Here is a 461,373-nt window from a genome sequence, read left to right as displayed (position 1 = left end):
GGGACATAGCGGGATACCGCTGCCAAAGCTGGAAAACCTACCTTCTAGGTGTCGGAACGCATCACCGGAAGGGGCTTGGGCCATGTCCGCAGTGATTGACGTGCAGCACCTGCACAAGAGGTACGGCGACCGCGTGGCGATCGAGGACTTCTCGTTCACCGTCGCGGAGGGCGAGATCTTCGGGCTTCTCGGCGCCACCGGCGCGGGCAAGACCACCGTGCTGGAATGCCTCGTCGGCCTGCGGGGCCGCGACGGCGGCGCCATCGAGGTGCTCGGCCACGACCCGCGGCGGGAACGGGCCGAGATCACCCGGCGCCTCGGCCGCGAGCTGCGGGACACCCGTTCCCTCGATCAGACGCGGGTCGCCCGGGCGCTGACGCTGTACGGCTCCTTCTACCGCGATCCCGGCGCGTGGCGGCTGCTCATGGAAGCGCTCGGAATCACCGGCACATGCCCCGCCCAGCCCCGGCAGCGCCTCTCCGCCGTACTCGCCGCGGTGGGGCGGCCACAGGTCGCGGTGTTCGACGACCTCACCGGCCCGGACGCCGCCGACCGGCAGCAGACCTGGGACATGGTGCGGTCCGTACGCGACAGCGGAACGACCGTCGTCCTGGGCACGTCGTCGCCGCACGAGGCCGAGCTGCTGTGTGACCGGTACGCGCTGCTCGAACACGGCCGTACGGCCGTGACCCACTGACGCTCCCCGGAGGAGAACACATGTCCACCGTCGTCTCCCGTCCACTGTGGCAGGTCGGCCTGGCCGAGTCGGCCCGTTGCGTGCTGGCCGTGGGCCGGCTCGCCGCCGGCATCGGCATTCCCCTGGCCGTCCTGGGCGTGCTGAGCCGCGTGCCGTCGTTCCGGCAGCCCGATCCCACGTTCGGCGGCGCCAGCGTCCTCGACGTCTACCTGCCCACCCTGATCGTCTTCTCGATCGGCCTGTTCGCGCTGACCGCGTTGCCGACGGCGCTGGCCGAACACCGGGACCGGGGCGCTCCGGGAGGCTGGGCGGCGGTCCTCACCGGACGGCTGGCCGGTACGGTCGCCGTGTCCGCGGCCGGCACCGCCGCGCTGCTGGCCGTGGCCTCCGCGGGACTCGGCGTGCCGCTCCCCCGGCAGCCCGCCGCATTCCTGGTGGTCCTGGTGCCCACGGTCGCCCTGCTTCTGGGCGCCGGCACACTGATCGGCCGGCTCGCCCCGACCCCGGTGGCCGCGCAGTACATCGGCACGACGCTGCTGGCCGCGATGATGTTCTTCGCCGGGCTGTTCGGGCCGGTCACGGCCATGCACGGCGTCCTGCGCGGCCTTGCCGAAGCGACCCCGCTGGGCGCGGCGACGCAGGCCATGCAGGACGCCTGGCAGGGCCGCTGGCCACACCTGCTCCCGCTCGTCCCGCTCGCCGCGTGGACGGCGCTCGCGGTGATCGGTGCGGTCAGGGCGTTCCGGTCGCGGTGACACCGGCGACGTCGCGGACCCGGTCGGCCAGGGCCTTCGGAGTGGGCCGTTCGAAGATCTCCGCCAGGCTCAGCGACACGCCGCTGAGGTTCTGCACCTCCTGCACCGCCCACGCGGCCAGCATCGAGTTGCCGCCGGACTCGAAGAAGTTGCTGTCCATCGTGAGGTCGTCGCGCCGCAGGATGGTCTGCCACAGCACGGTCAGGCGGCCGGTCAGCTCGTCGTCCGGGCGATCGAGTTCGATCCGGGCCGCCGCGGCCTTCGCCCGGCGGTCCGCGACCATCCGGGTGAGGGCGGGATAGTCGACCTTGCCGCTGCCGTTGATCGGCAGTGCGTCGACCACCAGCAGATCGCCGGGGAGCATCGACGACGACAGGTGGGTCCGGGCATGCTGCCAGACGTCCGGCAGGTCCGGTACGTCCCCGGCCGGCTCGAGGCAGCCGACCAGCACGGCATCCGCGCTCGGATCGCCGATCATGACGACCGCGGCCGCGTCGACCTGCGGGTGCGCCAGCAGCGTCGCCTCGATTTCGCCCAGCTCGATCCGGTTGCCGCGCAGCTTGACCTGCCGGTCGCTGCGGCCGAACAGGTCGAGCGTGCCGTCCGCACGCCAGCGGGCCAGGTCGCCGGTGCGGTAGAAACGCCCGTATCCGGGGTGGACGCCGAAGCGCTGTGCGGTGAGTTCGGGCCGGTCGTGGTAGCCGATCGCCACGCCGGTGCCCGCGATGCACAGTTCGCCGCGTACCCCGACCGGCAGTTCGCGTCCGTGCTGGTCGAGCACGAAGACCTGGGTGTTGAGGATCGGCCGGCCGATGTCGAGCCGGGGGCCGGAGGCGTCCGGGACGACCCGGGACGTCGACCAGATGGTCGTCTCCGTCGGGCCGTACACGTGGTGGAACTCGGCGCCCGCCGCCACCAGCCGCCCGGCCAGCCACGCCGGCACGATCTCCCCGCCCGCCAGCACGGTACGGCCGCGCAGGCAGTCCTCGACCCGGTCGAGCACCAGCCGCCACGTCGTCGGCGTCGCCTGCACGAAACGCACGTCGTGGCGTTCCACCAGCTCGCGCAGGACCCGGCCGTCGCTGCGGGCCGCGTCCGGCGCGGGGATCAGCCGGCCGCCGGTGACCAGCGCGGCGAACAGTTCCAGTCCGGAGATGTCGAACGCGAACGTGGTCAGCCACAGCATCGCGTCACCAGGTCCGGCGGAGAGCTCCGCGGCGAAATGGGCGATCAGATTGGCCAGGGCGGCGTGACCGACCCGGGTGCCCTTGGGCCGGCCGGTCGAGCCGGACGTGTAAATCAGATAGGCGCAGGCCTCCGGGTCCACGGTCACCGGTGCGTCGTCCGGACGGCCCGCGACGGGCTCCCCGCCGATCCGCGGCGGGGTCAGCAGGATGCGCTCGCCGTCCGCTTCGTGCGCGAGACCGGATTCGGCCAGCAGCACCCGGGCGCCCGAGTCGGCGAGCTGGTAGCGGATCCGTTCCTCCGGGTGGGCCGCGTCGATCGGCAGGTACGCGGCGCCGGCCAGCCAGGCACCGAGCACACTCGCGACCAGTTCGGCGCCGCGCGGCAGCGCGACCGCCACCACGTCGCCCGGCCGTACACCGTTCGCGCGCAGCAGCGCGGCGAGGTCATGGGCCGCGTACCAGAGCTGCCGGTAGCCGATGCGCCGGTCGTCGTGCACGACCGCGACGGCGTCCGGGGTCGCGGCCACCCGTTCCTGGATGCCGCGCAGCACCGACTCGGGACGTACCGGGCCGGTCGTGTCGTTGGCCGCGGCGATCACCTCGTGGTCGGTCGCGGTCCAGGCGCGGATGTCACCGGCCGGGGCGTCCGGGTCCGCCGCCAGCGCGGCCAGGACCACCTCGTAGCGGGCGAGCAGCCGCGCGGCGTCCGCCGGATCGAGCAGATCGGCGCGGTAGCGGGCGTGTAGCCGGATCGTGTCGCCGGTGACGGCGGCGGACAGGTCGACGTCGAACTTGCTGAAGCCCTGCTCGACGACGAACGGTGTGGCGGTCAGGCCGCCGATCGCGAACGCGGCGAGTTCGCCAACGGTCTGGCAGACGTACCGGAATGGGGTGATCCGCCGCCCCGCCCGCGCCCGCGGCAGGAGGTCGGCGTGGGCGTCCACCGCCACGTCGGCGTGCGCCTCGGCGCCGCGCAGCGTCGCGTCGGCGCGCAGCACCGTTTCACGGACCGGTTCCCGCGGATCGAGGGTCAGCCGCAGCGGGACGTAGTTGACGTGGTACCCGATCGGCCGCGCGCCATGCGCGGGCCGCGTGTCCACCGGCGAACCGACGATCAGCTCGGTGCCGGCCCCGTGCGCCTCCAGCACCAGGTGGTACGCGGCGAGCAGGATCGCGGACGGGGAAACGCCCAGTGCGTCGCCGAGCCCGCGGACGGCCGCCGTGACCGGGGCCGCCAGGGTGCGGGCGGCGTGTGCCGCGACCGGTGTCCACTGGCCGGTGTCCGGCGCCGCGCACAGCAACTCGGTGTCGTCGTCGCGTGCCCCCGCGAGCGTTTCCCGCCAGTAGGCGAGGCTGTCCGGGCTGGGCTGGGCGTCGACACCGGCCGGGAGCGGTTCGAGGACTGCACCGCCGTACGCGGCGGCGAGCTCGGTGGCGAAGATGGACGCCGACAGCCCGTCGAAGACCAGGTGATGGGCGGTGAGGCAGAAGACGTCGGAATCCGGTCCGGTGAGCAGCGCCGCCCGCAGCATCGGCCCACCGGTCAGTGCGAACGGCGCGGTGAGCAGCGGCGCCAGGTCCGTCTGCGTGGGTGGCCCGGCGAGGGTGATCCGGGACAGCGCGAACGGGAACTCGTCCGGCTCGACCACCCGTTTGACGGTGCGCGGGCCGTCCGCCCGGTACACCGTGCGCAGGGCGTCGTGGCGTCGCAGGACGGCCGACAGCGCCCGGTCCAGCCGGGCCGGGTCGAGGTGCCCGGCCACCGTGAAGGTCACCGACTGGTTGTTGACCGGCGTACCGTCGGCGAGCGAGTCGGCCAGCCGCAGCGCCTCCTCCTTCGCGGAGACCTCGGTGTAGACGTGGCCCGTCACCGGCACGAGCGTTTGCTGAGCGATCATGGTGTCACCCTGTCTGTTCAGATTCCCAGCTCTTTGTCGATGAGGTCGAAGATCTCGTCGTCGGTCGCCGCCGCGATGTCCTCGTCGGACGGTGCGTCGTCCGGGTGGTCCGCGCGCAGGCCGGCGGTGAGCGCTTCGAGACGGGCGAGGATCTTCGACCGCCGGCCGGGATGCTGTGCGATCGCCGGGAGCAGCGAGGCGAGCCTGTCGAGTTGGTCGAGCACCGGCTGGTCGTCGACCTCCCGGTCCGCCAGTTTCTCCCCGAGGTAGTCGGCGAGGCCGGCGGGCGTGGGGTAGTCGAAGACCAGCGCGGCCGGCAGGCGTACGCCGACGGACTCGCCGATCCGGTTGCGGAACTCCAGCGCCGTCAGCGAGTCGAAGCCGAGCTGCCGGAAGTACCGGCCCGCGTCGATGGCGTTCGGGCCGGGCAGGCCGAGGACCAGTGCGGCCTCGGTCCGTACCAGGGTCAGGATCTCCTTCTGCCGTTCCGGTACCGGCAGGGCGACCAGCCGGTGCACCAGATTGCGGGCAGCCGTGGCGGTACGCCGGCCGGCGGTGGGGCGCCCGGGGCGGGCGAGACCGGTCAGCATGGCCGGGACCGGGGTGCCGGCCCGGCGCAGGGCGCGCAGGTCCATCAGCGTCGCCACGAGCAGGGGTTCCGGCCGGTCGACGGCCGCGTCGAGCAGGGCAAGCCCGTCGGCGGACGGCAGCGGCCGCAACCCCTGCCGGGCGATGCGCTGCCGGTCGGCGTCGTTCAGCTCACCGGCCATGCCCACGGCCCACGGGCCCCACGCCACGGACACCGCGGGCAGTCCCTGACGGCGGCGCCACGCGGCCAGAGAGTCCAGGAACGTGTTGGCCGCCGCGTAGCTCGCCTGGCCCACGTTGCCGACCACGCCGGCGACCGATGAGAACAGCACGAACGAACGCAGATCCGGACCGGCGGTCAGCCGGTGCAGGTTCCATGCGGCATCCACCTTCGCGCGCAGCACCTGCGTGACCCGCTGCGGTGTCAACGCGGCCACCACACCGTCGTCGAGTGCGCCGGCGGCGTGCACCACATCGGTCAGCGGAACGTCCGCCACCACCGCGGCGAGCTCACCGCCGTCGGCGACGTCACACGCCAGTACGCGAACCGTCACGCCGGCGGTCGCCACGTCGGCGGCCAACTCCGCCGTACCGGGCGCCTGCGGGCCACGGCGCGACAGCAGCAGTTGCGACCCGGGCCCACCGGGCTGCGCCAGGTGTCGTGCCACCAGCGCGCCCAGGGCCCCGGACGCGCCCGTGATCAGCACCGCGGCGTCGGGACCGGCCGGTGCTGCCGGGGTGGCGGCGTCCCGGGCGTTGCCGCCCGGGGCGCCGCTCGCCGGGGCCAGGCGGGGGATCCGCAGGTCGTGGCCGCGAATCGCGAACTCCGGCCAGCCGAACGCCGCCCCGGCCAGCACCAGCGGACCGGCGTCCGCGACGGTGTCCACATCGGCCAGGACCACCCGCCCCGGGTGCTCGTTGGCGGTCGCCCGTACCAGGCCGGTGACGCCCGCACCGGCCGGGCGCACCTCGGCCTCCGGCCCGGCGTCGACAGCGCGTTCGGTCACCACCACCAGCCGCGAGCCGTGCAGGGCGTCGGCGGCAAGCCAGCCCTGCACGAGGTCCAGCACCTCGAGTACGGCGTGTCGCGCCGTCTCCGCGACGTCCGAGGTCCCGGCGTCCGGCACGCACGCTACGAGTAGGTCCGGTGCGGGCGCTCCGCCGGCCACCGCGGCCACCAGCTCGGCCAGGTCGGTGTGCCGGGTGGCGTCGGGCACCGCGAGTCCGCGGTCGTCGCCGAGGACCGCGCACCGGCCGACGGTTTCCGCGGGTGTGTCGACCGGGATCCAGTCCACGCCGAACAGCCCGTCCCGCCGGGCTCCGGCGGCCCGGTCCAGCGCGTCGGGCGGCAGCGGGGCCAGCACCACCGACTCGACGCGGGCGATCGGGCCACCGGTGGTATCGGCCAGCTCGATCGTGACGCCGTCACCCGAGGCGGACGGGGTGATCCGGACGCGGGCCGCGGTCGCGCCGGTCGCGTGCACCGTGACGCCGGTCCAGTGCAGCGGTACGGTGTCGCCTGCGCCGCGGATCACCTGCAGGGCCGCCTCCAGCAGCTCGGGATGCAGTCCGAAGCCGGTCGCGTCGGTCCGCTCGGGCAGCTCGACCTCGGCGTACAGATCGGTGTCGCGCCGCCACGCGGCCCGGACCCGCGGGTCCGTCTCGATCTCGGTGGCCTCGGCGGGTGGCCACGCCGAGGCCCACGACGCGGTTTCGTCGGCGCCCGGCCCGGCCGCGGTCAGGTACGCGGTGGCGTGCCGCAGCCACGGCTGTGCGGCCGTACGCGTGAACACGGTGACCTCGCGCCGCCCGTCCTCCGGCGGGCTCACCGCGAGCTGCACCTGGACGCTGCCCTGGGCGGGCAGCACGATCGGGTTGTCGATCAGCAGTTCCTCGACGTGGGAGCAGCCGGTCTCGTCGCCGGCGCGGACCACCATGTCGAGCAGGGCGGCACCGGGCAGCACGACGTGCCCGGCAATGGTGTGCTCGGCCAGCCAGCGGTGCGAGCCGGCGGACAGCCGGCCGGTCAGTGCCACCGCGCCGGTGCCCGGCAGGTCGACGGCGGCGCCGAGAAGCGGATGGTCGGCGGGTGTCTGGCCGAGCCCGGTGGCGTCGGTCGGGGCCGTGCCGGACGCCAGCCAGTAGTGCTCGCGCTGGAACCGGTACCCGGGCAGGCCGATGCGGCGGGCGCCGGGCAGGGCGGGTCGCCAGTCGACGGCATGGCCGCGTACGTGCAGCTTGGCGGTGGTGGTGACCAGCGTGCGGATCTCGTCGCGGCCGCGGCGCAGGGCGGGCAGCCAGAGTTCCGGCTCGCCGGGGTCGCCGGTCCGGGTCTGCGGGCCCATGCCGGACAGGATGCCGTCCGGGCCGATCTCCACGAACGTCCGCACACCCAGCTCACGCATCGCGCCGGCCGCGTCCGCGAAACGCACCGCGTCCCGGACATGACCCACCCAATACCCAGGATCGGTCACCTCGCTCGTGACCGGACGCCCGGTCCGCGTCGACACCAACGTCAGACGCGGCTCCCGAGACCCGACCGACGCGACCACCCGGGCGAAACGCTCCAGCATCGGATCCATCAACGGCGAATGGAACGCATGCGACACCTGCAACCGCCGCGTCCGCGCCCCCGAAGCCGCCAACTCGGCGGCGACCGCCTCCACATCCGCCTCAACGCCGGACACGACAACCGACTTCGGGCCGTTCACCGCCGCGATCGCCGCACCCGCACGCCCGGCCAGCGCCGCCGCGACCCGCTCCTCGCCCGCCTCGATGGCGATCATCGCGCCGCCGGCGGGCAACTCCTGCATGAACCGCCCCCGCGCGGCCACCACCGCGCACGCGTCCGGCAGCGACCACACCCCCGCCACATGCGCGGCGGCCAGTTCACCGATCGAATGCCCCGCCACCACGGACGGAGTCACACCCCACGACTCCAGCAGCCGATACAGCGCAACCTCCAGCGCGAACAACCCGGCCTGGGTCCACATCGTCTGGTCCAGGTCACCCGCCCCACCCGCGATCACCGCCGCGAGCGAACCCCCCAGATGCTCCTCCAGACCCGCGCACACCGCGTCGAACGCCTCCGCGAACACCGGATACGCCTCGTACAGCTGCCGGCCCATCCCGATGCGCTGCGCACCCTGACCGGTGAACACGAACCCGGTCTTGCCGGGTGTCCCGATGGTTCCGGTGACGAGGCCGGCGGCCGCGCGGCCGTCGATCAGGGCTTCCAGACCGGCGACCAGTTCGTCGCGGTCGGTTCCGATCACGGCTGCGCGGTGTTCCAGGGCCGCCCGGGTCGTCGCCAGCGACAAGCCGATGTCCTGCAGCGGAGCTTCCGGGTGGCTGCGGGCGAACGCCACAAGCTGTCGGGCCTGGGCGGTGAGTGCTTCCGGGGTACGTGCGGACACCAGCCACGGCACGATCCGCGGACCGTCGACAGCGGGTTCGTCGGCCTCGACCTCGGGTGCCTGCTCGATGATGACGTGCGCATTCGTCCCCGAAAACCCGAACGACGACACCCCCGCACGACGCGGACGATCCACCACCGGCCACGGCGTGACCTCCGTCGCCAACCGAATGCTGCCCGAACCCCACTCCACATGACTCGACGGACGATCCACATGCAACGTCGCCGGAATCACCCCACGCCGCATCGCCGCGACCACCTTGATGATCCCCGCAACACCCGCCGCCGCCTGCGTATGACCGATATTCGACTTCACCGACCCCAACCACAACGGCCGATCCCGACCCTGACCATAAGCCGCCAACAACGCCTGCGCCTCAATCGGATCACCCAGACGCGTACCCGTCCCATGACCCTCCACCACATCAACACCCTCAGGACCGATACCGGCATTCGCCAACGCCGAACGAATAACCCGCTGCTGCGCCAACCCACTCGGCGCCGTCAACCCATTACTCGCCCCGTCCTGATTCACCGCCGAACCCGCCACCACCCCCAAAACCCGATGCCCCAGACGTTGCGCGTCCGACAAACGCTCCAACACCAGAACCCCGACACCCTCACCCCAACCAGTACCGTCCGCCGCCTCCGCAAACGCCTTACACCGCCCGTCGGGAGCCAACCCCCGCTGCCGCGAGAAATCAATGAACGTCCCCGGCGTCGACATCACCGTCACACCACCGGCAAGAGCCAGATCCGACTCCCCCGACCTCAACGACTGACACGCCAAATGCACCGCCACCAACGACGACGAACACGCGGTGTCGAGGGTGACGGCCGGCCCTTCGAGGCCTAGGGCGTACGCGATCCGGCCGGACGCCACCCCGCCGGAACCACCGGTGCCGAGGTAGCCCTCGGCCTCCTGCGGCGGCGCGCCGTACGGAAGGTAGTCGTGATAGATGAGCCCGCTGAAGACGCCGGTGGCCGAACCGTGCAGCGTGGCAGGGTCGATCCCGGCGTCCTCCAACGCGTGCCACGACGTCTCCAGCAACAACCGCTGCTGCGGGTCCATCACCAGCGCCTCACGCGGGCTGATCCCGAAGAACTGCGCGTCGAACTCGCCCGCCCGGGCGAGGAACGCCCCCTGGTCGGTGTAGCTCTTCCCGGACGCTTCGGGGTCCGGGTCGAACACGTCCGTCGCCCAGCCTCGGTCGTCCGGGAACCCGCCCACCGCGTCGCGACCCGCCGCCAGCAACTCCCAGAACTCGTCCGGAGACGACACACCACCCGGGAAACTGCAGGCCATGCCGACGATGACGAGACGGTCGGCGTCCGCGGTGACTGAGGCGCGGGCGATCTCCGTACGCGCCTCGCCGGTGATCTCCCCGGCCACGAACTCGGCCAGCGCCGTCGGGGTGGGGTGGTCGAAGACGGCCGTGGCGGGCAGTCGCAACCCGGTGGCCGCGTTCAGCCGGTTGCGGAGTTCCACCGCGGTCAGCGAATCGAACCCGACGTCCCGGAACGTGCGGCCGGCGTCGATCGCGCCCGGCCCGGCCATACCCAGCACCAGCGCCGCCTGGTCCAGGACGATGTCCCGGACCGCCTCGCGCCGTTCGGCGGGGGTGAGGGCGGCCAGGGCGTTCCCGGTCCCGCCGGCGGATCGCCCGGCGGCCCGGCGGTGCGGGGTGTCGCGCCGGCCGCCGCGCACCAGCGCCGACATCAGCACCGGGACGTGCTCGGCGCGGCGCAGTGCGGGCAGGTCCAGGCGGGCGGCGACGAGCAGGGATTCCGGCCCGTCGAGGGCGGCGTCGAGCAGGGCGAGCCCGTCGGCGGACGGCAGCGGCCGCAGGCCCTGCCGTGCCATCCGCTGCCGGTCGGCCTCGTGGAGTTCACCGGCCATGCCGGCCTCCCACGGACCCCACGCGACCGAAACCGCGGGCAGACCCTGGCGGCGGCGCAGCGCGGCCAAGGCGTCCAGGAACGTGTTGGCCGCCGCGTAGTTCGCCTGACCGACGTTGCCGACGACCCCGGCGATCGACGAGAACACCACGAACGAGGCCAGATCACGGTCTGCGGTCAGCCGGTGCAGATGCCACGCGGCATCCACCTTGGCCCGCATCACCTCGGTGACCCGTTGCGGCGTCAACGCCGCGACCACGCCGTCGTCCAGCACGCCGGCCGCGTGCACCACATCGGTCAGCCGCTCACCCGCGAGCAGCCCGGCGAGCTCGCCCGGATCGGCGACGTCGCACGCCAGCACCCGGGCCGTCACACCGCACTCGGCGACCTCGGCGGCCAGCACCGCCGTGCCGGGTGCCCGCGGGCCACGCCGCGACACCAGCACCTGCGAACCCGACCGGTGGTCCGCCGCCAGATGCCGGGCCACCTCCCCGCCCAGGGCACCGGAGGCACCCGTGATCAGCACCGCCGCGTCGCGGCCGGTCCCGGCCGGCGCGGTCAGCACCACCTTGCCGACGTGCCGGGCCTGGCTGACGAACCGGAACGCGTCGACCGCCTCACGCGCGTCCCACGCGGTCACCGGCAGCGGCCGCAGCACGCCCGAGGCGAACAGCGGCAGCAGCGAAGCCATCATCGCCGCGATCGCGTCCGCGGGCTGCTCCAGCAGGTCGAACGCCTGGTACGCGACCTGGTGGGCCCGCTGCACGTCGGCGGCGTCGCGGATGTCGGTCTTGCCCATCTCGATGAACCGGCCGCCGGGGCGGGTCAGCCGCAGCGACGCGTCCACGAACTCGCCGGCCAGCGAGTCCAGGACCACGTCGACGCCGTGGCCGCCGGTGACGGCCCGGAACGTGGCCTCGAAGTCCGTGGTCCGCGACGACGCGACCTGCGACGCGTCGACACCCAGGTCGCGTACCGCCGCCTGCTTGCCTGGGGAGGCGGTCGCGAGGATTCGCGCGCCCAGGTGGTGGGCCAGTTGCACGGCGGCCATGCCGACGCCACCGGCCGCGGCGTGCACCAGGATCGACTCGCCCTCGCGCAGACCGGCGAGTTCGACAAGGGCGTACCACGCGGTGAGGTAGACCACCGGGGCCGCCGCGGCCTGGGCCATCGTCCAGCCGTCCGGGACCGGTGCGAGCAGCCGGGCGTCGGTGATCGCCTCGCCGGTGAACGCGCCGGTGAACAGGCCCATCACGGTGTCGCCGACGCGCAGCCCGGACACGCCGGGACCGGTCTCGACGACGACCCCGGCACCCTCCAGCCCGAGGCGGCCGGCCTCACCCGGGTACATGCCGAGCACGTTCAGCACGTCGCGGAAGTTCACGCCGGCCGCCCGGATCGCGACGCGTACCTCGCCGTCGCGCAGAGGGCGCGCGGGCTCGGCGGGCAGCAGGGTGAGGTTGTCGAGTGTGCCCCGTTCGTGGAAGCCCAGCTGCCAGGCGCCCCCCGCAGGGACGGGCAGGCCGGTCGCGGCGCGGGTCAGGCGCGGCACGCGCACCTGGCCGGAGCGGATCGCGAAGCGCGGCTCGTCGGCCGCTGCGCCGGCGCGCAGGGCCGCCTCCAGCCCGGGTGCGGACAGGTCCTCGACGTCGGCGAGCAGCACCCGGCCGGCGTTCTCCGACTGCAGCGTCCCGACGAGGCCCCACGCCGGGGCGGACACCGGGTCGGGAACGTTCTCGGGGCCGGCGTCGACGGCCCGCTGCGTCGCCACGAGCAGCCGGGTGCCGGCCAGTTCGTCCGCGGCCAGCCACTGCTGGGCGGCAGCCAGCACGGTCAGTGTGAGGTTCCGCGCCGCCTGCGCGACGTCGGCGGCGGGCTCCGGAACGGCCCGGATCACCACGACGTCGGGGGCCGGGCCGTCGCCGAGCCCGGCGAGGCCGTCCGCAGCGTCCACCATGGCCCATCGGCTCGGTTGCCCCGAAACGCCGGCCGTGCCCGCAGCGGTGTCCGGGCCCGGGTCCGCGGCTGGGGCCGGAATCCACTCGACGCGGTGCAGCACGTCGGCGGCCGGGTCGGCGGCCAGCACGCCGGGGTCGACCGGGCGCAGCACCAGCGAGCCGACCGAGGCGATCAGGCCGCCCGCCGAGTCGGCCAGCGTGAGGGACACGCCGTCACCGGAGGGGGCGGCGGTGATCCGTACGCGGGCCCGGGTCGCGCCGGTCGCGTGGATCGTCACGTCGCCCCAGGCGAACGGCAGCCGCGGCCCGTCGCGCCGGTCCAGGCCCGCCACCTGCAGCGCGGCGTCCAGCAGAGCCGGGTGCAGCCCGAACCCGGCGACCGCCACGCCGGCGGGCAGCTCGACGTCGGCGTACAGGTCGCCGGCGTGCCGCCACGCCGCCCGGACGCCCTGGAACACCGGCCCGTACCCGAGGCCGGTCCCGGCCAGGGACGGGTAGAAGCCGCTCAGGTCGACCTCGTCGGCGCCGGCCGGCGGCCACGCCACGACGGCATCGTCCGCGGGACTGTGCGCCGGGGCCAGCACGCCGGTCGCGTGCCGGGTCCACTCCGGTTCGGCGGCGGTGTCCTCGGCCTGTGCGTAGACGCCGAAGCTGCGGCGGCCCGCCTCGTCCGGGCCTTCGACGACGACCTGGACGCGGACCGGTGCGTGCAGCACGAGCGGCGTCTCGATCAGCAGTTCCTCGACCCGGGAGCAGCCGGTCTGGTCGCCGGCCCGGATCACCATGTCGATCAGTGCCGTGCCGGGCAGGACGATCCGGCCTCCGACGGTGTGGTCGGCCAGCCACGGCTGGGCCGCGGGGGCGAGGTGGCCGGTGAGGATGTGTACGCCCGTGGCCGGCAGGTCGATGGTGGCGCCGAGCAGCGGATGGTGGGTGGCGATCTGGCCCAGTCCGGCGACGTCGGCGGGGACGGAGTGCGTCAGCCAGTAGTGGTCCCGCTGGAAGGCGTACGCCGGCAGCGTGATCCGCCGGGGCCGTCGTGCGGTGGGGGCGGTGAGGACCGGCGCCCAGTCGACGGCGTGCCCGCGTACGTGCAGGCGGGAGAGGAGGCCGAGCAGAGTACGCATCTCGTCGCGGCCGCGGCGCAGGGCGGGCAGCCAGGTGTCGGCCGGGCCGGCGTGGGAGGCCGGGATCCGCTGGCCCATGCCGGACAGGATGCCGTCCGGGCCGATCTCCACGAACGTCCGCACACCCAGCTCACGCATCGCGCCGGCCGCGTCCGCGAAACGCACCGCGTCCCGGACATGACCCACCCAATACCCAGGATCGGTCACCTCGCTCGTGACCGGACGCCCGGTCCGCGTCGACACCAACGTCAGACGCGGCTCCCGAGACCCGACCGACGCGACCACCCGGGCGAAACGCTCCAGCATCGGATCCATCAACGGCGAATGGAACGCATGCGACACCTGCAACCGCCGCGTCCGCGCCCCCGAAGCCGCCAACTCGGCGGCGACCGCCTCCACATCCGCCTCAACGCCGGACACGACAACCGACTTCGGGCCGTTCACCGCCGCGATCGCCGCACCCGCACGCCCGGCCAGCGCCGCCGCGACCCGCTCCTCGCCCGCCTCGATGGCGATCATCGCGCCGCCGGCGGGCAACTCCTGCATGAACCGCCCCCGCGCGGCCACCACCGCGCACGCGTCCGGCAGCGACCACACCCCCGCCACATGCGCGGCGGCCAGTTCACCGATCGAATGCCCCGCCACCACGGACGGAGTCACACCCCACGACTCCAGCAGCCGATACAGCGCAACCTCCAGCGCGAACAACCCGGCCTGGGTCCACATCGTCTGGTCCAGGTCACCCGCCCCACCCGCGATCACCGCCGCGAGCGAACCCCCCAGATGCTCCTCCAGACCCGCGCACACCGCGTCGAACGCCTCCGCGAACACCGGATACGCCTCGTACAGCTGCCGGCCCATCCCGATGCGCTGCGCACCCTGACCGGTGAACACGAACCCGGTCTTGCCGGCGAGGTCGGTGGGGGCGGCGGCAGTGATGACCGCGGGCGTCTCGCGACCTTCGGCGAGGGCGCGCAGGCCGGCGAGCAGTTCGTCGCGGTCGGCGCCGAGAACGACGGCCCGGTGTTCCAGCGCGGATCGGGTCGTCGCCAGGGACCAGGCGACATCCGCCGGTTCGGGCGCCTCGTCCGACACGTACCCGGCAAGGTGGTCGGCCTGGGCGGTGAGTGCTTCCGGGGTACGTGCGGACACCAGCCACGGCACGATCCGCGGACCGTCGACAGCGGGTTCGTCGGCCTCGACCTCGGGTGCCTGCTCGATGATGACGTGCGCATTCGTCCCCGAAAACCCGAACGACGACACCCCCGCACGACGCGGACGATCCACCACCGGCCACGGCGTGACCTCCGTCGCCAACCGAATGCTGCCCGAACCCCACTCCACATGACTCGACGGACGATCCACATGCAACGTCGCCGGAATCACCCCACGCCGCATCGCCGCGACCACCTTGATGATCCCCGCAACACCCGCCGCCGCCTGCGTATGACCGATATTCGACTTCACCGACCCCAACCACAACGGCCGATCCCGACCCTGACCATAAGCCGCCAACAACGCCTGCGCCTCAATCGGATCACCCAGACGCGTACCCGTCCCATGACCCTCCACCACATCAACACCCTCAGGACCGATACCGGCATTCGCCAACGCCGAACGAATAACCCGCTGCTGCGCCAACCCACTCGGCGCCGTCAACCCATTACTCGCCCCGTCCTGATTCACCGCCGAACCCGCCACCACCCCCAAAACCCGATGCCCCAGACGTTGCGCGTCCGACAAACGCTCCAACACCAGAACCCCGACACCCTCACCCCAACCAGTACCGTCCGCCGCCTCCGCAAACGCCTTACACCGCCCGTCGGGAGCCAACCCCCGCTGCCGCGAGAAATCAATGAACGTCCCCGGCGTCGACATCACCGTCACACCACCGGCAAGAGCCAGATCCGACTCCCCCGACCGCAACGACTGACACGCCAAATGCACCGCCACCAACGACGACGAACACGCGGTGTCCACCGTGACCGCCGGGCCCTCCAGCCCCAGGGCGTACGCCACCCGGCCGGACGCCACCCCACCCGAGGCACCCGTGCCGAGGTACCCGGCGACCTCCTCGGACACGTCACCGAAGTTCAGATAGTCGTGGTAGATCAGGCCGGCGAAGACACCGGTCGCGGAACCGTGCAGCGTGGCAGGGTCGATCCCGGCGTCCTCCAACGCGTGCCACGACGTCTCCAGCAACAACCGCTGCTGCGGGTCCATCACCAGCGCCTCACGCGGGCTGATCCCGAAGAACTGCGCGTCGAACCGGCCGGCGTCGTACAGGAAGCCGCCCTGGTTGCTGTAGCTGCGTCCGGCCGCGTCCGGGTCGGGATCGAACACGTCCGGCGCCCAGCCGCGGTCGTCCGGGAACCCGCCCACCGCGTCGCGACCCGCCGCCAGCAACTCCCAGAACTCGTCCGGAGACGACACACCACCCGGGAAACTGCAGGCCATGCCGACGATCGCCATCGGCTCCTGCGCGCTTTCCTCGAGCTCTCGCAGGCGTTCGCGGGTCTGGTGCAGATCGGTGGTGACCCGCTTGAGATAGTCACGAAGCTTGTCCTCGTTGGCCACCGGGGGAACGCCTTCCTGCACGCGAGCCGCGCGAACGTCGGGGAGATGCGGAGAACACCGGATGCGGTCGCCCGCATCCGGTGTCAGGGGTCAGCGGACCGCGCTGTCCACGCGGCGGGCCAGGTCGGCGGCCAGCTCGGGCGAGCTGACCGTCATGGTGGTGGCCGCCGGGCGCGGCGCCGGCAGCAGGTGCAGGCGCTGGACCCGGTCGTCGGCGAGTTCGTCGAGACCGGTGAGGCAGTCACAGGTGTCGTTGGTGAACCCGGCGAACCGGTAGGCGATGTCCATCATGCGGTTGCGGTCGGTCTGCCGGAAGTCCGCGGCCAGGTGCGCCCCGGCCTGTGCGGCCTGGTCGATGAGCCAGTTGAGCAGCACCGCCCCGGCGCCGAACGTGACCACCCGGCAGGACGTCGCGAGCAGCTTGAGGTTCCACACCTCGGGGTGGTAGCGCAGCAGCAGGACGCCCACGGCGCCGTGCGGGCCGAAACGGTCGGTCAGCGTGACCGTGAGGACGTCGTGGTTCGGGTCGTTCAGCAGCTCCCGGAGCGTGGCGTCGGAGTAGTGCACGCCGGTCGCGTTCATCTGGCTGGTCCGCAGCGTCAGTTCCTCGACCCGGGACAGGTCGTCCTCGTCGGCCCGCTTGATCGCCATGACCAGGTCGAGGCTGCGCAGGAACTCCTCGTCGGCGCCGCGGAAGGACTCCTTCTCGGCGTCGCGGCGGAACCCGGCCTGGTACATCTCGCGGCGCCGGCGGGCGTCCACGGTGACCACCTCGGGGCTGAACTCCGGCAGTTCGGCCAGCGTGCTCGCGACATCGTGCGGGTAGCAGCGCACCTCGGGATGGTGGTAATTCACCTCGGCGCGTTCGGTGGGCAGGTCGTCGATGAACGCGATGGTGCTCAGCGCGAAGTTCAGCGCGTTGGCGATCGTGGCGACCGAGTCCGACTTGGGACCCCAGCCGATCTGCGGGTGGACGAAGTACTCGGCCAGGCCGAGCTGCTCCAGTTTCGCCCAGGCCATGTCATGGTCGTTCTTGCTCGCGACCGAGTGCAGGACGCCGCGGGCGTCCAGCTCGACGATCACGTCCCGGATGCCGGGTCGCAGCTCGACCTGCGCGTCCTCCAGCAGCGTTCCGTCCCAGACGGTGTTGTCCAGGTCCCAGATCAGGCATTTGACGATGGTCGGCTTCGCAGCCATGAGGTCCTCCGGTCACCACTACGGTCGTCGGTTGTGCGGTCAGCCCGTGACGGACAGCACGTGGTCGGCCAGGATCAGCTGGCTGATCTCGTTGCTGCCCTCGATGAGTTCCATGAGCTTGGCGTCGCGGAACGCGCGGGCCACCACGTGCCCGTCCTGCGCGCCGGCCGAGCCCAGCAGCTGGACCGCGGTGGCGGCGCTGCGGGCGGCGCCGGTGGCGCTGGTGTGCTTCGCCAGCACCGCCATGACGCCCATGTCGGGTGCGGCGGCATCCCAGCGGCGGCTCGCGTGCTCGCAGACCCGGGTAGACGCCTGCTCGGCGAGGAACAACTCGGCCAGGTGCCGGCGTACGAGCTGGTGTTCGGCGAGCGCCACACCGGCCTGGGAGCGGTTCTGGGCGTGTGTACCGGCCGCCTGCAGGCAGGCCCGGATGATGCCGACGCAGCCCCACGCGATGGACATCCGCCCGTACGACAGGGCCGTGGTGAACAGCATCGACATCGACTGGCCGCCGCCGCCCAGCACGTACTCGGCGGGGATCCGGACGTTGTCGAACCGCACGTCGGCGTGGCCGGCGGCGCGGCAGCCCATCGGGTTCTCGACGAGCGTGAGCTGCACGCCGGGCGTGTCCTTGGGAATCAATGCGGCGGCTGCCGCGTCGCCGTGGCGACCCAGGACGAGCAGGTAGTCGGCGTAGCGGGCGACCGTGAGCCACTTCTTCTCGCCGTTGACCACGAACGAGTCGCCGTCGGGTTCGATGCGGGTCTGCATCGCGGACAGGTCGCTGCCGGCGCCGGGTTCGCTGAACCCGACGCCCGCGATCTTCCCGGCGGTCAGCTCGGCGAGGAACCGCCGCCGCTGGGTCCGGTCGCCGAAGCGCCGGACCGTGTGGGCGACGATGCCATGCGAGGTCATCACGCTGCGCAGCGAGCTGCACAGGCTTCCGACGTACGCGGTGAACTCGCCGCTCTCCAGGCTGCTCGCGCCGCGGCCGCCGAAGGAGGCCGGCACCTCGGCGCAGAGCAGGCCCCGGGCGCCGAGCTTGTGCAGCAGGTCGAGCGGGAGCTCGCCGGACACGTCCCAGGCCGCGGCCCGGTCCCCGACGAGTTCACCGACGAAGGCGTGTTCGCCCTCCAGCTCAGGCATCGCCGTCGGACTCCCGCAGGCGCAGCACGAGGCTCGTCATGGTCTCGACCGTGCGGAAGCTGTCGAGCTTCAGGTCGGGGCCGACGATGGCGATGTCGTACTTCTCCTCGAGGTGGACGACGAGCTGCATGGCGAACAGCGAGGACACCAGACCGGACGCGAACAGGTCCTGGTCCGGCTCCACCGTCGTCTTGACGCGCTCGCCGAGGAAGGCGAGCAGTTCGTCCTTGATGCTCTCGGCGGTCAGCGTCGAGGCGATCGATTCCGCGGTCATCAGGCGACCTTTCCGTAGTCGTAGAAACCTTTTCCGGACTTGCGGCCGTGGTGGCCGTCCCGCACCTTCTGCAGCAGCAGCTCGCAGGGGTTGCAGCTTTCGTCGCCGCGGGCCTTGTAAAGCACGTTGAGCGAGTCGACCAGGTTGTCCAGGCCGATCAGGTCGCCGGTGCGCAGCGGACCGGTGGAGTGGCCGAGGCAGCCTTCGAGGAGGTTGTCGACGTCCTCGGCGGAGGCGACGCCTTCCTGGACGAGCATCGCGGCGGTGTTGATCAGCGGGTGCAGCAGCCGGTTGATGACGAAGCCGGTCGAGTCGTTGATGACGATCGACTCGCGGCCCAGGACGGAGAGCAGATCGACGGCTGCCGCCAGCACGGCCGGGTCGGTGTTCGACCCGCGGATCACCTCCACCATCTTGATCATGTACGCGGGGTTCATGAAGTGCACGCCCAGCAGCTCCTGCGGGCGGTCCACCCACGGGGCCATCTCGTCGATCGAGATGCAGGACGTGTTGGAGATCAGCGTGGTGCCCGGGCTGACGATCGACGACGCCGTACCGAGAACCTTCTTCTTGACCTCGGGAATCTCCACGACCGCTTCGACGACCGTGGTGGCGTCCGCCACGTCCAGCAGGTTGACCGTGGTGGTCAGCGTGCCCTGCTCGCGGCCTTCCGGCAGCACACCGAGCAGCTGGGCGTGCCGCAGCTTCTGCTTGATGGTCGCGGTGGCGGTCTTCAGCGTGGCCTGGTCGACGTCCACCAGGACGACCGGCACGCCGTGGCCGAGGGCCAGCGCCGAGATGTTCGTACCCATCACGCCCGCGCCGACCACGGCGAGGCGGTGTTCCCCGAATTCAGTGCTCATGTCGTCTTCCTGGCTCGTGATGTGCGGTGGGGTGGGGGTCGCGGACGTGCGTCACGCGCGCAGCCGCGCCGCGAGGGCGGCGGGGCTCGGGTTCTCGAAGATCTCGGGCAGCGGGACCGAGATCCCGGTGCGGTCCGCCACCTTCTGCGCGAGCACGGCCGCCAGCAGGGAATGGCCGCCCGCCTCGAAGAAGCCGGTGTGGGCGTCCGCTTCGACGTTGAGCAGCTCGCTCCACAGTCCGATCAGGACGGCGAGCAACTCGGCGTCCAGCGGCGGTTCCGGCGTGTCCGGGCCGTTCGCGGTCTCCCGTTCGGCCCGCGGGTCGCCGTCGGTCCAGTTCGCGGTCGCGCCGATCGGCTCGTCGGCGTCCCGCGCGGCCGCGATCAGTACGGCCTCGAACCGGTGCAGCAGCGTCTCGACGTCGGCGGCGGACAGGACGTCGCGGGCGTACCGGAACCAGATCTCCGACGCCGACGGCGTGCCGACCAGCTCCAGGTCGAACTTGCTGTACGGGTTGTCGACCGTCACCAGCCGGGCCGGCATCCCGGCGATCGACAACTCGCCCGGCGACGCGGTCGGCAGGAAGTTGAACAGGTGCCGGAACAGCGGGTTCTGCCCGGACGCGCCGAGCTCGGCGCCCAGCTCGTCGACGGAGAACCCGGCGTGCGCCATCGCCCCGAGGAACGCGTCGCGCGCCTGGCGGACCAGGTCACGGAAACCGGCAGACAGGTCCACGTGCAGCCGCAACGGCACGACGTTGACGTGGTAGCCGATGACGGCCGAGTTCGCGCCGCGCACGTCGACCGGGGAGCCGATGACGATGTCCAGCCCGGCGCCGTGCGACGCGAGCAGGGCGGCGTACGCGGCCAGCAGCACCGCGGCCACCGGGGCCCGGCACGCCCGCGGCAGTTTCTGCAGCGCCTGTTGCGCGTCCGCGGACAGCGTGTGGCGGGCCGTGCCGCCCGGCATCACCGGCCTGCGGTGGCGGGCGTCGGCGAACCACACGCCGGGGCCGCCGGGGACGTGGCCGCTCAGCGCGGCCCGCCAGTACGCGACATCCTCGGGCCGCGACTCGGACGGTGCGACGGCCGCCGGGGCGGGCGCCGCGGGCGGGATCGGCTGCCCGCCGCGGATCGCCTCGTACACGCCGATGAACTCGCGCAGGAACAGCACCATCGACACCATGTCGAACGCCAGGTGGTGCACGGCGATGCAGAGGACGTCACCGTCGGGTTCGGCCGCCAGCCCCGCCCGGACCAGGGGGCTGCCGTCGAGCGCGAACGGCCGGTCGGTGAACGCGACCAGCCGCTCCTGCACCGGCGCGTCGGACGAGCCGATCGACTCGAACGGCACCCGGAAGTCGCTGGCCGCAACGATCCACTTGAACAGGTCCGCCGCGTCGCCCGCGCGGAACACCGTACGGAGAGCCTCGTGCCGGTCCAGCATGATCGCCAGGGCTGCCTGCAGCACGTCGGGCCGCAGCCGGCCGTCAGCGCGCAGGGCGAGCCCGAGGTTGTTCACACCGGTGCCCGGGACGAGCCTTTCCAACAGCCACAGCGCCTTCTCCTTGCCGGTGGCCGCGGTGTCCGCGGTGGCGTCGACGGTCACTAGGGCACCATCCCTTCGACAGGATCTTGGAAGTAGGGTCTTGTCGATCTCGGCGAGGTTCGGGAGATGGCTTGGTGCGGTCGCCCTTCGAGGGCCTTCATGACACCGCCACTCCCGGGCCTTGCCGGGGCTGCCTGACCGGCAACAGGGAGATGCGCCGTAGAGCGCCGGTTAGTGACCACCCGGCCGTCAGCCCCGCTCGTCGAGTCACGTCGCTGCCAGCGTTTGTAGGAGTTGTGTTGTCTCTCAACGTCGAAGGAGCATCCTTCTTCGTCGGAATCGACTGGGCCGCCGAGACTCACGCCGTGTGCGTGCAGGACGAAGCCGGCCGGAAGATCGCCGCGTTCACCATTGAGCACACCGCCGACGGCCTGGCCGGCCTGACCCGGCGGCTGGCCCGCATCGGCGAGCCCGAGACCATGCCAGTCGGGATCGAACGCCCGGACGGCCGCCTGGTCGACGTGCTGCTCGAAGCCGGCCACCCGGTGGTGCCGGTCAAACCGAACGCCATCAAAGCGTGGCGCGACTCCGAGGTGCTCTCCGGCGCAAAGTCCGACGCCGGCGACGCCGAAGTCATCGCCGAGTATCTGCGGCTGCGTCGGCACCGGCTGCACCTGGCCACCCCGTACTCGGCGCAGACCAAGGCCTTGCGCACCGTGGTCCGCACCCGTGGTGACCTGGTCGAGATGCGCGTCGCGGCCACCAACCAGCTGTCCGCGCTGCTCGACGCGCACTGGCCCGGCGCCAAAGCGATCTTCGCCGACGTGGAATCGCCGATCGCCCTGGAATTCCTGACCCGTTACCCGACCGCCCGCCACGCCCAGCACCTGGGCGTCAAACGCCTGGCCGCGTTCTGCGTCAAGCACGGCTACTGCGGCCGGCGCCCCGCCGAGCAACTCCTGGCCCGGCTGCGCGGCGCACCCGCCGGCACCCTGGACGAGACGCTCTGCGAGGCGGTCCGTGACACGGTCCTCGCCCTGGTCACCATCTTGAAGGCCATGGTCGGCGCACTCAAGGACCTCGACCGCAGCACCATCGCCACACTCGGAGAGCACCCAGACGCGCCGATCTTCACGTCGCTGCCAAGGTCTGGTCAGATCAACGCCGCCCAGATACTCGCCGAGTGGGGCGACTGCCGGCAAGCCTACGACAGCCCCGACGCCATCGCGGCGCTGGCCGGAGCCACCCCGGTCACCAAGGAATCCGGCCGACACCGAGCTGTGCACTTCCGCTGGGCCTGCAACAAGCGCTTCCGCGTCGCGGTCACCACTTTCGCCGACAACAGCCGCCACGCCAGCCCATGGGCCGCGAAGGTCTACACCGACGCCCGAGCCCGCGGCCACGACCATCCCCACGCCGTCCGCGTACTCGCCCGCGCCTGGATCCGCGTCATCTGGCGCTGCTGGCAGAACCGCACCGCCTACGACCCCGCCCGGCACGGCAACGCAAAACGCCTCATCCAACCCGGACAAAACGATTTGCTCGTTGCCTGAGGTTGACACAGGGAGTGTCATGACGCCAGGAAGTCCGCGTGGCGCTGCAGCACCTCGACCGCCTGCGCGGAGCGCATCAGCTCGGCGTGGCCGACGTCCAGCGGGAATCGCCGGCCGATCGTCTTGACGGCGTTGAGGACCGTGGTGTCGCCCCGGTTCTCCATCACCGCGTAGTCGGCGGAGGTGATCGCGGTGGACCGTTTCCAACCCTCGCTCGGGTCGACCTGGGCGGCCGCGGCGAGCCACGTCATGTACGACTCGAAGAGGCGGACCACATCGTCTCTGAGATTGTCGTTCAGGCCGATCCGCTGGAATGCGATGGTCGCCATCTCGCGGTAGAGCTCGACGATTTCCGAGGCGGCATCGTACAACGCCGCGGAGGGCGATTCGACGATCCGGGTCGCCCGCTGCCGGGCCTGGTCGGCCTCGTCGGCCGTGAAGACCGCCCCGGCCATGCCGATCATCTTGTGCATCTCCGCGGCCAGCAGCTGGCTGTCGGTGAGCTGCGGGTCGAACAGCAGGATCTCGGGCTCACGGGCCTGCCAGCGGGTCAGGCGCTGCGCGATCTCGGCGGCGTAGACGCTGCCGACGCAGTAGCCCATCACCACAACGACCTCGTACTTCTCCCACTCGACGCCCTGCATCCAGTGTTCGGTGTAGAAGTCACCGGACGGCCGGTCGGTGATCCGGACCGTCGGCGGCACCGTCTGCAGAACGCCGTACCCGGCCCAGGCGGAACCCATCTTCTTCGTCAGGTCGTCAAAGGACGCCTCGTTCCGGCCGGCCGCCGGGAAGTCGATGGCGAGGATGATGCGATTCGATTCCGAAGTGGAGACGACACTCCACGTCTTTCCGTTCGACACTTGTTGATCCCATCGTGAAAGTCGGGACGGGGGGCGCAATCCTCAAACGGCGGTGGAATCGCCTTCCAGAAGCACCGCCGACAATTGCTCCCAAAGGAAATCGGCGATCGCAGCCGGGGAGTAGAAATCGTAAATGAAACCCTCGGGCAAGCTTACCCCGGTGCGTTCGGTGATGCTTTCACGCAGTTGAACGGCGAGCATGGACGTCATTCCGATGTCGAACACGTCGGCGTCCGCACCGACCAGGTCGACCGACTCGTACCCGAGCATGTCGGCGATGCCCTCGCGCACCATCAGGCGCATCCGCTCCTGCTGCTCGCCCGGCGCCAGCCCGGCCAGCTGCCGCATCCACTGTGGGGATCCGGCGTCGGCGTCGTCCTGGGCTGCCACGGCCGTCCCGGTCCGGTCGTGTTCCCGCCAGGCGGACAGCTTCGCCAGGACCTGTGCGAGCGGCACTGGGTCGGCCAGCCGCCCGTCCAGTCCCAGCAACCCGGCCAGGGCGGTGAGGTCGCCGTCGTCCACCGCGGCCCAGAACCGCCGTTCGCCCGGTGTGTCCGCCGTTGCGGCGGCGGGCGGCTGCCCGGCCGTCACGGTCGGCCAGTACCGCTGCCGCTGGAAGGCGTAGGTGGGCAGGGCCACCCGTTGGCCGCCCGCGAGCACCGCGGCCCAGTCGACGGCGACACCCCGCACGTGCAGGGCAGCCAGGTCGTTCAGGAACCGGTGCAGGGACGCGGGGGCGACGTCGACGGGCACACCGGTGCCGCCCACGGCCGCGACGAGGTCCTGCCACGACGGTTCCGCCCCGGTGTCCCGGGTCCAATACGCGAGGTCGAGGCCGGTGCCGTCGACCGGGGTCAGGTCCCGCGGCGAGTACAGCGGCACGGTGCCCAGCTTCGGGCGTACCGTGATCGGCTCTTCCGGGTCGACGGACCGTCCTGGAAGGACGGCGATCCGGGCCGCATCGGCGGCCGAGAGCACGCCCGCCACCTGCGCGGCAGCGATCTCGCCCGGCCCGTGCCCGGCGACCGCGGCCGGGTGCACACCCGCCGCACGCCACAGCGCGGCCGCGGAGACCTGCACCGCCCACGACACCGGCCGGCGCACGTCGGCACGATCGATCGTAGGGCTGCCCTCCCGGCCGCGCAGCACATCGGTCAGTGACCAGCCGACGAGCGGGGTCAGCAGCCGCTCGCACTCCGCGATCGACGCCGCGAACACCGGCGACTCCGCCAGCAGCGTCGTCGCCGTGGCCTGCCACGCCGGGTCAGTCGTCAGTTCGGCGGGCAACGCCGGGTCAGTCGCCATTGCGGCGGGCCACGCCGGGTCGCCGGCGAACAGGAACACGGGTTTCTGGTCCGCCGCCGCGGCGCCGGTCACCACGCCCGCCGCCGACACACCGGCCGACACCAGGGCCAGCCCGGCGAGCAGCCCGTCGCGGTCCGCAGCCGTCAGGACCGCCCGGTGGTCGAACGCCGACCGGGTGGTGGCCAACGAGAACCCGACATCGACCGCGCCCAGGTCCGGACGGTCCACCAGGAACTCGCGCAGCCGCCCGGCCTGCGCCCGCAACGCCTGCTCGGTCCGCGCCGACAGCACCCAGGGCACCGCGGCCGGCGCCGGGCGCGGCGCGGGCGCGGCAGGCGCGGTCCCGGGCGGCGCCTCCTCCAGGATGACGTGGGCGTTGGTGCCGCTGATACCGAACGACGACACCCCGGCCCGGCGGACGTGACCGCCCGCGGTCCACGGCACCGGCGCGGTCGCCAGCCGGACGTCCCCGGCCGACCAGTCCACGTGCGGCGACGGCTCGCCGACGTGCAGCGTCGCGGGCAGCAGCTCATGCTGCAACGCCAGCACCATCTTGATGACGCCGGCCAGACCGGCGGCGGCCTGGGTGTGGCCGATGTTCGACTTCACCGAACCCAGCCACACCGGCCGGCCTTCCGGCCGGTTCTGACCGTACGTGGCGAGCAGCGCCTGCGCCTCGATCGGGTCGCCCAGCACCGTGCCCGTCCCGTGTGCCTCCACCGCGTCGACCTCGTCGGCGCGCAGCCCCGCGCCGGCCAGCGCCGCACGGATCACCCGCTGCTGGGCGGGGCCGTTCGGCGCGGTCAGCCCGTTGGAGGCGCCATCCTGGTTGAGTGCGCTGCCGCGCAGCACCGCCAGGACGGGGTGGCCGTTGCGGCGCGCGTCCGACAGCCGTTCCACGACTAGGATGGCGGCGCCTTCGGAGAACCCGGTGCCGTCGGCCTCGGCCGCGAACGCCTTGCACCGCCCGTCCGGTGCCAGGCCCCGCTGGCGGGCGAACTCGATGAACGTGCCGGGCGTGGCCATCACGGTCACCCCGCCGACGAGTGCGAGCGTGCACTCGCCGGAATGCAGCGCATTCGCCGCCAGGTGCAACGCCACCAGCGCCGACGAGCAGGCGGTGTCGACCGTCATCGCCGGGCCTTCCAGCCCGAACGTGTACGCCAGCCGGCCGGACAGGATGCTGGTCGCGATGCCGGTCATCAGGTGACCGCCGACCTCGTCGTCGTCGGCCGTGAAGCCCATCTCGTAGCCGGAGGTGTAGCCGCCCACGAACGTGCCGGTCGGGCTGCCGCGCAGGCCTGCCGGGTCGAGCCCGGCGCGTTCCAGCGCCTCCCACGACAGCTCCAGCAGGAGCCGCTGCTGCGGGTCCATGGCGAGGGCCTCGCGCGGGCTGATGCCGAAGAACCCGGCGTCGAACGCGCTGGCGTCGCGCAGGAACCCGCCGGACCGCGTGTACGAGGTGCCCTGGTGGGCGGCGTCCGGGTCGTACAGTGCCTCCAGGTCCCAGCCGCGGTCGGCGGGGAAGTCGGAGATGGCGTCCTGCCCGGCGGCGAGCAGCCGCCACAGGTCCTCCGGGCCCGCCACACCACCGGGGAACCGGCAGCTCATCGCCACGATCGCGATCGGGTCGTCGGTGGCGGTGGTGGCGCCGGTGGCCGAGGCGGCCGACGCCTGCTCCCCCAGCAGCCGCTCGCGCAGGTGGGCGGCGAGCGCACCCGGGTTGGGATAGTCGAACACCAGCGTGGCGGGCAGCCGCAGGCCGGTCGCGGCGTTCAGCCGGTTGCGCAGGTCGACCGCGGTCAGCGAATCGAAGCCCAGGTCGCTGAACGCACGCCGGGGTTCGATGGCGTCGCCCGAGGCGTGGCCCAGGACCGCGGCGATGTGCGTACGGGCCAGCTCGAGCAGCACCGCGGCGCCCTCGGCCGGGCTCAATGCGGCCAGCCGCTGCCGCAGCGAGTCCGCGGCCGCCGCGGCGGCGGACGCGGCCGTCCGCCGGGCCGGGCCGCCCACCAGCGCCCGCCACAGGGGCGGCACGTCACCGCCGCGGGCGGCGTGCAGGCGCAGCCCGGCCACGTCCAGCCGGGCCGGGACCAGCACGGCCTCGTCCCGGCTGACCGCCAGGTCCATCAGGGTCAGCGCCTCGTGCGCGGAGAGCGCCGTGATGCCGTTGCGGCTCATCCGGGCCCGTTCGCCATCGGAGAGCTGCCCGGTCAGCCCGCTCACGTCGGCCCACAGACCCCACGCCAGCGAGGTGGCCGGTAGGCCCGCCGCCCGGCGGTGGGCGGCCACGGCGTCCAGGAAGGAGTTGGCGGCCACGTAGTTGCCCTGGCCGGGGGCGCCGAAGACGGCCGCGGCGGAGGAGAACAGGACGAAGTGGTCCAGGTCGAGGTGGGCGGTCAGCTCGTGCAGGTGCCATGCGGCGTCGGCTTTCGGCCGCATCACCGCGGCCAGCCGCTCCCCGGTCAGTGCGGTGACGACACCGTCGTCGAGGACACCGGCGGTGTGGAACACCGACCGCAGCGGGTGCGGCGATCCGCCGATCACCGCGGCCAGGGCGCCGCGGTCGGCGGCGTCACCGGCCAGTACGCGGACGTCGGCGCCCAGCGTCGCCAGCTCGGCGGCCAGCCCCGACGCTGCGGCGGCGGCCGGACCGGACCGGCTCAGCAGCGTCACCGCGCTCGCCCGGCCGGTGCTCACCACGTGCTTGGCGACCAGCCCGCCCAGCGTGCCGGTGCCGCCGGTGACCAGCGCCGTCCCGGTCCCGCCGGGCATCGCGGCCGGCTCGGGCGCGGCGGGACGGACGAGGCGGCGGCCGTACGTCACGCGTCCGCGTACCGCCAGCTCCGGTTCGCCGCTGTGGAGCGCCGCGGCCAGGGTGGCCAGGTCGGTGCCGGCGTCGATGTCGGCCAGGATCAGCCGGCCCGGGTTCTCCGACTGGGCCGAGCGCAGCAGGCCTCGCGCCGCGGCCGCGGCCAGGTCCGTGACGTCCTCGCCCGCCAGTGCGGGCACCGCGCCGCGGGTCAGCACCAGCAGCGGCACCGATTCGAGTCGGTCGTCGGCGATCCACGCCTGGACCAGGTCCAGCGCGTCGGTGGTGACCCGCCAGGCGTTGCGCGCGCCGTCGCCGGTGAGGCACAGCACCGCCGCCCCCGGGAGGTCGCCGTCGGCGTGGTCGAACGTGCGGGTCAGGCCGGTTCCGAACGGATCCGTGCCGACGAGGGCCCAGTCCTCGGGTGGTTCGGCATCGGGCAGGGTGACCGGGACCCAGTCCACGGCGAACAATGCGTCCCGTACGCCCGCATCCGCGCCCGCGCTCAGGTGGTCGACGGCGACCGGGCGGGTCACCAGCGAGTCGACCGACACCACGGGGGCGCCCACGGCGTCGGCGGCGGTGAGGATCAGGTTGCCGTGTCCGTCGCGGCGCAGCCGGGCCCGCAGCACCGAGGCGCCCGCGGCGTGCAGCCGTACGCCGGTCCAGGCGAACGGGAGGCGTACCTGTCCGGGCTCACCGGGCTCGGCGCCGGTCAGCAGCGCGTTGGCCTGCAGGACCGCGTCGAGCAGGGCGGGGTGCAGCCCGAAGGCGCCCGCCTCGGCGGCCACGGCGTCGGGCAGGGCGACCTCGGCGTACACGTCGCCGCCGCGCCGCCATGCCGCGCGCAGGCCCCGGAATGCCGGGCCGTACTGCAGTTTCCCGGCCTCGAACGCCGCGTAGATGCCGTCGACGTCCACCGGTTCGGCGCTGCGCGGCGGCCATGCCGCCAGGTCCGGGTCAGGAGCCACGTCGAGGGCGGCGGAGGCGAGCAGGCCGGTGGCGTGCGGGGTCCACGGCGTGCCGGGCTCGGCCGGGCGCGCGAACACCTGCACGTCGCGGCGGCCCTGCCCGTCGTCGGCGCCGAGCACGACCTGGACCTGCATCTCGCCGCCGGCCGGGATGATCAACGGCGCCTGCAGGGTCAGTTCCTCCAGCACCCCGCAGCCGACCTGGTCTCCGGCGCGCACGGCCAGTTCGACGAACCCGGTGCCGGGCAGCAGCACCACCCCACCCACCGCGTGGTCGGCCAGCCACGGCTGCGTACGCACCGACAACCGGCCCGTACACACCATTTCACCGTCGGCGAGCTCCACTGCAGCACCCAGCAACGGATGCCCCAACGCGGACTGGCCCAACGACACCGGGTCACCGCTCACCGAGTGTTTCGGCGCATCCGGCCAGAACCGCTGATGCTGGAACGCGTACGTCGGCAACTCCACCGGACGGGCGGGGGCCAGGATCCGCGTCCAGTCGACCTTCGCGCCGGCGACGAACGCCTCGGCCAGCGATGTCAGCAACCGGGTCGCGCCGCCGTCGTCGCGGCGCAGTGTGCCCGTCACGACCGCGTCCTCCACCGTGTCGCCGATCGAGCCCAGCAGCACGGGGTGCGGTGTGACCTCGATGAACAGGTCATGCCCGGCACCGGCCAGCGTCCGCACCGCCCGCTCGAACTGCACCGGGTGACGCAGGCTCGCATACCAGTACGCGGCGTCGAGCTCGGTTCCGGTCAACGTGTCGCCGGACATCGCCGAGACCATCGGCACCCGGCCCGCCCGCGGGCTGATCTCGTCCAGGGCGGCGAGAATGTCCCGCTCCAGCGGGTCGATCTGGGCGCAGTGCGACGCGTAATCCACCGCGACCATCCGGGCGCGGACGCCCTCGGCCTCGAACCGTGCTTTCAGTTCCTCCAGGGCTCCGGGAACACCGGACAGCACCACTGCCGCCGGGCCGTTGACGGCCGCCAGCGACACCCGCGCGTCCAGACGGGTTTCGACCGTCTCGGCGGACGCGGCAACGGACAACATCCCGCCCGCACCGCGAATCGCCCGCAGTGTCTGCGACCGCAGGGCCACCACCTTCGCGGCGTCCTCCAGGCTGAGCATCCCGGCGACCGTGGCCGCGGCGATCTCACCCTGCGAATGCCCGACCACCGCGTCCGGGCTGACACCCGCGGCCTCCCACACCGCAGCCAGCGAAACCATCACCGCCCACAACAACGGCTGCACCACATCCGCGTCGGTCCACTGATCGTCGCCCGAGAGCATCTCGGTCAGCGACCAGTCGACGTACGGCGACAGCGCCCGCTCGCACTCGGCGAGGCGCGCGGCGAACACCGGGCTCACCGCGGCGAGGTCGCGGCCCATGCCGAGCCACTGCGAACCCTGGCCGGGGAACACGAACACCGTCCCCGGCTGCGAACGCGCCACACCGGTGACGACCGGCCCGCTCAGGTCGGCGAGGCCGGCGGCCAGTTCGTCGCGGTCGCGACCGACCACCACGGCCCGGTGTTCGAAGGCGGACCGGTGCGACGCCAGCGACCACGCCACCTGCCGCGGTGCCAGGTCGGGGTGCGCGGTGACCCAATTCCACAGGCGCTCGGCCTGGCCCGACACACCGTCGGCCGACCGGCCCGAGATCACCCACGCGTCGGCGCCGGAGACCAGCGGCGGCCGGTCCTCGGACTCGGGGGCCTCCCCGGCCGCGGGGGCTTCCTCCAGGATCACGTGTGCGTTGGTGCCGCTGATGCCGAACGAGGACACACCGGCCCGGCGTACCCGTGCACCGGCCGTCCAAGGCTTCGCCTCGGTCAGTAGCTGCACGTCGCCGGCCGACCAGTCCACGTGCGGTGACGGGACATCCGCGTGCAGCGTCGCGGGCAACTCATCGTGCTGCAGGGCCAAAACCATCTTGATCAGCCCGGCGACACCGGCCGCGGCCTGGGTGTGACCGATGTTCGACTTCACCGAACCCAGCCAGAGCGGCTGACCGTCGGGGCGCTCCTGACCGTACGTCGCCAGCAACGCCTGCGCCTCGATCGGATCACCCAACGTGGTGCCCGTGCCGTGCGCCTCCACCACGTCCACATCGGACGCATCCAGCTGGGCATTGGCCAGCGCCGCCCGGATCACCCGCTGCTGCGACGGCCCGTTCGGGGCGGTCAATCCGTTCGACGCACCATCCTGATTGACCGCGGAACCCTTCACCACGGCCAGAACCGGATGTCCGTGGCGGCGGGCGTCGGAGAGGCGTTCCAGGACGATCATGCCCGCGCCCTCGGCCATGCCCATGCCGTCCGCGTCAGCGGAGAACGCCTTGCACCGGCCGTCCTCGGCCAGACCGCGCTGCTGGCTGAAACCGATGAACCCGTCCGGGGTGGAGATCACGGTCGCGCCACCGGCCAACGCAAGGGAGCACTCTCCCGCGCGCAGGGCCTGCACGGCCAGATGCAATGCGACCAGCGACGACGAACACGCCGTGTCCACCGTGACCGCCGGGCCTTCCAGGCCGAGGGTGTAGGAGATCCGGCCGGACAGCACGCTCGTGGCGAAGCCGGTGGTGAGGTGTCCTTCGGAGCCCTCGGTGCCCAGCGCGACGCCGATGCCGTACCCGGTGGCGAAGCCGCCGACGAACACGCCGGTCTGGCTGCCGCGCAGCGCGCCCGGCTCGGCGCCGGAGCGTTCCAGCGCTTCCCAGGAGACCTCCAGCAGCAGCCGCTGCTGCGGGTCCATGGCGAGCGCTTCGCGCGGGCTGATGCCGAAGAACCCGGCGTCGAATCCGCTGGCGTCGCCCATGAAGCCACCGGAGCGGGTGTAGATGGTGCCCGGGTGTTCCGGGTCAGGGTGGTACAGGCCGTCGGAGTCCCATCCGCGGTCGTCCGGGAAGCCGGAGATCGCGTCGGTTCCGGACGCGAGCATCCGCCAGAACCCGTCGGGGTCGGCCACGCCGCCGGGGAACCGGCACGCCATGCCGACGATCACGATCGGGTCGTCGTCGACCGGCGCCGTCACCGGCGGCGGCTGGTGTGCGGCAGGTTCGTCGTCGCCGACCAGGCGGTCCCGCAGGTGAGCGGCCAGAGCGTTCGGGTTGGGGTAGTCGAAGACCAGCGTCGCGGGCAGCCGCAGGCCGGTGGCGGTGTTGAGCCGGTTGCGCAGTTCGACCGCGGTCAGCGAGTCGAAACCCAGGTCGGTGAACGCCCGCCCGGCCTCGATCGTCGCCGGTCCGGCGTGCCCGAGCACCGCCGCCACCTGCGTACGGACCAGGTCGGACAGCGTCTTGAGCCGGTCGGCGGCCGACAGGGCCGACAACTGCTCGCGCAGGCCGTCCGCCCCCGCCACCGCCGAGGTGGCGGTACGCCGGGCCGCGCCGGGCTGCACGAGTGCCCGCCACAGCGCCGGAACCTGGCCGATGTCCGCCGCCCCGGCCGCCTGGGCCCGCAGTTTCGGCAGGTCGAACCGGGCCGGCACCAGCAGCGCCTCGTCCCGGGTCAGCGCCGTGTCCAGCAGCGCCAGGCCCTGCTGGGCGGTGAGGGCGTCGACGCCGCGGGCGATCCGGGCGCGTTCGTCGTCGGTGAGGCGGCCGGTCAGCGCGCTGAGCTGCGCCCACATGCCCCATGCGAGGGAGGTGGCCGGGAGCCCGGAGGCGCGGCGTTCGGCGGCGAGGGCGTCCAGGAACGCGTTGGCGGCGACGTAGTTGCCCTGGCCGGGGGCGCCCACGACAGAGGCGGCCGAGGAGAACAGTACGAACTCGTCCAGGTCGTACCGCTGGGTCAGCTCATGCAGGTTCCACGCGCCGTCGACCTTCGGGCGCATCACCAGGTCGAGCCGTTCCGCGGTCAGCGAGCCGATCACGCCGTCGTCGAGGACTCCGGCGGTGTGGATGACGCCGGTCAGGGCTTTCTCCGTACGCAGAAGTGCCGCGAGCTCGTCGCGGTCGGCGGCGTCGCAGGCGACGACCCGCACCGCGACGGCGCGCTCGGCCAGCGCGGCGCTCAGCGCCGCCGCGTCCGTGGCGTCCGGGCCGGAGCGGCTGGTCAGCAGCAGGCTGTCGGCACGGCCGGACTCGGCCAGGTGCCGGGCGACCAGGCCGCCGAGCGTTCCGGTGCCGCCGGTGACCAGGACCCGCCGCGTTGCCGTGGCCTCGGTGGCCGGGATGGTCAGGACGAGCTTGCCGGTGTGCCGGGCCTGCGACATGAACCGCATGGCCTGCCGGGCGCGGCGCACGTCCCATGCCCGGGTCGGCAGCAGCGCCAGCTCGCCCGCGTCCATCAGGTCGACGATCCGGTGCAGCATTTCGCCCAGCAGCCGGGGGCCGGCCTCGCCGAGATCGAACGGCCGGTACCGGACGCCGGTCAGCGTCGCCGGGTCGCGCAGATCCGTCTTGCCCATTTCGATGAACGCGCCGCCGTCGGCGACCAACCGCAACGACGCGTCAGTCAGCTCACCGGCCAGCGAATTGACCACCACGTCCACACCCGCGAACTTCTCCGCGAACCCGGCATCCCGCGACGAGGCAATGTGGTCATCATCGAGACCCGCCGCCCGCAGCACCGGCCACTTCGCCGGGCTCGCGGTCGCGAACACCTCCAACCCCAGATGACGGGCGATCTGCACCGCCGCCGACCCGACTCCACCCGCGGCAGCATGGATCAGCACCTTCTGACCTGCCCGGGCTTCCGCCAGGACGACCAGGGCATACCACGCGGTCAGGAACGCCACCGGCGCCGACGCCGCCTGCGTGTACGACCAACCGTCCGGAACAGGCACGACCTGCCGGTGATCGGTCACCACGGACGGGCCGAAGCCGCCCGCGGCGACGCCCATCACCCGGTCGCCGACGGCCAGGCCGGTGACGCCGGGGCCGATCTCGGTCACGACACCGGCGATCTCGCTGCCCAGCACGCCGCCACCCGGGTACATGCCCAGACCGATCAGCACGTCCCGGAAGTTCAGCCCGGCCGCGCGGACCGCGACCCGCACGAGATCCGCGCCCAGCGGCTCCTGTGGGTTCTCCACCGCGCGCAGGTCCTCCAGGGAGCCGCCGGCGTCCGGCTCCAGCCGCCATGCCCCGGCGGGCAGCGCGAGTTCACCGGAGGGACGGACCAGGCGGCGCGCGTACACGGCCGTGTCGCGTACCGCGAGCTCCGGTTCGCCGGTGTCGAGCACCGTCGCCAGTACGCCCGGGTCGCCGTCGAGGTCGACCAGGATCAGCCGGCCCGGGTTCTCCGACTGCGCCGACCGCAACAGACCCCACGCCGCCGCGGCGGCCAGGTCGCGTACGCCCTCACCGGGCACCGCCGACACCGCACCGCGCGTCAACACCACCAACGGCACCGTTTCGAGCCGGTCGTCGGCGACCCAACGCTGCACCAGCTCCAGAGCTTCGGCGGTGAGCCGCCGGGCGCTGTCACCGGCGAGGCACGTCACCACCGCGGGCGGCAGGTCGTCGTCGTGGTCGAACGTCCGGGTGATGCCGACACCGAAGCGGTCCGCCCCGAGCAGCGCCCAGCCGTCGAGCGTGCCGCTGCCGATCGTGCCGACCGGGATCCAGTCCACCGCGAACAGCGCGTCTCGCAGACCGGCGTCCACGTCTGCGTGCAGCCGGCCGACCGTGACGGGGCGGGTCACGAGCGAGTCGACCGACACCACGGGGCCACCGGTGGCGTCCGCCGCCGAGAAGATCAAGTCACCCTGGGCGTCGCGGCGTAGCCGGGCCCGCAGCACCGAGGCGCCCGCGGCGTGCAGCCGGACACCGGTCCACGCGAACGGCAGCCGAACCTGGCCGGGCTCAGTGGCCTCGCTGCCGGCGCCGTTCCCGATGCCGCTGCCGGTCCCGGTCCCGGTCCCGGCGCCGCTGCTGGTCCCGGTCCCGGTGCCGGTCAGCAGCGCGCTGGCCTGCAGGACCGCGTCGAGCAGGGCGGGGTGCAGCCCGAAGGCGCCCGCCTCGGCGGCCACGGCGTCGGGCAGGGCGACCTCGGCGTACACGTCGCCGCCGCGCCGCCATGCCGCGCGCAGGCCCCGGAACGCGGGCCCGTACTGCAGTTTCCCGGCCTCGAACGCCGCGTAGATGCCGTCGACGTCCACCGGTTCGGCGCCGCGCGGCGGCCACACCGCCAGGTCGGCGTCCACCGGCGCATCCTGTGCTGCGGGAGCGAGGGTTCCGGTGGCGTGCCGCACCCAGTCGGTGTCCGGCTCGTCGGGGCGGGCGAACACCTGCGCCTCCCGGCGGCCCTGCCCGTCCCGAGTACCGAGGACCACCTGCACCTGGACGCCGCCGCCGTCGGCGGGGATGGTCAGTGGCGCCTGCAGGGTCAGCTCTTCCAGTACTCCGCAGCCGACCTGGTCACCGGCGCGCACGGCCAGTTCGACGAACCCGGTGCCGGGCAGCAGCACCACCCCACCCACCGCGTGGTCGGCCAGCCACGGCTGCGTACGCACCGACAACCGGCCCGTACACACCATTTCACCGTCGGCGAGCTCCACCGCAGCACCCAGCAACGGATGCCCCAACGCGGACTGACCCAACGACACCGGGTCACCGCTCACCGAGTGTTTCGGCGCATCCGGCCAGAACCGCTGATGCTGGAACGCGTACGTCGGAAGTTCCACCGTGGCTGCGGCCGGGAGTACCCGGGTCCAGTCGACCTTCGCGCCGGCGACGAACGCCTCCGCCAGCGATGTCAGCAACCGGGTCGCGCCGCCGTCGTCGCGACGCAGCGTGCCGCACACGGCGCCGGGCGTCGCGTCTGCGGCCACATCCTCAAGGGTGTCGCCGATCGAGCCGAGCAGCACGGGGTGCGGTGTGACCTCGATGAACAGGCCATGCCCTGCACCGGCCAGCGTCCGCACCGCCCGCTCGAACTGCACCGGATTACGCAGGCTCGCATACCAGTACGCCGCGTCGAGTTCCGCGCCGGTCAACGTGTCGCCGGACATCGCCGACACCATCGGCACCCGACCCGCCCGCGGACTGATCCCCTCCAGGACCGACAGGATCTCCCGCTCCAGCACATCCACCTGAGGCCCGTGCGACGCGTAGTCCACCGCGACCATCCGCGCCCGGACGCCTTCAGCCTCGAACGCCTTCTGCAACTCCTGCAACGCGTCCGGCTCACCGGACAGCACGACCGACGCCGGGCCGTTGACGGCCGCCAGCGAGACCCGCGCGTCCAGACGCGGCTCGACCGCTGCGGCCGACGACGCGACCGACATCATTCCGCCCGCACCGGAAATCGCCTTCAGTGTCTGCGACCGCAGGGCCACCACCTTCGCGGCGTCCTCCAGGCTGAGCATCCCGGCGACCGTGGCCGCGGCGATCTCACCCTGCGAATGCCCGACCACCGCGTCCGGGCTGACACCCGCGGCCTCCCACACCGCAGCCAGCGAAACCATCACCGCCCACAACAACGGCTGCACCACATCCGCGTCGGTCCACTGATCGTCGCCCGAGAGCATCTCGGTCAGCGACCAGTCGACGTACGGCGACAGCGCCCGCTCGCACTCGGCGAGGCGCGCGGCGAACACCGGGCTCACCGCGGCGAGGTCGCGGCCCATGCCGAGCCACTGCGAACCCTGGCCGGGGAACACGAACACCGACCGCACACCCGAACGAGCCTCACCTGTCACCGCCGGAGCGGCAAGATCACCACCGATCGCCACAGCCCGGTGCGCGAACGCGGACCGGGTCGTCGCCAGCGACCACGCCACATCCGCCGCGGCCAGCTCCGGACGGGCAGCCAGCCACTCCCGCAACCGGCCCACCTGCGCGTCCAAACCCTGCGCCGAACGCCCGGACACCACCCACGCGGTCGAGGCGCCCGCGACGACACCGTCGCCGAGCAACGCGCCCTGCTCGACCCCGGCCACCGGAACGGCAGCCTCCGGCTGGACCTGTTCCGGCGCCGGAGCCTCCTCCAGGATCACGTGCGCGTTGGTGCCGCTCATCCCGAACGACGACACACCCGCCCGGCGCACCCGCTCACCGGACGGCCACGCAACCGGCTCGTTCAGCAGCCGGACATCACCCTCCGACCAGTCGATGTGCGGGGACGGCACATCCGCGTGCAACGTACGGGGCAGCTCGCCGTGCTGCAGCGCGAGAACCATCTTGATGATGCCGGCGACACCGGCGGTCTGCTGGGTGTGGCCGATGTTCGACTTCACCGAACCCAGCCAGAGCGGCTGACCGTCGGGGCGCTCCTGACCGTACGTCGCCAGCAGCGCCTGCGCCTCGATCGGGTCACCCAGCGTGGTGCCGGTGCCGTGCGCCTCCACGACGTCCACATCGGAGGTGGTCAGCCGGGCGTTGGCCAGCGCCGCCCGGATGACCCTCTGCTGTGAGGGCCCGTTCGGGGCGGTCAGCCCGTTGGAGGCGCCGTCCTGGTTGACCGCCGATCCGCGGATCACCGCCAGGACCCGGTGCCCGTTGCGGCGGGCGTCCTCCAGCCGCTCCACCACGAGCATGCCGACGCCTTCGGCCATGCCCATGCCGTCCGCGTCGGCCGAGAACGCCTTGCAGCGGCCGTCCGCGGCGAGGCCGCGGTTGCGCGAGAACCCGACCATCGCCCCCGGCGACATCATCACGGTGACGCCGCCGGCCAGGGCCAGGGAGCACTCCCCCGCCCGCAGCGCCTGCACCGCCAGATGCAGCGCCACCAGCGACGACGAACATGCCGTGTCGATCGACACCGAGGGGCCCTGCAGGCCCAGCAGGTACGAGATGCGGCCGGACATCACGCTGGTCGCGGCGCCGGTCAGCAGGTGCCAGTCGAGTCCCTCGATTTCGTGCAGGCCCGGCTGGGCGACGTAGTCCGAGGGCGCCACGCCGACGAACACCCCGGTCGGTGTGCCGCGCAGCGCACCCGGGTCGATCCCGGAACGTTCCAGGGCCTCCCACGACGACTCCAGCAGCAGCCGCTGCTGCGGGTCCATGGCGATGGCCTCGCGCGGGCTGATACCGAAGAACCCGGCGTCGAAGTCCGCGGCGCCGGCCATGAAACCGCCGTCGAGGACGTACGCCGTACCCTGCTTGTCGGGGTCCGGGTCGTAGAAGGACTCCACGTCCCAGTTCCGGTCGTCCGGGAAGCCCCCGATGGCGTCGCCGCCCGCGGCGAGCAGGTTCCAGAGCTCGTCCGGGCTCGTCACGCCACCGGGGAAGCGGCAGCTCATGCCGACGATCGCCAGGGGCGCCGAGGCTGCCGAGACGAGTTGGCGGTTGCGTTGCCGGAGCCGCTCGGTCTCCTTGACGGAGGCACGCAGCGCTTCGAGAAGCTTGTCAGCCGGCTGAGTCATCGCTGCCCCTTGAGATTTTGCGTCGTCACCGTCAGTTCGTCTCGTTGTCGAGGGCCAGGCGGATCAGGGCATCGGCGTCCAGGTCGTCGATGGCCTCCACCTGCGGTGTTCCGGGCTCTGCCGGGGCTTCGCCACGGATTCCGGCGAGCTGCATCAGGGCCTCCATCAGCCCGGCCTCGCGCAGCCGCGACATGGGCAGCGTGGCCAGCGCCGTCCGCAGTTCGGTCTCGGCCGGGTCGGCCGCCTCGCCCAGTTCGGGCAGGAGCTTGTCCTGCAGGAACTCGGCGAGTTCGGTCGGGTTGGGGTAGTCGAAGACCAGCGTCGCGGGCAGCCGCAGGCCGGTGGCGGTGTTGAGCCGGTTGCGCAGTTCGACCGCGGTCAGCGAGTCGAAACCCAGGTCGGTGAACGCCCGCCCGGCCTCGATCGTCGCCGGTCCGGCGTGCCCGAGCACCGCCGCCACCTGCGTACGGACCAGGTCGGACAGCGTCTTGAGCCGGTCGGCGGCCGACAGGGCCGACAACTGCTCGCGCAGGCCGTCCGCCCCCGCCACCGCCGAGGTGGCGGTACGCCGGGCCGCGCCGGGCTGCACGAGTGCCCGCCACAGCGCCGGAACCTGGCCGATGTCCGCCGCCCCGGCCGCCTGGGCCCGCAGTTTCGGCAGGTCGAACCGGGCCGGCACCAGCAGCGCCTCGTCCCGGGTCAGCGCCGCGTCGAGCAGCGCCAGGCCCTGCTCGGCGGTCAGCGCGCCGATGCCGCCGCGGCTGATCCGGGCACGTTCCTCGTCGGTGAGGCGGCCGGTCAGCGCGCTGAGCTGCGCCCACATGCCCCATGCGAGGGAGGTGGCCGGGAGCCCGGAGGCGCGGCGTTCGGCGGCGAGGGCGTCCAGGAACGCGTTGGCGGCGACGTAGTTGCCCTGGCCCGGCGCGCCCATCACCGAGGCGGCCGAGGAGAACAGTACGAACTCGTCCAGGTCGTACCGCTGGGTCAGCTCGTGCAGGTTCCACGCGCCGTCCACCTTGGGCCGCATGACCCGTTCGACGCGCTCACCGGTCAGCGAGCCGATCACGCCGTCGTCCAGGACACCGGCGGTGTGCACCACCGCGGTCAGGTCCTTTTCCGTACGCAGGACCGCGTCCAGTCCGTCCCGGTCGGCGGCGTCGACCGCGACCACCCGTACCGTGGCGCCGCCGTCGGCCAGCCGTGCCGCCAGCCCGGCCGCGTCCGTGGCGTCCGGGCCGGAGCGGCTGGTCAGCAGCAGGCTGTCGGCACGGCCGGACTCGGCCAGGTGCCGGGCGACCAGGCCGCCGAGCGTTCCGGTGCCGCCGGTGACCAGCACCCGCCGCTCCGCCGTGGCGGGTGCGATCGGCGGGATGGTCAGGACCAGCTTGCCGGTGTGCCGGGCCTGCGACATGAACCGCATGGCCTCCCGGGCGCGACGCACGTCCCACGCCCGGGTCGGCAGCAGCGCCAGCTCGCCCGCGTCCACCAGTTCGACGATCCGGTGCAGCATCTCGCCGATTCGCTGCGGGCCGGCCTCGCTCAGTTCGAACGGCCGGTACCGGACGCCGGTCAGCGTCGCCGGGTCGCGCAGATCCGTCTTGCCCATTTCGATGAACGCGCCGCCGTCGGCGACCAACCGCAACGACGCATCGGTCAGCTCACCGGCCAGCGAATTGACCACCACGTCCACACCCGCGAACTTCTCCGCGAACCCGGCATCCCGCGACGAGGCAATGTGGTCATCATCGAGACCCGCCGCCCGCAGCACCGGCCACTTCGCCGGGCTCGCGGTCGCGAACACCTCCAACCCCAGATGACGGGCGATCTGCACCGCCGCCGACCCGACTCCACCCGCGGCAGCGTGAATCAGCACCTTCTGACCCGCCCGGGCTTCCGCCAGGACGACCAGGGCATACCACGCGGTCAGGAACGCCACCGGCGCCGACGCCGCCCGCGTGTACGACCACCCCTGCGGAATCCGCACGACCTGACGCGAATCCGTGACCACCAGCGGGCCGAAACCACCCGCCGCGATGCCCATCACCCGGTCGCCGACCGCCAGACCGACGACGCCCGGACCGACCTCGATGACCACACCGGCGATCTCGCTGCCCAGCACGCCGCCACCCGGGTACATGCCCAGACCGATCAGCACGTCCCGGAAATTCAGCCCGGCCGCGCGAACCGCGACCCTCACCAGGCCCGGTTCCAGCGGCTGGCCGGCGTCCGGCGCGGCCGCGACGACCAGGTCCTCCAGGGAGCCGCCGGTGTCCGGCTCCAGCCGCCACGCCCCGGCGGGCAGTGCCAGCTCTCCCGACGGGCGGGTCAGCCGGCGAGCCAGCACCGTGGCGCCGCGTACGGCCAGTTCCGCCTCGCCGGCGTCGACCACCGACGCCAGTACGCCCGGGTCACCGTCGAGGTCGACCAGGATCAGCCGGCCCGGGTTCTCCGACTGCGCCGACCGCAACAAACCCCACGCCGCCGCAGCGGCCAGATCCCGCACACCCTCACCGGGCACCGCCGACACCGCACCGCGCGTCAACACCACCAACGGCACCGTTTCGAGCCGGTCGTCGGCGACCCAACGCTGCACCAGCTCCAGAGCCTCGGTGGTCACTCGCCGGGCGCTGGGCGCCACGTCACCGTCGCCGCCAAGGCACGTCACCACCGCACGCGGCAGGTCGTCGTCGGCGTGATCGAACGTCCGGGTGATGCCGACACCGAACCGGTCCGCCCCGAGCAACGCCCAGCCGTCGAGCGCGCCGCTGCCGATCGTGCCGACCGGGATCCAGTCCACCGCGAACAGGGCGTCGTGTACCCCGGGGTCGGTGTCGCGGAGCTGGTCGATCGCCATCGGCCGGGTCACCAGCGAGTCGACTGACACGACCGGGGCACCCGCGGCGTCCGCTGCGGTGAACATCAGGTCACCGTTGCCGTCGCGGCGCAGCCGCGCCCGCAGCACCGACGCGCCACCGGCGTGCAGCCGCACCCCGGTCCACGCGAACGGCAGCCGCACCTGACCGGGCCGCGCGGCGTCGGCCGGCTCGCCGGCCAGGAAGCCGGCGTGCAGCACCCCGTCGAGCAGCGCCGGGTGCAGGCCGAACGCCGCGGCGTCGCGCGCCACGTCGTCGGGCAGTGCCACCTCGGCGAAGATGTCCGCGCCGCGGCGCCACACCGTGCGCAGGGCCTGGAACGCCGGCCCGTACTGGTAGGAGGCGCCCAGCGAGTCGTACAGGCCGGTGATGTCGACCGGGGTGGCGTCGCGCGGCGGCCAGACGGTGAGGTCGTCCGCCGGGAGGCCGGCGTCGACGGCCGGGGCGACCTGGCCGCCGGCGTGCCGCACCCACGGCTGTTGCGTGCCGGGCTCGTCGGGGCGGGAGAAGATCTCGAACCCGCGCCGGCCGGTGCCGTCGTCCGCGGTCACCACCACCTGGATGTGGACTCCGCCGCCGTCGGCCGGGATGACCAGCGGGGCCTGCAGGGTCAGCTCCTCCAGCTGGCCGCAGCCGACCTGGTCGCCGGCCCGGACGGCCAGTTCGACGAATCCGGTGCCGGGCAGCAGCACCACCCCGCCGACCGCGTGGTCGGCCAGCCACGGCTGGGTACGCACCGACAGCCGCCCGGTGCACACCACGCCCGCGCCGCCGGCGAGTTCCACCGCGGCGCCGAGCAGCGGGTGGTCCACCGCGCCCAGGCCGAGGGAGGCCGGGTCCCCTGCGGTCTGGGTCAGCGGTTTCGGCCAGTACCGCACGTGCTGGAACGCGTACGTCGGCAGTTCCACCGTGGCCGCGGCCGGAAGCACCCGCGTCCAGTCGACCGCCGCACCCGCGACGAACGCCTCGGCGAGGGATGTCAGCAACCGGGTCGCGCCGCCGTCGTCGCGGCGCAACGTCCCGGTCACGACCGCGTCCTGCACCGTGTCACCGATCGCACCCAGCAACACCGGATGCGGCGTGACCTCGACGAACACCTGGTGGCCGAGACCCGCCAGGGTCCGCACGGCCCGCTCGAACTGCACCGGGTTACGCAGGCTCGCAAACCAGTACGCCGCGTCCAGCTCGGTGCCGGTCAGGGTCTCGCCGGACATTGCCGACACCATCGGTACCCGGCCTGCACGCGGACTGATCCCCTCAAGGACTGACAGGATCTTCTGCTCCAGGACGTCCACCTGAGGCCCGTGGGACGCGTAGTCCACCGCGACCATCCGGGCACGGACGCCGTCAGCCTCGAACTGAGCTTGCAGCTCCTCCAACGCTTCGGGCTCGCCGGACACCACCACCGACGCCGGGCCGTTGACGGCCGCCAGCGACACCCGCGCGTCCAGAAGCGGCTCGACCGACTCAGCAGACGCCGCGACCGACATCATGCCGCCCGCACCCGAGAGCGCCCGCAGTGTCTGCGACCGCAACGCCACCACCCGCGCCGCGTCGTCCAGACTGAGCATCCCCGCCACCGTCGCCGCGGCGATCTCACCCTGCGAATGACCCACCACCGCATCCGGGGCAACCCCCGCGGCCTCCCACACCGCAGCCAGGGACACCATCACCGCCCACAGCAACGGCTGCACCACATCCGCGTCGGTCCACTGATCCTCACGCGACAACATGTCGGCCAACGACCACTCGACATACGGCGCCAGAGCCTGCTCACACTCGGCCAGGCGCGCGGCGAACACCGGCGAGTCCGACGCCAGTTCGCAACCCATGCCGACCCACTGCGAACCCTGACCCGGGAACACGAACACCGACCGCACGCCCGGTCGTGCCGTACCCGAAATCACCGATCCGGACGGCAGCCCGGTGGCCACGCTGTCCAGCCCGGCGACCGGCTGGTCCGCACCGTCGCCGACGATCACCGCGCGGTGCTCGAAGGCGGACCGGGTCGTCGCCAGCGACCACGCCACACCGGCGGGGTCCAGCCCCGGCCGCAACGTCATCCAGTCGCGCAACCGGGCCGCCTGACCGGTGAGCCCGTCGGCGGACCGGCCCGAGACCACCCAGGCGCCCGCGGCGGTGACCAGCGGGGTCCGCTCCTCGGGGGCCGGTGCCTCCGGCGCCGCGGGAGCCTCTTCCAGGATCACGTGCGCGTTGGTGCCGCTCAGGCCGAACGACGACACACCCGCACGCCGGGGGCGGTCGCCGGCGGTCCACGGCACCGGCTCGTTCAGCAGCCGGACCTCGCCCGCGGACCAGTCCACGTGCGGCGACGGCTCGTCCGCGTGCAGCGTCCGCGGCAGGTGCTGGTGCTGCAGCGCGAGGACCATCTTGATGACCCCGGCCACGCCGGCCGCGGCCTGGGTGTGGCCGATGTTCGACTTCACCGAGCCGAGCAGCAGCGGCCGGTCCTGCGGGCGCTGCTGGCCGTACGTGGCGAGCAGCGCCTGCGCCTCGATCGGGTCGCCCAGCTTGGTGCCGGTGCCGTGCGCCTCCACCACGTCCACATCGGACGCGGTAAGGCCCGCGTTGGCCAGCGCCGCCCGGATGACCCGCTGCTGCGACGGCCCGTTCGGGGCGGTCAGCCCGTTGGATGCGCCGTCCTGGTTGATCGCCGAGCCACGCAGCACCGCGAGGACGGTGTGGCCGTTGCGGCGGGCGTCGGAGAGCCGTTCCAGGACGATCATGCCGGCGCCCTCGGCGAAGCCCATGCCGTCCGCCTGGGCCGAGAACGCCTTGCAGCGGCCGTCGCGGGCCAGTCCGCTCTGCTCGCTGAACCCGACGAAGCCGTCCGGGGTGACCAGCACCGTGATGCCGCCGGCCAGGGCCATCGCGCACTCGCCGGAACGCAGCGCCTGCGCGGCCAGGTGCAGGGCGACCAGCGACGACGAGCAGGCGGTGTCGACCGTGACCGCCGGGCCCTCCAGGCCCAGGGCGTACGAGACCCGGCCCGACAGCACGCTGGTGGCGTTGCCGGTGATCAGGTGCGCGGCGCCGTCGAGGTCGGCGCCGATGCCGTACCCGGAGGCGTAGCCGCCGGCGAACACGCCGGTGGCGCTGCCGCGCAGCGTCTGCGGGTCGATGCCGGCCCGTTCCAGCGCCTCCCAGGAGACCTCCAGCAGCAGGCGCTGCTGCGGGTCCATGGCGAGGGCTTCGCGGGGGCTGATGCCGAAGAATCCGGCGTCGAACTCGCTCATGCCCTGGATGAAGCCGCCGGCCTGGACGTACGACGCGTACCCGGATCCGGAGGCGAGCGCATCCAGGTCCCAGCCGCGGTCGTCCGGGAAGCCACTGATGGCGTCGCCGCCGGAGGTGAGCAGCGCCCACATGCTGTCCGGGTCGGCCACGCCGCCGGGGTAGCGACAGCTCAGGCCGACGATGGCGATGTCGTCACCGCCCGCCGCCAGGGCCGGCCCGACCGTTGCCGGGGCGGCGTCCGTGACCGCGCCGAGCAGTTCGGTCTGCAGGTACTCGGCCAGCACCGTCGGGTTCGGGTAGTCGAACAGCAGGGTGGCCGGCAGCCGCAGCTCGGTGGACTTCATCAAGTCGTTGCGCAGCTCGACCGAGGTCAGCGAGTCGAACCCGAAGTCGCTGAACGCGCGGCCGGCGTCGACCTCGTCCGGGGACGCGAAGCCGAGGACGTTCGCGGCGGCGGCCCGGATCAGGTCGGTCAGGATCCGGCGCTGCGCTGCCGGGGTTTCCCCGGCGATCCGGCGGGCCAGGTCCTTCTGCGGCTCTGCAGTGGCCGCGCCGTTCTTCAGGGCCGCGGCGAGCTGGTGGATCTCCGGGAGGTCCCGCATCACGGGCACCTGCAGCAGACCGGACGCGCTCTGCGGGTCCTGCAGGATCAGCGGCCAGTCGATGTTGGTGACGGTCAGCATCGTGTCGGCGCCGTCGAGCGCCTCGCCCAGGGCCCGAACCGCCAGGTCCGGGTCCATCAGACCCTCCCACTGGTTGCGGGCCAGCCGCTGCCGGGCGGCCTCGCTGCCCTGGGCGACACCGCCGCCGGACCACGGGCCCCACGCCACGGCGAGGGCCGGCAGGCCGCGGCCGCGCCGGTGCTCGGCGACCGCGTCCAGGTACGCGTTCGCGGCGGCGTAGTTGGCCTGGCCGGGCCCGCCGGTGGTGGCGACCACGGACGAGAACAGCACGAACGCGTCCAGGTCCAGTTCGGCGGTCAGCTCGTCCAGGTACGCCGCGCTCGCGGCCTTGGCCGCCAGTACGGTGTCGAGGCGCTCGGCGCTCAGCCGGTCGATCACACCGTCGTCCAGTACGCCGGCCGTGTGCACCACTGCGGACAGTGGCGTGCCGTCCCGGCGAGTCCGGTCGATCAGTGCGGCGAGCTCGGCCCGGTCGCTGACGTCGCACGTCAGTACGTCGACCCGGCTGCCGTGCGCGGCCAGCCCGGCGGCGTGCGCCGCGACGTCGCGGCCGGACGGTCCGGAACGGCTGGTCAGCACCAGCCGGTCCGCGCCGCTGCCGGCCAGCCAGCGGGCCACGTGCCCGGCGAGGGCGCCGTTGCCGCCGGTGATCAGTGTGCTGCCGTGCTCGGGACTCCACCGGCCGCTGGTCGCCGGCTGCGGGGCGCGGGTCATCCGGCGGCCCATGATCCCGGCGGGCCGGATCATGACCTGGTTCTCGTCGCATCCGGCCAGGACGGTCGCGAGCCGCGCGCCGGCCCGGTCGTCGAGTACGGCCGGCAGGTCGATCATGCCGCCCCAGCGGTCCGGGTACTCCAGTGCGACGACCCGGCCGAAGCCCCAGGTCTGCGCCTGCAGCGGGCTGGTGAGTAGCTCGCCGGGCCCGGAGGTGACGGCGCCGCGGGTGAGCAGCCAGAGCGGGGCGAGGACCCCGGTGTCGCCGAGGGCCTGGGTGAGTGCGAGGGTGGCGGCGAGTCCGCGGGGCACCGCCGGGTGGGCGGGCAGCGGGGTCTCGTCCAGGGCCAGCAGCGACACCGCGCCGAGCGGCGCGGCCGGGTCGGTGCCGGTGCGGCGCAGCGTGTCGGCGAGCAGTCCGGCCATGGCGTCCCGGTCGGTGATGTCCGCGGGCACGTCGACGACCACGGGCTGGGCGCCGCGGGCAGCGAGGGCGGTCACGCAGTCGCGGCTCAGTTCCGGGTTCGTCCCGGCCGGGGTCACGACGAGCCACTGCCCGGTGAGCCGGGCGGGGCCGGATTCGGTCACGGGCGCCCACGCGATCCGGTAGCGCCAGTTCGCGGTCGCCGACCGTTGCTGCTCGCGGCGGCGCCAGGACGCCAGCGCGGGCACCACGTCGCTGAGCTGGGTCGGGTTCGGGATCGCCAGGGTGTCGGCGAGGCGGGCCAGGTCGTTGCCCTCGACGGCGGCCCAGAACGCGTCCTCGGCGGGCGTGCCCGTACCGGCGCCGGGTGTGGCCGCGGACGCCGGCTCCAGCCAGTACCGCTGGTGCTGGAACGCGTACGTGGGCAGGTCGGCGCGGCCCGCGGCGGGCAGGACGGCGGTCCAGTCGACCGGCAGCCCGCCCACGTGGGCCTGGGCCAGTGAGGTGAGCATGCGGGCCGCGCCGCCGTTGTCGCGTTCGAGGGTGCCCACGACCAGCGTGTCGGCGGATCCGGCGTCCTCGGCGGTCTCGGTCGTCGCGGCGGTCAGCACCGGGTGCGGGGAGACCTCGACGAACGCGCCGTAGCCGCTGCCGAGCAGCACTCGCACGGCCTGTTCGAAGCGGACCATCCGGCGCAGGTTCGCGTACCAGTAGGCGGCGTCCAGTTCCTCGCCGGACACCCATTCGCCGGTGACCGTGGAGACCATCGGCACCTGCCCGGCGCGGGGGGTGATCGTGGCGAGTTCATCGTGCAGCAGCCCGGCCAGCGGCTCCACCGCCGGGGAGTGCGCCACGAAGTCGGTCGCCGGGATCCGCCACCGCATCACGTGGCGCGCGGCCAGCTCACGTTCGAACTCGGCGAGCGCGTCCGGATGCCCGGAGACCACCGACGCGGCCGGGCTGTTCACGGCGGCCAGCGACAGCCGGTCGCCCCACCGCTCGGCGAGTTCGCGTACCGGCTCCGCCGGCATCACGACGGACACCATCGAGCCCTGCACGGACAGCCCGGTCAGCGCCCGGGACCGTACCGCGACGACGCGGGCGGCGTCGTCGAGCGACAGCATGCCGGCGACCGTCGCGGCCGCGATCTCCCCCTGGGAGTGGCCGAGCACGGCGTCCGGGCGGATGCCGGCGGCCTGCCAGACCGCGGCCAGCGACACCATGACGGCCCACAGGACCGGCTGCACGACGTCGGCCGCGGCCAGTTCCGGCGCGCCGTCGGCGCCGGACAGCACATCGGACAGGGACCATTCCACGTACGGCGTGAGCGCCCGCTCGCACTCGGCGAGGCGGGCGGCGAACACCGGGCTGGCGGCCTGCATGTCCCGGCCCATGCCGATCCACTGGGTCCCCTGGCCCGCGAAGATGAACGCGGTCCGCCCGTTCGCCCGGGTCACGCCGGTGACCACCGACCGGGAACGCGCCCGCTCGGCCACACTGAGCAGCCCGGCGGTCAACTCCTCGCGGTCGCCGCCCACCACGACCGCGCGGTGCTCGAACGCCGACCGGGTCGACGCCAGCGACCACGCCACCTCGGCCGGGTCGAGCTGGGGACGCGCGGTCACCCAGTCCCGGAGCCGGTCCGCCTGCGCGGTGAGCCCGTCGGCGGTACGGGAGGAGACCGTCCACGCGGTGGCTCCGGTGACCAGCGGGGCCCGGTCGTCGGCCGCGGGCGGCTGCTCGGCGGCCGGCGCCTCTTCGAGGATGACGTGCACGTTGGTGCCGCTCATGCCGAACGCGGAGACGCCGGCGCGGCGGATCCGCCCGCCGCCGGCAGGCCACTGCACCGGCTCGTGCAGCAGCCGGACGGTCCCGGCCGACCAGTCGACGTGCGGGGTCGGCTCCTCGGCGTGCAGGGTTCGCGGCATCCGCTGGTTCTGCAGCGCCAGCACCATCTTGATGATCCCGGCCGAGCCGGCGGCGGTCTGGGTGTGCCCGATGTTGGACTTGACCGAACCCAGCCACAGGGGACGGTCCTCGGGGCGGTCCTGCCCGTACGTCGCGATCAGCGCCTGCGCCTCGATCGGGTCGCCGAGCGTGGTCGCCGAGCCGTGCGCCTCGACCACGTCGATGTCGTCCGCGGTGACGCCGGCGTTGGCCAGGGCGGCGCGGATGACCCGCTGCTGCGACGGGCCGTTGGGTGCGGTCAGGCCGTTGGAGGCACCGTCCTGGTTGACCGCGGAGCCGCGGACGACCGCGAGGACCTTGTGCCCGTTGCGCTGGGCGTCGGACAGCCGTTCGAGCACGATCATGCCGACGCCCTCGGAGAAGCCCGAACCGTCGGCGTCCGCCGCGAACGACTTGCAGCGGCCGTCCACCGACACGCCCTTGGCCTGGGAGAACGCGACGAACACCGCGGGGCTGACGGCGACGGCGACGCCACCGACCAGGGCCAGGGAGCATTCGCCGGCCCGGATGGCCTGGCTGGCCATGTGCAGTGCGACCAGGCCGGAGGAGCAGGCGGTGTCCACGGTGACGGCCGGGCCTTCGAGGCCGAGGGCGTACGACAGCCGGCCGGACATGACGCTGGCGGCGGTGCCGGTCATCAGGTGGGTCTCGGCGACCCCGGCCTCTTCTAGTGCGGCGTCGATGCCGTACCCGGAGGCGGAGCCGCCGACGAACGCGCCGGTCCGGCTGCCGCGCAGCGTGGCCGGGTCGATGCCGGCCCGTTCCAGGGCCTCCCACGAGGTCTCCAGCAGCAGCCGCTGCTGCGGGTCCATGGCCAGGGCCTCGCGGGGGCTGATCCCGAAGAACGGGGCGTCGAAGCCGCTCGCGTCGCGGACGAAACCGCCGGCCTGGGTGTACATGGTGCCGCTGCGCTCGCCGTCCGGGTCGTACAGGGCGTCGAGGTCCCAGCCGCGGTCCAGCGGCAGCGGGCCGATCACGTCGGTGCCGGTTTCCAGCACCTGCCACAGTTCGTCCGGTCCGACCGCGCCGCCGGGGAACCGGCAGGCCATGCCGACGACCGCGATCGGCTCGTCGGCCGCGGCCGGTACCGGGGCGGCGGGAGTGGCGGCCACGGCGGGCAGGTCGCCGGTCAGTTCCTCGCGCAGCATCGTGACCAGGGCGACCGGGTTCGGGTAGTCGAACACCAGCGTGGCCGGCAGCCGCAGCCCGGTCTCTGCGCTGAGCCGGTTGCGCATGTCCACCGCGGTCAGCGAGTCGAAACCCAGGTCGGTGAACGCCCGGCCGGCCTCGACCACGGTGCCGTTGCCGTACCCGAGGACCGCCGCGACCTGCGCGCACACCAGGTCCAGCAGCAGCCGGTCGCGGTCCGGGCCGGCCACGGACGCGAGCTGCCGCCGCAGGCCCTCGCCGGGGCTGCCGGGGGCGTCCGCTGCCGCCGAGGCCGCCGTACGCCGGGTGGTGGCCGGACCGGCCAGCGACCGCCACAGCGTCGGGATGTCGGTGGCCCGGCTGGCCCGCGCGGCCTGTGCCCGCAGCGCGGCGAGGTCCATCCGGGCCGGCATCAGCACGGCCTCGTCGCGTGCCAGGGCCACGTCCATGACGACCAGGCCCTCGTCGGCGCCCAGCGGCACGAAGCTCTGGTCGATGCGGGCCAGTGCCCGCTCGTCCAGGTTGCGTCCGATCCCGGCGTCGTGCGCCCACGGGCCGAGCTGCAGCGACATGCCGGCCAGGCCGGCCGTGCGCCGGTACGCGGCCAGCGCGTCCAGGAACGAGTTGGCCGCCACGTAGCTGCCCTGGCCGGGCGCGCCGAACGTGGCCGCCGCCGACGAGAACGTGACGAAGTGGTCCAGGTCCATCCCGGCGGTGAGTTCGTGCAGGTGCCAGGCCGCGTCGACCTTGGGCCGCAGGACGGTGTCCAGCCGGTCCGGGGTCAGCAGCGCGATCACGCCGTCGTCGACGACGCCCGCGGAGTGCACGACCGAGCCGAGCGGGCAGTCGTCCGGGATGGTGGCGAGGACGGCGGCCAGCGCGTCGCGGTCGGCCGAGTCGCAGGCGACCACGCGCACCCAGCCCCCGAGCCGGGCCACCTCGGCGGCCAGCGTGGCGCAGCCCGCCGCGGCCGGGCCGGAGCGGCTGAGCAGGACCACGCCGGCGGCCCGGCCGGTGGCCACGAAATGCCGGGCGACCAGGCCGCCCAGGGTGCCCGTGCCGCCGGTCACCAGCAACGCGCGGCCGGCGGCGGTGTCGGACGGCCACTCGGCCGGCGCCAGTTCGCCGGCGGGGCGGGTCAGGCGGCGGCCGTACGCGGTCCGGTCCCGGACGACCAGTTCCGGCTCGCCGCTGTCCACGACGGACGGCAGCACCTCGGCCTGCGCGCCCGGCTCGGTGGCCGGCAGGTCGGCCAGGATCAGCCGGTCCGGGTACTCCGCCTGCGCGGAGCGCAGCAGACCACGTGCGGTTGCCGCGATGAGGTCGGTGATCTCGTCGCCGTCCACGGCGGCGACCGCGCCACGGGTGACGATCACCAGGCGGGCGGTGTCGAGGCGCTGCTCGTCGAGCCACGCGTGGGCCAGTGCCAGCGCGGACGTCGCGCCGCGGCGTACCCGGTCCGGCAGGGCGGCGTCGTCGCCGGGGTCGCCGACGACCGTCAGGACCAGGGCGGGGTCGATGTCGCCGTGCTCCGCCGCCGCGGCGAGCGCCGCGAGGTCGTCGTAGGCCCGTACTGCCACGCCCGCGGCCGTCAGGCCGTCGGCCAGGCCGAGGTGGTCGGGGCCGAACAGTGCCCACTCCCGGTCCGTGACCGCGGACCCGGCGACGGGCACCCACTGCTGGACGAACAACGATTCGGCGAGTGCGTTGTCGGCGGTGCGCAGCTGGTCCACCGACACGGGGCGGTGCACCAGCGAACCGACCGACACCACCACGGCGCCGGTCGTGTCCGCCGCGGTCAGCGACAGTCCGCCCTGTGCGGTGCGGCGCAGCCGGACCCGCAGCACCGAGGCGCCGGTGGCGTGCAGTTCCACGTCGGTCCAGGCGAACGGCATGCGCAGCTGCCCCGGCTCGCCGGATGCGGCCGCGTCGACAGCCTCCAGCACGGTGCCGTGCAGTGCCGCGTCCAGCAGCGCCGGGTGCAGGTCGTACGAGCCGGCCTGCGGGAGCAGTTCCTCGGGGAGCGCCACCTCGGCGAAGATGTCCGCGCCGCGGCGCCAGGCGGCCCGCAGGCCTTGGAACGCGGGCCCGTACACGTCCGAGAGGTGCACCGCGTACACGTCGGTGATGTCCACCGGCTGGGCGTCGCGCGGCGGCCACGTCTGCAGGTCGTCGTCGGCCGGGGCGGGGGTGGTCGCCGGGGACAGCGTCCCGCTCGCGTGCCGCACCCAGTCCGGTGCGGCCGCGTCGTCGGCCCGGCCGTAGATCTCGACGGCGCGGCGGCCCGCGGCGTCCGGGCCGGCGACGACCACCTGCACCTGGACCGCGCCGCCGTCGGCGGGCAGCGCCATCGGCGTTTGCAGCGTCAGTTCTTCGAGGACTCCGCAGCCGGCCTGGTCACCGGCGCGGACCGCCAGCTCCACGAAGCCGGTGCTGGGCAGCAGCACCACCCCGCCGACCGCGTGGTCGGCCAGCCACGGCTGGGTACGCAACGACACCCGGCCCGTGCAGACCAGTCCCGCCCCGCCGGCGAGTTCGACCGCCGCACCGAGGAACGGGTGCCCCACCGAGCCCAGGCCCAGCGACACCGCGTCGCCGCGGCCGCCGCCGATCCGGTCGTCCAGCAGCAGCAGGCCCTCCGGCCAGTACCGGGTGCGCCGGAACGCGTACGTCGGCAGCTCCAGCCACGCCGTGGCGGGCAGCACCGCGGCCCAGTCGACCGGGGCGCCCTGCACGAACGCCTCGGCGAACGAGGTGACCACGCGGCTGCTCCCGCCGTCGTCGCGGCGCAGCGTTCCGCACACCGCGGCGGCGACGACACCGGGGCCGGCGGCCTCAGCCGCGTCCGCGCACGTGTCGTTCATCGCGCCCATCAGGACCGGGTGCGGGGACACCTCGATGAACACCTGGTGGCCCTGGCCGGCCAGGGTCCGCACGGCCCGCTCGAAGTGCACCGGGTTGCGCAGGCTGGCGTACCAGTACGCGGCGTCCAGCTCGGTGCCGGTCAGGGTCTCGCCGGACATCGCGGACACCATCGGCACCCGGCCCGCGCGGGGCGTCACCCCGGCCAGGGCGGACAGGATCTCCTGCTCCAGCGCCTGCACCTGGGGCCCGTGCGAGGCGTAGTCGACGGCCACCATCCGGGCCCGGATTCCCTCGGCCTCCAGCGCGGAATTCAGCTCCTCCAGGGCTTCCGGCTCGCCGGAGAGCACGGTCGCGGCCGGGCCGTTCACCGCGGCGACCGAGATGCGCTCGCCCCACCAGCCGAGGCGCTGTTCGAGCGCCGCGACCGGCTCGGCCACGGACAGCATGCCGCCGGCGCCGCGGATCGCGCGCAGCGTCTGCGACCGCAGCGCCACCACCTTGGCGGCGTCCTCGATGCTCAGCATCCCGGCCACGGTCGCGGCCGCGATCTCACCCTGCGAGTGGCCCACCACGGCGTGCGGCGTGACACCGGCGGCCTCCCAGACCGCGGCGAGCGAGACCATGACCGCCCACAGCAGCGGCTGCACCACGTCGGCGTCGTTCCAGTCCGGCGCCGCGTCCGCGCCGGACAGCACCGCGGTCAGCGACCAGTCGACGTACGGCGCCAGGGCCTGCTCGCACTCGGCCAGCCGGGCCTGGAACACCGGGCTGGTCTCGGCGAGCTCGCGTCCCATGCCGAGCCACTGCGATCCCTGGCCGGGGAACACGAACACCGGCCGCGCGTCGTCGCGCACCACTCCGGAGACGACGGCACCGTCGGCCACCCCGCCGGCCAGGTTGGCCAAGCCGGACAGCAGTTCGGTACGGTCGCCGCCGACCACCACGGCGCGGTGCTCGAACGCCGACCGGGTGGTCGCCAGCGACCACGCCACCTCGGCCGCGTCGAGGTCTGCCCGCCCGGCCGCCCACTCGTGCAACTGCACGGCCTGCGCCGACAGGCCGTCCGCGGACCGGCCGGACACCAGCCAGGCGCGGGCCCCGGACACCACCGGCTCGGCGGCGGCCTCGTCCGGCTGGGCGTCGTCGGCGGCCGGCGCCTCTTCCAGGATCATGTGTACGTTGGTGCCGCTGCCACCGAACGCGGACACGCCCGCGCGGCGCACCCGCTCCCCGGCCGGCCAGGGCACCGCTGCGGTCAGGAGCTTGACGTCGCCCGCGTCCCAGTCCACGAACGGGGTCGGCTCGGTCACGTGCAGCGTCTGCGGCAGCAGGCCGTTCTGCAGGGCGAGGACCATCTTCATGACGCCGGCCACGCCGGCCGCGGCCTGGGTGTGGCCGATGTTCGACTTCGCGGAACCCAGCCACAGCGGCCGCCCGTCCGGCCGCTCCTGGCCGTACGTGTTCAGCAACGCCTGCGCCTCGATCGGGTCGCCGAGCGTGGTGGCCGTGCCGTGCGCCTCGACCACGTCCACGTCCGCGGCGGACAGCTGGGCATTGGCCAGCGCGGCCTGGATGACGCGCTGCTGCGACGGGCCGTTCGGGGCGGTCAGGCCGTTGGACGCCCCGTCCTGGTTGGCCGCGGAGCCGCGGATCACGGCGAGCACGTGGTGTCCCTGGCGGCGGGCGTCGGACAGCCGCTCGATGACGATCATGCCGGCGCCCTCGGACCAGCCGGTGCCGCTCGCGTCCGCGGAGAACGCGCGGCAGCGGCCGTCGGCGGCCAGACCCTGCTGGCGGGAGAACTCGAAGAAGTTGCCCGGGTTGACCAGGACGGTGATGCCGCCGGCCAGCGCGGTCGTGCACTCACCGGACCGGACGGCCTGGCAGGCGAGGTGCAGCGCGACCAGCGACGACGAGCACGCGGTGTCGACGGTCAGCGCGGTGCCTTCCAGGCCCAGCGCGTACGCCACCCGGCCGGACATGACGCTGGTCAGGTTGCCGGTCATCATGTGGCCCTCGTACTCGCCGAGGCCCTCGTCCGACATCGCCAGGCTCACCGCGTAGTTCGACGTGAAGCCGCCGACGAACACACCGGTCTTGGTGCCGCGCAGGTTCTCGGCGTCGATGCCGGAGTGCTCCAGCGCCTCCCAGCAGACCTCCATGAGGATCCGCTGCTGCGGATCCATCGCCATCGCCTCGCGCGGGCTGATCCGGAAGAACTGCGAGTCGAAGCCGCTCGCGTCCCGCATGAATCCGCCGGACTTGGTGATCGAGCCGGACTTCGTCGGGTCCGGGTCGTAGATGTTCTCCAGGTCCCATCCACGGTCGTCCGGGAATTCGCCGATGCCGTCACCGCCGGCGGCGAGCAGGTCCCAGAACTGCTGCGGGGTGTCCGCGCCGCCCGGCAGCCGGCACGCCATGCCGACGATCGCCAGCGGCTCGTGGGCGCCCGCCTCGAACGTGTGCAGACGCCGGCGCGTCTCCTGGAGCTCGGCTGCGGTCTTCTTGAGGTAGTCGAAGAGCTTATCTTGCTTGTCCACAGTGCCCCTTAACACAACCATGCCGTCAGCGAGCTCGAAAAAGGAGGTACGGGAGCTCGGCTGTGGGCCGCAGCTCCCGTACCTTCGTGCTTTTGTTCAGGACCGAGTCGGGAGGGTCAGCTCGACAGACCGAGTTCCTTGTCGAGGTAGTCAAACAGTTGATCCGGTGTTGCGGATCGAAGTTCAACTGCTTCTTTTTCCGGCTCGGGATCGTGCTGCCGGTCCCCGATCCACTTGGACAGAATCGTGCGCAGCCGACGCGTCACGTCCTCGTGCACGGACTGGTCGGCACGCGCCGCGGCCAGCCCGGCTTCGAGCCGGTCGAGGTCGTCGAGGATGGGTACGGACACCTTCTCCCCGGGCGCGAGCTCGGTCAGCAGCCAGGCCGCGAACGCCTGCGGCGTCGGATAGTCGAACACCAGCGTGGCCGGCAACCGCAGCCCGGTGGCCGTGTTGAGCCGGTTGCGCAGTTCGACACCGCTGAGCGAGTCGAAGCCCAGATCCTTGAACGACGTACGCGCCTGCACGTCGTCCGCGGAGCCGTGGCCCAGCGCCTTGGCCGCTTCGGTGCGTACCAGGTCGGCCAGCAGCCGTTCCTGTTCGGGGCGGGTCAGCCGGCTGAGCCGGCGGGCCAGTTCGTCCTCGTCCATCGCCGGTTCGGTGGTCTTCGCGGCCGATGCGGCGGCGAGCTGCCGGACCTCGGGGATGTCCCGGACGAACGGCCGGGTCGCCAGGTCGGAGCCGGCCAGCATCTGCGGCCAGTCGACGTCCATCACGGTGAGTACGGCGTCGTTGCCCTGCAACGCTTCGAACAGCGCCCGGACACCCAGTTGCGGATCCATCGGTGGCAGCGGCAGGCGTTGCATGCGGTTGCGGATGGCCTCCTTCGACTCGGCCAGACCACCACCACCCCACAAACCCCACGCCACCGACAACCCCGCCAGACCACGGCTCCGACGATCCTCCGCCAACGCATCCAGATACGCGTTCGCCGCCGCATAGTTGCCCTGACCCGCCGAACCCAACGTCGACGCCGCCGACGAGAACAACACGAACGCATCCAAGTCGAGGTCGCCGGTCAACTCGTCCAGCAACGCCGCACTGACCGCCTTCGCCGCCAACACCGTCGCCAACCGTTCCGGCGACTGCCGCTCCACCACGCCATCGTCGAGTACGCCAGCGGTATGCATCACCGCCGACACCGGCACACCCGATGTGGACGTCCACGCCAGCAACCCGGCCAGCTCGCCACGGTCACCCGCGTCACACGCCACCACATCGACGTCCGCACCCGCGATCGCCAACTCGGCCGCCAAAGCCGCCGCACCGGACGCCGACGGCCCGGAACGACTCGTCAAGATCAGCCGCGATGTCTCGTGGCCCGCCAGCCAGCGCGCCACATGCCCACCGATCGCGCCGGTGCCACCGGTGATCAGCACACCGCCGCGGGTACGCCAGTCGTCGGCCGCGCCGCGCGGCAGTGCCGCCCGCGACAGTCGCCGCCCGAGGATCCCGGACGGGCGGATCGTGGTCTGGTCCTCGTCCAGGTGCGACAGCACCGCCACCAGCCGGGCACCGGCCCGGTCGTCGAGCACCTCGGGCAGGTCGATCAGGCCGCCCCAGCGGTCCCCGTGCTCGATGCCGACCACCCGGCCCAGGCCCCAGGTCTGCGCCTGCACCAGGCTGGCCGGCGACTCGCCCGGCGCGCCGGCGATCGCCCCGCACGTGGCCACCCACAGCGGCGCTTCCACGTCCAGATCGCCGAGCGCCTGCACCAGGGCGAGCGTCGCGGCCAGACCGCGCGGGACGATCGGGAAGTCCGGCAGGTATTCCTCGTCGACCGCGAGCAGGGAGAGTACGCCCGCCACGGGGCCCGGTTCGCCGATCAGCCCGGCCAGGTCGTCGCGCCCGGTCGCCCCGGCGGGCACCTCGATCAGCCGCACGTCGGCGCCCCGCGAGGTCAGGATGTGCTCGCACTCCCGTGCCCGGCCTGCACTGGCCGGACCGGCCACCACAAGCCACGATCCGCTGAGCACCCCGGGGTCGGGTTCGGCCACGGGCGACCAGCCGACCCGGTACCGCCAGTTCGCGGTGACCGACCGGTCCTGCTCGCGGCGACGCCACGAGGTCAGGGCCGGCAGCAGCTCGCCGATGGTCTGCCGGTCCGGCAGTTCGAGGGTGTCGGCGAGCTGGGCGACGTCGCCGTTCTCGACGGCCGTCCAGAACTCCGCCTCCGCGGGGGTGCCCGCGGTGGAAGCGGTCACGGCCTGAACAGCGGCGCCCTGCGGCCAGTACCGCTCGTGCCGGAACGCGTAGGTCGGCAGTTCCACCGTGGCCGCGGCCGGAAGGACCCGCGTCCAGTCCACGGACGCACCTGCAACGAACGCCTCCGCCAGCGACGTCAGCAACCGGGTCGCGCCACCGTCGTCACGGCGCAACGTGCCCGTCACGACCGCATCCTCCACCGTGTCGCCGATCGCACCCAGCAACACCGGATGCGGTGTGACCTCGACGAACAAGTCATGCCCCGAACCGGCCAGCGTCCGCACCGCCCGCTCGAACTGCACCGGATTACGCAGGCTCGCATACCAGTACGCGGCATCCAGCTCCGTGCCGGTCAGGGTCTCCCCGGACATCGCCGACACCATCGGCACCCGACCCGCACGCGGCGCCACCGAAGCAAGGACTGACAGGATCTCTTCCTCCAGGACATCCACCTGCGGCCCATGCGACGCGTAATCCACCGCCACCATCCGCGCCCGGACACCCTCAGCCTCGAACGCCGCCTGCAACTCCTGCAGAGCGTCCGGCTCACCCGACACCACCACCGACGCCGGACCGTTCACCGCCGCCAACGCCACCCGCCCGCCGAGACGCGGCTCGACCGTGGCGGCGGACGCCGCGACCGACATCATCCCGCCCGCACCGGAAATCGCCTTCAGTGTCTGCGACCGCAGAGCCACGACCTTCGCCGCGTCTTCCACGCTGAGCATCCCGGCGACCGTGGCGGCAGCGATCTCGCCTTGCGAGTGCCCGACGACCGCGTCCGGGGTGACGCCTGCGGCCTCCCACACGGCTGCGAGGGAAACCATCACCGCCCACAACAACGGCTGCACCACATCCGCGTCAGTCCACTGACCATCACTGGACAGCATCTCCGTCAGCGACCAGCCGACATACGGCGCCAGCGCCCGCTCACACTCGCCCAGCCTGGCGGCGAACACCGGCGAAACCGACGCCAGCTCGCGGCCCATGCCGACCCACTGGGAACCCTGACCCGGGAACACGAACACCGTCCCCGGCTGCGAGCGCGCCACACCCGTGACCGCCGGCCCGCTCAGATCGGCGAGACCCGCGGCCAGTTCACCACGGTCACCGCCGATCACCACGGCCCGATGTTCGAAGAACGACCGTGTCGACGCCAGGGACCACGCCACGTCGGCGGCGGTCGGCTCCGGACGGGCGGTCAGCCACTCCCTCAGCCGGGCCGCCTGGCCGTCCAGGCCCTGCGCTGAGCGACCGGAGACCACCCATGCGGTCGAGGCCGCAACCACCGGCGTGTGTTCCTCGGCCCGCTCATCAGGCGAGTGGGCGGGAGCTTCTTCGAGGATCACGTGCGCGTTGGTGCCGCTCATCCCGAACGACGACACACCGGCCCGGCGCACTCGCTCACCCGACGGCCACGCGATCGGCTCGTTCAACAGCCGGACGTCGCCCGCGGTCCAGTCGATGTGCGGCGACGGCACATCGGCGAACAGTGTGCGGGGCAGCTCATCGTGCTGCAGCGCAAGGACCATCTTCATGACCCCTGCGACACCGGCCGCGGCCTGGGTGTGGCCGATGTTCGACTTCACCGACCCGAGCCACACCGGCCGATCCTGCGGCCGCCCCCGACCGTACGTCGCCAGCAGCGCCTGCGCCTCAATCGGGTCACCGAGCGTGGTGCCCGTGCCGTGTGCCTCCACCACATCGATGTCGGCGGTGGTCAGCTGCGCCCCGGCGAGCGCGGCGCGGATGACCCGCTGCTGCGACGGACCGTTCGGCGCAGTGATCCCGTTCGACGCACCATCCTGATTCACCGCCGAACCCCGCACCACCGCCAGCACCCGATGCCCAAGCCGCCGCGCATCCGACAACCGCTCCACCACCAGCATGCCCACACCCTCGGCCATACCCATACCATCCGCGTCCGCCCCGAACGCCTTCGAACGCCCATCCACCGCCAAACCACGCGCCTGCGAAAACCCGATAAACCCATCCGGCGTCACCATCAACGTCACACCACCAGCAAGAGCCAGCGAACACTCCCCCGCCCGCAACGCCTGCACCGCCAAATGCAACGCCACCAACGACGACGAACACGCCGTATCCACCGTCACCGCCGGCCCCTCCAGACCGAACGTGTACGACAACCGACCCGACAGGACGCTGGTCGCGTTACCGGTCATCAGGTGCGCGGCGATGCCCTCGAACTCGTCGCTGCCTTCGTGACTCATGGCGGCGTACCCGGAGCTGTAGCCGCCGATGAACGCACCCGTCTGCGTCCCGCGCAGCCGGCGCGGGTCGATCCCGGCCCTTTCCAAGGCCTCCCAGGACGTCTCCAGCAGCAGTCGCTGCTGCGGGTCCATGGCGACGGCTTCGCGCGGGCTGATGCTGAAGAACCCGGCGTCGAACGCGCTGGCCTCGCTGACGAAGCCACCCTTGCGGGTGTACGACGTCCCGACCGTGCCGCTGTCCGCGTCGTAGAGGGCGTCCAGGTCCCAGCCGCGGTCGACGGGGAACGACCCAATCGTGTCCGTGCCGGCGGTGAGCACCTGCCACAGCTCGTCGGGGCTGCTCACACCGCCGGGGAAGCGGCACGCCATGCCCACGATGGCGACCGGCTCATCCAGGCCCGCGCTCGCGTAAACCGGAGTGTCGGTCTCGGCTGCCGTGTCGCCCACGAGCTCGGTGCGCAACAGCACCGCCAACGCGGCCGGCGTCGGATAGTCGAACACCAACGTCGCCGGCAACCGCAACCCGGTATCGAACCGCAGACGATTCCGCAGATCCACCGCGGTCAACGAATCAAACCCCAGATCCGTGAACGCCCGACCCGCCTCGATCCGATCCACCGACGCATGACCCAACACCGCCGCCACCCGACGCTGCACCAGATCCAACAAGAACCGATCCCGCTCGACCACAGACATCGCCGCCAGCCGCCGCCGCAACTCCTCCACCTCACCGGTGGAGACGGCAGCGCCCGCGGCAGTGCGCCGCGCCGCGGCGGGCCGGACACCGGACAGCACCCGCCACAGCGGCGGCACCTCGCCCGAGTCCGCGGCCTGCCGGCGCAGCGTCTCCAGATCGAGCCGTGCCGGGATCAGCACCGCTTCCGGCCGGGTCAGCGCCCGGTCGAAAACGCCCAGGCCCTCCGCGGCGCCCATGGCGGACAGACCCGACCGGGAGATGCGGGACAGCGACACCTCGTCCAGGTTCCGGCCGATGCCCGCCTCGTGCACCCACGGACCCCACTGCAGCGACAGACCGGCCAGCCCGGTCGCCTGCCGGTACGACGCCAGGCCGTCCAGGAAGCTGTTCGCCGCAACGTAGTTGCCCTGGCCCGCGGCACCGAACGTCGCCGCAGCCGAAGAGAACATCACGAAGTGGTCCAGTTCCAGGGAACTGGTCAGCTCGTGCAGGTACCACGCGGCGTCGGTCTTCGGCCGCATCACCGCGGCCAGGCGCTCCGGTGTCAGCGTCGCGACCACGCCGTCGTCGATCACCCCGGCCGCGTGGAACACGGACCGCAGCGGGAGGTCCGCCGGGATCGTCGCCAGCACGGCGGCCAGGGCGTCCCGGTCGGCGGCGTCAGCGGCGATCACCTGCACCCGGGCACCGGCGGTCGCCAGGTCGGCGGCCAGCGCCGGCGCGCCGGCGGAGGCCGGCCCGGAACGGCTCAGCAGCGTCACGCCGCGGGCCCGTCCGGTCGCCACCAGATGCGCGGCGACCAGCCCGCCGAGGGTGCCGGTGCCGCCGGTGACCAGGATCGTGCCGGTCTCGCCGGAGTCCGGGACGGCCTCGGTCGCCGCCGGACGGACGATCCGGCGGCCGTACGCCACGGGTCCGCGCAGCGCCACCTCCGGTTCGCCGCTGCCGAGCACCGCGGCCAGCGTGGCCGCGTCGACGTCGGAGTCCAGCAGGTCGGCCAGGATCAGCCGGCCCGGGTTCTCCGACTGCGCCGAGCGCAGCAGGCCCCATACCGCCGCACCGGCCAGGTCGCGTACGCCCTCGCCGTCGGCGGCGGCGACCGCGCCGCGGGTCAGGACCAGCAGCGGTACGGCGTCGACGGCCGGTTCGGCCAGCCATTCCTGCACCAGTGCGAGCACGGAACCGGCGGTCTGCCGGGCGGCCTCGCCGACGTGGCGTTCGCCGGTGTCCTCGCCGGCCACGCACAGGACCACCACGCTGGGCGTGGTTGCCGCCGTGACGACGTCGTCGACACCGGCGTGGACCGGCAGGGTTCCGGCGGCGCCGAAGCGGTCGGCGCCGAGCAGCGCCCAGTCGTCCGGCGCGTCGCTCTCGGCGAGGGTGACCGGCACCCAGTCGCAGGTGTACAGCGCGTCGCTCGCCGCGGGCTCCGGCGGGGCCGTGACCGGGCGGCTCAGCAGGGACGCCACCGAGACGACGGGGGCGCCGGTGGTGTCGGCCGCCGTGAGGGTCAGGCTGTCGTCGCCGTTGCGGCGCAGCCGTACCCGGAGCACCGATGCTCCGGCGGCATGCAGTTGCACACCGGTCCAGGCGAACGGCATCCGTACGCCCGAGTCGACGTCGCCGGTGAGCACGGCGGCGTGCATGGCGGCGTCCAGCAGTACCGGATGGATCCCGAAGGCGCCTGCGTCCGCGGCCACCTCGTCAGGGAGCGCCACGTCGGCGTACAGGTCGTCGCCGCGGCGCCACACGGACTGCAGGCCGTGGAAGGCCGGGCCGTAGATGGCGCTCAGCCGCGTACGGTAAAAATCGGTGAGGTCGACCGCGTCCGCGTCCCGTGGTGGCCATGCGGTGAGGTCCGGGTCCGTCGCCGTCTCCTGCGGCGCGGGGGTCAGCGTGCCGGAGGCGTGCGGTGCCCACGACGTGCCCGGCTCGTCCGGGCGGGAGAAGATCTCGACGCCGCGACGGCCCTGCTCGTCCTCGGTGCCGAGGACGACCTGGACCTGGACGCCGCCGTCGGCCGGGACGACCAGCGGGGCCTGCAGCGTCAGTTCCTCCAGGACACCGCAGCCGGCCTGGTCACCGGCTCGGACGGCCAGTTCGACGAACGCGGTGCCGGGCAGCAGCATCAGCCCGCCGACGGTGTGGTCGGCCAGCCACGGCTGGGACCGCACGGACAACCGGCCGGTGCAGACGATCTCGCCGCCGGGGAGTTCGACCGCCGCGCCGAGCAGCGGGTGGCCGAGCGCGGCCTGGCCCAGCGACACCGGGTCTCCTCCGGTGCCCGCCGCGGGGAGCGTCAGCCGCCCCTGGGGCCAGTACCGCTCGTGCCGGAACGCGTACGTCGGCAGTTCCACCGTGGCCGCGACGGGAAGGACCCGCGTCCAGTCGACGGCCGCGCCCGCGACGAACGCTTCCGCGAACGAGGTCACCAGCCGGGTCACCCCGCCGTCGTCGCGGCGCAACGTGCCACACACCGCACCCGGGACGGCCCCGGGACCGGCGTGGCCGGCCACGTCGTCGAGGGTGTCACCGATCGCACCCAGCAACACCGGGTGTGGTGTGACCTCGATGAACAGGTCATGCCCCGAACCGGCCAGCGTCCGCACCGCCCGCTCGAACTGCACCGGATTACGCAGGCTCGCATACCAGTACACGGCGTCGAGTTCCGTGCCGGTCAGGGTGTCGCCGGACATCGCCGACACCATCGGCACCCGACCCGGCTGCGGGCTGATCCCGTCCAAGGCCGCAAGAATGTCCCGCTCCAGCGGGTCGACCTGAGGCCCGTGCGACGCGTAGTCCACCGCGACCATCCGGGCGCGGACGCCCTCGGCCTCGAACCGCGCCTGCAGCTCCTGCAGAGCGCCCGGTTCACCGGACAGCACCACGGATTCGGGACCGTTGACCGCCGCCAGTGCGACCCGTGTGTGCAGACGCGGCTCGACCGCTGCCGCCGACAACGCGACCGACATCATCGCGCCCGCACCGGAGATCGCCCGCAACGTCTGCGACCGCAACGCCACCACCTTCGCGGCGTCCTCCAAGCTGAGCATCCCGGCGACCGTGGCCGCCGCGATCTCACCCTGCGAGTGACCCACCACCGCATCCGGGACGACGCCCGCCGACTCCCACACCGCAGCGAGCGACACCATCACCGCCCACAACAACGGCTGCACCACATCCGCGTCGGTCCACTGATCCTCACGCGACAGCATGTCGGTCAATGACCAACCGACATGCGGGGCCAGCGCCTGCTCACACTCGGCGAGGCGCGCGGCGAACACCGGGCTCACCGCGGCGAGATCCCGGCCCATGCCGACCCACTGAGAACCCTGGCCCGGGAACACGAACACCGGCCGGGCCGGTCCACGCGCCACACCGGACACCACCGGCCCGCTCAGATCAGCGAGACCCGCGGCCAACTCGTCGCGATCGCTGCCGATCACCACCGCCCGGTGCTCGAGAGTCGACCGGGTCCTGACGAGTGACCAGGCCACGTCCGCGGTGGTCAGCTCCGGACGCTCGTTCGTCCACGTCCAGAGCCGCTCCGCCTGGGCGGCGAGGCCGTCCGCCGACCGGCCCGAGATCACCCACGCACCCGCACCCGACACCACCGGGGTCGGCTCCTCGGGATCCGCAACGTCGTCCGCGGGGGCCTCTTCCAGGATCACGTGCGCGTTGGTGCCGCTCATCCCGAACGACGACACACCCGCCCGGCGCACCCGGCCGTTCCCGGTCCAGGACACCGGCTCGTTCAGCAGCCGGACCTCACCGGCCGACCAGTCGATGTGCGGCGACGGGACGTCCGCGTGCAGGGTGCGCGGCAGCTCACCGTGCTGCAACGCCAGCACCATCTTGATCAGCCCAGCGACACCGGCCGCGGCCTGCGTATGACCGATGTTCGACTTCACCGAACCCAACCACACCGGACGACCCTCCAGCCGACCCTGACCGTACGTCGCCAGCAACGCCTGCGCCTCGATCGGATCACCCAACGTGGTACCCGTGCCATGCGCCTCCACCACATCCACATCAGCCGCAACCAGCCCGGCACTGGCCAACGCCGCCCGGATCACCCGCTGCTGCGACGGCCCGTTCGGCGCCGTCAAACCATTCGACGCACCATCCTGATTCACCGCCGAACCCCGCACCACCGCCAAAACCGGATGACCAAGACGCTGCGCGTCCGACAGCCGCTCCACCACCAGCACACCCGCGCCCTCACCCCAGCCGGTCCCGTCCGCGTCCGCCGAGAACGCCCGGCACCGCCCGTCCACCGACAGCCCCTGCTGCCGCGAGAAATCCGCGAACGTGTTCGGCGTGGCCATCACGGTCACGCCACCGGCCAGGGCGAGCGAGCACTCCCCTGCCCGCAGCGCCTGCACCGCCAGGTGCAACGCCACCAGCGACGACGAACACGCCGTATCGACCGTCACGGCCGGGCCTTCCAGGCCCAGCGCGTAGGACACGCGGCCGGACAGCACACTGGTGGCGTTGCCGGTCAGCATGTGGCCCTCGACGCCCGCGGTGGCGGCGCCACCGGTCAGCGCCATCGCCAGGTTGTAGCCGGAGCTGAACCCACCGGCGAACACGCCGGTCGAGCTGCCCCGCAGGGTGTCCGGGTCGATGCCCGCCCGTTCCAGGGCCTCCCACGACAGTTCCAGCAGCAGCCGCTGCTGCGGGTCCATCGCCAGCGCCTCACGCGGGCTGATCCCGAAGAAGTCCGCGTCGAAGTCGGCGACCTCGTCGAGGAAGCCGCCCTGAGCGGCGTACGAGATGTCGTCGAGGTCCCAGCCGCGGTCGCCGGGGAACCCGGAAACCGCGTCCCGGCCCTCACTGAGCAGCCGCCAGAACCGGTCCGGGGTGGCCGCGCCACCCGGGAACCGGCAGCCCAGGCCGACGATCGCGATCGGCTCGTCCAGCGCCGTCGCCGTGACCGTGCTCCCGGCCGCCACGGCGCCGGGCTGCCCGGTCAGCTCACCGCGCAGGAACTGGGCCAGCACCAGCGGGGTGGGGTAGTCGAAGATCAGCGTGGCGGGCAGCCGCAGACCGGTCGCGGTGTTCAGCCGGTTGCGCAGCTCGACCGCGGTCAGCGAGTCGAAACCGAGCTCCTTGAACGCCCGCCGGGCCGCCACCGCCTCCGCCGACGCGTGGCCCAGCACCAGCGCCACCTCGGCACGGACCACATCGGTGAGCAGGCGTTCCTGCTCGGCCGGGTTCAGTCCGGTCAGCCGCTGCGCCAGCGCGCCTTCGATCCGTACGGTCGTCGTCGCGGCGGCCGGGAGTCTGCGCACCTCGGGCAGGTCACGGACCAGCGGCGCCTGCCGCAGTTCGCCGGCTCCCGGACCGGTGGCCAGCTGCGCCCAGTCGACATCCATCACGGCCAGCACGCCGGTGGCGCCCTGCACGGCTTCGAAGAGGGCGCGTACGGCCAGTTGCGGATCCATGGCAGGCATCGGCAGGCGTTGGGTACGGGCCCGGACCGCCTCGGAGGACTCGGCGAAGCCGCCACCGCCCCACACGCCCCAGGCGATCGACAGGCCGGTCTTCCCGCGGGCGCGCCGGTTCTCGGCCAGCGCGTCCAGGTACGCGTTGGCCGCCGCGTAGTTGCCCTGCCCGGCAGCGCCCAGCGTCGCGGCCACCGACGAGAACAGCACGAACGCGTCCAGGTCCAGGTCGGCGGTCAGCTCGTCGAGCAGGTCCGCGCTGGTGGCCTTGGCCCGCAGGACCGTGGCCAGCCGCGCCGGGGACTGCCGCTCGACCACGCCGTCGTCGAGGACGCCTGCGGTGTGCATCACGGCCGACACGGTCGGGCCGGTGGCCCCGGTCCACGCCAGCAGGCCGGTCACGTCGGCGCGGTGACTCACGTCGGCGGCCACGATGTCGGTACGGGAACCGGCCGTCGCCAGCGCGGCCGCCAGCGTCGCGGCGCCCGGGGCGGCCGGGCCGGAACGGCTGGTCAGAACGAGCCGGGGGGCGTGGTGCGCGGCGAGCCAGCGGGCCACGTGCCCGCCGATCGCGCCGGTGCCGCCGGTGATCAACGTGCTGCCGCCGGTCCGCCAGTCGTCGGCCGACCCGCGGAAACGCGAGGGCCGGGTCAGGCGCCGGCCGAGGATCGCGGACGCGCGGATCACCACCTGGTCCTCGCCGACACCGGCGAGTACCGCGGCGAGCTTGCGGCCCGCGCGCTCGTCGGTCACCGGCGGCAGGTCGATCAGGCCGCCCCAGCGGTCCGGGTGCTCCAGCGCCACGACCCGGCCGAGACCCCAGATCTGCGCCTGCACCGGGCTGGTCAGCGCCTCGCCCGGACCGGCGGCGACCGCACCGCGGGTGACCAGCCACAACGGAGCTCCGATTCCGGCGGCGCCGAGCGCCTGGACCAGGGCGAGGGTCGCCGCGAGACCTTGCGGGACCTCGGGGAACTCCGGTGTCGGCGCCTCGTCCAACCCGAGCAGGGAGACGACGCCGGCCACGTCGCCGGCCGGCGAAAGATCGGCCGGACCGGCAATGGCCACGACCACGGCGCCGCGTGCCGTCAGGGCCGCCGCCACCTCCTCGGCGGCTTGTCCGGCGCCCACGACCAGCCAGCGCCCGGTCAGGCGTACGTGGTCGGGCTCGGTCAACGGCGCCCAGCTCACCTGGTAGCGCCAGCCGGCGGTCACCGAACGGTCCTGTGCGCGGCGGCGCCACGACGCCAGCGCCGGCATCAGGTCGCCGACCTGCTGATCCGGCAGATCGAGCGCGTCGGCGAGTCCGGACAGGTCACCGTTGTCGACCGCGGTCCAGAATTCGGCCTCGGCGCCCGTGCCGGTGTCGGGCCCGGCCGTCGAGCGTTCCGGCCAGTACCGTTCGCGCTGGAACGCGTACGTGGGCAGGCCGATCCGCTCACCGGACGGCAGCAGTGTGCTCCAGTCGACGGTCACGCCGTGCACGTACGCGCGGGCGAGCCCGGTCAGCAGGTTGCCCTCGGCCTGCTTGCGCCGTTGCAGCGGGATGAACACGCCTTCGTCGCCGCCGATCCCGGCGACCGCGTCGGGGCCGAGCGACGACAGCGAGCCGTCCGGCCCGACTTCCAGGAACACCGACACGCCCTGACCCGCGAGGGTCGCCAGCGCGTCGCCGAACCGCACGGCTCCCCGGGTCTGCGCCGCCCAGTAGCCACCACCGGGCTCGCCGACCAACGCACCGTCCAGAGCTCCCGCCCACAACAGCGTCGGCCGGTGGTGGGGAAGCCCCGCCGCAACGTCGTCCAGGGACGCGAGGGCCGGTTCCATCGCCGCCGAATGGAACGCGTGACTGACCCGTAGCTGTTTGACCCGGCAGCCCTGCGCACGCCAATGCTCCAGAACCCGCGCAACACCCTCGGCCGCACCCGAAACCACCACCGACTCCGGGCCATTGACCGACGCGACCTCCACACCATCAACCAACGTGGCAACCACGTCGGCCTCGGCCACGTTGATCGCCGCCATCGCCCCACCCGCGGGACACTCCTGCATCGCCCGGGCCCGCGCCGCCACCAGACGACACGCATCCGGCAACGACAGAACCCCCGCCACATACGCCGCCGCGATCTCACCAACGGAATGACCCACCACCGCATGCGCCGTCACCCCGGCCGCCTTCACCACCGCGGCCAACGCCACCTCAAACGCGAACAACCCCGTCTGCGCATACAACGTCTGATCGGCCACCGACCCGTCGACACCGTCAGCACCCAGCACCAGATCACGCACCGGAACGTCGAGCAGAGCGCACACCTCGTCGAACGCCTCGGCGAACACCGCACTGCCCTCGTACAGGGAACGACCCATCCCCGACCACTGCGAACCCTGACCCGCGAAAATCAGACCGACCCGCACGGCAGGCCGCGCCACCCCGTCGGTCACGGACTTCGTGGTCTGGCCGGTCGCCAGGTTCGCCAGCGCGCCGAGCAGGTCGTCGCGTTCCTTGCCGACCACGACGGCCCGATGTTCGAGCTTCGACCGGGTCGTGGCCAGCGACCACGCCACGTCCGCCGGGGCGGTCTCGGGATGCGCCAGCACCCACTCCCGCAGCCGGCCGGCCTGACCGGCGAGCCCTTCGGCGGAGCGGGCGGACACCAGCCACGCGGCGGCGTCCGACACCACCGGGGTACGTGCCTCGGGCGCGGCGGTGTCCTCCTCGGCCGGTGCCTCCTCGACGATGACGTGCGCGTTGGTGCCGCTGATGCCGAACGCCGACACACCTGCACGGCGCACCCGTTCACCGGACGGCCACGCCACCGGCTCCCGCAGCAGGCGCACGTCACCGGCGGTCCAGTCGATGTGCGAGGACGGCTCCTCGGCGTGCAGGGTGGCGGGCAGCTTGCCGTTCTGCAGTGCCAGCACCATCTTGATCACGCCGGCGACACCGGCGGCGGCCTGCGTGTGACCGATGTTCGACTTCACCGTGCCGAGCCACAGCGGCACCTGCCCGGCCCGGTCCCGCCCGTACGTGGCGAGCAGCGCCTGTGCCTCGATCGGGTCGCCCAGCGTGGTGCCGGTGCCGTGCGCCTCGACGACGTCCACGTCGGCGCCCGACAGGCGGGCGTTGGCCAGCGCGGCCCGGATGACCCGCTGCTGGGAGGGGCCGTTCGGGGCGGTGATGCCGTTGGATGCGCCGTCCTGGTTGATGGCCGAGCCGCGGATCACGGCGAGGACCGGGTGGCCGTTGCGCCGGGCGTCGGAAAGGCGCTCCAGCACGAGCATGCCCGCGCCCTCGCCCCAGCCTGTCCCGTCGGCGTCGTCGGAGAACGCCCGGCACCGGCCGTCGGACGACAGGCCCTGCTGGCGGGAGAATTCGATGAACATGCCCGGTGTGACCATCACCGTGGCGCCGCCGGCCAGGGCCAGGGAGCACTCGCCGGCCCGTAGCGACTGGACCGCCAGGTGCAGCGCCACCAGGGACGACGAGCAGGCGGTGTCGACCGAGACGGCCGGTCCTTCCAGGCCCAGCACGTACGAGATCCGCCCGGACAGCACGCTGGTCGCGTTGCCGGTCATCAGGTGTTTTTCGGCGCCGGACCCGGTTTCGGCGGCGGCCTGGCCGGCCAGCATCAGGTAGCCGGAGGCGAAGCCACCGGCGAACACGCCGGTGGTGCTGCCGCGCAGCCCGGCCGGGTCGATGCCGGCGCGTTCCAGGGCCTCCCAGGAGACTTCGAGCAGCAGCCGCTGCTGCGGGTCCATCGCCGACGCCTCGCGCGGGCTGATGCCGAAGAACCCGGCGTCGAACGTGGTGGCGTCGGTCAGGAACGCACCGGACTGGGCCGTCGTGGGCCCGTCGGCCGGGTCGTACAGGTGCTCGATGTCCCAGCCGCGGTCGGTGGGCAGCGCGCCGACCGCGTCACCTCCGGCGGCCAGCAGCTCCCAGAACTGTTCCGGGGTGCCCGCGCCGCCGGGAAACCGGCAGCTGAGCCCGACGATCGCCAGCGGCTCGGCGGCCCGAGCCTCCACCTCGTGCAGCCGGGCCCGGGCGTCCTGGGCGTCCGCGATGGCCCGCTTCAGGTACGCCCGAAGCTTGTCCTCATTAGACGTGGTCATGGTGTGGCTCCCTGATGTGGCGTACTGCGGTGTGCTCGGGGACGGAGTCGCGGCGCTCATTCGAGTTCCTCGACGAGAGCGAACAGCTCGTCGTCGGTGGCGGCGCCGAGTTCGGCCTCGCGTTCGCTGCGGCTCTTGTCCGCAGCCGAGGTGCCGATGGACTCCAGGAGGCGGCGCAGGCGTTCGGCGAGTTCGTCCCGCAGGGACTCGTCGGCCGGCCTGGCCTGGACGGCGGCTTCGAGGCGGCCGAGCTCGTCGAGGACGGGTACGGACACGCTCTCCTCGGGCGCGAGCTCGGTCAGCAGCCAGGCCGCGAACGCCTGCGGCGTCGGGTAGTCGAACACCAGCGTGGCGGGCAGCCGCAGCCCGGTGGCCGGGTTGAGCCGGTTGCGCAGTTCGACACCGCTGAGCGAGTCGAAGCCCAGTTCTTTGAAGGTGGTGCCCGGCTGGACGCGGTCCGGGGACGGGTATCCCAGCACCACGGCGGCCTCGGCGCGCACCAGGTCGGTGAGGACCCGTTCCTGCTCCACGCGGGACAGCCCGGCGAGCTTCCGGGACAGCTCGTCCTCGTTCAAGGCCGGTTCGCCGGTTGTCGCGGCCGGTGCGGCGGCGAGCTGCCGGATCTCGGGCAGATCGCGGACGAGGGGCCGGTCCCGCCAGCCACCGGCGCCGGGTGCGGAGGTCAGTTGCGCCCAGTCGACGTCCATCACGGTCAGTGCGGTGTCCCCGCCTTGCAGGGCCTCGAACAGTGCCCGGACGGCGAGCTGTGGGTCCATGGCGGGCATGGGCATGCGTTGCATGCGGTTGCGGATGGCCTCCTTCGACTCGGCCAGACCACCACCACCCCACAAACCCCACGCCACCGACAACCCCGCCAGACCACGGCTCCGACGATCCTCCGCCAACGCATCCAGATACGCGTTCGCCGCCGCATAGTTGCCCTGACCCGCCGAACCCAACGTCGACGCCGCCGACGAGAACAACACGAACGCATCCAAGTCGAGATCGCCGGTCAACTCGTCCAGCAACGCCGCACTGACCGCCTTCGCCGCCAACACCGTCGCCAACCGCTGCGGCGACTGCCGCTCCACCACGCCATCGTCGAGTACGCCAGCGGTATGCATCACCGCCGACACGTCCGGGCCGGTGGAGCCGGTCCACGCCAGCAGGCCGGTCAGGTCGGCGCGGTCGCCCGCGTCGGCGGCCACGATGTCGGTCCGGGCACCGGCCGACGCCAGTTCGGCTGCCAGCGCCGCCGCACCGGACGCCGACGGCCCGGAACGACTCGTCAAAATCAACCGCGACGCCTCATGACCCGCCAACCAGCGCGCCACATGCCCCCCGATCGCGCCGGTACCACCGGTGATCAGCACACCGCCGCGGGGTTTCCACGCACGGTCGTCACGGGGCTGCGGGGCGTGGGTCATGCGGCGGCCCAGGATCGCGGCGGGGCGCAGCGCGACCTCCTGCTCCCCGCATCCGGCGAGGACCGCGACGAGCCGGGCTCCGGCCCGCTCGTCGAGCACGTCGGGCAGGTCGATCAGGCCGCCCCAGCGGTCCGGGTGTTCGACGGCCACGACGCGGCCGAGGCCGCCGATCTGGGCCTGGATCGGGCTGGTTAGGGTCTCGCCCGGAGCTGCCGCGACCGCGCCTACGGTGGCGAGCCACAGCGGCGCGTCCACGTCGAGATCGCCGAGCGCCTGCACCAGGGCGAGCGTCGTCGCCAGGCCTCGGGGCACGACCGGGAAGTCCGGCAGCGGTTCCTCGTCCAGCGCGAGCAGTGACAGTACGCCCGTCACCGCGCCCGTGTCGCCGATCAGCCCGGCCAGGTCGCCGCGCTCGGTCGCGTCGGCGGGCACCTCGATCAGCCGCACGTCGGCACCGCGCGACGCCAGAACGCGCTCCAGTTCACGTGCGCGATCCGTGCCGGCTGGACCGGTCACCAGCAGCCACGAACCGTTCAGCGCACCGGGGTCGGGTTCGGCCACCGGCGACCAGCCGACCCGGTACCGCCAGTTCGCGGTGACGGACCGGTCCTGCTCGCGGCGGCGCCACGATGCCAGCGCGGGCAGCAGGTCCTGGAGCGGGCGGCTGCCGTCGAGCGCCAGGTCGGAGAGGTCGCCGCCCTCGACGGCCGCCCAGAAGCGGGCCTCGGCCTCCGAGCCGGTCCCGGCCCGGTCGGTGGCCCGGCTCTGTCCGCTCGTCGGCAGGGCCAGGGTGCCTTCCGGCCAGTACCGTTCGTGCCGGAACGCGTACGTCGGCAGTTCCACCGTGGCCGCGGCCGGAAGCACCCGCGTCCAGTCCACGGACGCACCCGCAACGAACGCCTCCGCCAGCGACGTCAGCAACCGGGTCGCGCCACCGTCGTCACGGCGCAACGTGCCCGTCACGACCGCATCCTCCACCGTGTCACCGATCGCACCCAGCAACACCGGATGCGGCGTCACCTCGACGAACAAGTCATGCCCGCCACCAGCCAAAGTCCGCACCGCCCGCTCGAACTGCACCGGATTACGCAGGCTCGCAAACCAGTACGCGGCATCCAGCTCCGTGCCGGTCAGGGTCTCCCCGGACATCGCCGACACCATCGGCACCCGACCCGCACGCGGACTGATCCCCTCAAGAACCGACAGGATCTCCCGCTCCAGAACATCCACCTGAGGCCCGTGCGACGCGTAATCCACCGCCACCATCCGCGCCCGGACACCCTCGGCCTCGAAGGCCGCCTGGAGCTCCTGCAGAGCGTCCGGCTCACCAGACACCACCACCGACGCAGGACCGTTCACCGCCGCCAGCGAGGTCCGCTCGTCCAAGCGAGGCGCGACCGTTGCGGCGGACGCCGCGACCGACATCATCCCGCCCGCACCCGAGAGCGCCCGCAGTGTCTGCGACCGCAACGCCACCACCCGTGCCGCATCCTCCAGGCTGAGCATCCCGGCGACCGTGGCCGCCGCGATCTCACCCTGCGAGTGACCCACCACCGCATCCGGGGTGACACCCGCGGCCTCCCACACCGCGGCCAGCGACACCATCACCGCCCACAACAGCGGTTGAATGACGTCAGCGTCAGCCCAGTTGTCCGAACCCGACAGCATGTCGGTCAACGACCAGCCCACATACGGGGCCAGCGCCCGCTCACACTCCGCGAGGCGCGCGGCGAACACCGGGCTCACCGCGGCGAGATCCCGGCCCATGCCGACCCACTGTGAACCCTGACCCGGGAACACGAACACCGACCGCGTGCCCGAACGAGCCGCACCCGTCACCGTGGGACCGCCCAGCCCCGCAGCAAGTTCCTCCGGGCCGTCGCCGATCACCACGGCCCGGTGCTCGAACACCGACCGGGTCGACGCCAGCGACCACGCCACATCGGCCGCGTCCAGATCCGGGCGGGCACCCAGCCACTCCCGCAGCCGGCCCACCTGCGCAGTCAAACCCTGCGCCGAACGCCCGGACACCACCCACGCGGTCGAGGCACCAGCAACGACGACACCGTCGCCGGTCTCGTCCCCGGCCAACGCGCCCTGCTCGGCCGCAGCAGCGGCCTCCACCTGCGCCGGTTCCGAGGCCGGAGCCTCCTCCAGGATCACATGCGCGTTGGTGCCGCTCATCCCGAACGACGACACACCCGCACGGCGGACCCGCCCGCCGGAGGGCCAGGGTTTCGGCTCGGTCAACAGCCGGACGTCACCGGTGGTCCAGTCGATGTGCGGCGACGGCACATCGGCGTGCAGTGTGCGGGGCAGCTCATCGTGCTGCAGCGCAAGGACCATCTTCATGACCCCTGCGACACCGGCCGCGGCCTGGGTGTGGCCGATGTTCGACTTCACCGACCCGAGCCACACCGGCCGATCCTGCGGCCGCCCCCGACCGTACGTCGCCAGCAGCGCCTGCGCCTCAATCGGGTCACCGAGCGTGGTGCCCGTGCCGTGTGCCTCCACCACATCGATGTCGGCGGTGGTCAGCTGCGCCCCGGCGAGCGCGGCGCGGATGACCCGCTGCTGCGACGGACCGTTCGGCGCAGTGATCCCGTTCGACGCACCATCCTGATTCACCGCCGAACCCCGCACCACCGCCAGCACCCGATGCCCAAGCCGCCGCGCATCCGACAACCGCTCCACCACCAGCATGCCCACACCCTCGGCCATACCCATACCATCCGCGTCCGCCCCGAACGCCTTCGAACGCCCATCCACCGCCAAACCACGCGCCTGCGAAAACCCGATAAACCCATCCGGCGTCACCATCAACGTCACACCACCAGCAAGAGCCAGCGAACACTCCCCCGCCCGCAACGCCTGCACCGCCAAATGCAACGCCACCAACGACGACGAACACGCCGTATCCACCGTCACCGCCGGCCCCTCCAGACCGAACGTGTACGACAACCGACCCGACAGAATGCTCGGCGCGTTACCGGTCATCAGATGCGCGGCGATGCCCTCGGCGCCGGTCTCCAGGCTCATGCTCGCGTACCCCGAGCTGTAGCCGCCGATGAAGGCGCCGGTGTCGGAGCCGCGCAGGCGGCGCGGGTCGATCCCGGCCCTTTCCAAGGCCTCCCAGGACGTCTCCAGCAGCAGCCGCTGCTGCGGGTCCATGGCGAGTGCTTCCCGCGGGCTGATCCCGAAGACTCCCGCGTCGAACGCGCCGGCCTCGCTGACGAAGCCGCCCGCCCGCGTGTACGAGGTCCCGACGGTGGTGCTGTCGGCGGCGTCCGGGTCGTAGAGGGCGTCCAGGTCCCAGCCGCGGTCGACCGGGAACGGCCCGATCGCGTCGACACCCGTGCGGAGCAACTGCCACAGTTCGTCGGGGTTGTTGGCGCCGCCGGGGAACCGGCACGCCATGCCCACGATCGCGACAGGTTCGTCCAGTCCCACGCTGGTGATCATCGGGGTGACGGTCTCGGCCGCCGTGTCGCCCACGAGCTCGGTTCGCAACAACCCCGCCAACGCGGCCGGCGTCGGATAGTCGAACACCAACGTCGCCGGCAACCGCAACCCGGTATCGAACCGCAAACGATTCCGCAGATCCACCGCGGTCAACGAATCAAACCCCAGATCCGTGAACGCCCGACCCGCCTCGATCCGATCCACCGACGCATGACCCAACACCGCCGCCACCCGACGCTGCACCAGATCCAACAAGAACCGATCCCGCTCGACCACAGACATCGCCGCCAGCCGCCGCCGCAACTCCTGCGCGTCGTCTCCGGACACCGCGGTGGCACCTGCCGCGGCCCGGCGCGTCCGGGCCGGACGGCCACCGGCCAGCGCCCGCCACAGCGGCGGGATCTCACCCAGCTCGGCGGCCTGCTCACGCAGGCCGGCCAGGTCGATGCGGGCGGGCATGAGCACGGCCTCCGGCCGGGCCAGGGCCGCGTCGAGCACGGCCAGGCCTTCCGCGGCCCCGAGCGCCGCCAAACCGGCGCGCGAGATGCGGGACAGTGAGACCTCGTCCAGGTTCCGGCCGATGCCCGCCTCGTGCACCCACGGACCCCACTGCAGTGACAGGCCGGGCAGTCCGGCGGCGCGCCGGTGGCCGGCCAGGCCGTCCAGGAAGCTGTTGGCCGCGACGTAGTTGCCCTGCCCCGGTGAGCCGAAGGCGGCCGCCGCCGAGGAGAACATCACGAAGTGGTCCAGGTCCAGGCCACTGGTCAGTTCGTGCAGGTGCCAGGCCGCGTCGGCCTTGGGGCGCATCACCGCGGCCAGCCGGTCCCCGGTCAGTGTCGCGACCACGCCGTCGTCGATGACCCCGGCCGCGTGGAACACCGACCGCAGCGGCGTTTCGGCCGGGATCGCGTCCATGACGGCCGACAGGGTGTCCCGGTCGGCGACGTCGCCGGCCACCACCCGCACCCACGCGCCGTCGGCGGCGATGTCCGCCACGGTGGTCGCGACGTCGGCCGCGCCAGGACCGGATCGGCTCATCAGGACCACGCCGCCGGCCCGCCCGGTGGTCGCGAAGTGCTTGGCGACCAGCCCGCCCAGCGTGCCGGTCCCGCCGGTCACCAGGATCGTGCCGGCCGCACCGGAGGGTACGGACGGATCGGCGTTCGACGGGCGGATCAGACGACGCCCGTACGCGGAGTCTGCGCGCAGGGCGAGCTCCGGCTCGCCGGAAGCGAGCCCGGAAGCCAGCGCAGCGAGCGGCAGGTCGGCGTCGGGCAGGTCGGCCAGGATCAGACGCCCCGGGTTCTCCGACTGCGCCGACCGCAGCAGGCCCCACGCCGCCGCGCCGGCCAGGTCGCGTACGCCCTCACCGGCCACCGCGGCCACCGCGCCCCGGGTCAGCACCACCAGCGGCACCGACTCCAAGCCGTCCTCGTCGAGCCAGCGCTGCGCCAGCTCCAGCGCCTGCACGGCGGCCAGCCGGGTGCCGTCGATCACGTCGTCGGTGCCGCCGACGGACACCAGCACTGCGCCCGGGCGGACCTCACCGGCCTCGACCGCGGCGGCGACACCCGCCACGTCGTCGAAGCGGGCGGTCACGCCCAGCGCCGCGGTCACGTCGAACCGGTCGGTGCCGAGCAGCACCCATTCATCCGCGGTGACGTTGTCAGCCGGGCTGACCGGCACCCACTCCACCGCGTACAGCGCGTCCGGCACGCCGCCGGGAGTGCCGTGGAGCTTGTCGACCGGCACCGGCCGGGAGATCAGCGACGCCACCGAGACGACCGGGGCTCCCGCGGTGTCGGCCGCGGTCAGGGTCACGCCGTCGCCGTCGCGGCGCAGCCGGGCTCGCAGCACCGACGCGCCCTCGGCATACAGCCGGACGCCGGTCCAGGCGAACGGCATCCGCAGGCCCGAGTCGTCGTCGCCGGTGAGGGCTGCGGCGTGCATCACGCCGTCCAGCAGCACCGGGTGGATTCCGAAGGCGCCCGCGGTCACCTCGTCGGGGAGTGCCACTTCGGCGTACAGGTCGTCGCCGCGCTTCCACGCGCCCCGCAGGGCGTGGAACGCGGGACCGTAGATGCCGCTCAGGCGGGTGGTGTAGAGGTCGCTGACGTCGATCGGCTCGGCGCCGAGCGGTGGCCACACCGACAGGTCCGCGTCTGGGTCGGCGTCCCGCGGCGCGGGGGCCAGCGTGCCGGTGGCGTGCTGCACCCACGTCGTCTCCGCGGCGTCCGGGCGAGCGAACACCTGCACGTCACGGCGTCCATGGCCGTCTTCTGTGCCGAGTACGACCTGGACCTGGACTCCGCCGCCGTCGGCCGGGATGACCAGCGGCGCCTGCAGCGTCAACTCCTCCAGCAGACCGCAGCCGACCTGGTCACCCGCCCGAACCGCCAGTTCCACGAACGCGGTGCCCGGCAACAGCACCAGCCCGCCGACGGTGTGGTCGGCCAGCCACGGCTGGGACCGCACGGACAACCGGCCCGTGCAGAGCAGTCCGGCGCCGTCGGCCAGCTCGACCACCGCGCCCAGGAGCGGGTGGCTCGCCGCCGCCAGGCCCAGCGACACCGGGTCCCCGCCCGAACCCGCCGCGGGCATCGTCAGACGGCCCTTCGGCCAGTACCGCTCGTGCCGGAACGCGTACGTCGGCAGTTCCACCGTGGCCGCGGACGGAAGGACCCGGGTCCAGTCCACCGGCGCGCCCGCGACGAACGCCTCCGCCAGCGACGTCACCAGCCGGGTCGCGCCGCCGTCGTCGCGGCGCAACGTGCCACACACCGCACCCGGGACGGCCCCCGGACCGGCGTGGCCGGCCACGTCGTCGAGGGTGTCACCGATCGAGCCGAGCAGCACCGGATGCGGCGTCACCTCGACGAACAAGTCATGCCCGCCACCAGCCAGCGTCCGCACCGCCCGCTCGAACTGCACCGGATTACGCAGGCTCGCAAACCAGTACGCCGCATCCAGCTCCGCGCCCGTCAGGGTCTCGCCCGACATCGCCGACACCATCGGCACCCGACCCGCACGCGGACTGATCCCCTCAAGAACCGACAGGATCTCCCGCTCCAGAACATCCACCTGAGGCCCGTGCGACGCGTAATCCACCGCCACCATCCGCGCCCGAACGCCCTCAGCCTCGAAGGCCGCCTGCAACTCCTGCAACGCATCCGGCTCACCAGACACCACCACCGACGCCGGACCGTTCACCGCCGCCAGCGAGGCCCGCGCGTCCAAGCGAGGCTCGACGGTTTCAGCAGACGCCGCGACCGACATCATCCCGCCCGCACCCGAGAGCGCCCGCAGTGTCTGCGACCGCAACGCCACCACCCGTGCCGCATCCTCCAGGCTGAGCATCCCGGCGACCGTGGCCGCCGCGATCTCACCCTGGGAGTGACCCACCACCGCATCCGGGACGACGCCCGCCGACTCCCACACCGCGGCCAGCGACACCATCACCGCCCACAACAACGGCTGCACCACATCCGCATCCGTCCACTGACCATCACCGGACAACATCTCCGTCAACGACCAGCCCACATACGGCGACAGCGCCCGCTCACACTCCGCCAACCGCGCGGCGAACACCGGCGAAACCGACGCCAGCTCGCGGCCCATGCCGACCCACTGAGAACCCTGACCCGGGAACACGAACACCGACCGGGCCTGACCCCGCGCCACACCGGACACCACCGGCCCGCTCAGATCAGCGAGACCCGCCGCCAACTCGTCGCGATCGTGGCCGACCACCACCGCCCGGTGCTCGAAGAACGATCGCGTCGACGCCAGCGACCACGCCACATCTGCGGCGGTCAGCTCCAGACGCTCGTTCGTCCACGTCCAGAGCCGCTCCGCCTGGGCGGCGAGGCCGTCCGCCGACCGGCCCGAGATCACCCACGCACCCGCACCCGACACCACCGGGGTCGGCTCCTCGGGATCCGCAACGTCGTCCGCGGGGGCCTCTTCCAGGATCACGTGCGCGTTGGTGCCGCTCATCCCGAACGACGACACACCCGCCCGGCGCACCCGGCCGTTCCCGGTCCAGGACACCGGCTCGTTCAGCAGCCGGACCTCACCGGCCGACCAGTCGATGTGCGGCGACGGGACGCCCGCGTGCAGGGTGCGCGGCAGCTCACCGTGCTGCAACGCCAGCACCATCTTGATCAGCCCAGCGACACCGGCCGCGGCCTGCGTATGACCGATGTTCGACTTCACCGAACCCAACCACACCGGACGACCCTCCAGCCGACCCTGACCGTACGTCGCCAGCAACGCCTGCGCCTCGATCGGATCACCCAACGTGGTACCCGTGCCATGCGCCTCCACCACGTCCACATCAGCGGCAGCCAGCCCGGCACTGGCCAACGCCGCCCGGATCACCCGCTGCTGCGACGGCCCGTTCGGCGCCGTCAAACCATTCGACGCACCATCCTGATTCACCGCCGAACCCCGCACCACCGCCAAAACCGGATGACCGAGACGCTGCGCGTCCGACAGCCGCTCCACCACCAGCACACCGGCGCCCTCACCCCAGCCGGTCCCGTCCGCGTCCGCCGAGAACGCCCGGCACCGCCCGTCCACCGACAGCCCCTGCTGCCGCGAGAAGTCGATGAAGATCGTCGGGGTGGCCATCACCGTGACCCCACCGGCCAGGGCCAGGGAGCACTCCCCCGCCCGCAGCGCCTGCACCGCCAGGTGCAACGCCACCAGCGACGACGAACACGCCGTGTCCACCGTCACCGCGGGGCCTTCCAGGCCCAGCGCGTAGGACACGCGGCCGGACAGCACACTGGTGGCGTTGCCGGTCATCATGTGGCCCTCGACCCCGGCGTTGTCGCCGCCGTCCGCGAGCGCCATCGCGAGGTTGTAGTTCGAGCTGTAGCCGCCCGCGAACACGCCGGTCGGGCTGCCCCGCAGGGTGTCCGGGTCGATGCCCGCCCGTTCCAGGGCCTCCCACGACAGTTCCAGCAGCAGCCGCTGCTGCGGGTCCATCGCCAGCGCCTCACGCGGGCTGATCCCGAAGAACTCCGCGTCGAAGTCGGCGGCCCCGGAAAGGAAGCCGCCCTGGGCGACGTACGACGTGCCGTCGTTGTCCCGATCCGGGTCGTAGAGCTCGTCGAGGTCCCAGCCGCGGTCGCCGGGGAACCCGGAAACCGCGTCCCGGCCCTCGCTCAGCAGCCGCCAGAACCGGTCCGGGGTGGCCGCGCCACCCGGGAAGCGGCAGCCCAGGCCGACGATCGCGATCGGCTCGTCCGTCCCCGCGGCGATCGCGGCGGCGGAGGTGTCTCCCGTGCCCACTGCGCCGACCAGTTCGTCGCGCAGGAACAGGGCCAACGCCAGCGGGGTGGGGTAGTCGAAGACCAACGTCGCCGGCAATCGGAGCCCGCTGACGACGCTCAGCCGGTTACGCAGTTCGACCGCGGTCAGCGAGTCGATGCCGAGTTCCTTGAACGCCTTGCGGGCCGCGACCGGGTCGGCGGACGCGTGCCCGAGGACCAGTGCGGCTTCGGAGCGGACCAGGTCGGTCAGCGTTCGTTCCTGCTCGGCCGGGCTCAGCCCGGCCAGGCTCTGGGCCAGTTCACCGCGCGACGGCACCGTGGCGGGGGTCGCGGCCGCGGGCAGGTTGCGGATCTCGGGCAGGTCCCGGACCAGCGGCATGTCGCGAAGGTCCGCACCGGCCAGTTGGGGCCAGTCCACGTCCATGACGGTCAGCACCGCTTCGGCGCCGGTCAGTGCTTCGCCCAGGGCGCGCACCGCCAGGCGGGGGTCCATGGGCGGCATCGCGCCCCGGCCGACCCGGGCCCGTACGGCGTCGCTGGACTGGGCGAAGCCGCCACCGGCCCAGGCGCCCCAGCACACGGCCAGACCGGCGAGCCCTCGGGCGCGCCGGTTCTCGGCGATCGCGTTGAGGTGGGCGTTGGCGGCTGCGTAGTTGCCCTGTCCGGCCGTGCCGAGCATCGACGCGGCGGACGAGAACAGGACGAAGTCGTCCAGGGCCAGGTCGGCGGTCAGCTCGTCCAGCAGGTCCGCGCCGGCCGCCTTGGCCCGCAGGACCGTGGCGAGGCGGGCCGGCGACTGTCGTGCCACGACACCGTCGTCCAGGACGCCCGCGGTGTGCAGTACCGACGACAGCCCGGGTCCGGTCCACGCCAGCAGGCCGGAAAGCTCGGCGCGGTCGCTCACGTCCGCGGCGACCAGGTCGATCCGGGAGCCTGCGGTCGCCAGTTCGGCGGCGAGCGCGGCAGCGCCCGCGGCGGCGGGGCCGGATCGGCTGGTCAGGACCAGCCGAGGCGCGCCGCGTTCGGCGAGCCAGCGGCTGACGTGCCCGGCGATCGCGCCGGTGCCACCGGTGATCAGCACGTCGCCGCGAGGCCGCCAACCCTCGGCCGATGCCCGGGGCCGCGGCGCCCGGGTCAGCCGGTGGCCGAGGATACCTTCCGGGCGGATCGCGACCTGGTCCTCGCCGCACCCGGCCAGCACCGCCGCGAGGCGGGAACCCGCACGCTCGTCGAGGACCGCGGGCAGGTCGATGAGGCCGCCCCAGCGGTCCGGGTGCTCCCAGGCCACGACCCGGCCGAGACCCCACACCTGCGCCTGCACCGGGCTGATCATGTCCCCGGCAACCGCACCCCGCGTGGTCACCCACAGCGGCGCGTTCACCCCGGCGTCGCCGAGCGCCTGGATCAGCGCAAGTGTCCCCGCGAGACCCTGCGCGACCTCCGGGAACTCGGGCATCGCCGACTCGTCCAGGCCCAGCAACGAGACGACACCCGCCACCTCTGCGACCGGCGACAGCTCGGCCGGACCGTCGATCGCCACGACCTCGGCCCCATGGGCCCGCAGGGCACCCGCCACGTCGGTGGCGGATTGACCGCAGCCCACGACCAGCCAGCGACCACTGAGCAAATGGAGGTCCGGGTCGGTGACGGGCACCCAGATGGTCCGGTACCGCCAGTCCGCGGTCTGCGACCGGCGGCGCCACGCGACCAGTGCCGGCAGCAGGTCACTGACCTGCGGCTCCGGCAGGCCCAGGGTGTCGGCGAGTCCGGCCAGGTCGCCGTGGTCGACCGCGCTCCAGATCTCGCCGTCGGCGCCGGTGGAGACTGCGGACCCGGGGGTCGGCATGGTCAGCAGCCCCTGCGGCCAGTACTGCTCGTGCTGGAACGCGTACGTCGGCAGATCGACGCGCGCGCCGGACGGCAGCAGTGTGCTCCAGTCCAGGCCGACACCGTGCACGTACGCCCGGGCCAGGCCGGTCAGCAGATCGCCGTCGTTTCGGCGCTGGAGCGGAATGAACACGGCACCGTCGGGGCCCAGCGCCGACAGCGAGCCGTCCGGCCCGACTTCCAGGAACACCGAGATGCCCTGGTCCACGAGCGTTGCCAGCGCGTCGCCGAACCGGACCGCTCCCCGGGTCTGCGCCGCCCAATAGTCACTACCGGGCTCGCCGACCAACGCACCGTCCAGAGCGCCCGCCCACAACACCGTCGGCCGCCGATGGTCCAGCCCCGCCGCTACCTCACCAAGCTCAGCCAGGGCCGGTTCCATCGCCGCCGAATGGAACGCATGACTGACCCGTAGCTGTTTGACCCGGCAGCCCTGCGCACGCCAATGGTCCAAAACCCGCGCAACACCCTCGGCCGCACCCGAAACCACCACCGACTCCGGGCCATTGACCGACGCGACCTCCACACCATCAACCAACGTGGCAACCACGTCGGCCTCGGCCACGTTGATCGCCGCCATCGCCCCACCCGCGGGACACTCCTGCATCGCCCGGGCCCGCGCCGCCACCAGACGACACGCATCCGGCAACGACAACACCCCCGCCACATACGCCGCCGCGATCTCACCAACGGAATGACCCACCACCGCATGCGCCGTCACCCCGGCCGCCTTCACCACCGCCGCCAACGCCACCTCAAACGCGAACAACCCCGTCTGCGCATACAACGTCTGATCGGCCACCGACCCGTCGACACCGTCAGCACCCAGCACCAGATCACGCACCGGAACGTCGAGCAGAGCGCACACCTCGTCGAACGCCTCGGCGAACACCGCACTGCCCTCGTACAGGGAACGACCCATCCCCGACCACTGCGAACCCTGACCCGCGAAAATCAGACCGACCCGCACGGCAGGCCGCGCCACGCCCGAAATCACCGATGGGGAGTGCTGGCCGGTCGCCAGGTTCGCGAGGTTCGCGAGGAAGTCACCGCGGTCGTCGCCGAGGATCACGGCGCGGTGCTCGAACGCTGTCCGGGTCGTCGCCAGCGCCGACGCCACGTCGCTCGGCGCAAGCTCGGGCCGGGCCAGCACCCACTCCCGCAGCCGGCCGGCCTGACCGGCCAGGGCGTGCGCCGACTGTCCGGACAGCAGCCACGGGGAGACGGCGGACAGTACGCGGGTCCTCCCGTCGGCCGGAAGCTCGGCCGGAGCGGGGGCTTCCTCGATGATCACGTGTGCGTTGGTGCCGCTGATACCGAACGAGGAGACCCCGGCCCGGCGGACCCGCTCCCCGGCGGGCCAGGCCACCGGCTCCTGCAGCAGCCGGACGTCGCCGGCGGTCCAGTCGATGTGCGGCGACGGCACCGCGGCGTGCAGCGTGCGCGGCAGCCGGCTGTGCTGCAGGGCGAGGACCATTTTCATCACGCCGGCGACACCGGCGGCGGCCTGCGTGTGACCCAGGTTCGACTTGACCGAGCCCAGCCACAGCGGCCGGTCCGCGGGGCGCTCCCGGCCGTACGTGGCCATCAGCGCCTGCGCCTCGATCGGGTCGCCGAGTGACGTGCCGGTGCCGTGCGCCTCCACCACGTCCACGTCGGAGGGTGTCAGTCGCGCGTTGGCGAGGGCTGTCTGGATCACACGCTGCTGGGACGGGCCGTTCGGTGCGGTGAGACCGTTCGAGGCGCCGTCCTGGTTGACGGCGGAGCCCCGGATGACGGCCAGGACGTTGTGCCCGTTGCGCTGGGCGTCCGACAGGCGTTCCACGACCAGCATGCCGACGCCCTCGGCCATGCCCATGCCGTCCGCGTCGGCCGCGAACGCCTTGGAGCGCCCGTTGGTGGCCAGGCCGCGCTGCTGGGAGAAGCCCACCATCTCCCACGGTGTCGCCATGATCGTGACACCGCCGGCCAGGGCGAGGGAGCACTCCCCGGACCGCAGCGCCTGACCGGCCAGGTGCAGCGCGACCAGCGACGACGAGCAGGCCGTGTCGACCGTGACCGCGGGACCTTCCAGGCCCAGCGCGTACGACACGCGGCCGGACAGCACGCTGGTGGCGCTGCCGGTCATCATGTGGCCTTCCAGTCCGGAGGTGCCGTCGCCGACGAGCGCGAGGACCGTGCCGTAGCCGGAGCCGTAGCCGCCGGCGAAGACACCGGTCGGGCTGCCCTTGAGCGTGGTCGGGTCGATGCCGGCGCGTTCCAGGGCCTCCCAGGAGACTTCGAGCAGGAGCCGCTGCTGCGGGTCCATGGCGAACGCCTCGCGGGGGCTGATGCCGAAGAACGCGGCGTCGAACTCGGGGGCGCCGGTCAGGAAGCCGCCCTGCGCGACGTACGCCGTACCGGCGTGGTCCGGGTCCGCGTCGAACATGCCGTCCAGGTCCCAGCCCCGGTTGCGGGGTGCGTCACCGATCGCGTCGGTGCCGCTGATCAGCAGCTGCCACAGTTCGTCCGGGCCGGCCGCGCCACCCGGGAAGCGGCAGGCCATGCCCACGATGGCGATGGGCTCGTCGGCCGCCACGCCGGTGATCCCGGCCGGGGACGCGCTGGGGGCGAGGTCGCCGGCGAGTTCGGTACGCAGGTGGACGGCCACGTCGGCCGCGGTCGGGTAGTCGAAGATCAGGGTCGCGGGCAGCCGCAGCCCGGTCGCCGCGTTCAGCCGGTTGCGCAGTTCGACCGCGGTCAGCGAGTCGAATCCGAGTCCCTGGAACGCCCGCTGCGGCGCGACCGCGTCCGCCGAGGTGTGCCCGAGGACCAGTGCGGCTTCGGAGCGGACCAGGTCGGTCAGGATTCGTTCCTGCTCGGACGGGTTGAGCCCGGTCAGGCTCTGGGCCAGTTCACCGCGCGACGGCACCAGAGCGGGTGTCGCGGCGGCGGGCAGGTTACGGATCTCGGGCAGGTCCCGGACCAGCGGCATGGCGCGCAGGTGGGCGGCATCGGGTGCGGCGGCCAGCTTGGCCCAGTCCACGTCCATCACGGTCAGCACGGCGTCGCCGCCGGTGATTGCTTCGCCGAGCGCGCGGGCCGCGAGCCGCGGATCCATGGGCGGCATCGCGCCCTGGCCGACCCGGGCCCGTACGGCGTCGCTGGACTGGGCGAAGCCGCCGCCGGCCCACGCGCCCCAGCAGACCGTCAGCGCGGGCAGGCCCCGCTCCCGCCGGTTCTCGGCGAGCGCGTCGAGGTACGCGTTGGCGGCCGCGTAGTTGCCCTGCCCGGCGGTGCCGAGCGTCGATGCGGAGGAGGAGAACAGGATGAAGTCGTCGAGGTTCAGGTCCTCGGTCAGCACGTCGAGCAGCGCCGCGCCGACGGCCTTGGCCCGCAGGACCGTGGCGAGGCGGGCCGGCGACTGTCGTGCCACGACACCGTCGTCCAGGGCACCGGCGGTGTGCAGCACCGACGACAGGCCCGGACCGGTCCAGGCCAGCAGACCCGAGAGTTCGGCACGGTCACTCGCGTCGGCGGCGACCACGTCGACCCGGGAACCTGTGGTCGCCAGTTCCGCGGCGAGCTCGGCAACGCCCGCGGCCGACGGGCCGGAACGGCTGGTCAGGACCAGGCGCGACGTGCCGCGTTCGGCGAGCCAGCGGCTGACGTGCCCGGCGATCGCGCCGGTGCCACCGGTGATCAGCACGTCGCCGCGCGGCCGCCAACCGTCGGCTGAGCCGCGCGGCCGTGGCGCCCGGGTCAAGCGGCGGCCGAGGATGCCTTCCGGGCGGATCGCGACCTGGTCCTCGCCGCACCCGGCCAGCACCGCCGCCAGGCGGGAGGCCGCCCGCTCGTCGAGGACCGCGGGCAGGTCGATGAGGCCGCCCCAGCGGTCCGGGTGCTCCAGCGCAACGACCCGGCCGAGACCCCACGCTTGCGCCTGCACCGGGCTGGTCACGCCGGAGGCAACCGCGCCCCGCGTGGTCACCCACAAGGGCGCATCGGAACCGGCGTCGCCGAGCGCCTGGATCAGCGCAAGTGTCCCCGCGAGACCCTGCGCGACCTCCGGGAACTCCGGCATCGGCGACTCGTCCAGACCCAGCAGGGAGATGACACCCGCCACCGCACCGGACGACGGCACCTCCGCCGGACCCTCGATCGTCACGACCTCGGCGCCATGGGTTCCCAGCGCGGCCGCCACGTCGTCGGCGGCCTGACCGGAGCCCACGACCAGCCAGCGCCCGCTCAGCACGGCAAAGTCGGGGTCGGCGACCCGTGTCCACTTCGTGCGGTACCGCCAGTCCGCGGTCTGCGACCGGTTGCGCCACGCGACCAGCGCGGGAAGCAGTTCGCCGACGGACCGGTCCGGCAGGTCCAGGGTTTGCGCGAGTCCGGTCACGTCGCCGTTGTCGACCGCGGTCCAGAACTCGGTCTCCGCGCCGGTTCCCGCGGCAGCGCCGACGGTCGGAAGGGTGAGCAGCCCCTGCGGCCAGTACCGCTCGTGCTGGAACGCGTACGTGGGCAGGCCGACCCGCTCCCCGGCCGGCAGCAGCGCGCTCCAGTCCACGGTCACGCCGTTCACGAACGCGCGGGCCAGCCCGGTGAGCAGGCCGCCCTCGCCTTCCTTGCGCCGCTGCAGCGGAACGCACACCGCGGTGTCCGGGCCCAGCGACGACAGCGAACCGTCCGGCCCGACCTCCAGGAACACCGACACGCCCTGGTCCACCAGGGTCCTCAGGGCATCACCGAACCGCACGGCTCCCCGGGTCTGTGCCGCCCAGTAGTCGCCGGCAGGCTCGCCGACCAGCGCGCCGCCAAGGGCACCCGCCCACAGCAGCGTCGGCCGCTGGTGGTCCAGCCCGGCCGCGACCTCGCCGAGGGACGCCAGGGCCGGTTCCATCGCGGCCGAGTGGAACGCGTGACTGACCCGCAACTGGCGAACCCGGCGGCCCTGACCACGCCAATACTCCAAGACCTGCTGCACGGCCTCGGCCTCACCGGAGACCACCACCGAGTCCGGGCCGTTGACCGACGCGATCTCCACACCATCAACCAGAGACGCCACCACATCGACCTCGGCGGCGTTGATCGCCGCCATCGCCCCACCCGACGGCAGGGCCTGCATCGCCCGAGCCCGCACCGCCACGAGACGGCACGCATCCGGCAGAGACAAAACCCCCGCGACGTACGCCGCAGCGATCTCGCCGACGGAGTGACCGACCACCGCATGCACCGTCACACCAGCGGCGTTCACCACCGCTGCCAGTGCCACCTCGAAGGCGAACAACCCGGTCTGCGCGTACAGGGTCTGGTCGGCAAGAGACTCGTCGACACCCTCGGCGCCCAGCACGAGATCCCGCACCGAGACACCGAGCTCGAGCTCCAACAGGCCGCACACCTGATCGAATGTCTCGGCGAACACCGGGCTGTTCTCGTACAGGGAACGACCCATGCCCGACCACTGCGAACCCTGACCCGCAAAGATCAGGCCGACCTGAACGCCGGGCCGCGCCACCCCCGACACCACCGAGGGGGAATCCTGAGCGGTCGCCACGGATGCGAGTCCCGCCAGCAGCCCGTCGCGGTCGCGGCCGAGCGCGACGGCCCGGTGTTCGAACAGCGAGCGGGTCGCGGCCAGCGACGACGCCACGTCCGCCGGGGCGAGCTCGGGCCGGGTCAGCACCCATTCCCGCAGCCGGCCGGCCTGTGAGGCGAGGCTCTGCGCCGACCGGCCCGAGACGATCCACGCGCTGCCGTCCGAGAGCACCGGCGTCCGGGGCGCTGCCGCGGTGGCGGTCTCGGCGGGCGGCTCCTCGATGATCACGTGGGCGTTGGTGCCGCTGATGCCGAACGCGGACACGCCGGCCCGGCGGACACGCTCGCCGGCGGGCCATGCGACCGGTTCCTGCAGCAGTGCGACGTCGCCGGCCGACCAGTCCACGTGCGGGGACCGGATTCCGGCGTGCAGCGTGCGCGGCAGGAGGCCGTGCCGCATGGCAAGGATCATCTTCATCACACCGGCGACACCGGCGGCGGCCTGCGTGTGGCCCAGGTTCGACTTGACCGAGCCCAGCCACAGCGGCGCCTGCCCGGCACGGTCCTGACCGTACGTGGCGAGCAGCGCCTGCGCCTCGATCGGGTCACCCAGGGTGGTGCCGGTGCCGTGCGCCTCCACGACGTCCACATCGGAGGGTGCGAGCCGCGCTCCGGCCAGGGCGGCGCGGATGACCCGCTGCTGCGACGGCCCGTTCGGGGCGGTCAGCCCGTTGGAGGCGCCGTCCTGGTTGATGGCCGAACCCCGCACGACCGCGAGGATCGGGTGCCCGTTGCGCTGGGCGTCCGACAGCCGCTCGACCACGAGCATGCCCGCGCCCTCGGCCATGCCCATGCCGTCCGCGTCCGCGGAGAACGCCTTGGACCGCCCGTCCGCGGCGAGTCCCCGCTGCTCGGAGAAGCCGAGCAGCTCCCACGGTGTCGCCATGATGGTGACGCCGCCGACGAGCGCGAGGGAGCACTCGCCGGAACGCAGCGCCTGACCGGCCAGGTGCAGCGCGACCAGCGACGACGAGCAGGCCGTGTCGACCGTGACCGCGGGACCTTCCAGGCCCAGCGCGTACGACACCCGGCCGGACAGCACGCTGGTGGCATTGCCGGTCATCAGGTGCCCGTTGCCTTCGAGGCCCGGGGTCTGCGCGTCCATGAGCGCGGCGACCATCGCGTAGCCAGAGCCGTAGCCACCGGCGAAGACGCCGGTGGCGCTGCCACGCAGGGCCTTCGGGTCGATCCCGGCGTGTTCCAGGGCCTCCCAGGAGACTTCCAGCAGGAGCCGCTGCTGCGGGTCCATGGCGAGCGCTTCGCGGGGGCTGATACCGAAGAACCCGGCGTCGAACTCGGCCACGTCGGTGAGGAAGCCGCCCTGCTGGGCGTACGCCGTACCCTCGTGGTCCGGGTCCGGGTCGAACAGGCCGTCCAGGTCCCAGCCGCGGTCGGTGGGTACGTCGCCGACCGCGTCGCCGCCGGTGGACAACAGCTCCCACAGGCGTTCCGGGGTGCTCGTGCCGCCCGGGAACCGGCAGCTCATGCCGACGATCACCATCGGGTCGTCGTCGGTGGCCGCAAGCGCGGCCGTTTCCGGGGTCGCCGGGGTGGTGGCCAGTTCACCGGCCAGCTCGGTGCGCAGGTGGGCGGCGAGGGCCACGGAGTTCGGGTAGTCGAAGATCAGGGTGGTGGGCAGCCGCAGGCCGGTTGCCGCGTTCAGCCCGTTGCGCAGCTCGACGGCGGTCAGCGAGTCGAAGCCCAGCTCGTTGAAGGCGCGGTCGGCCTCGATGGCCTCGAACGACGAGTAGCCCAGCACGGCGGCCGCCTCGACCCGTACGAGGTCCGCGAGCGCGCGCTGCTGGCCGGCGCGGTCGAGGCCGGCGAGGCGCTGCGACAGCTCGCCCTGGCCGTGGACCACGGTCGCCGGGCCGGTGGCGGCAGTGGTGAACTGCCGGATCTCCGGCAGGTCCCGGACCAGCGGCATGTCGGACAGGTTCCCGGCGTTCGGGGCGGCCGCGAGCTGTGTCCAGTTCACGTCCATCACGGTGAGCACCGGGTCGGTGCCCTCCAGGGCCTCGCCGAGCGCGCGCACGGCGAGCTGCGGGTCCATGGCGGGCATGGGTCCCTGCTGGGTGCGTTGCCGGACGACGTCGTTCGCGCCGGCCAGTCCGGCGCCGTCCCAGGCGCCCCAGCACACGGCCAGCGCGGGAAGTCCGCGGCTGCGCCGGTTCTCGGCGAGGCCGTCCAGGTACGCGTTCGCGGCGGCGTAGTTGCCCTGCCCGGCGGCGCCGAGCACGGAGGCGGACGACGAGAAGAGGACGAACGCGTCCAGGTCGAAGCCGGCGGTCAGTTCGTCGAGCAATGCGGCACTGGCCGCCTTGGCACGCAGGCTGGTTTCCAGGCGGGACGGTGACAGCCGTTCCACCACGCCGTCGTCGAGAACCCCGGCGGTGTGCAGCACCGACGACAGCGCCGATCCGGTCCACGCCAGCAGGCCGGTCACGTCGTCCCGGTTGCTGACGTCGGCGGCGATCACGTCGACCCGCGAGCCGGCCGCGGCCAGTCCCGCCGCGTGCGCGGCGACGCCGGTGGCCGCCGGCCCGGAACGGCTGGTCAGCACCAGGCGGGACGTGCCGCGTTCGGCGAGCCAGCGACTGACGTGCCCGGCGATCGCGCCGGTGCCACCGGTGATCAGTACGTCGCCGCGCGGCCGCCAGCCCTCGGCGGATGCCCGCGGCTGCGCGGCCCGCACGAGGCGGCGGCCCAGGACCCCGGCCGTACGGATCGCGGCCTGGTCCTCGTCGCATCCGGCCAGCACCGCCGCCAGGCGGAGGCCGGCGCGGTCGTCGAGCACGGGCGGCAGGTCGATCAAGCCGCCCCAGCGGTCCGGGTGTTCCATGGCGACGACCCGGCCGAGACCCCAGATCTGCGCCTGTACCGGGCTGGTCAGCGCCTCGCCCGGACCGGCGGCGACCGCACCGCGGGTGACCAGCCACAACGGAGCGTCGACTCCGGCGGCGCCGAGCGCCTGGACCAGGGCCAATGTCGCCGCGAGACCTTGCGGGACGGCCGGGAACTCCGGCATCGGCGACTCGTCGAGTCCCAGCAGCGACACGACGCCCGCAACGTCACCGAACGAGGCGAAGTCGGCCGTGGCGTCGATCGCCGACGCTTCGGCGCCTCGGGCCGTCAGCGCTGCGACCACGTCGTCGGCGGGTTGCCCGGTTCCGGTCACCACCAGCCATGTGCCGGACAGCAGGCCCGCGCCCGGGTCGGTGACCGGTGCCCACGTCGTCCGGTACCGCCATCCGGCGGTCAGCGAGCGGTCCCGTTCCTCGCGCCGCCACCGAGCGAGTGCGGGCAGCGCTTCTTCGAACGTACGCTGCCCGTCCACGGAAAGCGTCTCGGTCAGCCGGGTCAGGTCGCCACGCTCGACGGCGGCCCAGAACTGCTCCTCGGCGGCCGAGCCCACGCCCGTACCGGCCGTCTTGGCGGTGGGGCTGCCGGTCTTCAGCCAGTACTGCTCGTGCTGGAACGCGTACGTGGGCAGGCCGACCCGCTCACCGGACGGCAGCAGTGTGCTCCAGTCGACGGTCACGCCGTGCACGTACGCCCGGGCGAGCCCGGTCAGCAGGCTGCCCTCGGCCTCCTTGCGCCGCTGCAACGGAACGCACACGGCACCGTCCGGGCCCAGCGACGACAGCGAGCCGTCCGGCCCGACCTCCAGGAACACCGAGATGCCCTGGTCCACCAGCGTGCGCAGCGCGTCGCCGAACCGCACCGCCCCCCGAGTCTGCGCCGCCCAGTAGTCACTGCCAGGCTCGTGGACGAGCCCGCCGTCGAGAGCACCCGCCCACAACACCGTCGGCCGCCGATGGTCCAGCCCCGCCGCTGCCTCACCAAGCTCAGCCAGGGCCGGTTCCATCGCCGCCGAATGGAACGCATGACTGACCCGTAGCTGTTTGACCCGGCAGCCCTGCGCACGCCAATGGTCCAAAACCCGCGCAACACCCTCGGCCGCACCCGAAACCACCACCGACTCCGGGCCATTGACCGACGCGACCTCCACACCATCAACCAACGTGGCAACCACGTCGGCCTCGGCCACGTTGATCGCCGCCATCGCCCCACCCGCGGGACACTCCTGCATCGCCCGGGCCCGCGCCGCCACCAGACGACACGCATCCGGCAACGACAACACCCCCGCCACATACGCCGCCGCGATCTCACCAACGGAATGACCCACCACCGCATGCGCCGTCACCCCGGCCGCCTTCACCACCGCCGCCAACGCCACCTCAAACGCGAACAACCCCGTCTGCGCATACAACGTCTGATCGGCCACCGACTCGTCGACACCGTCGGCACCCAGCACCAGATCACGCACCGGAACGTCGAGCAGAGCGCACACCTCGTCGAACGCCTCGGCGAACACCGCACTGCCCTCGTACAGGGAACGACCCATCCCCGACCACTGCGAACCCTGACCCGCGAAAATCAGACCGACCCGCACGGCAGGCCGCGCCACCCCCGCCACCACCGACGGGGAGGGCTGGCCTGCGGCCACGTTCACCAGCTCGTCGCGGTCGCCGCCGAGCAGGACCGCCCGGTGGTCGAACGCCGACCGGGTCGTGGCCAGCGACCACGCCACGTCCGCGGGCGCCAGCTGCGGACGCGCTCCCGTCCACTCCCACAGCCGGCTCGCCTGACCGGCCAGGCCCTGGGCGGACCGGCCGGACAGCAGCCAGGCGGCCACCCCGGAGATCACCGGCGTCCGGACCTCGGCCGGAGCGGCCGGTTCGCCGGTCTCCGCCGGCGCCTCCTCGAGAATCACGTGCGCGTTGGTGCCGCTGATGCCGAACGACGACACGCCCGCGCGTCGCACCCGCTCCCCGGCAGGCCAGGCCACCGGCTCCTGCAGCAGCCGCACCTCGCCCGCCGCCCAGTGGATGTGTGGGGACAGTTCGGCGGCGTGCAGGGTCCGCGGGAGCTGCTGGTGCTGCAGCGCCAGCACCATCTTGATCACGCCGGCGATGCCGGCGGCGGCCTGCGTGTGGCCGATGTTGGATTTCACCGTGCCGAGCCACAGCGGCGCCTGGCCGGCGCGATCCTGACCGTACGTGGCGAGCAGCGCCTGCGCTTCGATCGGGTCACCCAGCGGGGTGCCGGTGCCGTGCGCCTCGACCACGTCCACGTCGCTGGTCGACAGGCGCCCGCTGGCCAGCGCCGCGCGGATGACCCGCTGCTGCGACGGTCCGTTGGGGGCGGTCAGGCCGTTCGAGGCGCCGTCCTGGTTGATCGCCGAACCGCGGACGACCGCGAGCACGCGGTGGCCGTTGCGGCGGGCGTCGGAGAGTCGTTCCAGGACGACCATGCCGACACCCTCGGAGACGCCCATGCCGTCGGCCTGCGCGGAGAACGCCTTGCACCGGCCGTCGCGGGCGAGCCCGAGCTGCCGGGAGAACTGGGTGAACATGATCGGGCTGGCGGTCACGGTGACGCCACCGGCGAGCGCCAGCGTGCATTCGCCGGAGCGCAGCGCCTGTCCGGCCACGTGCAGCGCGACCAGCGACGACGAGCAGGCCGTGTCGACCGTGACCGCGGGACCTTCCAGACCGAGCGTGTACGAGACGCGGCCGGAGATGATGCTGGTCGAGGTGCCGGTCATCAGGTGACCGTCCATGTCCTCTTCCACGCCCGGGGTGAAGCCGTACCCGGAGAGCGAGGCCCCGGCGAAGACGCCGGTCAGTGAGCCGCGCAGCGACGCCGGGTCGATGCCGGCGTGTTCCAGGGCTTCCCAGGAGACCTCCAGCAGCAGCCGCTGCTGCGGGTCCATCGCGACGGCTTCGCGCGGGCTGATGCCGAAGAAGCCCGCGTCGAAGCCGCTCGCGTGGTGCATGAACCCGGCCTCGCGGACCTGCGAGGTGCCGTCCGGGTCCTGCGCGTAGATCTCTTCGATGTTCCAGCCGCGGTCACCGGGGAATCCGGCGACCGCGTCGGCGCCGGACTCCAGCAGGGCCCAGAACCCTTCCGGATCCTGGGTCCCGCCGGGGAAACGGCATCCGATCCCGACGATGGCGATCGGTTCGTGGTTGCGTTCCTCGGCCTCGCGGAGTCGCTCGCGCGTCTCGTGCAGGTTCGTGGTCGCCCATTTGAGGTAATCACGGAGGGTTTCTTCGTTCGCCACGGAACCTCACTCGCTCGAACTATGGAGGCCAGGAACGCGCGATATCGGGTGTCCCTACCGGCCGAGTTCTCGGTGAATGAAGTCGAAAATCTCGTCGTCGGTGGCGGCCCCGATTTTCTCCGCGACTACCTCGTGCTTCGTTGACGTCGTACTCGCCGTCCACTGGGCGACAAGTCCCTGCAGACGCTCCAAAATCAGTGGGATCGTGTCGCTGTCCGGCTTTGCGTCGGCCAGGAGGGAACCGAGTCGGTCGACCTCCTGCACCAGCGACACCGGCATCAATTCACCCTGGAACAGTTGGTGCCAAAGATAGTCGGCGAGCGCGGTCGGATTGGGACAGTCGAACAGCAGGGTGGCCGGTAGCTGCAGGTCAGTGGCGGCGCTGATGCGATTACGCAGTTCAACTGCGGTCAGCGAATCGAAGCCGAGGTCGCTGAACGCGCGGGTCGCCTCGACCAGATCGGGGCTCGGGTAGTCGAGCACACCGGCGGCCTGTGCCTGCACCAGCGAAACCAGCATGCGCTGCTGCTCCACCTTGGGCTGGCCCGCCAACCGCTGCCGCAGCGCCGCACCGGCGTCCGGGTTCGCTTCGGCCGCGGCCGGTTCGGCGGCTGCCAGTGCCTGCTTGACCGCGGGCAGGTCACCGATCAGAGGGCTGGGGCGGCGCAGCGTGAACGGCGGCGCGAACCGGTCCCAGTCGACGTCGGCGATCGTCACGAGGCCTTCGCCGGCGTCCACGATCTGGGCCAGGGCCTGAACCGCCTGGTCCGGCTGCATGACCGACAGTCCGCGGCGTGCACCCTGGGCGGCCCCCTGTTCGTCGGTCATGCCGCCGCCACCCCACGGGCCCCACGCCACCGAGGTGGCCGGCAGGCCCAGACCACGCCGGTGCTCGGCGAGCGCGTCCAGATACGTGTTCGCCGCCGCGTACGCGGACTGCAGGCCACTGCCCCACGTCGCCGAGATCGACGAGAACAGCACGAACGCATCCAGGTCCCGGTCGCGGGTCAGCTCGTGCAGATGCGTGGCGCCGGCCGCCTTCGCGGCCAGGATGCGGGACAGGTCACCGGTGGTGGTGTCGCTGACCGCGGCGGCCGGGCCGATGCCCGCGGTGTGCAGCACCGTGGACAGTTCCGGTCCTCCCGTGTCGATCCAGTCCAGCAGCCCGGACAGGGCGGCACGGTCGCCGATGTCGCAGGTCACCACGTCCACCCGGGTGCCCTCGGTGGCCAGTCGCGCCGCCCGTGCGGGCACGCCGTCGGCGGCGGCGCCGGTCCGGCTGGTCAGCACGACCCGGGGTGCACCCCGTTCGGCCAGCCAGTGGGCGACGTGGCCGGCGATGGCGCCGGTGCCGCCGGTGACCAGGGTGCTGCCGCGGGGCGTCCACGGCCCGGCCGGGGTGCGCGGCGCCGGGAGGTGGGCGAGGCGGCGGCCGAGGACCGCGGTCGTCCGGATCGCGGCCTGGTCCTCGCCCCGGTCGGCGAGCACACTGACCAGCCGTCCGCCGGCCCGCTCGTCGAGTACGGCGGGAACGTCGACCAGGCCGCCCCAGCGTTCCGGGTACTCCAGGGCGATCACGCGGCCGAGCCCCCACAGCTGCGCCTGGACGGGGCTGGTCAGGGTCTCGCCCGGCCCGGCGGCCACCGCGCCGCAGGTCAGCACCCACAGTGGCGCGTCGATGCCCGCGTCGCCAAGGGCCTGGGTCAGTCCGAGCGTCGCCGCGAGGCCGCGGCTCACCACCGGCGTGCCGGGCACAGCTGTTTCGTCCAGGCCGAGCAGCGAGACCACACCCGCGGTCACGGCATTGTCCGGCAGGGCGCCGGTCAGCAGGGAGTTCAGCTCTGCCGAGCCGGTGACCCCGGCCGGGACGTCGACGACGGTGACCTCGGCGCCGCGGGCGGCCAGGGCGTCGGCCACGTCCGTCCGGGTTCCTTCGGGACGCAGCACCAGCCACGCCCCGGTCAGCGCGCCCGCGCCGGTGTCCGGGACCGGTGTCCAGGTCGCCCGGTACCGCCAGCCGGCGGTGAGTGAGCGGTCCTGTTCGCGGCGGCGCCACGACGCCAGCGCGGGCAGCAGGTCGGCGATGGGACGGGCGGTGTCGATGGCGAGGGTGTCGCCGAGCCGGCTGAGGTCGGCGTTCTCGATGGCGGCCCAGAACTCGGTGTCGACGGCGGCGCCGTCCGAGGGGGTGTCCGCGGTCGGGGTCGGTTCCAGCCAGTACGGCTGGTGCTGGAACGCGTAGGTGGGCAGGTCGACCAGCTCACCCGCGGGCAGGACGGCCTTCCAATCCACCGGCAGCCCCGAAACCCACGCCTGCGCCAGCGATTTCAGGACCCGGGCGGCATCGTCGTGGTCGCGCTCCAGCGTGCCCACCGTGGACACACCCTCCGCGGTCTCCTCGATCGCCGCGGTCAGCACCGGATGCGGCGACACCTCCACGAACGCGGTATGCCCCGCGCCGACCAGCACCCGCACCGCCTGCTCGAACCGCACCATCCGCCGCAGGTTGGCGTACCAGTACGCCGCATCGACCGGAGTGTCCCCCAGCCAGTCACCGGTCACCGTCGACAGCATCGGCACCCGGCCCGGCAACACCGCAATGTCCGCCAACTCCGCCGCCAGGACCGCTTCGAGCGGCTCGACCAGCGGGGAATGCGCCACAAAATCCGTCTCCGGAACCCGCCACCGCAACACGCGCTGACGCGCCAGCGTCCGCTCGAACTCGGCCAGCGCCTCCTGCTCGCCCGAGACGACCACGGTCGCCGGGCCGTTCACCGCCGCCACCGACAGACGACCGTCCCACTGCCGCACGAGTTCCTCGACCGCGGCAGACGGCATGACGACCGACACCATCGACCCCGACACCGACAGACTCGACAACGCCCGCGACCGGGCCACCACCACCCGGGCGGCGTCTTCGACGCTGAGCAGACCCGCCACCGTCGCCGCGGCGATCTCACCCTGCGAGTGGCCGACCACGGCCTGCGGGGTCACGCCGGACGCCTCCCACACCGCGGCGAGGGACACCATCACCGCCCACAACACCGGCTGCACCACATCAGCGGTGTCCAACGAGTCACCACTGGACAGCTTCTCCGACAGCGACCAGTCCACCAGCGGCGCCAGAGCACGCTCACACTCGGCGAGCCTCGCCGCGAACACCGGCGACTCGGCCAGCAGCCGACGGCCCATCCCCACCCACTGCGAACCCTGACCGGCGAACACGAACACCGGGCGGACACCCGTACCCGAAACGCCAGAGACCACACCCGCCGCGGAGCCGGCGGTGGCGAGCGTGCCGAGACCGTCGATCAACGCGGGCCGGTCCTCGCCGAACACGACCGCACGATGCTCGAACACCGACCGCGACACCGCCAGAGACCAGCCCACATCACCCGGCACCGCGCCCGGATGCGCAGCCACCCACTCCCGCAGACGACCCGCCTGACCGGCCAGGCTGACCGCCGAACGCGCCGAAACCGGCCATGCGCACACCGCGGCGCTCTGCACCACCGGCGGTCCGGCCGGGTCGCGGTCGGGTGTGGCGGGCGACTCGGCGGGCGCCTCCTCCAGGATGAGGTGCACGTTGGTGCCGCTCATGCCGAACGAGGAGATGCCGGCGCGGCGGACCCGCTCACCGGCCGGCCACGGCACCGGCTCCTGCAGCAGCCGCACGTCGCCGGCCGACCAGTCGATGTGCGGCGACGGCTCGCCGGCGTGCAGGGTGGCGGGAATCTGCTGGTTCTGCAGCGCCAGGACCATCTTGATGACGCCCGCGACGCCGGCGGCGGCCTGGGTGTGACCGATGTTGGATTTGAGCGAGCCGAGCCACAGCGGCGGCTGGTCGCCGCGCTCCTGGCCGTACGTGGCCAGCAGCGCCTGCGCCTCGATCGGGTCGCCGAGCACCGTGCCGGTGCCGTGCGCCTCGACCACGTCCACGTCGGAGGCGGACAGCTGGGCGCTGGCCAGCGCGGCCCGGATGACCCGCTGCTGCGAGGGGCCGTTCGGGGCGGTCAGGCCGTTGGACGCGCCGTCCTGGTTGACCGCGGAACCGCGGACGATCGCGAGGATCCTGTGCCCGTTGCGCTGGGCGTCGGACAGGCGTTCCAGGACGAGCATGCCGGCGCCCTCGCCGAGGCCCATGCCGTCGGCCGACGCGGAGAACGGCTTGCAGCGCCCGTCCGGTGCGAGGCCCATCTGGCGGCTGAACTGGTCGAACAGGAGCGGGTTCGCGGCCACCATGACACCGCCGGCCAGCGCGGTGGTGCATTCGCCCGACCGCAGGGCCTGGGTGGCCAGGTGCAGCGCGACCAGCGACGACGAGCAGGCGGTGTCCACGGTGACGGCCGGGCCCTCCAGGCCCAGGGTGTACGACACCCGGCCGGACACGACACTGGTCGAGATGCCGGTGACGAGGTGCCCGTCGAGGCGGCCCTGCAGGCCCGCGCTCCAGCCGTATCCGGAGGCGGAGGCGCCGGCGAACACGCCGGTGGCGGAGCCGTGCATCGATGCGGGGTCGATCCCGGCGCGTTCGAGGGCCTCCCACGCGACCTCCAGCAGCAGGCGCTGCTGCGGGTCCATGGTCAACGCCTCGCGGGGGCTGATCCCGAAGAATCCGGCGTCGAACCCGTCGGCGTCGTAGACGAAACCGCCGGATCGTACGGCGTCGCCGGCGTACCCGGGGTCGGAGAGGTCCTGCAGGCGCCAGCCGCGGTTCTCCGGCAGCGCCGCGATGGCGTCGGTGCCCGCGGCGACGACCTTCCACAGGTCGTCGGGGCTGTCCGAGCCGCCGGGGTACCGGCAGGCCATGCCGACGATCGCGATCGGTTCGTCGCTGACCGCCGCGGCGATCGGGGCGGCCGGGGCTGCGCCGGGTGCGTCGCCCAGCTGGGCCAGCAGGAATTCGGCGGCGGCGGTCGGGGTGGGCGCGTCGAACAGCAGGGTGGCGGGCAACTGCAGGTCGGCGGCGCCGCTGAGCCGGTTCCGGAGCTGGACCGCGGTCAGCGAGTCGAAGCCGAGGTCGCTGAACGCGCGGTGGGCGTCGACCGCGTCCGGGCTCGGGTAGTCCAGGACGGCGGCGGCGTGCGACTGCACCAGGCCGACCAGGGTGCGGAGGCGGTCGGCGCGGGACAGGCCGGCCAGTTGCCGTTTGAGGTCGGAGCCGCCGTCCGCTTCGGCGCCGGGCGCCGCGGGTCCGCTGTCCAGGACACGTTTGACCGCGGGCAGGTCGGCGATCAGGGGGCTGGGGCGGCGCAGCGTGAACGGCGGTGCGAACCGGTTCCAGTCGACGTCGGCGATCGTGACCTGGCCTTCGCCCGCGTCGAGGATCTGGGCCAGGGCGCGTACGGCGTGCCGCGGCTCCATGGTCATCAGACCTCGCCGTACGCCCTGGGCGGCGCCTTCCGCGTCGGTCATGCCGCCGCCACCCCACGGGCCCCACGCCACCGAGGTGGCCGGCAGGCCCAGACCACGCCGGTGCTCGGCGAGCGCGTCCAGATAGGTGTTCGCCGCCGCGTACGCCGACTGCAGGCCACTGCCCCACGTCGCCGAGATCGACGAGAACAGCACGAACGCGTCCAGGTCCCGGTCCCGGGTCAGCTCGTGCAGGTGCGCCGCGGCGGTCGCCTTGGCGCCGAGCACTGCCGCCAGGAGTTCCGGTGTGGTGCCGGCGACGGGGGCGGTGGGGCCGATGCCGGCCGTGTGCATGACGGCCGACAGTTGCGGGCCGGTCGCGTCGATGCGGGACAGGACGGCGGCCAGGTCGGGCCGGATCCCGGCGTCGCCGGCCAGGACGTCGACGCGGGCGCCGGCGGTCGCCAACTGCGCCGCCAGGGCCGGTACGCCGGCGGCGGCCGGGCCGGAGCGGCTGGTCAGCACGAGGCGGGGCGCGCCCCGTTCGGCGAGCCAGCGGGCCACGTGGCCACCGATCGCGCCGGTGCCGCCGGTGATCAGGGTGCTGCCGCGGGGCGTCCACCGCTCGGCGGCGTTGCGGGGCCGCGGGGCCTGGGTGAGGCGCCGGCCGATGATGCCGGACGGGCGGATCGCGACCTGGTCCTCGCCGGTGCCGGCGAGCACGGCGGCGAGCCGGGCGGCAGCCTTGGCGTCGAGGACGGCGGGCAGGTCGATCAGGCCGCCCCAGCGGTCGGGGTTCTCCAGGCCGACGACGCGGCCGAGTCCCCAAGCCTGGGCCTGGGTGGGGCTGGGCAGCGGGTCGCCGGGTGCGGTGGCGACCGCACCGCAGGTGAGGACCCAGCGCGGGGCGTCCAGGCCGATCTGGTCGAACGTCTGCAGCACCGCCAGGGTCGCGGCGAGTCCCTGGCTGACCGCCGGGAACTCCGGCAGCGGGGACTCGTCCAGCGCGAGCAGGGTGACGATGCCGGTCACGTCGCCCACGTCGGTGCCGAGGTCGTACAGCTCGGTGGTGATCCGGTCCCGGTCGGCGGGGAGTTCGATCGCGACGACGTCGGCGCCGCGGGCCTCCAGGGCGGCGGTGACGTCGGGGCGGCCCTGTCCGGCGGCGGCGATGACGAGCCAGGTACCGGTGAGTGCGGTGGTGCGGGGTTCGGGGACCGGGGTCCAGGTCACCCGGTAGCGCCAGTTGGCGGTGAGCGAGCGGTCCTGTTCGCGGCGGCGCCACGACGCCAGTGCGGGCAGCACCTCGTCGAGGTGGTGCTGGTCCTCGATCTCCAGGACTTCGGCGATGTGGGCGCGGTCGCCGCCTTCGACGGCGGCCCAGAAGCGTGCTTCGGCGACGGTGCCGAGCCCGGATCCGGCCGTGTCGGGGCTGTCGGTGGCGGGCTCCAGCCAGTAGCGGTGGTGGTCGAATGCGTAGGTGGGCAGGTCGACCAGCTCACCCGCGGGCAGGACGGCCTTCCAATCCACCGGCAGCCCCGCAACCCACGCCTGCCCCAGCGATTTCAGGACCCGGGCCGTGTCGTCGTGGTCGCGCTCCAGCGTGCCCACCGTGGACACACCCTCCGCGGTCTCCTCGATCGCCGCGGTCAGCACCGGATGCGGCGACACCTCCACGAACGCGGTGTGCCCGGCCTCGACCAGCACCCGCACGGCCTGCTCGAACCGCACCATCCGCCGCAGGTTGGCGTACCAGTACGCCGCATCGACCGGGGTGTCGCCCAGCCAGTCACCGGTCACGGTCGACACCATCGGCACCCGGCCCGGCAACACCGTGATCCCGGCCAGTTCCGCGGCCAGAACCGACTCCAGCGGTTCGACCACGGGGGAATGCGCGACGAAGTCGGTCTCCGGGACCCGCCACCGCAGGACGTGCTGACGGGCGAGCTCCCGCTCGAACTCCTCCAGGGCGTCCGGCTCGCCGGAGACGACGACGGTTGCGGGGCCGTTGATCGCGGCCACGGACAGGCGGCCGTCCCACCGCTCGACCAGTTCCTCGACGGCGGCCGACGGCATGACGACCGACACCATCGACCCGGACACCGACAGACTCGACAACGCCCGCGACCGGGCCACCACCACCCGGGCGGCGTCTTCGACGCTGAGCAGACCCGCCACCGTCGCCGCGGCGATCTCACCCTGCGAGTGGCCGACCACGGCCTGCGGGGTCACGCCGGACGCCTCCCACACCGCGGCGAGGGACACCATCACCGCCCACAACACCGGCTGCACCACATCGGCCGTGTCCAGCGTTGCGGCGCTGGTCAGCTTCTCCGACAGCGACCAGTCCACCAGCGGTGTCAGAGCACGCTCACACTCGGCGAGCTTGGCCGCGAACACCGGCGACTCGGCCAGCAGCTGACGGCCCATGCCCGCCCACTGCGAACCCTGTCCGGCAAACACGAACACCGGGCGGACACCCGTACGGGCAACGCCGGACAGCGGGGAATCACCGACCGTGACCGCGCGGTACTCGAACACCGACCGCGATGCGGCCAGCGACCAGCCGACGTCGCCCGGTGCCGTGCCTGGGTGCGCGGCCACCCAGGCCCGCAGCCGCTCCACCTGCCGCTCCAGGCTGGCGGCCGAACGCGCCGACACCGGCCACGCGCTGACGTCGCCCGCCCGCAGTACGGGCAGCCGGGCCGGCTCGGACGCCGCCTCGCCGGTCCCGTCGGCGTCCGCGACCGCCTCGGCGAGCCCGTCGTCGTCCTCGGCCGGGGACTCCTCGGCCGCGACGGCGGTGGGTGCCTCCTCCAGGATCACGTGCACGTTGGTGCCGCTCATCCCGAACCCGGACACGCCCGCACGGCGCACCCGCTCCCCCGCGGGCCACGCCACCGGGTCCTGCAACAGCCGCACCTCACCGGCCGACCAGTCCACGTGCGAGGTCGGCTGGTCGGCGTGCAGCGTGGCGGGCAGCTTCTCGTTCTGCAGTGCGAGGACCATCTTGATGACACCGGCCATGCCGGCCGCCTGCTGGGCGTGACCGATGTTGGACTTCACCGAGCCGAGCCACAGCGGCGGCTGGTCGCCGCGCTCCCGGCCGTACGTGGCCAGCAGCGCCTGCGCTTCGATCGGGTCGCCCAGCGGGGTGCCGGTGCCGTGGGCTTCGACCACGTCCACGTCGGAGGCAGACAGTTTCGCGCCGGCCAGCGCGGCCCGGATGACCCGCTGCTGCGAGGGGCCGTTCGGGGCGGTCAGGCCGTTGGACGCGCCGTCCTGGTTGACCGCGGAACCGCGGACCACCGCGAGGATCTTGTGCCCGTTGCGCCGCGCCTCGGAGAGGCGTTCGACGACCAGGACGCCGACGCCCTCGGCCACGCCCATGCCGTCGGCCGACTCGGCGAACGTCTTGCAGCGCCCGTCCGGGGACAGGCCGAGCGACTCGTTGAAGTCGGTGAACAGCACCGGGGTCGCCGCGACGAACGCGCCGCCGACGAGCGCCAGGGAGCACTCGCCGCCGCGCAGCGACTGCACCGCCAGGTGCAGGGCGACCAGCGCCGACGAGCAGGCGGTGTCGACCGTGACGGCCGGGCCCTCCAGGCCCAGGGTGTACGACACCCGGCCGGACAGGATGCTGGTCGCGTTGCCGGTCATGGTGTGGCCGTCGTGCTCGCCCTGCTTGCTGCTCATCCACGCGTACCCGGAGGCGGAGGCGCCGGCGAACACGCCGGTGCTGGTGCCGCGCAGCGACGCCGGGTCGATCGTGGACCGTTCCAGGGCTTCCCAGGCGACCTCCAGCAGCAGCCGCTGCTGCGGGTCCATCGTCAACGCCTCACGCGGGCTGATCCCGAAGAAGCCGGCGTCGAACCCGGTGGCGTCGTACAGGAAGCCGCCGGAACGCACTCGGGCGCCCCCCGTGTCGGGGTCGTCCGGATCGCCGAGGTCCCACCCGCGGTCCTGCGGCAGCGCGGCGACCGCGTCGGTGCCGTTGGCCAGCAGCTCCCACAGGTCCTCAGGGCTGTGCACCTCGCCGGGGAACCGGCAGCCCATGCCGATGATGGCGATGGGCTCCCCGCTGGCCGTTTCCACCTCGTGGAGACGCTGTCGCGTCTCGTGCAGGTTGGCGGTCACCCGCTTGAGGAAGTAACGGAGCTTGTCTTCCATGTATTACGTCACCTCGTCGAGGAAGTCGCGGGTCCGGTTCGTCAGTTGATGCCGAGCTCTTTTTCGATGAAGTCGAAGACTTCGTCGTCGGTCGACGACTCGAGCTTGTCGGCCACGCTGGCCGTGGTGTCCCGGGTCAGGGACTCTTTCCACTTGGCGAGCACGACCTCGAGCCGGTTGGTGATCTGGGCCGAATCGGCGCCACCGGTGATCGCGGCGAGCATGCCGTCCAGCTTTTCCAGCTCGGCGAGTACGGGCTCGGCCGGGCTGGTCTCGTTGTTCTGCGTGGCGCGCAGGTACGCGGCGAGCGCGGCCGGGGTCGGGTAGTCGAACAGCAGCGTGCTGGGCAGGTACAGCCCGGTGGCCGCGGTCAGCCGGTCGCGCAGCTCCACCGCGGTCAGCGAGTCGGCGCCCAGATCGGTGAACGCCCGGTCGGCCTCGACGGTCTCGATGCCGGCGTGGCCGAGGACGACGGCGGCGTGCGTGCGGACCAGGTCGGTCAGCAGCCGGTCCTGCTCGTCCGGCGACAGCCCGGCCAGCTGGCGTGCGAGTTCGCTGCCAGCTTCGCTGCCCGCCGGGCCGGTGCGGTTCTCGTTCGCGGCCAGCGCCTCGACGACCTCGGGCAGGCTTTCGATCAGCGGGCTGGACCGGCGCATGGTGAACGGCGGCGCGAACCGCGCCCAGTCGACGTCGGCGACCGTCATCAGTCCCTCGCGGCGGTCGAGCACCTGGGCGAGTGCCTGCACGGCGTGTTCGGGCCGCATCAGCTGGACGCCGCGCCGCTGCATGGCGTCCGCGTCCTCCACGTCGGTCATGCCGCCGCCGGCCCACGGGCCCCACGCCACCGACGTGGCGGGCAGGCCCCGGTGCAAGCGGTTCTCCGCCAGGGCGTCGAGGAACGTGTTCGCGGCCGCGTAGCCGCCCTGCAGGCCGCTGCCCCAGGTGGCCGAGATGGACGAGAACATCACGAACGCGTCCAGGTCGAGGTCCGCGGTGGCCCGGTCGAGGATGGCGGCGCCCGCGGTCTTGGCCGTGACGACGGTGGCGAGCTCCGCCATCGACGTTTCGTCCAGGGCAGTGTTCTGGCCCAGGCCGGCCGTGTGCATCACCGCGGTCAGCGGCGGCCCGTCGGTGCCGATGCGGGCGACCGCGCCGGCCAGGGCCGCTTCGTCGCCGGCGTCGCAGCTGATCACGTCGACCCGGGAGCCGGCCGTGGCCAGTTCCGCGGCCAGGGCCGCGGCGTTGCCGGCCCCCGGCCCGGAACGGCTGGTCAGGACCAGCCGTGGCGCGTCGCGGTCGGCCAGCCAGCGGGCGACGTGCCCCGCGATGGCGCCGGTGCCGCCGGTGATCAGTACGGTGCCGCGGGGCCGCCACGGTTCGGCGACGCCACCGGGCAGCGGGGCGTGCACCAGTCGACGGCCGAGGATTCCGGCGGGCCGGATCGCGACCTGGTCCTCGCCGATTCCGGCCAGAACCTCGGCGAGCTGCGCGGCGGTCCGTTCGTCGAACTCCGCGGGCAGGTCGATCAGGCCGCCGCCGTGGTCGGGGTGTTCCAGGGCGGAGACCCGTCCGATGCCCCACGCCTGGGCCTGCACCGGGCTGGCCAGGGTGTCGCCGGGGACTGCCGCGACCGCGCCGCGGGTGACCATCCACAGCGGCGCGTCGGCCCTCAGGGTGATCAGGGCCTGGATCAGGGTCTGCGTTCCGGCCAGGCCGTTCGCCAGCGCCGGGTGGTCGGCCGTCGGCGTCTCGTCCAGGGCCAGCAGCGACAGCACCCCGGAGAGCCCGTTCTCGGGTACGAGTGCCCCGATGCTCTCGGCGAGCCGGGCCTGATCGGTCGTCTCGCCGGTCTCCAGCACGGTCACGTCGGCCCCGCGTCCGGTGAGCACGTCCGCGCAGGCGCGGGTGAGTTCGTCGGCCGAGCCGGTCACCACGACCCAGCGCCCGCTGAGCACGCCCGGTGCGGTGTCGGCGACCGGTTCCCAGCTGACCCGGTAGCGCCACCCGGCGGTCACGGAGCGTTCCTGTTCGCGGCGGCGCCACGACGCCAGCGCGGGCAGCAGTTCGCCGGCCTGCTGGTCCGGCAGGTCGAGGGTGTCGGCGAGTCCGGCCAGGTCGCCGTTGTCGACCGCGGCCCAGAATTCGGCCTCGGCGTCGGTCGTGCCGCGAGCCGTGGGCGCGGCGAGGACTCCTTCCGGCCAGTACCGGTCGTGCTGGAACGCGTACGTCGGCAGGCCGACCCGCTTTCCGGTCGGCAGCAGCGCGGTCCAGTCCACGCCGGCACCGTGCACGTACGCCCGGGCCAGGCCGGTCAGCAGATCGCCTCCGTTTCGGCGCTGGAGCGGAATGAACACGCCGCCGTCGGGGCCCAGCGCCGACAGTGAACCGTCCGGCCCGACTTCCAGGAACACCGAGATGCCCTGGTCCACCAGCGTCTGCAGCGCGTCGCCGAACCGCACCGCACCCCGGGTCTGCGCCGCCCAGTAGTCGCTACCGGGCTCGCCGACCAGCGAGCCGTCCAGAGCGCCCGCCCACAACACCGTCGGCCGCCGGTGGTCAAGCCCGGCCGCGACGTCGGCGAGAGACGCGAGGGCAGGTTCCATCGCCGCCGAATGGAACGCGTGGCTGACCCGCAGCTGGCTGACGCGGCGGCCCCGCGCGTGCCAGTGCTCCAGGATCCGCCGCACGGCTTCGAGGTCGCCGGACACGACCACCGAGTCCGGGCCGTTGACCGACGCGACCTCCACACCGTCCACGAGGGACGCGACCACGTCGGCTTCAGGGGCGTTGATCGCCGCCATCGCGCCGCCCGCAGGACACTCCTGCATCGCCCGGGCCCGCGCCGCCACCAGACGACACGCATCCGGCAACGACAACACCCCCGCCACATACGCCGCCGCGATCTCACCGACGGAATGTCCGACCACCGCGTGCGCGGTCACCCCGGCCGCCTTCACCACCGCGGCCAACGCCACCTCGAACGCGAACAACCCGGTCTGCGCATACAACGTCTGATCGGCCAACGACTCGTCGACACCGTCGGCACCCAGCACCAGATCACGCACCGGCACGTCGAGCAGAGCGCACACCTCGTCGAACGCCTCGGCGAACACCGCACTGCCCTCGTACAGGGAACGACCCATCCCCGACCACTGCGAACCCTGACCGGCGAAGATCAAGCCGACGCGGACGTCCGGCCGGGCGACACCCGTCACCACCGGGGCGGCGTCCTGGCCGGTGGCCAGGTTCGCCAGCGCGCTGAGCAGGTCGTCGCGTTCGGTGCCGAGCACGACCGCGCGGTGCTCGAACACCGACCGGGTCGTCGCCAGCGACCACGCCACGTCCTCGGGCGCCAGTTCGGGGTACGCGGTCAGCCACTCCCGCAGCCGCCCCGCCTGACCGGCCAGCGCCTCGGCCGACCGCCCGGACACCAGCAGCGCGCCGGCGCCCGGCAACACCGGGGTACGAACCTCGGGCTCGGTGGCGACCACCTCGGCAGGCGCCTCCTCAATGATCACGTGTGCGTTGGTGCCGCTGATGCCGAACGCCGAGACACCCGCGCGGCGCACCCGCTCACCGGACGGCCAGGCCACCGGCTCCTGCAGCAGGCGCACCTCGCCGGCGGTCCAGTCGATGTGCGGCGACGGCACCGCGGCGTGCAGCGTGCGGGGCATCTGTCCGTGCCGCAGTGCCAGGACCATCTTGATGATGCCGGCGACACCGGCGGCGGCCTGCGTGTGACCCAGGTTCGACTTGACCGAGCCCAGCCACAGCGGCCGGTCGTCGGGGCGCTCCCGGCCGTACGTGGCCATCAGCGCCTGCGCCTCGATCGGGTCACCCAGCGGGGTGCCGGTGCCGTGCGCCTCCACCACATCCACATCGGACGGCGTCAGGTCCGCGCTGGCCAGCGCGGCCCGGATGACCCGCTGCTGCGAGGGGCCGTTCGGGGCGGTCAGGCCGTTCGAGGCGCCGTCCTGGTTGATCGCCGAGCCGCGTACCACCGCCAGGACCTGGTGTCCGTGGCGGCGGGCGTCGGACAGGCGTTCCAGCACCAGCATGCCGGCGCCCTCACCCATGCCCATGCCGTCCGCGTCGGCGGAGAACGCCTTGGACCGGCCGTCCGAGGCCAGGCCGCGCTGCCGCGCGAACGCGACCATCTCCCACGGGGTGGCCATCACCGAGACGCCGCCGACCAGGGCCATGGAGCACTCACCGGAGCGCAGCGCCTGACCGGCCATGTGCAGCGCCACCAGCGACGACGAGCAGGCCGTGTCGACCGTGACCGCGGGACCTTCCAGGCCCAGCGTGTACGAGACGCGGCCGGAGATGATGCTGGTCGCGTTGCCGGTGACCAGGTGGCCCTCGTGGTGCGCGGCCCCGCTGGCGGCGGCGAGCTGCATGCTGGCCACGGCGTAGCTCGACGAGTAGCCGCCGATGAACACCCCGGTGCGTGCGCCCCGCTGGGCGGCCGGGTCGAGCCCGGCCGACTCGACGGCCTCCCAGGCCAGTTCCAGCACGAGGCGCTGCTGCGGGTCCATGGCGACCGCCTCGCGCGGGCTGATGCCGAAGAACCCGGGGTCGAACTCGGTCGCCTGGTGCAGGAAGCCGCCCTCGCGGGAGTACGTCGTGCCGACGGTGCCGGGGTCGGGGTCGAACAGGGCGGCGGTATTCCAGCCGCGGTCCTCCGGGAACGTGGAGACACCGTCGCCGCCCGCGGCGAGCAACTGCCACAGCCGGTCCGGGCTGTTCACCTCTCCGGGGAACCGGCAGCTCATGCCGACGATGGCGAGCGGCTCGCCGTCGGCGGCCGGGGCCGCGGTCGCGGCGGGTGCCGCGGCGTTGTCGGCGAGCGCCCCGAGCAGTTCGCCGCGCAGGTGCTCGGCCAAGATCATCGGCGACGGGTAGTCGAACAGCAGGGTGGCCGGTAGTTGCAGGCCGGTGTCGGCGGCGATCCGGTTGCGCAGTTCGACCGCGGTCAGCGAGTCGAAGCCGAGCTCGCTGAACGCGCGGCTCGGTTCGACCTGCTCCGCGCCGGAGTAGCCGAGCACCCCGGCGGCCGCGTCCCGGATCGTGTCGACCAGCACCCGGTCCTGTTCGGTGCGGGACAGTCCGGCCAGCCGCTGGACGAGTTCACCCTCGGCCTTCGGGCCGGTGTCTGCGGTGTGCAGGGACGCCGCCAGCGTCTGGGCGTCCGGCAGGTCGCGCAGGAACGGCACCCGCAGCAGTTCCGCCGCGCCGGGGGCGGCGGCGAGCGCGGGCCAGTCGAGGTGCATCACGGTCATCACGGTGTCCGGACCGGCCAGGGCCTGGCCGAGTGCCTTGACCGCGAGCCGCGGCTCCATCAGGACCTCCCAGCGGTTGCGGCGCAGCCGCTGGCGGGCCGCCTCGCTGGCCTGGGAGACGCCGTCGCCGGCCCATGGGCCCCAGGCCACGGTGAGCGCGGTCCGGCCGCGGGCGCGGCGGTTCTCGGCCAGCCCGTCCAGGAACGCGTTCGCGGCGGCGTAGTTGGCCTGCCCGGCGCCGCCGAACGTGGCCGCGGCCGAGGAGAACATGACGAACTGGTCCAGGTCGAGGTCGGCGGTCAGCTCGTCGAGGTGGACCGCGCCGCCGGCTTTGGCCGCGAGCGCGGCCGCCAGGCGGTCGGTGTCCAGCCGGTCGAGCACACCGTCGGCGAGCACGCCCGCGGCGTGCACGACCGCGGTCAGCGGCGGCCCGCCGGCCTGGATGCGGTCGATCAGCGCGGCGAGGTCGGCGCGTTCGGCGCTGTCGCACGCGGTGACCTCGACGTGGGTGCCGGCGGTGGCCAGGTCCGCGGCCAGGTGCGCGGCGCCCGCCGCGGCCGGTCCGGACCGGGCGGCCAGCACGATGCGTACGGGCTCCGAGCCGGCCCGTTCCCGGTCGGCCAGCCAGCGGGCGACGTGCCCGCCGATGGCGCCGGTTCCGCCGGTGATCAGTACGGTGCCCCGCGGCGCCCAGGTGCCCGTCTGCCGAGGCTGGGGTGCCCGGCCGAGCCGGCGGCCGAGGATCCCGGCGGGCCGGATCGCCACCTGGTCCTCGTCGCAGCCGGCCAGGACCGTGCAGAGGCGGGCGGCGGCCCGGTCGTCGAGCACCGCGGGCAGGTCGATGAGACCGCCCCAGCGCTCCGGCTGTTCCAGGGCGATGACCCGGCCGAGGCCCCAGGTCTGGGTCTGGATCGGGTGGGTGGTCGGGTCGCCGGGGCCGCTGGAGATCGCGCCGCTGGTGGCCGTCCACAGTGGCACGGCGAGTTCCGCGTCGGTCATCGCCTGCAGCACGGCGAGGGTGGCGGCGAGACCGGCCGGGACGAACGGGCTGCCCGCGGCGGGCGTCTCGTCCAGCGCCAGCAGGGAGAACACCCCGGCCGGCGGGGTGGCGCCGAGTTCGGCGGCCAGGTCCTCGCGGCCGGCGGTGCCCGCGGCGACCTCGATCACGCGAGCCTGCACACCCCGTACGCTGAGTGCCCGCACGCAGGCCTGAGCGAGCGCGGCCGTGGATTCGGGCAGGTTCGCCGGGACCACGACCAGCCAGTTCCCGGCCGGGACCGCCGGGGGCGGGTCGGTGACCGGCGCCCAGGTGACCCGGTAGCGCCAGGTGCCGGTGGCGTCGCGTTCGTGTTCGCGCCGCCGCCAGGACGCCAGCGCCGGGATCACCTCGCCGAACGGGCGCGCGGCGTCGACCGCGAGCGTGTCGGTGAGCTGTCGCAGGTCCGTGTTCTCGACCGCGTCCCAGAACAGCGCTTCGGCCTCGGTCACGGTGCCGTCGGCCCGGCGGGTGCGCGGCGCGGCCGCCCGGGACTGGTGGAGCCAGAACCGCTGCCGCTGGAACGCATACGTGGGCAGGTCGGTGCGCTGCCCGCCGGTGAGGACCGCGGTCCAGTCGACCGGCGTCCCGGACACGTGCAGGCGGGCGAAGGACTCCAGGAGCCGCCGGGCACCGGCGTGCTCTCGTTCCAGCGTTCCGGTGATCACCGGTGTGCCGGGCGCGCCCAGTTCCTCGATCGTCTCGGCGATCCCGGTGGTCAGCACCGGCTGCGGGGAGACTTCCAGGAACGTACGGTTGCCCGCAGCGGCGAGCTCGCGGATCGCCTCGGCGAAGCGGACGGTGCGGCGGACGTTGGCGAACCAGTAGTCCGGGCCGAGCTCGGGGCCTTCCACGAAGCGGCACTCGACGGTGGAGAACATCGGGATGCGCGCCTCGGCGGGCTGGATGCCGGCCAGGCTCTCGACGAGGGTGGCGGCGATGCCGTCGATCCCGGCCGAGTGGGCCACGAAGTCGGTCACCGGGATGCGCCAGCGCAGCACCCGCCGCCGCGACAGCGCCGCCTCGAACTCGGCCAGTGCCTCGGTCTCGCCGGACACGACGGTGGCCGCGGGGCCGTTGACCGCCGCCACGGACAGCCGGTCGCCCCACGGTTCGAGCAGTTCGCGGACGGCGGCGTCGGGCATCACCACGGAGAGCATGCCGCCGCCGGTGCCGAGGGCGCTGAGGGCCTGGCTGCGCACGGCCACCACCTTGGCGGCGTCGTCCAGGGTCAGGATCCCGGCCACGGTGGCCGCGGCGATCTCGCCCTGCGAGTGGCCGACCACGGCTCCGGGGGTGACGCCCGCGGCCTCCCAGACCGCGGCCAGCGACACGAGGACCGCCCACAGTGCGGGCTGGACGACGTCCGCACGCTCCAGTTCGGGGGCGCCCTCGGCGCCGCGGAGCACGTCGGTGAGGGACCAGTCGACGTACCGGGCGAGGGCCTGCTCGCAGTCGGCCAGGCGGGCGGCGAAGACCGGGGAGCAGGCCGCCAGTTCGCGGCCCATGGCGACATACTGGGCGCCCTGGCCGGGGAAGACGAAGACCGGTTCGCCCTCGTCGTCGGCCGCGGCCAGGCCGGTGACGACGCCGGCGGGTGTCTCGCCCGCGGCGACCGCGGTCAGGCCGGCGATCAGCTCGTCGCGGCCGGCGCCGGTGACCACGGTGCGGTATTCGAACAGCGAACGGGTGGTGGCCAGCGAGCGGGCCACGTCGGCCGGGTCCAGTCCGGGCCGGGTGGTGACGTACTCGAGAAGGCGGGCCGCCTGCATCCGCAGGCCCTCCGCGGTACGCGCGGACACCGGCCAGGCGAGGACGTCCGACTGGTCAAGGATCCCGGGGCCGGCGGGGGCGCCGGTCTGCGCCGCGGGTTCGTCGGCGGGTTCCTCGATGATGAGGTGGGCGTTGGTGCCGCTGACCCCGAACGAGGAGATGCCGGCGCGGCGCGGCCGCCCGTCGTCGGTGGACCACGGCCGGGCCTCGGTCAGCAGCCGGACGTCGCCGGCCGACCAGTCCACGTGCGGGGAGGCTTCCTGGGAGTGCAGCGTCTTGGGGAGCTGCCGGTGCTGGAGCGCCAGCACCATCTTGATCAGGCCGCCGATGCCGGCCGCGGCCTGGGCGTGGCCGATGTTGGACTTGACCGAGCCGAGCCACAGCGGCCGGCCCTGCGGCCGGTCCTGGCCGTACGCGGCGATCACCGCCTGGGCCTCGATCGGGTCGCCGAGTACGGTGCCGGAGCCGTGTGCCTCGACCACGTCCACGTCGGCGGGGGTGAGCTGTGCGCTGGCCAGCGCGGCGCGGATGACGCGCTGCTGCGACGGGCCGTTCGGGGCGGTCAGCCCGTTGGACGCGCCGTCCTGGTTGATCGCGGAGCCGCGGATGACCGCCAGTACGGGGTGGCCGTTGCGGCGGGCGTCGGAGAGGCGTTCCAGCACCACCATGCCGGCGCCTTCGGCGATGCCCATGCCGTCGGCGGCGGCGCCGAACGACTTGGACCGGCCGTCCGGGGCGAGGCCGCGCTGGCGGCTGGTCCAGACGAACAGGTCGGGGGTGGCCGCCACGAACGCGCCGCCGGCCACCGCCAGTGAGCATTCCCCGGAACGCAGGGCCTGACCGGCCAGGTACACCGCGACCAGCGCCGACGAGCAGGCGGTGTCGACCGTCACGGCCGGGCCTTCGAGGCCGAACGTGTACGAGATGCGGCCGGACAGCACGCTGGTCGTGGTGCCGGTGAGCAGGTGCGCCTCGACGCTGTCGGTGTCCGCGGAGATGCCGTACCCGGCGAAGCTGCCGCCGGCGAACACACCGGTGCGGCTGCCGCGCAGCGCGGACTGGTCGAGGCCGGCGCGTTCCAGAGCCTCCCAAGACACCTCCAGCAGCAGCCGCTGCTGGGGGTCCATGGCGAGCGCTTCGCGGGGGCTGATGCCGAAGAACCCGCTGTCGAACTCGGTCGCGTCGTAGACGAAGCCGCCCTGGCGGACGTACGCCGTACCGACCTGATCCGGGTCCGGGTCGTAGAGGTTGTCCAGGTCCCAGCCGCGGTCCTGGGGGAACGCGCCGATCGCGTCCGTTCCGGTGGACAGCAGTTCCCAGAGGTGCTCCGGGGTTCGGACGCTGCCGGGGAAGCGGCAGGCCATGCCCACGATCGCGACCGGGTCGTCGTCGGCGGCCGCGGTGAACACCGGGCCTGCTGCGCTGCCGTCCTGGACGCCCAGCAGTTCGTCGCGCAGGTATCCGGCGAGCACGGCCGGGGTCGGGTAGTCGAACAGCAGTGTGGCGGGCAGTCTGAGTCCGGTGGCGGCGCTGAGCCGGTTACGCAGTTCGACCGCGGTCAGCGAGTCGAAGCCGAGGTCGCTGAACGCGCGGCTGCTGCCGATCGCCTCACCGGAGGCGTGTTCGAGCACGGCGGCGGCCACGGACCGGACCAGGCTGACCAGGGTGCGTTCCTGTTCGGCCGCGGACTGGCCGGCCAGCTGCTGCCGCAGCGGCGTCCCGGCGTCCGGGCCGGTGTCCGCGGCGGTGTCGGCGGCGGCGCTGTCGACCAGTGTCTGCCGCACGTCGGGCAGGCTCTCGATGAGCGGGCTGGGCCGCCGCAGCGTGAACGGCGGGACGAAGCGCGCCCAGTCCACGTCGGCGACAGTTACGGGCGCCTCGCCGCTGTCGACGGCGTACGCCAGCAGGGCGATCGCCGAGTCGGGCGCCATCAGCCGCAGGCCGCGCCGTTCCAGCCGGACGCCGTCGGCTCCGGAGCTCATCGACCCGTCGCGCCACGGGCCCCAGGCGATCGCGGTGGCCGGTTTCCCGGCGGCGATCCGCCGTTCGGCCAGCGCGTCCAGGGAGGCGTTCGCGGCCGAGAAGGCGGGCTGCTGCCCGCCGCCCCACACCGCGGCGACGGACGAGAACAGCACGAACGCGTCCAGGTCGCCGGTGAGTTCGTCGAGCAGCGCCGCACTGCCCGCCGTGGCGGCCAGCACCGAGGCCAGCTCGGGGACGCCGAGGTCGCTGAGCGGGCCGTCGTCGATGGCCTCGGCGGTGTGCACCACCGCGGTCAGTTCCGGGCCGATCCAGGTCAGCAGGCCGGTGAGCGTGGACCGGTCGCCGCAGTCGGCGGCGACCACGTCGACTCCGGTGCCCGCGGCGGCCAGTTCGGCGGCGAGGCGCGCGGTGCGCGTCTCGAGCCGGTCGATCAGCACGATCCGGGGTGCGGCGCGGGAAGCAAGCCAGCGAACGGTGTGTTCGGGAGCGGCGCCGGTCCCGCCGGTGACCAGCGTGGTGCCGCGGGGCTGCCAGGTCCGGCCGGCGGTGCGGGTCTGCGGGGCGCGGGTCAGGCGCCGGGCGAGGAGGCCGGACGGGCGGATCGCGACCTGGTCCTCGCCGGTGCCGGCGAGCACAGCGGCGAGCCGGGCGGCAGCCTTGTCGTCGAGGACGGCGGGCAGGTCGATCAGGCCGCCCCAGCGGTCCGGTTGTTCGAGGGCGGCGACGCGGCCGAGCCCCCAGATCTGGGCCTGCGCCGGGCTGGGGGCGGCGTCGTCCGGGCCGGTGGTCACCGCTGCGGAGGTGAGGACCCAGCGCGGGGCGTCCACACCGGCCTCGTCGAGCGCCTGCAGCAGGGCGAGCGTGGCCGCGAGGCCGCGGGTGACGGCCGGGAAGTCGGGCGTCGGCGTCTCGTCGAGGGCGAGCAGCGAGACGACACCCGTGACTTCACGGTACGGCGACAGGTCGGCGGAGTCGTCGACCGCGACGACCTCGGCGCCACGGGCCTCCAGGGCGGCGGTGATGTCGGGGCGGGCCTGTCCGGGGGCGGTGACGACGAGCCACGTGCCGGTCAGCGTGGCGGGGCCGGTGCTGTTGATCGGCGCCCAGGTGACCCGATAGCGCCAGTCGGCGGCCGGATTCCGGTCCGGGGTGCCGGGCACGGTGGCGGGTGCGGACCGGAGCCAGTACCGGTCGTGGTCGAACGCGTAGGTGGGCAGGTCGACCAGCTCACCCGCGGGCAGGACGGCCTTCCAATCCACCGGCAGCCCCGCAACCCACGCCTGCGCCAGCGATTTCAGGACCCGGGCGGCGTCGTCGTGGTCGCGCTCCAGCGTGCCCACCGTGGACACACCCTCCGCGGTCTCCTCGATCGCCGCGGTCAGCACCGGATGCGGCGACACCTCCACGAACGCGGTATGCCCCGCGCCGACCAACACCCGCACCGCCTGCTCGAACCGCACCATCCGCCGCAGATTCGAGAACCAGTACGCCGCATCGACCGGAGTGTCCCCCAGCCAGTCACCGGTCACCGTCGACACCATCGGCACCCGGCCCGGCAACACCGCAATGTCCGCCAACTCCGCCGCCAGGACCGCTTCGAGCGGCTCGACCAGCGGGGAATGCGCCACAAAATCCGTCTCCGGAACCCGCCACCGCAACACACGCTGACGCGCCAGCGTCCGCTCGAACTCGGCCAGCGCCTCCTGCTCGCCCGAGACGACCACGGTCGCCGGGCCGTTCACCGCCGCCACCGACAGACGACCGTCCCACTGCCGCACGAGTTCCTCGACCGCGGCAGACGGCATGACGACCGACACCATCGACCCCGACACCGACAGACTCGACAACGCCCGCGACCGGGCCACCACCACCCGGGCGGCGTCTTCGACGCTGAGCAGACCCGCCACCGTCGCCGCGGCGATCTCACCCTGCGAGTGGCCGACCACGGCCTGCGGGGTCACGCCGGACGCCTCCCACACCGCGGCGAGGGACACCATCACCGCCCACAACACCGGCTGCACCACATCAGCGGTGTCCAACGAGTCACCACTGGACAGCTTCTCCGACAGCGACCAGTCCACCAGCGGCGCCAGAGCACGCTCACACTCGGCGAGCCTCGCCGCGAACACCGGCGACTCGGCCAGCAGCCGACGGCCCATCCCCACCCACTGCGAACCCTGACCGGCGAACACGAACACCGGGCGGACACCCGTACCCGAAACGCCAGAGACCACACCCGCCGCGGAGCCGGCGGTGGCAAGCGTGCCGAGACAGTCCGACAACGCCGGCCGGTCCCCACCGAGCGCCACTGCGCGATGCTCGAACACCGACCGGGATGCGGCCAGGGACCAACCCACATCACCGAGCGCCGTGTCCGGATGCGCGGCCACCCACTCCCGCAGGCGGCCCGCCTGCCGCTCCAGACTTGCGGACGAACGCGCCGACACCGGCCACGCGGCGAAGTCGCCTGCCCGCAGCACGGGCAACTCCGGGGCCGTGTCCTCGGCCTCGATCGGGGCGTCGTCCTCGTCGTCCTCGTCCGGTGACTCCACCACGGTCGCGCTGACGGCCGGCGCCTCTTCGAGGAGGACGTGCACGTTGGTGCCGCTCATCCCGAACGCGGACACGCCCGCACGGCGCACCCGATCCCCCGCGGGCCACGCCACCGGCTCCTGCAACAGCCGCACCTCACCGGCCGACCAGTCCACGTGCGAGGTCGGCCGGTCCGCGTGCAGCGTGGCGGGCAACTGCTCGTTCTGCAGTGCGAGGACCATCTTGATGACACCGGCGACACCGGCGGCGGCCTGGGCGTGGCCGATGTTCGACTTCACGGAGCCGAGCCACAGCGGCTGTCCGTTCGGGCGTTCCTGTCCGTACGTGGCGATCAGCGCCTCGGCTTCGATCGGGTCGCCGAGCGTGGTGGCCGACCCGTGGGCCTCGACGACGTCGACGTCGGAAGCGGACAGGCGCGCGTTGGCCAGTGCGGCGCGGATGACCCGCTGCTGGGACGGGCCGTTCGGGGCGGTCAGCCCGTTGGACGCACCGTCCTGGTTGACCGCGGAACCGCGGACCACCGCGAGGATCCGGTGCCCGTTGCGGCGGGCGTCGGAGAGCCGCTCGGCCACGACCACGCCGACGCCCTCGGCCCATCCGGAACCCTCGGCGGAGGCGCTGAACGACTTGCACCGCCCGTCCACCGACATGCCTCGCTGCCGGGAGAAGCCGACGAACACCGCCGGGGTGGCGATCACGGTGGTGCCGCCGACCAGAGCGAGCGAGCATTCGCCGCCGCGCAGTGCCTGCACGGCCATGTGCAGGGCGACCAGCGACGAGGAGCAGGCGGTGTCCACCGTGACGGCGGGGCCTTCGAATCCGAACGTGAACGACACCCGGCCGGACAGGACGCTGCCTGCGACACCGGTCAGCATGTGGCCTTCCGAGCCACCGGCCTCCGGGTCCGGGTTCATGCCGTAACCCGAGGAGTAGCCGCCGATGAAGACGCCGGTGGGGGTGCCGCGCAGGCTGGCCGGGTTGATCCCGGTGCGTTCCAGCGCTTCCCAGGAGACCTCCAACAGCTGGCGCTGCTGCGGGTCCATCATCAGGGCTTCGCGGGGGCTGATCCCGAAGAAGTTCGCGTCGAATTCGGCAGCGTCGTACAGGAATCCGCCGTGCCGTGCGTAGGAGGTGCCGGGGTGGTCCGGGTCGGGGTCGTAGAGGGTGTCGTTGTCCCAGCCCCGGTCATGCGGGAACGGTCCGATCGCGTCGGTGCCCGAAGCGAGCTGATTCCACAGCTCGTCGGGATTCTGCGCGCCGCCCGGAAAGCGGCAACCCATTCCGACGATCGCGATGGGTTCCTGACTCCGCTCCTCGACCTCGGCGAGCCGGCGGCGGGTCTGGCGAAGATTCGCCGTGACCAGCTTGAGATAATCGCGAAACTTCTCTTCGTTGGCCATATTTGTTCCCGCCACCCCAGGTCACCGAGGACATGCCGATTTGGAAATGCGATACCCGCGGAAAGCGTTATCGCGCGCGTGGTGATACCCGACCGATGGAAACACACGTCGGGTCACCCGGTTGTAGCAAAGTATCTGCGCCGCACCCGGTGCCGCAAACAGCTCAGTTGAACACCGAAACCGTCAGGTCAAACATCGAGCGCGGCCTCGCCGTACAGCGGGGCCGCGCTCGATTCGGGGGAGGTGGTTCGGATCAGGTGGCGCGGTCCGGACGCATGCGCTGGTCGAAGTTGCGCTTCGGGGACCGGACGATGAGGTCGCCGCCGCCGCGGAGCCGGCCGGACACCTCCACCCGGAGGAACACGGGCGTGGTGCCGTCGTCCTGCGTCTGGTTCTTGAAGTCGCCCTGCCGCGCGTCCAGGCTCTCGGCGACGACCTTGACACCCGGCTGGGTCACCAGCGCCAGCTCGCTGCCGAGGCCCAGGTCGACGTCCAGCTCGACGGTGTCCACATTGATGACGGCCTCGGTGAAGTCCAGCCGTACGTTGGCCGCGGCGATGCTCACCTCGATGCGGCGCGGGACCACCCACGGTCCTTCGCGGACCACGTTGCCGAAGCGGCGGTCGATCCGCATCAGGTCGGCCGTTACCGTGTCCGGCTCCGCGGCAGCGGCCGTGGGCAGGTCGGTGGTGAGCGCCGCCAGCTCCTTGAAGACGACTGCCGCGCGGGCGGCCTCGGACCGGCTCTCGCACTCGTCCAGGGTGAGGCGACCCTCGGCGTACGCCTCCTGAAGCAGCTGCACAACCTGGTCCCGATCCGTGTTCGAGACTCTCATATCCCCGTCTGGGGCCTGCGCATCCGTCATTTCGCCAACCTATTGAGTAGTTTGCCCGCCCGCAACACGAGCTGGTTGAACAGCCTGTTGCCGCCGTGGCGGTCAGAGGTCCGCGGTGACCGGCTCCCGCTCGGCGGTGTCGACGACCTCACCGGCCACGACGTCCGTGTCGGCCCGCACCACGGCGGGCACGGTGAGCCCCGGAATGGTGAGGTCGGGAACGGTCTTGACGGCGTCCATGGCCGACTGGATGGCCTCGGCCAGAGACGGCGACTCGGTGTCGTCGAAGTCCAGCCGTGCGACCGTCACGTCGGCGTTGGTCGGCAGCGAGTCGGTCCCGAACGTCGCGCTCTGGCAGCCGGCCGCACGCAGCGAGTCGATCTCCTCGCCGGTGAGCTGTCGGTTGAGGACCAGTGTGAAGATGTGTCCCACCGCTCATCACTCCTTTGATTGTCACGCACAAACCGGAACGAGGTCGACCGGTGAGGGGACCTTAACGCGCTTCACCAAGGGTGACAACCGCGCTGTTTCAACTGAACAAAGTGGTCTTCGCGGGTGTTCAACTGCACAATTTTTGCAGTTGAACCCATGCGCCCGGGACTGCGCTTACGGCCCCGTTGATGCGATTCACAGCGATTGTTAGCCTGCAGTGCGATCCGGCTCAGGTCAATGGCCGGATCATCATCGAGGCAACCTATCGACCGGCACTGGAGCGGAATGACTATCACCGACACGACCGAAAGCCTGTGGCTGCGTCGTTATCGCCCGGCCACCACCCCGTCCGCCCGGCTCGTGTGCCTTCCGCACGCAGGCGGTTCGGCGGCCTATTATCTCCCGCTCGCGCGGGCCCTGAGTCCGGATGTCGACGTCGTCGCGGTGCAGTACCCGGGTCGGCAGGACCGCCGTACCGAACCGGCCATCGACGACCTGGCGGTGCTGGCCGACCGGGTCGCCGACGTGCTGGGCGGCCCCTCCGACCTGCCGGTGAGCATCTTCGGTCACAGCATGGGCGCCTCGCTCGGTTTCGAGGTCGTCCGCCGGCTGGAGGCCGCGGGCCAGCGCCCGGTGCGGCTGTTCGCCTCGGGCCGCCGTGCCCCGTCGGAGCTGCGCGACGAGAAGACACACACGCTGGGCGACGACGCCATCCTGGCCGAGGTCCGCAAGCTCAACGGCACCAACTCGATGCTGCTCGACGACGACGAGCTGATGCGTGCGGCGCTGCCCGCGTTGCGCGCCGACTACAAGGCGGCCGAGCGGTACAGCGCTCCCGCGGAGGCCGTCGTGCAGGCCGACATCACGGTGCTGACCGGCGACCGCGACCCGAAGACGACCGTGGCGGAGGCGCAGGCGTGGGCCCGGCACACCACCGGGGCGTGCGACGTGCACGTCTTCGCCGGCGGCCACTTCTTCCTCAGCGACGAGGCCGCGGCCGTGACGAAGGTCCTGCGTTCCCAGCTCTGATCTCGGCACGACGAACAGCGGTGCCCCCGGAGCGACTCCGGGGGCACCGCTGTTTCTGCGTCAGATCCCCAGCTCCTTGTCGATGAAGTCGAAGATGTCGTCGTCGTCCGCGGACTGGATCCGGTCGGCCACCGAACCCTCGTCGTCGGTGTCCTCCATCGCGCTCAACTGCGCCAGCAGCTTCTTGACGCGTGCGGTGACCTTGGCCCGGGCCGCGTCGTCCGCCAGAACCTTGTCCAGTGACGACTCGACGGTCTCCAGGCCCGAGAACGCTGCCAGTACGGTCGTCTCCTCGGTCTCGGCGCCACCGAGTTGCGCGCCGAGGTACGCGGCCAGTGTCTCCGGTGTGGGGTGGTCGAAGACCACCGTGGCCGGCAGGCGCAGGCCGGTGGCGCCGCCGAGGCGGTTGCGCAGTTCGACGGAGGTCAGCGAGTCGAACCCGAGTTCCCGGAACGATCGGCCGGCGGCCACCGCGTCCGGGCCCGACATCCCCAGCACCAGCGCCGCCTGGGTCTGCACGACGTCGCGCAGGGTGCCTTCCCGGTCGGCGGCGCCCATCGCGGCCAGCCGTGCGGCGAGGTCGTTTCCGCTGCTCTCGGTGACGCCCGCGGATCGGCGGGTCGGACGGCCGGTCTTGCGGATCAGGTCGGACAGCAACGGCGGCGGCGCTTCCATCGCGCCCAACGCCAGCCGCGCCGCCACCAGCAAGCCCTTGCCCGCATCGCCCGCGACGCCCCACAAGCCCAGGCCATCAGCCTCGCTCAATGCCGCCAGACCCAACCGGGACAACCGCTGCCGCTCACCAGCGGTCAGCGTCCCCGCCATGCCGCCGGCATCCACCTGCCACGGACCCCACGCCACCGAGGTCGCGGGCAGGCCCAGCCCGTTGCGATACGCCGCCAGCCCGTCCAAGAACGTGTTCGCCGCCGCATAGGAACCCTGACCAGGGTTTCCCCACAACCCGGCCACGGACGAGAACACCACGAACGAATCCAGGGCGAGATCACGGGTCAGCACGTGCAGGTTCCACGCACCGTCCACCTTCGGCCGCAACACCGCATCCACCCGCTGCGTCGTCAACGACCCGAGCACACCGTCATCCAGCACGCCCGCGGCATGCACCACACCGGAGAGCCGCACCCCGGACAGCACCCCGGCCAACTCATCCCGGTCTGCCACGTCACCGGCACAGACCCGAACCGTGGCGCCACCGGCAGCGAGCTCCGCCGCCAGCGCCGGCATCCCCGGCGCCGCCGGGCCGCGCCGGCTCAACAACACCAGCGAACCGGTGCCCTGCGCCACCAGATGCCGGGCGACCAAGCCACCCAACGCCCCCGACGCGCCGGTCACCAGTACCGCACCGTCCGAACCCGACCCGGATGGCAACGTCAGAACGACCTTGCCCACGTGCCGAGCCTGACTCAGATACCGGAACGCCTCCGACGCCCGCCGCACGTCCCAGCACGCCACCGGCAACGGCCGCAGCACACCGCGATCGAACAACCCCGACAACGCCGCGAACATCGACTCCAACAACTCCGGGGGGGACTCCAGCAAATCGAACGCCTGATACTGCAAGCCGTCGTGATCGCGGGCTACCTGCTCGGGGTCGCGGACGTCAGTCTTGCCCATCTCCACGAACCGGCCGCCGGGCCCGGCAGCAAGCCGCAGCGACGCGTCCACGAACTCCCCCGCGAGGGAGTCCAGGACCACGTCGACGGCAGGGAACCGGTCCTCGAACTCGAGGGTCCGCGACGATGCGATGCGGCTGTCGGGCACGCCCAGCGCGCGTACCACCGGCCACTTGCCGGGGCTGGCCGTCGCGTACACGTCGGCGCCGAGATGCTGGGCCAGCTGCACCGCCGCGATACCGACACCGCCGGCGGCCGCGTGAATCAGCACCGACTCACCACGCCGCACACCTGCCAATTCCACCAACGCGTACCACGCCGTCAGGAACACCACCGGTGCCGCCGCGGCCTGCGCCCACGACCACCCTTCCGGAACGGGCGCCAACAACCGCGCATCCGCGACAGCGCTCGACGTGAACGCCCCCGAGAACAGACCCATCACCCGGTCACCCGGGTTCAGGCCCGTCACCCCCGGACCGACCTCCACGACGACACCGGCACCCTCCAGGCCGAGAAGGCCCGCGTCACCCGGGTACATGCCGAGGACGTTCAGTACGTCGCGGAAGTTCACCCCCGCGGCCCGCAACGACACCCGGACCTCACCCGTACGCAGCGGCCGAGCCTCCACCGGCGACAACACCAGATTGTCCACCGTGCCACGACCGTGGAAGTCGAGTCGCCATCCCGGCGTGGCCGGAACCGGCAGCCCGGTGGTCACCCGCGACAGCCGCGGCACCAGCAGCTGCCCGAGCCGGACGGACACCTGGGACTCGGCCAGCGACATTGCCGCGGCCAGCGGTTCGGCGAACTCGTTGCCGGACGGCGCCCGGTCGAGGTCGACGAGCACGATCCGGCCCGGGTTCTCCGCCTGGGCCACCCGGCCCAGGCCCCAGATGCCGGTCGCGGCGACGTCGACGGCCGCGTCCCCGCTGTCCACCGCGTGCGCGGTGAGCAGCACCAGCCGCGTTTCGGTCAGGGTTTCCTCGGCCAGCCACGTCTGCAGCACGGCAAGGGTCTCGGCGATCGCGGCGCGTGCCACGTCGGCAACATCCGCGGTGCCGGCCGGGAAGCAGGGCAGGACGATGGTCTCCGGTGCCGGGTCACCGCCGGCCACGGCCGCGGTGAGGGCGGCGAGATCCGGATGGTGGACGGCGCCGGGCAGGCCGGCCGCGATCACCGGGTGGGCGCCGAGCACTGCCCAGCGGCGCAGGTCAGCACCGACCGCCTCGGCGGCCGGTGCGGGCACCCAGCCCAGCTCGTAGAGCGAGTCGTGCTCGGCGGCCGCGGCGTTCGGTGCGGCCGGCAGCGTACGCAACACCAGAGAGCCCACGGACGCGATCGGCCGACCGGTCTCGTCGGTCAGGGTCACCGACATGCCCTCGGCCCCGTCCGCCGGGGCGAGCCGTACCCGGGCGCGGGACGCGCCGGTGGAGTGCACGATCACGTCGTTCCAGGCGAACGGCAGCACCGGGCCGGACCCGTCGGTGGCCACGCCGGATCGGCTCAGCAGGTGCAGGGCGGCGTCCAGGAGCACGGGGTGCAGGTCCAGCCCGGAGACGTCCAGCCCGTCCGGGATCGTCACCTCGGCGAAGAGTTCGTCGCCGCGGCGCCATGCCGCCCGTACCCCTCGGAACGCCGGACCGTACGCCAGGCCGGACTCGGCCAGCTCCGGGTAGAAGCCACTGAGATCCTCGGGCGCCGCCCCGGCCGGCGGCCACGGCGCCGCGGCGGTCTCCGCGGCCCCGTCGACGTCGTCGCTGATCACGCCGGTCGCGTGGGCGGTCCAGTCGCCCCGTTCGCCGTCGCGGCGCGAGTAGATGACGATCGCGCGTCCGCCGTCGCGGTCGGGTTCGGCGATGGTGACCTGGATCCGGGTGGTCTCCGCTGCCGGCAACGCCAGCGGTTTCTGGATGACCAGCTCGCGCAACCGGGAACAGCCCACCTCGTCACCGGCCCGCATCGCCATCTCGATCAGCGCCGCGCCGGGGACCACGACCTGACCGGCGACCACGTGGTCGGCGAGCCACGGCTGGGCCGCTGTCGACAGGCGCCCGGTGAGGACGTACCCGGCACCCGCGGGCAGGTCCAGCGCGGCGGCCAGGAACGGGTGGCCGAGTTCGGTGGTGTCGGTGTGTACGTCGGTGTTGAGCCAGTACCGCTGGCGGTGGAAGGCGTAGGTCGGCAGGTCCACCCGGCGACCCCCGGCGAACAGCCGCGCCCAGTCGATCTCCGCGCCCCGCACGTGCAGATTCGCCACCGCGGTCAGCAACGTGACCGCCTCATCCCGCCCCCGCCGCAACGCAGGAAGCCAAACCTCATCCGCACCGGCGGACACCGATCCCGCAGCGGTCAACGCCGCGTCCGGGCCGACCTCCACAAACGTACGCACACCCGCCGCCCGCATCCCGGCCACCGCGTCACCGAACCGGACAGCCTCGCGAACCTGACGCACCCAGTACCCGGGATCGGTCCACTCATCGGTGACCGCGTGGCCGGTCACGGTCGAGATCCCGGCAATCGTCGGCGTCCCGTACGACACCGACGCGGTCACCCGCGCGAACTCGGCCAGCATCGGCTCCATCAACGCCGAGTGGAACGCATGCGACACCCGCAACCGCCGAGTCCGCACCCCCTGCGCCGCGAACCGCTCGGCCACCTCGTCGATGGCCGGCTCCACACCGGAAACCACCACCGCCCGCGGCCCGTTCACCGCGGCAACGTCGACACCGGAAAGGTCACCGATCACGACGCTGACTTCAGCCTCAGTGGCCTCGACCGCAAGCATCGCCCCACCGGCCGGGAGTCCCTGCATCAACCGGCCCCGGGCGGCCACGACCGCGCAGGCGTCAGACAACGACCACACCCCGGCAACATGCGCCGCCGCCAACTCACCCACCGAATGACCGGCCACCACCGCAGGCGCGACACCCCACGACTCCAACAACCGGAACAGGGCCACCTCCACCGCGAACAACCCAGACTGCGCCCACACCGTCTGATCCAGGTCACCAGCCTCACCAGCGATCACGTCGGTCAACGATCCGTCCAGATGCTCCGCCAAGCCCGCGCACACCGCGTCGAACGCGTCCGCGAACACGGGGAAGGTCTGGTAAAGCGCCCGGCCCATGCCGACGCGCTGCGCCCCCTGGCCGGTGAAGACGAAACCGACCTTGCCCAATGACCCCGCAACACCGGACGCCACCGGCTCGCCACCCAGCAGCACGGTTCGATGCGGCAACTGCGCCCGCGTCATCGCCAACGACCAACCCACATCCACCGGGTCCAACTCCGGCCGCGCCGCGACGAACTCGTTCAACCGCTCGACCTGCGCCGCAATCCGCTCGGCACTACGAGCGGAGACAACCCACGGCACCACCGACATCGGCGCCCGATCCCGCTGTTCCCGCTCCTCTTCCGAATCGGGGGCCTGTTCCACGATCACATGCGCGTTCGTCCCCGAAAAACCAAACGACGACACCCCAGCCCGCCGCGGCCGACCCACCACCGGCCACAACCGCGCCTCCCGCACCAACTCCACCCCACCGGCACCCCACTGCACATGCGACGACAAACCATCCACATGCAACGACGCCGGCACCACCCCACGCCGCATCGCCTCCACCACCTTGATCACACCAGCCACACCCGCAGCCGCCTGCGTATGACCAATATTCGACTTCACCGACCCCAACAACACCGGCCCACCAACACGACCCCGCCCATACGTCGCCAACAACGCCTCCGCCTCAATCGGATCACCCAACCGAGTCCCCGTCCCATGCCCCTCCACCACATCCACATCAGAAACCGACAACCCACCAGAAACCAACGCCGCCCGAATCACCCGCTGCTGCGCCGGCCCATTCGGCGCCGTCAAACCATTCGACGCACCATCCTGATTAACCGCCGACCCCCGCAACACCGCCAACACCCGACGCCCATGACGCCGCGCATCCGACAACCGCTCCAACACCACCACACCAACACCCTCACCCCAACCCGTACCATCCGCCCCCTCCGCAAACGCCTTACACCGCCCATCAACCGCCAACCCACCCTGCCGCGAAAACTCCACAAACGTCCCCGGCGTCGCCATCACCGTCACACCACCAGCCAACGCCAAATCACACTCACCCGACCGCAACGCCTGCCCCGCCAAATGCAACGCCACCAACGACGACGAACACGCCGTATCCACCGTCACCGCCGGCCCCTCCAAACCCAGCGCATACGACACCCGACCCGACGCCACCCCCGCCGACGAACCCGTACTCACATAACCCTCAACCTCAACCGGAACACGACCACCCACCCCATAATCGTGATAAATCAAACCCGCAAAAACACCCGTCAAACTCCCCCGCAACACCAAAGGATCAATACCCGCATCCTCCAACGCCTCCCACGACGACTCCAACAACAACCGCTGCTGCGGATCCATCCCCAACGCCTCACGCGGAGAAATCCCAAAAAACTCCGCATCAAAATCACCAGCGTCATACAGGAAGGCACCTTGCGCCGAGTAGCTCTTGCCGGCGGCGTCCGGGTCGGCGTCGTACACCTCCTGCCACACCGACCCGCGGTCCTGCGGGAATGCCGCGACGGTGTCCTTGCCGGACATCACGAGGTCCCAGAAGTCGGCTCGTGACCGCACCCCGCCGGGGAACCGGCAGCCGATGCCCACGATCGCCAGCCGGTCGTCGTCGGTGGCGATCGCGACCGGCGCGGGCGTCACGGGCGCGGCCTCCACTGCGGATCCGGCCAGTTCCGTTCGCAGATGGCCGGCCATCGACGACGGCGTCGGGTAGTCGAACACGACCGTCGCCGACAACCGCAGCCCCGTGGCGCCGTTGAGCCGGTTGCGCAGCTCCAGCGAGGTCAGCGAGTCGATGCCCAGGTTCTTGAACGAGTCCCGGTCGCTGACCGAATCCGCGCCGGGCAGGCCGAGCACGTTGGCGGCCTGCACCTGCACCAGTTCCAGCAGCGCCGCTTCCTGCGCGGCCACGGTCATCGCCGCGAGCCGGTCGGCCAGCGTGCCGGCGCCGACCGCCCCGGGGACCGCCTTGCGTCGGCCGGCCCTGCGGATCACCTCGGAGAGCAGGGGCGGTGGTGCCGGCAGCGATCCGGGGGCGAGCCGGGCAGCCACCGACAACCCCCTTCCGGTACGACCGGAAGCGTCCAGCAGGGCCAGCCCGTCCGTCTCGATCAGCGGCGCAAGTCCCTGCCGTGCCAGCCGCTGCCGCTCGGCGTCGGTGAGCGTGCCGGCCATGCCACCGGCGTCGACCTGCCACGGCCCCCACGCCAGCGAGGTCGCGGGCAGGCCCAGCCCGTTGCGGTACGCCGCCAGCCCGTCCAGGAACGTGTTCGCCGCCGCGTAGTTGCCCTGACCGGGGTTACCCCACAGGCCGGCAACCGAGGAGAACAGGACGAGGGAATCCAGGTCCCGGTCCCGGGTCAGCTCGTGCAGATTCCAGGCGCCGTCGACCTTCGGCCGCATCACCGCGTCCAGGCGTTCCGGCGTCAACGACGCCAGCACACCGTCGCCCAGCACCCCGGCGGCGTGCACCACACCGCTCAACTCGATCCCGGCCAGCACACCGGCCAGCTCGTCGCGATCCGCGACGTCACCCGCGTACACCTGAATCGCCGCACCCGCGGCCGCAAGCTCGGCGACCAGCGCGACCATCCCGCCGGCCGCCGGACCCTGCCGGCTCAGCAACACCAGCGACCGGGTTCCCCGCGTCGCCAGGTCGCGGGCGACCAGGCTGCCCAACGCGCCCGAGGCGCCGGTCACCAGCACCGCGCCGCCGGTGCCGGGGTGAGGGACGGTGAGCACGACCTTGCCGACGTGGCGTGCCTGGCTCAGGTGCCGGAATGCTTCCGGGGCGCGCCGCACGTCCCAGCACGCCACCGGCAACGGCGTCAACACACGCTGATCGAACAGCTCCGTCAGCGCCGCGAACATCTTCGCTATCAGGTCGGGATCGGTGCCGAACAGGTCGAACGCCTGGTAGACCAGTCCGTCATGATCCCGGGCGACCTGTTGCGGGTCACGGATGTCGGTCTTGCCCATCTCCACGAACCGGCCGCCCGGCCCGGCCGCGAGCCGCAGTGACGCGTCCACGAACTCCCCTGCGAGGGAGTCCAGGACCACGTCCACACCGGCCCCGCCGGTCACCGTACGGAATGCGGCCTCGAAGTCCAGCGTCCGCGACGAGGCCACCCGCGTCTCCGGTAGACCCAGGCCGAGCAGCGTCGGCCACTTCCCCGGGCTTGCCGTGCCGAACACCTCGGCTCCGAGGTGACGAGCGAGCCGGACAGCCGCGATACCCACACCACCGGCCGCAGCGTGAATCAGGATCGACTCCCCCCGTCGCAGACCGGCCAGCTCGACCAGCGCGTACCAGGCGGTCAGATACACCACCGGCGCCGCGGCGGCCTCCGCCCATGACCAGCCCACGGGAACAGGAGCCAGCAGCCGCGCGTCGGCAACCGCCGTCCTGGTGAACGCGCCGGAGAACAGACCCATCACCCGGTCACCGGGCTGCAGGCCGGTCACTGCGGGGCCCACCTCGACCACGATGCCGGCGCCCTCCAGACCGAGCAGCCCCGCATCGCCCGGGTACATGCCCAGCACGTTCAGCACGTCCCGGAAGTTCACCCCCGCCGCTCGCAGCGACACCCGGACCTCGCCCACGCCGAGCGGCCGATGCTCGACCGGCGCCAGCACGAGGTTGTCCAACGTCCCGCGTCCGGTGAAATCGAGCCGCCATCCCGGCGCGTCCGGAACCGACAGTGCGGCGCTCGCCGCAACGAGTCGTGGTACCCGGATCTCACCGCTGCGGACGGCGAACTCCGGTTCCCCGGACCGCACCCCGGCGGCCAGGAGCGCGGGCAGACCTGCTGAGTCGGCAAGGTTCTCGACGTCGGCGAGCACGATCCGGTCCGGGTTCTCCGCCATGGCCACCCGCACCAGGCCCGGCGCGGCAGAGGTCACCGGGTTCGGCACCACGCCCGGGCCGGCGTCGACCGCCCGCTCGGTCACGACCAGCAGCCGCGTACCGGCAAGTGCCTCCGTGCTCAACCACGCTTGGAGCGATGTCAGCGTGGTCGCGGCCAGATCCCGGGCAGCCGCCGCGGTCTGCCGGGCGTCGCCGGGCGGGCACGGCAGCACGAGAACTTCCGGTGCCGTAGCACCTGCCGTCACGGCCGCGACCAGCTCGGACATGTCGGCGTACCGGCGAAGGCCGGGGAACTGCCCGCCGAGCACGCACCACCGCTCGACGTCGGCCGCCGCCCTGCTCTGTTCCTCGTCACCGGCGCGAGCCGGCCGCCAGGCGATCTCGAAGAGCGCCTCCTGGGCAACCGTGGCGGCGGCGCCGAGCCCGGTGGCCGGCAGCGTGCGCAGGACGAGTGTGCCGACCGAGACGATCGGCTCCCCGGCGTCGTCGGCGAGCGTGACCGACATGCCCGCGCCCGTCTCCGCAGGCGCCAGCCGGACCCGGGCCGCGACCGCGCCCGTGGCGTGCACGACGACGTCGTTCCAGGCGAACGGAACCCGGGGTCCGTCTCCGCCGGACTCCTCAAGCCCGAGCAGGTGCAGCGCCGCGTCGAGCAACGCCGGGTGCACCGCGAAGCCGGACACGTCCACCTCGCGGTCGAGGCTGACCTCGGCGAAGATCTCGCCGCCGCGCCGCCAGGCCCGGGACACCGCCCGGAACACCGGCCCGTAGGTGAGCCCGGTCCGCGTGAGCGCCGGATACAGGTCGTCCACGTCCTCTTCGACGGCACCGGCCGGCGGCCATTGCGCCATGCCGGAAATCGGCGGGCCGCTCTCGGGGGCCAAGGTCAGGACACCGGTGGCATGGCAGGTCCACACCTGCGGCGTCGACGTCTCCTCGGCCTGCGAGTGGATCGCGACGGTACGGTCCCCCGCGTCGTCGGCCGCGCCGACGGTGACCTGGATCCGTGTCCCGCCGCGGGCGGGCAGCACCAGGGGCGCCTCGACGACCAGCTCAGCGACGCGGCTGTGGCCGATCTCGTCGCCGGCTCGTCCGGCCATCTCGACCAGCGCCGTTCCCGGCACGATCACCTGCCCGGCGACCACGTGGTCGGCCAGCCACGGCTGCGTCGCTGTCGACAGCCGTCCGGTCAGCATCAGACCGCCGCTGGCGGCCATGGTCACGCTCGCGCCGAGCAGCGGATGCGCTGCACCGCTCTGGCCGAGTTCGGCGATGCCGCTGTCTCCGGCGACCGCGTTGAGCCAGTACCGCTGGCGGTGGAAGGCGTAGGTCGGCAGGTCCACCCGGCGACCCCCGGCGAACAGCCGCGCCCAGTCGATCTCCGCGCCCCGCACGTGCAGATTCGCCACCGCGGTCAGCAACGTGACCGCCTCATCCCGCCCCCGCCGCAACGCAGGAAGCCAAACCTCATCCGCACCGGCGGACACCGATCCCGCAGCGGTCAACGCCGCGTCCGGGCCGACCTCCACAAACGTACGCACACCCGCCGCCCGCATCCCGGCCACCGCGTCACCGAACCGGACAGCCTCGCGAACCTGACGCACCCAGTACCCGGGATCGGTCCACTCATCGGTGACCGCGTGGCCGGTCACGGTCGAGATCCCGGCAATCGTCGGCGTCCCGTACGACACCGACGCGGTCACCCGCGCGAACTCGGCCAGCATCGGCTCCATCAACGCCGAGTGGAACGCATGCGACACCCGCAACCGCCGAGTCCGCACCCCCTGCGCCGCGAACCGCTCGGCCACCTCGTCGATGGCCGGCTCCACACCGGAAACCACCACCGCCCGCGGCCCGTTCACCGCGGCAACGTCGACACCGGAAAGGTCACCGATCACGACGCTGACTTCAGCCTCAGTGGCCTCGACCGCAAGCATCGCCCCACCGGCCGGGAGTCCCTGCATCAACCGGCCCCGGGCGGCCACGACCGCGCAGGCGTCAGACAACGACCACACCCCGGCAACATGCGCCGCCGCCAACTCACCCACCGAATGACCGGCCACCACCGCAGGCGCGACACCCCACGACTCCAACAACCGGAACAGGGCCACCTCCACCGCGAACAACCCAGACTGCGCCCACACCGTCTGATCCAGGTCACCAGCCTCACCAGCGATCACGTCGGTCAACGATCCGTCCAGATGCTCCGCCAAGCCCGCGCACACCGCGTCGAACGCGTCCGCGAACACGGGGAAGGTCTGGTAAAGCGCCCGGCCCATGCCGACGCGCTGCGCCCCCTGGCCGGTGAAGACGAAACCGACCTTGCCCAATGACCCCGCAACACCGGACGCCACCGGCTCGCCACCCAGCAGCACGGTTCGATGCGGCAACTGCGCCCGCGTCATCGCCAACGACCAACCCACATCCACCGGGTCCAACTCCGGCCGCGCCGCGACGAACTCGTTCAACCGCTCGACCTGCGCCGCAATCCGCTCGGCACTACGAGCGGAGACAACCCACGGCACCACCGACATCGGCGCCCGATCCCGCTGTTCCCGCTCCTCTTCCGAATCGGGGGCCTGTTCCACGATCACATGCGCGTTCGTCCCCGAAAAACCAAACGACGACACCCCAGCCCGCCGCGGCCGACCCACCACCGGCCACAACCGCGCCTCCCGCACCAACTCCACCCCACCGGCACCCCACTGCACATGCGACGACAAACCATCCACATGCAACGACGCCGGCACCACCCCACGCCGCATCGCCTCCACCACCTTGATCACACCAGCCACACCCGCAGCCGCCTGCGTATGACCAATATTCGACTTCACCGACCCCAACAACACCGGCCCACCAACACGACCCCGCCCATACGTCGCCAACAACGCCTCCGCCTCAATCGGATCACCCAACCGAGTCCCCGTCCCATGCCCCTCCACCACATCCACATCAGAAACCGACAACCCACCAGAAACCAACGCCGCCCGAATCACCCGCTGCTGCGCCGGCCCATTCGGCGCCGTCAAACCATTCGACGCACCATCCTGATTAACCGCCGACCCCCGCAACACCGCCAACACCCGACGCCCATGACGCCGCGCATCCGACAACCGCTCCAACACCACCACACCAACACCCTCACCCCAACCCGTACCATCCGCCCCCTCCGCAAACGCCTTACACCGCCCATCAACCGCCAACCCACCCTGCCGCGAAAACTCCACAAACGTCCCCGGCGTCGCCATCACCGTCACACCACCAGCCAACGCCAAATCACACTCACCCGACCGCAACGCCTGCCCCGCCAAATGCAACGCCACCAACGACGACGAACACGCCGTATCCACCGTCACCGCCGGCCCCTCCAAACCCAGCGCATACGACACCCGACCCGACGCCACCCCCGCCGACGAACCCGTACTCACATAACCCTCAACCTCAACCGGAACACGACCACCCACCCCATAATCGTGATAAATCAAACCCGCAAAAACACCCGTCAAACTCCCCCGCAACACCAAAGGATCAATACCCGCATCCTCCAACGCCTCCCACGACGACTCCAACAACAACCGCTGCTGCGGATCCATCCCCAACGCCTCACGCGGAGAAATCCCAAAAAACTCCGCATCAAAATCACCAGCGTCATACAGGAACGAGCCTTCCCGGCAGTGGCTCTTGCCGGGCGCGGCGGGGTCGGCGTCATAGACGTCCGTCCACAGTGGTCCGCGGTCGTGCGGGAACGGTCCGGTGGTGTCGATTCCCTCGGAGACGACCCGCCAGAGGTCGCCGGGTGATCCGATGCCGCCCGCGAACCGGCAGGCCATGCCCACGATCACGAGGGGGTCGTCGTCCGCCGGGCCGGTCGGTTGGGCCGGCGCGGCCGAGTCGGTGCCCTCCGGCAGCAGGCCGGACCGCACGCAACCGGCGAGCAGGTGCGGGGTCGGGTAGTCGAAGACGACGCCGGCCGGAAGGCGCAGGCCGGTGGCGGAGATCAGCCGGTTGCGCAGCTCGACGCCGGTCAGCGAGTCGATGCCGAGTTCCTTGAACGTACGGGTGCTCTCCACCGCCTCGGGACCGGACATTCCGAGGACCAGCGCGACCTGACCGCGGACCAGTTCGAGGACGGCTTCCTCGCGGTCCGCCGCCGGCAGGGCGGCGAGCCGGCCGGCGAACCCGCCGTCCGCGGCGGGCTGGGCCGGTCCGACCGTGCGGCGGGTCGGGGTGTGCGCGGTGATCAGGCCCTTCAACAGGGCGGGCGGGGTCTCCCCGAGGCGGCGCGGGTTCAGGTCCAGGCGGGCGCCGACCAGCAGCGCGTGGCCGAGACCGGCCGCGGCGTCCAGGACGCCGATGCCGTCGGCGGCGGCCAAGGGCGCAAAGCCCTGCCGGGCCCAGCGCTGCCAGTCGGCGTCGGCGAGGCCGGCGGCCATGCCGCCGGCGGACGGGTCGTCGAGCCGCCAGGGACCCCAGGCCACCGAGGTGGCCGGCAGTCCGGCGTGGCGGCGGTACGCGGCCAGCGCGTCCAGGAACGTGTTCGCGGCGGCGTACCCGCCCTGGCCCGGGTTGCCCCACAGCCCGGAGACGGACGAGAAGAGCTGGAAGCTGTCCAAGTCCAGGTGTTCGGTGAGGCGGTGCAGATGCCAGGCCCCGTCCACCTTCGGCGCTAGTACGGTCGCCAGCCGTTCCGCGGTCAGGGTGTGCAGGGCGCCGTCGGCCAGCGCACCTGCGGCGTGGATCACCCGGCGCACCGGGGAGGTGGCGGGCACGGCGGCGATCACGGCCGCGAGCTGGTCGTGGTCGGCGACGTCCGCGGCGACCAGCCGGGCGCCGATGCCCTGAACGGCCAGCGCGGCGGCGAGTTCCCCGGCGCCGGGTGCGGCCGGGCCGCGCCGCGAGAGCAGGAGCAGGTCGTCGGTCTGGCCGGTGGTTGCCAGGTGCCGGGCGACGAGGTCGCCGAGTGCGCCCGGCGCGCCGGTGACCAGGGTGGTTCCGCCGCGGTGCGCCGGCGCCGGGACGGTGAGGACGACCTTGCCGACGTTGCGGGCGTGGCTCAGGTAGCGCAAGGCGGCCGGCGCCTGCCGCACGTCCCAGCAGGTCACCGGCAACGGGCGGAGCACGCCGCGGGCGAACAGATCACCCAGGTCGGCCAGCATCGCGGCGATCAGATCCGGGTCCAGTTCGAGCAGGTCGAACGCCGCGTACGCCAGGCCCCGGTGGTCGGCCGCGACCTGGGCGGCGTCCCGGATGTCGGTCTTGCCGATCTCGACGAACCGCCCGCCGGCCGCCAGCCGCAGCGACGCGTCGACGAACTCGCCGGCCAGCGAATCCAGCACGACGTCGACACCGGTGCCGGTCGCGGCCCGGAACTTCGCCTCGAAGTCGAGGGTGCGTGAGGACGCCAGGTGTGCGTCGTCCAGGCCCCACTCGCGCAGCTGGGCCCACTTGGCGGGACTGGCCGTACCGTAGATGTGCGCGCCGAGGTGGTGTGCCACCTGGACGGCCGCGGTGCCCACGCCGCCCGCGGCGGCGTGGATCAGCACGGATTCGCCGGCGCCCAGCCGGGCCACATTCACGAGCGCATGCCAGGCGGTCAGGTAGACGACCGGGGCGGCGGCCGCCTCGGCCAGTGTCCACCCGGCGGGCACGGGCGCCACCAGCCGGGCGTCGGTCACGGCGACCGGTCCGAAGGCGCCGGAGAACAGGCCCATCACCCGGTCACCGGGGCGCAGGCCGCGGACGCCGTCGCCCACGTCCAGTACGACGCCCGCGCCCTCCAGGCCGAGGCGGCCGGCGTCGCCGGGGTACATGTCCAGTACGTTGAGCACGTCCCGGAAGTTCACGCCGGCTGCTCGCACGCCCACACGTACCTCGCCGGCGGCCAGCGGCCGGTCCGCGGCATCGGTCGCGGCCAGGCGGACACCGTCCAGCGTGCCCCGTTCGTGGATGTCGAGCCGCCAGGCCCCGGCCTCGGGCGGCACCGGCAGCGCGGAAGCCGGCCGGGCGAGCCGCGGCGTCAAGAGCCGTCCGGCACGGACCGCGACCTGCGGTTCGCCGCAGGCCATCACGGCGGGCAGCAGCCCGGCGGCGGCGGGATCGCCGTCGAGATCGGCCAGGACGAGGACGCCCGGATACTCCGACTGGGCGGTACGGACCAGCCCCCACACCCCGGCGCCGGTGACGTTCACGCCGCCGGCGTCGCAGTCGACGGCCCGCTCGGTCACCACGAGCAGCCGGGCGCTGTTCAGCGCCTCCGCCCGTACGAAATGTTGCAGCGCGCCCAGGATGCCCTCGGTGACCGACCGCGTGGTCTCCGGCACCGCGCCGGGTCCCGGGTGGACGGCGAGGACGACGACGTTCGGCACGGGGGCGCCGTTGTCGACCGCGGTCAGCAGCGCGGGGACGTCGGCGTACTCGGGCAGCCCGGCCAGGCCGGCTGGGTTCTGGCCCACGACGGCCCAGTGCTCGGTCGTCGTCTCGGTGGCGGCCGCGACCGGAATCCAGTCCAGACCGAAGACGACGTCGCCGCCGGTGGTGGTGGTGCCGCCGGCCGGAAGCGCCCGCAGGATCAGCGATCCGACGGTCGCGATCAGGCCGCCGCTGCGGTCGGCCAGGGTCACCGAGATTCCGTCGCCCCCGGACGCCGGCGCGACCCGGACCCGGGCGGTGGAGGCGCCGCTCGCGTGGATGACGACGTCGCCGAACGCGAACGGCAGCAGCGGACGCGACCGGCCCTGCTCGTCGCGGCCGCCACCGGCGACGAGGTGCAGCGCGGCGTCGAGCAGCACCGGGTGCAGGCAGAATCCGGACGTGTCGGTGCCCTCGCCGATCGCGACGTCGGCGAAGAACTCGTCGCCGCGGCGCCACGCCTGCTGCACGCCCTGGAACGCCGGGCCGTAGGTCAGGCCGTGGCGGGCCAGCGTGGGATAGAAGTCCGTCAAGTCCTGCTCGGTGGCGCCGGCCGGCGGCCAGGTGAGCAGCGCGGCGGCGGTGTCGACGTCGTCGGTGCCGGTGTCGGCGGCCACCACGCCGGAGACGTGCCGGGTCCACGCGCCGCCGTCGTTCTCGGCGCGGGAGTGGATCGCCACGTCCCGGGTGCCTTCCGCACCGGTCTCGCCGACGGTCACCCGGATCTGCCGGGCGCCGGAGGGTGGCAGCACCAGCGGCTGCTCGATGATCATTTCAGTCAGCCGGGGGGTGGCGGCCTCGTCGCCGGCCCGGACCGCCATGTCGACCAGAGCCGCTCCGGGGACGATGACCCGTCCGTCGACGACGTGGTCGGCCAGCCACGACTGGTCGCGCAGCGACAGCCGTCCGGTCAGGACCAGGCCGTCACCTGCGGCCAGCTCGACGGTCGCGCCGAGCAGCGGGTGCTCGGGGGCGCTCAGTCCCAGGTCACGGGCCTGGCCGAGGCCGCGCGGTCGCAGCCAGTACCGCTGCCGCTGGAAGGCGTAGGTCGGCAGGTCCACCCGGCGGCCCCCGGCGAACAGCCGCGCCCAGTCGATCTCCGCACCCCGCACGTACAGATTCGCCACCGCGGTCAGCAACGTGACCGCCTCGTCGCGGTCGCGGCGCAACAGCGGCGCCCACAACTCCTCCGCACCGGCGCTCGCCGCCCCGGTCGCGGTCAGGGCGGCGTCCGGGCCGACCTCCACGAACGTACGCACACCCGCCGCCCGCATCCCGGCCACCGCGTCACCGAACCGGACAGCCTCGCGAACCTGACGCACCCAATAGCCGGGATCGGTCCACTCGTCGGTCACCGGCCGCCCGGTCACCGTCGAGATCCCGGCGATCCGCGGCGTCCCGTACGACACCGACGCGGTCACCCGCGCGAACTCGGCCAGCATCGGCTCCATCAACGCCGAGTGGAACGCATGCGACACCGTCAGCCGCCGGGTCTTGGTCCCCTGCGCCACGAACCGCTCGGCCACCGCCTCAACAGCCGACTCCACACCGGAAACCACCACCGCCCGCGGCCCGTTGACCGCGGCGATGTCAACACCCGGCCGGTCACCGATCACCGCACGAACCTCGGCCTCGGAAGCCGCGACCGCGACCATCGCCCCACCGGCGGGCAGTGCCTGCATCAACCGGCCCCGCGCCGCCACCACCGCACACGCATCCGCCAGCGACCACACCCCGGCAACATGCGCCGCCGCCAACTCACCCACCGAATGACCGGCCAACGCGGCCGGAGCAACACCCCACGACTCCAACAACCGGAACAGGGCCACCTCGACCGCGAACAGACCAGACTGCGCCCACACCGTCTGATCCAGGTCACCAGCCTCACCAGCGATCACCTGGGTCAACGACCCGTCCAGATGCTCCGCAACACCCGCGCACACCGCATCGAACGCATCCGCGAAGACCGGGAACGCTTCATGCAGGTCCCGGCCCATGCCGACCCGCTGCGCCCCCTGGCCCGTGAAAACAAAACCGACCTTGCCCAACGACCCCGCAACACCCGACGCCACCGGCTCGCCACCCAGCAACACCGCCCGATGCGGCAACTGCGCCCGCGTCATCGCCAACGACCAACCGACATCCACCGGATCCAGGTCGGGGTGGGCCGCCGCGAAGTCGCGCAACCGCTGCAGCTGGGCGTGCGTCCCGTCGGCGCTGCGGGCCGAGACCGGCCACGGCGCCACGGGCAGCCGGGGCGCCGGTTCCGGCGTCGGCTCCGCCACTGCGGGGGCCTGCTCCAGAATCACGTGCGCATTGGTGCCGCTGATCCCGAACGCGGACACGCCGCCGCGGCGGGGCCGCCCGTTGTCCGGCCACTGTTGCGGTTCGTTCAGCAGCCGTACGGTGCCGGGCGACCAGTCCACGTGCGGCGACGGCTGCGCGGCGTGCAGCGTACGGGGAAGGTTGTCGTGCCGCAGTGCCAGCACCATCTTGATGACCCCGGCGATGCCGGCGGCCCACTGGGTGTGCCCGATGTTGGACTTCAACGTGCCCAGCAACAGCGGCCGCTGCGCGTCGCGGTCCCGCCCGTACGTCGCCAGCAGCGCCTGCGCCTCGATCGGGTCGCCGAGCGACGTTCCGGTGCCGTGCGCCTCCACGGCGTCCACGTCGCCGGTGGCCAGCCCGGCGTTGGCCAGTGCGGCCCGGATCACCCGCTGCTGCGAGCGCCCGTTCGGGGCCGTCAGGCCGTTGGATGCGCCGTCCTGGTTGACCGCGCTGCCGCGGACCACGGCGAGTACGCGGTGCCCGAGCCGGCGCGCGTCGGAGAGCCGTTCGAGCACGACCACGCCGGCGCCCTCGGCCATCCCCATGCCGTCGGCGTCGGCGGAGAACGCCTTGCAGCGCCCGTCCGACGCGAGTCCCTGCTGCCGGGTGAACCAGGTCAGCCACGACGGGGTGGCGTGCACGGTGACGCCCCCGGCCAGGGCCAGGGTGCACTCCCCCGCCCGCAGTGCCTGAACGGCGAGGTGCAACGCCACCAGCGAGGACGAGCACGCGGTGTCGACCGTGACCGCCGGGCCTTCCAGGCCGAGCGTGTACGCCACGCGGCCGGAGATCACGCTGGTCGCGCTGCCGGTCTGCAGGTGGCCCTCCAGCTCCGGGTGGAAGCCGGTCCCGTATCCCGACGCGGCCGCGCCGACGAAGACGCCGGTCTGCGAGCCGTGCAGCGGTTGCGGGTCGATGCCGGCGCGTTCCAGCGCCTCCCACGACGTTTCGAGCAGCAGCCGCTGCTGCGGGTCCATCGCCAGGGCCTCGCGCGGGCTGATCCCGAAGAACGCGGGGTCGAAGTCCGCCGCGCCGGTCAGGTATCCCCCGCGGCGCGCCGCGCCGGTACGCAACTCGTCCACGTCCCAGCCGCGGTCGGCCGGGAGGTCACCGATCGCGTCGCCGCCCGCGGCGAGCAGCTCCCACAGCGCTTCCGGGTCGGAAACGTCACCGGGCAGCCGGCAGCTCATGCCGACGATCACGATCGGGTCCGCGGCCACCGCGCCGTGGGTCACGTCCGGCGCCGCGCCGTCGTCGGCGGCCCCCGACAGCTGCGCGCGGATGAACTCGGCCAGCAGGGCCGGCGTCGGATGGTCGAAGATCAGGCTGGTCGGCATGGCCAGCCCGGTCGCGGTGTTCAGGCGGCTGCGCAGCTCCACCCCGGCGACGGAGTCGAGGCCGATGTCCTTGAAGGTACGGCCGGGTTCCACCTCGCCGGACGCGGTGTGGCCGAGCACGGCGGCGGCGTGGTCCTGCACCAGTTCCACGATCTCGGCGGCGGTCAGCGCGACGCCCGACTCCGCGGGCGCCTGCGCGGGCGCGGGCGCCGTGACGGGCGCCGCGTCGAGCCAGAAGCGCCGGTGGGCGAACGCGTAGGTGGGCAGGTCGATCTGCCGGGCAGGGGCCAGCATCGGCGACCAGTTCACCGGGACGCCGCGGACGTGCAGCGCGGCCAGGGCGGTCAGCATCCGGTGGCGCCCGCCGTCGTCGCGGCGCAGCGTGCCGGTCACCACGGGCTCGGCGCCCGGCGCGGCGTGTTCCACCGTGGCGGTGATCGGCCCGGTCAGCACCGGATGCGGGGACACCTCGACGAACACCCGGTATCCGGCCCGGTCGAGCGTTTCCACGGCCGGAGCGAACCGGACCGGTTCGCGCAGGTTACGGAACCAGTAACCGGCGTCGGCGGTGGTGCCGTCCAGGAACTCGCCGGTGACCGACGACAGCATCGGCACCGTGCCCGCCGAGGGCCGCAGTCCCGCCAGGACCGTCGACATCTCGTCGCGGACCGCGTCCATCTGCGGGCTGTGCGAGGCGTAGTCGATCGGCAGGACCCTGGTACGGACGCCGTCGCGTTCGCAGTCCTCCACGATCGCCTGCAACGTGGCAGGCTCGCCGGACACGACGACCGCCTGCGGGCCGTTGAGGACCGCGAGCACGCCGCCGAGGCGGTCCAGCCGGGCCTGCGCGGCCTGGGCGGACTCGGCGAGCGACAGCAGGCCGCCGCGGCCGGCCACGCCCCGGATCACCTGGCTGCGCAGTGCGACGACCTTCGCCGCGTCGGCCAGCGACAGGATCCCGGCGACGCATGCCGCGGCGATCTCGCCCTGGGAGTGCCCGACGACGGCGTCCGGGGTCACCCCGGCCGCCTGCCACACCGCGGCCAGCGAGACCATCACGGCCCACAGCGCGGGCTGCACGACGTCGTCGCGGTCGAGGTCCGGGGCATCGTTTCGGCCGGCCAGGACGTCGGCGAGGTTCCAATCGACGTACGGCGCGAGCGCGTGGGCGCATTCGGCCAGCCGGGCCGCGAAGACCGGCGAAGATGCGGCCAGTTCGCGGCCCATGCCGAGCCACTGCGAGCCCTGGCCCGGGAAGACGAACACGACCGGCAGGCCGTCGGCGCGATCGGCCGTACCGGTGACCACCGAGGCCGCGGGCCGGCCGACCGTGACGTGCCGCAGGCCGGCGAGCAGATCGTCGGCGCCGGTTCCGACGACGACGGCCCGATGCTGGTGGCCGTGCCGCCGCGCGGCGAGGGACCAGGCGACGTCCGCCGGGTCCCGGTCGGCGGCGAACTCGGCCAGCCGATTCGCCTGCGCGCGCAGACCGTCCCCGGTCCGCCCGGACACCAGCCAGACCGTCGGCCCGTCGACCGGAGAAGGCCCGGCCGGCCCGGCGGGCTCGGTCCGTGCCGGGGAAGGCTCGGCGGGCTCGGGCGCCTGCTCCAGGATGACGTGGGCGTTGGTGCCGCTCAGGCCGAAGGAGGACACTCCGGCGCGGCGCGGGCGGCCGGTCTGCGGCCACGGCCGGGCCTGGTCGAGCACGGCGAGCCCGGACGACGCCCAGTCGATGTGCGGGTTGGGCTCGTCGAAGTGCAGCGATCGCGGCAGGATGCCGTGGCGCAACGCCATCACGGCCTTGATCACGCCGCCGACACCGGCGGCGGCCTGCGTGTGCCCGATGTTGGACTTGAGCGATCCGATCGCCAGCGGCGCGCTTCCGGGCGCGCGATGCGCACCGTACGCGGCGGCGAGCGCGCCGGCCTCGGTGCGGTCACCCAGCGCCGTCCCGGTGCCGTGGGCCTCGACCGCGTCCACGTCCGCGGCGGTCAGCCCGGCACTGGCCAGCGCCTGGCGGATCACGGCCTGCTGGGCGTCACCGTTCGGGGCGGTGAGGCTTGCGCTGGCACCGTCGGAGTTGATGGCGGAACCACGCAGCACGGCGAGGATGCGGTGGCCGTGGCGGATCGCGTCCGGCAGTCGTTCGAGGACGAGCATGCCGACGCCCTCCGACCAGACGGTGCCGTCGGCCGTTGCCGAGAACACCTTGGCGCGGGCGTCCGGGGCCAGCGCGCGCAGGCGGCTGAACGCCAGGAAGTTGCCGGGCGACGACATCACCGACACGCCGCCGGCGATCGCCATGGTGCATTCGCCGTGGCGCAGAGCCTGCGCGGCGAGGTGCAGGGCCACCAGTGAGCTGGAGACCGAGGTGTCCACGGTGACGGTCGGGCCGTGCAGCCCCAGCGCGTAGGAGATGCGACCGGACATCAGGCTGGTGGTGGTGCCGGTCAGCCGGTACGCCTCGCTGCCGTCGTGCGTGTCGGTCAGGCGGGGTCCGTACTCGCGCGGCTCGGCGCCGACGAACACCCCGGTACGGGTGCCGCGCAGGTCCTGCGGTTCCAGGCCGGCCCGTTCCAGCGCCTCCCACGACGCCTCGAGCAGCAGGCGCTGCTGCGGGTCCATGTGGGTGGCCTCGCGCGGGCCGATCCCGAAGAACCCCGCGTCGAAGCCTGCGACGTCGTCGAGGAAGCCGCCCCGGTCGACGTAGCTGGTCCCCGGCCGGCTCGGGTCGGCGTCGTGGAGGGCGGCGAGGTCCCAGCCGCGGTCCGACGGGAAGGACGAGATGACGTCCCGTTCGTCGATCACGAGCTGCCACAGGTCCTCCGGCGACTGGACACCGCCGGGGTACCGGCAGCTCATGCCGACGATGGCCAGCGACTGCTCGTCGAGTTCGCTGAACTCCGGCGTCTCGGCTGTCTCCTCGGCCATGACCCCGCCTCTCCTCGGTCGTACACGTCTTTCGCGGCCCCCGGACCGGGGCCGATACCACTCGGTGCCGGAGCCCGCTATGCCAGAACGCAGGCGACGGCGGCGAGGTCGGCCGGGAGCTGGCTGATCGAGATCACCTGGAGCCCGGCGGCCGCGGTCTCCCGGCGGATGTCGGCCTCGGTGCGCTCGCCGGTGCCCTGCTCGCCGATCACCATCTTGATCAGCGGCCGGAGCGCGGCGCCCTGGTCGTACTCACGCACCGGGTCCATGACGACGAGCAGCGGCGGCACGGCGTCTGCGGGCCGGTCCCGCATGGCCGTGCTGATGCTGCGCAGGATCTGGACGGCGGTTTCCGTGTTCCAGTCGTGCAGCACGTTCTTCAGCAGGTAGATGTCGCCGCCGCTCGGGCATTCCTGGAAGATGTCCGCGGCCTGGAACGACAGTCGCCCGAGCAGGTCCTCGTCGCCTGATTCCCGCAGGGCCTGCTCGGCCCGCCGGCAGGTGTCCGCGCGGTCGACGCAGATCCCGGTGAGCTGCGGGTGGACGGCGAGGATTCCCTTGAGCAGTTCGCCGTTGCCGCCGCCGACGTCGACGATGGTCCGCACGTTCTCCAGCGGCAGGTGCTCGGCCAGGACGGCGGCGACGGGACGTGCGACCTCCTGCATCGCCCGGTCGAAGATCCGGGCGGTCTCGGCGTCCTGCTCCAGATATTCGTAGAGGCCCATGCCGTAGCGGGCGTTCAGGGCCGGCTTGCCGGTCTGCACCGCCTCCAGCAAGGAGCCGCAGCCCTGGGCGTAGAGACCGGTGAGCAGCATGCACATGTGCCGCAACGACTGCGGGTGGTCCGTTCTGAGCTGTTCGGAGCCCTCCGAGTTGCGGTACCGGCCGTCCTCGTCGCGGGCGAAGACGCCCACCATGAGCAGGGCAGACAGGACGGCCTCCAGGCTGTCGCGCGAGACGCCCAGGGTCACGGCGAGTTCGGCGTCCGTACGCGGCTGGGTGGCCAGCTCGTCGGCGATGCCGAGACGGGCCGCGACACCGACCGCGGCGGATATCCAGGAGCCCATCGACAGTTCAATGACCGACACTTGGCATTCCTTTCTCGCAGGGATGGCAGAAGGCCGACCCGCCCGGCGGACCGGTACGAGTCAGCGTTGAGCAGAGCCCCGAAACGACGGCACGCGTGATCGCACGACGCACGAAAAGCCGCCTGGCGGCCGCGGCACGTCAGGGGCAGGGCACATGGTAGGCGGAACGGGGATCGCCGGATCGCGTTGTTCAACCGCGTTCCGGGCGCTCCGGCCGGCGATTCAGCGCGGTTTGGGCAGGGCGTTGCGCAGGATCGGGCGGCGGGTGATGACGGCCGCGGCGATGACCGGGATCATGCAGACGGTTTGGACGGCCAGGTACCAGCGCGGGCAGACGCCGGGGATCAGGTCGACGCCGATGATGGCGATCGGCATGATCAGGGTGACCGTGCGCACCCGGTCGAACGACTTGTACGAGCCGCGGGCGGCGTTGACGCTCATCCGGTACAGCAGGATCGCGATGAGGGGCAGCAGGACACCGCGGACCCACATGAACGTGTTGATGACGTGGCCCGTGGCGGCCATCGCGGCGATGCCGGCCAGGGCGAGGGCACTCAGCACGGCGTACGCCTTGAAGCAGCTCTTGAGTCCGTTGAACGCCGCCTGTACCCGCGGGCTGCCGGTCCGGGCCCCCGAGGGCTTGGTCTTGGTCTTGGTCTGTCGCGCCATGCCACGAAGCTACGGAGCAGGTGTCGGAGGTGGAATCGGGATGAACGTGCAGTTGGACGCGGTGGTCCTGCGTCCCGGCGGCCTTCCCCGCTCGGTTGCTGGGGGAACCCGATCCTGCCCGATCCGGCGGTCGTGAGCCCGATCGTGCAACTGCACACCGGACCCGCCGGGAAGTGGGGCTGGCCCCACCCGACCCTCGGTCCAGACGGATATCGACCGCCCCGGGCGCTCCGTAGTGTCCTCGGCATGGAGAACACGCTGACCCCCCAGACCGCCGCCGCCACGACCCCGGCCGCTGCGCGCGCCTTCGGCAAGCTCGTCACGAGCTTCAAGGTCTACACCGTGCTGAGCGCCCTCGCCCTGACCGGCGTCGCCGCCATGGCGGTCACCGGCCACACCGTCAACACGTTCATGTGGGTCCGCGGTGTCCTGCTGCCCCTCATCGCGATCCTGCTGTACCGGATGAGCCTCAACGCCGCCCGCGGCTCGCAGAAGTCGTTCGACCGGGTGCGCACCCTGACCCTGATCATGCCGATCGCCATCATCGTGGTCGACCTGATCCCGGGCGTCTGCCCCCTGTGGTACGCCGCCATCCAGACCGTCTGCATGATCCCGGTCATCGCCGCCGCTGTCATCACCCGCGGCCCGGCGTTCCGCAAGTGACGCGGACCCGGCCCGCGGCGGGATAGGGGTTACGCAGGGGTCGCGCAGATCGGACGCGCGTGATCCGGTAGTGGGTGTCTCGGTCGACTCCTCGAGAGGACGCAATCATGACGCGGACTGCCGAGTCGGGCCTGCCTCTCGCCCCGGTGTACGGCCCGGAGTCGCTCGCCGGATGGCAGCCCGGCGAGCAGCTCGGCGACCCGGGCGGCTACCCGTTCACCCGGGGCGTGTACGGCACCATGTACACCGGCAAGCCGTGGACCATGCGGCAGTACGCCGGGTTCGGTGACGCCGCGGAGTCCAACGCCCGTTATCACCAGCTCATCCGGAACGGGACGAACGGCCTGTCCGTGGCGTTCGACCTGCCGACCCAGATGGGCTATGACTCGGACGCCGAGCTGGCCGCCGGTGAGGTCGGCAAGGTCGGGGTGGCCATCGACTCCATCGAGGACATGCGGGTGCTGTTCGACGGCATCCCGCTCGACCGGGTCTCTACCTCGATGACGATCAACGCGCCGGCCGCGGTGCTGCTCCTGCTGTACCAACTGGTCGCCGAGGAGCAGGGCACCACGGCCGGGAAGCTGACCGGGACGATCCAGAACGACGTGCTCAAGGAGTACATCGCCCGGGGGACGTACATCTTCCCGCCGAAGCCGTCGCTGCGGCTGGTCGCGGACATCTTCCAGTACTGCCGCGCCGAGATCCCGCGATGGAACACCATCTCGATCTCCGGCTACCACATGGCCGAGGCCGGTGCCTCGCCCGCACAGGAGATCGCGTTCACGCTGGCGAACGGCGCCGAGTACGTCCGCACCGCGGTCGCCGCCGGGATGGACGTCGACGACTTCGCACCCCGTCTGTCGTTCTTCTTCGTGGCGCGCACGACGCTGCTGGAGGAGATCGCGAAGTTCCGCGCCGCCCGTCGGATCTGGGCCCGGATGATGCGCGACGAGTTCGGCGCCACGAACCCGAAGTCGATGATGCTGCGGTTCCACACCCAGACCGCCGGGGTGCAGCTGACCGCGCAGCAGCCGGAGGTGAACCTGGTCCGGGTTACCGCGCAGGCGCTCGGCGCGGTGCTCGGCGGCACCCAGTCGTTGCACACCAACTCGTTCGACGAGGCGATCGCGCTGCCGACGGAGAAGTCGGCGCGGCTGGCGTTGCGGACCCAGCAGGTGCTGGCGTACGAGACGGATGTGACGGCCACGGTCGACCCGTTCGCCGGGTCGTACTTCATGGAGTCGCTGACCGACGAGCTGGACACCGCGATCACCGGGTTGATGCGGGACGTCGCGAACGCCGGTGGCGCGGTCCACGCGATCGAGCGGGGACTGCAGAAGAGTGAGATCGAGCAGAACGCGTACCGGATGGCGTTGCAGACCGACGCGGGCGAGCGTGTGGTGGTCGGCGTCAACCGCTTCCAGCTCGACGAGGAGGAGGCGTACGCGCCGCTGCGGGTGGATCCCTCGATCGAGGTGATGCAGCGCAAACGCCTGGCCGCGCTGCGGGCCGAGCGCAGCGGCACGGCGGTGGCCGCGGCGCTGGACGGGCTGCGCAGGGCCGCCGCGGGTACCGACAATGTCCTCTACCCGATGCGGGAAGCCCTGAAGGCGCGGGCCACGGTCGGCGAGGTGTGCGACGCGTTGCGCGCGGTGTGGGGCACCCACACCCCGGCGGACGCTTTCTGAGAGGAGACGTGGTCATGCCGGCACCGGTACGCGTCGTGGTGGCCAAGCCCGGCCTGGACGGTCATGATCGGGGCGCCAAGGTGGTGGCCCGCGCCCTGCGGGACGCGGGCATGGAAGTGGTCTACACCGGACTTCACCAGACGCCGCAGCAGATCGTCGACACCGCGATCCAGGAGGACGCGGACGCGATCGGGTTGTCCGTCCTGTCCGGTGCGCACAACACGCTGTTCGCGGAGGTGCTGCGGCGGCTGCGGGCGGCGGACGCGGCGGACATCGTGGTGTTCGGCGGCGGGATCATCCCGGACGACGACGCGGCGGAGCTGCGCAAGCTCGGGGTGGCGGCGCTGTTCGGGCCGGGTACCTCGCTCAGCGACATCACGGGCTGGGCGCGCACGGCGTTCGAGCGGGACGACGAGGCCACCGCACCGTAGGGCGCCCCAGCGACCGCCGGTCACAGCAATGCGCCGACCATCCGGACGACGGCGACGAGTCCCACGACGACGATGACGGCCCGTAGTGCGGCATCGGGCAGCCGGCGGCCGTAGCGGGCGGCGAGCACTCCCCCGACGATCGAGCCGGCGGCGATGAGCAGCGCCGGCTGCCAGGCCACGGTGCCGGCGGCCACGAAGACGACCGCGGCCACGCCGTTGACGATGCCGGCCAGGACGTTCTTGACGCCGTTGACCTGCTGCAGGCCGACCGGCAGTAGGACACCGAGCAGCCCGAGCAGCAGCACGCCCTGCGCGGCACCGAAGTAGCCGCCGTACACGCCGGTCGCGAACACGCCGGACGTCAGCAACGCCCCGGCCCTGGTCACCGGCTTCGTCAGCAGCGTCCCGGCCTCGGTCGCCGGCGCCCGGTCGGCAGTGCGGCGCCGCAGCGTCCGGGCCAGCCAGGGCTGCAGGACGACCAGCACCAGGGCGAGGCAGATCAGTACCGGCACGATGGCGCGGAACGCGATGGCCGGCAGGACCAGCAGCAACGCGGCGCCGACCACCCCGCCGGCCAGGGAAGCGGCACCGAGCCGCGGCAGCAGGTGCCGCTGTGTGGCCAGGTCGGCGCGGTAGCCGTACGCACCGGCGAACGACGCGGGCACGAGTCCGACGGTGTTGGACGCGTTCGCCACCACCGGTGGATATCCGAGGGCGAGCAGCATCGGGAAGGTGATCAGCGTTCCGGATCCCACGAGTGTGTTGATGGCCCCGGCCGCCAACCCCGCCCCGAGGATCTGTGCCGCGTCGAGCGCACCCACGAAGTCCCGCCTCTCCCCCGACTGGTCGCCACCTGCAACAGGTCGACGCCGCTTTTCGGCCGGGTCGGAGCCTACGGGGCAACCGGCGTCGATGCCGACCTTGTGGACAAGATCACCGCTGCTGCGGGGGTCAGACCACGCGCCACTTCTGGCGGGGTTCGCCGGTGCACGCGTGCAGCTCGGCCGGGGTGCCGTTGGGCAGGTCGGCGTCCCGCAGGTCGAGGCAGCGGTCGTCGAGGCCGCGCAGTTCGCCCGCGCCGGTGAGGGTCCACCGCTGCGCGGCGGCGCCGGTGCAGTCCCCGATCCGTACGGCCGGACTCGCCGGGTCGGCGTCGAGGCACTTGTCCGTGAACCCGCGCAGCGCACCGTCCGCGGTGAACGTCCACCGCTGGTTCGCCGCTCCCCCACAATCCCAGAGCCGGACCACGGCGGAGTCGGAAACCTCCAGGCAGCGCGTGCTCACGGCGCGCAGCTCGACCGTGCCGTCCGCGGCGGGCCCGGGGACCTCGTACTGGCGGGAAAGCCACGGGCGGTAGACCGACGGACCGCCGCCCGCGGTCGGGTCCGCGTCGCACGAGGCGTCGTCCTTGCACCCGAGGAGTTCGTCGTATGCGCCGTACGCATAGAACGTCGCCTTCTTCAGCTCCTGGTCGGCGCCCGTGACGTTGGCGGGCAGCTCGCTGATCGAGTAGCCGCGGTACGCGGCCGTGCGGTGCGGCGTGGTGAGCAGCCGCTGCGCGGCGTACGCGAAGTACGCGGCAGCGTGGTGGTCGTGGTGGTCCCGGTCGCCGCCGTCGACGCCGATCGGCCCGCTGTCGCCGCGGAAGTCCTGCAGCCGGACGACGTCCGCGCCCGCGTCGGCGAGCAGTCCCTGCAGGACGGAGATGAGCTCGTCGCGGGTGTACCCGGCGGCGCCGTCCACGGTGGTGATGCGCCCGATCCGGCCCTCCCAGAGCTTCTGCAGGCTCTGGGCGCCGTAGCGGTCAGAGCCGCTGCCGTCGAAGCCGTCGGGCACGCGCAGGAAGACCAGCTCGACCTGCGTCCCGGTCAGGCGGGACACGTGCAGTTCGCGGCCCTGCACGGTGGTGGTCGCGTCGGACCATTCGTTGGGGCGGCCCGCCATCGTCGCGTAGGCCGCCCGCTCGCCGCTTTCCCGCGCGGACCAGTACCCGATGTCGCGGCCCGCGTCGCCGGCGGTGATGTAAGCCGTCCGGACGCACTTGTCCGCGCGGATGTCCCGCTGGATGTCGGGGTTCATGAACAGCAGGTCGTCGTCCTCGTGGGCGACGATCTGCACGGAGCAGGACGGCGTTGCCGCGGCGGCCGCCGCGGGTGCGGGGAGCAGGAACGCCAGCGCGGCGCCGGCGGCGAGGAGAATGCGTGTCATGGGAACCTCAGCGAGTTGAGCGGTCACGGTTCGACGTTCGGCGCGGGCGCGGGCGGCAGCGGGATGACCGGGTCGTAGGTCAGGCCGAATCCGTACGGGAACAGCGGCGTCTTGCCGTCGCCGTCGTTGATCGGCTGCTGGGTGACGTCTCGTGCCCAGCTCACCGGCAGCTTGCCGGTCGGCCGGACCGCGCCGAACAGCACGTCGGCCACGCCCTGGCCTTCGGTGCCGGGCAGCCAGCCCGCGACCAGCGCCGACATGTCCGGCAGCTCGGCGGTGACGTCGAGGGGACGGCCGGAGATCAGTACGGTGACGACCGGAACGCCGGACGCCTTGAGTTTGGCGAGCAGCGCCCGGTCCTCGGCGTCGAGTCGCAGGTCGTCGGTGCGGTCGCCGTACTCCTCGGCGTACGGCTTCTCGCCGACGACGGCGATCGCGGCCGTGTAGGAGGAGTCGACGCCGTCGCCCTCGCGGTCGTACGTGACGGTGGTGCCGGGCGTGACCGTGTTCCGGATGCCCTGCAGCACGGTGGTTCCCGGGGTGCTCGGCCCGTCGACGCCCTGCCATTTCATCGTCCAGCCGCCGCTCTGGAAGCCGATGTTGTGGGCCGACTTGCCCGCGACGAAGACCTTGCCGGGCGCCTTCGCCAGCGGCAGGATGCCGTTGTTCTTCAGGACGACCTGCGATTTCTGTACGGCTTCGCGGGCGACGGCGCGGTGCTCCGGGCTGCCCACGGTGGAGGCCAGGCTGCGGTCGGTGAACGGATGCTCGAACAGCCCGAGTTCGAACTTCTTCGTGAGGATGCGGCTGACGGCGTCGTCGATGCGCGCCTGGGACACGGTGCCCGCGTTCACCTCGTTGCGCAGCAGCCGGATGAATTCCTTGTACCAGTAGTTCTCGGGGACCATGAAGACGTCGATGCCGGCGTTCACGCCGGTCCGGACCTTCTCGGGCGTGTAGACGAAGTTGTCGTCCAGCCGTGCGACGCCGTCCCAGTCGGTGATCACGATGCCCTTGAAGCCGAGCTCGCCCTTGAGAACGTCGGTGATGAGGTACTTGTCGCCGTGCAGCTTCTGCCCGTTCCAGCTGGAGTAGGACACCATCACGCTGGCCACGTTGCGGTTGACCGCTTCGCGGAACGGGGCGAGGTGGATGGCCCGCAGTTCCTCCTCGCTGATCCGGGCGTCGCCCTGATCGACGCCCCCGGCCGTGCCTCCGTCGCCGACGTAGTGCTTGGCAGTGGCAAGGATCGACGTCGGCGCATTCAGCGACGGGCCCTGCAAGCCGGTGATGAGGCTGGTCATCGCGCTCGGGTTCGCCGGCGTCTCACCGAACGACTCGTACACCCGGCCCCAGTGGTCGTCGCGGGCGACGCACAGGCACGGCGAGAACGTCCAGTCGATGCCGGTCGCTGCCACCTCGGTGGCGGTGACGCGGCCGATTCGTTCCGCCAGGGCCGGGTCGCGAGTCGCGCCGAGCCCGACGTTGTGCGGGAAGATCGTGCCGCCGTACACGTGGTTGGCGCCGTGCACGGCGTCGATGCCGAACATGATGGGGATGCCCAGCGGGGTCTCCAGCGCGGCGCGCTGGTAGCTGTCGTACAGGTCGGCCCAGACCTGCGGGGACTGCGGCTCGGGTCCTTCGCCGCCACCGGCCAGCATGGAGCCGAGGCGAAGGTCGCGGACGTCGGCGGGTGTGGCGTTGTGCCGCTCCGCCTGGACCATCTGGCCGATCTTGTCGTCCAGGGTCATGCGGTGCAGCAGATCCTCGACACGGGCAGCGACGGGCTGTGACGGGTCCTTGTAGACGGGATCCGCGGCCGAGGCCGCCGGGGGCGCGAGCGCCACGACGCCGGCTGACAGTACGGCGGACACGACGGCGGCTATCGATCGCCGGGTGGTTGACACGATCATCCTCGGGTGTGGGAGTGACTTGCGGGCGGCCGGACTTTATTCGCTGCAGAAAAAATCTGCGTGACGCGAGCGGGCCGCACCGTGCGATCCTCGCCACGTTCGCGAGGTGAGCACCCGCCGGACCAGGCGACCTACAGATCCACGGTCATGACCAAGCTCACAAACTTCGCAAGCGGGTCTCGCTGACCTCGTCCCATCCCGGTTGCCAGTTGGTAGCGGAATCGGAATTGCTCTGGTGCTCCGGCGCATGACGCCGATGAACGCTCTCCGGATGAGCTGGGTTCCCGGCGCAACGTGCCCGGGGGCGGATGCTGCCACCTGATCCGGCCGAAAGGGGCCTGTGCATGAGACCGTTGTCAGCGTCGTCGCGGAACCGGCGATGGTGGGCAGCAGCTGCGGGCGGCGCCGTCCTGATCGCGGGCGGACTGACCGCGCAGGCGAACTCCGCACCGGAGCCGGCCGAGGCCATTCACGTCGCGGACCGGCCGGCCGAGCGCGAGGCGCTCGCCGACTACGACTCCCGCGACACGCTGAACACCGACCAGGCCCGGCAGCCGGAAGTCACGACCAGGAGCGTCAGCGTCGCGGTGCGGCGACTGGCCACGGCGGCCGAACCGGACAGCCCGGTCCGCAAGCTGCAGAACAAGCTCGGCGCGCAGGGCATCGTCGACATGGACCGCGCCACGGGTACGCCGCGCCGCGTCGCCAAACTCGACGGGTTCCTCACCGGAGCGAGCCGCCTCGACCCGGTCAAGGTTGCCCTGAACTACGTGAAGGCGAACTCCGCGGTGTTCGGCCTCAGCGCCGCCGAGGTCGGCCGGCTCACGCTGCGCCGCGACTACGTCGACCTCGCGGGCACCCACCACCTCAGCTTCACCCAGAGCGTGGGCGGTGTGCCGGTGTTCGGCAACGGCGTCAAGGCCCACGTCACCAAAGACGGGCGGCTCATTCAGGTCGACGGCTCACCGGTCGCGGACCTGCCGAGCAGCCCGGGCAGGGCCAAGCTCAGCGCCGAGAAGGCGCGCGCCGCCGCGGTCGAGAACGTCCACGGCGACTCCGCGGCCAAGCCCGTCGGCCGGGCCGCCGGCGTGACTGAGACCACCACGTTCTCCGACAACGGCTCCGCGAAGCTGGTCATGTTCCAGACCGCCACCGGCCCGCGCCTGGCGTGGCAGACCGTCGCGGCGGACGAGGGCTGGATTCACGTCATCGACGCCCAGAACGGCACGGTCCTGTTCCGGCAGAGCACGGTCGCCCAGGACACCGCGCTCGTCTGGCCCAACTACCCGGGCGCCCCGTCCGGCGGCAAGCAGGTCGCCGTCGACCTGCGCAAATGGCTGCCGAACGGTGCGACCCGGCTGGCCGGCAACATCGCGCACGTCTACACCGACGTCAACGACGACAACGTGGCCAACCCGTCCGACGAGATCAAGCCGACCGTCAACGGCACCTGGCGGTACCTGTTCACGGACTTCAGCAAGCAGGTGGGCGGCAAGTGCCGGGCGGCGTTCAAGTGCTCCTGGAACCCGGCCGTCCCGTACTCGTGGCAGAAGAACCGTAGCCAGTCCTCGGTGGAGCTGTACTACCTGCTCGGTGTGTGGCACGACCACCTGGCGACCGGACCGATCGGCTTCACCCGCAAGGCGGGCAACTTCGAGGCGATCGACCACGACGCCGTGCAGGGTCAGGCCCTCGACGGCGCGGACACGAACAACGGCCTGCCGGACGCCGACCACATCAGCAACGCGAACATGAGCACGCCGCCGGACGGCACGCCGCCCAGGATGCAGATGTACCTGTGGTCGGACCCCAACGACCCGTACGACGAATCGCTCGCCGGCAACTCCAGCGACGAGGCCGACACGGTGTTCCACGAGTACACCCACGGTCTGTCCAACCGTCTCGTGGTGGACGCGAACGGCGTCTCGACGCTGACCGTCGCCCAGTCGCGGGCCATGGGCGAAGCGTGGAGTGACTGGTACACGCAGGACTACTTCGTGGCCAAGGGCTACGAGAAGGACACCCCGAAGACCGGCGACGTCCTCGTCGGCAAGTACATGTTCGGCGGTGCAACGCTGCGCAGCGAGCCGATGGACTGCTCGGTCGAGAGCAGGTCCAGGTTCTGCCCCGGCACCCCGACCGCGGGCCCGGGCGGCTACACGTACGGCGACTACGGCCACATCTACGAAGGTGGTCCCGACGTGCACACCGACGGCGAGATCTGGGCGCAGACCCTGTGGGACCTGCGCAAGGCGATCGGCAGCAACAAGGCCGAGATGCTGGTGACCCGGGCGATGGAGCTGTCGCCCGCCAAGCCGTCGTTCCTCGACCAGCGCAACTCCATCCTGCAGGCCGACCTCGTCACCAACCGTGGCCGGCTGCAGACGAAGATCTGGCAGGTCTTCGCCCACCGCGGCATGGGCTTCTACGCCGGTGCCGTGGACGGCACCGACACCGATGTGGTCGAGGACTTCTCCCTGCCGCCCGCGGCCAAGACCCCGCGCGGCGCGGTGAAGGGCAGGGTCGTCGACGCCGACACCGGTGCGGCGGTGGCCGGCGCGACCGTCACGTTCAGCGGCCACAGCTCCGGCTTCACCAACGACTACGCGGCCACCACGGCGGCCGACGGCACGTACGTGATCTACAACCTGCGGCCGGGCACGTACCCGAAGGTGTTCGTCAAGGGCGCCGGGTACGACTCCGTGGCCAAGACGGTCTCCGTCAGTGCCCGGACGAACCTGGTCAGCTGGTCGCTGCGCCGCAACTGGGCCGCCACCGGCGGAGGCAGCAGCGTCACGAGCTTCACCGGCCCGGACCTCACCACGTCCGGCTGCGGCCCGCAGCACCTGTTCGACCAGTCGTACGGCACCGGCTGGGGCTCCGAGGTCACCGATCCGAGCGGCTACAACGTGGTGCTCAAGCTGCCGCGTGCCGTCGACATCACCGAGCTGACGCTCGACGGGACCGCGACCTGCGGTGACGCCGGTAGCGCCTCGACCGGCAAGTTCCGGATCGAGACGTCCCCCGACGGCACGACCTGGACGGTGGCGGCCAACGGCCAGTTCACGTCCGCCGATCGGAACCGGGCCAACCAGGTCACGCTGAGCGCGGGCACGTCCGGAGTGCAGTACGTGCGGTACACGATGCTGTCGAGTCAGGCGCAGGACATGGGCGTGTGCAGCACCCCGGATGCGGACTATTACAGCGGCTGCAAGTTCATGGATTCCACGGAGCTCGCCGTCTACGGCACCGCTTCCCCCTGATCCGTACGCACAACGGCCCGTCCCGGACTCCCGGGGCGGGCCGTTGACGTTTCCAGGGTCCGCAGGTCGCGTTCTGCGTAGAGCCGGCGAACCGAAGGCCGAACGACCCTGGTTCGCGGAGGTACTACGGATGACTCTGAGCATCTGCGGTACCCGAAGGAGGTTGCGAGCATGATGCGGTCGATCGTCGATTTCGACCTCGCCGAGTTTCTCGTCGGCGCCGCGGTCCGCGCACCGTCGGTGCACAACACCCAGCCGTGGCGCTTCGTGCACCGCCCGGACGGCGGGGTCGAACTGTGGGCCGACCCGAGACGCCGCCTGCCGATCGTCGATCCGGCCGGACGCGAGCTGATCATCAGCTGCGGCGCGGCGCTGGCGACGCTGATGCTCGGGGTGCGGTGGCTCGGCCATCAGCCCTGGGTACGCCGCTGGCCCGATCCCGCCCACCGGACCCTGGTGGCCCGGGTCGCCGTGGGCCCGGCGTACGAGACCAGCACGCTGGAGCTGGACATGTTCGCCACCGTCCTCGAACGGCACACCCATCGCGGCCCGTTCGACGACGTTCCCGTCGCCCCCGGGCTGCTGGTCCGCCTGCGGCGGCTCGCCAGCCGGGCCGGCTGCCGCGCGATCGTGCTCGACGACGACCACACGCTGCGCCAGGTGGCCCATCTGACCGCCAAGGCGCAGCGGGCGCAGGACCGCCAGCCCGCCATGCGGGCTGAGCTGGATCGCTGGCTGCGCCCGCCGGGCAGCTCCCAGCGTGACGGCCTCACCAAGGTCGCCGGCGGGGTCGACGCGGGGCCCGGCCGGTTCACGCCCCGCGCGCTGGGGCCGGGCACACCGACGTCGACCACGATCCCGCTGCGGCACCGCTGGCCGACCACGATGCTGCTGACCACCGGCCGCGACGACCCGCGGGCCTGGCTGCGCGCCGGTCAGGCGCTGCAACGCATGCTGCTGCACGCCGCGAACCACGGCGTTCACGCCGCCCTCTACACGCAGCCACTGGAGATTCCGGTCCTCCGGGCCGAACTCAAGCACCTGGCCGGCGCCGGGCACCCGCAGATGCTGTTCCAGCTCGGCCACACCGAGGGCGGATCCAGCGCCCCCCGGCGTCCCCCGGCGCAGGTGCTCACTGCCGGGTGACAACAGGTACGTGGGAGGGATCTGCGGCGGGCGCACGCTACGGTAGCGGGCGCTGCTATCCCGTCGGAGGTCACCATGCGTCTGCCGAACGACGACGTCGATCGTCTCGCCGACTACCTGGAGGAGCAGGTGGCCGCGTTCGGTGCGGTCCACCGCATGTCCCTGCCGCACCGCACGGATCTGGATCGGAAGCTCGGCGTGATGGAGGTTGCCGACTGTCCCAAACCGGGCGTCACCACCTGGTGCACGTTCGGGCTGGCCCACCACGACTTCGCCGACGGCGGGTCGCCGCGGCGGTCGGAGCTGGTCAGCGCGCTGCGCTCGCCTGACCTGCGGCTCGATGGGGCGCTGGCCGACCTTGCGTTCACCATGATGGACCGGGGATTCGCGCCGCGGCACGGGGCGACGGTCGGCCAGGCGATCAGCATGCAGGACGATCTGCAGTCACTCGCCGAGCGGATGCCGCATGTGGTCATCGTCCACCCGTACGCCTGGGGCGGGCGTTTCGTCAGCACGGAGACGGGCTCCGGGACCGTGTGGCTGCACCAGGTGCAGCCGATCTACGACGCGGAACGGCGATTCATCGTGGACAAGGGATTCGACACGTTCGAGGAGATCCTGGAAGCCAAGGGCGTTTCGCTGACCGATCCCGATCGCCCGTGCAGCGTCAGGTACTGAGCGGAGGGCGGCTGGCCGTACGGTCCGAGGTCACCGCGCGGGCCACCAGTACCGGGCAGTCGGCGTGATGCAGAACCTGCAAGCTCACCGAGCCCAGCAACACCCCGGTCACGACGCCCGATCCGTGACTGCCGACCACCACCAGCTGGGCGGAATGGGACGCGCCGACCAGCTGGCGTGCGGCACCACCACCGGTGACCCGGGTCTGGACCGTCACCTCGGGGAACTTCGCCCGCCAGGGCGCCAGCGATTGTTCCAGTTCCTGCTCCGCGTCGGACTGAAGCTGCTCCAGTTCCACCGGTATCGGTGACGGCGCCCCGAAGCCGACCGCGGGCAACAGCATCGGGTACGCCAGGATCGCCAGCAGCGGGGCACGGCGCGCAGCGGCCGCGGTGAACGCCGCCTCCAGCACGTGATCGCTGTCGGCCGAGCCGTCGACACCGACCACCACGGGCCCGCCGATGGCCATGTCGCGGCCCCGCACGACCACGGTGGGGCACGCGGAGTGCGTGGCGACGCGCTGGCTGACCGAGCCCAGCATGAGGCTGGTGAAGCCGTCCCGGCCGCGATGGCCGACGACGATCACGCCGACCTCGGGGGCCCGGCTCAGCAGTGCCTGGACCGGATCTCCGGCGACGACCTCGGTGTGCACCGCGAGGCGGGGAGCGATCGCCTGGGCCGCGGCTCGTGCCGCGGAAACGACCGCCTCGGCCTCGTTACCGGTGAGGTCGATGACGGCGGCGGGTGCGAAGCGGGCCTGGCGTCCCCGGTCGCGCGGTAGCCGGGCCCAGGACTCGTCGTGGGCGTGCAGGATGATCAGGTCGGTGTCGCGGCGTACCGCTTCGACCGCGGCCCACCGGACCGCGGCCTGCGCGCCCTCGGATCCATCGGTACCGACGAGGACGGCCGGGTCCGCGCTCATGATCTCTCCCCACGTCAACGGCTGAACACTGCGCCTCACGAGCGCTCACGGTCCCCATCCGATCTCGGTCGCGGCCCGCCGATCAGGGGCGAAGGTCCCGTTCTGCGGGGACCGATGCCGGGCGTGGATCGTGGTGACCTTCGGCTCTGGCCCGGCCGCCCGGCGCGGGACATGGTTGTCGGCGTGGCCCGCGTTCGGGTGCCCCGTGAGTCTGCGCTGGCGGACGTGGTTCGGTTGCGGCCGTTCCGCCGCCTGTGGCTGGTGTTCGGCCTGTCGTCGCTGGGCGACTGGCTGGGCCTGCTCGGCGCGTCCACGTTCGCCGCGGGCCAGCTGTCGTCCTCGGCCGGTCAGGGGGCCGCCTTCGGCGGCGTCGTCGCGGTACAGCTGCTGCCGTCGCTGATCCTGGGTCCGCTGGCCGGCGTCCTCGCCGACCGTTTCGACCGGCGGCGCACGATGGCGTACGCGGACGTGGCGCGCTTCCTGCTGTTCGCCTCTATCCCGCTGGCCGGGGTGCTGCTCACCGGCCCCGCGATGATCGTGGGGTGGGCTGCGGCGGCGGCGTTCTCGGCTCAGGTCGCGGCGATGATCTGGAACCCGGCGAAGGAGGCCGCGGTGCCCAACCTGATCCCCCGCGACCGGCTGGAGGCCGCCAACCAGCTCACGATCGCCACGACGTACGCGGTGACGCCGGTGCTCGCCGCGCTGGCGTTCGCCGGGCTGCTCGAACTGCCCAGCATCGGGCGCACCGACGCCACCGGGTACGCCCTCTACTTCGACGCGCTCACGTTCCTGGCTTCCGCGCTGGTCGTCTGGTTCGGGGTGCCGGAGCTCTCCGGCCGGGGTGAGCGGTCCGCCACGCGGGAGCATCCGCGGCGGGCGCTCGCCGCGGGCTGGCGGTACCTGTCCGGGACACCGTTGCTGCGGGGCCTGCTGATCGGCCTGCTCGGCGCGTTCGGCGGCGCGGGGATCATCGTGGGCACGGCCAAGTTCTACGCCCGTTCCCTCGGCGGCGGTGACGCCACGTTCGCGTTGCTGTTCGCGGGGCTGTTCGCCGGTTTCGGGCTGGGTGTGACGGCCGGCCCGCGGCTGGCCGGGCCGTTGTCGCGGCGGCGGACGTTCGCCCTGTCCGTGATGCTCGCGGGCACCGCGGTGATGCTGCTGGCCGTCACCCCCCGGCTGTCCGGTGCGATCGCCGAGGTGCTGGTTGTCGGGTTCGGTGCCGGTGCGGCGTTCCTGTCCGGTATCACGCTGATCGGCGCTGAGGTGGCCGACGACGTGCGGGGCCGGGTCTTCGCGTTCGTGCAGACCACCGCGCGGGCCGTGCTCATGCTGGCGGTGTCGGCGTCGAGCGCGCTCGTGGGGCTGGGGTCGTCGCGTCAGCTGCGGTTCGGCGATCACGCGATCGCGCTGGCGAGCAGCCGCCTGCTGTTCCTCGGCGCGGGCGCCCTCGGCATCGCGGTCGGGGCGGTGGCGTTGCGGCAGATGGATGATCGTACGGGTGTGCCGGTGCGTGAGGACCTGCGCCGTGTGCTGCGGCGCCGCGGCTGAGCGACATCCATTGACGTTCCTGAAACAAGGTTGTAACTTTTTTCGTAATCTCTCAAGCGCTTGCAGAGCCCATCCCCGCGCCGTCCCCCTCACAGTCGGGAGTCAGTCATGCGGCGACTGCTCTGCGCTCTCTTCACGACGTTGCTCGCACTGGCCGGGCTGGCCGTCCTGCCCGATGTCGCGCACGCCGGCATCGACGCCCAGAAGCTCGGCGGGCGTTACGACGGCACCGGCGCCAACGTGACGTTCCGCGTCTTCTCCGCGCACGCCACCCGGATCGCGGTCTACGTGTACGCCGCAGCGACCGGCCAGCAGGAGAAGGCGTCCTATGTGCTCACCCGCGACGCGTCCGGGGTCTGGTCGGCGACGGTCAGCGTCGCCACCCTGCGGGCCGCCGGCGTGTCCGCCACGATCTACTACGGATACCGGGCGTGGGGCCCGAACTGGCCCTACGACGGCGCCTGGGCCAAGGGTTCGCAGATCGGTTTCGTCTCCGACGTCGACGCCGCCGGGGACCGTTTCAACCCCAACAAGCTGCTGCTCGACCCGTACGCGCGGGAGATCAGCCACGACACCGCGATCAAGGACCCGGCGGCGACGGACTACGCCACCGGATCGGCGCGGCGAGGTGTCGACACCGGCACCATCGCGCCGAAGGGCATCGTGCTCGCGACCGACGCCACCAGCACGGGAACGAAACCGACCCGGGCGTTCAAGGACGACATCATGTACGAGGTGAACCTGCGCGGCCTCACCAGGAACGACCCCGGAGTTCCGGCGGGCGTCCGGGGCACCTACGCGGGTGCCGCGCTCAAGGCCGGCTACCTCTCCGCGCTGGGCGTCACAGCGGTGGAGTTCCTTCCGTTGCAGGAAACCCAGAACGACGGCAACGACACCGACCCCTCGAGTACGAGCGGCGACAACTACTGGGGCTACCAGACGCTGAACTTCTTCGCGCCGGACCGCCACTACTCGTCCGACACCTCGCCCGGCGGACCGACCCGCGAGGTGAAGGCGATGGTGAAGGCGTTCCACGACGCCGGGATCAAGGTTTTCGTCGATGTCGTCTACAACCACACCGCCGAGGGGGGCCGGGCCGTTCCCGCCGACAAGACCGTCTATCCCCTGTTCTCGTGGCGCGGCCTGGACAACCCCACGTACTACTCGCTGACCAGCGATCATCAGGGCGAGATGGACGTGACGGGTCTGGGGCACACGTTCAACACGTTCAACGCCACCGCACAGAACCTGATCGTGGACTCGGTCGCGTACTGGAAGAACGACCTCGGGGTGGACGGCCTCCGGTTCGATCTCGCCACGGTGCTCGGCAACACCTGCCAGCACGGCTGCTACAGCTACAGCCGCACGAACCCGGCGACCGCACTGAACCGGCTCACCGCCGAGATGCCGGCCCGCCCGGCCGGCGGCGGCACCGGCGTGGACTGGATCGCCGAGCCCTGGGCCATCGGGCCCGGCACCTACCAGGTGGGGAACCTGCCGCCCGGGTGGTCGGAGTGGAACGGCATCTTCCGCGACACGCTGCGGGCCGACCAGAACCAGCTCGGCGTCGCCACGGTGACCCCCGGCGACCTCGCGACCCGTTTCGCGGGCTCCTCGGATCTCTACGCCGGCGACGGCCGCAAACCGTGGAACTCCATCGACATCATGGTCGTGCACGACGGTTTCACGCTCAAGGACCTCTACAGCTGCAACGGGAAGAACAACAACCAGCCGTGGCCGTACGGCCCGTCCGACGGCGGCAGTGACGACAACAGGTCCTGGGATCAGGGCAACATCGCCGCGGACCAGCGCAAGGCGGCGCGCAACGGGCTCGCGTTCCTCATGCTCTCCGGCGGCACGCCGCTGATCACCGGCGGCGACGAGATGCTGCGCAGCATCAACTGCAACAACAACTCGTACAATGTGGACAGTGCGGCGAACTGGCTGAACTGGTCGTTGACCGCCGACGAGGCGAACTTCCGGACGTACGCCCAGCGGATGATCGCCTTCCGGAAAGCACATGCCGCGCTGCGGCCGCTGACCTTCTACTCGGCCGCCGACGGCAACGGCAACGGCCTCGGCCAGCTCGACTGGTTCACCCCCGGCGCCACGGCACCCGACGCGGCGTACTGGAGCAACGGCGACAACCACGCGCTCGCGTGGCGCTACGACGGCACCGAACTGGGCGACACCGCCGCCGCCCTCTACGTGGGCTACAACGGCTGGTCGGGCGACGTGACGTTCACACTCCCGGCGCCGCCCGCCGGCCAGTCCTGGTACCGCGTCACCGACACGTCGACCTGGGCCGAAGGCGCCGGCCAGGTCGCCGACCCGGGCGCGGAGACCGCGGTCGGCGCGCAGGGCGCCACGTACCTGTTGCACGGCCGCGCGGTGCTGCTCCTGATCGCCAAGTGAGGCCGGCGGGAAGGCCGGGCGGTTCGCTGCCGGCGGGAGGTGAGGGCCGCCGCTGCCCGCGACGGCCTACCGTCCGCGGACCGTGTCCGGCCGTGCGGCGCGGTCGCGGGTCTGCTCACCGGCCGTGCCGGGCCGGGCGGGACCGAGCCGCAACTCCCGGACAAGGTGGATCGACATGACGACGAGGGCGGCCAGCATCGCCAGCGCCGGCAGCGGCGACTGCGGCTCGCCCTCGTGCCCGAACAGGTACGGCGCGTACGACGCCAGCGAGGCGTATTGCACCAGCAGCGGCAGATACCACAACCGGCGGGCCCGCAGGAACGCGGCGGCGACGCTGAGCACGTCGGCCAGGAAGAAGTAGCGTTCGTGCATGCCGGGCAGCAGGAACGGCACGGCGATGGCGAACGTGGTGGCGACGAGCACCAGCCGGGCCGGGTTCAGCACCTCCCGGGTGCTGGCGATGAGCCCGACCATCAGCAGCACCACCGCCCCGGCGAGCAGTGTGCCGGCGATGCGCAGCGGCCCGATCGCGGCCTCGGAGGGGTGCGGGACCAGGGCGTACGCCGAGGGCGCCAGCGCGGTGAGCGTCGACTCCGCCCGGGCCTGCGCCGCGTAGACGGTCACCAGGTCGCCGATCGGCCGGCCGAGCAGCAGGGCCGGCACGTCCAGCAGCAGAAACACCGCGGGAATCGCGGACAGCGTCCGCCAGGGCAGCTCGCGGCGCAGGGCCAGCACGAGCAGCAGTGGGAAAACGAACAGGGCCTGCTGTTTGAACGCGTACGCCGCGCCGAAGGCCGCACAGGCCAGCCAGGGGCGGCGCAGCATCAGGAACACCAGGCCGGCCAGGGTGAACGCGGCATAGATCGAGTCGCACTGACCCCACATCGCGCTGTTGAGCACCACCGTGGGCAGCAAGAACACGCCCAGGCCGGCGAACCCGGCCACCCGGGGGCTGCGTCCGCTTCGGTGGACGATGACGTAGGTGAGCACCGCCAGGGCTGCGTCGAAGAGCACCGAGACCGCCTTGATGGCGGCGAGCACATGCCCGGTGAGGTAGGTGAGGGCCACCAGGATGTACAGGTACGGCACGTTGTAGTTGGCGAAGTTGTCGCGCAGCGCGCGGTAGCCGCCGTGGCTGGTGATGAACTGCCACCACGGCAGGAGGTACTTCCGGAAGTCGTCGCTGACATGCCCGAACAGCGCGACCCGGGTGCCGATGCCGAGCAGGACGCAGGCGGCCATCAGCAGCGCGATCTGCGACGGCGGAAACGGCCGGACGGCCGGCGTCGGACCGGGCGCAGCCCGGTCATCGCTCTGCGTCATTTTCTCCCCGTGGTGCCTAGCCAGCTACGCCGGGGCAGTCTAGGACAAGCCCGCCACCGACGGTCATCGACGGGCGTGTCCAGTCCAGCCCGGCAGAACTCCCTCGATGTGGATCGTTTTCCGGCCCGGCGTGCCGGGCAAGGGCATGGCCATGGAGCATGCGTACGTGCTGGACGGCCGGTACCGGCTGGTGGACCGCCTGGGCCAGGGCGGGATGTCGGTGGTCTGGCGTGCCCACGACGACGTGCTCGGACGGGATGTGGCGGTCAAGCTCCTCTCGCCCCAGCTCGCCCTGGACACGCACCTGGTACATCGCATCCATCTGGAAGCACGAGCGGCGGCCCGCCTGCGACACCCCCACATCGTCGAAGTCCACGACTACGGCCAGCAGCGGTTCGATGACGGACGATCATTGCCGTACGTCGTGATGGAACTCGTCGAGGGACGTTCGCTCGAACAGCTGCTCACCGGCGGGCCGCTGCCGTGGCGGGTGGCGGTCCTGGTGGGCGCCCAGGTCGCGGCCGCGCTGGCCGCCGCGCATGAGCGGGACATCGCTCACCGTGACGTCAAGCCCAGCAACGTGATGGTGACCGGGCACGGCGTGAAACTGGTCGACTTCGGAATCTCCGCCGGCATCGGCGACGCCGACCGACACGACGGCGAACTGCTCGGGACGCCGGCCTATCTGGCCCCGGAGCGGCTCGACGGCGGAACGGTGCACGGCGCCACCGACGTGTACGCGCTGGGACTGCTGCTCTATCGCATGCTGACCGGGCGCCTGCCCTGGCGCGCTTCCACCACCACCGAAATGCTGAGAGCGCATCTCTACGACGAACCGGCGGCACTGCCGCCCGTCGACGGGCTCCCGCCCGAGGTGGCCGAGCTGTGCCGGCAGTGCCTGGTCAAGCACCCTGATGCCCGGCCCACGGCGTTGGAGGCGGCAGCGGTCCTCGGCCGGGTGGCGGGCGTGACACCTGCGATGCTCGCCCCGGACGCACCGGAGGACCCGGACGCCACGGCCGGTGGGGAATCACGGCCTCCGCGTCGGCGGGTCGCCTGGCCGCTGGCCGCCGCGGTTGTGCTGGTGACCGCCACGGCGCTCGGCCTCGTCGGATTCGGCCAGGAATCCGGAAATCGTGACGCCGCGGGCCTGCCCGGTCCGGCCGCTGCCGCTCCGGTGAGTCCGCCGGAGCCGCAGTGCTCCGTCCGCTACGCCATGCGCCACACCGGCAACGGCCGGTTCACCACCGCCGTCACGATCGCCAATACCGGCCGGACGCGCATGACGAACTGGCGGCTGACGTTCCCCTTCCCCACCGAGCAGCACATCGTCCGCGGTTGGGCCGCGCAGTGGAACCAGTCGGGCCGATCGGTGCAGGCGCAAGGCGGCACCGTGGAGCCCGGCGCCTCCATCCCCGCCGGATTCGACGCCACCTACCGAAACACGGCCTCGCTGCCAGACCGGTTCCAGCTCAACGGCACGACATGCCAGGCCGTCTTCTCTGTGACAGTGTCGACCACGTCTCCCCCTGGGCCGCACCCGAAACATCAGAAGGCCGCAACGGGCGAGGACAGACACGGCCGGGGAAAGAACGACGGCGACGAAGGAGAGGGATGACGTCGCCATGACCGTCAACCATGGGTTGACTGCACGGCAGCGTCAACCTATGGTTGACCCCATGACCACACCTGAATCCATCACCAGCTCGGTCCGGCTCGACGACCTGATCGACGCCATCAAGAAGGCCCACACCGACGCCCTCGACCAGCTCAGCGACGCAGTGCTGGCCGCCGACCACCTCGGTGACGTCGCGGATCACCTGATCGGGCACTTCGTGGACCAGGCGCGCCGCTCCGGCGCCTCCTGGACGGAGATCGGCCGCAGCATGGGTGTCACCAAACAAGCCGCCCAGAAGCGGTTCGTCGCCAAGGGCGACACGCCGGACCTCGACGCCAGCCAGGGGTTCAGCCGCTTCACCGAACGAGCCCGGAAGGTCGTCATCACATCCCAGGAAGAGGCCCGCACCAGGAACAACAGCCAGATCAGCGTGGCTCACCTGGTGCTCGGCCTGGTGGCGGACCCGGACTCGGTCGGCGCCCGGACGATCGTCGCGCAAGGCGTGTCGCTCGACGCCGTCCGGCAGACCGCCGTCGCGACGCTGCCGGCGGCAGCCGATTCCGTGCCTGCACTCATCCCGTTCGACGCGCACGCCAAGAAGGCCCTGGAGTTGACGTTCCGGGAGGCCCTGCGGATGAACCACAACTTCGTGGGCACCGAGCACATCCTGCTCGCGCTTCTCGAACTCGAGGACGGCACGGGTGTCCTCGCCGGCCTCGGCGTCGACAAGGCCGCCGCCGAAGCGTCCATCAGCGCCGCCGGAGCGTAGACGTCACGGACGAGACTGCTTGGTGTTTCAGCTGCGGGGGTTCGCGGCGCCGCCGGACTTGCTGGCCATGGTCATCATGACGGCATGGACGAACCCCAAGATCTCGACTGGTTCGCCGACGACGCCGACCGCTACCCCCGGGGCTTGGGGGCCATCCTCGGGCTGGGCTTGGCCTTCGAAGCTCCGCTGCTGTTGCTGGATTGCGCCCGAGGCTCGCGTATGTCACTGGCCGCACTACTGGTGGCGCCGGTCACGTACTTCCTTTTCGCCGCGGCCACGCTGACCTTCTGGCAGTACGACACGCGGTCGGTGGTACGGGTCAGGCTTGTTCCAGCGGCCCGGCCAAGCGAGATTGAGGTGTCTCGGGCCAACGGCACGAGCGCGGTGTATCCGGTATCGGCTCTACGTAAGATCGACGTTGAGCGTGCCTCGGGTCACGCCGGCGCATACCACAAGATGAAGTTCCACTTCGCCGATCACGTAGAACGCACCCGTTCGGGCCGAGCCGATAACCAGGATCGCTGGGCCGACGCCCTCACGATCCTCGAAATCCCGCTGGCCGTCCGTGATCGATACGAGGACTGACTCCCACTTACCAGCAACTCCTGGCGGCGGGTCCCCTCGACACCGAATCGCACCGGGCGCGGCATGGGGCCTATCGAGAATCCGACACCAGGGTTCGACCGATGCAAATGGGGCAGGGTGGCCCACCCGTACACATGCCGTGAGGGCAGGACCGCAGGGTTCACCATTGCTGGTGTGATCCACACCGCGATTTCCGAGAGTTTATCGCCCGAAACCATGCTGGGTACGGCGCTATCGGTCATTGATAGCTGTGAGGTTGCTGGTAAGACTGGGGCCCTCAACCCGCGGCTTCGTGTCCTGTTGCTGGACGCCGGATGGCTGCCTGTGGGTCGGTGTCGTTCCAACGGGGGTTTCTCAGTGGCTTTCTGGTGCTGGCGTCGATCGGTGGACGTGGCTCAACGATCCGTGCCGAAAGGTGCGCTCGTGAGCCCCGCCGGCTCGGGTCACTGACCAGCCGGACGCGACGTCCCCGGGTGGTGATTCCGGGGCCCCCTTGTCCGCAAAGGGTTCGTTCATGCGCGGCGTCCTGCGCGCGTTTCTTCCTGCGTTCTTGCATTGATTGATTGTTCGGGGATGGTTCTTGTGAGGTCTTCGTCGGTGAAGCGGTGGCGGCTGCGCGTGGTCGCGGGAATCGCGGCAGGGCTGGCCGCGATGGTGGTGGCACCGCATGCCGCGGTCGCGGCGCCGCCGGTGGCCGTGGCCGCCGCCCGGCCGCGGGCGGTAACCCTGGAGCAGGCGTTGCAGCAGCTGCTGGCGGGGCAACCGCAGGACAAGCTGCCCACCGATGACCCGGTCGATGACGCCGGGCTTGATCGGATGCTGGCGCAGGACCTGGCCGACTACGACGAAGACCCAGACGTGCGTGAGGCCGCGAAGGCGGTGCTGGCAACCAACGACCCGGCGAAGATCAAGGACTTCCTGGACAACGGGCTGCCGGTGTACCGCAAGGCCGGCGAGCAGCGCAAAAAAGATCAGGCCGAACGTGACCGGTACCTGCTCCAGGAGTGGGCCGAGACCGGCACCCCGTCGGTGCGGGAGAAGGCCAAGGCCCTGCTCGCGGGCACCGACGACGAGAAGATCGCCGCGTTCGTCGCCACCGGCAAGGCCGCGGCGGAGCTGGCCGACAAGCAGGACGCACTGAGCGCGGCGGACAAGGCCAAGACGATCCGGGCCCGGGTGGAACAGCTCGTCGACCAGGGCGGCTACGAGGTGCAGTCCCTCGGGCAGGCTGCCCTGGACAGCGACGACCCTGCCGTGATCGAGAACTTCTACACCGACGGCTACAAAGCCGCGAGCCAACACGACGCGGACACCCAGAAACAGATCACCGAGGCGCTCGCCGCCCGGTCGAAGGCCGTCGACGACCTGACCGACCTGGCGCGGCGGGCCACGCAGGCCGCGAACGCCCAGAAGCGGATCATCGAGGAGAGCATCACCGCCACCAAGGCGCTGACCCAGGCGGCCCTGTCGATGGGGCTGGCGAACAAGGACGCCAAGACCGCCGACGCCACCTACGCGGCGGACCTGCCGTTGCGCAAGGCCGGCAACAAGACCCACACCGCGGACCTGACCGCATTGCGCACGCAGGCCTGCACGGACGCCGCGAGTGCCGGCCGTAACGCTGACCAGGTCACCGCGCACGCCGGTGTCGCAGCGGTGCAGGCGAAGACGCTGCAGGACACCGGTCTGTCGCATGGCATCGCTTGGGCCGACGTGATCCAGGCGCAGGCCGACGCCGGGACCGCCGCGAAGCAGGCCGCCGAAACCGCCTGCCACGCCGCCGAGGCCACCGAGGCCGCCGGCAAGACCTTGGACGCGGACCGTAATGCCACGGTGGACGCGGACAACGCCGTCAAGTACCGGCAGGCCGCCGAGCGGGAGCAGGCCGCCGCGGAGAAGCTCGCCGACCGAGCCGAGAAGCTTGCCGCCGGCGCGCAGGCCGCCGCCCAGGACGCCCACACCCAGCGGCTGCGCGCGGAGAAGGACGCCGACAGCGCCAAGACGCACGCCGACAACGCGGCCGGCTACTACAACGATGCGCGCCGGCAACGCGACGTCGCCCGGGCGGCCACCGCGGCGGCGGTCATGCAGCAGAGCCGGGCGTACAACGCCGCCCGGCACGCCATCGATCAGCACAACATTGTGTCGACCAAGGCCAGCGCGGCGAAGAAGTCCCAGGAAGAATCGTTGGCAGCGGGGCAACGGTTCCTCGGCATCGCCAACCGGGCCAAGGCGCTCAGTGAGAAGGCCCAGCAGAACAACGAGAACACCAAGGCCAAGGAGATCGAGGCGCAGCTGGCCGAGGCCCGCAGAATTCAGGCGGAGACCAACTGCCAGCACCCGGGTACCGGCAACGGCTGCCCCGGTACGGCGGACATGCAGAAGCTGCGGGACGACGCGGCCCGGCTCAAGACTGACGCCGCCACCTCACGCAAGGCTGCCGACCAGTCCCACGCGGACGCGAAGGCGGCCGCCGGCGAGGCGAGTGCCGCGGCCGCGGACGCCCGCCGTGCCGCGGCAGCCGCCGCGGCCGCCGCGGCGGATGCCCGGGCCGCGGCCAACGAAGCCGCTCTGGCCCGGCAGGACGCCGCGGACGCGCAGGCCGCCGCGGTCAAGGCGATCAACGATGCGAACAAGGCCAACGCCGACGCGCGGGCCTCTGTGCGGGCCGCCCGGGAGGCCATCAACCGGGCCTCCGCCGCGCACGCCGACGCTGATCTGACCAGCAAGGCTGCCCAGGACGCGGTCCGGCAGTCCGCGATCGCGGCTTTCCAGTCCCGGGTCTCCGGCCGGGCCGCCCTCGAAGCGCGTATTTCCGCCGCCGGGATCGCTGATCCCGCCGCTGCCGCCATCGACTTGGGGTCGGTGTACGCCGACACCGACAGCGATGCCGCGTTCGCGATCGATCTGGCCAATAACGCCCTGCTCATCGGCGAGCAGCAGGCCACCGCCGCGCAGAAACACGCCGACGACGCCGCGGCCGCCGCCACCCACGCCGCCGACATGGCCGCCAAGGCCGCCGCACAGGTCAAACCTGCGTACGTGGCGGCGCAGAAGGCCGCGGAGGCGGCCGGCCGCGCCGTGAAAGCCAGCAAGGACGCCATTGACGCGGCGCGCGAGGCGAGTAAAGACGCCCAGGCCACGGTTGGCGCCGCCGGGGCCGCGGGCGATGCGGCAAACGAGGCCGGGGACTGGGCAGCCGGCGCTGTGGACATGGCCGAGCAGGCCGGGCGGGACGCTGGTGTCGCGCAGCAGGCCGCCAACGGGGCAGCCCTCTACGCGGGCAAGGCCCGCGACGCCGCCTTCAACGCTGATTCCCTAGCCAAGAAGATCGCCGCGGTGAGCGACTCGGTCACCCAGATCAGCGACGGGGTCTGGGGCACCGCCGAGGGCATCGCCAACATGGCCGAGACGCTGCACAGTCAGATGTGGCAGGCCCACAACGCGGAGCAGCAAGCCACCGAAACCCAGTTCTTCACGTGGCTCCGCGAACAAGGGGACTGGATCAGTAAGTTCAACCCGAACCCCCAGATTTCGAAGGGCTATATCGACAGCGCGATCGGCATGGTCCAAGGGGCGTGGACCATGGACAACTGCGCGGTATATGGCCTGCGGGGCATGCCCTCGGGCCCGGCGCATGGCGACACCGTGCCGGACACCTCCGCCCTGCCGGACGGGGAGAGGGTCTGCTTCGAGCTCGTCATGGGCTATCAGAAGATGTTCAGCGATCCCAAGCAGCTGCTGCACTGGGACGACTGGAAGAAGGACTGGCAATACGCTGCCGGGGAGACCGCGTTCGACATCGTCACCATTGGACTCACCGACGGTGAAGGATCCATCGCGAAACTCGCCAGTCTGGGTACCGTCACCAAGGCGACGCTCAAAAGCATCGCCAACATCTCCGCGAAAGACCTGATCGTCGGCCTCGCACGTTTCGGGGAAGGCGGACTCCTCAACGCCATCAAGGAACTCGGCGCTTCCACCACCGCCCGCATCGTCGAACTCACCGAATCGCTCGGCGGCAAACTGAAGGTCACCTTCAGCCCCGACGAACTCGCAGCCATGTCCAAAGCAATCAAGCTCAAGGGCATTCAAACCGTCGAGAACGCCCTGCGCAACCTCAAAGACAACCCGGTCATCAAAGGCCTGCAAGACCTCGCCAAGGCCTGCCTCACGCGCGGCAACAGCTTCACCCCCGACACGCGTGTCCTGCTCGGCGACGGCACCACCACCAAACCCATCGCCGACATCCGGGTCGGCGACCACGTACTAGCCACCGACCCGGCCGCTGGTCCCACTGGGGACACCGTCAGTGAACCCGTCACCGACCTCATCACCAGTGACGACACCGAACTGACCGACCTCACCGTCGAACAGCCTGACGGTCAGCAAGCTGTCCTGCACACCACCGCGCACCACCCATTCTGGAATTTCGGAACCAGAACCTGGACCGAGGCCGGACAACTCCGAGCAGGCGCCACCCTTGCCACCACGCACGGCAAGGCCACCGCTGTCACCGCGGTTCGCAACTTCAACGGCGACCAGAGCATGCACAACCTCACGGTCGCCGACCTCCACACGTACTATGTGCTCGCCGGCAAGGTGCCCATCCTTGTGCACAACTGCGGCCGTACGGTCGTTTTCGGGGTAAACAAGCACTCCGAGGCACTGGTAGCAAAGCTGCGCGAGATGAACATCGATGCAAAGACGTTCAACGACCCGGCTTTGGCTGCGGTGAATCCGGAGACCGGGCTAGCCAAGTGGCAAGAACTCGTCAACGATGCCATCAAGGACTCGGACACCGAGTTGCATATCGCACTCGATGGGCTGGACGGAAACACGCCGATGGCAAAGTTTCTCAACTCCTACAAGCTGGCGAAGACTCCCGGCGCCTGGGGTGCCACGGACTGGGAGTTGGGTCAGCTGGGCTTCTACGTCCGGCTCGGATACCGTGACTGGCGAAGTGTGAAGTTCTATCTCGGGAACAAGGAAGTTCCTGCGGCTGAAATGCCGGAGCCGGACTGGGCGAGTCTGAGGTAGGTGACTGAAATGAGTCTGCTGTACCAATCCACCCGCCATTTTCAGGTGTGGCGGTATTCGGTCAGCCACCGAGTACTCCTGTTACGCAGCGCCAAGGACGACCTCCATCACACCCGGATCGACGTCGTGTTCGGGCAGGTCTCGCGCATGCTGCTCGAGCCGGACCTGGACGGCTTGGAGATTATCGAAGCCGATGGCGGCCGACGTGATGACCTTGTCTCGAAGGTCGGTGGGGTTTTCCGTGGTGGCCTTTACCTGCTCGATGGGGAGGGCAGGAACTTCGTGGTGTCCGGCCCGCCGGCCTGGCACGAAGATGAGGGGTCGTACAGGGATCCGTCGTTCTTCGAGCAGATGTTGATGCTGTGATCAATGAGCGGTGCCTTCGGTCGGAAGGCCGTGATGGTGGATCTGGAGGAACTGAGATCGGCGCTGCGGTCGACCGCTCGCCATGGCGGGCATCGTGTTCTTCCTGCTCGGCTTGCTGTTCGCCGCCACGGCGGCCCGGATCGGGTGGGTGCTGTACGGCGTCGGCCGCACCCTTCGTCTAGTCCTCCTCACGCACGTGGGGGTGTGCCGGTGACGAGCTGGCAGCGGCCGTCGCGGTAGGTGTCCTCCCCACGTACGTGGGGGTGTGCCGTCGCCGTACGGGCAGACCCGGGTACTGCTCTCGTCCTCCCCACGCACGTGTGGGGTGCGCCGCCACGTCGGTCTCTCACCCCTCAGCTTGCCGTTTAACCTCCGGGCGCAGTGCCACAGCCTGGACGAGAGTCGCGGCCGCTGGCGGGGAGGGGCAGATGATCAACAGCGCCTATCATCCGTGCTCATGCAGAAATTCGTAGCGGGCGTTCTTCTGGTTGGCGCCGACGCGGCGTTGCTGCTGCAGCAGCGTGACGAACATGCGCCGACGTTTCCTGAGCAGTGGGCCTTCCCCGCTGGCGTGGCTGAGCCCGGCGAGGCGCCTTTGGAAGCGGCCCATCGTGAGCTGTGGGAGGAAACCGGCCTGCGTGTTGCCAGCTTAGGGCCGTTCTGGGAGGGTCCGATGCCGGCCAGCCCGCTGTACGGGTTCCTCTTTCACGGCCGGACCTCGGCCCGTCAGCAGGACGTCGTCCTCGGCGAGGGGCGGGCGATGGTGTTCGTGCCCGCCGCGCAGGTCCTGGAACTGGATCTGGCGGCGTATGCCCGTCCAGCCCTCACCGAGTTCCTTGCCTCCGCCGCCTACCGAGAGCATGTAGCCGCGATCGCAGGCAACTGAGCCGGACGAGGCCGCGGCCATCGCTCGATGCACCGTGATCGCAGCAGCATTCGCGGTCATGAATATGCGGATCTGAAGGTCCAGTCCGCGGACCGAGTCCGCAGCCTATCGATCGTCGGGGGTTGCTGAGCCAACGTGGGCGGTGGGCTCAGCGCAAGTCGATCTCGATATGGTGCGCCTCGAGCGTGTCCAGCAGGTACTCCAAGGTGATCGCCGGACCCAGCCGACGCGGGTCGTAGCCGGCGACGAGGCGCTCGCGGGCGACGGCCGAGTCGTGCCACACCAGCCGAAACGGTGGCCGCGCCCCGAATCTCCCGGCGAGACAGTCGTCGAGCGCGTCGAGGTTCCAGCCGAAGTATCCCCCGGGGCCGTTGATCGCTTCGCCGAGCGCGCAGTAGAACCCTTCGATGTCGGTCACGAACCGGCCGTCGAGGTCGTACGTGGTGCCGGCCGGCCGGTCTGCCGCATCGGAGCGGTGGGCGAGGGCCACTCCGGCCCAGTGGTGGCGCAGCTCCCGGTCGTAGCCGGCCCACAAATTCTTCTCGGCGGGCCGTCCGGTGTACCAATGCTCCAGGATGCCGAGGATCCCTCGCGGCAGCGGTGCCCGAGGGTCGCTGGCGACGGTCACGTCGAGGAGTTCGGCACCGAGCCGCGACGGCTCGCCTGCGTCGACCGTTCCGGACACCACCGCGTCGATCACCCGGCTGACCGAACCATCTGCGGCCACCATGTACACCTCGGCGCGGATCCGGCGACGACGCTGGGCGGCCTTGGTCGACTGCCCGACCGCGCCGAGCGCGGTCAGCAATGGAGCTTCCGGTCGGCAACCGAGCAGCCGGATCTGCGGCACCGGCGGTGCGGCTTGCTCGCGGAACACGCCGGTGACGTCCCGACACGTGCCGTAGCGCACCTCGTTTCGGCCCAGAAGGACGAATTCGTTGACCTCGCCGGGACGTGCCACCGCGTCCGTGCGGTCGTAGACGTGGACGAACCCGCCGAGATCGATGTCCACGGCTTCCGGCCTCGTGGTATTCGGCCGTTGAGCGAGCACGACGACGTCGCCGAGGTCCTCGCCCCACCAGGACGGCGGCGAGTTTGACGGGGGCGCCATTATCGAGATGTCACCCAGCCAGGCACGTTCGGTGCCGAGTGCCTCGGCGGGCAGCCGATCGAGCAGGTCGGCAAGCGCGCCGTCCGGGGTACAACCGACAAGCGTGAACCGCTCCCGCGGTCGAGGCGGCAGGTCGACGAACAGTCCTTGGATCTCCGCACACAGCGCCAGCGGGATGTCGTCCTCGTAGGAGCCCTCGAAGCCGACGTCGCCAAGGAGCAGCCAGCGCGGGCCGATTGGATGCTCCCACGTCCACCGCCGCTGCTCCCGTGGGCGGTCAGCCCCGGGACCGGCGCTCGTTGTCACCCCGCGACCCTACCGGCTGGAGATGCTACGACCGGCGCATGTTCATGGACGGCGAAGCATCAGCACCCGCAACCTCAATGCATCCGCTCATCGGCCAGAAGCGCACACAGGTCCCCCGACCGTAACCCGGTCGGGGATCTACGGAGCGTGACTCGATGCCGTGGTCACCGGCGCCGGTGCGGGCCGCTCTGTTTCGGCTAATGACTGTGGCTGTCGGCGTACACGTGCGTGTTGGCGTGTTGGCGTGCCCGAACCCGTCCCCAACCGCCCCAGAAGACCAGACAACAGCCCCGCCGGTCAGGCAGATGCCGCGCGGAGGTCCGGATCCGCCGTCAGGCCGAGACACCCGTTCGCCGTTTGGGGCCTGCGGACGGTTGGGACTTTTGTCGGGAGCAGTCCCTTGTCTGTGGCGAGCGCTGCGGCATAGCGGGCATCGGCGGTCTGGGCGCGGGCTTCGCGGCGCAACTCGTGGGTGCCCTTGATCGGGACGTGTGGTGGGCTTGGGCGCAGCCACAGTCCGTCGGGAGTCTCCTCGATGCGGGCTTCGGGGTAGACGACGCGGACCTTGGCCAGGTGTTTGAGGATGAGCCTCTTGAAGTTGTAGCGCGCGTGTCGGTCGTCGGCGTCGGTGGTGCCGAAGTGCTGGCGAAGCTTTTCGTAGGTGATGAATACCGGCTGTCTGAGGCTGAATATGGTGTAGGCCAGCCAGGTGAATAGATCCAGTCTGGTGGCCGAGCCGCGTGGTGCCCTCCAGGCGTCGATGTCGATCGGCACTGGTGCGCGGAGGACCTCCTCGAAGAAGTCCGGCGACACGACGATGCGGGCCACCTACTACTGGGAGTATTACAACGAGTGGTGGGAGGCGCCGTTGGTGTCGTCGGAGTTCCTGGCCGCTGACACCGGGGAGGCTGAACCGTTGGCCGTTGCCCCGGAGACACCGCCCCATTGGCCACCATCGACCGGGTTCGACCCTGCGCCCCGGCACACCGAGTGCTCGGTCGCCGGAGTGCGATACGTGGCCGACGGCGACCAGATTCTGGCCTACGACAGTGACGGGCGGCGTCTGTGGTCGTACAAGCCCGACCTGCTCGTTCCCCCGCCGGCCGAGCACAAGCCCGGCGGGCGGCGAACGACCGGGGAGCTGGTCTGGCTGGCAGCGGCACCGGACGGCCTGTACGTGTTGACCGGTCACGGCACCGTGGCCCGCCTGTCGACCCGGCCGCCCACCGCTATGTCGATGCCGATGATCATGCATCGGGCGTTCTGGGGGCTGCTGGACGACGACCCGGCAGCGGCCGGTCCGCTGCTCGACGCGTGCGACGAGGGGAGCCGGGTGACCGTGGCGGCGCAGGCCCTCAAGGCCGAGCATCAGTCGCGGGCGAGCGTGGAGGCGTACTACGGCGGGCCGGAGGACGGCGAGGCACGTCAGCGGTGGTACGCACGAACCGGCCTGGACAAGTGCACGCGGGTGCGGTTGGACGTGCCGGCCCGGCCACAGTTGCTGGCTCACCTTCCCGCGCTGCGGCAACTGAGCCTGCGCGAGGTCCACGACGGACGATGGTCAGATCTGGTCACCGCGTTGCCAGACCTGCAGGAGCTGGATCTGAGCAACTCCGTACTCGTCGACACGGCGCCGCTGCGCGGCATTCGGGTCGACACGCTGAACCTGAGCGGCACCGGCGTCGCGGATCTCCGAGGTCTGACCCAGGCGCCCCGGTTGCGGCACCTGGACCTGCGCGGGTGCGTGCGCCTGGGGCAGGTGGACGACCTGGCCACCGTGCCGACGCTGGAGCGCGTCAACCTCAGAAGCTGCGCGGCGTTGACCAGCGTGGCCGGGCTGGCCGGACTGCCACGCCTGCGAGTACTCACACTTCAGGGCTGCCGCGCACTGGACGACCTCACGCCCCTGGCGAGCCTCCCCGCACTCGAGGAGTTATGGATCGACCGCCCATCGCCCGGCGCCGGAGACATCCTGCTGTTCGGCCGGGAACAGATCCGCCGCTTTCTCCACCACCAGCCAAGCTGACACACCGCCGGCAATCCAACGACGCCCACGGACCTCCGATCACCTTGCCCCGATCGGCTGAACCTGGGATGCCGCGTCCGTCGCCGCGGCGACGGACCGGCGGGCGGGCAGGCTCGTGCCGTGATGTCCGATTCTCGGGACGGGCCGTAATGCCGACCGCCCAGGGACCCCGCGCTGCGCCGTACGCAGTGCAGCGCGGGCAGCCACCCCGTCATAGGTCCCGATGCCCGAAGCGCACCGCAAGACGGGCAACTATGCCACCACTTACCCGTTAGACGGCGATCACCTGGTTACGGCCGCCCGTCTTCGCCTGGTAGAGGGCATGGTCCGCGCGGGCAAGCAGCTGATCGAGGCCGTCGTCGCGCATGTCGAGGCCGGCCAGGCCGATGCTGATGGTCACGGAAACCGGACCGTCGCGGGTGGCCACCGGCTCCGACGCCACGGCCAACCGGATCCGTTCGAGCGGGGCGACGTCGACCTCGGCGTTGCCCGGCAGGACCACCGCGAACTCCTCGCCGCCGTAGCGGCCGAGGACGTCGGACTCCCTGAGGGCGGCGGCGATGCGATGGGCGACCTCGCGGATGACGTCGTCGCCCACGCCGTGCCCGTACGTGTCGTTGATCTTTTTGAAGTTGTCGATGTCGAGCATGGCCGCGCTGAGCCCGTGGCCGTTGCGCCGTGCCACACCGACCAGCGCCGTCGCCAGCGAGAAGAAGTGCCGGCGGTTGTGCACACCGGTCAGCTCGTCCGTGGTGGCCAGCTCCTGCACCCGGGTGAACAGCTGCGCATTGTCGTACGCAGTCATGCCCTGACCGGTCAGCGTTGCAGCCACATTCCGTGCGGTGTCGTCGAACGCCGGCCCGGCCAGAAGCACCACGCCGACCGGACCGTCCCGGTTGACCAGCGGCACCACGAGCGTCGTCGGGTGGACGCCGACCAGATCGGCGACGGCGGCCGGCGCCTTGCCGCCGCGCAGCACCGTCACGGACCCCCCGGCGCGAAGATGTGCCCACGCCGGGTCGGTGCCCGGGTCCACGCTGCCGCCGACCGGCCCGGGTGCCGGTCCGGCCAGGTCTGTGACGGTCAGCATGTCGCTGCCACGCAGCAGGACGGCGGTGGTCGCACCGAGCTGGGTGTGCAGGGTCGCGAACAGCTGACGCAGCAGCTGCGCCGGGTCGAGGATCGTGGTCAGTTCGGCGAGGCTGGCGCGCAGCGTCTCCGCCAGCTCCTGCTGCTGGCGCGCGGTACGCACGGCGAGGTCGAGCTGGGCGGCGCGGGCGGTCTCCAGGGACACGGCGACGTGGCTGGTGATCGCGGTCAGCACCTCCACGTCGTCCTCGGTGAAGATGCCGCGCGCCATCCGGCTGTCCAGGTAGACGATGCCGATGAGCCGGCCCTTGATCTGCACCGGAGCGACCATGATGCTGCGCAGGCCGTGCACCACCACGCTCTCGGAGCCGAGTGCCGCGCCTTGTTCGGTGCCGGTCACCACGAGCGCCTCGCCGGTGTCCGCGACGCGGTGGACCAGGCTGGAGCCGTAGTCGCTGACCGCGTCGAGGTCGCTGCCGACGGCGTCACGGCCCACGAACGGGCGGACCTGGCCTCCGTCGTCGACCAGGAACATCAGCGCCCGCTCGGCGCCGAGGATGCGCAGCGTCTCGTCCAGCGCGATCCGCGCCAGCCGGTCCGGGTCGAGGACCGAGGCGGCGGCGATGCTGACCTGCTGGAGGGCTTCCATGCGCCGGCTGACGACCGTACGCGTGGCCCGCTCCCCCAGCCGCGTGCCGGGTGAGGCGGAGGTGGCGTCGGTGATGCCGAACTCTGCGCGGACCTGACGTGCCCGGCCCTCCAGGCCGTACCGGGTCGCGATCATGTGCGCCCACTGTGCCTGCCGCTCGGCCTCCCCGGTGATGCCGGTACGGTGCAGCACCCGGGCGCGCAGACGAGCGATCTCGAACGCGACCAGCGGCGAGTCGAGCGGCCGCGCCTTGCGTTCGATGCGGTCGCACAGGCGCAGGACCGCGGCGTACTTGCCCTCGAGCAGCAGCAGGGCCGCCCGGGTGATCCCGTGCGCCGCCCGCAGCAGCGACGTGGCGGTGTGCCGGCCGAGGTCGCGTACGGCGGCGTGGGCGGCACCCAGGAGCTTGGCGTCCGGCCCGGATGCCTGCCGGCACTGGGTCAGGCGGCCGTACGCGAGGTAGGTGTAGCACCAGTTGTGGTGGGTCATCAGCTCGCCGCCGGCGGCGTACCGTTCGAAGTCGGCGGCGGCCGCCTCGAACAGCTCCCCGAACTCGCCCTGCTCGACCAGCGAATGCATGGTGGCCAGCACCAGGGTGCGGCGCTGCTGAATGCTCGCCGTGTCGTGGTCGAACGACGCCTGCAGGTCGGCCAGCGCGGCGGCGGCCTCGCCCAGGTGGCCCTGCTGGGCCGGGATCATGACCGACAGGGCCGCGAGGGTGGTGCCGCTGATCTCCCGCCCGGGCGGCAGCACGGCGATGGCCCGCTCATAGCAGGCCTGCGCTTCGCGCGGATTGCCGCGCAGCACCTGGCGCATCCCGGCGGTGGCCACACCGGCGATGAACTGTGCCGGCTCCAGCCACCGGGCGTGCCGGTCCAGCATCTCCTCCCATTCGCGGCCGGAGTCGCCGGAGCCGGAGAACAGCAGGCCCATGGTGCGCGTGAAGTCGACGTACGCGACGAGGGCCGGGTCTGCCAGCTCGGCGGCGTAGCGGGCCGCGCGGGCGAAGCAGCGCAGGCCGATGCCCCGCAGCCGGACCATCACCGCGATGAAGCCCACCATGCCGTAGGCGCGGGTGAGCGGGGCACCCGGACCGAGCCGGTTCGCCACGAACAGGGCGCGCTGCGCGAACGCGGCCACCTCGTCCAGCCGCATGCCCAGCGCGGCGGAGTAGGCGCCGGTGTCCAGCAGCCGGGCCCGGACGAGGTACTCCTCGCGTCGCCGGCCGCGTACGGTACCGAACCCGATGCCGGTGCGCCGGATCACCGCCGCCCCGAGCGCGGGAACGAACCCCGACAGCACGCGGGCCAGCTTGTTGCGCGGCAGCGGCCGCCCGATCTCCGCCAGCCCGGCGAAGACGGCCTTGGCCGCGTCCTCGTCGGCGTAGCTGACGTTGTGCAGCTCGGCGAGGGTCGTCCACAGCGACGCCCGCTGCCACGGATCGTCGGATCGCGCGAGCGCCAGGTCGAGCCGTTCCCGCGCCTGCGTGAGCCGCCCGGCCCGCAGGTACGCCGTGGCGAGCAGGTGGTGAGTGTCGACGGCGACCGGCAGCCCGTGGGATTCCGCGGCGCTCTCGGCCTGCTCCAGGAACGTGACGGCCTCGGCGGGCGCCTGGTCGGCCAGTGCCTGCCGGCCGGCCGCCACGCTGGTGCGGTACACCGATTCGGCCTCGTCTGCCGCGCCGGCCTGCGCGTAGTGTCCGGCGACGACGTAGACGTGGTCGGCCTCGCGGTCCGCCGGGTAGAGCATTTCGAGCTTGCGGGCGATCCGCGCGTGCAGGCCGCGGCGGTCGGCGGGGTCCAACGTGGCCAGCAGGGCCCGCCGGACGGCCGGGTAGACGAAGCCGTACCGGCCACCGGCGCGAGCCTCCACCACCCGGCGGCCGATGGCCGCCTCCACGGCCGCGGCGACCTCGTCCGCGGAGAACCCACCCGCCGAGGTCACGAAGTCGAGGTCGAACCGGCTGCCCACGGCGGCCGCGACGGCCAGGACGGAACGTTCGGCGTACGTCAGCTCGTCGAGCCGGGACACGACCAGGTCGAGGCCGTCGGCCGGGATCGGCAGCGCGTCCAGGCCCTCCTCGTCGAGCTGCCAGGTGTCCCAGTGCGGCACCAGCAGTCCATCGTCGATGAGTCGCCGCAGATACTCGACCGCGGACAAGGGCACGCCGCCGGAACGGCCGGTGATGTGTGCGGCCAGCCCGGCGGGAACCGGGGCCCCGGGCAGCCGGGAGGCAACCAGCGCGGCCATGTCGTCGTCGGGCAGCGCCCCGAGCGCCAGCACCGGGTCGGCCCCGGCGATGAAGGGGGCCGTAACTCCGTCGTGGGCGACGGCGACGAGCACCAGCAGGGGTGCCTCACCCGGCCCACGGTCCAGATGAGCCAGTACGCGACGGCCGGTGTCGTCGAGCCAGTGCGCGTCGTCGATGCTGAGCAGGGCAGGGCCGAGGCGAACGGACAGTTCGATCAGGAACGTCGCGACCGCGTGGACGAACTGCTCGTCGCGGCCCTCCGTGGCGATGTCCGGAACGTCCGCGAGCAGGTCGGCCAAGCCCGCCGACAGCGGCTTGATCAGGCCGGCGCCGGCCACCATCGCCGACTCCCGGACGGTCTGCGCGGTCGCGGCCCACTCGGCGGCGGGCAGGGCCCGCCACTGCTGGATACGGCGGTCGAGCGCCTCGCGCAGCGCCGACAGCGGCACGGTGTCGTCCGGGCCGCAGCGGAGGTCGAGGACCAGCGCGGCATCGGCGGCGGCGGTGACCGCTTCGATCAGGCTCGTCTTCCCGAGCCCGCCCGGGCCGTGGACCACGGCGACGCCACCGGCGCCGGCGCGCGCCCCGGCCCACCGGGACGTCAGTGCCGACAGTTGCGCGTCGCGGCCGTACAGGGGCCAGATCGTCGGCGCGCCGGGCGCCACGTCGGCGGAGCAGCGGCGCAGCGCGGCGAGCAGTTCGATGGCCGAGCCGAACCGGTCGTCGGGGTCCTTGGCGAGCAGGCGGGTGACGATCTCGGCGAGCTCCGGGTCGACGTCCGGGCGGATCTTGCGTACGTCCGGGATGGGTGCGGCGGCGTGCTGGCGCAGCAGCGCGCCGACGTCCGAGCTCCGGTAGGGCGGGTTCCCGGCCAGGCACTCGAACAGTACGGCCCCGAGCGAGTACAGGTCGGAGCGGCTGTCGACCGGGCGCTTGAGCATCCCGGTCTGCTCTGGCGAGCTGTAGATGAACGTGCCGACCGCGCTGTCCTCGGCAACCGCCTTGCCGGCGCGGGCGGCCAGACCGAAGTCGATCAGCATGGCCGGTCCGGAGCGCGGCACCATGACGTTGTGCGGCTTCAAGTCGCGGTGCACCAGGCCGGCCTGATGGGCGGCGGCCAGCGCGTGGGCGATTTCCGCGCCCAGCGTGACCACGCGCGCCTGGTCCAGCACGCCGCCGGCCAGGAGGTCGGCCAGGGAGGCGCCGTCGACCAGGTCCGTGACCAGAGCCGGGCGTCCGTCGTACAGGCCGACGGCGCGGGTACGCACCAGGCCGGGATGGTCGACGCACGCCATCAGGGCGGCCTCGCGCCGGAAGGCAGCCAGCGCCTCCGACTCGTGCCCGGCCGCGCCGCGCTGCTGTTTGAGGGCGTACGGCCGGCCGTGGCGCTCCGCCCGGAACACGGAGGCTGCGGCACCGCGACCGATCTCGGCGCCGACGTCGAGATCGGTCAGCTCCAGACGGCTGCCCGCGGACAAGCGGCGTCCAGGCGCCTCGACGTCGCTCACGCGGTCCCCCCGGTCCTCATCGATCCCTCGCGGTCATATCGTCAGACGAAAGGTTGAGCTGAGGAATTGGCACTCGGGGCGGAGGCCCCGACGCGTCGAATTGATGACCTTGGCGGACACGGGCGGGCCACCGGCGTAATGCGGTCATCCCGGCACGAGTCTCAATGGCGGATCATGGGTTCCAGCCGGCCGAGCCGGTTGTGGTGGCGCTGCCTCCGGCGGGTCTTCGGCGGATGACGCATGTCGTATTTTTCCGCAGGAAGATCGACCCGCTGCATATCCTTCGTACGGATTGACCTCGAAATCGCATTTTGGTGCTTCAGAGGCGTATGAGGCGGTGTGCCGGGCGTGGTGATGGACTGGCGGCGGGTTGTTGCGGTGGCCGGGGCGGGACTGCTGCTGGCCGCGACGACGGCAGGTGGTCTGGCGGTGCGGGTCACGCCCGCGGTGGCGGCGGCCGGTTCGTTGCTGTTCGACGAGAGTTTCCAGGGCGCGTCGGTCGCCGACCCGGGCGTTCTGCCGCTCAACGACGCATGCCTCACCGGTGCGTCGTCCGCGACCGCGCCCGCCGGGCGGTCCGGACTGGCCCGGTGCGCGCTGCGCAACCGCGCTCCGCAGACCGGGACCGTACCCGGCTACCTGCAGCTGACCGACGCCACGAACAACCGTGCCGGGGGCATCGTCTACAACCGCCCCTTGCCCGCCGGCGGCGGTCTGGTCGTCACGTTCACTCAATACCAGTACGCGGGCAGCGCGGCGGACGGCATCGCGTTCTTCCTCACCGACGGCTCCACCGAACTGACCAGTGTGGGCGCTCCGGGCGGGTCGCTGGGCTACGCGCAGCAGACCGGCGCACCGGGCGTGCACGGCGCCTTCATGGGCGTGGGATTCGACTCTTACGGCAACTTCGTCGCCGACAATTTCGGCAAAGGTGCCGGATGCGCTCCCCCGTCGCCGTACGGCCGCATTCCCAACACCGTGACCCTTCGCGGGCCGGGCGAGGGAACCATCGGATACTGCTACGTGACGAGCTCCACGTCCGGCAGCGCGTCGACCCTGCCCGGCTCGCTGCGAAGCCTGGTCGGGCCTGCGGCGGCGGCCCGGCCCGTACGGATCACGGTCAGCCCCGGCCTGCGCCCCACCCTGACCGTCGAGATCGACTTCTCCGATGGCGCCGGCTTCCGCACCGTACTGACCCGCACGGCGACCAGGGACGTGCCACCCACCTACAAGTTCGGTTTCACCGCCAGCACCGGCGGGTCCACCGACGTGCACCTGATCCGCGACATGGTGGTCAACAGCGTCACCCCGCTGGGCACGCTGAGCCTGACGAAGCAGGTCGACCGGACCACCACCCAGCCGGCCAGCTACGGCCCCGGCGACCTGGTGCCCTACGAGTTTGTGGTGGTCAACACCAGCGTCGCGCAGCTGACCGGGGTCCAGGTGACCGACCCGGGAGTCAGCGGCATCACCTGCCCCCGCACCACGCTGACCGCGGCCGGGGACCCGGGCAGTCAGATGGTCTGCAAGGGCAGCCACGTGATCACCGCTGCGGACGCGTTGAACCCCACCTACAGCAACACCGCGACCGCTGCCGCCGGGAGCGGCATCACGTCGAACCCGTCCACGGTTACCGTCCCGATCACGCCCGCACCGTCGCTGACGTTGACCAAGACCGCGGCGCTGACGGACACCAGCGGCGACGGGCTGGCCGAACCGGGCGAGCGGATCGACTACACCTTCCGGGTGACCAACACCGGCAACGTCGCGCTCACCGGCGTCGGCGTCACCGACCCGAAGCTCGGTACGGTCAACTGCGCGGCCACGAGCCTGGCCCCGGGCGCGGCGACGACCTGCACGGCGGCGTACACCGTGACCCAGGCCGACGCGGACGCCGGGGTCGTGCACAACTCGGCCACCGCGCAGGGCACACCTCCCGCCGGCGGTACGGTCGTCAGCGCCCCGGCTGCCACCGACACCGCCACCCCCGCGCCGAAGGTCTCGCTCACCCTGGCCAAGACGGCCACGCTGGCCGACGGCAACACCAACAAGCTCGCCGACCTCGGCGAGCGGATCGACTACACCTTCACGGCCCGCAACACGGGCAACGTCACCCTGACCGCGGTCGCCGTCACCGACCCGAAGGCCGGCACCATCACCTGCCCCGGCACGACGCTGGCGCCGCAGGCCCAGATGCAGTGCACCGGCGCCTACACCGTCGCCGACGCGGACGTGGTGGCGGACGACGTACACAATGTCGCCACCGCCCGCGGCACCGCGCCCAACGGCACGGTCGCGACCAGCCTGCCCGCCGAGACCCGCACCCCGACACCGGTGTACGCCCCGAACATCGGCCTCACGAAGACCGCCGCGCTGACCGACGCCAACGGCAACGGCCTCGCGGACGTCGGTGAAACGATCGCCTACACGTTCGCCGTGACCAACACCGGAAACGCCACCCTCACCGCGGTCGGCGTGACCGACACGAAGGTCGGCCCGGTGACCTGCCCGGTCACCACCCTCGCCCCGGCCGCGACCACGACCTGCACCCGGCAGTACACCGTCCGCCAGGCGGACGTCGACGCGGGCATGGTCCACAACAGCGCCACCGCCCGGGGAACACCGCCGAGCGGGCCCGACACGGTCAGCATGGCCGCCACGACCGACACCGCGACGCCCGCCCGCGAGCCCGCCGTGACACTGACCAAAACGGCGACCCTGACCGACACGAACGGCAACAACCTCGCGGACCTCGGCGAGCAGATCGCGTATCAGTTCCAGCTGCGCAACGCCGGCAACGTCACACTGACCGCGGTCACCGTCGCGGACCCGAAGGTGGGGCCCGTGTCCTGCCCCGGCGCGGCGCTGCCGCCCGGTGCCACGACCACCTGCTCGGCCGGCTACACGGTGACCAACGCCGACATCGTCGCCGACGCCGTCCACAACCAGGCGACGGCTACGGCGTCGCCGCCCACCGGGGCGGCGATCAGCAGCCAGCCCGTCTCCGCGAACGTGCTCACTCCGGTGTACGCCCCCTCGATCCTCATCAGGAAGACAGCGACCCTGCAGGACACCAACGGCGACGCCGTCGCCGACCTCGGCGAGCAGATCGTCTACACGTTCGGGATCCGCAACACCGGCAACACCACGCTGACCAACGTACGGATCAACGACGCCACGGTCGGCGCGGTCACCTGCCCCTCCACCACCCTGGCACCGAACGCGCAGATGACCTGCACCCCCGAGACCTACACCGTCATCCAGGCGGACGTGGACGCCGATGTCGCCCACAACGACGCCACCGCGCTCGGCACCCCACCGTCCGGCCCCGACGTGACCAGCACGGCGAGCACAGACGTCCCCACGCCGAAGAACGCCCCCGCGATCGTGCTGGTCAAGCGAGCCACGCTCGACGACACCAACGGCAACGACCTGGCGGACGTCGGCGAACAGATCACCTTCACGTTCGAGGTCACCAACGTCGGCAACGCCACCCTGCACGCCATAGCGGTCACCGACCCGAAACTGGGCCCGGTCACCTGCCCGCTGACCACCCTGGATCCCACCGCACCAAACCACATGACCTGCACCGCCGCGCCCCACGTCGTCACCCAGGCCGACGTGGACCGGGTCGGCGCGACGACCCAGAACACGGCAACGGTCCAGGCGCTGGACCCCAGCGACACCGCGGTGACCCACACCGCCACCGCCGAGCTGCAGGCCAACCACAGCAGCGCGCTCGCACTGGCCAAGACGGCCACCTTGCAGGAGAACGCCACCCCGAACGGTCTGGCAGACGTCGGCGAGACCATCGGGTACACGTTCACCGTCACCAACCGCGGCACGGTCACCCTCAGCAACATCACGGTCGACGACTCGCAGCTCGGCACGATCAGCTGCGCCGCCGCGCTCGCACCCGGGGCCAGCACCACGTGCACCGGCAACCACCTGGTCGTCTCCGCGGACGTCGTCGCGCACCAGATCCACAACAGTGCCACCGCCCACGGCACCGACCCGTTCGACAACGGCGACGTGGCCAGCCCCGCGGTCGACGTGAACGTCGCCTCCAACGTGCCCGTGGCCGGCCTCGCGCTGGACAAGCACGCCACGATCGACGGCGGCGCCGCCCTGGCCGACGTCGGCGACACCATCTCGTACCGGTTCATCGTGACCAACACGGGCACCATCACCGCCAGCACGATCGCGGTGTCCGACCCGTCGGCCGGCCCGGTGACCTGCCCGCCGCCGGCGGCACTGCTGCCGGGCCAGTCGATGACCTGCACCGCCGATCCGTACCCGGTCACGCAGGCCGACGTGGATGCCGGGGTGGTGCACAACACGGCGAACGCCACCGCCACGTCCCTGCTGCCCGGCGCGGTCACCAGCAACACCGCGGTCCTGGACATCGACACCGTGCCGCACCTGTCCGGCATCGGCCTCGACAAGACCGGCGCGCTGAACGACGTGGACGGCAACGGCGTGGCCGACGAGAACGAGACCGTCGACTACACGTACACCGTGACCAACCGCGGGAACACCACGCTCACCGGCGTCACCGTGGACGACCCCAAGGCCGCCCCGATCACCTGCCCACCCGGTCCCCTGCCGCCCGCGACGTCCATCACCTGCACCGCCGGCTACACGGTCACCCAAGCCGACGTGCTCGCCGACACCGTGCACAACGAGGCGACCGCCGACGCGAACACCCCGACCGGTACGACGACGAGCAACCCCGCCGTGCACGACATCCTCTCCAACATCCCCGCGCCGGGCCTCGTGCTGAGCAAGGCGCACGTGCTCGGCCCGCCCGGCCCCGGCGGCGTCGCCGGGCTCGCCGACGTCGGGCAGACCGTCGACTACACGTTCACCATCATCAACAGCGGCAATGTCACGCTCACCGGCGTGACCGCCGACGATCCCCGGATCGGCGCGGTCAGCTGCCCGGGCGGCGCCCTCACCCCGGGCGCGACGATGAGCTGCACCGCGACGTACACGGTGGTCCAGGCCGACGTCGATGCCGGGGCCGTGCACAACGAGGCGCATGCCACCGGCACACCGCCGACCGGGCCGGACATCGACAGCCCGCTCGCGACCGACGACATCGACACCGTGGCGGCGACACCGTCGATCGGCCTGACCAAGTCGGGCGACCTGCAAGACGCGAACAGCAGTGGCACCGCGGACCTCGGCGAAGCGGTGCGGTACGCGTACACCGTCACGAACACCGGCAACGTCACCCTGACCGACATCACGCTCACCGACCACCCGATCGGCGCAGTGGCATGCCCGGCCACGGCCCTCGCACCGCGTGCCGACGTCCTGTGCCGTGTCTCGTACCGCGTGACGCAGGCCGACATCGACAGCGGGGCTGTCTACAACACCGCGACCGCGCAAGGCACCGCCCCGGCCGGCGGCGCGCAGACCACCGCCGTCACGCGGCCAGTCGCCCTGGCCGGCCAACTGGTGCGCAGCGAACCCGCGCAGACCACCATGCCCACCGCCCGGGCAGCGGCCCTGACCGTCGTCAAGCAGGCCCACCTGGTCGACACCAACGGCGACAACCTCGCCAATGACGGCGAACAGATCCGGTACACGTTCCAGGTCACCAACACCGGCAACGTCACCCTGACCGACGTGGCCGTCACGGACCCCATCGTCGCGCCGGTCACCTGTCCGCCCGCACCGGTGGCGCCCGGCCGGTCCATCGTGTGCACCGCCACCTACGCGGCAACCAGCGGCGATGTGACCTCGCGCGAAATCGTCAACATCGCCACCGCCACCGCGGACTCACCCGACGGCGACCGGCAACAAGCCCGCTGGTCGCGAGCCGTGACGGCGGCAGGCGCGGCGGCGGCCGTGACCACCATGCCGGTCACCGGCCCGCCCGTCGCCGTGACCGCCCTCGCCGCCCTGACGGTGACCGCTCTCGGTATCGTCCTCACCACCGCGGCGCGCCGGCGACGGAACCGTACCGGCAGGCTCTGGCCCTGAGGCACGCCTCCGCCATCGTGCGAAAACTCGACGCGTCCCGGTCGCCGTGCGAAACGGTGGCCGCCCCTTCCCGGATGTGGCTTCCAGCCCGCCGAAGTCAGGACCGAGGACTCCACCTCGTGATCTCCCGAACGGGGAGGATCGAGTGGAGGGACGGGAACGTACCCGCCGCGTCACCGGCAGGACGGTGATCAGGATGCCCACCACCATCGGTCGCAGGCTTCCCCCGCAACGCCTCATCAACCTGATCAACCCGGCGGTACGCGCCACGTTGAGGTCCCCGTTGCACCGGGCCGTGGACGGCGCGCTCCTCATCCTCCACGTCACCGGCCGCAGGACCGGCCATCGCTACGACATCCCGGTCGGGTACGTCGACCTCGACGGCCGGTTCGTCGTCGTCACCCAACACCGCTGGCGGGCCAATCTCCGCGGCGGCGCCGACATCGAGGTGACGCATGCGGGTCACCGCCAGCCGATGCACGCCGAACTCGACGACGTGCCCGCGTCCGTGGCGGACACACTGCGCCGGATGATCGAGGAAATCGGATGGAAGGGCACGCAACGCCAGACGGGTCTGACGACCGACACCGGCCGGGTGCCGACCGTGCCGGAGCTCGAGGAGGCGGTCCGGGAGTACGACCTGGCCACCGTCCTGCTCACGTCAGCGCAGCCCGGCGAACAGGTCGTCCTCGGGTAGTGCAGCGCCGGTGCTGTCGTGCACCCGCAGGAACGTCTCGACGCCCATCAGTTCGCGGAACCGTTCCATACCCATGCGCAGGAACAGGACGTTCTCGCTCTGGCTGGCGTGCGCGGCCAGCGAGTCGTACTTCTGCCCACTGAACGCCCGGGTGTCCACCCAGGTGGTGATCTGTTCGTCGGGCAGGCCGAGCTGGGGCACACCGTCCTTCTCGTCGATCCCGGCTTCGTCCCAGTCGACGCCGAACTCGCGCATCACCTCGCCCATCGCGGCCATCGCCGAGTGCGGGGCGGTGGTCCAGTACACCTTGGCGGGGATGCCGGTCAGGGCGACCGCTTCCATGGTGATGCGGTGCGCCTGGATGTGGTCCGGGTGGCCGTAGAAGCCGTTCTCGTCGTACGTGACGACGACGTCCGGCTCGTAGCGTCGGAGGAGCTCGGCGAGCCGCTGCGCCCCGTCGGCGACCGGGGTACCCCAGAAGGAGCCGGGCGCGTCGTTGGTGGGCCAGCCCATCATCCCGGAGTCCGCATAATCGAGCATTTCCAGGTGCGTGACCTTCAGCTCGGCGCAGCTCGCTTCGAGCTCGGTGCGGCGCATCGCGGCCACCGCCAGCGGGTCGTGCCCGGGGTCACCGGGTTTGACGCCGCCCGGTCCGTCGCCGCAGCGGCCGTCGGTGCAGGTGACCAGGACGGTCGTGATCCCCTCGGCCGCGTAGCGGGCGAGGACACCGCCGGTGCCGGTGGCCTCGTCGTCGGGGTGCGCGTGCACTGCCATCAATGTCAGGGGGCGAGCATCCATGACGAAACCCTACGCCGCGAGCCGTACGCGAAAGACGACGGCGCCCACGACCGTTCACGGGGTCACCGCGACTGCCCTTCGGCGATGGCGCGCAGCGCGGCCAGGTGGCGCGCCAGCGCCTCCCGGCCCGTTGGCGCGAGGGCGAGCCAGGTGCGCGGCCGCTTGCCCACGTAGCCCTTCTCGACCGTGACGTAACCGGCCTCCTCCAGCAGGGAGACCTGCTTGGACAGCGCTGCCGCGGTCAGTTCCACCGCGTCGCGGACCAGCGCGAACTCAGCACGGTCCACTTCGGACAGGTACGCCACGATGGACAGCCGGATCGGGGCGTGGATCAGCGGATCGAGGCGGTGGCGCGGGTGCGCGCCGGTCACCGGCCCACCCACCAGGCGGCCGCCGCCCACACCGAGAATCCGGCGGCGGCGCCGATCGGATACGCCACCGGGTAGTCGAGGCCGAACGACATCGTGGCGCCGAACACGATGCCCCAGGCCACGATGGTCAGAAAGAGCACGCGCCGGGGTATCGCCCGGACCGGTTGCCGCCTCAGCCAGACCGTGAACAGCAGGACCAGCAGGGCATACCCCACCCCCCACCACGCGGACGACACCCAGGGCGAGATCGCCCAGACGGCCAGCACGGAGCCGGCGGACACCGCGCCGAAGCCGAGCAGGTAGCGCCGGGCCCACCGGCCCGCGGTCCGACGACCGGCGGTGGATGCCCGCTCGGCGGCGTCGAGTGCGGCGCGGGCCTGTGCGGTGTCGAAGACGTTGTCACCCATGTCGGGGGCTGCCTGATCACTCATGTGGTCAAGCTAGCAACTAGTTTCCAATCTGACAACTAGTTCTCTGTCTGGCGAGATCAGTGGACTTCGGCGGCCTCCACGGTCCTGATCGCCTCGACGAGAATGGCCAGCCCCTCGCGGGCCTCGTCCTCGGTCAGCGTGAGCGGCGGACCCATCCGCAGCACGTTGCCGTACAGGCCGCCCTTGCCGACCAGCAGACCGGAACGGCGGCAGGCGTCGAACACCGCGGTGGCGGCGGCCGCGTCCGGCTCGATGCTGCTGCGGCGGACGAACTCGATGCCGATCATCAATCCCCGGCCGCGCACCTCGGCGACGATGCCGCTGGACGCCAGTGCCGTACGCAGCCCGTCGAGCAGGACCGCGCCCACCCGGTGGGCGTTGGCCTGCAGATCGTGGTCGAGCAGATAGTCCAGGACGGCGTTGCCCGCCGCGGTGGAGATCGGGTTGCCGCCGTACGTGGAGAAGCTGATCGCCGGGACCGCGTTCATCACCGCGGCACGGCCGACGACGCCGCCGAGCGCGAACCCGTTGCCGATGCCCTTGGCGAACGTGATCAGGTCCGGTTCCACGTTGTGCGCCTGGTAGCCCCAGAAGTGGGCGCCGGTACGCCCCCACCCGGTCTGCACCTCGTCCGCGATGAGCAGGATGCCGTGCGCGTCCAGCTCCTTCTTGTACGCCCCGAGCAGCCCGTCGGGCGCGTGGACGAATCCGCCGACGCCCTGGATCGGCTCCGCGATGAGCGCGGCGACGTCGCCCGCGGTGACCGTGGCGAGCACCTCGCGCAGCTCGTCGACGGCGACCTCGATGTGGTCGGCGTCGGAGAGGCCGTGCATGCGCCCGCGTACCCGGTCGCCCGACGGCAGCCAGGCCACCTGCAACGGGCTCAGTGAGCTGGCCGACCAGCTGCGGTGGCCGGTGATCGCCATGGTGGCGAACGTCCGGCCGTGGTAGCTGTTCTTGACCGCGAGGATCTGGTTGGAGCGCCGGATGTTGGTGGCCATCAGCAGCGCGGTCTCGTTCGCCTCGGTGCCGGAGTTGGTGAAGAACACCCGCGCGTCCGGGATCCCGGAGAGCCGGGCGATCTTCTCGGCCAGCTCCACCTGCTGGCGGATCAGGTACAGCGTGGAGGTGTGCACGACGCCGGTGGCGAGTTGCTCGGTCACCGCCGCGGAGATCTCCGGGATGTCGTACCCGATCATGTTGGTCAGGACGCCGCCGAAGAAGTCGAGGTAGGAGCGCCCGGCGGCGTCGACCACCCGGCGTCCCGAGCCGGAGACGATCTCCAGCGGTTCCTCGCCGTAGTACAGCGGCATCCATGCGGGCAGCACGGCCCGGTGCCGGGCCAGCAGGTCGTCCGTCATCGCGCAACCTTTCGTCAGCGCCAGCCTCGCGGGTGCGGGCGGGCTCGGGAACCGGAGCCGTTGCCGCCGGCCGGGCCGGCCGCCGCGGCCAGCACGTCGGCGAGGTCGTCGAAGCCGTCGCGGACCAGGCCCACGGTCAGCCGGACATGGTCTCCGCCGCCGGCCGGGGACACCAGGAACGGCGTACCCGGGGCGACGCCGATGCCGTGCCCGGCGAGGGTGACCATCGCCCGCTGCTGGTCGTCGACCGGCAGCCACAGGTTGATGCCGTCCGCGGCGTCGGCGGGCACGCCGCGTTCGGCCAGCGCGGACAGCAGGGCGGCGCGGCGCCGGGCGTACTCGTCGCGCGCCTTCGCGACCGTGGCGATCGTGTCCGGCGAGGTCAGCAGGTCGAGCAGGACGGCCTGCAGGATGCGGCTGGACCAGCCGGGGCCGAGCAGGCGGCGGTCGGCCACCGCGTCGATCAGGTCGGCCGGGCCACCGACCGCGGCCAGCCGCAGGTCCGGCCCGTGGCTCTTGGAGAAGCCGGCCACGTGTACGGTCCGGCCGTCCAGGTGGGTGCCGAGGCTGGCCGGGGGCGCGGTCGCGATGTCGCCGGCGTGGTCGTCCTCGACGACCGTCACCCGCGGATGCCCGGCCAGCACGGCCGCCAGCTCCCGGGCCCGCGTGGGCGACATGCTCACCCCGGTCGGGTTGTGGGCCCGCGGTTGCAGGAACAGCGCCACCGGATCGCACTGGGACAGCGCCTCGGTCAGGGCGGCGACCGACAGGCCGCCCGAGTCCAGCGGAACCCCGACCACGGTCGCCCCGGCCGCGTCCAGCAGGTCGAGCAGCGGCGGGAACGCCGGGTTCTCCACCAGCACATGGTCGCCGAACCGCACGGCGGCACCGATGATCCGGTCCAGGGCGTCCATCGCGCCGTCGACCACGGTCAGCCGCTGCGGCGTGAACGGCCACCGCTGCAGCAGCGCGGCATGCAACGCCGGCAGAACCGGGGCGTCGAGATAGCTGGTCGTCAGCCGGCCGTCACCGATGCGGCGCAGCGCGGCGGTCACGTCCGGCAACAGATCATGATCGGGTACGCCGGTGGACAGGTCCCACGGCAGTCCGGCCGAGGTGCTGCCGAGTTGCGCGTACCGCAGGCGGGTGCGCCCGGATACCGCACCGGTCACGAACGTCCCGGACCGTCCCCGGGTCTGGATCGCCCCGGCGCGCGCCAGGCTCCCCCACGCCTCGCTGACCGTGGTCGGGCTGACTCCCAGCGACCGGGCCACGTCCCGCACCGTGGGCAGGCGGGTGCCCGCGACCAGGGTGCCCGCGGTGACCAGACGGCTCACGGCGGCCGCGATTCCGCGGGCGCTGCGGTCGTCGACGGCCTCCGCGATGAGCGCGAGCAAGGTACGGCTCCCCAAACATTTCGTAGCAGTAGGGTCTTTGTACGCCAGATTCTGTGTCGTAGTGTCCTACGGTATCCGGCCCCGATGTCAAGCCAGGAGCGGACGACGGACGGTCGGACGATCACAGGGTGATCCACGCCGTACCGAGGAGGGGCTACTCCATGACCGGTGTCGTTCGGGCCGCTCTCGTCCAGACCAACTGGACGGGCGACAAAGAATCGATGATCAAGGCGCACGAGGACTATGCCCGGGAGGCGGCCGCCCAGGGCGCGAAGGTGATCTGCTTCCAGGAGCTGTTCTATGGCCCGTACTTCTGCCAGGTCCAGGACGCGAAGTTCTACGAGTACGCCGAAGCGATCCCCGGCCCCACCACCGAACGTTTCCAGGCCCTGGCCGCCGAACTCGGCATGGTGATGGTCCTGCCCATGTACGAGCAGGAGCAGCCCGGCGTCCTGTACAACACCGCGGCGGTCGTCGACGCCGACGGCTCGTACCTGGGCAAGTACCGCAAGCACCACATCCCGCAGGTCAAAGGGTTCTGGGAGAAGTTCTACTTCCGGCCCGGCAATCTCGGCTACCCGGTGTTCGACACCGCGGTCGGCAAGGTCGGCGTGTACATCTGCTACGACCGGCACTTCCCGGAGGGCTGGCGTGCCCTGGGCCTGAACGGCGCCCAGATCGTGTTCAACCCGTCCGCCACCAGTCGCGGCCTGTCCAGCTACCTGTGGCAGCTGGAGCAGCCGGCCAGCGCGGTGGCCAACGAGTACTTCGTCGGTGCGATCAACCGGACCGGCATCGAGGACCTGGGCGACAACGACTTCTACGGCCAGTCGTACTTCGTCGACCCGGAGGGCAAGTTCGTCGGCGAGGTCGCCGACACGCACCACCCGGAGCTGGTCGTCCGCGACCTGGACATGAGCCTGCTGGGCACCGTGCGCGACCGCTGGCAGTTCTACCGCGACCGCCGCCCCGACAGCTACCAGGGACTGGTGAACCCGTGACCACGCTGATCAAGGGCGGCCTGGTCATCGGCCCCACCGGGGCCCACCACGCCGACGTACTCGTCGACGGCGAGACGATCGCCGCGCTGTACGCCCCGGGCCGCGGCCCGTCCGACGTCGAGACGATCGACGCCACCGGCAAGTACGTCATCCCCGGCGCCATCGACGCGCACACCCACATGCAGTTGCCGTTCGGCGGCACCGAGGCCAGCGACACGTTCGACACCGGCACCCGGGCCGCCGCGATCGGCGGCACCACCACGATCATCGACTTCGCGGTGCAGCGCTACGGCGAGGTCGTGCACGACAGCCTGGCCGCCTGGCACGCCAAGGCCGACGGCAACTGCCACATCGACTACGCGTTCCACATGATCCTGGGCGGCGTCGACGACGAGTCGCTCAAGGCCATGGACCGGCTCGTCACCGACGAGGGCATCAGCAGCTTCAAGCTGTTCATGGCGTACCCGGGGGTGTTCTACAGCGACGACGGGCAGATCCTGCGGGCGATGCAGAAGGCCCGCGCCAACGGGTCGATGATCATGATGCATGCGGAGAACGGCCCGGCTATCGACGTCCTGGTCCAGCAGGCCCTGCAGCGCGGCGAGACGGACCCGGTCTTCCACGGCCTGACCCGGCCGCAGGAGCTGGAGGCCGAGGCGACCAGCCGGGCGATCTGGCTGGCCGCGGTGGCCTCCGACTGCCCGCTGTACATCGTGCACCTGTCCGCGTCCAAGGCCCTCGAACAGGTCAAGGCGGCTCGCGACCTGGGCCGCAACGTGTTCGCCGAGACCTGCCCGCAGTACCTGTACCTGACGCTGGAGGACCAGCTCGGCGCGCCCGGCTTCGAGGGCGCCAAGTGGGTGTGCTCGACGCCGCTGCGGTCGGGCAAGGAGAGCCACCGCGCCGACCTGTGGCAGGGGTTGCGTACCAACGACCTGTCCGTGGTCTCCACGGACCACTGCCCGTTCTGCATGAAGGACCAGAAGGAGCTGGGTCTCGGCGACTTCTCCAAGATCCCGAACGGGATCGGTGGCGTCGAGCACCGCGTCGACCTGCTCTACCAAGGTGTCGTCGACGGCAAGCTGTCACTGGCCCGCTGGGTCGAGACGATCGCGACCACGCCCGCGCGGATGTTCGGCCTGTACCCGAAGAAGGGCGTCATCGCGCCCGGCTCGGACGCCGACATCGTCATCTACGACCCGCACGCGCGCACCCGGATCAGCGTCGAGACGCATCACATGAACATGGACCACTCCGCGTGGGAGGGCTGGGAGATCGACGGCGGCGTCGACACCGTCCTGTCCCGCGGCACGGTCGTCGCGCGCGGCGGCACCTACACCGGCCGGGCCGGTCACGGCCGTTTCGTCAAGCGCGGGCTTTCCGACTACCTGCTCTAAAAGGGGGGCGCATGCGCGCGATCGATCATTGGATCAACGGCCACACCGTGCCGGGTACGAGCGGACGGCGGTTGCCGGTCTGGGACCCGGCCACCGGTGAGCAGCAGGCGTACGTGGTCGCGGCCACCACGGACGAGACCGGCGCGGCGGTGGCGGCCGCGCTGGCCGCGTACCCGCAATGGCGGGCGCAGTCGCTGAGCCGGCGCGCCGAGGTGATGTTCCGCTTCCGTGAGCTGGTCGACGCGAACCGCAAGGAGATCGCGTCGCTGGTCAGCGCGGAGCATGGCAAGACCGTGGCCGACGCCGAGGGTGAGGTGGCCCGCGGCCTGGAGAACATCGAGTTCGCCACCGGCGCGCCGCACCTGCTCAAGGGCGGGTACAGCGAACAGGCGTCGAACGGCGTGGACGTGTACTCGATCCGGCAGCCGCTGGGGGTGGTCGCCGGGATCACCCCGTTCAACTTCCCGGCCATGGTGCCGATGTGGATGTTCGCGAACGCGCTGGTGTGCGGCAACACGTTCGTGCTCAAGCCCAGCGAGAAGGACCCGTCGGTGTCGCTGCTGCTGGCCGACCTGCTGCACCAGGCCGGTCTGCCGGACGGCGTGTTCAACGTGGTCCAGGGCGACGTCACCGCGGTGGAGGCACTCATCGCGCACCCGGACGTGCAGGCGCTCAGCTTCGTCGGGTCCACCCCGGTGGCGAAGTCGATCTATGAGCGCGGCACCGCCGCGGGCAAGCGGGTGCAGGCACTGGGCGGCGCGAAGAACCACATGGTCGTGCTGCCGGACGCGGACATCGCCGCGGCCGCCGACGCCGCGGTCTCCGCCGGGTACGGCTCCGCCGGGGAACGTTGCATGGCCATCTCGGTCGTCGTGGCGGTCGGCGGCAGCGCCGACCCGCTGGTCGCCGCGATCACCGAGCGGATCGGCCGGATCGCGGTCGGCCCGGCCACCGATCCCGCCGCCGAGATGGGCCCGCTGATCAGTCGCGAACACCGCGACAAGGTGGCGGCGTATCTCGACCACGCCGGTGTCGACGTCGTCGTCGACGGCCGCAACGAACCGATCGCGCAGGGGCCGGGTTTCTTCCTCGGAGCGTCCCTGGTGGACAAGGTGCCGACCGACTCGCCGTTGTACACCGACGAGATCTTCGGTCCCGTGCTGTCGGTCGTACGGGTCGACACGTACGACGAGGCGCTGCATCTGGTCAATGCCAACGAGTTCGGCAACGGGTGCGCCATCTTCACCCGCGACGGCGGCGCGGCCCGGCAGTTCCAGTACGACGTGGTGTGCGGCATGGTCGGCGTCAACGTGCCGGTGCCGGTCCCGGTCGCCTACTACAGCTTCGGCGGCTGGAAGTCGTCGCTCTTCGGCGACCTGCACATGTACGGCCCCGACGGCATCCAGTTCTACACCCGCGGCAAGGTCGTCACCTCCCGGTGGCCCGGCCCGGCCACCTCCGAGGTCGACCTCGGCTTCCCGAAAGTGCGGTGAGCAATGCCTGCCAGGAGCATGGACATCGGGGTCGTGTTGCAGAACGACCCGCCCGCGCGGGGCGTGGTCGAGCTGGCGAAGAAGGCGGACGCGGCCGGGTTCAGTCACGTGTGGACGTTCGACTCGCACGTGCTCTGGCAGGAGCCGTTCGTCATCTACTCCAAGATCCTGGACGAGACGTCCCGCGTGGTCGTCGGGCCGATGGTGACCAACCCCGGCACCCGCGACTGGACGGTCACCGCGTCGTTGTTCGCCACGCTCAACGAGATGTACGGCAACCGCACCATCTGCGGCATCGGCCGGGGCGACTCGGCACTGCGGGTGCTCGGCGCGCAGCCGCAGACGCTGGCGCAGTTGCGGGAGGCCGTACAGGTGATCCGGGGGCTGGGCAACGGGGAAGAGGTGACGTTGCGCGACCGGCAGTTGCGGTTCGCGTGGGCGCCGGACAGCCGGCTCGACGTCTGGGTGGCCGCGTACGGTCCCAAGGCTCTGGCCGTGGCCGGCGAGGTGGGTGACGGCTACATCCTGCAGCTCGCCGACCCGGACATCGCGGAATGGATGATCGGTGCGGTCCGCGCCGCAGCCGCGAAGGCGGGCCGCGACCCGGCGGCGATCAAGTTCTGCGTGGCCGCGCCCGCCTATGTGGGTGACGACATCGCGCATCAGCGCGACCAGACCCGCTGGTTCGGCGGCATGGTCGGCAACCACGTCGCGGACATCGTCGCCCGCTACGGCGGCGACGGCGCCGTGCCGCAGGTGCTGACGGACTACATCCGGGGACGGCAGGGCTACGACTACGCCGAACACGGGCGGGCCGGGAACTCGCACGCCACATTCGTGCCGGACGAGGTGGTCGACCGGTTCTGCGTGCTCGGCCCGGTCGAGAACCACCTCAAACGGCTGAACGAACTCAAGGATCTGGGCGTCGACCAGTTCGCCGTCTACCTGCAGCATGACGCGAAGGAGTCGACGCTGGACGCGTACGGCGAGCACATCGTCCCGGCGATGCTGTGAACCGTCAGCTGGCGGCGATCCCTTCCATTCCGGGGGCGGGCAGCCCACTGACCGTCGTGACCGGGGTCAGGGTGCCGTCGGCGGCCGCCCGGTATCCGTCGATGCGGCCGGTGCCGGGGTTCTGCACGTACAGGTAGCCACCCGTGGCGGTCATGTCGATCGGGGCGCCGCCGGGGCGGGCCGCTACTCCCCCGTTGCGCGGAGCCAGCGTGACCCGGCCGGTGGCGCCGAGCTCGAATCCGGAGACGGTGCCGCTGCCGGCGTTGGCCCCGTACAGGTGACCGGCCAGGGCCTGGATCCAGCACAGGGCCACCTGGCCGTCGGCCACGGAACTGAGCGGCGTCAGCGTCCCGTCGGCGCGCAGCCGGTAGTGGGTCACGGCCGACGTGCCCACCTCGGTGACGACGATCCCCTGCCGGGTGAAGTCGAACGCGAACGGCACCGGGGTGAGCGTGGGGGTGACGACGGCGTCGCCGTGCGGGCGCCCGTCGCGGTCCAGGGCGAACACGTCGATCGTGTTGTGGTTCTTGGTGGTGACCACGAGGTGACGCGCGTCCGGGCTGATGCCGACCTGGGCGGGGGCGCTGATGAACACCGGCGGGTTCGCGTTTGCCAGGCGCAGGGAGCGGTGCGCGTACGACAGGGGCGCCAGACCGGCCCGGGTGATCTGGAAGCCCTGCACGGAGCCGTCGGCGCCGGCGTTGAGCGCGTACAGGAGGTCACCGCGTACGGCGATGCTGACCGGGAACGCGCCGCCGGAGCCCACCACCTGGCGGCGGGTCAGCCGCGCACCGTCGACGTCGAACACCGTCAGGGTGTCGCTGCCCGCGTTGACGGCGTACAGGCGGTGGTGGGGCGCGTCGTAGACCAGCGATCCCTGCGACGCCAGCGGGTCCACCGTGGCCTGCACCTCCGCGCCGCCCAGGCCACCGGTCGCGTAACGGCCCGCCGACGTCAGGGTGCCGTTGCGCGCCCGCTGGTATGCCTGCACGCTGTTGCCGGCGAGGCCGTTGAGCTGCACGAACACCGCATGACGCGACGACTGCGCATGGGCGGGGGCGGCGAGGAAGGTGGAACCGGCAACCGCGAGTCCACAAGCAAGCATGGTGAGGCGTCGCATCGGTGCCCTTCCGGGTCGGCGTGTGATCACCCGTTGAGCATGCGGGGCGCGGTGTGCGAGCGCGGGCCTTTTGAAGATCGTTAACCACTTCGGGTGAGCGGTGGGATCAGGCGGCGGGCAGGCGTACCTCGAAGCGGCATCCGCGGTCGGTGTTGCGGACGTTCACGTGTCCACCGTGGGCCTCGACCAGGCCGCGGACGATCGCCAGGCCGAGCCCTCCCCCGCCGCCGGAGTCGGCCGCGCCGGGGGTGCGGGAGCGTTCACCGCGGAACGCCACGTCGAAGACGCGGTCCAGGTCGTTGTCGGGGATGCCGCCGCAGGTGTCGGAGACGGCCAGCCACACGTTGTCGCGTTCGTGGCCGGCGGTGATCTGCACGGTGCCGTCCTCCGGGGTGTACCGGACGGAGTTGATCAGGAGGTTGCTGACGACCCGGGCGAGTTCGCGTTCGCCCGCGCGCACCGCGGGCCAGCCGCTGTCCGCGGCGACCACGTGGATCTTCCGGCGAGCGGCGAGCGGGGCGACGCCGGCGATCGCGTCGGACACCACGTCGCCCAGCGGCACGGTGGTGGGGATGAGCCGCAGCGCGCCCGCGTTGATCCGGGACAGCTCGAACAGGTCGTCGACGAGCCGGGTCATGCGGCCGGTCTCGACCCGGATCCGCCGGTGGTACTCGTCGACCGTGGCCGGGTCGTCGATGATGCGGTCCTCCAGGGCTTCGGCCATCGCCCGCAGCCCGGCCAACGGCGTACGCAGGTCGTGCGACACCCACGCGACGAGTTCGCGGCGGCCGGCCTCCAGCCGCCGTTCCCGTTCCCGGGCGGCCTGCGCCCACACGGCGGACGCGGCCAGCCGGCGGCCGAATACCGCCCCGAGGGCGAGGCTGATCACCGCGGCGGCGCTCACCGTGACCAGCACGACCTTCAGGTCGTGGGCGGACAGGAACATGGCCCGGGCGACCGTGCCGACACCGGCGACCACGGCCAGCACCGTGACCACCAACAGCACCAGGATGTGTACGAGGATCGACGCGCCGCGCAGCAGCCGCAACGCCGCCGCACCGGCCAGCCCGACGACGCCCCCGGCGGCGAGCGCGTAGAGCCCGATGAGCAGCATGTCGTTCATCGGCGGTCCCCGTCGTCGAGCGGGTCGTACCGGTAACCGACGCCCCAGACGGTGCGGATGCGCCGGGGATCGGCCGGATCCTGCTCGATCTTCTCGCGCAGCCGCCGGACGTGGACGGTGACGGTGGACTGGTCGCCGAACTGCCAGCCCCACACCTTGTCGAGCAGCTCCGCGCGGGACCACGCGTGCCCGGGGTGGCGCATGAGGAACACCAGCAGGTCGAACTCGCGGACGGTCAGCGCCAACGGCGCGCCGTCCAGCTCCGCGATGCGGCGCGCCGTGTCGACGGTCAGCTCCGCGTCGGCCAGCTTCACCGGGATCGCGGGACTCGCCGCCCCGGCGGTGCGGCGCAGCACCGACCGGATACGCAGCACGAGTTCGCGGGGGGAGAACGGTTTGGTCACGTAGTCGTCTGCGCCGACCTCCAGCCCGAGGATGCGGTCGGCCTCCTCGCCCAGGGCGGTGAGCATGACCACCGGCAGGCCCGGCAGCTGCCGCCGGACCCGGCGGCACACCTCCAGGCCGTCGATACCGGGCATCATGACGTCGAGGACGACGAGGTCGGGCTGCTCGGCGGCGATCGCGGCGAGGCCGTCGGCGCCGTCGGCGGCGAGCCGGACCTCACAGCCGGCCTGCTCCAGGTAGCGCCGGACGACGTCGCTGACCGTCGGATCGTCGTCGACCACCAGTACCCGATGTCCCATCCGGGTCACGCTACCCATCCACGGGTCCCGGGCCCTGGTCGCCGGGTCTTTCGGATTTCTTACGGCCCGCCGCCGGCCGGCCTCGCCGGGGGCGCCGCAGGCGCGTCAGCAGCGTCGCGGCGGCGATCACGAGCAGCACGGCGGCCAGGTTCCGGCCGTACGGCAGGGGCAGCACCGAGGGGTTGTCCACCGCCCGTCCGGCACCGGTGACGAGGGGGAACGCCACGACGGTGAGCGCGGCGGCGCTGATCGCCGCGGCGCGTACCGCGGGCCGGTGCCGGGGCGGGACCAGGCGCGCCAAGGCAGCCCCGGTGCCCAGCACGGCCAGCATCCACACGGCGTCGTGGGCGATCAGCACCCCGGTCAGGAACAGCAGCACGCCACGCACGTCCAGGCCGGGGTCGGTGAGGGCGCCGCCGGCCGCGTACGCCATGGCCAGCAGCCCGGCGCCGATCAGTACGACCCGGGTCGTCATCGCGGCCCGCCCACGGCGATCCGGCCGATCCACTTGGTCTGCAGCACGCCGGGCCGGTTCGGGGCGATCAGCCTCGCCGGATGCCCGTGGTCGATGTGCAGGGGTTCGCCGCCGACCCGCAGCGCGATCAGCGTCAGCGGGTCACGGGTCAGCTGCGGCGGCACGGTGGAGCTCCGGTACCGGCCGGCCGCCTGCAACGACTCCACCAGTACCGTGGCCCGAGCCGGGTCGGCGCCGACGAGCGCCACCAGGTCCGCCAGGCGTACGCCCGTCCACGTCGCGGTCGCGCTCCAGCCCTCCACGCAGGCGATCGGCAGGTCCGCGGTGTGCTGCGGCAGGGCGTTCAGGGCGGCGACGTCCAGGCTCAGGTGCCCGCCGGGGCCGTCGACCAGCAGCCGGTACGACGGATCCAGCGCGGCAGCGCGCACCCCGGCGCCGTCGGCGCTCTTGTTCACCGGCACGCGCTGTGGTCCGACGTCGGGGCGCCGCGGGGCGAGCACCGCGAGACCGGACAGCGGCCGGATCGTCTCCCCGACAGTCGTGACGGTGATCAGCCCGGCCGCGGCGGCGGTCGCCGTGAGCAGCCCGCGTCGGCTCATCCCCCGCCGCGCGACCGCTGGGTCGGCGGCGGACTCGTCGACCGCGGCCTCGGCGACCGCGGCTTCGGCCCGCCGCGGTGGGAGGTCCGGCGGCTGGGGGCGGGCGAGGGCAGCGGTGACGACCGGCAGCTGTACGCCGACGTGCACCAGCAGTGCTCCGGCCGCGAGCCAGCCGACCCAGTAGTGCCCTGTGGTGAAGAAGAACGGCATCGGCGCGTACCAGCGGGAGATGTTCAGCACGCCGCCGATCACCTGGAACAGCGCCGCCGCGACGAGCACGCCGACACTTGCGCGTTCGGCCGCGTGCGCAACCGACCGTACGGGCGGCCAGGTGAACAGCCGCGGGTAGACCGACCACAGTTTGACCCCGAGCAGCGGCACCGAGGCCAGGCCGGTCGCCACGTGGACACCCTGGGTGAGCCGGTAGAGCCACACCGGCCGCGACGGCCAGATGAACCAGCCCGGCGGGTGCTGGATGAGATGGCTGAGCAGACCCGTGAGGAAGCAGACGCCGAACGCCACACCGAGCGCAATACCGAGCCGGCTGGTCAGCCGGGTCGATCGCAGCGGTGACGGGAACGCGTCCGGGCGCAGCGGTCCCCGGCGCAGGGCCGCCGGTGGGGGCGGCAGGGGTGCCAGCCACCATCGGGCGCGCCGGCGGCGTTCGTTCAGTGGGGCGTCAGGGTGGCGAACCATCGTCCTGCCTCCGTCCAGGTGCCGAGGATGCGCAACGCGGTGGCTGCGGCCAGCGCGGGGAGGTCGTCGACGGGGACACAGGCCCACTTCAGGGCGCTGCCGGTACCGGCCGGATTCCGTACGGTCGCCGCACCCGACCAGGCGGGGGTGCCCGGCGGCGCCAGCTCCGTGTGCAGGCGACCGTCGGTGGCGAGCAGCCCGCGGCAGCGGCGCAGCAGCCGGTGCGGGTCGCCGCCGATGCCGATGTTGCCGTCGGCCAGCAGCAGATGCCGCCAGCGGCCGGTGCCGGGCACCGGGTCGTAGACGTCGCGGCGCAGCGCGACCGCGCCGCGGCGGCGGGCCAGGCGTACCGCGGTGGCGCTGATGTCGATGCCGAGCGCCGGTCGGCCCGCGCCGGTCAGGGCGCTGGTGAGCCGGCCGGGACCACAGCCGATGTCGAGCGTGGTACCGGTGCACCGGTCGAGCAGTGCCGCGTCTCCGGCGATCGCGTCCCGGCACCAGGCGCCGGGGTCGAACCGGTGTGTTCCGCCACCCGGGTGCCGGGCGGTGAACGCGGCGGGACGGCCCGCGGCCGCCCGGGCGATGGCGGCGTCGAAGACGTCGGCGGCGTTCACCGGGCAGCTCCCGTCCGTACCGGGACGTCGGCTGCGACGGCGGCAGCGAACCGGCTGCCGGGCGGGCACAGGGCGGCCACCGCGTGGGCGTCGGGCGCGGTGTCGACGTCGCGCAACCGGGGCAGCAGATGCACGTGCAGGCCGCGGCCGCGCAGCGCGGCCAACGTGCGGCTCGCGGTGTCCGATGTGGAGGTGGGGATCGTCCGCAGAACCTCGGCGTGGCCGGGATCGCGCAGACCCAGCGCCCACCATCCGCCGTCGACGGCCGGGCCGAGCACCGCGTCCGGGCCGCCGGCCGCGCCCAGCGGCGCCAGGGCGGCGTCGACCTGCGCGGCGCTGAGCTGGGGCGTGTCCATGCCGATCAGGACGGCCGGGGCTCCCGGCGTGTCCGTGAACGCGTTGGCCAGGCGTTCGCCGAGCGGGCCGCCGCACTGCGCGAGAGTCTCCCATCCCGGCGGGGCCACATATGCGCCGTCGACGACCAGGACGCGGGCGCGGGCCGCGGATGCGGTGACCGTGCCGAGCGTGTCGCCCAGGGCAGCAGCGGCGACCCGGGCCGCCTGCACGGGTGTGCAGGGTGGGCACAGCCGCGTCTTGACCCGTCCGGGCACCGGCGCCTTCGCCAGGACCAGGATCCGCGGCGAGCGGGTCGCGTTCACCGGGCGAGCACCGCGCTCATGTCCCGCACCGCGCGCAGCGTGCCACGCACCGTGCCAGTCACCTTCGAGCGGGTGCCGGCGGCCCGCGGGTGGTAGTCGACGTCGACCTCCAGCACCGGCCAGCCCGCCCGCCCGGCCGCGATCAGCAACTCCAGCGGGTAGCCGAAACGCCGGTCGCGCAGCCGCAGCGCCAGCAGGTCGTCGCGGCGCACGGCCCGGACCGGGCCGATGTCGTGCACGGGCAGACCACACGTACGGCGCAGCCGCCAGGCGAGGGCGGCGTTGGCGGCCCGGGCGTGCAGCGGCCACGCCGCCCGGGCGGCCGGGCGGCGACGGCCGACTCCCAGCCGCGCCGCGCCCCCGCGTACGGGGACGGCCACCCGGGGCAGCTGGGCCGGGTCGAAGCTGCCGTCGGCGTCCATCACGCACACCACCCCGTCGTCCGGGTCGGCCGCCAGCACACCGGCGTGCACGGCAGCGCCGTACCCGGGCTCGGACACGCTGATCACGTCGGCGCCGTGGGCGCGGGCCACCGCGGCGGAACCGTCGGTCGAGCCGTTGTCCACCACGATCGGCCGGTACCCCGGGGGCATGCGGGCCAGCAGGGCCGGCAGGGCTGCCGCCTCGTTCCGGCAGGGAAGAACCACATCGGTCATGACGCCGGACGCTATGCGCGGTCCGGCCCCGAAGGGCTTACGCGGTGATGACAAGGTCTTACGGAACGGTGACGTGGGCGGCGGTTCTTACGAACCCCTGACGGCCGGCCAGGAACGGGCCCGGCGGCACCGATCCGGCCCTACGGTCGGCGGGTGACCCGCATACTCGTGACCGGCGGAGCCGGTTTCATCGGAACCCATGTCGTCGCGGCCCTGCACGACGCCGGCCATCACGTGTCCGTGGTGGACTGTGGTCATCCCGGCGCCCACCGCGAACCGCTGAAGGACACGGTCGCCGGGGCTCCGCTGCACCGGGTCGACCTGCGCGACCGGGCCGCCCTGGCCGGCGTACTGGCCGGCATCGACGTGGTGGTTCACCAGGCGGCCATGGTGGGGCTCGGCGTCGACCTCGGCGACCTGCCCGAGTACGTCGGCTGCAACGACCTCGGCACCGCCGTCCTGCTTGCCGAGATGGCCCGGGCCCGCATCCCCCGGCTGGTGCTCGCCAGCTCCATGGTCGTCTACGGCGAAGGCACGTACGAGTGCCCGCGGCACGGCCCGGTACGCCCCGCGCCGCGCACCGTCGCCGATCTGACCGCCGGTCGTTTCGACCCCACCTGCACCAGCTGCGATGCCGCTCTCGCACCGGGCCTGGTCGACGAGGACACGCCGCTGGACCCGCGCAGCGTGTACGCCGCCACCAAGGTCGCCCAGGAGCACCTGGCCGCGGCGTGGGCCCGGCAGACCGGCGGTGCCGTCGTGGCGCTGCGATACCACAACGTGTACGGGCCGGGCATGCCACGCGACACCCCGTACAGCGGGGTTGCGGCGATCTTCCGGTCGGCGTTGGAGGCCGGGCGGGCGCCGCGCGTGTTCGAGGACGGCGGTCAGCGCCGCGACTTCGTACACGTTCGTGACGTGGCGTCGGCGAACCTCGCCGCGGTGGCGGCGACCGGCACCCGCGGCGGCTTCCGCGCGTACAACATCGCCTCCGGACGTGCGGCCACGATCGGCGATCTGGCCGCCGGACTGGCCCTGGCCTCGGGTGGACCGGCCCCGGTGGTCACCGGCGAATTCCGGCTCGGCGACGTACGCCACGTCGTCGCCGCACCGGCGCGCGCCGCGGCCGAACTCGGTTTTCGGGCGCAGGTCGGTCTCGCGGACGGGGTCGCCGAGTTCGCCCGCGCAGCACTGCGCGGATGAGGCCGCAGCCCGGGGACCAGGCGGCCGGACCCGCATGGGTGGCGGGCGCCGGCCGGCTGGGCGGCGGCCCGGCGCGAGCCGACGTCATCGCCGCCGTCGCCGCCCTGAGCCTGTTCGCTGTGGCCGCCGCCGTGGGCGCGACGCTGTACCTGCTGGGGCGCCCGGTGCACGCGAGCGCGGCGCCGCTGTTCGCGCAGTGGCTCCCGCACGCCGGCCCCGGTACGCCACTGGCGATGGCTGTGGCCGTACTGGTGTGCTGGCGCGGTCCTGAACTGGCCGCCCGTCTGCCGTGGCGCTCGCTGCTGGCCCTGGCCTACGCGACCGCGGTGGCGTGGACGTCGTCGCTGGCGCTGGTCGACGGCTGGCAGCGCGGCGTCGCGGGCCGTCTGACCACACGCTACGAGTATCTGCACGAGGTGCCCGGGGTCACCAGCATTCCCGCCATGCTGCGCGGTTTCGCGGCGCGGATCCTCGACTTCCAGCCGGACTCGTGGACCACCCATGTGGCCGGTCACCCGCCCGGGGCCCTGCTGGTCTTCGTGTGGCTCGACCGGGCCGGGCTGGGTGGCGGCGCCGCGGCCGGTGTGCTGTGCATGCTGGTCGCCGCGCTGGTGGCGGTCGCCGTGCCGCATACGGTGCGGCTGCTCGGTACGGACGAGGCGGCGCGTGCCGTGGTGCCGTTCGTGGTGGTGTTTCCCGGGGCGGTCTGGTCCGGCGTGTCCGCCGACGGCCTGTTCGCCGGGGTGACCGCGGCGAGTGTCGCGCTGCTGGCGCACGGCGTCGCCCGCAGGGTTGCGGGTGCGGCATTCGCCGGTGGCGCGTTGCTGGCGTTCGGCTGTTACCTGTCCTACGGTCTGGTCCTGATGGCGCCGATCGTCGTGGCCGTGCTGATCCTGGCCGGCCCGCAGCGGCGTACCGCGTGGTGGGCCGCTGCCGGTGCGGTGCTGGTGGCGGCCGGGTTCACGGCCGCCGGGTTCGACTGGCTGACCGGCTACGACCTCGTCGTCGTGCGCTACTACCAGGGCCTGGCGAGCCGGCGCCCGTACGGCTACTGGGTGTGGGCCGATCTCGCGGTCCTGGCCGTGGCCGCCGGCCCGGTCGCCGCGGTCGTGCTGCGCCGCGCGGCGTCCGCCGGTTGGCGCGCGTGTGCGGGGGTACGCGGCCTGGGGCGCTCCGGCACAGGCGGTTTCCGGGCGTGGAGCCGGAATGCCGGGCGGGCGGCCGTGGTCGGCATGCGGGGTACCGGCCCGGGCACACACGGTCGCTGGCTGCTGCCGCTCGCCGCCGCCGCGGCCATCGTTGCCGCCGACCTGTCCGGCTACAGCAAGGCCGAGGTGGAACGCATCTGGCTGCCGTTCGGGGTGTGGCTCATGGCCGGGGTCGCCCTGATACCGGCCGGCGACCGCCGGATATGGCTGGCCACGCAGGCCGCCGTCGCGCTGACGGTCAACCACCTGCTGCTCACGACCTGGTAGCCGGCTCGTGGCACCATCGCATGATGATCGGGGACGGGCCCAGGTGTCCCGCGGTCAGTTGTTGGCGACCCACGTGGGGTGGGCGCGCACGAATTCTTCCATCGTGTCGTCCTTGGCGGCCTGGAACATCGCCAGGCTGTCCGGAGTGAGGCCTTCGGCGGAACCCACGCCCGCCGGGGCGTCGACGGGGTCGAACTTGCCGTCGTTGGTCCTCAGCGTGATGATGTTGTCGGGTTTGATGTCCTTCAGGCCGAATGCCCAGTCCTCGAGGGAAATGCCCTGCTGGAACACGGTCATCGCCTTGCCGATCGCGGTGAGCAGGCCGGGCAGCTTGGTCGGCGAGTTCAGGCCCTCGCTGACGGCGGTCTTCAGGGTCGCCTTGAGCAGTTGCTGCTGGTGCCGCTGGCGGCCGTAGTCGCCGTCCTTCTTGGAGAGCAGGTCGCGCTGGCGCGCGTAGTCGAGCGCCTCGGTCGGGGTGAAGCAGTGGTTGCCGATGGAGTACTTGTTCGGGGTGACGCCCGCGATGTGGTACTGGATGATCCCGGCGTTGTTGGTCTTGTACGGGACGGCCCGCTGACCGTCCGCGGTGTGCCCGACGTGGATCGACGTGACGTTCTCGTCGACGTACATGCAGACCTTGCCGAGCAGCTGCACGATCTGGGTGAAACCGGCATAGTTGATGACCGCCTCGGCGTCCGGCGTGATGCCGAACTGCTTCTGGACCGTTTCGGTCAGCAGTGTCATGCCGTGCGTGATGGCGGCGTCACCGTCAAGCCCCATGCTGCCGTACGCGAACGCCGAGTTGATCTTGTCTTTGTGCTCGGCGTTCTGGTACTTCCCGTTGTCGTACTTGGGGATCTCCACCAGGGTGTCGCGCGGGATGGACAGCATGTACGCCAGCGAGTGGTCGGCCGCGACGTGCAGGATGATGATCGAGTCGGTGTGGCTCGCCTCGTGCGTCTCGGACCAGCTCGGCCGGGTGTCCAGGCTGGCCAGCAGGATGTTCTTGGCCCCCTTGATCTCGGCGTGCTTCACGGCCACGCCCGCCGGGCCGGCCAGCCGGTGATCGGGAATCGCGTCGTTGACCTTGCTCTCCGCAACCTTGGCGACCACAAACGTGCTCCCGCTCAAGACCACCAGCACGATGCCCAGCGCCAGCGAGACCTTCGCCCAGAGCGGCGACCTGCGGCGTTCGTCCTGGGCTTGGTTCGTGCGGTTCCGGTTCGGCACGGGTCCCCTTCCACCTGGCTACGGCGGCCCACGTTAGCCGATCACGTAAAGGGCCTGTCAGTTATCGGCGGGCGCCATCGTTCGCCTCCAGCAACTGTGCTCCCGCAGACCGCGCATCGGCGAGGGGACAATTCCGGTGGTGTCCGGCCACCGGGGCCGGGCCGCCACAAGGAGGAGAGATGACCGAATACCTCATCGCGTTCAACGACGAGTGGGTGCCCGAGCTGACGGACGAACAGTTCCGCAAGGCGGCCACGGCCGCCCGCGCGCTGAGGGCTGAGATGAAGGCGGCCGGGGTCCTCATCTTCACCGGCGGACTGGACGACGCCGCGCCCGTGTGCAGCGTCGATGCGTCGAGCGGCACGCCCGTGTTCACCGACGGCCCCTTCGTCGAGACCAAGGAGCACCTCGGCGGCTTCGCCGTCGTGGACGTGGCCGACGAGGAAGCCGCCAGGCTGTGGGCCGGCAAGATCGCGGTGGCCTGCGGCTGGCCGCAGGAGGTGCGACGTTTCCGCTTCGCCGGAGCACCCGGCACCGGGACCGCCTAACAGCTCGTCGTACAGTCCTGATCCGCTGTCGTCCGTCCGGCCGGCGCAGTGTCAGGGCCGGTCGACCGTGGCCCGGGTGCGGCGGTGCGGCGGGTCTGGGTGATCCAGAGCGCGGTCGCGAGGGCGCCGAAGGCCGCGCCGACCACGCTGACCGCTGCCCAGCCGCCGCGGGCGTAGGCGAACGTGGCGCTGGTGGAGCCCGCGATGCCGCCGATGAAGTAGACGGTCATGTACGCGGCGGTGACCCGGCTGCGAGCGGCGGGCCGCAGCCGGTAGATCTGGCTCTGATTGGTGATGTGCAGGCCCTGGACGGCGAGGTCGAGCAGCAGAACGCCGACGATCAACGCGGCCAGGTGATGGCGGCCGAGGCCGATCGGGATCCATGCGAGCAGCAGCAGAAGTGTCGTGACCGCGGTGGTGGCGGACGCGTGGCCGCGGTCGGCAGCGCGTCCGGCGGGCGCGGCCACGAGCGCGCCGAGCAGCCCGAGCAGGCCGAACAGGCCGACCGTGGTCGTCGGGTAGTGGTACGGCGCGCCGGCGAGCAGGAATGCCAGCGGGGTCCACAGCGCGCTGAAGGCGCCGAACGCCGCCGCGCCGTACGCGGCGCGTACCCGAAGAAGCGGCTCCTGGCGCAGCAGCGTCACCACGGAGGCCAGCAGGCGCGGATAGTCCCCTGCCACCGAGCTGCCACGGCGGCCGTCGTCGGGCAGGTGGGCCCGCAGCACCACGGCCAGGATCAGCATCACCACGGCCGCCGCCGCGAACGGCGTACGCCAGCCGCCCGCCGCGGCCAGGTAGCCCGCGAGGGTGCGGGCCGACAGGATCCCCAGCAACAGGCCACTCATCACGGTGCCGACGATTCGGCCCCGCTCGTGGTCACCGGCCAGCGTCGCGGCGAACGCCACGCTGACCTGCGCGCCGACCGACAGCACGCCGATCGCGACGGACGCGGTGAGCAGGACCGCCCCGTTGGGTGCGGCTGCCGCCGCGACGAGGCAGAGCCCGAGCGCGGCCACCATCGCGGGAAGCAGCCGGCGCCGGTCGACCAGATCGCCGAGGGGTACGACGAAGGCCAGGCCGGCCACGTACCCGAGCTGCGTCGCCGACACCAGCAGGCCGGCGGCGCCCGCGGACAGATGCAGGCCGTCGCGGATGTCGGGCAGCAGGGGCTGGCAGTAGTACATGGTGGCCACGCACAGCCCGGTGGTGACCGTGAGTAGCCAGACAAGGCCCGGAGGCAGGACGGTACGCGGTGAAAGCGTCGGCATGACGGCCAGCCTCCCAACGCCCGCGTTAACCTGTCCAACAGAAGAATCGGATCTGTCTCAGCACTGCTGATGATTAATGGGAGTCGCCATGGAGTTGCGTCAGCTCGAGCACTTCGTCGCGGCGGCCGAGGAACGGCACTTCACCCGCGCCGCCCGGCGGCTGCACATCGCCCAGTCCGGGCTGTCAGCGTCGATCCAGGCCCTGGAGCGGGAACTGGGCGCGCGACTGTTCCTTCGCAGCACCCGCAGCGTGCGCCTCACCGCGGAAGGCGAGGCCCTCCTCGCCGAGGCCCGGCGCACGCTGGCCGCCGCGGACGCCGCCCGCGCCGCGGTCGCCGCGCTGACCGGCGTGATCCGGGGCCGTCTGACGGTCGGGATCCTGCAGTGCTACCGCCCGGCCCTGCCCGAGGCGCTGTCGGCCTTCCACGCGGCCCATCCCGACGTCGAGATCCGTCTCGTCCAGTCGGCGTCGACCACGCTGCTGGAACAGGTCATCGCCGGGGAGCTCGACCTGGCTTTCGTCTGCCCCACCGGTTCCCGGCCCGGTGTGCGGCTGACCCCGCTCGACGACGTACCGATGGTGTTCGTCTGCAGCCCACAGCACCCGCTGGCCGGCCGGCAGTCGGTGCGCTTGGACGAGCTCGCCGACGAGACGTTCGTCGACTACCCGCCCGGCTGGGGCTCACGTACCGTCCTCGACGCGTTCCTGACCCGGCACGGCCTCGGTCGTGCCGTGCCGTTCGAGGTCGGCGACACCGACGCGCTGCTCGACCTCGTCGCCCACGGGCTGGGGGTGGCGGTCGTGCCGTCGACCGTCGCCACCGCGAAGCCCCGGCAGCTGTGCGCCATCGCGCTCGCCGGCCCGGCGCCGACGTTCCCCACGGCCGCCGCGACACCACATCAGACGTCGACGGCCGCGCGCATCCTGCTCGACACCGTGCTCACCACCGTCGGGCGGTCACCCGCCGCCCACCAGCCGGACCTTTCGCCCGCACCCGGGTCGGCTGCATCGTCACGGGATCCTGCCCGCTGAGCTGCCGGCCCGGACGACGCACCGACGTGCCCGCAGGCCGTGGCGCCGAGATTGCCCTCGCGATGCGCGGATCGGCCGGACAGTAGCCCCCGGCGTACGGGCGGGGCCCGGTCCGTACGGACCGGACCCCGTCGCGCTACCTCCGTGTCACCGACCGCAGTCCACCTGGTGCAGGTCGAACGACCAGATGCCCCGGCCGTGCGTCGCCGCGTACAGGTACCGGCCGCTCGGGTCGGTCTTGAGCTGCAGCGTCGTCGTGGTGGGGATGCCACGCCCGAGCACGTACCAGGTGCGCGAGTGGGCGGCCCGGAAGAAGACCGCGTTGTCGGTGGCGGCCACGAGAGCGCCGTCGCCGACGTACCTGACGGAGTCGGCCGGGATGTCGGGCAGGTTGGTGGAGATGTCGGTCCAGGTCGTCCCGGCGTCGCGGGATTCGAAGACGTGGCCGATGCCGGCGCCCGGTCCCTCGGTCCAGCGGCGGGAGAAGCCGTTGATGGCGACGACCACGTGGTTCGGGTCCGCGGGGTCGACGTCGAAGCCGGAGACGTACCTGTTCGGCACGGTCGCATCGACGGGCAGGACGACTTGGTGCCAACCGGTGCCGTCGGTGTGGCCGGTCGCGATGCCACGGGTGAAACCCTGGTTGTTGCAGGGGCCGCACCAGCCGGCGTACACCCTGCCGCCCGAGGTGGCCACGGCCGTGGCCGCGTGCCCCGCGCCGAGGTCGAACAGGCTGGTCCAGTCGGCGCCGGCGCGGATCGCGTAACCCTTGGTGTTCAGCCACACGTGACGGCCACCGGCGATCCACGTGTCGGCATTGCGGGGGTCCTGGGTCAACGGGGCGATGAATCGGGCCTCGTTGGTCGCGTGGTCCGGCGGTGCGACGTCGTAACTGGTCGCCTTGGTGGGGTCGGTGCTCCACGCGCCGTCGTTCACCGCGCAGTTGTTGGTGACCCACACCGCGAGGTACACGTACTCCTCGGCGATGTTGCAGCCGTTGGCCGGGTCGACGATGGTGTCCCCGCCGTCGCCGCCGAAGTTGGAGCCCATCACCCGGTCACCCGGGCGCAGGATCGACTCTCCGTTGTCCTGCAGCCCACCGGAGACCGCGACGCCCTTGCCGTCACGGCCCGCGCCGACCGAGTAGTACTGCAGCGCATCGATCGAGCCGTCGTTGAGCGAGGTCCAGTCGCGCGCGTGCCCGGCCGGGTCCACGGCACCGTACAGCGGGCGGCGGTAGGCGCCGCCGTCGTTGCCGACCACGACGTACGCGCTGCCGTGGGACGAGCCGATCGCCACCGCGTGCTGGTCGGAGTGGGTGGTCGGGAAGCAGTCACCGGTCCGCTTGCCGGGGTCGATGCTCCAGCAGGGGAAGCCGAAGTTCCAGTACGGGCCGGGCACGCCCCAGCTCCGGCCGCCGTCGACCGACTCGAAGACCTCTTCCAGTCCCATGTACACGTGGTTCGGGTCGTTCGGGTCCACCTGGAGGAACTGGTTGTACCAGGCCTGAACACCGGGCATGTAGCCCGGGTCGGTCAGCGCCGACCCGGACGCCGCCAGCTTCTTGTAGTCGGCCGCCAGGGTCCACGGGCCGGACGGTGACCCGGAGCTGGACACGTAGATGCCCTGCAGGTTGCTGTCCGGGTTGGTGCTGAGCTGGGTCGGGGACTGCTCGATGGCGTAGTACTTCGACCCGTCGGCGGCGGCCGCGAACGTGACAGCGCCGACGTTGGCGGCGTCCGAGGCGATGTCACCGGTCAGCGTGGTGCGCTGCCAGGCCCCGTCGGCCCGGGTGTAGAAGCCGTTGTACGTGTCACCGCTGCGCCATCCGGCGGCGATGACGACCTTCGTGGGGTCCTTCGGGTCCGCGGCGATGTCGTTGATGATGTTCTTGTACGGCGCGTTCGGCTCGGCCGCCTTCACACCGCCCGGCAGGTAGTCCGGGTTGGGCGCGAACTCCCGCGTCCAGGGGCCGGACAGGTTCGTCACCGAGTGGCTGTAGGCGCCGTGGTTCGTGGCCGCCCACACGCGGTCGCCGAAGAAGCGCAGCGCCCGGATGACGCTGCTCTCCAGTTCGGTGCCGCCGACCCGGTCGCCCGGCGAGAAGCTGCCGCGCCGCGGGTCGCGCAGCACGTACACGCCGCTGCCCACGAACGCGGTACCGCCGGTGTTGGCTTCGCCGGTGGCGTACCACAGCCGGTTCTTGGCGTCCAGGCGCAGGTCACCGGTGGACGGCGACGGCAGCCCGTCGGCGATCGGCTGCCAGTGGCCGCCGCCGGCGCGCGAACGCCACACACCGCCGTTGGCGGCGCCGGCGTACACGTACCCGTGGTCGTCGGCGGCCAGCCCGGTGATGCGACCGGTGACCTGCCCGGCGCCGCCGGACGAGTTGCTGTTGACGTCGCGGTAACGCGGATCGTCACCGTCGTACGGCCGGTTCGTCACGTGCTGCCAGCGCCCCGCGGTCGTCGGCATGCTCTGCAGTGCCTGCCAGGCGGCCGTGTAAGCGCCGGGAGCGACGACGCCGGGAGCGCTGCGCGCTTCGGCGTACTGTTCCGCCTGCTCGGCGATCTCCTCCGGATCCTCGGTGTCGGAGTCCTCGTCCTTGGCGGCGCTCGAGGCCTTGGCCTTGCCGTGGCCATGCGCACTTCGCTGCTGCGCGATGTCCAGATGATGCCGGTATGGCACCGGGCGGGGTCCGCCGCCCGGTGGGGCGGCGACCGAGGCGGCCGGGACGAGTCCGATGACGGCGACCGTGGTCGCGCCGACGGCCATCAGCAGGCGGGGTCGGGTGACCCGAGATTTAGGCGACAATGCCTTGATCCTCCCCTTAAGACGTGCCACGAGGGGTGGCGTGCACGCTTCACAGAGGAATCTTCATCAACGGGGCTCGATATGCAAGATCGAGCGGCGTCAATCGTCAACTGCCGGAAACCCGTCCTATTTGTACGGCGCTCCGGTCAGGAACCGGCCGCGGAGAGCCGGGCCAGGATCGCGCCGAGTTGGGTCAGCTCGGCGCGGCTCAGCCCGGCCAGAGCGCCCGGAGGGGTCTGGATGATCTGCGTCGCGGCCGCCGCCGCGGTGCGACCCTTCGGCGTGAGCGCGACCAGCTTGCGACGACGGTCGGCGGGGTCGGCGGTCCGCTCGGCCAGCCCGTCGGCCTCCAGCTGGTCGACGATCGCGGTCGCGTATGGACGGTCGATCCCGTGCGCCTCGGCGATGTCACCGGCGGTGAGCGGCCCCGCTTCCAACTGCACCAGCACCATGATCTTCTTCCGGCCCTTGCCGAGCCCGTCGCCGAGTTGGGCACGCAGCTGGTGTCGCGGCGAGTACCGGTCGACGAGCTCCCGCATCAGTGCCCAGACCTCGGCCGGGGTCTCAGGCAGCGGCGGCGGTGCGCTGCTGGGCATCGGTCACCTCTGCCTCCAACAGATAGCTGGTGCGCGCGGCGGTCCGTGCGGCCGTCCGTCCGGTGGAGAGTACGCCCAGCAGCACGATCACCACGCCGCAGCCGATCATCCCCGCCCAGACCGCGTGGCTGTCCGCGGTGAACTGCGCGCCGGACGCACCGGCGATCAGCGAGCCGCCGATCGCCACCCCCAGCGAGACGCCGACCTGGCGGCTCGTTGACGCGGTGGCCGACGCCACCCCGGCGCGGGCACGGGGCATGCCGGACGTCGCCGTGTTCGTAATCGGTGCGTTGACCAGGCCGAACCCCATGCCGATGAGGGTATAGGCGGCGAACAGCCGCGCGTGGGACGTATCCGGCGCGAGGTCGATGAGCAACGCCGCGCCGGACGCGGTGAAGATCCCGGCGAGCACCAGCGGCAGCCGGGCGCCCCGCGCCGCGACCAGGCGACCCGACACCGGGGCGAACACCGCTGAGGTCACAGCCATCGGCAGCGTGAACAACCCGGCCACGACCGGCGAGTAGCCCAGCGCACTCTGCAGGTAGAGCGTGTTGACGAACAGGAACGCGCCGAGCGTCGCGAACGCGGCCACCGCGGTCAGCGTCGCGGCGGTGAACGGCACCGAACGGAAGAACCTGAAGTCGATCAGTGGCGCGCGGCGGCGGGGCTCGACCACCCCGAGCGTGACCGCGGCGGCCACCGCGACACCGAACAGCGCCAGCGTGCCGGTCGCGAGCCAGCCGCGCCGCGGAGCGTCGATGATCGCGTACGTCAGCGTCCCGAGCAGAACCAGGACCAGGATCTGCCCGGCCGGGTCGGCGGCGCGGGCAGCCGCCGCCCGCGATTCCGGGACGAACAGCCGGGTCAGGACGAGCGCGGCGACGCCGATCGGTACGTTCACCCAGAAGATCGACGGCCAGCCGACCCGTTCGACCAGCGTCCCGCCGAGGATCGGGCCCAGCGCCATGCTCACCCCGACGACGCCGCCCCACACGCCGATCGCCCGTGCACGCTGCTTCGGGTCGCTGAACGTGTTGACGACGATGGCCATGGCGACCGGGCTGAGCATCGAGCCGCCGACAGCCTGCAACACCCGGAACGCGATCAGCCAGCCGAGGCTGGGCGCAAGGCCGCAGAGCAGCGAGCCGAGGGTGAACAGCGCCAGCCCGGCCTGGAAGACGCGGCGGCGCCCGAGGCGGTCGCCGAGCGAACCGGAGAGCATCAGCAATGAGGCCAGCACCAGCGTGTAGCCGTCGATCGTCCACTGCAGGCCGCTGAGCGACGCACCCAGGCTGGACCGGATCGCCGGGAGCGCGATGTTGACGATGGTGGTGTCCAGGCTGACCAGCAGGATGCTCATGGAGCAGATGATCAGCACGAGGGCAGGTCTGGTTTCGCGGTTGGTTATGTTCACACAACTATTGTGTTCCTATAACTAATGCCAGGCAACCCCGCATGCACACCCTTCGGTGCGAGGGCCGTCACAGGTCCCCGAAGGCTGACCGACCCGTCGAGCGCCCCGTCAGGTTCCGCCACCTTGCCGTCGAAGTGAACACAGTGCCGCGCCGACTCCGACGGCAAGGTGCGGTGATCATCGGCCCTCTGGGGTGGTCTCGACTCGTGCGATGAGCTGCTTCAGCCGGCCGATCTCCTCGGCGAGCGCGGCGACGCCGGCCGCAGTGAGAGTGATCCAGGTGCGGCCCCGCCGGCCCTCGTAGCCCTTCTCCACCGCGATCAGGCCGGCCTCCTCGAGCACGCTCAGATGCTTGGAGAGGTTTCCGGCGGTGAGGCCGAGCTGGGTGCGCAGGTAGCCGAACTCGACCCGGCGGGCCTCGTGCGCGATGGCGAGAATGCCCAGACGCACCCGCTGGTGCACCATCTCGTCCAGCCCGATAACCGGGTGCGCGGCGTCCGGATCCGGCGAATCGGTCACGGCGGTCACCGCTGCCGCCGGCGGGCTGCGCGCGCGAAACCGGCCGCACTCAGCAACAGCACGACGCCGACGATGAGCTGCGGCAGCGCCATCCCGGCCCGGATGCCGAAGAGTGGCGAGGCGAACCCGTCGCCCATCGGCAGCACGAACAGCACCAACGCCAGGTAGCCGAGGCCGAACGCCAGCAGCGCGAGATGGCGCTCCAGCCAGGCCAGCACCAGCAGGGCGACGCCGATCAGGCCCCACGGGCTGACCAGCCGGTCCAGCACGAACCACCAGTACGGGAGCGGGTTGAACGGCGGCGGGTGGCCCGGAAGGTAGAGAGCAGCCGCCACCCAGGCGGCGGTGAACAGCAGTGTCGTGAGCGCGCCGGTGATCGCGTACGGCAGGACGCGCGCGCCGAGCCCTCGCTGCCGGGCCACTCGCGCGTACAACATCGCAATGATCGCGTACGCGGCGGGCAGCGCCCACGGCCAGTAGTACAGGACCCCGCGCCGCGCGAATTCGCAGCCGCCGTCGGCGTGGCAGTGCACCATCATGCCGAACCAGTCGAACGGGATCCCGAACAGAGTCGCCGCGCCCAGCACCAGGAGCGCGGCCCAGGTGACCCTCCGGTCGAGGCGGACCTGGCGGGTCAGGGTGTGCACATCAGAGAGCAGCCGGTGCGGGTCGCCGCCGGCGGGCACCGATTCGGTAGTCATGCCAATAGGTTTCCACAGCAAACCTATTGGCGCAAGTGCACCTCAGTAATCGATGGCAGATCCTTGGTTCGCCGCCGCGGTCGATCTTGAGATTCGTCAGGCACACTGCCGCACGTGGCAGTCGACGAGCCGGAAGGTCGCGAACACCCTCCGCACCCAGGTACTGGGCCTCGCCGTTTCACCCGGTACCCGCCAGGTCCGTCCGGGCGACGGTGATCGACGGCTCCGGAGCCACCGCCCGATCTGGTGAAGGTCCTCGTTAGCCCCTCCGCACAAAGACCCGCCGCCGGTCGCCGGGACGCGAGCGCAGGAACTCGAACGCCGCCAGCGCGTGCTGACCAAACAGTCCCGCCACCGTGTCGCTCCAGGTCACCGGGACGGCGCGCACGCGTTCCACGGCATCCATGTTCCGGGGCGCCCTACCCCAGGTCCGGTCGATGCCTGTACCGGTGGGCCGCCCGTCTCGCAGCTGGTCGACGTCCGGCCGCGAAAGTCCGGCCTCGCGCAACGCCCGCTCCGGGAAGGCACTGGCCCCGTCGGTGAACAACGGCGCCTGCCATGCCGGCACCTCCGCTGTCACCAGAATCCTGCAAGTCGTCCATTCCTCGACGAGCAGATCCTCGAAGTCACACCAGTACGTCGGACCGTATTCGTCATCGTGGTGCTGCTGGGCGTAGCCGAGATATTCGGAATCCGGCGGTTGGGTGGGCAGCTCGGTGTTCATGGAAAACAGTGGCTGCGGCCCGACGAACAGGTCCATCACCCTGCGGCGGCCGGACACGAATAGCAGCTCACGCGGCCGGCCCACCTCGGCCGCCGTACGCTCCGGCCAGAGCTTCCAGTCGCCGTCGACCAGTGTCTCGGCATACCACCACCAGTGAATGCCCACGGCGGCGACGATAGGCGGGTGAGTCCACCCGGCGACTTGGACGAGGGCACATCTCGGCTGCTCACCGTCCCCGTTCCGCGGTCAGGGCTGACGGTGCGCGATGAGGACCGCTCCGGCAACGACCTCATCAGGGCCGATGACCATCTGCGCGTCGACCGTGAATCCGGCGTCGCGCAGCCAGACAGCGACTCGGTCGGGCTGCCGCCGATGGACGTACACCTTCATCGGGTGGCCGCCGTAGCCTTCGGTTTTCAGCCGAGACTGGTCGCCGACATGGAACCCGATCAACACCGGCCCGCCGGGGCGCAGGACGCGCCGGATGTGGCCGAGGACCGTAGCGATCTCGTCGTCCGGGATGTGGATCAGCGACCAGAAGGCGAGCACGGCGGCGATCGAGGCGTCGGCAAGCTGGAGGTCCGTCATCGAACCGACCTCGAACCGCAGCCCGGGGTGGTCACGCCGAGCGATGTCAATCATCGCCGGTGAGAGGTCGATGCCGAAGGCGTCCACTCCAAGCCTCTGCAGGTGGGCGGTCACGTGTCCCGGTCCGCAGCCCACATCCGCCACCGGTCCGCCGCCGGCGCTGTGAACCAGGTCGGCAAACAGTGCCAGAGCGGCCCGAAGATGCGGCTGTCCGTCCAATGACGCGCGGACGACGCCGCCGGGCGATCTGCGGCTGCTCAGTTCGTGGCGAGTGTCCTGATCGATGTGAGGGTGGCGTCCGGGTCGGCGCCCAGACCGCCGAGCAGGCTCACGAACATCGGCACGAGGACATGTTCGACGCCGCCCTTGCCGAAGAATCCGGCGACGTCCAGCGTCACGTAGCCGTGCATCGCGGTCCACAGCTGGCTGGCGATCGCCTGCGGCTCGGCGGGCGTGAGCCGCCCTTGGTCCACGGCGCGGCGGGATGCCTCCACGACCTCGTCGAACGTGTACTGGCCCTGCGCACGCTCGTCCGTGGCCTGGGGGCGGTACCCCCCGAGTGGGGCGGTGCCGAACATGACGGCGTACAGATGGGGGTTCTGTCGGGCGTTGGCCAGGTAGGCGCGGGCCAGGCCCGCCAGGTCGGTGATCGCGTCGTCCGTGCGGGGCACCTCGGCGAGCAGCACGCCCAGCCGGGCGAAGCCTTCGCCGACCACCGCATGGGCGAGATCGGCCATCGACCCGAAGTGGGTGTACACGGCCATGGTCGAGGTGTCGGCCTCCGTGGCGACCCGGCGCAGGGTGAGCGCCGAGGGGCCTTCCTCGGCGAGCAGGCGGGCGGCGCCTTCCAGCAGGCGGACCCGCACTTCGGGGTTGCCACGACGCTCGATCACCGCGCCACCCTACCGCTATAGCGCTTGCTATATCGGCCGCTATAGTGGCGGGCGGAGGTGTCGTCATGAACGACTGGGACGCGATCGTCATCGGCTCCGGCCTCGGCGGGCTCACCTGCGCCGCCTATCTCACCGCCGCCGGCAAGCGCACCCTGGTGCTGGAGCAGAACCAGGTCGCCGGCGGCTGCAGCCAGGTCTTCCGCCGCAAGGGCAATCGGTACGAGTTCGACGTCGGCATGCACTACATCGGCGAATGCCACCCGGGCGGCCGGATGACGGCCGCGCTGCGTGGCCTCGGGCTCGACGACCGGATCGAGTTCCGCCAGCTCGACCCCGACGGGCACTCCACGCTGGTGTTCCCCGGTCTCACGTTCCGGGTGCCCAGTGACTGGGACACCTACCTGGCCCGGCTGATCGAGGCGTTCCCCGGTCAGGAACGCGGCCTGCGGCTGTGCGTCGGCATCCTGCGGCGCATCGGCGCCGAGTTGCGCACCGCCGTGCTGCCCAAGCGCAGCGTCCGGGACCTGCTGCGGTTCGCCCGTACGGCACCGACCATCGCCACGGTCGGGCAGCTGCCGCTGAACTGGCTGTTCGCCGCGTGCCGGCTGAGCCCGCTGGCTCGGGCGGTGATCGTCGGCGAGTCCGGCGACTACGGAGCGCCCCCGTCGCGGACGTCGGTCGCGCTGCACGGTGGCTTCCTCGACCACTACCTCACCGGCGGCGCCTGGTACCCGCGCGGCGGTGGCCAGGTCGTCCCGGCCCACCTCATCGACGTGATCCAGACCCACGGCGGCCAGGTACGCACGAAGGCTTCCGTCACGGACATCCTGATCGAGGACGGCGCCGCGGTCGGGGTCCGGCTCGCCGGGGGCGAGACGATCCACGCCCCCATCGTCGTGTCGGGTGCCGATCTCAAACGCACCTACCTCGACCTCGTCGGCCGCGAACACCTGACGCCGAGCACCGTGGCCCGGGTGGAGAAGTACCGGATGGCGCTGCCGCTGTTCAGCGTCTACCTCGGACTCGACATCGACCTCGCCGACCAGCTGCCCAACAGCACGTACTGGTGCTATCCGCACACCGACACCGAGGGTGTGTACCGCAACGCGTACGAGGGACGCATCCCGGACGAGCTGCCGATCTTCCTCACGTCCGCCACGACCAAGGACCCGGGGAACCCGCACGCCGCCCCGCCGGGGCACAGCACGCTCGAAGTGATGTGCCTCGCGCCGCAGGGCACGTTCTGGCCCGGCGGTGACGGCTACCGCAAGGACCCGGACTACCTCGCGCTCAAGGAACGCCTCACCGAGCAGCTGATCGACCGCGCCACTACCCTGATCCCCCACCTGCGCCAGCACATCGTCTGGCAGGAGGCGTCCAGCCCGGTCACCCACGAGCGGTTCACCTGGTCCAGCCTCGGGTCCAGCTACGGCATCGAAATGGCCGCCGACCAGATCGGGCCACGCCGGCCGGGCCCGCGTACCGAGATCCGCGGTCTGTGGCTCACCGGTGCCAGCACCACCTGGGGCAACGGCATCGTCGGCGCCGTCAGCAGCGGGCTGGGCACGGCAGGCGCGATCCTTCGCCGCCCGCTCAGCGCCGAGGTCAAAGCGGGTGCCGTGATCGCCGATCCGGCCAAACTCACCCCGGTCGGGCCCGACTGGGATCCGCTGGCCGCGTCCAAGCCCAGTTCCCCGCTGCGCAGCCGGTCGCGCGGCGCGGCCCGGAACGCGCCGGCGGGCCGAGGATGATCCGGAACGCGGGGACACCTGCCAGACTGATGCCGTGAACAAGCCCCAGACGGTCGGCGAGTACCTCGACGGGTTCTCCGGCGCGGCCCGCGTGCTGCTCGAGGAACTGCACACGCTCGCCCGGGGGGCCGTGCCTGCTGCGGACGAGGTCATCAAGTGGGGCCACCCTGCGTGGGTCCACCCGTCGGGGACGATCCTGTTCGTGGTCAGCGGCCACGCGAAGCACGCCAATTTCACCTTCACCCCCAGCACGCGCGAAGCCTTCGACAGCGAACTCGGCGATGTGGAGACCGGCAAGGGCACGGTCAAGCTGCCGTACGGCAGCCCGCCGCCGGCCGACCTGCTGCGCCGCATGATCGCGTACCGCGTGCGCGAGCACGAGGACGACGGCGTGCTGTGGAAGTAGTCACCACCCCGCGTACGTAGCGTCGGTTCTCATCCGCGGCAGGCGATGTGATGCCGGTCGGGTCATTCCACAGTCGGTGACGTGCCCGGGCTCCGCCCCGGCGTCGACGGGTGAGGAGATGACCTGGATGGCCGACGCCGCGCATGTCTCGCGTACGGTCAAGCCCGCACCGTCCGCCGCACCGGCCCGCGCCGGTCTGGTGCTGATGTCGCTGATCGCCGTGGCGGCCGTCGCGAACCTGAATCTGTCCGTGGCCAACGTCGCCCTGCCCTCGATCGGCCGGACGTTCGACTCGTCGCAGACCACTCTCGACCTGATCGCCGTCGGGTACTCCCTGGGCCTGGCCGCGTCCGTGCTCTACCTGGGTGCGCTCGGCGACCGGTACGGCCGCAAACTGATGCTCCTGGCCGGCATGGTCCTGTCCGTGCCGGCCTGCCTTCTCGCGGCGTACGCCCCCTCGGACGGTGTCCTGTTCGCGGCCCGGGTGCTCGGCGGGCTGTCCGCGGGAATGGCATATCCGACCACGCTGGCGCTGATCACGGCGCTGTGGTCCGGCCCGGGCCGGACCAGGGCGATCGCCCTGTGGTCGGCGGTCGGCGGCGGGATCGCCGCGCTCGGGCCGCTGGTCGCCGGTGCGCTGCTGCAAAGCTTCTGGTGGGGCTCGGTTTTCCTGGTCACGCTGCCGCTGGCGGCGTTCGCTCTGGTGCTGGCGTTCCTCCTCGTGCCCGGCCACGTGCACGAGACCACTGACCCGGTCGACAACGGCGGCGGCGTCCTGTCGGTGATCGTGGTGGGCACGCTCATCCTGGCGATCAACTTCGCGCCGGTGCCGGGCAAGGGCGCCCTCGCCCTGGGCCTCGCCGCGGTCGCGCTCGCCGCGCTCGCCGGCTTCGTGCTCCGGCAGCGGCGCGCCCGCAACCCGCTCTACGACCTGCACGTCGCCGGACGCCGCATCTTCTGGGTCGCCGCCTGCGCGGGGGTCATCGTGTTCGGGTCGCTGATGGGTTCGGCGTTCATCAGCCAGCAGTACCTGCAGAACGTGCTGGGCTATTCGACCCTGGAAGCCGGGACGGCATTCCTGCCGGCGGTCGTCATCATGGTCCTGGTCGCCCCGAGCTCGGCCCGGCTCGTCGAGACGCGCGGCGCCCGGTTCACGCTGCTCACCGGGTACGTGTTCCTGCTGCTCGCGTTCGCCTGGATGCTGCTGCTCTGGGGGCAGGGAAGCGCCTACTGGCAGATCGGTATGGCGTACGCGTTCGTCGGCGCCGGTGTGGGGTTCGCCGGCACCCCGGCGTCGCACTCGCTGACCGGCTCGGTGCCCGTACAGCGCGCCGGGATGGCGTCAGGCACCGCGGACCTGCAGCGCGACCTGGGCGGCGCAATCCTCCAGTCGGTGTTCGGGGCGCTGCTCACGGCGGGCTACGCGTCGGCGTTCTCCGCCGCGATCGCCGCGTCCCCAGACCGGCAGCAGGTCAGCACCAGCATGCAGAACATGCTCACCCGCTCGTTCTCCAGTGCGGCGGACGCCGCCCAGACCTATCCCCAGTACTCCGCTCAGATCACCGCCGCGGCGCGGTCGTCGTTCCTGTCCGGCGCGGACTGGGCGTACGCGGCCGGGATCACCGCGATCGTGGCCGGCGCCGCGATCGTGTACTTCCTGTTCCCGAGGAAGGAGGACGAGGACGGGCTCCTCGCCGCGTACCACGCCGAGGACGCCCGGGCACGATCCGACCCGTAGGGCAAACGACGGAGGGATCGAGTGATGGACGCCCAACACTTCGATGTGATCGTGATCGGCACCGGCGCCGGGGGCGGCACCCTGGCGCACCGGCTGGCCCGCACCGGAAAAACGATCCTGATGCTGGAACGCGGCGACTACCTGCCCCGGGAGCGGGACAACTGGGATTCCGGGACGGTCTTCGTCAAGGGCAGCTACCGCGCCCCCGAGTTCTGGCTCGACCGGCACGGCAACGAGTTCCCGCCCGAGGTGAACTACTACGTCGGCGGTAACACCAAGTTCTACGGGGCGGCGCTGTTCCGCCTGCGACCGCAGGACTTCGGCGAGCTGCGCCACCACGGCGGGATCTCACCTGCCTGGCCGCTGCGATACGAGGACTTCGAGCCGTACTACACGCAGGCCGAGCAGTTGTACCTGGTGCACGGCGAGCACGGGGAGGATCCCACCGAGGGGCCGGCGAGCGGCCCGTACCCCTTCCCGCCGGTCCAGCACGAGCCGCGCATCCAGGAGCTCAGTGACAGCCTGGAGAAGCTCGGCAGGCATCCGTTCCACCTGCCGATCGGGGTCAATCTGACGCAGGACGCGCAGGGACGGGCGACCCGGGGCAGCGTATGCATCCGCTGCGACCGCGTCGACGGTTTCCCCTGCCTGGTCGGCGCGAAGTCCGACGCGCAGGTCGTCTGCGTCGATCCGGCCCTGGCACACGACAACGTCCGCCTGCTCACGAACGCGTACGTGGAACGGCTCGACACCGATCCGGCGGGCCGTACGGTCACCGCCGTGGTGACCCGGCTCGGCGACGGCTCGGTCCTGCATCTGCATGCGGACATCGTCGTCGTCTCCTGTGGTGCGGTGAACTCGGCGGCGCTGCTTCTGCGCTCGGCGAGCGACCGGCACCCCCGCGGGCTGGCCAACAGCTCCGACGTGGTCGGCCGGCATTACCTGCGGCACAACAACCTGGCCCTGATGGCGGTCTCGCGCGAACCCAACCCGACACGCTTCCAGAAGACGCTGGCGCTCAACGACTGGTACCTGGGCGCCGACGACTGGGACTACCCGCTGGGCGGTATCCAGATGCTGGGCAAGTCCGACGGCGAGCAGATCCGGGCGAACGCCCCGCGCTGGGCCGGCCGGGTCTCCCCCGAGATGCCGTTCGACGTGCTGGCACACCATGCGGTCGACTTCTGGCTGTGCGGCGAGGATCTGCCCGACCCGGACAACCGCGTCACGCTCGACGCCGACGGCCGCATCCGGCTCACCCTCGACGAGAGGAACAACATCGAGGGGGTCACACGGCTGCGGCACAAGCTGGCGGGCCTGCTCGGCGAGCTCGGGATGCACCCGCACAAGCTCCTCGACCACAGCATCTACCTGCACAAGGGCATGCCGATCGGGGCGACCGCCCACCAGGCCGGCACGGTCCGCTTCGGCACCGACCCGCACAGCTCGGCGCTGGACCCCAACTGCCGGGCACACGACGTGGACAACCTGTACGTGGTCGACACCAGCTTCTTCCCCAGCATCGGTGCCGTGAACCCGTCCCTGACCGCCATCGCCAACGCGTTGCGCGTCGGCGACCACCTCGCCGAACGACTGCACTGAGGATCAGCTCAGCCGGTGATGCGGGACCGGCCCCGCGGACGTACCGGTGTCGTGGCCGTCGCGCGAGGTCGTCGGATCCTCACCCAGGACGCTGCGCTGGTCGAGCACGTACAACAGGGACAGCGCCGGCACGACCAGCAGCAGCGCCACCCCGAACCAGGCGAGCACCCAGTGCAGAGTCGCGGTCGCCGCCGCGCCCGCGCTGATCGTCAGCCCGAACGGCAACAGGTACGGGTACTGCGCCACCGCCCACGTCCACACCAGGGCGGCAATGCCCGCCGCGGCCACGAGCCGCAGCCCGCGTACCGTGCCGCGCACGGCGAGCAGCAACGCGGCGCCGAGCCCGAGCAGGCCCAGCAGGATCAGCCACCATCCGCGCTCGACCACGCGGTCGAACATCTGCCGCTGGTCGACCCGCAACGAGATCAGCGCGCCCGCGCCGAGCATCACACCGGCGGCCCCCGCGCACAGCGCCCGGACGCGGAAGTACCCGGTCAGCTCGGACACCTCGCGCCGGTGCGTCTCGGCGAGCAGATACACCGCGGAGGCGAACGCGCCGATCCCGACGGCGAGCAGTCCGAGCAGCACCGACGTGACGTTCAGCCAGCTGGTGAACTCGTCGCCGGCGGCGTTGCCCGGCGGCACCCGCCCGGTGACGACCGCGCCGAGCGTCGCGCCCAGGAAGAACGGGGTGAGCAGCGACCCGACGCCGAACAGCCACCCGGCGACGTGGCGTACCCGGGCCCGCGCCGCGTCCTTGCGCATCGCGAAACTGGCCGCGCGCAGCACGATGCCGAGCGCGGCCACCGCCAGCGGAATGAACAGCGTGGACATGATGGACGCGAACGTGCTGCCGAACGCGGTCCAGCACAGCACGAGCACGTAGATCAGCCACACGTGGTTGGCTTCCCACACCGGGGTGACGGCCGTGTCGATGAGCGCCCGGGGGCGCTGCCCGCGGACGCGCCCACCGGCGGTCAGGTCCCAGAAGCCGGCGCCGTAGTCGGCGAGCCCGGAGCAGGCGTACGCGGTGATGGCGAGCACCAGGACGGCCGCGACCGCGGTGGCCGCGGTCATCGCCCGGCCTCCGGGGTGGCTGCCGGGCGCGGGCCGTACACGGCGTCCTCGTCGATCGTGCGGTCGGTGTGCCGCCAGCGCCGCGACATGGCCCGCAGTACGGCTACCGTGCCGATGCCGAGCACGAGGTACAGCGCCAGCACGACCGTGAAGCTGACCCACACACCGTCGGCATGGGTGACCGCGTCGGACGTCCGCAGCACCTGGTAGACGATCCACGGCTGGCGGCCCACCTCGGTCACGATCCAGCCGGCCTCGACAGCGACGTACGTGAGCGCCCCCGCTGCGGCGGCGCACCAGAGGAACAGCCGGGACCGCGGCACGTCGCGCCGGCGCCAGTAGGCGACGCCGAACCAGAGCGCCAGCGGGATCAGCACGGTGCCGATGCCGGCCATCGTGTCGAACGCCCAGTGCACGATCGTGACGTTCGACGGCCGGTCGGCGGCGGCGACGCCGTCGAGCCCCGGCACGTACGTGTCGACGCTGCCGCCGGCCAGCCAGGAGTCCAGCCCGGCGATGCGCACACCGCCGCGCACCGTGTTGGTCGCGCTGTCGTAGACCCCGTACAGGATTTCCGGCTGGTGGCCGCCGGAGGTGGTGACGACCTCCATGGCGGCGAACTTCGCCGGCTGGTCGTGGAAGACGGCGACCGCAGCCAGGTCACCGACGACGAACTGCACCGGGGTGAGCACGGCCGCGACGGTGAACGGGATGAGGATCCCCAGCCGGTGGTACCGGTCGCGCCGGCCGCGCAGCCAGCCGACCGCGTACACGGAGGCCACCGTGAACCCGGCCGCCATGTACGCGGCGAGCACGAAGTGGGTCAGCTCGTACGGCAGGGCCCGGTTCAGGATCGCTGCGCCCGGGTCGATGTTCGTGAGCTGCCCGTCGGGGCCGAGCGTGAACCCGGCGGGCATGTTCATCCACGCGTTCGCGGAGATGATGGAGAACGCCCCCGCGAGCGCGATGAACGGGATCGGCAGGCCCAGCCAGAAGTGCGTCCAGGGCCGCATCCGCCGCCACCCGTATATGTAGACGGCCACCAGGATCGCCTCGAGGAAGAACGCGATGCCCTCGATCGCGAACGGCAACCCGAACACCTCGCCGAACCGGCCGGTGAGCCCGGGCCACAACAGACCCATCTCGAACGACAGCACGGTGCCCGACGCGGCGCCCACGGCGAACGTCAGACCGGCCGCGTGTGACCAGCGCCGGGCCAGGGTGAGCGCCACCGGGTCATTGCGTCGCAGACCCTTGTAGTTGGCGATCAGCATCATCGTGGGCAGGGCCACGCCCAGCGGCACCAGGATGATGTGGAACATCAGCGTCAGGGCCATCTGCTCGCGCGCCGGAAGCAGTTGCGCCGGCTCCGCCAGCAGGGCCACCCCGGTCACGACGTACCTACCGCTGCCATCGTCGACCTCCACCACGGTACGGGGCCTGGTGCATCGCCCACGGTCGTCGCGGGCGCCGCCGGGGATACCATCCGGCGCGAATGAATCGGCGGTCGCCGATGCCGGGCCTGCGATCGGAACGAGGCCCCCTCGTCGAGCCGGGTCACCTGCGCCGTCCGGCACCCGTGCACGTGCCGCACGTCTCTCACTCGCCGCGGATGACGCCGCGCCGGGTCCGACCGGCACACCATCGCGCCACGCCCAAGGCCGGAACACTCGCGCCACGCTCCGAGCCGGAAGGAGCCACCGCATGGCACGGATGCCGACGTCCGCCGACGCCGCACACGGGCCGACCCGCGTGGTCATCGTCGGCGCGGGCTTCGCCGGGGTCGCCTGCGCCCGGCGGCTCGCCGGTGAACCCCGCGCCCACGTCACGATCCTCGACGGCCGGGGGTACCACCAGTTCCAGCCGCTGCTGTACCAGATCGCGACCGCCGAGCTCGCCCCACGCGACATCCGGTTCGACCTGGCCGAGATGTTCGCGCGGCATCGCAACGTCGAGGCGCGCACGGCCGAGGTGGTCGCGCTCGATCCGCGGCAGCGCACCGTGACACTCGCCGACGACAGCACCGTCCAGGGCGACGTCCTGGTCCTCGGCGTCGGCGCGCAGCCGAACTTCTTCCACACACCCGGCGCGGATACGTACGCCCTGCCGCTGTACAGCCTCGACGACGCCGAACGGGTCCGCACCCGGCTGCTGGAACTGTTCCGCGACGCCGCGGCGAAGCCGGAGCTGGTCGACGAGGGCGCGCTCACGTTCGTGGTGGTCGGCGGCGGGCCGACCGGCGTAGAGACCGCGGGCGCGGTCGCCGAGCTGGTGCACGAGGTGATGCCGCACGTGTACCCGCATCTGGCCGTCGCGGGCGCGAAGGTGGTGCTGGTCGACCTCGCGCACATGCTGCTCACCGCGTTCTCCGACGAGGCCCACACGTACGCCGCCAGGCAGCTGCACCGCCGCGGCATCGACGTACGCCTGGGGGTGTCCGTCCGGGAGGTGACCGACCGCGGCGTCACGCTCGGCGACGGCACGCGCATCCCCAGCCGTCTCGTGGTGTGGGGCGGCGGCGAGATGGCCGCGCCGCTGGCGTTCCGGTCGGGTCTGCCGCAGGGCCACGGCGGCCGCATCGACGTGCACCCCGACCTGACCGTGCCCGGGTTCCCCGCGGTGTACGCGCTCGGCGACGTCGCGAACGTCCCGAACGGCGACGGCACCGCCCTCCCCCAGCTGGGCAGTGTGGCCCAGCAGACCGGCGACTGGGCCGCCGGGAACATCATCGCCGACATCGAGGGCGCCGGCCGGCAACCGTTCCGGTACAAGGACAAGGGCATCATGGCGATGATCGGCCGCAAGGCCGCAGTCGCGGAGATCGGACCGCACCGCCACGAGCTGAACGGACGGCTGGCGTTCGCCGCCTGGCTCGGGGTGCACGCGCAATTGCTGGCCAACGCGGGTGCCGAGCTGAACGCGTTCGTCAGCTGGGCGGACGACTTCTACCTGCGCCCCGCGCACCGCTCGGCGGCGCTGCTCGACCCGTCGACGATTGACGAACCGCGAATCCGCCGCAGCGCCGGCTGACCGGGCCGCGCCGCCAGACCGCCGGAGCAGAGCTATGGCACCCGTACCTCGCAGGAGCGCGCCGCAGCGCGCCGACGTCCTGGTCATCTTCGGCATCAGCGGCGACCTCGCCAAGGTGATGACGTTCCGTTCGCTGTACCGGCTGGAGCTGCGCGGCCTGCTCGACTGCCCGATCGTCGGCGTCGCGGTCGACGGGTGGAGCCAGGACGATCTCGTCGCGCACGCCCGGGCGGCGATCGAGGGCGCCGGGGAGAAGGTGGAGGAGGACACGTTCGGCCGGCTCACGGGCCGGATGTCGTATCTGAGTGGCGACTTCGGCGATCCTGCCACGTATCAGCGGGTGGCGGACGCGATCGGCAGCGCCGCGGTCCCCGTGTTCTATCTGGAGATACCGCCGTTCCTGTTCGGGCGGGTCGCCGAGGGGCTGGCCAGGGCGGGGCTGGTGCGCTCGGGGCGGGTGGTGGTGGAGAAGCCGTTCGGCCACGACCTCGCTTCGGCGATCGGGCTGGCCGAGGAGATCCACCAGTACATCGACGAGTCTCAGCTGTACCGGATCGACCATTTCCTCGGGAAGATGGGGCTTGAGGAGCTGGTGTTCTTCCGCTTCGCGAACGCGATGTTGGAGCCGGTGTGGAACCGCAACTACATCGAGTGTGTCCACATCACCATGCTGGAGAGTTTCGGGGTCGAGGATCGCGGACACTTCTACGACCCGGTGGGGGCGCTGCGCGACGTCGTCGTCAACCACCTCATGCAGGTCGTCGCCGCCGGCGCGATGGAAGCGCCGGCCGGCCACGAACCCGACATCGTCAAGAACGCGCAGGTGGCGCTGTGGCGTGCGGTCCTGGACGCCGACCCTGCGCAGTGCGTACGCGGCCAGTACGACGGGTACCGCAGCATCCCCGGGGTCGCCCCCGACTCGACGACGGAGACGTACACGGCGCTGCGGCTGGAGATTGACAACTGGCGCTGGTCGGGGGTGCCGTTCTTCCTGCGTACGGGCAAGCGGATGCCAGTGACCCAGACCGAGTTCCGGCTGATCTTCCGCCGGCCGCCGCGGCTCGGCCTGCGGCTGCCCGGCTTCCACAATCCCGACCCGGACGAACTGGTCATCAAGCTCGATCCGTTCACCGGCATCCGGTTCCGGTTGCAGGCGCACCGTTCGGACGCCCCGGGGGCGGAGTCCATCACCTTGGACATGGGCTTCGCCGAGGAGGGCGGTGAGGGGCCGACGCCGTACGAGGTCCTGCTGCACGCCGCGCTGCTGGGCAACAGCACCCGGTTCCAGCGGCAGGACGGCGTGGAGGAGACGTGGCGGATTGTGCAGCCGCTCATCACCGTGCCGCCCGCGGTGCAGCCGTACGCGCCGGGCACCTGGGGACCGGCCGGCGCCGACGCGCTCGTGGCCGGGCACGGCGGGTGGCGCGCCCCGTGGTGACCGTCCCGCGCTCGCGCCGCCGATAGCGTACGGTCCGCTGTGGCACGCAGCGGGGAGGCGCGACGGCATGGACCACCGACACGACGACCACGGGCATGACGGGCACGGCCACGGTCACGATCCGCACGGCCACGGTCACGCCGGGCACGGACATGGCGGGCACAGCCACGGGGTGTCCGCCGATGCGGACCGCCGGTGGCTGAGCCTGGCGCTGGGACTCATCGGCGTATTCATGGTCGGCGAGGTCGTGGTCGGCCTGGCCGCCCGGTCGCTCGCGCTGCTGTCCGACGCGGCGCACATGCTCACCGACGCCGGGTCGATCGTGCTGGCGCTGGTCGCCATGCGACTGGCCGCGCGCCCGCCGAAGGGCGGTTTCACGTTCGGCCTGAAGCGGGCGGAGATCCTCTCCGCGCAGGCGAACGGGCTCACCATGCTGATCCTGGCCGTGTGGCTGGGCGCCGAGGCGGTCCAGCGGCTGATCGATCCGCCCGCGGTCGCCGGCGGGCTGGTGCTGGTCACGGCGCTGGCCGGCATCGCCTTCAACCTGGCGGCAGCGTGGGCGATCAGCCGCGCCAACCGGTCCAGCCTCAACGTCGAGGGCGCATTCCAGCACATTGTGAACGACCTGTTCGCGTTCATCGCGACCGCGGTCGCGGGTGCCGTCATGCTGCTGACCGGGTTCACCCGGGCCGACCCGATCGCGACGCTGATCGTGGTGGTGCTGATGGTGAAGGCCGGCATCGGCCTGGTCCGCGAGTCGGGAAAGATCTTCCTGGAGGCTGCGCCCAGCGGCATCGACCCGCCGGAACTGGGTGCCCGGCTGAGCGAGGTGCCGGGCGTCGTCGAGGTGCACGACCTGCACGTCTGGCAGATCACCTCGGGACAGCCGGCACTGTCGGCGCACGTGCTGGTGGCGGAAGGGCTGGACTGCCACGCCGTCCGCGACAGCATCGAGCGGCTGCTGCGCCGCGACTACCGGATCACGCACAGCACGCTGCAGGTCGATCACGCCGACACCGACCCGGCCCGGTCGACGGGCTACGAGGTCGACCCGGCCGATCCGCGCGGGCACTGCGGCGACTCCCACGGCGAGCGATACCGGCCGGCCGGCGCCGGTACGGCGTAGCGGAGCACCGGCCCCCCATGCGGGCCCTCGCTATCGTGAACGCCGCATCGATATACCGACGGAGGACTTGATGGCCGACCCGCTGCGCCCCACGTTGATGACGAAGATGCGGGCGTCGCTCGGCGGGGAGCGCGACGCGGCTCTGCTGGAGGCGATGCGGGCCGCCGGACGGGTCGCGTACGGCGAACTGATGGCCGCGGAGAAGGTCCGCAGTGAGATGGCAGCCACCGGGTCGTCCTTGTGGGCCGCACCCGCGTCGGCCGGCAGCCAGAATCTGGCCGCGTGGAACGCGTTCGTGTTGCAGACGCTCGGCGAGACGCTGCTCGACGCCGACTACGCCGCCAAGCCCGGCACGGTGGGTTTCGTGCCACCGGTCACCTACGACCAGACGTCGCGGTGGTTCGCCGCGGTCGAGAGCTGGGTGTCGCGTGCCCGCCAGGCAAGGGCGAACCCGGACTACGACATCAGCCGCGAGCTCACGTTGCCGGCCGGTCTGCCGGCGTGGGCCGAGGTGGAGCCGTGCCCGCCCGAGCACCTGGCCGCCCTGCTGGCCGCGATTCCGCCGGTCCGCGAACACGTCGACGTGACGGTGTTCGCGCTGGAGAAGGCGGGCGTACCGGAGAACCGGCGCGCGGCGGTCAATCAGCTCAAGCAGTTGGCCGCGGAGGCGGCCGCCGCCACCGACTACGCGATCGGATTGCGTACGCAGCGCCACCACCCCTCGCTGCACGAGCTGATCGAGAACAACCTCAAGCACGCGCTGGAGCTGTGGTTCCACGCCGGACAGCTGGCCGCCATGCCGCAACTGCTCGACAACTACCGGGCGTTGCGCCCGCCCGTTCGCCCGGACATCGCCACGCTGCCGGGCGGGGCGCGGTTCGACCCGTGGTGCCTGACCGACCCGGCCACCCTGGGGCAGTGGCAGCGCGACCCGCGGGCGGTGCAGGCGATCACGGAGATGTGGGAGTGGGATCCGGATCCGGCTGCCACGCTGACGCTCAAAGCGGAGATCGACACCGCGCTCGCCGCCGGTGACGTGGCTCCGGTGCGAGCCAGGAAGAACGGCACCTGCTACTACGAGTGCCCCTGGTCGGCGCTGTACGAGGTGCGCCGGCCGGTGACCATCGGCGGGCGTGCGCTCAAGGTCGTGCAGCAGTTCACCATGGAGGCTGCCGCCGACGACATGCCCCAGGGGATGCCGTTCCGGCGGGGCATCATCCTCGGCCCGTTCCGGAACACCGACGAGGTCGAGTACTGCGACCCCGACGGCAAGCACTGACGTTGATCACGGTTGATATCATCCGGTCCGTTGACGCGGGCCGAACACCGGCCGGCTCGGAGATGTCGGGGTAGGTCGGTATGGCAATGCTGGATGGGATTCGCGGCGCATTCATCGCCGGCACATCGCTGCTGATGCCCCGATGACCGGCCCGGCGCCGTCCGCGCCCGTGTCGTCCACCTGCCCGTCCTGCGGAGCCGGGATGGAGGTCGACCAGGACGCCGGTGTCATGCGATGTGGATACTGCCGGCGGGAGGTCCCCCTCCCCGCGTCGCAGCCCTCCGCGGCCGGCTGGCCGTTCAGCACGGGTGGCGCTGCCATGCCGGCCATCACGATCAGCACCTCCCGTACGTTCACGCAGACGCCGATGGTGGTCCGCCGCCAGAGGGTGGTGGTGTTGATCTTCACGGTGGGGATTCTCGCGGTGGTCGGTGTCCTCGTGGTGCCGAATCTCTGGTCCACACTGTTCGGTGCGTTCGGCGGGGTGGACGAGGTGAACGTGGGGACTGCGGCGCGGGTCGAGTCGTTCGACGCGACGGTTCGCAGCGTCGACTGCACCAAGCAGACGATCACCCAGCCCGATGATCCGGCGACCTCGTACGACGACAGCGAGACCGAGAAGGCCAAGGGCAAGTTCTGCGTGGTGTCCTTCTCGGTGAAGAACGTCGGCGAGAAGACCGACACGTATCGGACCTGGAGCCTGGAGGCCACGAGCCCGACGGAACGCCGGCTCGACCGGAACTCGACCGCGGAGCGTTACGTCAACAAGGGGAAAGACGCTCTCAGCGAGCCGATCGATCCAGGGAAGACAGTCGATCAGCTTCTGGTGTTCGACGTGCCGGCCGACACGAGTCTCGCGTACCTGCAGATTGCCGACGGCACCTTCAACGGGCCCAAGGTCAGGGTGAAGTTCGGCTCGTAGGAGCCGTCGGGGCGAGCGCGGTCAGAAGCCGGGGAAGACCGCGCGTAGCTGGTCGAGCGAGATGTTCCCGGTCACCGCAAGGCCTGCCGGGGTGTGCTCGGGGCCGAGCCGGCCGTAGATGAGGCGCAGCGCGGATTCCAGCGGCCCGGCGAACGTGGCCGTGGTCGGCAGATTCTCCGTCGTGAGCCGGGCCCCGTCGTCGAGGGCGATGCGGTATGGCGTGCCGGTGATGTCGACGACGGCGTGCTCGGGGGCCGCCTCCGCTTTGCCGATGAAGCCGAGCAGGAAGCCGAGGCTGCCGCTGAGGTGCTCGGCGAGCAGCCCGGCGGACTCGGCGCTCAGGGCCGCCGCCGGGTCGATGCCGACGCGGGCGTCCCAGCTGTGCTGGGCCACCTCGCTGAGCCGCAGGGCGGCGAACGCCGCGAGCGGAAGCGGGTCGGGCAGGAAGCCGACCGAGACCTCGAGGTCGTCGTGGCGTCCCTCCGGCACCGCTTCGAGCGCCGTGACCAGTGCGTTGTCGGAACGCAGGCATCCAGCGGCCTGGTCGGAGGGGCTCAGCGCGTTCCACCGGTCCCAGACGCCCTGGTTGAAGTCCTGCGCGGGCGGTTCCGCCTCGCCCAGCCCCGCCTTCAGCGCCGCGTGGGTGATCTCGGCGCCGCTGCCCAGGTGTGAGAGGACATCGGCGATGGTCCACTTGGCGGCGCCGGATGCGCCGGTGAGTTGCGCGGCGGACAGCGCGGGGACCGTGCCCGCCAGGGCGTCGTGCTCGTGGCGCAGGGCCGTGATCGTGCGGCCGGCAAGTGTCGTCATGCGTCAAACCTAGGTCTCGTCGGCCGCGGGCGCAGACAACCGGGCGGGCGTGGCGCGGTCAGGCCGTGGCGAGTACGGCCTCCATCGCATCGGCGATCTTGTGGTGGCCGGTGGCGTTGGGATGGTCACCGTCGTCGGCCAGCAGCGAGGTGTCGTCGTCCGTACCGGAAGCGCCTTTGAAAGGGGCGTAGATGTCGACGTACGTGGCGCCCAGGCCTTGGGCGCTGGCGGCGATCTGGGCGTTCTCGGCGAGCGTGAGCGAGGTGCTGTTGTGTACGTAGTCGGCGCCGAGGTCGGCCGCCACGTCGCCGTCGAGGAAGACGTTCCAGTAGCCCGTCACCACGACCGTCGCCGACCGGCCGTCGAGGAGCTCGTTCACCTTGCCGAACACGGCGCTGAGCTGCGGAGCTTGTTGTTTCAGGGCCGGCTGGAAGCAGTCGAGGCCGGGGCCGCTGCAGGCCTCGTCGGCGACCGAGTCGGTGTCGAAGTCGTTCGCGCCGACCGTGATGATGACCAGATCCGCGGCGGCGACCTCGCGGCCCACGTCCGGGTCGTTGAGCTGGGTGAGCAGGCCCGAGGTGGTCAGGCCGTTCTCGGCGAGGTTGGCGACGGTCGCGGTCATGTTCTTGCGCGCGGCCTCGTGGGTGCCCACGAGCGAAACGTACGGGGTGCAGTCGCACGCGGCGCCGGCCGGCACCGAGTCACCCAGACCGATCACCCGATATGAGCCGGACGGCGGCGACGGTGTGGCCGGTGACGGGGGCTGCTCCCCGGCGTGCCACGTGGCGTCCGACCGGACCAACGCCGGGGCTGCGTGTGGGCCGAAGACGAGCAGCATCGAAGCGGCCACGAGGAGACCGGCGGCCGTGAGCCCGGTCGCGCGGCCGACGCGCGGGGAGTGTGCAACCATGTCGAAACGTTGCCCTGATCTTCTGAGGGCCAACCGTGGACCCGCTGTGGCCGGCCTGTGTTCCCGCAAGCGTAGTTCGCTGGATGGCACATGTCGCCAATGTGCGTGGGAGTACCCACTTTTCGGGCTAAATTGTCGCCCGTTTCATCCACCCTGGGTGATCCCGCCCCGCCCGCGTACGCCGACGCTGGACCGCATGACGGGCGTACTCATGTGGGGCCGCGTGCCCACCGGGGCGGACACGGCCGCGCTCCCCCGCCGCCATGGCCGTCGCTGAACGCCGCCGGCGCGTCGGCCCCGCCCTGCTGGCCGCGCTGGTCGCGGCCGCGGTCGCTGGGTGCGGCGGAGGCGGCGGGAACGGCGACGTGGCGAAACGCCGGGCCGAATCCGAGGTCGCGGAGAAACAGAAGGCGCTCGATGAGGCCCGGTCCGACCTGACCGCCAAGACGACCGCGTTCTGCACCTCCACCGCGACGTATCTGACCGCGCTGGACCGTTACGGAGACGTCCTCCACAGCACGGCGCCGACCGTGGGTGACGTGAAGAACGCCGGGGCCGACCTGACCGATCCGCGGACCGACGTCGTGGCGAGCGCCGAGGCTGTGACGGCCGCCAAGGACCAGGTGGCGACCGCGGAGAAGGACCTCACCGAAGCCCAGTCAGCGCTCGCGAGACTGTCCGGCTCGCCGTCGGTGCCGGCCGGCTCTGCGTCTGCCTCACATTCGTCACCCACCGTGCCCGCCGCCACCGTGAACCGGGTGAAACAGGCCGACGCCGATTTCACCGCGGCGCAGCAGGGCATCACCGACCAGACGCCGCTGGCCCAGGCGGCCGAGCAGTTCAACGCCGCTGCGGTGGCGCTGGAGATGTCGTGGCTGACGCTGTTCGCGCAGGCCGGCTGCCTGACCGGCGAGCAGCAGGAGAAGGCTGAGGCCGCGGTGCGTGACTACACCACGGCGCTGCAGAAGTCGCTCGCCGACGCGGGGTACTACAAGGGCGAGGTGGACGGCGTGTACGGCCCGTCGACCGTCGATGCCGTGAAGGCCCTTCAGCAGAAGAAAGGTCTGCCGGTGACCGGCGCGATGGACAAGGCCACCACTGCCGCGTTGCAAGCCGAGCTGGCAGCCAAGGGCAGCGAAGCCGCCGACCAGGCGACCGCCTCCACGGCGGCGGTACAGCAGACGCTGAAGCTGGCCGGGCATTGGACGGGTCCGGTCGACGGGGTATGGACTCCGGCGCTGACCGAGGCGCTCAAGTCGTTCCAGAAGGATCTCGGCGTCGCGCCGACGGGGCAGGTGGACGCGGCCACCATCGCGGCTGCGGAACGGGCGCTGGCCCAGTCGGGCAGCCCGCAAGCGAGCGCGACGCCGTCCGGCGGCTGACCCGGTGCGCTCAAGCCTGCGCCCCAAAGGACCGTTATCAGGTATATTCGGGTGATCCACACCCCGGGGGGCCAGATGACGAGTGCTGTCGACAGACCCCGGATCCTGTTGGTCGACGACGAGCCCCACATTCTCGACGGGCTTCGGCGGCAGCTACGCCGCAATTTCGAGGTCGAAACCGCGGTAGGCGCCGCGAACGGGCTGTTCGCGCTCAAGCCGGGCCAGCCGTTCGAGGTGATCGTCTCCGACTTCCTGATGCCCGGCATCAACGGCGCCGAGTTCCTGGCTGCCGCAGCGAAGGCCGCGCCGACGAGCACGCGGGTGCTGCTCACCGGGCACACCAGCCTCGCCGACGCCGCCGAGGCCGTGAACCAGGGGCAGGTCTACCGCATGTTGCTCAAGCCGGTCGACTCCGAAGACATGATCACCACCTTGCGCGAGTGCGTGGCGCAGCACCGCCTGGTCACCGCGGAGAAGGAGCTGCTGGAACGTACGTTGCGGGGCAGCGTCAAGGCGTTGACCGATGTCCTGTCGCTCGTCAGCCCGGCCGCGTTCGGCCGCGCGACGCGGATGCGTCAAGTGGCGGCCACGATTCTGGACCAGATGGAGGTGGAGGACCGCTGGGCGGTCGAGCTGGCCGTCGAGATGTCACAGCTGGGCGTCGTGTCCCTGCCCCCCAACGTGGCCGACAAGCTCAACAGCGGTGCCCAGCTGGACCAGGCGGAGCAGGGCATGGTGGATCAACTGCCCGCGGTCGCCGAGAAGCTGATCTCCCCGATTCCCCGGATGGACCCGGTGGTCGACGCGATCCGCAGCTCCCGCAAGGGATTCGACGGTTCCGGGCTGCCGCGCGACGGCGTGGTGGGCGCCCGGATCCCCTTCGGTGCGCGGTTGCTGCGGCTGCTGGTGGACCACGACGCGTTGCTGACCCGGGGGCTGTCACCGGCGGACGCAGTCGGCGAGTTGCGGGACAACGCCCGGTACTACGATCCCGCCATGCTGGCCGCCCTGGGGGGCACCCCGGAACCGGCGTCCGCGGCGACCCGCGACGTCGCCATCGCAGAGCTGAAGCCCGGCATGGTGCTGGCCGCGGCCGTGGTCAGCGGGTCGGGCGACACGTTGGTCGACGCCGGCCAGGAGATCACGGTCGGCCTCATCGCGCGCCTGGAGAACATGGCTACGTTGGAAGACGGTGTCCGGGAACCGCTGACCGTACGGGACGCGGGCGACGTCAGCGCGGGGTCCGCGAGCGTTCCCACCGCCAACGGCTGACCGCCGCGCGAGCCCTCTCGTCGAGCGCCTCCTCGTCGACCTCCGCACCGCCGAGCATGCCGCAGACCGGGCCCAGATCTGCCTCCACCACCCGGTGCGCCAGCGCGACGGCGGTGCGCGGGTCCACGGCGGCGGCAAGCTGCTCGGTGGCCGCATGACCGAGCACCGCGTCCACCACCGGATCCGGCAGGCCCCAGTAACGCAACAGGTCGGCCCCGATGTCGGTGTGACACGCGTCGAGGATCGCCGCCTCGGCCGCGCACAGCGAAGTGTCCTCGCGTTCCTCCGTGGCGGATTCCCGCCACACCTTCAGCGTTCTGGCGAACTCCCGTGGCCGCGACGACGCGAGGACCAACTGCCCCACCTCATGCAGCAGTCCGGCGGTGGCCGCGGGGTTCTCCCAGTCGGTGCCCGCAGCCATCATCCGGCACAGCCGGGACGTCTCCACCGAATGCATCGTGAGCGCGTCCATCCAGGTGACGGGCAGATCCCCGGAGACGTCGAACGTACGGATCAGGTCGTGCATCATCACCAGGCCGCGCACCGTGTGCACGCCGAGCATCGCCACGGCCTGGCCGACGTCGCTGACCCGGCGGCCGATCGCGTAGCCGGACGAGTTCACCAGTTGCAACACCTTGGCCGAGGCGGCGGGGTCGCCCTCGATGACGTCGCCGACGGACCGGGCCGACGCGTCGTCGGACTGCAGGGCGTGGATCAGTTCGACCAGCACCGCAGGCGGGCTGGGCAACGCCTGGATGCCGGCCCGGTCACCGCCGCCGATGAGGCGCTCGATCGCGGCGGTCAGCTGCTCCGGTGTGCTCGGCTTGGTGAGGAACTCGTGGGCCAGCGCCATGATCCTGGGCAGATTGGCCTCGTCGGTCTGGCCCGAGAGGATCACCCGGGCCGTTCGCGGATACCGGTCCCGAACCCGTTCCAGCAGCTGCGCACCGTCCATGCCCGGCATCCGGTAATCGGAGACGATCACATCGCACGGGCGTTCCTGCATTGCCGCCAACGCCTCTTCGCCGCCGTCGGCGAAGCACATGTCCCAGCGGTCGCGGTGCACGCGCAGCATGCGGCGCAGACCGGCGAGGATACGCGGTTCGTCGTCGACGAAAAGGATGCACGGCCGCGCGGTCACACCGCCGCCTCCACCCGGTCACCGTGCTCACTGGGATCGTCGTTGCCGGCGACCGGCAGCCGTACCGTGAAGACCGTTCCCTCCCCCACCTCGCTGGTGAAGTCGATCGTCCCGCCGTGCCGGTCGGTCACCAGCGTACGCACGAGGGCCAGCCCCTGGCCGGTCCCGACGCCCACGTCCTTGGTCGTGAAGAAGTGGTCGAAGATCTTGTCGGCGATCTCCGGCGCCACCCCCGTGCCGGTGTCGGCGACCTCGATGACGGCGTACCCGCCGTCGAGGCGGGTGCGCACCCGGATCGTGCCCCGGCCACGCTGTGCCGCGGTGATCGCGTGGGCCGCGTTGACCACGAGATTCAGTACGACCTGATTGATGTCGCCGAGATGGCAGTACACGAGCGGCAGGTCCCCGTAGTCGACCTCGACGTCGGCGACGTACTTGATCTCGTTGGCCGCGACGACAAGGGTGTTGCGGATCGCCTCGTTCAGGTCCGACCTGGCCTTCACCTCCATGCCGGGATGGCCGAACGCCTTCATCGCCCGCACGATGTTCGCCACCCGGTCGACGCCGTCGAGCGTCTGCGTGATGGCGGTCGGCACCTCCTCCATCAGGAACTCGACATCGATGTCGGCGGCCACGTCCTCGGCCTTGCGCACCGCGGTCGCCGCCTCGGCGGGATCCGGTACCACGGCGGCCAGGTCGCGGTAGACGGCACACAGCCGGTCCAGGTCCGCGAAAGCCGTCTGGAGGAAACGTACGTTGTCCCCGACGAACTGGATCGGGGTGTTGATCTCGTGCGCGATGCCGGCGGCGAGCCGCCCGACCGACTCGAGTTTCTGCGCGTGCCGCAGTTCCAGCTCCAGCCGGTGCTGCTCGGACACGTCCCGCGCAGTGAAGACGAGACTGCGTGACCCGTCGTGCTCGATCACGGGCTTCACCTGGGCCTCGACGTTCGCCCATCCGAGGTCGTGGGGGCCGTGGATCCGGCACGGCACGACGGGCGTCGCCGCCGGCTGGACGTCGCGCAACGCGGCCACGTCGTCGCCGTGCACCAGCGAGAAGAGGTTGAGACCGAGCAGATCGCCCGGGGCGCAGCCGAGAAGTGCGGCCGCCGCCGGATTGACGAAGCGGATGTTGCCGTCCTCCCGCGCGAGGATCAGCGCATCCGGCGAGTTGTCGACGACGATGCTGAGCCGCGAGCGGATCAGCAGCTGGTCGAGGGTGAGAGCCGTCCAGTCCGCCAGGGTGGTCAGCATCTGTCGCAGATCGTCGTCCGGACTCCGGTCGAGCACGAGCACGAGTGCGCCGAAGACATCCCCGTGTGCGGTCAGGGGCGCGATCACCAGGCCCGGATGCGCGGGCATCTGCAGCGCCTCGCAGGCCGCGGCAGCGGCCGCACCGGTGACGCCGGCATATCCGCCCGGCCGCAGCGCATCCCTCGCCTGCGCGGGCATCCCGGAAAGCTTGGTGACCCTGCCCCGCACCTCCGCACCCACCCGGCCGCCCGCAGCGACGACACGCAACGACCGCCCGAGGATGGTGAGAATGAGCGCGGAGCCCACAGCGCGGTGCATGCCGAGTGCAGCCTGCAGCGTCACCTCCATCGCGTCGGCCCGGGTCGTCGCGGCGACAAGGCCGGTGCCGGCCGACGCCACGATGCGCGTACGGTGCGAAATGCCGTCCCGGATGCGGCAGATGGACGCCAGCAGGTGGTTGATCGCGAGCAGGAGCAGAAGCGCGAACAGCAGCGGAAGGGCATAGCCGAGGGGCACATCGAGGACCAGGACGCCGAAACCCATGAGCGCACAGAGCACGACCGCGGCGAGAGACTTCTCGGGCAAGGGCCCGTAGAGAGACCGGAAACCGATCCAGGCGAGAGACAGACCGATGAGGACGCCGTAGCCGCTGGTCCCGGCTGCCAGACAGACGCAGGCGCCCTCGCCGACCCAGCTCCACGCGGGGAAACGCCCCCGCCGATAGCCCAGATACAGCCAGCCGACGAGCAGCAGACCGGCGGCCTCACCCGCCAGCGCCGGCACGACGGGTGCCGCGAACATGTGCCAGAGGCCGAACAGGGGCAAGGCGAGAACGATGCCGAGGTAGAGCGTGCGAACCTGCCCCAGCATCGTGTCAGCACTGCGAAGCCAGCGCCGCACCGGCAGCGCCGCACTTGCCATCGCCACCTCCGGGCACCTACCGGCCCAGGGCTCACCGGCCCATGGTGTACCTCGTCATGGTCGCAGACATTCTCCGGCGTCGTGGCAGGAAGGCGCCGCCATGCGGGCACCGACTTGTCCGGACTCGGCCCGGCGGTCGTGGCCCGAAACCGGAAACACGGGACAACAGCCACCAGACCTCGCACACGGCGCCGGCTCACTCCGTCGTGCCGGGAAAGACGTGGGCGGGACGACGGCACGCCTGTGATGGACCACTGGCGCACCCGCCCAGGGCGGAGGCATGTCGAGCACGCCGGACGGCACTGAGCAGTGCAATCTGTAGGGTGACCCGATCGCGCGGACGCCGGGCGCCCTGTCAGGATGCCCGGCGTCCGCCGCCTCAACTACGCGCGGGTCACGTCGAATTTGACGAGGTAGTCGGCTCCGTTGCCCTTGAGTTCTGCATGGTACGAGCCGGGTGTGCAATAGGCGTACGTCGTGCCGATCAGCTCGTCGGGGTCGTCCTTCTTGTCGTACTCCCAAACCTGGATGCGCACGTTACCGCCGAACGGGATGTACTCCCTGATCGCGGCGGCGGGGGTAAAGGCCGAGCCGCTGTGCGTCTGTCCTTCGACGAACTTGACCGCCTTGGTGGATTCGTCGCCAACCTTCAAGTAGGTCTCGTCGTTCACCGTCTCCTGAAGCTCCAGGGCCTTCACCGAGGTGATCACGACTTCGCAGCCGCTCGCCTGGGCCGCCGAAACGACATGTGTGGTGGACGCCTGCGCCGCGGGTGCGGCGGCGAGCGTCGCCACGACACTCCCGGCCAGCACGAGACCTGCCCTCGCGGACAACTTTCGCATCAACATTCTCCCTCTCGATGTCGCCGGTATGACTGCCGGCGAACCGCATCCGGTCATAGGAAATGCGGCGAGATCAATGTATGGCGGGGCCGGGGCGAACCGGGATACGCAGTTGTGCGTACGCCGCCGGAACCAGCCCACTCTCCTATGCAGACCCTGGGACATCGGCAGAGTCGTCACGACCCGCGGCGGCGTTCACCGGCTTCGGCACCGTCCGCAGGTTCCGCCCGTCCGGGCCGCGACGCACGTCTCGACGTCAGCTGAGCGCTACCTCGGCCGGCTCTTCGACGGCCTGCCGCAGACCGCTGCTGAACGTCGCCGTCAGCGCGGACCCCACGACCGCGGCCGCGAAGACCAGCACGGCGGTGGATGGCGACCAGGTAGCCACCATGGCGCCGCCAGCCATCGGCGCCATGGCCGCCATCGACGTGGCGACCACCATGACGATGCTGATCACCCGGCCCTGCAGGCGGTCCGGCGTGATGGCGGCCTGATAGCCGAACAGCGCCGCGTTGCATGCGGGACCAAGGAAAACGGCAAACGCCAGCGGCACGGCCGCCCCGATGTTCGAGATCAGCAGCGCGGAACCGGCCAGAAGCACCGCCGCCGCCCAACAGATGACACGGACGAGGCCGGGCAGAGTGAGCCGGCTCTGCAGGGCCGGCGCGAAGACGGCGCCCAGCAGACCGCCGACCGCAACGATCGTTTCGGTCAGGCCGATGACCGCGGGTGGCGTCCCGTTGCGTTGCAGCGCCACGACGACCGTGAACAGTACGCCCCCGATGGCGAAGTTGAGTGGCGCGGCGATCAGCAGAAGCGCGCGCAGAAACGGGTTGGCGAAGACGAAACCGATCCCTTCGGCGAGCGCCGCGCCGTACGCCTGTGGCTGTTCTTCCCTCTCCCCCTGCAGCGGTCTGCGGATTCGAAGCACGGCCACGACGGACACCAGGTACGAGAGCGCATTGCCGAGGAACGGGACGGCGTGGCCCAGCCCGAAGAGGAATCCGCCCAGAGGTGGCCCCGCCAGTGAGGTCCCGTACGAGCGGGCCTCGTTGCGCGCGACCGCGGCCGGGAGCTGCTCCACGGGCACGATGCTGCGCAGCGACGCGTCCTCAGCCGCACCGAAGATCGCGCCGGCTGACGAGTCGACCAGGGCGACCGCGAGAATCAACCAGAGGCTGACCTGGCCGGCGAGGACCGCCAGACTCAACGCCGTGAACGCGGCGACGCGCAGCGCGTCGCAGACCACCATCACACGGCGGCGGTCGTACCGGTCGACGAGCACTCCGCCCGGCAGCCGGATCACGAGCCGGGCCACCATGGAGACGGTGCCGACCAGGCCTGCGCCGACCGCCGATCCGGTCTCCACCAGTACGAGCAATGACAGCGCCAGGGACGCGACACCGGTCCCGAGGTCGGACAGCGACTGCGAGCTCCACAGCAGAGTGAACTCGCGATTGCGCCACAGGGTGGTCATCGCGACTCACGATGCGGGTGCGCGTGCAGGACCACCAGCACCTTTTCTGCGTCCGCCTCGGTCGTGTCGCCGAGGTCGGACTCACGGATCAGCCGCTCGATGTCGAGGCAGAGCCGTTCCAGCCGCTCGGGAGTCGTCCGGATGACGTAGTCGGAACTCGCGGCGGCCCGCTGCCAGGCTGCGCTCCACTTCTGGGTGGCGACCTCCTGGTGGAACGTATCGATCGTCTGGTCCCAGATCGCCCGGGCGGTGCGTTGGACGGCCGTCATCGCTTCGGCGCCACCGACGCCGGAGCTGGCCCACAGGGTCGAGTCGTGCACCGCCTTCCACCAACGCTCCCGGCCGTGTGCGCCCTTGCCGCGCTCCGTCGCCTCTTCCACGAGGCCGTGCCGGGCCAGCAGCCGCAGGTGGTGACTCGTCTGCCCGCTGTCGGTCCCGAGCCGGCGCGCCAGGATCGCGGACGTCGCGGCCCCGTCCACGCGCAGGGATCCGACGATCCGCATGCGCAGCGGATGGGCGATCAGACGCATCAGTTCCGGGCTTGCCACAAGCGCGTTCGACAACGGTTCCATGCGCTTAGGCTATCGATGCAGAGGACTTATGCAAATTCCTATGCATAAGTCCTCTGCATCAGTCGCGATCGGCCTGGAAGACACGCTCCGCGGTTCGGCGCGTCGCCTCGTCGAAGAGCACGAGGCGGACCGTCTGCACGGCGGCCGGACCGGTCCGCAGGGCTGCCAATGCCTGGACGACAGCATCCTCTTTCGGCCACCGGTACACGCCGGAGGAGATCAACGGGAACGCGACCGATTGGGCGCCCAGACCGGCGGCGACCGCCAGCGACGACGTGTAACAGCTGCGGAGCAGAGGGGCACGGTCCTCGTCCGTGCTGAAAACGGGTCCGACCGTGTGGATGACCCACCGGGCGGGCAGCCGACCGGCGGTGGTCGCCACTGCCTGCCCGACAGGCAGCCCCCGCCCGAACTTGCTGGCCCGCAAAGCACGGCACTCTTCCAGAATCGCCGGGCCGCCCCTGCGGTGAATCGCTCCATCGACTCCGCCGCCGCCCAGCAGCGACGAGTTCGCCGCGTTCACCACGGCATCGACGTCTTCAGTGGTGATGTCGCCGGTGACCAGCTCAATCCGCACTGCCCTGACACCTCCGGTGCTGTTTGCTCCCGCGGTGCCGGTACCCGGATCTCCCGCGATGCCACCGGTCAGAGTCGTCCGGCGTCCACGCGCAGACTATCCCTCAGCGACCGTCGCCACTCGAGGAGAATCCGCGCCGATTCAACGCGACGCCGGCCGGCTCCCCACGTACGCGACCAGGAACGCGCCCACGTCCGACCAGGCCTGGATCTGGTTTGCCGTCTTGGTCATGCCGTGACCCTCGTCCGGGTAGATGTCATGGCGCACCTCCACCCCCCGCACCCTCAGCCGATCAACCAATATGGTTTCTCCATGTCGATCACCGATCAGGCACTGGTCATCCAGGCAGTGAATGCCGGAGCCGAGGTCGTCCGCTCACACTTCGGGGCGTCGCTGACCCGCTTCCACAAAACCGCCGGGGACTTCGCCACGACCGCGGACATCGAAGCCGAGAAAGCCATCGTCGACGTCCTGCGTACGGCGCGTCCGGACGATCTGGTGCTGGGCGAGGAGAGCGGGCGCACAGGTCTCGATGGGAACGGGCGCATGTGGTTGGTGGACCCGTTGTGCGGCACGTTGAACTAACGCCGTGAGAAACCTGCTGTGCTCCGTCAACGTGGCTCTCCAAGACAGGGCGAGTGTCACGGTGGCCGCCTCGGCCGACCCGTTCACCGGGGAGGTGTTCTGGACCGACGGGACCGCCGCGTACCTGCGTGGCGCTGGCGTGGATGAGAGACTCGCCCCGTCGGCGGAGTCGAGGCTGGTCGATGTCAATCTTGATCCGCCATTTCCCCACAAGGACGCCTTTCTGGCTGCCCGGATGCTCGCCGACGACGGCTTCATCGAACAGTTCCGCCCCCGCATGGTTTCCACCACCCTGGCCGTGGCCTGGGTCGCCACCGGCCGCCGCGCCGCAAACGTCACCGACGGACACCTGCGCGACAGCGTTCACTTCACCGCTGGGATCGCCCTCTGCCAGGCAGCAGGCTGTGTCGTCACCGGGATCGACGGCCAGCCTCTTCACACCGGCAGAGGAGGCCTTGTCGTGGCCGCCGACGAACCTACACACGCGACGCTGCTCGCCCTTGTCCGCAACCAGCGCAGCAGGAGCTGAGCGGGTGTGCCGCACGGAGGGAGGCGGAAGCCGGTCGGTTACATGCGACCTTTGAGGACGTCGACCTCGCAGCCCGGGGCGAACGGGTCGAAGCCATGTTCGGCGAGCCAGCGGACGTTGAGGAGACTGCGCAGGGACCACCAGGCGCGGATGGCGGCCGGGTCGGCGGCGGAGCCGTAGCCGGCGAGGACGTCGGCGAGGCGGTCCTCGTGGCCCAGCGTCAGCGTGGCAAGGTCGAACATCGCGTCGCCATGGCCGGCCTCGGACCAGTCGAGCACGCCGGTGACCCGATCGCCGTCGGTGAAGACGTGGGTGATTTGGAAGTCGCCATGGGCGAACGCCGGGGTGAACGGGCGGAAGGCGGCCTCAGCGACCTGACGGTTGCGGGCGACCAGGTCGGCGGGGAGGATTCCGTTCGCGACAAGTAGTTCACACTCGGATTCCAGCTCCGCCCGGACCAGCGAGTCGGCGCTGCGGCCGCGGCGCGCGGGTGGCGGCGCATCGTGCAGAGTGCGGGCGGCGGCACCTGCGGCGGCCCAGGCTGCGGGTGAGGCGGGCGACGGCTCGCCGAGCCGGCCGAGGGCCTTGCCGGGGAGGGCGCCGAGCGCTATCACCGACGGTTTGCGCCACAGGATCGGAGCCGTCGGGATCGGCGCCGCGGCCATCGCCTCAGCCTCGGCGTCCAGGCGTGCCGGGTCGGCGTCCACCTTGAGGAAGACGTCCCCGACGCGCAGCGTCACCCGCTCGGAGTGAGCAACCACGACCTGAACCTCGTCCACGCGGGCCAGTATCGCGGAAAGTCCGCGCGACGGCCCGCGCTTTTCCGCCCGGATGTCCATCATCGGCGCACGGGTAGTGCGATTCCAGGGCTTCAGCCGGAGAACCGGTAGCCTGTCGTCATCATGGAAGCAGCGGACTTTACACCGGAATTGTCGTCGAGGTGTACGCGAAGTTCAAGGCGGCCCGATTCGACGCAGAACCGTACGCCCAATTCGTGACGGCCGTGGGAGAGCCTGGCCTGGAGATTGGTTGTGGCGACGGGGAGCCTCTCCTGACGTTGCGCCGAAAAGGCCTCGATGTCGAGGGTCTGGACTCGTCCGGTGACATGCTCGAGCGTTGCCGGATCAATGCTGCTGCCACCGGCATCGACGTCACGCTGCATCACCAGAGGATGGAGCAGATGTCGCTGCCGAAACGATATCGCTCGATCTATCTGGCGGGCCCCACTTTCAATCTGCTGCCTGATGACGAGACGGCACTACAAGCACTCCGGGCGATCCGCGAACACCTGACCAGTGACGGCGCGGCGCTCATACCGCTGTGGATCCCGGAGCCGACTCTCTCGGACGAGTTCGGCGTGACACGGGAGGCCATCGAAGCCGACGGCACGGTGCTTCGCTATACGGCCGTCTCGGAGGTCTATGACGAAACGGCACGGAACCGGGTCACCACGACCCGATACGAGCGGATCACTCCGAATGCCACCGACAGCATCGAACGTGAATGGAATCTCCATTGGTACGGCACGGAGCGTTTCGAGGCGATGTGTTCCGAAGCCGGACTGAGTGTCACCGCCATGGTCGACGACGAGGGCCGGGCCGTCAGCCCGCAGGCGACCGAGTTCACGGTCACCGTTCAGCCCGGATAGCTCACGACCCTCCGGTGTCTGCGGCCAGATACCGCGGTTGCGCCCGGAGTGGATGATCGTGGCGTGGACGCCAGGGCCGAGAATGAGCCGTTTCATCAGCGGACCGCCCGACGGATGATGCGTGCGGGGCGCATCGACGAATTGCGTCGCTGGGCGGGGGCCGGCGACCCGCAGGCGGCCCGGCAGATGGCGGCCTGGCTGGCTCGAACCGGGCGCGTTGACGTACTCCGGCGGCGCGCTGGGCACGGCGACCGCGCATCGCGCTGGGCCTGGGCTGATTGGCTGGTCAGGCGGCGTGAGATCACAGCAGCCATCGATGCCATGCGGCCGTTGGCGGCCGCGGGCATTCCCGGCGCGCAGCGGCGGCTGGCCCGGCTGCTCGCCGGCCAAGGTCGTCTGGCCGAGGCGCTGGTGACGCTTCCGGAGGCGCTGCTGACGCTGCCCGACGTGCCCGTGTGGCGCGACGACGTCCTCCGCGTCGAGCGCTGGCTGGCTTCCCGCGGGGAGAACCTGGTCGAGCGCTACGTCGACCCGTGGCGCCGGTCCGCCCGGGACGAGGTGCGCCGGCAGCTGGCCTGGGTCGCGCTGGTGTGGTGGAGCAGGCATGACATCCGGGCCGCGGTGGCCTTGCTGGACGATGTCGGACCCGACGAATGGCTGCACCGCAACCTCGTCCGGCAGTCGCGACACAGGTGGAGCTTCCAGTTCGGCAACACCGAGGCGGCGCAGGCCCGGGCAACTGCGATCGATCTGCTGGCCGAGGTGAACATCCCGATCTACCAGCGCACCAGGGCGTTGCTGCTGTGGGACCAGGGACGCCGCGACGACGCGGTCGCGGCGCTGCGCACGGCGGCGGCGACCGATACGGGCGCCGCCAGGGAGCTGGCCGGGGTGCTCGCCGGTGGGTAGTCGGCAGGCGCGGTCACTGCAGAGTGCAGTGCATGTTGTGGATGACGGCGATGCGAACCTCGATGTCACCGGCCGCCGGCCAGATGCCCTCCGGCGACGGCGAGATGGGAGGCCCGCCGCACGATAATGTCCGCAGGTGGACATCATGGGAATGATCGCCGACGAACGGCGCCGGATGGCCGATCTCGTCGAGTCGTTGGATTCGGAGCAGCTCAGGACGCGCAGTCTCTGCGAGGCCTGGAGTGTGAAAGAGGTGGTCGGTCACCTCGTCGCGGCAGTTGCCTCCTCGAAGGCCTCCGTGCTGGGCGCGCTGGTTCGCAGCGGTTTCCACATCCATCTGGCCAATGCCCGACTCGCCGCCCTGATGGCGGAACGCCCTGCCGGCGAATTGGCCGCGATGTTGCGGGCGAACGCGGAGAATCCGTTTCGCCCGCCGGTGGTCGGATACCCCGGCCAGCTCACCGACCTGCAGATACATGGGCAGGACATCCGTCGGCCGCTGGGAATCCCGCACGACCTGCGACCCGAGCGCCTCCGCGTGTCCCTGGACTTTCTGATCGGAGGCCGAGCGGTGGGATTCGTTCCGAAGAGCCGGCCCGCGGGACTGCGGTTCGAGGCCACGGACCTGGAATGGTCATGGGGCAGCGGTCCGCTGATTCGGGGCACTGCCGAAGCGGTGATGCTGGCGCTGACCGGCCGTCGCGCCCCGCTCGCCGAGCTGTCCGGTGATGGGCTGCCGGAACTGGACAGCCGCATACGAACCAGGTAGCGGCAGGCGGTCGGGTGGACCCGTCACTGCAGACGGCCCTGGAGTGCGGCCCGGCCGGCGGCCAGCATCCGCGCGGTACGGGTGCGATCGTGCAGTACTTCCTGCAGGTGCTCCACGACCAGGTCGGCGCTGGTGGGCGACACGTGCCGGGCGGCAAGTAGATCGGCCAGCCATGCCATGAACCGGGCGAACAACGCCTCATCGTCGACATACACGGCGGTGGCCAGGAAGGCCGCGATGTGGCCCAGGTCCGCGACGGTCGCGTCCCGCTGCCGGCGGGTGTAGCTGCGCATCGGCGGAAATCGCGCGTCCAGGGTGGACAGGGCGCCGTCGACCAGCTCGGGCGTACCGCGGATCAGCCGGTCGTACTCGTCGTCGGCCAGGTGGTCGAGCCCGGTGCGGGCCGCCTGGGGCCGCGGCCAGTCCTCCAGCACCGCGGCGGCCTCGACCGCGTCGCCGGCCCATCCCTCCGCACCCAGGCGATACGCCCACCGCGCGGTGTCGCCGAATCCCAGGCCGCCGCACAGAACCGGCACGCCGGCCTGCCGCGCCGCCGTGACCGACCGGTGGGCGGAGGGCAGGCGGACGGGCAGCGAGATGCTCAGCAGCACCGCGGCCGGTTCGTGCTGTTGCAGGTACGACGCCAGATGTGCGGCCGGGACGCTGGCCCCGAGGAAGCCGACCGGGAAGCCGCGCAGACGGAGCGTCTCGGCGAGCAGCCGGGAGGGCAGAGTGTGCCACTCGCCGTCCGGGCAGACGACGAGGAGCCTGTCAGGACGCCGCGGTGGCGGCTCGGCCAGGGCGCAGACGACGGTCAGGCGCCCGTTGATGTAGCTCGCCACATGTTCCTCGGCCACCGACACCCGGTTGCGTGCCCACAGTTCGCCGATGGTCGCCTGGACCGGCGCGATCACATGCAGCAGGAACTCCTCCGGGCCGGTTCCCGTATCGATGAGATGGTGCGCGAGCCGGAACGCGGCCGGCTCGTCGGCGGCCAGGACATGCCTCAGCAAGGTCGGACACTCCGGGTGGGTCATCTCGGTCATCGTGCTCCTCCTCGAAGCGGACCAGCCGGCAGCGCCCGCACGACGAGAACCGCGATGTCGTCGTGGTGGGCACCGGCCAGCCAGTCGACGACGCGTTGCTCGATCCGCTCCGCCACCACGGCGGCCGGTGCATCGGCATGACCGGTCAGCAGCGCGGCAAGCCGATCCGGGCCGAACATCTCCCCCGCCGGTTCGCGGGCCTCGGTCACCCCGTCGGTGTAGAGGACGCAGGTCTCGCCGGGGGCAAGCCAGACGACGGCCTCCGCGAACTTCCCCGGCACGTCGGCGCCGAGCATCATGCCGCCGATGTGCACCGCTTCCACCTCGCCGGTCCGCCGCACCACCAACGGTGGAAGGTGACCACCCGCCGCCAGCCGTAGAAGGGCTCCCCCGCCCGGCGTCGCCCGGACCGAGCCGACGACCACCGTGGTGAACTGGGTCGCCGCCGCACTGCCGGTGTCGAAGGAGGCGTCGTTGAGCACGGCGAGGATGTCCAGCGGCTGCCCGGTGACCCGGCACAGGATCAGCATGGACTGCCGGAGCAGGCCACCGGCCACCGCCGCGTCGACGCCCTTGCCGCAGACGTCGCCCACGATGCACAGGACGCCACCGGCGGCGAGCGGCTCGACGTGCACGATGTCGCCGCTCACGTGCATCGCCTCGCGCGCCGGCCGGTACGCCGTCGCCATGTCGAGGCCGGCGACGGACGGCAGCGGCGCGGGCCGCAACGCCGCGCGCAGTGCATCGGCGACCTGAACCTGATCCCGGTAGAGCAGAGCCGCCGTCACGGCACGGCCGACCGGCTCGGCGTACTGGACGGCCAGAGATCGGTCCGCGTCGTCGAAGGCTGGGCGATCCGCGTCACGCAGCAGCACCAGCACGCCCTGGCACAGGTGATCGCACGGCAGCCGGACGACCACACCGTGCCCGTCGTGCTCCGCGCCGTCGGGCAGGACCCACCGTCCGGAGCGCACCGGTCGCACCCAGGGCCCGTCCGCGACGGTGAGCGCGGCCTGGATCCAGTCCGGCAGGCCGTCCGGCGGCGCGTCCGCCGACCGGACCGGCATCCGTTCCGCTCCGGTCACCGCCGCGCGACCGTCCGTCGTCCACCAGTGCGCCCGCTGCGGGCCGACGACAAGGATCAGCGCGGCAGCCTCGGCCAGCGCGGGAACCGGCAGCCGGATCGCGGCGCGGGCACTGCGGTGCAGGCTCAGCGACTGCCCGAGAATCCGGTACGCCGTCAGCAGGAAGGCCAGCGGCTGCGGGGCACAGGCCGGGGCCTCGTCCGGTTCGCTCACGTGGTGACGGGTGACCAGTGCCGGATCCATGCTCTACTCGGTGTTCGCGGGCAGGGCGTACGTCAGGAGGACGGTGGTGCCGCCAGGCCCGCTGTCGATGTCGACCTGCAGGCAGATCTGCCGGGCCAGCCACAGGCCGGCAGAGCGGACCCGGCCCGGGCGCGGACGAGAATTTCGAGTGTGGTGCCGGCGTGGAATGCCGGGACCGTGGTCGGTGATCCGGAGCAGCAGCCGGTCGTCCAGGCGTTCGACGTTGATGGTTCCCCGGCCGCCGCCGTGAAGCACCGCGTTGGTCATGATCTCCGTCGTCGCGAGCAACAGCCGGTACCGATCGAATGCGGACAGGCCGCAACTCGTGGCATAGCTCAACAGGCGGTCCCGGATCGCCTGGATGCCCTCCCGATCGAACGGCTGCCCGAGAACATGCACGGGTTCCGCGGCCACATCGGGCGCTTCCGCGGCCGCGCCGGCGCTCGATCTGTCGTCGTCGGCCGATCGCAGTCCGAACAACGTGGTCAGGCCCATCATGTGCAGATGCTGCAGGATCTCGGGACGCGCCCCCTGCACGTGGAACTCGGCGCCGGACCGGGTGGCGAGCCGCCGGGTGAGGACCAGCAGGGCGGCCCCCGACGAGTCCAGCGCGGTGACCTCGGTCAGGTCGATGAGAACCCGCGTGCCGTGCGCGGCCTTGAGAGCCCGCTCCACCTGCGACAGCACGTCGTCGTGCCGCACCATGATCACGGATCCGGCGAGGACGACCCGGACCGGACCGCCCGAGACGACCTCGATCTGCACTGGACGATCCATGCCGATCGCCTCCCTCCAGCGACCACGTGGGTCCACACTCGCGCACCGACGATCCCATCGACGGACAGGGAGTGCGAGACCCGCCCGGCCGGCGGCGGGAGGCGATCACGACGGCGTCAGGGAAGGTAGATCTGATCGAGCTTCATGATCCGGTTGGCGTCGACGTCGAAGCGGATCACCGTGTCGTTGCCGACCTTCTTGAGGAACGTGGCGAGGTCGACCGACTTCCACGTACCCGTGTCCATGATGCGGATCGGGGCGTCGGGATCAACCGTGAGTGTGCGGAGCTGCTTGTTGTGGTTGCGGCTGTAGTACCCCAGGCAGTAGTCGTTCTCTGCCGGCTTGACGCCGTCCTCGGCGCACGCCTTCACGGCCTCCTTCCCCTCGTACCAGTCGATCAGGTCGTAGGTGATCTGCCGGGTTGACACCTTGCTCGACGTCAGGATCGCGTACTGCGTGCCGGACCGGGCATCCCCTGAGCCGGAACGCTTGGCCTTCGCGGCCGTGGTCCGGGTCGCGGCGGACGACGACGGCCGGGACGCGGCGGGACTCGCTGACTCCGACGGCGACGACGACGGTGCCCCCGGAGCCGAGGCGGTGACGGAGGACGGTGAGCCGCCGGGCGGTGTGGCGGCAGGCTTGTCGGCGCAGGCCGCGGTCCCGCCGGCGATGAGGCCGACGACCAGGACGTGGGCGATCAAGTTCCCGGGACGCATATGTGTGTCTTCCTCTTGTCGATGTGCGTTCCACCATCTTCAAGAGGCGCAGACTCTCGCGAATCCCGATTCTGTGCCAACCCCACGCCCCAGCGGCAGGGACAGTCAGGCGGGGGTGATCCGCCAGCGCTGGTCGGCGAGGCCCAGGTCGTCAGGTGACCGTCGGGAACGACGTGATCCGCAGGCGCGCGGCGCCCATCGGGATCAGCGTGACCTGCTCGACCGGCTCGTTCGACGGCGTCGGGCTGTCCTGCAGGGTCGTCACGATCGTGTCCGCGTCCGGTTGCCAGCCCGGGATCTTCCGCGCCGGGGTCGTGATCCGGATCGGCGCGTTCGCCGCGGTGAACGGGTCGTTCGTGTCGCCCAGCCCGGTCGTCACGGCGAACTGCGTCGCGCCGTCCAGTCCGTAGTTCCATGCCGAGCCGGGCCGCACCTCGCTGGTCGGCCACGCCGCCGTGCCGCCCGTCTGCGACCAGTTCTCGGTGATCGCCAGCGAGAACGTCAGCGCGCCGTAGTTCACCGACACGGACCCGTGGTTCGCGGTCCATGTCTGTGTCCTGGCCCGCATCGGCATTTTCAGGACGATCCGGTCACCGTCCGCCCAGGTCCGGCTGATCCTTGCGTACGCCGGGCCGGCCGGCACGCTCACCGCCGCACCGTTCACCGTGAGGTGTGGACTCGCACACCATCCCGGCACGCGCAGGGACACCGGGAACGCCAGCGGTTTCGGTGTCGTCACCGTGTAGGTGATGGTGTCCCCGAACGGGTACACCGTGTCCGCGGTGATCGACACGGTGGTCCCGTCGGCCACCTTCGCGGTGACGGTCGACGGTCCGTGCAGGGTCGCCGCGAGCCCGCCGTCCGGCGTCGCGACCCACATCTCCTCGACGTAGTACGGCCAGCCCATGCCGTAGTTGTGCGGGCAGCACCGGTACTCGTCGATGCCCGGCATGTACGCCTGCATCGCGAACGAGTTCTGGAACTGGCCCGCGTGCCCCGGCCGGTCCAGCAGCGCGATGCTGTTCGCGCTGGTGATGTAGTGGACGCCCTGCTGCCGCGGGTCCAGTGCCGCGGGCAGCGAGTTGAACGCGAGGTTCTCCGTACGGTCACCCCACAGCGGGTCGCCCGTGATCCGCGTCAGGCTCTCGTGACTGGCCATGAACTCGACGATCCCGCACGTCTCGAATCCTTGCCGCGGGTCACCGAAGCCGGGCCGCGCGTTCTCGTCGCCGGCGAAGCCGCCGCCGGCGAACTGGCCGTACGTGCGCATGATGGTGTCGTAGTCGTGGTACGTCGCCTGCCGGTGCGCCGGGTTTCCGCTGAGCACCGCGTACACGGCCGGCTCGCGGAAGCCCTGTGCCAGGTTCACGTTGTGCAGCGTCGGCAGGTTGTCGAGGTAGTCGGCCGAATTGGCGTGGATCTTCCGGGCCAGGTCGAGTAGGAAGCCGTCACCGGTACGGTTGTACGTCCAGTACACGACTTCCAGCGTGTCGGCCCAGCGCTGCGCGCCCCAGCTCTGGTTGAAGGCGCTCGCGCCCTGCGCGTTCATGAACTGGAAGAACCTCGTGAAGGCGGGCACGATCGTCGTGTCGCCGGTGAACTCGCCGTACGTGCGCAGCGCGTGCAGCATCGGCATGTGCGGCCAGAAGTCCGGTACGCCGTTGAGGCTCGTGCGCAGACCGGCCGGGCCGAAGTAGCCGTCGCTCGCCTGCGTCGCCAGGATGCCGCTGACCCATTTCGCGGTTTGCGCCTGCGTGTGGGCGTCGCCGGTGACGTAGCCCAGGCTCGCGTAGCCCTTGAGCCAGTACGGCAGTTCCTCCCAGCCGGCCAGGCCGGGGTTGATCCAGCCCGTGCGGTCGTACTGCAGGAAGTGCGAGACCTCCACCATCCGCCCGTTGAGCCCGTTGAGCTGGTGATTCAGCTGCGTCGCGAGCCACCCGCGGGCCTTTGTCGCCCCCGGCGCCAGCTTGATGAACGCCTCCGGCCGCAGCGGCGCCCGGTTGGTCACGTACCCGGATGCGGCAGCGTGCGCCGCGTCACCGCCGAGGAAGGGCGCAACCGCGGCCACGGCCGCCGCTGAGGTCAGAAGGGCACGACGATCCACGGGAAGCTCCTACGTGCGAACCTGATGGATAATGTTCGATCCCTTGCGTTATGGGATCGTAATTCATCGATTCGTCACCTGTAAATGGGGGCGCCCGTCGCGCCTTGCACGGACGTACCCGTGATCACCTGGCATCTATAGTCGGGTCGTGCGAGGGAGTGCATGACCATCAAGTTGCTGATCGTCGACGACCAGGCCATGGTGCGCGAAGGGTTCGCCGCCCTGCTCAACGCGCAGGCGGACATCACCGTCGTGGCGGACGCCGCGGACGGGGCGCAGGCGGTCGCCCGCGCCCGCGAACAGGCTCCGGACGTGATCCTCATGGACATCCGCATGCCGGTGATGGACGGGCTGGAGGCGCTGCGCCAGATCCTCGATGTCGGCCCCGGACTGCACCGCCCAAGGATCATCATGCTCACCACGTTCGACCTCGACGACTACGTCTTCGAGGCGTTGCGCGCCGGCGCCAGCGGATTCCTGCTCAAGGACGCGCCCGGCAGCGAGCTCGTCCGCGCCGTACGGGTGGTGGCGGCGGGCGAAAGCCTCCTCGCCCCGTCGATCACCCGCAAGCTGATCGAGGAGTTCGCCGCCCGCCAGGGGCCACGCCCCAAGGTGCTGTCGCTCAACGCGCTCACGCCCCGCGAAACGGAGGTGCTCACGCTCATCGCGCGCGGCCAGTCCAACGCGGAGATCGCGGACGTGCTGACCGTGGCCGAGCAGACCGTGAAGACCCACGTCGGTCGCATCTTCACGAAGCTGAATCTGCGAGACCGGGCCCAGGCCGTCGTCCTGGCGTACGAGAGCGGTCTGATCGCGCCGCAGGCGTAGCTCCACGGAGCTAGCCGCGAAGTCCCGCCACAGCGTGACGCCCGTGCCACATTCACCCACCTAGCTTCCTGATCGTCGGTTGGCGATCGGGAGGCAGTCATGGTCAGCATCGGGATCACGCGTACCAGGCGGGTGGTCGGTGTCGTCACCTCCGCCGTCGTCTCGACCCTGCTCGGGCTCCCCGCCACCGGGCTGTTCGGCCCCGCCGAAGCACCTGCGGCAGCCCAGATGCCGCACCGGGCGCAGTGGCTCGCCGAGCCGCTGTCGCCGCCCGACCCCACGAGCGCCACGCCGTCCACGGTCGCCGGGTTCTTCGCCCGCGTGCCGGCCGGGTCGGCCGAGGATCTCACCGACCGGTACCCGGACATCGTCGGACGTCTCGACGGGGCGCCGGTCCGGCTTCGGTACCGCGCCAACCACATCCTCGCCCCCGGGTTCGCCGGGCGGCAGATCCTTCTGTACGACCGGGCCGGCGACGGCCGCATCGCCGAGGTCATCGGCGACCTGGGCACCGCCGACCGGATCGTCGTCCTCGTGCCGGGCGTCGACAACGTGCTGGCCAACTTCGACACCGGCCACGGTGGGCGGTTGCGGCGGGCGCCCTCGTGGCAGGCGCATCAGCTGTACGACCAGATCCGCACCCGGAAGCCGTCGGCCCACGTCGCGGTGATCCCCTGGCTGGGCTACGACCCGCCGGAGGGCGTACGCCGTGATGCGTTGCGGGAGGACCGGGCCGTCGCCGGGGCCGCGGCGCTCGACCGGTTCGTCGACGGTCTCGTCACGGCCCGTCCCGGGGCAACGATCACGGTGATCGGGCACAGTTACGGGTCGACCGTGGCGGGCCTGGCCGCGGCCGGGTTGAGTGCCCACGTCCATGACCTGGTGGCCATCGGCAGCCCCGGGATGGGCGGCGCGTCCACCGTCGCCGACCTGCACTCCCACGCCCAGGTGTGGGCCGGCAGCGCCCCCAACGACTGGACCCGGCGCATCCCCGGGGTGCAGCTGTTCGGGGTGGGCCACGGCCGGCTCCCCTGGGAGCCGGATTTCGGGGCGCTGGCGTTGCCCACCGGGGGCGTCGACGGGCACGACGGCTACTTCGTCGACGGCAGCTCGGCGTTGCGGGCGATGGCGGGCATCGCGCTCAGCGAAGCCGGAGACGCCCGGTGAGCGCCGCGACACACGGCTGGACCGTACGGTTGTCCGAGGCGACGCCCGCCGGACGGGACCGGTTCATCGACGGTCTGCGCGCGGTCGCCATGCTCGGTGTGGTCACCGGGCACTGGTTCGTGACCGGCCTGACGGTGACCGACCACGGCGCGTTCGCCCAGCGCAGTCCCCTGCAACAGATGCCCGGGCTGGCGCCGGCGACGTGGCTGCTGCAGACACTCGGACTGTTCTTCTTCGCGTCCGGCTTCGCCGCGGCCCGCAGCCTGGCCGCGGCGACCCGCCGCGGGCACGGGTCCGGCCGGTGGTGGGCGGGCCGCGTGGCCAGGCTGGTCCGCCCGGTCGCGGTGTTCGTCGTGGTGTGGGCGGTCGCGCTGGCCGTACTCGCCACGGTGGGGATGCCGGCGCAGACCCTGCACACCGTCGGGAAACTGGCGGTCAGTCCGCTGTGGTTCCTGCTGGTGCTTCTGGTCCTTCTGGCGTGCACGCCGCTGCTGCAGTCGGTGTGCCGGCGCGCCGGGGCGTGGGCCGTCGCCGTACCGGTGGCCGTGGTCGCCGGTGTCGACGCGCTGCGGTTCGGCGTCTGGCCGGATCTCCCCGGATCGGTTGCCCTGGTCAATGTGGTGGCCGGCTGGCTGGTGCCGTTCCTGATCGGGGTTCTGGTCGCCCGGTACGGGCCGCCGCCGTGTCGCGTCGCGGCGGGCATGGTCGGCGTGGCGGTCGTGGTCTGCGGGCTGCTTGTTCTCGGCGCCGGCTACCCGGCGAGCATGGTTGGCGTTCCCGGATCCGGCCGATCCAACCTTGACCCGCCGTCGTTGCTCACCGTCGCGCACACGCTGATGCAGATCGGCCTGGCGCTGCTGGTGCGGCCGCTCGCGGAACGGCTGCTGCGGCGGCCGGCGTGCTGGGCGGCGGTCGTGGTGCTGAACCTGTCCGCGATGACCGTCTTCGTCTGGCACCAGACCGCGCTGATGGTCGTGGCCGGGGCCGGCCGGGTGCTGGCCGGTGCGCCGCCGGGCCTGCTGGACGCGCCGCGCGACGCGGCCTGGATCGTCCACCGGTGCGCCTGGCTGCCCGCGTTCCTACTGGTCCTGGGTCTGCTCTGGGCGCTGTTCCGCGGTGCGGAGCGGCCGGTGCGACAACGCCGGACGGCGACGAGCAGCACCGAACGGCCCGACATGGACGTGACGACGACTCGACGCCACGGGGGCGCCGAGACCACCGCCGGGCTCTCCGGCGACATGCACCACACCCCACGGTGAGGAGAAAAGCACATGACCGAAGCACACGCTCATCCGCTCGGCACGGACCGCCCGCTCGACGTGGCCCGCGTCGTGGATCTGTACGCGGCGTACGCGGACGACCTCGCCCGGGTCCGCGAGGAGCAACGGGGCCTCCTCGGCGTCGATGAGCCACGGATGCGGGCGCGCCTCGACGACATCGAAGCGGAGATCACGTATCTGCTGGTCCGCGACGTGCGCCCGTCGCTCGTCGCGGAGATCGGCACGTTCTACGGCTGGTCGACGACTTGGCTGCTGCGCGCGTTGCGCGACAACGGGGCGGGCCGGCTGCACTCGTACGACATCGTGGACCACGTACGCCGGACCGTTCCCGCCGACCTGGCGGCCGGGCGCTGGACGTTCCACCAGGGTGACGTGCGGCAGGACGGACAACTGCGGCCCAGCACGGTCGACTATCTGTTCATCGACGCCGCCCACACCGCCCGTTTTGCCCGCTGGTACACCGCGCAGGTGTTGCCTCACGTCCGTCCCGGCGTGCCGGTCAGCGTGCACGACGTCCACCAGCGCCTCCAGGTCGGGCCGTTCAGCGAGGGACCGGTCGTGCTCGGGTGGCTACGTGACCGCGGGATCGTTCCGTTCACGGCCGCGCCGCGGGCCGCCCGCCAGGCGTACGAAACGATCGTCGACGTCAAACGCGCGCTCGGTCTCGCGGAGCCGGTGCATGCGGGCCACCGCAATCCGATGATCTTCTTCCGGGCGCGGTGACCCGGCTCATGGCCGCCGAGGGCGAACAGGTCCGTGGGCGTGCATCGCTATGCTGCTGCGGGTGAGTGGCGCACGCGAGGAGCACGACCGGACGCCGGCGGGTGGCGCCGGGGTGCTGGATGCGGTGCGGCGGGCGAGCCGTTCGCTGCTGTTGTTGGCCTTCGGTCCGGAGCCTGTGGTCCCGGCGCCGCGACGGTGGCAGCAGAATCTGTCCCGCGCGGTGGCCTTCCTGGTCGCCCTGATCCTGCTCGCCAGCATCGGCTCGGCTGTCGACACGCCGATGGTGCTGTCACTCGGGTTGGGCGTCCTCATCGCGCTGCCCTGCGCGATCGTGCTGACCCGGCCGCTGTTGGCGTGGCGCCTCGGGTGGGTGACCGCGTTCGGTACCGCAGTGTTGCCGCTGGGCGACCCGGAGTCGCCGTGGCCCTGGCATCCGGTGCAGCCGCTGATCCTCGCCGGGGTCTTCCTGCTCGCCAGCACGCGGGTGCAGCGCACCGTCCTGATCTCGCTGTGGGCCTCCGCGGTGGTGCCGGTCACGCTGCTCGTCGGCCGATCCGCGGTGCCCGGCACGGTGCTGCTGCTGACCGTGTTCGCGGTCGCGGGCGACCAGATCCGGGCCCGCCGAGAGGTGCAGGGCGCACTGGCCCGCGAGGAACAGCGCAGCGAGCAGGAGCAGGCCCGCCGGGCCGTGCTGGAGGAACGGGCCCGGATCGCGCGCGAGATGCACGACCTCGTGGCGCACCACATGTCGCTCATCGCCGTCCGGGCGGAGACCGCGCCCTACCGGCGGCCCGGGTCGAGCCCGGAGGTACGCGACGAGTTCGCGGAGATCGCGACCGCGGCGCGGGAAGGGCTGACCGAGATGCGCCGCCTGCTGGGCGTGCTGCGCAGCGAGACGCCGGAGCCCGACCGTGCCCCGCAGCCCGACATGGCGGGTCTCGACGAGCTCGTCGCGGAGGCAGCCCGTTCTGGCATGGACGTCGAACTCGTTCTGGAGCCAGGCCCCGCGCCGGTCGCCGCGACCGTGGGCCTGTCGGTGTACCGGATCGTGCAGGAATGCCTGTCCAACGCGCGCCGGCATGCGCCCGCCGCCCGGGTACAGATCGCGATCCGCGGCGGACACGACGACCTGGAACTGCGCGTCGTCAACGGCCGGGCCACCGGGGTGCCGGTCCATCAGGCACCCGGCACCGGTCACGGGGTGGTCGGCATGCGGGAGCGCGCGGAGACGCTGGGCGGCCAGTTCAGCGCCGGGCCGACCGCCGGGGGCGGCTACGAGGTACGGGCCATCCTCCCGCGGGTGAGCCGGGACTGACGTCACCCGCGGGACGGATGCGGCCATCCGATTTGTGCCGCTCTCCCCTGCCGCGCGCTGACCGTCAGCTCGGCAGCGTCCAGTTCTGGGCGGCGGTGCCGTTGCAGGTGTAGATCTGCAGCCGGGCGCCGTTGACGGTGGATGCACTCGGGTCGTCCAGGCATTTGCCGGACTGCGGGTTCACCAGTGAGCCGTTGGCGCCGGGGGACCATTTCTGCGCGCCGGTGCCGTTGCAGCCCCACAGCTGGACCTTCGTGCCGTCGGCGGTGCCGCTGCTGGAGACATCGAGGCATTTGCCGAGCACTCTCAGCGTGTCGTCACCCGCGACCGTCCAGTCCTGAGCGTAGGTGCCGTTGCAGCCCCAGATCTGCGCCGCGGTGCCGTTCGCGGTGCCGGACTGGGCGGCATCGACGCAGAGGTTCGCGCCGGCGCCGGACGTGATGACCCCGGCCCGCGGCTGGGCCGGCGCGGCGACGCTGCCGCCGTACGAGGGCGGAGCGGCGGCCGGTGCGGTCGCCCACGACGTGTTGGCCGTGGTGCCGAGGGTGTAAGTGAGAGTGCCTCCGGAGGTGATGGCGGTGGTGGGTGCGTAGGCGTTGTTCCATGACGTGCCGTTCCACGTGGCGGACTGCGCGTACGGGGCGTTGTCGGCGGCGCCGTCGCCGTTGATCGTCAAGGTGTTGCCCGACGGCAGGGTGACCACGGCCTGGGTGAACAGTGGTGAGCCGAGGGCGAGGTCGGAGGTGCCCGGGGTCATCGGGTACATGCCGAGCGCGGACCACACGTACCACGAGCTCATCTCGCCGAGGTCGTCGTTGCCGTCGGCCAGGCCCCGCGGGGTGTTGCTCCAGATGGCGTCCTGGATGGACCGTACAGTGCCCTGCGTCTTGTACGGCTGCCCGGTGTAGTCGTATTCCCAGGGCAGTTCGATGCTGGGTTCGTTGCCGACCCAGGCGTAGCCGTTGTCGCCGGTGTAGCTGCGCAGCACGGTGTCGAGGTAGTGGTTCATGACGGTGTTGCCGCCCTTGGCGCGGGCCAGGCCGGCGACGTTGAACGGGACCATGCCGGTGTAGATCCACGAGTCGGCCTCGACCATGTCGTCGCCGCTGGTGGGATCGAAGTCCTTCACCCAGCTGCCGTCGGCGTTGCGGGGCTGCACGAAGCCGGAGGCCGGGTTGAGTACGTTACGCCAGCCCTGCGCGCGGTCGGCGAACTTCTGCTGGTTCGCGGTGTCACCGAGCGCGCCGGCGAACGCGGAGACGGCGAAGTCGGCGGTGTTGTACTCCAACGTGGTGGCGACGGGACCGTAGAAGTTGCAGCAGCCGTACGTGCCGTTGTGGGGCTCGTAGCCCGGCGTGGTCAGGTAGTTCAGGCCGGGCCGGGCGTTGTTGGTGACGCTGGCCTGCTTGACCATGTCGGCCAGTGCGGTCGTGGTGTCGAAGTCACGGGCGCCGAAGGCGTAGTAGCCGGCGATGATGCCGTCGGCGGGGTCGCCGACCATCACGTACGATTCGCCGTTGTTCTCCGACCACTTGGGCAGCAGGCCGGTCTGCGCGTAGTCGTCGATCATCGATTGCGCGGTGTCGGAGGCGACCTGCGGCGCCACCAGGGCTTCGAGCTGGGCCTGGGAACGGTAGACGTCCCAGCCGGAGTAGTTCGCGTAGGCGGCGGCATGTCCGGAGTCGACGGTGTGCGTCCGGCCGTCGAATCCGTAGTACTGGCCGTTCGTGTCGCTGATGACGTTGGGGTGCAGCAGCGAATGGTACAGCGCAGTGTAGAAGATCGTTTGCTGGTCCGAGGTGCCGCCGGCGATCTGCACCCTGCCGAGCAACGAGTTCCAGGCACTCTGGGCGGCATCGCGCGTGCCCTCGAAGCTCCAGGCGGGGTTTTCGGCCGTACGGTTGGCGACCGCTCCCGCGACCGACACGTAGGAGACGCCGACCTTGGCCTGCACCACGCGGTTGGACGTGGTGTCGAACGTGACGTGCGCGGCGGAGGCGGCGGCCTGCGAGGAGACGGCCTTCGGGGCCCGGGGCTTCGGCATCGTGCCGTGCAGCCGGGGCTTGTTGGGCGTCTCGGCCGCATTCTTGGACGCCCGTGTGCCGGAGCTCGGCGCCAGGCTGTTGGTGCCAGTGGCCGCAGTGACGCCCTGGCTGGTGAAGGCATGGTCGAAGACCATGTCGAAATACACCGTGTACGTGTTTCCCGCGCCGCAGAACCGTCCGGACGTGACCTGGCCACTGACCTCGGTGTTCGAGACCACGGTGAACTGGGTGTTGCTCGCGCCGGTCTGACTGCCCGTCAGCTTGAAAATCAGATTCGCCTGCGTGGTCGACGGGAAGGTGAAACGCGCCATGCCGCTGCGGGTCGTGGCGGTCAGTTCGGTGGTCACCTGATTGTCGAGCGTGACCTTGTACGTGCCGGCCGACGCCGACTCGTTGGCGTGCGAGAAGGCATCGGTGGCCGCGTTGTTGACCGCACCCACGGTGGGCAGCACCGGTACATCACCGGCCGCGCCGCAGCCGGGCCCGGCTATGTGGGTGAGGCTGAAACCGGTGATGGACGAGTCTTTGTACTCGTATCCGCCGCCCGATGGGCGCGTGGGCGTGTCGGGGCTCCACTGCACCATGCCGAACGGCACGTCGGCGCCGGGGAAGTCGTCGGCGTCGTTCGACGTACCGATGAACGGGTTGACCAGAGTGGCCGGCGACGTCACCAGCGCCGCGGCGCGATGACCCGTCGCCGGGGCGGCCAGGACGGGGGTGGTGAATGCTGCGGCCAGGGCGATTCCGGCTCCGGCTCCGAGGAGCGCGGCGACCGGCCGGCCGGCGCGATGCCGGTCCTGTATGCCGGGCGACGGAGTATGTGCGGGCAGGGGAATCATGGATCCGCCTCCTCGAGGATCGGTTTGTCGGGGGAACCGATCTGATGGGGATCGACGGGCATCCGCCGAGTGACAACGTTGTCACTCTCGTGAAGGTAGCCACGCAATAGACGTGCGTCAATGCTAAGCCAACCCCGGCGTCGCGCACTCGCCCGTGCCGGTGGCGGGATCGAGCCCCTGCAGCATCACGTCATCGGGCGCGGCGAGGGGGCGACGGCAGGTCGAGATCCACTAGCCGCGCCACGACCTCGGCCGAAGTCGTAGGTCTTCGCTGTGGGCGATCCAGGCGTGCGGGTCGTCGGTGTGGATCGGATGAACGTAGAACGCGAATACGTGCCCGGAATCGAACGAGCGTTCTGCCCAGAAACATCCGCACAGGCGGCATCTGTACACGCCCACAAAACGATCTTGGTTGAACTCCACGAGCTCAAGCTGCTCCCGGTACCGGTCCCGGGAGAGCTCCATCGCAGCATCGTCGGTCTCGGGGACCGCAATCGAGTCGTGCCCGCACGGACATGCGGCGGGTAGGCCGGTTTCCGCCTCGGTACCAGGGATCCGATGCTCGGACACCTACGCCCCCTTTTGTTGCCTGCCGACGGCTATTGACCTCCGATCGCCGGGCAACCCGCGCCGCCCGGGATCGGCGTTCCGTACGGTAGTCGGTGTCCACCAGCAGGTCTTCAGAGCCGCAGCACGTGCATGTTGCGGAACGTGGCGCCTGGGTCATCGACATCCTGGGCGGAGAGCACACCGTCGGCGCCGAGAGCGACGCCGAGGGCGAGCCCGCCGGCCGCTTGTGGGGTGGCCTTGTCACTGTGCAGCTGCCGCCGGCCGTCCACCGAGACGTCCAGGTACGGGCCGTTCGCGACAATCAGAACTCGATGCCACTCCAGCGGGTCGTCCATGACCGGTTTCGCCTCGGCGAAATCAAGACCGTTCCCGTAGTCGGGGCTGGCGGAACCGGCTCTGATCAGGTCAGGGCACAACCTGATCAGGAGGCTTCTGTCCGCACCCGTCCGCAGCCAGATCGCCGGGCAGTAGGCGTTTCCCGCCGGTAGGACGTCGACCGTGAGGACCATGTTGCTCGCGTTGAACGGGCCGGGACACCGTTGAGTTGGCGTGTTGTGCGGAAGGATCGCGAGGCCGTCGTCCTGGACGCGACAGCCGGACGCCGGGCGCCAGCCGTCCTCTGTGGAGGGGGTGTCGAGGAAGTCCTCGGCGAAGCGGTTGGGCGGCGGGGTGAGGGTGCCCGGCGGTGCGGCCGCCGCGCTGCGGGTCGGCGACCGCCAGTGTCCTATGCCGGCAACCCCGGCCACGACGGCGAGCAGCGCCACCCCGGCGACGGCGAGCAGCGTGGCCGTCCGGCGGGAGCGTGGACGGCTTTGCGCTGAGGGGCGGCGCCACGGCTGGGCGAGGTCGCCCACGGTAAGCAGGCCGTCCAGCAGTTCGGAGGCTGTCGGGCGGTCGTCCGGGTTCTTCGCGAGGGCGGCGGTGACCGGGCCGCGCAGCGGGCCGGGCACCCCGGTGAGGTCCGGTTCCTGCGTGAGGATCTTTGCGGCGGTGGAGGCCGGGTCGCCGGCCTCGAACGGTGTGCGGCCGGTCGCCGCGTAAGCAACAAGGACTCCCCAGGCGAAGATGTCTGCAGCTGGTCCGTCGGGGCGGCGCTCGTCGCCGGACGCGAAGCGTTCCGGGGCCATGTAGGGGACCGTGCCGACCATCTGGTCCGGCCGGGTCAGTTCGGTTGCGGAGTCCGCCGCCCGTGCGATTCCGAAGTCGATCACCTTGGGGGTGCCCACGGAGAACAGCACATTGTTCGGTTTGAGGTCGCGGTGGATCACACCGGCACTGTGGATCGCAGCGAGTGCGGTCGCGACCCCGACAGCCACGCTGTGCAGGTTTCCGCCGCGCAGGGGCCCATTGCGCCGGATCAGCTGCCCCAGATCGGAACCCTCCACGTACTCGACGACGAGGTACGGCGTCGGGTGATCCGGATCGGCGTCCAGCACCGCGGCGGTGCAGAACGGGGGCACCTGGCGGGCCCGGTTCACCTCGCTGCGGAACCGTGCCCGGAACTCGGGGTTGGCGCCGAGTTCCGGGCGGATCCGCTTCAGCGCGACCTGCCGCCCATCGAGATCCTGTGCCAGGTAGACCGCGCCCATGCCGCCCTCACCGAGCCGGGCCAGCAACTGATAGGAACCGATCTGTCGCGGATCATCGTCGCGCAAGGGTTTCGTCACGGGGATGCAGGCTACAAGCCGTCAGGCAGCGGCTCGGGCGTCAATGGTCCGGGAACTGGCGTTACCGGCGGATTCGCGATTATGCACGCTCGCCGGTACCCAGCCCGCCACCAGCGGGCGCGCTGCGGATGCACACAAGGGAGCGTCACGCCCAGGTGTTTCGGGCGGCGTACAGCCGAGTTGCGTCTGTCTCTGACCGTGAGGTGGGTCAGCGCCAGTCGAAGTGCTCGCGGTGGATGTTTCTGCTGCGAACGCCGGCCTGACGGAATCGGCGGACGAAGCTGTCGACCATGGCGCGAGGGCCGCAGAGGAAGACCGAGAGCCGGCGCGGGTCGTCGTCGATCGCCGTCAGGACGGCGTCGGCGGTCAGGTAGCCGCTGGTGGCCGTGTCGTGCAGATGCACGCTGATCGTGGGGTGCGCGCGGGCGATGGCGGTGATCTCGTTGGCGAAGGGCGCCCCGCCCTGGGTGCTGTAGAACAGGTCGACCTGGCCGGGCGCCGTTTGCTGGTCGAGCGCGCGCAGCCAGCTCAGGAACGGTGTGATGCCGATGCCCCCGGCGATCCAGAGTTGCCGGTCGGTGCCGCGGGCCCGGTCGAAGCGGCCGTGCGGGCCGCCGACGATGGCCGGCATGCCGGGTTGGACGAGGGTCTGCATGCGGGTGGTGTCGTCGCCGAGTGCCTTGACGGTGAAGCGCAGGAGCTGTTCGTGGGGTGCGCTGGAGATGGTGAAGGGGTGGCGTCGCCACCCGGCGCCGGTCTCCAGGAAGAGCATCGCGAACTGGCCCGGGGTGAAGGCGATCGGCCGGCCCAGTGGGGCGAGGGCGATCTCGGTCAGACCCTCCCCGACCGTGATCACCGCCGCGACCTGGTAGTCGTGCAGGGCGGTCAGGTGGCGGGCGACCACCTCCCGGTAGACGTAGAAGGCCAGCCCGATACCGCCGGCGGCGATGTAGGCCCCGCGCAGCACCGCCGAGCCGAACACCGTGCCGTCGAGCAGACCGTGCACGAACGCGGCAGCCAGGAACAGGCCGGTCAGCCGGTGCAGCGCCCGCCAGCGCTCGTACCCGCCGAAGATCCACCGGCAGGCGGCCTGCACCCGCTGCACCGCGGGGACCTCCGCGAGGCGGTCGACGGCCTGGGCCAGGTACGGGCCGCCCCCGGGCAGCATCGTGCGCCAGCGCGGCGCGATCGCCCACGCCGACAGCGCGAGAAGGCCCCACACTCCGACCTGGGCCAGCAGACCGCCGACGTCCGAGCCGCCGCCATGATGGCTCATCGGGGCGCCGGGCGGAGGAGGCGCATGGTGCCCGGACGAGAACAGAGTGTGAGGTGCCAGCAGCACCAGGCCGGCGACGGACAGGCGACGGTGCCAGATCGCGGCCCGGTCGATGCCGTCGAACCAGGTCTCGACCGCGGGCAGCAGCGAGATCAACACCATGGCCAGAGACATGCACAGCACGGCTTCGGCGCCGGCGAGCTGCCCGGCGAACGAGGCCCAACCGCCGTCCGGCGGGCCGGCCACGATCCAGAGGCCCGCGAACGCGACGGCCAGCGCGCCGACGCTGAGCGGCCCCAGGTACCGCACCGGCGGCAGCACCGATCTCCCCGGTTTCACGACGGACCGCGCGACATCACCCACCGCCACAGGGTCGCATCGCCGGAATGTCCCGGCAGTCAGGTCGCCGAACGTGTCCGCCCCGGGGGTCGGGTCAACCTCGGCCGCACCGGCACATCGTGGCGCGCCGGAACGAACCTGAGGGCAACCTGTGTCTTGCTGTGCGTTCCTGGAGATCACCTCGTGGGGGCGATGGACGCGCCGATGCGATATCCCGACCGACAAGAACCCCTCGGACCGGGAGTCGAATTGAGCATCACCGCAGTCACCGGCAGCACCACGAACGCGACCTGGCAGACCCAGCAATCCGACCGCGGGCACGGCGTCCGGCGCAAAGCGTTCGACGCTGCAGCCCAGGCGCTCGGAATGAGCACCTCCGACCTGCGTAGCGCGCTGAAGAGCGGGCAGAGCATGACGTCTCTGGCGCAGAGCAAGGGCGTCAGCACCGACACCCTGACCTCCGCGATCAGCAACGCCCTGAGCAGCGCGGACTCCTCGCTGTCGACCGACAAGGCCACCGAGATCGCGCAGCGGATCGTCGCCGGTCCCCAGCGTGGCCACGGCGGCCCGGACGGACCGCCGCCCGGCGGCAAGGGTGGCCCGCCACCGGCGATCGGCGCCGCCATGGATTCGCTGGCCAGCACGCTCGGGATCAGCTCGGACGAACTCACGTCCAGCCTGCAGAGCGGCAAGAGCCTCACCGATGTCGCGGCCGCCCAGGGCATGGACGCCGACACCCTCAGGACCACCCTGACCAGCGCCCTGACCAAGGCCGACACGTCGCTGAGCGCCGACCAGGCGGGTGCCCTGGCCGACAAACTCATCGCCGGCCCCGCGCAGCACCGGCACGAGCACCAGTTCTCACGCCTGGCGTTCGACAATCAGCTGAACCAGTCGGCAAGCAGCAGCGCTCCGGCCCAGGCCGCCGTCCAGGCGACCTATGGCCAGTACTCGGCCGCCGCGACGACCTCACAGCTGGCCTCCACGCTCTGACCGCAGTCTCGTTCGTCGTCTCATCGATGAACGTGCGGCCCTGACCAGTGCCGTCCTGGTCAGGGCCGCGCCTCGACCGCCCCCTCGTGTGGGTGAACCCAGCAGGCGTGGCGCCACGCAGCTCAGGTCTGCGGGATGTCGCGGCGGCGCAGTCCCGCCAGACCTGCCGCACCGAGAGCGACCGCGACGGCGACGAGCCACACCACCGGTGCCGCGGTGAACGCGCTGCCGGGCAGCTTCGGCACGTGCGCGAACGGGCTGAGATCGACGATCCACTGGCTGAGCCCGAACAATGCACCGAGTTCGAACAGCAGCGCCGAGACGATGAGCCCGGCCCATGCCGCGGTGCTGACCCTCGGGGCCAGGCCGATCAGGGCGACGCCGAGCCCGGCGAGGACCCACGTGGCGGGCAGCTGCACCAGCGCGGCCCCGAGCACCCGCCCGAACTGGCCGCCGATGTCGTGGACCTGCGCACCGTACGCAAGTCCGCCGGTGACGCCCGCGGCGGCCAGCAGCAGCGCCGTGCCGAGCAGTGCGAACACCAGGTGGCTTGCCGCCCAGCGCAGCCGCCCGACCGGCGTGGCCAGCAGGACCTCGGCGTGCCCGGCGGTTTCCTCCTGGCGCAGCCGCAGCGTCGCGTGGATGGTGTAGGCGCTGGCGGTCATGCCGATGATGCCGAAGATCGCGGCGAGGAACGCGTCGGTCAGACCTGCGCTGCCGCCCATGCGGGTCAGGATGTCGGTGAGCTGCTGGTTGGGCGACTTGAGATCGGCGATGCCGGCCGCGGCGCCACCCATGACCGCCCCGGTCAGCAGGAGCGCGACGAGCCAGCCAAGGAGCAGACCCCGGTGCAGCCGCCAGGCCAGCGCGAGCGGGCTTCCCAGCGACGGCGCCGCTTGCGCCGGGCCCAACCGCTCCGGCAGCAGCCCGGCGCCGACGTCGCGGCGGGCCACCAGCACGTAGCCCACCGCGGCGAACAGCACCGAGAAGCCGGCGGACAGCGCGGTCACCGGCCACCGTTCGTCCGCGTAGGGCCGCAGGTGCAGCGCCCAGCCCAGCGGGGACAACCACGTCAGCCAGGTCGGCCCGGTGTCGCCGACGGCTCGCAGCAGGTAGGCGCCGGCCAGCACGGCGCTGGCGATCCCACTGGCCGCGCGGCCGCTGCGGGTGAGCTGCGCGGTGGTGGCCGCGACCGCGGCGAACAGCAGTCCCACCAGTGCGGTCGCGAGGCCGAACGCCACGGAGCCGGCCACCGGCAGCCCGGTCGCCATCAGGCCGAGCGCGGCCAGCACCGCGATGGCGAGGTTGGCAAGCGCGGCCACGATCAGCGCGGCGGTCAGCGGCGCACGGCGGCCCACCACGGTGGCGCCGATGAGTTCCAGGCGGCCGGTCTCCTCTTCGGTACGGGTGTGCCGCACGACGGTGAGCAGGCTCATCAGGGCCACGAGGATGAATTCGGTGGCGCCGATCTTCCAGGTGGTGAGTGCACCGATCGACTTGGCGAACAGGGGGCCGCTCAGCGCGACGAGTGACGGGTTGGCGAGGACGCCGGTGACTGCGTCGAGGTCCGCCTGGGTGGGGTAGAGCTTGAGGTAGTTCGCCGCGGTCCCCATCGGCATGACGGCGAGTCCGATGATCCACACGGTCAGCCGTACGCGGTCGAGGCGCAGTGCCAGGCGTACGAGGATGCGGGTGCCGGTCAGCGTGTTCACCGGGTCGCCTCGGTGGGTTTCGCGGCCTCGGCAGCGCGGTCGTAGTGGCGCAGGAACAACTCTTCCAGGGTGGGTGGCTGGCTGGTGAGGCTGCGTATGCCGACCGCGGTGAGTTCGCGCAGCACCGTGTCGAGCGCGGCGTTGTCGACGTCGAAGCGCACCGTGCCGTTGTGGGTCTGTAGGTCGTGTACGCCGGGCAGCGCTGCGAGGCCGGCCGCCGGACCGGCGAGGCCGGCCTGGATCGAGGTACGGGTCAGGTGTCGCAGCTGGGCGAGCGTGCCGGTCTCGACAGTCCGCCCGTCGCGGATGATGGTGACCCGGTCACACAGCGCCTCCACCTCGGCGAGGATGTGGCTGGACAGCAGGACCGTACGGCCGTCGCGCTGCTGGCCCTCGCGGATCACCTCGCGGAAGACCTCCTCCATGAGCGGGTCGAGGCCGGAGGTCGGTTCGTCGAGGATGAGCAGTTCCACATCGGAGGCGAGGGCGGCGATCAACGCCACCTTCTGCCGGTTGCCCTTGGAGTACGCGCGGCCCTTCTTGCGCGGGTCGAGGTCGAAGCGCTCCAGCAGTTCGGTACGGCGTTGTCTGTTGAGCCCGCCGCGGAGCCGGCCGAGCAGGTCGATGACCTCACCGCCGGTCAGGTTGGGCCACAGGGTCACGTCGCCGGGCACGTACGCCAGCCGGCGGTGCAGTGTCGCCGTGTCGTGCCACGGGTCGCCGCCGAGCAGTCGGGCGGTGCCGGCGTCGGAGCGCAGCAGCCCGAGCAGGATCCGGATGGTCGTGGACTTCCCGGCGCCGTTGGGCCCGAGGAAGCCGTGGACTTCCCCGGTCTGCACGGTCAGGTCGAGACCGTCGAGCGCGCGGGTGCGCCCGAACGACTTGACCAGTGCGTCAACGCGGATCGCCTCGGACATGATTCATGCTCCTTCAGCCGCGGGGTCGGCTCCCGTGGCGCTCGGCGGGTGGGGTGTGCGCAACGGCTCCATCGCCGCGCGGGCCCGGGCAGCGAACTCGGCGTCGATCAGCGGATGCGAGTAGAAGTCGGCCAGCGCGTTGGCCAGGCGCACGTGGCCCTCGGCGGTGAACATGTCGACGCCCAGCGCCCGGGACACGTGCTCATGCATGGCGAGGATCCCGGACTGCATGCCGACCAGCACCGCGGCGTAGGCGCGGAGATCCTCGGTGACGTCCGGGGCCAGTCGCTTCACCCATGTCTCGGTCACGGTCACCATCTCGTCGAACATGGCGGCGGCGGCGGGCGAGCCGTCGAGCAGGGCGCGGGTGACGTACTTGTACAGCAGCACGATCGTCGGATGCACCGACGGCAGGAAGCTGGGGTTGGCCACCTGACCCTCGACCAGCAGCTCTTCCTTGATCTTCACCACCCGGTCCAGGGCGTAGGTGTCACACGCCTCGCGCAGTGCCTCCTTCGACCCGAAGTGGTGCCGGACCAGGCCGGATGACACGCCCGCTTCCCCGGCGATGTCACGGATCGTGGTGGCGTCGGTGCCGCGCTCGGCGATCAGGCGGATTGCCGCGTCCCTGATCCGCGCCCGGGCCGTCAGGTCCTCGAACGCCGGGTCTCCCGCCGGGCGCACCATCGCGCACCTCCTTATACACACGTATGGTCTACTGGCCGCTGTCGCAGTCGACTATACGCGCGTGTAGCTCGAAGGCAACCGTCCCGGTATCCGAGATCAGTCACACGGGGCTGCGGCGGATCACCGCGAGTGCGTGTTCCCGGGCCGCGGCGCTCAGCGCCGTGTTCAGCTCGTGAAACAACGCTTCGGCTGTCACTCCGTTCCAGCCGGGGGGCAGCAGGGCCAGCGGGAGGCCGGGGTCGCGGTAGGGCAGGCGGCGCCATTCGGTGAGCATCGGAACGTACGCGGTGAATGCGTCCAGCGGCGGGGCCGCACCGGCGCTGATGCGGTCGAGCAGCGGGCGGTGCTGCTGGAGGAAATCGGCGTACAGTCCGGCGAGCTCGTCGAGGTCCCACCACGTGCGGATCTTCGAGCGCAGGTCGCCGAAGGCGTAGTAGTCGCCGGTGAAGATGTCGACGTAGGTGGAAAGTCCGCGGCGGTCGAGGGTGTGCCGGGTTTCGGTCGCGAGGTTTCCCGGCGCGATCCACACCCCGGGGGCGGCGGTGCCGAAGCCCAGCCGGGTCAGGCTGGTGCGCAGCGCGTGGCGTTTCTCGCGTTCCGACTCCGGCACCGAGAACACGACCATCAGCCAGCCGTCGGTGGGGACGGCCCGGGCACGCTGGAAGATCCGCACGTCCCCCTCGGCCAGGAGTTCGACCGTGGAGTCGGCGAGGGCGTACCCCGCGGCTCCGTCGTGGCGGACACTGTCGAGCACGCCGCGGCGTTTCAGCCGGGAGACGGCGGAGCGGACCGCCTGACCGTCCACGCCCAGATCCGCCATCAGGCGGACCACGGATGCCACCGACAGCCAGTTGTGTTCGGCGCGGGCGTACAGCCCGAAGACCGTCAGGATCAGCTGGGCGAGACGGACGTCGCGGCCGGTGGCTGGAGCCGATGCGGAGTCCGCCTTCATGGCGCGGATGCTACGCATCGCCGACGTCGCGGCCGGTGCCCGGGGAGCGCACGGAAGGCCGAGCTCATCGGTCCGCCGGCTGCGCGGAGCCGATGGACGGCCGCCAGCGTACGTGGACGTCGTCGCCGGTGGTTTCCGCGCGGATCAGGGACAGGCGGGGGCGGATCGCATCGGTACGGGCGGTGGGCGGCCGCCGGCTGCCCGCCGCGAACTGCACCGGCCAGTCCGCCCCGGCGCCGCGGTACTCCTGTTCGGCGGCGGCGTGCAACGTCCACTGCGGGTCGTACAGGTGTGTGCGGCCCAGCGCGCACAGGTCCGCGCGGCCGGCGAGCAGGATCGAGTTGACGTCGTCATAGGACGAGATGGCACCGACCGCGATCACGGCCGCGCCGGTACCGGCGGCAGCCTCGTGCCGGATGCGGTCGGCGAACGGTGTCTGATAACTGCGCCCGTACGCCGGCTTCTCGTTCTTGGTGACCTGGCCGGTGGAGACGTCGATGCCGTGGGCGCCGTGCGCGATGAACGCGGCGGCGATCCGGACCGCATCGTCGGCGGTGTTGCCGTCCGGAACCCAGTCGGTGGCCGAGATGCGCACCAGTATCGGCCGGTCGCGCGGCCATACGGCCGCGACGGCATCGAAGACTTCCAGCGGATAGCGCAGCCGGTTCTCGATGCTGCCGCCGTACTCGTCGCCGCGCTGGTTCGCCACGGGCGACAGGAACGACGAGAGCAGGTATCCGTGGGCGCAGTGCAGTTCGAGGACGTCGAAGCCGCACGCGGCGGCACGCTCGGCGGCGGCGACGAATTCGTCGCGGACCCGGACCAGGCCGGCGCGGGTCATCTCACGCGGCGTCGCCGATCCGGGCCCGTACGGCAGCGGTGAGGGTCCGATGATGTCCCACCCGCCGTCGGGCAGCGGGTCGTCCATGCCGTCCCACATGAGTTTGGTCGAGCCCTTGCGCCCCGAGTGGCCCAGCTGCACCCCGATGCGGGCGGTCGAACGGGCGTGGACGAAGTCGACGATGCGCCGCCACTGCTGCTCCTGCTCGCCGGTCCACAGTCCGGTGCAGCCGGGGGTGATGCGGCCCTGCGCGGAGACGCAGACCATCTCGGTCATGACGAGCGCCGCGCCGCCGAGCGCTTTGGAACCGAGATGCACCAGGTGGAGGTCGCCCGGTACGCCGTCGACGGCCGAGTACATGTCCATGGCGGAGACCAGGATGCGGTTCTTCAGCCGCAGTGGGCCCAGCTGGAACGGCTGGAACATGGCCGGTGTGTCCGCGGGACATGCGGCGCCGGTGCGTTCGGCGAACCGGCCGCCGATTCGCCGGGCGAACTGCTCGTCGCGGGCGCGCAGGTTGTCGAACGTGATGCGGCGTGACCTGGTGATCAGGTTGAAGCAGAACTCGATCGGGTCCTGGCGGGCGTAGACGCCGATGTTCTCGAACCATTCCAGCGAGGCCTGCGCGGCCCGCTGGGTCGACTCGACCACGGGCCGGCGTTCCGACTCGTAGGCGGCCAGCGCCGTGTCCCGGTCGGGGTGCTCGTGCAGACAGGCGGCCAGGGCCAGGGCGTCCTCCATGGCCAGCTTCGTGCCGGAGCCGATGGAGAAGTGGGCGGTGTGCGCGGCGTCGCCGAGCAACACCACGTTGCCGCTGGTCCAGCGCGTGTTGCGGACCGTGGTGAAGGCGAGCCATTTGGAGTTGTTGCCGAGCAGCCGGTGCCCGCCGAGCTCGGCGTCGAACAGCTCCCGGATCCGGGCGACGGCGAACTCGTCGGAGGTACCGGGCGGCAGCACGACGTCCTCGGTGACATCGAAGCCGGCGGCGCGCCACACGTCCTCGTGCATCTCGACGATGAACGTGGACCCGGTTTCGGAGTACGGGTAGCCGTGGACCTGCATGGTGCCCCAGCGCGTCTGTTTGACGAAGAACTGGAACGCCTCGAAGACGAGATCGGTGCCGAGCCAGATGTATCTGTTGTGGCGTGCGTCCAGCGAGGGCTGGAAGTCGTCGGCGTACCGGGCCCGGATCTGGGAGTTGCTGCCGTCGCTGGCGATGACCAGGTCGTAGTGCCCGCGCAGCTGGTCGACGTCCGGCGCAGGCGTACGGAAATGGGTGGTGACACCGAGGGCGGCGCACCGCTGCTGGAGCAGTGCGAGCAGCTCCTGGCGGCTCATGGCGGCGAAGCCCTGCCCGCCTACGGTGTGGCGTTGCCCGTCGAGGTGGATGTCGATGTCGGTCCAGCGCGCGAACCGGGCCGCCATCGTCGCGTAGAACGCGGCGTCGGCGTTCTCGATACCGCCGAGAGTCTCGTCGGAGAACACCACGCCGAAGCCGAACGTGTCGTCGGGGGCGTTGCGTTCCCAGACGGTGATGTGGTGGGCGGGGTCGAGCTGCTTCATCAGGGCGGAGAAGTACAGCCCGGCCGGGCCACCTCCGACGACGGCGATGCGCATGGTGGTCCCTAGGAAGGTGAGGCGGCCCGGATGAGGCCTTCCTGGACGACGGTGGCCAGGTGGACGCCGTCTCGGGTGAAGAAGCGGCCCGCGCCGAGGCCGCGGCCGTGCTCGATGGCGACGGCCTCCTGCAGGTAGAGCAGCCATCCGTCGACCGGGCCGGTGCGGTGGAACCACATGGCGTGGTCCAGGCTGGCCGTGACCAGGCCGGGCCGGGCCCAGGGCAGGCCGAGGACACGCAGGACCGGTTCGAGGATGGTGTAGTCGCAGACGTACGCGAGTGCGGCCCGGTCGCGGTCGTCCGACGTCAGGCCGGGTACGTCGCGCAGCGGGTCGAACGGCTTGATCCAGACCGCCTGGTGGCCGGTGACGGCCCCGTCGACGCTCAGATAGACCGGGCCGGGAACGTGGCGCAGGTCGAAGCTGCGCCCGCCGGACCAGTACGCCTTGGCCGCGTCGGTCATGGTGCCTGCGGCCGCGGTGCCGGGCTCCGCGTGCCGCAGCACCTCGGCGGACGACGGCAGGGTCTCGGGCGCCGGGATGTTCAGGGGTGCGGTGCTGAGGTAGCTGCCGCCGGGCTCGCCGGTGTGGAACGACGCGAGTCCGGCGTAGATGGCCTTGCCGTCCTGGAACGCCCGGACCTGGCGGGTGGAGTAGCCGCGGCCGTCGCGCAGCCGTTCCACCTCGTACCGCACGGTGGCGCCGATCTGTGCCGGGCGCAGGAAGTAGCTGTGCATGGAGTGCAGCCGGCGGTCGGTGCCGACCGAGCGCATCACCGCGGTGGCGGCCTGGGCGACCAGGTCACCGCCGTACGCCTTGGGCCACGGGCACGGCTGAGTCGTCGCCTCGTACGCCTCGTCGAACAGCTGCGGCGGCACCGGGGCCAGGGAGATCGCCGCGGTCAGGGTGCCGGAGGTGATGGTCGTGTTCACGTGCGCCGGAACCCGGTCAGGTCCTCGTCCAGGACGTCGGCCAGGTTGACCACCAGATTCTCCGGCGTACGCGTGGTGAGCCAGGTCAGCTCCTCGGTGGTGGACATGTTGCATTCGACGTGCGGCAGGAACGGCGGAACGAACACCCAGTCGCCGGTCTCCAGGTCGACGTACTGGGCGAAGTGGTCGCCGTAGTAGATGCGGGCCTTGCCGGACAGGACGTAGCCGCCGGTCTCGGCCTCGCCGTGGTGGTGCGGCAGTGAGCGGAAACCGGCCTGGTTGAGGACCTTGCCGTACCACAGCTTGCGGGCCGGGGTGTGCTGGATGCTCACCCCCGAGATCCGGACCGCTCCCCCGGACGACATGGTCTGGACGTCTTCCTGGCCGGCACGGGTCACGACCGGCCCGAGGCTGCCGTCCGGCAGCCGGTAGAGGGTGGCGTCGCCCTCGAGCTGGTATCCCTCGAAGTTCACCGGGCATCTCCTCGATCCCTGACGAAACCGTATAGCCAAACTCTCACGACCGTCAGATAAAGTCTATAAGTGCGGGCGGATTGAGCTCGCGCCCGGAAACGGTGAGGAGCCGCCATGACGCCCGGACCACTGGCGATCAACCCGCCATCCCTGCCGGCACCCAGCGGGTACTCGCACGGCACGCTCGCCGGCAACACCCTCCATCTGGGCGGGCAGACAGCCCTCGACGCCGAGATGCGGATCGTCCCGGGCGGAATCGTGGCCCAGTTCCGGCAGGCGTTCGGCAACGTACTCACGACGCTGCGCGCCGCGGGCGGCATCCCTGAGGATCTGGTCAGCATCACGATCTACCTCACCGACATCCCCGACTACCAGGCTCACGGCCGAGAGATCGGCACGGTCTGGCGCGAGATGGCCGGGCCTGTCTACCCGGCCATGGCCGGCATCGGCTGCACCGCGCTGTGGCAGCCGGAGGCGCTCATCGAGATCCTCGGCGTCGCGGTGATCCCCGACGAGCGGCTGATCCGCCCGGCGGCCTGATCCCCGTACGCATGTCATCCGCTCGGCGGCCCGAACCCGGCACGCATCTCAGCAGCCCTCGTCGAGCAGGTGCTCGAAGCTCAGGCCGAGATCGGTCACCGCGATCGCGATCGGCGCCAGCGCCGCGCGGACGTTCGCCGCGACACAGGGCGTCGGCGCCTCGCGGGCGAGCTCGCGCAGCAGCCGGTACACGTCGAGCAGCTTGCGCTCCTCGGCGGTGAGCGGGTTGTCCAGCAGATCCCGGGGCACGGCCGGTCCTCTCGCCGATGGGATGCTCATGTCCGCACCGTCGTGTGCGCGCCCGCCGGGCGCAGATCGGACAGGCGTTTGGCCTTGAGTTCGAACCGGGGCAGGGCACCGGTGGCGGCACGTTCGAGAATGAACAGCAGCCCCTCGTGCGCTTCGGCCAGCTCCACCACCAGCACCTCGGCCAGCGCGGTCCAGGCCGCGTCGTCGAACCGCGGATGCGGTTCCACCTGGAGCACGACCTCGTCGCGGGCTCCGCGCCGCTCGATACGGATCTGGAACTCCTCGATCCCGTCATGCGTACGCAGGATCGCCTCGATCGCACCCGGATACACGTTGGTGCCCCGCACCAGCTTCATGTCGTCGGCCCGGCCCACGATGCCGCCCTCGTACAGGTCCCAGGTACGGCCGTTGCCCGCGGCGGCGGCCGGCTGGCGGACCACGAGGTCGGCGGTGCGGTACCGCAACAGCGGGATCATGCTGCGGCCGAACGACGTGCACACCCGCTCGCCCCGCTCCCCGTACCCGAGCAGGTTGCCCGTCTGCGGATCGATGACCTCCTCGATGAAGTGGTCCTCGATGATGTGGCAGCCACCCGGCTGGTTCTCCGGCTCGAACATGAAGATGGTCGACACCTCGGTCATGCCGGCCGTGTCGAACGCCTTCGCCCCCCACTGCCGCTCGATCAGCGTCTTGGTCTCCACGATCGAGCCGGCGGGCTCGCCGGACAGGACGAGCCGGGACACCGCCGAACCGGGCAGGTCGATGCCGAGCGACTCGGCCTCCTGGGCCATGCGCATCGCGTACGTCGGGGTCGTCGCGACCACGGTCGCGCCGAAGTCGACGATCTGGCGAACCCGGGCCGCGGTGGTCTGCGCGCCGCCCGGGATGGTCAGCGCACCGACCTTCTCCAGGCCGTTGTGCAAACCCCAGAAACCGATGAACGAGCCGTACCCGAACGCGACGTAGCCGATGTCGGTGGCGCGCACACCGATGCCCCACAGCGCGTACGCCCACATCTCCGCCGCCCACGCCCAGTCCTTACGGGAGTCCAGCGCCCGCAGCGGCGTCGAGCCGGAGGTGCCGCTGGTCGTGTGCAGACGGATCGCGGCCTCGGCGCCGGCGACCGGCAGCTCACCGTACGGTGGGCGCTCGTCCTGGCTGTGCATCCACTGCTCCCGGGTCAGGAACGGGATGCGCTGGATGTCGTCGAGCGTCCGCAGCTGACCGGGGTCGAATTTCGCCGCGGCGAAGCTGCGCCGGTAGAACGGGCTGCGGGCCTGGGCCCACTCGGCGACCGTACGGAGCTTGGCCAGTTGCAGCGACCGCAGCTGCTCGCGGGGCATGCATTCGGTCTTCGGGTTCCAGTACGGCCGCCCGACGGTCGCGTCCGCGGTCTCCCGCATCACCCACCACACCCTTCCTGCTCTGCACGTGCGCCGTGCCGGGGCCAGGCGATGAATCACCGGGTCGGCACGGGAGGGCGCCGGAAGCCGGACAGCGCGAGTAGGGAATGTCGTCAGTTGCCGTCGTTGCGTGCCGTCTGTGACGACAGCCACTTGCCGAACAATATTGCATCACCAACGACCGTCAGCAAGACGCAATATCGGCGGGTTGCGCGGTGGCGAGGAAGTTTCGTCGGTGCACCCACCCGAAGGGGAGCTCCGCTGCTACGGCCGGCGCCCCGGCGCGCCAGGGCCTCGACCCTCGGGGCCCTCGGTCGACGACGACCGCGACATTCAAGATCTTGTGGCGTGGTGGCTCCGCACGGACGGATACGCGGTGGTCACCGCCGGCAGCGCCGAGACGGCGCTGGACGTCGTCGGCCGCTACGGCATGCCACAGGCCGCCGTACTGGACATCGGGCTGCCCGGACATGACGGGATCTACCTGCTGAACCTGCTACGGCACCGCGAACCCCGGCTGCCGGCCGTCTTCTCGACGGCACTGACACACGTCTCGGACGTGTCGCGGATGAAGGCTGCCGACACCAAATATCTGCTCAAGCCGTATCGCGCAACCACGCTACGGCGCGCGGTGCAGGAGTTGCTGACCTGACCGCCGTCACGCGCCTCGTTGGCGAGCACCGGGTAACTCCGGGTGCTACCACGCTCGGCCGTCACCACCCTCACGACGACTCCGGTCAGGCGGTGCCGGGCCACTCGTGGGTCCAGGGCTGCGTCACCCAGCCGGTCCCAGCCGGAGGGTCGCCCAACGACTGAGTCCGGCTCGCTTCCCACGCCTGCTCGGTCACGTCGTTGACGCTGGCGACAAGGAAGTCGCGCCACGTCCCGCGCCCCGACAGACGCAGGTCGACGCAGAACGTCTGGTCGCCTGTTCCGGGCCGTAGTTCGGCCTTGAGCTGCCACAGAGTCCGCTGGTTGTAGTTCGAGACGAGGATCAGCCGGCGTCCCTGCGGCGACGCCTTCGTGACCCGTACCGTCACGTTCGCGCAGCCGTCCTGGTTGGCGACGTTGACGATCCGCACGACCTCGCCGCCATCCGGCGCCGGGCTGCCGTCCGTCTGCCCGCCACCGTCACCCGGGCCTTCACCCCCGGTCCCCCGCGCGGAGCGACTCGCCGGCGGGACCTGGCTGCGCGACACGTCAGGGCCGGAGACGACTGCGCCCGGCTTCGATGGGGAACCACCTTGCTGGATCTGCCGGATACCGAGGAACACCGAGGCCGGGAGGCCAACCGAGGCGATGACCAGCCCTACCACCGTGAGAGCCAGCGTGAGATTCCCGGAGTCCTGGCGCGACCGGGCATTGCGTCGCTTCGCCCAGGAGACCACGACGAACGAAAGCAGGACGGTGACAGCTAGGACCGCGATCGTGGCCGAGACGGCGATCATCATGGCGGCAAAATAGCGGCGATCGCCACGACGCAGGGGACGGCACGGGCACCTATGTAGATCCGCGGACATTTCTGCCCGGACGGTCGATGTCGGCCGCCGTTGTTACGCGACATGGGCCGGACGGTTGATGTCGGGCCGCTCGGTGCCACGGGATCACCCTGACGGCTTGTCCGAGATCCGGTTCACCCGACAACCGTCACCCAGCGTGGCGCCCTGGTTGCCCGCCCCGATCGGTCGCTCCCCCGTGTCCGCGACGCCGTACGCGGGGGGCCGGCGTGACGCCGACCCCCCGCGCGCCGGTCAGGAAGCCGTCGTGAACACCACGACCGAATCCGGGCCCACGGTCAGATCGTGACCGTTGTCGAAGCTCGCGGTGAGCCTGTCGGACGGCACCGGGAAGCCCTTCGCGTCGACCTTCTCGTTACCGTCGCTGTAGACGTACTTGTTCAGCGTGATGTTCCCGCCGGTCTGCGCGGTCATCGTCACCTTGGCCGTCGTGGCGGTGCGGTTGACCAGTACGAACGTCCAGCCGCCACCGGCCGACGCCGGCAGCTTCGCCTTGAGCACCCGCACGCCGGCCGGCTGCTGGGGCGCGTAGATCTGCGAGTCGGCCGGCAGGTACCGGCAGAGCAGGCTCCAGGTGTAGAACCAGTGACGCAGCGCCTGCTTCTCGACGGTCTGGGTGTGGTCCCACATGCCGCACTGGGTGTCGGGAGCGTAGCCGTCGAGGCACCACGACATGGCGCCGTCCAGCCCGGCCCGGGCCTCCTGCACCGCGAGGTCGGCCATCCGTACGCCGTGCTCGTACTCGCTGGTGAAGTCGTAGGTCTTGCCGCCCGGGTCGGAGTCGTCGCCGGGCGCCTTCATGCCGGTCTCGCCGAGGATCACCGAACGGCCCCCGCTGGCGGCCTTGAGCTGCCGCACCGCTTCCTTCAGCACGCCCTCGGGGTATTCGGCGGGTGTGCCGAGGTCCACTTCGTGGTCGTAGAAGTGGGCTTCCTCCTGCGCCACCGCATGGTCCAGCGCCGACTGCAGCCACCAGTCGTTCTGCTGCGAGCCGCCCGGGTACGTCCAGCCTGTGCTGTGGTCCGAGGTCAGGCTGAGGTCGTTCATCGGATCCGTGAACGTCCCCGTCGGCGTGTTGATGGTGACCGACGAGACGGCCCGCTCGACGGGGTGCTCGCCCTGCTGGTACTTCTTCATCGTGAGCTGGAGGAAGTTCGTGCCGGCCGGCACGTCACGCGCGGAGACGTCGACGCCCCACCAGGCCGTGGTGGCGGAGGTCTCGACCGGTGCCGTCTGCTGGATGTCGACGTCCTTCCACGAGGAGCCGTCCTTCGATGCCTGGAACGTCCAGGTGTAGCCGACCTCGTCGGGCGTGCGGTAGAGGCGGGCAGTGAAGCTGGTCAGGCCGGGCTTGTGCCAGACGAGGGTCTGCTTGGCGGTGGCGTTGGCCACGGGCACCGACATCAGGCCCAGGTCACCGTCCTGGGCGGAGATCCCGGCCTCCGCGGTGTCCGGCCCGCCGATGAGGTCCTTGTCCAGATGGGCGGCGTCGAACGCCGCATGCAGCTTCGCGTTGCCCGCGGCCCAGTCGGCGTACTTGAGGCCCGCGCCGCTGTTCGGTTCGTTGATGCCGATGTAGCGCACGATGTTGCCGTAGCCCTGGTCGACGACGAACTTGTGCATCAGGTCGGCCTGAAGCTTCGCGCCCTCGTCGGTCGGGAAGGCGTCGGCCATGCCCCACATGCCGGTCACCACGCTGACGTGCTGCTGCTTGTAGTGGTCCAGAACCCGGAAGACGTTCTGCATCTGGGGGCTCGTCCACTTGTACGGCTTGCCGGCGCCGGCGTCGAACCATCCGCGGTTGATCATGATGCGGACCAGGCCGGGCCGGATGAAGTCGGCACGGTCGGCCATCTGGTCGAACGCCTCGTTCGTCCACACCTGGTCGCCGGTGGTCTTGTCGTTGCCGTCGCCGGTCTGGCCGACGCGGTAGAGCGGGTCCTGGTTGTATCCGAGTCCGAGCCAATGGCTGTCGACGGCGTCCTGGGTGGTGGCCGCCTGGGTCGGTGCGGATGAGGCCAGCAACCCGGCGGCCATGGTCGCGACCGCCAACGGCACGGCAAGGGCACGCCGACGGGCATAGCTAGTTCGCATTCGAGCTCTCCTGCAAAGTCTCAAAGGGACGGTCGGGAACCGACCACGGCAGAAGACCCGAGCCGGGTCAGGACTGTACGCGGAAGATGTTCGGGTTCCGTAAGGGGCACCCACGGCCGTACATCGAAATCGGTCAACGCCGGACGCACCGTCTCTTGTCGACGTGTCGTCGCCGGAACCAACAGTCGTGGCAACGGTGCTCTTGTCCGCTGACGGCGGGTCGGCGGGAATTCGGTGGCGCCTCCGGCCGGCCCACCTAGGCTCCGTCACATGTCTTTGCCGCTGCGAGCCATCGTGCTCATCCAGACCCAGCCCGGACGAGGCGTCGACCAGCGGGCAGCGTTTGCCACGCTGGCGCCGGTGGTGCGGGCCGAGCCCGGCTGTCTGCGCTACGACCTCCATGCTGTCGCGGACGACCCGGACCGCTTTGTACTGATCGAGGAGTGGGCATCGGCGGAGGCCCTGCAGGCGCACGACGCCTCCGAGCACATGCGCGAAGCCGACGCCGCCAACCGTGCGTTCCGCGCCGGGCCGGCCGAGGTGTTTCTGCTGGAACCGGCCCCCGTGGCCTGACGCGTCGCGCCATCTCCCCTGGCGGGATCGCTACCGGCGCCGTTCCCGGTTCGTGGCGGAGATCAGGATCGGGAACGCTCCCAGCGGGTCACCGCGGACGCCGCCAGGACGAGCGCCAGCACCGGCGTCACGGCCAGGACGATCCACTGCACCGGTTCGAGCATCACCGGCGGGGAGAACCGCGGGCTGGACGCCATGAAGCCGGGGAATCCGTAGTTCACCATCGCCGCCATGCCCCACACGGGTGCGGCCACCGCCAGCAGCCGGCGACGGACCGAACCGCCCAGGCGCCACACTCCCCACCCGGCGAGCCCGGCAGCGAGCAGATACCACGGGACCCCGAGATAGACGACGTTCCCGCCGACGAAATGCCATTGGCTGGGATCCCGGCCCTGCCACATGTCGCAGAGGCTCGCGAGCGCCGCGGCGGCGTACGCTGCCCCGAACCACCGCAGCGAGCCCGGCCGTTCGGCGGGCTCACCGCGGAGAAGCCACGCCGAGGTGGCCGCGACTGTCACTGCCGCGGTCATCCACCAGGCGGAATCCAGGAAGTGGACCGGCGACTCCGGATACCAGGAGGCGACCCGCACGACCTCAAGAGCCGCCGCCGGCACCGCCAGCCCGGCCGCCGTGCGGCGGTGCCGGGTCAGCACGGCCCAGAACACCAGCGCCCAGCTCGACACGCGGATCCAGTCGAACCCGTCGACCAGCGCCAGGCCGTCGGCGCGGACCGCCGCGTTCAGCTTGAGCTCTTCGAGGTGGGGCATACCGACGCGGTGCAGGCCGAGGGCCAACATCAACATTGCCCCGACGACCTGGAACGTCCGTGCCGCCTGCCGCCAGGCGGCCCCATCCGTGAAGATGAGCCGCCGGGACCGCCGCGGCCGCCGAAGGGCACGGTCCTGCAGCATCTGGCACGCCTGGTCGGCGGTGGGACGATCGGCCGGGTCGGCGGCAAGCAGGCGTTGCAGGGCCGGTTCCAGCGCGCCGGCGTTGCGGGCCGGGCGCAGGTCATGACGGGCGTACGCGGCCAGCATGGGCAACAGGCCGGAACGATGGAACGGCCCGACCCCCTCGATCGCGTGGTACAGGGTGGCGCCGACCCCGAACACGTCCGCGGGCGGGCCCGGTGCGCCGCCGTTGACCTGCTCGGGCGCCAGGTATCCGGGGGTGCCGAGCACCGCGCCGGTCTCGGTGATGGTCTCCGCGTCCGGCATCGTGGCGAGCCCGAAGTCGGTCAGCCACACCACGTCGTCGTCGCCGACCAGCACGTTCGCGGGCTTCACGTCGCGGTGGGTGATTCCGGCGGCGTGCGCGCCGGCCAGCGCCGACAGCAGCTGCCGTCCGATTTCGACGACCCGTTCGACCGGCAACGGGCCGTCCTCGGCCACGATGTCCTTCAGCGAACGGCCGGGCAGCAGCTCCATGACGATCCACGGCCGGTCGTCGTGGTCGAGAACGTCGTACACGGAGACGATGTTGCGGTGGTTCAGCGCGGCGGCCGCGCGTGCCTCGCGCAGTGTGCGCCGATATCCGTCGGTGTGGCTGCGCTCCGAGGTGCCGCCGCGGTAGTACAGCTCCTTGATCGCCACCTCGCGGTGCAGCAGCTCGTCGCGAGCCAGCCACACCACACCCATCCCTCCGCTGCCGATGCGCCGCAACAGGCGGTAGCGGCCACCCAGGACCTGACTGCCCTCCGACTCCTGGCCGGATCCCGGCGAGTGGATCATCACGGCGACACGGTAACGGTCGCGCCCAAACGCCGCCGCCTACCGGGGTACGGCGCGGAACCATCCTTCCCGGTCACTCGGGTCGGGCCCGTGCCGGGGCAGCACCGGCGGCTCCTCGCCGGTGACCGGCGCGTAGTGGTCGAACTGGGTGGTCAGGACGGCCTCGCCGCCGGTGAGGTCGGGCAGAGCCCCGACGACCTGCGGCACCCGCGACGACGGCAAGGTGCCCCTGACCTCGAGGTATCCGCCGGCGGCCGCGGTGTCGAGAACGACCGCGCCGAGCCGGCCGAGCAGTGCCATCACCGCGTCCACCGTGTGGTGTGCAACGTTGACGTCGAAGCGCTCGATCGGCTGGCACACCCGGGCACCGGCCTCGCGCAGCGCCGCGGTCACCACGACGGGGGCGAGGTTGCGGAAGTCCGCTGCCACGCTGGAGATCGACTTGTCGAACTTCTGGTGCGGCCTGCTCTGCCGCGGCCAGTACTGCGAGGACGTCATGGTGACCGTGCAGTCGGTGACGGGCCAGCCGTGGAGGCCGTGGCGGAGCGCGGCCCGCACACCCTGCTCCGTGGCGGCGATGAACGCCGGGGGCAGCCGGCCCGGTTCGTTCCCCGTACGGAACTCGATCCCGTGTCCGACCTCGGCAGCGTCGATACGCAACCCGATCCCGGCCAGGTACGGGTTGCCGCACTCCTTGATCCGGTCCTCGGCGGAGCCGGTGCCCACGACCCGTTCGATGCAGGCCGTCAGCGTGCCCGAGAACCTGACCCGGACGCCGTACCGGTCCTCCAGGAGTGCGGCCACCACCTCCTTCTGGACCTCGCCGTGCAGGCGGATCACCGCCTCCGCCTGCTGCTCGTCGAGCCGCAGGTCCACCAGCGGATCCTCGTCGGCCAGCTCGGCGAGGCCGGCGAACATCGTCAGTCGCTGCGCCGGGTCGACGGGCTCGACGAGCGCCTGCCGGGTCGGCGGCGGGAACTGATAGGCGTTCCGGCGCGGCGGGCTCCCGACGTGCTGGCCGATCCGGGCCGACAGGCCGCGTACGGCTGCGATCTGACCGGCGGACGCCGACGGGCGCACCAGGACGCCGGCGGGCTCGCTGACGGCGATCTGGGTCACCGTCTGCGGGCGGGTTCCGGCGACCTGCACCCGATCGCGTACGCGCAGGCTTCCGGACCACAGACGCAGCCATGCTCGGCGGCCGTGGTCGTCGCGGTCGACGGCGAAGACCGTGCCCGCCAGCGGACCGTCCCGCTCCTCGCAGCGCGGCAGCAGGCGGGCCAGGATGTGGCGCAGGTGCGGCACACCGGCTCCGGTGATCGCCGAGCCGCACGCCACCGGGCTGAGCTCGGCATGGCGCACCGCGTGCCGGATCGCGATCCGGACGTCACGCACGCGGGCCGGCTCGCCCGTCAGCCAGCGGGCCGCCACCGAGTCGTCGACCTCCGCCACCTGTTCCACCACCGGTTCGGAGCTGAGGTCGATGGCTCGGACCCGGGCCTCCCGGCCTCCCTGACCGGTGACCGCGGTGAGCATGACCGCGGGCGCCGCGAGCCGCTCGCGTACCTGGGCGAGAACCCGGTCGACGTCGGCGCCGCGGCGATCCACCTTGTTGAGGAAGAACACCGTCGGTACGCCGATGCGGCGCAGCGCCCGCCAGATGGCGACGGTCTGCGGCTGGACGCCTTCCACGCTGGAGACCACGAGCACCGCGGCATCAAGTACGGCCAGGGACCGCTCGACTTCCGCGATGAAGTCGGGGTGGCCCGGTGTGTCCAGCAGGTTGATGGTCAGATCACCGAGGCTGATCGACGTGACGGCCGCCCGGATGGTGATGCCGCGGCGGCGTTCCAACTCCATCGAGTCGGTGCGTGTCGTGCCGGCGTCCACGCTTCCGGGCCGGGAGACGGCTCCGGCCTCGTACAGCAGGCGTTCGGTCAGGCTGGTCTTTCCGGCATCAACATGGGCGACGATTCCGAGATTCACCAGGGACAAGGCGCAACTCCACGGTAGGACGGTCAAGGGTCCGGAGCGTGGACGTTGCTCGCATTGTCACTCCTCGTCGTGGTCGATGCCGTTCTATACCCGTCTGCCGCGATTGGCGGGGGCGATCGCCAGGGTCACACGGCCGCGGTGACGGCCGCCACCGAGTTTTCCCGCCGGCCAGTGCTCGCATGGTCGAGGGTCGGGCATCGCGGCGCGACCGGAATGCCCGGGCCGGGGCATGAACGGAGTCGTGCCACAAGGTCATCAATCCGTCACGCCAGGTGGTGGTGGCCGGGTGGCCTCCGTCTATCCTGTACGCACTGACATCAAGCCGTCACGGGGAGATCATGTGACTGAACGCGCTGCGCACGGATCGAATGGTCGCTCGCGTTCCGCCACCGGCCACACGGTGACCGTCGAGTGGGGAGATCTGGCGTACGCGGCCGTGGCGGCCGCCGCGCCCGACCAGATCGACCTTTTCACCGCGGCCACGGTGCAGTGGGAAGCCGGCACCATTCGTCGGCGCCACGGCGGGACCGGCGGATCGGTCGGGTCCGGGATCGAACCGGTGCTGATCGCCGAGGTGGTGGGCCCGGTCCTGCTCGGCGCGTCGGCGGAGGTGCTGGGCGTCGCGACGGTCGCCGCGTGGCGTGGCCGGCGTCGGTGGTTTCGGCGCGCGTGGTGGTCGCGGCGCCGAGACGCCATCCCAAGAGCCCGGGTGACGCTCGATGCGGACCAGGCGGAAGCCCTGCGATCGGCGTGCGTGCGGCACGGGACGATGCTCGGGCTCAACGAGGCTGAGGCGGCGATGCTGGCCGACGCGATATACGGCGCCCTGTGCCGAGCGATGGCGGATGCCGTCCACGTCGATGACTAGCACGGCCGCATTCCCGCGGCTCTCGCCTGCGGTCACCGGCTCGCCGACGGTCGCCGCGCCGCGCCGCCTCGCATCGATGTACGTCCTGGTGACGTTTGCGCTGGTGCTGTTGGGTGGCGGCGCCGCGGCCGCGATGCGCGACGCGTACAGCGCGAGGGAACCGGCCGCCGCGGTCCGCTGCCTGAGCGAGCAGGGGATCGACTGGACGGCCCTGCAACGGCTCGATTCGCCGTGGCAGCGCAGCCCGGAGGTCCGGGAGCGGATCCGCACCTGCACCGCGCCGAACGCCCGCGACCAGAGCCTGGTCATGCTGGCCGGCGGCGTCCTGCTGCCGGTGGCCGCCGTGCTTCTGATGGTCGGCGGCACGCTGCTGGTGCGGTGGCGGCTGTCGCGCGACGTGGTTCTCCCGGCGCGCACCGTCGCGGCGGGATGGGCTGCGGCACGCTTCGCGGCCTGGTGCGACCTGTTGGGTCTGACCGGGCGGCGGCGTCCCCGGCTCGTTCTCATCGCACCGTACGCATCCGGGCGGCAGGCGTTCACCACCGGGTTGCCGTTCGCGGCGCCACGGGTCGTGTTGCCGTTGGGCCACGCGTATCTGGAGCCTGCGCGGTTCGACGTGCTGGTGCTGCACGAGCTCGCCCACGTACGGTCCCGGGACGTGTCCTGGGCCGCGGCGGTGTGGTGGACCGGTTGGCTGAGCGTGCCGGTGCTGCTCGCGGCGCTGAGCCCGCTGGTGCGCTGGCCCCACCAGCGCGCGGGGCTGCTCGTCGAATACCTGCCCTCGTTCGTGGTGGCGGTTGCGCTTTCGGTGATGATGCTCGGCCTGCGGGCGGCGCTGCTGCGCCGGCGAGAGCTCGCAGCGGACCACTACGCGCGGGAGGTTCTCGGCGACCCCGATGCGCTGCGCGAAGTCCTCGGCGCCGACGCCTTGGCGCGCCCCGGCCAGGCGGGACAGGCGGAATGGCTCCGGCGGGTGGGGCGGGTGCATCCGCCTCCAGCGGTGCGGGCCGAACCCGACCCGACCGCATCGGACCGGTGGGAAGGCGGGTTCGCCGTCAGTGCCGTCACCGCACTACTGGCGATGATGACGGTGCAGACCGCCTACACGGTTCTGGCGGTTCCGGGCCTGGCGTGGCACGCCCGGCTGCCGCTCAACCTCGCGACGGCCGCCGGGAGTCTGTTGTGGGCGGGTGTGATCGTCCCGGCGTGGCGGCGCCGGGCGCACCAGTCCACGGCGGCGCACGGCGCGCCGACCTGGTCCGGTCCAGTGGCCGGCGCCGTGCTCGGCACCGTCGTGGGCTTCTTGATCCAGGTCCCTGGACAGGCCACCAGGACCTCCCCCGGGGTCTGGCAGGCCCAGTTCGCGGATCATCTCATTCTGGGTGCCGCGACGGTGGCCGTGGTCGCGGCCGGCGTCGCGGTTCTGACCGCCGGGCTCGCGGTGTCGGCGAACGCGGCCCGGGCGTTGAGCGCGGTCCTGGCGGGCGCGATCGCGTGGACCACCACGTTCACCGCATCGATCTGGGTCCTTGTCGGATACTTGCGGGACGGCGACGCGGGTCGTATTCGGACCATGCTGATGGGCGCCGGGCTGTGGGAGTGGCGGTGGGCACCGCCGCTCATTCTGGTCGGTTGTGGACTTGCCGCGTTTCGCCGCGGTGCCGTGGCCGTTCCGGTCGCGGTGCGGGTGATCGGTGTCGCGGCGCTCACCGGCGGGATCGCCGCCGGGTTGACCTGGCAACTCCGGATCGACTCCGCAAACTCCGACGACCAGCTGTTCGTACTGATCAGTCAGCGGTCCATGATTTGCGCCTCTGCCGGCTGGGTGGTCCTGGCAGTGCTGCTGTCCGTTCGCCGCGGTGGGGTTGCGGCGGGCGCTCCGGTGATGCCCGCAATCCCTGCCGCACTGGCCGGCGGGTTCGTCACCGCTGCCTTGGCCGGCGCGGTGACGTTCGGGGTCGCCGCCGCCGGTGGCCGCGGACGCAGCCTGGACGTGCTGCTGGACGCGGTGGCCTGGCCGGTGTGGCAGCTGTTCGTCGCGACCGTCCTGACGTTGCCGGCGCTGCTGGCGGGCGTGCGGCTTGTGGACCGGCGTCGGCGGCGGGCGCAGCGCCCGGCCACCGGCCGCGTTGCCGCGCTCGCCACGGTTGTGCTCGTCGGGACCTTCAGCGTGACGCTGGTCGGCGGCATCCTGCCACCGCTGGCCGTCGGCCCGCACGACTGGTCGAACTACCTGGCCTCTGTCGACACGACCCCCGTCCGCGACCCGGACGCCGTTGTCGCGGTTCCCTCCGCGCCGCCTGCACCCGCCACCGAGGCCGGGGGCGGTGACCCGGGTCGTCTGCTCGACGACGCCGCGGCCACCGCGGCGCTGACCACCGCTGCCGACCGGCTGCTGCCGGCCGGGCATCGGCGTGTCGCAACGGACTCCCGTGGCGGGACGATCCCCCCAGTACGGCCAGAGACGTGCCGTGCGACGCTCGTCCGCCAGGCAGCGGCTGAGCGAACGCGTCCCCACACTGTGGACGCCGCGCAGAAGTACAAGATTTCGGTGGGCCCCCACCCGGAGGTGACGGTCACTCTCGGCATCACGTCGTATGTGACGCCGGTCCGTGACTTCCGAAGCGATCAGGAGTTGGTTGACCGGTGCGCGCACCTCACCATCCCGTCGCCGGTGGCTGACACCGGCGTGTTGGAGGGCGGGTACGTGCGAGGGGCCGCCCCGGTCGTGTCGTATCCCGCGTATCGCACCGACTTCACCATCACCGGGCGGGTCCGCACCTTGGCGGTGGTGTCGACGGTGCTGTCCGAGCGTGCCCTGGTTGGGCACAACGTCGTGTCCGTCGAGCTCCTGTTGAGCAGCACCGGTGGGCCGCCGTCGGCGGAGGTGTTCAGGTACCGCGACCGGCTCGGCGAGTCGCTTCTGCTCGCGGTTGTCGGCGGCCTGCGGGTCGACCGGTGAGCCGCGCAGGTGACACCCGGCGTGCAGGCATCTCGCCGGACCATTGAGCGTGTGGACGCTTGGCTGCACCGCATGCGCGGTCCGGGTCGAACCGGCGATCACGGCCGGCGTCGCGGGCATCCCCGGCCGGTGACGTGGACGGCCGCCCCGGCCGGATATGCCAGGGCGGCCGTCCACGATCACAGGGCCAGGTGCTGGCCCGGACGGATCAGGTGCGGGTTGCCGCCCAGAACACCGCGGTTCAGTTTGAACAGCGTGCGCCAGCCGCCCTTGATGTGGTGCTTCTCCGCGATCGACGCCAGCGTCTCGCCAACACGTACGATGTGGACCCGCCCGTGGGCCTGGGCCTTGTGGGCCCGATGTGCCTTGTGGGCCCGGGGCGCCTTGTGCGCGCGATGTGCCTTGCCGGCCTTGTGCGCGGCCGTCCGGTGTGGCGTCGAGGAGCCCGCCTTCGCGCCACACACCGGCCATGCGTGGATGCCCTGGGAGCGCAGGACATGCTCGGCGACCGCGATCTGCTGCTCCCGAGTGGCCTTGTCGGCGGTGCCGGCGTACTTCGTGCCGCCGTGTCCGGCCCAGGTGCCGCGGCTGAACTGCAGCCCACCGTAGTAGCCGTTACCGGTGTTGACATGCCACCTGCCGCCGGACTCGCACTTTGCGATGGCGTCCCAATTGACGCTGGACGCGGACGCCGGAGCGGCGGGCCCGAGCAGGGCCACGGTGCCGGTGACACCGGCCGCGATCACGCCCAGCATCAGGCGGGCGGGCTTTCGGAACTGTGCCATGACAGAGAACCTCCACGCCTGCGAGGTCAGCTGTCGGGTTCGGGCTGAGTTGCCCGGCCGCAAAGTGCGGCTTCACCCCGAGGCGCGCTGCAGCGCGCCGAGGAACGTATGGGTCCCCCGCTCCAGGCCTGGTTGAGGAATGCCCGAGCTACGACGGCCTGGATTCGGCGTTATCGTCCACGGGGCCCGCATTGGCGGACGTGGCGACGCTAGCCACGGAAATCACGGTGCGGCAACGAAATCCGGCCTGATCGTGAGATCGGTCTCTTGTTGCCAGACCTCCCGGCCGCCCGGATCCGGCATCGGCTAACGGACATCGCCGCCGAGAGGTTGGCGAACGTCGAAATACCGCGTGGACGGCTGTCGCGATTGTCCGCGCCATGTGTGGGCGGACCAGGACTTTCGTACTGGTCGGCGGTTTCCCGGTGGTGGTGTTTTCCGGGAGCTGTGTCGCTGCGCTCGTGCGGTGTTTCTGTCGTACCCAGGCCGTAGCGTGCCGGGCGTGAACACGACTGAGGATCGCTTGTACTTTTTCTCCGGATCCGCCGACCCGCCGCCCGGGCAGGGAGTCCACGAGCAGGTTGCCGACCCGGCCCGCTATGCCGCGCTGGCGGGCGTGCAGCATTGGCGACGGATGCTGTCGAACTTCTGGCCGGCCGACATCACGCTTGGCGAGCGTACGTATCGTACGGTCGAGCACGCGTTCCAGGCGGCGAAGATCGCCTTGGTGGATCCGGAGCTGGCCAAGGGGTTTGCCGTGGAGAGCGGCACCGATCTGGCGCGTGGCGATGGTGCGACGGCGCGGAGGAACCGCAAGCTTGTGCTGTTGGACGCCGCCCAGCTGCGGCAGTGGGACGAGCGCAAACATGCGGTGATGCGCGACGCGATGCATGCGAAGTTCAGTCGGCACGAGGAGCTGCGCGTGGTGTTGCTGGCAACCCTGCCGGCCCACCTGTGGCACGGCACGGGCCGTGGTCAGCCACCCGTACGCATCTTCGACCTGGAGTCGATCCGGGACGAATTGGTCTGAAGTGGAGCTCTGACGTCAACGACTACTGGGATTTCAGCCCCGGTACCAGGTGCGGGTGCTCGCATAGCGCACGTTGCCGACCTTGTCGTTACGCCCGGACCTGCACCTTCGTCGTCCTGGGCCGATTCTTGGTGTTCCGCTGTAGGTGCCGGTCTTGACCGGCAGTGAGTAGGGCGCGGCAGTGTCCACGCCGACGTACCTGCCGTTCGACCAGAGTTCCGCCCTCGCCACCCCCGACACGTCCTGGACGTCGCTGAGCGTCGTGGTGAAGGTGCCTTGCAGCCGCGCCTGGCGTGCCGGCGTGACAGTCGCGACGGTCGGGCCCGAGTCATCGATCCGGCCGTACCAATTCGCTGAGCCGATGTTGCCCGCGGCGTCCTGCGCGTCGATTGAGAACACGCCCTCGAATTCCGTGACGTGGATTGTCGCTTTCCAGAGGTTGGTGCCCGGCTGGCGGATCATCGGGACACCACCCGAGGCCGTTACCGCGGTGACGTCCGGGTCCGTGGTGACGACGATGTCCACGGGATTGCGCAGCACCGCGCCCTGGCCCGGCGAGACGATCGAGACCTGCGGGGACAAGGTGTCGAAGCGGACCACCGTCGTGCGCTGCCCGACGTTGCCCGCGTAGTCGCATGCACGGACAGTGACCAACCGTTCACCATTGGTGTCGGCGGGAGCCGTCAGCTGCATCGGCGCGGCTCGGAGACCGACGCCCGCTGCGGGCGTCTTTTCGGCCAGGCCGGCTCACATCCCGAGGATATCTTCCTTGCGAAGGTATCCTCGCGCCGATATCTTGTGCGCCGTGAAGACGCCGCTCCAGGAGCCAACGTTCCTGATCCTGACCGCCCTGGCCAAGGGGCCCATGCACGGCTACGGCCTGATCCTCGAGGTCACCGAGTTGTCGCAGGGTCGGCTGTCGCTGCGGCCCGGCACGCTGTACGGCTCCCTCGACCGGCTCGCCGACGACGGACTGGTGACGCTGGACCGCAGCGAAATCATCGACGGCCGCGCCCGCAAGTACTATCGCCTGACCGACCAGGGAACCACGCTGCTGCGCACCGAGACCGAACGCATGCGCCGCGCCGTCGAGGCCGCGACCAGCCGCCTCGACGCCGCTCGGGCACCGCGACCGGCGACCGCGCCGACCCGTACACGCCTCGCCGGTGGCCTGGCATGACGGCCGTGCTGCGGGAGCGCTACACCAGACTCCTGCGCTGGTACCCCGCCGCCGACCGGGCCGACCGCGGCGCCGAGACCGTCGAGACCTACATGGATCTCGCGCGGAACGGCCAGCGCTGGCCCCGGCCCGGTGACGTCGTCGACCTGATGACCGGCGGCCTGCGCCAGCACCTGCGGGCGCGCAACGCCCTCGGTCTCGCCGATGCCCTGCCTATCGCCGGCACGTTCGCCCTGATGACGACCACCGTGCTGGCGGCGGTCTGGATGACCGGCATAGGACTCATCACCAACGGCTTCGCCGACTGGGATCCGGCAACGCCGTCCGCCGCACTCACCGGTCTGGCATGGATCAGTTGGCTGCTTGCCCCGCTGGCCGCACTGGCCGGCTACGGCCGATGGGTGGTCGCGGTCGCGCTCACCATGACGACCGCGATGCTCGCCGCCGCCGCGTCGACCTCACTCGGCCTGCCAGAGGTATCTGTCCTCGCACCTCAGGTCGCGCTCGGCATGGTGGCCCTGGCCGCACCCAACCGCCGCAGCTACCGCAGCACCGCGGTCGTTGTTGCGCCCGCGATCGCGGCCGCCGCGTTGGCCGTGCTGGTCGGACCGCAGAGCGAGGCGCTGCCCGCTGCCGGGCTGATCCTGACCCTGGCAACGATCGTCACGGGGGTGGTCCTCACCTCCCACCGTGACCGGCGGGCCTGGTGGCCCGCTGTGGTGCTGCTCGGACCGGTGCTGCTGCTCCACTCGGACCTCCTGGAAGGGATGCACGGCACCGCCATCCCCTTGTCGAGCAAGAGACTCATCGCTATTTGGACCCTGATGTCGCTGCTCATCGCGGTCGCCGTACTGATGGCGGCAATGACGTGGAAGACCATGCAGACCCGCCATCAAACGGCGGGGCGCGAACAGCAGATCCGCCAGCTCGCCGAACAGACCGCGACTGACGGAAACCACCCGGGGGAACGACACCAGCTCACGCTGGACATCCCCGAGTCCCAGGATTAGCCCACGGGAAGGGCGATTCCGAGAGGGCATCACGGCGAATCCGCGCTGCAGTACAACGGGGGCAGCGCGTATCCGCAAACGACCCGCGACGGCCGCGGCCGTCGCGGGTCCCGATCCCACGGTGCGTCCGGGCGTGCATCGCGCACGCGCTGGCCGCCGGCTCCTACACGGCGCAATTGGTCAGCGAGCGGCGCGTTCGCCTCGGGACCGGGTTCGCCGCAGGATTGCCCGCAGGCGCCAATTGCGTGGTTTGGGTATTTGCTGACTCGGCTCGCTGACGGGGCGGGGCATGCGCGGGACGTCGACCGGTGGCGGGGTGGGGACGTCGTCGCTGACCGCGGCGCCGACGCGGTAGCTGTGCGAAAAGCGGGGCGCGTAGCTGTTGTGCAGGCACACCTGCTCGGTTTGGCAGACGCGGCGGTCGTACGGGGCGTACGCCAGAAAGGCGGCCAGCTTCTGGTCGCGGTCCGCCCGGGAAAGGTTGACCGGCAGCTTCGCGATCGGGTAGCCCATGTAGCCGGTCATCCGGTGTGGGAGACGGTAGGCGGCCTGGGCGGCGGACGTCAGGTGGCCCACGATGTGGTGATCGGTATGGTCGCCGTCGCGAAAGGGGTGCACGTAGTCGAGCGTGCGGATGTCGGTGGGCTGGTAGTGATTCATCAACCCGGTCAAGGTATGAATCACACGTTTCAGGGTGTATGACCTGCTGGAGTCGAGCGGATGCACGGTGCGTACTCGCCCGACCCACAACGCGTACAGGGACTCGTGGCGGCGCAGGGTGCCGCTGGATCCGTCGGGCAGGCGCAGAAAGACCAAACTGATCCGGGTAGCGGGCAGTTGACGGCGGGTCAGCAGTCGCCCGTCGACCCGCAGGTCGTTCTCGATCCAGTGGTCGGCGACGCCGGCCATGGCCGCGTAGGCCGCCATCGGGCCCTGCTCGCGGGTCTGCCAATAGGCGTCGCCTTGCCCGTCGTCGCCCGCGGTGACGAAGACAGTGATCACGCAGCGCCCTGCGGCGATATCGTGCTGGATCGCCGGGTTGATGAAGAGCAGGTCGTCGTCCTCATGCGCGACGACGCTCATGGTGGTGATACAGGCCCGGTCGTGGGCGCCCGTAAACGCCCATGCCTGGGCGGCTCCCGTCACCCAGAGCGCGAGGTAGACCCCGAACAGGCACACGGCGAGGCCCCTGCCACACCCCCAGCCGGCAAGGACGGCCTTGCCCCAGCGCCCCCGATTCACGATGCACCCGTTTTCCTCGCAGTGTGCCCTTTCCGGTCATGGGCAGCGATCGCTGTGGATGGTAACCAGTGACACCTAACGCCCTCCCGCCCACCTGCACGGCGTTAGTGCTGTCGTGGGCTGGCGCGGTCAACAGTGCTCGGGCTCGGTGGGTCAGGCGGCGGCACTGATCCGGACGCCGCGAGGGCATTGTGAACGAACAGTGATGAGTCAGCAGCGGATGGGGCATCCTCGAGCAGATCGGTCACCTCGGCGACCGTGACAGTTGGGCGTTCAGCTCGTCGCGCCAGGCGAGCCAGCGCTGCAGCTCGTCCAGGTCGAATTCCGGCCCCCGTGTCATCAGGGTGAACATGCCGGCGCCGCGCTCACGCAGCCGTTCGCCGATGGTCCACGGGTCGCCGTCGACGAACACCGACCGTTCGATCGTGCCCGGATCGCGCTGCACTTCGTCGCAGAATCGGTCGAGTTGACGCGACTTCTCGCTGAAGACGTCGTCCTCGGCGAAGGTCTGCCAAATGTCGGCGTACCGGGCCACCAGTCGCAGTGCTTTCGGCCCGTCGGCGGCCACCAGAATCGGCACCTTCCGGATCGGACCGGGGTTGAGGAGAGCCAATCGGCGTTGGATGCGTTCCAAAGCCTCGCCCAGTTCCCGAACACGCTGAGCCGGTGAACCGAACTCGAAGCCATACTCCTTGGCCTCCCACTCCCGGAAGCCCGCGCCGAGGCCGAGGATCAGCCGGCCGTCGCTGATGTGATCGACCGTGCGGGCCATGTCGGCGAGCAGATCGGGGTTGCGGAAGGCAACGCAGCTGACCAGCGCGCCGATCTCGGCGCGGTGGGTGGACTCGGCCCACGCCCCGAGCACGGTCCAGCACTCGAAATGTTTGCCGGACGTGTCCTTGCCGAGCGGGAAGAAATGGTCCCAGTTGAAAACCGCGTCAGCACCGAGCGCGTCGGCTTCCGCGGCCGCCCGTCGGATTGCCGCATAGTCGGCCCGCGACGGTGGGATCTGGATCGCGACTCGAATCGTGCCCGGTGACGTCATCACGATCGAATCGTATGTCCTTAGCGAGCCTGGACCGGGTGCTCCCGGGCGCGGGGGCCGCGACCGGCTGCGCTGGGGGCTGTGGCCCGCACAGGACGACGCTCAGGTCGTCTTCGATCCCGTGCCCAGCAGTCCGGTGCGGACTGTTGGGCGTGGCGCCCCGGGCCGCCGCGGCCCGGGGCGCCTCTGGCTTACCGGTTGCCGTTGAGCACTGAGATCGGCAGCGGGGCCGCGACCGGCGGCCGGACCGGCTGCACCGGGGCCGCCCGCAGCGAGGCAGCACCGGGGTCGGTGGGCAGCGGCGTGGTGAACGGCTGGTACTTTCCTTCGCACAGCGCACCCTTGGCCGGCAGGATGGCGTTGAGCAGGTAGGTGTCGATCGCGTTGGTAGCACAGTCGGACGTGCCGTACGACGTGTGACCCCAGTTGGTGTTCGACAGCAGCTGACTGTTCGGCAGCCGCTTGGCGGCAGACACCGCGTCGTCGTAGTTGGTCGCCGGATCCCACTTGGCACCGACCACGAGCACCGGCGCGGCGGTCCGGGTGGTCCACGGCCCGGTGTAGGCGTCTTCGTCGCGCACGGTCCAGGTGTTGCGGGCGCAGGGCGCGCTCGACCATCCCCATGCCCGGCCGAAGTAGGGTGCACGCTTGTCGGCCTTGGCCATCAGCGCCGGCCACTGGCTCGCATCTGCGGGATGCAGCGCGTCAGTGCAAAGTACGCCGGAGAAGGCCTCGGTGTCGTTGGCGTAGGGGAAGTCGCGGGATGCCTTACCGCGCATGTCGCGAATCCGTTTGATCAGCTGGGTCTTCGCCGCGTCTGCGACGGCCGGGGACGGCGGGTAGAGCAGATCCCATACCTGCTGCGCGGTCTGAGTGACGCCGTCGCCGGCGTCGGTGCCGTACAGCGAGCCGAGTACGCCGCCGATGAAGTCGGCGTACGTGATGGTGTAGGTGCCGGAGTCGTCCTTGATCACCAACGGCTTCTTGCGCAGCGCGTCCGCGATGGTGGCGAACCTGGCGGCCGGGTCGCCGTCGGAGAACACGCAGTATTTCGGGCCGGCCTTGTCGCAGCGCTGCAGGATCTCCTGCAGCGCACGGTAGGCGCCGTCGGCCGAACGCAGTCGCTCGTCCTGCTCCTGGTTCGCGGTCTTCTTGGTACCGACCCAGTGCTCCGGGTCGAGCACGCCGTCCACGACGATCGCCCGGAAGCGGTCGGGGAACATGTTGGCGTAGTACTGTCCGATTGCGGTGCCGTAGCTGAAGCCCAGGTAGGTCAGCTTCTTGTCGCCGACGGCGCGACGCAGCACGTCCATGTCTCGGACGACTTCAGCGGTCGACATCGCGCCGGTCAGTGGCTTGCCGGTGCTCGAGCACGCCTTGCCGAACTTCTTGGCGGCATTGACGTACTTGGCCTCCTCTGTGGTGCCCCACGGGAAGGCGACGTTCATGTCCTGCAGCACCGCGGTCTGATCCTTGACCGAGCTCCAGCATCGGACGTTCGTGCTGGCGGCGATGCCGCGCGGGTCGATTCCCACGATGTCGAAGTGCTGCAACAGCGAGTCAGAGAGGAAGGAGGGGGCGGCACGGGCGATGTCGGTACCGGACCCTCCTGGTCCGCCGGGGTTGAGGAACAGGCTGCCGATCTTGTGTTTCTGGTCCTTGGCCTTGATCCGAAGGATCGCGATCTCGGTGGTGCCGCCCTTGGGGTTGTCGTAGTCGAGCGGGAGCCGGGTCGTGGCACATTCGGCCGTGTCGAAGCACTTGTACCAGCCGAGCGTGGGCGTCTTCACGGAGTCCACGCGCTTGCGCTCGAGCGCGCTGGTCGTGGCGGAGGCGGAGCTTTCCGCGGCGGTTGCCGGTCCGACAACCGAGCCGCTCAGCAGCAGCCCGGCCGCCCCCGCGATCAGAATGTGTCTGGCGAGAGGTGGCATCGCTGTCCCTTCCATCGACAAAGCGGCGACGTCGCCGCCAAACACGCATAGTAGAAGATCGATGTAAAACGGACGTATGGCCGAGATGCACTGTGGAGTGGACCGATGGGTGGGCGAGCATGCGGCCGCTGACCGCTCATCCTGTGTGGACGGCGGCGCCCCGCAGCGCCGTCGGTCGAAGGTCCTCAGATCAGCCCGAGGCGCTGCACTGCGGTCTGTTCCTCGAGGAGTTCCTGCACGGACGCGTCCATGCGACTCCGCGAGAACTCGTTGATGTTCAGGCCCTTGACGATCTCGAAACGGCCGTCACGCGCGACCACGGGGAATGATGAGATCAGCCCCTCCGGGACGCCGTACGAGCCGTCCGAAGCCACCGCGGCGGACGTCCAGTCGCCCTCTGCGGTGCCATGGACCCAGTCGTACACATGGTCGACGGCTGCCGACGCGGCGGAGGCAGCGGACGACGCGCCTCGGACCTCAATGATTTCCGCGCCCCGCTTGGCCACCCGCGGGATGAACTCGCCCGCCAGCCACGCCTCGTCCACGCGGTCCGCCACCCGCTTCCCACCGGCCTCGGCATGGAAAACGTCCGGATATTGAGTGGCTGAGTGGTTGCCCCAGATGGTCAGCCGCCGCAGCTCCGACACCGAGGTCTGGAGCTTGCGCGACAACTGAGCGATGGCCCTGTTGTGGTCGAGTCGGGTCATCGCGGTGAACCGGTCGGCCGGCACGTCCGGCGCGTGACTACGGGCGATCAACGCGTTGGTGTTGGCCGGGTTTCCGACGACGAGCACCCGTACATCATCGGCAGCACCGGAGTTGATCGCCGCGCCCTGCGGCCCGAAGATCCCGCCGTTGGCCGCCAAGAGGTCCTTTCGCTCCATGCCCTTGGTACGCGGGCGCGCCCCGACGAGCAACGCGACGTTGACGCCCTCGAAGGCACGCTTCGGGTCGTCGAACACGTCCACACCGGCCAGCAAAGGGAACGCGGCGTCGTCGAGCTCCATCGCCGCACCCTCGGCGGCCCGGACGGCCGCCGGAATTTCCAGCAGCCGCAGCCGGACCGGCACGCCCTCGCCCAACAGCTGCCCCGAGGCAATCCTGAACAACAGGGCGTAGCCGATCTGACCAGCAGCACCGGTGACGGTGACGGTGACTGGCGATGTCGTCATGGGGTCTCCTGCCATGGTCGGTGTTCGGCCCCGGTGCCGAACCACCGTTCGTGACCCTAGCCGCCGCAACCCGGCGGTACCGTTATGCAGTTCACCGCCCGATGTTCAGCTCGGATGCCTGGCGACCGGCGGGAACGCCCGGCTGGAGCCGGGCGCCGCGGGCACCGTCCGGCTGGCACTACGCGGCCTGGCCACCTGGTACCCAAACTCACACACATCGATCATGATGCACCTCTCAATCCTGGGTCCAAGTGAGGCGCTCATTCGGGCCCCGTTTCTACGACCGAAGCCAGGCTGCTTGTCGGTGCTCGGCCCTAATATGCGGAGCATGACGAGATATGTCGATGAGGACCTGCATGGTGCGGAGTTCCGCGAGTGCGATCTGACCGGGGCACGACTGATCGGTGTCGTCATGCAGGATGCCGTGATCGACGGGCTCGTCACCAACCTTGTGGTGAACGGTGTCGAGGTCATGGAGTTCGTCGAGGCGGAGCTCGACCGGCGTCATCCGGTGCGGATGCTGATCCGCTCCGAAGACCCTGCCGAGCTGCGCGAGGCGTCGCGTCGGCTTGATGCTGGCTGGGCCGCCACGATCGAGCGGATCCGCCGTACGCCCGGCATCGAGCGTCGCAGCGTCAACGACGAGTGGTCGGCGGTGCAGACGATGCGCCATCTGGTCTTCGTCCATGACTCGTGGTTCCGCCGCTGCTGCCTGGGCTCGACGGAGCTGTTCACGCCGATGGGCATCGGACCGACTGTCGAGCCCTACCGTGGAGCGCACGGGCTTGATCTCTCGCTCGATCCGACCCTGGACGAGATCGTGAGGGTGCGTGACGCGCAGGCCGCCGAGCTCGGGGCCTGGCTCGACAAGGTCACCGCTGTGCAGCTCGCAGCACGGGCGCCGGTGCCCGACGACAATGTCTGGCCGCCGTACGCTCGGGGCCGTTCGGTGCGGCAGTGCCTCGGCACACTGCTCAACGAGACCTTCGAGCACCACGGCTTCTGCATCCGCGACCTCGACCTGATCGATGCACAGGACGGTGAGTAGGGCCGTCGGCTACGGACTCAGCATCGTGCGGATGCGGGCCAAGTCAGATCCGCTCCTCGCGGCTGGTGGCAACGAGCCCCTGGCTGCTGCCTGTTCCCGGAGGGGCAGTAGGCATCGGCCAGTGCCGGCTGTTCAGCGTATTTGCGTGCCGCGGTGTCACTGGGAACGAGAGGGTGTTTGTGTCTCTGCACCCTGGAAGTGCCTTCCGAGACGGACAGATGGAACCCTAGACATGTCCCATCGTTCCAGATCAGAAGGCACTTCGCGTCCCCCGCCAGCGTTACTGGACGGCCGAGGCTTATGCGGCTGTCGTGTCGACGGGCCGCCCGCCGCGTCGGGAACGGAACTGAATGGTCAGCAGCGGGGTCCGGCGACCAGTGATCCCGTCACGGTGTACCGCCCGGGAAGCCGCGCCGTCAGCGCAGTCCAGCCTTCGGCGGCAGGTGCCAGGCAGCCGTCGGGGCCCGTGACGGCGAGCCATCGCGACCACCGCACCTTGAGCGACACGCTGCCGGGCGAGGTCACGTCGAGCACCACAGCGCCGTCCGTCCCCGACACCAGGGTCGCCCCGGCCACGATCGCCGGCGCGCCGGCTACCGCGTACAGGGTCCAGTGTTCGCTGTGCCAGATTTTGCGCAGGTAGGACTGCCTGGACCGGACGAGTGCGGCCTCCTGCCCGGCAACCGACGCCGACGGCGCGTCGGCGAGCGCGACCAGTGAGACCCCGGTGTCCTTCAGCCAGCGCAGGTAGCTGGACGCGGTGAGCCGGCCGTGGAAGAAGACCGCGTTGTGTACGGTGTCGGCCTGCCGCAGCCAGCCTCGGGCCAGCGGTGCGGTGCCGGGCACGTAGGCCGCTTCCCAGTAGTGGACGGTGGGCACAACTTCGACGCGACCCTGCGGCTGATCACGGGCCAGTTCGTCCAGCAGCGGCGCGAAGTAGGCCGGGGACGACGTGGGATCGCCGACGCTACGCAGGTCGCTGACCGACACCGGGTGCTGCCAGATGGCGACCGCGCCCACCAGGACCGCGACCGCGGCGGTCCGCGGTGCCCTGCTGGCCGGGAAGGGGACCCGGAGCAGGGCGGGCCGGGTCGCGTACCCGGCCAGGATCGCCAGCGCAAACGTCGCCGACAACCGCCCGGCGTTGAGGCCGACCGGGGTGGTGAGGATGCTCGCGGCGACGACACCGGCCGCGCTCAGCAGCGCGCCGATTCGGATCGCGGGGCGTGGGACAAGCAGCGCCACCAGCAGGCTCACGGTGCACGACCGGAGGGTGTCGGAGCCGATGGTGTTCATGGGTCCGCCCGCGCCGAACAGCGCGGCCATCCCCAGGGTCGGGACCGCCGCGGCGGTGGCCAGCAGCAGCCCGTCGACGCGCCGCCCCTGGAAGCCCGGATTCTCGGACCGCCGCCAACCTGCGGCCAGCAGCAGGGCGACGCCTGCCAGGCCGGTGAACAGGCCGACGACGGGACTGGTCGCCGCGGCGAGGACGCCGCCGACCACGGCGGCCGTGCGTCTCCGCCACGGTCGCGACCAGGTCAGCGCGAGCAGGGCGCCCAGCGCGAACACCAGACCGGCGGTGAACGTGACCCGCCCCGAGACGATGTTGCCGAACACGCCGACCGCCCCGAGCAGCGCGGCGAGCAGTGGCCGGGACGCGTGTGTGCGGATCAGCAGCGCGGCGAGTAGCAGGGTGGCGGTGACGGCGGCGATCGCGCCGAGGGCCCGGGCCCCGGTCGTGCCGCCCCCCAGCCAGCCCATGAGTTCCGGGGTGACCAGGCTGTACCCGAACGGCGAGACCCCGCCGTACCAGCCGAAGTTCAGGGCGGCCGCGCCGTGGCGGACCCAGAAGTCGGCGTACGCGGTCTGTGCGGCCAGGTCGATGCCCATCGGTGCCGCAGCCAGGTAGACCGCCGCCGCGGCAGCCGCGACTACGGCGACCGCGGCCATGATCCGCAGATTCGGCCGCTTCTGCGGATCGGTGGACGGCGTGGCGGGTCGGGCCGTCAGGTCGGTGGACATGGCTTGGGCGAAAGGCAGGTATTGGATGACATTTACCGAGATCGTTGGTCAGGTGCGTGCGGACGGATGGGCGGTGGTGCGGACGTGGCCGCGACAAGGTCGAACGGGATCGTTGGGTCATGGTGCCGGTTTGCAGCCGTATAGTGTCTGCCGCTGTCAAGGGTTCTCCCCGGTGAACGCCCGCCGAACGGCATCGGGCCGCCCGGTGTCATGCCGGGCGGCGGCGCTGCGTGAGGGTGTGCGCGCTACGGATCGGGCCGCCACGGGCTGATGGCGTCCCGCAGCACGTTCGCGCCGCAGTGGATTTCGTCACTCTCGAACATCGAACCGTCGACAAAGGTGACCCTCATGTCCGCCTTGAGGTACGCGGCGGAGACCGCGTCGGCGAGGATGTTCCGGCCGTTGACAACCGGGCTGCCGTCCTGAGCGGTGGGCCGGTGATCTAGCTCGGTGAGCCGACGCGGACGGCGCGGTTGGTATCGACATGAATTGGCACACGTCAGGAGATGTCGGCTGGCGCTGGGCGCGGCGCCTTCTCGCCGCGCCCAGCGCCGTGACCGCTCGAATCCTCGCGATGCCGACGGCTTGCCCGCCCGGGCACACGACGTGAACTGCCGCGGCATCGTGGGGGCAGGAATCGCCGCACTGTTTCCGCCGCCGCTGGCCCGGCATATATTCAACGAATACCGTCAGCAATGCCAAAAGGGTCGGCTCCGCCCAGGTGAGCTGCACGTGTAGCGGGCCAAAGACGGAACTCCACATAGGATAGCTGTCCGCCAGGACCGAAGCCCGGCCGGGAGCCTCGCCATGCTGTTCTTATGCGGTGCAAGAGGCGACGCGGCTGCGCGACCCTTTTGGCTGCATGACGTGTCAACGGTGGGCGAGCTTGGCGACACGTGCCGCGGACGGGTTGACCAACCACTGCCCGGCGACGTGGACGGTGGGCACGGTTTCGTTGCCGTCGGCGACGGCACGTACGGTGGCAGCCGCCTCAGGATCGGACCAGATGTTGGTTTCGGTGAAGGCGATTCGGCGAAGCCGGGAGGCCCAGGCGTAGCCGCAGGCAGTAGGGGCAGCCGGGTCGGCTGTAGACCGTGATGGGTTCCTGATTGCGTGCGGTCATGAGGTGGTCTCCGTGATGGGGCGGGTGGCAGTGCCGCGGATGTGCGGGGCGGCGGGGCTGGGCGGCCCTGGCGGGAAGCGGAAGTGGTGTACGTCGTCGATCGTGAACCCGGCGGAGCGGATGGCGGTGAGGGTGTCGCGGCTGGTGTGGCAGCCGGCGAGCAGGCGCGGCCACACGGTGGCGTCGACGAGTCGCTGAATCCGGTGCAGCGTGCCGGGGTGGTCGGCGGCGACGTGTTCGAAGAAGCGCAGTTGTCCGCCGGGGCGCACCACGCGGCGGATCTCGGCCAGGGCGGTGCTCTGGTCGGGTACGGTGCACAGCACCAGGGCTGTGACGGCGGCGTCGTACTCGCCGTCGGCGCCGGGTAGCGCGTCGGCGAGTCCGTCGACGACGGTGACCGGGACCGGTGCGGTGCGGGCGGCCTCTTCGGCGGCCGCGCGAAGCCGGGGTTCCGGTTCGACGGCGACGACGCGGGTGACCTGGGGTGGGTAGTGGGCGAACATGCGGCCGTTGCCGGCGCCGACCTCGATGACCGGCCCGGTCAGGCCGGCGGTCAGAGCGGCGCGGTGTTCGGCGCCGCCGGCGCGGTCCATGGTGACGCTGACGCGCTGGTAGTACCAGGCGAAGATCGGATGTGACATAGCCTCCATGCGGCTCCCGGGTCGAATTCCAGGCGGATGTGGGGGTCGAACAGTGGGCGTTCCACATCCCCACCTCAGCACACGTCGGAGCGACGCGGCCACCGGCCAGCCGGCCGCCAGCCTCTAGGGTCACTGCACGGCGCGGGTACCGGTCACGGGGATGTCGGGTGAGTGGAAGAACACGCTGCTTAACGAGTTGGCGCGGCGCGGACGCCAGACCGTCGACGCCGACAACGACGGATGGGTCTTGCCGGACAGCACCTGGGACGAGCCACGTATGGCAGCGCTGCTTGCCAGCCAGCCCGAGATGGTCGTGTCCTGGACCGTAGACAACCAAGGCCGCTTCGACGATCGCTTCGATCAGGTCGTTCCGCTCAGCGCGCCTCTTGACATCCAGCGCCCCGCGCGAATGGTCGGCTCGTATCAGGCTGAGCAGCCGGCCGGGCCGGGCAGATCCGTTCGCGAACGGTCACCAATCCAGGCCCGACTTGCTTGTTGGCGCGGCAACTAATATCGTTGGCGCACCAACAAGGTGAGGAGAAGTCGATGTATGAGATCACCGCGCAGGCCGTCATCACCGGTGACCTGGACACCGTGTGGGAGATCATGACCGACGTCAAAGGCTGGTCAAGCTGGGATCCGCACGAGCTGGACGCTCGCCTAGACGGTCCGTTCGTCACGGGTACGACCGGCTGGTCCAAGCCACGAGGCGGGCCGGCCACCACCTGGACACTCACCGAAGTGCAGGACCGACGACGGTGGGCCTCGGAGTGCGGGTTGCCCGGCGGCACGCTCTCCGGTGTCAACACGTTCGACCTGGTCGGCGACCGGAAGGTCCGTTGCGTGAAGACCGTGCACGTGACCGGGCCGCTCGTGCCATTGTTCCGGCTCTACTTCGGCCCACGCATCCGCCGCGACATGCTCAAGACGTTTACCGCACTGCAGGCAGAGGCATCACGTCGAGCCGCGGACGTCGCGGAATGACGGCGGCGCAGTCCGGGCCGCTGCTGTCACCGGGATTCTGGCTGCACCATGCCGCTCTCGCCTGGCGCGCCGAATTCGACGCCCAGCTCGCTCCGCTCGGCCTCACCCCGACGCAGTTCCTGCTGCTCGCCTCTGCTGGATGGCTGGAACACCAGGACGGACCGGCCACCCAGCAGCAGATCGCCGACCTGGCCGGCGCGGACCGCACCATGGCCTCCAAAGTGATGCGCACCCTGGTCGACAACGGGCTGATCCGCCGCGTCGCCCACGAATCCGACGGCCGATCCGTACGGATCCGCCTTACCCCCGCCGGACGGGAACTCACAGCGCAGGCAGTGACGATCGCCCAAGAGGTCGACAGTCGACTCTTCGGTCCACAGTCAGCGGACCTTCGCGCCACACTCCGTCACATCGCCGAGAACAGCCGCCACCGAACCCCACCGCGATGATCCGATGCCTCGACGACGATACGGTCCGCCCACCCCCGGCAGATGGGTTGCGCGGCGTCTGCGGGAATGGCGGCGACTGAGAGTTCCTTCTTCCGGTCTACTTGTCCGACCTCAGGTCGACCCACTCGGCGCCACTCTCGCCGATCCATTGCACATTCAGCACCTCGTGCCACGCGGCGAAAGGCGCACCGACGGTCATCAAATCTTCATGTGCGGACGCCGCCTTGACCGCAGCTTTCTCCACCAGCTCGACCGGGATGTCGAACAGCCGCGCCAGGGACGCCCGGGCCTCGCGTCCATCGACGACAGCACCCGGATCGTCGCTGGGCTCGGGCGCAGCAAGGGGCGGAACGTCGGTCAGGGTGGGCTCGCCCTCGACATAAGGCTCACCCGTCTCCGCGTCCCGGGGGTAAACGTAGACATGGTGCACCCGACGCGGCTCCCCATCGACGGTGACCAGCACGATGTGTTCGGCGCCATACTCGTCGTGGTCGAGAGCGATCACGGCGCGACGGATCGCCGGGGTCTCCTCCATGATGCTCGCGACCAGGGAAGCCAACTCCGCATACTCCACATCATCGGATGCCAGCTCGATGCGACCGCCGCCCGGTGTTTCCCGAACCCAGGCGGTCACCTCCGGGGTGCCCTCAAGCAGCCAACGCACCTCGGCCAACTGCGCGGACGCATCGACTCCATCCGTCAGATCCAGCCAAGCAGCACCCATATATGTGGACATGTCCCCCACTCCGTCCGTCATTCTTCGCAGGCAAAGGCGACACCATGGCCGCCGCTGGGAACCGTACCGGCTCTCCTCACCCGCAACGCCCATCGACGACACCGGGTAGATGGGAAAGGTCCCCTTACTGCCCGGGATCCGGTCTTATCCGGATCGCTTCGTGACATCGGCTCGCGACCCTGGTGTATCTGCGACCGTCGCCGACACCTGACGTACGCGCCGACCGAGGACGACTTCCGTGCCCGGCGTCGCTGAGGGATGAGCCAAGCATCCACCGATCGGTTGATGCCGCCGTCAGTCCCGGCCTGTGCCTGCCGTAGCCGGCTTGTCGATTCGTCAGCACCGTGGTCGCGGGCAGGCTGTACGCATGGCAATCATCGAGGTAAACGACCTCGTCAAGCGTTACGGCGAGTACACCGCGGTCAACAGGGTCAGCTTCTCGGTCCAGCCTGGTGAGATCTTCGGGATTCTCGGCCCTAACGGCGCCGGAAAGACCACCACTGTCGAGTGCATCGAGGGCCTGCGCAAAGCCGACGGCGGCACGATCACCGTCTGTGGCATCGACACCCAGAGCGGTGATCCGGAACTTCGGCAGGTCCTCGGCGCGCAGCTGCAGGAAAGCGAACTGCCCGACCGACTCAAGGTCGGCGAGGCCATGCAGCTCTACGCGTCGTTCTACCGCAATCCTGCCGACTGGCGGCAGCTCCTCGACGACCTGAGCCTGACCGGCAAAATCAATGCCCGCTACCGCGGACTGTCCGGCGGTCAGAAGCAACGCCTGTCCATCGCTCTCGCCCTGGTTGGCAACCCCAAGGTCGCGATCCTCGACGAAGTCACCACCGGCCTGGACCCGAACGCCCGCCGCGACGCCTGGGATTTGATCGAGCGCATCCGTGACCGTGGCGTCACCGTTCTGCTCGTCACCCATTTTATGGAAGAAGCCGAACGCCTCTGCGACCGCCTTGCCGTGATCGACAGCGGCCGGGTCGTCGCGCTCGACACCCCCGCCGGTCTCATCGCGCAGGTCGACAAGAACCAGAAGATCCGCCTACGGCCCTCCGCTCCGGTCGACCACACGATCCTCACCGCGCTCCCCGAGGTCACCAGCGTCGAACGGGCCGGCAGTCAACTCGTCGTGACCGGTACCGGAAACCTTTTGCTCGCCGTGACAACCACTCTGGCCCAGAACGGAATCATCGCCGATGACCTGCGGGTCGAACAGGCCACCCTCGACGACGCTTTCGTCGCCCTCACCGGCCGCAGCATCGACGCCTGACCGTCGCACCAAGGAGACCCACCATGTCCGCGCTGACCAGACTCACCACCACCGAGACGAAACTGTTCTTCCGCGAACCCATCGTCTTCTTCTTCGCCGTTGCATTCGCGCCCATTTTGCTCGTGATTCTCGGCCTCATTCCTTCCATGCGTGAACCCGACAGCGCTCTCGGTGGCCTTCGCCCGATCGACGTCTACCTGCCCATCGTTGTGGCCATGGGCATCTCGCTGTTTGCTCTCAGCGGACTGTCCCAGCTCTTCGCCTCGTACCGTGAGAAGGGCGTACTCCGTCGGCTCCGCACCACGCCTGTCAAACCGATCCTCATGATCGGCGCGCAGCTGCTCATGGCCACGACACTTTCCATCATCACGATGGTCACCATCCTCACCATCGGCAAATTCGCCTTCCACGTCCACCTGCCTACGCAGATTCCCGCATACCTCATCACCTATCTCCTCGTCGCGTGCGCCATGTTCGCCATCGGTCTGCTCGTCGCCGCCCTCAGCCCCACGGCGAAGAGCGCCAGCGCCATCGGATCGCTGGTCTTCTTTCCGCTGATGTTCTTCGCAGGACTCTGGCTGCCTCGCGCCGCCATGAACGACGCACTGCGCACCGTGAGCGATCTCACTCCGCTGGGCGCCGGTGTTCAAGCACTCCAGGACGCGACCAACGGTCACTGGCCCAGCGCACTCCACCTCGCCGTCCTGCTAGCCTGGACCATCATGGCCGGCGGCCTGGCCGCCCGCTACTTCCGCTGGGAGTAACCGGTGACCATCGAGGCCGAACTGCGTGAGGAGTTCGACCGCTGGGAGAACAAGGGAAACACGGCCCTCAAGGTCCTGCCGTACTTCCTCCTGGTGATCGGTGTCTTCGTCACCCTCCTTCAACCACTGTGGCACGAGCCGATGCAGCTCGCGACAGTGCTCGGCCTCTCCATCACGGCCGCGTTCTGGATGCTCGGGTTCCATACGCTCCACCCGGAACTGCACCAGAACCGGCCGCTGATGGCCCTGTACTACACCGGGCTCCTGCTGCAGACCGCGGGTCTGGTGGCGATCGCTCCCTGGTACGGCTTCTTCGCCTTTGTCGGCTACCCCCAAGCGTTTCAGTACCTGCATGGACGCTGGCGGTATGCCGGCGGCGCCGCCACCGCGATGATCTCCGCGGCCGCCTTCATGGGCGGCGTGGCCAGCATCAACAACGACGGGCTATGGGGTGGCTGGCTCGCTGTCGGGGCACTCTCCGCGATCCTGGCCGGCGCCCTTTTCTATTTCGTGGACATGGCGACCCACCGCAGTGACATGCAGCGCAAGGCGCTCGTCGAGGTGCGCAAGGCCAACGAGAAGCTGGAGGCCGCACTGGCGGAAAACGCCAGCCTGCACACCCAGCTGATGCTACGGGCCCGGGAGGCCGGTGTGCTCGACGAGCGGCAGCGGATCGCTCATGACATCCACGACACGCTCGCGCAGAGCCTGGCCGGCATTCTCACCCAACTTCAGGCCGCCGAGCAGAGCTTGGATGAGCCCACGACACTGCGCAGGCATCTGACGAACGCGACGAACCTCGCCCGCGAGAGCCTCACCGAGGCCCGGCGGACCGTCTACGCGGTGCAGCCGACGGTGCTCGCCGAGGCGCGTCTACCGGACGCCATCACCGAGGTGGCCAGACGGTGGTCGGAGGTCAACGTCATCGATGCAGCGCTGACAACCACCGGCGAGGTCCGGCCGATGCACACCGACATCGAGGTGGCGCTGCTGCGAACGGCCCAGGAGGCCCTGGCCAACGTCGCCAAGCACGCGCGCGCAAGCCAGGTCCGGCTGACCTTGTCATACATGAGGGACGTGGTCTCTCTCGACGTATGCGACGACGGGGTGGGCTTCGATCCGCGCGCAAACCGCGGCGCCGGTTCCCGCGACAGCGGGTTTGGCCTGCCCGGCATGCGGCAGCGCATGCAGCGGCTCGCAGGGCGGTTGGAAATCGAGTCGGAACCAGGCGGCGGTACGGCGATCTCGGCGACCGTACCCGCCATCTCGGCAGGAGGTACGGATTGATCTCGCTCTTGATCGTCGACGATCACCCCGTCGTACGGGACGGGCTGCGCGGCATGTTCAGCGCCGACCCGCGCTTCGAGGTCCTCGGCGAGGCCGGTGACGGCGCAGAGGCCGTCATCGCCGCGGAGCGGCTACGGCCCGATGTGATCCTGATGGACCTGCGGATGCCGAGAACCGACGGGGTCGCCGCGATCAAGGAACTCACCCGCCTCGGCATCCTCTCCCGGGTACTGGTACTCACCACATACGACACCGACAGCGACGTACTACCCGCCATCGAGGCCGGCGCCACGGGCTACCTGCTCAAGGACGCCCGGCAGGAGGACCTGTTCCGGGCGGTCGAGGCAGCCGCGCAAGGGCAGGCAGTATTGTCCCCCACCGTCGCGACCCGCCTGATGGGCCAGATGCGTCAACCCGCTTCGGACCCGCCGTCCCAGCGCGAGCTCGAAATCCTGCGACTGCTCGCCCAAGGCAAGAGCAACCGTGAAGCAGCGAAACTGCTCTTCATCAGCGAGGCCACGGTCAAGACCCACCTGCTACACCTCTACGCCAAGCTCGGCGTGAGCGACCGGGCGGCCGCGGTCGCCACCGGCTTCTCGCGCGGTTATCTGACTCTCTAGACAATTCGCCGGACGCCACGGATACCGGCACCCGGCAGTTGTCTCTCGCGTTCACTCACGCTCCCGTACGCACATTCCGGCGAACGCGAGCGGCGTGTCACGCAGCGGCTCATCCATCACATCGACCGCTGCCCTGCCGGGCCCGAGGCCAACTCGTCACGGCGACGGCCAACGGTGCCCTGCTGCGGCGTTTGCGGCTCGGCCACCAGCGGCACCCGAATTGCTGCGCCCAATAGATGCAGCAGGGCTGGCACGCCTCGGCGCGTGACCGCATGGTGTATCAACTGAGCTGTGGATGTGAATCTGTGGGTCTGCGGCCGTCGCGGACACCTGACGTACGCGCCGACCGAGGAGGACCTCCGCGCCCGCCTGAACGCGCAAACCGCGCTGGGCGTGGCGTGGCGTTGCCTGCGCTGCGGCGACTTCGTTCTGGGCGAGCCCCGGATGACCGGCCCGGCCGCCGACGCGCCGCTCGTGCCGCGTGGCCGGGCGCTGCGCGACACGATCATCCTGCGGCTGCTGGCCCTGGAGCGCTTCACCAAGGGCGCCCTCGTGCTCGCCGCCGGCTACGGCGTGATCCGGTTCCGCGGCAGCCGAGACGCCATCGAACGCGCGTTCCACGAGGACATCCCGCTGCTCAAGCCATTCACCGACAAGATCGGCTGGAACCTGGAGAACTCGACGATCGTGGCGACGATCCGGCACGTCGTCGAGGCCCGTTCGGACACGCTGCTCTGGGTCGCGATCGCCCTGATTGTGTACGCGGCACTGCAACTCGTCGAAGGCACCGGCCTGTGGCTCCTCAAGCGCTGGGGCGAGTACTTTGCACTGATCGCCACGTCGCTCGGGCTGCCGATCGAGATCTACGAGCTGACCGAGCGGCTGACCTGGTTCCGGGTCGCCGCGCTGGTGATCAATGTGGCAGCGGTGGTCTACCTGCTGGTGTCCAAGCGACTGTTCGGGCTGCGCGGCGGGCGTGCGGCGTACGAGGCTGAACGCCACGAGATGAGCCTGCTGGAGGTGGAACACGCGGCCGCGCGACAAGCCCCGGCCCCGGTTGCCGGGTAGTTCACCGCGCCGGGTGGTAGGGAGTCCGCACCGACCTGTCAGGACGTTGACGCACCACAGCCTCACAGCCCGACCAAACGACGGTAAGACTTTACGCCCTTCAGCCGTTCTACCCGCATCGAGGCGGCCCCGGTGCGGTCGCCGAAGATGGACCGCACGTCAACCGGTGACGTGGACGCTGCCGGCTTGCCACGCCCCTCTACCGTGTCGGAAAACTCGAATGGGGACACGGGTTGATAAAACGTACTCGGCTGGCTGCTGCCGGGATGGTGGCTGCGTTGCTGGTCGGCGCGTCGGGTGGCTGCCGACGCGAAACGGTCGCGTCGGCACCGTCCGGCGGCCGACAGGCCGTGGAGGCCGGTACCGCCAGGTGTGACTCCGCGCTGCCGGCGGCCGGGGCTGCCCAGCTTCCGGTGCTGCATCGCCGGGACCAGCAGGATTCGGACAATTTCGTCACAACTGCGGCCGCGTTCCGCGGCGACGCGCGAGTGGGCCCGGCCGCCTGGTGGGTCAGGCCGGACACCATGGGAGGCACGGTCAAGTTCGCCGGCCCGGACCGGTTGGTCATCGCGGGCCAATCGGGAGCGGCTTCCTGGACGGTCGGTGGCGTGTCCGTACGCAACCCCGCCGACCGGTGGGCGCGCGCGTCGAGTGGCGAGCTGCCGGTCGCGGGCTCGTTCGTGGAAGTCCCAGCGCCGGTCGTGGTCGGGACAACGGTCGTCACCTCCGTGCCCCAGCAGGTCCGGCACGGCGACACCACCCAGACCGTAGCCGTGGTATGTGGGATCGACGCCGCAAACGGACACGTGCGTTGGGGAACGCAGGTGCCGTTTCCCACCACCGGCTCCGACGAGAGCGTGACGCTGCTGGCCACCGGTGGGGCCGTCGTCGTCGTATTCGGTCAGGGCGCCGATCTGGTCGGGTTGACGGCAGCCACCGGCCAGATGCGGTGGCACGCGACGGTGGGCGTGCCCGCCACCGTCACCGCCTCGGGTGGCCTGCTGGTCCTGAGCCCGGTGTACGCCGAGGAATCCCGCAGCCTGGCGGAGACACGCGCGCTGGATCTGGGCGATGGTCATGTGGCATGGCGTCACCCGATGCCGACCTCAGCCAACCCGATTGAGCACCGGACGGTGGTGGCTACCGCGGCCGGTCAGCCGGTGGTCGTTCAGGAGACCGTCGACAGTGCCAATGGCACGACCCGCGACGCCAAAGTGCAGCTCATCGCGTACGGCGCCGACGGCTCCGTCCGCTGGAAGCAGGCGTCCGACCCGACCGGGCGGATCGACGCCGTGGACGACCTGCTGATCGAAACGGTTGACCGTACCGAGTCGGCGCCGCAGCAGACGACGACCCGCCGGGTCGCAGACGGTGCGGCGGTGTGGCGGGCCAGGCTGAACCAGTCGCTCGGCGACGTGGCAGCGTCGGGCACCCGGTTGTTCCTCGCCGCAGGCGACCTGCGTTCTCTGGTGGTCGTCGATCGTCACGGCGGAGCTGTCGCGACATCCCTTGCCGGGGTCATGATGAACCTGGGTAAATCGGGAATCCCGCCGGACCTGACCGTGGCGGATCAGACTCTGATGGTCACCGTGGGAGGCACCGCGGTGGGCTTCGGGTTGCGCTGAGGTACCCGCGACCTGCGCTGGCGACTACCTGCCCTCCGGTCCCCGCCGCGTGATGTCCTCGGCATTGGCCAGAGCCTCGGGTGGGATCTGGGGCTCCTTGTCCAGGCTGAGCACGACCGCATCCGCGTTGATGGTGGGAGGGCCAACTAGCCTGGTCGGCGTGGGAGCTGACCTGCCTTCAAATTCTCGTGGCGTGAGCGACCCCGCCGTCGGCACCCGCGTCGAGCAGGCCACCTGCGCCCGGTGCGTGCCCCCGACAGCGGCGCCCGGCGAGCAGAACCGCGACGGACGCGATGCCGACAGTCTGACGCGCGTGGTGGCCACGATCCGCACCCGGGGCGTGGGCGCGGCCCAGGCCGAGTTGGCCGCGATGGGACAGCCCTGGGCGGCTGATCTCGCCGGGGTGCTGGCCCGTTCGGCGCACCAGCTGGAGGCGGCCCGGGAATGGGACCTCGCGGGCCCGTCGGTAGACGGCGGTGGGCAGCTCACCCCGGCCAGCCGACGCGTCGCGGCCGACGTCCGCGACACGGTCAGCGACCTTCTGGTGAACCTGCTGTACGGCGCCGATCTGCATACCGACCGGGTCGCCGCCTCCATTGCGGCATCGGCGGCGCTGCCCCGGCTCAGGGCCCGGACGCCGCCGCGCGCCGCGCGGGGACTGCTGCGGGTCCTGCCCGCCGGTGCCGGGCAACAGAGCTGCCTGGTCGGCCCGGACGGCTTGTGGCTGGGTGTCACCGGTAATGACGGGGCGCGGATCTGGGAGGTCGCGACCGGTCGACTGCGTCTGAGCACCGACGGGTTCGCGCCGGTAGCCGCGCCGGACGGGTCCTGGCTGGCCGACCGGGCCCTACCTGGCACGGTCCGGCTGTGGCGTACCGGCGAAGCCGCGCCGCTGGCCACCATCGATGCGGCGGACGCCGGTCATGTTGCCGCCGCCGACGGCTCCTGGCTCGCGACGGCAGGCTACGACCGGACGGTACGACTGTTCGACAGTACGAGCGGGGAGCTGCGGGTCAGCCTGCCGAAGGCCGGCGCGTCCGTGTTCGCGATCCCCGGCCCGGGTACGTGGCTGGCCACCAGCCGCTGGGCCGATGTGACCATTCGCGACCCGGCCCGCGGCGAACCGCTGGCGGTGCTCCCCCACGACGACACCGCCCCGGTCTTCGTCGAGGCGGCGGCGCCGGACGGGTCGTGGCTGGTGACCGGCTGCGGGGACGGCACGCTGCGGCTGTGGGACACCGGTACCGGCGCGTTGCGGGCCGTGCTCGCCCGCGACAGCCCGTACCCGAAAGGCTGGATCGTGCCCGCCCACGGCTCGTGGCTCGCGGCGACCGTCGGCGACCAGGAGATAAGGGTCTGGGACACCGCGACCGGATCCGCGCTCGCCGTGCTCGGCCCGACATGGGACCAGACCGGTGCCGCACCGGCCACCGGTGCGTGGCTGGCCACCCCCAGCGGCCGAGACGGCCCGGCCCGGGTATGGGACCCGGACACGTGGCAGCCGATCGCCACACTGGACGGCGAGGTGCGGCACTGCCTCGCCGCCCCGGACGGTTCCTGGCTGGCCACCGCCGAGAACGACGGGCCGATCCGGTTGTGGGACGCCGATCGCTGGACGGTCCGCGCCGAGCTGGACAGTTCGGACGCGGTCACCAGCTGGGTGGCTGCCCCGGACGGCTCGTGGCTGGCCGTCCTGGACGGCTTCGCCCGCACGGTTCGGTTCTGGGACACCCGCGGTGGCGGGTCGGCGGTGTCGCGCCGCGACGACCGCCGGATGCGGACCGCCGAACGGGTGAGCTCGCCGGACGGCAGTTGGGTCGGCACGCTCGACGGCGGGCGGGTCACGCTGCGAGACAGTGCCGACGACCGGATTCTGGGCAGGGCCGGGCACTACGGGACGATGCGGCTGTGCGAAGTGGCCCCGGACGGCCGCTGGCTGGTGACGATCGGCATCCACGCCAACCAGTACGGCACGACCGCCGACATCGTCACGCTGACCCCGTACGTCGAGGACGGTGAGCGATGTCTGTCGATCGGTGAGCCCATGGAACTGATCGCCGGCGCAATCTCCGGCGCAATCTCACCGGACGGGCGGTGGCTGGCCACCACCGAGTGGCACGGCCCCGTACGGATCTGGGACACCATCACCTGGAGCTGCGTAACGATGACCTGGCTGGACGACACCGCTTGGGACTGCGGATGGCGCGCAGACCCGCCCGCGCTGTGGGTCGACACCGACGCGGGAATCAGCTGGTTCGATACCGAATGGCCCTGACCCTCGGACCGGCCCCGGGCCACGTCCCTCGCTACTGAACGGGACGGGTGCGCTCAGTCGCCCACCCGGGACCAGAAGCCGGGCTCGATACCCAGGCCGAGCAACCAACTCTTCTCACCAGTCGTGACGACCCGCTCCGCGTTGGCCTTCAGAAGCGCCAGTACGTCGTCGCTCTCGGCGCCGCCCAGCGCGGCCACGACCCGCGGCACGTCGGCGGGCTCAACCGTGATGGCGTACTCGTATTCGCAGCCGCCCCACGGGTTGTCAGGGTTGAGATCCTGGCCCTCGAAGACAAGCCTGCCGTCCCGCCTCAGTAGGGCAATGATCCCGAGCACTGACGTGCTCCAGAGGACGACCCGGCGTTCGCTCTCCACCATCCGACGATCCTACGAAAGAGCTTGAAGGGGGCCTCCGGGCCTGGCGCGCTGCAGGAGGCGCGGCGGGTAGCGGCGATCCCGGATTCCCGCGACGTCCTCATCACGTACGGTGACGAGGTCGAGCCTGGCCCATCTGTATCGCGGCGGGTGTGACGACGAAATGCTGACCAGCCAGTTCTCCGTCCCGATGCGCAGCGACCGGGTGGCCGGCGTGGCGCTTCAGGTCGCGGCCAGCCGGGACGGGAGGGTGATCGCGGCGGCGGCCGTCGATGATCTGCTGACGGCGGTAGGCACCACGGCCCGCCACGAGCCCAGCGGGGGCAACGACTTTTGGGGCGTGGCGGTGGCTCCGGACGGTGCGGTCCTCGCCAACGGGCGCGACGACGGGACGGTCGAACTGCGGGATCCGGCGTCGCTCGCCGTCCGGCGGACGCTGTCCGGCCTGACCGCATCAGTGCTTGCCATGAGTTTCTCGCCGGACGGGCGCTTCTTGGCGGCGAGCGACGACGTTTGGGGCTGCGGCTGACTGGTATCAATCGCTATGGCCGCGCCGATCAGGACCCGCGGCCTGGGCATCACCAAGACCGCCGCCAGTCGGAGGAAGCCTCAACGAAGCAGCAGCTCCAGTTGCCCATGAAGTCGATGGCCGGGAAGCGACGTCGGACGTGTGTGGGCGATGCGCGGACCTCGCGTCAGCTGTCGGTACCCCGGGTCGATGCTCGGGTCCAGCCCCGCAGAACGAGCAGTCCCACGGCGAGGCCGAGCAGCACCGCCGGCCCGCCGTAGCGGAAGGCGGCATCGGGTGGCTGCGTCTGATCGGGTGTGGTCAACGAACTGTGCAGCCACGCGACACCCAGCGACGTCCAGGCGAGATCGGCGACGAAGTGCGGAACTGAGAGCACATCGACGCGCAGGACCACCTGGCGGGTGCTCACTGTGTACGCGGTCCGAGTGATTCGGCTGACCAGCCATGCCACCAGCAGCAGCCCGCCGAGGAACATCAACAACCGTAGGAGAACCCCGTCGCGGTCTCCCCGTATCGTCGAGACGATCGCGCCCTCGAGTGCCAACGTGGCGAACATCTGAATGGCAACGCCGGTCAGCGCCCCGAGGATGTTGCCGACGGCGGACCAGACCGGCCCGGAGACATCGCCGGGTATGCCCAGGTTTCGGCGGAACAGGGCACGAAGCCGATCCTTGAGCCGGTCCAGGGTCACGGCGGTACCGTACCGGCCGTCGACACATTGCCGGGATCTCCGTGGAGAGCTGAACTGCTGTCGTGCCTTCACGCGCCGATGAGGTCGCAGGCACGCGCCAGGTCGTCCGCCCAGGGTGTGTCGTGCTCGCGCTCAAACGCGCAGTACAGCCGGGCGCGTACGGCCTCGCGGTGTAGCCAGGCCTTCTCGGCGGGCGCCCGCCGGCCCGCGAAGGCGCACCGCGTCACGAGGTCGGCCAAGTGGCGGTCCGCAGACGAACCGGAGGTTGCGTCCCAGGCGTCGAGGAACCGGCTGACGCTCTCGCCGGTGGCGGCGGCCGCGTCGAGGAAGGTGGCCGCGTCAGCGAAGCACCTGACCCGCGACGGGTACTCCGCCAGCAGGGATCGCCAAACACTGTCGAGGTAACCGTGGACGGCGTCTTGCTCGGCTTCGGGCCAGGTGCGCCATTGCTCCTGCGGCAGCTTGGCCAGGACGATGGCCGGATCGAGCCCGCCGGAGGTGACCAGTCGCTCCAGCAGAACGGGCAGGAGAGCCTTGACATCGTCACGGTCGCCGACCGTATTGCCCAGCCGGATGGTCAGCGAGAACAGGTTCCCTTCATCGACGGGAACCTGGGGCCGGCAGTGCGGACAACCCTCGAGGACCGCCCGGCGCGGGTAATGGACGAAGGCTTCCCGGACTCGCGCCACCGCCGCCGCCAACTCGTCGTCCATCCGCGCAGTGTCGCATGTGGCGGGGTATCCGACGTCCGCGACCGACACCAGAGCATCCGCTCATGCCGCGGCCCGAGAACCGGTCAGCACCATCGGCAGCCGCGCGCTCCGCAGCGGTACCGGATCACGGTATCGGTGAACTGTGGCGCCTCAGCCAATGACTCACGGGCGCCTGCACCGATGTCGTTGCCATGCAGATTCAGCCCGGTCAGGCGCAGGCGATCGGCCGATTCCAGCTGGCGGGCGAGACCGTCGCCGAGCTGGTTGTTCACCAGGCTCAACCTGATCAACCGCAAGACCAGCGGAGACTGCAGCAGCAGGACGGTCTGCTCGAGGCTGAAGTCGCGGCCCGGCTCGAGGCTGCGCAAGGCGGGCAGATGCCGGGTGTTCACGAGCAGGTCGAGCTCGTCGGTCGTCATGCCATTCGGTCCATCTACATCGGATGCGAGCAAGCAGCGTGGTGCGATGCGTGATGCTCGATCACGATGTCCACGAACTTCACTTCGCGAACGCAGGTTCGTTCGCCTTCCGGCACGGAGTTGCGGGTTGGCGAGGGCATCGCGTAGTTTCTGCGGCACGCCGTCGAGCCGAGAGGAGGTCAGAACAATGTCCGATGTTCTGCGCCCCCTCCGCGTGCCGGCGTACACGTGGATCTGACCCGGGGCGTTCGCCTTCCGGAGGATCCACTCATGACCGCGATTGTCATCCGTCCGCTCGTCGCGGGCGAGGAACAGCTGTTCGACTCCATGCCCGACCCGCTCCCCCAGCTGCGCCACGTCGGCTACGCCGACGGAATCGCTGCCGGCGGCTACCGCCCCGAGCGCACCTGGGTCGCGCTCCAGGCCGGCCAGGTGGTCGGCCGGGCGGCGTGGGCTCTGCCGCCGGGTGCGGTCGGCGCGCCGTGGCTGGACAGATTCGACCTGGTCGCCGAACCTGAGGTCGGCGCCGCGCTGCTCCACGCCGCTCACGAAGCGCTCGGCGGCTCCACCGTGTACTACGCTGCGGTGCCAGCCCACTGGCGGCGCCGACCCGACGTACGCTCGGTGGTCATGGCGCCGATGGCGGCGGCCAGGCTGGCCGGGTTGGTCGAGCGCGGAGAGCGGCTCCGTTGCACCTGGGCGGGTACGCCCTTGCCCGCGCCCTCCGGCCGATACACCTTCCGCCCGGCGGACGATGCGGCGGAGATCAACGCCCTGGTTGCCCGAATCACCGCGCCTGACGTCCTGACCGGCCAGGAGGCCGCACGGACGGTCGCCGGAGTGGATCTGGCCACCGACCCGCTCGCCTGGCTGACCGGCCCACCCGGTCATTGGCGCATCGCGCTCGACGGCGCAGAGCCCGTTGGCCTGGCCGGCACCGCCGGACAAGCTTGCTATCCGCTGCTGGCATACCTCGGGCTGCTCGAGCAGGCCGTCCGCGGCGACCTGCTGGCCGATGCGGTCCGGGTACTGGCGTCAGACGGCGCCCGTGAGGTGGTCGCCGATGTCGATGCCTTCCGTGTGACCGTGCTGGCGGAACTGGAACGCACCGGATTCCGGCAGGTGCGGGCGCGGGTTGTCTTCGAACCGCCCGCGCTCAGCCGAATGCGAGGGCCCCGCGTAGCCCGGCCCTTGCCAGATCGGCCGAATCCTCCGAGGTGACCGGCGTGCGGCCGGTGGTCTTGCGGAGCAGCGTCACCGGGTCCCATCCGAGCATGCTGACCGCGGACTTCCAGTCCGGGCCGAAGAGTAGCTGCTGGAGCTGGTGCGCGGCGGCTGCCGTCAGCCATGGCCGTTCGTGCAGCGCGTCGGCGACGTCGAGACCGTGGACGGCCAGCTCGACCACGCGGGTGGTGAGGAAGTCCGTCAACAGCATCGCATCGCCGTGCCGGGTCTGCACGACCCGGCCGGGGCGTTCGCGGCTGCAGGCCGTGACCACGGCGGTCACTGTCGCCGACAGGCCCTGCACGACCGTGGCCGGGTCGAGACCGGCCGCGCGGTCCCGCGCTGTCTCCACCCGGGTGGCGTTGGCCGTGTCGCTGAAGCGGTGGTCGGGTCTGTAGTAGCCGGTGGCGGTCGTATCCGGCTGTGGGGGTGCTGGCGCGCCAATCATGTCCGGTACGCGTGCCAGCACCGTGATCACATGGCCCACGACGTCGCGGACCCGCCACGGTGGGCAACGGGTGGCTCGTTCCCAATCCGACGGGGTGAGATCGCCCAGCGCGGCGAGGAGAGCGTCAGCCTCGGCCCGGAACGCGAGGAGCGCACGGTCGTTGCCCGTCACGCGAACCATGCCATCGCCTGCCCGTGGCCCCGGGTCCAGGCCAGCGGCACGCCGTCAAGCGCGAGCACGTTGTGCAGCGTCTGGGTTGGTGCGGGCGGGAGGTCGTCGTGGGGCAGCACGTCCGGGCCTTCGACCGAGATCCAGTGCCCGGGAAGGCCACGTACCAGGTCGGTGAACGCGCGGCAGCGCACGGCCGGCACTTGATACAGCACCGAGGTGTGGAACACGACCAGGGTCGCGTCCGCCGGCGCCCGTGCTGCCAGGGCCGGAAGGTCGTCGACGAGATCGCCGCGCACGAGCACAGGTGGGTCCGCGGCGGCGACGGCGGCCGCGGCGTGAAGGCGTTCGCGGCGATGGTGGTGTTCTGGCCAGATGAGTGCCTCCAGCCAGGAGACGTCGGCGGGGTTGGTGACCTGCAGCGGGTTCAGGTCCAGGCCGGCCCGCCACACCACGTCGGGTAGCCTGGTCCGGTGGGACGGTCCCGGTGAGCGCGCAGTCGAGGACCGGGCCCTCCGTGCCGATTTCGTGGTCGCCGTACCGGTAGCTGTAGCGGTCGGGGTAGAGGCCCAGTCCGGCGGCGGCACCGACTTCCAGCAGGGCGAGAGGCTGCGGCAGGGCGGCCAGCACAGGCAGCAGCAGCGCGCAGCGCCCAGCCTCGTTGGTCTGGACGGCTCGGGTACGCAGTTTCGCCTCGACCGTCGGCCAGTTCGCCACGGTGAAGTCGCGGAACGCGGCCGGGTCGTCCACCGGGCCATGCGGAATCGGCGTGGGTCGCGAAGGTATGGGTGCTCGCACCTCGGTGCCTGCGACGCTCACAGCATTTAGCCTGATGGTCATGAGCAGCGTCGACGCACGATCTGGCCGCCCACGGACGGGGCTGTCGGGCTCGCCCTCGACCGTCGGACACCGGCGACGACCTCGACAGCCGCAAGTAGCAAGGAGTCGCTGTGCAAATTTCTGATCGGAAGGCGATCAAGCGTGGCATGGTGATCGCCGGTGTTCTCTGGCTCGGCCTGGCCGGCGAGATCCTCATCAGCAATGTGGTGCTCCCCTCGAAGACCGACGGCGACGCTATCTCCGTTGGGGTCTCGTACCTGTGTGTCTTCGCGGCGTTGTTCCTGACCGGGACGCTCGCGGCTCGCGACGGCGCCGGCCGCAAGGGTCGGATCCTGGCCGGTCTCCTCGCGGGTTCGATGATCGGCGCACTGACCGTCGCCACCTTCGTGGTCGTTGACAATGTCTGGCTCGACATCGTCGCCCAGCAGTCGGCGAAAATCGACGGATTCGCCCATAGTAATGCTGGTTCCATGAGGGAGTACATCAACCACGAACTGGTCGGACCGGCCGTGTTCCTCACTGTCGGGCTGGGGATTCTCGGCGCGGCCTTGAGCTGGGCCGGGGGGCTCATCGGCAGATTGTCGCGGTCGGGGCAGCTATCGATCGGTGGTCGTCGGTCGTGCTGAGGATGATCGCGCCAGCGCTGCGGGCCGCAGTGGCCGTGGCTGCCGGGTGGACCGCCCTCGTGCTCGCCGTCCCGGCAATCGCGATCGGTAAACAGCACGGCGCTGGGCGCCATCCTCGTGGCCATCCCGGCGGTGGCCGGGCGCGGCCGCGCCGGGCCGGCCATCGGCTGCTGCCCCTTGCGTTGATCGTCTCGGCCAGCACCTCCCTGCTGATCTTCCTGGTGATCGCGTGTGTGCTGCCGACGGTTCCGGGGTTTGTCAGCAACAGCCACCCACCGGTCCACACCCAGGTGACACGCCTGGTCGATCCGGTCGCCGAGTTCGACATCCCCGTCCTGCTCGCCGCGGCCCTCGGCATTTACCTGCTGTGCACCCGGATCCGGACCTACCAGACCATCGCGCGAGAGCAAGGTCTGACTCGCGTCGCTAACCCGCACGGCATGATCGTCGAACGCCCGGCCTGAGGCACCCTGTGGTCGTCGCGCAGGTATCTCCGCCCCTCGTGGATCCCATCGTTCACCAGCGTCCGCCGCCCGGACGTCCTCTCACGCCGCGCGCGTCCGACCGGCGAAAATCCGATCTTGAAGTTCAAGGACGGTCACTCACCGCGCCGCGCAGCTCGATCACATCGTCGGATTACATCCGCCGGATCGGATCTGTCGGATTGCACCCGCCACGGACACGAAAGCCGAATCCTGTCGGCCGAGCCCTGACATGATCCGAGGATGCGTATCACCACGATCGCGACTCTCTTGCTGGTCCTGCCGCTCCTCGGCTGCACCGCCAATCCCAGCGAATCACCTACAGGGCACCCATCGCCGCAGGCGAGTACTGTCACACCGGTAAAGCCGCCGTCATCGGTCCCTGACGAACTCGCTCGTTACGAGTTCGACGGCACCTTCAGCACCAGCACGCACTCCACGAAGGCGGCGAAAGCTGGAACCGAATACGCGCTCAAGGCCGCCTGCGCGGGCTCGAATAAGGCCACCTTTACCGTGAGCCATGCTGGCACCACCACAATCGCCAGCATCACGATCCCTTGCGACGGCGCCCCCCATCTCGACGGCGTGGGCACATCGTTGCCCGGCCCACCGGTCCAGGTCAACATGGACATCCAGGGTGTGTCCAGCGCCTGGGCCATCCTCGCTCCCGCCGATGCGCTCGGCTAACTCAGGGGCGGGGAGAAGGTCCTCTCCTTCACCGCGTGCGCAGACCTCAGGCTCGAACCTCCGACCGCGCACCGGCGTGATCCGGCGCGGCCTCGCCGGACCTGCCTGCCAGTGCGCCGCTGTCGACTTGATGCCTCGGCACCGATCGGCATGGATGTGGGTGCGGTGCTCAGAGCACCGGGCACCGAACCCATCACGACCAGGAGGAACCACGATGACCACCCCCGCACCCGGATGGCGCATCATCGAGATCAGCGACGAGGTGTTCGACATCCTCGCCCGCACCGCCAAGGCCCGAGGCGCCGACTTCGATGGCGCGCTGCGCTACCTGATGCAAGTCCCGACGGTCCCGACCACCCGCCCCGACGACGGGGACGGCGACGAGTGAGCTGACGAGGCGGGGCGCCGCCGACTACCACGTCCGGCGGCGCCTCGCGTCCGTCATCCGGCCACGCGTCTGCAGCAAACAGCAGGCAGACCAGGCGGGCGGCGCGCACGCGCCCCGCCCAGCTTCCCGGGGCCGCGGGAATCAGAGGCTGAGAATGCGGTGCAGGATGTCGCGGTAGCCGCGGAGCTGTACCCGCAGCGCCTCGGTGTCGTCGCTCTCGCCTCCGAGGCTGTCCTTGCGCGACCGCAGGCCGGCGGTGAGCTTGTCGACGGCCTCCTCGACCAGCGCGGCGGCCTCGGCCGTGACCTCCTTCGGGCTGTCGACGAAGCGGAGCTGCACTTCGCGCCACCGTTCCTGCAGGCCCTGCGTGTCGGCAGCGGCGAACAAGGAGTCCGGCTGGTCTGCGGCGGGCACGGTCACCGGGGCCACCTCCCTCGCGTCCTCAGGGCCGACCTCGTCATCGGGCGCCGGCGCCGGGGCGGGATCGTGGTCGCCGTCGGCGTCCTTGGCCTGCGGGTGCTCGGGGGTGCCGCGGTCGTCGAGCGCCACGCCGGTCGGGTCCTCGTCCGAGCTTCCGGTGGTGTCGGGCGGATAGGTGGTCGTGTTGGACTCCGACGGCGACTCGACCACCCCTTCACCTCGTGCGACGCTGCGGTCGTCGGCCGCGCCGGCGGCGGCGTCGGTATCCCGATCCGTGGCGTCCCTGCGATGGTCGATCGGGTTCGCCGTCGCGGACGCGGCGACCGCGCCTCCCCCGGTGGAGGCGGCGTAGGTGGTCGGCTGCGGGCCGGGCTCGGGGAACTGGGTGCGGTCGGGGTCGTCCTCCCGGTCCGGACCCGGGCGGTCCCGGCCGGCGCTGTCGCGCGCCTCGTCCGCCGGGGCGTCGGACCAGGGCGAGGAGGGCCGCTGGCCCGGCACCGCCACAGGCTCGGACTGCACCCGCTCCGGGCGCTCGCCAGGCGCTGCGTCGTCGGTGGACTCGCGGGCGTCATTGGTGAAGAAACGCATCGTCGGACTCCTCAGCGGCTCGTGGCGTCGCGACGGGGAACCGCGACGTCGCTGTCGTGGTCATCGGTCTTCTGGGACGGGACGTCCGGCTCGGTGCCCGGGGCGGCGCCCTCGGACCGCACCGGGTTCTCGCCGAGCAGGTCCGCGAACAGGGCGCGGTAGTGCACCAGGGCCTGACGGAGATCCTCGGTCTCCGCCTCGCCGATGCGGGAGCGTTCGCTGATCGCGTGGGCGTCGCGGTAGTGCCCGAGTGTGCGCGCGTGCGCGACGGACAGGGTGGCGAGCTGCTCGTCGTAGTCACCGGTGGGGTAGCCGCGTTCGGCGATCAGCCGGGTCACCAGCTCGTCGGCCGTCGCGACGGCCTGCTCGGGCGCGTCCACGAACTGGATTTGCACTTCTTCCCACGCGGCCGAGTAGCGCGCCTTGTTCTGCGCCGACAGCGCCTTGAGCTCGAGCCCGGCGTGCCGCTTGCGGCGCTCCTCGAGCTCCCGCTCGCCCGCCGTACGGCTGTCCGCGTCGCCGACGACACGGTCGTACTCGGGTCCGAAGGTCTTCTGCAGCCTCCTGCGGCGGCTGGCGTGTACGCCGAACACGATCGCGGCGATCACCAGCAACACGACGACGACGACGACGAGAATGATCACGAGAGTGGGGGACATTGGGGTGCCTCCTTCTTCGTCCGCTGGTATTCCCACCCAGCCAGGGTCGTCAATCCTCCGGGCCGGATGTGCCTGCATTTGAGCCGTTCCAGAACACCTGAAGGCAGGCCCGGCCGGCCTCACCGACATCAGCCTCGCGGGTTGGTTGCGGCGAGGGCGTTGGGGAGCCGCGACTCGTTCACGGTCGACCGCTCCCCCGCCCCGCCGGCCGTCGTCGTTGCCGTCAGCGGGCGGTACCGTGGCGCGGGCCGGAGGTCCTGCGTGGGTGGAGGCGACAGTGGGGAACGTGGGTCGGAGGTTCGAGGTCGCAGATGACTCGGGTTTCCTGGCGCTGCTCGACCAGCACGCGTATCAGGGCTTCGTGGACCCGGACTGGACATATGACACGATCTTTGCTCACTTTCGGACCGCCATGGCCAAGCGGTCGCTTCTCCTGTGGGGAACGGGCCGTGGGGATATCTGGACGGTCGATATCGTGGTAGGTAAGGCAGCGCCGCTGACGGGATTCCGGCGCGTCACTGGACCGATACGGGTCTCGGCCGGTCAACTGCATTTGACGAACTACGAGTCCCTCACGATGGCCGCCATGGATCGCGACCTTCGGCTTCCTGAGCTACACCAGCGAGACCAGGTGCTCGCCCTTCCATCCGGCGTGTACTGCTGCGAAATCGTGCAAGTAATAGATCCAGATGGTGACCTGGACGGGCCGGACGACGAACCGCGGACTGGGCCGGACTTCGTCATCGCGCTCAGGGCTGGTCAAGAGGTCGAGGCATGGCCGGACCCTGCCTGGCATGACGGCTAGCAGGACGATCGGTTAGCCGACCGAGTGCCCATCTGCCGAAGGGATCCCGGGCGCGAGTTCAGTACCTGCCTGAAATCGGAAGGTCGGCGGTTCGACCCCGCCCCAGGCCACCACCGCCCGAGCGGGCTTCTGAAGCGCCGATCAGCGGAAACGCAGGTCGGCGCTTTGTCATTCCGGAATCGTTTGCCCTGTGCTGACCCCCGATGACCCAAGATTCCCGCTCGCGGTGGTGACGGGCGGGCCCCATCTCTGTCGAAGATCCCCGCCGGAGGAAGGGGCCTGACCGCCCGGTGGAGTCGGTGGTGTGTGACATCAACCTAAGATCGCCGCGTGAAGCAGCCTCCCCGCCCCCGGCCACTGTCTGCGCTGGCCATGGGGCTGTGGTTGCTCGCCGCGGGCTGGGCGCTGTGGCGGCATGGCCGGCGATGGCGTTGCTGAAGGGCTGATCACGTGGACGTCGGCAGGTGGGTTGATCGTCTGGTTGCTCGCGGTGCCGAGAGCGGACGGCTACACCTGCTCACACCAGCTCGACGGGGTGTTCCCGGGGCCGGACACCGTGGCGGGCTACGAACCGGTGATGGCCGTCATCTACGAGAGCATCCGGCGGGAGGCCGTGCCGTTCCTGGACCGCTACGGAGACGTCGACCGCTTCCTGGCCCACCAGAGGGAGCGGAAGTCCGGCTGGCCGAGCGTGCTCTCGGCCCGGACGGCGCCCGCGAAGCCCTCGCCCGCAACACGACCGAGACCGCGGCCAAGGTGGCCCTGCCGCACGACATGTAGCAGCCCTGGACAGCACTGCCAGTCCGGGCGCGCCGTTGAGCGACGACATCTGCCCCGCCTCCGACGGGCAGCGCCCGATGCCAGCCGCGATCGGTGAAGAGTCAGGCTCGTTCCACAATTCGAGCTGTCGTCTTCGATGTCGGCGAGTGTCTGCTCACCGAGGCCCGCGAGTAGGGGACGTGGGCGGACTGGCTGGATGTACCTCGGCACACGTTCTCGTCCGTGTTCGGTGCCGTGATCGCGCAGGGCCGGGACTACCGGGAAACGTTCCAGGTGTTTCGGCCGGGATTCGACCCTGACTCAGATAGGCGGCGAGCGGGACGTCGCCCCCGGTCGGGCCGCCGGTCCCGAGGCGCACCTCAGAGGTGGGTCGGCTCGCCGTCACCACCCGCAGCGCCGCTCGGCGCGGCGCACTGATCCGAGTCGGCGATCGTACGATCGCGCCCGGAGCCCTTGGCGAGGTAGAGGTTCGCGTCGGCGCGTCGCAGCAGGCTCGCCTGGCCATCACCGGCCCGGCTGGTGGTCACGCCGATGCTCGCGCTCACCGGCACCGCTCCGGTGATCGGGCGCCAGTCGTACTCCCGCACGGCCCGGCGAAGTTCCTCCAGCCGGGCGAAGGCCCGGTCGGCGTCGGTGCCTGGTAGCACGAGCAGGAACTCTTCGCCACCCAGGCGGGCGGCGAAGCCGGTCGACGAGCGACGTCCCGCCAGCGGGGCGAGGCCGTCCGTGGGCTGGCCGACGACATCGGCCAGCAGCGCGGACACCACCTGGAGTACCTTGTCACCGACCTCGTGCGAACACGTGTCGTTGATCCTCTTGAAGTGGTCGAGGTCGACCAGCGCCACCGACAGCAGGGTCCGGCTGGCGGTGGCGCCATCGAGTAGCAGGGGCAGCTCGGCGTCGACGAAGCGGCGGTTGTACAGGCCGGTGAGCGGATCGCTCAGGGCCTGCGCGAGGGCGCGCCGCCCCGCACGGCGGGCCTCGTTCGCTTCGTAGATCGCCTGCATCGTCTGGGCACGCGCGTCGCGCTCGGCGGAGTACTGCGCCATCGCGGCGGCGTGGTACGCCTTGAAGCAGGCGAACGCCTCGGCGAGCAGCCCCAGAGCGGCGAGGATTTCAGCCTCCTCCCGCTGCGTCTGCACCAGGACGCCGGCCAGACCTCGCTGCTGGCACAGCTGCCGGCAGACCGTCAGCGTCGCTCGTGCCGCGTCGAGGTCACCCAGCCCCCGGTAGGCCTCAGTCAAGGTCAGAAGGCCGTCGGCTCGGGAGTCGATCTCCTCGTGCTGCCGCGCGTAGGCGTCGTCGAGGACCGGCTGCAGCACCTCCACCGCGTCGGCGTACCGGCCGACTTGCAGCCACACCCGCGCCGCGGTGTCGAGACTGTTGTAGTCGAGGCTGAGCCGGTGCTCCGCGGCGAGACTCCGCACGGCGTCGACGGCGCGCAGCGCGGCGTCGGTGTCGCCAGCCTCGTATTCGGTGTAGGCGATGTTGTTCCACACCAGGATCCGGTCCCGGACCCGGTCGGTCGCCGCGACCAGGGCCTGGGCGTCTGCGTACCGCATGCGCGCGGACGGCACGTCTCCGCTGTCGGCAAGCGCGTCCGCCAACGTCATCGTGCACCGGAACCGCAGAACGTCGACGGCCTGGTCGCCCAGGGCCTCGATCGCCTCCATGCTCTTAACTGCGTGTTCCAGCGCCAGCGGGAAGTCGCCGAGCTGCCCGAAGAACAGCGACAGCCGGCGGTGGCTGAGTGCCAGCAGGTGCGTGTCGCCCCGCGCGATCGCCCAGCGGTTGACCTTACGGAAGATGCGGCCGCTGGCCGGGGTCTGGCCCCTACGGCCGAGCACGTCACCCTGCACCAGTTGGCCACGCATCTGCAGGTCGGTCCGGCCCAGTCGACGGGCCGCCGCTTCAATCCGGCGAGCCGCCGCGAGGGTCTCCGCAAGATTGCCGTCATAGCGGGACCGGTGCTCCATCGCGCTGAGTTGAGCTGCCAGGTCTTCCGCCGCGCCGTCACCCGTCACGATTGTCACTCCCGCCCCGTCCAGTGCCCGCCCCTGGACGGCGCACTCCGCACAGACCGATCGGCGCGTCTCGCGGGTACTTGAGTGGCGACGCACCCGTGCGGGCGCTCACGCCTTCACATGACCACGACCGTCCCGGACAGCGGGTGGGGTTGCGGCCCCCGCGGACGTGAGCAGATGTGCGTCGTGGCCGACGGTGCCGAGGCTCGCGTTGTGCCCGCCGGGATTTCGCCGTCGAGGACCGCCGAGGCAGAATCGCCGTCGCCTGATTCGGGCCGGATGCGCTCCCGGCGGGAGCCGTGCGCCCGAACGGTCCAGAGCCCTATGGCCGGACGGCGGCGGCCGTCCAATTCCCAGACGAACTCGGTTCGCCGAGGCGCAGGTTCTCAAGAACAGGAGTCCGTTGTGGAGGACGGACCTGCCTTAGTCCATTCCGCGTGAGCAGGGAAGACGGCGGGTCACGGTAGGAGAATTCAGGGCAGAGACGGCCCGGGAAATAGCGAGCCGGTCAGGCACTGACAGGCGGGCTTCCCGACTCCCGGAATCGGCCCCCGGGAAAGTCGTCAGTACGCTAGAGCACCGCGCAGCCAGCGCGGGTCCGGGTTCACGTACGCGGCGCCCGCCAGGATGACCGTCGGGACCGTTTCGTTGCCATCCGCGACCGCCCGGACCGCTGCCGCCGCCCCCGGGTCACGCCAGATGTCCACCCAGTGAGCACGGCGACCCAGCAGAGCGAAGCGGAGGCGCAGGCAGAACGGGCAGCCGGGACGCCAGTAGATGATTGCGCGGCCGTCCTTCGCGCTGCGGTCCCGGGCCATCGCATCGGTCAGCGGGAACGGGAACACCAGAGGGGAAACGAGGACCGCTCCGAGTAGGCAGACGACCAGTGCGGTCACGGAGTCGGCGACGGCGGCGAGCACAGCGCCGGTCAGTGCGATGACGGCGGGGGCGATCCAGCGGCGCATGACACCTAACGGTACGCGCAGCCCTCAGAGGTGCCCCCCGTGCCACGTGGCGCCGGACCTCCCAGCCGTCCTCCCAGCAGACCGCCTCCACGAGGTCATCGCCGGTGTGGGCAAGCCCGGTTACCTCGGTCGCGCTGGTTCCGATCAGGTGCGCAGCCACAGTGGAGCGTCCATTGATTGGCGCAAATGCGATTCGGATGCGAATGCGATGCGAATTCGCGGGTTTTAAGGTTTCGGGGAGTCGGGCAGCGCATAGGCAGCAGCGACTGCTCCTCCACCGAAATGCGGGTGGCGTCCATCGTGAGCACCTCGTCCTGGTTCATCCATCACGTGGAGGGTCCACCGATCTGTTCGACGAGGCCGCCGCAGACCCTCCAGAAGCTTCTGTGGATGGAACCCGAGCGGGCCTTGGCCGCAGTGCAGGTCCTCTCCGTCCGGTGGGAGCCGCGGCGCTAGCCTGGCGAACGGAGGCGATTCAGGTGGAGATCAACACGGTGACGTGGGTGGTCGGGGGTCAACGGTTGACCGCCGCTGCCGGGAGCGTCGTCGGCAACCGGTATCGCGACAACTATGACGTGGTACACCTGGACGGCACTCGACCGCTCGCGGTAGTGGCGGACGGGATGGGCGACGGTCCCGGCAGCCGGGCGGCCGGACGTACCGCAGTGGACGTCTTCGTCCGGCACGCCGTGTCCGCCGGCGGGCCGGCAGCGCTGCGCGCCGCGGTGGCCGACGTCCAGCAGGCGGTACGCAGGGCAGGTCACGGCCTGCCCGATCTGACCGGGTGCACGCTCACGGCCTTCGTCGCCGATCCGGCCGCGGATGACTGCGCGGCCTGGCTAGTGCAGTTGGGCGACTCGCGGGCCTACCGACTCCGCGACGGCCTGCTGGAGCTACTCACCGTCGACCACACCATCGCCTGGCTCGGCACCTTGCACGGCTGGTTCACTCCTGACTCGCCGCAGGCCCGCGCGGCCCGCTATCAGCTGACCCGGTACGTCGGGCATCCTGATGCGCCGGAACCGGATCTGGTCAATGTCGGCCTGCGCTCCGGTGACCTGTTTCTGCTGTGCACCGACGGGATCTCCGACCAGGTGAGATACGAACGTCTGAGCCAGGTGCTCAAGGACGAAGCGAACAGCCCGCAAACGGCGGTGCAGACCCTGCTCAGCGACAGCCTCCAGATCGGCGACGACAACGCGACGGCGGCACTGGTCCGAGTGGACTGAACCCGACCGAGCGTGACAACCGTGCCACAGCCCGCGATGACAGCGGCGAATCCGTGGCGTCCGGCGCTCACCGTGGCTGCGACTTGTTGTCCAGGACGTCACGAACATGCATCAACGCGAATCCGAGAAGGTTCTGACCCTGCCACTGGGATGGATCAGTGGCTGCGGGGTCGTCGCGGGTGAGGCCGATCCCCCAGATCCGGTCCACCGGGCTGGCCTCGACAAGAACCCGCGGGCCGGTGCCGATCAGGAACGCCCTCAATGGGGCGTGCTGACCGAACTTGGCCAGGTTGCCGGCCATCACGATCGGGAATCGTTGCTCGGCCCACGTTTTTTCGTCGAATCCGGTGACTCGGCTGCCGAGTGCCTTGGCCGCGTGCGGGTGTGGCGCAGCGAGAATCCGCTGGGCCATGGCGTCGTCACCGAACAGGGTGGCCTTGCGCCACATCATGTAGTGCTCCGCGGTGGCGAACGAATGCCCGTCGAGGGTGAACGGTGCAGGCCACCATTGGCTCAAGCATCCTCCGCCGATGCTGCCGTCACGTTCGGGCTGGTGGCCCCAGAAGAACAAGAATTTGATCCGCTGGCCCTGCGCAAGAGCAGCCATCAAATCGGTGACGGTGAGGGTTGCATCGGGCATGGTCAGAGTGTGCTTGACCCAGGCCGGCGCACGCCAGGGATTTCACCTGCGGCGGCAGCCCCTGCTCGACGGCCCGAACCCGGCCTTCACCGAGGTGCGCTTCATCCCCTGACCACGGCCTCGACAGACAGTGATCGTCGGCGGCCGGGGGCTTGCCTGGTCAGCCGTGCGCCACCGGGCTCGCGGCCGTGCCCGCGTTGCTCCGCTCGATGTCGTCGCGCGCGGCCAGCAGTGCCCGAGGTGGCCCGATGGCGCCGCTGAAAGCGTGGGAGAGCACGGTGTGGCACGGGATGATCTCGAAGGTCTTCTCGCCGCAGCGCACGCGCAGGAACCAGCGTTGCCAAACGTGTTCCTGCTCGATCGCGGTGATCTCGGCGTAGGGCATTCGGTAGCTGCGGGTAATCCAGTGCTGGGTGATGCCGGTGTCGTCGACGATCGTGCGGACCCGCCAGCTGAGCACCAGGAAGGCCGCGAACGCCAGAAGGAGCAGGATGCCCAGCGCGGCTCGCAGGACGGAGTCGAGGTCGGGGTGGTGGGCAGCCCAGGTGAGGAGCTGACCGATTCCAACGGTGTCGAAGACCAGGCACGCCGCGCAGGCGGCCAGGAACGGCCGGTGCCGGTAGACGCGCGGAGTGCTCACATCTTGATCATCGCGGACGGACGCCAGTGCGCGTGGACTGACCAACCCGAACCAGCGGACGCTGTCATGCCACGACCGCCCGGCGCGTGCCGGGCGGTCGTGGCATGGCCACTGCCAGGCGCCGCGCTCGCGGGCCTCGGCCCGTCCGGTGCGGCGCAGTCCACCCCGTGTGGCTTTTGATGGGCCGTAATGAGCGGCGCTACCCCGAAGGCAGTTGAGAGGGGCGGCTCGTGACGGTCCCGTCGTGGAGCGGTACAGCAGTGGCTTACACCACCAACAATCGACGGCAAACCTCAACCTCACCTCAAGCCGAACTCTGGCTTCACCATCGATCAGCGGCACCCGGCAGTCCTGGCGGCTGGCGCTGCCAGCAGCAGGCTCAACACACCCTTTGACCACGGACGTCCGGATGAATCCACAGCCGTCGGCTGGCGTGCACTGGCTGCCCGGGCGCAGGTCCCGGACGCCCGGGACCATGGTCCCGACTCGGCCCCGATCTCTCGACCGTGGCGATGGGCTGCCGTAGGAAGGGGTGCCAGAATCGCGATCATCGAACGGAAGTGAGCATGGTGCAGGCCACCTGGGTACGCAGCGGTGCGGTCGTCGCCACTGCCGCAGCGCTGCTGTCGATTCCCGCCCCGGCGGCCGCGCACGAGAAGTGGTTCGTGCCCGGCCCCGACAGCTACCCGACCGAGTGGGCGTTCGTGTGGCGTCCACTGACGCTGACCCTGATCATCGCTGTGGTGGCGGCGGCCGCCGGCTGGCGATGGGCGGCCCGGAAGTTCCTGCCCACCCCGGAGCTGCGGGTGCTGCACCCGCTCGGCCGGCTGGTGCCGTACGTGCCGAGGCTGCTGGCCGTGCACCTCGGGGTGTCCCTGCTCGCGGCCGCGGTCACGGGGCACTTCCTCACCCACGACCTGGAGGTCGAGCACCTCGTCGGGGGCTCCGCGCTGCTGTTGGTGGAAGGCGCGCTCGGGGTCTGGTTCATCACGGGCGTACGGCTGCGCCCGGCCGCGATCGCGCTGGCCCTGGGCGGCCCGCTCGCCCTGCTCGTCACCGGACCGGTGGGTCTGCTCTCAGCGATGGACCTGCTCGGCGTCGCTGTCTTCCTCGCGTTCGTGCCGCCTTCAGACGCCGCGTTCGGCCGGGTCGAACCGAGCGCCGAAGCGCTGCGGCGGGCGCTGCTGGCGCTGCGCCTCGGGGCGGGCGGTGCGCTGATCACCTTGGCGTTCGCGGAGAAGCTGGCCAATCCGGCGCTGGCCCGCGAGACCCTGCGGCTGTTCCCGCAGCTCGACGTGTTCGCCTTGGTCGGCATCCACGTTCCCGCGGACACCTTCGTCGCGGTTGCCGGCGCCACCGAGCTGCTCTTCGGCCTGCTGGTCATCTCGGGTGCCCTGCCGCAGGTCGCGGTGCTGGTCGCCGGCATCCCGTTCAATGCCACCCTGCTGCTGTTCGGCGGTACCGAGATGCTCGGCCACCTGCCGGTCTACGGCATCTTCCTCACCTTGCTGGTGTACGGCTCCAACCCGCGCACCGCCGAACTGGTCCGCTGGCTGCCGGTCCCGGCACGTCGGGCGGCGCACCGAGCAGCCCTGCCGACCAGCTGATCCACGCCCGGCGCCGGGGCGCTCGCGCAAAAGCGTGGCCCCGGCGCTCAACCGCTCCGGCTTGTGTCCGGCGTCAGGCGGCAGCGGCCGAGGTAGCCGGCTGGCACCCCACGACCGCCCCATAGGTACGCGCTACCGCGCTCACCGAACGATCTTGAAGTTGAAGTTCGGGGTGCCCAGGGCGCTGAACAGCCGCAGCCACACGGACAGCAACATCTCGGTGCCCCGGGCTGTGGTGATGTCACCGAGATCGATGATGTCCCGGTGGCCGAGCGAGGCGAGCAGCTCGGTGGCGACCTTCTTAGCCGCACTGTCGTTCCCGGAGACGAAGGCCGTGTGGTCTCCGTCGGCCAGCTGGCGTGGGTTCGCCATCAGTGCGGCGTTCATGGTGTTCAGCGTCTTGACCACTCGTGCGTCCGGGAAAGTGCGCTGGATCTGCTCACCGAGCGAGTCGGTGTCCTTGACGAACAGGGTCGGCGGCACGCCGTGTGAGAAGTCCAGGGGGTTGGCGATGTCCAGGACGACTTTGCCGGCCAGATTCCCGGCGCCTGCGGCGTGCAGGGCGTCGAGCGACGCGGCACCCGAGGTGGCGCTGATGACCAGCTCGGCCTCGGCCGCCGCGTCGGCGAAGGCGGCCGGCGTGACGGCCGGGTGCGCGGCGGCCCACGCGGAGAACGGCGGGTTGCCCATCCCGTCGGGCTCGGTGCGTGCCAGCGTGGCGGCCACGTCACGGGTGCCGACGGTCACGTCGTTGCCGAGCTCGGCCAGCCGCGCGGCAATGGCCCGGCCGACCATGCCGGTGCCCAGAACAGCGATCTTCATGGTTGCTCCTTGAAGTGGGGTACTTGAGACGGAGGCTAACAGACAGGTCTGTCTACCCGCCAGCTGGCTGACGGCATGAGTCATCAGGGACACAGAAACCGCTGGTAACAGACTTGTCTGTAGGCTTGGGCGGACGGAGAGGAGAACGCCATGGCGGCAGCAGCGGACGGCGTGCGGCAACCCGCACGCGAACGAATCCTCGACACGGCGTTCCAGTTGTTCTACGCGCACGGCCCCCGCGGCGTCGGCGTCGACACGGTCATCGCCGAGTCAGGAGTCGCCAAGGCGACGCTCTACAAGCACTTCCCCCGCAAGGACGATCTCGTGCTGGCCTACCTCGACCGGGCCGACCAAGCCTGGTTCGGCCAGCTGCGAGCAGCCGCCCGCGCGTCCGGCGACGACCCCCGCGAACAAATGGTGGCCATGTTCGACGCGCTCGAATCCGCCTGTCGTCGCGAGGGCTACCACGGCTGCGCCTTCATCAACACCGCCGCCGAGCGCGCGGACGGCAGCGAGGTGCACGCCCGTACCGTCGAACACAAGACGGTCGTGCGCGCCTGGATGGCCGATCTGGCACGCCGCGCGGGCGCCGCCGCCCCCGACGACCTGGCCCGCCAGCTGAGCCTGCTGCTCGACGGCGGCCTCGCCGCCGGAGTGCTCGACGCCGACCCGGCCACCCCCGCCGCCGCCAAGGCCGCCGCCCGCATTCTCGTCGATACGGCCTGCCCGGCTGCATAGGGCATCACAGGACGAACGGCGATACGACAATCGCTCAGAACAGACAGAATCCGGCCGAACAGGAGCATGGGCCGCGTACGTTGACGCCGCCCTGACGGGTACGGAGGCGGCGGTGGGCGACCGGGCGGATGAGGCGCTGCTGCCTGTCCCGATGTCCGCCTACGGCCCGCTGGACCGCCTGGCCGAACAGGTCCACCTGCTGTCGCAGAGTGGCCGGGTGCCCGAGGCGCTGGACGCCCTGGCGATCTTCGAACCGATGGCCCGGGCGTTCGGCGACACCAAGACCACCGGGTTCCTGCTGCAATGCCGCCTGTACGCGTACGTGTACCTGGGCCGGTTCCCGGAAGCCACCGTGGTCGGCGAGCAGCTGCTGAGCCATCACGAATCCACCGGTTCCACGATCGCCGTGGCCAAGACGCTCGCCGATCTGGCCGACCTGTTCCTGCGCGTGGACCGGGTCGGCGAGGCGATGAGCCACCTGGCCCGGGCGGGCCTGCTGCTGGAGCAGACCACCGTGCGCAACGAGCGGTACGTGGCGGCGATGGGGTCCCTGGTGCGCGCCGCCACCGGAGCGGACCTCTACGAGACGGCGCACGCCACCTACGAGCAGCTGATGCGCTGGATGGTGCCGGAGCGGGTCGAGATGTCCGCCAGCATCGAACTCATCTACGCCGAGATGCTGCTGCGGTGGGGGCTGCGGCTCGACCAACTCGGCGACCACCAGCAGGCCAGGTCACGGATCCGGACCGCCGCCGCCAGCTTCGCGCGCTGGGCTGAGGCGTACGCGTGCCGCGGCGACCAGGAAGTGGCCATGCCGTTTGTCGCGCTGCACGCCTTGGCGCTGGCCAAGCTCGGCGAGCTGGACCGGGCGCGGCAACTCGCCACCGACGTCGTGCTCCCGTTGCGCCGCGACGGCGACCCGCACGCAGCCTGGCCCGCACACCTGGCGCTGGGCCTCGCGCTGCGCGACTGCGGTGACCTGACCGCCGCCCGGCGGGAGATGGTCGCGGCCGCCGAGATCGTCGAGGTCAGCGGATCCGACACCCTGGGCCTCATCGTCGACCACGAACTGGCCCGACTCGCGGCCGACGAAGTCGGTGAACACGCCAGCCGCGACCTGCGGCACGTGATCGAACGACAGACCCACCGACTCTGGCATCTCCGCCTGCAACGCCTCGCCATGCTCAGGCAGGCCCGCCACCGCGAGGAACAGGAGCAGGCCCGTCGCGCCGCCGAAGCCGCCTCCCTGCACGACCCCCTCACCGGCCTCGGCAACCGGCGCCGCTTCGACCAGCTCCTCACCGACCTCGACACCGGCCACATGCCGACACCCACCGCACTGCTCTTCATCGATGTCGACAAGTTCAAAGCCATCAACGACAGCTATTCGCACAGCGCCGGCGACGCCGTCCTGCGCGACATCGCCGCGATCCTGCGCGCCAACTGCCGCGCCGACGACGTTCCGATCCGCTACGCCGGCGACGAATTCGTCGTCTTTCTCCGCACCGACCCCGCCGGCGCCCGCCACGTCGCCGAACGCATCCGCGCCAGCATCAGCGCCACCACCTACGACGACCTGCCCGGACTACGGGTCAGCATCAGCGTCGGCGTCGCCAACCACACTCCCGGCACGCCTGCCCACGAACTCGTCGACACCGCCGACGCCAACCTCTACCAGGCAAAGCGCTGCGGCCGCGACCAAGTCGCCGCCTGAGGATCCACACAGAGCCGGCCGGCAGGCTTCGCAATACAACAAATCCGGGCCGTCCGGTAGCGTCACTTGGCGCGCACACGACCGATACTCGGTGGCGCAATCCCGATCGGCGTCCCCCGAACGGCTACATGATCGTGGTTGACGTCGTTGTTTACCCGCCATGCACCTCAGTGGAACCACGGGTTTGTCGACGTCGACCACCGTGCCGCCATGCGCAAATCACTTGCCGCCATCGCGGCCGCCGCGACCCTGATGGTCCCCGGCGTCGCGGCCGCAAACCATATCCGAGGCCAGGACGACGATTCCGGCGACACCTACGAGGTCGGGCTCTTCGGTGACATGCCGTACGCGGCGTACGGCCGCGACCACTACCCCGCCGTCCTGGCGGACATGAACGAGCACGATCTGGCGTTCAGCGTCTTCGACGGCGACGCCAAGAACGGCAGCGAGCCCTGCTACGCCGACCCGCACCCCAGCGACCCGGCCAACCCCACGCCGGAGAACGCGGTCGCGGACGCGACCCACCCGGACATCTACAAGTACGCGCTCGCGAAGTGGGCAACCCTGAAAGACCCCGTCGTTGTGGTCCCCGGCGACAACGAGTGGACCGACTGCGACCGCACCACCATCCAGGGCGGCAAGGTCTCGGACTCCAACGACCGGCTCGCGTACGAGCGGAGCCTGTTCTACCCGACCGACCGCAGCCTCGGTCGGAGGACTATCAAGCTGACCCGCCAGAGCGCCCAGTACCCGGAGAACGTCCGCTGGCGCAAAGGACCGGTCACCTACATCGGACTGAACATTCCCGGCAGCGACAACAACTTCTCCCTCGGCGGCAAGGACGGCCCGGCCGCCGAGGCACAGGCCGAGTACGCGGCGCGCAACGCCGCGAATCTGCAGTGGCTCCGTGACGGGTTCGCCGCCGCGAAGGCTGATCACTCGCGCGGCGTCATGGTCGTCATCCAGGCCGACATGTGGGACCCCGGCGCGACCGTGACCCATTTTGCTGACACCAAGAAGGAGCTGTTCACGCAGACCGTCGCCTTCGACGGGCCGGTCGTGCTGGTCAACGGCGACAGCCACAGCTTCGAGGTGGACAAGCCGCTCACGGACTACGCCACCACGAACGCCGCCGGGGCGGCCGGGGCGAACGTCGTCGAGAACTTCACCCGTGTCACCACGTTCGGCGAGTACCAGAACCACTGGGTCAGCGTCACCGTCGATCCTGAAGACCCCGACGTTTTCCAGTTCCACCAGCACATCATCGACGCGAACGTCCCGACCTACACGCCGCCGGCCTGAACGGGTGGCTCCGGCGGGCACCGCCATGCCCGCCGGAGCCACCGCACGCTCCCACCGGCCACGCGGGGCCGACAACACCAGCGCACGTGGTGGCCGTCGCGGGCAATTCGGTGGATCATCCGCCCAGAGCGTGCACCATGTTCACGATGGCCTGCATCTGTGGCCCGTTCCTGGTGGCGAATTCCGCCCCGGTGAACCCCCACCAGTCCCAGCACCCCAGCGGATTGCCGCGGAGCAGACTGATCGAGGTCTGGGGATAGAGGATCACCAGGTTGTTCGTGTCGGCATAGTTGTCCAGATAAGAGTATTTCGGGAACATCTCGCCCACGAAGGTCGTGTCGCTCACGCAGCCGTGCAGCGCGACAACGAGCTTGCACGGGCGGCCCGCCGCACAGGCCGGCGGGATGTACGCCAGGGCGTCGGACGCCATGCTGTACCACTGGGCGGAGCCGCCGGGAACGTAGCGGTCCTGGTCGAAGTGGGTGACCGTGCTCGCGAGCGGGCCGCGGTTGGCCGGGTTGACGTGGCCGAGCCAGTGGGTCAGCATCTCGCCTTCCGGGTCGTTGCCACAGTCGATCAGGAACGGGTACGCGGTCAGGGGGCACGGCAGGATGCCCAGCGGGCTGGGCCACCCGTGGCCTGCCAGGTCGCTTGCGTGATACCGGACGTCGGCTCCGAAGTGCCGGTAGAACTCGACACCGGCGTCGCTGACGTGCCGGGAGATCAATGGGTCGAGGGTGCCGTGGTAGACGTAGACCGGTATGCGGGCCAGGTTGCCCAGTGGATCGATCTTGCCCTCGGCGCCCCACCGGCCGGCCGTGTCCTCCAGGGCCGTGACGTCCAGCCCGGTCAGGTCAGTGCCGCATTGGGTCGCCAGGAGCAGGATGTTGCCGTTGCCGCAGTAGTACGGCCCGGCGCCGAACGTCCCGGCGCCCCGGAAGATGCCGGAGTACGCGACCTGTAGTTGCGAGGCCATGTAGCCACCGGACGAGATGCCGGTGACGTACGAGGCGGTGATGGTGAGCCGGGGCAGGCCTGGTGCGCCTTGCGCCCGACCTGAGTGCGCCGCGGCCTGGGCCGGTACGGCGCCCACCGGGCCAGCCATCAGGCCGAGAACACCGGCGATGAGCGCGGCCAGGGCGCGCCGACCGACCCGTTGACGAGCGTTGGGGCATGGCGGCAGCGGGTGCCGGCGGCCGGCGGGGCGGTCCGAACGTGGGGAGAGGCGGCCTGTGGACGGTGCAGACACGAGGGGATCCTCTCTGCTAGCCTGCCAATCGATTGGTTGGCAGGAAGTGATGGCGGTCACTATGCGGTGTCCACACCCGACGTGTCAACGAGTTGTTCGCACTTTTGCAACATGGAGGTGGGTCTGGTGGCGCAACCGGGCTGGGATCCCCGACGGCTCAACGCGGTCGCGGTCCGACTGCCGGACGGTACGACCCCGCCGGGTACGCGCGGGCGCATCCTGCACTCCGCGCTGAAGCTGTTCGCCGAGTTCGGCTATCACGGCACGTCGATCCGCGACATCGCCGCCGGGGTGGGCATCAACTCCGCGACGTTGTACTCGCACTACCCGTCCAAGGAACAGATCCTCGCCGAGCTGGTTCTGCTTGGTCACGAACAGTTGCACAAACAATTGCAGGAGGCGCTGGCGGAGGCGGGCACCGATCCGGTGCGTCAGCTGGCCGCGCTGGTGCGTACCCAGGTCCTGGTGCATGCGGACTTCCCCTTGCTGGCGCTGGTCGCCAACCAGGAGACGCACGCGCTGAGCCGCGAGTGCGCCGCGCCTGCCCTGGCCGTGCGCGAGCAGAGCCGCGATCTCGCGCGGCAGGTACTGGAGGCCGGCGTGCGTCAGAAGGTGTTCGACACCGACGACGTCACCTTGACGCAGGTCGCGATCAGCAGCATGGGCATCCGCGTCGCCTCCTGGTTCGGTCCGGATCAGCCCTACACCCGCGACCAGATCGCCGACGCGTTCGTGCGGTACGCATTGCGGGTCGCCGGCGCGGTGTCCGCACCTGCCACGGGAGGTTGATCCGGCCATGCAGACCCTCACGTTCAGAGTCACCGGCGGTGACCTGAACGCGCTGCGCTTCGGCACGGGCGCGCGGCTCGTGCTCGCCGTGCACGGCATCACCGCCTCCGGCATGCAGTTCCGCCCGATCGCGCGGCACCTGCCGGCCGACTGGAGCCTCGTCGCACTCGACCTGCGTGGCCGCGGCGGTAGCGACATGCTGCCCGGTCCGTACGGCATCGACGCCCATGCGGCTGACGTGTGCACGGTGGTTCGTCAGCTCGGCACTCCCGTTGTCCTCACCGGGCACTCGATGGGCGCGTACGTCGCGCTGCGCTCCGCCGTCGCCCTCCCGGATTTCGTCGAACGTCTCGTGCTCATCGACGGCGGCCTGCCGCTGCCGGTCCCCGCCCACGTCGATCCGGACCAGCTCCTTCAGGCCACGGTCGGCCCTGCGATGGCCAGGCTTCGGCGGACCTTCGAATCCACGGAAAGCTACGTGGCGAGCTTCCGCGCCCACCCCGCACTGTCGGCCGGATGGAACGGTGACCTGGAGGCGTACGTCCGGTACGACGCTACCGGCGAACCGGGCGCGATCCGATCCCGGGTGAACCCGGACGCGGCCGTCGGCGACGGCCGCGACGTCATCGCCAACGCCGCGTTGTTCGGCAACGATCTGCTGCGGTTGATGGTGCCGACGAGCCTGCTGTACGCACCGCGTGACGCGCTCGATCGGGAACCCGGAATGATGCCCGAACCCGTCGTGCAGCACTGGGCGCGGATGGCGGGGCTCCGGGCGGAAGTCGTTCCCGGCACCAACCACTACACGATCGTCCTCGCGGACGAACCCGCGGGCATCGTCGCCGACCGGCTGACCCGCACCTCCCCCTGATCAGACGGGTGCGGGGACTGCCCTGGGCAGGACGTACCGTTCGACCGCGTCGGCGAAGCCGTCCTGTTCGTTCGATGCCGTGACATGGGTGGCGTGCCGCCGCACTTCCTCGCTCGCGTTGCCCATGGCGATGCTGATGCCGCTGCGCCGAAACATCAGCACGTCGTTGGGCTGGTCGCCGAACGTGGCGATCTGTTCCCGCGGCACCTTGAACCGGAACGACAGCCGGTCGACGACGACGCCCTTGTTGGCCGTCGGGTGCGTGACGTCCAGGTAGTGGGGCTGGGAACGCGCGGCCGAGACCAGGGCGTCGAACTCCAGCTGTACGGCGAGCTCAGCGCGCGCCACCAGGTCGTGATCGTCACTGACCCCGACGATCTTGACGATGCGGTCGAGGAACGGGTCGTAGTTCGGCACGACCGTGGGCGGGAACCGGCATGTCCGGGCCTCGCGGTCCACGTGCGGGGCGTGCGCGTCCGTCACGTACCACTCGGTGGCGGTGTAGATCCACACGTGGAGGCCATGCGCCCGGCAGGTCTCGATCACCCCGGATGCGACGTCCGCCGGGATGTCGCGCTCGTCGAAGACCGTCATGTCCGGCAACATGATCACCCCGCCGTTGAACGCCGCCATCGGCATGTGCATGCCCAGCGGTTCGACGAGCATGCGCATGCCGCGCGGTGGCCGCCCGCTGGTGATCGCGAACAGCACACCCCGTTCGTCGAGCCGCCGTACCACGTCGATGGTGCGTGAGGTCAGCGTCTTCTGCTTCGTGACCAGGGTGCCGTCCACGTCGGCCAGCACCGCCGCGATCCGGATCGTTTCATCGATGGCGGGAATCACGGTCACTCCGTCCAGGTCCAGTCGCGGATCTCCGGCTGGTCCTCGAAATGCTCGCGGGCGTAGGCGGCGGCCCCGGCGATCCGGGCGTCGCACTCGGCAAGCAGGGGCGCGGCGCGATCGCGCAGCCGCGGCGTACGGCGGATCGCCTCCGCGGCCAGGTGGAAACGGCTCATCTCGTTCATCGCGACCATCTGGAACGGCGTGGTGGTGGTGCCCTGCTCGTTGAACCCGCGTACGTGAATGCGGTCGACATCGGGCTGGCCGTGCACGATTTCGTGGATGGCCCGCTGGTAGCCGTGGAACGCGAAGACGACCGGCTTGTCGGCGGTGAACCACTCCACGAACTCCTGCTCGGTGCTGCCGTGCGGATGCAGCTGGGCCGGGAACAGGCGCATCAGGTTGACCACGTTGACCACCCGGACCCGCAGATCCGGCACATGCTTGCGAAGATAGGCCGCGGCGGCCACCGTCTCCATGGTGGGGATGTCGCCCGCGCACCCCAGCACGACGTCCGGTTCGGCGCCGTCGTCGTTGCTCGCCCGGTGCCAGATCGACGCGCCTTTCGCGCAGTGCTCAATGGCCTGATCCATGTCCAGGTACTGCAGTTGCGGCTGCTTGTCCTGCACGATGAGGTTCACGTAGTTGCGGCTGCGCAGGCAGTGGTCCGCGACCGAGAGCAGGCAGTTGGCGTCCGGCGGCAGGTAGATCCGCGTCACCGTGCCCCGCTTGGAGAGCATGACGTCGATCAGGCCGGGTCCCTGGTGGCTGAAACCGTTGTGGTCGTTACGCCAGCAGGTCGAGGTGAGCAGGATGTTCAACGACGGGACCGGTGCACGCCACGGCAGGTTCACCGCCTCCTGCAGCCACTTGGCGTGCTGGACGACCATCGAGGCGGCCACCATCGCGAACGCCTCGTACGTGGCGAACAGGCCGTGCCGGCCGGTCAGCGTGTAAGCCTCCAGCCAGCCCTCGCAGAGATGCTCGCTGAGCACCTCCATGACCCGCCCGTCCGGTGACAGGTGGTCGTCGATGTCGAGGGTGGGCCCGACGAAGCAACGGTTCTCGACCTCGAAGACGTTGCCGAGGCGGTTCGAGTTCGTCTCGTCGGGGCAGAACAGGCGGAAGTTCGCCGCGCCGGCGTTGCGGGCGTAGATGTCGCGCAGCATCTTGCCGAGCTGGCGCGTGGATTCCTGCCGGATCACCGCGGGCTGTTTGGGGTCCACGTCGATCGCGTAGTCGCGGAAGTTCGGAATGTCCAGGTCGACGAGGACCCGGCCGCCGTTGGTGTGCGGGTTGGCGCTCATCCGCCGGTCGCCGTGGGGTGCGAGGCCGGCCAGTTCGGGGATCAGCCGGCCGCCGTCGTCGAACAACCGCTCCGGCCGGTACGAGCGTAGCCACTGCTCCAGCAGCGCAAGGTGGGCCGGGTTCGTCCGGGTGTCCGTCATCGGCACCTGGTGCGACCGGAACGTGCCCGCGGCGGGCCGCCCGTCCACCTCCTTCGGCCCGGTCCAGCCCTTGGGCGTGCGCAGCACGATGGCCGGCCAGCGTGGGCGTTCGCGCAGGCCGAGGCGGCGCGCCGAGTCCTGGATCGTACGGATCCGGTCGTAGCAGGCGTCCAGCGTGGCGGCGAACGCCTGGTGCACCTGCGCCGGGTCGTCGCCCGCGACGAAGTGCGCTTCGTAGCCGTTGCCCTGCAGGAAGGCGCGGATGGTGTCGTCGGATTCGCGGCCCAGGATCGCCGGTCCGCTGATCTTGTAGCCGTTGAGGTGCAGGATCGGCAGGACCGCCCCGTCGCGGACCGGGTTGAGGAAGGCGGTGCCGCGCCACGCCCCGGCGAGCGGACCGGACTCCGCTTCGCCGTCGCCGACGACCGCGGCCACGACGAGCTCCGGATTGTCGAACGCGGCGCCGAACGCGTGCGACAGCACGTACCCCAGCTCGCCGCCCTCGTGGATCGAGCCCGGCGTCTGCACGCTGACATGGCTGGGAACGCCGCCCGGAGTGGAGAATCGGCGGCACAGCAGGCGCATGCCGCCCGCGTCCCGGGTGACCTCCGGATACACCTCCGTGTACGTGCCTTCGAGATAGGCGAGGCCGACCAGGGCCGGGCCGCCGTGACCGGGGCCGGCCAGGTAGATCACGTCGGCGTCACGTTCAGTGATCAGACGGTTCAGGTGGACGTAGATCAGGCTCAGCCCCGGTGAGGTGCCCCAGTGGCCGAGCAGTCGAGGCTTGACGTGCTCGGGACGCAGCGGTTCCCGCAGCAGCGGGTTGTCCTGCAGGTAGATCTGCGCGACGGTCAGGTAGTTGGCGGCGTCCCAGAATCGCTGTATCCGGTCCAGCCCTTGCGGCGACAGCGGTCCGGCCGCAGCGGCCCGTCGGCCGTCCGCGGCGCTCACCGCGCTGGAAACGCTGGCGTCGAACGTGTACACGGTGGATCTCCTTCACCGGACGTCGGGGCCGTTGCACCCAAGGTCGCGTCACGGTCGCGGCGCCGCATCATCCGTCCGGGACGATCTGACATCGGCGCGACAATGTGGTGATCCGACACACCCATCGAGAACAATAAGATTTCTGTCGCCTGCCGTTTCCTGTGCATTCAACAAACGGCCCCCATCCGCGTCGTACACCTTTCCTACGTTCATCGAAATTGATGAAGGCAGGGCACTGTGAACACCCATCGACTGGCAGTGCGGGCGCGCGGGATCACGAAATGTTTCGGCGAGATCGTCGCGCTCGACGGTGTCGACCTGGACGTGGCGCAGGGGCAGATCCACGGCCTGGTCGGGCCGAACGGTGCCGGCAAGACGACGCTGCTGGGCCTGCTGCTGGGCCTGGCCGTCGCCGACACCGGTCGTCTGGAGATCTTGGGTACGCCGGTCCGGCGGGCCCTCGACGCACCGGAGGGGGTCGCCGGGTTCGTGGACGGTCCCGGGCTGTATCCCTGGCTCACCGCCCGGCAGAACCTCGCCGCGCTGGCCTCGCTGCGCGGCCTCGGCGGGGCAGCGGCGCGGATCGACGAGGCGCTCGACGAGGTCGGCCTCGCCGACGTCGCCGACGACCGGGCGCAGGGATTCTCCCTCGGCATGCGCCAGCGACTCGGCCTCGCCGCCGCCCTGCTCACCAGGCCCCGCCTGCTCGTACTCGACGAACCGTCCAATGGTCTCGACCCGGTCGGCAAGAGGCTCATCCACAGTGTTCTGTCGCGGCTGGCGAACGGCGGAGCCGGCGTCGTGTTGTCGAGCCATCGCATGGACGATGTCGAGGCGCTGTGTCACGAGGTCACCATCCTCGTCACCGGACGGGCCGTCTTCTCCGGTCCGCTGAGCAAGCTGGTCTCGGAGAACGGTGCGCTCGACTACCGGGTGGTCGCCTCCGATCCGCCGGCCGCCCGTCGCATCGTCGCCGACATCACCGGGATCGGTGTGGTCGGCGGCCATGACGACGGCGAGGTGATCGTCGTAAGCGCGCTGGTGCCTGCCCTCGACGAGCTGGTGGTCCGGCTGGTCCATTCCGGTATCGCCGTGCGCGAGCTCGCACCGGTGATGTCGCCGCTGGAGGCCGCGTTCGTCGCTCTCACCGCGCAGCAGGAACTCGCCCTTGACAGGCAGACGGGCGCCGGCCGGTGACCGCGACCGTCTCGCACGCGGTGGTGGGACGGCGTGTCCCGGTGGTCCGTGGCTACCGGTTCGAGCTGGTCAAGCTGCTCGCCCAGTGGCGGATCCGACTGCTGGCCCTGGCCTGCTGGCTCGCGCCGGCACTGTTCGTCGTGGCGGTGAGCCGGCAGAGCACGCTTCCCGTCGACACCCTGTTCGGCCGGTGGATGCACGCGACCGGATGGGCCGGCCCGCTGGTGGTGCTCGGTTTCGCGGGCACCTGGGCGCTGCCGCTGATGACCTCGGTGGTGGCCGGCGACGTGTTCGCGATCGAGGACCGGCTCGGCACCTGGCGTCACCTGCTCGTGGCGGTCCGGTCGCCGCGGCGGATCTTCGCGGCGAAGTCCCTGGCCGGCGCGACCGTGATCCTGCTGCTGACCGCCGGGCTGGCCGTGTCCAGCGTGACCGGCGGAGCCATGGCGGTCGGCGACCAGCCGCTCGTCGGTCTCGACGGCCACGAGCTGGCGCCGGCCGACGCCGCGGGCAAGGTGCTGCTTGCTTGGATGTGCGTGCTGGCCCCGACGCTGGCGCTCGCCGCGATCGGGCTGCTCGGGTCCGTCGCGTTGGGGCGGTCCCCGATGGGTCTGCTGCTGCCCGTCTTCGTCGCGCTGGCGTTGCAGCTCGCCCAGCTGCTGCCGCTGCCCGTCCCCGTACGTCTGGCACTGCCCGGCTACGCCTTCACCGCCTGGAACGGGCTGTTCACCAGCCCGGGGCAGCTCGGCCCGCTGCTGATCGGCGTCGTGGTCAGCCTGGTGTGGGTGGTGGCCGCGACGGCGCTGGCGTACCGGCTGTTCGTGCGGCGCGACTTCACCGACCTGTCGTTCGACGGCTCGCCTCGCCGTGCGCTCACCGCCGGTCTCCTGCCACTGGCCGGGTTGCTGGCCGTGACGGTGGCGGTCGCTGCCGCGGGAACCGGCGCCACGGGCTCCGGGATCGATCAGGACAAGGTGCAGCGTGCGGTCGCCACGGCCTTCGGCCACCTGTACCGGCGGCAGACCGCGCAGCTGCACCGGCCGGACGTCACGGAGGCGCAGTTGCAGGCCACCGCGGCGTGTACGAAGGGCGGCGGCCGGCTCGCCCCTCAGGGAGCGGGCAACGACTGGCGGTGCGTCGTCTCCTGGCACCTGCCCGGTATCGCGGCCGTGGGGTCGGCCACCTACCAGCTCGACATCGCCCCGGACGGGCGGTACACGGCCGATGGTGACGGGCCGAAGGAGGTGAACGGGTACTTCCTGGTCCGCACCGCGACCGGGGATGCACCGAATCCGCTCTGGCAGTTCGACGGCACCGTCGCACTGCTCCCGACCACGCCGAAGGGATAATTCATGCAGGTAGAACGCCGCCGTCGGCCCGCTGGGAACGGCCGTTGGAGCCGGACGCACGTCGGCCACCGGGCATTCGCGGTCGCCGCCGCAACCACCGCCGTCGTCGTCACCGCGGGCGCCGGCATCGCGTTCGCGTCGACGGACCGGTTCGGCAACGACCAGGTCGGCCAGGAGACCGACCGGGGTCAGGTCGTCTCCGCGGACCAGTACATCGATCCGGTCGGTACCCGCCTGGTCGTCAACAACGGAAAGATCATGTCGTCGGCGGTGAGCCCGGACGGCACCCACCTCGCGGCAACGGTCGCCGACGGTGGGATGGCGCTGGTCATCGTGGACCTGACGACGTGGAAGGTGCAGCAGCTCGTCGGCAACAATGCGGCGGCGGATCTGCGGATCAGCGGCAACGACGTGGGCCAGGAGGGCCCCGCGTACTCCCCCGACGGCACCCGGCTGTGGCTCGGGCAGGCCGACGGCTACCGCAGGTTCACCGTGAACGCCGACGGGACCCTCGCCAACCCCACGTTCGTCGCGATCCCGCCGGACGGCCCCAGGCACGCGCTCGCGTCGCAGGCGGTGTTCTCCGCCGACGGCGCCACCGTGTACGCCGCGGTCAACGGCCAGAACCGGGTGGTCGCCATCGACGCGGCGTCCGGGGCCATCCAACGCAGCTGGGCCGTGGGCAACGCCCCGCGGGGCATGGTCGTGGTCGGGACCAAGCTCTATGTCAGCAACGAGGGCGGGCGCCCGGCGAGGCCCGGCGACACCACGATCAACTCGTACAACACGCCGGTACCCGCGGACCCGGTGACCGCTGCCACCACCACCGGCACGGTCAGCGTCATCGACCTGGCAAACCCGGCAGCCGCGGTACGCAGCATCGACGTCGGCCTGCACCCGACCGCCCTGTACGCCCGCAACAAGACGCTGTTCGTCACCAACACGGCCAGCAACGACGTCTCGGTCATCGACACGGCCGTCGACGCGGTCGTGCAGACCGTCGCCACCCAGCCGTGGCCGCAGGCATCGGTGGGCTACGAACCCGACGCCGTCACGCTCACCGGCGACGGTCACCTGCTGGTCACTCTCGGCCGCGCCAACGCGGTCGCGGTGTACCGGTACACGTCCGCCCGGGAGCCGGTCAGTTACGTCGGCCTGCTGCCTACCGACTACTTCCCCGCCGAGATCGCCACGGTCGGCGACAACGTCTTGGTGTCCAACACCCGCGGCATCGACGCCCGCCGCCCCACCACCAAGGGCGGGCACAACACCCACGACACGACGTCGAGTCTCCAGCGTTTCACGCTCCCCGACGACCAGGCCATCAGGGCCGGGACAGCCGCGGTCTTCCGCCAGAACGGCTGGACCCCCGGCTCGATCGTCAAGGGCACGGGCACGGCGCGGCGTGTGCCGGTTCCGCGACGGCTCGGCGACCCGTCGTCGATCAAGCACGTCTTCCTGATCGTCAAGGAGAACCGTACGTACGACCAGCTTTTCGGTGATGAGTCGCGGGGCGAGCGCGACCCGGCGCTGACCGAGTTCGGCGAGAACGTGACGCCGAACCAGCACGCGATGGAGCGGCAGTTCGGGCTGTTCGACAACACGTACGACATCGGCACGAACTCGGCCGAGGGGCACAACTGGCTGATGCAGGCGGACGATCCGGAATACACCGAGTCCTCGGCCGGTGAATACATCCGCAGCTACGACACCGAGGACGACGCGCTGGGTCACCAGCGGACCGGCTTCCTGTGGACCGGTGCGCAGGCAGCCGGGAAGACCGTGCGCGACTTCGGCGAATTCCACCAGTTCCTGACCAAGCCGTCCGGCGCCACCTGGCAGAACCTGTACTGCGACACCAAGACCATGGCGTCGACAGGCAACGACACCACGTACCCGATGCTCTCGTCGTCGCCGATCCCGTCGCTCAACGCGGTGTCGGTCGCCGGTTTCCCGAAGTTCGACACCGACGTCCCCGACATCTACCGGTACGAGATCTGGAAGCGTGACTTCCAGAAGAACGGGCCGGCGAACCTGAACATGTTCTGGTTCTCCAGCGACCACACCGGCGGCCCGCCGAACGCCGCCGCTCAGGTCGCGGACAACGACCTCGCGGTCGGCCGGGTGGTCGACACCATCTCGCACAGTCGCTACTGGAAGGACTCGGCGATCTTCCTGGTCGAGGACGACTCGCAGGCCGGCCTCGACCACGTCGACGGCCACCGCGCCCCGATCCAGATCATCAGCCCGTGGGCGGTGCACGGCGTCGTCGACAGCCACTTCTACTCCCAGATCACGATGATCCGGACCATCGAGCAGATCCTCGGCATCCAGCCGATGAACCAGAAGGACAGCGCGGCCACCCCGATGCGGGCGGCGTTCACCGAACGGGCGGACCTCACGCCGTTCACCGCGCTGCCCAACCGCACCTCGCTGACCCTGGGCCTGGCGACCCCGCCGCCGTGCGGCGTCGACACCCCGGCACCGCTGGACCCCCGTGCCGCGGCCCCGCCGTCGGGCGCGGTGCCGGCCGGCGAGCGGCGGCTCGCGGCGCAGTGGGATGCCTGGAAGAAGCAGCAACGGCTGGGCGGCCCGAACGCCCGGCCCGACTTCGCGAACCCCGCGCAGATGAACCATTTCACGTGGTACCAGGCGCACGACTGGGCGAAGCCGTACCCCGGTGAGCACGCGATCCTCGCGCCGGGGAACGTACCCGGCGCCTACCTCCCCTCGACGGACTCCGACTGACGTCATGCTCGACAACCCTGTCCCGGGGGACTTTCCCGGGACAGGGTTGCTGGATCGCAATGTCCGTCGATCAATGTGACGACGCGGCGACCCTCAGTGAAACTCTTGGCTCGACGGGTCTCCACCACTTTCCCTTCTCCCGCAACGGCATGACGATGCGGGGGTGAGCCAAACCGCCGTGATTCTTGCCTTGGTGATCGTCACCGCGCTCGGGTTCGACTTCACCAACGGGTTCCACGACACCGCCAACGCGATGGCCACCTCCATCGCCACGGGAGCGCTGCGACCGAAGGTCGCGGTGGCACTGTCCGGAGTGCTGAACCTGATCGGCGCGTTCCTGTCCGTCGAGGTGGCCCTGACCGTCACCAACGCCGTCGTGAAAATCCAGAGTGCGACCGGCGCACCCCGGCAGGATCTGGTCTCCAACGGCGGCCTGGACCTGCTGCTGATCGTGCTGGCCGGGCTGGTCGGCGCCATCATGTGGAACCTGGTGACCTGGCTGCTCGGCCTGCCGTCGAGCTCGTCACACGCGCTGTTCGGCGGGCTGATCGGCGCCACGATCGCAGGGCTCGGCTGGGCCGGCGTCAACTGGGTCGGCAACGGCAAGAAGCTCGACGGCGTGGTCGGCAAGGTTCTGATACCCGCAATCCTGTCCCCGGTGATCGCCGGCATCGTCGCCACCGTGGGCACCTGGCTGGTCTACCGGGCGACGATGGGCGTCGCGAAACGGTTCGCCGACCGCGGGTTCCGATGGGGACAGATCGGCAGCGCCTCGCTGGTGTCCCTGGCACACGGCACCAACGACGCGCAGAAGACCATGGGCGTCATCACGCTCGCGCTGATCGCCTCCGGCTATTGGACCGACACCGGCAGCATCCCGTTCTGGGTGAAGACGTCCTGCGCCCTGTCCATCGCGCTGGGCACCTACCTCGGCGGCTGGCGGATCATCCGTACGGTCGGCAAGGGTCTGGTCGAGATCGCCCCGCCTCAAGGCATGGCCGCCGAATCGTCCTCCGCCGCGGTCATCCTCTCCTCCAGCCACCTCGGGTTCGCACTGTCCACCACGCAGGTCGCCACCGGGTCGATCATGGGCAGCGGCGTGGGCCGTCCCGGGGCGTACGTGCGGTGGCGGGTCGCCGGACGGATGGTCGTCGCCTGGCTGCTCACGATGCCGGCGGCCGCCGTGACCGGCGCGGTCATGTGGTGGCTGGCCCACCTGATCGGCGGCGAGATCGGCGCGTTGGTGATCTTCGCGCTGCTCATCGCGTTCTCCTTCTTCATGTGGCAGCGCTCCCGGCGCGCCCCGGTGGATGCCGCCAACGTCAACGACGAGTGGCACGACGATCGTCCACCGGCGCAACCGGTGCCGGCCGGCGTCGCCAGCTGAGGGGATTCCGGTCATGCACACCCTGGAACTGTCCTTGCAAGGCGCGTGGCGGGTGCTGATCGCGGGCCTGGTGCTCGGTGCCGGTCTGCCCGCACTGTTCGGCCTCGGCATCCGGGCCATGGCGTACGGCGCCGGCGGGGATGCCGAGAACCACCGCGCGGACGCCCCGGGTCCGCGGGCGCACCCGATCGGCACCGTGATCGGCTGGTTGCTGTTCGCCGTCGTGGCGCTCGGGGCGCTGCTCGGCATCCTGTACATCGTGGTGTCCGGGCTGGGCATGAAGCTGAGCTTCAGCAATGGCATCCCGACGATCGTGGACAAGTGAGGAGCGCCGGTGGGCGAGCTGAGGGCGAACTTTCTCGACCGCGCGGTGGAGTGGTTGCGCAGGGGTTATCCCGCCGGCGTGCCACGCCAGGACTATGTGGTGCTGTTCGGGCTGCTGCGCCGCAAGCTGACCGAGCCCGAGGTCCGCAAGATTGCTCAAGACCTGGCCGACCAGGCCATTCTCAACGACGACCCGGTGAGCACCGACGACATCGAGAACATGATCCACGACTCGGTGCTGCAGCCGGCCGCGCCCGAGGACGTCGCCCGGGTGTCCGCACGGCTCGCCGCGGGCGGCTGGCCCCTGGCCGATCCACCGCCCGACGGGGCCGCCGGAGCACCACAGTGACTGCCGAAGGCCTTCGGCCGAGGATCAGGGCCTGACCAACGCGAACTCGGCGATCGTCGGAACGGTCTTGCCTGCCTGTCGTAGTTCCACACGGCGAACGGCCGCGCGCAGCAGCGGCGCACGCTGCGGATGCACCATCGCGTTGGGGGAATCGGATCCGTGCCGGCGCAGCATGTCGGTCAGGCGCTCGTCGATACTCATCGGCCGCCCGTCAGGCCCGACCGCCTGGTCCGCGGCCGTCACCGCGTCGCTCACCGCAGACTGCTCATGCGGAAAACAGGTCAGGTGGTCGGCCAGGCCGCGCACCCGGGCGACGAGCAACGCTTCCGAGTGATGGGCGACCAGGCCCACCAGCCTGGACGGCCAGCCGTGTGCGCGCAGATACTGCGCCCCGTCGAGGGGATGGAAACCGAAGCCACGTAACGACGCGGCATACCCGATGTCGTGCAACCAGGCCGACGCCACCAGCAGGCCCACATCAGCGGGATCGACGGTGCCTGCCAGCCGCTCGGCCCGCCGCGCCACCCCGGCGGTGTGCCGCCACCGCTCCGGGAGATCCGCGAGGAGCAGCCCGGCGAGTCGGCGAGCGTCGCGGACCAACCGGTCGGAGTCATTGGGAGCGGTCATACCACCACACTAGCCACTCAATTACATCAATGGCGTAAACAGTGGGTGACCGAGATGTAGCTCACCACGACCGCCTGCCGATCGTTGCAGGCGGTCGTTTGCGTTCGCTGCGCACGTGCGTGGCCTCGGCGGTGGCCCCCCCGGTCGGGCCACCGCCGAGGCACGGGTTCAGTGCAGGTTGAGGGCTGCGCGGAACGTGGTGAACAGGTCGGTCTGGTTGGTGACACCCAGTACGCGGTAGGCCTGCGGGCCCTGGGCAGCGATGCGGACCTCGGTGCCGGTGTGGTCCTGCGAGGAGCTCGGCGCCCCGGAGACGGTCGCGTAGTTGACCACCATCGGCGCGCCGTCGGCGGTCAGGAGCGTGGCGATGGCGCCCGGGCTGTGGTGCGTGCTGGTCTGCGGGTACTCGATGATCTGACTGGTGTGCCCATGGTCGGCGGTGACGACGACCAGGGTGTCGCGGTGGCTACGGGCGTAGTCCAGCGCGACCGCGATCGACCGGTCGAACTCGACGGTCTCGCCGATCTGGCCGCACGGGTTGGCGGCGTGATCCTGCTTGTCGATCGAAGCGCCCTCGACCTGGAGGAAGAAGCCCTTGTCGCGGTAACCGGCGGACTTGGCGTCGAGCAGGTCGATCGCCTTGCGGGTCATGTCGGACAGGTGCGGCATGGTGGCCGGGCGCGCCGGGTTGGACTGGGTACACGCCACCGGGGTGGTGTTCGCCGGGAACGGTGCCGCGAGCGGGCCGGTCCACTCCAGGTCCATGTTGCCCGCGGAGAACAGGCCCAGCACCCGCTGGTTACGGTGGGTGGCGGCCAGTCCGGCGTTGTCCGTGACGACCGTGTACCCGGCGGCCTTCGCCTGGTCGGTCACGGTCTTGCCGGTGAACGGACCGGCCGTCACGCTCTGGTCGAAGCGCTGCTTGCCGCCGCCCATGAGCACGTCGGCGCCGGTCTGGACCTCCTGCTCGGCGATCGAGCCGGGGCCGCCGTTCGCCTTGTCGTTGGCCGGGCAGGCGGCCATGTTGGCCGGGCCCTGGCAGGACCGGTCGACCACGTGCGAGGCCAGTACTGCCGGGGTGGCGTCGGTCAGCTCGGCGGTGGTGATGTCACCGGTCCGGTAGCCGGCGCTCTTCGCCTGTTCGAGGATGGTGGGCTGCGGCTTGCCGTCCGGGGTCACCGAGATCGCCCCGTTGTAGGTCTTGTGCCCGGTCGACCAGCCGGTGCCGGAGGCGGCCGAGTCGGTGACGTATTCCGGCTTGGTCGGGTCCGCCTTCTGCACCGCGTACGTGGTGTATTCGCCCGTCAGGGGCAGCGTGTCCATGGCCAGGCGACCGGCCGCGCCCTTGGCGTAGTTGCGCGCGATGGTGATCTCCGAATCGCCCATGCCATCGCCCAGCAGCATGATCACATTGCGGGCGTGGCCACGGCTGACGGCACCGCGAGCCGCATCGGCCGAATCGAAACTCTGCGCCGGTGCCGCGCCCGCGACCAGGGCAAGCGCGGAGAGCACCGGTACGGCCACCAGCCCGGCCCGCCCGATTCGCCGCGTACGGATTCGCATCACAGTTGTCCTTTCCGCGACCGCATGCCGGCCGCATTCCGCGGCCAGTTCAGCGAACCGGTCCGGCCGGGAGATGGAAACTTCGTTACGCGCCGGTAAACATCCACGTCAGACGTCCTGGCAAGGTGCGGCGCGGCCTGATCTGATGGGCCGATGAAGGTGTGGCCCGGAAACCCGTACCCCCTCGGCGCCACCTACGACGGTGGCGGTGTCAACTTCGCGTTGTTCTCCGAGGTCGCCGAGCGGGTCGAGCTGTGCCTGTTCGACGACGACAACGTCGAGACCCGGATCGACCTACCCGAGCGCGAGGCCCTGGTGTGGCACGGCTACCTGCCGAGGATCGTGCCCGGCCAGCGCTACGGCTACCGGGTGCACGGCCCGTACGAGCCCGCCGCCGGGCTGCGCTGCAACCCCAGCAAACTGCTACTCGACCCGTACGCCAAGGCGATCGACGGGAACAACGAGTGGAACGACTCGCTGTACTCGTACCGGATCGGGGACCCGGATTCCTACGACGACACCGACAGCGCGCCGTACGCGATGCGTTCCGTGGTCATCAACCCGTTCTTCGACTGGGCCAACGACACCCCGCTACGGGTGCCGTTCCACCAGACCGTCATCTACGAGGTGCACGTCAAAGGCATGACCATGCGGCATCCCGGGGTGCCGGAGGACGTGCGTGGCACGTACTCGGGGCTGGCCCACCCGGTGATGATCGAGCATTTCCGGCGGCTCGGTGTGACCGCGGTGGAACTCATGCCGGTGCACCAGTTCGTGCACGACCGCGCGCTGATCGACCGGGGCCTGACCAACTACTGGGGTTACAACACGATCGGCTTCTTCGCCCCGCACAACGGCTACGCCTCGTTCGGCGGCTACGGCGGGCAGGTGCAGGAGTTCAAGGCGATGGTCAAGGCGCTGCACCGGGCCGGCATCGAGGTCATCCTCGACGTCGTCTACAACCACACCGCCGAAGGCGATCGTCTCGGCCCGACATTGTCGTTCCGGGGCATCGACAACCCCGCCTACTACCGGCTGGTCGACGAGGACAAGCGCTATTACTACGACACCACGGGTACCGGCAACAGCCTCAACGTCCGCCACCACGAGTCGCTGCGGCTGATCATGGACTCGCTGCGCTACTGGGTGACCGAGATGCACGTCGACGGATTCCGCTTCGACCTGGCGGCATCGCTGGCCCGCGAATTCCACGAGGTCGACCGCCTGGCCGCATTCTTCGACCTGGTCAACCAGGATCCGATCGTGAGCCAGGTCAAGCTGATCGCCGAGCCATGGGACGTCGGCGACGGCGGTTACCAGGTGGGTGGCTTTCCGCCGCTGTGGACGGAATGGAACGGCAAGTACCGCGACACCGTACGTGACTTCTGGCGCGGCGCCCCGGGCAGCCTCGGGGAACTCGCCTCACGCTTCAGCGGATCCTCGGACCTGTACGAGATCGACGGGCGCCGCCCGATCGCGTCCATCAACTTCGTCACCGCGCACGACGGCTTCACACTCACCGACCTGGTGTCGTACAACGAGAAGCACAACGAGGACAACGGCGAGGACAACCGCGACGGGGAAACCTACAACCGGTCCTGGAACTGCGGCGTCGAGGGACCCACGGACCAGCCGGAGGTCAAGGAACTACGGGAACGGCAGCAGCGCAACCTGCTCGCCACGATGTTGCTGTCCCAGGGCGTGCCCATGATCTCCCACGGCGACGAGCTCGGCCGTACCCAGCACGGCAACAACAACGTCTACTGCCACGACAGCGAGCTTAGCTGGGTGGACTGGGCGGGCGCCCGCGACCAGGAGGTCCTGACCCGTTTCACCCAGCAGCTCACCCGGCTGCGCGCCGAGCATCCGCTGTTCCGGCGTCGTCGCTTCTTCACCGGTGAGCCGGTCGCGGACGCGAAGCTGCCGGACATTGCCTGGTTGTGCCGCGACGGGACACCCATGACGCCCGACGACTGGTCCGCACCGAACGCGACCATGACGGTCTTCCTCAACGGCCAGGGCATCCCCGAGCGTGATGCGCTGGGCGAGCCGATCGTCGACGACTCGTTCCTGCTGCTGTTCAATCCGCTCGCCGAGCAGACTACGTTCACCCTGCCCGACCGGGGCTACGGCCGGTCCTGGGAGATCGTCATCGACACCGCGGATCCGCTGCTTGCCGCTCGGCGCAGGGCAGGCAAGGCGGGCGGGACCCTCGATGTCCCCGGACACGCCCTGGTGGTGCTGCGCCGCCGGGACTGATCCCGGCGGCGCCGCGGTCAGCCACAAGGCGACCGGGCGTCGACGCCATCGACCGTGAGTCCCCTACGACGGGGCGGATCAGATCAGCTGGCCGTCGTAGTCCGGCAGCTTGAACGTGCGCTCGGCGAAACCGCCGGACAGGTCACTCGGGTTGTTGCCGATGTTGGCCACGATGCGGTAGCCGGAATCCTCGATCCGCTTGCGCGTCGCGGTCTTGAACTCGGCGTCCGGCTGGGTGTTGAACCACGGACGCAGGTAGGCATCGGTGACAGGGTAGCCGGCGCCCCTGAGGTTGATCGCGGTCTGCCAGCCCAGCACCTGGGGCCTGGCGGTGATGAAGAAGACCGCGGCGCCGTCCGCGGCGGCCTGCCGCGCCAGCGCCAGGACCGGCCCGGTCGCGGGCGAGACCAGGCCCGGCCGGTACGTGGTCTCCAGGGCGGTGTTGTCGATGTCGATCACGATCGCCGGTTTCACCGACGCGTCGGGCAGGCGTCCGGCGAGGTAGCGCTGTGCCTCGTTCGTCACGGCAGTCACGTCCGCGATCCAGGTCTGGTAGGGCGGCAGGGCGTGCCCGGCGACCGACGACACCGCCTGCGGCGCAGCGCCGTAAGCAGCGGCGGGTGCGCCGATGGCGATCGTCGTGACGGTGAGCGCGACGAGCACGCCCGAACGCAGTCGTGGTTTCATGGCCAGGAACGTAGGGGCGTCGCAGGCATGAGTGCTGTACCGGGACCAACGACAAAGTGGATCACCGGTGAATGATCATCTGTGCGGCGGACCGTGGCTCGGTCACGGCGGAGCGGCGTCACGGTCTTGTCGGGGTGCATGCGGCCTCCCCAGGTCGTCCACGACAGGATTCGCGCCTCCATGATGGACGCGCGACTCGACGGGCCGCCGCAGGTTGAGCGCATCATCCCGACCGGGTGAGATGACGGGCGCTGCCGCGCGCAATTCCGGCGTGCTTGTCCGATCCGTGTACCTCGGCCGCTCTGGCCCGTGACGTCTTCGGCAGCCCCCGGCACCTTCGTGGCTGCTCCTGAGCCGGTACGCGAACATATCTGCTCATCCGACGCGGGTGGTGCCGCGGAGATGAGCGAAGACACACCATGACCCGGCGCCCAGCGGCGCGCCGGACGTCCCGTACGGAAACGGGCAGCGTCGGGATGCCCGCCGCCGGTCCCATCGAATCCCCGCCCGAAGGGAGAGCGCCGAGATGAAGCTCGTCGTTGACCTCACCCGGTGCCAGGGCTACGCGCAGTGCGCCTTCCTGGCCCCGAGCGTCTTCACCATGCACGGCGATGGCGAGGCCCTGCTGTACGACCCCGATCCCAGCGACGACATGCGCGAACGGGTGTTGCGGGCGGCCGCCGCCTGCCCGGTGCAGGCGATCGTCCTCGACCGAGGGCCGGCCGAGAACGGGGAGCGCACCGCCGTCGCAGCGCGCCGCGCCGGCATGGACGAGGAGTTCTTGAAGACCGGACGGATCGTCATCGTCGGGGCTTCGCTGGCCGGGGCGCGGGCCGCCGGCGCCCTGCGCTATGAGGGGTTCACCGGCTCGCTGACCGTCATCGGTGACGAACCCTGCGACCCGTACGATCGGCCCCCGCTGTCCAAGCAGGTCCAGGAGGGCTGGGTGTCGCCCGAGCACACCGGGCTGCCCCGACGCCAGGCCATCGACGCCGACTGGCGGCTCGGCGTCGCGGCAACCGGCCTGGACCTGGCCGGCAAGCAGGTCCGGCTGGCCGACGAGACAACCGTCCCCTTCGACCGGCTCCTGATCGCGACCGGAGTCCGCGCCCGGCCGTGGCCGGATCCGGCCGAGGCGGCACTGCAAGGGGTGTTCGTGCTGCGCACCCGCGAGGATGCCGACGGACTGCGGCGGTCGCTGGCCGCGCGGCCCGGCCGGGTACTGGTCATCGGTGCGGGGTTCACCGGCTCGGAGGTCGCTTCGGTATGCCGCGAGCTCGACCTGCCGGTCACCGTGGTCGAGGCCGGCCCGGCGCCGCTGGTCGCCGCGTTGGGCGGGGTGATCGGCGCGGTGGCCGCCGACATGCACCGCGCCGCCGGCGTCGACCTGCGCACCGGCGTCAAGGTGGCCGCGCTGGAGGGAGACAACGGCCGGCTGCGCCGCGCCCGGCTCTCCGACGGAAGCACCCTCGACGTCGACGTGGCGGTGGCCGCGCTCGGCGGGGTCCGCAACGTCGAGTGGCTTGCCGGATCAGGGCTCGCGGCCGGCCGGTGGGGGGTGGCCTGTGACGCGGGCTGCCGCGCCTTCGACGCCAACGGCCTGGTCACCGACGACGTCTTCGTCGCCGGCGACATCGCCCGGGCCCCGCAGCCGCTGTTCGGCTACCAGTTCCTCGCCCTGGAGCACTGGGGCAACGCGGTCAGCCAGGCCGAGGTCGCCGCCCACAACATGATCAGCAGCCAGGCGGCACGCTGGCCGCACCTGGCCGTGCCGATCTTCTGGTCCACCCAGTTCGGAATCGAGATCAAGTCCGTCGGGGTGCCCAGCATCGCGGACGAGGTGGTCATCACCCAGGGCTCGGTCGCCGACCGCCGCTTCGTCGCCGCGTACGGACGCCGCGGCCGCCTGGTCGGCGCAGTCACGTTCAACCAGTCCAAGTGGCTGGAGTTCTACCAGCGGCAGATCGAACGCGGCGCGCCGTTCCCGCCCGCGCTGCACACCGTCGACCAGCCCGCCGACATCCGTCCGGTCCCGGCCGGGTTCCCCGCCCAGCCGATCCCCACCCAGGACGCCACCGTCGTGCTCACCGGATACGACCCCGCCGACCGGCGCGCCACCCTGCTGCCGCAGTGACTCCCCATCGAGACCGTCGCACGAGTCCACCAGCCCGAAGGAGGCCGCCATGGCGATGACCGCGCCGCCGAGCGTCTTCGCGCAGATCCTCGACCACGCCAACCGCGCCGATCCGTACCCGCTCTACGCCGAGTTGCGCAAGACGCCGGTGGCCCGCCAGGAGGACGGCAGCTACGTCGTCTCCACCTACCGCGAGATCGTCGAGCTGCTGCACGATCCGAGGATCAGTTCCAACCCGCACAACCTGCCCGAGTCCGCCACGGTGTCCGAGGAGCTACCGGGCCTGCCGCCGAGCTTCATCCTCCGCGATCCACCCGACCACGACCGGCTGCGACGCCTGGCGACGCGGCATTTCGGCCCGCCCCACTCCCCCGACCGCGTCGACGGGATGGCTGCGGACCTGCGCCGGATGGTCGCCGGGCTGATCGACGGCCTCGCCGGTCAGACCGAAGTCGACATCGTCGACCAGGTCGCCTATCCGTTCCCGGTCACGGTGATCTGCGAACTGCTCGGCGTACCGCGCGAGGACGAGCCCCGCTTCCACGTCTGGGTCGAGGCGATGGTTGCCGCCCTCGACCCGGGCGTGGCAAACGCCGCCGAGGTCCAGCGCGACCGCGCCGCAGCTGTACGGGAGATGAGCCAGTTCTTCGCCGGTCTCGTCGACACTCACCGGCGGGCACCGGGCGCCGATCTGCTCTCCGCGCTGGCCACCGACGACGGCCCCGAGGGACGCATGACCGACGAACAGCTGCTGTCCACCGCGTTCCTGCTGCTGATCGCCGGACACGAGACCACCGTCAACCTGATCAGCAACGGCATGCTCACCCTGCTGCGGCATCCCGAGGTACTCGACCGGTTGCGCCGCGACCCCGAGTTGGCCATCCACCTGGTCGAGGAACTTCTGCGCTACGAGCCCCCGGTGCACTTCGTCCCGTGGCGCGCCGCGCTCGACGACATCGAGATCGCCGGCACCACCATTCCCAAGGGCTCCCGGGTCGTGCTGGTCCTGGCCTCCGGCAGCCGCGATCCCGCCAACGTCCGCGATCCCGACCGCTTCGATCCCGACCGGTTCAACCCCGACCGGTTCGGCCTCGCCCGCGACACCAACCAGCACCTCGGCTTCGGCGGCGGCATCCACTACTGCTTCGGGGCGCCGCTGGCCCGGCTGGAAACCCAGATCGCGCTCACCGAACTGGCCCGCCGACTGGTCAACCCGCGCCTGATCGTCGACCCTCCGCCGTACCGCACCAACCCGGTCCTGCGCGGGCCGCGCCATCTGCCGGTCGCCATCGACGGCATCAACCCTGCCCAGATCTGACGTGTCTGAACGCCGCACTCACGGAATGTAGGCGCACACGGCCTGGAAGCCGTACGGCAGACCGTAATTGCTGATCATCACCGAGACGTTGCCGAAGTCACCGTCGTCCCACTTCCACGCGGCCGGCGACTCGGCGAGCACCCGCACCAGACGCTGCTGCCGTTCGTCGAGCGCGGCGAACGGCGTACCGTCGTCGACCTGGCCGTCCGGAAAAGCCCAGCTCAACGCCGCGCTCAGGACCGGCAGCACCGGCGGGCCGCCGGTCACCGTCCGCAGACGGGCGAGCAGCGCGTCGAGGGCGGTCTCCGCGTGGGCCTCGCCGAGCTGGCCGAGCGCCTGGCCCGCGTACCCGGGCATATCGCCGGCAAGGCACGGAATGCCGGATTCGTAGTCGGTGTCCGTGCCGACCCAGTGCACCAGTTCGGCGACGACCCGCGGATCGGCGTCGGGGCCACGCAGGCCGGCCAGCGCGATCGCCGCGCCCCAGCGCACCATGTCCCGTTCGTCGGCCAGCGCCGCCTCGACGACCCGGGCGGTGGCGTCGTCGTCCGCGCCGAGCAGGCCGAGCGCGACCAGTGCAACCGCCGCCACCCGGGGCTCCGGATCGGCGACCGCGGCGGTCAGCGCCGGCACGCTGACGCCCGATTCCTCCGGGAGCCACCCCAATGCGTACGCGGCCGCCGCCCGCACGGACGGATCGCGATCGGTCACCAGCGCGACCAGCGTCGGTGCGCCCGCCCGGACCGCGTCGTATGCCCGCAGCTCGTAGTACGCCCGCACCTGCCGACGCTGCTCGCCATCGAGCGAGTCCTGTTCGACGCCATCCTGGACGAGCTGCTCGCCCGCCGACGTGAACCGCCGGTACTCGGCGACCGGGAAGCCGCCGGGGAGCCACGGCTCGTCGGAACCGATCGCCAGCGCCGTCAGCAGCTCCACGATCTCGCCGCGGTCGGGCGTGTCCGGATCCGCGGCCAGCTCCAGCAGGAACGGCACCGCGTACGCGCTGGCCTCGTAGCGGCTGCCCTCGTGGAAGATGTTGCCGTACAGCTCCCAGAGCGCCTCCTCGCGCGCGTCGGAGTCCGGCGAGCGCAGCGCGCGAATCAGGTCCGGGACGTCAGCGGCGCAACCGTACGCGTGTTGCAGATCAGCCCACGGCACCTGGGCGAGTCCTTCGAGCATGATCGCCAACGTACGGCACGGTGTCGAGTCCGCGATTGCGCAACACCTCGCGGCTGCGCACCACCAGGAAGACCACGACCAGCGCGGTCATCAACGGGGCGCCCGGAAATTTCGCGAAGCGGGCAAGTCCGCTTCCATCCGGCAGCACCAGGAACGCCGACGCCGCGGCGACGGCCATGATCAGATCGGTATGGATCGTCGTCGCGGCCAGCAGCACCAGCGGCCAGGTCACGTACCAGGGGTGGAAGGACGGGGCGAGGCTCACCGTGGCGGCGAGGGCGAGCGCGGCGCCGTGCAATGCGGCCCGAGGCACGTCGCCCCGCCGAGACGCGATGCCCCACCACAGGGCCATCAGGAACGCGACCAGCAACGCCAGAGCGATCCCCCGGATCGCCGGAACGGCATCCGCCCCGGGCACGACGAGCCGTCCCGCGTAGGTGAGGGTCATTCCGACCGCGGTCGGCGGCGACGTGAACTGGACCAGGTCGCCGGCGTGCCCGAGCCCGGCGATCCACCCCACGCCCAGCCCGCTGACGGCCGTCACCGCCCCCATCGCGCTCACCGACCCGGCGCACAGCCATCCGCCGTCGCGCAGCAGCGTACGGAATCGCACCGGTCCTGCCACCGCGGCCAGCGCCGCGAACGGCAGCACGACCAGCGCCGACACCTTGACCGCGACCGCGAGCCCGAGCAACGCCCCCGCAGCCAGCACACCGGCCGGACGGCCGGCACGGGTCACGAGCAGCGCCAGTGCGGACATGATCAGGCCCAGCATCAACGCGTCGCCGTGCGCTCCGCCGAGCAGATGGACACCCACGACCGGACCGGCCAGCGCGGTCCACAAGGCCCGCTCGGCCGGCACTCCGCACCGACGGGCGAGGGTCGGCAGGCACACGGCGGTCGCCACGACGCCGACCACGGCGATCACCCGCCACAACGCGATGACGGGCCCGAGTGAGCCACCGACTTTCACCGTCGCGACCGCCAGCAACATGAACAGCGGACCGTACGGCGCCGGGGTGTCACGCCAGATCGGCGCGACGGAATCGAGCCAGGGACACGGCAGCGTCGCCACCCCCACCTCGTACGGACTGAGGCCGTTGGCGAAGAGGTAGCCCTGACAGGCGTACGAGTAGACGTCCCTGCTGCCCGTCGGCGGCACCACGATGAAGGGCAGCAGCCACATCGTGATGGTGGCAGCCACCCACCGCACCGACGGCACACCGGAACGCGCCGCCCACCACGCCGCCGTCAGCGCGGCGTTGCCCGCCAGCCAGCAGCACAGGATCAGGCCCCCGTGTGGCCCGCGGGCAACACTCATCGGTGTGGACGCCAGGTCACCGCCCGGCAACGCACCACCGAGAAAAGCTGCGATCGACAGCGCGAGCGCGCCGGCCAGACCCACGTATCGAATGACTGTGAAGCGGTTCACATCGACAGGTTGCGCTGGTTCGATGGCTCCGCCGTGACGGCAGGGTGGCCTGACACCGAACCGGCGGAGATCAACCGCGGGCGGCCCTGGAGGGCCACCCGGCCAATGTGGCGCCCGGCCGTCCGGAGAGCTACCTACCTACCGCCTCTCGACCGGGCCAGTCGCGGTAGCGGGTCTCGGCGAGGATCGCGTCTGCGCCCGGCACCAAGGATCCCTCGCTCAGATCGGCGCCGAAGTACCGAGCCCGGGAATCCGTGACGACCACACGAGCGTCGTGCCGGGCGGCCAGGGCCTCCCGGAAGAATTCGTCCATCCGGAACCGCTCGGGCCCGGCGACGTCGACCCTGCCGTTCAATGGTGATCCGATCGCGACGCGGGCGACCGCCTGGGCGACGTCGTCGCCCGCGATGGGCTGGAACAACACCGGGGGCACACGGACCGCGCCGTCGGCGGTGGCAGCGTCGGCGATGCTGCCCACGAACTCGAAGAACTGTGTCGCGCGCACGATCGAATACGGGACCGGTGACTTCTCGATCAGCTGTTCCTGAGCGAGCTTCGCCCGAAGGTAACCACTCTCGGGCAGCCGCTCCGTCCCCACGACCGACAGGGCAACGTGGTGGGCGACACCGGCAAGGGTTTCGGCGGCGAGCAGATTACGCGTGGAGGTCTCGAAGAACCTCATCACCGCGGTGTCCTCGAAGGACGGTGAGTTGGACACATCGATCACCACGGACGCACCGTCCAGCACGTCGGCGAGGCCGTCGCCGGTGAGCGTGTTGACCCCGGTGCTCGGAGCTGCCACCACCATCTCGTGGCCCTGCTCACCGAGTCTCGACACGAGTCGCGAACCGATCAGGCCGGTGCCCCCGACAACGACGATTTTCATGGTTGACCTCTTCCGTTCGCCAGCGGTCGGGACCGGCGGTCATCGCAGCGGACGGAATGCGGCCCGCAGTTCCGCCGCGAACAATTCGGGCTCCTCCCAGGCAGCGAAATGACCGCCTTGTCCGGCCTCGCCGAAGTAGTTGAGCGTAGGGTAAGACTTCTCGGCCCAGCTACGTGGCGTTCGCCAGATCTCGCCGGGGAAAGTGCTGAAGCCGACCGGAATCCGGGGCGGTGGGAGCGGCCGGCTGCCCGCGGAGGGTGAGTCCGGACCGTACGCCTCCCAGTACGACCGGGCTGCGGATGCGCCGGTACCGGTCAGCCAGTAAGTCGTGATGTTGTCGAGAATGTGGTCCCGGGTGAGGTTGCCGGAGGGCTCGTCGTCGACGAACGCGCGGGCGATCTTGTAGTAAGCGTCGGTGTCATGGTCGATCATCCAGGCGGCGAGGGCGGCCGGCGAGTCCAGCAGCGCGTACCCGATGGTCTGCGGCCGGGTGGCCATCTCCACGAAATAGCCGTTCCCGCTGGTCTGAAAGGTCTTGATCGCGGCAAGCGCCGCGCGTTCCGCGTCCGTGGCGTTCGGCAGTGTTGCCGGATCGTTGAGCGCGGGCACAAGCAGGTTGGTGTGGATCCCGGCCAGCCCGTCCGGGCCCAGGCGTCCCATCGCGTCGGTGATGCCGGCGCCGACGTCACCGCCCTGGGCCACGTAGCGGTCGTAGCCGAGCCGGCGCATGAGTTCCGACCATGCCCGCGCGGTCCGCACGAGATCCCACCCGGGTTCGGCCGGCTCTCCCGAGAAGCCGTACCCGGGCAGGGACGGCAGCACGAGGTGGAACGCGTCAGCGGCGGCGCCGCCGTGCGCGGTGGGGTCGGTGAGCGGGCCGACCGAGTCGAGCATCTCGATGACCGAACCCGGCCAGCCGTGCGTCATGATCAGCGGTAGCGCGTCCCGGTGCCCGGACCTGACGTGTACGAAGTGGATGACCACGCCGTCGATCTCGGTGGTGAACTGCGGCAGTGCGTTCAGCCGGGATGCGACCCGCCGTCCGTCGTACTCTGTCGCCCAGTACTGGTGCAGCGCCTGCATCGTGGCGAGCTGCACCCCCTGCGCGCGGTTGCCGACAACCTCCCTGCTCGGCCAGCGGGTTGCCGCCAGGCGACGACGCAGATCGTCGAGCGCGTCCTTGGGAATTTCCACACTGAACTGCCGAATGGATTCGTCCGCTGGCTGATCGAGCGTGGTCATGTCACACCCTTCAGGGGCATCCATCCCGGTCGCATTCAGCGCCAGCGTGCCATCGCCCGCCTGCGGTCCAACAGGGACTTTAGGCCCGACGCGAGGTGGGCCTTTTCGCACCCACTGGCATGATTCCGGTGATCATGGCGCGCAACCCTGACCGCCAGGCATCCCATGCTCAGCGGGAGCTGGCGTCCTGCGATCCCAGGCGGCGCAGACCAGGGTCGCCGCGAGGACGAACAGGGCCGCCGCCCACAACAGGTGGATCTCCGAGTGGTTCGCGGGAACCGCCAGCCCGAAACCGGCGGCGAGCGCCGCAACCAGGGCGGCCACGGCCAGACCGAGCGACCAGCGGCGGGCCGCTTCGGCCCGCCCGGTCACCGGCAGCCGCCCGTACACCTCGGTCATCGCCGCGATCGTGGCCGCGGCGATGACCAGCAGGCCCGCTGCGGCGGCGAACAGGCGCGAGCCGAAGCCGAGTTCGTACCGGATGGCCAGCGCCGGGATCAGGAACAGGGCCAGCCACCAGGACAGGCCGGTGGTCAGAGCATCCAGGCAGGCGCCGCCCGGGGCCGCGCCATGACGCCGGCGCGCGGCGAGACGCGACCCGGCGAGCACCACGGCGGCCACCGCCGCCCCGGGCAGGTGGTCGTCGACCCGGCCCATGCTGTAGAGCAGGACGCTGTCGTAGAGGGCGAGGATCAGGTAGCCGAGGGCGGCGGTCGAGGCAGCGAAGGCCAGCAGGTCGGTGGCGCTGCGCGGGCCGACGGCATCCGGCGACACCGGGGCGCGCCGACCGAGCCGGATCACAGCGAGCGCGGTGATCACGCCGCTCACGGCGCGCAGGACAAGGTCCTGCATCGTGTACGCCGTGTGCATCGCCCACTCGATCAGCCCGAAGGTGATGGAGTACGACGCGGAGGTGAGCGCGATGACGGCGGGTGTCGTGAGCCGCCGGTACCAACGCGGGTCGAGCCAGTTGACGATGGTCAGATAGGCGAGCATGCCGAGCGGCAGTTCCAGCAGGGACGGCACCCGCAGCGCGCACACCGCGAACAGTTGCGGGGCCGGTGTGTGGCCGGCCAGCCACTTCATCGCCGGGCCGTCGGCCAGCTCGAACCAACCGGCCGGCACGTATCCGCCCAGGTACGACATGTCCCCGTGACGGACGCGCAGCGCGTACACGGTGAACATGACCTGGTTGACGAAGAGTAGGGCGACGACCACAGCCAGCCACCAGCCGGGGCGGTGCCACCGCCGGACCTGGTTCGGCTGATCCCGGAGGTCAGCACGGATCGCCCGCCAGGTGACGGGCGTCCCGGCCAGGACCGAGACCGTCACGGTCGCGTGCAGTGCCGCCGACGTACCCGTCAATGTGCCGTCTCCTCCGAAGGCCGATGTGATCGACCAAGAGGTTAGGACCGCGGGGCAACGCCTGCGCCGGGGTCAGGCTCCCGCGGCGGTCACGATCGCGTCGGTGAGGAAGCCGAGCAGCAGACCCGCGAGGATGCCCCAGGTCGTGATCTCCTTGGCGGCCATCCGCCGCCCGACGGCGAGCAGCTCGATCACCACGTAGAGGATCGATCCGGCGGCCAGGGCCAGGAACGCCACACTGACCGGATCGCTGGTGAAACGCTGCCCGACCAGAGTGCCCAGGAACGTCGGGCCGCCCCCGATGAGTCCGAGCAGGGCGAGGTAGCCCCACGACGGCCGGATCCCGCCCGCTGCCATCGGCGCGACGATGCCGAACCCCTCGGTTGCGTTGTGCAGCCCGAATCCGATGATCAGCAGCAGTGCCAGCGCCAGCTCACCCTTGGCCGCCGAGTTGCCGATCGCGAGACCCTCGGCGAAGTTGTGCAGCCCGATCCCCACCGCGATGAGCAGCGCGAGCCGGCCGGCCGCGCCGGTCCCGGCCGGGCCGGGGCGGGAAGGCCCGACGCCGTTCGCCGGGGCCTGACCCTCCGTGAGGTGACTCGCGCTGCCGGTCGCGGCCGCCACCAGCGGCGGGGCGGCCGCCGCGGTGGGCCCGGCGGCGCCACGTTGGGCGATCCATCGGTCGAAGTACACCAGCCCGGGCAGGCCGACGGTGATCCCGGCCGCCATGACCAGGCCGTACCCGGCGGCCGGGCCGAAATGGTGATCGGCGAGCGCGGCGTCGATCGGTTCCCAGGCGTGCGCCAGGACGTCCCACAGCAGGAACAGCAGTACACCGACGGCGCCCGCGTTGAGCAGCGCGCGCAATCGTGGGGCGGGCGCTCGGAGCCGGCCGATGGGCAGGCCGAGGAAGATGGTCAGGCCAGCGACTGCGCCGAGGAGTGCTACGCGGGCTGGGGACATGGGATCGCTCCGGGGCCGGGGACGGGTAGCCGAGCCTAGCCTAAGCTCCATCCGTGTTTGGCCAGGTCCCGGGCCCGGACAAACCACGATCGGGCATCGCGGTCCGCCTCTTCGGCGGCCAACGGTGTCGATAGCATCCAGCAACCTCCCCGCACGCACTGAACCATCCGACCGTCGTGTTCTACGGCGACTCGATCGTCACCGGGTGGCGAGGCACGACTCGCCCCCGCGCCACGCACGGTGACGACCCCTCTGGTAGATGAGCACGCCTGCGTGGGGTATGGCCATGAGAGAGTTGCTGTCATGGCGGCCGCAGCGACTCCGGGCAGCGAGGTCGTGCTCGAGACGGATCGCCTGCTGCTCAGGCGCTGGCGGGTGGCCGAGGCGGCCGTTCAGCGGGAGCTGTGGACCGAACGTGATCCACGCGTGCCGCCGCACCGTCGTATCGACGCGGACGGAAACCCGACGGTCGCGGAGCTCGCGGATTTGATCCGTACGAGCCAGCCGTCGCCGATCGGGTTGTTGGCGATCGAGCGTAAGGCCACCGGTGACGTGATCGGCTACTGCGGGCTGACCGACGGCGGGCGGGGATCGGAAGGGGAACCGGAACTGGCGTTCGAGCTACTGCGCCGATTCTGGCGGCAGGGCTATGCGACCGAAGCCTCGGTGGCGGTTATGGACTGGGCGAGATCGTCCGGGTACGCCCGCCTGTCGGCCACGGTCTGGGATTGGAACGCTGCGTCCCGCCGAGTGCTTGCCAAGGTCGGGTTCACCGAGACCGAGCGCAAGGAAGTGGACCCGGTGCACGGAACCACCCTGTTCCTCACGAGCCAGCTGATTTAGCTCGGTGTCATCGCTGTGGGCCGCCTGCAGGCGGGGCCAAGGGCCGCAGCTTGAAGATCAGGATGCCCAGGTACTTGTTCATCCACGCCTGCTTGTGCGGGTAGCGGCGCCCGGCTTCCTCGTCGAGTTGGGGCTCGCGGGCGGTCTCGATCCACAGTCCTGCCGCGCTGAACACGTTGAGCAGGTCGGACATGGTGTAGGTGCGTTTCGTCAGCGCGATGTGCTCATTCCAGCCGGTGCGGTAGGTGTAGTCGGCCTGGGAAAAGTACTCTTCGCCCAACGTGGTCCCGTTCTTTTCGGCGCGTTCGACGGCGTACCGGATGGGCTGAGTCCTGGTGAGCAGGATGAATCCGTCTCGGCTCAACAACGCTCGCGCGGCACGCAACGTGCGCACCGGGTCCTTGGCGTAGCCGAACGACTGCAGGAACAGAATCCGATCGAACGTGCGACCACTCAGCTCCGGCAACGAGTCTGGATCGGACAGGTCACCCTGAATCAGCTCGCAACCGGCCGGCGCGGAGGCGGCGAAGTTTCCGCTGATATCGACGCCGGCGCAGGCGACTGCGCCGTCGCGGACGAGCTCCGCAAGCTTGCCGCCGTTGCCGCAGCCCAGGTCGAGAATCGAGCGTCCGGCGACATCACCGAGAAGGTCCCGCTCTGCCGGCCACTCGACGAGCCGGTCCAGCGAGTCGTCCCGGGCACGCGCCTGCTCGTAGTCCGCAGCGAGCTCCTGCCACGCCTGACTCGAATTCCGAGCGCTGTCGCCGTCAGATCCCGCCGCCGGCTTGCCGTCATGTGCCGTCATGCACGGGAGCGTAGTCGTCGCCGACCGGCAGCCCGCTCGTGCTCTCGGTGGCCGTCCTCGATCCCGTCGTCGGTGTCCGCGGATCGAACTGGAGAATTCTGGCCGGATCACATCCGCTCAGCCGGCGCACGACCTGAGCCTCGCGCACGCCTGAGACAAGCCCTAAGCCGGAGTGCCGCCGCCGCTCAGCGACCGGACCGGTGTGCCCAGCCGCAGCGTCTGCTGGGCGGTCACGGACAGCACCTGGTCGGCGTCCAGGTAGGCGGCGAGGGCAAGGGCGCTCGGGGCCGGGTCGGCGTCCGGCAGGACCGCGACCGGCACCGCACCGCTGTTGAGCAGGTCGGCGATGAGGTCCTGCTCGTGCGGGTGCGGCGGGGCGGCGGTCACCACGGCCAGCACGCTGTGGCCGGGCAGCTGTTCGCGCAGCGCGGCCACCAGGTCGCCGCCGTCGTGCCCGGTGGTGGTGGCGTACGCGATGGTCAGCTCGTCGTTGCCGGCGAGCGAGCTCAAGGCCCGCACGACCTCGGTGATGTGTGAGCCGATGTCCCGTGCCGACACGGCGACGACGGTGGTCGCGGTGCCGAGTCCGGGCGTCGCGATCGCCGGGAAGTTGGCGGCAGCGCTGATCCACCGGCGGCGGCGGTGCAGGCGAACGGCGGCCGCCAGCGCGGCGACGGCGAGCAGTGTCAAGGCGATCGCGTACGAGCCGTCGAGGCGATCGACCGATGCCAGCAGCAGCGGGGGCAGCAGGCCCAACAGCCCGGCGACTGCGCACACCACTGCGAGCGTGGCGGCGGCCCGGCCGACCGGGACGCTGCCGCCGAGCAAGCTGAGCGCCACGCCGCCGATCCCGCCCAGACTCACCGCCAGGATGCCGAGCAGCAGCATCGGGACCGCGATCGACGGCGGCGGGAAGGCCAGCATGAACAGCACCACCGCGATCGCGGCGTGGCAGGCGACGAGCAGCGTCACCGGCTGCCGGCGACGACACCACCAGCTGCCCAGCGGGCAGCTCAACGCGGTCAGGCCGAAGCACACTCCGGCGAAGACCGACGCGGTACCGATCGTCAAGCCGTACCCGTGGTGCAGGTATCGCGGCAGGTAGAGGTCGAAGGCGACGGTGCCGCCGAAGGACACCGCATACCAGGCGGAGAGGTGCTTGATCGCCGGGGTCCTCAGCAACGTGCCGATCTCGCTGCGCGGCCGGACCCGTCGGGCGGCCGGATCCGGCCGGTTCGGCAGGACGGCCCGGGCGAGCAGGGCGTAGCAGCCGAGCAGGATGGCCAGGCCGAGGAGGCGCTCGTCCCCGTCGATGGCGAACACCGGCCGGGTGATGACGGCAACCGCGGAGGCGAGGGCGGTCCCGGCGCCGTACATGCCGAGCGCCAGCCCGCGCCTGCGTGCCGCGTACATCTGGAGGACCGCGGCGCCGCCGGCGCCGAAGGTCGTGCCCGCCACCGCGGTGAGGACGCCGACGGCGACCCATTCCGACATCGTGTGCACCGCAGCGAGGCCGAGCACGGCGACCGCGGACCCCGCGGACAGCGCGGCGACCACGCGTCCTGCGCCGAAGCGATCCGCCCACACTCCGGCGGGGACACCGGCCAGGAGCCCGGCCGCCGCGACCACGGCGCCGAACCACACCGGGCCGCCGACCTCGCCCAGGCCGCCCATCCCGGACAGGCTCAGGCCGAGCGGCCCGAGCAGCGTCCAGGCGAGATAGTCGAGCCCGAGCCCGATCGTCGCGACCGCCAGTACGAGCAACGGCCGGATCACACCCGACCCGCGCCAACGCTCGATGCGCAGGGACATGAAGCTCCTCCTCGAAGCTTCGCCTCTCCGGCGGCAGGCCGGACTACCGGGCAACCGTAGGCCTGCACGCCGCCCCGGACCACGCATGTCACTTGTTCGGGTGACATGCGGTGCCGTGACGGACCAGGTCCGGCGCGCCGCCGGGCCTGGTCCGCGGATGCGGGACGTGGCTACGGGGCGCTCTGGTTGCTCCAGTTCCAGGCGAAGCCGCTCCACCAGTTGACCCACAGGTTCTCGTCCCCACCGACCGCGAAGGCGTACGGTCGGCTGGCGTTGTCGACGGCGAGCACACTGCCGTCCGCCCGCAGCGCGGTGCTCGACGGGCGGCCCTGGTTGGACCAGTTCCACGCCGAACCGCTCCACCAGTTCACCCAGAGATTGCCGTCACCACCGCGCACGAACACGAACGGCCGGGTGCCGTCCACCGCCACCGCACCGATGCCCGCGTCGAACGAGGTGCCCGAGGGGCGGCCCTGGTTGGACCAGTACCACGCCGAACCGCTCCACCAGTTCACCCACAGATTGCCGTCACCACCGCGCACGAACACGAACGGCTGGCTGCCGCTCACCGCCACGGCACCGATCTGCGCGTCGATCGTGGTGCCGGACGGGCGGCCCTGGTTGGACCAGTACCACGCCGAACCGCTCCACCAGTTCACCCACAGGTTCCCGTCGCCGCCGCGGACGAACACGTACGGCCGGGCCGCGTTGTCGAGCGCCATGACGTTGCCGCCGGGGCGCAGCGCGACATCGCGGGGGCGCCCCTGGTTGGACCAGACCCACGCGGACCCGGTCCACCAGTCGACCCACAGGTTGCCGTCACCACCGCGCACGAACACGTACGGCCGGGTGCCGTTCACCGCGACGACCCCGACCCCGGCGCCGATGGAGGTGCCGCTCGGCGCACCGAGGCTGCTCCAGCTCCACGCGGATCCGCTCCACCAGTGCGTCCACAGTGCACCGTCGCTGCCGCGGACGAACACGTAGGGCCGGCTGGCGTTGTCCAGCGCGGTGACCCCGATGCCGGCGGCGATCGTGGCGCCGGCGGGCCGTCCCTCGTTGCTCCAGTACCAGGAGGAACCGCTCCACCAGTTGACCCACAGGTTGCCGTCGCCGCCGATCACGAACACGTACGGGCGGGTGCCGTCGAGGGCCACCGACCCGACGGTGGATTCGATCGACGCGCCGGCCTGTGCCTGTGCGTTGCTGAATCCGGGTGTGTGCGCCGCGGGTGCGGCCTGCGCGCCGGAGGCCGGCGCGACCAGGGCTATGCCGGCCGCCAGCGCGACCGCCAGGGCCGACAGGCGTCTGGACACTCTCATTGCGATCCCTCCGGAGAGTCGGTGCCGGCTCCGGCCTGCCGTACGGCGGGCCGGGAACGACACATTGACGTCCATCGAAGCCTCGCATCGGATCGTGTATCCGTGATGACACCATGTCGACGATGTCCGCGAACTGGCCGCTGTTCCGCAGCACACCATCCGGTCGGAACGCATCACTGGTCACGGCGTTGCACGCTGACGACAGCAACGAGGATCGATGCCGCCGCCCATGCGGCGTAGACGGTCCAGGCTCCCCCGGCCGTCCACGGAAAGGAAGCGATGGTGGCCGGGCCCGCGCCTGGCTGGATTTCGGTGAGCCGGCCCCAGGCCACCCGGGGCAGGGTGTGCGCGAGCAGGGCAGCCCAGTACTTGTTGTCGTTCATGGCCGTGGGCAGGATCAACAGCAGCAGCGTCGCGGTGACGATGGTGGCGGCGGTGGTCCGGATCAGTGCGCCGAGTGCCATGCCGATGAGTGCGGACAGTGGCGCCAGCAGCGCCGACCCGACGACCAGTCGTAGGGCGCCCGGCTCGCCGAGGGAGATTCCGGCGTGCCGTCCGGACAGGATGGCCTGGGTGGCCCAGAACGAGACGCCGGCCACCGCGGCGCCGAACGTGGTGGTCACGACCGTCATCACGACGATCTTGGCGGTCACCACCGCGCCCCGGGCAGGCACCGCGGCGAACGAGGTGCGGTTCTGGCCGGTGCTGTACTCGCCCACGACGCTGATCGCGCCGACCGAGCTCATCGCGAGGATCACCAGTGTGGCGGCGATGGAGGTGAACGCATCCCACGCCGCCCACGCGGGGGTGAAGGCGGCACGGGTCACGGCGTCGTAGTCCGGGTAGTTGCGGTAGTCGGCGTACGCGGCGTTGAGGTTGACGACGATGGCACCGAGCGCGCTGAGCAGGAGCACCCAGAAGGTGGAACGCAGTGACCACAGCTTCATCCACTCCGATGCGATGACGTCGATGAAGCGGGCGCGGGATCGGGTCGTGGGCGCGGCGGCGTGCGGTGTGGTCGCAAGGTTGGTCATGGTACGTACTCCTCGTCGATGTCGCAGGGTCCCGCATCGCGCGCGAAATGTTCGACGCTGTCCGCCGTGAGCTGCATGAACGCCGCCTCCAGCGAAGCCGTGCGGGTGGACAGTTCGCGCACCATCACGTGGTGTTCGAACGCGAGCTCGCCGACCTCCTCCGCGGTCAGGCCGGTGATGTCGAGCAGCTCACCGCCCCGGTGCTCGGCCCGTGCCCCGGCCCGCCTCAGAATCGCCGTGAACGCCTCCGCCTGCGGGGTGCGGACCCGCACACGGAACCCGGTTCCGCGGGCCGCGAAGGCCGCCGTACTTTCCGCCGCTATCAGCTCGCCACGGCCGATCACGACGAGTTGGTCGGCGGTGCTCTCCATCTCGCTCATCAGGTGGCTAGACACGAAGACCGTGCGCCCCTCCGTGGCCAGTTGACGGAAAAGGTTGCGGATCCACCGGACGCCTTCGGGGTCGAGACCGTTGAGAGGCTCGTCGAACAGCAGTACCGGAGGGTCGCCGAGCAGGGCCGTGGCGATGCCGAGTCGTTGCCGCATCCCGAGTGAGAACGTGCCGATGCGCCGGTGAGCCGCACTGGCGAGCCCGACGAGGTCGATCACCTCGTCGACGCGTCGGCGCGGGATGCGGTTGCTGCGGGCGAGCGCGGCCAGCTGCGCGATCGCGGTACGCCCACCGTGCACGTCGCCCGCGTCCAGCAGCGCGCCGACGTGGCGAAGACCGCGTGGAAGGCCCCGGAAGTCGCGTCCGTCAACGGTTACCCGCCCGCTGGTCGGGGTGTGGAGACCCAGGATCATGCGCAGCGTGGTGCTCTTCCCGGCACCGTTGGGTCCGAGGAATCCGGTGACGGAGCCGGGACGGACGGTGAAGGTGAGGCCGTTCACGGCGGTCTTGTCGCCGTACCGTTTTGTCAGGTTCGTCGCTTCGATCACGAGTCCATCGTGGTTCGGCGACACGGGTGGCACATCAACCGTGGAGTGCAGTTCGACGAGGCAAGGGCAACCCAGGGTGTACACCCACGGTCGGACGACGCCGCGTGCGACGGGCTCTACGCTGGGACCCGTGTCAGCTGCCGCGTCCCCATCCCTGTCCTGGAAGGGCTGGACGCCGGGCGTCTGGACGGCATTGAGCTGGTTCGTGGCTTTGGCGTACTCGCTACTGATCGCCCTGCGGCTGCCCCGCCCGCCGGGCGCCGCGCCGGACCGCTGGCACGTTGCCCTGCTGGTGCTGGGCGGCGCGACGGCCATCGCCCTGCTCGGCGCGGCGATCGTCGGCCGTCAGCCGGCCTTCGGGCTCGTTCTGCTGCTGGCCGGCGGGGCGTGCGGCGCGTCGGCGGGCGACCTCGGCAGCATCCCGCTGCCGCAGTACTTCGCGTTCTACGTGGCGCTGGCGTTCATCGCGGCCACCCGTCACCGGCGGACCGCCGTCGCGGGCGGCCTGACGGCTGCCGGGCTGTTCGTGGCCTACCAGGGCATCCGGCTCGCCTTCGGGTGGGGTGTGGCAATCGTGGAGATGCTGCTGGTGATGCTTGCCGCGGCGGTGGCCTGGCTGATCGGCCGATCGGTGCACGAGCGGCGCGAACACGCCGTGGCGTTGCGAGCACGGATCGCCACCGATGCGATCAACGCCGAGCGGCTGCGGATCGCACGCGAGCTGCACGACATGGTGGCGCACAACATCGGGATCGTCGCACTGCAGGCCGGGTCCGCGAACCTGGTCGTCGACACCCAGCCGGAGGTGGCTCGGCAGGCGCTGCACAATATCGAGGTGGCCGGCCGGGAAACGCTCGCCGGTCTGCGGCGAATGCTGGTGGCGCTGCGCGAGACACCTCCGGAGCATCCCAGCACCGTGCCCGGGCTCGCCGACGTGAAGCGCCTTGCGACCGAGACCAGCGAGGCCGGCCTGCCGGTCGAGCTGCGCTGGCAGGGTGATCGGCGAGCCCTCCCGCCCGAGGTCGACATCGCTGCGTACCGGATCATCCAGGAGGCGATCACCAACGTGGTACGGCACGCCGGCGCCCGTACGTGTCGCGTGACGGTCGAATATCAGGATGAGGAGCTCGTCATCGAAGTGCTCGACGACGGTACGGGCGTGGCCGACACCACCGGCGCCGGGTTCGGCCTCATCGGCATGAGCGAACGCGTCGGCCTGCTGCACGGTGACTTCTGCGCGCAGCCCCGCCCCAACGGGGGATTCCGCGTGTCCGCCCGGCTGCCGATGTGCACGGGAGCATGATGTCGATCCGCGTGGTCGTGGCCGACGATCAGCCCTTGATCCGGACCGCGTTGCGGACGTCCGTTGCGTCCGCCGAGGACATGGAGGTCGTCGGCGAGGCAGGCACCGGAGCTGACGCGGTGCGGCTGGCCGACCGGCTGCGCCCCGACGTGGTGATGATGGATCTGCGTATGCCGGGGATGGACGGCATCGAGGCGACCCGTCGCATCACCCGGAGCACGACGAACGCGCGCGTGCTGGTGCTCACCACGTTCGACGACGACGAGAGCGTCTACGGCGCCCTCCACGCCGGGGCCTCCGGCTTCCTGGTCAAGGACATGGCCGTGCACGACATCCTGACCGCGATCCGGGTGGTCGCCTCCGGGGACAGCCTGATCGCGCCGAGTGTGACCCGCCGACTGATCAACGACGTCGTTCGGCGGCCGCCGGGCACGGCAGTCCCCCCGCGCACGCTCAGCGGGATCACCGACCGCGAACGGCAGGTGCTTCAGCTGGTCGGCACCGGCCTGCCGAACGCCGAGATCGCCGCGCGGCTGTCGATCAGCGTTGCCACGGCCAAGTCGTACGTGACCCGGCTGCTGACCAAACTCGATGCCCGCGACCGGGTGCACCTGGTGATCATCGCGTACGAAGCCGGTCTGGTCTCCGCCCATCGGTGAGCCTCCGGGGCACGCCACCACGACACCCCGGCCGTCGAGTGTTTGCGCCATGGGCGGCGGGGCTGGGCACACGCTCGCCAGGAAACGTCGTCAGGTGATCCGCATGACCTGGTCCGGCGGACTCGCGGCCTCATGGGCGGCGTCCGGGTGCACGTGCAGCTCGTCGCCGTGACGCTCGACCACAGGATCGATCCACACCTGATCGTCACGCGGCTCGAACAGGTGTTCCACTTGCCGGTCCGCATCGTAGACCAGTACGGACTTGATCTTGCAGGCCAGCGCCCCCACGACGCCCGTCTGCTCGGGGTGTTCCTCCGGCCCCTCGACCTGCAGCACGAAGAACCGGTCGTCGACCCACCAGCCGTAGTCGTCGATCGGACGCCGCTCGCCGACCCGCCGACCGTCCACCCACAGGGTCACCGGCTCTCGCGAGTCGGCCCACAGAACGGCACGATGCCGCTCCCCGGCGCTGAACCTCACCGACAGCCGCAGATGACGTCCCCACTCACCGTGGAACGCATCGCACGCGCCCGGCAGTGGTCCTTCCCGCCGCACCTCATCGCCGGCCACCGTGCCGCGTTCCTGGGAACAGATCTCCGGTGCGCGGCACCTCCGGTCGCTGCGCCGCGTGCAGCCGAAACCCGCCGCAGCACAGTCGCGGGGGGCCGCGCGCGCCAACACCTGCAGCAGCTGATCACGGTACGCGTCATCACCCAGCAGAAACCGGTACTCGTCCGCCTCCTGCCACCGCGTGCACACCTCCACGCCCGTCTCCGAACGGCGGAGCCAGTCGTGCCATTCCGGCGCGATCCCGCGCCAGCGCCGAGGCCCACGCGTCTCGATCGGCTCCGGAGGGGCCCGCAGCGCGCGGACGACGGACTCCCGACGGCGCTCCTCCGCCTGCTGTTCGCTGTCGCGCCGCCACCATCCGAACATGGGCACACCTCCCCTAGCAGGCCCAATGTAGGCGAGCAAGCCACTGCACGGTTCTCCGGCCGAGCCGACGGGCCCCCACCCGGGCCTATGCGGGAACCCCGCACACGGCTGTGCGGCGCAGCCCAGCCCAGCACACCGGTCCGACCGGTAATGCCGCCCAGCACGACAACAGCCGGTAGATCAGCACCGCAGCGGTCGCCGCCGCGGCGGGAGCACCCCGGCGGTGAACGCGACGATCAGACCGGCCTCGTACAGCGCGGCAAGGCCCAGCACCGATGTCGGTCCGGACAGCAGCATCACGGCCGTGGCGACGGAGCGGAACGTCCGGGTCGAGGCTGACCTCGACCCGGAACCTCAAAACAGAGCACCGAGGACGCCGCTATTCCACGGCAGACGTCCACAGGGGACGAATGTTTCAGTGGGCGCGTGCGGCAGCGAGATCGGTTTTGAGCTTGATGCGCTTGTCGTGAAGGGCCACCAACAGCGGGCGATCCGCACGGATCTGGTCCATCGTGGTATCGGAATCGATCTTCGTCCGTGCGGCCACGGCGGCGTTCAGCACAGCGACGATATCGGCATCGAGCAAGGTCTTCTGCGCCACGGTGTAGCGCTTGTTCGCCGCGACGCGGGGCCGCAGCACGGCCAGGTGGCTCACGATATGTGCCACCTTCGCGTTGACCTTCGCCTGGACCTCGGCGACGGTGTGTTGCGGAACCTGCGGGGCGGCAACCGCGGGTGTGATTGCGGTTGCCGACACCACACCCGTAGCGACGATGGAAAACACAAGATGCCGAATGGGATTCACGTCAACTCCGATATCGTGAGCCTGACTGATGATCTCCATTGTGTGCTTCATCGTGCCGACGTCGACGATGGCGCGCCGCGCCGTAGATCCAATTCACACGCCGGATTCGCGCACCCTCACCGACGCCAGCAATTCCGAAGGCGACTCAGCTTGCCGCAGTCAGATTTCGGCGCAGCCCCGGGACTGGCGCTATATCGCCCGACGTAGTACGTTGGGCGATATAGCGATGGACGGAGGAACCGGCAGATGGACGACCTTGGCCGCTGGGCCGAGCCGGGCTTGCTGATCCTGGCCAGCCTGGCCGATGGCGCGAAGCACGGCTACGCCATCACTGCCGACATCGCCGGCGAGGTCGGCGTAACCCTTGGCCCGGGAACGTTGTACGCAGCGCTCTCGCGGCTGGAGAAGGGCGGCTTGATCGAAGGGTTGCCGGCGGACGGGCGCCGCCGGCCTTATCGGTTGACGGCTGCCGGCGCGGCTGAGTTGTCGTCCCAGGCGACGCGGATGCAGCGGCTCGCCGCGTTGAGCCTGGACCGGCTCGGGACGGCCCCGGCGTGAGCGCCGACGGCCTGCTGGTGCGGGCGTTGGTGGCTTGCTATCCCGCCGGGTGGCGTCGCCGCTACGGCGAGGAGTATGCCCAACTGCTGTGCGACCTGGGCATACGCCGCCACCCGCTCCTGGTCGTGGATTCCTTGTCCGGAGCCGTGCGTGCGCATGGAGGTGCAATCGTGTCCCGTGGTTCCCCGATGACCGCAGTGGTGTGGGCTGCCGGGCTGTTCACGGTAGGTGGCCTTGGTTTCGCCAAGCTGGCTGAGGACGTCAGCGACGCTGCGCGCGGCATGTACGCGCTGATGGTTCTCGCCGCAGCAGCGGCCATGCTCGCCTTGATGATCGCGGCGGCGCCTACCGCGCTCGCGTTGATCCGTGGGGGTCACGGCGACGTGTGGAAGTTCGTGGCGGTCCCCATCGTGGGAGCTGCTGCCTGGTACGGAATTCTCCGGCTGGCGCTGGCAATCACGGCCGGCCATGAGGTGCGGTCGGCACCCGATGTCGCCGGTTTCGTGCTGATCGCAGCAGCCACGATCGGGGTGGTGACCGCGACCGCGTGGGCCGCCAGTGAGGTCCTGCGTCGTGTACCGGCGGCGCAACCGGCCCGGCTGGACCCGGTTGCCCGGATGATCGTGGCCGCCGGGATGGCCGTGGCCACGATCGCCGCGGTGGTGTGGGGTTTGCAGGTGCGCTCCCATGATCCGGCAGGGTTCCGCGGCGATCACGGCATCCTGGCCACCCCGTTCGTGGTCAGCTGGATCGTTGTCGTGGCGGTGCTGGTTTCGGCGACCGCACTGGCCGCATTCTCCTTCCGCCGGCCCGCAGCACTCGCATGACCCGCCCGGGTGACAGCCGGAACGCGGAGGCCATCGAGCGGGCGGTCCGGGCGCCTTCGCACAAAGCACCGCGGGGGTGTCACGTGCGCTGAGCCTCTCATCGTTTTTTCAGCCGCGATCTGTTGTATTGACCCTCCGCGAGTGTCCGGGCGGAGAGGCTGAACCTATGGTCGGAATGCTGGGGTCCAGGCGCGGCCGGAAGGTTGCCGCCCCGTGGCGGATACGGCCGCTGCCGGACCGGATGGGTATCCGCACCCGCCGGGGCGTACCGCACTGGCTGACGCTTCTCGGCCCGTCGGTAGGTCCGGGCCTGCTGATGATCGGGATCGCCCTGATCCAGGCCGGGCGTCCCGTGCTGAGCTGGGACGAGATCGCGACAGCGGACGCCGCGACGCGGACCCCGGCCCAACTGTGGCACCTGATCCATCAGGTCGACGCCGTCTTCGGCGCCTACTACCTGTTCATCCACTACTGGACCGCGCTCGCGGGCACCAGCGAGATCGCCCTACGCCTGCCGTCGATTCTCGCGATGGGTACCGCGGTCGCCCTGACCGGCGAACTCGGCCGCCGCTACTTCGGACCACTCACCGGCACGGTCGCCGGCCTGCTGCTGTGCCTGATGCCGAACACTTCCCGCTACGCCGCCGAGGCCCGCCCGTACGCATTCGCCTGCTTCTTCGCCCTGCTGGCCCTGCTTCTCCTGCACCGGGCCGTGCACCAGCCGCGACCCGCCCGCTGGATCGCCTACGGCACAACAGTCCTGCTGCTCGGACTCAGCCACGTCATCGCCCTCACCACCCTCGCCGCGCACCTGGTCGTCATCGCCCAGCACCGCACCCGGCGCATCCTGATCGCCTGGGGCACAACGGTCGGGTGCGCGCTGGCCGCCCTGACACCGCTGCTGTGGCTGGGACTGCACGAGCGTGGCACGCAGTTGGCCTGGGTCGAGCCGCTGACCAGCGGCGGTTTGTGGAAGTTCCCCGGCATGCTGCTCGGTTCGGTACCCGCCGGATGGCTGCTGATCGGGCTGGCGATCCTCGCGGTCTGGCAACCACGCCGGCACGTCACGGAGTTGACGGTCATGGCGCTCGTGCCGGTCGCCGTCCTCGCAACCCTGTCGGTGCTGGTCGCACCGTACTGGGTCGTCCGGTACCTGCTGATCGTGCTCGCACCGCTGGCACTGCTGGCGGCAGCCGGGCTGGTACAGCCGTTCGGCCCGAGCCACGCCCCCGCCGGGTGGCGCAGCCGGCGAACGCTCGCGCTGCAGCTCGCGACCGCGCTCGCGGTGCTCGGCCTCGCGGTGGTCCCGGACCAGCGGGCGGTGCGCGGCGCGACGGCCAAGAACGGCAGCGACTACCGCACCGCTGCGCAGCTCGTCGACCGCTACCAGCAACCCGGCGACGGGATCATCTACACGGCCCACTCAAGGACCATGCGCGCCGGCCTCGCGTACTACCTGCGCGACGACCCGGGCCAACCTCGTGACCTGCTGCTGCAACGCCCGGCTGCCGACGTCGGCACGCTGCACGCCCAGGAATACCCCGATCCCGGCGCGCACGTCGGCCAGGCAGACCGGATCTGGCTGTTCACGTACGGAACTGAGCGCGATCCGGCCGCCGCACGGCCCGACCTGCGCACGACGCTCCGCCGCGGCTACCGGACCCTGGGCGTCTGGACGCTGCACCACGCCACCCTGGCACTGCTCCTGCGGCAGCCCGGCCGAGGAGTGCACCCGGCAGGGTGACATCGCAGGCCGTCAGTGGCACGGCCGAACCCACGGGGTGCGGCGGTCTCAGCGTCTCTTCAGGTCGGAGCACCTAGCGTGCTCAGGGTGGACCGTCGCGACGCCCTCCGGGCAGCAACCGCTCTCGCCGCCGGCTCGATTCTTTCCGGCTGCTCCGGGCCGACCCGCCCGCCGGCCGACACCCCCGCAGCCTCGTCACCACCGCCGCCAGTGCCGCAGGCGACGACCAGGGCACCGGGTACGGCCCGCGAGATCAGCCACGGCCCCCGGGACAGCCGCACGGTGGCATTGACGTTCCACGGCCAGGGCGACCCCGTGCTCGCCGGGCGGCTGCTCGACGAACTGGACCGGGGCGGGGCCCGCGTCACCGTCCTGGCGGTGGGTTCCTGGCTGGGCACCCAGCACACCCTCGCCCAGCGCATCCTCGCCGACGGCCACGAGCTCGGAAACCACACCCAGCACCACGCCGACATCTCCGCCATGGCCCCGGAACAGGCATACGCCGAGATCCACGACTGCGCCCAGGCGCTGACCGCCGCGACCGGCTCCATCGGACGGTGGTTCCGTCCCTCCCGGACCCGCCACGCCACCCCGATGATCCGGTCCCAGGCCGCCGCGGCGGGATACGCTACCTGCCTGTCCTACGACGTCGACTCGCTCGACTACACCGACCCGGCACCGGACGCCATCGTGCGCACCACCCTCCGCGCAGTACAAGGCGGCTCGATCGTCAGTCTCCACCTCGGTCACGAGGCGACCGTCGCGGCGATTCCGGCGCTGCTGGGCGGCCTACGCCGACGCGGGCTGACACCCGTGACCATGAGTGAGCTGATCACATGACCCCCCGTCGCGCCCCACTGGCCGCCCTGTCCGTCCTCGCCATGCTCTGTGCCGCCTGTCAGCCGTCCGCGGCCGCGCCGGCGGCCGGACCGGCCCGGCCGTCGGCGAGCACGCCCGCAGCCCCACCACCGGCACAGCCCGGGCCGGTCCTGCCCGGCATGCCGCCACCACTGGACCCCCACGACGTGTACGCCGCCGACCGGCCCGGCCAGCTGTCGCCGCAAGTACGCCACGACCGGCAGCTGGTGTACGTGCCGAACTTCGCCGGCAACACCGTGTCGATCATCGACCCGCGCACCTACCGGGTCATCCGCACGGTCCCGGTCGGTCACGGACCCCAGCACGTCGTCCCCTCGTGGGACCTGAGGACACTCTGGGTCAACAACGACATCGGACACTCGCTGACCCCGATCGACGCCCGTACCGGCACCTTCGGCCGTGCGGTCCCCGTCGACGATCCGTACAACCTCTACTTCACGCCCGATGGGCGGTACGCGATCGTGATGGCCGAGGCCCACCGCAACATCGTGTTCCGCGACCCGCACACCATGGCCGTCGCGCGCGTCCTGCCGGTGAACTGCGGCGGCGTCAACCACGCCGACTTCTCGCCCGACGGGCGCTACTTCATCGTCACCTGCGAGTTCTCCGGCGACCTGCTCAAGATCGACACCGCAGCACAGCGGATCATCGCCCGGATGCACCTGCCCGGCGAGCACCCCATGCCCCAGGACATCAAGATCGCCCCGGACGGGCGTACCTGGTATGTCGCCGACATGGAGACCAGCGGAGTCTGGCTGCTCGACGGCGACCGGTTCACCACCCCCGCCTTCCTGCCGACCGGCGACGGCGCCCACGGGCTCTACCCCAGCCGCGACTCGCGGCACCTGTACGTCACCAACCGCGGCGCCGGGACCATCTCCGTCATCTCCTTCGCGACCCGCACCGTCGAACACACCTGGCGGATCCCCGGACACGCGAGCCCCGACATGGGCGGGCTGTCCGCCGACGGGACGGTCCTGTGGCTGTCCGGCCGCTACCACCACGAGGTCTACGCGATCCGCGCCACCGACGGCCACCTGCTCGCCCGCATCAGGGTCGGCGCCGAACCGCACGGACTCTGCGTGTGGCCCCAGCCCGGCCGCTACTCCCTCGGCCACACCGGAATCCTGCGGTGAAGCCCGGAAGCGCCGGAGTCAACGCTGCAGGCGATGGCCGGCGTTCGCGGCCCGTTCGAGCCCATCGAGGATCAGGTCGAGCCCGTACGTGAACTCCTCGCCGTAGTCGTAACCGGGCCGCAGCACGTGCTCGCGCGTGAACTCTGCCAGATGGGGGTACTGGTCGGCCGGGAACTGAGCCAGCATCACCTGGGCCAGCTCCGCCGTCTGCTCCGGAGTGTCGAACGGGAGCCCGCGCTCCTGCAGCGCGAAGCCGTAGATGTAGCTGTCCAACAGTGAGTACGCGTGCGCGGCCAGCGCGAGGGTGAAGCCGCCCGCGCGCAGGCAGCCGAGGACGGCGTCGTGGTGGCGCAGCGTGGCCGGTCCGGGGTTGGTGCGGGATTCCATCAGGCCGATCGCCCAGCGGTGGCGGGTCAGCGCCTGGCGGATCGCGATCGCCCGCTGCCGCATCGGGCCACGCCAGTCGCCTCCGGCGTCCGGCAGGTCGAGTTCGCCGAACACCACGTCGATCATCCCGTCGAGCAGGTCCTCCTTGCCGGCCACGTGGGTGTACAGCGACATCGCCTCGACACCGACGGACTCGCCCAGCTTGCGCATGGTGAGCGCGGCGAGCCCGCCCTGATCGGCGAGCGTCACCGCAGCGTGCAGCACCGCGTCGCGGGTCAGCGGTGTCCGGGCGGCGCGGGGGCGGCTGGTCCGTTCGGCCATCGGGCGGATCCTCTCGTCGGCCTTGACACCTTACATCGTAAGGCTCATCCTTACGGCGTAAGGACACCGTGATGGAGGGCGAAATGAACACCATGACCAGGCACGACCCCACCCAGGGCCACACCCCGTCCGGCGCGGTGCCGACCATGCGCGCCGTCGTCCAGGACCGCTACGGCGCCGCGCCGGAGGGCCTGCTGCGGTGCGCGGAGACCGCCCGGCCGCAGATCGGTCCGGGTGAGGTGCTGGTGCGGGTCTGCGCCGCCAGCGTCGATCGCGGCACCTGGCACATGATGGCCGGGCTGCCGTATCCGGTCCGGGCCGCCGGGTTCGGCCTGCGCCGGCCCAAGAACGCCAACCCGGGCCGGGCGCTGGCCGGCGTGGTCGCGGCGGTCGGCGCCGACGTCACGGGCCTCGAACCGGGCGACGAGGTGCTCGGCGTCGGCGCCGCCACCTTCGCCGAGTACGCCTGCGCGCGCGCCGACAAGCTCGCCAAGAAGCCCGCGAACCTGTCGTTCGCGCAGGCGGCAACGCTCGGCGTCTCCGGTCTCACCGCGCTGCAGGCCGTCCGCAACCATGCGCGGGTGACCGCCGGGCAGAAAGTGCTCGTGCTCGGCGCGTCCGGTGGGGTCGGCGCCTTCGCGGTCCAGCTCGCCAAGGCCGACGGCGCCGAGGTCACCGGGGTCTGCAGCACCACCAAGGTGGGCCTGGTCCGCAGCCTGGGCGCCGACCGCGTGGTCGACTACACCCGCGAGGACGCCCTCGACGGCGGGACGCAGTACGACGTCATCATCGACACCGGCGGCAACCGACGCCTGGCCGACCTGCGCCGCGCCCTCACCGCCACCGGGCGGCTCGTCATCGTGGGCGGCGAGACCGGCGGGCGCTGGCTCGGTGGCACCGACCGCCAGCTCCGGGCGCAGCTGCTCTCCGGGTTCGTCGGCCAGCGGCTCGGCTCGTTCCTCACCTCGGAGAACGCCACAGACCTCGGCGCGCTCGCGCACCTGTGCGCGTCAGGCGACCTCACCGCCGCGGTCGACCGCACGTACCCGCTGGCCGAGACTGCCGCCGCCATCCGGCACATGCTCGACGGCCACGTCCGCGGCAAGGTCGTGATCACCGTGTGAGCGGTCGATCCCGTTGCCGCGTCCGGCTCAGCTCGCCCCCGTCAGCGACGACCGTGGCAGCCTGAGGGTGTGAACCAGGACGGGCCGGCCGCCGGCGAGCGGGCACAGCAGCTGCTCGCCGACCTGATCGCCATCGAGGCGGTCCCGTGGGACGGGCTGGACGCCGCGCTGCGGGCCCGGCCCGCCGAGATCGAGCGGGAGGCCGCCGAGCTCGGCGACATCGAGCTGTGGCAGCGCGCCCGCATGCTCACCGCCCGCCTGCGGGGCCGGCGGGACGGAGAGTTCGCCGAGGTGGCACGCACGGCTCAGGAGGTGCACCGGTGGGCGACCGAGAACAATCGCCGGGAACTGCTGATCCGCAGTCATTCCGTACTCAGCTCGCTGCATTTCGAGCTCGGTGACGCGGCGGCCGTCCTCGCCCACGCGGTCAGCGCGGTGGAACTGCTCGGCGACGACACCCCCACGGGCATCCGCGTGGGCTGCCTGTTGCAGTTCGCGCTGGCCCTGGCATCGGTGGACTCCCACGCCGAGGCGCTGAAGCGACTCCAGCAGGCCGAGCACCTCGCCGTCGACATCGGCGACCTCCGGTGGCAGCGCATGGCGCTCAACCATCGCGCGTACGCGGAGTTGCAGGCCGGCGAGCCGCAGCGGGCGTGGGAGACGCTGGAGCGGCTGATGGCCGCGGTCACCGCACCGGGCACCGCGTTCGACCTGGCTCTGCTGCGCCCGGAGGAGATCGACACCCTCGCCGTGGCGCAGATCGCGCTCGGCCGGTACGCCGAAGCCGAGCAGACGATTCAGGGCTGCCTGCGGGTGCACGAGAGCGCCGGCGTCGCCGACTGCTACGGGCAGGCCGAGTCCCTGCTCACGCTGGCCAAGGCGCAGCGGCACCTGGGCAAGGCCGACCTGGCTCAAGAGAGCCTGGACCGCACTCACGCGCTGTGCACCGAACACGGGCTCGCCGAGTTCGCCGCCCAGACCCTGCAGGAGCAGGCCGAACTGCACGCCGCCACCGGCGACCACGCCCGCGCGTTCCAAACCCTCAAGGAGGCCAACGCCGCGGTGGAGAGGCTGCGCAGCGCGCAGCTGGAAGCCCAGGCCCGTACGCGTCAGGCCATGTTCGAAACCACCGAAGCGCGCACCCAGGCCGCCCAGTTCCGTGACCAGGCCCGCACGGACCCCCTCACCGGTCTGCGCAACCGCCGCTACGTCGACGAGCACCTGCCCGCCATGATCGAACACGCCCGCCTCGGCGGGACACCCCTGACGATCGCCCTGGCCGACCTGGACCACTTCAAACGCATCAACGACACGCTCTCCCACGGCGTCGGCGACGAGGTCCTCACGACCGTGGCCACCCTCCTGACCGACGCGCTGCCGCAGATCAGCGACGCCGGCTTCGTCGCCCGCATGGGCGGCGAGGAGTTCCTGCTCGTCCTGCCCCATGCCGGCCCCGCCGACGCGGCAACCCATCTGGACAACATGCGCCTGGCCATCCGCAACCACGACTGGCGACCCGTGACCGGGGACCTGCCGGTCACCGTCAGCATAGGGTCGACCACCACCGCCTCCACGGCGAATGCCACCCAATCCGGCATGCTCGCCGACGCCGACCGCAATCTGTACGCCGCCAAACACGCCGGCCGCGACCGTGTCGTCAACAACCCGCCGCCCCACCCGGGGGCTCGGCGCTACCGCGACGCCCCCAAACCCTCCTGAGGGCCGGCGAGAAGCCGGCCCGATCATCTGAACCGCTCGATCCAAGCGGCAGTGATCCCGGCCGATCCATGGCCGGCGCTGGTCCGCCGACATGGGCGCAGGCATCGCTCTGCTACGTTCCGCGCCGTGGATCGCATCGAATGCCAATGGTGCCGGCTGCAGAACACGCCCGGCACCACGTCCTGTCTGACCTGCGGCGCGCCGCTGGACGTCAGGAACGTGGTCAGTGACTCCGGGTGGCGACAGGCGCCTCGGTTGCGGGACATGACCGAGTTCCGGTTCGCCAACTCGACCGTGCAGGTCGAGGGCGAGCTGGTGCCGGTGGCCGAGATCACGCTGGCGCACGGCGATGCGGTGTACTTCGAACACCACGTCCTGCTCTGGAAGGACGAGGCCACCCCGGTCGTGGCCGTGCCGACACAGGGTGGGGTCCGGCGGCTCTTCGGCGGGATGCCGTTCGTGCTGACCATGGCGTACGGGCCGGGCCGGGTCGCGTTCTCCCGTGACGCGCCGGGGGAACTGGTGGTGCTGCCGCTGCACCCGGGCATGGAGCTGGACGTGCGCGAGCACGCGTTCCTGCTGGCCAGCAACACGATCGGGTTCTCCTTCGTGCGGATCCAAGGGCTGGCCAACGTGCTGCACGGCGGCAACGGTATGTACCTGGACCGGTTCGTCACCGCGGGCGCGCCGGGCCTGCTCATGCTGCACGGCAACGGCAACGTCCTCGAACGCTGGCTGCGGCCCGGCGAGAGAATCCTGGTCGAGCCGGGCGGCTTCCTCTACAAGGACGCGTCGGTGACCATGCAGGCGGTACAGATGCCGGTCAAGACCGGCCTGCTGCGCCGAGGGATGTATCTGGCCGAGATGACCGGCCCGGGCCGGGTGGGCATCCAGTCGATGTACGTCCACCACCATGCGGCGTGACCAGATGACCATTCCCGAAGGTCACGTCACCTGCCGCTACTGCCGGATGGTGCATCCCGCCGGCGGCACCTCCTGCCCGAGCTGCGGGGCGGCGCTGGACATCCGGACCGCCATCTCGCGCTCGGGCTGGGTCGAACAGCCCCCGATCAAGGACATGGCCCGGATCCAGTTCGGCCAGTCCCGGGTCCAGATCGAGGGCACGTACGTGCCGGTCGCCGACTTCGCGCTGGCCGAGCCGGACTGGATCTTCTTCTCGCACCATTCGCTGCTCTGGACCGAGCCGAACGTCCGCCTGTCGAGCACGTCGCTCGCCGGCGGGTGGAAGCGGATGATGTCCGGCCTGCCGCTGATCATGATGGAGGCGCGCGGGCCGGGCCGGATCGCCCTGTCCGGCGATCGGGCGGGCGAGATGGTGGCGCTGCCGCTGATGCCGGGCCGGCAGATCTGGACGCGCGAGCACCGGTTCCTGACCGCCACCGGCAACATCAGCTACACCTGGCAGCCGACCGGCATCTGGTACATCACCGGCTCCGGCGACGACCGGGAGACGCATTTCCCGGTCGGCCAGTACGGCGACATCTTCGCGGCCCAGCAGACGCCCGGCCTGATCCTGCTGCACGCACCCGGCAACACGTTCCTGCGTGACCTCGCGCCGGGCGAGACCGTGCTGGTACAACCGGGAGCGCTGCTCTATCGCGACATATCGGTCACCGTCCATCTGCACGTGGAGTATCCGCAACGCGCGCCCACCGCCTCGGCGCGCCAGGCGTTCAGCCAGCGCACGATCTGGCTGCGGCTGGTCGGCCCGGGCCGGGTCGCGGTGTCGTCGGTCTTCGGCCACACCAGCTCGCTGAGGGTCAACCGGCACTCGCCCGCGACGTCCCATCAGTGGTGAGCCGCCATCTTCCACAGTGGTCTGTGGCTGCATTACCACCAGCGCGCATTCCCTGCAAGGGGAGCCGCAGCCAGAGTCCTCGGCCTTGTCGAGGTCGGCACGGAACAGATCGCGGACAACATTGATCATGCGACGGCGCTAGAGTTACCGCCCGTGTGGAGGATCGATCGCCTTCGGCGCCCCGGCGTGTGGATCGGCGTGGCGAGCGGTCTGACCGCCGTGGCGGCGTTCCTGACCGTCCTCCTCCTGCGAGGTGGCGCCGACACGGCGACCGAGGATGCCCAGGCGGTATTCTGCCTGTCCCCGCAGCATCGCGCGGACTTCCTGCGCGCGGCGTCCGATTTGAAGCTCGGAGACCCGGTCGAGCGGGAGCCGGACAGGGTGCTCGTGCGCAGGACCACGATGGCGTTGCGCGACTGGCGTACCGACGAGAAGACCGGCGACGATTTCCGACGAGCCTGCGCGGCGTTCACCGCCGCAGCGAAAGGTCCGCGCGCGCCCTCGTCGGCCGGCGGGGTGAGCGAAGGGGTCACCACCGGTCTCGCTCTGCTCACGGCCGCCGTCCCGGTCGCCCTCGGCGCTTGGCTCACGAACCGGCTCGCCACCCGCAAGGAGGCCAACACCGCCCGCCAATCGGAGGTGGAGGCGCTGCGCCGCGCCGCGCTGCACTTCGCTCAGTCCGCGAACGCCTATCTGGCGGCCAGGTCCACGACGGCAGATGCCGCGCTGGAGCTCCGCGCACGGATGCAGGAATGCCGTCTGGCGTTGATCGCGGCGCTGGGGCCGGTCGCCGCCGCCGATGGCTACGGGGATCGGTCTCGCGCGTTGCGTAAGCGACTCGAGGACCTGGACGTGGACATCGTCAAGCGGGTCGGCAGGATCGACCCGGGTCTGGCTGACGATCTCCGTGCCGCTGTTGACGATCTGACAGTCGAGGCGGAGGCCGTGGCCGACATGCACGGACGGAATGACCGCAGCGTGAGGCGCCTACCCGCCGCTGCCCCGAAGGCGCAGGTCACGAGGAGTCGAACCCCCTGAGATGAATGTGAATCCATTCTCACTGCCCGGCCGTCAGGACCCCCGGGACCCGCTCGATCCCTTGAGCGGCGACCCCGTCGAGGTCTTGAAGCAGTACGTAGCCGTCGACAACACTCAAGGTGCTTTCCGGCAATTCACCCGGGCCGTCCCCGACCCGAGCGAGTTGATGAGGGGAGGTCAGTTGGTCGTGGCGATGGGCATGGACGGCTGCGGCAAGTCGTCCCTGATCAACCGGTGCGCCTGGCAAGCGCAGACCGACATCGAGGCCGCGGGCCTGCAGTCGGTCGCAGTGGACGCCCGTTGGCAGGCCGGGGTCACCGACAGCATGGACGCCCGGATCAACCAGGTCGCCGGCTACCTGCGGGATGCGCTTCGTCGCCGCGGCATGGTGACGATCGACGACAGTGACCTGCAACAGCTGCGCGAGAAACCTGCCACCCTCTACTCGCGCCTGTCCCTGCATCTCGCCGACAACGTGGTCGTCGTTGTCCGGCTCCCGTGGACGGAACGCATCGAGGAGGTCGTGGAGTACGCGCAATACGCCCACCCCGGACTGCTGCTTTTCTGCGAGTTGCGGGGCAAGCACGGCCTCGACACCGTGCAGTCCCGTCTGGACCGTACCGACCGCGGCCTTCCGATCGTTCTGGAGGTCGGCCCGCTCACCAGGGGCCATGGACGGGCGTTCGTCGAACACAGATTTCAACTCAGTGGCCATACGAACGAACGACCGCTTCTCGAACCGGATGTGGTGGAAAGGATGATATCTGCGCGTCGCCAGTCGATCAGGGAATTCCAAAAGTTCCTTTATGTGATGTACGAAAGTCTGCAGCAGTCGTCGAACGTACCGGCCGCAATAACCTGGGATTACGTGCTGGAGTTCCACTATCAGATGGCCAAGGAACTGTGACGGAGGACCGGTGGGCAATGGGCGCGAGTGAACGCCGTCCGGACCACGGCGCGAATCCCTTCGTACCGGTGCCACTGGGGTCGATGTACGACCCGGACGGCTTCACCATTCCCACTCCTGCGATCGAGGAGGCGACACGGTCCGTTTCGGACTATCTGGCGGCATTGCCGGGCAATGGCGGCCGAATCCTCGCGGTCACGGGCGAGCACGGCATGGGCAAGACCTATCTCGCGCAGCACGTACTGAACCAGGCCCGGGCAACAGCCGACGGCCCAATCCACACGATGTACGTGCTGGCTCGCAATCAGACGTTCGTCGAGCTTTATGAGGACTTCGCCGAAAAACTGCTGATTCCCTTTCCGAGCGAGTTGCCCGACCTGGTGCGGCGGGTCTACTCGGACATCGTGGCCGAGTCGCTGCGCAGCTCCGAACTGACCGCGCGCGTGGCCGCCGATCTGGACCGGGGGATCCTCGATCCCGTCAGCGTGGTCGAACGCTACGGCCTCGCGCAGAGTGACTTCCTGGAGGCGTTGCGGCAACGGCTGGAACGCGTCACCTCGCAGCCGGAGTTCGCCCTCTCACTCACCCTGCTGTTGCGGCCCGAGTTCGAGGCGTCCGTGCGCGAATGGCTGCTCGGCCACGCACCCGACCCCGTGCTGCGCGAACGCGGTATCGGGCAGACGATCAGCACGGAATCGTTGGCCCTGCAGGCCATGGGCGTCTTCACCCTGCTGTACGGGCATGCCCGGATCCCCTTCTTGCTGGTCATCGACGAACTGGAGCAGATCTTGCTCCGGCGTGACCGGCCTGACGCTGACGTGATGAGTTCCTTCCAGCAGTTCCTCGAGATCTTCATCAGGGCCGGTGGATTCCTGTTGCTGGCCGGTGTCCCGGAATCGGTGGAGTCATTGCGGCCGTCGATCAAGCAGCGCATCGGTCAACCGGTGCGCATGCGGCCCTTCACCGCCATGGACGCGACCGCGATCATCACCCGCGGACGACCGGAGGACTCGGGTGTGGCCGCGCTCGCCCCGTTCACGCCGACGACCATCGAGTATCTTGTGGACCTCGTCGGCGGCGTGGCGCGGACCGTGGTCCGGATCGGCCGCAGGCTGTATGAGACCGCGGTCGCCAAGGGTGTCGACATCAATCCGGCAATGGTCCGCGAGGCCGTCCGTGGCGAGTACGACGTCAACCTCACCGCGATCGTGCACCGCGAGATCGAGAGCGTGCTCAGCGCTTCCGGCTGGCCGTACCTGATCGATCGGCGCGTCGGGCAACCCGGTGTGCCGGTCGACTACTGGATCGAGATCGGTGAAGACGCACACTGTGCGGTGCTCATCACGGACTTCGTCCTCAGCGCCGACGCCACCGCGCGCCTGCGCAACCACGCGGCCGCACTGCGCGAGGGACCGGGCAACGTTCAGATCATCCTCGTCGTGACCGGCCTGGTCTCGAACGAGTACGTCATCGAGCTGACGCGAGACATGGGCGGGCGTCCACTGCGAGCGGAGATTTCGCAGTTCGGCGAGGACTTCGCGGGGGCGTTCAAGTCGGCCGTCGACCGGCTGCTCCCGCCCGGGCCGCCGGGAGTCGATCGTGCCGTGGACGGGGCGGTGCTCGACCGGGTCGTCCGTCAGCAGACCAATGTCTACCGTCTGCTCGGCCAGACCTCCACGCAACTGGCGGGTTTCCAGGTCAACGTCAATCGCCAGTTCGCGAGGATCCTGGACCGCCTGCACGCCGTGGAGGCGAGCCGCTCCCCGCAGCCGCCGTCGGCCGAAGCACCGCTCCCGGATGAGGTCACCGCCCTGTTCGCGGACGCCGAAGGCGCGCTGTATCAACTCGCCGACATGGATGCGACGTTTCGGGAGGCGATGCGGGTCGACCGCGACCCCGGGCCCGTTCCGTTCCGGGTCGACCGGCTGGCTTCTCCCGAGGTGCAGCGCGCCGCCGGGACCGGTTTCCTGCTGGATCGGCTACTCGCCGCGCTGCGCAGTGCGATCGAGGTGTGGTACGAGCGCGCGATCGGGCGGGAATCCGACGAGCGACTCTGGGACCAGCTCGCCCTGGTGTGCCAGACCTTCGATCGAATGTGTGAGGAGCTGCCGGGGCTCACTGTGGCCGGCCTGGCGGAACTCACGCCACACGCGGACACGGGCCGGTCGACGAGCCAGCGCCGCACCGTCCCGGAGGCCTTCGAGGGGCTGGGCGGGCGGGTTCGGCACGCCCTACGCGACCGCCTTCACCGAGTGGTCGGCTGACCGTACCGGTGACGGCTGGACGGCGCGGCGCCGCAGCCGGGCCCACACCCCATTGGTCACCCCGTGCAGCAGATTCACCACGACCACGGCCGGCCCGACCACGGCGACCGTACCCGGGATCCGGGGCTCCAACAGCAGAGCCAGGACGATCGCGGTGATGCCGTTCTGGTGACCGAGCGCCAGGTCGATCCGGTCGGCCCGAGGTAACCGCACGGTGAGCACGTAACCCACCAGGACCTGCGACCCGAACGCTGCAGCGCCGAGCACCAGGCCGGCGCGCAGGCCGACGCCGTGCGTGATTCCGAGGCCGACCGCCAACGCGGCGAGCCAGAAGCCGATGCGTGTGGCCCGCTCGAGAAATGTCGTGAGTCCAGGGCGGAAGAACAGTCCGGTCGTCGCGAGGCCCAGCATGAGGGTGCGCCACACCGCCACCACGGCGACAACGAGCAGCAGTGCGCGCTGAAGGATGAGCCATCGGCGCCGGTGCATGCCGGTGGCTCGGCGCGCGCCAGTGGCGCGCCACAGCACGTACGCGACCAGCGCCAGCGCCGCGTTGAGGAGAAGCTGCAGCGGCGCCGAGCCGGTCCCGGACACGGTGTCCAGCGTCCCTCCGGCCGTGCCGGCGAACAGCCACGCAGCCAGGTACATGGTCATGAGAACGGTGATCGGGTCGTCGAACGAGGACCAGGCCGCAAGGATGTTCTGCGCCCGCGGCGACAGCCGGGAGCGCTTCCGGATCGCGACAACCGACAGCGGGTCGATCTGCGCCACGACGACCCCCAGGATCGCCATCTCGGGCCGGCGGAAGACAGCCCACATGAGGCCGGCGATGATCGCGGTCTTGGCGAGTACGCCGACCGTGACGGCGAGCAGCACCAGCGTGGCGTCGCTGCGTGCCTGGTCCAGGCTGATGCCGGACGTGCTGGCGAACAACCCGACCGCGAGCAGGACGGACGCGCCGACCGCGTACGCGGTCGAGTGGATCAGATCGGTGGCGCCGAGCCACCGCGCGGTCGAGGCGCCGATCATGACCACCGCGAAGAATGCCGCCAGACGGCCGAGGTCGGTCAGGGTCGGTGAGGCCCCAAAGCGTCGGCGGAGACCGGTCAGGAACCTGCCCACCTCGGCGATCATGGAACCTCCGCGGACGGCGGACGGCTGAGCCACTCGGTCTTGAGGTCGGCGTGCGGCACCCGGTCCTGGTTGAGCGTGACCCCGACCAGATACGTCCGCGGATCCACCCGGTAGTAGTAGATGGCGCCTCGTTGGACGTCGAGCACCAGCCGGCGCAGGCCCCGGCCGACCGCCGGGTTGACGATGCCGCCGATCTCCTGCGCGTGCCTCTCCAGCGTGGGCAGAAAGCGGGCGTAGAAGTCACGTCGCACGGCGGGCGTGTATCCGGCGCGGAAATACACCTCCGCCGCAGGCTCGTCGAACACGTCGCGGACCAGTTCCATGCTGCCGTCGTACAGGACCGCGACATATTGGAGTTCCACCGGATCGAGGACCGCGCGGATACGGGACTCGAGGGCAGAACCAGCGTCGGGCGGCGTCCACGCGAACGGGTCGGGGACCTCGTCGCGGCCGTATCCGCCCGGGGCCTGGGGCCGCTGACCGAAGCTGTCGCGGATCTCGGTGACCATGGCGGCCACCGCCATGTCGGCCAGCCGGGTTGGCTCGTCGCGCAGCGACTGCCGGCTCGTCGGGTCCGGCGCAACCGCCACCACCTGCTCGCCTTCCACGATCGACGCGCAGATCAGTGCGCCGCGACTGCCATGGACGACCGTGCGGATCAACGCGCCGGTGCCGACCGGCGCCAGTAGATCGTTCACCCGGGTCAGCGCAGCGACCACATTGCACCCGATCGTGTCATAGTCGAGGTCGCCCGTTGAGCCGACAGAGAAGTCCCAGTCGGTGTGCGTGTAGTGGGCCAGGCGACGAAGGTGTGGCACACCGGCCATGTACTGGCGGAAGATGCCGCGGGTCGCTCCCATGGTGTCACCGATGTGGGGTGCGGTGCGCTCCGTCGTGCGTCCGCCATCGTCGGTGTGTGGGACCTCGGGTGGCTCCTGCACCTCGGGGATGCTCATCCAGTCCTCCTGGCCGACTCGCATCGCAGTCCGGCACCGCCGCACCACGCATGGTGACGTACTGGGGCAACTCTGTCATCCACTCGCGGGGATGTCTGTAGGCAAGTGGTCACGTCTCCGGGATTGTGATCTCAATGTATCGTCGGACGTCGATCGGCCAGTCGACGGGAAGATTGATTGCCTGGTCGTCCTGCAGGCGGCGATGCCACTCCGTGGCAAGCTGCACGTGGGGGTGCCGGGGCATGCCCCGATGGTTGGGAAGGAACTCCCACGCCAGCCCGTACGCCTCCTCGGCGAGCCCGGCGGCCGCCACGTGGTTCTGCTGCTCCGCCTCGACCAGCACCCGACCGAGCAGTGCGCTGATCGTCCAGGGGTGCGGTTCGCCGAGCAGGCGCAACAGCCCCTCGTGCGCGCGGCGCGCGTGCGCCGCCGCGTCCGCGTGCATGCCTGCCCCCTGCAGGTAAACGGCGGTGTTGGCTCGGGCAGCCGCGGTGAACGGGTGCTCGCCCAGGTCCGCCTCGTAGTGCGCGAGGACGCTACTGGCCAGCTCCGCCGCGCGGGTGGCGTGGCCCGCGTCGTACTCCTCGGCGGCCACGCTCAGCCGCGTGGCCCAGCTTTGTGGATGGTCCGGTCCGAACAGATCCTCGTACGCCTGCAGGATCATCTGCAACGGCCCCGGCGACTCCGGCGCGTTGCCGGCCAGCCTGTGCGCAATCGCCCAGTGCCGCCGAGCCCGCAACCGCAGCGTGTGCTGCCGGGGCAGGCCGGCCTGCTGCATCCTCTTGTCCGACACCAGGAGCAGGCTCGCGGCAGCCTCGAAAGCGCCGAGCTCGCGGGTGTAGATCCCGATTTCCATCTCCGACCACATGCTCTGGCGGGCAGTCTCGCCGAGGATCCGGCGCCGCCCTTCGTGCACCTGCTGCTCGGTCACCAGGGCAACCGCCACCTGACCCGCGAGGAACTGCGAAACCGCGAGGTTGTGGCCCGTCGTCAACGTCTCCGGATGCTCGGACCCGTGCGTGTCGTGGACGAACTTCCAGGTCGCCTGGTCCAGCGCCAATGCAGTGGCGAACTGCCCCAACGCGCGCTGGTCGGCTGCTATCCCCCGGCGCACGACGAGGATACGGAAGTGGTCGCGGCGCAGCGGGGCCACGAACTGGCGCAGCATGAGCTCGTCCAATGAGAGCGCTTCGCGGTAACGGCCGAGACCGCGCAGCACGTTGGTCAGCTCATTGGCCAGCCGCAACGTGAGCAGGTCGGTCGGATGAGCGGCGCGCCAACGCTCGAGGATATCGGTGAGCAGAGGCGCGGCGTATCGCAGGTTGGCCTGGTCGGCGGTCCGGATCAGATAGCGGAACTGGCGCACCACCCACTGCCGCGTGCTCAGCTCGTCGTCCTCGAACGCGGCACAAGCAGCCAGGTGCCGCTGCAGCTCGGCGTGAATGGCGGCGGTCCACCTCGCCTCGGACGTCCGCATCCGGGTGTCCGCCTCCCACGGCAAGGCGTTCGCCACCCCGGCCAGCCCGCGCCGTACCTGACGACAGCGTTCCACCCGGTCCTCGGGCGTCATCCGGTCCAGCAGCATTCGTTGCAGGGCAGGCACCGTGCGCAGCGGCTGAAGATCCTGCCACCGGAACGACAGAAGCCCGAATGCGGTGCCGGTCCAGATCGTCCGGTCGATGTCGTCCGCGGTGACGTCCGTGCCGTCGTCACCGCCCGACGCTCGGGCGAACTGTTCGAGCATTGCGGGCGCGTGCCACAGCCGCACGTCGACTCCGGCCGGCGAAAGAAACCCGCACATCTCCGCGAGGCGATGCGCCCGCACTCCGTACGGATCCTGGTGCAGCAGCTCGAGAACGAGCGTGAGCAGACCTTCCAGCCCGTTCTGAGTGGCGGTCGTCCGGAGCGCCTCCACGGCCGTACGCAGCAGCTCGGCCGCGGTCGTCACCACGGCTCCGGATTGCGGCTGCCGACCCGTCAGGATCCGCCGCAGGTAGGTGCAGGCCAGCCGCACCCCCATCGGGGCACCCCGCACCGCTCGGACGAGCTCGACGGCCGCGTCCTCCGTCAGCGCCGCCTGGCCCTTGGTCACGTCCTCCACCAGAGCGATCAGCCCGTTGACCAGCTCCTTGTGGTCCAGTCGGCCGAGGGCCAGGGCGCTGCCCGTCACCACACTCGCCTCGTCCTGCGTGGTGATCACGACGTGGCCGTTGCCGCCTGCCGGACACAGGCCGTTCAGCACCTCTAGATCGGTGACACCGTCGTACACCAGCAGCCATCTGCCGGGCGCAGCAACCCCGGGCGTTCGGTGATCCGCGCCCAGCACCTCGAGCGTCGCGGCAACCATGTCGCCGCGCGGCCGCACGGCGAGGTCGTCGCCCAGTCTCATCAGCGTCCGCCGAACCGCGCGGACGTCGTGTGCGGGAATCCACCACACCGTGTCGTAGTCGGCCGCGAAGCGCTCGTAGTACTCCCGGGCCAGCGCAGTCTTGCCCATCCCGCCCGGTGCTCGCACCACCACCCGGTGCCCGTGGGACAGGTGCTCGCGCAGCACGCCGATCTCGTGATCGCGGCCGAGGAACGGCGTTTCCTGCGCCGGGATCGCGTTGACGCGCTCCGGCCCGGCGAACAGGCGTCGCGGACCCCCGGCCGCGGGGTGGGCCGCGCCGGCCATGCCCAGTGCCCCGAACAGCCTGCTGGTGGCGGCCTCTTCCGACGGCTCGTCGGTCAGATCCACCACCGTGAACGGTGGACCGCCGGTCGGGACCGCGCCGCCGGGAAGTGCCACCACGATCAGTTCCGGAGTGGCACCGTCCGCCGCCCACGCGGCGAGCGTCATGTTCACCTCGGCAAGGCCGTACGCCCGCGAGGTCACCACGACGACCGGGCGGTCGGCCGGCCGAGGGGACGTGCCGGTGGTCGGGCAGGGCTCGACCTTGATGCCGTTCTCCCCCAACTGCCGGGACAACCACTCCGTCCAGTACTGGTCGGCGGGGTGGAAGTGGACCTGCATCCGCTCACGCAGCCCGTCCATCCGCCCGGAGCCGGCCCTGAGGTCCATCGCCACCACGTAACGATTGCTCAGGCTCGCGGACACGTCACACGGGGCGGCCGGATCTTGCTGCGTCAGCGCCGTGGCCAGCCGGGTGTAAGCGTCGCGCAGCGGCGAGCCGGCCGGCTCCTTGAGCAGCGCCAGGTAGTCGTAGTAGGGCTGGGACGGCAACGTGACCAGCGAACTGCTGCCGCCGCCGAGCAACGGCCCGAACTCGCGGTCGATGTCTGCCAGGCTGCGATCAGCCTGCTCCGCGTCAGCCCCGAAGTGCCCTGCCACGAGCACCGGCGGAAAGTTCACCGGCCGCTGGTCGAACAGCCGCTCGGTGAGCCGCGCGGCCTCCCGTACGCTGCTGCTTTTCGGACGCAGGCAGACCGCCACCCGATCCGAGAACACCGCCGTCGCGGCGAGTGTGGAAGCGGAGTTCTCTGTGGAGGCGTCGACGAGAATGTAGTCGTACGGCGCCTCGTGCAGCGTTTCGCGCAGATCCTGGGCGATCTCGACGCCGAAGGTGCGCGTGCGCACCACGTCGAGACGGCCCGGCCCGACGAGGTAACGGCAGGCGGTCGCATCCGTGCGTCCCGAGACGTCCAGCAGTTCGGCGGCGCGGGGACCGAACAGCTGCTTCGTGGTGACGGCCTCGGCGAAGAACGGCCCGAGATAGTCGTGCACCTGAGCGCCCTCGGTGCTCAGTTCAAGCACCACGGTATTGCGCCCGCGGCGGGCGAGTAGCCAGGCCAGATTGGTCACCGCGCTGGTCCGCCCCGTATTGCTCGACGGGGCGAGGAACGAGATGCTCAAAGGTGATGGGAGCGGATTCACAATGAGCGGGTCCTTGACGATCATGTTGTCTCCGCGACTCGACCGCGCACTGGCGCTTGCGACCCTACCGGACCGGATCGTCTGAGGCCCGTGGCCCGTGGTGCGGTTCGGAGAAGTTGTCGAACGCCTGGTACCGCTCGGTCAGGTCGCCCGCCTCGCCCAGAATGCGGCGCAGGCCCGCCAGCAGCGCGGACTCGGGCATGTCATCGACCCGCCGCAGACTGGCCCCGGCCAGATCCACAAGATCCGAGATGAGGCACGGCACGTCCTCTAGATCCATTGATCATCCACCATCTGTCGGGATGTTTCGGCGGCCACACGAGACAGAGGATAGGAGAAATCCTCCGTTCTCACCGATGTCGATCTGCCTTGCCTCGTTGGCGGTAGATGCCGCTAAGATCCGATAGATGAGGCGTCGGTCCTCGCCTCCACTCCGGAGGTTCGAGCTGCCGGAATCCGCAGTGCATGAGCTCGGTGGCGGGGGCGGCGGCGTACCGATCATCGAGCTGTTCCACCGCGCGCAGTACAGCAAGAACCTCCTGCTCATACGGACGGTGGTTGCCTCGGCCGCACGGCACGGCCATCCGGGGGCGACGGCCGCGGCCCGCAGCTACCGAATGCTGCGCCGCATGACCGAACGGGCCCCGTCGGTCGCGAGACGGCTGATCGCCTCCCCGCTCACCGGCCTCTGGGCGCTGCACACCGCGTTCGGCCTGGAGGCGAAGACGGCATCGGACGACATCGATCCCGGCGGGCTGGCCGCGATCATCGGCCAGTTCGTCGCCCCGGACGACCCGCCGTCGCGAATCCGGGCCGAAGCTGCCGGCCGCTGCCTCGACCTGCGCATCGTCACCACCGCACCGCGTCTGCTCGCCACGGTCGCGGGCGACGCGACGCCGGCCACCGACCGTCACGGGCTCCGCCGCTGGCACGAATGGATCGGAGCCGGCTGGCACCGCCTCGCGCATGACCATCCGGACGTGGCAGACGAGGTGGCCGCAACCATGTCCATCCTGGTGCCGCAGGCACGTGCGGGTCTGGGCTACTCCAGCGCCACTCTGCGGCACGGATTCGGCATGCTGGTCATGTCTCCCCCACCGGACGCGTACGCGGTGGCAGCCACGCTCGCGCACGAGGTGCAGCACGCCAAACTGTCCGCGATGATGGACCTGTTCCCGCTGATCCGGCCGGGCGCCACCGGCCGGTTCTACGCGCCATGGCGCTCGGATCCACGGCCTCCCGGAGCGCTGCTGCACGGCGCGTACGCGCACCTCGGCGTGACCGGCTTCTGGCGGCGGGAACTGTTCAGAAGAACTGATCCCGAGGGGCGGGCCGAGGCCGAAGTGGAGTTCGTGCGATGGCACACCGCGACGACGCGGGCCACCGAGGAGCTGACCGCCGCCAACGTACTGTCGCCGGTCGGACAGCGGTTCGTCGCGGCGATGACCGAACGGCTCGCCGGGTGGTGCACCGAGCCGGTCAGTCAGGTGAGCCGCGCCGAGGCGGCCCGCCGCAACGCACTGCACCGGCGGCAATGGCTGTCCCGCAACCCGTAGACCCTGTCGTGCCGTCCGTCAAAGAGCCGCCAGCAGCGCGGCGACCTGGTCGGCCTTCGCCGGATTCAGCCGGGCCCAGATCTCCTGCGCCTTCCGGTAGCGCCGGCGGGCCTCGTCGTGGTCGCCGAGGGCCTGCCGGGCCCGTCCCAGCCCGGCGTGCGCCAGCGCCTGCTGGTCCACCTCGACGGCCACCGTGAGAGCCCTCGTGTGTTCCGTGACGGCCTCGTCGAAACGGCCGCGCGCCTGGGCCAGCTCGCCGAGCCCGTTGTGGGCACCGGCCTCGTTGTGCCGGTCGCCGGTGTTGCGGCAGATGCTGAGCGCGTCCCGGAACGCGGTGTCGGCCTGCCGGAGGTCGCCGCGTGCGACGTGCAGGCAACCGACCGTGATCAGGACGCTGCCCTCGATGTACTCGTACTGGAGTTCCCGGGCGGTGTCGAGCACCCGGGCGAGGCGCTGGTCCGCCTCGTCGCACCGGCCCAGGGCCAGCTCGACCTCGCCGATCAGGGCCAGCAGGTTCAGCTCGGTGAGGCGGTCGCCCTGTTCCCGGACGAGACACAGCGCCTCCCGGTAGTGCTGGAGGGCATCGTGGTACCGGCCCATCCGGTACTCGACGACGCCGAGGTTGGTCAACGGTGTGCCCTGCCAGGTGCTGATGCCCAGTCGACGCTGCAGATCCACCGACTCCTGGAAGTGGCTGATCGCGTCCTGGTATTGCCCCCCGTGCCGCTCGGCGATCCCCAGGCTGTTGAGCGCCGCGGCCTGCATGAACTGGTCGTCGATCTTCCGGAACAGCTGCAGCGCCTGCTCGGACGTTTCCAGGGCCTCCGCCTGCCGCCCCTGATGCAGGTAGACGCCGGCCGCGTTCAGAGTCGCCTTGGCCTGGCCGGAGTCGTCGCCGATGCGTTCCGCCGCCTCGGCCGCCTGCAGGTGCACGCTCAAGGTCTCGGAATGCGTGCCGAAACCGACCAGGTAGCGGCGCAGGATGGTGCTGAGGTCGATGGCGTGGGCGGGCCAGTCCTGGTCGGCCGCGAATCGCGACACGGCGAGGAGGTTGGCGCGTTCCGCGTCGAGCCACCGCAGGGCGTCGCTCAGCTCGAGCAGGTCGACCAGCGTCGGACCCTGCGGCGGGAGGGGGGCCGCAGCCGGTTCGAGATGGTTCGCCGCGGCGGTCGCGGTGGCCCGGTAATGGTCCAGCAGCCGGGTCAGGGCCGCGTTCCGGTCGGTCAGACGGTCCTCGTCGGCCGCCCGGGTGGCGGCGAACGCCCGCAGCAGGTCGTGCAGCGTGTACCGCCCGGGTCCGGTCGACTGCAGCAGGTGCTCGGTGCACAGCCGGTGCAGGCGGGACTGCGCCGTGGCGACGTCGGTGTCCGTGGCGGCGGCCGCCGCGTACGCGTCGAAGTCCTGCCCGGGGTGCTGGGCGAGCAGGCGCAACAGCCGCCGCTCCCCGGCCGGCAGGCCGCGGTAGGAGACGTCGAAGGCGAGCTCGACCGCAGAGTCGAGCCGACGGCCCTGGTGGCGTTCGTCGAGCCGGTCGGCGTGGTCGGTGAGCGTCCAGCCGGGCTTGGCGTGCAACTGCCCGGCGACCAGGGCCAGCGCGAGCGGGAGGTATCCGCATCGGTGGGCGATACGCACCGCGGCGCCGGGGTCGTCGCCGGCCAGGATGTCGGGTGCGGCGGTCGCGAGGTACTGCACCGCTTCGGCTTCGGTGAACACGTCCACCGGGTAACGGCTCACCGCGTCCAGCTCGGACAGGCTGCGGCGGCTGGTCACCAGCGTGACGCACCCGGCCGTCACCGGCAGCAGCGGCCGGACCTGTTCCTCGTTCGCCGCGTTGTCCAGCACGATCAGGCACCGGATGCCGGCCAGCCGCCTCCGGTAGAGACTCACCCGATCGTGCAGCCGATGGGGGATCTGCTGGCCGGGCACACCCAGCAGTCGGAGGAACCCGTCCAGTACGGCTGCCGGATCCGCCGGCGGCTGCGCCGGGTCGTGGTGGAATCCGCGCAGATTGACGAACATCACCCGGTCGAATCCGCGCTCGCCGGCCAGCACATGCCCCAGGTGGATGGCGAGTTTGGTCTTGCCGACACCGGCCATGCCCTCGAACGCGGAGATCACCACGGTCGAGCTCTCCCGCGCGCGGTCCTGCACGATCTGCCGTACCGCGTCGATGTCGGGGCGGCGGCCGGCGAACTCCGGCAGGTCCTGCGGCAGAATGTCCTGCACCCGGACCTGGGTGGCGGCTTTGGCCTGGCCGGCGACCACGCGCAGCGCCTGACGCCATTGGTGAACGTATCCCGGGTCGGGGTGCAGGACATCCACCACGGCGACCACGAGATCGGCGTCTATCCGGCGCCGGCCCGGCCGGAAGCAGTCCACCACGGTCGTCTTGCCGACGACCTCCGCCTCCAGCCGTCCGGCGTTCACCCGCGCCGTGATCGCCTCATATGACCGGTTACCGGCCCAAACTTTGAGTGCCCGCAGGCAGGCGGACAGCTCGTCGAGCGTCGACGCCCGGCCCGGGTCGGGCAACCCCGCGAACAGTCCGGTCGACAACCCCACCACGCTCCACCAGCTTCGACGGTTTCTCGAAGGAAGCCTGACAGTAGCAAGGCTGCCCAATGTCGCCACTGATGCTGGAGCAATCGGTTATTGCTGGTCAATCGGACAACTCAGTCACGCCTCCCCCGCGGCCGGGACCCGCCTGCGGATGCCGGCCCACTCGTGGTGCCTGCGCGCCGTCGACAGCACGGCGTTGACCACTCGCGTCGACGTGTCCGTGACCTCGTAGTCCGCGGGACAGTCCCGGTCGTCCGGTCCGGTCCGGGTCTTGATCGCGTCGAGCACGTCCTCGGCGCCCAGGCCGGACAGGACGATCGATCCGCTCTCCAGGGCCTCGGGCCGTTCGGTCGAGTCGCGCAGCAGGACCGCCGGGAAACGCAGGATCGCCGACTCCTCACTGACCGTACCGCTGTCCGACAACGTGCACCGGGCACTCAGCTGCAGACGTACGTAATCCGGGAACCCGAACGGGTCGTGGAGGACGATGCCTTCCAGCGTCGACGGGTCGTCGGCACGCTGTTCCAGCCGCTTACGCGTGCGCGGATGGGTGGACACGAGCACGGGCAGGTCCCACTCGTCGCGTACCGCCCGCAGGCAGGACACCAGCCTGCCGAGGCGTACCGGGTCGTCGACGTTCTCCTCGCGGTGTGCGCTGACCAGGAAATAGCCGCCGGGTTCCAGTTCGAGGCGGCGCAGCACCGTACTGGCGTCGATCTTCGGGCGGTAGTGCTCCAGGACCTCACGCATCGGTGAGCCGGTGTGCATGATGCGGCGCGGGTGCAGGCCCTCGGCGAGCAGGTTACGGCGGGCGTGCTCGGTGTAGACCAGGTTGAAGTCGCTGACGTGGTCGACCATGCGCCGGTTGGTCTCCTCCGGCACGTTGAGGTCGAAGTACCGGTTGCCGGCCTCCATGTGGTAGACGGGGACCTTCATCCGGCGGGCCATCAGCGCGGCGATACAGCTGTTCGTGTCGCCCAGCACGAGCAGCGCGTCGGGCCGTTCCTCGGTGATGGCCTGCTCGATACCCGCGAGGACCCCGCCAAGCACCGTGCCCAGGCTGGACGTGTCCACGCCGAGGAAGCGGTCCGGGCGGCGCAGCTCCAGCTCGTCGAAGAAGACGTCGCTGAGCATCGGATCCCAGTTCTGGCCGGTGTGCACCAGGACGTGCGCGACGGTGCGGTCGAGGCGGCTGATGACGCGGGACAGCCGGATGATCTCCGGCCGCGTGCCCACCACGGTCATCACCTTGGTCAGGCGTGAGCCGCCCATCAGACGGCCGGCTTGCGGGCGATGACGGCACCGTTGGCGCCGGCGGCCTCGAACCGTACGGCCTTCAGGTCGACGAATCCGGCCTCGGCGAGCCAGGACGCGTACTCGGCGTCCGAACAGTTCTTGCCCTCGGGAGTGACCACCAGCATGGTCATTCCCATCAGCGCGGCCTCCGGCGGGCCGGTCCGGTCGGTGTCGAGCACAAACTCGACGATGACCACCGCACCGCCGGGTGGCAGGGCATCCCAGCACTTCTTGAGCAGGGCGCGATTCGACGCCTCGCCGTGGTCGTGCAGGATCTGGCTCAGCAGGATGACGTCATGTCCCGCCGGCAGCGCCGCATCCTTGGCGAAGTCACCGGCGACGGTCCGGATCCTGTTCTCCAGGCCCGCCGCTTCGACCTTCTCGGCCGCGATCGGACACACGTGCGGCAGGTCGTGCACGGTCGCGGAAAGCCCCGGATAGCGCTCACACAAGGCGATCGGGAAGCCACCCGATCCGCCGCCCACGTCCAGCAGCCTCCGGAACGGGGCAAAGTCGTAGACGTCGGCCAGAGCCCGCGCGGTCATCCCCGCGATGGCATGCATCCCCTCCCAGAACGTCTCCATGACCAGCGCGTCGTGCTCGCTGAACAGGCTGTCCTGCACAGCCGGGTCCCAGGCGGTGGGCCGGTTGTTGCGCAACGCACGCGACACGTCGAGCCAGCCCGGATAGATCTTCCGGTCGTAGAGCTGCACGTATCCACCGAAGTAGTCCGGCTTCCCGGCGACCAGGAACCGTTCACTCAGCGCCGAGTTCGCGTACCGGTCGCCGTCCTTGTCCAGCAGGCCGATCGACACCAGCGCGGTCAGGAGCAGATCGGCCGGGCGCTGGCTCAGGCCGTACTCGGCGGCGAACTCCGTCACCGTGGCCGAGCGGCCACCGGCCAGCCAGGTGAACAGGTCGAGATCCACCGCCGCGGCCAGTGTCTTCGAGCGTTTGATCCCGTTGACCAGATCGAGCAGCGGTGCCTGATTGAGACTCATGGCGTACGTCCTCCTCATGTCCACAAGCGAGTCACCAGCGGGACGTCCCGCGCGCCGGGAAAGTTCAGCGGCCCGCGGCGGATTTCACCGACCGTCCACGGGAGGAACGGTCGCGACCTGCCGCGGCCAGCGACGCCGGTTCTCCCAGCTCGCCGCCGCCCGCTCCGTGATCGCCTGGACCTCCTGCTTCGCCGCGGCGGAGATCGGTGCGGCATCCGGCTCCTTGTACCACGGCCGCAGCCGGATCAGCGCGGGCCGCACACCGGTCGCCAGCAGCAGCGCCGTGCCCTTGGGCAGGGCGCGGATCTTGTCGGCCGGCAACACCTGCTCCTGACGGTACGAGACGGAACGCGACGACCCGTCCCGGCTACGCGAGTAGCTGGCCGTCCGGACGTCGTGCTGGCCGACCAGCCGGGCGATCTTGTCGACGAAGTCGGCGTCGTCGAGCCCGGCACCGAGCAGTTTGACCGTGGCGGCGCTCCACAGCGCGTCCATTCCCGGCTCACCCCAGACCCGTACGCCCTGGCGGTAGCTCTGCAGGAGCGTGACCACGTAGATGCCGCGCGAGCCGAGATGGCTGTAGAGGTCGGGCAGATCGGAGATGCGGCACACGTTGGCGGCCTCGTCCAGCACGGCGGTCATCGGCGGGTCCAGCCGGCCGCCCATCCGTTCCGCGGCGACCACACCGGCGCGCATCGTGGCGTCGGCCAGGCCCGCGATGACGCCGGCCGCCGACCCGCCGCCGTCCTTGGACAGCAGGTACAGCGTGTCCCGGCTCATGACGTGCTGCTCGGGCAGGAACTGCGGCAGCCGGTGGTCCGGGGTCACCCAGGCAAGGATGCCCGGGTCGAGCAGGCACGCCACGCACTGCCGGGCCGTCTCGTAGATGCCGTCACGTGTCTCGACGGCACCGCGTACGGTGCCCTGCAGTTGCTCGGCCATGGCGGGCATGCCGACTTGCCGCAGCAGGTCGATCGGGGTCCGGTCGGCGGGGTCGGCGAGCCAGGCGAGCAGGTCGGTGACCGGCGCGCCGCCGCGAGCCGCGGCGAGGAACAGCGCGGTCAGCGTGTTCTGCGCCGCGGAGATCCAGAAGTCCTTCTTGGACGCGTCGTCGTTGACCGAGCTGACGAAGTGCCCGGACAGCCGGCGGGCGCCCTCGATGGTGTCGCAGTCGGCCAGCATGTCCCACCACATCTCGCGGGGGGCGTGCGCGATGCCCTGCGGGTCGAACGTCCAGACCCGCCCCGCCTTCGCGCGTTCCTGCCGGGTGACCGTGAAGACGTCGGACTTGTTCGAGGTGAGCAGCACGCAGCCGCGGGCCCGCAGAAGCCGCGGGATGGCGATGCCGGTGGACTTGCCGGCGCGCGGCGCCATCAGGTCGAGTTCCACGTCCTCGAAGGAGGAGCGAAGTTCCGGCCCGGCCGGGTCGAGGTCGCCGAGCAGGTTGCCGGTGTCGTCGGGGTGCAGCCGCCGGACACCGGAGAGCGACGGGCGCAGGTCACGCGCCCGGGCCTCGATGCCTTGCGGGGTCATGCCGTGCAGCTCGCTGCGCCGGGCCAACCCCTTGGTACGCCCGGCCCGGCGGTACATCCGCCGCGCCACCAGCACCGCGGGCGGCACGGCGAGCAGGAGCAGGACGGCCGCGGTGCCGTAGACCGCCCACCCGGGGGCGCCCGGCCACACCCGGTGCGGGGCGCCGACGATCAGGTCAAGGTAGACCCGGCCCGCGAACGGCGGCGGGTGCCACCCCTGCCCGGTGACCGCGGCGCCGATCGTGCCGCCGAGCCACAGCACACCGAACACGACCAGGTTGAGCAGCGCGAACCCGGGGATGAGCCACGGCAGGAACTCGCCGCCGGGGCCGCGCCCGCCCGCTGCGCCGCTCATGCGAACCCCGGCTCGGCCACGTCGCCGGCCGCCAGCGCGGCCCGGTGCGCGGCCCGCTCCTCGGCCACCCGCTCGCTGTAGCCGTTCGACACCCAGCGGGTGTTGGTGTCGTGCAGGTGACGTTCGGTGTCCGTGATCGCCACCCGGATCGGGACGCCGGGCCGCCCGCCGACCTTGATCAGGAAGCGGCCGCGGCCGGGCGGCTCCTCGTTGGCGCCGTTCTGCGCCCACCCCGGCGGCGACGACCAGGACGAGACCAGCTCGATCTCGCGCCGGGACAAACCCACCACCTTGCCCAGTTCCTCCATCTCCGCGCGGGGCAGGCCCGCGCAGGCGACCATGCCGGCGCGCTCGACGAAGCCCCGGGCCTTGGCCTTGTCCGCCTCGGTGCCCAGCGCCTCGGCGTCCTTCAGCGTGTGCGTGATCTTCGCGTCGGCCAGACCGAGGGACCGGTTCAGCCGGGTCAGCGCGTCGATGCGGTCGACGATGCCGGACGCGGCCCGCATCGGGCGCCACAGCTCGTCCAGGATGGTGAAGAACCACCGACGCGGCGCCAGACCCGCATCGGCCAGCGCGTGCGACGCGGCTGCCGTACCGAGCCCGTCGGACCAGGCCGCCAGCATGGCCGCCGCGGTGAGCTGGCCGTCGGCCTCACCGATGCGGGAGATGTCGATGCACACCGCGGTCGCGTCGGGGTCGACGTGCGTCGAGGTCTCGGAGGCGAACGTGTCGCCCAGCGGACCGTCCAGGATGCCGAGCAGCGACCGGTGCAGCGGGTCGACCGCGTCGCGGTACCGCGCTTCCTGGCCACGGTCCAACGTGACCTGCCGGACCCGGGGCGGCCCCTCCTCGAGGACCCGCAGCAGGTCGGGCAGGTAGAACGTGCCGCCCTGCGGCGTACGTTCGCGCAGGTGCCGCAGGCAGGCGGACAGCACGGACTGCTCGTGGTCGCTGATCGGCGCGCCCCGCACGATGGTGAGCAGCGCCGCCACTATGTTCAGCACCCGCCCGTGAGTCTCCGCGGCCAGAGCCTCGCCGGCCCGGCCGCCGATCCGGGCGGCCGCCGCGCCCATCGCCCCCGGGTCGAGGACGTTCAGGCCGCCCACCCCGCGGCCGATGGAGATGACCTGCCCGCCCAGGGCGCGCACGGTGTCCGCGTAGTCGGGCTTGAGGTCACCCAGGACCAGCGGCACGACACCCTGCGCGGCCAGCCCGATCAGCATCCGGTTGATCAGCGTCGACTTGCCCAGGCCGGGCATGCCGAGCATGAACAGCGACGGGTTGGAGATGTAGCGGGCACGAGTGAACCAGTTGAGCGGATCCCCGCACACCGTCGCGCCCGTGCTGAGGTGCTGACCCAGCGGCACCCCGGTCATCGGGGCGCCGGACCCGGACGCGAACGGCCACAGCCCGCACGCCTGCACCGTGGTCGCCCGCCACATCGTGGGCGGATCCAGCGTCGCGACCCGGCCGCCGCCGAGAACGGGGGAACCGCGGTGCGGGACGCTGTCCTCGCGGTCGCCGTCCGCGAGCCGCTGCATGTGCCGGTTCTCCACGAGCAGCCCCCGCGCCTGCGCCTTGCGAGCCTTCCGGCGGGCCCGGGGCTTGCCGGTCTCGTCGAGTTCCCGGTCCTGCTCCTGTTCGGGCGGGACCGCCAGGCCGTGCAGCGCGGTGGTGGGGCCGGACGCGCCCTTGGCGAAACCCGACCCGGGGTCGTGCACCCGCAGCCGCGTGAGGATGTCGGTCACAGGGCCTCCTTCAGCTGGTGCGGCACCATCGTCTGCTCCCACGGCAGCAGCCCGACCGGCAGCGCGCAGGTGAACGCGGCCGCCTGCATCCGGTCGGCCGGCCGCATCGAGATCCGGGTCGCGCCGAGCAGGTTGCGCATCGTCGTGTTGGCCTCGGCGACCTCGGCGAGCGAATCGACCGTCAACGTCACCACCGCGGAGAACTCGACCAGACCGGCACCGGTGGCCTCCTCGGCGGCGGTCTGCTCGGCGGCCTGCACCTCCGAGACCGCCCGCGCGCGGACCAGGCCCCGGGTCGAGTTCGCCATGAACTGCGCCGCCCGCCGGTCCGCCTCGACCAGGCGGGCCGAGGTGGCCGGGTCGATCGGGCGGTAGATCAGCGCCACCCGCTTGCGGCGGATCCCGGACACCGGGCCGAGCAGGCTGCGCAGGATGCCGGCGCGGACCGTACCGCGCGGCGCCATGGTCAGCAGCCAGCTCCGGGAGACGCCGGAGTCGTGCTGGTAGCTGGTGACCGTCTCCACCGTGGCGGCGGGCCCGGCGTCGGACCACTCCAGGCCGGTCCCGCCCTGCTGGGCGCGCACGTCCAGCACGTCGGAGGAGACCGCCGGGTCGTAGGCGACCCGGACCACCTCGGCGATCCGCTCCGCCGACAGCGGCTCCGCGGAGCCACCTCCGGCGGAGATCAGCCCGTTGAGTACGCCGTGCAGCCGCAACGCGAGATCGGTGAGCATCTCCTCCTGGTCGCGGCGGCTGCCGCCCACCGGGGCGTACGTCAGCGTGATGTACGTGTTCATCTCGGACGACGCGTCCGGGTAGCCGGCGACGACCTCCTCCATCACGGCCCGCGCGGCCGGCGGGGCGTCCGGGGAGATCCGGGTCAGCACCTCGGTGGCGAGCCGGGTCCCCGGGTCCGGGGCGGTCTCGACGACCACGGACGCACCGCGCAGCCCGGGCTCGTGCGCCAGCCGGGACAGCCATTCACCCCACATGGCGACCCAGATGTCCACCTGGTCGGAGTCGACGAGCGACCCGCCGTCCGGTTCGCAGCTGATCACAACCGTGAACAGGTTGCGGTGCTTGTGGTGCAGCACCCCGAACGGGCGGTCGTACGGGTCGCGGCCCTCCAGCATGGTGACGTCGCTGAGCATGCCCGGCGGCCGGAAGCGGCCGCCCGGACGGGTGGACAGCGGCCCGGACGCGTACACGTGCTGCCGTTTGGACTTGCGGCGCAGCCAGCTCACCCGCAACCCGGCCATGTTGTAGACGTTGCGGCCGTCCTGCGTACGGATCGCCAGCGGCGCCACCCCGATCGCGATCGGTACGGCCACCACGATCGCGGCGCGCAGCGAGATCATCGAGGCGAGCAGCGTCACGACCAGTCCGCCGAACGTGCCGACCGTGCCGACCAGCCCCAGTGGACCCAGCCCGGCCTTGCGGGGCCGCCGCCAGTTGCCGTACGTCGGAGTCTTGTACGTCTCCGTGGTCATGAGCAAACGCCTCTCTCCCGGCCGGGTTACTTGGTGGGTGCGCCGCCGGTGCCGCCGCCGCCGAAGAACCAGCTGACGATCGGCCCGGCCGTGGCGACGAGAATGCAGCCGCCCAGCACCATGCCGAGCCGGCTCATGTGTTCCGAACTCTCACCGCGCTTGTGGGAGATGGCCATCATCGCGCCGGTGACCAGGACCCCGACCACCCCGGCCGCGGTGCCGGCCCAGGCGACCAGGTTCAGCGCGGTCGTGACGTACGTGACCAGCGGGCCGGGGGCGGACCCGCCCGAGGTGGGCTGCGGCACGTCTGCAGGGACGAGGCGCGCCAGCACACTGTGAAAGGACATCGACATTTCTCCTCCGGTTCTGGTGAATGTGCGTGCGTGCCCGGCGGGCTCAGCGCAGCTCGGTGCGCTGCAGCGACGGAATGAGCGCGCCGAGCTTGGCCACCTGTGACGGCAGCCGGTCGGCCTGCTTGCCCAGGCGCCACTGCGGCACCCACGGCACCCGCCACACCGGTATGCAGGCCCGCAGCACCTTGATCCGGCGGACCAGATCCCGCGGCAGGCGCCCGGGGGCGTCCGCGACGAGCACCAGTCCGGTGATCGCCATGCCGGCGGGGTGCCGCCCTTCCCGGATGGCGTTGAGCGCCTGCGACGCCGCCCGCATGCCACCGGCGTTCGTCCGGGCCACCAACAGGACGCGGGCCGGTTCGTCACGGAACGGGTCGGGCCAGCGGCAGCCGACGTCGACGCCGCCGACGGCCGCCGCCAGCGTGGTGGCGCCCGCACCGCCGTGCGCCGCGACCCAGCAGATGCTCGGCTTTCCACCCGGCCCGCCGTCCCCACCGGAACCCTCGCCGCCGCCGCTGCGCGCCGCCCGCCCGGGCGTGGCCGGTTGCGTCTGCGCGGGTTCCCGGGTCGGCAGCGTGCTGACCGGGGTTCCCGGCGCGACGTCGTACCCGGCCGGCATGCTCGCCCGGCCCCGCAGCGACGGCAGCGCCGTGGTCGGCTGGGTCCAGGCCGGCGTCGGCAGGCTGTGCAGGTGCCTCGGCGGGTGCGACCCGTGGCCGGACATCCCGCCCGCTGCCGGCCCCTCCTCCGGCCCGGGCGGGGAGGCAGTGTTGGCTCTCACCGGGACACCCCTTCCGTCGTTCGTGCTGCACCGTGGTCGACCGCACAACGGGTGTCCGGTGGGCCGGGTTCACGGATTCACGAACTTCTTGGAAGCGGTGTGGCCGCCGCTGGTCAGTCCGGCGGGGGGTCCTCCTGGTCCTCGTCGGCGTCCGCCTCGCCCGCGCGCGCGATGTCGTCCGGCTCGAACAGCACGGCCATCGCGGCGATGGTCTCCACCATCTCGTCGGCGACGGTGCGGCAGGGCGCGCAATGGTCGAGGTGATTGCGGACCGCCTCCGCCTCCCGGTCGTCGAGCGCGTCCAGGTAGTACGCCCCGACCAGGTGCACGGCGTGCGGCCCGCCGCCGTTGAGTTCAGCCGTCATCGCTCCACAACCACACCGGTCATCGTACGGGTCCTGGCATGCCGTTCAGGAGCTCCGCGGCGGGCTCGACGGTCGGCCGTTCCTTCGCCCGGTGCATGCCCGGTTTGCAGCCGGCGAACGGGCCGGACGGGTGGCGCAGCACCTCCATGATCGGACCCAGCCAGTCCCGATGCCATTCCAGCGGACCCATCGCGTCGGCCTCCGCGCCGGTCTTCGCCTGCCATCCGAGCCAGAGCGCGTGCAGGTGGCCGATCGCCTCGGTGTGCTGATGCCACTGCGGGCACCAGGGTGACTGCGACGTCACTTCGGCGCCGTAGACCGGCAGCAGCAGATGCTCCACCCAGAACGTGAGCCTGCCCAGTTCCTCGGCGTACTCGTCGCCGCTCAGGTAGAGGATGAAGAACGGTTCGGGCGGCTCGGCCCGGGTGTCCTGGTCGAGAGGCTGCATGACTTCTCCCATGGTGTCGGAGGTTGCTAGCGGCGCCGTTGTTGACGGGCCGACGCCGCGCGCTTCGGCAGGCCGTGCCGCGCCACCGCGGACGCGGCCACCGGGCGGATGCTCGGCAGCGCCGCGGCGGCGGCCAGCACCCTGTGGGCGGCCCGGTCCCGGTACGAGTAGCTCGCGGCACGTTCGCGCCACTCCCCCGCCTTGGCGGGATCGCCGTGGGCGGTGACCTTGTCGTCGAACTCTTCCTTGTCGGACCTCGCCTGCTGCTGCGCGAACTCGCTGCGCGCACTGCGCAGCCGGGCGGCGAGGACATGGCGGGCCGCGTCGGCGCGGGCGGGGACATCGCGGTCCGCGACCGCGCCGGACGCCAGGTCGCGCAGGCCCTGGATCGCGCCGGCCGCCAGATCGCGCGGGCCGTGTTCCGCCGGGGCGCCCACTAGCGTCCGCCGGGGGCGCGCCGCGCGGGCGGAGGTGCCACCGGCGCGGTCTGCCGGCGCCGCAGGTCGCCGGAAGGCGGGCTCGCGGACCCCGTACGGGTCGGCGGCGGCGCCTGCGGCGCTCTGGTCGACGTCCCGGCGGCGGCTACCGCCTGCAGCGCGACGGGGGCGGTCGCCGCTTCGGGGTCCGCGCTGCGGCGGGCCTGTTCCTGCTGGGTCCGCCGGTCCGTGAACCATTCGTACGCCTTGTCGACGACGTTCTTGGTCGTGTCGAGACCGTAGGTGACCAGGCCGTGGACTTCGCTCTTCTCGTTGCCGACGGCCACGTCGTAGATGGCGGCGAAGTTGTTGGCGGCGTGGCCGACGTAGACGGCTGCGCCGAAGTACTCGGCCTTGCCGAGATGGTCGACCGCCTTCGCCAGGGCGTCGGCCACGCTCGCCGACAGCACCGTGAGCTGTACCGGCCTCGAACCGCTGCCACCGGTCTTCTCCGCGACGAGGCTGGCCAGTGCGCCGCCCTGCTGGGTGCCCCACGAGCCATACCTCTGCCAGTGCTCCCACACCGCGGAGGCGAGCTGTCGCGCCCGGTCCTCCATCGACACCGGCCCGCTCGCGGCCGCGTCGGACCCGGCGGCGGGCGCGGCGGGTTCGGACCCTGCGGCGGGCGTGTCGGCACCGGCGGCGGGGACGGACGGGGGCGGGGGCGCGGCCGGCGGCTGGTCGCGGCCCTCGGCTACCTCTGGCATTCATGCCTCCTCGGTGTCCGAAGCAACGTTGCTGGTGTCACCACGGCGCGGTGTGCGCGCCCGTTCAGGCCGGCCGCACGTGACGTGGCCGTTCAGAGGCCCGGCGAGAGGGCCGCCCAGACGATGATGATGAGACCGACCACGCCGCACAGCAGCAGCATGAACAGCCCACCGGAACCGAGCAGCACCCAGACCATCCACATCAGGTTCTGCGTGGTGTCCTTCTTGCTCATTCGTTCGGCTCGATTCCACTCGTCGGGCGGGCGGGTCCGGCCGCGGCGGTCCCTGGGGAGAGCCGGGTCCGCCGCGGCCGGGGTCAGCGCTGGTGGTTACTGCCGTCGTCGTCGTGGACGCCCGGCGCCGCGCCATTGCCGAGGCTGCTGAGCGTCGAGTACGCCTGGGTCGCGCCGGTCGCGGCCGTCTGGGTGCCCTGGGCGGCGACGCGCACCGCCCCGGCGGCCATCCCGGCGGCCCCGGCGATGGCGCCCAGGCCCCGCATGCCCACACCGGGGGACGCCGACCCACCGGAACCGCCGCCCGACTGTCCGGAGCGGCCCGCGCCGCCACCGCCGCCCGCCCCGCCGCCACTGCCTCCGCCGCTGCCCGCGGAGGCGGCACCGGTGGCCGCGCCGCGGGCCGCACCAGCGAACCCCTGGGCGAACCCGGCGCCCTTGCCGACCATCGCCGCGGCGGCACCCGCAGCGGCACCGCCGGCGCCGACCGCGGCCGCCATGCCGTCACCGGAGCCCAGCGCCGCCGCGGCGGGCACGATCAGTCGCAGCAGCGCAGGCATGGCCACCGTGGACAGCAGCAGCAAGCCGCATCCGGCGATCTTCTGCTGGGCGGCGTCGGCACCGCCGTCGGTGGAGATCATCACCACCGCGCCATACAGTACGAGGGCGACCGCGGGCTTGTAGACCAGCCACGCGACCATCCAGGCGAGGTGTTTACGCCACCAGCCGCCGCCCCACTGCGTCATCGACGACGCGGCGGCCAGCGGGAGCGTGCCGAACAGCATCACCATCACGCCGAGGCGCAGGTACAGCATGACGATCTGGACCAGTGCCGACAGGATCAGCAGCAGACCCACGACGATCAGCAGGAACGTCGCCAGATCGACGTTGCCGCAGCGCGACATCACGAACGTCAGCTGGTCGATCGACACCTTGAACAGGTGGGCGGTGTAGTTGTCCGACAGCGTGGCGAGGTTCGTGACCACGTACGTGGAGGCGCCCGCGACCAGGATCATCCGTACGATGCCCTTGAGGGCGGTCGTGCCCGCCTCGCCCTTGCGGTCCAGCGCCATGCGGGCCGCGGCGAACAGCAGCGACGCCACCGCGATCGCGACGACCAGCCACTTGACCTGGTCGGTGATGCGCCCGGCGTTCTCCTCCCCCTTCGGTCCGAGGGTGGGCACGTCGTTGATCTTCTGCATCATCTGGATGCCGGCGTTGACGATCGAGTACGCGATCGTGCGCAGCACCCCGCCGACGCCGTTGTCGGCGAGATCGCTGACCCAGCCGAACGCGCCACCGTACGTGGCGTCTCCGGAACTGCAGGCGGCCATCTCAGCTCCTCCACATGACGAAACCGGCGGGGTCCGGCACCGGCGATTCCGCCGAGTACAGGTCACCTCCCGACAGCGGTTGGATCTTCCAGTCCCCGCCGGCGAAGGCCATCGTGTAGTCGACCCTCGAGAAATGCCCCTGACCGTCCTTGATCAGCAGCCGTACGGTCGCCAGGTCCGGGGAGTAGTCCTGCAGCAGGAAACCCGCCACGGTCCGGGCGATGTACTGCGGCGGGGTGTCGGGAATCGACGCGCGCATCGCCGCGAACATGTCCCGCGGGTTGCCCGCCACCACCTGCTGCGCGACGACCGCGCGCCACCGTGGCCCGCTCAGCTGCCTCGGGATGACCGTGGCCGCCAGGACGGCGCCGCGCGGGGTGTGCGCGAAACACCACAGGACCGGCCCGTCGTCGCGCAGCGGCCCGGCGGACGCCGACACCGGCACCGACCCGCCGTTGAGCGGCCGCCAGGTCACATCGCCCGGCGGCCCGGTGGGCGGCGACTGGTCCGAGTCGTCCGTACGGCAGCCCTCGGGCCGGGTCTGCCCGGGGCTCAGCGACTGCGCCAGCGGCCCGGCCGTCACCGGCGGCCCGGCGGCGCTCCGCGGCTCGCCATCGTGGCGGAACACCGCGGACGCCCCGAAGACCAGCACGACGGCGACGAACCCCGCGGACAGCTGCCAGCCCCGCCGCTTCCAGAAGCGCCGTTCATCCCGGTCGCCGGTGCTGGATCGGCGAATCACCACGTCTGCCTCCCTGGCTCAGGTGGGTCGTACGGCGGTCGGTAAGGGAGCCGGCTCGGTAGCCGGCTCAGTAGGGAAGTCCGAGGAACGACACCACCGGACCCGCGGTCGCCCCGATCAGGCAGGCCGCGCCCACGTAGAGGAAGCCGCGCCAGTGCTCGGAGAACTCGCCCGGCTCGCCGCGGCGCATCTGCAGGGCCATGTTCATGCCGGTGACGATCAGCCCGGCGACCGCCGCCGCCGTCACGCACCAGGCGAGCAGGTTGAGCAGGCTCATCGCGGGATCGTTGGGGTCGGTGGGGCTGATCGCGAACGGGGCGACCGCCGGCGCGCTGACCGGTACGGCCGGCGCCTTCGGCGTGTTGCACCGGATCGGCCAGTTCTCCGTGGTGCCCGAGACCTCGCAGTCCGTAGCACCGGTGATCAGCTTGTCGTCCCTGGTCTCGGTGCCGAAGAACTTGTCGACCTCGGTGTCCAGGAAGACCTCGTCGAGCGTGTCGGTGGTGTCGGCGCGCAGCGTCGCGGAATTGTTGACCGCCAGCCAGCCGGAACACGACCGGTCGCTGCCGCGCGCCCGCTTCATCGTGGTGGTGGTCTTGAGGCAGAACCGCACGACGAACGCGCCGCCGTTGTTCTTCACGTTCACGGTGGCCTGCCCGCCACCGTCCTTCTTGGCGATGCCGCCGGCCGACGCCGGTGCGGCGACCAGCAGCACGGCGAACCCCACGGCCACCGCGAGGCCGCAGGCCGGACGGAGGAACGTACGCATGCGAATACCGCCCTTCGAGGGTCCCGGTCGGGTCGACCTGCTACAACGGACCAGAGGCACTTCGGGTTCACGGATTCGCCGCCCCGCTCGCGTGGCCGCCCATGGCCCCGTCCGTGTCGGTGATGGCCGTCTCCCACCGCGACCGCAGATGCTGCATGGCGATGGGCGCACCGGTGTCGATCCGCAACAGGCAGATGCCCTGCGGCAGCGACATCAGGTCGTCCAGCAGGTGCGCGGGCAGCGAGTAGAGGTCGATGCATCGCTGGGCGTCGGCGGCCCGGCCCTGGGCGTACAGGTACACCGTGCCGGCCTCCTGCAGCATGCTGATCGCGGGCGAGTCGGCCGGGATGTCCGAGGCGTGGTGCAAAGCCACCACGTTGGCCAGGCCGATGCCGCGCGACAGTTTGCTGTTGCGCTGGAAGATCCGGGCGCCGACGCCTTCGGCCAGATGCCATCCCTCCTCCGCCACGAACGTGGTCAGCCAGCCCCGTTCGCGCCGCAGCAGATTGGTCAGCCACGTGTTGACCACGGTCATCACCAGCGGGACCGCGGGCCCGTCCGCGGGCAGCTGCGACAGGTCGAACGAGGTGAGCCGTTCGGAAAGCGTCACGTCCGGCGACGTGGGGCCGTCGAACAGTCCCGCCAGGTCGTCGCCGATCAGCCGTTCCAGGTCGAACCGCATGGTCAGCGCCGCGTCCGCCCAGCTCTGCCGGGCGCCCGGGGTGTCCAGTCCGCCGAACTTCGCCACCGGCGGCGGCGCGGTCAGCGCCTGCACGACGTCCTGCAGCACCGGGACCCGGCCCTCGTCGTCGGCGACCTGCAGGGCCCGCAGGTGCGCGGCCCGCAACGCCGCGCCCTGCCACGAATCCACCGGCCGCCCGGACGCCACCTGCACCACGGCCCGCAGCAGCTGCAGCTGCCCGGCGACGGTCGTCGACGCGTCCGCCGACACGTTGATCACCGGGTCCAGCAGGTTGATCCGGCTGCCGCCCCCGCCCAGCTCGAACCGGATCGGCCGGCCGCCGAGCTGCCGGCAGATCTCGCTGAACTCGCCCTCGCCGTTCTGGTCCTTACGGTCGGCGACGACCGCCCGGCGCCGCCGGAACGTGAGCTGCCGTACCACGAACACGGTCTTGAGCAGGCTCGACTTGCCCTTGCCGAGGTCGCCGAGGACCACCACGTTGGGCGAGGAGACCACCTTCTTCTCGTACGCGGTGAACGGGTCGTGGTAGACCGGCTGGCCGGTCGTCAGGTCGATGCCGTTGATCAGCCCTTCCACCGCGGTGGGTGGCGCCGAGATGGCGGTGCACAGCACCTCCGCCTGCCGGGTGGTGCTGGGGATCCCGGGCACCCGCGGCGCGTACAGGCCGAGCCGGCCCAGTACGGGCGAGCGGCGCCACCGCCACGCCTGCGGCCGCAGCATGTCGACGTCCGGACCGGTCACGGTGCGATCTCCGTTCCGCGCCAGACCGGCCAGGTGGCCGGAAGCGCCTCGTCATGCCGGCAGCCGAGCCAGTCGAGCTGGGCGATGCCGCACTCGTCGGCGGCGTCACCGATGCGGGTGGACGCCTGGAGGACCGCGTCGGCGCTGGGCGCGCTGACCGACACCCACCCGGTCCACTGCGCGCCGTGGATGCCCGAGCCCGGTTGCAGATCCGCGAGGCGCTGCGCGGACGCCGACAGCTGCACGGCCTGGGTGCCGTCGTCGATCGCCCCGCGGCGGGCGGTCTCCTCGCCCTGCCCGACGTCCATCGTCAGGTCCTGGCGGGCGCGGCGGCGGGCCTGCGCGGCGGGCTGCACCGTGACGCACAGGCTGATGGTGCGGTGCACCGGCGCCGCCATGCCGTACAGCAGCGGCGCGATCCACCGGGAGCCGACCGGCTCGGCGGTCACCGCCGACCGCGGGATCGCCGCGACGCGGTGCCACCACCGCTCGTCGACGACCGTGCCGTGCCGTTCGGCGCGCTGCCCGCGCAGCCATGTCGTCGGCGACACGTCGACGGTCTGGTCGATCGGGAAGTCCGGGTTCTGCAGGTGCCGCAGGAGTGCGGCCAGGTGATGCGCGGACAGGATCCGCGGCTGCCGCAGCCCGGCCGAGGCGGCCAGCGACGCGACCCAGCGCGCCTGGGCCAGCGCCAGCCGGGCTATTCCCTCCTCACCCGGCCCGCACGCGGCGGCCTCCTGCAGGAACGCTGCGGACAACGGCATCCGTACGGCCAGGTAGTGCCGCACCATCTCGGTCGCGCCCGCGGTCATCCGCACCAGTTCGGCGTACGAGCTGAGCAGCAGCTCCGGGGCGGCCGGGTCGACGTGCCCGGCCGCCCACTGCTCGTGCGCGGCGGAGTCGAGCGGCACGATCCGGGTCACCGACTGGATTCCGCCGATCAGTCCACTGTCGCGGGCGAGCCGGCCCAGCAGCCGCCCGTACGCGGCGGCCGCCTGGTCGTAGTCCTTGTCGGTACGCAGCCCCGGCGCCTGCCCGTCCACCTCCAACGCCACCGACAGGTACCGGGGTTCGCCGGGCGGGCGGTGCAGCAGCACCGTACCGGGCTGCCCGTCGACGCCGAGCCATTCGACGCCTTCGAGGCCGGGCGCTTCGTCGCGGATGGACCGAGCCCAGGCGCGTACCGCGCGGCGCTGCTGCCGGGTTGCCGGGGCGGCAACCGGCGGGGCCAGGTGCAGCGGCACCAGTGTGGTCTCGCCGCGGCGGCGGCGCAGCCGCCAGCGCACCGCGAGCGCGAACTCCCGGCCCGGCGACCGGCCGGTCACCGGGTTCTGCCGGGTCAGCGCGAACAGCGGGGTGAACAGCAGCAGCGCCGAGGCGATCCCGGCCGGCCCGCCGACCGTGACGGCCAGCAGCGTCCCCACGACGAGCGCGCCGGCCAGGATGACGTTGCCGATGCGGCTGCGGGCACCGCCGAGCATGGTACGGCGGCGCAGTTCGCCGCCCAGTCGTGCGGTGCGCATCTCTGTGGTCATCGCGCGGCGCTCCAGCGGGTGGGTTCGGGTGGCGGCGCCATGTCGATCGCCTGCTCACCGAAGGGGGGCAGGGAGTCCGGATCGGACCGGCGTGCGGCGTCCTGTGACGCGGGCCGTCGGCCGGCCGGCGCGGTCCGGGGTTCGGCACTGTGCGGTGCGGTTCGCGTTTCGGGGCCGCCCGGTGCGGTGCGGGGATCGGTGCCGCCCGGTGCGGTGCGGGGATCGGTGCCGGCCGGTGCCGGGATCCGCCCGGCGGCCCGGCCGGTCACCGCGGGCCGGGCCGGGTGTGTCACCGGCCGCCCGGTCACCGCCGTCGGGCCGGGCGGTCCGGCCACCGGTACCGGCAGCGCGCTCATCCGGCGGTGCGACATCTGCCGCATGGTCGCGCTCGGCGCCTGCCCCTGAACGCCTGTGAGGCCGCGCCGGGTCCGCCCGTACCGGTCGGCGGCCGAGACCGGCAGGCGCGGCGCCATCCTGATCAGCGTCCACGGGGCCAACCCGACGAACAGCAGGGTCAACGCCCCCATCAGCGCCGGCATCAGGATCCGCCAGCCCGGGTCGGCGCCGGGACGGGCGGTGAAGACCGACCCGCTGATCCGGGCGACCGTACCGATCAGAAAGAACAGCAACGGCTTGGCCAGCAGCAGCGCCAGCCAGGTCGCCGGCAGCCGCAACGCCCGGCTGCGGGTGGCCGGGTCGATCAGCGCCACGAAGGAGACCGCCATGACCGCGCCGGTGAGGTACAGCACCAGCGTCTGCGCGGTGAGCCCGCCGACCATGCCGGCCAGCCCCACGAACGCCAGCGCCATCACCAGCAGCGCCACGATCGGGCCGCCCGGCAGCGCATCCGGGTCGGAGATGACCACCATCGAGGTCAACTTGCCGGGCAGCGGGCCGACGTCGGCGGCGAAGTAGCCGGTGATGCTGGCCGTGGCGGCGTCGGTCAGCTGCACGATCAGCTGCCCCACGGCCGGCGCGAACAGCACCAGCAGCATCGCGGTGGGCACCCACCGCCACAGCGACTCGGCCATCGAATGCCCGCTCAGATCCCCCGACGAGGCGCGGTGGAACAGCCGCGCCAGCATGACCACCAGGACGAACATGGCGATGCCGGCGCCGGCCGCGTACGTCGACAGGAACTGCCGCGACCCGATGTCCGGCGACGCGACGTGCGACAGTTCCGTGAACGTGGTGCCCAGCAGCGACGAGAGGCTGCGGCCAAGGAACGCGGCAGCATCGGCCATCGCCGTGTCCAGTGAGCCGCCGCCCGGTCCGGCCGTGGGTGATTCCACCAGTGCCCCCATGTCTACTCCTGTGTGTCGGCGTACAGCTGCCAGCGCGGGCCGAACGCCGCGAGGGCCGCGGTCCGGGCGACGAAGGATGGGCGCGTCTCTCCGGGATCCGGCCCGTCCGCAACGGTGATGTCCGAGGCCAACTGCCAGTCGTCTCGCGCTGCGTCCCAGCGCAGCGCAACCTGAGCCCGGAACCACCGCACCCGGGGCGGCGGCGCACCGTCGGCCACGACGGCGAGCTGGTACGGGTACCACACCTCGATGCGAACCATGGAGGTGCCGTCCTCGATCAGGCGGTAGGCACCGAACTCCGGCCGGGCCACCGCCAGCACGTGTCCGGACGGGGGCTGCCCGTCCCCGGGCAGGCCGAGAGCCTCGGCGCGGGCGGCGATCCGATCACCGACCGCAGCCGCGACCTGCGTATCGCCCAGCGATGACAGCAGCACGGGACGGCGGGCCGAGTCCAGTACGCCCGCGCCCTCGATGACCGTCAGCCAGGCCGTTCCGGCCGCCACCGCGCCGATGGTCGAGTGCGGAAAGCCCAGGGGCAAACCGGCAGGCCCGGTCCGGCTTGCCACGCCGTCGAAGGCCACGGAACCGGTTGGCAGAGTCTCCGGTTCCGGGTGGTCGATCGTGGGCGGCCCGCCGGAGAAGCCGTATGCCCCGGCCTGGCTGGCCGGTTGGCCACCGTCCTGCGGTGTCACCCACAGCAGCGTGACCAGAATGCCGACGACCAGCATTGGTGCAGCGACGGCCGCCGACAGCCGAGCGAATGCGAGGTTCGGCATGGTGCTCAGCCGACCGTCGTGATGATCGCACCGACGATCACCGGCAGCCCCACGAGACCGGCCAGCGCCACCGCGCGGATCTTCACGTCCCCGGTCGCCTCGGTGATCATGTGTGCGTTGCCGACCCGCTTGGCCTGGGCCATTGCGAGGAAGCCGGCGGCGAGGTAGAAGACCGCGGCGGCGATGAGCAGGGCCCAGACCGCGCCCGCGACCCGGGCCCAGGTGTGGCCGAACGCGGGCCCGAGGATGCCCATGTCGGGTGTCACTCCGTCGAGCGGATTGGTGACCTTGTCGCCGGGCACGCGGGCCAGCGGGGTGTCGGACGTCAACGTGCTACTCCTCGTCGTCAGGCGGTGGTCAGGGAACGCATCACGGTGGTCGCGACGCTCAGGTAGGCCTGGCGCGCCGGGTCGCCGATCTCGCGGTAGGGCGCCGATCCGGCCCGGCTCAGGCATTCGTCGAACGGGACGACGACCACCTCGCACGGCATCGCCGCGAAGCGTTCGGCGATCCGCCGGATCCGGTCCGGGTCGGTCTGCGGTTCGGTGCACGACAGCACGGCGATCGCGGAGCGGGCCGCCGATTCACGTACGGTCCACAACCCCGCCTCGACGCAGTCGGCGCGGACCGTGACCGGGACGACCAGCTGGTCCGCCCGCCGGGTAACCTCGGACCAGGCCGGTGCGCGCAGGTCGCTGCCGGAGTCGAGGACGAGGATGTCGTAGCTGCGGCTCAGCATCGCGTACAGCCACTCGAACGGCCGGTCGCGGTCCTCGGCGTAGTTGTCGCCGTCCAGCACGTCGAAGCCGGCGCCGGGCACGTACGGCAGGTCACGGATGCTGCCGCGGAACACGGGTTTCGCCCCCGCCTGCCGGCCCAGTGAGCCGTCCCCGCCGGCCGCCTCCCACGCCAGCGTGCGCCCGTTGCGGTACCGGCCCAGCGTCGCGGCGAGCATGAGCGTGACCGAGGTACGGCCCGCCCCGGCCGCCGGGCTGCAGACCGTGACCATCGAGGTCCGCGTGACCGGCAGCCGGATCACGGCCGGGTCGGCGGGCGGCGGCGCTTCCCGTGCGGGTGCCGCGGTTCGGCGCCCGGGCGTACGCCGCAGTCGCTCGCGCCACGGGCGGCGCGCGGAGCGGCCGCCCCCGGTGACCCGGCGGACGAACGCGTCGTACGGTTCATCGCCGAGCACGTCGGCGGCGGGTCCGGCCCATTCGGGCAGATCCGTGCGGTAGGCAGCCGGCGACGGTCCGCCCGGCGCGCTCGGCGACGTGCCGGTGAACGGCTCACCGGGCGACTGTTCCGGCGCGGCGGGTGCCTGCTCCAAGGGCTCGGAGGCACCCGGCGGCGCGAACCCCGGCGTGGATTCCGGCGCGGGCACAGCGGGTTCCGGCAGCCGTGCCGGGGTGAGCCCAGCGGGATCCGGCGTGGACGACGACGCGGAGGCAGCATCCGGCGGCGGGGTGCCGTAGTGGCGCGCCCGCTGTGCGTTGGGGAAAAGGTCGCTCGCATGCAGTGTCATGTCGTTCCTCCCGGCCGGTCCAGACCGCTCGACGCGAGGACTGGTCCGGCCCCGTGACGGCCCGGCGCCCCGGGTGGTTCACCGGAACGGCGGATCCAGGCCGTCGACCGGGGTTCGCGTGCGCGGCGGATCCATCCACCGGCCGGACCGGTGAACTCCGCCCGGCCGAGCCGCGTTGTAGCGTCCGCGCACCGACCGCACCCGGTTCGGAGGACCCATGTTCAACACAGCGGGCAGGCGGCCGTGAGGCGCGCCGCCGTACTCGTCGGCGGCGCCACGCTGAGCGTGTTGCTGCCATTGACCACGATCGCCCTGGTCGAGTCCGGGAAACCGGCGCTCGCCGGCACGGCCGCCGACTGCCTGGCGCCGCAGGGCACCGCCTGGCAACTCGACGTCGAGCAGCAGGCCACGGCGCGGCTGATCGTCGACGTCGGACGGCAGCGCGGGGTGCCGCCGCGCGGCTGGGCGGTCGCCATCGCCACCGCCGCGCAGGAGAGTGCGCTGCACGCCCATCCGGAGCCCGATGCGTTCGGCTCGTCGGGCATCTTCCAGCAGACGCCCCCGGCGTGGGGTACGCGGGAGCAGGTCAACGACGCGGGGCATGCCGCGAATTCGTTCTACACGGCGCTGCTCAAGGTGGGCGGCTGGGAGAGCATGGAGCTCACTCAGGCCGCGCAGACCGTGCAGCGCAGCGCCTACCCCGATGCGTACGCCAAGCACACCGCCACCGCGATCGCCGCGGTCCGCGACCTCGGGGGCGTGGACCTGGACTGTGCGAACCTCACGCCGGCCGGTGCCGGATCGGCGCCGCGCAGCGCCGACAGTTCGTGGCCGCCGGAGGCGTGCAGCATCCGCCCGGACCCGACGACGGGCCACGGCTGCCTGACCCCTCGGACGGCTCAGCTGGTCCGGGCCGTCGCAGCCGTGGGTTATCCCGAGGCCGGCTGCTGGCGGGTCGACGACCACGGCGAACACCCGAAGGGCCGCGCCTGCGACTTCATGATGACCAGCGGCGGTGAGGCCACCGGGGCGCAACGGGCGCGGGGCGACGCGCTGGCCACCTGGGCCGTGTCGAACGCGGACCGGTTCGGCATCATGTACGTCATCTGGTTCCGCCGCATCTGGACCCGGGCCCAGGGCTGGCACGCCTACAACAACCCGTTCGGCGGCAACGATCCGTCGGGCTGGCACACCAACCACGTACACATCTCGGTGTATTGAGGTCGTCAATGGGGTGATGCGGCGTGGTGGCCGTTCGTGTGGTCGCTGGGCGCGCTCACCCGTATCTCTCGGGTCGCGCGTGTGGAGGGTCAGCCATCAGGTTCCCCTGAGGCCGGATGGGTAGCCCGCTGACCGCGGACGGCAATGCCGCCCAGGGAAACGCCGCTGTTGGATCGTCGCGTCCTGCGCCGGGTTTCGTCTGTTCCGTCAGGACCATGCGAACGCCATCCCCCTGAAGCAGGCGAATGCTCCGTGCGTAGGCCGAATGGCCGGCCAGAGCCCGGTTCAGGGCCGGGTCACCGGCGTGGCGTGTTGGCCGAGCTCGACGAGCGGCGCACGGCCGCCGAGGCCGCCGACGGGTTGGACGGGGACCGCGCCACGCCGTCCGGACGGGCCGTACGCATCCGCGCCGCCTGGGCCTGAACCCCATCGGCGGGCCCTGCCGTGGCAGGATCCCCGGCCGGTGCGGCGGACGCCCGGGCGATGCCGCGCCGGACCTCGTCGCCCCACATCGACACCCGTTGCGGATCCTGTGCCGGAAGGGGCGGCGTGGCGGAGGTGTGCCGGTCGATGTCCCTGTCGACCGCGGCGAGGAACTGCGCGGCGCCGGTCATCCGGCCGTCTGCGTGCAGCGCGGCCAGTTTCGGGTCCTGGCGGATGGTGAGTTCGATCGCCTGGGCGATCGCGGCTCGACGGCCGAGTTCCGGCGGCAGCGACCGCATGTACCGCTCGCCGGGAACCGGGCGGTTCATGATCCGCTGCGCCAGCGGCTGCGGGAACCAGAGCTCGGGGGCCGGCTGCCCGGCGCCGTGGACGTCGGCGGGCTGCGACGCGCGTCGGCGCAGCCACCGGACAAGATTGCGTACCGCGCGCATCAGGCGAACCATCCGCTCGAACGTCTTGCGGCCGCTGCTCACGCCCGGGGCTTCCCGCCCCGGGCTCGCGGCAGGAGCCCCTGGAACCGTCTGCCCGGTACGCCCCCGGGAGAACGCCCGGCGCATCCAGCGGGCGACATCGCCCGCTCCCGCGCGGAGGGTTCGGCCCGTCCGGGCCACCCAGCGGTTCCGGCGCAGGTCCTGGTCGATGGTCTGCCGCGCGGCGGCCCGGATGTCGGGGCCGAACGACGCCGGGTCGCGGGAGGCCCACAGCGCTTCGCGCATCCGGGTGTCGTCTGGGGGCATGGATCGGTCCGCCTTCCCGTCGGGTCAGGTGCGCAGAAGTTCGTCGACGCCCGGCCCGGCCGCGCCGCCGGCCCACGTGCCCAGCGCCATCTCGGCCGTGATCCCGGGTCCGAAGCCCGCGATGAGGCCGGTCGCCCCGGCCCCGGCGCCGCCGTCGTCGAACAGCCGGGCCAGCGCGTCGAGCACGACCGCGCTGGCGATGTTGCCGTACTCGGTCAGGGTTGCCCGGCTGTGGCGGAACGCGTCGGGGTGCACGCCCAGGAACTTGCTCAGGTCGTCGAGGATGCGCGGCCCGCCGGCGTGCACGATGTAGAAGCCGAGGTCGCCGGCGTCCCACCCGTGGGCGGTGGCGAGCGCACGCAGCACCGGCGCCATCGGTTCCATGGTGCCCGGCACGCGGCGGTCCAGCTGGAAGTGGAAACCGGTGGAGCGCACCGCGTACGAGATCCAATCCTCGGTGTGCGGGATCAGGTGGCTGCTGTTGCGTTCCAGCGAGACGCCGACGCCACCGCTGCCGCGGACCACGGCCGCGGCGACCGCGTCGCCGAACAACCCGGCGCTGAGCAGGTTCCCGACGCCGACGTCGGTGGGCTGGTAGCACAGCGAGCACAACTCGCACGAGACGATCAGGACGTTGCTGCCGGGGTATGCGCGGCAGAAGTCGTGGGCCCGGTTGATCGCGGCGCCGCCCGCCGCGCACCCGAGCTGAGCGATGGGGATCTGCCGGGTGTTGCTGCGGAACCCGAGCTCGTTGATCAGCCACGCGGTGAGTGAGGGCATCAGGAACCCGGTGCAGGAGACGTAGATGATGGCGTCGACATCGTCCGTGGTGAGCTCGGCGCTGGCCAGCGCATCCAGGATGACGGCGGGCGTGCGTTTCCTCGACTCGGCCGCGTAGATGCGGTTGCGCTCGGCGAGTCCGGGATGCTTCAGCGTACGGTCGAGCGGCTGGACGATGTGGCGTTTGCGGACGCCGGTGTTGCGGATCAGCCGGAGTATCAGGGCGAGCTGGGGATGCCCGGCGTGCAGGCGTTCGGTCAGGTCCAACGTGTCCTGCAGCGTGACGACGTTTTCCGGCACCGCGACCGCGGGTTTGCAGAGTATGGCCACTGTGTCACCCCCTGGTGTCAGAAGACGCAGCCCTCGACCGGCAGCGTGCGACCCGTGATGTAGGCGGCGTCCGCGCCGGCGAGGAAGGCGTACGCCCCGGCGACCTCGGCGGGGGTGGCGATCCGGCCCAGGGCGTAGCTCAGGGCGAGCCACTTCTCGGCGGGCAGGTTCATCCCGGGCGGCTGGTATTTCGCCGCGTTGTTGGCCGCCATGTCGGTGGCGGTGGCACCGGGGGCCACGGCGTTGATCGTGATTCCGCGCCGGCCGAGCTCGACGGACAGGCATCGCACCATGGCCTCGACCGCCGACTTGCTCGCGGCGTACAGGGCGTGTTCGAAGATCGTCCGGCGGGCGGCGTTGGAGGAGGTGAGGATGATGCGCCCGCCGTCACTCATCCGGCGGGCGGCCTGCTGGGCCGCGATGAGCTGGCCGCGGGTGTTGACCGCGAAGACGCGGTCGAAGTCCGCCGGGGTGAGCTCGGTCAGGCCGCCGAAGTGGTTGATGCCCGCGCAGGAGGCCAGGATGTCGAGACTGCCGAACGTGTCCACGGCCTGGTCGATCAGCCGTACGGTCTGCTGCGGGTCGGCGACATCGGCGTGCAGCGCCACGCACCTGGCTCCGGTTGCCGTGAGCTGGGCGGCCAGTTTGTGGGCGGCGTCGACAGCGCGGTGGTAGCCGATGACGACGCCCGCGCCCGCGGTCGCGTACCGGGCCGCGACGGCCGCCCCGATGCCCCGGCTGCCACCGGTGACGACCGCGACTTTCCCGTGGAGACTCCCGGCCGTCGTCATTTGCCGCTCACGTGCTTCTTCTTGTGTTCCTTGGACTTGTGGTGCCGGGTCGACGACGTGGAGGACTCTGCGTGGCTCCGGCTCGGCTCCCCGGCACTCTTCCCCGCGCTGGCGCCCGCCGCCTGCTGGCGGACCCACTCCTTGGCGTTGAAGCCGGGATAGGCCGTCCAGTCGGAGGTTCGGGCGTCCCAGAGACCGAGATCCCCGGTCTTGCTGTGCGCGTAGGCGTGCAGGTTCCCCACCTGGGCCGTCTTCGTGTACGTCGCCCCGTCGGCGACGACGGTCTTGAAATCCTTGCTGAAGGTGGGACCGAGGCTCATGGAGCTGAGGTCCAGCGGCGTGTTCGCGTGGCTCACCCGGCCGGTCGCGTTGTTGCCGGGAAGATAGTTCGACGAATGGGTGGCCTCGTTGGACCAGCGGGAGGTCTCCGATTCGGAGCTGTGGCCGCTGCCCTGCCCGGACGACGGGTAGTCGCCACCGCCACCGGACGACGACCCCGGCGAGGTGCTGCGACCCGAGCCGCCCTCGTACGACGAGGTGTACGGCGAACGGTCCGTGTAGGAGGAGACACTGCCACGTCCGACCGCCTGCGGGTCCGCCGGACGGCGATGGTCGGTCTCCCCGGGAATGAAGGTGTCGCGCCACACCTGGGTGGTGCCGATGCGTACCGGCTCAGCGCTGCCACTGCCGTAGGTGGACCGTCCCTGTCGGCCCACGTAGGCCGCATGGTCCGCCGGAAACTGGTTCGAACGCAGATAGAAGGCGTTGAGTTTGACCTCGTCGCGGGCGGTGGGGAAATAGTTCGCCAGGTCGTCGGCCAGCGTCTGCATGGTGAAGGCACAGCGGTCGCAGCTGCCCTTGTCGCCAAGCAGGTCGGCCGTGACCTTGTACGGCTGGATCCCCTGCTCGACGACGTCGAGGACGATGTCGCGCGCCCTGCGGTCCGCCATGTGTTCCGCCTCCCGCTTGGCCTCCTCGGACTGCGGATGCTGCAGCTGGTTGGCGGGGGTCTGCTCGTTCGCTGCCTTACCACTGAGGTACACGCCGGTCGCGCGCGTCAATACCCTCTTCTCGCTGGTCACCGGGTCCCGGTAGTGGAAGTGGAGGAGGATGCCGGCCTTGCTGGCTTTCCGGTTGGTGTTGGACTGGCTGGAAAGCGCGTTGATGTCCTGCAGCATCTGTGCGCGGCTCTGCTGGTAGTCGTTGGTCCACGGCATGAGGGGTCACCTTTCCGGCTCGAGGTCAGGGTCGACGGTTGCGTTCCACAACGGATGCCTGTGGCGCGAGGTTCACGACCTGCCGCAGCGGTGTGCGGCTGACGACTGAACCGCACAGGCACCGGGCAGCCGTCATACGCGCCGGGCCCCTGCCGGGATCCGGGTCGTCCCGGCAGCCCAGAAGCCGCGCCCGACCAGTTGTTCACGCAGCGCCTTGAGCGCGTAGAACGTTCTCGACTTCACGGTTCCGGCGGGGATGCCGAGAATCGCGGCCGCCTCTTCCACGGAGCGCTCCCGGAAGTAGATTTCGATCAGGATGCGTTGCTGCCGCTCCGGCAGCTCGGCCATGGCCTCACGGACCTCCCGCCGGTCCAGGTGCCGCTCGAACTCGTCGCCGATGCCGCCGCGGTGTGCATCGATACGCTCGTCGAGATATTCCGGCGGGCGTGCCTGGACCGCCCGAACATGGTCGATGGTGATCCGGCGGGCGACCGTGAACAGCCACGCGCGGCTCCACTTGCCGTCACTGTTACGGGCGTCCGGATTGCGCCAGGCCCGCAGACACGTTTCCTGCAGGATGTCCTGCGCCCAGTGGATGTTGCCTCTGGTGAGGCGAGTGATGTAGGCCAACAGGACCGGCCCGTGAACGTCGTTGAGATGGCGCAGCGCCACCATTTCAGCGTCGTCCGGGGCGACAGCGCAACCGCCCGGACCTTGATCTTCCGTCACCATGGCTTTCCCCAGCGCAGATAGGCTACGAAGGACAGGCGATCCTCATCTCAGGGATCGGGGTGCTTGTCCTTGATCGTGGGACACACGCCAGGCCCGTACGCGAACTCCGACCGAATCCGAACGCCGCCCGACCAGCGGCGACGTCGAGCGTGGAAAATATGGCCTTCCGGAGTCGCGGCCCTACACAGGGTGAGCGCGATGGGTCAATGCTGCGGCAGGTTCATGGTGGCGGTGATGGCCACGCCACGCTCACCGGTGTGCTCGACGCTGATCGAGTCGCTGAAGTACAGCACCAGCCACAGGCCGCGGCCACCGGCCGTGGCCAGGTCAGGAGACCGTTCGGGGAACTGGTAGGTGGCCGGCAGGCCGGGTCCGTCGTCGGTGACCTGACAACACGCGGCGGTGTCGGTGGTCCACAGGCGGAGCCGCCCGTGGCCGCCGCCGTGGCGCACGGCGTTGCTGGTCAGCTCGGAGGCGATGAGCACCAGGTCAGCGACCCGATCCGGGGACAGGCGGGTGCGGCCGGCGTGGGCGGCGACCGCTTGCCGCAGCGCGGTCAGGTCCTTGATTGCGAACGGCTCGTCGAGCAACACCAGGGGCGTCGCGGCTTCCTCGGGAGGCTTGCCGTGCACGGGAACGCCGGGGTTACTGGTCATCGGCGACCACCAGTTGCACCCCCGGGGCGTCCGCGATGCCCAGAGCCCGCAGCACCTTGCCGGCCTGCGCGCGGCACCGCACGCTCATCCGCGAGCCGTTCGGCACGGCCGCGGCGGCCTGGGCCAGCGCACCGGCCGCGCTGCCGTCGATGAAGCTCAATCCGAGCAGGTTGACGTCGATGTGCTCGTCCAGGGCCAGCGCCTCGGTCAAAGCCCGGGTCAGTGGCTCGACCCCCCGGTAGTCGATCTCCCCTGCGACCCGGATGCCGGGCGGCGCGTACTGGCGGCAGATGCGCAGCAACGCGTCGTCGTGGTAGGTCACCGCCGCCAGTGCCCGCTCGTGGTTGGCCGCGACACCGGCCAGGGTCACCGCGTCGAAGCACTGCCGGTCGTACTGGCAGACCGCGGTCGCGCGGCCGTCCGACAGCAGCTGACTGACCTGCGATTCGTACGTCATCAGCTCCTCGATGCCGGCCACCGGCCGCAACGCCCAGCACATGTCGGCGGTGACCCACAGCCCGGCGAATCCCCCGTCCCGGGCCTGCGCGATGCGCCCGGCCAGCCGCGCCGCCACCCGCTCGGCGCCGAATGAACCGTCGGCGAGGAACAGCTCGGCGGCGCCGGCCACGTGAAGCTGTCCACTGTCCACGGCGTCGTGCACCGCCAGCCCGCGCTCGGCCAGCTGCGCGCGAAACTCGGCCGGCGGGATCGTATCGGTCAGGCACAGCACCTGCTGGTCATGCCGCAGCCCGACCCGGGCGAACGCCGCCACGAGGTCGAGGCGCTCCTCGCTGTCGGAGAACATCAGACAGGCGTGATCACCGGGCTGAAGGTCTTCCACCCTCGAAGCGTCCGCCACCCGGTTCCTCCTCGTTCCCGACCACGGTATGCCGCACTGCACCATAACCTCGCGGCACCGATTGCGCCGTGGTGCACGACCGGGCCGACGGCCATTTCGGGCGCCGGCGTGGAGACTCCGAAGCCCGGTATCACCGTCGAATTGCCCGCCGCCGCACTGCGCCAAACCCGCCGCTGACCGGCCCCGACCTGGGCAAACGAACCCCAGCTCCTCCCCTGGCCGACATCGGTGACGCCCCCGCGGCGGCGGCAGTCGCCGTTCGCCCCCTGCCCGACCGGATCAGGTGACCCCGAAAGGTGACGCACCCATCTACCCGACGGGCCGGTTCCCGTGCAGGACTCGACCGGCCCGCGAGATCACTCGCCGCATGACGTGCACGGGATTTCGCCGCGGCGCCGCCAAGCGCTCGCGGGCCGTGATGAAGGCCCGGGTCGCGGCCTGCGCCTCGGTGTGCTCACCCCGGGCGGCATGCAGCTCGGCCTTCTCCTCGTACACCCGGGCCAGGATCTTCTGCAGGCCACGCTCCGTACACTGCCGGTGGGCGGCGTCCAAGCTCACCAGGGCCCGTTCCGTCGCCCCGAGACCGCGCTGCGCCTGGGCCAGGGTCAGCAGGTACTCGGCCATCTCGTCGGCATCGTTGGCCCCGGCCCCCTTGTACCGGGCGATGCACACCTGCATCGTCTGCTCCGCCTCGGCGTACTCGCCGTTGGCGATCTGGATCGCCGCGATCGTGTCCAGCGCATCCGCGTCAAGGTGGAACCCGCGCGCGACGGCATGGTCCTGCATCCGCCGCGCGATCTCCGCGGCCTGCGGAAAGTCACCCGATTTGTACTCGGCATAGGCCCAGTTGTTCAGCACCACGATGATCCGTTGCCAGTCCTGCAACCTGCGGGCCAGGTCCTCAGCCTCGCGGTACCGCGAACGCGCCGCGCCCATGTCGCCGTTCTCGGCGAGCGCATGGGCAAGCCGGAGGCGGTGCCAGATCTGCATGTGTGCGGTGGCCGTCTCGTCCAGCAGCTCCACCGCGCTCCGCGCGTGCTGCAGGTACTTGTCCTGGTGGCCGGACAGCCGCTCGATGGTCGCCTGCACCAGGTGGGTACGGGCCTGCAACCGACGGTCACCGTGCTTACGCGCCCACGCACGGACGCTTTTGATCTGCCGGGCAGCGCCCGAGACGTCGCCGGTGCGCCGGAGCATGTCGATCCAGCACAGGCGGGCCCGCATCAGCAGGGCCTCGTCGCCCAGGGCGGCGGCCCGCCGTTCGAGGTGCACCGCGGCGGCGTACCCCGCCGCGGCGTCGACGACGACCCGGTCCTCCAGCGCAAGCAGGGCGGCAGACAGCTGCTCGGCCCCAGCCGGGGTGCCATCCGCCGCGTCAGCGTCCCGCTGGTTCACCGCAGTCTGATCGGCCGACAGCAGCCCGGCTTGAGCAACAGGGCCGACGTCAGCGCGTCCCAGCACCCCCACGACATCCCAGCCGCCCCCGCCTGCGCCCTGTGCCAGCGCGCCCCACGAGTCCCACGGGACACCGACCTTCCCTCGCCGGGCCCTGCGTCGTGTTTCGCCAGGCGTCGATGTCGTGGTGTCGTTCGGGCCGCGACGACACCGGTACCGACGCTCAACGCGACGCGAGAACCGACTCCAAGGCTTCGGCGATCTTGGCGTGGCCGGCGGCGTTGGGGTGGTCGCCGTCGTCAGCCAGCAAAGGTGTGTCGTCCTTCGTTCCGGAGGCACCCTTGAACGCGGTGAGCAGGTCCACGTAGGTGGCTCCCCGAGCCTGAGCGGCCGCGGCGATCTGGGCGTTCTCCGTTTGCGTGAGCGCGATGCTGTTGCGCACATAGTCGTCGCCGTTGGCGGCGGCCACGTCGCCGTCGAGGAAGACGTTCCAGTATCCGGTGATCAGGACAGTCGCGGAACGGTCGCCCAGCAGTCCGTCGACCTTCTCGAGTACCGCGTCGAGCTGGGCAGCCTGCTGCCGCAGGGTGGATCGGAAACAGCTGACGTCGGGGGCCCTGCACGAGTCGTCGGCGACCGGATCCGGGTCGAAGTCGTTCGCCCCGATGGTGACGATGACCAGGTTTGCGGCGGAGATCTGGTGGCGTACGGAAGAATCCTCCAGCTGGTCGAGCAGGCCGGCGGTGGTCAGGCCGCCCTGGGCGAGGTTCGCCACGACCGCGCTGCCGCCCCGGCGCTGGGCCTCATGCCGGCCGACCAGAGAAACGTACGAGGTGCAGTCGCACTCATCCCCGGCTGGAACCGAGTCGCCCAGCCCCACCACACGGTAGGCCCCGGAGCGTGAGGGCGACGGCGAGGCGGACGGCGTCTCCGCGCGCTGCCGGGTGGCAGGGCGCTGCTGGGAACCCGAGACCCGGGACAGCGAAGGCGCGGAGGCGGCCGGGGAACGCGGCCTGCCCAGGGCCCGGGCCGCCCGCGGCCCGACCACCAGGAGCAGCGTCGCGGCCACGACGAGCCCGGCGAGCACGCATGTGACCACGTGGTGTCTCGAGTGCGAACCGTGAGATGCCATGACCGTCCTGTTCGCCGTCGGCCGTTGCAGCTCCAGGCTGCCCCGTCAACGCCCTGCGGCCGTTCGCAGAACGTTCGAGGTCGGTAAGCCCTGCCCACCCTTCGCGACGGACGGTCCCTGCGAGTCGGCCATTCCGGCCCGCGAGGCTCCCGGCCCGCCCTAACCTACGAACGTGTCCGGGGCTGCCAAATCAGAGCCGTTCATGCTCAGCCCTGCGCAAATGGCGCAGGCAGCCGAGGACGCCGCCTACGCCAAGGCGACCGGCAAGCCACTGAAGTCCTTCCTGCTCGGCCTCACCGCCGGTGGGTACATCGCGTTGGGGTTCGTCTTCTACATCACCAGCCAGGTCGGGGCGTCCAGCGTGGCCTGGTCGGGCGGGCCCCGCATTCTGGGCGGCATCGTGTTCGCCACCGGTCTGGTGCTGGTCGTGCTGACCGGCGCGGAGTTGTTCACGTCGTCGACACTGACGCTCACCGCGCGGGCCAGCGGACGCATCACCTGGGGCCAGTTGCTCGGCAACTGGGGCACCGTCTACGTGGCGAACTTCCTCGGCGCGCTGACCATCGTCGCCCTCGTCTACGTCGCCGGTACCTGGCACAACGCGCACGGCGGCTGGGGCGCGGTCGTACTGAACACCTCGCAGGCCAAGCTTCAGCACACTTTTCTTCAGGCCTTCACTCTCGGCGTGCTGTGCAACCTCATGGTGTGCCTCGCGGTCTGGGCCGGTTACTCCGGCCGCACGACCACCGACAAGATCCTCGCCGTCACCATGCCGATTGCCCTCTTCGTGGCCGCCGGCTTCGAGCACTCGGTGGCCAACATGTTCATGGTGCCGCTCGGCCTTCTGATCAAGGAAACGGCCGGTGCCGACTTCTGGCGCGACGCGGGGCTCAACCAGGCGAACTACGCGGACCTGACCTGGCCCGACTTCCTGCTGCACAACCTGGCACCGGTCACCCTGGGAAACATCGTCGGCGGCGGCATCATGATCGGCATCTTCTACTGGACGATCTTCCACTACGTCGAGAAGCCGTCGCCGGAATCCGAGCAGCAGGTTCCCCGCGCCTGACGGCGATCGTGTCAAGAGCTCAGGACGACGGCAGGCCGGCGGGGACGCACGCGGTCGCCGGTACGTCGGCGAAGCTCCACCGCCCCCGACCGAGCCGCTTCGCGTCGTACATCGCCTTGTCCGCGACGCGCAGCAGCCGCTGGGCCCCCGCAGCGCCCGACGCCGGAACGTCCGACCAGGCAATGCCGATGCTGGCGCCGACCCGGTACTCGGCGTCGCCGTACGGCACGGGTTGGCTCACGTGCTGGACCAGCCGATCGGCGAGCTCCCGGCCACCGTCCCCGGGGGGCACGCCCGTGCAGGCCACGACGAACTCGTCACCGCCGAGCCGGGCGATCAGGTCGCTGGACCGTACTGCTGCGGTGAGCCGCCGCGCGACCGCGACCAGGACCGCATCGCCGGCCTCGTGCCCGGCGGTGTCGTTGACGGTCTTGAACCCGTCCAGGTCGAGGTAGAGCAGCGCGACCCCGCCGTCGGCACTGTCCAGCAGCCGTTCCAGCCGGGCCTGGAAGCAGCGCCGGTTGAGCAACCCGGTGAGCGCGTCGTGTTCGGCATGGAAGGTCAGCTGCCGCTGGGCCTGGTGCTGCGCACGGACCGCGCCGGAGATCCGCGCCAGAACCAGCCCGGTACAGATCAGCGTGGCGGCGATTTGCAGGATCCGCTCGGAGGTACTGGGCCGGCTCTCGACCAGGCCCGACAGCGGGGCCGCAACCAGGGCGGCACCCAGGAACAGCATCCGGGCCGGGTGCAACGCCGAGCCGTCGTCGTGGCCGGCCCTGTCCTGCACCCGTGCACCCTCGGAATGCAGCACGGCGAACACCAGCAGGGCGTTGCCGAGCAGCAGCAGACCCAGCAGCCGGGTGACCTGGTCGTTGTCGAACCACCGGTACAGGACGTTGTTGGCGAGGTCGAAGGTCAGACTGATGGACGCCGAGGCGACGAGCAGCCGGGTGGACGCGCCGCGGGCGCCCGGGCCGAGGATCAGCAGCAGGATGCAGGCGATCAGGGCCACGTCGAACAGCGGATACAAGGAATCCATCACGTCGTTCGGCGAGGCCATCCCGGCGCGCAGCTGCGGGGCGATGAGTGCGTCCCAGGCGACCACCGTGAGCGCGGTGACGAGCGTTGCCACGTCGAGGAACAGCGGCCTCAGTGGACCTGCGGTCCGCCGCCGCGCCATCTTGATCACACCGGTGGTGAGGGCGGCGTAACCCGCGACGTACGAAGCGTGTGCTGCCCAGGCCAGACCCTTGCCCCAGGTGTTCGAGCTGTCCCAGAGGTACCAGGACGCGTCGGTGAAGCCGTCGCCGAGGCAGTTCATCGTCGACGCCAAGGCGATCAGCAGCCACGCCCGGCGGTGTGCCACGGCCCGGCGGCGCACGGCACGCCAGCCGAGGAAGCACAGCGGCACGTACGTACACAGATAGGCCGCATCGCCCAGCGGGCCGGGCTCGAACACGGCGACCAAGATGCAGGCGATCGCCACCGCGGTGAGCGCGACGGCCTGTCCTCGCTTGGTCACGCCCGCCAAATCGGTCGGCGCCTTTCCCACTTGAGGGAATGATGGCAACCAATGGCGGGTCGCTCAGCGGGCGGCGCGGCCTCCCTGCCGGGCCCGGTGGGTCCGGAGCAGCGAGCGCAGGACGAAGCGCACGGGCTTACGTTGCGGAAAGGACAGACTTTCTTCCGGCACGCTCGCCTCGGTGTGCTCACCCTGGGCGGCGTGCAACTCGGCCCTCTCCTGCTGCACCCGCGACAGGATCTTCCGCAGGCCCCGCTCGGTGCACAGCGTCTGGGCGGCGGTCAGGTTCGCCAGGGCCCGGTCGGTCGCGCCGAGACCGCGCTGGGCTCGGGCCAACGTCAGCAGGTACTCGGCCATTTCGTCGGCTTCGTTGGGCCCGGAGCCTTTGTAGCGGGCGATGCACACCTGCATCGTCTGCTCCGCCTGGATGTACTGACCGTTGGCGATCTGGATCGCCCCGATCGTCTCCAACGCACTCGGTTCGAGGTGGTAGCCGCGCGCTACGGCGTGCTCCTGCATCCGCTGCGCGACCTCCCAGGCCCGCGGGAAATCACCGGCCTGGTACTCGCCGTAGGCCCAGTTGTTCAGGACGATGGTGAGCCGTTCCCATTGATGGAGCTCCCAGGCCAGTTCCTCGGTCTGGCGGTAACGCAGCCGCGCCGCGTCCATGTCGCCGTTGGCGGCCAGCACGTCGGCCAGCCGGAGACGGTGCCAGACCCGCATGTGTACGGTGGCCGTCTCGTCGAGCAGCTCGACCGCGCTCTGCGCGTGCTGCAAGGCTTTGGCTCCGTTGCCGGACAGCCGTTCGATGTCCGTCTGCACGAGGTGGGTCCGCGCCTGCAGCTGACGGTCGCCGTGCTTGCGCGCCCAGGCGTGGATTCCCTTGATATGCCGGGCGGCTCCGGGAAGGTCACCGGTGCGCCTCAACATGTCGGTCCAGAGCAGCCGGGCCCGCATGAGCAGGGTCTGGTCACCCAGAGCCTCGGCCCGCCGTTCGAGATCCACCGCGGCCGCGTACCCGGCGGTGGCGTTCACGGTGACTCGGTCCTCCATGGCGAGCAGGGCGGCCGACAGTTCCTCCGCGCCAGCCGCGCTGCCATTCACCCCGAACCGGTTCACCTCAGTCTCATCGGCCGGGAGTCCCGACCGATGAGAAGGCCCGTACCTACCGGACCTGTGGATCACCCAGCTCGCTGCGGCCGCTGATGCCCAGCTTGCGATAGCAGCTCTGCAGGTGGTTGTCGACGGTACGCACCGACAGGTGGAGCCGTTCGCCGATCTCGCGGCTGGACAGCCGGCGTGCGGCGAGCAGCGCGATCTCTCGCTCCCGCGACGTCAGCGGCGCCACCGCGGGCTCCGCGCCGACGAGAGCCGGTGCCCGCACCTGGTCACACCGTTGCCAGTTGGCCTGGGCGTGATTGTCGCAACGGGTGGCCTGGCGTCGGTGCCCGGTGCGGGTGAAGCGCAGGGCCGCCTCGCCGAAGGACTCTGCGGCGTACGGGCAGGCGCCGAGGCGGGCGAACGACTCCGCGGCGGCGCACAGCCGCTCGGGGTCGCCGCCGGCGGCCGCGGTGGCGAACGCCAGCTTCGCCTGCAACAGGTCCCCCTGGACGTGTGGGCGGAGCTGGCCGGCGAGTTCGGCTCCCGCGTCCGGGCAGCCGATGCGGGCCAGGGCGTGGGCGGCGTACACCGCGATGGTGCGCGCGCCGGGCGGCTGGTGGCGGTGGCCGACCGAGCGCAACGCGGCTTCAGCCTGCGCCCGGTGCCCGTCCGCGGCGGCGAGCCGCGCGAGGAAGATCTCCTCCATGCCGGCCGTGTTGCGGATCGGGCCGTCGGTCAGTGCCCGCAGACGCGCGGCAGCGCGGTGGGCCGCCGCGAGCGACCCGGCGTCCACCTCCGCGTCGACCAGCAGCGACAGGGGCCAGCGGATCCGGGTGGGCCCGCCGCGTTCGTAGATCTCGATCGACCGGGTCAGCCAGCGGCGCGCCTCGCCGAGCCGACCGCGTTCCTTGGCGACGTAGCCGGTCAGCATGGCGAGCAGGCCCAGGTCCGGGACGAGGTCGGTGCGCGACGCGTCGGCCCACACGCCGGCGGCCAGCTCCGCGGCCTCGTCCAGGCGACCCGCGAAGATCAACGCAAACAGTCTGCCCAGGTCATGGACGTGCGGCGGGAACTGGATCATCTCCTGCTGCCACAGCCGGTCGTGCACCGGCCGGGCCCGCTCGGCGACCTCCAGAGCGTCCAGGGGCCGGGCGTCCCAGGGCAGGGCCACGCCCTGCAGGACTGCGCCGAGTACCCAGGGCCGGCTGTCCGGCACCGTCATGAGCGCAGCAATCGTCTCGAAGGCCGCCGCCGATTCGCCGTGCAGCCAGAGCATGCGTGCGTGCTGGGCCCGCGCCTCGTCCCCCTGCGGGGTACCGGTCAGCCGGCGTTCGGTCCGTTCGATGACCTCGGTCGCGGCGGGCCAGTCGGCGAGGCCGCCGAAGAGGTTGTCGCTGCGGGAGATGCCGATCACAGACACCAGCTCGGGACGGTCCGCGGCGCGCATCGCGGCGGCGAGGTGTTCCTCGGCGGAGGCGAACTCGCCGGTCCGGGACTCGGCGTACCCGAGGTAGAACGCTGCTGCGGCGCCGCCGCCCGCGGCGTGCGCCGCGGCGGAGAACCGCATCACGGACCGCAGGTCGTGCAGGGCCAGGCTGCGCTTGGCGGCGCCCAGCAGCAGCGTGGCCTCACCCGGTTCCGCGGCGGCGAGCCGCCAGTCGGCCAGCCGGACGAGATCATCGTCGCGGCGGACGCCCGCCGCGGCGAGCGCGCCGGCCAGCCGGGCGAACCAGGCCCGGCGTCGGCCGGTCGGCAGGTCGCGGGTGGCGGCCTCACCGAACAACGGGTGGGCCAGGCGTACGTCGCACCGCTCACGACCCGCGCCGACCGTGATCAGGCCCGCATCCTCCAGCCCGTCCAGCGCGTCCGTGCCCACCAGCCGGACCGCGATCGCGCGTTCGAGAGGTTCCCCGAGCGCCACGACGCACAGTGCGTCCCGCTGGTCGGCGGCCAGCGTGGCCACCCGCTCGGCGATCACGTCCACCACGTGCCGTGGTGCCCGGATGGGGCCGGTGGCCAGCCAGCCGCGACCGGTTTCGTGGTGCAGTACGCCGTCGCGGCGGGCGGCGGCAACGATCTCCTTCAGCGTGAGCGGGTTGCCGGCGGCAAGGTGCACCAGTTCCCGGGCCGTGAACAGGTCGATCCCGCCCGGCAGAAGTTCACCGGCCAGGCGTTGCATGTCCTCGTCGCCGATCGGCGCCAGTTCGACCCGTACGGCCCGCCCGTCGCGCCACAACGCGTCGAGCGGATCGGGCAACCGTTGCCCGCTGCGGGCGGTGAGCAGCGCGACGATCTTTCCGGCGGTGACCAGTTGCTGGACCAGAACGGCGGAGACGACGTCCACGTGGTGGGCGTCGTCCACGAGCAGGATGATCCGGCGGCCCCGCCCGGCTGCCAGCAGCGCCTGCCGGGCGGCGGGCAGCAGCATCGCGTCCGGTACGGCGAGCCGTGGCAGCAGCGGTGCGAGCGTGCCCAGTGGCAGCGTCGCGGCCGCCCGCGTGCCGAGTACCCGCAACGCCCGCGCACCGGGCGGGGTGTGGCGGGCCAGGCACTCCCCGGCCAGCCGGGTTTTACCCATCCCCGCGTCGCCGACCACCAGGACCGCGCCCGCGTCACCGCGCACGGCCACGCCGAGCGCCGCCAGCTCCGCCCCGCGGCCCACCAGCGGCGCGTCGGCGGCGTAGTCGAGAACCGTGGACGACAGACGCCGTGCCACGAGGTGCCCCCTCGTCGGATCGAGGCCGGTCATGCCGCCCTGGCATGCGCGCGGCCTTCGCCGCGGCCGGTCATGCGCAGGAGCCGAGGTCATTGTCCCACCGGCCCTGATACCCCGGCACGCTGTCGGATCGGCGGCTCGAATCTCTGAGCAATGCCTACTCAGGCACTGAGGGGCGCGACAGCCGAGGGTGGTTACAGACCGCGAACAAGCGCGGCACCACACGAAAGCGGGTACCATGCTCACCAATCGTCGAAGCGTCTTCGCCGGCCTCGCCACGATCATCACGGCCGGGCTGGCCGGCTCCACGCTGGCGGCCACGCCGGCCCTCGCCGGGCCGGCGAACGACAATTTCGCCTTCGCGCAGTTCCTGCCCGGCACCAACGATGCGGTCGGTGGCCGTAACGACAACGGCGCGACCGCCGAGCCCGGGGAGCCGGCGCACGCGGGTACGCCAGCCCATGCCTCCCTGTGGTACAGATGGACCGCTCCCGCGACCGGCAAGGCGATCTTCCGTACGATCAACGGCAACACCAGCCTCGACACGGTCCTGTCGGTCTACACCGGCAGCAGCCTCAGCGCCCTGACACCGGTCGCCGAGAACGACGACGCCCAGGGCACCCGGCAGAGCCAGGTCGTCTTCAAGGCCACGAAGGGCATCGAATACAAGATCGCGGTCGACGGGTTCGGCAGCAACACCGGCAGCTTCAAACTGACGTGGACGGGCAACGACGATCTCGCCGCCGCGCAGACCCTGCCCGGGCCCACGGGCTCGTTCCTGGCCGTCGGCGCGGACATCGACGGGGCTTCGGCCGAGCCCGGCGAGCCCGCGCACGCGGGGCAGGCCGCCGCCCACTCCATCTGGTACCGGTGGGTGGCGCCGGCCAACGGCATCGCCGAGTTCGCCGCCGTGCAGGGCGGCTTCGACAGCCGGATCGCGGCGTACGCGGGGACGGGCTTCGGCGCCCTCAGACTGGTCGCGCAGAACAACGACCAGCAGCCGGGCAACACCCGCGCCCGGATCGTGTTCGCGGCCAAGGCCGGCACCGAGTACCGGGTGGCGGTCGACGGCGCCAACGGCGCGCAGGGCTTCGACGTGATCCGGTACAGCCTGACCGACCCGAAGGTCAGCGTGGGCACCGCCACCGTGGTGGAGGGCAACTCCGGCACCAAGACGGTCACCGTGCCGGTGTCGCTCAACACCGACGCACCGTTCCCGGTGAGCGTCTCGTTCGCGACCAGGAACGGCACCGCCGTGGCACCCGGCGACTACGTCACCACGTCGGGCACCCTCACCTTCCCGCCCGGCTTCCGGTTCCTCAGCGTGCCGGTGCAGGTGGTCGGCGACACGGTCAGGGAGCCCAACGAGGCATTCACGGTCACCCTGTCGAACCCCGGCGGAGGCTTCTCCCTGGGAACCGCCGCGGGCACCGTGACGATCACGAACAACGACTGACGGTGCGCATCCCGGGAGGGTCCACTCAGGACTCTCCCGGGATTCCGTGTGTTCCGGGTGCGTCACGGTCGCGGTAGGCGCGGCGCCGGCGCTCCGGCTCCTGCCCGGCCACGACGCGGTTGCGCCCGGCATGTTTGGCCGCGTAGAGGTTGCGGTCCGCAGTGGACAGTAAGGAGGACGGGCTGCGCGGGTCCGTTTCGCCGACACCGGCGACGCCGATGCTGACGGTGACCGGCAGCGCGCGGGTGGTGTCGTGCCAGTCGTGCTCGCTGATGGTGCGCCGGATCCGATCCAGCTGCCGGACGGCCAGGGTGATCGGGGTGGCGGGCAGCACGAGGAGGAATTCCTCACCACCGAGCCGGGCGGTGAACCCTTCCGGGGCCACGGCGGCCAGTTCGGTCTCCAGGAGCTTCGCGACCTGGACGAGAACCTGATCGCCGGTGTCGTGGGAGAGCTGGTCGTTGATCCGTTTGAAGTGGTCGATGTCGACGATCGCCACGCTCAGGTCCGGGTCGGCGGAGATGAGGGCGGGTAGTTCCTCGTCGACGTAGCGACGATTGCGCAGCCCGGTGAGCGGGTCGCGGCGGGCCTGCTCGCGGAAACGGTCGGCGTCCTCCCGCGCTTCGGCGGTCTCGAACCTCGCGTGCCGGGTCAGTGCGCCGTCCTGTTCCTGCCGCGCGAGCGCGTTCGCCCGCGCGGCGAAGGAAAGCTTCAGCGCCGCGAACGCCTCGGCATGCTCCCCACGGGCGGCGTGCAGTTCGGCTTGTTCCTGGTGCACCCGGGCCAGGACCGCGTGCAGGTCGGATTCGAGGCACAGTACGCGGGAGGCGTCCAGGCTCGCCTGGGCGTGGTCGATGGCGCCGAGACCGCGCTGGGCGCGGGCCAGGGTGAGCAGGTAGTCGGCCAGATCGTCGGCGACGTCGCTCTGCCCGGCTTCGCGGCGGGCGATGCACGCCAGCATCGTCTGCTCCGCCTGGGCGTACTCGCCGTTCTCGATCTGGATCACGCCGATCGTGTCCAGCTCGGTGGCGTGCAGATCGAAGCCGTGCGCCGCGGCGTGCTCCTGCATCCGGCCGGCGATCTCGCGGGCCCGCAGGAAGTCCGCGGCGTCGTACTCGGCGTACGCCCAGTTGTTGAGCACCATGGTGAGCCGCTCCCACTGCTGCAGTTCCCGGGCCAGCGCCTCGGCCTGGCGGAATCGCAGCCGGGCCGCATCCATCTCACCGTTGAGCGCGAGCGCGTCGGCCAGCCTGGTCCGGTGCAGGATCTGCATGTACGGGGTGGCGGTCTCGTCGAGCAGTTCCACCGCACTCAGCGCGTGCTGCAGGAACTTTGCCGCGTTACCGGACAGCTGCTCGATGTTCGCCCACGCCAGATGGACGCGGGCCTGCAGCCGGCGATCGCCGTGCCGCAGCGCCCAATCGTGGACGCTGTAGATCCGCCGCGCGGCCGCAGGGACGTCGCCGGTCCGCTGCAGCATGATGATCTGGCAGAGGTGGGCACGAGCGCGAAGGCCCTCGTCGCCCAGGGCGGCAGCCTGACGTTCCCACTCCACCGCCGCGGCGTAGCCGGCCTCGGCGTCCCCCGTGAACCGGTCCTCCAATGCCAGCAGGGCAGCCGAAAGCTCCTCGGCGCCGGTCGCGCTGCCATCCAACGAAACCACCCCCGGTCCGGCACCGCCCAGGGCGCCACGGTGAGCCCGTCCTTGAGCCTGTCTCAGCAGGCGACCCGGTGCGGGCGAAATCGGTCACTGCGGGTATCGCCGACGCACCCGTGCGGATACGGTGACGGCAGCATCCATCCATGTCTTTCTATTGGTTCCGTCAGGAGCACCGATGACGAGCACCCCGATCGTGGACCTGCCGTTCCTCGACATCACCGCCCCGGACTTCCGGTTCGACTCCCCGGCGGTCGCCGCCGCACGCGAAGCGAGCTGGTGCGCGACCACACCCATGGGCCTCATCGTGCTGCGGTACGCCGAGATGCATCAACTGCTCCGCGACCCACGGCTCGCGCAGAACGGGCAACGCTTCCTCGACCTCATGGGCATCTCGGACGGGCCGCTGCGCGACTGGTTCGTACCGATGATCCTGCACCGGCAGGGAACGGACCACCTGCGGCTGCGGCGGCTGGTGAGCAAGGCGTTCGCACCGCGCATGATCGAAGACCTGCGGCCCTTCATGCGCGACGTCGCGGCGGAGCTGACCGGAACGCTCGCGGAGCGCGACGTGTGCGAGTTCATGGCGGATTTCGCCGACCCGATGCCGGTGCGGGTGATGTCCGCGCTGCTCGGTGTCCCGGCAGACGATTACGACCTGTTCCGGCGCTGGTCGACGGATGTCGGGCTGGTGTTCAGCTTCACTCTGCCGCAGGTGCGCGCCCGGGTGGAGGAGGCCGTTGTCGGGCTGCACGCGTACGTGGACTCGCTGATCGAGCAGCGCCGCACCGATCCGCGCGAAGACCTCCTGTCGGCGCTGATCGCCGCCGAGGAAAGCGGGGACCGCCTGAGCACGCCGGACCTGCGCAACCTCGCGGTGACCCTCGTGTTCGCCGGGCACGACACCACGCGCAACCAGCTCGGCCTGGCCCTGGCGACCTTCGCCGCGTACCCCGACCAGTGGCGGCTGCTGGGTGCGCGTCCGGAACTCGTGCCACAGGCGGTGGAGGAGGTCATGCGCTGGGCACCGTCGGTGCCGACCAACTTCCGGTTCGCGGTGGAGGACTTCGACCTGCACGGCGTCCACATTCCCGCGGGGACGTTCCTGATGCTCGGGACGCAGGCGACCAGCCGCGACCCTCGCGTGCTGCGCGACGGCGACCGTTTCGACATCACCCTCCCCCGCGAGACGCAGCACCTGACCTTCGGCGGTGGCCCGCACTTCTGCCTCGGAGCCGCGACCGCCCGCGCCGAGATCGCCGAGTCGCTGATCGCGCTCACGGGCCGGCTGGGGCCACCGTCGATCACCGGTCCCGTGCCGTGGCGACCGCCCACCGCACTCTACGGGCCCGAGAGCCTGCCACTCCGGTTCGCCCGCCGCTGACCATCGCCACGGTCGCCGCGGGCGTGGGCCATTCCTGGTTCTGCGTACGGCCGCGTCAGCGGTGGAGCAGCCCCAGGTCTGTCGCGCGCAGCACCGCAGACATGCGGTCGGCCGTCCCCAGCTTTCGGTACAGATGCTCGAGATGTTTGTGGACGGTACGCGGCGAGATCGACAGCCGGTGTGCGATCGCGTCCGCGGTGATGCCCTTGGCGAGCAACGCCAGCACCATCGACTCACGTCGCGTCAGGTCCGCCGGCGGCGCATCGTCGGCGTCGAGGTGCCGGCGGAGCTGTGCGGCCTCGGCGTGCAGGGCCCGGGCGCCGCAGCGCTCCCCGGCCAGCTCGGCGCGGGCCAGTGCGTCGTGGGCTTCCGTGCGGTCGCCGATCCGCGCGGCGTACCCGCCCGCCAGCAGCCACGCGCGGCCCGCCTCGAAATGCAGGCCGCTCGCCGCGAGCTGCGCGGCGGCCGTCCTGGCCCGCACGGCCGCGTCCGCGGGCCGCGCGACGCCCATTGCGTACGCCGCGGCCAGCGCGGCGAGGCCCGGTCCGACCCCGTGACCGGGATCGGGAACGCCGTCGGCCAGGTCGGCCCAGTGCTGCGCCCGGCCGGCGTTCCCCCGGCGGGCCGCCTCCTCCGCCAGTACGGTGCAGGCGATCAACCGGTTGTGCGGGAACAGCCGCACGAGGTCCGGGCCCCCCGCCGCCTCCAGCTCCGCCCGTCCGGCTTCGACGTCACCGGCGCTGATTCGCGCGAAGCCCAGCATCGCGCGCGCGGTGACGGTCCAACTCCGGCTTTCGTCCGCGGCCGCCACGGCCTGCCGGCCGACCCGGACCGCGTCGTCGTGGTCGCCGCTGCACCGCAGCGTCCAGCAGTGGCTGAGCAGCGTCACCGCCAGGCCGTCCGACGCGCCGAGCAGCCGGGCCAGGTCGGCACCCTCGACCGCGGCGGCCGACGCCTCAGCCAGCCGCCCCACCCGCGCCAGGACGAACGACTTCGCCGCCAGCACGTACGGCAGCAGAAGACTCTGACCCGAGTCCGTCGCGACCTGTGCGCACCGGTCCAGGTGGCGCAGCGACTCGGGAAGTCCGGCGGTGTACAACTGCGCCCAGCACAACGACACGAACACCTCGATCTGGCGCGCGATCCGCTCGTCGGGCAGTGCATCGAGCAGTGCGGTGCCCAGGCCGGCCGTGGGCGTCGCGGGGCCGTCGGGCGCCGCCGGGCCGGGGTCCGCGACGCCCATCATCGACCACAATGCGCGGGCGATCACGGCTTCCGGCTGCCCGTCCGCAGCATGCAACACCCGCCTGAGGTACTGCTGCGCAGCGTCGAGTTCGTCCTGCATGATCGCGTACAACCCGAGCTTCAGTTGCAGCGCGACCGCCTCCGGCGCGGCGAGGTCGGGCCGGAGAGCGAGCTCGGCCGCGAGCAGCGCGCGTGCGGCATCCGTACGCCCGCGCGTCCGGTCCAGAAGCGCGCTGTACACGACGCAGTCGATCCGCCCGGCGGCGGTCGGCGGCAGCAACGCGAGGAGTCCACGCATGGTCTCGCGGGACTCGTGGAGCCGGCCCGCCGCCCCCTGCCGGTACGCAAGCTCGCGGAGCAGCTCGGCGCGGGACGGCACACCGTCGGGTTCCCCGCCGCCGGCGGCGGTCCGAGAGTCGGGCAGCAGCCGCAAAGCGGCATCCAACCAGGCCACCGCCGAGGCCGGCGCCCGCGCGCCGGCCGAGTCGGCCGCCCGCACCAGCGTACGAATGGCGGACACGTCGCCGAACGCGGCCGACCTGGCGACGTGCGGCGCCTGATCCTCGGCCGGTGCACCCGCTCGCGCGAGATACGCCGCCGCCCGGGCGTGCGCGCCGACCCGCCAGCCCGCGGCGGCCGAATGATGGATCACCTTCCGTACGAGCGGATGCCGGAAGCAGAACCGGATGCCGGTGGCGTCGGGCCGCACCAGATCACGGGCGACCAGGTCGTCGAGCGCGCACAGCACGTCGTACACATCGGTCTGTGCCACCGCGCCCACCAAGGCCGGTTCGAACTCGTCTCCCGCGACCGCGGCCGCCTGCACGGCCCGCCGCGCGACCGGGGCGAGTGCCGCGACCTCGGCGGACAACGCCGCCCACACCCGGCGCGGCAACGCACCGGGCTCCGCGTGGTCATCGCCCGCGTCGACCACCGCCCCGCTGTCGTCGCTGTGCCGCAGCGCCTGCAGGTACAACGGGTTGCCGCCGCTGATCCGGTACCACCGGTCCGACGTCCTCCGGCTAAGGTCCCGGCCCAGCAGCTCCGTCGCCTCGCCGCGCGACAGCGGACGCGGTCGCACGTGATGCACCCGGTCGCCGCGGGTCTCGGCAAGGGCGCCGGCCAGCCGCGCCGGCACCTGGGCGGGCCGGTAACCCAACGCGATCACGATGCGCCCGGACGGCGGCTGCCGGACGAGGTGCTCGAGCAGTTCGACCGAGGTCGGATCGGCCCAGTGCACGTCATCCAGGACGAGCACGAGACCGGCCGGTTCGGCGAGGACCTCCAGCAGGCAACGCAACGCGCGGAAACCGTGATACCGGGTCAGCCGGACATCGCCGGTCACCTCGGTACCCGTCACGTGCCCGGGCAGCAGGTCGGCGAGCTGGGCCAGGTCCGTGGCGGCCAGCCGTTGCCGCAGCCACGCCCCCCGCTCCTGCAGGATTGCGCCCAGGGCGTGGACGACGACGGCGAGCGGGATCTCCTGCTCGAACTCCGTGGCGCGACCGCACAGCGCGAGGTGCCCGGCGCCGCCGGCGAGGTCGGTGAGCTCGCTCAGCAACCGGGTCTTGCCGATGCCCGGCTCGCCCACCACGTCCACGATCTGGGCGGTGCCCCCGTCAGCCAGCGCCAGAGCCGAGCGCAGAAGCGACGTCTCCTCCTGCCGCCCGACGAACGGCTCCCCCGCCCCCCGATCCGGTTCATGCCGTGCCCCCATGCCGGAACACTATCGTCCGACATCAATTCCATGATCGCGTGGACCGGGTGTCCGGGAACATCGTCTCATCTGCCCGGCCGCAGGCCGGCGTCGCGGGCGAGGATGGCGGCCTGGACCCGATTGGCGCAGCGGAGCTTCGTCAAGATGTGCCGCACGTGCGTCTTGACGGTGCCTTCACCCATGTAGAGCCGCTTCCCGGCCTCCGCGTTCGACAATCCGAGGCCGATCATGCCCAGGACGTCACGCTCGCGTCCGGTCAGCTGGTTCACCAGGTGGCGGGCTTCGGCGATCTGGCTTGCGCTGGTGACGACGTACCGGTCGATCAACTCCCGGGTGATCCGCGGCGAGAGAATGGCATGCCCTTCGGCAGCGGCGCGGACGGCGTGGATGAGTTCCTCCGGGCCGGTGTCCTTGAGCAGGAATCCCGCGGCTCCTGCCAGCAGGGCCCGTGCCACGTACTCGTCCTCGCCGAACGTCGTCAACATCAGGACCTGCACCGACGGGGCGCGGGCGGACAGTTGCTCGGCCGCGGTGAGGCCGTCCATCTCGGGCATCCGTACGTCCATGAGCACCACATCGATGTCGTGGCGAGCCACGAGGTCGACGGCCTCCGCTCCGGTGCCCGCCTCGGCGACCACCTCCAGGTCATCGGCGTGACCCAGGACCAGGCGCAGACCGGCACGGACCAGCGCCTCGTCGTCGGCGAGCAGGATCCGGACCGGTCGGACGGCAGCGTTGGTCATACAGATGTCAGCCTCACGAACCTGTGGTGATGGGGAACTCGTCCTTGACGACCAGGCGGTCGCCCTGGAAGCAGTACCGGATGATCCGCCCGACGTCGTCCCACTGCTGGGCGTACACGCACGCCGCCCCGGCCGGCGGGCGCGTCTCGATCGCCTTGGCGGCCAGCCGGGCAACCGGATCGTCCTCGCCGATGGCCGACATCACGTCGGCTTGGGTCATGCCGATGCGGACGGGTTCCTCCGGCGAATCGTACGGGTCGGTGCCCGGCACCAGGATCGATGCCGCGTCGAGCACGACCGAGACGAGCGCGGGTACGCCGAGCAAACCCGCGGCCAGAACCGCCGCGACGCCACGGGCATCCCGGAGCCGTCGCAGCCCGCCGCGGGCGTGCCGAGGGCCGAGGAACGGCGGCGCGGTCCTGCCCGGGTTCCCCGCCGGCAGGGCTTCCTCCGGTCCGCCGGTCACGGGAACGTCCGTCAGGGGAAGTTCGGCCCGCACCTGAAAACCGCCGTCGGGCGTCGGTCCGGCGGCGAAATCCCCGTTAAGCAGACGCACCCGCTCCTGCACGCCAACCAGGCCACGCCGGGTGCCCCGGACCGCGGGTGCCGGCGCCGACGGCCGGCCGTTGCCGATCAGGATCCGGATCCGGTCGCGACTGCGATCGATCTGCACGGTCGCCGCGGCCCCGGGCGCATGCCGATGAATGTTCGTCAGGCTCTCCCGCACCAACCGGTGCGCCGCCTGCCGGACGGGCAGGGCGACACCGCTGAGATCGTCCCCGTGCCAGGTCAGGTCGACCGGCACCCCTGCCGAGCGTGATTCGTCCACCAACCGGGCCAGGTCGGCCTGAGTGCCGGTCTCCTGCACTGGCCGCAGTTGCGCCTCCACCGGCTCTGCGGCGCGCAGGATGCCCAGCGACGTACGCAGCTCCCGCATCGCCGACTGCACCGTGCTACGGATCAGGCGGGCCTGGTCGGCTCCGGCGGGGGCCTGCTGTGCCGTGGCGAGCTCCAGCGCGCCGGCGTGCAGGGCGATGAGACTCAGCCGGTGACCGAGCTCGTCGTGCATCTCCTGAGCGATGCGGGAGCGTTCCTGCAGTCGTGCCGCCGAATGCGCCAGCCGGTAGTTCTCCTCGAGGTAATGGGCGCGCTCGCGTAGGGCACCGACAAGCCGATCCGCCTTGCCCAGCAACAGCTGCACGCCGACCGGTAGTCCAAGGCAGACGATCAGAGCCACGGCGTGACCGACAGCGACGATCGACCAGCCGTACTGGGCGGAGGCAAAGGCCGCGCCGAAGTCGGCGACGACGGCCAAGCCGAATGCGGCCAGCCGGCGTGTCGGCCGGGATTCCGCGGCGGCCCGGAATGCAGTGAGCGCCAACAGGCAGCCGGACACCGGCCAGACACCGAACAGTCCGGCGGCACCGACGAGGGACACCGACGGATATTTCGCGCCGAGAAGCACCAGAACGACTGCACCGCTCATGGGCGCCCAGATCAGGGGCGATTCGGGCGCACATTCGATGAACGTCCATGCCGGGTCGGACGACAGCCGCGCCGACCCCCAGATGATTGCGGCGAGCAGAACGCCCAGACCCAGCTCACGCGCGACCGCCGGACCGCGTTGAGCCAGTATCCGCCTCACGCCAGTCAATACGGGAGCAGCCGGTTCGATGGTTCATCCGACATGACCATCGTTGCCTGTTGACCGTACGCGGATCGGGCCGCCGGATACCGCCGGGCGAACCGCCCGGCGGTATCCGGCCCCTGACGCCGCCCGTTATCGGCGACCCGCATCAATGTCAGGGGAGGTGACATTGCGCAGACCGTCGGTGTCCGCGGCTCGTTCAAGATCATCCATCGTCTGCGCCGCGCCGGCGGAGTCGGTACGGTTCCCGCTTCCCGCCTGACTGCCCTGGTTCTGGCTACCATGGTTGTTGCCCTGGCCATTGTTCCCGGCGTTCTGGGCGCCATTGTTCTGGTTTCGGTTGTTCTGGGACTGGCCGTTGCAGCGACGCTGGCCGTTCTGGTTCTGGCCGTTCTGGTTCTGGCCGTTCTGGTTCTGGCCGTTCTGGTTCTGGCCGTTCTGGTTCTGGCCGTTCTGGTTCTGGCCGTTCTGGTTCTGGCCGTTCTGGTTCTGGCCGTTCTGGTTCTGGCCGTTCTGGTTCTGGCCGTTCTGGTTCTGGCCGTTCTGGTTCTGGCCGTTCTGGTTCTGGCCGTTCTGGTTCTGGCCGTTCTGGTTCTGGCCGTTCTGGTTCTGGCCGTTCTGGTTCTGGCCGTTCTGGTTCTGGCCGTTCTGGTTCTGGCCGTTCTGGTTCTGGCCGTTCTGGTTCTGGCCGTTCTGGTTCTGGCCGTTCTGGTTCTGGCCGTTCTGGTTCTGGCCGTTCTGGTTCTGGCCGTTCTGGTTCTGGCCGTTCTGGTTCTGGGCCACCGCCTGGCGGGCCTGACGCAGCGCGCGGAGGGCCGCGGCCCGCTCGCTCCGGAACCGCGCGATTGCCGCCTGGGCCGCGGCCTTGGTGTTCTGAACCGCCTGCTGAGCCGCCGCGTCACCCGGGTTCGCCGCAGCGTTGCGCTGCGCCTTCCGGAAGGCTTGCACTGCCGCCTGCGCCTGAGCCCGAGCCGCACGGAACCGCTTCAACTGCGCGAAGAAGGCCTGCCGCGCCGCGTTCGCGCGTTGCCGCGCCTGGTCGTTGCCCTGCCCTTGATTTTGTCCCGCGTTGCCACGCTGGTTCCCGTTGCCCTGCTGGTCGTTCCCATTGCCCTTCTGATTGTTGCCTCCGCCTTGCTGATTGTTCCCGTTGCCCTGGTTGGCCCCCGTGGCCTGCCCGCGCTGCCCGCCGGCACCGCCCTGTCCAGCTTGGGCACCCTGGTTGTTGCGGGCGCCCGCGCCGTTCGCGCCGACCGGCCGGAGGACGCAGTTGTTCCGCCCGGCACCACCGTTCTCTCCCGCAGAGCTGATTGCCGGAATGCTGGCTACTGCCCCGGTAGCCGCCGCGACGGCCACGATGACGGCAATCTTGATTGGCTTTCTCGTCCTGCCTGTGCGCATGGTTTCACATCCCTCACACTTGGCTTGATTTGCATTGCCACTGGCCGGTTATACGGCCGACGCCAAACGTTTGGTTCAACGATCTGCAAATCTTTTTTTTGACACCAGAAATATGTGGAACGCCACATGCCCCGAACCGATCGGCACGGGGATCATCAGTATTCGGGAATGCCCAATGATCAGGACCAAGAAATGGGCGCAGTTTCGGTATGCGCGGGGCAAGTCATCCACGAGGAGGATGGCAGATGCCGCGACACCACTCATCTATCCGATGACTCGACTGCCTCTCCCATTCGGTAGAGCACCGGCCACCCGACATGACCACAGGTCGGACATCGGCGGTCGCAGGCGCAGCCCACGCCCTGCGACATGCGGAACACGAGCGACCAGTCGCCACGAACATCGGCGCAGGCTGGGCCCCCGCCGGGAACCCAAATCTCCCCCCAATGGCATAGGGGTCCGGGCCGACAGGTAGAGGAAGGCACCAAACTCCGCGAGCATCCTCGTTGCAGACCGGTCGGCCGAGACCCGGGATCGATCAACCCGAAGCTCTCGCCGCCGGGCGGGTCACAGAGTCGCGCGATCCCTGTCCGTGGGACCGAGGATCACGTCACTTGGCGCGGAATCGAAAGGATGGGCGACGGTGCAGGAGACCAGTGAAAAGGGTCGCAGCAGGAAGAACATGAACGGTTCCGCCGGTCCGGACATCGTCGCCCTGGCCGGAACAGAACCCCGGGATTTCGGGAACGCAGATGACCGACGTGGAACCGGGCCCAGGGGGCGGCGATGACATCGGCGTCCCGGATTGACTGCCTGGCGATCGCCCATAGGTTCGCTGCGGAGCCGTACGAGTGGCCGGTCGCACCACGGTTTCGTCCCGGGAGGCGCTGGTCGGTTCGACTCGTCGACCTCCCCGAGTACGAGGTGTGGCTGACGACCTGGCTTCCGGGGCAGGGAACTCATTTCCACGCGCATGATGGAGCCGGCGCCGTGCATGTCATGCGCGGCGAGTTGGTCGAGCTGGTCCAGCCGCACGACGACGGTGAACCTGCCGCCATTCACCAGCTTCGGTCAGGATTCGGTCGTCTGCTCACGCCTGGGCGACATCGCATCGTCAACCAGCGTCCGTTCGTGGCCGTCAGCGTCCACGTACTCGCCGGCTTGGCGTGAGTTCCGGCCACGCTCGCCGTGCTCAGCACCACCGACAAGAGCGAAGTACTGCGAAGCGGACCAGCTCGAACGTCGAGCAGTGGATGCAACGCAGCACAAGACCGAAGTCCTATCCTTCGCAGCCCGGCTTTCCAGCGCCGCCACGCTCGGCGGACCCGGTCGAAGCCTGCTGCTCGGAGGCAGCCTGCGCCCCGGCACGCCGGTAGGTGCCCAGCCAGAGGAGACCCGCGACGATCGAACCCTGGATCACGCCGAGCCAGAAGGGCCGGCCGAACGCGAACTCGACGACACCAAGGACCGGAATCACGGCCGCCGTCACGGCGACACGCCACCAGAGCTTCCCCGCGCGCATCCGTAGCCTCCGTCAGGTCCCGACCTGCCGGCATCCTAATGTGGTCGGTCCTGTGGCTTCGTTCGTGAGAGCCGAATTGCGACCGCGATTGCTCGTCGGTGTCGACACAGCGGCCACCTGCCTCGGGCCGGTCCGACCAGAACCTGCCCGCCGCTGGCACCCGGCCAGGCCAGGGAAGGTACGGTTCTGGCGCATCGCCGCCCGGGGCAACGACCGGCCGCGGTCATCCTGGTGACGACGTGAGGAACCCGGTGGGCATCTGGACGTGGCTGGCCCGAATTCCCGCAGACGGAATGACGGTGATCGCCGCCAGCCCGGACCCGGCCAGGCGGGCAATCGACATCTTCTGGGACGACGATTCCGAGATCCGCCCGACCGAGCAGATCCACACCCATCGGGCCTGGCACACGCTGCACGTCCTGCTCACCGGGCAGGAGAGCGGTGGGCAGCCGCCCGCCACCTACGTCGTTGAGGACGGCAGCGTCCGGCTGGAGTGGAGCAGCGGGGCCGGCACCATGACGCTGCTGGCTCCCGCCGATGTCGTCGCGGTGGCGGCGTACCTCGACGCGGTGCCGTTCGGTGAGCTGCTCGCTACACGGCTGCCGAGGATGAGGACCGACGGCGACCTCTGCGTGTACTCGTTCGCCAGCTGGGATCCCGGCCCGGATACGCCCGAAGCCAGCCCGCTATGGGAGGTTTTCGACGAGTTGAAGCGCTTCTACCAAGCTGCCGCAAACGCAGGCGAGGCCGTCATCAAGAATCGCGGCTGAGCGCGTCATACAAGGCGCCGTGGCCACGTCGGTGCTCCGGTGCGAGGGAACTGGCCCGTCGGTGCACAACAGCGCCTCGGTCAGCTCGAACAACGCGTTCGCCCGCCGGCTCAGGCCTCGGTAGAACTGTTCACGGAAACCCGCCAGCACATCGAGTGTCTCCGGTTGGCCCGCCATGACTGACACAACGAGCATCGATACGGCCCGGACGCGGCTGGCGCAGCCCCGTCACCACACACCGGACCGGGTTACGCCGAGTCACAGCCGCCACGGCGCGGGGCCGTCCGACGAGTACACGGATTTGCCGAGGAGCGGATGCGCTCGGCCAGGTGTCCGTTGCCAACGAAGTTTGTCCGCGTCATTGGATCATGTTCCAGACGGGATCCTTGCCATCGAAGCTTGTCCGCGAAGGGGGCAGCGGCGCGCCTCGCGCCGCCCTGGACACCCTGCTCAGGAAGGTCGCTCCTGGCGTAGTCCAGCCGATTGCGTTGATCAATGGGCTTGACCCGTTTCAGCGGACAGGGTCGATGTGTTGATCTTATCTAGGCGGCCTGGGCTGCTGGTTGATGGCAGTGGGTCGCTTCGTATTCGGCGGGGCTGAGGTAGCCGAGGGTCGAGTGCCGGCGGCGGGTGTTGTACCAGCCTTCGACGTATTCGAAGATTGCTTGTCGGGCTGCGGCGTGGGTGGGCCACGGCTGTCGGTGCAGCAGCTCGGTCTTGATGGTGGCGAAGAACGACTCGGCGACCGCGTTGTCCCAGCATTGCCCTCGCCTGCTGTTCGAGAGCCGTACCTCGTGCCGTGCGGCGAGGCGGGCATGCTGAGCGCTGGTGTATTGGCAGCCGCGGTCGGCGTGGAACACCAGCCCACGGGCGGGTCGACGCCGGGTCAGGGCGTCGGTCAGGGCGGCGTCGACGAGGTCGGTCTTGAGGTGGTCGGCGACGGCCCAGCCCACGACCCGGCGTGAGGCCAGATCGATGACGGTGGCCAGATACAGCCAGCCCTGCCACGTGTTGATGTAGGTGATGTCGCCGCACCAGCGGCTATCTATCGCGGCCGGGTCGGTGGCGAAGTCGCGTTGCACCAGGTCGGGCCGGGCTGCCGCGGCCGGATCCGCGATGGTGGTGGTCCGCCACCGGCGCGGACATCTGCCCCGGATTCCAGCGGTGCGCATCAGCCGGGCGACGCGTTTACGGCCGTGCCGTAGCCCGTGGGCGGCGAGCTCGGCGTGGACCCGCGGCGCTCCGTACGTGCCCCGAGATTGGGCGTGCACGACGGTGATCTTCTCGACCAGTACCTGGTCGACGCGGTCCCGGTCGCTCTGCTGGTCGCTGGTGTGCTGGTAGTAGGCGGACCGGGAGACCTGCATCAGCTCGCACGCACGCTTGACGTTGTGCTTGCCGGCCTGCTCCGCCTCGATGAACGGGTACACGTTCACCGGGTCTCGTTGGCGAAGAAAGCCGTGGCCCGCTTGAGAATGTCAACGTCCTCGCGCAACCTACGGTTCTCCCGCCGCAGCGCGGCGAGTTCGGCCCGCTCATCCGAGGTCAGCCCGTCAGTGCGGGCCCCGGTGTCGAGGTCAGCCTGCTTGACCCAGTCCCGCACCGCGGTCTCGGTCAGATCGAAATCCTGACTGACCTGCCGAATCGTGCGGTCCCCGCGCTGACACAACTCGACGATCTCGGCCTTGAACTCCGGCGTGAACGACCGACGAGGCCGAGGCCGTTTCTTACCCATGCTCTCCATGATGCTGGACATCCTCCCGGAGCCGACCAGGCTCCTGATCTCGGATGTCCGTCAAAGCGGGGCAGGCCCACAACCGTGCATCCAGTCCCTCCCTCGGTCTGATCCAAGGCGAGCCGATGCCGGTCGATTCTGCTCATTCGCCTGTGTTGCACCGCACCGGTGGAAGGATCGCGCCGATGCGCGAGACTGGCGGCATGAAGATCTTCGGTAGTGCCGATGAGCTCCGCGCCGCCGCAGGCACCAGTCTCGGCACGAGCGAGTGGCTGACCATCGATCAGGATCGCATCGACCTCTTCGCAAAAGCCACCGACGACTACCAGTGGATCCATGTCGATCAAGCCAGGGCCGCGGACGGGCCGTTCGGGTCGACGATTGCCCACGGTTACCTGACCTTGGCGCTCCTGCCACGCTTCGCATGGGAGACCTACCGCCTCGAAGGCGCGGTCGCGGCGGTCAATTACGGATCTAATCGCGTACGTTTCGTGCACCCGGTGCGAGTGGGATCCCGAATCCGCTGCACCACCCACCTCGACGGCGTCTCCGACGCCGGCGATGCACTGCAGGTGACCACCACCCAGAAGGTCACCGTCGAGGTGGACGCGCGGGAACGTTTGGCCTGCATCGCCGAGGTCATCAGCCGTGTCACCTTCGGCACGCCCTGATCCTCATGGTGGCCGGGTGACGTCCGCTGAACAGGGTGGCTCGGCCGTCGCCGCCTCGAGCCGCCGCGCCGAAACCATCCCCTTCAGCCTCGACCCGCCCGCTCAGCAGCCGATCGTTTCAACCCAGCGGACAGAGTTCGATGGCACAAACCCTCACGGGAACAAAGTTCGCTGGAACGAGGGACACACCTCGATGGCAAAGGACACCAGGGAGCGTGACGTCGTCTTCGGCATGCTGGCTTCGGTCGTGGGAACGGGGCTCTGGCGCGAAAAGCGTGATTGATCATCACTGCGGGCCAGCCGTAGGGTCGGGGTTGTGTCAGCCTCAGTTGTGACCGCGGCGACGTGGGTCTGCATCCGTCACCGACGGCTGCTTGTCGTGCGGCCGCACGGCCAAGATGTGTACTTCCTCCCCGGTGGCGTGCCGGAGCCTGGCGAAACGCTGGAGGAAGCCACGGTCCGTGAGGTCGCCGAGGAAGTCGGCATCGATCTGCACACGGACGATCTGACGCTGCTCACTGAGATCGTCACCGCCGCGTACGGCCGACCAGATACCGACGTCCGGCTCGTCTGCTTCACTGGCCCGAGTGACGCAGCGCCGGTAGCGATCGGCGAGATCGCGGAAGTGGCATGGTTCACCGCCCTAGACGCAGGTCGATGTGCCTCCGCGATCCAGATGTTGATCGCCCGCCTGGTGGAACTGGACCTCATGGATGAGCCAATGCCGAACCCGTCCTGACTCGGCAGCGTCGCGGGAGTCATCGTCGGGCATCGATCACGCTTCTCGCGCCAGAACCGGGAACCGAGACAGTCCCTGCGCCGTGTCCGTTAGGGGTCAGCGCATGGCCTGGCGCTCGTAACCGTGCAGGAAGGCCTGCACTCCAGCGGTGATCATCGCTTTGGTCTCACGCTGGTCGTGCAGGTCATCAGGGTCGATGAGATTGTCGGCGGAGATGAGCAGCATCAGATGCCCCGCCGCGCGGGTGGGGTCGTCCATCGTCAGCTCAGCGTGCTCGGCGATGCGACACAGGCGTTGGGCCAGCTCGTGGCGGGTGCGCTCCGGGCCGGTTCGCCGCCAGAGCTGCAGTGCGGCGGCGGGGACATGCTCCTTCTCGGCATTGATCTGGCGGATGAGCGCGAAATGCGGGGCCAGGTCGGAGGTGAGGACGCCGAGCCAGGCCACCCCGAAGTCGATCAGGTCCGATTCGAGGTTGACAACTTTGCTGAGGTGGCGGTCGATGATGTCGACCATCGTGCTCGCGACACGCTCAGTGCTGTCGTGGATCACGGCCTGGAACAGGTCGGCCTTGTCGGTGAAGTGGTTGTAGATGGTGCGGTTGGAAACGCCCGCCTCGGTGGCGATCGCGTCCAGGCTGGCGCGGGTGTAGCCGTCGCGGGCGAAGAGTCTCAGCGCTCCGGCCAGGATGGCCCGACGCTTGTCGGGCTGACCCACGACCTTCTTTCCGCCAGTCACGGCGATCAACTCTAGTCCGTTGCACCGGAGCTTGCATCAACTACACCGATCGCAGTAGTGTCTACACCGATCGGTGTAATTGATTCCTGGGGAGTAGTCATGGTTCAGATCGGTATCGTCGTCGGCAGCACGCGTCCCGGCCGCCGCGGTCGCCTCGTCGCCGAATGGGTCGCCGCGGAGGCGGCGCGGGAACATCCTGCGGTGGGATTCGACATCGTCGATCTGGCCGACTTTGCTCTGCCGATGCTCGACGAGCCGCAACCGGCTCTGTTCGGCCGATACGGCAACGCGCATACCGTCCACTGGGCCCAGACCGTCGCCCGCTTCGACGGCTTCGTGTTCGTGACACCGGAGTACAACCATTCGATCCCAGCCGCGCTGAAGAACGCTCTGGACTTCCTCTACGCCGAATGGAACAACAAGGCGGCCGGCTTCGTCGGCTACGGCCTGCACGGCGCCGCGCGCGCGATCGAGCACCTACGGCTCATCCTGGCCGAACTGCGGGTCGCCACCGTCCGCACGCAGGTGGCGTTGTCACTGCACCATGACTTCACGTTCTCCGACGCCACCGAACCGGGCGAGTTCGAACCCGGCCCTCACCAGCGCCAGACCCTCACGGCCATGCTGGACGACGTGGTGGTCTGGTCGCGTGCACTGACCCCGGTTCGCGTCGGGACCGCGGCATGACCAGCTTGGCCGACCCACTGTCCAACGGGGCGCTCGACAAGCTGGCGGACGCGATCGGCGCCGGCGCGACGATCGCCGGGCTCGGCGAGTCCACCAGATTCGCCCACCAAACCTTCGGAGTACGCGAGCAACTCTTCCGCCGTCTGGCCCGGCGGCATGGCTTCCGGGCGCTCGCCGTGCAGGACGACGCCCGCGCCGCCGCGGCGCTCGACACGTACGTCACCGGCGCAGCCGGAACCGCCGCAGCGGCACTGGCCGACGCCTGGCGCCCATGGCGTACCGCGGAGATGGCCACGGCACTCGACTGGATCCGCTCCTTTAACCACGATCATCCGGACCGCTCGATCCGGATTTTCGGTGTGAAGCCCGCCCAGGCACGACCCGCGGACTACGACACCGTGCTCGACCACGTTCGTGACGCTGCCCCACGCCGGTTGGCTGTGCTCGCCGCCCACCTAGAACCCATCCGCACCGCACACCAGACCGACGAACACGTACAACGCGCGCGCGGCACCCACCCGGGCCGACCCTTCGCCGAACACGCCCGCGACGCGCTCGCCATCGTCGAACAACTACCGGACCAGGACATCTTGCCGCTGATGCGCCGCATCGCCGACTTCCACGAACGCAGCGTCGCGGGACGCGACGACTACGCAGGAGACGCCCGCACCTGGGCCGCAGCGATTGCCAGCCACCAGCGGCGGACCGGCGTCCGCGTAGCCTATTGGGACAGCATCGCGCACACCACGGCAACGCCGGTGACCCTCGGCATGGCACCCACGCACGGCCCTCAACTCACCGTCGGCACCGTGCTGCGCGAGCAGTACGGCCCCGGATACGTCGCCGCGGCAATCGGCTTCCACCACGGCGACCTCGGCATCGCCGCCGTCCCCGCACCGGCGCCGGACTGGCTCGACGCCCGACTCGGCGCAGCAGCCCAGTCAGCACTCTGGCTCGATCTGCGAACCCCCGACCTCCACCGCTACTGGAACGCACCCGCGACGGTCCGCGTGATCAGCGGCATCTACGACCCCGCCCGAGACGCCGTCGAACACCTCACCGTCGACAACCTACCCGCAGCCCTGGACATACTCGTCCACCTGCGGCAGGTAACACCCGTGCACCCGTTGCCCTGACACCTGGCTTGAACAGGTGCACGGACATGCCACAGAGAACGCGCGCTTGGTCTCGTCTCTGCCCACGTCCCGGCGCGCCGGCCGACACTCGCTGCAGTCGCCGTTGCTGACGCAGCGGACTGCTCCGAAGCGACGACAGGTCGTAGCTGGAGGTTAAAGCACAAGGTAAGTGCCTGTCTCGCCACGCCAAGATCAATTCAGGGGCCCGCTTTACTCTCGGCCGCGAAGCGCCGAAGAGCCGTTGACAGTCCGATCCGGTCCCTCCAAAGCACCTACGGCATGCGACAGAGTCCGCTACGTAGTCCTACGGCGTACAAACCGGAGCTCGCCAGGCCGCTTCGGAGATCAGGAGATCAGCGGTCTCATCCTCGCGGAGGCCGGAGGTATCGAACCACCAGCCACTGCCGCCGAGTTCGTTGCGCATCTGCGCGTCCAGTTCGCCGTATCCGTCGAAGTCGAACCTGTCCGCGGGATCCCGCACGCGGTTGCGGTGACGGCAGACGTCGATGCCTGGCGCCAGGACGACCAGGAACACAGGACGCGGGGTGAGCAGCTTCACGAACCGCTCAAGTTCGGTGCGCTGCGAGATCACCCCGTCGATCAGCGGGGTGAAGCCGGCATCGAAGAAGTGGGCAGCCAGCGAGCACAGGTTACGGTGCGTCAACTCGGTTTGACGGGCGGCTTCGTCGGCCGGCTCTTCGAAGAACTTCACCCGTCCGCTGAGGACCATCTCGCCGACCGTGTCGCCGTCGACGCGGGCCGCGCGGGACAGGCGTTGGGCGACCAGCCGGGACACCGTCGACTTCCCGGCCCCGGGCATCCCGGTGATGAGCAGAATGCCCAGGGCCCTCAGATCAGACACCGTCAGAGCCCCAGATCCCGGAACGGCCAGTTACCGGCCGCCGCCCTGATCTGCTCGGCGACCGTGTCGCCGTCGACCCCGGTGATGTCCAGGTGCAGATCCGCCGCGGCGTCATCGGGCAGGTCGTTCACCGTCTCGGCGGTGTCGGTGCGGCAGGTGGTGACCGCAGCCCCGGGGATGGCGTCGCTGAGGGCGTCGGTGACCCCCGTGACCCCGGTCGCGGTGAACGCGACCAGGCACCGAACACCGGCGGCCTGATACGCCGGCCATTGCGCGGCCAGCAGCTTGATCTTCAGCTGGTGATTGCCGGGGTCATGCTGCGGCGCCGGCTCGAAGACACCGAGATATTCCAGATCGACGTAGGCGGTCTTGACCCCCGCCTGTGACGTCTGCATCAACAGCTCCCACCCCACCCAGGACTTGCCGTCGCCGGCGGTCGGGTCGTGCAGCCACAGAATCGGCACGGCGCTCACGCGATCACCGGCCAACGTCCGGCAGCATCCAGGATCCGCTCGGCCGACTCACCCACCGACAGCCCGCCGGTATCGACCCGCACGTCGGTGAAATCGTTGTGGTCCAAGTCCTTTCCTTCCTCGATCAGATCGTCGATCCAGGCCACCGACCGGCCGTTGCGTTCCATGATCCGAGCACGGTGGTCGGCCTCGCCCAGGCTGAGCTGGCACACCGTCAGCTCAGCGCCCGCGATGTTGTGGACATAGAGGGCCAGCTGACCGGCGTGCTCGACACCGCCGGCCAGCAGCAGACACTGCGCCCCAGCGGCGTGCAGGACCGACCACAACGCGGCGAGATTGCGCGCCTTGAGACGGTGGTGTTCCGGATCGTCAGCGCTCTCCGGACGGCACAGCCCAATCATGTCGGTATCCACGAGCGCGGCCTTGACACCTGAGCTGCCAAGCCGGGCCGCGATCTCGCGGGCAACCGTGGTCTTGCCGACCCCGGACGGGCCAAACAGCCACAAAACGGGAACACGTGGAGAACTCATCAAACTCCTCGGAGACATGCTGGCGCACGCAGCAGCCTCGGGGCTGCACTGCGGGGAAGAAGAAGGAACGACTCGCGGGCACACCCATGAGACGCACGGCCCCACCCAAACGGGCTGCAGGCGTCCACACGTCAGGCCTCACGCGATTCAGATCATGGGCACATGCTGAAGGACCGCACATGTGGCCGTCAACCGGTTTCCAGAGCTCAACAAGCGAGGCCAAGGACCAAGCGACTGCCAAAGCGCCGCTGCGTAATGGCGATGCGCGCCGAGGAGATCCGCCGGACGATGATCTTCATGGCCGAGCGAGTGATGTTCGTACAGTGAAAACCGGGCACGACACCGACAAAGGACCCGCTTGGATCAGCCGTGTGCGCTTCAACAAGAGCTGGAAGACGGCCTACTGGCGCGACAAGACCCTCCGCCGCTGGCCGGGCATGTTCGACGCCAACTTCTACGACGTCGAAACGCACGAGGAATACTGGCTTTCCGGGCCGCGCCGTGACCAGGCCGACACGCGCTACAGCAACATCCGACCCGAGATCGACGATGATGTCCGTGACGTATACGAGGCGTTCCTCCGCGGGGCACCCCTGCCGGGTCGAGAGCGTGGCTAGCTCCCAGCGCTCGGTCGTTCATGGCCCGCTCCAAGCCCGCCCGCTCAAGGTTTGAACGGCACCCCAAGGGGTTGTTGCTTCCAGAGCCCGGTGTCGGAAGGAACTACGGTGCGGGTTCGGGCGCGGCGTGCGGCGCCTGTTCCTGCGCCGGGGTGGCGATCAGTCCGGAACGCCAGGCGAGTACGCCGGCTCCGATGGCGGCGGCGGCGCACGCGGGCCACAGCGCTGCGGGGGCGACGCTGTAGATGAATGCGCCGACAGGTGGGGCGAGCATGCTGCCGCTGGTCGCTGCCCCGGTGTAGAGCCCCTGGTACTGGCCGACCAGATGCGGCGGGGCGGCGTCCAGTACGTGCGCGGTGGCGGTCGTCTTGTAGAGGATCTCCCCCACCGTGAGCACGATCATCGCGGCGATGGCCAGCCATACGGCGGTGCCGAGGCCGAACAGCGCGAAGCCGAGTCCGACGAGGGTGTATCCGGCACCGATGATGCTCAGCGCGGGCAGCCTGCGGAGCGCCATCGTCGCGGGGATCTCCAGGATGAGGATCATCCCGGAGCCCAGGGCGATGAGTGCCGCGTAGAGGCCGACGGGCTGCCCGTGGTCGCGGAGGTACACCGGCAGGGTCGAGTAGAGCTGCCGGTAGACGATGTCCACGACCACGATCGCCGGCAGCAGGATCAGCAGGGCGCGGTCCGCGCGTACGCTGCGCCACAGGCCGTGGGCCCGGACGCCGCGCGGGGCCGGCGGCGCCTCGGTGGGCAGCAACCGCGCGGTCGCCGCCCGCACCAGCAGGGTGACGATGCCGTCGATGACGAAGAGCCAGGTGAAGTTGTACGCAGAGAGCAGCGCGCCCAGCGGTGGCCCGATGACGCAGCCGGCGTTGAATGCCGCCCGGGTGACCGCCACCGAACGCCGGCGGTCACCGGCGGGCACGGCGAGGGCGACCAGCGCGCCCTGCGACACTCCCGCGGTCGCGCCGGCGTAGCCCAGCAGCGGCATGCCCACCGCGAGAACCGCCGACGGCAGCCATGGGACGGCCAGGGTGCCCAGCCCGACGAAAGCCGACGCGACCAGTAGTGTCCGGCGGTGTCCGAAGTGGTCGCCGAACCGGCCGCCGGTGAAGTTGCCGACCAGCATGCCCGCGCCCAGACCACCGCTGATCAGACCCGCGTAGCCGATCGACAGGTGCCGTGGGCCGGTGAGGTACAGAAACAGGTAGAAGGACATGAAAGTGCCGGCGGCATTGACGAAACGTCCGGCGGCGAGGGTCCAGACGATGCGGGGAATGTCACGCACGCATACTCCTTCTCAGCCCCCTGTGAGAGACAGCACCGAACCTCCGCCTCCGCCGAACCGCCAGCCGTTGTTCCTCACGCGTCGGCGAGGTGGCTGGTGATCGCGGCGCGCAGCCCGTCGTGTTGCGGGCCGAGGGCTGTCGTGGGATCACGCCAGTTCTCCGGCGGGTAGAGCCAGACGGGCATGCCGACCAGACTCGACGGTTCCCACTCGTATCGAGGCCAGATGTGCGCGTGCAGGTAGGGATCGGTGTTGCCGAGGATCTCGAGGTTCACTCGGCGAAATGCCGGATCGCGCTCGGCGCAGGCGCGCTCGACGGCCTCGCCCAGCCGGTCCATGCTGTCCAGGAACGCTGATCGGGCCGATCGCTGAAGATCGCTCAGGCGCTGCACCTGCGGGTCATCGGCAAGCAGCAGGCAGTATCCGGGCAGCCACTGCACGTCTCCGATGACCGCGAATCCGCCCGGCAGATGTGCCAGCACGGTGGGATTCTCGCCGCGGAGGGCGGAGCCGATCCGATCGTTACGCCAGTCGGTCATGGCCCCATGCTGCCCGTGGACCACATCAAGATCAATGCCGAGCTGCACGCGCCCTCCGAATTGCGGGACGCGTGGGGGGACAGGCGTCCGATAACCGGGGCTGCTGGCAGGATGTCTGGTGTGACGTACCAGGTAAGGCTGCTCGGGCCGCAGGATCAGCAGCTCGCGTGGGACCTCGGGAGCCTCGCGTTCGGGTACCACGAGCAACCCATGCCGGAAGGCTGGACCTCAGACTCCCCCGGCCGGCGGACGCTCGGTGTCTTCGACCCGGCCGGGCGGATCGTCGCCAAGGCGGTGGACCGCGAGCAGGGCCAGTGGTTCGGCGGCCGGATCGTGCCGACCAGCGGCGTGGCCAGCGTGGCCACCTCGCCCGAGCTGCGTGGGCGGGGCCTGGGCCGGCTCGTGCTGACCCAGCTGCTGCAGGGCGCCCGGGAACGGGGCGCGGTGATCAGCACGCTGTTCGACACCACCCCGGCACCGTATCGGGCACTGGGCTGGGAGGAGGTCGGCGCGCTGGTCTACCACACGGCGCCGACCCGGGTGCTGGCCGAAATTCGCCCCGATGCCCACACGACACTGCGGCCGGCGACCGAGGCCGACATCCCGGCCGTCGGCGAGATCTACCGCGAGGCGGCGCGGGCCAGCACCGCCATGATGGAGCGTTCCGGGCCCATCTTCGGGGCGACCCCGGCGCAGCAGCTGGCCGACTACCACGGCTACACCGTCGCCGTTGACGACAGCGGCACCATCGTCGGGTACGCCAGGTGGGACCGCGGTCCCGGCTACGACGCGACCGGCAAGCTCACCGTGGACGATCTGATCGGGCTGACGCCCGAGGCGACGCGTACGCTGCTGGCGATGCTCGGCGGCTGGGCCAGCGTCGCGCCGACCACCGTGATCCGTTTGGGCGCCGCCGATCCGGTGTGGTCGCTGCTGGCACGCGGTGACGCCAAACCCGAGTCCACGCAGCCGTGGATGCTGCGTGTCGTCGACGCGCCCGGCGCGGTCGCTGCCCGTGGCTGGCCGCGGCACCTGACCGGCGAGGTCGACCTGGAGCTGACCGACGACGTCTGCCCGTGGCACCAGGGCCGCCACCGGCTGGTGCTCTCCGGCGGGGACGGCCGGCTGGAGCCCGGCGGCGCGGGCACCGTCCGGCTGACGCCGCGCGGTCTGGCTTCCTGGTTCGCGGGCGCGGCGACGCCGCAACAGCTACGCCGCAGCGGCTTCCTGACCGGCGGAGACGATGACACCGACGAGTTGCTGCGCACCGCGGCCACCGGCCCTGCGCCGACACTGCACGACTACTTCTGAGAACTGACCTTCAGCCTGCTCGACGGCTTGTCTGCAGGAACGGGTCACCCGGGCAAGGCGACGAATCCACCGGGTGACCCGCTCCCACATCTTCTATCGCTGCTGCCGGCCAGACG

At 71.1% G+C, this 461,373-nt stretch carries 298 protein-coding genes, 6 pseudogenes and 1 riboswitch (1 of these 305 only partly in view); of the genes and pseudogenes, 124 read left to right on the top strand and 180 right to left on the bottom strand.

Annotation, left to right across the window (positions count from 1 at the left end; all coding sequences use genetic code 11):
* The 3 genes from ACMCNK_RS01945 to ACMCNK_RS01935 form a co-directional block, all read left to right on the top strand.
* Positions 1–9, top strand: partial view of a LuxR C-terminal-related transcriptional regulator gene (locus ACMCNK_RS01945; protein ID WP_412734637.1) — the 3' portion only. It extends 675 nt beyond the left edge of the window; 9 of the gene's 684 nt are visible here — the last part of the coding sequence; its start codon lies beyond the left edge, outside the window; it ends in the stop codon at positions 7–9.
* Positions 10–82: 73 nt separating this feature from the next.
* Complete coding sequence (locus ACMCNK_RS01940; protein ID WP_412734636.1) at positions 83–697, top strand: ATP-binding cassette domain-containing protein; 615 nt, start codon at positions 83–85, stop codon at positions 695–697.
* Between the two features lie 20 nt (positions 698–717).
* On the top strand, positions 718–1,452 hold the full coding sequence (locus tag ACMCNK_RS01935) for an ABC transporter permease (protein WP_412734635.1): 735 nt from the start codon (positions 718–720) through the stop codon (positions 1,450–1,452).
* On the opposite strand, the gene ACMCNK_RS01930 is transcribed toward ACMCNK_RS01935, so the two are convergent.
* The 7 genes from ACMCNK_RS01930 to ACMCNK_RS01900 form a co-directional block, all read right to left on the bottom strand.
* Positions 1,430–4,537: a non-ribosomal peptide synthetase gene (locus tag ACMCNK_RS01930; protein ID WP_412734634.1), complete on the bottom strand. Its 3,108-nt coding sequence runs from the start codon at positions 4,535–4,537 to the stop codon at positions 1,430–1,432. The two genes, ACMCNK_RS01935 and ACMCNK_RS01930, sit on opposite strands and share 23 nt — an antisense overlap.
* A gap of 17 nt (positions 4,538–4,554) precedes the next feature.
* Positions 4,555–16,101, bottom strand: a complete 11,547-nt coding sequence (locus ACMCNK_RS01925; protein ID WP_412734633.1) for an SDR family NAD(P)-dependent oxidoreductase — start codon at positions 16,099–16,101, stop codon at positions 4,555–4,557.
* Between the two features lie 90 nt (positions 16,102–16,191).
* Positions 16,192–17,298 (bottom strand): HAD-IIIC family phosphatase, encoded by a 1,107-nt coding sequence (locus ACMCNK_RS01920; protein WP_412734632.1) that lies wholly within the window; start codon positions 17,296–17,298, stop codon positions 16,192–16,194.
* 39 nt (positions 17,299–17,337) lie between these two features.
* Entirely contained in the window at positions 17,338–18,444 is a 1,107-nt protein-coding gene (locus tag ACMCNK_RS01915) for an acyl-CoA dehydrogenase family protein (RefSeq protein ID WP_412734631.1), read from the bottom strand.
* Positions 18,437–18,718: an acyl carrier protein gene (locus tag ACMCNK_RS01910; RefSeq protein ID WP_412734630.1), complete on the bottom strand. Its 282-nt coding sequence runs from the start codon at positions 18,716–18,718 to the stop codon at positions 18,437–18,439. The genes ACMCNK_RS01915 and ACMCNK_RS01910 overlap by 8 nt, the downstream gene beginning before the upstream one ends.
* Positions 18,718–19,581, bottom strand: a complete 864-nt coding sequence (locus tag ACMCNK_RS01905) for a 3-hydroxyacyl-CoA dehydrogenase family protein (protein ID WP_412734629.1) — start codon at positions 19,579–19,581, stop codon at positions 18,718–18,720. Before ACMCNK_RS01905 ends, ACMCNK_RS01910 begins: the two co-directional genes overlap by 1 nt.
* Before the next feature lie 51 nt (positions 19,582–19,632).
* The gene (locus tag ACMCNK_RS01900; RefSeq protein ID WP_412734628.1) at positions 19,633–21,189 is read right to left on the bottom strand and encodes a condensation domain-containing protein; all 1,557 of its coding nucleotides are present in this window, start codon (positions 21,187–21,189) and stop codon (positions 19,633–19,635) included.
* Positions 21,190–21,428: 239 nt separating this feature from the next.
* On the opposite strand from ACMCNK_RS01900, the gene ACMCNK_RS01895 reads away from it, so the two are divergent.
* Entirely contained in the window at positions 21,429–22,682 is a 1,254-nt protein-coding gene (locus ACMCNK_RS01895; protein ID WP_412734627.1) for an IS110 family transposase, read from the top strand.
* Positions 22,683–22,699: 17 nt separating this feature from the next.
* Here ACMCNK_RS01895 and ACMCNK_RS01890 read toward each other — a convergent pair whose 3' ends face one another.
* The 9 genes and pseudogenes from ACMCNK_RS01890 to ACMCNK_RS01850 all read right to left on the bottom strand — a co-directional run bounded on the left by ACMCNK_RS01890 (position 22,700) and on the right by ACMCNK_RS01850 (position 117,756).
* The gene (locus ACMCNK_RS01890) at positions 22,700–23,545 is read right to left on the bottom strand and encodes a hypothetical protein (RefSeq protein ID WP_412734626.1); all 846 of its coding nucleotides are present in this window, start codon (positions 23,543–23,545) and stop codon (positions 22,700–22,702) included.
* A 105-nt stretch (positions 23,546–23,650) separates the two neighbouring features.
* Positions 23,651–37,918 (bottom strand): annotated as a pseudogene (locus ACMCNK_RS01885) (SDR family NAD(P)-dependent oxidoreductase); the annotation flags it as partial.
* Positions 37,919–38,213: 295 nt separating this feature from the next.
* Positions 38,214–54,416 (bottom strand): annotated as a pseudogene (locus ACMCNK_RS01880) (type I polyketide synthase); the annotation flags it as partial.
* A gap of 125 nt (positions 54,417–54,541) precedes the next feature.
* Positions 54,542–69,238, bottom strand: a complete 14,697-nt coding sequence (locus ACMCNK_RS01875) for a type I polyketide synthase (protein WP_412734625.1) — start codon at positions 69,236–69,238, stop codon at positions 54,542–54,544.
* Positions 69,235–92,940 carry a type I polyketide synthase gene (locus tag ACMCNK_RS01870; RefSeq protein WP_412734624.1) on the bottom strand — a complete coding sequence of 7,902 codons (23,706 nt, stop codon included), beginning with the start codon at positions 92,938–92,940 and terminating at the stop codon, positions 69,235–69,237. Before ACMCNK_RS01870 ends, ACMCNK_RS01875 begins: the two co-directional genes overlap by 4 nt.
* A 54-nt stretch (positions 92,941–92,994) precedes the next feature.
* A complete protein-coding gene (locus ACMCNK_RS01865; protein ID WP_412734623.1) occupies positions 92,995–102,462 on the bottom strand; it encodes a type I polyketide synthase in 9,468 nt (3,155 codons plus the stop codon).
* A 41-nt stretch (positions 102,463–102,503) separates the two neighbouring features.
* Complete coding sequence (locus ACMCNK_RS01860; protein WP_412734622.1) at positions 102,504–116,504, bottom strand: type I polyketide synthase; 14,001 nt, start codon at positions 116,502–116,504, stop codon at positions 102,504–102,506.
* A 238-nt stretch (positions 116,505–116,742) separates the two neighbouring features.
* On the bottom strand, positions 116,743–117,324 hold the full coding sequence (locus tag ACMCNK_RS01855; protein ID WP_412734621.1) for a DUF1707 domain-containing protein: 582 nt from the start codon (positions 117,322–117,324) through the stop codon (positions 116,743–116,745).
* A 102-nt stretch (positions 117,325–117,426) separates the two neighbouring features.
* Complete coding sequence (locus tag ACMCNK_RS01850) at positions 117,427–117,756, bottom strand: hypothetical protein (RefSeq protein WP_412734620.1); 330 nt, start codon at positions 117,754–117,756, stop codon at positions 117,427–117,429.
* A gap of 285 nt (positions 117,757–118,041) precedes the next feature.
* Between ACMCNK_RS01850 and ACMCNK_RS01845 the strand changes: the two genes are divergently transcribed.
* Complete coding sequence (locus ACMCNK_RS01845) at positions 118,042–118,785, top strand: thioesterase II family protein (protein WP_412734619.1); 744 nt, start codon at positions 118,042–118,044, stop codon at positions 118,783–118,785.
* Positions 118,786–118,845: 60 nt separating this feature from the next.
* Here ACMCNK_RS01845 and ACMCNK_RS01840 read toward each other — a convergent pair whose 3' ends face one another.
* The 3 genes from ACMCNK_RS01840 to ACMCNK_RS01830 all read right to left on the bottom strand — a co-directional run bounded on the left by ACMCNK_RS01840 (position 118,846) and on the right by ACMCNK_RS01830 (position 142,139).
* Positions 118,846–140,382, bottom strand: coding sequence for an SDR family NAD(P)-dependent oxidoreductase (locus tag ACMCNK_RS01840; RefSeq protein WP_412734618.1), 21,537 nt, complete (start codon positions 140,380–140,382; stop codon positions 118,846–118,848).
* A gap of 77 nt (positions 140,383–140,459) precedes the next feature.
* Positions 140,460–141,470: a methyltransferase gene (locus tag ACMCNK_RS01835; protein WP_412734617.1), complete on the bottom strand. Its 1,011-nt coding sequence runs from the start codon at positions 141,468–141,470 to the stop codon at positions 140,460–140,462.
* A 222-nt stretch (positions 141,471–141,692) separates the two neighbouring features.
* A complete protein-coding gene (locus tag ACMCNK_RS01830) occupies positions 141,693–142,139 on the bottom strand; it encodes a hypothetical protein (protein WP_412734616.1) in 447 nt (148 codons plus the stop codon).
* A gap of 246 nt (positions 142,140–142,385) precedes the next feature.
* Between ACMCNK_RS01830 and ACMCNK_RS01825 the strand changes: the two genes are divergently transcribed.
* From ACMCNK_RS01825 to ACMCNK_RS01815, 3 genes are all read left to right on the top strand, one after another.
* Positions 142,386–142,802: a hypothetical protein gene (locus ACMCNK_RS01825; RefSeq protein WP_412734615.1), complete on the top strand. Its 417-nt coding sequence runs from the start codon at positions 142,386–142,388 to the stop codon at positions 142,800–142,802.
* Between the two features lie 107 nt (positions 142,803–142,909).
* The gene (locus ACMCNK_RS01820; RefSeq protein ID WP_412734614.1) at positions 142,910–144,490 is read left to right on the top strand and encodes a methylmalonyl-CoA mutase; all 1,581 of its coding nucleotides are present in this window, start codon (positions 142,910–142,912) and stop codon (positions 144,488–144,490) included.
* 14 nt (positions 144,491–144,504) lie between these two features.
* Positions 144,505–144,921, top strand: a complete 417-nt coding sequence (locus ACMCNK_RS01815; RefSeq protein WP_412734613.1) for a cobalamin B12-binding domain-containing protein — start codon at positions 144,505–144,507, stop codon at positions 144,919–144,921.
* A 20-nt stretch (positions 144,922–144,941) separates the two neighbouring features.
* Here the strand turns inward: ACMCNK_RS01815 and ACMCNK_RS01810 are convergent, their stop codons facing one another.
* From ACMCNK_RS01810 to ACMCNK_RS01800, 3 genes are all read right to left on the bottom strand, one after another.
* A complete protein-coding gene (locus tag ACMCNK_RS01810) occupies positions 144,942–145,742 on the bottom strand; it encodes a sulfite exporter TauE/SafE family protein (protein ID WP_412734612.1) in 801 nt (266 codons plus the stop codon).
* A 130-nt stretch (positions 145,743–145,872) separates the two neighbouring features.
* Positions 145,873–147,129 carry a ricin-type beta-trefoil lectin domain protein gene (locus tag ACMCNK_RS01805; RefSeq protein ID WP_412734611.1) on the bottom strand — a complete coding sequence of 419 codons (1,257 nt, stop codon included), beginning with the start codon at positions 147,127–147,129 and terminating at the stop codon, positions 145,873–145,875.
* 23 nt (positions 147,130–147,152) lie between these two features.
* Positions 147,153–149,003 carry a glycoside hydrolase family 3 protein gene (locus ACMCNK_RS01800; RefSeq protein WP_412734610.1) on the bottom strand — a complete coding sequence of 617 codons (1,851 nt, stop codon included), beginning with the start codon at positions 149,001–149,003 and terminating at the stop codon, positions 147,153–147,155.
* A gap of 383 nt (positions 149,004–149,386) precedes the next feature.
* On the opposite strand from ACMCNK_RS01800, the gene ACMCNK_RS01795 reads away from it, so the two are divergent.
* From ACMCNK_RS01795 to ACMCNK_RS01785, 3 genes are all read left to right on the top strand, one after another.
* On the top strand, positions 149,387–152,305 hold the full coding sequence (locus ACMCNK_RS01795) for a M36 family metallopeptidase (protein WP_412734609.1): 2,919 nt from the start codon (positions 149,387–149,389) through the stop codon (positions 152,303–152,305).
* A gap of 171 nt (positions 152,306–152,476) precedes the next feature.
* Positions 152,477–153,451 (top strand): Acg family FMN-binding oxidoreductase, encoded by a 975-nt coding sequence (locus tag ACMCNK_RS01790; protein ID WP_412734608.1) that lies wholly within the window; start codon positions 152,477–152,479, stop codon positions 153,449–153,451.
* A gap of 75 nt (positions 153,452–153,526) precedes the next feature.
* Complete coding sequence (locus tag ACMCNK_RS01785) at positions 153,527–154,129, top strand: suppressor of fused domain protein (RefSeq protein WP_412734607.1); 603 nt, start codon at positions 153,527–153,529, stop codon at positions 154,127–154,129.
* Here the strand turns inward: ACMCNK_RS01785 and ACMCNK_RS01780 are convergent.
* Positions 154,119–155,051: a universal stress protein gene (locus tag ACMCNK_RS01780; RefSeq protein ID WP_412734606.1), complete on the bottom strand. Its 933-nt coding sequence runs from the start codon at positions 155,049–155,051 to the stop codon at positions 154,119–154,121. The genes ACMCNK_RS01785 and ACMCNK_RS01780 overlap by 11 nt on opposite strands.
* Positions 155,052–155,234: 183 nt before the next feature.
* Between ACMCNK_RS01780 and ACMCNK_RS01775 the strand changes: the two genes are divergently transcribed.
* Both ACMCNK_RS01775 and ACMCNK_RS01770 read left to right on the top strand, forming a co-directional pair.
* Complete coding sequence (locus ACMCNK_RS01775; protein ID WP_412734605.1) at positions 155,235–156,599, top strand: MFS transporter; 1,365 nt, start codon at positions 155,235–155,237, stop codon at positions 156,597–156,599.
* A gap of 108 nt (positions 156,600–156,707) precedes the next feature.
* The gene (locus ACMCNK_RS01770; RefSeq protein ID WP_412734604.1) at positions 156,708–159,014 is read left to right on the top strand and encodes an alpha-amylase family glycosyl hydrolase; all 2,307 of its coding nucleotides are present in this window, start codon (positions 156,708–156,710) and stop codon (positions 159,012–159,014) included.
* A 66-nt stretch (positions 159,015–159,080) separates the two neighbouring features.
* On the opposite strand, the gene ACMCNK_RS01765 is transcribed toward ACMCNK_RS01770, so the two are convergent.
* Positions 159,081–160,337 carry a hypothetical protein gene (locus tag ACMCNK_RS01765; protein WP_412734603.1) on the bottom strand — a complete coding sequence of 419 codons (1,257 nt, stop codon included), beginning with the start codon at positions 160,335–160,337 and terminating at the stop codon, positions 159,081–159,083.
* Positions 160,338–160,443: 106 nt separating this feature from the next.
* Here ACMCNK_RS01765 and ACMCNK_RS01760 point away from each other — a divergent pair, with 106 nt between their 5' ends.
* From ACMCNK_RS01760 to ACMCNK_RS01730, 7 genes are all read left to right on the top strand, one after another.
* Entirely contained in the window at positions 160,444–161,955 is a 1,512-nt protein-coding gene (locus tag ACMCNK_RS01760; protein ID WP_412734602.1) for a serine/threonine-protein kinase, read from the top strand.
* A gap of 61 nt (positions 161,956–162,016) precedes the next feature.
* Positions 162,017–162,724, top strand: a complete 708-nt coding sequence (locus ACMCNK_RS01755; protein ID WP_412734601.1) for a Clp protease N-terminal domain-containing protein — start codon at positions 162,017–162,019, stop codon at positions 162,722–162,724.
* Positions 162,725–162,808: 84 nt separating this feature from the next.
* Positions 162,809–163,309: a hypothetical protein gene (locus tag ACMCNK_RS01750; protein WP_412734600.1), complete on the top strand. Its 501-nt coding sequence runs from the start codon at positions 162,809–162,811 to the stop codon at positions 163,307–163,309.
* A 597-nt stretch (positions 163,310–163,906) separates the two neighbouring features.
* Positions 163,907–168,349: a polymorphic toxin-type HINT domain-containing protein gene (locus tag ACMCNK_RS01745; protein WP_412734599.1), complete on the top strand. Its 4,443-nt coding sequence runs from the start codon at positions 163,907–163,909 to the stop codon at positions 168,347–168,349.
* Positions 168,350–168,358: 9 nt separating this feature from the next.
* Positions 168,359–168,715 (top strand): hypothetical protein, encoded by a 357-nt coding sequence (locus tag ACMCNK_RS01740; protein ID WP_412734598.1) that lies wholly within the window; start codon positions 168,359–168,361, stop codon positions 168,713–168,715.
* An 82-nt stretch (positions 168,716–168,797) separates the two neighbouring features.
* Positions 168,798–168,929, top strand: coding sequence for a hypothetical protein (locus ACMCNK_RS01735; RefSeq protein WP_412734597.1), 132 nt, complete (start codon positions 168,798–168,800; stop codon positions 168,927–168,929).
* Positions 168,930–169,172: 243 nt separating this feature from the next.
* Positions 169,173–169,601 (top strand): NUDIX domain-containing protein, encoded by a 429-nt coding sequence (locus ACMCNK_RS01730; protein ID WP_412734596.1) that lies wholly within the window; start codon positions 169,173–169,175, stop codon positions 169,599–169,601.
* Positions 169,602–169,749: 148 nt separating this feature from the next.
* On the opposite strand, the gene ACMCNK_RS01725 is transcribed toward ACMCNK_RS01730, so the two are convergent.
* Together ACMCNK_RS01725 and ACMCNK_RS01720 are read right to left on the bottom strand one after the other, a co-directional pair.
* Positions 169,750–171,018: a barstar family protein gene (locus ACMCNK_RS01725; RefSeq protein WP_412734595.1), complete on the bottom strand. Its 1,269-nt coding sequence runs from the start codon at positions 171,016–171,018 to the stop codon at positions 169,750–169,752.
* A 297-nt stretch (positions 171,019–171,315) separates the two neighbouring features.
* On the bottom strand, positions 171,316–171,846 hold the full coding sequence (locus ACMCNK_RS01720; RefSeq protein WP_412734594.1) for a replication protein RepA: 531 nt from the start codon (positions 171,844–171,846) through the stop codon (positions 171,316–171,318).
* Here ACMCNK_RS01720 and ACMCNK_RS01715 point away from each other — a divergent pair.
* Entirely contained in the window at positions 171,836–173,044 is a 1,209-nt protein-coding gene (locus tag ACMCNK_RS01715; RefSeq protein ID WP_412734593.1) for a leucine-rich repeat domain-containing protein, read from the top strand. The two genes, ACMCNK_RS01720 and ACMCNK_RS01715, sit on opposite strands and share 11 nt — an antisense overlap.
* A gap of 271 nt (positions 173,045–173,315) precedes the next feature.
* Here the strand turns inward: ACMCNK_RS01715 and ACMCNK_RS01710 are convergent, their stop codons facing one another.
* Positions 173,316–178,541, bottom strand: a complete 5,226-nt coding sequence (locus ACMCNK_RS01710) for a diguanylate cyclase (RefSeq protein WP_412734592.1) — start codon at positions 178,539–178,541, stop codon at positions 173,316–173,318.
* Positions 178,542–178,880: 339 nt separating this feature from the next.
* Here ACMCNK_RS01710 and ACMCNK_RS01705 point away from each other — a divergent pair, with 339 nt between their 5' ends.
* Both ACMCNK_RS01705 and ACMCNK_RS01700 read left to right on the top strand, forming a co-directional pair.
* A complete protein-coding gene (locus ACMCNK_RS01705; RefSeq protein WP_412734591.1) occupies positions 178,881–184,532 on the top strand; it encodes a lectin-like domain-containing protein in 5,652 nt (1,883 codons plus the stop codon).
* A gap of 196 nt (positions 184,533–184,728) precedes the next feature.
* A complete protein-coding gene (locus ACMCNK_RS01700) occupies positions 184,729–185,229 on the top strand; it encodes a nitroreductase/quinone reductase family protein (RefSeq protein WP_412734590.1) in 501 nt (166 codons plus the stop codon).
* On the opposite strand, the gene ACMCNK_RS01695 is transcribed toward ACMCNK_RS01700, so the two are convergent.
* The 5 genes from ACMCNK_RS01695 to ACMCNK_RS01675 form a co-directional block, all read right to left on the bottom strand.
* Positions 185,194–186,027 (bottom strand): PIG-L family deacetylase, encoded by an 834-nt coding sequence (locus ACMCNK_RS01695; protein WP_412734589.1) that lies wholly within the window; start codon positions 186,025–186,027, stop codon positions 185,194–185,196. The two genes, ACMCNK_RS01700 and ACMCNK_RS01695, sit on opposite strands and share 36 nt — an antisense overlap.
* Positions 186,028–186,089: 62 nt before the next feature.
* On the bottom strand, positions 186,090–186,398 hold the full coding sequence (locus ACMCNK_RS01690) for a winged helix-turn-helix domain-containing protein (protein WP_412734588.1): 309 nt from the start codon (positions 186,396–186,398) through the stop codon (positions 186,090–186,092).
* Positions 186,395–186,829 (bottom strand): hypothetical protein, encoded by a 435-nt coding sequence (locus tag ACMCNK_RS01685; RefSeq protein WP_412734587.1) that lies wholly within the window; start codon positions 186,827–186,829, stop codon positions 186,395–186,397. Before ACMCNK_RS01685 ends, ACMCNK_RS01690 begins: the two co-directional genes overlap by 4 nt.
* A gap of 56 nt (positions 186,830–186,885) precedes the next feature.
* Positions 186,886–188,190, bottom strand: coding sequence for an aspartate aminotransferase family protein (locus ACMCNK_RS01680; protein WP_412734586.1), 1,305 nt, complete (start codon positions 188,188–188,190; stop codon positions 186,886–186,888).
* A 14-nt stretch (positions 188,191–188,204) separates the two neighbouring features.
* On the bottom strand, positions 188,205–189,587 hold the full coding sequence (locus tag ACMCNK_RS01675; protein WP_412734585.1) for a PLP-dependent aminotransferase family protein: 1,383 nt from the start codon (positions 189,585–189,587) through the stop codon (positions 188,205–188,207).
* A gap of 161 nt (positions 189,588–189,748) precedes the next feature.
* Between ACMCNK_RS01675 and ACMCNK_RS01670 the strand changes: the two genes are divergently transcribed.
* The 4 genes from ACMCNK_RS01670 to ACMCNK_RS01655 are packed head-to-tail and all read left to right on the top strand — an operon-like array spanning position 189,749 to position 194,492.
* The gene (locus ACMCNK_RS01670; protein WP_412734584.1) at positions 189,749–190,588 is read left to right on the top strand and encodes a nitrilase-related carbon-nitrogen hydrolase; all 840 of its coding nucleotides are present in this window, start codon (positions 189,749–189,751) and stop codon (positions 190,586–190,588) included.
* On the top strand, positions 190,585–191,985 hold the full coding sequence (gene hydA, locus ACMCNK_RS01665; RefSeq protein WP_412734583.1) for a dihydropyrimidinase: 1,401 nt from the start codon (positions 190,585–190,587) through the stop codon (positions 191,983–191,985). Before ACMCNK_RS01670 ends, hydA begins: the two co-directional genes overlap by 4 nt.
* An 11-nt stretch (positions 191,986–191,996) precedes the next feature.
* On the top strand, positions 191,997–193,478 hold the full coding sequence (locus ACMCNK_RS01660; protein WP_412734582.1) for a CoA-acylating methylmalonate-semialdehyde dehydrogenase: 1,482 nt from the start codon (positions 191,997–191,999) through the stop codon (positions 193,476–193,478).
* Positions 193,479–193,496: 18 nt separating this feature from the next.
* Positions 193,497–194,492 (top strand): TIGR03842 family LLM class F420-dependent oxidoreductase, encoded by a 996-nt coding sequence (locus tag ACMCNK_RS01655; protein ID WP_412734581.1) that lies wholly within the window; start codon positions 193,497–193,499, stop codon positions 194,490–194,492.
* A 4-nt stretch (positions 194,493–194,496) separates the two neighbouring features.
* Here ACMCNK_RS01655 and ACMCNK_RS01650 read toward each other — a convergent pair whose 3' ends face one another.
* The 8 genes from ACMCNK_RS01650 to ACMCNK_RS01615 all read right to left on the bottom strand — a co-directional run bounded on the left by ACMCNK_RS01650 (position 194,497) and on the right by ACMCNK_RS01615 (position 201,138).
* On the bottom strand, positions 194,497–195,612 hold the full coding sequence (locus ACMCNK_RS01650) for a lactonase family protein (RefSeq protein WP_412734580.1): 1,116 nt from the start codon (positions 195,610–195,612) through the stop codon (positions 194,497–194,499).
* Between the two features lie 106 nt (positions 195,613–195,718).
* Positions 195,719–196,735: a sensor histidine kinase gene (locus ACMCNK_RS01645; RefSeq protein ID WP_412734579.1), complete on the bottom strand. Its 1,017-nt coding sequence runs from the start codon at positions 196,733–196,735 to the stop codon at positions 195,719–195,721.
* Positions 196,732–197,439: a response regulator transcription factor gene (locus ACMCNK_RS01640; RefSeq protein WP_412734578.1), complete on the bottom strand. Its 708-nt coding sequence runs from the start codon at positions 197,437–197,439 to the stop codon at positions 196,732–196,734. The genes ACMCNK_RS01645 and ACMCNK_RS01640 overlap by 4 nt, the downstream gene beginning before the upstream one ends.
* A 10-nt stretch (positions 197,440–197,449) precedes the next feature.
* A complete protein-coding gene (locus ACMCNK_RS01635; protein ID WP_412734577.1) occupies positions 197,450–197,914 on the bottom strand; it encodes a hypothetical protein in 465 nt (154 codons plus the stop codon).
* Complete coding sequence (locus ACMCNK_RS01630) at positions 197,911–199,209, bottom strand: molybdopterin-dependent oxidoreductase (protein WP_412734576.1); 1,299 nt, start codon at positions 199,207–199,209, stop codon at positions 197,911–197,913. Before ACMCNK_RS01630 ends, ACMCNK_RS01635 begins: the two co-directional genes overlap by 4 nt.
* Positions 199,182–199,823, bottom strand: coding sequence for a class I SAM-dependent methyltransferase (locus ACMCNK_RS01625; RefSeq protein ID WP_412734575.1), 642 nt, complete (start codon positions 199,821–199,823; stop codon positions 199,182–199,184). The genes ACMCNK_RS01630 and ACMCNK_RS01625 overlap by 28 nt, the downstream gene beginning before the upstream one ends.
* On the bottom strand, positions 199,820–200,482 hold the full coding sequence (locus ACMCNK_RS01620; RefSeq protein ID WP_412734574.1) for a DUF2064 domain-containing protein: 663 nt from the start codon (positions 200,480–200,482) through the stop codon (positions 199,820–199,822). The genes ACMCNK_RS01625 and ACMCNK_RS01620 overlap by 4 nt, the downstream gene beginning before the upstream one ends.
* Positions 200,479–201,138 carry a glycosyltransferase gene (locus tag ACMCNK_RS01615; protein WP_412734573.1) on the bottom strand — a complete coding sequence of 220 codons (660 nt, stop codon included), beginning with the start codon at positions 201,136–201,138 and terminating at the stop codon, positions 200,479–200,481. Before ACMCNK_RS01615 ends, ACMCNK_RS01620 begins: the two co-directional genes overlap by 4 nt.
* A 153-nt stretch (positions 201,139–201,291) precedes the next feature.
* On the opposite strand from ACMCNK_RS01615, the gene ACMCNK_RS01610 reads away from it, so the two are divergent.
* Together ACMCNK_RS01610 and ACMCNK_RS01605 are read left to right on the top strand one after the other, a co-directional pair.
* Complete coding sequence (locus tag ACMCNK_RS01610; RefSeq protein WP_412734572.1) at positions 201,292–202,341, top strand: NAD-dependent epimerase/dehydratase family protein; 1,050 nt, start codon at positions 201,292–201,294, stop codon at positions 202,339–202,341.
* A complete protein-coding gene (locus ACMCNK_RS01605) occupies positions 202,338–203,816 on the top strand; it encodes a hypothetical protein (RefSeq protein WP_412734571.1) in 1,479 nt (492 codons plus the stop codon). Before ACMCNK_RS01610 ends, ACMCNK_RS01605 begins: the two co-directional genes overlap by 4 nt.
* A gap of 54 nt (positions 203,817–203,870) precedes the next feature.
* On the opposite strand, the gene ACMCNK_RS01600 is transcribed toward ACMCNK_RS01605, so the two are convergent.
* A complete protein-coding gene (locus ACMCNK_RS01600) occupies positions 203,871–205,046 on the bottom strand; it encodes an LCP family protein (protein WP_412734570.1) in 1,176 nt (391 codons plus the stop codon).
* Between the two features lie 179 nt (positions 205,047–205,225).
* On the opposite strand from ACMCNK_RS01600, the gene ACMCNK_RS01595 reads away from it, so the two are divergent.
* Positions 205,226–205,594, top strand: a complete 369-nt coding sequence (locus ACMCNK_RS01595; protein ID WP_412734569.1) for a YciI family protein — start codon at positions 205,226–205,228, stop codon at positions 205,592–205,594.
* On the opposite strand, the gene ACMCNK_RS01590 is transcribed toward ACMCNK_RS01595, so the two are convergent.
* A complete protein-coding gene (locus ACMCNK_RS01590; protein WP_412734568.1) occupies positions 205,591–206,862 on the bottom strand; it encodes an MFS transporter in 1,272 nt (423 codons plus the stop codon). The genes ACMCNK_RS01595 and ACMCNK_RS01590 overlap by 4 nt on opposite strands.
* Before the next feature lie 88 nt (positions 206,863–206,950).
* Here ACMCNK_RS01590 and ACMCNK_RS01585 point away from each other — a divergent pair, with 88 nt between their 5' ends.
* The gene (locus ACMCNK_RS01585) at positions 206,951–207,895 is read left to right on the top strand and encodes a LysR family transcriptional regulator (protein ID WP_412734567.1); all 945 of its coding nucleotides are present in this window, start codon (positions 206,951–206,953) and stop codon (positions 207,893–207,895) included.
* 147 nt (positions 207,896–208,042) lie between these two features.
* Here ACMCNK_RS01585 and ACMCNK_RS01580 read toward each other — a convergent pair whose 3' ends face one another.
* The 8 genes from ACMCNK_RS01580 to ACMCNK_RS01545 form a co-directional block, all read right to left on the bottom strand.
* Positions 208,043–210,709: a glycosyl hydrolase gene (locus tag ACMCNK_RS01580; RefSeq protein ID WP_412734566.1), complete on the bottom strand. Its 2,667-nt coding sequence runs from the start codon at positions 210,707–210,709 to the stop codon at positions 208,043–208,045.
* A gap of 146 nt (positions 210,710–210,855) precedes the next feature.
* The gene (locus ACMCNK_RS01575) at positions 210,856–211,305 is read right to left on the bottom strand and encodes a MarR family winged helix-turn-helix transcriptional regulator (RefSeq protein ID WP_412734565.1); all 450 of its coding nucleotides are present in this window, start codon (positions 211,303–211,305) and stop codon (positions 210,856–210,858) included.
* Positions 211,274–212,683: an MFS transporter gene (locus ACMCNK_RS01570; RefSeq protein WP_412740734.1), complete on the bottom strand. Its 1,410-nt coding sequence runs from the start codon at positions 212,681–212,683 to the stop codon at positions 211,274–211,276. Before ACMCNK_RS01570 ends, ACMCNK_RS01575 begins: the two co-directional genes overlap by 32 nt.
* A gap of 213 nt (positions 212,684–212,896) precedes the next feature.
* Positions 212,897–213,247 (bottom strand): transcriptional regulator, encoded by a 351-nt coding sequence (locus tag ACMCNK_RS01565; RefSeq protein ID WP_412734564.1) that lies wholly within the window; start codon positions 213,245–213,247, stop codon positions 212,897–212,899.
* On the bottom strand, positions 213,244–213,939 hold the full coding sequence (locus ACMCNK_RS01560) for a hypothetical protein (protein WP_412734563.1): 696 nt from the start codon (positions 213,937–213,939) through the stop codon (positions 213,244–213,246). Before ACMCNK_RS01560 ends, ACMCNK_RS01565 begins: the two co-directional genes overlap by 4 nt.
* Positions 213,940–214,198: 259 nt before the next feature.
* Positions 214,199–214,828 carry a hypothetical protein gene (locus tag ACMCNK_RS01555; protein ID WP_412734562.1) on the bottom strand — a complete coding sequence of 210 codons (630 nt, stop codon included), beginning with the start codon at positions 214,826–214,828 and terminating at the stop codon, positions 214,199–214,201.
* An 81-nt stretch (positions 214,829–214,909) separates the two neighbouring features.
* Positions 214,910–215,536, bottom strand: coding sequence for a class I SAM-dependent methyltransferase (locus tag ACMCNK_RS01550; protein ID WP_412740733.1), 627 nt, complete (start codon positions 215,534–215,536; stop codon positions 214,910–214,912).
* Positions 215,509–216,144 (bottom strand): TetR/AcrR family transcriptional regulator, encoded by a 636-nt coding sequence (locus ACMCNK_RS01545; protein WP_412734561.1) that lies wholly within the window; start codon positions 216,142–216,144, stop codon positions 215,509–215,511. Before ACMCNK_RS01545 ends, ACMCNK_RS01550 begins: the two co-directional genes overlap by 28 nt.
* 65 nt (positions 216,145–216,209) lie before the next feature.
* Between ACMCNK_RS01545 and ACMCNK_RS01540 the strand changes: the two genes are divergently transcribed.
* The 4 genes from ACMCNK_RS01540 to ACMCNK_RS01525 all read left to right on the top strand — a co-directional run bounded on the left by ACMCNK_RS01540 (position 216,210) and on the right by ACMCNK_RS01525 (position 221,641).
* Positions 216,210–217,895 (top strand): phytoene desaturase family protein, encoded by a 1,686-nt coding sequence (locus tag ACMCNK_RS01540; RefSeq protein WP_412734560.1) that lies wholly within the window; start codon positions 216,210–216,212, stop codon positions 217,893–217,895.
* Positions 217,896–217,929: 34 nt separating this feature from the next.
* A complete protein-coding gene (locus tag ACMCNK_RS01535) occupies positions 217,930–218,301 on the top strand; it encodes an iron chaperone (RefSeq protein WP_412734559.1) in 372 nt (123 codons plus the stop codon).
* A gap of 118 nt (positions 218,302–218,419) precedes the next feature.
* Complete coding sequence (locus tag ACMCNK_RS01530; RefSeq protein WP_412734558.1) at positions 218,420–220,039, top strand: MFS transporter; 1,620 nt, start codon at positions 218,420–218,422, stop codon at positions 220,037–220,039.
* A gap of 24 nt (positions 220,040–220,063) precedes the next feature.
* The gene (locus ACMCNK_RS01525) at positions 220,064–221,641 is read left to right on the top strand and encodes a GMC oxidoreductase (protein ID WP_412734557.1); all 1,578 of its coding nucleotides are present in this window, start codon (positions 220,064–220,066) and stop codon (positions 221,639–221,641) included.
* Positions 221,642–221,644: 3 nt separating this feature from the next.
* Here the strand turns inward: ACMCNK_RS01525 and ACMCNK_RS01520 are convergent, their stop codons facing one another.
* Positions 221,645–222,718, bottom strand: a complete 1,074-nt coding sequence (locus ACMCNK_RS01520) for a cytochrome d ubiquinol oxidase subunit II (RefSeq protein WP_412734556.1) — start codon at positions 222,716–222,718, stop codon at positions 221,645–221,647.
* Complete coding sequence (locus tag ACMCNK_RS01515; RefSeq protein ID WP_412734555.1) at positions 222,715–224,145, bottom strand: cytochrome ubiquinol oxidase subunit I; 1,431 nt, start codon at positions 224,143–224,145, stop codon at positions 222,715–222,717. Before ACMCNK_RS01515 ends, ACMCNK_RS01520 begins: the two co-directional genes overlap by 4 nt.
* Before the next feature lie 277 nt (positions 224,146–224,422).
* On the opposite strand from ACMCNK_RS01515, the gene ACMCNK_RS01510 reads away from it, so the two are divergent.
* The 4 genes from ACMCNK_RS01510 to ACMCNK_RS01495 all read left to right on the top strand — a co-directional run bounded on the left by ACMCNK_RS01510 (position 224,423) and on the right by ACMCNK_RS01495 (position 229,591).
* Positions 224,423–225,748 carry an NAD(P)/FAD-dependent oxidoreductase gene (locus ACMCNK_RS01510; protein ID WP_412734554.1) on the top strand — a complete coding sequence of 442 codons (1,326 nt, stop codon included), beginning with the start codon at positions 224,423–224,425 and terminating at the stop codon, positions 225,746–225,748.
* A 34-nt stretch (positions 225,749–225,782) separates the two neighbouring features.
* Positions 225,783–227,186: a glucose-6-phosphate dehydrogenase gene (gene zwf, locus ACMCNK_RS01505; protein WP_412734553.1), complete on the top strand. Its 1,404-nt coding sequence runs from the start codon at positions 225,783–225,785 to the stop codon at positions 227,184–227,186.
* Between the two features lie 67 nt (positions 227,187–227,253).
* A complete protein-coding gene (locus tag ACMCNK_RS01500; protein ID WP_412734552.1) occupies positions 227,254–228,312 on the top strand; it encodes a cation diffusion facilitator family transporter in 1,059 nt (352 codons plus the stop codon).
* A 70-nt stretch (positions 228,313–228,382) separates the two neighbouring features.
* Positions 228,383–229,591: a hypothetical protein gene (locus ACMCNK_RS01495; RefSeq protein ID WP_412734551.1), complete on the top strand. Its 1,209-nt coding sequence runs from the start codon at positions 228,383–228,385 to the stop codon at positions 229,589–229,591.
* Between the two features lie 111 nt (positions 229,592–229,702).
* Here the strand turns inward: ACMCNK_RS01495 and ACMCNK_RS01490 are convergent, their stop codons facing one another.
* Positions 229,703–229,999 (bottom strand): hypothetical protein, encoded by a 297-nt coding sequence (locus tag ACMCNK_RS01490; RefSeq protein ID WP_412734550.1) that lies wholly within the window; start codon positions 229,997–229,999, stop codon positions 229,703–229,705.
* Between ACMCNK_RS01490 and ACMCNK_RS01485 the strand changes: the two genes are divergently transcribed.
* Positions 229,989–230,513: a DUF4352 domain-containing protein gene (locus ACMCNK_RS01485; protein WP_412734549.1), complete on the top strand. Its 525-nt coding sequence runs from the start codon at positions 229,989–229,991 to the stop codon at positions 230,511–230,513. The two genes, ACMCNK_RS01490 and ACMCNK_RS01485, sit on opposite strands and share 11 nt — an antisense overlap.
* Before the next feature lie 21 nt (positions 230,514–230,534).
* On the opposite strand, the gene ACMCNK_RS01480 is transcribed toward ACMCNK_RS01485, so the two are convergent.
* Positions 230,535–231,323 carry a maleylpyruvate isomerase N-terminal domain-containing protein gene (locus ACMCNK_RS01480; protein WP_412734548.1) on the bottom strand — a complete coding sequence of 263 codons (789 nt, stop codon included), beginning with the start codon at positions 231,321–231,323 and terminating at the stop codon, positions 230,535–230,537.
* A 58-nt stretch (positions 231,324–231,381) separates the two neighbouring features.
* Positions 231,382–232,233 (bottom strand): SGNH/GDSL hydrolase family protein, encoded by an 852-nt coding sequence (locus ACMCNK_RS01475; RefSeq protein WP_412734547.1) that lies wholly within the window; start codon positions 232,231–232,233, stop codon positions 231,382–231,384.
* Positions 232,234–232,496: 263 nt separating this feature from the next.
* Between ACMCNK_RS01475 and ACMCNK_RS01470 the strand changes: the two genes are divergently transcribed.
* Complete coding sequence (locus ACMCNK_RS01470; RefSeq protein WP_412734546.1) at positions 232,497–233,615, top strand: peptidoglycan-binding domain-containing protein; 1,119 nt, start codon at positions 232,497–232,499, stop codon at positions 233,613–233,615.
* 75 nt (positions 233,616–233,690) lie between these two features.
* Positions 233,691–234,887: an HD domain-containing phosphohydrolase gene (locus ACMCNK_RS01465; protein ID WP_412734545.1), complete on the top strand. Its 1,197-nt coding sequence runs from the start codon at positions 233,691–233,693 to the stop codon at positions 234,885–234,887.
* Here ACMCNK_RS01465 and ACMCNK_RS01460 read toward each other — a convergent pair.
* The 7 genes from ACMCNK_RS01460 to ACMCNK_RS01430 form a co-directional block, all read right to left on the bottom strand.
* Positions 234,847–236,028 (bottom strand): HDOD domain-containing protein, encoded by a 1,182-nt coding sequence (locus tag ACMCNK_RS01460; RefSeq protein ID WP_412734544.1) that lies wholly within the window; start codon positions 236,026–236,028, stop codon positions 234,847–234,849. The genes ACMCNK_RS01465 and ACMCNK_RS01460 overlap by 41 nt on opposite strands.
* A complete protein-coding gene (locus ACMCNK_RS01455; protein ID WP_412740732.1) occupies positions 236,025–238,202 on the bottom strand; it encodes an ATP-binding protein in 2,178 nt (725 codons plus the stop codon). Before ACMCNK_RS01455 ends, ACMCNK_RS01460 begins: the two co-directional genes overlap by 4 nt.
* Positions 238,203–238,585: 383 nt before the next feature.
* Positions 238,586–238,996, bottom strand: a complete 411-nt coding sequence (locus ACMCNK_RS01450; protein ID WP_412734543.1) for a hypothetical protein — start codon at positions 238,994–238,996, stop codon at positions 238,586–238,588.
* Positions 238,997–239,300: 304 nt separating this feature from the next.
* The gene (locus tag ACMCNK_RS01445) at positions 239,301–240,521 is read right to left on the bottom strand and encodes an MFS transporter (protein WP_412734542.1); all 1,221 of its coding nucleotides are present in this window, start codon (positions 240,519–240,521) and stop codon (positions 239,301–239,303) included.
* Positions 240,518–241,093 carry a helix-turn-helix domain-containing protein gene (locus ACMCNK_RS01440; protein WP_412734541.1) on the bottom strand — a complete coding sequence of 192 codons (576 nt, stop codon included), beginning with the start codon at positions 241,091–241,093 and terminating at the stop codon, positions 240,518–240,520. Before ACMCNK_RS01440 ends, ACMCNK_RS01445 begins: the two co-directional genes overlap by 4 nt.
* 58 nt (positions 241,094–241,151) lie before the next feature.
* Positions 241,152–241,670, bottom strand: a complete 519-nt coding sequence (locus ACMCNK_RS01435) for an O-acetyl-ADP-ribose deacetylase (RefSeq protein WP_412734540.1) — start codon at positions 241,668–241,670, stop codon at positions 241,152–241,154.
* Between the two features lie 141 nt (positions 241,671–241,811).
* Positions 241,812–241,970, bottom strand: coding sequence for a prolyl oligopeptidase family serine peptidase (locus tag ACMCNK_RS01430; protein WP_412734539.1), 159 nt, complete (start codon positions 241,968–241,970; stop codon positions 241,812–241,814).
* Positions 241,971–241,982: 12 nt separating this feature from the next.
* On the opposite strand from ACMCNK_RS01430, the pseudogene ACMCNK_RS01425 reads away from it, so the two are divergent.
* A pseudogene (locus ACMCNK_RS01425) lies at positions 241,983–242,784 on the top strand (inositol monophosphatase family protein).
* 38 nt (positions 242,785–242,822) lie between these two features.
* On the opposite strand, the gene ACMCNK_RS01420 reads toward ACMCNK_RS01425, so the two are convergent.
* On the bottom strand, positions 242,823–243,563 hold the full coding sequence (locus tag ACMCNK_RS01420; RefSeq protein ID WP_412734538.1) for a phosphotransferase: 741 nt from the start codon (positions 243,561–243,563) through the stop codon (positions 242,823–242,825).
* A 161-nt stretch (positions 243,564–243,724) separates the two neighbouring features.
* Between ACMCNK_RS01420 and ACMCNK_RS01415 the strand changes: the two genes are divergently transcribed.
* The 3 genes from ACMCNK_RS01415 to ACMCNK_RS01405 all read left to right on the top strand — a co-directional run bounded on the left by ACMCNK_RS01415 (position 243,725) and on the right by ACMCNK_RS01405 (position 246,110).
* On the top strand, positions 243,725–244,432 hold the full coding sequence (locus ACMCNK_RS01415) for a class I SAM-dependent methyltransferase (protein ID WP_412734537.1): 708 nt from the start codon (positions 243,725–243,727) through the stop codon (positions 244,430–244,432).
* Between the two features lie 321 nt (positions 244,433–244,753).
* Positions 244,754–245,341, top strand: coding sequence for a hypothetical protein (locus tag ACMCNK_RS01410; RefSeq protein ID WP_412734536.1), 588 nt, complete (start codon positions 244,754–244,756; stop codon positions 245,339–245,341).
* Positions 245,342–245,486: 145 nt separating this feature from the next.
* Positions 245,487–246,110: a maleylpyruvate isomerase family mycothiol-dependent enzyme gene (locus tag ACMCNK_RS01405; protein ID WP_412740731.1), complete on the top strand. Its 624-nt coding sequence runs from the start codon at positions 245,487–245,489 to the stop codon at positions 246,108–246,110.
* Positions 246,111–246,133: 23 nt separating this feature from the next.
* Here ACMCNK_RS01405 and ACMCNK_RS01400 read toward each other — a convergent pair whose 3' ends face one another.
* The 5 genes from ACMCNK_RS01400 to ACMCNK_RS01380 all read right to left on the bottom strand — a co-directional run bounded on the left by ACMCNK_RS01400 (position 246,134) and on the right by ACMCNK_RS01380 (position 252,081).
* Positions 246,134–247,156: a B12-binding domain-containing protein gene (locus ACMCNK_RS01400; RefSeq protein ID WP_412734535.1), complete on the bottom strand. Its 1,023-nt coding sequence runs from the start codon at positions 247,154–247,156 to the stop codon at positions 246,134–246,136.
* Positions 247,153–248,484 (bottom strand): PP2C family protein-serine/threonine phosphatase, encoded by a 1,332-nt coding sequence (locus ACMCNK_RS01395; RefSeq protein WP_412734534.1) that lies wholly within the window; start codon positions 248,482–248,484, stop codon positions 247,153–247,155. Before ACMCNK_RS01395 ends, ACMCNK_RS01400 begins: the two co-directional genes overlap by 4 nt.
* A gap of 3 nt (positions 248,485–248,487) precedes the next feature.
* Positions 248,488–249,261, bottom strand: a complete 774-nt coding sequence (locus ACMCNK_RS01390; RefSeq protein ID WP_412734533.1) for an ATP-binding protein — start codon at positions 249,259–249,261, stop codon at positions 248,488–248,490.
* Positions 249,262–249,377: 116 nt separating this feature from the next.
* Entirely contained in the window at positions 249,378–249,977 is a 600-nt protein-coding gene (locus tag ACMCNK_RS01385; protein ID WP_412734532.1) for a hypothetical protein, read from the bottom strand.
* A 151-nt stretch (positions 249,978–250,128) separates the two neighbouring features.
* A complete protein-coding gene (locus tag ACMCNK_RS01380; protein WP_412734531.1) occupies positions 250,129–252,081 on the bottom strand; it encodes a beta-L-arabinofuranosidase domain-containing protein in 1,953 nt (650 codons plus the stop codon).
* Between the two features lie 162 nt (positions 252,082–252,243).
* Between ACMCNK_RS01380 and ACMCNK_RS01375 the strand changes: the two genes are divergently transcribed.
* From ACMCNK_RS01375 to ACMCNK_RS01355, 5 genes are all read left to right on the top strand, one after another.
* On the top strand, positions 252,244–252,909 hold the full coding sequence (locus ACMCNK_RS01375) for a response regulator (protein WP_412734530.1): 666 nt from the start codon (positions 252,244–252,246) through the stop codon (positions 252,907–252,909).
* A 99-nt stretch (positions 252,910–253,008) separates the two neighbouring features.
* Positions 253,009–254,076, top strand: a complete 1,068-nt coding sequence (locus ACMCNK_RS01370; protein WP_412734529.1) for an alpha/beta hydrolase — start codon at positions 253,009–253,011, stop codon at positions 254,074–254,076.
* Positions 254,073–255,335, top strand: a complete 1,263-nt coding sequence (locus ACMCNK_RS01365) for an acyltransferase family protein (RefSeq protein WP_412734528.1) — start codon at positions 254,073–254,075, stop codon at positions 255,333–255,335. Before ACMCNK_RS01370 ends, ACMCNK_RS01365 begins: the two co-directional genes overlap by 4 nt.
* A gap of 12 nt (positions 255,336–255,347) precedes the next feature.
* Positions 255,348–256,079, top strand: coding sequence for a class I SAM-dependent methyltransferase (locus ACMCNK_RS01360; protein ID WP_412734527.1), 732 nt, complete (start codon positions 255,348–255,350; stop codon positions 256,077–256,079).
* 61 nt (positions 256,080–256,140) lie between these two features.
* The gene (locus ACMCNK_RS01355) at positions 256,141–257,394 is read left to right on the top strand and encodes a sensor histidine kinase (protein WP_412734526.1); all 1,254 of its coding nucleotides are present in this window, start codon (positions 256,141–256,143) and stop codon (positions 257,392–257,394) included.
* A gap of 64 nt (positions 257,395–257,458) precedes the next feature.
* Here the strand turns inward: ACMCNK_RS01355 and ACMCNK_RS01350 are convergent, their stop codons facing one another.
* The 3 genes from ACMCNK_RS01350 to ACMCNK_RS01340 all read right to left on the bottom strand — a co-directional run bounded on the left by ACMCNK_RS01350 (position 257,459) and on the right by ACMCNK_RS01340 (position 264,112).
* Positions 257,459–260,278: a lectin gene (locus ACMCNK_RS01350; RefSeq protein WP_412734525.1), complete on the bottom strand. Its 2,820-nt coding sequence runs from the start codon at positions 260,276–260,278 to the stop codon at positions 257,459–257,461.
* A 680-nt stretch (positions 260,279–260,958) separates the two neighbouring features.
* Positions 260,959–262,515, bottom strand: coding sequence for a serine/threonine-protein kinase (locus ACMCNK_RS01345; protein WP_412734524.1), 1,557 nt, complete (start codon positions 262,513–262,515; stop codon positions 260,959–260,961).
* A gap of 208 nt (positions 262,516–262,723) precedes the next feature.
* Entirely contained in the window at positions 262,724–264,112 is a 1,389-nt protein-coding gene (locus tag ACMCNK_RS01340; RefSeq protein WP_412734523.1) for a hypothetical protein, read from the bottom strand.
* A gap of 267 nt (positions 264,113–264,379) precedes the next feature.
* On the opposite strand from ACMCNK_RS01340, the gene ACMCNK_RS01335 reads away from it, so the two are divergent.
* Positions 264,380–265,123, top strand: a complete 744-nt coding sequence (locus ACMCNK_RS01335; protein WP_412734522.1) for a hypothetical protein — start codon at positions 264,380–264,382, stop codon at positions 265,121–265,123.
* A 122-nt stretch (positions 265,124–265,245) separates the two neighbouring features.
* Here the strand turns inward: ACMCNK_RS01335 and ACMCNK_RS01330 are convergent, their stop codons facing one another.
* The 7 genes from ACMCNK_RS01330 to ACMCNK_RS01300 all read right to left on the bottom strand — a co-directional run bounded on the left by ACMCNK_RS01330 (position 265,246) and on the right by ACMCNK_RS01300 (position 273,254).
* Positions 265,246–266,835 (bottom strand): ABC transporter permease, encoded by a 1,590-nt coding sequence (locus ACMCNK_RS01330; protein WP_412734521.1) that lies wholly within the window; start codon positions 266,833–266,835, stop codon positions 265,246–265,248.
* Positions 266,832–267,752, bottom strand: a complete 921-nt coding sequence (locus ACMCNK_RS01325) for an ATP-binding cassette domain-containing protein (RefSeq protein WP_412734520.1) — start codon at positions 267,750–267,752, stop codon at positions 266,832–266,834. Before ACMCNK_RS01325 ends, ACMCNK_RS01330 begins: the two co-directional genes overlap by 4 nt.
* Positions 267,753–267,755: 3 nt before the next feature.
* Positions 267,756–268,439, bottom strand: a complete 684-nt coding sequence (locus ACMCNK_RS01320; RefSeq protein ID WP_412734519.1) for a helix-turn-helix domain-containing protein — start codon at positions 268,437–268,439, stop codon at positions 267,756–267,758.
* A gap of 100 nt (positions 268,440–268,539) precedes the next feature.
* Positions 268,540–269,391: a PaaX family transcriptional regulator C-terminal domain-containing protein gene (locus ACMCNK_RS01315; RefSeq protein WP_412734518.1), complete on the bottom strand. Its 852-nt coding sequence runs from the start codon at positions 269,389–269,391 to the stop codon at positions 268,540–268,542.
* Positions 269,392–269,455: 64 nt separating this feature from the next.
* On the bottom strand, positions 269,456–271,849 hold the full coding sequence (locus tag ACMCNK_RS01310) for a bifunctional salicylyl-CoA 5-hydroxylase/oxidoreductase (protein WP_412734517.1): 2,394 nt from the start codon (positions 271,847–271,849) through the stop codon (positions 269,456–269,458).
* An 8-nt stretch (positions 271,850–271,857) separates the two neighbouring features.
* Entirely contained in the window at positions 271,858–272,781 is a 924-nt protein-coding gene (locus tag ACMCNK_RS01305) for an acyl-CoA thioesterase (RefSeq protein ID WP_412734516.1), read from the bottom strand.
* Positions 272,778–273,254: a cupin domain-containing protein gene (locus ACMCNK_RS01300; RefSeq protein ID WP_412734515.1), complete on the bottom strand. Its 477-nt coding sequence runs from the start codon at positions 273,252–273,254 to the stop codon at positions 272,778–272,780. Before ACMCNK_RS01300 ends, ACMCNK_RS01305 begins: the two co-directional genes overlap by 4 nt.
* A gap of 114 nt (positions 273,255–273,368) precedes the next feature.
* Here ACMCNK_RS01300 and ACMCNK_RS01295 point away from each other — a divergent pair, with 114 nt between their 5' ends.
* Positions 273,369–273,794: a RidA family protein gene (locus ACMCNK_RS01295; RefSeq protein ID WP_412734514.1), complete on the top strand. Its 426-nt coding sequence runs from the start codon at positions 273,369–273,371 to the stop codon at positions 273,792–273,794.
* Positions 273,795–273,842: 48 nt separating this feature from the next.
* On the opposite strand, the gene ACMCNK_RS01290 is transcribed toward ACMCNK_RS01295, so the two are convergent.
* Both ACMCNK_RS01290 and ACMCNK_RS01285 read right to left on the bottom strand, forming a co-directional pair.
* Positions 273,843–274,073, bottom strand: a complete 231-nt coding sequence (locus ACMCNK_RS01290) for a DUF6052 family protein (RefSeq protein WP_412734513.1) — start codon at positions 274,071–274,073, stop codon at positions 273,843–273,845.
* On the bottom strand, positions 274,070–275,446 hold the full coding sequence (locus tag ACMCNK_RS01285) for a phenylacetate--CoA ligase family protein (protein ID WP_412734512.1): 1,377 nt from the start codon (positions 275,444–275,446) through the stop codon (positions 274,070–274,072). The genes ACMCNK_RS01290 and ACMCNK_RS01285 overlap by 4 nt, the downstream gene beginning before the upstream one ends.
* A 130-nt stretch (positions 275,447–275,576) precedes the next feature.
* On the opposite strand from ACMCNK_RS01285, the gene ACMCNK_RS01280 reads away from it, so the two are divergent.
* On the top strand, positions 275,577–276,098 hold the full coding sequence (locus tag ACMCNK_RS01280; protein ID WP_412734511.1) for a response regulator: 522 nt from the start codon (positions 275,577–275,579) through the stop codon (positions 276,096–276,098).
* An 85-nt stretch (positions 276,099–276,183) separates the two neighbouring features.
* On the opposite strand, the gene ACMCNK_RS01275 is transcribed toward ACMCNK_RS01280, so the two are convergent.
* Entirely contained in the window at positions 276,184–276,897 is a 714-nt protein-coding gene (locus ACMCNK_RS01275; protein ID WP_412734510.1) for a hypothetical protein, read from the bottom strand.
* A 300-nt stretch (positions 276,898–277,197) separates the two neighbouring features.
* Positions 277,198–279,057 carry a hypothetical protein gene (locus tag ACMCNK_RS01270; protein WP_412734509.1) on the bottom strand — a complete coding sequence of 620 codons (1,860 nt, stop codon included), beginning with the start codon at positions 279,055–279,057 and terminating at the stop codon, positions 277,198–277,200.
* A gap of 270 nt (positions 279,058–279,327) precedes the next feature.
* Here ACMCNK_RS01270 and ACMCNK_RS01265 point away from each other — a divergent pair, with 270 nt between their 5' ends.
* On the top strand, positions 279,328–279,630 hold the full coding sequence (locus ACMCNK_RS01265) for a putative quinol monooxygenase (RefSeq protein ID WP_412734508.1): 303 nt from the start codon (positions 279,328–279,330) through the stop codon (positions 279,628–279,630).
* A 62-nt stretch (positions 279,631–279,692) separates the two neighbouring features.
* Here ACMCNK_RS01265 and ACMCNK_RS01260 read toward each other — a convergent pair whose 3' ends face one another.
* On the bottom strand, positions 279,693–281,360 hold the full coding sequence (locus ACMCNK_RS01260) for a serine/threonine-protein kinase (protein ID WP_412740730.1): 1,668 nt from the start codon (positions 281,358–281,360) through the stop codon (positions 279,693–279,695).
* A 39-nt stretch (positions 281,361–281,399) separates the two neighbouring features.
* Positions 281,400–283,346 (bottom strand): GTP-binding protein, encoded by a 1,947-nt coding sequence (locus tag ACMCNK_RS01255; protein ID WP_412740729.1) that lies wholly within the window; start codon positions 283,344–283,346, stop codon positions 281,400–281,402.
* Positions 283,347–283,695: 349 nt separating this feature from the next.
* Between ACMCNK_RS01255 and ACMCNK_RS01250 the strand changes: the two genes are divergently transcribed.
* Positions 283,696–284,223, top strand: a complete 528-nt coding sequence (locus ACMCNK_RS01250) for a hypothetical protein (protein ID WP_412734507.1) — start codon at positions 283,696–283,698, stop codon at positions 284,221–284,223.
* Complete coding sequence (locus ACMCNK_RS01245) at positions 284,216–287,185, top strand: hypothetical protein (RefSeq protein WP_412734506.1); 2,970 nt, start codon at positions 284,216–284,218, stop codon at positions 287,183–287,185. Before ACMCNK_RS01250 ends, ACMCNK_RS01245 begins: the two co-directional genes overlap by 8 nt.
* A gap of 179 nt (positions 287,186–287,364) precedes the next feature.
* Here the strand turns inward: ACMCNK_RS01245 and ACMCNK_RS01240 are convergent, their stop codons facing one another.
* Positions 287,365–287,970, bottom strand: a complete 606-nt coding sequence (locus ACMCNK_RS01240) for a transglycosylase family protein (RefSeq protein ID WP_412734505.1) — start codon at positions 287,968–287,970, stop codon at positions 287,365–287,367.
* A 5-nt stretch (positions 287,971–287,975) separates the two neighbouring features.
* Positions 287,976–288,150: riboswitch (cyclic di-AMP (ydaO/yuaA leader) on the bottom strand.
* A gap of 322 nt (positions 288,151–288,472) precedes the next feature.
* Between ACMCNK_RS01240 and ACMCNK_RS01235 the strand changes: the two genes are divergently transcribed.
* Positions 288,473–289,000 (top strand): NADAR family protein, encoded by a 528-nt coding sequence (locus tag ACMCNK_RS01235; protein ID WP_412734504.1) that lies wholly within the window; start codon positions 288,473–288,475, stop codon positions 288,998–289,000.
* A 33-nt stretch (positions 289,001–289,033) separates the two neighbouring features.
* Here ACMCNK_RS01235 and ACMCNK_RS01230 read toward each other — a convergent pair whose 3' ends face one another.
* Positions 289,034–289,654 (bottom strand): Ig-like domain-containing protein, encoded by a 621-nt coding sequence (locus tag ACMCNK_RS01230; RefSeq protein ID WP_412734503.1) that lies wholly within the window; start codon positions 289,652–289,654, stop codon positions 289,034–289,036.
* A 151-nt stretch (positions 289,655–289,805) separates the two neighbouring features.
* Here ACMCNK_RS01230 and ACMCNK_RS01225 point away from each other — a divergent pair, with 151 nt between their 5' ends.
* Positions 289,806–290,180 carry a PadR family transcriptional regulator gene (locus ACMCNK_RS01225; protein ID WP_412734502.1) on the top strand — a complete coding sequence of 125 codons (375 nt, stop codon included), beginning with the start codon at positions 289,806–289,808 and terminating at the stop codon, positions 290,178–290,180.
* Entirely contained in the window at positions 290,177–291,190 is a 1,014-nt protein-coding gene (locus ACMCNK_RS01220; RefSeq protein ID WP_412734501.1) for a hypothetical protein, read from the top strand. The genes ACMCNK_RS01225 and ACMCNK_RS01220 overlap by 4 nt, the downstream gene beginning before the upstream one ends.
* Positions 291,191–291,370: 180 nt before the next feature.
* Here the strand turns inward: ACMCNK_RS01220 and ACMCNK_RS01215 are convergent, their stop codons facing one another.
* The 4 genes from ACMCNK_RS01215 to ACMCNK_RS01200 all read right to left on the bottom strand — a co-directional run bounded on the left by ACMCNK_RS01215 (position 291,371) and on the right by ACMCNK_RS01200 (position 296,580).
* Positions 291,371–292,369 carry a PIG-L family deacetylase gene (locus ACMCNK_RS01215; RefSeq protein WP_412734500.1) on the bottom strand — a complete coding sequence of 333 codons (999 nt, stop codon included), beginning with the start codon at positions 292,367–292,369 and terminating at the stop codon, positions 291,371–291,373.
* A gap of 307 nt (positions 292,370–292,676) precedes the next feature.
* A complete protein-coding gene (locus ACMCNK_RS01210; RefSeq protein ID WP_412740728.1) occupies positions 292,677–293,477 on the bottom strand; it encodes an LLM class F420-dependent oxidoreductase in 801 nt (266 codons plus the stop codon).
* Positions 293,478–293,668: 191 nt separating this feature from the next.
* Complete coding sequence (locus tag ACMCNK_RS01205) at positions 293,669–295,408, bottom strand: alpha/beta hydrolase (protein WP_412734499.1); 1,740 nt, start codon at positions 295,406–295,408, stop codon at positions 293,669–293,671.
* 185 nt (positions 295,409–295,593) lie between these two features.
* Positions 295,594–296,580 carry a malate dehydrogenase gene (locus ACMCNK_RS01200; protein ID WP_412740727.1) on the bottom strand — a complete coding sequence of 329 codons (987 nt, stop codon included), beginning with the start codon at positions 296,578–296,580 and terminating at the stop codon, positions 295,594–295,596.
* Positions 296,581–296,884: 304 nt separating this feature from the next.
* On the opposite strand from ACMCNK_RS01200, the gene ACMCNK_RS01195 reads away from it, so the two are divergent.
* Positions 296,885–297,628, top strand: a complete 744-nt coding sequence (locus ACMCNK_RS01195) for a DinB family protein (protein WP_412740726.1) — start codon at positions 296,885–296,887, stop codon at positions 297,626–297,628.
* 354 nt (positions 297,629–297,982) lie between these two features.
* On the opposite strand, the gene ACMCNK_RS01190 is transcribed toward ACMCNK_RS01195, so the two are convergent.
* The 3 genes from ACMCNK_RS01190 to ACMCNK_RS01180 all read right to left on the bottom strand — a co-directional run bounded on the left by ACMCNK_RS01190 (position 297,983) and on the right by ACMCNK_RS01180 (position 301,414).
* Positions 297,983–299,650, bottom strand: coding sequence for a hypothetical protein (locus tag ACMCNK_RS01190; RefSeq protein WP_412734498.1), 1,668 nt, complete (start codon positions 299,648–299,650; stop codon positions 297,983–297,985).
* A gap of 245 nt (positions 299,651–299,895) precedes the next feature.
* Positions 299,896–300,273 (bottom strand): protein-arginine deiminase family protein, encoded by a 378-nt coding sequence (locus ACMCNK_RS01185; RefSeq protein ID WP_412734497.1) that lies wholly within the window; start codon positions 300,271–300,273, stop codon positions 299,896–299,898.
* 496 nt (positions 300,274–300,769) lie between these two features.
* The gene (locus ACMCNK_RS01180; RefSeq protein ID WP_412734496.1) at positions 300,770–301,414 is read right to left on the bottom strand and encodes a class I SAM-dependent methyltransferase; all 645 of its coding nucleotides are present in this window, start codon (positions 301,412–301,414) and stop codon (positions 300,770–300,772) included.
* Between the two features lie 160 nt (positions 301,415–301,574).
* Between ACMCNK_RS01180 and ACMCNK_RS01175 the strand changes: the two genes are divergently transcribed.
* The 3 genes from ACMCNK_RS01175 to ACMCNK_RS01165 are packed head-to-tail and all read left to right on the top strand — an operon-like array spanning position 301,575 to position 302,847.
* Positions 301,575–301,925, top strand: coding sequence for an ATP-binding protein (locus ACMCNK_RS01175; protein ID WP_412734495.1), 351 nt, complete (start codon positions 301,575–301,577; stop codon positions 301,923–301,925).
* 35 nt (positions 301,926–301,960) lie between these two features.
* Positions 301,961–302,398 carry an SRPBCC family protein gene (locus ACMCNK_RS01170; RefSeq protein WP_412734494.1) on the top strand — a complete coding sequence of 146 codons (438 nt, stop codon included), beginning with the start codon at positions 301,961–301,963 and terminating at the stop codon, positions 302,396–302,398.
* Positions 302,395–302,847 (top strand): MarR family winged helix-turn-helix transcriptional regulator, encoded by a 453-nt coding sequence (locus tag ACMCNK_RS01165; RefSeq protein WP_412734493.1) that lies wholly within the window; start codon positions 302,395–302,397, stop codon positions 302,845–302,847. Before ACMCNK_RS01170 ends, ACMCNK_RS01165 begins: the two co-directional genes overlap by 4 nt.
* Positions 302,848–302,944: 97 nt before the next feature.
* Here ACMCNK_RS01165 and ACMCNK_RS01160 read toward each other — a convergent pair whose 3' ends face one another.
* On the bottom strand, positions 302,945–303,583 hold the full coding sequence (locus tag ACMCNK_RS01160; protein ID WP_412734492.1) for a hypothetical protein: 639 nt from the start codon (positions 303,581–303,583) through the stop codon (positions 302,945–302,947).
* A 367-nt stretch (positions 303,584–303,950) separates the two neighbouring features.
* Between ACMCNK_RS01160 and ACMCNK_RS01155 the strand changes: the two genes are divergently transcribed.
* The 7 genes from ACMCNK_RS01155 (at position 303,951) to ACMCNK_RS01125 (ending at position 312,498) form a co-directional block, all read left to right on the top strand.
* Positions 303,951–304,859, top strand: a complete 909-nt coding sequence (locus ACMCNK_RS01155) for an ABC transporter ATP-binding protein (protein WP_412734491.1) — start codon at positions 303,951–303,953, stop codon at positions 304,857–304,859.
* 23 nt (positions 304,860–304,882) lie between these two features.
* A complete protein-coding gene (locus tag ACMCNK_RS01150) occupies positions 304,883–305,623 on the top strand; it encodes an ABC transporter permease (RefSeq protein ID WP_412734490.1) in 741 nt (246 codons plus the stop codon).
* Positions 305,624–305,626: 3 nt separating this feature from the next.
* Positions 305,627–306,910, top strand: a complete 1,284-nt coding sequence (locus ACMCNK_RS01145) for a sensor histidine kinase (RefSeq protein WP_412734489.1) — start codon at positions 305,627–305,629, stop codon at positions 306,908–306,910.
* A complete protein-coding gene (locus ACMCNK_RS01140; RefSeq protein WP_412734488.1) occupies positions 306,907–307,530 on the top strand; it encodes a response regulator in 624 nt (207 codons plus the stop codon). The genes ACMCNK_RS01145 and ACMCNK_RS01140 overlap by 4 nt, the downstream gene beginning before the upstream one ends.
* Positions 307,531–307,821: 291 nt before the next feature.
* A complete protein-coding gene (locus ACMCNK_RS01135; RefSeq protein WP_412734487.1) occupies positions 307,822–308,598 on the top strand; it encodes a DUF2127 domain-containing protein in 777 nt (258 codons plus the stop codon).
* A gap of 266 nt (positions 308,599–308,864) precedes the next feature.
* Positions 308,865–310,223 (top strand): PQQ-binding-like beta-propeller repeat protein, encoded by a 1,359-nt coding sequence (locus tag ACMCNK_RS01130; protein WP_412734486.1) that lies wholly within the window; start codon positions 308,865–308,867, stop codon positions 310,221–310,223.
* A gap of 193 nt (positions 310,224–310,416) precedes the next feature.
* The gene (locus ACMCNK_RS01125; protein WP_412734485.1) at positions 310,417–312,498 is read left to right on the top strand and encodes a WD40 repeat domain-containing protein; all 2,082 of its coding nucleotides are present in this window, start codon (positions 310,417–310,419) and stop codon (positions 312,496–312,498) included.
* A 53-nt stretch (positions 312,499–312,551) separates the two neighbouring features.
* Here ACMCNK_RS01125 and ACMCNK_RS01120 read toward each other — a convergent pair whose 3' ends face one another.
* Complete coding sequence (locus tag ACMCNK_RS01120; RefSeq protein WP_412734484.1) at positions 312,552–312,875, bottom strand: hypothetical protein; 324 nt, start codon at positions 312,873–312,875, stop codon at positions 312,552–312,554.
* Positions 312,876–312,984: 109 nt separating this feature from the next.
* Here ACMCNK_RS01120 and ACMCNK_RS01115 point away from each other — a divergent pair, with 109 nt between their 5' ends.
* On the top strand, positions 312,985–313,401 hold the full coding sequence (locus ACMCNK_RS01115; protein ID WP_412734483.1) for a WD40 repeat domain-containing protein: 417 nt from the start codon (positions 312,985–312,987) through the stop codon (positions 313,399–313,401).
* Positions 313,402–313,567: 166 nt separating this feature from the next.
* Here ACMCNK_RS01115 and ACMCNK_RS01110 read toward each other — a convergent pair whose 3' ends face one another.
* The 3 genes from ACMCNK_RS01110 to ACMCNK_RS01100 form a co-directional block, all read right to left on the bottom strand.
* Positions 313,568–314,092 (bottom strand): hypothetical protein, encoded by a 525-nt coding sequence (locus tag ACMCNK_RS01110; RefSeq protein WP_412734482.1) that lies wholly within the window; start codon positions 314,090–314,092, stop codon positions 313,568–313,570.
* Between the two features lie 68 nt (positions 314,093–314,160).
* Complete coding sequence (locus ACMCNK_RS01105; RefSeq protein ID WP_412734481.1) at positions 314,161–314,805, bottom strand: hypothetical protein; 645 nt, start codon at positions 314,803–314,805, stop codon at positions 314,161–314,163.
* An 83-nt stretch (positions 314,806–314,888) separates the two neighbouring features.
* The gene (locus ACMCNK_RS01100; protein ID WP_412734480.1) at positions 314,889–315,224 is read right to left on the bottom strand and encodes a hypothetical protein; all 336 of its coding nucleotides are present in this window, start codon (positions 315,222–315,224) and stop codon (positions 314,889–314,891) included.
* A gap of 270 nt (positions 315,225–315,494) precedes the next feature.
* On the opposite strand from ACMCNK_RS01100, the gene ACMCNK_RS01095 reads away from it, so the two are divergent.
* Positions 315,495–316,445 carry an acetyltransferase gene (locus ACMCNK_RS01095; RefSeq protein WP_412734479.1) on the top strand — a complete coding sequence of 317 codons (951 nt, stop codon included), beginning with the start codon at positions 315,495–315,497 and terminating at the stop codon, positions 316,443–316,445.
* Here ACMCNK_RS01095 and ACMCNK_RS01090 read toward each other — a convergent pair.
* On the bottom strand, positions 316,381–317,067 hold the full coding sequence (locus tag ACMCNK_RS01090) for a maleylpyruvate isomerase N-terminal domain-containing protein (protein WP_412734478.1): 687 nt from the start codon (positions 317,065–317,067) through the stop codon (positions 316,381–316,383). The two genes, ACMCNK_RS01095 and ACMCNK_RS01090, sit on opposite strands and share 65 nt — an antisense overlap.
* Positions 317,064–317,904: pseudogene (locus ACMCNK_RS01085) on the bottom strand (DUF2332 family protein). The gene ACMCNK_RS01090 and the pseudogene ACMCNK_RS01085 overlap by 4 nt, the downstream one beginning before the upstream one ends.
* 110 nt (positions 317,905–318,014) lie before the next feature.
* On the opposite strand from ACMCNK_RS01085, the gene ACMCNK_RS01080 reads away from it, so the two are divergent.
* From ACMCNK_RS01080 to ACMCNK_RS01065, 4 genes are all read left to right on the top strand, one after another.
* Positions 318,015–318,530, top strand: coding sequence for a hypothetical protein (locus tag ACMCNK_RS01080; RefSeq protein WP_412734477.1), 516 nt, complete (start codon positions 318,015–318,017; stop codon positions 318,528–318,530).
* Positions 318,524–318,994, top strand: a complete 471-nt coding sequence (locus ACMCNK_RS01075) for a hypothetical protein (protein ID WP_412734476.1) — start codon at positions 318,524–318,526, stop codon at positions 318,992–318,994. Before ACMCNK_RS01080 ends, ACMCNK_RS01075 begins: the two co-directional genes overlap by 7 nt.
* A gap of 261 nt (positions 318,995–319,255) precedes the next feature.
* Complete coding sequence (locus ACMCNK_RS01070; protein ID WP_412734475.1) at positions 319,256–319,699, top strand: hypothetical protein; 444 nt, start codon at positions 319,256–319,258, stop codon at positions 319,697–319,699.
* Between the two features lie 214 nt (positions 319,700–319,913).
* Positions 319,914–320,087 carry a hypothetical protein gene (locus tag ACMCNK_RS01065; protein WP_412734474.1) on the top strand — a complete coding sequence of 58 codons (174 nt, stop codon included), beginning with the start codon at positions 319,914–319,916 and terminating at the stop codon, positions 320,085–320,087.
* 141 nt (positions 320,088–320,228) lie between these two features.
* Here the strand turns inward: ACMCNK_RS01065 and ACMCNK_RS01060 are convergent, their stop codons facing one another.
* Entirely contained in the window at positions 320,229–321,095 is an 867-nt protein-coding gene (locus ACMCNK_RS01060; RefSeq protein WP_412734473.1) for a hypothetical protein, read from the bottom strand.
* Positions 321,096–321,106: 11 nt separating this feature from the next.
* Complete coding sequence (locus ACMCNK_RS01055) at positions 321,107–321,754, bottom strand: hypothetical protein (protein WP_412734472.1); 648 nt, start codon at positions 321,752–321,754, stop codon at positions 321,107–321,109.
* Positions 321,755–322,040: 286 nt separating this feature from the next.
* On the opposite strand from ACMCNK_RS01055, the gene ACMCNK_RS01050 reads away from it, so the two are divergent.
* Together ACMCNK_RS01050 and ACMCNK_RS01045 are read left to right on the top strand one after the other, a co-directional pair.
* Entirely contained in the window at positions 322,041–322,559 is a 519-nt protein-coding gene (locus ACMCNK_RS01050; RefSeq protein ID WP_412734471.1) for a hypothetical protein, read from the top strand.
* 897 nt (positions 322,560–323,456) lie between these two features.
* A pseudogene (locus tag ACMCNK_RS01045) lies at positions 323,457–323,675 on the top strand (haloacid dehalogenase); the annotation flags it as partial.
* 23 nt (positions 323,676–323,698) lie between these two features.
* Here ACMCNK_RS01045 and ACMCNK_RS01040 read toward each other — a convergent pair.
* Entirely contained in the window at positions 323,699–325,363 is a 1,665-nt protein-coding gene (locus ACMCNK_RS01040; protein WP_412734470.1) for a diguanylate cyclase, read from the bottom strand.
* 563 nt (positions 325,364–325,926) lie between these two features.
* Positions 325,927–326,328, bottom strand: coding sequence for a glutaredoxin domain-containing protein (locus ACMCNK_RS01035; RefSeq protein WP_412734469.1), 402 nt, complete (start codon positions 326,326–326,328; stop codon positions 325,927–325,929).
* A gap of 479 nt (positions 326,329–326,807) precedes the next feature.
* Here ACMCNK_RS01035 and ACMCNK_RS01030 point away from each other — a divergent pair, with 479 nt between their 5' ends.
* A complete protein-coding gene (locus ACMCNK_RS01030) occupies positions 326,808–327,557 on the top strand; it encodes a PP2C family protein-serine/threonine phosphatase (protein WP_412734468.1) in 750 nt (249 codons plus the stop codon).
* 67 nt (positions 327,558–327,624) lie between these two features.
* On the opposite strand, the gene ACMCNK_RS01025 is transcribed toward ACMCNK_RS01030, so the two are convergent.
* Positions 327,625–328,197 (bottom strand): NADAR family protein, encoded by a 573-nt coding sequence (locus ACMCNK_RS01025; RefSeq protein ID WP_412734467.1) that lies wholly within the window; start codon positions 328,195–328,197, stop codon positions 327,625–327,627.
* A 160-nt stretch (positions 328,198–328,357) separates the two neighbouring features.
* Complete coding sequence (locus ACMCNK_RS01020; protein ID WP_412734466.1) at positions 328,358–328,837, bottom strand: hypothetical protein; 480 nt, start codon at positions 328,835–328,837, stop codon at positions 328,358–328,360.
* 566 nt (positions 328,838–329,403) lie between these two features.
* Here ACMCNK_RS01020 and ACMCNK_RS01015 point away from each other — a divergent pair.
* A complete protein-coding gene (locus tag ACMCNK_RS01015; protein WP_412734465.1) occupies positions 329,404–330,444 on the top strand; it encodes a hypothetical protein in 1,041 nt (346 codons plus the stop codon).
* Between the two features lie 141 nt (positions 330,445–330,585).
* Here ACMCNK_RS01015 and ACMCNK_RS01010 read toward each other — a convergent pair whose 3' ends face one another.
* On the bottom strand, positions 330,586–331,266 hold the full coding sequence (locus ACMCNK_RS01010) for an NADPH-dependent F420 reductase (protein ID WP_412734464.1): 681 nt from the start codon (positions 331,264–331,266) through the stop codon (positions 330,586–330,588).
* A gap of 150 nt (positions 331,267–331,416) precedes the next feature.
* Here ACMCNK_RS01010 and ACMCNK_RS01005 point away from each other — a divergent pair, with 150 nt between their 5' ends.
* From ACMCNK_RS01005 to ACMCNK_RS00995, 3 genes are all read left to right on the top strand, one after another.
* Entirely contained in the window at positions 331,417–332,004 is a 588-nt protein-coding gene (locus tag ACMCNK_RS01005; protein WP_412734463.1) for a TetR/AcrR family transcriptional regulator, read from the top strand.
* A gap of 112 nt (positions 332,005–332,116) precedes the next feature.
* Entirely contained in the window at positions 332,117–333,718 is a 1,602-nt protein-coding gene (locus ACMCNK_RS01000; RefSeq protein WP_412734462.1) for a diguanylate cyclase, read from the top strand.
* Between the two features lie 210 nt (positions 333,719–333,928).
* Complete coding sequence (locus ACMCNK_RS00995) at positions 333,929–335,020, top strand: hypothetical protein (RefSeq protein ID WP_412734461.1); 1,092 nt, start codon at positions 333,929–333,931, stop codon at positions 335,018–335,020.
* Positions 335,021–335,135: 115 nt separating this feature from the next.
* Here the strand turns inward: ACMCNK_RS00995 and ACMCNK_RS00990 are convergent, their stop codons facing one another.
* Entirely contained in the window at positions 335,136–336,125 is a 990-nt protein-coding gene (locus tag ACMCNK_RS00990) for a poly(3-hydroxybutyrate) depolymerase (protein WP_412734460.1), read from the bottom strand.
* Between the two features lie 255 nt (positions 336,126–336,380).
* Here ACMCNK_RS00990 and ACMCNK_RS00985 point away from each other — a divergent pair, with 255 nt between their 5' ends.
* Together ACMCNK_RS00985 and ACMCNK_RS00980 are read left to right on the top strand one after the other, a co-directional pair.
* Positions 336,381–337,058 (top strand): TetR/AcrR family transcriptional regulator, encoded by a 678-nt coding sequence (locus ACMCNK_RS00985; protein WP_412734459.1) that lies wholly within the window; start codon positions 336,381–336,383, stop codon positions 337,056–337,058.
* Positions 337,059–337,065: 7 nt separating this feature from the next.
* A complete protein-coding gene (locus ACMCNK_RS00980; RefSeq protein ID WP_412734458.1) occupies positions 337,066–337,929 on the top strand; it encodes an alpha/beta hydrolase in 864 nt (287 codons plus the stop codon).
* Here the strand turns inward: ACMCNK_RS00980 and ACMCNK_RS00975 are convergent, their stop codons facing one another.
* Together ACMCNK_RS00975 and ACMCNK_RS00970 are read right to left on the bottom strand one after the other, a co-directional pair.
* A complete protein-coding gene (locus ACMCNK_RS00975) occupies positions 337,930–338,772 on the bottom strand; it encodes a Cof-type HAD-IIB family hydrolase (protein ID WP_412734457.1) in 843 nt (280 codons plus the stop codon).
* A 2-nt stretch (positions 338,773–338,774) separates the two neighbouring features.
* Positions 338,775–341,171: a phosphoketolase gene (locus tag ACMCNK_RS00970; RefSeq protein WP_412740725.1), complete on the bottom strand. Its 2,397-nt coding sequence runs from the start codon at positions 341,169–341,171 to the stop codon at positions 338,775–338,777.
* Positions 341,172–341,441: 270 nt separating this feature from the next.
* Between ACMCNK_RS00970 and ACMCNK_RS00965 the strand changes: the two genes are divergently transcribed.
* The 6 genes from ACMCNK_RS00965 to ACMCNK_RS00940 all read left to right on the top strand — a co-directional run bounded on the left by ACMCNK_RS00965 (position 341,442) and on the right by ACMCNK_RS00940 (position 348,558).
* Positions 341,442–342,401, top strand: coding sequence for an ABC transporter ATP-binding protein (locus ACMCNK_RS00965; RefSeq protein WP_412734456.1), 960 nt, complete (start codon positions 341,442–341,444; stop codon positions 342,399–342,401).
* Positions 342,398–343,750 (top strand): ABC transporter permease, encoded by a 1,353-nt coding sequence (locus ACMCNK_RS00960; protein WP_412734455.1) that lies wholly within the window; start codon positions 342,398–342,400, stop codon positions 343,748–343,750. The genes ACMCNK_RS00965 and ACMCNK_RS00960 overlap by 4 nt, the downstream gene beginning before the upstream one ends.
* 3 nt (positions 343,751–343,753) lie before the next feature.
* Complete coding sequence (locus ACMCNK_RS00955; RefSeq protein WP_412734454.1) at positions 343,754–346,498, top strand: alkaline phosphatase family protein; 2,745 nt, start codon at positions 343,754–343,756, stop codon at positions 346,496–346,498.
* A 163-nt stretch (positions 346,499–346,661) separates the two neighbouring features.
* Positions 346,662–347,885 carry an inorganic phosphate transporter gene (locus tag ACMCNK_RS00950; RefSeq protein ID WP_412734453.1) on the top strand — a complete coding sequence of 408 codons (1,224 nt, stop codon included), beginning with the start codon at positions 346,662–346,664 and terminating at the stop codon, positions 347,883–347,885.
* Between the two features lie 13 nt (positions 347,886–347,898).
* Complete coding sequence (locus ACMCNK_RS00945) at positions 347,899–348,210, top strand: hypothetical protein (protein ID WP_412734452.1); 312 nt, start codon at positions 347,899–347,901, stop codon at positions 348,208–348,210.
* A 9-nt stretch (positions 348,211–348,219) separates the two neighbouring features.
* Positions 348,220–348,558, top strand: coding sequence for a DUF3349 domain-containing protein (locus ACMCNK_RS00940; protein WP_412734451.1), 339 nt, complete (start codon positions 348,220–348,222; stop codon positions 348,556–348,558).
* Between the two features lie 24 nt (positions 348,559–348,582).
* Here the strand turns inward: ACMCNK_RS00940 and ACMCNK_RS00935 are convergent, their stop codons facing one another.
* Together ACMCNK_RS00935 and phoA are read right to left on the bottom strand one after the other, a co-directional pair.
* Complete coding sequence (locus tag ACMCNK_RS00935) at positions 348,583–349,185, bottom strand: HD domain-containing protein (RefSeq protein ID WP_412734450.1); 603 nt, start codon at positions 349,183–349,185, stop codon at positions 348,583–348,585.
* A 168-nt stretch (positions 349,186–349,353) separates the two neighbouring features.
* Positions 349,354–350,748, bottom strand: coding sequence for an alkaline phosphatase (gene phoA, locus ACMCNK_RS00930; RefSeq protein WP_412734449.1), 1,395 nt, complete (start codon positions 350,746–350,748; stop codon positions 349,354–349,356).
* A gap of 153 nt (positions 350,749–350,901) precedes the next feature.
* Here phoA and glgX point away from each other — a divergent pair, with 153 nt between their 5' ends.
* Positions 350,902–353,007, top strand: coding sequence for a glycogen debranching protein GlgX (gene glgX / locus ACMCNK_RS00925; protein ID WP_412734448.1), 2,106 nt, complete (start codon positions 350,902–350,904; stop codon positions 353,005–353,007).
* Between the two features lie 78 nt (positions 353,008–353,085).
* On the opposite strand, the gene ACMCNK_RS00920 is transcribed toward glgX, so the two are convergent.
* Entirely contained in the window at positions 353,086–353,694 is a 609-nt protein-coding gene (locus tag ACMCNK_RS00920; RefSeq protein ID WP_412734447.1) for an HAD family acid phosphatase, read from the bottom strand.
* Positions 353,695–354,220: 526 nt separating this feature from the next.
* On the opposite strand from ACMCNK_RS00920, the gene ACMCNK_RS00915 reads away from it, so the two are divergent.
* Complete coding sequence (locus ACMCNK_RS00915) at positions 354,221–355,828, top strand: FAD-dependent oxidoreductase (RefSeq protein ID WP_412734446.1); 1,608 nt, start codon at positions 354,221–354,223, stop codon at positions 355,826–355,828.
* Between the two features lie 49 nt (positions 355,829–355,877).
* Positions 355,878–357,146: a cytochrome P450 gene (locus ACMCNK_RS00910; RefSeq protein ID WP_412734445.1), complete on the top strand. Its 1,269-nt coding sequence runs from the start codon at positions 355,878–355,880 to the stop codon at positions 357,144–357,146.
* Positions 357,147–357,164: 18 nt separating this feature from the next.
* On the opposite strand, the gene ACMCNK_RS00905 is transcribed toward ACMCNK_RS00910, so the two are convergent.
* The 6 genes from ACMCNK_RS00905 to ACMCNK_RS00880 form a co-directional block, all read right to left on the bottom strand.
* Positions 357,165–358,325 carry a HEAT repeat domain-containing protein gene (locus ACMCNK_RS00905; RefSeq protein WP_412734444.1) on the bottom strand — a complete coding sequence of 387 codons (1,161 nt, stop codon included), beginning with the start codon at positions 358,323–358,325 and terminating at the stop codon, positions 357,165–357,167.
* Positions 358,291–359,757: a polyprenol phosphomannose-dependent alpha 1,6 mannosyltransferase MptB gene (mptB, locus tag ACMCNK_RS00900; protein ID WP_412734443.1), complete on the bottom strand. Its 1,467-nt coding sequence runs from the start codon at positions 359,755–359,757 to the stop codon at positions 358,291–358,293. The genes ACMCNK_RS00905 and mptB overlap by 35 nt, the downstream gene beginning before the upstream one ends.
* A gap of 130 nt (positions 359,758–359,887) precedes the next feature.
* The gene (locus ACMCNK_RS00895; RefSeq protein WP_412734442.1) at positions 359,888–360,643 is read right to left on the bottom strand and encodes an SDR family oxidoreductase; all 756 of its coding nucleotides are present in this window, start codon (positions 360,641–360,643) and stop codon (positions 359,888–359,890) included.
* 39 nt (positions 360,644–360,682) lie between these two features.
* Positions 360,683–361,885 carry an epoxide hydrolase family protein gene (locus tag ACMCNK_RS00890; protein WP_412734441.1) on the bottom strand — a complete coding sequence of 401 codons (1,203 nt, stop codon included), beginning with the start codon at positions 361,883–361,885 and terminating at the stop codon, positions 360,683–360,685.
* A 132-nt stretch (positions 361,886–362,017) separates the two neighbouring features.
* A complete protein-coding gene (locus ACMCNK_RS00885) occupies positions 362,018–363,250 on the bottom strand; it encodes a hypothetical protein (protein ID WP_412734440.1) in 1,233 nt (410 codons plus the stop codon).
* A gap of 72 nt (positions 363,251–363,322) precedes the next feature.
* A complete protein-coding gene (locus ACMCNK_RS00880; RefSeq protein ID WP_412734439.1) occupies positions 363,323–364,213 on the bottom strand; it encodes a ZIP family metal transporter in 891 nt (296 codons plus the stop codon).
* Positions 364,214–364,453: 240 nt separating this feature from the next.
* On the opposite strand from ACMCNK_RS00880, the gene ACMCNK_RS00875 reads away from it, so the two are divergent.
* Entirely contained in the window at positions 364,454–365,056 is a 603-nt protein-coding gene (locus ACMCNK_RS00875; RefSeq protein WP_412734438.1) for a GNAT family N-acetyltransferase, read from the top strand.
* Between the two features lie 7 nt (positions 365,057–365,063).
* On the opposite strand, the gene ACMCNK_RS00870 is transcribed toward ACMCNK_RS00875, so the two are convergent.
* The 5 genes from ACMCNK_RS00870 to ACMCNK_RS00850 form a co-directional block, all read right to left on the bottom strand.
* Positions 365,064–365,861 (bottom strand): class I SAM-dependent methyltransferase, encoded by a 798-nt coding sequence (locus ACMCNK_RS00870; protein WP_412734437.1) that lies wholly within the window; start codon positions 365,859–365,861, stop codon positions 365,064–365,066.
* A gap of 162 nt (positions 365,862–366,023) precedes the next feature.
* Entirely contained in the window at positions 366,024–367,673 is a 1,650-nt protein-coding gene (locus ACMCNK_RS00865; protein WP_412734436.1) for an MFS transporter, read from the bottom strand.
* A gap of 170 nt (positions 367,674–367,843) precedes the next feature.
* Complete coding sequence (locus tag ACMCNK_RS00860; protein ID WP_412734435.1) at positions 367,844–368,989, bottom strand: hypothetical protein; 1,146 nt, start codon at positions 368,987–368,989, stop codon at positions 367,844–367,846.
* Positions 368,990–369,168: 179 nt separating this feature from the next.
* A complete protein-coding gene (locus tag ACMCNK_RS00855) occupies positions 369,169–370,029 on the bottom strand; it encodes an ABC transporter permease (RefSeq protein WP_412734434.1) in 861 nt (286 codons plus the stop codon).
* Positions 370,026–370,967, bottom strand: a complete 942-nt coding sequence (locus ACMCNK_RS00850; protein WP_412734433.1) for an ABC transporter ATP-binding protein — start codon at positions 370,965–370,967, stop codon at positions 370,026–370,028. The genes ACMCNK_RS00855 and ACMCNK_RS00850 overlap by 4 nt, the downstream gene beginning before the upstream one ends.
* 130 nt (positions 370,968–371,097) lie before the next feature.
* Between ACMCNK_RS00850 and ACMCNK_RS00845 the strand changes: the two genes are divergently transcribed.
* Entirely contained in the window at positions 371,098–372,270 is a 1,173-nt protein-coding gene (locus tag ACMCNK_RS00845; RefSeq protein WP_412734432.1) for a histidine kinase, read from the top strand.
* The gene (locus ACMCNK_RS00840; protein ID WP_412734431.1) at positions 372,270–372,929 is read left to right on the top strand and encodes a response regulator; all 660 of its coding nucleotides are present in this window, start codon (positions 372,270–372,272) and stop codon (positions 372,927–372,929) included. The genes ACMCNK_RS00845 and ACMCNK_RS00840 overlap by 1 nt, the downstream gene beginning before the upstream one ends.
* A 90-nt stretch (positions 372,930–373,019) precedes the next feature.
* On the opposite strand, the gene ACMCNK_RS00835 is transcribed toward ACMCNK_RS00840, so the two are convergent.
* Positions 373,020–373,865, bottom strand: coding sequence for a hypothetical protein (locus ACMCNK_RS00835; protein WP_412734430.1), 846 nt, complete (start codon positions 373,863–373,865; stop codon positions 373,020–373,022).
* A gap of 415 nt (positions 373,866–374,280) precedes the next feature.
* Entirely contained in the window at positions 374,281–374,709 is a 429-nt protein-coding gene (locus tag ACMCNK_RS00830) for a hypothetical protein (RefSeq protein WP_412734429.1), read from the bottom strand.
* A 207-nt stretch (positions 374,710–374,916) separates the two neighbouring features.
* Between ACMCNK_RS00830 and ACMCNK_RS00825 the strand changes: the two genes are divergently transcribed.
* The 5 genes from ACMCNK_RS00825 to ACMCNK_RS00805 all read left to right on the top strand — a co-directional run bounded on the left by ACMCNK_RS00825 (position 374,917) and on the right by ACMCNK_RS00805 (position 379,814).
* Positions 374,917–375,228, top strand: a complete 312-nt coding sequence (locus tag ACMCNK_RS00825; RefSeq protein WP_412734428.1) for a PadR family transcriptional regulator — start codon at positions 374,917–374,919, stop codon at positions 375,226–375,228.
* A complete protein-coding gene (locus tag ACMCNK_RS00820) occupies positions 375,225–376,055 on the top strand; it encodes a hypothetical protein (RefSeq protein ID WP_412734427.1) in 831 nt (276 codons plus the stop codon). The genes ACMCNK_RS00825 and ACMCNK_RS00820 overlap by 4 nt, the downstream gene beginning before the upstream one ends.
* Before the next feature lie 175 nt (positions 376,056–376,230).
* Positions 376,231–377,799, top strand: coding sequence for a glycosyltransferase family 39 protein (locus ACMCNK_RS00815; protein ID WP_412734426.1), 1,569 nt, complete (start codon positions 376,231–376,233; stop codon positions 377,797–377,799).
* An 87-nt stretch (positions 377,800–377,886) separates the two neighbouring features.
* Positions 377,887–378,639 (top strand): polysaccharide deacetylase family protein, encoded by a 753-nt coding sequence (locus tag ACMCNK_RS00810; protein WP_412734425.1) that lies wholly within the window; start codon positions 377,887–377,889, stop codon positions 378,637–378,639.
* Positions 378,636–379,814, top strand: coding sequence for a hypothetical protein (locus ACMCNK_RS00805; protein ID WP_412734424.1), 1,179 nt, complete (start codon positions 378,636–378,638; stop codon positions 379,812–379,814). The genes ACMCNK_RS00810 and ACMCNK_RS00805 overlap by 4 nt, the downstream gene beginning before the upstream one ends.
* An 18-nt stretch (positions 379,815–379,832) precedes the next feature.
* Here ACMCNK_RS00805 and ACMCNK_RS00800 read toward each other — a convergent pair whose 3' ends face one another.
* A complete protein-coding gene (locus ACMCNK_RS00800) occupies positions 379,833–380,522 on the bottom strand; it encodes a TetR/AcrR family transcriptional regulator (protein WP_412734423.1) in 690 nt (229 codons plus the stop codon).
* Between the two features lie 146 nt (positions 380,523–380,668).
* Here ACMCNK_RS00800 and ACMCNK_RS00795 point away from each other — a divergent pair, with 146 nt between their 5' ends.
* From ACMCNK_RS00795 to ACMCNK_RS00765, 7 genes are all read left to right on the top strand, one after another.
* Positions 380,669–381,646, top strand: coding sequence for an NAD(P)-dependent alcohol dehydrogenase (locus ACMCNK_RS00795; protein ID WP_412740724.1), 978 nt, complete (start codon positions 380,669–380,671; stop codon positions 381,644–381,646).
* 69 nt (positions 381,647–381,715) lie between these two features.
* Positions 381,716–383,365 carry a diguanylate cyclase gene (locus ACMCNK_RS00790; RefSeq protein ID WP_412734422.1) on the top strand — a complete coding sequence of 550 codons (1,650 nt, stop codon included), beginning with the start codon at positions 381,716–381,718 and terminating at the stop codon, positions 383,363–383,365.
* A 126-nt stretch (positions 383,366–383,491) separates the two neighbouring features.
* Positions 383,492–384,289, top strand: a complete 798-nt coding sequence (locus ACMCNK_RS00785) for an AIM24 family protein (protein WP_412734421.1) — start codon at positions 383,492–383,494, stop codon at positions 384,287–384,289.
* Positions 384,290–384,293: 4 nt separating this feature from the next.
* Positions 384,294–385,184 (top strand): AIM24 family protein, encoded by an 891-nt coding sequence (locus ACMCNK_RS00780; RefSeq protein ID WP_412734420.1) that lies wholly within the window; start codon positions 384,294–384,296, stop codon positions 385,182–385,184.
* A 186-nt stretch (positions 385,185–385,370) separates the two neighbouring features.
* Entirely contained in the window at positions 385,371–386,222 is an 852-nt protein-coding gene (locus ACMCNK_RS00775) for a hypothetical protein (protein ID WP_412734419.1), read from the top strand.
* Position 386,223: 1 nt separating this feature from the next.
* Positions 386,224–387,129: a hypothetical protein gene (locus ACMCNK_RS00770; protein ID WP_412734418.1), complete on the top strand. Its 906-nt coding sequence runs from the start codon at positions 386,224–386,226 to the stop codon at positions 387,127–387,129.
* A 68-nt stretch (positions 387,130–387,197) separates the two neighbouring features.
* Positions 387,198–389,393 carry an ATP-binding protein gene (locus ACMCNK_RS00765; protein WP_412734417.1) on the top strand — a complete coding sequence of 732 codons (2,196 nt, stop codon included), beginning with the start codon at positions 387,198–387,200 and terminating at the stop codon, positions 389,391–389,393.
* Here ACMCNK_RS00765 and ACMCNK_RS00760 read toward each other — a convergent pair.
* The 4 genes from ACMCNK_RS00760 to fxsA form a co-directional block, all read right to left on the bottom strand.
* Complete coding sequence (locus ACMCNK_RS00760; protein WP_412734416.1) at positions 389,361–390,527, bottom strand: hypothetical protein; 1,167 nt, start codon at positions 390,525–390,527, stop codon at positions 389,361–389,363. The genes ACMCNK_RS00765 and ACMCNK_RS00760 overlap by 33 nt on opposite strands.
* Positions 390,524–391,483, bottom strand: a complete 960-nt coding sequence (locus ACMCNK_RS00755) for a hypothetical protein (protein WP_412734415.1) — start codon at positions 391,481–391,483, stop codon at positions 390,524–390,526. The genes ACMCNK_RS00760 and ACMCNK_RS00755 overlap by 4 nt, the downstream gene beginning before the upstream one ends.
* Positions 391,484–391,592: 109 nt before the next feature.
* Positions 391,593–395,285 carry an FxSxx-COOH system tetratricopeptide repeat protein gene (fxsT, locus tag ACMCNK_RS00750; RefSeq protein ID WP_412734414.1) on the bottom strand — a complete coding sequence of 1,231 codons (3,693 nt, stop codon included), beginning with the start codon at positions 395,283–395,285 and terminating at the stop codon, positions 391,593–391,595.
* A gap of 136 nt (positions 395,286–395,421) precedes the next feature.
* Positions 395,422–395,637: an FxSxx-COOH cyclophane-containing RiPP peptide gene (fxsA, locus tag ACMCNK_RS00745; protein ID WP_412734413.1), complete on the bottom strand. Its 216-nt coding sequence runs from the start codon at positions 395,635–395,637 to the stop codon at positions 395,422–395,424.
* Positions 395,638–395,818: 181 nt separating this feature from the next.
* Between fxsA and ACMCNK_RS00740 the strand changes: the two genes are divergently transcribed.
* Positions 395,819–396,913 carry an aKG-HExxH-type peptide beta-hydroxylase gene (locus ACMCNK_RS00740; RefSeq protein ID WP_412734412.1) on the top strand — a complete coding sequence of 365 codons (1,095 nt, stop codon included), beginning with the start codon at positions 395,819–395,821 and terminating at the stop codon, positions 396,911–396,913.
* Between the two features lie 18 nt (positions 396,914–396,931).
* On the opposite strand, the gene ACMCNK_RS00735 is transcribed toward ACMCNK_RS00740, so the two are convergent.
* The 22 genes from ACMCNK_RS00735 to ACMCNK_RS00630 all read right to left on the bottom strand — a co-directional run bounded on the left by ACMCNK_RS00735 (position 396,932) and on the right by ACMCNK_RS00630 (position 419,683).
* On the bottom strand, positions 396,932–399,478 hold the full coding sequence (locus ACMCNK_RS00735; RefSeq protein WP_412734411.1) for a tetratricopeptide repeat protein: 2,547 nt from the start codon (positions 399,476–399,478) through the stop codon (positions 396,932–396,934).
* Positions 399,479–399,589: 111 nt separating this feature from the next.
* Positions 399,590–400,717 carry a non-hydrolyzing UDP-N-acetylglucosamine 2-epimerase gene (wecB, locus tag ACMCNK_RS00730; RefSeq protein WP_412740723.1) on the bottom strand — a complete coding sequence of 376 codons (1,128 nt, stop codon included), beginning with the start codon at positions 400,715–400,717 and terminating at the stop codon, positions 399,590–399,592.
* Positions 400,718–400,743: 26 nt separating this feature from the next.
* Positions 400,744–401,769, bottom strand: coding sequence for a methyltransferase (locus tag ACMCNK_RS00725; RefSeq protein WP_412734410.1), 1,026 nt, complete (start codon positions 401,767–401,769; stop codon positions 400,744–400,746).
* An 84-nt stretch (positions 401,770–401,853) separates the two neighbouring features.
* On the bottom strand, positions 401,854–403,656 hold the full coding sequence (locus ACMCNK_RS00720; protein ID WP_412734409.1) for a type IV secretory system conjugative DNA transfer family protein: 1,803 nt from the start codon (positions 403,654–403,656) through the stop codon (positions 401,854–401,856).
* Positions 403,653–405,404 (bottom strand): ATP/GTP-binding protein, encoded by a 1,752-nt coding sequence (locus ACMCNK_RS00715; protein ID WP_412734408.1) that lies wholly within the window; start codon positions 405,402–405,404, stop codon positions 403,653–403,655. The genes ACMCNK_RS00720 and ACMCNK_RS00715 overlap by 4 nt, the downstream gene beginning before the upstream one ends.
* The gene (locus ACMCNK_RS00710) at positions 405,401–406,894 is read right to left on the bottom strand and encodes an SCO6880 family protein (protein WP_412734407.1); all 1,494 of its coding nucleotides are present in this window, start codon (positions 406,892–406,894) and stop codon (positions 405,401–405,403) included. The genes ACMCNK_RS00715 and ACMCNK_RS00710 overlap by 4 nt, the downstream gene beginning before the upstream one ends.
* A 26-nt stretch (positions 406,895–406,920) precedes the next feature.
* The gene (locus tag ACMCNK_RS00705; protein ID WP_412734406.1) at positions 406,921–407,241 is read right to left on the bottom strand and encodes a hypothetical protein; all 321 of its coding nucleotides are present in this window, start codon (positions 407,239–407,241) and stop codon (positions 406,921–406,923) included.
* Between the two features lie 49 nt (positions 407,242–407,290).
* Positions 407,291–408,028, bottom strand: a complete 738-nt coding sequence (locus tag ACMCNK_RS00700; protein WP_412734405.1) for a DUF6668 family protein — start codon at positions 408,026–408,028, stop codon at positions 407,291–407,293.
* Positions 408,029–408,141: 113 nt separating this feature from the next.
* Positions 408,142–408,393, bottom strand: a complete 252-nt coding sequence (locus ACMCNK_RS00695; RefSeq protein ID WP_412734404.1) for a zf-HC2 domain-containing protein — start codon at positions 408,391–408,393, stop codon at positions 408,142–408,144.
* A 19-nt stretch (positions 408,394–408,412) separates the two neighbouring features.
* Positions 408,413–408,841, bottom strand: a complete 429-nt coding sequence (locus tag ACMCNK_RS00690; protein ID WP_412734403.1) for a DUF4913 domain-containing protein — start codon at positions 408,839–408,841, stop codon at positions 408,413–408,415.
* 26 nt (positions 408,842–408,867) lie between these two features.
* Positions 408,868–409,278, bottom strand: coding sequence for a hypothetical protein (locus ACMCNK_RS00685; RefSeq protein ID WP_412734402.1), 411 nt, complete (start codon positions 409,276–409,278; stop codon positions 408,868–408,870).
* Complete coding sequence (locus ACMCNK_RS00680; RefSeq protein WP_412734401.1) at positions 409,278–410,024, bottom strand: hypothetical protein; 747 nt, start codon at positions 410,022–410,024, stop codon at positions 409,278–409,280. The genes ACMCNK_RS00685 and ACMCNK_RS00680 overlap by 1 nt, the downstream gene beginning before the upstream one ends.
* Before the next feature lie 92 nt (positions 410,025–410,116).
* Positions 410,117–410,257: a hypothetical protein gene (locus tag ACMCNK_RS00675; RefSeq protein ID WP_412734400.1), complete on the bottom strand. Its 141-nt coding sequence runs from the start codon at positions 410,255–410,257 to the stop codon at positions 410,117–410,119.
* Positions 410,258–410,340: 83 nt separating this feature from the next.
* A complete protein-coding gene (locus ACMCNK_RS00670; RefSeq protein ID WP_412734399.1) occupies positions 410,341–411,591 on the bottom strand; it encodes a hypothetical protein in 1,251 nt (416 codons plus the stop codon).
* A gap of 1 nt (position 411,592) precedes the next feature.
* A complete protein-coding gene (locus tag ACMCNK_RS00665; protein ID WP_412734398.1) occupies positions 411,593–412,336 on the bottom strand; it encodes a hypothetical protein in 744 nt (247 codons plus the stop codon).
* Positions 412,337–412,400: 64 nt separating this feature from the next.
* Entirely contained in the window at positions 412,401–413,102 is a 702-nt protein-coding gene (locus ACMCNK_RS00660; protein ID WP_412734397.1) for a hypothetical protein, read from the bottom strand.
* A gap of 67 nt (positions 413,103–413,169) precedes the next feature.
* Complete coding sequence (locus ACMCNK_RS00655; protein ID WP_412734396.1) at positions 413,170–414,546, bottom strand: hypothetical protein; 1,377 nt, start codon at positions 414,544–414,546, stop codon at positions 413,170–413,172.
* On the bottom strand, positions 414,543–416,081 hold the full coding sequence (locus ACMCNK_RS00650) for an SCO6880 family protein (RefSeq protein WP_412734395.1): 1,539 nt from the start codon (positions 416,079–416,081) through the stop codon (positions 414,543–414,545). The genes ACMCNK_RS00655 and ACMCNK_RS00650 overlap by 4 nt, the downstream gene beginning before the upstream one ends.
* Positions 416,078–417,385, bottom strand: coding sequence for a hypothetical protein (locus ACMCNK_RS00645; RefSeq protein WP_412734394.1), 1,308 nt, complete (start codon positions 417,383–417,385; stop codon positions 416,078–416,080). The genes ACMCNK_RS00650 and ACMCNK_RS00645 overlap by 4 nt, the downstream gene beginning before the upstream one ends.
* Positions 417,386–417,387: 2 nt before the next feature.
* Positions 417,388–418,161, bottom strand: a complete 774-nt coding sequence (locus tag ACMCNK_RS00640) for a hypothetical protein (protein WP_412734393.1) — start codon at positions 418,159–418,161, stop codon at positions 417,388–417,390.
* A 5-nt stretch (positions 418,162–418,166) separates the two neighbouring features.
* A complete protein-coding gene (locus tag ACMCNK_RS00635) occupies positions 418,167–418,490 on the bottom strand; it encodes a hypothetical protein (protein WP_412734392.1) in 324 nt (107 codons plus the stop codon).
* Between the two features lie 17 nt (positions 418,491–418,507).
* Positions 418,508–419,683 (bottom strand): hypothetical protein, encoded by a 1,176-nt coding sequence (locus ACMCNK_RS00630; RefSeq protein WP_412734391.1) that lies wholly within the window; start codon positions 419,681–419,683, stop codon positions 418,508–418,510.
* A 243-nt stretch (positions 419,684–419,926) separates the two neighbouring features.
* Here ACMCNK_RS00630 and ACMCNK_RS00625 point away from each other — a divergent pair, with 243 nt between their 5' ends.
* A complete protein-coding gene (locus tag ACMCNK_RS00625) occupies positions 419,927–420,904 on the top strand; it encodes a hypothetical protein (protein ID WP_412734390.1) in 978 nt (325 codons plus the stop codon).
* Positions 420,905–421,200: 296 nt separating this feature from the next.
* Here ACMCNK_RS00625 and ACMCNK_RS00620 read toward each other — a convergent pair whose 3' ends face one another.
* The 9 genes from ACMCNK_RS00620 to ACMCNK_RS00580 form a co-directional block, all read right to left on the bottom strand.
* Positions 421,201–422,085, bottom strand: a complete 885-nt coding sequence (locus ACMCNK_RS00620; protein WP_412734389.1) for a hypothetical protein — start codon at positions 422,083–422,085, stop codon at positions 421,201–421,203.
* Positions 422,086–422,109: 24 nt separating this feature from the next.
* Entirely contained in the window at positions 422,110–423,195 is a 1,086-nt protein-coding gene (locus ACMCNK_RS00615; RefSeq protein WP_412734388.1) for a type III polyketide synthase, read from the bottom strand.
* A gap of 17 nt (positions 423,196–423,212) precedes the next feature.
* On the bottom strand, positions 423,213–423,986 hold the full coding sequence (locus tag ACMCNK_RS00610) for an SDR family NAD(P)-dependent oxidoreductase (protein ID WP_412734387.1): 774 nt from the start codon (positions 423,984–423,986) through the stop codon (positions 423,213–423,215).
* The gene (locus ACMCNK_RS00605; protein WP_412734386.1) at positions 423,983–425,164 is read right to left on the bottom strand and encodes a hypothetical protein; all 1,182 of its coding nucleotides are present in this window, start codon (positions 425,162–425,164) and stop codon (positions 423,983–423,985) included. The genes ACMCNK_RS00610 and ACMCNK_RS00605 overlap by 4 nt, the downstream gene beginning before the upstream one ends.
* A gap of 171 nt (positions 425,165–425,335) precedes the next feature.
* Entirely contained in the window at positions 425,336–425,935 is a 600-nt protein-coding gene (locus ACMCNK_RS00600; RefSeq protein ID WP_412734385.1) for a sigma-70 family RNA polymerase sigma factor, read from the bottom strand.
* A gap of 203 nt (positions 425,936–426,138) precedes the next feature.
* The gene (locus ACMCNK_RS00595) at positions 426,139–426,591 is read right to left on the bottom strand and encodes an ATP-binding protein (protein ID WP_412734384.1); all 453 of its coding nucleotides are present in this window, start codon (positions 426,589–426,591) and stop codon (positions 426,139–426,141) included.
* Positions 426,581–427,432, bottom strand: coding sequence for an MEDS domain-containing protein (locus ACMCNK_RS00590; RefSeq protein ID WP_412734383.1), 852 nt, complete (start codon positions 427,430–427,432; stop codon positions 426,581–426,583). The genes ACMCNK_RS00595 and ACMCNK_RS00590 overlap by 11 nt, the downstream gene beginning before the upstream one ends.
* Positions 427,433–427,759: 327 nt before the next feature.
* Positions 427,760–428,845, bottom strand: a complete 1,086-nt coding sequence (locus ACMCNK_RS00585) for a hypothetical protein (protein ID WP_412734382.1) — start codon at positions 428,843–428,845, stop codon at positions 427,760–427,762.
* 223 nt (positions 428,846–429,068) lie between these two features.
* Complete coding sequence (locus tag ACMCNK_RS00580; RefSeq protein ID WP_412734381.1) at positions 429,069–429,932, bottom strand: SGNH/GDSL hydrolase family protein; 864 nt, start codon at positions 429,930–429,932, stop codon at positions 429,069–429,071.
* Positions 429,933–430,197: 265 nt separating this feature from the next.
* Here ACMCNK_RS00580 and focA point away from each other — a divergent pair, with 265 nt between their 5' ends.
* Entirely contained in the window at positions 430,198–431,046 is an 849-nt protein-coding gene (gene focA / locus ACMCNK_RS00575; protein WP_412734380.1) for a formate transporter FocA, read from the top strand.
* 19 nt (positions 431,047–431,065) lie between these two features.
* Here focA and ACMCNK_RS00570 read toward each other — a convergent pair whose 3' ends face one another.
* The 3 genes from ACMCNK_RS00570 to ACMCNK_RS00560 form a co-directional block, all read right to left on the bottom strand.
* Positions 431,066–432,568, bottom strand: coding sequence for a diguanylate cyclase domain-containing protein (locus tag ACMCNK_RS00570; protein WP_412734379.1), 1,503 nt, complete (start codon positions 432,566–432,568; stop codon positions 431,066–431,068).
* A gap of 63 nt (positions 432,569–432,631) precedes the next feature.
* On the bottom strand, positions 432,632–433,687 hold the full coding sequence (locus ACMCNK_RS00565; RefSeq protein ID WP_412734378.1) for a tetratricopeptide repeat protein: 1,056 nt from the start codon (positions 433,685–433,687) through the stop codon (positions 432,632–432,634).
* A 46-nt stretch (positions 433,688–433,733) separates the two neighbouring features.
* Positions 433,734–436,385, bottom strand: coding sequence for a LuxR C-terminal-related transcriptional regulator (locus ACMCNK_RS00560; protein WP_412734377.1), 2,652 nt, complete (start codon positions 436,383–436,385; stop codon positions 433,734–433,736).
* Positions 436,386–436,623: 238 nt separating this feature from the next.
* On the opposite strand from ACMCNK_RS00560, the gene ACMCNK_RS00555 reads away from it, so the two are divergent.
* Complete coding sequence (locus tag ACMCNK_RS00555) at positions 436,624–437,841, top strand: Calx-beta domain-containing protein (protein ID WP_412734376.1); 1,218 nt, start codon at positions 436,624–436,626, stop codon at positions 437,839–437,841.
* A 25-nt stretch (positions 437,842–437,866) separates the two neighbouring features.
* Here ACMCNK_RS00555 and ACMCNK_RS00550 read toward each other — a convergent pair whose 3' ends face one another.
* Positions 437,867–439,495: a diguanylate cyclase gene (locus ACMCNK_RS00550; protein ID WP_412734375.1), complete on the bottom strand. Its 1,629-nt coding sequence runs from the start codon at positions 439,493–439,495 to the stop codon at positions 437,867–437,869.
* Between the two features lie 181 nt (positions 439,496–439,676).
* Here ACMCNK_RS00550 and ACMCNK_RS00545 point away from each other — a divergent pair, with 181 nt between their 5' ends.
* A complete protein-coding gene (locus ACMCNK_RS00545) occupies positions 439,677–440,882 on the top strand; it encodes a cytochrome P450 (protein ID WP_412734374.1) in 1,206 nt (401 codons plus the stop codon).
* A gap of 55 nt (positions 440,883–440,937) precedes the next feature.
* On the opposite strand, the gene ACMCNK_RS00540 is transcribed toward ACMCNK_RS00545, so the two are convergent.
* From ACMCNK_RS00540 to ACMCNK_RS00525, 4 genes are all read right to left on the bottom strand, one after another.
* Positions 440,938–443,844: an AAA family ATPase gene (locus tag ACMCNK_RS00540; RefSeq protein WP_412734373.1), complete on the bottom strand. Its 2,907-nt coding sequence runs from the start codon at positions 443,842–443,844 to the stop codon at positions 440,938–440,940.
* Positions 443,845–443,909: 65 nt separating this feature from the next.
* A complete protein-coding gene (locus tag ACMCNK_RS00535) occupies positions 443,910–444,587 on the bottom strand; it encodes a response regulator (protein WP_412734372.1) in 678 nt (225 codons plus the stop codon).
* Between the two features lie 13 nt (positions 444,588–444,600).
* A complete protein-coding gene (locus ACMCNK_RS00530) occupies positions 444,601–446,232 on the bottom strand; it encodes a histidine kinase (protein WP_412734371.1) in 1,632 nt (543 codons plus the stop codon).
* 135 nt (positions 446,233–446,367) lie between these two features.
* Complete coding sequence (locus tag ACMCNK_RS00525; RefSeq protein ID WP_412734370.1) at positions 446,368–447,636, bottom strand: hypothetical protein; 1,269 nt, start codon at positions 447,634–447,636, stop codon at positions 446,368–446,370.
* 786 nt (positions 447,637–448,422) lie between these two features.
* Between ACMCNK_RS00525 and ACMCNK_RS00520 the strand changes: the two genes are divergently transcribed.
* The gene (locus ACMCNK_RS00520) at positions 448,423–448,806 is read left to right on the top strand and encodes a cysteine dioxygenase (protein WP_412734369.1); all 384 of its coding nucleotides are present in this window, start codon (positions 448,423–448,425) and stop codon (positions 448,804–448,806) included.
* Between the two features lie 109 nt (positions 448,807–448,915).
* Here the strand turns inward: ACMCNK_RS00520 and ACMCNK_RS00515 are convergent, their stop codons facing one another.
* Complete coding sequence (locus ACMCNK_RS00515; RefSeq protein ID WP_412734368.1) at positions 448,916–449,158, bottom strand: hypothetical protein; 243 nt, start codon at positions 449,156–449,158, stop codon at positions 448,916–448,918.
* Between the two features lie 293 nt (positions 449,159–449,451).
* Between ACMCNK_RS00515 and ACMCNK_RS00510 the strand changes: the two genes are divergently transcribed.
* Entirely contained in the window at positions 449,452–449,928 is a 477-nt protein-coding gene (locus ACMCNK_RS00510) for a DUF1877 family protein (protein ID WP_412740722.1), read from the top strand.
* Here the strand turns inward: ACMCNK_RS00510 and ACMCNK_RS00505 are convergent.
* The 3 genes and pseudogenes from ACMCNK_RS00505 to ACMCNK_RS00495 form a co-directional block, all read right to left on the bottom strand.
* Positions 449,924–450,123: pseudogene (locus tag ACMCNK_RS00505) on the bottom strand (transposase); the annotation flags it as partial. The gene ACMCNK_RS00510 and the pseudogene ACMCNK_RS00505 overlap by 5 nt on opposite strands.
* A 347-nt stretch (positions 450,124–450,470) precedes the next feature.
* A complete protein-coding gene (locus ACMCNK_RS00500) occupies positions 450,471–451,364 on the bottom strand; it encodes an IS3 family transposase (RefSeq protein ID WP_412734367.1) in 894 nt (297 codons plus the stop codon).
* Entirely contained in the window at positions 451,361–451,663 is a 303-nt protein-coding gene (locus ACMCNK_RS00495; protein WP_412734366.1) for a transposase, read from the bottom strand. Before ACMCNK_RS00495 ends, ACMCNK_RS00500 begins: the two co-directional genes overlap by 4 nt.
* Before the next feature lie 185 nt (positions 451,664–451,848).
* On the opposite strand from ACMCNK_RS00495, the gene ACMCNK_RS00490 reads away from it, so the two are divergent.
* From ACMCNK_RS00490 to ACMCNK_RS00480, 3 genes are read left to right on the top strand one after another with little or no spacing between them, the layout of a single operon-like run.
* Positions 451,849–452,334 carry a MaoC family dehydratase gene (locus tag ACMCNK_RS00490; RefSeq protein ID WP_412734365.1) on the top strand — a complete coding sequence of 162 codons (486 nt, stop codon included), beginning with the start codon at positions 451,849–451,851 and terminating at the stop codon, positions 452,332–452,334.
* A 16-nt stretch (positions 452,335–452,350) separates the two neighbouring features.
* Positions 452,351–452,617, top strand: a complete 267-nt coding sequence (locus tag ACMCNK_RS00485) for a hypothetical protein (RefSeq protein ID WP_412734364.1) — start codon at positions 452,351–452,353, stop codon at positions 452,615–452,617.
* Between the two features lie 48 nt (positions 452,618–452,665).
* Entirely contained in the window at positions 452,666–453,073 is a 408-nt protein-coding gene (locus ACMCNK_RS00480; RefSeq protein ID WP_412734363.1) for an NUDIX hydrolase, read from the top strand.
* Between the two features lie 96 nt (positions 453,074–453,169).
* Here the strand turns inward: ACMCNK_RS00480 and ACMCNK_RS00475 are convergent, their stop codons facing one another.
* Positions 453,170–453,808 carry a TetR/AcrR family transcriptional regulator gene (locus ACMCNK_RS00475; protein ID WP_412734362.1) on the bottom strand — a complete coding sequence of 213 codons (639 nt, stop codon included), beginning with the start codon at positions 453,806–453,808 and terminating at the stop codon, positions 453,170–453,172.
* A 99-nt stretch (positions 453,809–453,907) separates the two neighbouring features.
* Between ACMCNK_RS00475 and ACMCNK_RS00470 the strand changes: the two genes are divergently transcribed.
* Together ACMCNK_RS00470 and ACMCNK_RS00465 are read left to right on the top strand one after the other, a co-directional pair.
* Positions 453,908–454,495, top strand: a complete 588-nt coding sequence (locus ACMCNK_RS00470) for an NADPH-dependent FMN reductase (RefSeq protein ID WP_412734361.1) — start codon at positions 453,908–453,910, stop codon at positions 454,493–454,495.
* The gene (locus tag ACMCNK_RS00465) at positions 454,492–455,631 is read left to right on the top strand and encodes an erythromycin esterase family protein (protein WP_412734360.1); all 1,140 of its coding nucleotides are present in this window, start codon (positions 454,492–454,494) and stop codon (positions 455,629–455,631) included. Before ACMCNK_RS00470 ends, ACMCNK_RS00465 begins: the two co-directional genes overlap by 4 nt.
* Positions 455,632–455,935: 304 nt before the next feature.
* On the opposite strand, the gene ACMCNK_RS00460 is transcribed toward ACMCNK_RS00465, so the two are convergent.
* The 3 genes from ACMCNK_RS00460 to ACMCNK_RS00450 are packed head-to-tail and all read right to left on the bottom strand — an operon-like array spanning position 455,936 to position 457,496.
* Entirely contained in the window at positions 455,936–456,493 is a 558-nt protein-coding gene (locus ACMCNK_RS00460; protein WP_412734359.1) for an AAA family ATPase, read from the bottom strand.
* A gap of 2 nt (positions 456,494–456,495) precedes the next feature.
* On the bottom strand, positions 456,496–456,966 hold the full coding sequence (locus tag ACMCNK_RS00455) for a hypothetical protein (RefSeq protein WP_412734358.1): 471 nt from the start codon (positions 456,964–456,966) through the stop codon (positions 456,496–456,498).
* On the bottom strand, positions 456,963–457,496 hold the full coding sequence (locus ACMCNK_RS00450) for an AAA family ATPase (protein ID WP_412734357.1): 534 nt from the start codon (positions 457,494–457,496) through the stop codon (positions 456,963–456,965). The genes ACMCNK_RS00455 and ACMCNK_RS00450 overlap by 4 nt, the downstream gene beginning before the upstream one ends.
* A gap of 179 nt (positions 457,497–457,675) precedes the next feature.
* Between ACMCNK_RS00450 and ACMCNK_RS00445 the strand changes: the two genes are divergently transcribed.
* Positions 457,676–458,113, top strand: a complete 438-nt coding sequence (locus ACMCNK_RS00445; protein ID WP_412734356.1) for a hypothetical protein — start codon at positions 457,676–457,678, stop codon at positions 458,111–458,113.
* 103 nt (positions 458,114–458,216) lie between these two features.
* Here the strand turns inward: ACMCNK_RS00445 and ACMCNK_RS00440 are convergent, their stop codons facing one another.
* Positions 458,217–459,407: an MFS transporter gene (locus ACMCNK_RS00440; protein WP_412734355.1), complete on the bottom strand. Its 1,191-nt coding sequence runs from the start codon at positions 459,405–459,407 to the stop codon at positions 458,217–458,219.
* 74 nt (positions 459,408–459,481) lie between these two features.
* Entirely contained in the window at positions 459,482–459,946 is a 465-nt protein-coding gene (locus ACMCNK_RS00435) for an HIT family protein (RefSeq protein WP_412734354.1), read from the bottom strand.
* A 120-nt stretch (positions 459,947–460,066) separates the two neighbouring features.
* On the opposite strand from ACMCNK_RS00435, the gene eis reads away from it, so the two are divergent.
* Positions 460,067–461,257, top strand: a complete 1,191-nt coding sequence (gene eis / locus ACMCNK_RS00430) for an enhanced intracellular survival protein Eis (RefSeq protein ID WP_412734353.1) — start codon at positions 460,067–460,069, stop codon at positions 461,255–461,257.
* The last annotated feature ends 116 nt before the right edge of the window (positions 461,258–461,373 follow it).

The organism is Krasilnikovia sp. MM14-A1259 (assembly GCF_047159535.1).
Lineage (GTDB): Bacteria > Actinomycetota > Actinomycetes > Mycobacteriales > Micromonosporaceae > Actinoplanes.
Note: the sequence above shows the minus strand (reverse complement) of the source record. Positions and strands in the feature narration are given on the sequence as shown.

Excerpts from the sequence above, each read along its gene's own strand:
- ACMCNK_RS01940 (WP_412734636.1), top strand. The coding sequence starts at position 83 with ATGTCCGCAGTGATTGACGTGCAGCACCTGCACAAGAGGTACGGCGAC.
- ACMCNK_RS01935 (WP_412734635.1), top strand. The coding sequence starts at position 718 with ATGTCCACCGTCGTCTCCCGTCCACTGTGGCAGGTCGGCCTGGCCGAG.
- ACMCNK_RS01930 (WP_412734634.1), bottom strand. The coding sequence starts at position 4,537 with ATGATCGCTCAGCAAACGCTCGTGCCGGTGACGGGCCACGTCTACACC.
- ACMCNK_RS01920 (WP_412734632.1), bottom strand. The coding sequence starts at position 17,298 with ATGGCTGCGAAGCCGACCATCGTCAAATGCCTGATCTGGGACCTGGAC.
- ACMCNK_RS01915 (WP_412734631.1), bottom strand. The coding sequence starts at position 18,444 with ATGCCTGAGCTGGAGGGCGAACACGCCTTCGTCGGTGAACTCGTCGGG.
- ACMCNK_RS01910 (WP_412734630.1), bottom strand. The coding sequence starts at position 18,718 with ATGACCGCGGAATCGATCGCCTCGACGCTGACCGCCGAGAGCATCAAG.
- ACMCNK_RS01905 (WP_412734629.1), bottom strand. The coding sequence starts at position 19,581 with ATGAGCACTGAATTCGGGGAACACCGCCTCGCCGTGGTCGGCGCGGGC.
- ACMCNK_RS01875 (WP_412734625.1), bottom strand. The coding sequence starts at position 69,238 with ATGAGCGCCGCGACTCCGTCCCCGAGCACACCGCAGTACGCCACATCA.
- ACMCNK_RS01865 (WP_412734623.1), bottom strand. The coding sequence starts at position 102,462 with ATGGAAGACAAGCTCCGTTACTTCCTCAAGCGGGTGACCGCCAACCTG.
- ACMCNK_RS01855 (WP_412734621.1), bottom strand. The coding sequence starts at position 117,324 with ATGAGAGTCTCGAACACGGATCGGGACCAGGTTGTGCAGCTGCTTCAG.
- ACMCNK_RS01845 (WP_412734619.1), top strand. The coding sequence starts at position 118,042 with ATGACTATCACCGACACGACCGAAAGCCTGTGGCTGCGTCGTTATCGC.
- ACMCNK_RS01840 (WP_412734618.1), bottom strand. The coding sequence starts at position 140,382 with ATGGCCGAGGAGACAGCCGAGACGCCGGAGTTCAGCGAACTCGACGAG.
- ACMCNK_RS01830 (WP_412734616.1), bottom strand. The coding sequence starts at position 142,139 with ATGGCGCGACAGACCAAGACCAAGACCAAGCCCTCGGGGGCCCGGACC.
- ACMCNK_RS01825 (WP_412734615.1), top strand. The coding sequence starts at position 142,386 with ATGGAGAACACGCTGACCCCCCAGACCGCCGCCGCCACGACCCCGGCC.
- ACMCNK_RS01820 (WP_412734614.1), top strand. The coding sequence starts at position 142,910 with ATGACGCGGACTGCCGAGTCGGGCCTGCCTCTCGCCCCGGTGTACGGC.
- ACMCNK_RS01815 (WP_412734613.1), top strand. The coding sequence starts at position 144,505 with ATGCCGGCACCGGTACGCGTCGTGGTGGCCAAGCCCGGCCTGGACGGT.
- ACMCNK_RS01805 (WP_412734611.1), bottom strand. The coding sequence starts at position 147,129 with ATGACACGCATTCTCCTCGCCGCCGGCGCCGCGCTGGCGTTCCTGCTC.
- ACMCNK_RS01795 (WP_412734609.1), top strand. The coding sequence starts at position 149,387 with ATGAGACCGTTGTCAGCGTCGTCGCGGAACCGGCGATGGTGGGCAGCA.
- ACMCNK_RS01790 (WP_412734608.1), top strand. The coding sequence starts at position 152,477 with ATGATGCGGTCGATCGTCGATTTCGACCTCGCCGAGTTTCTCGTCGGC.
- ACMCNK_RS01785 (WP_412734607.1), top strand. The coding sequence starts at position 153,527 with ATGCGTCTGCCGAACGACGACGTCGATCGTCTCGCCGACTACCTGGAG.
- ACMCNK_RS01780 (WP_412734606.1), bottom strand. The coding sequence starts at position 155,051 with ATGAGCGCGGACCCGGCCGTCCTCGTCGGTACCGATGGATCCGAGGGC.
- ACMCNK_RS01770 (WP_412734604.1), top strand. The coding sequence starts at position 156,708 with ATGCGGCGACTGCTCTGCGCTCTCTTCACGACGTTGCTCGCACTGGCC.
- ACMCNK_RS01765 (WP_412734603.1), bottom strand. The coding sequence starts at position 160,337 with ATGACGCAGAGCGATGACCGGGCTGCGCCCGGTCCGACGCCGGCCGTC.
- ACMCNK_RS01760 (WP_412734602.1), top strand. The coding sequence starts at position 160,444 with ATGTGGATCGTTTTCCGGCCCGGCGTGCCGGGCAAGGGCATGGCCATG.
- ACMCNK_RS01755 (WP_412734601.1), top strand. The coding sequence starts at position 162,017 with ATGACCACACCTGAATCCATCACCAGCTCGGTCCGGCTCGACGACCTG.
- ACMCNK_RS01750 (WP_412734600.1), top strand. The coding sequence starts at position 162,809 with ATGGACGAACCCCAAGATCTCGACTGGTTCGCCGACGACGCCGACCGC.
- ACMCNK_RS01740 (WP_412734598.1), top strand. The coding sequence starts at position 168,359 with ATGAGTCTGCTGTACCAATCCACCCGCCATTTTCAGGTGTGGCGGTAT.
- ACMCNK_RS01735 (WP_412734597.1), top strand. The coding sequence starts at position 168,798 with ATGGCGGGCATCGTGTTCTTCCTGCTCGGCTTGCTGTTCGCCGCCACG.
- ACMCNK_RS01730 (WP_412734596.1), top strand. The coding sequence starts at position 169,173 with ATGCAGAAATTCGTAGCGGGCGTTCTTCTGGTTGGCGCCGACGCGGCG.
- ACMCNK_RS01715 (WP_412734593.1), top strand. The coding sequence starts at position 171,836 with ATGCGGGCCACCTACTACTGGGAGTATTACAACGAGTGGTGGGAGGCG.
- ACMCNK_RS01700 (WP_412734590.1), top strand. The coding sequence starts at position 184,729 with ATGCCCACCACCATCGGTCGCAGGCTTCCCCCGCAACGCCTCATCAAC.
- ACMCNK_RS01695 (WP_412734589.1), bottom strand. The coding sequence starts at position 186,027 with ATGGATGCTCGCCCCCTGACATTGATGGCAGTGCACGCGCACCCCGAC.
- ACMCNK_RS01685 (WP_412734587.1), bottom strand. The coding sequence starts at position 186,829 with ATGAGTGATCAGGCAGCCCCCGACATGGGTGACAACGTCTTCGACACC.
- ACMCNK_RS01680 (WP_412734586.1), bottom strand. The coding sequence starts at position 188,190 with ATGACGGACGACCTGCTGGCCCGGCACCGGGCCGTGCTGCCCGCATGG.
- ACMCNK_RS01670 (WP_412734584.1), top strand. The coding sequence starts at position 189,749 with ATGACCGGTGTCGTTCGGGCCGCTCTCGTCCAGACCAACTGGACGGGC.
- ACMCNK_RS01660 (WP_412734582.1), top strand. The coding sequence starts at position 191,997 with ATGCGCGCGATCGATCATTGGATCAACGGCCACACCGTGCCGGGTACG.
- ACMCNK_RS01655 (WP_412734581.1), top strand. The coding sequence starts at position 193,497 with ATGGACATCGGGGTCGTGTTGCAGAACGACCCGCCCGCGCGGGGCGTG.
- ACMCNK_RS01650 (WP_412734580.1), bottom strand. The coding sequence starts at position 195,612 with ATGCGACGCCTCACCATGCTTGCTTGTGGACTCGCGGTTGCCGGTTCC.
- ACMCNK_RS01645 (WP_412734579.1), bottom strand. The coding sequence starts at position 196,735 with ATGAACGACATGCTGCTCATCGGGCTCTACGCGCTCGCCGCCGGGGGC.
- ACMCNK_RS01640 (WP_412734578.1), bottom strand. The coding sequence starts at position 197,439 with ATGGGACATCGGGTACTGGTGGTCGACGACGATCCGACGGTCAGCGAC.
- ACMCNK_RS01635 (WP_412734577.1), bottom strand. The coding sequence starts at position 197,914 with ATGACGACCCGGGTCGTACTGATCGGCGCCGGGCTGCTGGCCATGGCG.
- ACMCNK_RS01630 (WP_412734576.1), bottom strand. The coding sequence starts at position 199,209 with ATGGTTCGCCACCCTGACGCCCCACTGAACGAACGCCGCCGGCGCGCC.
- ACMCNK_RS01615 (WP_412734573.1), bottom strand. The coding sequence starts at position 201,138 with ATGACCGATGTGGTTCTTCCCTGCCGGAACGAGGCGGCAGCCCTGCCG.
- ACMCNK_RS01605 (WP_412734571.1), top strand. The coding sequence starts at position 202,338 with ATGAGGCCGCAGCCCGGGGACCAGGCGGCCGGACCCGCATGGGTGGCG.
- ACMCNK_RS01595 (WP_412734569.1), top strand. The coding sequence starts at position 205,226 with ATGACCGAATACCTCATCGCGTTCAACGACGAGTGGGTGCCCGAGCTG.
- ACMCNK_RS01590 (WP_412734568.1), bottom strand. The coding sequence starts at position 206,862 with ATGCCGACGCTTTCACCGCGTACCGTCCTGCCTCCGGGCCTTGTCTGG.
- ACMCNK_RS01585 (WP_412734567.1), top strand. The coding sequence starts at position 206,951 with ATGGAGTTGCGTCAGCTCGAGCACTTCGTCGCGGCGGCCGAGGAACGG.
- ACMCNK_RS01575 (WP_412734565.1), bottom strand. The coding sequence starts at position 211,305 with ATGCCCAGCAGCGCACCGCCGCCGCTGCCTGAGACCCCGGCCGAGGTC.
- ACMCNK_RS01560 (WP_412734563.1), bottom strand. The coding sequence starts at position 213,939 with ATGACTACCGAATCGGTGCCCGCCGGCGGCGACCCGCACCGGCTGCTC.
- ACMCNK_RS01540 (WP_412734560.1), top strand. The coding sequence starts at position 216,210 with ATGAACGACTGGGACGCGATCGTCATCGGCTCCGGCCTCGGCGGGCTC.
- ACMCNK_RS01530 (WP_412734558.1), top strand. The coding sequence starts at position 218,420 with ATGACCTGGATGGCCGACGCCGCGCATGTCTCGCGTACGGTCAAGCCC.
- ACMCNK_RS01525 (WP_412734557.1), top strand. The coding sequence starts at position 220,064 with ATGGACGCCCAACACTTCGATGTGATCGTGATCGGCACCGGCGCCGGG.
- ACMCNK_RS01520 (WP_412734556.1), bottom strand. The coding sequence starts at position 222,718 with ATGACCGCGGCCACCGCGGTCGCGGCCGTCCTGGTGCTCGCCATCACC.
- ACMCNK_RS01510 (WP_412734554.1), top strand. The coding sequence starts at position 224,423 with ATGGCACGGATGCCGACGTCCGCCGACGCCGCACACGGGCCGACCCGC.
- zwf (WP_412734553.1), top strand. The coding sequence starts at position 225,783 with ATGGCACCCGTACCTCGCAGGAGCGCGCCGCAGCGCGCCGACGTCCTG.
- ACMCNK_RS01500 (WP_412734552.1), top strand. The coding sequence starts at position 227,254 with ATGGACCACCGACACGACGACCACGGGCATGACGGGCACGGCCACGGT.
- ACMCNK_RS01495 (WP_412734551.1), top strand. The coding sequence starts at position 228,383 with ATGGCCGACCCGCTGCGCCCCACGTTGATGACGAAGATGCGGGCGTCG.
- ACMCNK_RS01480 (WP_412734548.1), bottom strand. The coding sequence starts at position 231,323 with ATGACGACACTTGCCGGCCGCACGATCACGGCCCTGCGCCACGAGCAC.
- ACMCNK_RS01475 (WP_412734547.1), bottom strand. The coding sequence starts at position 232,233 with ATGGTTGCACACTCCCCGCGCGTCGGCCGCGCGACCGGGCTCACGGCC.
- ACMCNK_RS01470 (WP_412734546.1), top strand. The coding sequence starts at position 232,497 with ATGGCCGTCGCTGAACGCCGCCGGCGCGTCGGCCCCGCCCTGCTGGCC.
- ACMCNK_RS01465 (WP_412734545.1), top strand. The coding sequence starts at position 233,691 with ATGACGAGTGCTGTCGACAGACCCCGGATCCTGTTGGTCGACGACGAG.
- ACMCNK_RS01455 (WP_412740732.1), bottom strand. The coding sequence starts at position 238,202 with ATGGCAAGTGCGGCGCTGCCGGTGCGGCGCTGGCTTCGCAGTGCTGAC.
- ACMCNK_RS01445 (WP_412734542.1), bottom strand. The coding sequence starts at position 240,521 with ATGACCACCCTGTGGCGCAATCGCGAGTTCACTCTGCTGTGGAGCTCG.
- ACMCNK_RS01440 (WP_412734541.1), bottom strand. The coding sequence starts at position 241,093 with ATGGAACCGTTGTCGAACGCGCTTGTGGCAAGCCCGGAACTGATGCGT.
- ACMCNK_RS01410 (WP_412734536.1), top strand. The coding sequence starts at position 244,754 with ATGCGGCCGTTGGCGGCCGCGGGCATTCCCGGCGCGCAGCGGCGGCTG.
- ACMCNK_RS01405 (WP_412740731.1), top strand. The coding sequence starts at position 245,487 with ATGGGAATGATCGCCGACGAACGGCGCCGGATGGCCGATCTCGTCGAG.
- ACMCNK_RS01400 (WP_412734535.1), bottom strand. The coding sequence starts at position 247,156 with ATGACCGAGATGACCCACCCGGAGTGTCCGACCTTGCTGAGGCATGTC.
- ACMCNK_RS01395 (WP_412734534.1), bottom strand. The coding sequence starts at position 248,484 with ATGGATCCGGCACTGGTCACCCGTCACCACGTGAGCGAACCGGACGAG.
- ACMCNK_RS01390 (WP_412734533.1), bottom strand. The coding sequence starts at position 249,261 with ATGGATCGTCCAGTGCAGATCGAGGTCGTCTCGGGCGGTCCGGTCCGG.
- ACMCNK_RS01385 (WP_412734532.1), bottom strand. The coding sequence starts at position 249,977 with ATGCGTCCCGGGAACTTGATCGCCCACGTCCTGGTCGTCGGCCTCATC.
- ACMCNK_RS01375 (WP_412734530.1), top strand. The coding sequence starts at position 252,244 with ATGACCATCAAGTTGCTGATCGTCGACGACCAGGCCATGGTGCGCGAA.
- ACMCNK_RS01370 (WP_412734529.1), top strand. The coding sequence starts at position 253,009 with ATGGTCAGCATCGGGATCACGCGTACCAGGCGGGTGGTCGGTGTCGTC.
- ACMCNK_RS01360 (WP_412734527.1), top strand. The coding sequence starts at position 255,348 with ATGACCGAAGCACACGCTCATCCGCTCGGCACGGACCGCCCGCTCGAC.
- ACMCNK_RS01350 (WP_412734525.1), bottom strand. The coding sequence starts at position 260,278 with ATGATTCCCCTGCCCGCACATACTCCGTCGCCCGGCATACAGGACCGG.
- ACMCNK_RS01325 (WP_412734520.1), bottom strand. The coding sequence starts at position 267,752 with ATGTCCGAGGCGATCCGCGTTGACGCACTGGTCAAGTCGTTCGGGCGC.
- ACMCNK_RS01320 (WP_412734519.1), bottom strand. The coding sequence starts at position 268,439 with ATGGTGCGCCCGGCGGGAGACCCGGCGTTCGAGGACCTGACGGCCCGG.
- ACMCNK_RS01315 (WP_412734518.1), bottom strand. The coding sequence starts at position 269,391 with ATGAAGGCGGACTCCGCATCGGCTCCAGCCACCGGCCGCGACGTCCGT.
- ACMCNK_RS01310 (WP_412734517.1), bottom strand. The coding sequence starts at position 271,849 with ATGCGCATCGCCGTCGTCGGAGGTGGCCCGGCCGGGCTGTACTTCTCC.
- ACMCNK_RS01295 (WP_412734514.1), top strand. The coding sequence starts at position 273,369 with ATGACGCCCGGACCACTGGCGATCAACCCGCCATCCCTGCCGGCACCC.
- ACMCNK_RS01290 (WP_412734513.1), bottom strand. The coding sequence starts at position 274,073 with ATGAGCATCCCATCGGCGAGAGGACCGGCCGTGCCCCGGGATCTGCTG.
- ACMCNK_RS01285 (WP_412734512.1), bottom strand. The coding sequence starts at position 275,446 with ATGCGGGAGACCGCGGACGCGACCGTCGGGCGGCCGTACTGGAACCCG.
- ACMCNK_RS01275 (WP_412734510.1), bottom strand. The coding sequence starts at position 276,897 with ATGATGATCGCCGTCTCGGCCACGATCGCGGTCCTAGCTGTCACCGTC.
- ACMCNK_RS01270 (WP_412734509.1), bottom strand. The coding sequence starts at position 279,057 with ATGCGAACTAGCTATGCCCGTCGGCGTGCCCTTGCCGTGCCGTTGGCG.
- ACMCNK_RS01265 (WP_412734508.1), top strand. The coding sequence starts at position 279,328 with ATGTCTTTGCCGCTGCGAGCCATCGTGCTCATCCAGACCCAGCCCGGA.
- ACMCNK_RS01260 (WP_412740730.1), bottom strand. The coding sequence starts at position 281,360 with ATGATCCACTCGCCGGGATCCGGCCAGGAGTCGGAGGGCAGTCAGGTC.
- ACMCNK_RS01245 (WP_412734506.1), top strand. The coding sequence starts at position 284,216 with ATGACTAGCACGGCCGCATTCCCGCGGCTCTCGCCTGCGGTCACCGGC.
- ACMCNK_RS01240 (WP_412734505.1), bottom strand. The coding sequence starts at position 287,970 with ATGGCACAGTTCCGAAAGCCCGCCCGCCTGATGCTGGGCGTGATCGCG.
- ACMCNK_RS01220 (WP_412734501.1), top strand. The coding sequence starts at position 290,177 with ATGACGGCCGTGCTGCGGGAGCGCTACACCAGACTCCTGCGCTGGTAC.
- ACMCNK_RS01210 (WP_412740728.1), bottom strand. The coding sequence starts at position 293,477 with ATGACGTCACCGGGCACGATTCGAGTCGCGATCCAGATCCCACCGTCG.
- ACMCNK_RS01205 (WP_412734499.1), bottom strand. The coding sequence starts at position 295,408 with ATGCCACCTCTCGCCAGACACATTCTGATCGCGGGGGCGGCCGGGCTG.
- ACMCNK_RS01200 (WP_412740727.1), bottom strand. The coding sequence starts at position 296,580 with ATGACGACATCGCCAGTCACCGTCACCGTCACCGGTGCTGCTGGTCAG.
- ACMCNK_RS01190 (WP_412734498.1), bottom strand. The coding sequence starts at position 299,650 with ATGTCCACCGACCTGACGGCCCGACCCGCCACGCCGTCCACCGATCCG.
- ACMCNK_RS01185 (WP_412734497.1), bottom strand. The coding sequence starts at position 300,273 with ATGCCGCGGCAGTTCACGTCGTGTGCCCGGGCGGGCAAGCCGTCGGCA.
- ACMCNK_RS01180 (WP_412734496.1), bottom strand. The coding sequence starts at position 301,414 with ATGTCACATCCGATCTTCGCCTGGTACTACCAGCGCGTCAGCGTCACC.
- ACMCNK_RS01175 (WP_412734495.1), top strand. The coding sequence starts at position 301,575 with ATGTCGGGTGAGTGGAAGAACACGCTGCTTAACGAGTTGGCGCGGCGC.
- ACMCNK_RS01170 (WP_412734494.1), top strand. The coding sequence starts at position 301,961 with ATGTATGAGATCACCGCGCAGGCCGTCATCACCGGTGACCTGGACACC.
- ACMCNK_RS01165 (WP_412734493.1), top strand. The coding sequence starts at position 302,395 with ATGACGGCGGCGCAGTCCGGGCCGCTGCTGTCACCGGGATTCTGGCTG.
- ACMCNK_RS01160 (WP_412734492.1), bottom strand. The coding sequence starts at position 303,583 with ATGTCCACATATATGGGTGCTGCTTGGCTGGATCTGACGGATGGAGTC.
- ACMCNK_RS01155 (WP_412734491.1), top strand. The coding sequence starts at position 303,951 with ATGGCAATCATCGAGGTAAACGACCTCGTCAAGCGTTACGGCGAGTAC.
- ACMCNK_RS01150 (WP_412734490.1), top strand. The coding sequence starts at position 304,883 with ATGTCCGCGCTGACCAGACTCACCACCACCGAGACGAAACTGTTCTTC.
- ACMCNK_RS01130 (WP_412734486.1), top strand. The coding sequence starts at position 308,865 with ATGGTGGCTGCGTTGCTGGTCGGCGCGTCGGGTGGCTGCCGACGCGAA.
- ACMCNK_RS01120 (WP_412734484.1), bottom strand. The coding sequence starts at position 312,875 with ATGGTGGAGAGCGAACGCCGGGTCGTCCTCTGGAGCACGTCAGTGCTC.
- ACMCNK_RS01105 (WP_412734481.1), bottom strand. The coding sequence starts at position 314,805 with ATGGACGACGAGTTGGCGGCGGCGGTGGCGCGAGTCCGGGAAGCCTTC.
- ACMCNK_RS01100 (WP_412734480.1), bottom strand. The coding sequence starts at position 315,224 with ATGACGACCGACGAGCTCGACCTGCTCGTGAACACCCGGCATCTGCCC.
- ACMCNK_RS01095 (WP_412734479.1), top strand. The coding sequence starts at position 315,495 with ATGACCGCGATTGTCATCCGTCCGCTCGTCGCGGGCGAGGAACAGCTG.
- ACMCNK_RS01070 (WP_412734475.1), top strand. The coding sequence starts at position 319,256 with ATGCGTATCACCACGATCGCGACTCTCTTGCTGGTCCTGCCGCTCCTC.
- ACMCNK_RS01065 (WP_412734474.1), top strand. The coding sequence starts at position 319,914 with ATGACCACCCCCGCACCCGGATGGCGCATCATCGAGATCAGCGACGAG.
- ACMCNK_RS01060 (WP_412734473.1), bottom strand. The coding sequence starts at position 321,095 with ATGCGTTTCTTCACCAATGACGCCCGCGAGTCCACCGACGACGCAGCG.
- ACMCNK_RS01055 (WP_412734472.1), bottom strand. The coding sequence starts at position 321,754 with ATGTCCCCCACTCTCGTGATCATTCTCGTCGTCGTCGTCGTCGTGTTG.
- ACMCNK_RS01035 (WP_412734469.1), bottom strand. The coding sequence starts at position 326,328 with ATGCGCCGCTGGATCGCCCCCGCCGTCATCGCACTGACCGGCGCTGTG.
- ACMCNK_RS01025 (WP_412734467.1), bottom strand. The coding sequence starts at position 328,197 with ATGCCCGATGCAACCCTCACCGTCACCGATTTGATGGCTGCTCTTGCG.
- ACMCNK_RS01015 (WP_412734465.1), top strand. The coding sequence starts at position 329,404 with ATGGTGCAGGCCACCTGGGTACGCAGCGGTGCGGTCGTCGCCACTGCC.
- ACMCNK_RS01010 (WP_412734464.1), bottom strand. The coding sequence starts at position 331,266 with ATGAAGATCGCTGTTCTGGGCACCGGCATGGTCGGCCGGGCCATTGCC.
- ACMCNK_RS01005 (WP_412734463.1), top strand. The coding sequence starts at position 331,417 with ATGGCGGCAGCAGCGGACGGCGTGCGGCAACCCGCACGCGAACGAATC.
- ACMCNK_RS00995 (WP_412734461.1), top strand. The coding sequence starts at position 333,929 with ATGCGCAAATCACTTGCCGCCATCGCGGCCGCCGCGACCCTGATGGTC.
- ACMCNK_RS00990 (WP_412734460.1), bottom strand. The coding sequence starts at position 336,125 with ATGGCTGGCCCGGTGGGCGCCGTACCGGCCCAGGCCGCGGCGCACTCA.
- ACMCNK_RS00985 (WP_412734459.1), top strand. The coding sequence starts at position 336,381 with ATGGAGGTGGGTCTGGTGGCGCAACCGGGCTGGGATCCCCGACGGCTC.
- ACMCNK_RS00980 (WP_412734458.1), top strand. The coding sequence starts at position 337,066 with ATGCAGACCCTCACGTTCAGAGTCACCGGCGGTGACCTGAACGCGCTG.
- ACMCNK_RS00955 (WP_412734454.1), top strand. The coding sequence starts at position 343,754 with ATGCAGGTAGAACGCCGCCGTCGGCCCGCTGGGAACGGCCGTTGGAGC.
- ACMCNK_RS00945 (WP_412734452.1), top strand. The coding sequence starts at position 347,899 with ATGCACACCCTGGAACTGTCCTTGCAAGGCGCGTGGCGGGTGCTGATC.
- ACMCNK_RS00935 (WP_412734450.1), bottom strand. The coding sequence starts at position 349,185 with ATGACCGCTCCCAATGACTCCGACCGGTTGGTCCGCGACGCTCGCCGA.
- phoA (WP_412734449.1), bottom strand. The coding sequence starts at position 350,748 with ATGCGAATCCGTACGCGGCGAATCGGGCGGGCCGGGCTGGTGGCCGTA.
- glgX (WP_412734448.1), top strand. The coding sequence starts at position 350,902 with ATGAAGGTGTGGCCCGGAAACCCGTACCCCCTCGGCGCCACCTACGAC.
- ACMCNK_RS00920 (WP_412734447.1), bottom strand. The coding sequence starts at position 353,694 with ATGAAACCACGACTGCGTTCGGGCGTGCTCGTCGCGCTCACCGTCACG.
- ACMCNK_RS00915 (WP_412734446.1), top strand. The coding sequence starts at position 354,221 with ATGAAGCTCGTCGTTGACCTCACCCGGTGCCAGGGCTACGCGCAGTGC.
- ACMCNK_RS00910 (WP_412734445.1), top strand. The coding sequence starts at position 355,878 with ATGGCGATGACCGCGCCGCCGAGCGTCTTCGCGCAGATCCTCGACCAC.
- ACMCNK_RS00905 (WP_412734444.1), bottom strand. The coding sequence starts at position 358,325 with ATGCTCGAAGGACTCGCCCAGGTGCCGTGGGCTGATCTGCAACACGCG.
- ACMCNK_RS00895 (WP_412734442.1), bottom strand. The coding sequence starts at position 360,643 with ATGAAAATCGTCGTTGTCGGGGGCACCGGCCTGATCGGTTCGCGACTC.
- ACMCNK_RS00890 (WP_412734441.1), bottom strand. The coding sequence starts at position 361,885 with ATGACCACGCTCGATCAGCCAGCGGACGAATCCATTCGGCAGTTCAGT.
- ACMCNK_RS00880 (WP_412734439.1), bottom strand. The coding sequence starts at position 364,213 with ATGTCCCCAGCCCGCGTAGCACTCCTCGGCGCAGTCGCTGGCCTGACC.
- ACMCNK_RS00870 (WP_412734437.1), bottom strand. The coding sequence starts at position 365,861 with ATGACGGCACATGACGGCAAGCCGGCGGCGGGATCTGACGGCGACAGC.
- ACMCNK_RS00865 (WP_412734436.1), bottom strand. The coding sequence starts at position 367,673 with ATGTCCCTGCGCATCGAGCGTTGGCGCGGGTCGGGTGTGATCCGGCCG.
- ACMCNK_RS00855 (WP_412734434.1), bottom strand. The coding sequence starts at position 370,029 with ATGACCAACCTTGCGACCACACCGCACGCCGCCGCGCCCACGACCCGA.
- ACMCNK_RS00840 (WP_412734431.1), top strand. The coding sequence starts at position 372,270 with ATGTCGATCCGCGTGGTCGTGGCCGACGATCAGCCCTTGATCCGGACC.
- ACMCNK_RS00835 (WP_412734430.1), bottom strand. The coding sequence starts at position 373,865 with ATGTTCGGATGGTGGCGGCGCGACAGCGAACAGCAGGCGGAGGAGCGC.
- ACMCNK_RS00830 (WP_412734429.1), bottom strand. The coding sequence starts at position 374,709 with ATGGAGATCATCAGTCAGGCTCACGATATCGGAGTTGACGTGAATCCC.
- ACMCNK_RS00825 (WP_412734428.1), top strand. The coding sequence starts at position 374,917 with ATGGACGACCTTGGCCGCTGGGCCGAGCCGGGCTTGCTGATCCTGGCC.
- ACMCNK_RS00815 (WP_412734426.1), top strand. The coding sequence starts at position 376,231 with ATGCTGGGGTCCAGGCGCGGCCGGAAGGTTGCCGCCCCGTGGCGGATA.
- ACMCNK_RS00805 (WP_412734424.1), top strand. The coding sequence starts at position 378,636 with ATGACCCCCCGTCGCGCCCCACTGGCCGCCCTGTCCGTCCTCGCCATG.
- ACMCNK_RS00800 (WP_412734423.1), bottom strand. The coding sequence starts at position 380,522 with ATGGCCGAACGGACCAGCCGCCCCCGCGCCGCCCGGACACCGCTGACC.
- ACMCNK_RS00795 (WP_412740724.1), top strand. The coding sequence starts at position 380,669 with ATGCGCGCCGTCGTCCAGGACCGCTACGGCGCCGCGCCGGAGGGCCTG.
- ACMCNK_RS00780 (WP_412734420.1), top strand. The coding sequence starts at position 384,294 with ATGACCATTCCCGAAGGTCACGTCACCTGCCGCTACTGCCGGATGGTG.
- ACMCNK_RS00770 (WP_412734418.1), top strand. The coding sequence starts at position 386,224 with ATGAATGTGAATCCATTCTCACTGCCCGGCCGTCAGGACCCCCGGGAC.
- ACMCNK_RS00760 (WP_412734416.1), bottom strand. The coding sequence starts at position 390,527 with ATGATCGCCGAGGTGGGCAGGTTCCTGACCGGTCTCCGCCGACGCTTT.
- ACMCNK_RS00755 (WP_412734415.1), bottom strand. The coding sequence starts at position 391,483 with ATGAGCATCCCCGAGGTGCAGGAGCCACCCGAGGTCCCACACACCGAC.
- fxsA (WP_412734413.1), bottom strand. The coding sequence starts at position 395,637 with ATGGATCTAGAGGACGTGCCGTGCCTCATCTCGGATCTTGTGGATCTG.
- wecB (WP_412740723.1), bottom strand. The coding sequence starts at position 400,717 with ATGACCGTGGTGGGCACGCGGCCGGAGATCATCCGGCTGTCCCGCGTC.
- ACMCNK_RS00725 (WP_412734410.1), bottom strand. The coding sequence starts at position 401,769 with ATGAGTCTCAATCAGGCACCGCTGCTCGATCTGGTCAACGGGATCAAA.
- ACMCNK_RS00720 (WP_412734409.1), bottom strand. The coding sequence starts at position 403,656 with ATGAGCGGCGCAGCGGGCGGGCGCGGCCCCGGCGGCGAGTTCCTGCCG.
- ACMCNK_RS00710 (WP_412734407.1), bottom strand. The coding sequence starts at position 406,894 with ATGACCACGGAGACGTACAAGACTCCGACGTACGGCAACTGGCGGCGG.
- ACMCNK_RS00705 (WP_412734406.1), bottom strand. The coding sequence starts at position 407,241 with ATGTCCTTTCACAGTGTGCTGGCGCGCCTCGTCCCTGCAGACGTGCCG.
- ACMCNK_RS00695 (WP_412734404.1), bottom strand. The coding sequence starts at position 408,393 with ATGACGGCTGAACTCAACGGCGGCGGGCCGCACGCCGTGCACCTGGTC.
- ACMCNK_RS00690 (WP_412734403.1), bottom strand. The coding sequence starts at position 408,841 with ATGCAGCCTCTCGACCAGGACACCCGGGCCGAGCCGCCCGAACCGTTC.
- ACMCNK_RS00680 (WP_412734401.1), bottom strand. The coding sequence starts at position 410,024 with ATGCCAGAGGTAGCCGAGGGCCGCGACCAGCCGCCGGCCGCGCCCCCG.
- ACMCNK_RS00675 (WP_412734400.1), bottom strand. The coding sequence starts at position 410,257 with ATGAGCAAGAAGGACACCACGCAGAACCTGATGTGGATGGTCTGGGTG.
- ACMCNK_RS00670 (WP_412734399.1), bottom strand. The coding sequence starts at position 411,591 with ATGGCCGCCTGCAGTTCCGGAGACGCCACGTACGGTGGCGCGTTCGGC.
- ACMCNK_RS00660 (WP_412734397.1), bottom strand. The coding sequence starts at position 413,102 with ATGCGTACGTTCCTCCGTCCGGCCTGCGGCCTCGCGGTGGCCGTGGGG.
- ACMCNK_RS00650 (WP_412734395.1), bottom strand. The coding sequence starts at position 416,081 with ATGACCACAGAGATGCGCACCGCACGACTGGGCGGCGAACTGCGCCGC.
- ACMCNK_RS00645 (WP_412734394.1), bottom strand. The coding sequence starts at position 417,385 with ATGGGGGCACTGGTGGAATCACCCACGGCCGGACCGGGCGGCGGCTCA.
- ACMCNK_RS00640 (WP_412734393.1), bottom strand. The coding sequence starts at position 418,161 with ATGCCGAACCTCGCATTCGCTCGGCTGTCGGCGGCCGTCGCTGCACCA.
- ACMCNK_RS00630 (WP_412734391.1), bottom strand. The coding sequence starts at position 419,683 with ATGACACTGCATGCGAGCGACCTTTTCCCCAACGCACAGCGGGCGCGC.
- ACMCNK_RS00620 (WP_412734389.1), bottom strand. The coding sequence starts at position 422,085 with ATGCCCCCAGACGACACCCGGATGCGCGAAGCGCTGTGGGCCTCCCGC.
- ACMCNK_RS00610 (WP_412734387.1), bottom strand. The coding sequence starts at position 423,986 with ATGACGACGGCCGGGAGTCTCCACGGGAAAGTCGCGGTCGTCACCGGT.
- ACMCNK_RS00605 (WP_412734386.1), bottom strand. The coding sequence starts at position 425,164 with ATGCTGCAGGACATCAACGCGCTTTCCAGCCAGTCCAACACCAACCGG.
- ACMCNK_RS00600 (WP_412734385.1), bottom strand. The coding sequence starts at position 425,935 with ATGGTGACGGAAGATCAAGGTCCGGGCGGTTGCGCTGTCGCCCCGGAC.
- ACMCNK_RS00595 (WP_412734384.1), bottom strand. The coding sequence starts at position 426,591 with ATGACCAGTAACCCCGGCGTTCCCGTGCACGGCAAGCCTCCCGAGGAA.
- focA (WP_412734380.1), top strand. The coding sequence starts at position 430,198 with ATGGCGCAGGCAGCCGAGGACGCCGCCTACGCCAAGGCGACCGGCAAG.
- ACMCNK_RS00555 (WP_412734376.1), top strand. The coding sequence starts at position 436,624 with ATGCTCACCAATCGTCGAAGCGTCTTCGCCGGCCTCGCCACGATCATC.
- ACMCNK_RS00545 (WP_412734374.1), top strand. The coding sequence starts at position 439,677 with ATGACGAGCACCCCGATCGTGGACCTGCCGTTCCTCGACATCACCGCC.
- ACMCNK_RS00540 (WP_412734373.1), bottom strand. The coding sequence starts at position 443,844 with ATGGGGGCACGGCATGAACCGGATCGGGGGGCGGGGGAGCCGTTCGTC.
- ACMCNK_RS00535 (WP_412734372.1), bottom strand. The coding sequence starts at position 444,587 with ATGACCAACGCTGCCGTCCGACCGGTCCGGATCCTGCTCGCCGACGAC.
- ACMCNK_RS00525 (WP_412734370.1), bottom strand. The coding sequence starts at position 447,636 with ATGCGCACAGGCAGGACGAGAAAGCCAATCAAGATTGCCGTCATCGTG.
- ACMCNK_RS00520 (WP_412734369.1), top strand. The coding sequence starts at position 448,423 with ATGACATCGGCGTCCCGGATTGACTGCCTGGCGATCGCCCATAGGTTC.
- ACMCNK_RS00515 (WP_412734368.1), bottom strand. The coding sequence starts at position 449,158 with ATGCGCGCGGGGAAGCTCTGGTGGCGTGTCGCCGTGACGGCGGCCGTG.
- ACMCNK_RS00510 (WP_412740722.1), top strand. The coding sequence starts at position 449,452 with ATGACGGTGATCGCCGCCAGCCCGGACCCGGCCAGGCGGGCAATCGAC.
- ACMCNK_RS00495 (WP_412734366.1), bottom strand. The coding sequence starts at position 451,663 with ATGGGTAAGAAACGGCCTCGGCCTCGTCGGTCGTTCACGCCGGAGTTC.
- ACMCNK_RS00490 (WP_412734365.1), top strand. The coding sequence starts at position 451,849 with ATGCGCGAGACTGGCGGCATGAAGATCTTCGGTAGTGCCGATGAGCTC.
- ACMCNK_RS00470 (WP_412734361.1), top strand. The coding sequence starts at position 453,908 with ATGGTTCAGATCGGTATCGTCGTCGGCAGCACGCGTCCCGGCCGCCGC.
- ACMCNK_RS00465 (WP_412734360.1), top strand. The coding sequence starts at position 454,492 with ATGACCAGCTTGGCCGACCCACTGTCCAACGGGGCGCTCGACAAGCTG.
- ACMCNK_RS00450 (WP_412734357.1), bottom strand. The coding sequence starts at position 457,496 with ATGAGTTCTCCACGTGTTCCCGTTTTGTGGCTGTTTGGCCCGTCCGGG.
- ACMCNK_RS00445 (WP_412734356.1), top strand. The coding sequence starts at position 457,676 with ATGTGGCCGTCAACCGGTTTCCAGAGCTCAACAAGCGAGGCCAAGGAC.
- ACMCNK_RS00435 (WP_412734354.1), bottom strand. The coding sequence starts at position 459,946 with ATGACCGACTGGCGTAACGATCGGATCGGCTCCGCCCTCCGCGGCGAG.